Origin of the sequence: Nocardia terpenica (genome assembly GCF_013186535.1) — a bacterium.
GTDB lineage: Bacteria > Actinomycetota > Actinomycetes > Mycobacteriales > Mycobacteriaceae > Nocardia > Nocardia terpenica.
In genome coordinates this window covers 1,368,896-1,709,692 of sequence record NZ_JABMCZ010000005.1, presented here as the reverse complement: position 1 = coordinate 1,709,692, position 340,797 = coordinate 1,368,896, and the positions used below count along the sequence as shown (strand labels likewise).

The window sequence follows — 340,797 nt, the reverse complement described above, 5'->3', positions numbered from 1 at the left end:
ACGGTGACCGCGCCGATGGTGACGGCAGCGAACAGGGCCGTGGCGGCGGTACCCGCGGCTGCGCCGAACATCACGGCGTGGCTTCCCGGGGCGGGCGTGGTGGCGGTGGTGGGAGCACGGTGCGCCGGTCCGCCGCCGGGTTCTCGGTGTTGTCGGGTCCGGTGGTGCCGGTTGGCTGTGGCCAGGCGGTGGTGAGCCGGTGCAGGGCGAGCCGGGTCCGGCCGCCGCTGGCCGCCGGGGGTGCAGCGGCAGCCAGACCGGCCCGGCCGGGTCGGTCTCGGCGGCGGCGGTGTAGTCGGCGGCGGCGGTGGCGATCGGCACGGTGGCTGGGTCGGGTAGTGCGGCGGCTGTGGCGTGCAGGGCGGTGCGGGCGGCGGCTTCGCGCCCGCTGGTGGGTAGCCACAGCAGTAGTGGGGTGGTGATGCCGGTGGCGGTGGCCAGGTTCGCGTAGCCTGCGAGTTTGCCGCAGACCTGGGTGAGTGACTCTGTGCCGCAGTCGTATTCGAGGAAGAACTCGACACCCGGGAGGCCGGGCTGGGTGGGGTCGAGGCGGCCGTAGCCGTCGGGGCGGGCCAGGTCGCCCCACAGCCGGGTGCAGCGGGTGTGTGACCACCACGCGGTCAGCACGCCCTGAGTGGGGCTGGTGGTGGCGAGGTCGGTGAACCAGTCGTTGACGGCGACGTCGTGGCGTAGCCGGAGGCTGTGGGCCAGTGCGAGTGCGCGGTCGTGGCGCCAGCGCAGCTCGCGGATGTCGAGGCCGTGCTCGCCGGCCAGGACCGCGGCTCCGGCCGGGGCGAGGATCCAATGCCAGGGTGCGGTGCCGACCAGGCGGCGGGGCCGGAAGCGGTCGATCACCCCGGTCTGGTGCAGGGTCTGCAGGCGTCGGCTGGCGCGGCGGTCGGCGGTGAATGCCAGCGCCGCGATCTGGGTGGTGGTCAGGACGCGATGCTCGTACAGCATCCACAGCAACCACCGATCCCGCCCGGTCAGCACCGTGGCCAGTGCGGCCTGCCCGGCCGGGACGGCCCGCCGGGGTGCGGGCGGGAATCGGTGCGCGCGGGTCGGTCCGCGGCGGGTGACGTGGGTCATCGGAATACACCTCCAGCGGCGGGGGACGGGGATGGCCGGGGTATACGGCGGGAATGCCGGGTGGCAGGGCCGTGTCAGCGGCGGCGCGGGTCGTGGCGGGCGGTGCCCGGGGCCGGTGTCGCCGATCGGGGGCGGACGCGGGCGGGGTGGGCGTGGGCCGTGCGATGCCGTTGGTTGCGATGCCGTTGGTGTGGGTGCGGGCGGCGGCGCGGATGTGGGCCGATCGGCCTCGGATGGGCGGGGGAAGCGGTGCGGTGGCGACGGTGAACGGGGGCGCGTTCTGGCCTCGGACGAACAGGCGCGCGGCGGCGTGGTAGGCGTCCAGGTGGGCGAGGTCGTGCTCGCTGAGCTGGGGCAGGGTATGGCGGGCCAGGTCGCGGGCGTCTTCGGGTGACACGGCGAAACAGATCTTGTTTCTGGCGTTGGTGGAGACCGCGTCGCGCAGGGTGGGGGTGAGCTGGCCGAGGTTCTGATGCGCCAGCACCATCGACAGTTTCAAGGCCCTGGCCTCGGCGAGCATGTCTTCCACCGGTGTGGACGAGTGCAGGAAGTTGTGGAATTCGTCGAGGTAGAGCGCGGCGTCGCGGCGCTGTGTGGCGGGTGTGGCGGCGCGGGCGGTGACGGCCTGCCAGGTGCGAGCCACCAGCAGCGCACCGACCAGGCGGGTGGTTTCTTCACCGAGCCGCCCTTTGGGCAGGCGGGCCAGCACCAGGCCGCCCTGGTCGAGAATCTGGCCGATGTCGACGGTGGCCGGGCCACCGGCCACGGCGGTCTTGACGAAAGGCCGCAGCAGCAGGTGGCGCAGCTTGTTCATCAGCGGCGCGGTCAGCTGGCCGCGCCCGGCGTCGCCGAGGGCCTCGAAGTTGGTCCAGAACCCGTGCAGCACAGGGTCGCTCACGGTGGCGGTCAACCGGGCCCGGTAGGTGTCGTCGGTCAGCAGGCGCGCGACGTCGGCCAGGGTGGCGGGTGCGGGTTGAGTACATACCGTCAGCAGGCTGGAGCGGAACAGGTCGTCGGTGCGGGGGCCCCAGAACTGGTGGTAGATGCGGGCGAAGATGGTGCCGAGGTTGTCCACGACCAGGTCGAGGTCTGCGCCGACGGTGGTGGTGTCGAGGGATTGATACACGGAGGCGGGCTGGCGGAGTCGGCGTCGAACAGCACCACGGTGTCCGCGCAGCGGCGTGGTAAGCGTTTGAGTAGGTCGGTGATCAGGTCGCCTTTGGGGTCGATGAGGACCAGACCGCGCCCGGCGTCGGCGTCGGCGAGCACCATCTGCCCCAGCAGCGTCGATTTTCCGCATCCGGTGGGCCCGAGGATGTGGACGTGGTGGCGGGCGTCGGCGACCCGCATGGCCACCGTCCGCCCCGGTGCGGCGTCGGCTGTCCCGAGCGGTTTCGTGGCCGGTCCGGCGAAGGCGACGATCGCGCTGGGGGCCAGCGCGCGGGCTCCGGCGCGGTGGATCTCGGCGATCCCCGCGTCCAGGGGCAGGTGCGCGATCGTCGCGAGTTCCGGCGTCGACAGCAGGTCACCGCGCCCGAGGCGTCGCTCGGTCAGCACGGTGGACAGCCGGAAGCGGCGGTGCCGCGCGTAGTGGTTGTAGTCCGAACAGCTCGAGAAGCAGGACGACAGCGCATGGGCGCGGCCCCGGGCGACCTTGCGGGCACGGACACATGCCTGCGTGTCGCTGCCGGTGGGGACGGGGGCGGTGACGGCGTAGCGGATGACGGTGGCCCAGTGTGTGCCGCGGGTCTTGACCGCGGCGGCGCGGTCGCGCGCGGATTGTTCCAGGCTGGCCTGCCGATCAGCGGACCGCGGAGCGGGCCGGGGTGCACCGTTGCGGGTCTGTGCCCGGCCGAAGAACAGGCCGAACATCTCACGAACCAGATCCCCCGCTATCCCGGCCAAAAGACCCGATGCCAGCCCTGCTCCCCGGCCGGGGCGGCTGGTATGGCGGGCGCGGCGGCCGAAGACGGGGCGGGCTAGGACCTGCAGGCACGCATGGTAGCCGGGGGGCATGCCTGCGGCGGCGGCGATCAATGCGGCGGCGGAGTCGCCGTGGGAGTCGGTGCGGATCGGCCACTGCTCCGGTCGACCGAGCCGCAGCTCCCCACCCACCAGCACGTTCTGGTGCCCGGCGACAGGCGGGGGCATCGGCGGTGCGGCGGCCACGGTGCGGGTGCGCGCTCCGCGCCAGGATGCGGCGACCGCGTTCTCGACCAGGTGCGGCGGGACAACCGACGGCACCCAGATCCGGATCACCGCACCGTCGTCCGGGCTGATCCGGTATTCGAACCCGAGGTGTGGGGTTCCGAACAGCATGCGCCGCCACAGTGGGTGTTCGAGTGCGCCGTGCAGCTGCTCCCACAAGACTTCTGCGCTGGTGGGCTGGACCTCGGGCGGGAGAGGATCTCGACGTGGCGGGCCCCGTCGGCCCAGCGCCGCTCGCGCAGCCTGCGTACCCGGGCGGTCAGGGCGAGGATGCCCGCCGCGGCGAGGACGGTAATGCAGGCCGCCGGGACCGCGTAGTGGACGGCGAGCGCGAGAACGCGGTCGCCGACAACGCCGGGGTGCGTGAGCAGCTCCCCCACCGTCGGCCCGTAGCTGCCGCCGTCTGCGGGAGTGGTCTGGGTGTGATATCCGGTGCCCATCACTGCGGCACCTCGACGTAGGGGTCACCGTCACCGTCGTCGGCATCGGCATCGGCATCGGCATCGGCATCGGCATCGGCATCGTCGGTGAAGTCGTTTTCGTTGTCGACGTCGATGTCCTCGTCGTCTTCGGCAGGCCAGTCGACTTCGTCGGCGCCGAGGTCGATCTCGGTATCGTCGGTGTCGTCGCCGGGAGGGCGATGTAGCCGGGGTCGTCGGTGTCGGTGTCGAACTCCGGGGACGTGGTCGCCAGCTGGTGCTCGGCGAGGGAGGCGACCGAGGCGAAGACGGTGCGCTGGTGCGCGCCGACAGCGAGGAGGCCGTGACCGCGGTCGGCGGTCAGCAGGAACCGACGCTCCCCCTCGGACAGGCCGAACGCGTCGCCGACCTCGTCGATCGACTGCGGGGCTTGGCGCAACAGCACCTGGGTGGCCGCATTGGCGACGATCGCTCGACCGAGATCGGTGGACAGCACGTCGGGTCCGTCCTGGGTGGCAACGGTCAACCCGGCCAGATACTTACGGGCCGACTTGGCCAGCCGGAACAAGAACCTCGCTCCGGCCGGTTGCCGCATCAGCAGCCATGCTTCGTCCACCACGACCAGGCGGGGCCGCCGCGTCACGGGGTCGCTGACCCGACGCCAGGTCGCGTCCAATGCGAGCAGGGTGCCGATGGTCTTGAGTTCCTCGGGCAGGGCCCGCAGCGAGTACACGATCAACCCGCCCTCGGCCCCGTGGGTGGTGGCACCGTCGAGCAGCTCACCGAACGCACCACCGCGGACATACGGGGCCAGGGCGGCGGCGAGTTCTGCCGCCACCGGGTTCCCGGCAGCGGCGAGCTGCTCGCGCAGCAGGCTCAACGATGGAGCGGGCCGCACCCAGGTGGCCGGGTTACCGGTGATCCCGGCCGCGGTGTAGGTGGCGGTCAGCGCGGTGTCGAGCACGGCGCGCTGGGCCGGGGTCTGCTCGCCGAGCAGGACCGCGATCACGGTGTGCAGGTACAGCTTTCGCCGAGTGAGCGTGTCGGCGGTGGCGGTGCGCCGACCGGTGGGACCGATATGGATGTCGAGATCGAAGGGGTTGACGCAGACGCCGGTGGCACCCAGCGGGATGCGGACACCGCCGACGGCGTCGGCCAGGGCCGCGTACTCGTCCTCGGGGTCGATGACCACGGTTTCGATGCCCCGATACAACGACCGCAGGATTTCGGTCTTCACCAGGTAGGACTTGCCGGACCCGGAGCGGCCGAGGATGACCTCGTTGTGGTTGTGCATGCTGGGCCCGAAGCGGTCGTGGAACAGCAGCCCGGCGGCGCCGTCGCGCCCGTACAGCACCCCGGCCGGGCGGGTGGCGACCGGGTCGGCGGGCGGTAGCTGCGCGGAGGCGAACGGGACGGCCGCGGCGAGGGCGTGGCTGTCGAAGGTGCGGTGCGCCCGGATCGGATCCAGGCCCAGCGGCAGGGTGGTCACCCAACCTCCGACGGCGCGGTAGGTCAGCGGGCAGGTGTCGATCAGCAGGCTCGCACACAGGGTGCGCAGCGCGGCGACCTGCCCGGCCAGCTCCCGTTCGGAGCCCGCGTGCACCGTCAGATACACCCCGGCCCTAAACAATCGGGACTCACCGCGGGCCAGCTGCGCCGACAACACGGCAGCGTCCTCGGCAGCCACTTCGACCGCCGGATCGGCGACCCGCTGGTTCATCGTCGCCGACATCATCGACGATTCCAGGCGGGCGATCTGTCGGCGCAACCGCAGCGCGGCGGTCTCGGCCGGAATCGGCTCGATGTGCACCGCAATATCCACCCGGCCCGGGAACGCCGACAGCGGTGTCAGCCACCCGGCGGCCACTTCCCGCGGGTAGCCCGTGACCGCGATCGTCGCCACGAAATCCGCCCCCACCTCGAGGTGACGGGTGCCGATGGTCAACGACTCCGGCGCGAACTCCACCACCCGGCGGCCTCGACGCGCCAGCAGACCACCCCGGCGACGGGCATGAGCGCGGGCGCAGTCGTGCACGGTCGTCGGGTTTTCCTCCCCCGTCTGTTCGGCCTGGTCTTCGGCGTCGGTGTCGAAGGTTGCGCCGGTGAACGCGCTCTGGCCGAGGGTGATGATCTCGGTGGGGCCTGCGGCGTCGGTAGCGCTCGAAGGGACGAGGTTGGCGGGGTTGGTGCAGCTGGTCAGGATCGCTCGCGCCGCGTCGTCGTCGAGCACGCGGACGCCGATACCCAGCGGTGCCAGCATGTCGGTGGCTTCGTCGACGCGGGCCAGCAACCGTGCCTGGGCGGCGTGGCGCTCGGCGGCGGAGATCTCGCGGTCGCGGCGGCCCCGGGCGGTGAACCCGCCCACGGGGGAGGCGGCCAGGCGGGTGGCGGGGCCGAGCGGTTCGCGCCACACCAACAAGACCTGCCGGTGCGCGGCGGTGTCGTCGTCGGCCAGCTCGGCGAGATGGCGGGTGTGGTCGCGAGCGTATTCGGCCAGCTCCGGTGACATGTCCTCGGCCGCGGCCCGCAGGCGCGCGATGTGGCCGGTCACGTCCAGGCGCACCGAGCGCAGCAGGATCTGCACGCCGTGCCGGGACAGCCCGTGCAGGTATCCGGCGAGCGCGCTTACCAGCCCGGCCTGCTCGGCCGGGGTCCGCAGCGCGAGGTTGATGCTGGTCGCGGCGGCGATCACCGCGATCCCGTCGGCACCGAGGTCGACCACACCGACCCCGCCCGCACCGGTGACGGTGCGCGGCAGCGGGGCTGTGCCGGTGGTGATCGGTTGCGCGGTCACCGGCCGCGGCCCGGTCGCGGTGGCGGTGAGCCAGCCCGGCGCACCGGCGCGATCGTGCTGATCGGAACCGACGGCGATCAGGCGACGGGGCCGCATCCGGTGCCGCAGCGCGGTGAGCAGAAGCTGATCACCCGACATCCCGTCGCGAGTGGTGAGGATGGTGGCGGTCGCGAGGGCAGCGACCGGGGCCGCGACGGCGGCGAACACCGCGACCGGCACGACCACCCGGGTGGCCGCCCACGTCAGCAGCAGCGCGACGCCGGTGGCGGTGAGCAGGGCGAGTTGGCGGGCGGTGAACGGGCCGACGATCCGGTCGGGCCGCTCTACATCGGACGGGATGCGGTACATGCTCATTGGGCACCTCCAGAAGCAGGCCGACGACAACGGCGGCGAACGGGAAGATCGGGAAGGGGAAGATGCAGCTGCCGACCGGCAGCACGCGGTGCAGGGGGAGCCACCCACACCGGGGCGGGGGCCGGTCGCGGCACCCGGGGCACCCCGAGCGGCAGCACGTACTGGCCGCCCTTGGTGACCTGCACTCGCGCATACGGATCACCAACCGTGGGTCTGGGTTCGGGCGGCGGGTACCGCAGTGTCAGCTGGCGGCCCGTGCCAGCCCGTTTCCGCACGGGTGCTCCGGTGTCCGAGCCAGCCGTGGTAGTGGCCGGTGTCGTGCGCGTCCGGGGCGGGCGCATCGGGGCGGCCGGGCGGCGCTGGCGTGTGGTGGGACTGGCGTAGAACAAGGCCATCTGGCCGGGCGGGCGGGGCGCTTCGGGAGACAGCTGCGGGCCCGGCTTGAACAGGTCCAGCCGCAGCTGCTGACCGGTATGCGGTGAGGGCGGTGAACCCGGCACGCGCCGCGGCCGTTTCGCCGCCGGGACCGCAGGCGCGGGTTTGACCCGGGTGAGCCCCTGCAACGGCAACAGCAGCTGACCGTCGGCAGTCGTTTTCTCCCGCCAGTACGGGTCGGCGGCATCCCGCATCGCGTTCCGCTGCGCGCGGCTCGGCTTCGACGGGTGCGTCCTGGGTTTCGGGGTACGGAGGTTGCCTGGCGACGGCCCTGGCACCCTGGCGGAGCAGACCGAAGGTCTTGTACGCGATGAACCCGCGCACCATCCCGCCGACCATGGAATGGCCGCCGCCGATCCGCAGCGCCGACAGCAGCCAGAAGGGGGTTTTGACCAGGATCGCCACCATGGCGATCGACACGATCAGGGTCACCAGACCGCCGGTGTTCGGGCCGAAGAAACTCCATCCGCCGGGGGTGAGGAATACGCGGGCGGCGGTGATCAAGGTCAGTGACTGCACCACCTGGATGGCCAGGCACGCACCGATGGCTCGCCACCACCATCGGGCGATCGGCTCGGTCACCGGCAGCCCATGACACATGAGCGCCAACGGGGCGGCCACGATCAACACGATGGTGATCGCGACCCGGACCACGTACCCGACAAACAGCAGCAAGACCAGCACGATGAGCGCGGCCGACAACAACAGCACGAAGATGCCCGACCCGGGGCCCGCGGTGACCAGCTGCTGCAACGCCTGCCCGGCCGAACCCGGATCGGCTCCGTCCCCGGCCAGCGCCGCCGACACCGCGTTCGCCGCGCGCACCGCCTCGGTGGCCAGCGGGAAACTCAAGGCCGCCGCGAGCATGCCGAGCACGATCCGGGGCACGATCTCACGCACCGACCACCGCGACTGCAGCGTCTGATACGACATCAACACGATCCCCGCGGCCATCACCAGCAGCCCGTACACGGTGACGGTGAGCTGCCACGACGACGACCACAACTGCCCGACATGCGGCAACGTGACCGGATCCGGAGTCGCCAACAACGTGGTCGACAGCAACCTCAGCAACGGATTCAAGGCCGAAGCGACCAGGTTGGCGAAAAACCCGTCCATCGCCTTGACCACACAGCCGGAAATATGGTCGATCCCACACTCAGGCTCGCCCGCACTGCCCGCATCACCGGAGCCCGGACCCGGCCTCGACCCACACATCGGGGAAGCGGGATCCGTGCACGGCGCGGTCGGGGGCGCGGCGGGCGGCACCGTTGCCGGAACCGTGGGTGCCGGGGTCGGGGCGGGGGCGGCTGGTGCGGTGACCACCGGCGGTGCCGGGGGCGGGGTGGTGGCCGGGTCCGCCCATGCCGCAGCGGTGCTGGCCGCCACCATGAGTGCAGCCGCAGCGACGGTCAGCAACCACCGCCACCGGGCCCGGTGCGCGCCTCCGCCCGCGCGGGTGGGGGCAGACATGGTCAGCCCCCCACCAGGGATTTGAGGACTTCCACGACGACCGGGGCGAGGATAGCCAGGCTGTAGCCGATCAGCGCGGCCCGCACACACGCCTTAGCTCGCTCGACCTCACCGGCGTCGCCACCCGAGAGCAGGTAGCGGGCCCCGCCAACGGTCAAGTAGACCGTGGCGACGGTGGCCAGGATGCCGATCAGCCAGTTCCGCAGGTGCGTACACACTTCGTCGAGCGACCCGGCCACCGCCAGCACCACCGGATCCGCCGCCGCCGGAGCCGCCGCAGCAACCACGGCGGCAACCGAGACCACCCCGGCAGCGAGCACCGCTCCGCCGGGCCTGCGCAGGCGTTGACGACCATCGGCACGACGGGCGAAGAAGGGCCGAAAAACGGGGGAACGGGTCATGCGCATCGGCGCACCTCCTGGCGAGCGGGTTGCGGGTCCGCGAGAGCCTGTGAAGGCGCCCGCACTGGAGACACTCCTGCCGCATCGCCGTTTTCGGACATCGCCCGCCACAACTTTTTGCGCGGGGCCTGGCCGACAGCGCGAGTGAGGTTGTCCACGGCGGCGGCCTCGACCTCGCTGAACCCCGCCGACAGCGACTCCTGCAGGCGGTGGGTGAGCCACTGCGCCAGTCGCAGCTCGGCGCGGCGGCGGCGCTTGACCACGGTGTCGTAGTCGATCCCGACGTCGGCGGCAACGCCGTGCAACGGCTGGCCGTCCAGGCGGGTGTCGGCGATCAGCCGGGCTTCGGCTGCGGTGAGCACCCCCTCGGCGACCGCCAACTCCAACAGCTCGTCCGGATGCCCGCGCCGGGCGTGCCCCAGGTCGATCGATACCGGAATATCGGCGTCCTCGTCGATGCTGTCCGGGCTGGTCACCCACCACGACGGGACCGATGCCAACCGGCGCTCCCGGATCGCCGCGCGGCACCGGTGATAGACCGCCCACCGCAGTCGCGACGCCACATACGGGCGCGACAGGTCGATCCAGTCCACGGCTTCCAGGAGTGCGGTCAGCACCATGGCCTGGGTGTCGTGACGGTGGGTCCAGTGCCCGGTCAAGGTGGACGACAGCGTCGACAGCATCGGCAACGCGAAACCCGCACACACCAGTACCGGGACCTCCTGCCTGGTCCGGGCCCGAGTCACCAGCTCCGCCCACACCGCATCGACCTCAGCCAGGGGAACCCGACGATCGAGAACCCGCCGCGACGCCTGCCTGATACTCATCGGCCCCCACGACGGCGGCAGACCGTCCATCTGCTGGTCGGCCAGCTCACCGAACCGTTTCCGGACCAACTGCAGCGCTGTCGGCGTTACCCGGCGGACCCGCTTCTTCCGTGAATTCATGGACTTACCTCCTGTGCTCAGCGAAAGAAAATCGACCAAGCAAGGACACGCGAGACCCGCCACAAAACACCGTCAGAAACAATTCACGACGAATTCAGAAAGACCTCAGAACGCATTCAGTGTCGAACAGTGCGGCGCGTTCACACCCGGTCACGCCCACCCCTGAAACCGCCACCGAGATGACCGTCTACCAGGAGATGAGCGCGCCGTGTAATGCTGCTGTGGCGCTCCACCAGAGCGCCACACGGCCGCCACAGAATCAGCCGCGGTCGGTGAAAAAATCCGAGACCCACCCCGCATCCGATTTGCCATTGCGCACGCCCGCCTCACGTGCATGCAACCATTTCCGGCCGGTTTCGGAGCGGCGTGAGACGTGGGTGAATTTTTTTCCTGCTCGATGTCCGAAAACCAGCTGAAGGGAGGAGTGCTGCCGGTAGAAACACCCGACCGGAAAGAGGTACTCCCGATGACCCAGAACCAACCCACCCGCCGCACCGCCGCCCGGGGTACGGGGACAGCGCCCGCGATGATCCCGACCACGCTGTGGGCGGCCGGGCCGACACCCATCGACCCGCACGACCCGTGGCCGCCGCGCCTGCTCACCCGAGCCGTGCTCGAATACAGCCGCCCCAGCGACCGGGTCATGCTGCTCCCCGACACCAGCACCCCCACCACCTCGACCCTTGCCGAACTCGGCCGGATCCCCGTTCCCGCGACCACCGGCCCGGACGAGTCGGTGCCCGTCGCCGACACCGACCTGATCCTGACCACCCTGCTCCCGGAGCCCGAACCACAGACCGTGCCGGAGGCAGTCCAGGTGGCCTCGGCCCGGTTACGAGTCGGCGGCCTGCTCGTCGTGTTCAGCCGCTGCGGCCACGACAGCGACGGTCACCTGCGCGACCTCTCCGGCCACCTGGTCAGCGCCGCACAACACTGCGACCTGCTCTACCTACAGCACCTGATCGCCGCCCCCGTCCACGGCACCGCCATCGTCGCCGCCCCCACCCACCCCGGCACCCCGTGCCGCGTCGTGGCCGGTCCGGACGAGCACAACGACATCATCCACACCGATGTCTCGGTGTTCTTGCAGCCGCACGACCTCACCACCGCCGCATGAACCCCAGCCCCACACCCCGCCCACGCGCGCCGCACCCCGGCGCGTTCACCCCCACCGCGAAAGGCCATCCCCCCATGTACACCAGCGAACCCACCACCGCGTACGACCGCACCCCCGCCCAGGGGCGGGTATCGGTGTGGGCGACCGCGCAGACCGCGCCCGCCGCCCAGCGCGGCACGCGCTACCACCGCGACTCCTCAGCGCACCCGGCGAAAATGCTGCCCCACATCGCCGCCGCAGCCATCACCCGCTACAGCAAACCCGGCGACCTGGTGATGGACCCCATGTGCGGAATCGGCACCACCCTGATCGAAGCACTCCACCTCGACCGCCAAGCCGTCGGCGTCGAATACGAGCCCCGCTGGGCCGACACCGCGCGAACCAACCTGAAGATCGCCCGCGAACACGGCATCAACACCGAAGCCACCGTATACACAGGCGATGCCCGCAAACTCGCCACCTGCCTGCCCGCCGACCTGCGCGGCACCGTCGACCTGCTCATCACCTCACCCCCATACGGAGACTCCACACACGGCCACGTCCGCGTCCGCGCCGGGGAAGGAGTACACAAAACCAACAACCGCTACGGCAACACCCTCGACCGCGGCAACCTCGCCAACATCGGCGTCCCCCGCCTGTTGACAGGATTCACCCGCATCCTCACCGCCGCCGCCGACTACCTCAAACCCGGCGCACACGTCATCATCACCGCCCGCCCCTGGCGACAGCACGCCGAACTGATCGACCTACCCTCACTACTCACCGAATGCGCCCAAACCGCCGGACTCGTCCCCATCGACCGAGCCGCAGCACTACTCGGCCGCCTCACCAACGGCAGCATCGTCGCACACAGCTCCTTCTTCCAACGCGACTTCGTCCTCAAAAACCGCGACGCCGGACTGCCCCTGGCCCTCATCGCACACGAAGATGTCCTGGTCTTCCGCAAACCTCGAACCTGTCGACGGCAGGTGAAAACTGGATCTGGCACAAATTTCGTGACCCGACCGACCGGGTTGTTCACTCGCTCAACAGGATTCGCTTGCGGAGCAGGTCGGTTTTCGCGCGGCCGAACATCTGTCGCTTGAGCATCTTGATTCGGTTGACGTGGCCTTCGACCGTTCCGCTGCTCCAAGACATGGTCAGCCCGGCGGTGACCGCGTCCTGATCGCTGCGCAAGCCGCGCACGAACGAGTGCAGCGCGGGCTGGTCGTCGGCGTCGACGGTGGCCATCCACCGTTCGAGATCCTGCCCGCGCCGCTGGCCCATGATGTCGGCGAACGCGCGGACGTGCCCGGTCAGCGCGGCCAGTTCCGGGCTGACTGCCAGGATCGCGTCGAGGCTCGTCCGGTGCTCGGCGGCGAGGGTGGCGGGGTTGGTCATGATCCAGGCGACGACTTTGCGGACGGTCGGTGGCTTGGGTGGCGCGACCGGGACGTGCGTGAGGGCACGCAAGGGCTGCAGGTAGTTGCGTACCAGCTTCTCGCTGCCTTGGTATCCGCGGGCCTTGATCTCCTCGAACAGTTGGGTTGCGTTGGTGCACCCCTGGTTCCACCGCCGATGCAGCTCAGGCTTGTATGCCTCGAGAATGCTGACTCGGAATCCGAGGCGGTTGTTGACCAGCAGCTCCTCGACCGACTCGGCGCGGACGAAGCGGCGTGTGGTGCCGCGGGACAAGCCCAGCTCGCGGCTGATCGCCAGGATGCTCGTGCCCTGGGCCAGCAGAGCATGGACCTGGTCCCAGCGCCGGCGGGTGCGCACTGCGGTGCGATCCTGCCGTTCGCCGGGCGGGACCGGACCAGGGAGGATTTCGGCGGCAATCGCGGCGATATCGGGCCTGTCCTGCGGTTCAGGGGCGGTGATCGCGGCGGGCAGGCTGGCGCGGTGGCGTGCCACGGTCCGTTCGACCGCTTCGCCGAGGTTGTGCCAGATGTGCCAGCGATCGGCGACCTGCACCGCGTCCGGCGCCCCGGCGGCGGCGCCTTCGGCGTAAGCGCCGGCGCGGTCGCGGCAGACGATCTCCACGCCCGGGTGGGCCCGCAGCCAGGCCGTGAGGGTGTCCGCAGTCCGGTCGTCCAGGACCTCGATCGGGCGGCGGGTCTGCATGTCGATCAGGATCGTGCCGTAATGATGCCCGCGGCGCAGGGCGAAGTCGTCCACGCCCAACACCCGCGGGACCGGGGGCTGAGGATCGGGCAAGGCCCGGATCTGGCGCAGCAACGTCATCCGGCTCACTGTCGCGGCCAGGTGCCGGGTCAGTCGCGCTCCCGCGCGCCCGCCCAGCGCCAGCGCGACCGCGCACAACGCACGCTGCAGAATCAGGGTGCGGCGAGCATGCCTGGCCGCCAGCTGCGGCACCTGCTCGGCGAAAGTTGTTTTCCCGCAATCGGAATTGCCGCAGAACAGCCTGCGGACCTGTAACCCGATCACGACTTCGCGGCCGGTGATCGAGGTATCGGACAACCGTCGCCGGTACCGGCTGTGGACCCGCGCAGACAGTGTCCCGCAACCGGGACACCCGGCCGGTCCGTCGCCGGTCGCAGCCTCGATCCGCACCGTCGAACCCGCCGCACGGACGACCTCGATCCGCAGACCATCCAGGTGCGGGAACAGGACCCTCATCGCTCCAAGATCAGAACACTCGCGACATGATGAACTATCAACCGCCCCTTCGCATCCCGAACCGGTCAATCACCAAGTCTGTGCCAGATCCAGGATTCCGCTGCCGTTGACAGAACCCACCGGAGTTCACCGAAACTGAAGCACCTTCAGCAGGAACCGGGGTGGTCATCGGCGTCGTCTCGGCTGTTCGGGGCTCGGGCTGGTATGGAACCGGGCGGGCTAGCGGCATGAGTCCCACCCATCGTTGTGCGGCATGGCAGAGCCTTGGTAAGGTTCTGCGCTCGCCGAGACCGACCGGCCGTGATCGGATCGCCGCGCCGCCGGATACGGCGGCCCGAGTCTTAGCGTGATAGTCGCACCAGGCGTGGGCGCACTGCCTGGTGCGACTATCCCGATCTGCGCATTCGTCGGCTGCTGGCCGCCCATTTCCGGAACGTTCTGGCCGAAGCACATGTATTGGCCTCGGGTTGCGGGTGACCCACCCGAATTGCCCGACCCAACCGGCTGTCGCAGCCCTACGTTGTGGGTCGTTGAGTGCGGCGAGGATCGGGGAGTCCTGGGGGAACGCCATTCGGGTAGCGCTGGAGGAGGAACACGGCGGAGTAGCTGACCAGTGCGTAAGCGGGAATGGCGGCAGCCGGGCCTGGCCTCGACTATTCCAGCGTCGGATACCCGCCGTCCCAGCCTGCAACGTGTCGATCAGATCCGACTCACGGCAGGCGCCGTCAAGGACGCGCAGCTCACCGGCATGCAACTGATACTTGCCGGTGATCCTCGTCCGCAAGTTCCAAGCTGTAACCGAAAGATCGTGGGGTGCAGTGGATTTCGCCATCAAAGCGACCTCTTGGGTCTGTCTAGCATCGACCGCCAGGGCCCTAGCGCCGCGCTCGAGGGACGAGTGGATCATGATCAACTTGCGTCTGTACGCGGCCGAGTTGTCAGTGGTATTTGGAGCCGACTAGATGCACGGACAGAACCGCCCGCAAGCAGTAACCTCCAGAAAGTGTCCACGGCTGTCGGTTCGAATGGCGAAGCTCCGAAAGATCGTCCGCCGCAACAACCTACACTGGTCAGCGCGATACCCTTCTGGGGGTTCAGCGTTCCGGTACACCGCCGGAAGACTACGCGCGAGGGATTGCTTGGATTCGTCGCTGAACCACGCGCGCCGCCATCACCGGAGTGGCTCTCATCATCGCTTCGGTGGTGGCCTTCACGTTGAGACCTGGTGGCTACTTCTTGATCGCCGGTCAGCGGGTATCGGTGACGAGCGGTCTTTTGGTCCTGCCGCTCTCCTGCTTGATAGTCTCGGGCGCCCTGCGGATTTGGCGCAAGCCAAGCGCAGGAGCCTTTAGGTCGTGCAATCCTGGCTATTCGTCCGGGAAACCGGGCGAGCATATACGACCATCAAGGCCGACCTGCGGGAGGCACGGCGGCTCTACTATCGAGTTCGCCTGACAACGTCGCGGTGATTACCTTCGGGCAGTTTCACCGATAAAGAGGTCATCTGCTGTCGGGCGCTGTGGGCGGTTGCCGGGCGTCGGCCGATATGTTGCCGATGCCACCGGGCGACGGATCGCGGTGTAAGTGTCGAGCGCTGCGGCGATCGTATCTGTGTGGCGCAGGCATCTTGCGAGAACGACGGCATCCTCGATGGCGGATGTGGCACCGCGTCCTGCTGCTGGTGAGACCGCATGGGCGGCATCGCCTGTCAGCACTGTGTCTGTGCGGTTCCATATGCCGCGGGGGTCCAGTTCGTAGAGTGCGAATTGATCGCTCAGTTCGGATATGTCGAGGACTGCGGCCACCGGGGTTGACCGTAGGGGGTGCAGCAATTGGGCGAGGTTGACCACGTCTGTCGGATCGTCGGAGTCGTGTCGACTGAACCAGAATGAGCCATCTTTATCATCGCCGACGTAGCCGACGACGCCGTCTGGGTGACTCCAGAAGTGAAGCACGTGCCTCGGCAGCCCGGGCACTGCCTTGGGGTGGTGACCGTATCGGATGATCTGTCCAGTGAAGCTCAGCGGTGTCGTGTTTCCGAGTAGGCGCCTGGTTGTCGAGCGTGCTCCGTCGGCCCCGACAACGAGATCGGCGCTTGCCTCGTTTGCGGTGACAGCGGTGTTGAAGTGACAGTGGACATCCACTTGATCGAGACGATCGCGCAGTACTGAAAGCAGGTCTCGGCGCCAGACATGCGTGCTTGACCAGCGGTGGCTGGTCTCATACCGGGAAAGTCTGTCCTCCCGCCCTGTCACAGTGTTCATCATGCGGGCCTCGACGACTGGGAAACCGACAGCTCGGATCTGTTCACCGACGCCAAGCTGATCCAGTGCCGTAATTGCTGATGGTCCTAGCGTCACCCATCCGCCTTCGGCGGTGGTGCGGGTTGTCGCCTCGTAGACCTCCACATCGGCACCAATCTTGGCCAGCGCCAAGGCGGCGGTGGTTCCGGCGATCCCACCGCCGATCACTGCCGCGCTCAGCCACGCCGTCATGCTCGAACCCTCCTTGTTGTGAGCTCTATGAAGTTCCACTTGCTGAATTGGGGACACGTAAGGCGCGCTGGTTGAGATATCGGCCTACTGCGGAGAGTAGTCGACGGTCGCCATCGAAGGAATTGGCACTGTCTGCCGCTGCTCGTACCGCGGTCCCGTAGAGAACAGGCCGTTTCTGGTTGGCAACGGCAACCCGGAGGATTTCTGAGGTATAATCCGCAACAGTCGTGGCCCGGTTGGGGTCTATCTGTGGGCTTAGGAGCATCAGAGCGTCACGGATATCGACCATCATGGCCTGGCGGCGTTCCAGAACAGATGTCAGAGGTCGCAGCGCATCAAAACGCGGCGAAATCCGTGGAGGCAAGAACTGTACAAGGGTGGCAGACGCTATTTTCCACAACCAATGCAGTCTCACGATGTCACGCACCGCTGCCAGGCCCGTCAGTAGGTCCCGAATGCGCATTACGATCCCGTACCACGATATGCCGACAATGAACATAAGTTGGCCGATATAGACCTCCCAACGTCCGGCAGCGATTAAACCATGGGGTGGACGGTTTGATTGGGCATAGTAGAACAGCTCTACGGTGAACGTCGTCTCGGCGACGAAGGATAGAGCTAACCCGATGGCCGCTATAACTATGCCTCGTGCCGCCGTGCCGGACAACAAACGCAAGTAGGCCACCGCATACCAGATGGTGACGAGGTCGATTGGTAGCAGAAAAATTTTCTCGGCAAAGTTGAAGTCGACCACGGCTGGATCGGCGAAGCCGTACGGTCTGGAAGTTGGGTGCGTCTTGAGGTCCGCCGCGAGTAACAACACAACAGAGACTGCCATGGGGATCAGGCTGATGGCGAGAACTCGTTTGACGACTTCCCGGCGCTGCGATGCAATTAGAAAAAATGCGGCTGTAAAGTATTTGTAGAATAATAGCACGACCACTCCGATGAACTCGTAGTCCATGCGATGAAGAAGCCATGGGGCAGCGGACCCCTTCGCGTAGTCACCGAATGCGAGACCGATGGCATCGCAGAGGAACGCCCCGATAACAGCAAGTAGGGCCGGATCGGAATTGTTCCGGTACTGTCGGTTCTTCCAGATAGCGGCAACCATAAATATCGCGATAAGCACTGGATGCGGGATATAGATCATAGCCAGCCCAAACGTTCTCGCAGCGGAGCCGAGGCGTCGACGACGGGAATCATGGGCCTAAGATCTTTGGTTCGGTCCAGGGCGCGGCCCAATTGATAAGTCCAGCGTCCCAGGATGTTAGCGCAGTACTCCGCTTCCCATTCCATCTGCGCCGACATGTCGAAATGACATGTGCCAGAGCGGCTATCATAATGCCCGGATATGATATGTCCGAGCTCGTGCGCAATGCCATGGTCCTGATGCCACCGCGATGTGGCTTGCTGGTAGGTGATGACGTAGGCATCGAGTGGGGAAGTTAACTTGAGAGTGATGGCGAAAAAACAGTCGACTGGCAACAGCCTCTCCTGTAGGAGGACACTGGTCCCAGTGAACTGGCTATAGCGCTCAACGAGCTGACGTATGCTGAGCGACTCACGAATACCCATTCGCCGGATCAACACTCGAACTTGTTTCTCCACCGCCCGAATATGGCTGGCATTCGGCTTGAAACACGGTCGGCGAAGATCATCGAGCCGGTGCGTTGCATCCATGCCTTAGTCGCCGCTCGACTCTTCTGGGCGGCGACGTCGATACAGTTCATGCGATTGAAGGTCTCGGAGAATATCGCTGACAATGGACATAAAAGTGGATCGCCCGACATCGTTAAGTGTACTAAGCTCGGACAGGCGAAATCCGACTGCCTCTACGCCGGAGTCGGCGAGTTCCTTGCGAAACTTGGACTCTAGCCGAGCTTGGTCAGCAGCCGCACCATCGAGAAACTCGCGAACATCGACTCCCAAGGCAAGCGAAATTCCCTCGATTACCCTGAACCCGGGATTGCGTACACGGCCAAGTCTGATATGTGAGACTTGCGCAGGACTGACAGGGTAGCCCAATTCGGTCGAACGCTCGGCAATATCCTTGTTGCTGTACATCCGCGAATCGCGTTGTTGTGCGGCCTCAATCACCTGGTTCAAGCGTCGGCCGATCACTCCAACCTCTGCATCATCCGGCTCTGCCACTGCCACACACCCTCCGATCGGCACGAGGATACAACAGCTTCTGCTCTGTCCAACGGGCTCGGCTTCCGCGGGAGCGACCCGGCCGGAGGTCCCTACCCGAACCACACGGCTCCTGGGCGAATCTTCGAATCCCTCTGGCGTTCTCATCCTAGCACGCTACACTCGGATCCTATAGATCGGCGTGGCACTGCCGCCACATACCATCGTCGTCCTATCTACAGGGGCGCGACGACCGGCATGCATAGAGATTCGGCACTGTGCATAGAGAGCTTGACTGTCGACTGGCTCTGCTTGACGTCATCGCGGCTTATGGATCGGGGTGTCGTGGCCATAAGGCGCATCCGTATATCACGTACCAGCCATGAGGGAGGATAGACAGTGGTCAGTGAGTCCAAGGGCGATTGGACAATAGATGCTACAAAACTTCCATTTGGTAACGATTCATTTGGGCTCGAAAGGATTGGCAGTGTAACTGAAGTGCCAATCGGAGAGGTGGTCGGTCACATTTCGCCGAGAGTGGCAGGAGAAGATGCAGCACATACCCGACTTCTGGCCGAATCGAGCGATGCACTTCCACCGATTCTCGTGCACAAACCGTCGATGCGCGTAATAGACGGACTACATCGATTGAAGGCGGTCCAATCAAGAGGTGAGGATGTAGTCAGGGTTCAGTACTTCGATGGTACGGACGAGGAAGCATTTCTGTTGTCTGTACAACTGAATATATCACATGGCTTGCCGCTTTCGCTTGCCGATCGCAGATCAGCTGCGAGTCGAATACTAATGTTCCACCCGGAATGGTCTGACAGGTGGGTTGGTCGGATTGCGGGCCTGGACCACAAGACTGTCGGGACTATTCGCCGGAGCTCAACTGGGGAAATTCCCCAGTTGAGCTCGCGCGAGGGGCGCGACGGTCGCGTTCGACGTGCGAAGCGGATCGGGCGAAGACCACAGGTTCCAAGACGAAACATCGAGACCGAGAAACGTTCAGCGGTCAATCCAGCCGAGGTAACGGGCCGGAACCGTACAAGTGGGTGCGCAATAGAGTCGCCGGAGACTACAGCCAGCCGACTGCACGTCAGGCCAGTACAGCGGGATAGTCTTCCGCATGAAGGACGCGACCGAAGCGCAAGAATCGATATGGAGTCCAGCCTTAAGCGTTTGCGAACCGACCCATCACTTCGCTTTAGCGATTTTGGACGAGCATTGATCAGGTGGTTAGAAGCAAGCCCTCGCACGGCAGAGGAGTCTATTGCAATTGCAGATCGGGCACCGGCGCATTGTCTGGATCTGCTTGCGTCGATTGCCAACCAGAACTTGGAAAACTGGATCAGAATATCCGATAGATTGAACCAGCGTAAGCAAGTGAATTGACAATCTGAACAATGAGAGCAGACTTCCCGACCTGGACTTTATAGATAATCCTCCGATGTGAATTTCCATTGGAGTAATGGAGCTATAGATTCTCGGATGAGAAGTGTTGATGTGGCGCTTGCCGGGCATGAGGAGCAGCGCTCCGGTAGAACCAGGTTGTCCTGCGACACGGGCGATTCGCCACGGAAACGCCGATGTCTAATTGCCTGACGGCGTCATCGCCATGAGCAAATTCGGCGTGACACAAGGCGATTATCTCGGGAAGTTTATTGGCGTCGTGGCCGATTGGAATTGTCGTAACGGTCGCGAGAGGACGTCGACTCCAGCTCTGCAATTCGACGATTATCATGGTGAACAGTTTCACATCCACTCCGAGACCGGTGCACTGTGGATCCGCCTCGGCAGATGCATCTAGCGGATCAGCATTGGCATTATTCTGCCCTGAGAATAGTTTGCAGGGGCAACAACAAATAGGCTCTCCACCCGGTCGTTGACGGCAAACTTTCCTTATGGAACTATTGCCTCGACTTGATGTTATGTGAGCAGAAGGGGAGGCTAATCAACTACCTGTATTGTCTCGGAGCTACCATCGCCGCTGGGCGGCGCGCCTTACCCTGACCTCCTTGAGCTGTCTGAAGCCTTCACGTTCCGACAGTCGCGTTCATCTGCGAAGTTTTTATGCGCTTCCACCACGCAGTGGCCACAAACCGAGTGACAGAGCGGGGGAATCATATGTCAGAAATCAGCCGACCGATGAGCATGCTGGCGGTTCTTCTGATTAGACATCGTTATCGCGCCCAGTTGAGTCAGGAGGAGCTGGCGGAGCGGGCGCAAATCAGTGCAAGAGCGTTGAGAAATATCGAGCTCGGGAAGACACGGTATCCGCATGCCAGAACAATACACCTGATAGCAGAGGGGCTGGAACTCGACTCTGCTGAGCGGGAGACGCTGCTCAGCCATGTCAAACGTCCACTCAAGCGCGTCGAGGGAGTTCCGGAAATTATTCCGGCTATCCGACCTGGGCGATTCGAAGTACAGGATGCAATATAGCTATAGGCACGCAGTGCCTGCCACCGTCTAGTTCGGCGGTGTTCTGATGGCCCGGGACAAGAATCGAGGAAGCAATGGATCCCCCGAATTCGATCCGAGCGCAGGATGGTCGGTAAGGATCGGCTGATGCGAGGGATCAGCCGATCGTCGACATCGTGTTTCGAAGTTCGAACGAACGTCAATTATTCAACATGTTTCAACTGATGGAGGAAGTCATGCTGCTTGAGAAGGTCAATGCCGATAACACACTGGTCGGAGAGCTGAAGGCGGCCGCGCTCCCGGGGCCTGCGACTCCGGTTATGTCCACCCCCACCTTGGTGCGTGTCATCGCGAATGTGGCCCAGGCTACCAAGGCCACTCGTGCGGCTGGCTGATCGTCGACCCGGTCACATCTGCGGAAGGCGTGTGCGCCGCTATTAGGGATACGAAGGGGTAATCCCACCGATGGGCGGGGAACCGGGCGTTCCCCGCCCATTCCTAGACGTAACTACAAGTATGCGATCGGGAAGATATGATGTTCCATATTCGGTCGGCTGCCGACTCACTCTATTCCGCGCCGCTCAATACCGCCGAGAGATTTTCCGCCGCCACCCAATTGCTGTCCAGCCTCGAATATTTATCCCGTAGAGCCGACCGTGAGCTGGGGGGTCTGAATAACTGGAGTCATACCCGGAGCCAAGTACCAGCAAAGACCAAAGCGGTGCAAGCGATCAGAGACTTCGTTGCTCGCGAGCGGGTGACTCAGGGCGTGCACGTTTCCCGCGCCCTGGCCGCGGTCGTACTCATCTCGCCGGTGCGAAACAACAGGGCGAGGTTGATTGCGAGCGCCTATCTGTCCGGCAGCGAAAGCCTGGTCTATCTGCGGCATCTCTTCGGCACCGACGGCTCCGACCAGGTGGCCTTCCTCGTGCAGGCCGCCGCCACGCTCGGTAGAGCCGGTGGCACCGCCGGAACCCGTGACGCCGCAGTGCAGTTCATCGGCGCCCAGACGGTCCTGTCCTACGGGGCATCCGGGTGGGCTAAACTCGCCGGTGACATGTGGCGGTCGGGCGATGCGCTTGTGAAGATCATGCGCACGCAGACCTATGGCGATGAGCGGATCTTCAACCTTTTGAAGAAATATCCCACTGCTTCCCGCACTCTCTGCCATGTAGTGGTCGCTCTGGAGAGTGGATTTCCGCTGCTGCTCCTGAAGAAGGGTAAGTACATCGACGCCGGGCTGACGGCGATGGGCCTTTTCCACCTGGCCAATGCACGCTTCATGGGGTTGTCGCGTTTTGCATGGGCATTCTTGTCGACCTATCCATCGGTGCGGGCATTGGCCAAGGGCACCAATGAGGGGCAGCCGAACAGCAGGAAATTCGTGGGAATTACCGCAGTCGGTCTGGCGTCGTGCCTGGTAGCTGGTCTGGCACACCAAAGTTATGCCACCATCAGGACCCGGGCCGGCCATGCCGGATTCGAGCGGCACCAAGTGCGCTGCAGCAGTGGAAATATCGTCACATACTATCTCCGGAGAGGAACGAGCGGCGGGCCCACCTTGGTGTGTGAGGCCGGACTTATGAGCTCATCCGCCGCATGGCTGCTGGTGGCCGACCATCTGGATCCATCGATCTCGGTGGTGGTGTACGACCGCGCCGGATATCGCAGCTCGCTGCGGGGCAGCCTAGAAGATTATTCGATTGGCGAGTCGGTCAGCGATTTGGCCGACGTCATAACCGACGCTGTCGGAGCCGAAGGTCGGTGTGTGCTGGCCGGTCACTCGCTGGGCGGCTATCTCGCCCATCGTGTCGCCGCGATCATCCCGGACCTCGTGCGTGGTCTTGTACTGGTCGACCCCATGCATCCGCGCCAGTTGACCCACTCCCGCAGGCGGCGCGAAGGCGCAAGAGGAACGAACCTCGCAATGCGTCTCGGTCGATGGTCGGCGGTGTTCGGCAGCGGGATGCTCCTGGACAAGAAGGGAATGTTTTCCGCCGTCGCGGGCAGCCCGTATTATCGGACACTACGCCTTGAATCCTCCAGTCCTGGAACATGGAACGCGGCTCGCCGAGAATGGAGCTGTTCCTACAGTTTCATGCTCGATGGCGGTCGGTCGCTGGATCGTTTGCAGATACCGATCTCGGTCATGGTGGCTGAATCCACGATCCGAGATTTTCCTGAATACGGCGATTTGCACGAGGACTACATTAAGTCAGGAACCGGAGGGCGGGTCGTTACTGTCACAGGCTCCAGCCACCAGTCCATCATCGACGGTATGGAGTACGCACCGCGCACCGCGCAGCTGATCGAAGAAACCGTAATGCAGATAGCGGATCAACTCCAGGAAAGAACGATGACAGCAGGGGGCGTGGCATGAACAAGTCTCTGACCCTGGTCGAGTGGGCAGTCCCCACGATTCTCGCTGGCTGGTTCATTGCATCAGTGTTGGGTCAGCATCCTGATCGCACCTACGACAAAATCCGCCGGGTGGACAAGTCCAGCGGGGGAATGTTCATCCCGAACTGGCGGTTCTTCGCTCCGGAACCTGGGACAGACGACACTCATTTCCTGTATCGGCTCGCTAACGAAGACAAGTCCGAGCACACCGAGTGGCGCGAGGTGTTCTCATTCGCACCCCGAAAGCTGACCCATGCCTTCTGGTTTCCTGGCCGTCGGATCGAAAAGGCGATATTCGATGTGTCCTCGACACTCATGCACAACCCTGAAACCGCGTTGGAAAAGGAAGCGAAACGGTCGGCCTGTCAGCTCGTCAATGAATTCGTTCGTCGGCGCCTGACGCCCCACCCGGACTACCCGTTGTTCCAAGTGCTAATGGTGCGATACTCCGGATACGACCACGGCGAAGATCCCAAATACGACATGATCTTCGACTACGAGAAGGTCGGTGAGCCGTGAAGATATCCGTAATCGTGCTCCGGCACCGGCTGTTGATCACCGTCGGTACCTTGATGGGCTTGGCCGGTGCCATCGCCACACTGCTCCAGCCATTGTTGATCGGTCATCTGATCGAAGCGGTGTCGGTCCGGAATTCTCTGCTATGGCCGATCATCCTCATCTCTGTTCTGTTCGCGGTAGATGCTTCGATGGCTGCGGTTCATTTCTACCTGATAGGCAAAGCCGGGGAACGCATCGTCCTCGATATGCGCACCACCCTCACCGGACGTCTGCTCCATTCGCGGATGCGGGCGTTCGGGAAACTTGAGCACGGTGATGTATTCACTCGCACCGTCGCTGACACGTCGCTTGCCCGTATCGCTTTGACCTCGTCTGTCGCCCAGATCATCACCAGCGGATTCCTCACCTTCGGCTGCGTTGCCGCGATGGTGTGGATCGACTGGAGGATGCTGTTGGTCACTGCCGGGTGCCTCGGCGTCGCCTCGGCGGCGAGCCTCGCTCTGGCCCGAGCGGTTCATGTCGCGGCGATCGAGAATCGTGAAGACATCAGCGATTACGGTTCCGGCATCATGCGAGTCCTCGGCGCGCTGAGTACAGTCAAAGCATCCCGTGCCGAACAGCGCGAGAGCGAACGCCTCGAAAATCTAGCGGGTGCCGCATGTGCAAGCGGTATCCGGGTAACCCGACTGTCCGCGCTACTCATGCCAGCCCTCAACGTTGGCACCCAGGCGTCGCTGGCAATCGTCATCGCCTGGGGAATGGCCCGCACCGCAACCGGAAATCTCTCGATCGAGAACCTCACGGCATTCATCATGTACCTGTTCTATCTGGTGTCCCCATTGGTCATGCTGTTCATGGCACTCGGAGATTTCCAGCAGGGGCGGGCGGCAGTCAATCGGGTGACGGACCTCGCAACGATAGAGCAGGAACCCGCCGTCGAAACGCCTTTCCGCGGCCCGGCCGCGAGGACCACCACACCCGCGATCGAATTCGACGACGTGACTTTCACCTATCCCGATACCACAACCCCCGCTGTGGCGAGTGCGTCATTCGCGGTGCCCACCACCGGCGTAACGGCAGTTGTAGGTCCGTCCGGCTCCGGAAAGACCACCTTGTTCCAGCTAATCGATCGTTTCTACCTTCCGGATCGCGGCGTGGTCAGGCTGTCGGGCGTGGATATCTCCGCCATACCGCTCGACGAACTACGGTCACGTATCGGTCTGGTCGAACAGCATGCGCCGCTGATGCGCGGAACGGTCAGAGAGAACCTCACGTACGCATGGCCCAGTGCCACTGATCACGAAATCGATCAGGCAATAGAAGCAGCCCATCTCACCGATGTCGTCCATGCCTTACCGGAGGGGCTCGACACCGTGCTCGGCGAGGACGGAACCGGTCTGTCCGGCGGACAGCGTCAACGGTTGGCGATCGCCCGCGCCCTGCTGCCCCGACCGGATGTGCTGCTGCTGGACGAAGCCACGTCGAACCTGGACTCCGACTCCGAAACGGTGCTGCGAGAGACCATCAACACGATCGGATTACGCTGCCAGGTGCTGGCGATCGCGCACCGACTGTCCACCGTGTCCGAAGCCAACACGATCATCGTTATGGAAGCAAGCCGAATCCGTGCCATCGGCACTCACAAGGAGCTGATGGAATCGGACGGCCTGTATCGACGACTCGTATCTCAACAAATGGTCGATGCACAAGCCGAAGACCGAATGGTGCCCGAAAGTCTGGCGCGATGACTCGGGTCGACGTGGCGGTGATCGGTACGGGACCCAACGGTTTGGCCGCTGCGGTGACGATGGCCCGCGCCGGACTTCGGGTAGAACTGCACGAGGCAGCCGAAACGATCGGCGGTGGGCTACGCACTCAACCGCTCCTTGACAGAGACATTGCCCACGACATCTGTTCCGCAGTACACCCGATGGCACTGGCTTCCCCGTTCTTCGAGCAATTCGATCTTTCCCGGCGGGGAGTGGCGTTCGCGACGCCTCGGATCAGCTATGCGCACCCCCTCGATGACGGTCGCGCCGGTCTCGCGTACCGGGACCTGGAAACCACGTGCACGCGTCTGGGGGGCGATGGGAGCCGGTGGCGCGATCTGATGGCTCCGCTGATCGAGCACAGTTCCGGCGTCGCTCAATTGATGCTGTCCGGTGGGCAGGTCCTGCCCCGCAGTCCTTCCGCTGCTTTTGTCCTGGCACCCCGAATCCTGTCTCACTGCACGCGGTTGGCCACTCGGCGTTACGCCGGTGCAGAAGCCAAAGCCCTGTTCAGTGGATTGGCAGCCCACGCAAACGGGCGGCTGCCCAGCGTCGTGTCCGCAGCGGTCGCTCTGCTGCTCGGTCACCTTGCCCACACCACCGGGTGGCCGATACCACGGGGCGGCAGCACACGCATCGCCGCGGCGCTGGTCGCGGACATCGAAGCGCACGGCGGCACCGTGCACACCGCCAACCGGATAGACGATCTCCGCGAACTCGCCGATGCCCGGGTGATACTCTGCGACCTGAGCCCGAAGGAGTTCGTCCGCATCGCGAAACACGAGCTACCCGCGCGGTACGTCCGCCGACTCGGCAGATTTCGTTATGGCCCTGCTGCCGCCAAGGTCGATTTCCTGGTGAATGAACCCATCCCGTGGACGAATCCGGAGGTGGCTCACGCCGGAACCGTTCACCTCGGGGGCACCCAGGCCGAAACCTTCCGACAGGAAACACACACTGCTGCCGGTATCGGCACCGGAGCGCCCTTCGTGCTCGTGTCGGACCCGGCGGTTGCCGACCTGGACCGCGCCCATTCGGGTAAGCGTCCCGTCTGGGCATACGCCCACGTGCCGAATGGCGACGGCGTCGATCCGGTGCCGATGGTCTGCAGGCAAATCGAACGCTACGCCCCGGGATTCTCGGAGACAATCATCGCCGCACGGGGCATCTGTGGGGCCGAGTACGAGGCCTACAACCCGAACTATGTCGGTGGTGACATCGGCGCGGGTGCGGTGACCCTGCGTCAAGCATTGCTACGGCCCACCCTCAGGTGGGGCATGCACTCCACCCCTCTCCCACACGTGTACTTGTGTTCGGCCTCCACACCGCCCGGGCCCGGCGTGCACGGGATGTGCGGGTATCTCGCCGCCAAGTTGGCACTACGCCGCCGATTCGGGCTCAGCGTCCCGGCACTGGCGCCCGGACTCTCTGAAGCACGATGACTGCCCAAAGTCTTTCGAGGTGTTGGTGCATATGAAACTCACGACGATTCTGACCTTCCTGATCGTGGCCGTAGTCGGCTCGATCGGTCCTGCCTCCGCCCGCGTGCCACAATCCGAAATTCATTACTCGGCAGCCGTAGTCGGCGGGTCGGTAGCTCTTACCACCGATGGCGGTTCGTTGAAGACTGATGGCCGCCGACTATTCATACTCGACAACAGTGACGGGCTGGTTGCCTCGATCCCGCTGTCCTACGACCGGGACAGCCGAACGTGGCCGATAACGGCCGCCATCGACAGCAATACCGCCACGCTAACCCCGCGCGCCCACCCAGACTCGGCCGCGACACCTGCAGAGACACCGCATGACATCGCCATAGACCCGCAGTCCGATGCATTCGACAACGCGCTCGTTCGTTTCTCCACGCAGATCAATCTCGCAGTGACGCTGGGAACGCTCATCGGCACAGTCGTAGGAGCCGGAATCGGTTGCCTGGCGGGAGGATCCGTCGGCGCGGCAATCGGTGCAGTGGGAACGATCGGTGTGCTTTCTATACCGGGCTTTCTTGGTGGTTGCCTGGTGACGGGGGCTGTCGGCGCAGGCATTGGAGCCACGGTTGGCACGATTGTCGTCGGCGGCCCGGCCGCAGTGATCGGTGGCCTGCTTTTCCTCGATGCACTCAACCGCCAGAACACTAATTGACGTGCCGTCATTCCAATTAGCCCATGGCGTAGGCGTCTACCAGCCAGCTGATCACGTCGCCGGTGATCAGCTGGGCTTGGTCGTCGCCTCGGTTGGTCACCACGGCGAAGATGAGGTTCTTCGCCGGCACTAGCCAGGCATTGGCGGTCCACAACGTGTTGGAACCGACGTGGCACAGCACCCGTCCGTCCGCCCAATCGCGGTTACCGACCACCCAACCGGCTGCGTAGTCACCACCTGGTGGTGGCTGATGCAGCCGGGACATAGTGGTCGGGGTAAGGATGGCCGGTTCGGTACGAGCGCCCGCAAGGTGCTGGGCGAGGAATCTGCCCCAATCGGCGAGTGTGCAGTGCACTGTTCCCGCCGGACCGAGTGCGGGTGGATTGTCCGAGTGCGGGTCACCCGGCGGGATCGGCCTGAGAGTGCTGTCGTGGCCCCACGGCTGGCCGCTGGTCTCGGAAGCACTTGGGGCACCGAACCCGGACGAATACATCCGGAGTGCGGTGAAAAGTTCTGTGCGAATGAGGGATTCCCAGGAGATCCCGCACCGCTGCTCCAGAAGCATGCCGAGGACTATGTACCCGACGTTCGAATATGCGAACTGCCCTGGCACTTGGGCTCGTGGCCGAGCCAGAACAGCACGCACCATCTCAGCGCGGCCAACCGACGCTTCAACGTTGTTGGATGCCATCAGGTCCCATATGTCGTCGGGAAAGTTCTCAGGCGTACCGCCGCGATGATGCAGCAGCTGTTCGACCGTCACCCCGGCGTAATCCCGGTGGACCGCCGCCCCCACCAGACCTGCCTCTCCGGGACAAGGCGGCCCGCCAGCCAGCAATTCGCCCAGGCAGTCCTCGAATCGAAAGATGCCGCGATCCACGAATAGGCCGATCAAGGTCGCGGTCATCGCCTTGGTGTCCGAGCCCAAATGCCAGCAATCACCTACGGTCACCGGAGCTGGGTGATCATACTTACGTACCCCGACCGCGGCGGTTGCGAGCAACGTCGATCCCCGCCACACCGCTGCGGCCAACCCGGGCAGCTGGCCCATTTCACGGAAGCGTTCCAAAGCGAAACGGAGGTCAGTGGTCGATGGCCTCGGGTCGGTGTTTTCGGTCACTCCACCATTGGACCATTCACGACGCCCCGGCACAGGCGCGGCGCTGGTCAAAGAATATTTAGGCAGTACAGGGGTGGTCTTGCGTGGTCCAGGCCAACAAAGGTCCCTCCTCTACGGCTGTGGCGATAGGCGTGACCGGACCGGGCACTGGTTCCGCCCAGTCGTGGAGTGAATGGGGCGGAAGGTGCTGCATGCCTGTTGGTTCCGTCAGTTCATGTCCGGGTGGATGGTCTGTTGGTCGTGGTACCGTCCCGGCGGTTCTCGTGTGGATATCGAAGGGGGTGGTGTGTGTGCTGGTTGATCCGGCGATTCTGCGGGCCTTCGCGGTGCAGGTGGGTGAGGCGTCGAAGGCGGTGTCCGATGCGGGGTTGAAGGACAAGGTGTTCGGGTCTGGTGATGGTGTGGGTGGTTCGGCGTTGCAGTGGGCGGCGCATGGGCTCGGGGTGAATCTGGATGGGCCGCTGGCGAAATTCGCCACCGAGGTCGGGTGGATGGGTGATGCTGTGCGTGGCGCGGCCGACACGTTCGAAGTCTCCGACGAGGAGCTTGCTGGCCGGTTCGCCATGCTCTACACCGATCCGCCGAAGGCGAAGGGGAAGTAGTCGCGATGCTGCCCACGCGTTCTCAGCTGCACGGATGGAACCTCGGCGAGCTGCTGGCAGCGTCGGCGAATGTGCGCACGGCCGGGGCGCAGATCGAAGAAGCGATCACGACGCTGAAATCCCAGTGCGCCAGCCTGCCGGAGTTGAAGGTGTGGGAGGGCGCGGCGCATGATGCGGCGTTGGCGATGTTCGGGCGTTCGGGCAGCCAGGCGGCGGCGTTCGCCGATATCGCCGCCGAGATCGCGACCACGCTGGACACCGCCTACCATGCGTTGAGTTCCGTCAAGGGCCGGATCGATACCGCGGTCGAAGCGATCGAGAACGGGCCGTTGTGGGTCAGTGACGCGTGGGTGGTGCTGGTCCGCGGTAATCAGCCGATGGCCGGTGAGCAGGGCGCCACGGTGCGGAGGGCGCAGGCGGCGTGGCAGAAGGTGCTCAACCCGTTGCTGCTCGAGCTCAGCGCCGCCGACGAGAACGCAGCGCAGGCGTTGGTGGGCTCGGACAAGGACCACGGGCTGGGGGATTTCCTGCCGATCCTCGGCAAACCGCTGGACGCGGCCCCTGATCCCGGCACCGCGTTCGGGTTGACCCAGCAGCAGCGGATCGAGGCCGAGGACGCGGCGGTGACGGTGGCCGCGGTGACCGACGAGGACACGGGCGGGTCGCATGTCAAGACGGTCACGATGCAGGACGGCAGCAAGAACGTGATCACCACGACTGCCAGCTACCAGCCCCAGCCCGGCGACCCGGCCGACGCGCATCCGGGTCTGGGTCCCACGCCCGGTGCCAAGGTGCAGACCGCCACGACCTACGACCCGTCCGGGAAGGTGGTCGGCAGCGTGCAGACCATCACCGAGAAGGACGGCACGATCCGCACCAACACTTCCTTCCCGGGCAAAGCGTTCTACAGCGCGCAGCAGAAGCCCGGCGAGCAGCCGAAGGTGGAGCTGGCGATCGGGCCGGACGGCAAGCCTCTCGATCCGGCGAAACAGGATGTCTTCTTCACCCACCCGTATCTGACCACCGTCGGTGGCGCGGTCACCGGCCTGGATAACCGTGCCAGCAGCGGGAAGTCGATGATGCTGCTCAACGAGAGCGAGATCAGCGGCGTCAAGATCGGGGCGAAGTTCGCCGGTCCCGCGCTTGGTGTCGCGACCACGTTGTGGGATATGTCGGCGGCCCGAAACGCGCACGATGCGTGTGTGGCAGGTATTTCGGGCACGCTCGGCACGGTCGGCGGGACTGTCGCCGGTACGGTGGGCGGTATGGCAGGCGCGGAAGGAGGACCGTTGGCCGTGGCGACCGCGGCGGGCGCGGGTATGGCCGGGACCTGGATCTTCGGCAAGATCGGCGAGCAAGTCGGCCAGGCGATCTGCCGATGACCGCACCCCGCGACTATCCGCTGCCCGCGAGCTGGACCATCCCGGTGCCGTGGAAGCTGGGGTTGGCCGTGGTGCTGTTCGGTCCGCTCGGCGCATTCCTGCTCGGGTGGAGCATCGTGTCGCTCGCCTCGCTGCACTGGCTGCGATTCGTCTTCTTCCTCAGCGCGGGAACAGCATTCGTCGCCTTGCCAGCCCTGGCGCTGATCAAGAACGCCACCCGCAACCGGACACGAGTAGGAAACGCGCGGGCGCGGTCACGAGACGGGCGCACCGTGCTGCAACAACCGAGGGCGGCAGAGATCCTCACGGTGGTGCTGCTGGCCTGCATGGTGGTGGGTGGACTGACCTTCAGCCTCGGCACCTGGACACACACGCTGGCCCTGACCCAAGGGGTCCGCAGCAACACCTCGTTCGCTCCGGCGGGTCTGGTCGTGGCCGTGCTGGCGGCGGTACTGCTCGTCGCCTACGCCATCCGGGGCTCGATCGGCGAGATCGCCCTGTCACCATCCTCGGTGACGACGCCGAATTCGTTCTTCGGCAACACCGAAACGAAATGGCGCGACATCGAACAAGTCGCCACCCCGAATGTAGACGCCCGGATCGTGGCACTGAGATTCAACGACCGCGTCATCCATTCCAAGCCCGCCCTCGAGGTCAGCGTCGCTGAGTACGCCGTCGGAGCCGCCGCCGCGTACCGGCTGATCGAGTTCTACCACCGCCACCCCCAGCTCCGCGTGGAGCTCGCCGACCATCGCGCGGCCGAGCGGCTGCACACCTACCGGGTGCTCGAATCTGGTTCCGACAGTACGGAATCACCGTCTCGACCTGGCTCGGAGTCGCGATGACTGACGACAAATACGGCTGGCTGCCGCCCGCGTACGCCGACCTGCTGCGGCAGGCCGACCACGAAGAAGAACTCGCCAAACAACGTGCCCAACAGTCAGCCGAGCCACCGTCCCCGCCCGCGCAGGATGTGCGACGACCACCACCCGCGCAGCCCACGGTCGGACCGATTGACGACGAGGACGACGACGATCCGTACTACCGGCGCGACAGCTGGATTTCCTCCGGCGAACCGCAGACATACCAGGGTGAGAAATGGTCCAAGCAGTGGCACCCTCCCGTCATCGGCGGCGACACCTAACGCCGGGCACGGCAACGCTGTCGCGGGACGAGCATCGGCGAAAATCGTTGTACGCCAACCGGAAGCGGCGACACTCATACCGGATTGAATCGAGTTGCTGTCGCCCGTCGACATCCGTCCCGGCTGGTAGCCTGCTTGCATCAGCACGTTGAAAGGGGGTAACGGTGGCGGAGAAGGTGAATATCGACTACGGGCAAGCCGAGATCGCTGCCTTCAAAGCGGGTGCGCAGAGTGGGAAGATCACGTTCGATCCTCACGTCGTCGACGAGATGGTCGGGCTCTACGGACATCTCATCGAGAACTTGAACACCGAGCTCCAGCGTATCCAGTTCGTGCTCGGCATCACGGGCTTCGGAGGCTTCCCATCGACGCAGCAACTCGCCGCCGGATTCAACCGCAAAGCGCATGAATACGCGTCCACGTTGACGCAATTCATCGAGGGCGCGGTCAGAATGCAAGAGGCTTTCTTGATCTCGGGCGGAAGGATCACCGAAGCCGAGGCCAAGAACGCGCAAGCAATCCAATTGGCTGGGCAAATCGATGGAACGGAGAAACCTTCATCGTGAGGACTGTGTGGACGATCGTGCTCGCTGGCGTGAGCGTTTTCGCGTTGGCAGCCTGCGGTTCCGGTACTCCGGCACCGGCGACGACGGAAACGTCAGCGACGAGCACGTCGCCGAGTGTCGCCGTTTCAGTTCCGGCGCCACCTGCTCAGCACGACACCGGCCGCCCCGCGGTCACCTTCGATCCCTGCACGGCGATCGGGGATGCCGAGATCCAGAAGCTGGGCTTCGATCCCTCGACCCGCAAGCGGGGGGATCTGGCTGCCGACACCTACACCTTCCTGGGGTGCCATTTCGATCAGAAGGATCCGCAGGGCGGGAATACCAGGTCGCTGGTGATCGAGGCGACCAACCTCACTCTCCAGGACTTTCGTACCCGCCCCACCGAGTCGCTGACCAATACGACAATCGCCGGTCGCGACGCGGTCACCTACCTCCTCGCGGGATCGGCCGTGTCCGGCACCTGCTTCCTGGCCATGGACTCCCCGGTCGGCGTGATCAACCTCCAACTCGGCCTGAATCCGGGGCAGGTTATCGGTAAACCCTGCGATGAAATACGGCCGCTTGCGACAACCGTCCAGCAAGATCTTCCGAAGCAATAGAACAAGGGAACAAGGGGGCGTACTGATGACCGATCCGGGCTCGCAAAATTCGTCCGCTGGGAACGCGTTGTTCAGCGGTGTCGTCGACGCGGTCCGCCAGAAGGCCGTCACCTCACAGGAGAACGTCCACAAGCAAGACCAAGCACTCGGCCGCGCCGACGTCGATGCCCCCTATGTGAACGCTCCGGAACCCCCACCGGAAACCATGACCCACCAGCAGATCTACCAGGCAGCCAAGAGCATCGATAGGTCCGCTCTGTGGGATCTGGTGACCAACTGGGCCAAGACGTCGACCACCATGGCGAGCATCTTCCAGCTGCATCGCATGGGTGTCGATCGCGTGCTTCAGGGCCGTTGGGAAGGGGCAGCCGGGGAAGCCGCGCACGAGGCGGCGATGAAACTTGCTCAGGCTGGCGTGCGTATGGGTGAGGTCGCCGAATCGGTGGGCTTCCGGCTGGATTCGATGCACAACGCCGTGACCGCGTTCGCCGCCGCGGTGCCGCCCCCGCCCGCCCCGAGCGCACCCAGTCCCGACAACCCCGCCGAATCGGTGTTGCCGAACCTGATCAGCGGGGCTAAGGACCGCGCCGATACCGACGCCGCGACCGTTGCTCGCAAGATGGCTATCGACGCGGTCAACCGGATCTATCTGCCGCTGTGCCCGCCCACCGGACAGAACGTCCCCGCCTTCACACCACCGCCCACCGCCGTCGGCGGAAACAGCGACACGGCCGGTGGCGGCGGGACCGGCGCTGCCACAGGTGGTTTCGCTTCCGGCGGGGGAACCGAGGCCGGTGGTGGTTCGGCTTCGGGTGATCCGGCGCAGCCCGATCGCCAGGGTGGGCAACAGGATCAGACGACACCGGCCAGCGCCGACCCTGCGGCTACAGCTCCGGCCAACGCCAGTGCGAACAGTCCGGCCACGCTGCCGGGTGTACCGGCTCCGGGGACATCGGGGCAACCTGGTGTCGCTGCTGCGCCGACCACTCCGGCGGGTGTCAGCTCAACCGGATGGGGTGGGCCAGGTGGTGTAACCGGTAGTGGTGCTGGTGGGTATCCGGGGATCGGCGGCCGGGGAGCATCGGGTTCCGGGGTAAGCGGGCCGGGGGCGTCGCGTCCGGGTGTACCTGGATCGGGAGTCTCAGGCAGCCAAGGACTGACGGGCCCACGAGCCGCAGGAGCGGGGCCAACCGGATCGATGGGACCGATGTCGCCCGGTGCGCTCGGCAAGCGCAAGGACGAGGACACCGATAGGACCAAACCCGTGCCTGACTACCTGAAACAGGTACAGCCGGAATTGGCCGATCTGCCACCCGCAGCAACCGGTGCGATCGGCGGCGATTACGCCACCTGGCAGGCTCCGAACACGACGAGCCCGCAACAGCGAACCTCCCCCGCCACACCCGGCTCCAGCCCCGGCACAGGTTTGCCAGTCAGGTACGACGATCCGACCCCAGACCCGGCGCATCCTCCGCAGGACGCGGGACGCTGAGTGAAGACGCGCACGGTATGGGACTTCACTCCGGACGAATTCGTCTGGGTATGGGGGGAAACGGGGCTGGCCGGTGAGTACCCGTACCCGATCAGCATCATCGAAACCCCTGCCCCACCCGAGGAATACGCGCATCGCCGCGCGGAGATCAGTGCCCGGTACCCGCATCGCGGCGATCCCGATCTCACCTGGCCGCTGCGCGCACTGGCCAAGCCGGACCTGCGGCTGACCTGCACCGGCAAGTTCCACGACTCGCCGAGGCGGGTCCGGGCACTCGCCGCGGCACACGCCGACCTCGGCGTGGTCCTGTTCCAGAAGTCCGGTCCCACACCGGACTTCGGTGGTGATATCAAGCTCGTGGTGACCCAGCGCCAGCATCTCGGCAGGCATCTGGCCGCGACCATGCCGCCCGCGCGCCCCGGCGCGGCCGGGCAGATGATCGGCTACACCCCGCGCGTGCGCGGCCAGCAACCCCCCGCCTCGTGGCGAGCCGGGAACGACGGCCGCCAGCCGGTCGAGGAACGCATCCGGATGCTGCTGCGCGCCCCGCGGGCTGCGGAAGGACACCTGTGCATCGAGCGCTACCTGCACGACCGCAATCCGGCACCGCCGGTCTATCTGAACTGGATCGACATCCGCGACGGGCACCCTGCGGTCGGCCGGTACCTGATCGCAGTCGACGACAACGACACCGTCGTCACCCCGGCCACCGAGGACACCATCGCGTGGGGACTACACCGGCACGCAGAACTCGACCGCCTGTGAAACCCGCTCCGCTACAACGATCTGCCCCTCGTTGACACGGGCGGTCGTCACCGCAGCCAGTCGGGTAGGTCGTCGATCCAGACAGGCTCGGCGGTCGGCTCGTCGCTGACGCGCTGCCACAGCAGCGTGTGTGGCGGGTTCGAGTCGGGATGCAACCGATATCCGGCGCGCTCAGCAGCGGCGATCATCTTGGCCGTCCACTCGGCTACTCGTGGATCGTCGCGATCCGTAGCGTTGTCCGGTGTGCCGTCGTGATCGGATTCCATTGCTTTCCTTCATTTCTGGTAGATGTGGCAGCCCAGGCCGAAGCTGGTGTCTTCTATGCCGTCTGCCGGGTCGTATTCGGGAGCGAGCCGTTCGACCAGTTCGGCCGCATTCTCCCGAGATCCGCGCATGCGGTGAGCCGGGCCCGATCTCGGTAGTTGCCTCGAATCCCACTGCGGCCCAACGATTCGAGAAGGCCGACCGCGTGAAACCAGCTGCGGTATACCGACACTGGCATGGGCGCACAAGACACACACCGTCCAGAACCCGAGACCGATCAATTCGGCGATCACGTCGGCCTCCGGGAGTTCGCGGGTCGGCTCTGCACGCGGTGCCGGATGATCTCGACCACCGCACCGGCGGGTGGCTGGTACTTGGTACCAGCGTTGCTCGCGGAGAGAAGGAACCGACCAAGACGCCGAGAAAGGGAGCGTGTCCGGAGAGGTCGGCGAGACGGAAGACCCGCGGTCATCGGTCGTCTTCGGTGTCGAGGTTGATGGCTTGCTGGAGGCGGATTTCCGGGATGACCCGGCTCAACCAGGTGGCGACAGCGGCGTAGTCGATGGAGGTGGTGACCGTGAGAGGCCGCCCGGTCGGGCTGCGGTGCAGGCGGGCGTCGGGGCCGACGAGGATCGACTCGGTGACGAACTCGGCGACTCGGGCGCCCACCGCGACGGCGACGGCGACGGAGTCGGCTTGCCAGCTGCCGTCGGGGCGGCGGGCGAACCAGCGGTCGCAGTACAGTTCCGCGAGCCGGGCGAACGGGGTGTCGGTGGTGTGGAACCAGTCCGCGAGCGGCGAGTCCGGAGTGACGCGGAGCCCCGGGTGATTGGTGTGGGTCGACAACACCAGTCGGGGCCGGTGCGCCATGCGCAGAGCGACTCCGGCGGCAACCTGGTCGATGTGCAAGTTGTGGCTGGCACGAGGCATTTTTCGGTAGTGGTCGAGCCATCCGCCCTGCAGCACCAAGTCGGTGGTCTCGCTCAGGTGCGGGTGCCGGTAGAGCAGGGCGGCGATGTTGGTGAACGCGCCGAGCCCGATCACCGTGACCGGGGCATGCTCGGCACCGGTGGCGACGATCTCGACGGCGTCGCCGTGCGGGACCGGGGGCAGGGGGTAGTCGGCGAACAGGAAGCGGGTGTCGCTGTCGGCGAGTTCACCGCCCGCGACGACCGGTACCTCGGGGCGGCCGAGCAGATCCAGCACCAGCCTCGCCAGACAGGCGCGCCGCCCGCGGGTCTCGTCGGAGGTGATCACGATCAACCGGCGGATGATGCGCGCGGCCACCCACAACGCGATCAACTCGTCAAGGTCCCAACCTATCTGGCTGTCGAGCACATAGATCCGCGAATCATCAACCCCCGCAACCGGAGTCGGGCTGGAGGGTGCGGGTTCGGTGGTTGGGAGGTCGGCTGGGGTGGGTACGGGTTCAGGGTTCATGACGGTTTCCTTGGATGGTCGTGGGTACGGTGGTGGGGGCGAAACGGGTTGTCGCCGTGGTCATGCCGGGCGGTGGTTCTGGGTCCGGGTGGGTTCGTCGTCGGCGGCGAGGCGGGTGAGGCTGGCCAGCCGGACCAGGCAGTCGTCGGGCGGGTGATTGCGGTGCAGGGCGTGCAACTGCTGCGCGCGGGTACGGGTGAGCGGTCCAAGGAACTCGACCCCGCACAGCACCTCCGCGAACCGACTGTCGGCGGTCACGAACAGGTGCGGGTGCAGGCGGTCACCGGTCACGACGACTCCCGGTGGCCGCCTCGGTGATGGCGTCGGCCAGCGCGGGCACGCCGGGCCGGGTCCGGCCCTGCGGCGGACGTATCCACACCCGGATCGGGTCACCGGGCGTCGGCAATCCGATTACGCCACGCGGGACCACGACCATCACCCCGAACCGCAACAGCCGCATCGCGATTCGCTCCGACTCCCCCAGCGAGGTCGGGCCCTCGGCCAGCAGCATCCACACCGTCGAATGAATCGACACCACCGGCACCGGTGCCAGTCCCTCGGCCGCGAGCACCCGCACCGCCAGCGAGCGCGGCATCATCAACCCCGACACCGGACCCGCACTCACATACAAACCACCATCCCCGCAGAAAGCATTCAACCCGAATTCACGCCGATAAACATCGCGCCGCTCGATAACCTCGTGAATCGAGACCGAATACCGGGTTTCGGGCACAGCTGTAGTAACCATCGAATTCTCCTCAATCTGCGATAAGGTGAAATAAAATCGGTTGATCGGAATTTCTCGCGGCCGGTGAATGCGGCAGCGATCAGAATCAAGAGGCCGGGGCCTCGGTGTGCAGGGCGGGGTCGACGCATTCGCGGATCAGGGCCAGCAGCAGTTGGAGCGACGGAATCACCCCGCCCGGTGCGGGGGCGTTGATCCAGGACTCCTCGGTCTCCAAGGCGGTCAGCGTCCGGGGTAGCAGGACCCGGGTGCCGTGCGGGAGCACCGCCACGGCATGGGCGGCCAACAGCCCTGCGATCGTGGCGCTGATCCGGCCTGGTCCGGGCACGACCAAGGCCACATGGTTACCCCACAGCCGCTCGCGGAACACCGGGATCTCGGCGGCGAGCAGGCCACACACCGCGCGGCTCAGCGCCCCCGGCATCATGACCGCCCCGACCGAGGAGTCGGCCGTCAGCGTCGGCAGCCCGCCATGGACAGCGACGGGAGCCAGCCCGCATTCGCGGTACCACCGGCACAGCTGCTCCCCGGCGTCCGTATCGGTATCCGGGTCGACGTCAATGGACATCGGACACCTCCACGACGTGGGCGTGGCCTCGGCTGGCGATGTAGTCGAGCACGCAGATACGAGCCACCCCTATCCCGGACAGGTGCCCGGTGAAGGTCAGCACCAGGTGCGCCTCGGCACGAGCGCACTCGGCAACCAGACGCACCAACTCCGGCGGCAGCTGGCAACTCTGCGGGGAGGACTCGTGAAAAACGCCAGCCAGCTCGTGCTGGTACTCCGCCGAAGCGATACGCGCCAGCATGGCGTCACACGCCTCGACCGCATCCTCGGCGACCAAATCCGTGCGCAGGTAGCCGTAACACAACGGCGGCAACCTCACTACGCGACCGGCGACGGTCACGGGGCAGCATGTGCTCGGTGGGTTCGGATCGCGATTTCGATGAAGATCGAACATGACCTGCTCCTTGCCTGGAATATTCGGTGCGCATAGGCGCGCAGAGACCTCGACAGCGACCGCTCCGGCACCGGATAGCCGCCGATCGCATACTCAAATGTCTCGATCACCTCCCCCCGTGGAGCCACCGCCCGCAAGGCCGTGGCGATCACCGCCCCACCCCGATCCGGACAGCCGACGTAAATTTCGGGATGGCAGAGGTGGTGGAAGTTTCCGTTCCCAGCAGATCTCCGGCTGCAGGGTCCATAGATCGGCATCGCCACGGATGGTCCCCATCCAGCCGTGCACATGCCACAGCGCAGGAACCACGACCGCCGAAATGCGTGTCGGTGCTAACGACGCGAACAACCGCGGAAACTCGGCCTCTGAGACCACGACGTGCACGCCGACCAGCTCAGTGTCACGGTCGTCGACCCATTCCACGATCCGACCGATAAGCATCTCCACCGGCAGCGATCGGCACATATCGGCTCGGATGACGCCCAAGACTCGCCCGGTCACGACGACGCACCCCTGGCTGCCTCGAATCCAGGCTCCGGTCCGGGGCGTCGGTCACCTGCTGGTGACAGTCGGGCGCGGCCTGATCCAGCGCACGGTGCCAATGGCTCGATCGCATGCATCGCCATCACCGACCCTTCGAAGGCCCAGAAGTCAGGAGCGTCTGCAGCCTGCCTTGTTTCACATTCGGTCACATTGCGTCGCTCTGTGTAATTTTGTCACAGTGCATAGAAACGTGCAATGAATTGTGCGTAGGCTGGTGGACGGCGCTTCCGGCGGGCAACTGACCGATCGCCCATCGGTGGACTACATGTAGGCGTCGAACCGCCGATCGGGCGTCTCGTGACAGAATGAGACGAGTGACGGTCAGTCACTGTGCAGCCATGGAGGTGTGACGGTGTCGCATGGATCGGCTTCGGCCAGCGAGCGGATCTCGCCCTACAGTCGTCGACTGCATCTTGGAGAGGAGCTACGCCGCCTCCGTCAAGAGGCGGAGCCGAAGGAACTCTCGATTCAGCAGGTCGCGAGTGCGGTCGGCATGGACCGAACCTTGCTCACCCGAATCGAGAATGGTCAACGCCGGGTCGCTGCTGACGTCAGCATGAAGATCGCCGAGCACCTCGGCGTGGAGCAATACTCCCCTTGCTGGCAGAAGTTCTACCAGCTTGCCCGTGATGCTGCGCAGTCCGGCTGGTGGGAAAGCAAAGCATTCAAGGGCTTGTCACCTCGGCAAGCTCTGCCTGCCGATCTCGAAGCGGGCGCGAGCCGTATCCGGTGGTACGAGTTCGCCTTGATGCCGGGACTTCTCCAGTCGCCCGCATACCTTCGGGCCCGTCACAACACAGCCGTGACCAGTGACCGTGCGCTGGACTCGCCCGTGAACATCCGTGCCCGCGAACGTCGTCAGCAAGAGGTCTTCGTTCCGGGTGGTCCAACGATCGAGATCGTCGTCGAAGAGACGGTCATTCGGCGGATTGTTGTTCCGAGACCGGCGATGCTCGAACAACTGGAGCATCTGCTCGACCTTCTTGACACCAACACTCAGATCGACTTCCGCGTCTTGCCGGTCGGCGGCGAGCTACTGGGCCTACGGGCACCCCGATCGCCTGTTTCGATTTACGACTTCGCTGCCGACGATCCCCCGATGGCGCTCGCGGAGTCTCTGACCGAGGATGTACTCGTACGGAACCATGTCGACGTTGCCGATCATGATCGGCTCTTCCGCGGACTACAGGAGATCGCACTATCGCAGGATGAGAGCCGGGAATTGGTCGTCCAAGTCATCGATTTTGTTTCAAAAAATCAATAACGTGAGGAATGAGAACGTGCCCAGGTATCGACCAGACACTGGCTACACCAAGTCATCCTTCAGCGAAGGTGGTGGCAACTGCGTCGAGGTGAAGTTCGCCAACGAGTGTGTGCTCATCCGAGACAGCAAGTACACCGGGCCCGCTGACGAACAACCAACGCTGCCGATCCCCGCTGCATCGTGGCCCCTATTCCTAGATCTGATCCTCAGCGGCGAGTCCGGAACGCTCGACAGCGGCGTTACGATCGTCGTGCATCCGGATCGTAGAGCGACCATTACCGCGGCAGATGTGACGTTGGACTACACCCCCGATGAGTGGGATGCCTTTACGAAAGGCGTTGCTGACGGACAATTTGCCCATACCTGATCAAGTTCTACAGCCGCGTTGTGGGTCTCAGAAATCGTGGGCGGAATCTCGGAATGTTTAGCGGTGGCGTGACGGACCCGCTACGGTCCTGAGACTCCACTCTCTGCGCCGACCAGTTCGTGAAGATCTTCGCCAGCTGCGTTCCGGGGCAGGAGGATTCGAGTTGGCGAGTGCGGCGGATGGTGGCCTGCATGCCCTCTCTCCGAGCAGGAGAACCATCCGGACAGTCAGCGCAGCATCGCGCGCAGGTAGCGGCGGCGGTAGAAGCGTTGGGCGATAAGCAGTATCGGGAACACTGTTCGCCACAGGCCGGTCGGCGCGGGCCGCGTGAGCGACCGTAGCGTGAGTCGGACTGTGCCGTCCGGCTCCCGGTGCACGATGAACGCCTCCTCACCCGAGACCGGATGTCCGGGAAGCGTGCCGTAGGCGAATCCGCACCGGTCGGGCAGGTCGACGACTTGCACCACCCGCACCGGCTCGTACACCGTCGCCGGTCCCCAGCCGACCGCGATCCGGTATTCCGCTCCCTCGGCCACCCGGTCCGTGGCGCCTCTGCACGGCATCACCCGGAAACCGCTTCGGCGCTTGATATCCCACCGCAGCACGCCATCGGCGACGGTCTCCCAGAAATCTGTTCCGTATCCGATCACCGCAGTCCGCTCGAACCGCCGGAAACCCGGTACCTGCTCATGCCATCGCGGATCTTCGGGTCGTGTCGCTCCTGCCGGGCCATAGGTGAGCGCGATGGTCATCGTGACCTCGTCGTCGTACGAGAGAAGTGCGCTGCCACGCGGTTACGATAGGCGCGTCCGCAGTCGCAGCGCGTCCGCCGCTCCGACACCATCGGATACCCTGAGCGGTGTCGGCCCGGGGCGGGCTTCTGAACATCCGATCACCGATCGAGCTGTTCGCGAGCATTGACCGCCTTTCGCCCCGAGGGCACGATGCCCGGTCGGTCGAACCCGGCTCGCAGTATGCCCCTGGGTAGGAGTGGCTCCGGCCCCACACAACCGCCTGGCCACTTCTATCCGAAAGTGGTGGTTGTCACATTCGCTTCCGTTCCATCAGCGACGCGTGCCATCGTCAAGCATATTTGCCAAATGTTAGCCGACGGGGGATTCGTTGTCGCGATGAGAACCACCAGAACTTTAGCTTCCGTTGCGCCTGTCCTGACCGGGGTGGCATTGGCCGCTGCGGTAGCGGCCGGTCCGGCTGCCGCCGATGCGGTTGCTGACAAGGTGCGCATGGTGACCACCGAGAGTGGCTGGAGCCTGACGGTGACCAAGACGGCCGAGAGTATCGACCGGGCCCCGTCGCTGGATGCCGATCCGTTCACGCACGAGGGATTCGTGTCGCTGAAGGCCGTCGCTCAGATCGGCGGTAAGGGTGGCGGGCAGGTGACCGGTGCGACTGTGTCCTACGGGTATCAGATCGGCTGTCAGGCCGATGTCAGCTCGGGATTGACGATGGGCCTTGGGTTTTCGATCGGCCCGAATGCTTCGGTGAACATCTCGTATCCGCCGAGTGTGAGCATCGGCGGGAGCGCGTCGGTGTCGCCGAACATCTCGACCACCGTCAAACCGGGCGGGATCACCACGGTGACCTTCGGCAGCAAACCGCTGCAGGGGCTGAAAGGCGCGGTCGCGGCCGATCAGGTCGAGATCAAGGTGTCCGCGTGTGCGGGCCCGGTCTCGCTGCGGTCGTTCGCCACCGCCACCATCACCACCCCGGCCGAGGACCACTCCACCACCGCCTACGGCGACCCACTGTGGCTGTGACTGCCCCGTTGCTCGGTCTTCGAAAGCCTTGTCTACCAACCGAATCCGAGGAAGGTGCGCTGATGAATAGTGGGTGTGTCCGCACGAGACGATCGGCGGGTCGCCGGGGTCGGCTGGTAGCTGCTGGTGCCGTCGTGGTGTCGATGGCGGTCGGTGTCGCTACTGGGGCTGGCGCGGTGCACGTCGCTCCTGCTGCTGCGCAAGGCTACATTCCGTGTGCCCAGTGGCAGCAGATGCATCCGGGCTGGCCGTGTATCGATACCCCGCCGCTGCCGAGCACCCCGCCCGGGCCGCCGACTACGCCATCGCCGCTCCCGACCCCGGCCATGCCCAGCCAACCCCAGAACGACACCGGCAACGGCACCAACGCCGGAGCCCTGACACCACCTCCGGTCGTCCCGGGCAACGGCCCGCCCCTCATCCCGGCCCCGGGCGACACCTCACCCGCGCTACCTGGCAACGCCCCTCCGGCACCATCGAATACGCCACCGCGCCAGCAGGTCCCTCAACCGGCACCGGACGGGCCGACAGTGTCCCCCGGAACTCTGGCCGCACCCGGAACGGCCGCGCCTGCCCAGCCTCCTGCCGGACCACAGCAGGTCCCGGCAAGCCTGCCTGGGCTCGGGCTTCCGCTTCGGTACGCGAGCTGGTGGTCACCGGGTTGTCTCACCTGGCACAACCCCGACGGAAGCTGTGCCGGGCACAACTGGGTGCCGTCCCGGGAAACGCTGATCAAGATGGCCGAGTACGCCACCGACGCAGCGCTGGCGGCGTCGGTGATCGCGACGTTCGGAGCCGACACGCCGGAGGCGCTGGCGGCAGGCGTTGCCGCTCGCGCGGCCGCGGACGAAGCGCTGGATGCGGCGGTTGCCGACGGCGCGAGCGAGGAAGCGGCGCAGCAGGCCGCCGATGCGGCCGCGAAGAAGGCAGCCGAGGAAGCCGCTGCCCGCGCGGAAGCCCAGGAGTTCGACCAGGCGGCTGCCCGATGCGCCAATAGCTTCACCGGCGACACACCGGTCCTGCTGGCCGACGGCTCCGTCAAGGCGATCGACGACGTTGCCAAGGGCGACAGGGTCGCCGCGGCGGACCCTGCCGGTGGTGAAGCCGCCGCAGAACCTGTGCAGGCCGTCATCGTTCATGGCGGCCCGCACCGGATGATCGTGGCAGCACTGTCCGATGGCAGTGTGCTGCGCGCTACCGCCGATCACCCGGTATGGGTCGCCTCGGTCGGTATGTTCGTTCCGCTCGCCGATGTCGGTGTCGGCGCACACCTCACCACCGCGGACGGGTCACAGCTGTCGGTGGTGGCGTTGTCTCCCTACACCGAGGTGGTCGACGCCTACAACCTCCAGATCGCCCGACTGCATACCTACTTCGCCGGGACCGGCCATGTGCTGGTACACAATTCATGTTCCGAACTGCCGTCCAACGCACGATCGACCTCGAGTTTCGACGAAATCGCCAACCGTCTCTCGCGCTATCACGGCATCGACCGCAATACCGCCAGCGACCGGCTGCACGCCATCAAGGCCGCTCACGGCCGTGGCGGCGCGGACAACGTGCTGTTCGACATGTCAGGCAACGTTTACGATCCCGCCACACGTGAATGGCTGGGATCGCTGACCCAGGGGTAGGTACCGTACCGATGACCACAGACCGGAAAGCGCTGTACGCGGTGCTGCGAATCGATCGGCTCAACGCCGAGGACACCCTGGACCACGTCCTCGCCAACCCCGGCGTGTACATCACCGTCAAGGCCGTCTACGACACCATGGAACAGGCCCGCGCAGAGGTGGAACGACTCAACCAACTACCGGTCCCGCAATCGGGAGCAGCACTCTACTTCTGGCAGACCACCCGCTACATCCCGCCAGACCAGCCAAGCCACGGCGGCGACACCGGCTCCGGACAGGACCGGCCATCGCGGTAACGGAGGTTTCCATGCGACGAAAACACCCTGCCCAGCCACCGCACACCACCGCACCCGCAGACCGGACACGCTGGTCGGCCGCGACGGCCGGACTGGTCTCAGCCGCTGTCTTCACCCTGACCGTCGGCTGCTCAGGACCCGCGTCACACACACCGCCGGAGGCCGATGCCATCTCCAGCACAGTGCAGGCATACCTCGACGCCTTCAACGACGGCCGCGTCGACGCCTTGAAAGACCTCTCATGCGGCGAATTCGCGACAGCATTCACCAACACCACCACCGACGACATCCGCCGCCAATCCGAGCAAGCACGCAACGCACGCGGCCGAGGAACCGCCATCGACTTCCGCAATACCCGAATCGGCCACAACACCGCAACGACAACGGCCACAATCACCTACCAACACGCCGCCAACGACCCGGACCACAAAGGCCGAACCACGGTCTTCGATCTGGAGAAAAACGCCGACAAGTGGCAGGTCTGCTCGTACTCCGCCAACTGACCGCACGCCCCGAGAAGCAGCCGCACCGAAACACACCAACCGATAGCGGGCTTCGGTGAGCGTTGGCCTGCACGGCGATACCGGCAGATCGCCGCATCCACCTCAAACACACACAGCTCACCGGCCCAGAACCGGACCGTCGCCTACTCGACGTGCGCGGGGTGCGGGCCGCACTCGACAAAGTTGCAAGCGCGATGTCCGGTGTTGGCCATTCTCGAGGAGTCCTTCCGGTGAAAGCACCTTGCTCACCGAAAGGAATTCACCATGCTCAAGCAGGAAAACGCCGTCACCCCGGCAGACTCTGCCGATGGGGTGACGCGCATCAACCGGCGTGACGACTTGCTGACCACCGTCGAAGTCGCAGAAGAGTACAAGTTCAATGTCGGCACTCTCCGGTACTGGCGGCACCGCGGCTACGGTCCGGCGTCTTTCGCCCGGGGCCGCAAGGTGGTCTACCGCCGCTGCGAAGTCGAAGCCTGGATCGCCGAGCAAGAACAGCTCACCCGGCGCGGCGGCACCACCGCCGCATGAATACCTTCTCGAATAACCAATATATTTCTAGAAATACCCGATAGAATCGGTGGTCGTGAAGCGACCCGACAAGCGGGATTGGTCCCGCGCCGACTTCGCGACCATGAACGCCGACCAGCGCAAGGAGGTGGCCCAGCAGATCACGGCCGAACGGAAAGCCCGCAACATCACCCAGGAGGATTTGGCACGGCTGGCCGATGTCCCAGCGAAAACCATCAGCAATCTCGAGACCGGGCGGACCCCGCACGCGGGGACGCTGCGCAAACTGGTCGACGCGCTCAGTGGCAGCCCACGTGGCAAGCCGACCGATGACAGCGCACTGCAGATGTTCACCGATGTCACCGCACCGATGTATCTGCGACTGTCCGAACACGGCAGAGCGCAAGCCTTGCGCGACATCGTGCTTCTGCTCGGCGCGGCACTGGATCGCGAACGAACAGACAGGCAGAAGGCGCAAGCGACCGAACGCCCTTGACGAAAAGAGCTGGCCCCCGCCGGTTTACCCCGCTGTTGGCGCAGCGGGCGACGGAGGCCAACGCCCCCACCACGACCAAAGGAGTAGGAGGCATGGTCCAGAATAGACGTGGTCGCCCCGAGTTGGATCCGGGTGATGTCCCGGAACCGAATCTGAAACCACATCCGACGAAACCAGGCGTATGGGAGGCATCGGGACGGCCCCGCGACTGGAACGGCAACTACCAGCGCATCTACCGGTCCTCGCCGCCGGAGACCGACAGCCGAGGCCGCGCCAAGCCCGACCGCTGCGGCGAACGCGCCCGCCGCGCCTACTTCGACGCCGCCCACGAGTGGATCGACTCGTCGGTCACCCTGGCCAGCAAACTGACCAAACGGTCCACCGTCGCGGAAGTGTGGGCCGCGTACAAGGACGATCTCCGCAAACGTGGACGGCTCGAAGAGACGATCAACAACTACGAGCCGATGATGCGCGACACCATCATCCCCCAATACGGACGCCGCGAGATCGGCCTCACCAACACCGCTGTCATCGAAGACATGCTCGACTACGTAGCCCGTGAGCGTGGTGGCAGCGCCCCGCGCATCCTGAAAGAGAACATCCTGTCCGGAATGTTCCGGTTCGCGATCCGGGTCGGCGCGCTCCCTCCGGGCAACCCGGTCCGGGAAGCGTTGCTACCCAAGCCCGGGAACTTCCAGCGTCGACGCGGTGGTTCCGCGTTCGTGGACTCCGCGACGGTCGAGCGCATCCTGATCGACGTGTACACCTCCGATGCCCCATGCCCCACACTCGACAAGCGAAAAGGCAAGGGAGCGTGGAAACACCGAGTGCCCACGGTCGCGGAGTACTGCCAGACCTACGATCTCGCCGACTGGGTGGTGTTCGTCGCCGCCACCGGCTGGCGGCTCGGCCAAACACTCGGTGTCTGCGAATCCGACATCGACTTCAAGACCGGGATCGTCACCCCGCGCGGCGCGGTCCGTACCCGCGACGGCTCGGCACAGGTGTGGATCGACTACACCAGCGACGACGCCGAAGACATCCACCAAGGCAAGTTCGCGAGCAAGCCCGTCCAGCTGCCACGCGCGGTGCTGAACGTGCTGGCTGCACGTGTGCAGCGGTCGCAAGCGGTGCGGCAGGCTATCCGCAAGCGCCGGTTGAAGGCGGGTTTGCCGCCGCGGCCCAAGGATGCGGACTGGCCCGAGGATCTGCTGTTCTTCGATCTCGACGACGGTGGACCCCGCAACCTCAAGAGCATGCTTCATCGCTGGCGGCGGCTCGCCGCCGCCCTCGGGCTCCCCGCAGGGGTCACACCACACAGCTTGCGCAAGTACATCGGCACCGAAGGCATCACCGCCGGACTCGACGCCACCAAGGTCGCCGACCAACTAGGAAACACCTCACGCGTGCTACGCAAGGCGTATGTGCGCCGCTACCAGCCCCACGCCGACGTGACCGCACTCATCGGCGACAAGATCGGCCCCGCACTCGACGAAGTAGCCCGCCGCCGCTCCTGCTAGACCACCGCCCGGCGGGACGTTGCCTATATTCTTGACGACTAGATGGCAAACGACCGCAGGTCACGCAGTACCGTTGATGCCGTGACCTGCGGCCCACCCTTTAGTCAGCACATAGGTAACTCGTCGGGTACGCCCAAAACCCAATCACCCACTCACGCAGGACCTGTGATCAACTTTCGCGGCACCCGACTGGTATGGCCTAAAAGCTCGGAGAGGCGGGGCTGTATCGTCTGCGGGCGTGACGACAGCCTCCGAACCCGTCAGCACCGGAACCATCCGCCTAGCCAGCGTCGGCCGGCGAATCGCCGAAGAGCTGAGCGTGCGCGACGAACAGGTTCGCGCCGCCGTCGAGCTCCTCGACGGCGGATCGACCGTTCCGTTCATCGCCCGCTACCGCAAGGAGGTCACCGGCGGACTCGACGACGCGCAGCTGCGGCAGCTGGAGGAGCGGCTGCACTACCTGCGCGAACTGGACGAGCGCCGGACGTCGATCCTCGAATCCATTCGCGGCCAGGGCAAATTGGACGCCGCCCTGGAGCAGCAGATCATGCTGGCCGAGACCAAGGCCCGCCTCGAGGACATCTACCTGCCGTACAAGCCGAAGCGCCGCACCAAGGCGCAGATCGCCCGTGAGGCCGGTCATGAACCGGTCGCCGACGCCCTGCTGACCGACCCCACCACCGATCCCGCCCAGTACAGCGCCGAGCAGCTCGACGGCGCCCGCGCCATCCTGGTCGAACGCTTCGCCGAGGACGCCGACCTGGTCGGCGAGCTGCGCGAGCTCATGTGGAACCGCGGCCGAATCAGCTCGAAGGTGCGCTCCGGCAAGGAGGAGCCGGGCGCCAAGTTCGCCGACTACTTCGAGTTCAGCGAGCCGTTCACCAAGCTGCCCTCGCACCGCATCTTGGCGCTGCTGCGCGGCGAGAAAGAAGACGTGCTCACGCTGCACCTCGAGCCCGATACCGAAGAGCCCGAGGCGGGCGAGCGCACCATCTACGAGGGCCGCATCGCGCTGAAGTTCGGCATCGCCGATCAGGGCCGCCCCGCCGACTCCTGGCTGCTGGACACCGTGCGCTGGGCTTGGCGCACCAAGCTGCAGGTCAGTCTCGGCATCGACATCCGCATGCGGCTGCGCCAGTCCGCCGAGAAGGACGCGGTCGACGTGTTCGCCACCAACCTGCGCGATCTGCTGCTGGCCGCGCCCGCCGGGAGCCGCACCACCATGGGCCTGGACCCGGGTTACCGCACCGGCGTCAAGGTGGCCGTCGTCGACGCCACCGGCAAGGTCGTCGCCACCGAGACCATCTACCCGCACAAGCCGCAGGGCCAGACCGAGAAGTCGCTGGCGGTGCTGGGCGCGCTCGTCGCCCGGTTCGGGGTCGAGCTCATCGCGATCGGCAACGGCACCGCCTCGCGGGAGACCGATGCCCTTGCCGTGGAACTGATCTCGCGCATCCCGGAGAACAAGCCCACCAAGATCGTGGTCTCCGAGGCGGGCGCGTCGGTGTACTCGGCCTCGGCCTACGCCTCCCAGGAGCTTCCGGAGCTGGACGTGTCGCTGCGCGGCGCGGTCTCCATCGCCCGCCGCCTGCAGGACCCGCTGGCCGAGCTGGTGAAGATCGAGCCCAAGTCGATCGGCGTGGGCCAGTACCAGCACGACGTGTCGGAGACGCTGCTGGCCCGCTCGCTGGGCGCGGTTGTCGAGGACGCGGTGAACGCGGTCGGCGTCGACGTCAACACCGCCTCGGTGCCGCTGCTGTCCCGGGTCTCGGGCGTGTCCTCGTCGGTGGCGGAAAGCATTGTGGCGCACCGGGACCAGAACGGCCCGTTCCGCAGCCGCGCCGCGCTGCGCGACGTGCCGCGGCTGGGCCCCAAGGCGTTCGAACAGTGCGCGGGCTTCCTGCGCATCCGCGGCGGCGACGACCCGCTCGACAGCTCCGCCGTGCACCCCGAGGCGTACCCGGTGGTGCGTCGCATCCTGGACGGCACCGGCCGCGGCGTCGCCGAGCTGATCGGCAACACCACCGTGCTGCGCGCGCTGCGCCCGGCCGAGTTCACCGACGAGCGCTTCGGCGTGCCCACCGTCACCGACATCATCGCCGAGCTGGAGAAGCCGGGCCGCGACCCGCGCCCGGAGTTCAAGACCGCCGAATTCGCCGCGGGCATCGAGAAGGTCGCCGACCTGGAGCCCGGCATGGTGCTCGAGGGGGTGGTCACCAATGTGGCCGCGTTCGGCGCGTTCGTCGACATCGGCGTGCATCAGGACGGCCTGGTGCACGTGTCGGCCATGTCGCACAACTTCGTTCGCGATCCGCGCGAGGTGGTGAAGTCCGGCGACGTGGTGCGGGTCAAGGTGCTCGAGGTCGACGTGGCCCGCCAGCGCATCGGGCTCAGCCTGCGCCTGGACGACGAGCCCGGGGCCGGTAAGCCGGAGCGCGGCGAGGGCCGCGGCGGCGGCCGCCAGTCCGGTCAGGGCCGGGGTGGCCAGCAGCGCGGCGGCCAGCAGCAGCGCGGCGGCGACCGGCGCGGCCAGGGGCAGGGTCAGGGCCAGGGTCGAAATGCGCAGCGCCGCAACGCACCCGAGCCCAGCGGCGCGATGGCCGATGCGCTGCGGCGCGCGGGGTTCGGTCGCTGATCGGCAGCGCTGGGACACCCCGCGGACAGTGACGTGTCGGGCGGGGTGCACCCGGGTGTTCAGCTGACTGCTGCACAATGTGGTGGTTCGGTCAGTTGCCCACGCCCGAACGCGGAGACGACGGGATGTCTGGTTTGCGACGGTGGCTCGACGAGTCCGTGATCGATCACGGGCGGGTGCCGCTGCTGTGCTTCCTGCTCGGATTCATCGTCGGCTTCCTGCTGATCCGCCTCAGCGTGCGGCTGATTCGCAAGCAGGTGCGCTGGTGGCCGGGTAATCTGCGCGCCGGCAATGTGCACATCCACCACATGGTGTTCGGCGTGGTGCTGGTGCTGCTGTCCGGCATCGGACTGGTCACCCTCTACGACGCGGGGGTGCCGACGGTGGCCACGCTCGCCTCGGTGTTCGGCCTCGGCGCGTCGCTGGTGCTGGACGAATTCGCGCTCATCTACTACCTGCGCGACGTGTACTGGGAGGAGCAGGGCCGCACCTCGGTGGACGCGGTGTTCGTCGCGCTCGCCGTGACCGGGTTGCTGCTGCTGGGCTTCCATCCGCTGTGGCTGCTGGATATCAACGACATTCGCCACGACGGCCGGGCCGGGCACATCTTCCTGATCATCTTCGCGGTGGTGAATCTGATGCTCGCCGCGATCGTCATCGCCAAGGGCAAGATCTGGACCGGCCTGTTCGGCATGTTCTTCCTGCCGCTGCTGGTCGTCGGCGCGTTGCGGCTGAGCCGGCCGGGAGCGCCGTGGGCGCGCTGGCGCTACGCGGGCCGCAAGACGCTCATGCGCCGCGCGGTCGTGCGCGAACGCCGCTACCGCAGGCCGGTGATCCGGGCCAAGATCTTCGTGCAGGACCTGATCGCGGGCAAACCCGATGTCGCGCACATCCGCCGGGCCACCGAGGAGGAACTGGCCCGGACCGTGCTCCCGGCGCCGCCCGCCCCGCACCGCGGCGAGCACGAGCCGCTGCCCGGCGGGCCGGACGGCGGGCTCGATCCGGTGCATCATGGCGACGGCGTCCGGCGCTGATCCCGACCCCGATTTCGCCCCACCCGCTCCGATCTGGCACAATGCTCGGGTTGCCCTGGGCGAGTTCGGCCCAGCGCACCGCCCAATATCCGGAGCACGAACCGGCCGAGCGCCCGACGGCGCCGCCAGGTTCCTCTGTTCGCGCGAACTCCAAAAGGACGGAAATGAACACCCTCGACTTCGTCGACGAAAAGTCGTTGCGCACCGATGTCCCCGACTTCCGGCCGGGTGACACCATCAACGTGCACGTGAAGGTTATCGAAGGCAACAAGGAGCGTCTCCAGGTCTTCAAGGGCGCCGTCATCCGGCGTCAGGGTGGCGGCATCCGCGAGACCTTCACGGTCCGCAAGGTGTCCTTCGGTGTCGGCGTCGAGCGCACCTTCCCGGTGCACAGCCCGAACATCGACCACATCGATGTCGTGACCCGCGGCGATGTCCGCCGGGCCAAGCTGTACTACCTGCGCGATCTGCGCGGCAAGGCCGCCAAGATCAAGGAAAAGCGCTGACCCGTCGCGTCTGCGCAGCATCGAACCCCCGGTCCTTGGGCCGGGGGTTCGCTTGTCCGACGCTCAGGCGGCGACAAGCCCGCGACGGCGGTGCTCGGCTACTCTGTTCCGCGTGGCAGACGAAAGCGACTCGGTGACCGCGCCAGGGGCCGACGATGAACGCGCGAGCGGATCCCGGCGAAGCCAGCGGCGGCGGCGCGGGAAGAACACCAAGGGCCGCCCGTTCTGGCAAGAGGTGCCGATCCTGATCGTGATCGCGGCGGTGATCGCGGCGCTGGTGGTGAATTTCATCGGGCGCCCGTACGTGATCCCGTCCGAGTCGATGGAACCCACCCTGCACGGCTGCACCGGCTGCACCGGCGACCGGATCTACGTGGAGAAGCTGAGCTACGACTTCGGCGATCCCAAGCCGGGCGACGTCGTCGTGTTCGTCGGCCCGTCCGACTCCTGGAACAAGACGTATCACTCGAACCGGTCGAGCAATGTCGTCGTCCGGGGCGTCCAGAACTTCTTCTCGTTCTTCGGGCTCGTGCCGCCGGACGAGAACGACCTCGTCAAGCGCGTCATCGCGGTCGGCGGGCAGACGGTGCAGTGCTGCGACGTCCAGGGCCGGGTCATGGTCGACGGCAAGCCGCTCGACGAACCGTATGCCCGGTACATCGCCCCGTACGTTCCGGGAGTGGCCTTCAGCAACTTCAATCCGCTGGGACGCGAGTTCGGCCCGGTCAAGGTGCCCGAGGGGAATCTGTGGGTGATGGGCGACAACCGGAACCGATCCGCCGACTCGCGCGCCCACATGGACGACAGGTATCAGGGCACGGTCCCGGTCTCCGACGTGCGCGGCAAGGCGGTGTTCAAGATCTGGCCGCCGAACCGGATCGGACCGGTCCGAGCGCAGAATCCCCAGTAACCGACGCTGTCGTCGTGCCCCGGCGCATCGAACGCCGGGGGCCGGGGCATAATCGAACGGTGGGTGCAGTGGGGCGCAACCAGCAGCGCGTCGCCCGGAAGGGCAAGGGCGAGAAGAAGATTCGACCCGTCATCCGGAGTGCGGACTGGCCGCCGCGGGTGGTGATGCGCAAGGCCGCGGGCCTGCGCACGCTCGAGGCGGCACTGATCCGCAGCGGGCTGGGACCGGTCGCGGGCGTGGACGAGGCGGGGCGCGGGTGCTGCGCCGGGCCGCTCGTAGTGGCCGCGTGCCTGCTCGCGCCCAAGGCGTACGACTCGCTGGCCGGGCTCAACGACTCCAAGAAGCTCACCGAACCCGTTCGCGAGCAGCTGTTCCCGATCATCAAGCGCCGCGCCCTGGCCTGGAAGGTCGTGGTGATCCCCGCCTGGGAGATCGACTCCATCGGCATTCACGTGGCCAATATCGAGGGCATGCGGCGCGCGATCGCCGGGCTGGAGGCCGAGCCCGGCTACGTGCTGACCGACGGCTTCCGGGTGCCGGGCATACCGGTGCCGTCGTTGCCGGTGATCGGCGGCGATGCGACGGCGGCCTGTATCGCGGCGGCCAGCATCCTGGCCAAGGTCACCCGCGACCGCATGATGGTCGACCTGGACAAGCGAATGCCCGGTTACGGTTTCGCCGCGCACAAGGGCTACAACACCGCCGAGCACATCGCCGCGCTGGAGCGGCTCGGCCCCACCAGTGAGCATCGCCGGAGCTGGCGTAACGTGCGCGACACCGGCGCGATCGACGTTGTGACCGATGAGCCCGACCTGCCCGATTCGAGGCGAGTGGCTACCGATACCGCGCATGCGAGATGATGTCAGCACACGCATTGCGGCGAGAAGGAGGACGTTCCACCAGATGAGTGCCGAGGACCTCGAGAAATACGAAACCGAGATGGAGCTCTCGCTGTATCGCGAGTACAAGGACATCGTCGGTCAGTTCTCGTACGTGGTGGAGACCGAGCGCCGCTTCTACCTCGCCAATTCCGTCGAGCTGCGCCCGCAGAACGCCGACGGCGAGGTGTATTTCGAGGTGCGCATGTCGGATGCCTGGGTATGGGATATGTATCGCCCGGCGCGCTTCGTCAAGCACGTCCGGGTCATCACCTTCAAGGACGTGAACATCGAGGAGCTGGAGAAGACGGACCTGCGCCTGCCCGAGTAGCGGTATCCACAGCCGGGCGGCTATCCACAGGCTTTCTGTTTCCCCAGGTCGCCCGGCCCGAGGCCGGAGCCGTCTCGGTCACGCTGGGCGAGTGGCAGACAAACTGGCGCTCGGCGCACACGGGGAAGAGCTGGCCGCGCGGTTCCTGCGCGATGCCGGGATGGAGATCATCGAACGGAACTGGCGCTGCCGCTACGGCGAGCTGGATCTGATCGTCCGCGACGCGGCCGTGACCGCGTTCGTCGAGGTGAAGACGCGGTCCGGCCTGGGTTTCGGCACCCCGGCCGAGGCGGTGACCTTCGTCAAACAGCAGCGTATCCGCCGCCTGGCGCTGCTGTGGCTCAACGAGCAGGCCGGGCCGTGGCGCAACATCCGCTTCGACGTGGTGTCGGTGCTGGTGCCGCGCGACGGCGGTGAGCCGGTCATCACCCATCTCGCGGCGGTGTTCTGATGGCGCTCGGCCGGGCCCACTCGGTCGCGGTGACGGGTGTGGACGGGCAGCTCGTCGAGATCGAGGCCGATATCGGCCAGGGCCTGCCGTCGGTGCACCTGGTCGGCCTGCCCGACACCACCCTGCAGGAATCGCGGGACCGCGTCCGGGCCGCCGTCACGAATTCGGGGGAGAAGTGGCCCGACGGCCGGGTGATCCTCGCGCTGTCCCCGGCGACGCTGCCCAAGGTCGGCAGCGTGTACGACCTGGCCTTGGCCGCGGCCGTACTCGACGCGGGCGACTCGGTTCCGTCCTCGCGGCTGGTGGGCACGGTCCTGCTCGGCGAGCTGGCGCTGGACGGCCGGGTGCGGCGGGTGCGCGGAATCCTGCCCGCGGTGCTCGCGGCGCGCGGCGCGGGCCGGTCGGTCGCGGTGGTTCCGGAGTCCGCGCTGGCGGAAGCCGGTCTGGTGGACGGCATTACGATCCTCGGCGTGCCGACGCTGCGCGCGCTGGTCGACTGGCTGCGCGGCGACGCCGAATTGCGCGGTCCCGCCGGGGAACTGCCGCTCACCGAACGCACCTGCGGCGACCTCACCGAGGTGGTGGGCCAGGACGAGGCGCGCTGGGCGCTGGAGGTGGCGGCCGCGGGCGGGCACCATCTGCTGCTGACGGGTCCGCCCGGCATCGGCAAAACCATGCTCGCGCAGCGGCTTCCGGGGCTGCTGCCCGCCCTGACGGAGTCGGAGTCGCTGGAGGTCACGGCAATCCATTCGGTGGCGGGCACGCTGCCGGGCGACCATCCGCTCATCACCATGCCGCCGTTCGTCGCCCCCCATCATTCGTCGTCGGTGAGCTCGATGGTCGGCGGCGGCTCGGGGTCGGCGCGACCGGGCGCGGTGAGCTGCGCCCATCGCGGGGTCTTGTTCCTGGACGAGTGCGCCGAGATTCACGCGAAGGTCCTGGAGGCGCTGCGAACTCCCTTGGAGGAGGGTGAGGTCCGCATCGCCCGCCGCGACGGCGTGGCCCGCTTTCCGGCGCGGTTCCAGCTGATCCTGGCCGCGAACCCGTGCCCGTGCGCCCCGGCCCGCGATGTGGACTGCATCTGCGCCCCGCTGGCCCGCCGCCGCTATCTGGGCAAACTATCCGGCCCCCTGATGGACCGCATCGATATCTGGGTCCAAATGCACGGCCAGGCCGCCGGTGCCTTCGCCACCTCCGAGGCCGAGAGCAGCGAGGTGGTACGTGCCCGGGTAGCGGTGGCCCGCCAGGCCGCGGCCCACCGCTGGCACGACTACGGCTGGACCACCAACGCCGAGGTCCCCGGACACGTCCTCCGCCAACGCTTCCGCCTCCCCCGCGAGTCCCTGGCCCCGGTAGAAAACGCCCTCCGCCAGGGCCGCATGTCCGCCCGCGGCGCCGACCGCGCCATCCGAGTCGCCTGGACCGTCTGCGACCTCCGCGGCGGCGAAGTCCCCACCGCCCAAGACGTCATGCAGGCCCTGAACTTCCGCCAGCGGGGTGCGCTGTGAGGCGAGTTTGTACAGGTCCGGCGTTCCGTTCGTGTGTCGCTACCGAGCACGAAGGCTCGTCCGATGTGTGGTCGTGTGGATTGTCTTCGGGGGCTCGTGGTGGCACCGCCGCGTGTTCTTTCGGCGGAAGGGTTGGCAGGGGGCGGTATTTCGTGATGTGGGAGGTAGGTCCGCGGGAGGGGAGGGGGTGCGGGCGGTGAGGGGGTCGGAGGCGTTCGGGGTTTCGGCGGCGGCCGGGATCGAGGGAATGGTCGATGGCACACCGGATGTGGTGCTGCTCGATGCGGATGAGCGGCGGCTGGCGTGGGTGTATCTGTCGCGGGTTGTCGAGGGGCCCTGTGCGGCATTGTCGGCGCTGATCGAGCAGGTCGGTGTGGTCGAGGCGGCGCGGGCGGTGCGCGAGTGTGCGTTGCCGGAGTCGCTGCGCGGGCCGACCGAGCTGCGGCGCGGGATCGACCGTGCGGAAAAGGATCTGGAGACGGTCGACCGGCTCGGCGGGCGGGTGATTACCCCGGACGATCCGGAATGGCCCGCCTGGCGGCTGCTCGGGCTGGGCCAGCTCGATCCGTCGCGCGACGCCGCGGCGGCGGTGCCGCTGGTGCTGTGGGTGCGCGGCCCGCTGTCGGTGCTGCACGCGACCGAGCAGGCGCTGGCGGTGGTCGGTGCGCGCTGCAGCACGGGTTACGGCGAGCAGGTCACCGGCGAGATCGCCGCCGATCTCGCCGCGCGCGGCTGGACCATAGTGTCGGGCGCGGCCTTCGGTATCGACGGCACGGCCCACCGCGCGGCACTGGCGGTCGGCGGGCCCACCATCGCCGTGCTGGGCTGCGGCATCGACCGCGCGTATCCGGCCCAGCACGACCGCCTGCTCACCGAGATCGCCGAAAACGGCGCGGTGGTCAGCGAATACCCGCCGGGCGCCACCGCCCACAAACACCATTTCCTGGCCCGCAATCGGCTAATCGCATCCCTGGCCGACGGTGTTCTGGTGGTCGAGGCGGGACTGCGCAGCGGCGCCCGCAATACGGTGAAATGGGCTCGCCGCCTGGGCCGCCCGACCCTCGCCATCCCCGGCCCGGTCACCTCCGCCGCCTCGGTCGGCTGCCACCGCATGATCCGCGACGGCGAGGCACTCCTGGTCACCCGGGCCGAGGAAATCCTCGACGAGGCGGGCCCGCTCCACCTCTGCTTCCCCGGCAACCAACCCACCGAAGACAACCTCACCGGGGACGAGGCCCTCGTCTACGCGGCCCTCCCCACCGCGGGCTCCCGGCTCCCGCGCGAATTGGCCACGCACTCCGGCCTTTCCCTCACCGCGGTCCGTGCCGCCCTCCCCGCCCTGGAATTGGCCGGTCTGATCGGCTCCGACAGTTCCGGCTGGTTCAGGGTGGCGCGAAATGCCCGGTAGGTCATGGGTGGTCGCCGGTCGGTACCGGAGCGCGAGTCTGTGCCCGGAGCGACCGTCTGGGACCGGCGCGGTGACTTGCCAGGGGCTGGTTGGTCGGTGACGGTGGATCGTATGGATGAACTGCCCGAGGATTTGGTGGCGCTGCTCGAGGAATACGGGCGGCACTTGCGGTTGGGGCAGAACCGGTCGGCGCACACGGTGCGGGCGTATGTGGGGGATGCGCGGTCGCTGCTGCTGCATCTGTGTGCGCGGGCCGCGGATTCGGGGGTGGGGGAGATCGACCTCTCGCTGCTGCGGTCGTGGCTGGCGGAGCAGTCGGCGACCGGCGCGGCGCGGACCACGATGGCGCGGCGGGCCTCCTCGGCACGCAGGTTCACCGCGTGGCTCACCCGCACCGGACGGCTCGCGGTCGATCCGGGGCCGCGGCTCGGGTCGGCGCGGGCGCATCGGGTACTGCCCGCGGTGCTCGGGCGCGAACAGGCCCGCGCGGCCATGGCGGCGGCGGAATCGGGTGCGGCCCAACACGACCCGATGGCGCTGCGGGACCGCCTCATCGTGGAACTGCTGTACGCCACCGGCATTCGGGTCAGCGAGCTGTGCGGGCTCGACATCGAGGACGTCGACCGCGAGCGCCGCCAGGTCCGGGTCCTCGGCAAGGGCAACAAGGAGCGCGCGGTTCCGTTCGGTGCCCCCGCCGACGCGGCCTTGCAGGCGTGGCTGCGCTACGGCCGCCCGGCCCTGGCCGTCGCCGACTCCGGCCGCGCCCTGCTCCTGGGCCGCCGCGGCCGCCGCCTCGACCAGCGCCAGGCCAGAACCGTTGTGCACGAGGTGGTCTCGGCCATCCCCGGCGCCCCCGACATGGGCCCGCACGGCCTCCGCCACACCGCCGCCACCCACCTGCTGGAGGGCGGCGCCGACCTCCGCGTGGTCCAGGAACTCCTCGGCCACGCCAGCATGGCCACCACCCAGCTCTACACCCACGTCTCCATCGACCGCCTCAAAAAGGTCCACGACCAGGCCCACCCCCGCGCCTGAACAGCCGAACCTCCGCTCCACCAGCTCCAATCCATCGGTCCGAATGCGTGGCCGACGGCGGCATCCTCCGGCATCTCACCCGTCGCACAGCCATATCCGTATGCCCGCCGACAATGTCCTTCGGAGCATTTCGCTTACGAACCCCGTACCACTCCAGAGCCGCCACCCGAGCGTGGGCCGCCACGCAGGAAACCCGCTCGACCTCGAATCCCCGAACGCATACTGTCGCGACCATGCCGACCGATTCGTCCACCGAAGTGCCTCCCCTACGCGAGCGACTGCGTGCCGCCCTCCCCGCCGCCATGAAGCGTCGCGACCGCAACGCGACCAAGGCCCTCCGCTCGGCACTCGCCGCCATCGACAACGCCGAGGCCATCGACGCCTCCCACATCACCGCGGGCGCCATCGAGGCCACCTCCGTCGGCCTCGGCACAGCCGAGGCCCAACGCCGCCTCCTCACCGAATCCGACATCGAACAGATCGTCCACCAAGAGATCACCGAACGACTCACCACCGCAGCCGAATACGAACAGCTAGGCCGCCCCGCCCACGCCTCCGACCTACGAGCCGAAGCAGAGGAACTGACTCGACACCTGCCCGCCGACTAGTCGCGCCCGGCCATGAGGTCGGTCCCAGCCGACTGACCGGCTGGCCTCCGAGGACCGCGTGGCGTCGTTCGTTGTTGTAGTGCTCGAGCCTGGCGGTGCGCCGGTTGTTGGTGCTGCGAAGGTCGGTCTTTCCTGCGCAGCGGCGGTCGCGCCGGGCCTATGTCATCCCAGTGGTGCAGTGCGCGGAGTGTCACGCCCAGACGCGTCGAGACCTGATCGGCGGCAAGCATGCTCCGGACTATCGATTGCCGCCGCGACCGATGTCCGGTGGGGTGATCCCCATGGCTTCGAAGCTCCGGGCCTCCTGGCTGGCCGGATCGAGGGGCTTTGCCGCGGTGAACACGATCCGTGCGTTCTCGGGGGTGATCACCTCCACATCGCGGGTGTTCCAAGGGGTATCCCGTGGGCCGTCGACCGAGTTCGGGCGCAGTGCACGACAGGTCTCGACGAGGGAATCGATCTGGCTGAGCACGCACGAGAAACTGACGGTCAGTGCCGGTGTCTGCTCCGGAACACTCGCCGTCGGCACCAGGAGCACGTCCTGGAATGCCCACCGGCGCAGATGCACAATCGCGCCGGGGACGCTGAACAGCTCGATAAACCCCAGCCCACGAACCCAGAAGTCCACCGACGCGGCCACATCGCCGGTCGGGATCGTCACGAACGCGGGCATCGCATAAATGCCCCGAAACGGCTCCGGCGCAACCGCATCCGGGCCGGGATCAGGTACCGGGCTCACCTCGAAAGCGTTGTAATAATCATTCATGGACCCCACCGTCGAGCCTCACGCAACGTGAGGGTCAAGCCGAGTGTCCTGACGCTGCGCTGTGACCGACGTGACGGGGATCCGGATTGTTCATTGCGGCGGTCGGACGGCCTCGATGTACTTGCCCGCGATGTACCGCTGGGCGAGACGGGTTATCGGGCCGCCCAGGCGGGTGTACCAGGTGGCGGGGCGGGAGAAGGCGGCTGTCAGGGCGTAGACCGCTGTGGTGGTGGGGTCGTATTCGGTGGCGAAGAGTTCTTCGCCCGATTCCGGGTGGCCGGGGAGGGTGCCGTAGGCGAAGCCGCGGCGGTGCGGGTCGTCGAGGGTGTACACGACGCGGCAGGGGGCGGTGATGGTGAAGGGGCCCAGGGGGAGGCGGACCGTCACCAGGGTGCCGGGGCGGGCCGTGGGGGTGCTGGCCTCGGCGAGGATGCCGGTGCCGCGTTGCATGCGGTAGGACAGGATCTGCTCGGCCGTCGACTCGAACAGGTCGCGGCCCGTACCGATCCGGCGGCGTAGCCGGAAATGGTGGTAGCCGGGCGGGAATTCGCCGTTGGTGGCGCCGGTTTCGGAGTAGGTGAAGGGGGGAACGTCGGGCGGGGTCGCCATGTGTCCATGGTGCTCGGGATCGCCGCGGCGCACCAGACGCTCGAATCGAACAAACTCAGATGTATCGCGAGCTATCGGCGATACTTCATGCTACGGTCTATTAGGTAACCCTAATTATGGAGGTGTTCTCCTTGGCTCGCACCCGTCTGAGCTTCGTGGTCCAGCGCACCGAACGCCTGACCGATCATCTGATTCGCGTCCATCTCGGCGGCCCCGGCTTCGCGGCCTTCCAGCCCAACGGCTTCACCGACGCCTACGTCAAACTGCTCTTCCCCGTTCCCGAAGGTGAGGTCACGCGCACCTACACCGTGCGCGCGATCGATCCCGACAATCAGCAGATCGCCATCGATTTCGTGCACCACGGGGACGAGGGCGTCGCGGGCCCGTGGGCCGCCGCCGCCCAACCCGGCGACCCCATCGACCTGTTCGGCCCCGGCGGCGCCTACTCCCCGAGCCCGGAGGCCGACTGGCACCTGCTGGCCGGCGACGAGGCCGCGCTGCCCGCCATCGCCGCCGCCTGCGCCGCCCTGCCGCAGCGGGCGGTGGGCCGCGTCTTCGTCGAAATCGCGGGCCCCGCAGACGAATTGGACTTCGACCGCCCCGCCGGTGTGGAGCTGACCTGGGTGCATCGCGGCGACGCCGCCCCGGGCGAGCGGCTCGCGGCGGCAGTGCGGGCCGAGCCCTGGCGCGACGGCCGGGTGCACGCCTTCATTCACGGCGAGGCCCAGGCCGTCATGCACGAGTTGCGCCCGTACCTGCGCAAGGAACGCGGAGTCCCCGCCGCGTTCGCCTCCATCTCCGGCTACTGGCGCCGCGGCCGCACCGAGGAGAGCTTCCGCGAGTGGAAACGCGAACTGGCCGAACGGGAATCGGCCACCGCGGGCGCGCCGAACTGACCCTCACGTCCCGACCGGTTTGAGCCGCAGCGGTGCTCGATGCAGCAGCCGCAGCGGGTCGAGATAGTCGTGGCCCCGGCGCAGCCCCCAGTGCAGGCAGACCGCGGGGCAGCCGGGGTGCCCCGGCTGCAGCGCGCCGACGACATCGCCGCGAATCACCCTGCGCCCCACCGGAACCGTGGCACGCACCGGCTCGTAGGTGGTGCGCAGGCCGCCGGGGTGGTCGATCGACACGACCGGCTTCGCGCCGACCTCCCCGGCGAAGGCCACCACCCCCACCCCGGCGGCCAGCACGGGCTGCTCGGCGGCGCCCGCGAGATCGACACCCCGATGGCCGGGCAGCCAGTCGTGCAACGGTTTGTCGAACGGGCGCACGACCGCGGGCCGCGGCCGCAGCGGCCAGTCGTAGGAACCGGGAACCCCCGCCGCCGCATCGGGCGCGGGCAGGACGATCGGCAGCAGCAGCCAGCCGAGCAGGATCAGCAGTAACCAGCGCATACCCGCAACCCTCCCGCGCGACACGGCCGGTGGGAAGATCGCCTTCGGCGAGTGTGGATGAACCACGCGGTTGTGAACAGCCAGCTTTTACACCCGAGGCGGATACCCGGAGCGCCGATCGGGTCTCCGACCACCCCGTTTAGGAACTCGCTCACGACCCCCGTAGACTGGTCAGGCGATCCGCCCCCATACGGATCGACTTCGCGCATCCACACGACAGGCCGTCGGCTGGTCCCGTTCTCGGGTCCGGCGGCTGTGGGTGCCAGGGCAGGAGTCGCCGACCCCTGCGTCAACCGGCAACGAAAGGCCTACGCAGCAATGGCTGTCGTAACAATGAAGCAGCTGCTCGACAGCGGCGCGCACTTCGGGCACCAGACCCGCCGTTGGAACCCGAAGATGAAGCGGTTCATCTTCACCGACCGCAACGGCATCTACATCATCGACCTGCAGCAGACGCTGACCTACATCGACAAGGCGTACGAGTTCGTCAAGGAGACCGTCGCCCACGGCGGCACCGTGCTGTTCGTCGGCACCAAGAAGCAGGCGCAGGAGTCCATCGCCTCCGAGGCGACCCGCGTCGGCATGCCCTACGTGAACCAGCGCTGGCTGGGCGGCATGCTCACCAACTTCTCCACCGTGCACAAGCGGCTGCAGCGCCTCAAGGAGCTCGAGGCGATGGAGCAGACCGGCGGTTTCGAGGGTCGCACCAAGAAGGAAATCCTCATGCTCACGCGTGAGAAGAACAAGCTGGAGCGCACCCTCGGCGGCATCCGCGACATGCAGAAGGTGCCCTCGGCCATCTGGGTCGTCGACACCAACAAGGAGCACATCGCCGTCGGCGAGGCTCGCAAGCTGAACATCCCCGTCATCGCGATCCTGGACACCAACTGCGACCCGGATCTGGTCGACTACCCGATCCCGGGCAACGACGACGCCATCCGCTCGGCCGCGCTGCTGACCAAGGTCGTCGCCTCCGCCGTCGCCGAGGGCGTGCAGGCTCGTGCCGCGCGTGCCGGCGGCGATGCCAAGCCGGAGGCCGGCGCGGGTGAGCCGCTCGCCGAATGGGAGCAGGAGCTGCTGGCTCAGGCGAGCCCGAACGCCGAGACTGCCGAAGAGCAGACCCCGGCTCCGGCCTCGGCCCCGGCCGAGAGCTGAGCTCCGAGCCCGACCGCAGAATTTCACCGTGCCGGCCCTTCCTGTTCGGAAGCGGTCGGCATGGTGGTGCTAGAGACCTGAACCCAATCGAACGAGGAGGCTCGCCAGGATGGCGAACTACACCGCCGCGGATGTGAAGCGGCTTCGCGAGCTGACCGGCTCCGGCATGATGGACTGCAAGAAGGCGCTGGAGGAATCCGCCGGCGACTTCGACAAGGCCGTCGAGGTACTGCGCATCAAGGGCGCCAAGGACGTCGGCAAGCGCGCCGAGCGCGCCACCGCCGAGGGCCTGGTCGCGGCGCAGGACGGCGTGATGATCGAGCTCAACTCCGAGACCGACTTCGTCGCCAAGAACGACGAGTTCCAGAACGTGGCCGGCGATATCGTCGAGGCCGCCGCCAAGTTCCGCCCGGCGGATCTGGACGCGCTCAAGGCGATCGACGTCAACGGCAAGACCGCCGACCAGGTGGTGCAGGAGCTGGCCGCGAAGATCGGCGAGAAGCTGGAGCTGCGCCGCGTCGTGTCCTTCACCGGCCCGGTCGCGACCTACCTGCACAAGCGGTCCTCGGACCTGCCGCCGGCCGTCGGCGTGCTGGTCGAGTACCAGGGCGAGGGCGACGCCGCCGCCGAGGCCGCGCGTTCGGCCGCCATGCAGATCGCCGCGCTGAAGGCCCGCTACGTCACCCGCGACGAGGTCCCGGCCGACGTGGTCGAGAAGGAGCGCTCCATCGCCGAGGCGACCGCCCGCGAGGAGGGCAAGCCGGAGGCCGCGCTGCCGAAGATCGTCGAGGGCCGCGTCAACGGCTTCTACAAGGACGTCGTCCTGCTGGAGCAGCCGTCGGTCACCGACAGCAAGAAGACCGTCAAGCAGCTGCTGGACGAGGCCGGTGTCACCGTGACCCGCTTCGCCCGCTTCGAGGTCGGTCAGGCGTAAGCCGTCGAAAGTGCCCCTCGTGCAACGAATTCCGTCGCGCGAGGGGCCTTTTGCCGCTCCGGCCCCGATTCCACCCCCTATCGTCGCCGCCGTGCAGGCAACCGAACGATTACGAATCGAGGGTCGGGTGACGTCCTCGCCCGCGCGTAGGGCAGGATAGTCAGAGCTTTGTCACCGTCCCATGTCTCTCTCGACACCGGATGGTCTTTTCGCATGTGTGGAACCCGTCTGCCGAGAAGAAGGAGACCGATGTCGGACTTGGAACCGGCCCGCAAGGGCTATCACCGGGTACTCCTCAAACTGGGTGGGGAAATGTTCGGCGGCGGCAGGGTCGGGCTCGATCCCGACGTGGTGCAGACGGTTGCCGAGCAGATCGCCGAGGTGGTCGCGACCGGTGTGCAGGTCGCGGTGGTGATCGGCGGCGGAAACTTCTTCCGCGGCGCCGAACTCGAGGAGCGCGGCATGGAGCGGGCCCGCTCGGACTACATGGGCATGCTCGGCACCGTGATGAACAGCCTTGCGCTGCAAGACTTTCTGCAGAAGCAGGGGGTCGACACCCGGGTCCAGACGGCGATCACCATGGGGCAGGTCGCCGAGCCGTATCTGCCGCTGCGCGCCAAGCGGCACCTGGAGAAGGGCCGCGTCGTGATCTTCGGCGCGGGCATGGGCATGCCCTATTTCTCCACCGACACCACCGCGGCCCAGCGCGCGCTGGAGATCGGTGCCGAGGTGGTGTTGATGGCCAAGGCCGTCGACGGCGTCTTCACCGCCGACCCGCGCGAGGACCCCGGGGCCGAGATGTTCTCCGAGATCACCCACAGGGAGCTGCTCGAACGTGGACTGAAGGTCGCCGACTCCACGGCGTTCAGCCTCTGTATGGACAACCAGATGCCGATTCTGGTGTTCAATCTCTTGACGAAGGGCAACATTGCCCGTGCCGTGGCCGGTGAGAAGATCGGCACACTGGTTCGGTCCTGAACGGATCAACTCGATGACGCTGTGGAGGAAACGGTCGTGATTGAAGAAGCGCTCTTCGACGCCGAGGAGAAGATGGAGAAGGCCGTCTCGGTGGCGAAGGACGATCTCGGGTCCATCCGCACCGGTCGCGCGAATCCGAGCATGTTCAACCGGGTCGTCGTCGACTATTACGGTGCGCCGACGCCGATTACCCAGATGTCGAGCATCACGGTTCCCGAACCGCGCATGGTCGTCATCAAGCCCTACGAGCAGGCTCAGTTGCAGACCATCGAAACCGCCATCCGCAACTCGGATCTCGGTGTCAACCCCACCAACGACGGCAACATCATCCGCGTGCTCGTCCCGCAGCTGACCGAGGAGCGCCGCCGGGAACTGGTGAAGCAGGCCAAGTCCAAGGGCGAGGACTCCAAGATCGCCATCCGCAACGTGCGGCGCAAGGCGATGGACGAGCTAGGACGCATCCAGAAGGACGGCGAGGCCGGCGAGGACGAGGTGGGCCGTGCCGAGAAGGAATTGGACAAGCTCACCGGCAAGTACGTGGGCCAGATCGATGAACTGGTCAAGCACAAGGAATCCGAACTGCTCGAGGTCTGACAAGTGAGCGACGGGACGATCGTGGTCGATGACGCCGCGGCCGGTGATGCGATACCGGTGAGCGAGGCGACCGGTGCGACACCGGTTCCGGATCCGCCGTCGGCGACGCAGCCGAACGGCAAGTCCTCGCGTGCCGGTCGCAACTTACCGGCCGCGCTCGCCGTCGGCTTCGGGCTGGGCCTGTCGCTCATCGCCATCCTGCTGTTCGCGCACAAGGTTCTCATCGGCGTCGTCTCGGTCGCGATCGCCGTCGCCACCTGGGAGGTCACCAAGCGGCTGCGCGAGGCCGACGTGCTGGTGCCGCGCATTCCGCTGATCCTGGGCGGGCAGGCGATGATCTGGCTGGGCTGGCCGTTCGGCACGCAGGCGGTGGTGGGCGCGTTCGCGGGCACGGCACTGGTGTGCATGGCCTGGCGACTGTTCGACCACGGCCTCGCCGCGACGCCCCGGAACTTCCTGCGCGACACCGCGATCTCGGTGTTCGTGCTGTCCTGGATCCCGCTGCTGGCCTCGTTCGCGGTGCTGATGCTGCTGGAGCCGCGGGGCAATCTGCGGGTCTTGACGTTCATGATCCTGGTGGTGTGCTCGGATGTCGGCGGTTACGTGGCCGGTGTGCTGTTCGGCAAGCATCCGATGGTTCCGGCGATCAGCCCGAAGAAATCCTGGGAGGGTTTCGCCGGGTCGCTGGTGTTCTGTGTGATCGGCGGCCTGCTCACGGTGACGCTGCTGCTGCAGGCGAATTCGATGATCGGGGTGCTGGTCGGGATCGCGGTGGTGCTGGTGGCCACCTGCGGCGACCTCATCGAATCGCAGGTCAAGCGGGAGCTGGGGATCAAGGACATGGGCACGCTGCTGCCCGGGCACGGCGGCATCATGGACCGGCTCGACTCGATGCTGCCGTCGGCGTTCGTGGCGTGGGTGGTGTTCACCGCCTTGCTGTGAGGTTCGCCCTGTGGGGTTCACGGTGAATTCCGCGCCCGCTGCCAGCTGCCCCTAAGCTCGCGGCGGTGTGATGTCGAGGGGATCGGGTGATCCCTCTCGATCGGAAGGAATTCCCATGCGCCCGTTGATGTTTGCCGTCGTTGCCGCCGCCACCGTGGCGCTCGGATCGGTGGTTGCCGCCGGGACCGCGGCGGCCGATCACCCGCTGCCGCCCTGTTCGGACGTGAACAACGGCGACACCCCCTGCCAGTCCCAGGATGACCCGCTGCACTACCGCGGCACCGACCACAACGCGCCGCGTCAGCCGCACATCGACAGCCGGTCGGTGCCGTCCTCGAACTAGCGGTCAGCTGCGTTTGGCGGCGCGGCGCAGCTGCAGAATGCGCCAGCCGCCGACGAGCGCCATCACCAGTGCGCCCGCGATGACCGACAGCAGGACGGTGACACCGAGCGGGAGCGAGAAGCTCCAGAAGAACAGGTGCACTCGGGCCTGCTCGAGGTTCTGCAGGATGAATATCAGGACCACGATACCGAGCAGGGCCGCCGCGACCAGCGCGGTCCAGGTGTAGCCGGTGCGTGTTTTCAGGGTGGGGGCGGAGCCGGTGGAGGTCGTCGGCTTCGCGGGGGTCTTCGGGGTGGGGGAGGTCCGGGTGGGCGGGGTCTCGGCGGGCGGGGCCGGGTCCGGGCCGGGGGGCGGAACGGCATCGCTTGTCATGTAGTGATCATTCCCGATCGCTATGGGTATATGCACGTCTATCCGCCCGTCGGTGACGGCATGTCGCGCGGGTGTGACCGGTCTATCGTGGCCCTGGCGGCGCGCGGGCCGGGCCGGATGGGACACTGGAGAGGTTATGACTACCCCCCTTCCGCTTGTGTTCGATGCCCCGCGCCGTGGTATGCCGCCCCGGCACCTCGCCGATCTCGACGCGGACGGGCGGCGCGCGGCCATGGCGGAACTGGGTCTGCCCACCTTCCGGGCCGATCAGGTCGCGCGGCAGTACTACGGCCGCCTGCAGGCCGATCCCGAGCAGATGACCGACCTGCCCGCCCCCCTGCGGGCCAAGGTCGCCCAGGCACTGTTCCCGCCGCTGCTGACCGAGGTCCGCCACGTCGTCTGCGACGAGGGCACCACCCGCAAGACCCTGTGGCGCGCCGGCGACGGCACCCTGCTGGAGAGCGTCCTCATGCGCTACCCCGACCGCAACACCCTGTGCATCTCCAGCCAGGCCGGTTGCGGCATGGCCTGCCCGTTCTGCGCCACCGGCCAGGGCGGCCTCGACCGCAACCTCTCCACCGCCGAAATCGTCGACCAGGTCCGCGCGGCCGCGGCCGCCCTGCGCGACGGCGAGGTAGCGGGCGGCCCCGGACGCTTGTCGAACATCGTCTTCATGGGCATGGGCGAGCCACTGGCGAACTACAAGCGGGTGGTGAACGCGGTCCGCCGCATCACATCTCCGGCTCCGGACGGTTTGGGAATCTCCCAGCGAAATGTGGTGGTGTCGACAGTCGGCCTGGCCCCCGCGATCCGAAAGCTCGCCGACGAGGGCCTGTCGGTGACGCTGGCGGTCTCCCTACACACCCCCGACGACGAACTCCGAGACACACTGGTCCCGGTCAACAACCGCTGGCCGATCTCCGAAGTCCTGGACGCCGCAAGATATTACGCGGACAAAACCGGCCGCCGGGTATCGGTGGAGTACGCATTGATCCGAGACATCAACGACCACCCCTGGCGCGCAGACATGCTGGGCTCGAAACTACACAGGGCACTGGGCTCCCGCGTCCACGTCAACCTGATCCCCCTGAACCCGACCCCGGGCTCGAAGTGGGACGCGTCGCCGAAAGCTGTTGAACGGGAATTTGTTCGGCGGGTTGAGGCGCAGGGGGTGCCGTGCACGGTGCGGGATACGCGGGGGCAGGAGATCGCGGCCGCGTGCGGGCAGTTGGCAGCCGAAGGCTGAGCGAGCGGGACCGTAGGCGCGTACCGGACGCGCAGACCCATATCTTCTGGCGCAGCGATCCCGGCCTGCCCGGGCCCGAAACCTGTTGAGTGCGTTGCTTCGTGCCGTGTGCGGACCGGGGTAGGGTGCTCGGCAAGGCCGACGGTGTGCAGGGTAGGGGGTTGCTGATGGGTGAATCGGTGGTGCTGGATCTTCTCCAGCCTCCGCCGCTGCTCTTCGTCGACCGAGAGGACGAGCGCGACGGTCTGATGGCCGCCGTGGAGCGGGCGCTCGCCGAGGGGCGTCAGGCGGTGTTGGTGCTCACCGGGATGCCCGGTATCGGCAAGACGATGCTGGCGGTGCGGTCGGCCCGTGACTTGCGGGCCCGGACGGATCGGTCGTTCGAGGTTGTCCTGATGCTGACGCTGGGGGAGTCCGGCCACGCCTGGTCCACGCAGGATGTACTGGGGATCTGTCTGAACGAGCTCGGGATCACGAAGGTGCCGCCGACCATCGAGGAAATGCAGGCGGTCTTCCGGGCGCGGACGGCTCATCGATCCACGCTGCTGCTGCTCGACGGGGTCGAGGATGCGGGGCAGATTCAAGCTCTGCTGCCCGGCTCCCCGTACAGTGTCGTCATCGCGACCAGTCGACGCCGCTCCGACGGGTTCCGGTATTACGACTACGACGTGCTGCCGGTCGAGCTGTTCGATGCCGAGAATGCGCGAAAACTGCTCGTGTACGGCATGAATCCCGATACCGCCCGCGCGAACGACGCCTCGTTGCGAGAGCTGGTGGACCTGTGCGGACATCTGCCACACGCCCTGGCCATCGCGCGGGCCCGGCTCCGGACGCACTATCGCGACGACCCGGCCGCCTACGTTCGGGTCTTGCGCGCGGCCGAATCGCGCTTGGCCGAATTCACGATCGATGACAGGCCGGTGCTGGTTCCTTTGTTCGAGGAGGCATTCGACAGCCTCCCGGAGGGTGCACGGACTCTCTATCGCCTGTTGGGCGCGCACCAGGGCGGACAATTCGGCGAGCGCGTCGCGGGTGCGCTGGCAGGGCCGGATCATCCGGGTTCCGTCGCCGACGACCTGCGGACACTGGTGGACTGGTGCCTTCTCGCCGAACTGCCGGGCGGACGCTTCGAGATCCACACCCTGACAGCGCAACACGCGCGCGGGTTGCTGTCGGAATTGCATCCCGCCGACGTGGATCGGGCACTGCGGCGCATGGTCGAGTCGTATCTGGAGTTCGCGGTGGCTCGCGAGATGGTGATCAGCGATCGGGTGCGGTTCGGTCCGCTGTTCATCGAGGGCGTCGCGCCCGCGTACTCCGGAGACGACGCGTACGCGCGAGCGGAAGCCGACCTCGAGCTGGAACGAGCCAATCTGCGCCGGACCGTCAGGGCCGCGAGCGACGCACGTCTGGACGACCTGGTATGGCAGCTCTGTGAAGCGTTGATCACCTTCTATTTCCAGCGCGATCTCTACGACGACGCGATCGAGGTGCACGGCCACGGTCTGGCCGCCGCGCAACGGCTGGGGGAACCGTTGCCGCTGTTGGTCATGCACAATGCGCTGGGGCGCGGGTATTTCGGTAAGCGAATGCACGACGAGGCCCTGGATCAATTCCGGCGGGCGGGCGCGCTGGCCGGGCGGCTGCGCGGATCGAGCGCCGTATTCGGCCTCGCGCAGGCGGCGATCTGGGAGGCATTCGTGCACCAGCGGCTCGGCGATCACCACAGCGCGGTGGCGGCGCTGTCGAAAGCCCGTCTGCTGGTGGCCGATCCGGATTTCCCGGAGGACTGGCGGGAGCGCGAAGACGTGCTCCTGGATATGAACGGCAGCCCGATGCTGTCCGCGGTGGGCCGCTCCGACGAGGCTGTCGCGGCCGCTCGCCGCGCGGTGCGGTATTTCGACGGCGGCAGGGAACATCACAATCACGCGAAATCGGTTGCCAATCTTGGGCGCATTCTCGCGGTCGCCGGAGAACGGCACGCCGACGAGGCGATTCGCGTGCTGACCGACGCCGTGCGACTGGAAGCCGAACACGGCCTGAGGTCTTGGGAAGCGGACAGCTGCGACGTACTCGCGCATCTGTTACTACGATTGGGTCGAGACGAGGAAGCGCGTTACTGGCTGGGACGGGCGGCCGAACTCGACGAACCTCCGGCCGATCACTGATTGTCATCGCGAGTTCGGCGCAGCACCAACGTCTCTCGCCGCGAACCGACGATAACGCCCAGCTCCGAAGGAATTTCGCCCACACCGGTCAGCAGCCACTCGTAGACGACGGCCGCAGCTGGACCGGTGTCATTGCCGCGCACCGAGATTCGATGACCCCGGCGGGTAAGGATCAGCTGCCCGTCCGTGTCCGCCACGGCCGCGACCTGAGCGGCGGGCCACCGGCGCAGAATATCGGCGAGCACGTCATCGGCGTCCTGCCCGGCCGCCGGAGTGGTGGCGAGTACGACCGGTGCCTCGTGCAGTAGCGACTGCTGGGAGTGATTCTCGTGCACGACGAGGAAGGCACGATCCAGGTAACCCGCTGTGGCACGGTCGATCTCGACGCCCGCCGGGTACCGCGCGATCGTGTATTCGGCGGGGCCGGTCGGTGTGCAGGTCACATGGTCGGCGAGCACCGTCGGGCGGTCGATCGCGATCAACTCCGGTGGGATGACGGGGGTTACCGGCGCGGTCGCGGGGACCGATAGCCGCATATGCCGGTAGCACAGTGCGCGTAGTCGTTCGATGGCCTCGCCGGGGCAGGAGGTCATCAGGTCGCGGATGGGGGCGAAGTGGCCGGGTCGGTGGCGCTGCATGGCGTATTCGATTTGTGTGCGCAGTGTTTCGTGGCGATTGATGCGGGTGGCGAGCGTGCCCAGTAGCTCACCGACCGAGCCGGGGGCCACGTCGCCGTCGGGGTAGGTGCCGAGCAGGACCGGTAGGTCCTCGGCCGCGCCGTAGCAGGTGGTGGCGCCGTGGTCGCCGACTATCAGGTCCGCGGCCAGTAGGACGGCCTGCCAGCCTTCGGTGGGGCCGATCAGTGTGAGCCCGGCGCGGCGGGCGTCGGCCAGCCAGGTGTTCACCTGGAGGGTGCCGTGGCCGTGCCAGACATTGGGGTGGACCAGGCCGACTATTCGGTACTCGTCGCGGGGCAGGCAGGCGGTGAGTTCGCGAAACAGGGTGGGCCAGTTGCCGAGCAGCGAGCGGTCGGACCAGGTGGTGCAGACGACGATCAGTTTCTGGTGGGGCGCCACCGCCAGTGCCTGGCGATAGTGCATGCGCAGATGCCGACTGACGAGCATCCGATCGAATGCGGGATCGCCCGCTACAACGCCGATTCCGGCCGCCGCCGGGGTGAGTGCCCGCAGCCGCGCCAACTCCGATTCGTGCCCGAGCACCAACGCCGACGCGATCGGACGGCCGTTGTACAGCAACCATTCCTGCGACAGCCCGAACACGGACCGGCTCTCCGGCTCTCCGGCTCTCCGGCTCTCCGGCTCTCCGGCTCTCCGGCTCTCCGGCTCTCCGGCTCTCCGGCTCTCCGGCTCTCCGGCTCTCCGGCTCTCCGGCTCTCCGGCTCTCCTGGTGAATTCTTAGTGTATCCAGCACCATGCGGCAGAATAATGAGATCGGCCGAAATTTCGGTCAGCCCACCGTGGTTCGCGGCAATGGCCAGGTCGAATTCGGTATTGATCGCCTGGTGCCAGGGGATAACCATGGCGCCGAGCCGGGCCAGGCATTCGTCGATTCCGTCGACGAACGGGTCCGAACCGTTCCAGCTGAATACCAGCTGCACGCGAGGGTCGGAATCGAAAACGGTGAGCATATCGACCAGCCGCAGCAGCGAGGTGACGTGATGGGCGACCACCAGTACGCGGCGCTCGGGCCGAATCGTATTCCAGTGCCGCGCCTGTAGGCCGATCGGAACCTTCACTGACGGCCTGGCCTGCACGGAACCCCCTGCGGTGACAATCGAACGAGTACAACTCGGCAACCGTAGCCGATCGTTCTCCCGCCCCGCGCGCATCAGCCAGGGGGCGGACTCGGCGAGCACCCCGCGCACCATCGCCTCGTGATCGTAGTGGTGCAGCGCGTGCGCCCGGGCCCGCCGCAGCATCGCGCGCCGCCGCCGGGAATCCAGGGCGAGGGCGCGCGACAGTGCCGCGGCAAGAGCGTCGGGCGCACCCGGCGGACAGGTGAATCCGGTCACCCCGTCGGTGATCTGACCGGACAGCCCGTGCGCGGTGGTGGTCACCACCGGTCCGGCGCTCGCCGCGAACGCCTCCATCGGAATTCTGCCGAACGGCTCGGCGCGAGACGGCACGATCACCGCGCGAATACCCGGATGGGTGAGTATCCGGGGCACCGCCGGGGTGAATCGGTGCACGATCGTGGCGTCGATGCCGAGTTCCGCGATGCGTGCCGCGAGGTATCGCTGATAGTCGGTGGGCCGCGAGGTTTCCGCGGTAGCGGCGAAGACCAGATGCGGCACATGTTTTCGCCGCCCGCGCAGAATTGCGACGGCGTCGAGCAGATCCTCGAATCCCTTGTACGGCTCGGCCCGGCCCATGGTGAACACGAATTCGCCGGGCAGCTCGATGCCGATATCGGTGGCGGGACCGGTGAGCCGCCGCCAGTCGACCGCGCACAAACCATCGGCGAATTCTCGCAGGGCACAATGCGGAACGCCGTAATCCTCGCGCAGATGCCTGCGCATGTACGGGGAGATGGCCCCGATCCGGGCGCCCGCCGACAGTCCGGCGTGCAGGCCGTCGCGCTCCCATGCGATGCGTTCGGTGTCGTGCGGGGCGTGCAGCAGGCCGCTGGAGCGCGGGACGACGATCAGGTGCCGCCGCACGGCCGGTGGCAGCAGCGCGGCGAGCCCGAAGAACGGCACGTCGAAGGCGACGATGAGCACCCGCCCGACGCGGGGGAGGATGTCGCGCCGAATGCGGTCGGCGGCGTCGGCGCTGCATTGCCGGAAGTTGTCCAGGGCGCCCCACCGGTCCCGCCCGCCGGTGCCATTGTCGATCGGGTGGATCGAGACGTCGCGGTCGTGCAGCAGCGCCCGGACCCGGCGGTGCCAGTCCGGATGGTATTCCGGGCTGTCCGGGGCCATCCGCACCGGCAGGACGGCGAGATGAATTCCCTTGGGCAGCAGGGAAAGCAGCGTGTGGAGAAAGCCGTGGTTCGCGTATCCCGCGCCGGTGCCGCAGCCGTAGAAGCCGTCGTGCACGGCGACCACCACGGTCGGCCGTCCGGTCACCGCGATCGGGCGCTGGGCAGGCGCGGATGTGTCACTCCCGCAGGGAGTTTCGTCTCGCCGTCGACGACGGCCGCGCGGACCGCGGCATCGGTGAGGCCGCGGACCTCGCGCAGGTCGGTGCCGGTCAGGTCGGTGTCGGTGAGATCCGCGTCGGTGAGATCGGTGGCGAGTCCGTCGGCCGCGCCGAGGCGGGCGCCGCGCAGCCGGGCCCGCCGCAAATCCGCACCGCGGAAATTCGCTCCGCGCAGATCCGCCCGCAGCAGTAGCGCATTCGCCAGCCGTGCGCCCACGGCATCGGTATCGGTGAGGTTCGCCTCGGTCAGATCGGCCTCGGTGAGATCTGTCCGGGTCAGGACGGTGCCGCGCAGGATGGCCCGCCGCAGGTCGATACCGGGGCATTCGGCCCCCGTGAGGTCGGTGCCGGTGAGGTTCGCCTCGCACAGGTTGGCGCGGGCGTCGGCATCGGCGAAACGCGCGCCAATCAGCCGGGCGCCACGCCAATCCGACCCAGGCAGCCGCACGCCGATCAGATCCAACGGCCGCGATTCGGGCCGGATCGGCCGATCCCGCAGTGCCTCCACGCCCGCGATCAGATCGGCGGGCAGCCGCCCGTCCGGCCGACCCCCGACCGCGTACAGCCGCAGCATGTCGCAGATCGAGGCCACCACCAGCGGGTGATCCGGGGGCGAGGCGGCCATGAGACGGAACAGGGTGCGCACGCCACCGGCGCGGGAGATCGGCTCCGCGGCGGCCAGGCGGGCGGTCGCGGTATCGAACAAGCCGGTCAGATGCTTGTCCTGGTCGAGACGCTGCTTGTCGTGCTCGAGGCGCTGCTTGTCCTTGTCCAGGAAATGCCGGTCGATGCCGAATCCGGCGACCACCAACGCGCCCAGCGCCGAAATAAGCGTAATGCTGTGCCCGCGTGCGGTATTCAGCGCCGCCACCCGCTCGGACACCGACAGCCCCGCCGCATCGTGCCCGACCGCCCAGCCCGGCAGCACCGCGACGGCGAACCACCCCACCCCGACCACGCCGGCGGCCAGCAGCGCGGTCACGCCGACCGTCCGCCAGAATCGAGATCGCATCGCTTATCCGTACACGGCGTGGCCGGGCTCGGCAAGCGGGCCGATACGGTCCGTTCAGCGGGCCGGTTTCGCCTGCTCCAGCGTCGTGTCCACGAACGCCTGCGCCGCCGCCGTCAGCGGCCCGTTGCGGTGAACCAGCCACTGGGACAACCGTTCCGGAGGATCGAAGCGGTAGACCGCCGCACCGGCGCGGCGGGCCAGCTCCTCCCAGCCGTCGGGCATCAGGCCCGCGCCGATGCCGCGTAACACCATCGGCAGCACCGAACTGCGGTCGCCGACCTCGGCGGCGATGTGCAACTCCCCGACGACGGCGGCGAGCCGGTCGAAGCGGGCGCGCACCGCGGTCGCGGGCTGGGGGACCACGAAACTCATCCCCGCCAGATCCTCGCGGGTGACCGTGGCACCGTCGCCGAGCTCGGTGCCCGGCGGGGCGACCAGCAGAAAGTCCTCCTCGCGCAGGTAATGTGCCACCAGCCCGCGCCCCGCGGGCCGCTCCGCGCTGCCGCACACCCCGATCTCGCAGCGCCCGCGCAGCACCATCGCGATCACCTCCGCCGCCGACAGCGACGGCCGGGTGCTCACCGTGACCCCCGGATGATGGTCGCGCAGCGCGGCGACAATGCTGATCACCGGCTCCAGCGCCGACGACGAGGTGGCCGCGACGTCGACCCGGCCCACCGCGCCCGCGCCGACGGCCTGCGCGGCCGCCCGCAGCGCGTCCAGATCCCGCAGCACCTGCCGCGCCCGATCGGCCATCAGCTCCCCGGCATTGCTGAGCACCGCGCTGCGGCCCACCCGGTGGAACAGCGGAACCCCCAGCTCCTGTTCGAGTTTGCCGATCGACCGGGACAGCGACGGCTGGGCCACCCGCAGGGCCTTGGCCGCATGCGTGAAACCGCCGTGTTCGACGATCGCCACGAAGTATTCGAGCTGTCTGCGCTCCATGTTTCGAGGCTATCGGTGTGGTGTTATAGATGTCTTGGACGTACCGACATTGCTCAGGTGATACTCAGCGGGTGTTCACCACGCGTCCCACCCTGCAGGGCACCTTCGGGATGGTCTCCTCCACACACTGGCTCGCCTCGGCGACCGCGATGGCCGTGCTCGAGGACGGCGGCAACGCCTTCGACGCCGCCGTCGCCGCGGGATTCGTCCTGCAGGTGGTGGAGCCGCATCTGAACGGGCCCGCGGGCGAGGTGCCGATCATCCTCGCCCCCGCCGGTCGCGCGCCGAAGGTGCTGTGCGGCCAGGGCCCGGCCCCGGCCGGAGCGACCATCGAGCACTACACCTCCCTCGGCCTGGACCTGGTGCCCGGCACCGGTCCGCTGGCCGCCGCGGTGCCCGGCGCCTTCGACGCATGGATGGTGCTGCTGCGCGACCACGGCACCAAGCGCCTGTCGGAGGTGCTGTCCTACGCCATCGGCTATGCCGAGCGCGGGCACCCGGTGGTGGACCGGGTCGGCGAGACCGTCGCGGTCGTGCAGGAGCTGTTCGAGACCGAGTGGACCACCTCCGCCGCGGTCTACCTGGCCGACGGGAAACCGCCCGCTCCCGGTGCGCTGCTGAAGAATTCGGCGCTGGCCGCCACCTGGCGCGAGGTGATCGCCGAGGCGGAGGCCGCGGGCGCGGACCGCGACACCCAGATCGAGGCCGCGCGCCGGATCTGGCGGGAGGGCTTCGTCGCCGAGGCGCTGGCCCGCTTCGCCGCGCGGCCCGCCATGGACACCTCCGGGGAGCGGCACGCCGGTCCGCTGACCGTCGACGACATGGTGAAATACGCTGCCACATACGAGGATCCGGTCACCTACGAGTGGAACGGCTGGACCGTGGCCAAGCCCGGCCTGTGGAGCCAGGGCCCGGTGTTCCTGCAGCAGTTGGCCCTGCTGCCCGATCAGCTCGAGTACGGCACGCCCGACTACTACCACACCCTCATCGAGGGCTCGAAGCTGGCGATGGCCGATCGCGAGGCGTGGTACGGCGACGGCACCCCGGTGTCGCTGGAGACGCTGCTGTCGCCCTACTACAACATGCAGCGGCGCAGCCTGATCTGCCCGTGCGCGTCGCATCAGCTGCGCCCCGGCAGCCCCGACGGCCAGCAGCCCCGGCTGAGCCACTTCACCGACCCGGATTCCGTTGCGGTGCTGGACGTTCCGATGGGTGCGGGGGAGCCGACGGTGGCGAGCAACGGCGGCACCCGCGGCGACACCTGCCACCTCGATGTGGTCGACCGCTGGGGCAATATGGTCGCGGCCACCCCCAGCGGCGGCTGGTTGCAGTCCAATCCCGTTGTGCCGGAACTCGGTTTCCCGCTCGGCACCCGGCTGCAGATGACCTGGCTCGAGCCCGGCCTGCCCAATTCGCTACGGCCGGGCCGACGTCCGCGCACCACGCTGAGCCCGTCGCTCGCGCTGCGCGGCGGCGAGGCGGTAATGGCGTTCGGCACCCCGGGCGGCGATCAGCAGGACCAGTGGAACGTGCACTTCTTCCTCGCCGTGGCGCTGCGCGAGCGGGTGCGCGGCGGGCTGGACCTGCAGGGCGCCATCGACGCGCCGAACTGGCATCAGGAGAGCTTCCCCAACTCGTTCTACCCGCGCGTCATGAATCCCGGTGCGGTGACGGTGGAATCGCGGATCGGGGCGGAGATCATCGGCGACCTCGAGCGGCGGGGCCATCGCGTCACCGTGGGCGATCCGTGGTCGGAGGGGCGGCTGTGCGCGGTCGCCCGCGACCCCGAGACCGGAGTGCTGTCGGCGGGCGCGAACCCGCGTGGGATGCAGGGGTATGCCGTGGGGCGGTAGTGTTCGACGCCGACAGCTTCATAGGTCCCGGAATACAGCGGTCCCCAATTCGCCGGATCGCTGATTTCTGCTTCCCATAATTTCCTTCCGTCTTTCGCGCGGTCCTTCCGCCGAAAAACATTTAACGAAAAGGAAATAGCGCCTTGGGTTTCGTGAGTATCTTGTACCGCATGATCGTCCGCTTCGCCCGGATGGCGGTACTCGGCGTGGTCGTGGCCGCGCTCGCCGCCTGCTCACCGGTGCAGCACTCCACCGCGACCTACAAGCACGTCGATGATTTCGGCACCCCCGTCGGCACCCGGCAGGTGCGGCAGGGCGGTGACCTGATCATGGGCTTATCCTCCGAACCCGACCAGCTCGATCCCACCACCTCGACCTCGCTCTACACCCGCTATGTGATGAGTTCGATCTGCGAGAAGCTCTACGACATCGACTCCTCCGGCAAACTGGTTCCGCAGCTGGCCACGGCCCTGCCCGCCATTTCTCCCGACGGCCTCACCGTCACCGTTCCCGTCCGGACCGGTGTCCGGTTCGCCGACGGCACCTCCTTCGACGCCGCGGCGGTGCAGACCAGCCTGCAACGGCACTACTCGATGAAGACCTCGCAGCGCAAAAGCGAGATGGGGCCGATCGAGAGCATCACCACCGCGGACCCGACCCATGTCGTCCTCCGGTTCAAGACGCCGTTCGCGCCGATCACCGCCGCGCTGGCCGACCGGGCCGGAATGATCATGTCGCCCACCGCGCTGCAGCAGGAGGGCGACAGCTTCGGCGACCACCCGGTGTGTGTGGGGCCGTTCAAGTTCGTCAAGCGGATCCCGCAGACCTCGATCGTGGTGGCCCGCGATCCGATGTACTACGACGCGCAGCACGTGCACCTGGACACCATCTCCTACCGGATCATGTCCGACGCCAATATCCGCGCGGCCAATCTGCGCTCCGGCGACGTGCAGGTGGCCGACACCATCTCCCCGCAGGACGTCGACGCGCTGGTGAAGGACCCGAAGCTGCATCTGCTGCAGTCGGAATCGCTGGGCTTCCAAGGTCTTACGATCAATATCGGAAATGTCGACGGCGTCGGCAAGCCCACCAAGCAGATCGATACGCCGCTGGCGAAGGATCCGCGTGTGCGGCTGGCGTTTTCGCTGAGCATCGATCGACAGGCGTTGGCCAACACCGTCTTCAACAACTGGTACGAGCCCGCCTGCACGCCGATCGCGCCGCAGACCCCGTTCGCCACCCCGGCGACGACCGCGTGCCCGCCGTTCGATCCGCAGCGCGCGCGGCAGCTGCTCGCCGACGCGGGCGTGCCGACCCCGTACCCGGTGGTCCTGCAGGTGGCCACCACGCAGGACTACCTGCGGTACGCGCAGGCGCTGCAGGCCAGCGTCGCGCAGGGCGGGTTCGATCTGAAGATCGTGCCCGTCGAGTACTCGACCCTGCTCGACATGCAGAAGCGGGGCAATTTCGAAGCGTTGCTTCTCGGTTGGTCGGGCCGGCTCGATCCGGACGCCAACATCGCCCGATTCCTCATCAGCGGATCGGGCGGCAACTACGGCGGATACAGCTCGCCGGCGCTGGACGACCTCCTGACCCGAGCCGCCCGCACCACCGACACCGCGCAGCGTGACGACCTCTACGGGCAGGCGGTGAAGATCATTCAGCAGGACAACCCGTACATATACACCTATCGCCCGCGGTTGCTGACCGTTCAGTCCACCAAGGTGACCGGCATCGAGGTGTATCCCGACGGGGTCGTCCGGCTCGGCAAGGCCGCGTTCGCCGCGGATTAGAAGGGCTGAAAAACTGTGCTGCGGTTTCTGTTACACCGATTATGGCAGTCTGCGGTGACGCTGGTGCTGGCGTCGATCGTGGTGTTCGCGGGCGTGCGGGCGCTGCCCGGTGACCCGGCCACGACCATGGCCGGGGAGCAGGCCGACCCGGCCCAGATCGCCGCGGTCCGCGCCCAGCTGGGCCTGGATCGCGCACTGCCGGTGCAGTATTGGGAGTTCGTCCGGCACGCGGCGACCGGCGATCTGGGCAAGTCCATCCGCACCGGCACCCCGGTGCGCTCGATGATCCGCGAAACACTGCCGGTGACAGTGCAATTGGCGATCTACGCGATGCTGATCGCGGTGCTGGCGGGCGTGCTCGGCGGCGTGCTCGCGGCGGTGTTCCGGGGGCGGTGGCCGGAGTGGTTGGTCAACGGGGTCTCGCTGACCGCGCTGTCGGTGCCGACGTTCTGGCTCGGCATTCTCGCCGTGGTCTACCTGTCGGTGCATCTGGGCTGGTTCCCCGCGTCGGGTTATGTGTCGCCGCTGGAGAATCCGATCCGCGGCCTGTACTTCCTGACCCTGCCCGCGCTGATTCTGGGCATGGCGCACGCCGCGGTGGTACAGCGCCAGACGCGCTCATCGATGGTCGAGACGCTGACCGCCGACTTCGTGCGCACCGCCCGCGCCAAGGGCCTGGGCCGCGGCGCGGTGATCGTCCGATTCGGCCTGCGCAACAGCCTGATCGTGGTAACCACGATCGTCGGGCTGCAACTCGGTGTGCTGATCGCGGGCGCGGTGGTCACCGAGCGCATCTTCAGCCTGCCCGGCATCGGCAAGCTGACCCTGGATTCGGTATTCACCCGCGACTATCCGGTCCTACAGGCCGTGGTGCTGGTGATCGCCACCGCCTACATCCTGATCAACCTGCTGGTGGACGTGCTGTACACGGTGATCGACCCGCGCGTGCGGGTATCGGGGAGGGCGCGATGACCGCCATTGTCGAGATCCGGCCGCTGGCAACCGATCGCGGCCGGGTGCTGCGCCGGTTGGTGCGAAACCCGTTGGGCGTGCTGGGCGCGGTCCTGCTGCTGATCGTGGTCGTCGCCGCGGTGTTCGCGCCGCTGCTGGCCCCGTATCCTCCGGCGGAGGTGCACTTCTCCGCGCCGTTCCAGCACCCGGGGACCGCCGGATTCGCCCTGGGGACAGACGATCTGGGCCGCGACATCTTCTCCCGGGTGCTCTACGGCGCCCGCGCCTCGCTCGAGGTGGGCGTGCTCGCCGTGCTGTTCGCCGTCGTCGTCGGGGTGCCGCTGGGGCTGCTGGCCGGGTACTGGCGATGGCTGGACGCGCTGCTGTCGCGGGTGACCGATGTGCTGCTGGCCTTCCCGTTCGTGGTGGTCGCGGTGGGCCTGGCCGCCATCAACGGCGGCGGGCTGGGCGACGCCGCCATCGCGGTGGGCATCTCGCAGGTTCCGGTGATGATGCGGGTGGTGCGCGCGGAAACGTTGCGGCTCAAGGAGTCCGACTTCGTGCTCGCCGCGCACGCCATGCACGTCGGGCCGTGGCGCATCCTCGGCGAGCACATCCTGCCCAACGCACTGGGCCCGGTGATCGTGCAGGCCACGGTGATCATGCCGATGGCGGTGCTCGGCGAGGCGATCCTGTCCTTCCTCGGCCTCGGCATCAAGCCGCCCGCGCCGAGCCTGGGCATCATGCTGTCCGACGCCCAGCAGTATCTGCTGCGCACGCCGTGGCCGGGCATCTTCCCGGGTGTGGCGCTGGCGCTGATCTGCCTGGGCTTCAACCTCTTCGGCGACGCCCTGCGGGACGCGCTCGACCCGAAGACGAGTCGCTGAAGGAGTCGTCGTGACCGAACCCCTGCTCGAAATCTCGGATTTACAAGTGTCTTTCGGCTCCGTCGCGGCCGTGCGCGGCGCGGATCTGGTCGTCGACCCGGGGGAGCGGGTCGCGGTGGTGGGCGCCTCCGGCTCCGGGAAATCCACCCTGGCGCACGCGATCATGGGCCTGCTGCCCGGCTCCGGGCGGGTCACCGGCGGCAGCCTGCGGTGGCGCGGCGAGGATGTCACCCGGGCCGACGAGAAACGGCTGCGGCGGCTGCGCGGCCGCGAGATCGGGCTGGTGCCACAGGATCCCATGTCGAACCTGAATCCCGTGGCCCGCGTCGGCAGGCAGGTCTCGGAAACGCTGCTGGCGCACCGGCTCTGCGGGCGGCGCGAGGCGTCGCAGCGCGCGGTCGACCTGCTGGCGCAGGCCGGGCTGCCGGATGCGCGGCGGCGGGCGCGGCAGTATCCGCACGAATTCTCCGGCGGCATGCGGCAGCGCGTGCTGATCGCCATCGGGCTGGCCTGCCGCCCGGAGCTGCTGATCGCCGACGAACCCACCTCGGCGCTGGATGTGACCGTGCAGCGGCAGATCCTGGACCACCTGCAGGACCTCACCCGCGACCTGGGCACCGCCCTGCTGCTGGTGACCCACGACCTGGGCCTGGCGGCCGAGCGGGCCGACCGGGTGGTGGTGATGTCGGAGGGCCGGATCGTGGAGTCCGGCCCGGCGCGGCAGGTGCTCACCGATCCGCGGCAGGACTACACCCGGCGGCTGGTGGCGGCCGCCCCGGCGCGCATGACGCCGCGGCAGAAGACGGTGGCGGACAACGGATCTCCCATCCTTCAGGTCGAGCGGGTCAGCAAGGAGTACCGCATCCGCGGGCGCGGCGGCCTGCTGCGCGCCGTGGACGACGTGTCGTTCACGATCGGCCGCGGCCGCACCACGGCCATCGTGGGCGAATCCGGTTCGGGGAAGACCACCGTCGCGCGCATGGTGCTGGGCCTGGTGCCCGTCACGTCCGGGACGATCACCCTGGACGGTGCGGGGCTGCTGGGTCTGCGGGGCGATCGGCTGCGCGCGGCGCGGCGGGCCATGCAGCCGGTGTTCCAGGACCCCTATGCCTCACTGGATCCCATGTGGACCGTCGAGCGGCTGATCACGGAACCGTTGCGCGCCTTCGGCGTCGGCGATCGCGTCACCCGCCGCGCCCGGGTCGCCGAACTCCTCGACCAGGTCGCGCTGTCGCCGGACCTGGCCCAGCGCTACCCCAACCAGCTCTCCGGCGGCCAGCGCCAGCGCGTCGCCATCGCCCGCGCCCTCGCCGTCGACCCCCGGCTGGTCGTCTGCGACGAGGCGGTCTCCGCCCTGGACGTCCTTGTCCAGCAACAGATCCTGACCCTGCTGTCCTCCCTGCAGGACCGCCTGGGCCTGAGCTACCTGTTCATCTCCCACGACCTGGCCGTGGTCCGCGCCCTCGCCCACGACGTGGTCGTCATGCGCGAAGGCCGGGTGGTGGAACAGGGTCCCGCCGACGAAGTCCTCACCAACCCGGCCGACCCCTACACCAAGCAACTCCTGGAAGCCATTCCGGGCGCGGGAGTCCTCACCTCGAACTGAATCGTTTGTCGCACACGAGTTCTCAGGCCGACTCCCTGCGGGCCGCCAGTTCGCCGGGCAGCTGGGAGGCGTAGACGGTCTCGTGAATCGGTGTGGGGACGCCGGTTTCACGGCCGAAGCGGACCACCGCGCCGTTCTGGTATTCCAGTTCGGACGGTCGGCCCGCGAGCAGGTCGCGTTGCATGGAGGAGGTGGTGTCGGGGCTGAAGCCCTCGAACACCTTCATCATGCGGTCCACATCGGCCTCGGCGAGCCGCACATCCCTGGCGCGGGCCACCCGCAGCACCTCGATCATGGCCGCCCGCACCAGCTCTCGGGTCTGCGGGCAGCTCGCGGTGACGCCGACCGGCTGCCGCGACAGCGCGCCCACCCCGCCGTAGGACGAGATCAGCATGAGCTTGCGCCACAGCGTGGCCGAAATGTCCTCGGAGCGAGTGATTCCCACCCCGGCCTCGGTCAGCGCGGCCACCACCGGATCCAGTGCCGCATCGAAATCGGCTGTCGCCGGGCCGATCTCGAGGGTGGCATCGGGACCCAGGCAGGTCACCGCCCACGGTTCGGTGCGCTGGGCGATCACCACGCAGCTGGCGCCGAGCACCCCGCCCGGCCCGAGCGCCTCGACCAACTCGCCGGACGCCTCCACCCCGTTCTGCAACGGCAGCACGACCGTTCGCGGGCCGAGCACCGGCGCCAGCGCGGCGGCGGCCTCCCGCACCTGCCACGCCTTGACCGACACCACAGCCAGGTCCGGCGGCTCCGCGATCTCGGAGACCGCCGACACCGCGGCGACGCCCGGAACCTCGAGCCGCTCGCCGCCGCGCGTGAGCACCAGCGGGGCCCGCCCGGCGGCCGCGACGGTGGACTCGCGGCCCACCACGGTCACCTCGTGCCCCGCAGCACCCAGCACCGCCGCGAAATACAACCCGATACCCCCGGCACCGAACACCGTCACCTTCACGACACAAACTCCTTCGACATCGGATCCGCCACCGCTACGGGGCGGCGAGAGTTACGCGCGCGCAACACCTCCAAAGCCCAGTTGTACACCTCGTCGACCCGGGTGATCTCGTCCGGCATCGCGGGCGGATAGGCTTGCTGGAATGACCGAATGTGCTCTGGGTGCGCTACGCGTCGGCTACGTGCCGGGCGTCACGGTATCGAAATGGGCCCGGATCTGGGGCGAGCGATTTCCCGAGAGCCCCCTGGAGCTGGTCGCCGTCCCGCAGGCCGAGCAGGAGGCGGCCCTGCGCGAGGCCCGCGTCGACATGTGCTTCGTGCGCCTGCCGATCGACCGCGAGGGCCTGCACGCCATCCCCCTCTGGCACGAACTCCCCGTCGTGGTGATCCCCAAGGACCATCCGATCTCCCTGTTCGACGAGGTGTCCCGGGCCGACCTGGCCGACGAGCGCATGCAGGACGCCACCGATATCGACGCCATGGCCACCACGGTCGAACTCGTCGCCGCGGTCGGCGGCGCGGCCATCATGCCGCACTCGCTGGCCCGCCTGCACCACCGCCGCGACCTCACCTACCGCACCGTCACCGACGCCCCCGACACCCGGATCGCCCTGGCCTGGCCGATCGCCACCGAATCCCCCGCCATCGAGGAGTTCATCGGCATAGTCCGAGGCCGCACCGCCCACAGCTCCCGCGGCGCCACCGAACAGAAAAAGCGCGACACCACCGCCGAGCGCAAGAAAACCCCCGACCCCCACAAAAAGCCGTCCCGCCAGAAAACCAACCCCACCCGCAAAACCTCGAACCCCCGCCAGCGCAACACCTCTCGCCGCCGCGGCCGCTAACCCACTCCATGGTCCCGGCACGCCCCACTCCCATGGTCCTGGCATGCCCCCACCTCATGGTCCCGGCATGCCCCCACCTCATGGTCCCGGCATGCCCCCACCCCATGGTCCCGGCATGCTTTTGGCCGGGATCTCCCCACACGAAAACGGCGGCCCCCCAATCAAATCCGACCGGGCGACCGCCGTAAAAGCTCGCTCGCGAAACCTACCGCGGCTTACCCTGCAACCACGAGTCGCGGATGAGGATGCCCGCGAGGGCGATGGCGAAGCCGATGAGGAACAGGTAGCCGATATTGCCGGTGCCCGCGGAGCTGCCCTGGGGACCCTCGAAGAGCATGGCCAGCAGGATGACCACGACCACCCATCCGGCGACGCGGAAGGCGCGCCGCGACTCACCGCTCCAGCCCCACGCGGCGGACGGAACCTCGGCAGGGTCGACCTTGGTGACGACACCGGTGCTCTTGGCGGGTTCCACTTCCGTGCCGGCCACGTTCGCTCCCATCATTGCAGGCTTGCTGTAGGTCACCCCTATGGTGACATACGACCGCCCGTCGTAGCCAGCGGGGTGAGCGGGTGTCGGCGCGTCGGCCGTTGTCCGCGACAATGAAAGGGTGTCCGACATCGTGAGAGTCCTGCTGCTGGGCAGCACCGGTTCCATTGGCACGCAGGCACTGGAGGTGATCGCGGCCAACCCGGATCGCTTCCAGGTGGTCGGACTGGCCGCGCGCGGCGGCAATACCGCGCTGCTGGCCGAGCAGATCCGGGCCACCGGGACCGGCAACGTCGCGGTCGCCGATCCCGCCGCGGCCGCGAAACTCGGTGTGGCGCTGGCGGGTCCGCGGGCGGTGACCGAACTGGTCCGCCGCACCGACGCGGACGTGGTGCTCAACGCGCTGGTCGGCTCGCTCGGCCTGGAACCCACGCTGGCCACCCTGGAGTCGGGCCGCCGCCTCGCGCTGGCGAACAAGGAGTCGCTGGTCGCGGGCGGATCGCTGGTCACCCGCGCGGCCGCGCCCGGCCAGATCGTCCCGGTCGACTCGGAGCATTCCGCCATGGCCCAGTGCCTGCGCGGCGGCCGCGCGAGCGAGGTGGACCGCCTGGTGCTCACCGCGTCGGGCGGCCCGTTCCGCGGCTGGACCACGCGGATGCTGGAATCGGTGAATCCGGCCGAGGCCAAGGCGCATCCGACCTGGTCCATGGGCCTGATGAACACGCTGAACTCGGCGACGCTGGTGAACAAGGGCCTCGAGCTCATCGAGGCGCACATGCTGTTCGGCGTCCCCTACGACCGCATCGATGTCTCGGTGCACCCGCAGTCGATCGTGCACTCGATGGTCACCTTCGCCGACGGCTCGACCATCGCCCAGGCCAGCCCGCCCGATATGCGCCTGCCCATCGCCCTGGCCCTGGGCTGGCCCGACCGCGTCCCCGGCGTGCTCGCCCCCCTCGATTTCTCCACCGCGTTCTCCTGGGAATTCGAACCGGTCGACAACGCGGTGTTCCCGGCGGTCGAGCTGGCCCGGCGGGCGGGACAGGCCGGGGGCAGCGTCACGGCCTGTTACAACGCGGCCAACGAGATCGCGGTCGACGCGTTCCTCGACGGGCGGATCGGTTTCCCCGATATCGTGCGGACGGTGGGGCGTGTGGTCGAGTCGGCCGACCAGTGGCGGACCGAACCCGCTACCTTGGACGAGGTGCTCGCGGCGGATGCGTGGGCGCGAGAGCGTGCGCGCTCGCTGGTGAGCAACTGAGCAGGAGGGTTCGATACCGCAATGGGGTTCGCGATCGGGTTCGTGCTGTTCGCGCTCGGCATCACGGTCTCGGTGGCCCTGCACGAATGCGGCCACATGTGGGCCGCGCAGGCCACGGGAATGAAGGTGCGCCGCTATTTCATCGGCTTCGGCCCGAAGGTGTTCTCCTTCCGGCGCGGTGAGACCGAATACGGCCTCAAGGCCCTGCCACTGGGCGGATTCTGCGATATCGCGGGCATGACCGCCCTGGACGAGATCGATCCGAAGGATCTCGACCGCGCGATGTATCGGCAGGCGACCTGGAAGCGCCTGGTGGTCATGTTCGGCGGCATCGCGATGAACTTCTTCCTGGGATTCCTGCTCATCGTGCTGCTGGCGGTGGCCTGGGGCCTGCCGCGCCTGGACCAGCCGCCGGAAACGCAGATCTACCCGACCTGCGTCTCGGCCCAGAAGCCGGACGGAACCGTCGCGGACTGCACCGGGGAGGGCCCGGCGCAACTGGCGGGCATGAAGCGCGGCGATATCGTCGTCGCCATCAACGGCACCCCGATCCATACGTGGAAAGACCTGGCGTCGCTGACGGAGAACCAGACCGGCACGGTCGTCTACACCGTGGAGCGGAACGGCCAGAAGCTCGACCTCCCGGTGCAGCCGCAGCGTGCGGTGACCTATCCGAAGGACCCGAACACCGGACGGGTGTCGGCCACTCCGGTCATGTCCTCCAAGGTCGGTGTGGCCCCGGACTTCTACGACGTGCAGAAGTACGGCCTGGTCGCCGCGATCCCCGCCGCGGGCACCTTCACCGGTGACATGTTCGGCAAGACCTTCCAGTCGCTGGCGCAGATGCCCACCAAGGTAGTCAACCTGTGGCACGCCGTCACCGGCGGCAAGCGCGATATCAACACCCCCGTCAGCGTCTACGGCGCGAGCCGCATCGGCGGCGAGACCGCGGCCCACGGCAAATGGGGCGCGTTCGTTCTGGTCCTGGCGAGCCTGAACTTCTTCCTCGGCGCCTTCAATGTGCTCCCGCTGCTCCCCCTCGACGGCGGCCACATAGCGGTAGTCCTCTTCGAGAAGATCCGCAACACCTTCCGCCGCCGCCGCGGCCTGCAACCCGGCGGCCCGGTGGACTACATGAAACTGCTCCCCGCCACCTACGTCGTGGTGGTCATCGGCGGCGCCTACATGATCCTGACCCTGGTCGCCGACATCGTGAACCCGATCAAGATCTTCTAGCGCGCGGGCACAACCAGCCCGACCATTGTCAGAAGCTGCCGTACTCCTGAATCCAATGGAATCCGCGGCTACGTTGCGGGAAGCTGTTTTCGTCGAATCGGTGGAGGGTGACGGTGACTTGATGGCCATTGAACTCCCCGTCCAGGCGCAACCGATCGGGAGCCGGTTGTTGGAAGGTGAAGGCGCCTACCGATTCCGGCTGTCGCTGGGGTGCCATCGGATGCATTTGTACCGGGGCGGTGGCGGTTTGCAGGGTCAGGTGGTGGGACCGGGTGTCGACTTCTAGTTGGGCGGGCACCAGGGTGCCGTCCATTCGTTGGTACTGCATTATGCCGGGGGTGTCGAATACTACTCGCTGCCAGCGGTTTTCATCGGTCAGCAGGGGTGGTGCCAGCTGGCCGTCGCGGGTGAAGTCCTGGACCATCCAGATTCCGTAGAGCGGGGGCTTGGGTCGGTTCGGGCCGTACTGCTGCCAATAGCCCCAATCGGCGTGTATCTGGCCCGCGCCCATCCACAGACCTATCGCGATCTGCACCAGTGCTGCGATACGGCGTGATTGTCGCGTGTGGAATGGATAGGGCGCCGTCGAGGGTTCGGACGGTCGGTTGAAAACCAGGACCTCGATCAACCGTTTCGCTTCCGGCGCCAGCAGCACCAGGCTCATGAGCATGAGATGGCCGGAGCCGATTCGTACCGGCACATCGAAGTTCATGTCGAGGACGAACACCATCGCCATGTCGATCAGGGCCAGCACGGCACCGAGGATCGCGGTCCTCGGGATGAACAGCATCATTCCGGCCAGCGCTTCCGCTGTGCCCAGCAGGATTTCGTAGGACGGCGAGGACCCGACCTGGTTCCACAGCACCGACATCGGCGTCATATTGCCGTAGGGCTGTAGCAGTGTCGCCAACAAGGGTTCGGGCATCTGTATCGGAATCACCTTCCCCAGACCGTAAAACAGCATCTGCCCGCCCACACAGAGCCGTATGAACAGCAGAAACCACCCGGCGAGCCGACGGTGATCGGTGCGCCGCCGGGCCAGTAGGGTCCACCCGATCGTTGCGATCACGGCGACCACCAGCAGGGAGAACACCAGTACCCAGGTGACGGCCTGATCACCGCTGCCGCTGCCGCTCTGCACGGCCTCGACGCCGAAAACGGTGTGCCCCACCCATTTCAGCACGGGGGCGAGCAACCGGTCCTGCAACCGCAGCACATCCTCCGGCAGCCGCTCCGCCACCCATCCCAGGAAGGCGCCCGTGATCTGCGAATCCGTCAGGCACACCAGCCCGAAATATATGAAGCAGAACCGGAACACAATGCGGGTCAACGCATTCCAGCCCGATCGATCGGGTCCGGTGTCCGGTTGCTCCTGCTGCGAATCCATTGCCGTGGCGACCGCGCTCACGCCCGTCCCCTTTCTCATGAAAGCTACGGGCGAATGCTATGCGGCGCCTTACGTAAAAGGTCTCCGGCTAGTACCCGAATTCCTGGTGGGGGACGTCCCACTGCGGAACACCTGCTAGCACCATACCGATTGCACTGATCTAGGTGTGCCGCAACAGCGTTCGGCAGAGGTGGTCGGCCTGGCGGGTGGTTTCGGGCTGGCGGTACTTCGGGGTCAGGGCCAGGACTTCGGTGCAGGCGGTGGCCAGGTCGATGCGGTGGCCCACCGAGACGAAGACGGGCTTGATTCCGTCCTGGGTTCGTACCGCCTGCCCGACGACCTCGCCATCGATCGTGATGTCGCCTACTCCGCCACGCTCTCGGGCAGGTTCGGCGTAGTCTCCCCAAACCGTCTTGGCCACACCGATAGTCGGGACTCCCGTCAGCACTCCCAGATGACAGGCCAGCCCGAATCGTCGCGGATGCGCGACCCCCTGCCCGTCGCACACCAGCAAATCCGGTGTGGTGCCGAGCTTTTCGAGCGCCGCGATGGTCGTCGGCAGCTCTCGGAATGCGAGCAGGCCCGGCACATACGGGAAGGTGACCCGTCCGCGCGCCGTCGCGGTATCGATCGGTTCCAGCGTCGCCGCATCCAGGACCACCACCGCCGCAACCACATTGCCGTCATCGTCATAGGCGGAGTCGAGACCGGCGACGGTTCGGAAGTTCGGCGTTGCCGGATTGCTCGTCTCCACCAGCGTGCGCAGCCGATCCTGGAGCGCCACCGCCGCGTCCGGGTCGGTGGGGAGCTCGGGCGTCATGGTCAAATGCATTGCGTCGGAGTCCCTTTAGCGTGACCGGAGGTATTCGTCGTGCTCGCGGTCTTCGGCATGGTAGCGCTGGGTGAGCATGGTGAGGCGGTGGATTTCGGCGGCCATGCGGGTCGCGTCCAGCGGTCTGGCCACGATCGGGTCGCCGGTCTTCACGTAGTAGCGGCCGTCCTCGTAGTCCATCCACCAGAAGCCACGGCCGGGGGTAGGGCGGGCGTCGACGGCCGCGCCCGCGAAGACGCCGATCTCGCCGAGGCCGAGGCGCTGCCGCTGGAAGATGCGATTCAGCTGCTCGATGGCGTTGCCGGGGACGGCGATCGGCCGATTCCGGTCGGCCGCCACCTGCTCGCGGCGGACCTCGAGGGGCGGGCGGTTGCCGGGGCCGAGCTGGGGCAGCGCCGCCGCCGCGCGCTGGGCGACATGGCTCGAATCGCCGTAGTAGATCAGGACATCGGCTCCGGTGTCCTCGTTGTGGCCCGGAAGTTGGTGCAGCGCAACGCCCTCGCCGTCGCGCACCGCGCCGTGGAATCGGATGACCTCCGTCTGCTCCGGGCCGGTGAAGCCCTTCACCTCCACGCGCGCATCGGGTTCCAGCGCAATCTCGACGGCGCGGATCAGCTCGGGGGAGTACTCCCTGAGTAAGCCGTCCACGGCATCCTCCCGCTGCCGCTTCAGCTCGTCGAAATCCATTGTCTGCGTCTGGAATCGCAGCGGATACGGCAGCCGGTCCCTACCGTATGCGGCCCAGAGGATCTCGAATTCCTGCCCGGTGAATCGCCAACTATGCACGGTCGTAGTCTCCACCGATCACCGGCGGCACCGCCTTCGGCAGCGAGTCCAGGCCGGTCAGCTCGTCACCGTGCTCCTTGGTCACCAAATAGTCCGGCACACCGGACTTCTCACGCTCGTCCTCCTTACCCTTGCCGTGGCCCGGAGCACCCATGCCGGGCATACCGGACTGCCCCGCGGCGGCACCGCCGAGCCGAGCCGCGGCGGGCGACACAGTCGGACCTTGCGCCGGACCACCGGGAACGCTGCGACTGGGCGCACCCGCGGTCGTCCCGCGCCCCGCACCACCTCCGGTGCCGAGGCCGCCGCCTCCGAACCCTCCGTATCCGGGAATCCCGCTCCCGCCACCGGATTGCGTACCGCTCACACCGGCCGGGGTGGTACCGGTCCCGAGCCCACCCGGCTGCGCCCCGGACCCACCCTGCGCTGCGCCGCTCGGCGAGGTCGGGCTCTGCGATGTACTCGCGGTCTGGGTGGCGGGGTTCTGGTCGGTGCCATCGCCGGGCTTGCCGTCGGCGGGCTTGCCGTCGTTGGGGTTCTGGGGGTCACCGGGATTGGTTCCGCCGCCGCTGTTGTCGCCACCGGTGCCTCCGGTGCCGTTGCCGCGCCAGTTGTTCTGACTGACGCCGGGATCGACGGGTCCCGGGGGGACATCCGCAATCGCCTGTGGGACGGGCAGGACCGGTACGCCCTGATCGGTTTGCACGACGACCTGTCCGTAGACCGTGCGCAGAATGCGCTGCCCCTCCTTGGTCTGTTCTTCGTCGTTGTAGTCGCCCGCTTTCATGACCCCGTCCTTTGGCAGGGTCTTGCCACGGACATCGGGGCGCTCGGTGATTCCGGGAAACAGGGCCTGGGTCTGCTCGAGTCCGGTGTGCGCCTCGGCCAACTTGAGCCCGACCACCTGCGCGGCGGAGACGAGGTTCTGGGAATGCTTGGTGTAGTTGTTGACGGCATCGACTGCGGCGGTGGCAGCCTGGCCGGTCCAACCCGAGTGTGCGTCATCGCCGTTCACGGTTCGGGCGAAGTTGTTGTTGAACTCGTTGGAGGCCGCCATCAGATTCCAGCCGACGTCCCGCCAGCCATCCGACGCCGCTCGTACCTCGTCCGGCCGCATGTCGCTGACTTTCTGTCGCATCACGGGCAGCGAGAGACCTTCATAGATCTCGCAGTAGTTGATTATCGGCTTGTCGAATTCGCCTTGGAACGCGGAGTCGAACGAGCGAGTCTCACCGTAGATCCGGTCCCGTTCCTTGTTCCACTGATCTTGTGCCGAGATGATCCGCCGCTGGTAGTCATCGTATGAACTCACTGTGTACCGCCCGCTCGAGAGATCCGATCGGAATTCTGTCGATCCTGCTCGACGAAGTTCGCAATGGCTTTGGCGACAACCTCTTTGGCCGTTTTAACGACGTCCATGTGCTGCTGGAGGATCGCGTTGAGTGACTGGTCGGAGCCGGTAGCCTTTTCTCTGAATTTCTTTTCCAGGTCCTTCCCCGACTGGAAGGTGCCGAATCCACCTAGGACTCTCAGCCTGTCCGCCGACTTCATGATTCCGTTCAGACGGTTCAGGTAGTCGTCGCAGACCTGGTCGAGCCCTTTTCCGATCTCGGGGTCGAGCGACAGATGCCCAGAGTTCGCCTGCCCCAGCAGCCTTTGCCATTCAGCAGGATCAGCCCCCGCTATCATGATCCCTCCTCAGCTTTCAGGTAGATACTTGCTCAGGTCGTCAGCGTGGCGGCGGACCTCCACGCACGGATCTCCCTGCTTGCCAACCGAATAGTTCGTTTGCGTTTCGAATGTGACGCTGCCTTGTTGCAGCCCAACAGCAATGAAGCAGTTGAGGTGCTTGGTGTCGTCGTCCTCGAAGAACTGAACCGCTTCGTGGGGCCCAACGGTTGTCGGAGTGAAACCCACCATGTCCGGGCGATTCCGGATCTCCTGCAAAGTCCTGCCGATGGAATAGATAGTCAGGTCGTACCACTTCGTATTCGAGGTCCACGCGCACGACTTCGACCCAGGGAACTGCTTCCCGAACACCCCTGCCTGCTTCGTCGCCGGATCCAGCCCGGTCTCGGTCAACACCGAGTCCGACAATGCGCACGGGTCCCACAAGTTGGCGGCACCCTCGGTCGTCGTAGCCGCAGCCGACGTTGCGGGAGCGCTACTAGTCCCCGTAGCCGACCCCTCGGTGCTCTTCCCACACCCCCCCAACACCAACACAGCCCCCACCGCCAGAGCAGCCCCCCGCACTCCCATCCCGCCGCCCGTCATGTGTTCCCTTCGCCTCGGAGCCCATCAGCCTCGAACGGGGAGAAGTCCCGGTTCCCCCCATCATCCGTCCAGCAGATTACCCCGACCACCCCCCACTCCGACCTCGCTCAACCGTTTCGCCCCCGCGAACCACCCCCAATCTCCCTTGTCACCGCACTCACGCGGCAACCGGTAACCCCACAGCACTAGACTCGCTACGACGGGTGGAGCACACGCAGATGAAAGCGAAGGTAGGCAGCCGAACGTGAGTGCCATTGGATTGGGGATGCCGTCCGCACCGGCGGCCGTCCTCGCGCCCCGCCGTAAGACGCGACAGCTCTTGGTAGGGAACGTGGGGGTGGGTAGTGACCACCCTATTTCGGTGCAGTCCATGACCACCACCAAGACCCATGACGTGAACTCGACGCTGCAGCAGATCGCGGAGTTGACCGCGTCCGGCTGTGACATCGTGCGGGTGGCGTGCCCACGCCAGGAGGATGCCGACGCGCTGGCGACGATCGCCAGGAAGTCGCAGATCCCGGTGATCGCCGATATCCACTTCCAGCCTCGCTACATCTTCGCCGCGATCGAGGCGGGGTGTGCGGCGGTGCGGGTGAACCCGGGCAACATCAAGGAATTCGACGGCCGGGTCAAGGAGGTCGCCAAGGCGGCCGGTGACGCGGGCATCCCGATCCGCATCGGCGTGAACGCGGGCTCGCTCGACAAGCGGATGATGGAGAAGTACGGCAAGGCCACCCCCGAGGCGCTGGTGGAGTCGGCGCTGTGGGAGGCGAGCCTGTTCGAGGAGCACGGCTTCGGCGACATCAAGATCTCGGTGAAGCACAACGATCCGGTGGTCATGGTGGAGGCGTACCGGCAGCTGGCCGCGCGCTGCGACTACCCGCTGCACCTGGGTGTGACCGAGGCCGGTCCCGCGTTCCAGGGCACCATCAAGTCCGCGGTGGCCTTCGGGGCGCTGCTCAGCGAGGGCATCGGCGACACCATCCGGGTCTCGCTGTCGGCGCCGCCGGCGGAGGAGATCAAGGTCGGCAGCCAGATCCTGCAGTCGCTGAATCTGCGTCCGCGCAAGCTCGAGATCGTGTCCTGTCCGTCCTGCGGCCGGGCCCAGGTCGACGTGTACACCCTGGCCAACGAGGTGACCGCCGGTCTGGAGGGCATGGAGGTCCCGCTGCGGGTCGCGGTGATGGGGTGCGTCGTCAACGGTCCGGGCGAGGCGCGGGAGGCCGATCTGGGGGTGGCCTCCGGCAACGGCAAGGGCCAGATCTTCGTGAAGGGCGAGGTCATCAAGACCGTGCCCGAGCACAAGATCGTGGAGACGCTCATCGAGGAGGCCATGCGTATCGCCGAGGAGATGGGCGAGGGCGCCGGCGGGGGCGAGCCGGTCGTCACGGTCGGGTAGGAGTGCTGTCGCCGGCGTCACCGATCAAACAGCAGCACGTTGCCCGGGAGCATGGCAGTCTGTGAACGTGCGGAGTGTGCTGGAGCCGGCTCGCCGGACGAGAATCTCCGGGGCGCGCCAGCTCGCCGATCGCGATCTGGATCAGGTGCTGCGCGTGCTGGACGCCGACCCGGTGGCGAGTTGCATGGTCGCCGCGCGTCTGCAGGAGTACGGTCTGGACGCCCGAGGCGGGCACGGCGAGCTGTGGAGCCGCGGTGGTCCCGCCGAATCGCTGTGTTTCTCCGGGGCGAATCTCGTTCCGCTGCGCGGTGGTCCCACCGATCTGCGGGCCTTCGCCGAGCGCGCGGTGCGCTGGCCGCGGGTGTGCTCGTCGGTGGTGGGCCGCCAGGAACTGACCCTGCCGCTGTGGGAGATGCTGGTCGACCAGTGGGGGCCCGCGCGGGATTTGCGGGCCGACCAGCCGCTGCTGGCGCTGGACGGGTCGCCGCGCGCGGTGCCGGATCGGCGGGTGCGCCGGGTCCGTCCCGACGAGCTGGATCGCTACCTGGTGGCCGCGGTCGCCATGTTCACCGAGGAGATCGGCGTCGATCCGCGCGCGGGCGACGGCGGGCGCAGCTATCGGCGGCGGGTGGCGAGCCTGATCCAATCCGGCCGCGCCTGGGCGCGTTTCGAGGACGGTCACGTCGTGTACAAGGCCGAGGTGGGCGCGATGTCGCGGCGCACCGGCCAGATCCAGGGCGTGTGGGTGCACCCGGACTGGCGCGGCCGCGGCGTCGGCACCGCGGGCACCGCGGCGGTGGCCGATACCGTGGTCTGCTCCGGCCGCACCGCGAGCCTGTACGTGAACTGCTACAACGCCGCCGCCCGCCGCGCCTACGCCAAGGTCGGCTTCCACCAGATCGCCACGTTCGCCACGGTTTTGGTGGACTGACGCCCGAGTGTCGGTGGTATTTGCCCTGAGGTGGCTGAGTACCATTTGCCTGTGGTCGACCGCATACCGCCCATGTTCAGGTCCCGGCGTGTACCACCTATGTTCAGGTCCCGGCGTGCTTTTGGCCGGGACCTACCGTGGGATTCCGGCCAAAAGCACGCCGGAATCAAGGGGTGTCGTCGGCGGGCCGGATTGTGTTCGGTACGTGGGCAATTGCTTGCCTGCGTGATCGTCGCCGTAGCGCTCGGTGCGAGTGGCTGCGGAGCCCACCCGCAAGGCCCCCTTCCTGCCGCGGACGAGTTCGTCGCGGCGTTCGCGCGGCACGATGCGCAGGCCGCGGCGCGGCTCACCACGCAGCCCGAAAAGGCCGCTGCCGCATTGAATTCGGCGTGGGACAAGCTACAGGCCGAGCAGCTGGCCGCGCATACCGGCACGGCGCGGGTCACCGGGGACACCGCGACCGTCGAGTACACCTATCAGTGGCGGCTGCCGAAGAATCGGGTGTGGACCTACGGCGGGCAGTTGCAGATGGGGCGCAGCGAGGGGCGCTGGCAGGTGCGCTGGGCGTCCTCGGACATCCACCCCAAGCTGGGCGATACCCAGTTCATGGAGCTGCGCGCCAATCCGGCCCCGCGCGCCCGCGTCAACGAGCGCTCCGGCAGCGATGTGCTGATTCCCGGTGTGGTGCACCGGATTTCGTTCACCTTCCACGCGGCTCCCGATCCGGGCTACGTCGCCGACGCGCTCGCCACCGCGCTGGGACCCTTCGACGACAAGCTGACCGCGGACTCGATCCTGGACGGCGCGCGCCAGGCGAACGGCGCGTATACCGTTGCGGTGCTGTCGGATCAGGACTACGGGCAGATCGGCGACGACCTGCTCGGCCTGCCGGGCGTGGTGACCGAGAAGGAATGGGACCTGGTGCCCACCGACCGCGGTTTCGCCCCGGATCTGCTGACCCAGGTGCGCAAGACCGTCATCGCCGAGGTGGACGGCAAGGCCGGGTGGAGCGTGGTCACGGTCAATGCCAACGGCGTCGACACCGATGTGCTGAAAGAGGTTGCCCCGCAACCGGCTCCGTCGTTCTCGCTGAGCATCGACCGCACCGTGCAGAACGCCGCGCAGCATGCCGTCGACGCCCGGCCGGAGCAGGCCGTGATGGTGGTGCTGCAACCGTCCACGGGCGCGGTGCTGGCGGTCGCGCAGAACCGGGCCGCCGACGCCGACGGTCCGGTGGCGACCTCCGGGCTGTATCCGCCGGGCTCGACGTTCAAGACGGTGACCGCGGCGGCGGTGCTGTCGGCCAAGCTGGCGACGCCGGACACCCTGGTCCCGTGCCCGAGCCGAATCGTCATCGGCCAGCGCACGATTCCGAATTACAACCTCTTCACGATCGGCGACGCGCCGATGATCGACGCCTACGCCCGGTCCTGCAACACCGCGTTCGCGAAGCTGGCCAGTCAGCTCGCTCCCGACGCGCTCACCCGAGCCGCCGCGGAACTGGGTGTGGGACCGGACTATGCGGTCGCCGGGCTGCCGACGGTGTCGGGGTCGGTGCCGCCCGCCGACGAACAGGTGCTGCGCACCGAGGACGGCATCGGGCAGGGCAAGGTGGTGGTGAGCCCGTTCGGCATGGCGCTGGTGGCCGCGACCGTGGCGCACGGCTCGGTGCCCACGCCCTACCTGATCTCCGGGCACGAGACGGTCGTGCACGGCGACCGCCCGGCGCTCGCGCCCGACGTGGTCGCCCAGCTGCGCCTGATGATGCGCAAGGTGGTGACCGCCGGGACGGCCGATCGGATCGCCGACCAGGGCGAGGTGTTCGGGAAGACGGGGGAGGCCGAGGTGGACGGCGGCTCGCACTCCTGGTTCATCGGCTACCGCGGCGATATGGCCTTCGCGACGCTGCTGGTGCGCGGCGGCAGCTCCGACAACGCCGTGGCGACGACCCGCGACATGCTGGCGTCCTTGCCGCCGGGCCCGGCGTGATTCCGGCATGTTCAGGATGTTTCGTCATTCCGGCATGTTTTGGCCGGAAAAACGGCGGCCGGATGTTACAGGGGCATCCGGCCGCCGGGTCGCGAAAACTGTGCTGGGGGCATGTCTATGGCGAGTGCACCTCCGTTCCGTGCGCGCACGTTCCGGGGGCGTGATCCACCGCGGTCCTGGCTCCGGCCGAGGCGTCACCCAGCAGCTCGACGGCGCCGGTACCGGCCAGAATCATGCCCGCGGTGATCAGGGTCAACGTCGAACGCTTCATAATCCGCTCCCTTGTGGGTGAGTGAGGTCGAAGAGCTCGAATCGGTGGTCGCCAGCTGTTCGCCGACTCGCAAACGGTAGAACGAGATTCGTTGTGCCGACAACCCCGGGCCCGGCCCGCCGGATGCGATCCCCAGGTCGTGGCGATGCCCGTTGTCGATCTGTTATGCGGCGGCGTTCTTCAGGCGCGATGCAGGCTGGCTGCCAGGTGATGCTGGGTGGGCAGGCCGACCGCGGCCATGCGCAGCGTGTAGTCGATGGTGTCACCGGACAAACGGAACGAACGCCCCAGGGCGGTGACCAGTTTGGCGGTGGTGGTGCGGCCGATGTGGGTGGAGTCCAACTCCAGGCTCAGATCGCCGTCGGTGACGGCGAGGGTGCCCTCGCAGATCTCGGTGATGCCGGTCGGATGCGCCAGGATCAGCTCGATGCGGTCGGGTCCCGCGCAGCGCAGGTAGCCGGTCTCGGCGTGCAGCGAGCGGCCGTCGCCCGCGTGGCGGGTGCGCTGACGATAGGTGAGGAACGGCCGACCGACGTGACCGAAGCGGATCTCCTCGTGGTAGTCGAACGAATCGATCGTCGGATATTCGCCGTGCCCGGAGCCGCGCCAGGTGCCCAGGAGCGGGGCCAGGTGAGCGATATCGGGGTGTGGAGCGACAGCGGGCTGCGGTTCTGACACGGCGGTCAGCATAGTGGCCGCGGTAGTTCCGGGTGGGCGGACGACGCGCCGGGTTCCCGCGAATAGGGGCCGGGGGGCTTGACGCTCCTGTGCGGCAATCCCGCTCGCGGCCGCGGGAGTCTGGTGAGATGGGGGCACCGTCCGGGCAGCACGCGGGAAGGATTCGATGCGGTGATCGTCGCTACGCGCCATACCCCCGACGTACGGCGGCACTGGCCGACGCAATGCTGGGTGCTGGCGCTTCGGCTGGTCCGGCCCTCGCTGCGCAACGGCGAGGTGGCGACCGCGCTGCTGGCGCCCACGGTGTTCACCGTCGGCTTCTACGTGCCGCTGAACCGGGTGATGACCTTCGCCGGGCACGGGCTGAGCAGCTACGCCCAGTATCTGATGCCGATGGTGGTCATGCAGGCGGTGTCGTTCTGCGCCACCACGGCCGCGTTCCGCGCGGCCGGGGACGCGCGCGACGGCCTCGACGCCCGGTTCGCGACGATGCCGATGCCGTCGGCGACGCCGCTGTTCGCGCGCACCGTGGCCGCGCTCTACCGGGTGGTGCTCGCCGCGGCGGCGGCGCTGGTGTGCGGCACCGTGATCGGCTTCCGGTTCTACGGAAGCCGGTGGCACACGGTGGCTTTCGCCGCGTTCGTGCTGCTGCTCGGGCTGGTGCTGAGCCTGATGGGGGATCTGCTGGGCACGCTGTCGCGGAGCCCGGAGGCCACCACGCAGGCGCTGGTGCTGCCGCAGCTGATCCTCGGCATGGTGTCCACCGGCTTCGCGCCGGTGCGCCAATTCCCGCACTGGGTGCAGGGTTTCGCGCGCGATCAGCCGGTGTCGCAGTTCGTCGGGACCATGCGAGTGCTGGCCGGTGACCGCGGCGGGCGCGCGGGACCGGTGACCTGGCCCGCGGTGGGGCCGGGGCTGGGCTGGGCGCTGGCCGGGCTGCTCGCGTTCGGCGGGGCGTCGGTGCTGGTGGCGGTGCGGAGGCAGCGATGACCGCCGCGGACCTTCCGATCGCGCCGCGCCGCACCGAGACCTGGCGGCGGATGCTGCCGCAGACCGTGATCCAGACCCGGCGGCTGCTGACCCGCTGGCGGCGCGACCCGGTGACCACCGCGCAGTCGCTGGGGTTCCCGGCGCTGCTGCTGATCGTGCTGAATACCGTTCTGGGGCGGCAGATCTCGATGTTCTCCGGGGCGGACGCGCTGTACGGGTCGGTGCCGATGGTGACGCTGGTGTCGGTGATGTCGGGGTCGGTGGCCGGGGCGGTGACGCTGGGCCGCGAGCGCGATGCCGGGCTGCTGGCCCGATTCTGGGTGCTGCCGGTGCATCGGGCGTCGGGTCCGCTGGCGCGGCTGGCCGCCGAGGCCGCGCGCATTCTGACCTGCACCGTGGTGCTTTTCGCGGTCGGGATCGCGCTGGGCTTCCGGTTCCGGCAGGGCCCGGCGGCCGCGGCGGCGACGCTGACGGTGCCGCTGCTGTACGGGCTCGCCTTCGCCGTGCTGGTCACCGCGGTCGCGGTCTGGACGCCGGGAGCCGCTCTGGTGGAGGTGATTTCGCTGGGCTCGTCGCTGCTGATGTTCTTCTCCACCGGCTTCGTCCCGCTGCCCGCCTATCCGGCCTGGGCGAAACCACTGGTGGCACACCAGCCCATGTCGTACGCGATCGACGCCATGCGCGGATTGTCGCTGGGCGGCCCGGTGCGGGGTCCGCTGCTGGCGACGGTGTGCTGGTCCGTGGCGGTCACGGTGGTGTGCGCGGTGCCCGCGTTGGTAGGGTATCGGCGGGCCAGTCGGAGATGATCCCGGCCAAAAGCATGCCGGGACCATGAGTATCACCGCATGCCGGGGGCCATGAGTATCACCGCACGCCGGAATCATGAGTATCACTGTGATCCCGGCGTGCTTTTGGCCGGGGTCATCGAAGTCGGTCGGCGGCCTCGGAGATCAGGGTGGTGGAGTCGCGAGGGCTGAGGGCCATGGCGCGGAGTTGGTCGAACATGACGCCGAAGCGGCGGATTTCGTTGTGGCCCTCGACGATATCGTCGCCCGCGATGCCCTCGACGTACACCAGTTCGGGGTCGGCGGGGTCGGGGAAGTCCAGCACCACGAACGAGCCGACCATGGCCGGATGCGCGCCCGCGTCGAAGGGCAGCACCTGCAGGATCACATTGCGTTTGTCGGATTCCTCGGTGAGCCGTAACAGCTGCTCGCGCATGACATCCGGGCCGCCCACCACCCGCTGGATGGCCGCCTCGTCCAGCACCACCCATAGCTCGAGCGGGTTGCCGTCGTCGCGGCTGAGCACCTTCGCGCGCTCGAAGCGGGCACGTAGTCGCTGCTCGATGACCGAGGTCTCCACCTTGGGCATGGCCGTGTCGAGCACCGCCCACGCGTAACGCTCGGTCTGCAACAGGCCGGGGACGAACGAGGTCTGGAACAGCCGGGCCGACAGCGCCTCGGTCTCGAAGTTGATGTAGGCCGCGTACACCTCCGACACCGCCGCCTCGAACGGCCGCGACATGCCCGGCTTCTGCGCCTCCTGGAGCAGTTGCAATGCGTCGGTGCGCTGATCGCCGTCGACGCCGTACAGGTCGAGCATCGCCATCAGCGTGCGGCGTTGCGGGCGGGCCTGCGCGGTCTCGATCCGGTACAGCGTGGTGACATTGATGCCGGTGCGGGCGCTCACCACTTCCTTGCTGAGCCCGGCGTGTTCCCTCATCTCGAACAGCAGCGCTGCCAGCCGTCGCAACTGGACGGTGAGCACGGTGCGCTTGCCTGCCATGGCGCGCGACCCCCTCGGTGCACTCCGGAAGAACGCATTCTCACGCTCCGACACGGGTAAGAGTGGACCGAGCATACCGCTTCGTACGCTCCGCGATAGCAATAGGTTCGATTCCGCGCGATAAATCAGGCGTCCGGGAAAGGAAGATCCGGGAGCGCGGTTTTGTACAGCCATTGCTCCCACAGCGGGCGGAACGACGTTTCGCTGAATCGCTCCGCGAGTGCCGCGAATTCCGTGGTGTCGACGGTGGCGTGCCGGTGGCGGGCGGTCCAATTCCGGAGGAGAGTGAAGAATTTCGGATCGCCGAGATACCGGCGGAGCGCGTGCAGGGTGAGCGCGCCGCGCTTGTAGACCCGGTCGTCGAACATGGCGCCCGGTCCCGGGTCGCCGATCACGATGTCCTGCGGTGCGCGCGACAGGTGCTGCCAGGCCGCGCGGGCCAGGGCGTCGGCGCTCGGGCCGCCCGCCGCCTCCGACCAGATCCACTCGGCATAGCAGGCGAAACCCTCGTGCAGCCAGATGTCGCGCCAGCGCCGCACCGTCAGGCTGTTGCCGAACCACTGGTGCGCGAGCTCATGTGCGATCAGTCGCTCCGAACCGCGTTCGCCGTCACAGTGATTGGCACCGAAGATCGACAATCCCTGTGCCTCCAGCGGGATTTCGAGCTCGTCGTCGGTCACCACCACCGTGTAGCCCTCGAACGGGTACGGACCGAACCGGCGCTGGAATTCCGCCATCATGAGCGGCTGCCGCGCGAAGTCGTGCTCGAACCGGGGCAGCAGCTTCGGGGGCAGGATCGCCTGCATCGGCGGCTCGCCGCTCGCGGCCGGGTGGATGCGGTAATTCCGGTACGGCCCGATCTGCACGGTCGCCAGATAGCTGGACATCGGCTCGGGCTGCTCGTACACCCAGGTGGTCTGGCTGGCCTTGACCCGCTTGTGCGTCAGAACACCGTTGGCGACAACGTAATACGGGGAATCGGCGGTGACCGAGATGCGGTAGCTCGCCTTCGCGCCGGGATGATCGTCGCACGGAAACCACGACGCCGCCCCGTTCGGCTGGCCCGACACCAGCACCCCGTCGCTCAGCTCCTCCCAGCCCACCTCGCCCCAGGGGCCGTGCACGGGCCTGGGTGTGCCCCGGTAGTGGACATCGATGGTGAGCGCTCCGCCCGCCGGAATCTGCTGCGCCGGAGCGAAGGTCAGCTTCCCGCGCTGATGGGTGTACTTGGCCGCCTTCGAGCCGTTGACGAAAAGCTTTGTGACGGTGAGCGATTGGGCCAGATCGAGGGAGAACCGGGGCCGCGCCCGCGTGGTCGCCGCGGTGATGACCGCGCGGCCCGCCAGCCGGTTGCTCGCGACCTTGTAGACCAGATCCAGCTCGTAGCGCGACACCCGATAGCCGCGATTGCCGTTGTGCGGCAGATAGTCATCGATCGGTTCGTCGGTGAGCTCGCCCGCCATCAGCCGCGCGCCTTCGCGTCCGGCCACGGCGCGATCGGGTTGCCCCACCAGCGCGTCGAGGGCGGCACCGTGTCGCCGCGCATCACCAGCGACGCCGGTCCGACCGTCGCGCCCGCGCCGATGCGCGCCGCGGGCAGCGCCACGCAGTGCGGGCCCAGCGTCGCTCCCGCATCGAGTATCACCGTATCCATGGCCATGATCCGATCATGGAACAGGTGGGTCTGCACGACACAGCCGCGTTCCACGGTCGCGCCGTCGCCGAGGGTCACCAGATCGGCCTCCGGCAGCCAGTACGACTCGCACCACACGCCACGCCCGATCCGCGCCCCCAGCCCGCGCAGCCAGATGTTCATCACCGCGGTACCGGTCGCGGCGCGCGCGAACCACGGCGCCGCAACGGTTTCCACGAAGGCGTCGGAGACCTCGTTGCGCCACACGAACGAACTCCACAGCGGATGCTCGACCTTCTCGATCCGCCCCACCATCAGCCACTTCGCCACCACCGCGCAGACACCGGCCAGCCCGCCCGCGACCAGCAGCACCACCCCGGACAGCAGCGCCGCGAACCAGTACCCGGTGTCCTCGGCCAGCCACGCCAGCGCGAACAGCACGCCCAGGCCGATGCCGAAGGTCACCATCACCGGAATCAGCCGGCAGGTCTCGACGATGGCGCGGGCCAGCTTCAGCCGCACCGGCGGATCGAAGGTGCGCGCGGTATCGGAGTCACCGGCCTTGCGCCGCAACCGAACCGGCGGACTGCCCAGCCACGACGACCCCGCCTTCGCCTTCTCCGGCGCGGCCGACAGCACCGCCACCAGGCCGTTCTTCGGCACCCGGCGGCCGGGCGCGGTCATCCCCGAATTGCCGAGGAACGCCCGCTTGCCGACCTTCGCCTCGCCGATCCGCAGCCAGCCGCCGCCGAGCTCGTAACTGGCGATCATGGTGTCGTCGGCCAGGAACGCGCCGTCGGCGACGACGGTGAACTTCGGCAGCAGCAGCACCGTCGAGGCCTCCACGCCCTTGCCGATCCGCGCGCCCAGCAGCCGCAGCCACAGCGGCGTGAGCAGGCTCGCGTACAGCGGAAACAGGAAGGTGCGCGCCGAATCCATCAGCCGCTCGGTGGCCCACGCCTGCCAGCCCGCCCGGCTGCGCACCGGATGGAACCCCGCGGTCAGGCCGATGCTCAGCAACCGGATGGCCACCACCGTCAGCACCGCGAACACCGCCAGGCTCAGCACGGTGGCGACCGGCAGGATCGCGAACGCGTGCCCGAGCGCGGCGGGCAGCGTCCGATCGGCGCGCACCCACCACGCGATGAGCGCGCCGCCCGCGGCCAGGCCCAGGATCGGCATGGCGGCCAGGGCGATCGACGTCAGCCCGAAGATCACCACCCAGTGCCCCGCGCGCGGCGGCGCCGCCGGGGGCCACGGATGTTCGGCCCTACCCACCTTCACCGCGGGCGACCCGGCCCACTCCTGGCCCGCCTTCACCTTGCCGAATACCGCCGAACCCGGTGCGACAACGGCATTCTTGCCCACCACCGCGCCGGGCAACAGCGTGGAGCGCGAGCCGACGACCGCGCCCGCGCCGATCCGGACGGCGCCGATGCGCACCACGTCGCCATCGATCCAGTAGCCCGCGAGGTCGACCTCCGGTTCGATGCTGCAACCGTCGCCGAGCTCGAGCATTCCGGTCACCGGCGGCAGCGTGTGCAGGTCCACCCCCTTGCCGATCTTGGCGCCCAGCGCCCGCGCGAACGGCACCATCCATGGTGCGCCGGAAAGGTTTTCGGCGCCGCTGGCCTCCGACAGTCGCACCGCCGCCCACAGCCGCAGATGCACCGAGCCGCCGCGCGGATAGCTGCCCGGCCGCACGCCGCGCAGCAGCAGCCGGGCCCCGGCGACGCACAGCGCCATCCGCCCGGGCGGCGAGATGAACAACACGAATCCCAGCAGCGCCCACCACCACGACAGCCCCGGAATCCACGGCAGCGCACCGGACCAGCGCGCGATATCGGTGACGATGCCCAGCCAGGTCAGCCACTGCAGCCCGGTCAGCGTGGTGAGCGGCACCAGCGCCAGCACCTGCGCCCACTGCGCGCGCCGCGGCGTCGGGGCGACCAGGCGCGGTTCCGCGGTGGCGACCGGGGCGGCCGCCTCCAGGAATTCGACCAGCGCGCCCAGGCGCGGCCGGTCGTACAGGTCCGCGACGGTGACGTGCGGGAAGCGTTCGCGCAGCGCGGTCACCAGCTGGGCGGCGGCCAGCGATCCGCCGCCGAGGTCGAAGAAGTCCGCGTCCGGCCCCGAAACATCCGCTCCGAGAATCGAAGTCAACAGTCCGGCGACCCAGCCCGCGGTGCCGGTCAGCCCGTGGCTCGGCTCGGGCTCCGCGCCGGGCGGCGGCCAGGGCAGCGCGTCGCGGTCGACCTTTCCCGATGTGCGCGTGGGTAATTCGTCCAGCAGCGCCAGGCGCGGCACCAGCGGCGCGGGCAGCCGCTCGGCCAGCAGGGCGCGGGCGTGCTGCAGATCGAAATCCGGTTCCGCGCTCGCCAGGTAGCCGACCAGAATCTTGTTGCCCGCCCGCGTGGTTCGCACGGCCGCCGCCGCGGCGGTGACACCGGGCAACTGTTGCAGCGCGTTGTCGAGCTCGCCGAGTTCGATGCGGCGGCCGCCGATCTTGACCTGATCGTCGGCGCGGCCGAGGAAGATCAGGCCCGCGCCCTCGTTGCGCACCAGATCGCCGCTGCGGTAGGCGCGTTCCCAGCCCAGCGACGGCATCGGCGCGTACTTCTCGGCGTCCTTGGCGGGATCCAGGTAGCGCGCCAGGCCGACGCCGCCGATCACCAGTTCCCCGGAATCGCCCTCGCCCACCGGATTTCCCGCGCCGTCAACCACCGCCAGGTCCCAGCCGTCCAGCGGCAGCCCGATGCGCACCGGGCCCCGACCGGTCAGCTCGGCCGCGCAGGCGACCACGGTGGCCTCGGTGGGGCCGTAGGTGTTCCACACCTCGCGCCCGCCGGTCCCGGCGAGGCGTTCGGCGAGTTCGGGCGGCACGGCCTCGCCGCCGAAGATGAGCAGCCGCACCGCCTCCAGCGCCTCCGCGGGCCACATCGCGGCCAGCGTCGGAACGGTGGAGACGATGCTGATCTCGCGGCGCATCAGCCACGGGCCCAGATCCATGCCGCTGCGCACCAGCGACCGCGGGGCAGGCACCAGGCACGCGCCGTGCCGCCACGCCAGCCACATCTCCTCGCAGGAGGCGTCGAAAGCGACGGAGAGCCCGGCCAGTATGCGATCGCCGGGGCCGATCGGCTTGTCCCGCAGGAACATTCGTGCCTCGGCGTCCACGAACGCGGCCGCGTTGCGGTGGGTTACCGCCACGCCCTTCGGGGTTCCGGTCGATCCGGAGGTGAAGATGATCCAGGCGTCGTCTCCGGGGGCCGGGGGTGCGGTGAAATCCGCACGGGCGGGGGCGTTCTCGGTGCGCTGGGCGGCGATACCGTCGGCGGTGACGATCGCGGTCACCGCGGCCTCGCCGAAGACCAGGCGGGCGCGCTCGTCGGGATCGTCGGCGTCCACCGGGACATAGGCGGCCCCGGCGTGCAGCACGGCCAGGATGGTGACATACAACTCACCGGTCGCCGACGGAATGCGCACACCGACCCGATCGCCCGCGCGCACCCCCGCGGCATGCAGTCGATCCACGGTCTCATCGATCTCGGCGAGCAGTTCGGCATAGCTGAGGACGTCCGCGCCGTCATCGATCGCGGGTTCGTCCGGATGCTCCCGGGCCGTCTCGGCGAGGATGTCGACCAGCGTGCGCGGCGGGGCGGCGTCGCGCGCCCGCAGTAACGGCGACGGCGTCGACACCCCCGACAGCTCCGAACCCACCGTCACGTCCCGTCCGCCTTCCCTTGGCCCCACACCTGTGGTCTTCAGTCCTACCGCGCCGGGGTTACCGAGGGGCAAATGCGGCATGGCCCCCACCCCCGGACCCGCGACCACCTACGAGCCTCGGCGGTAGGAACTACTCGGCTGGTGAGTATAAGCGCTGGTTCCTCGGCTATCCGCGCCGCGATGGGCCTTTGCTTGCGGGGGCAGGCTATCCGGTGTACCCGGTCAGTTTGTAAACCGTTGCGTTGCCGACCTGCTGGGGAGGTAGTCACGGTGCCCCGCCGCACTCCGGAGCCGCTACGCCTGTCCGAGTTCTCGGTCGAGTTCGGCGGTGGGTTTCGCGCACGGGCCCTGATGCGGTGGTGGGTCGTTGCGGGTGAACAGTTGCACGATGATCTGGCTGAGTGTTTGGGACAGGTTCTCGATCTGGTCGGCCACCGCCGCCCGGTCGGCGGGCGTGGGGGCCAGCAGCAGCTGTTCGGCTGCGCGCCATGCGTATTCACGCCAGGCCTGAATGACTTGGGTGAAGGACATGTAGACCATCGGTTCGAGATTCGCGCCCGCGCGCATGGTCGGATCGGCGTCTTCGTACATGCCGGTCAGGGCGGTGAGGACCTGGTGCTGATATTCGGTCAGCATCTGGCTGGCCCGTTCGTGGTCGCGTTTGCGGCTGGTGCCGTCGGGCGCGGTCACGCCGATGTCGGCGATGACGAACGGCAGATCCCGGGTGATGTGGGCGTTGTATCCCAGGACCGCGTCGGCCAGCACCGTCACCGAATGGGTGTCGGCGGCCTGGAACGCCTGCCGCCACGCGCCGGGGACCGCGTCGCGCCGCCCGTGGTAGTAGTCGTCGAGAGCTCGGAAATAGTAGTCGGCGAACTGGAGATCCCAATTGCGGAGGAAGGCAGGATCTTCGAACTCGCCCGGACTGCCGGTGATGTTCTTGGTGGCCCGGGTCGCCGTCAGATACGACAGCAACATCGGGGCATTATCGGAACAGGCGTCGATCATTTCCCGCCCCCGACGCTGCATTTCCTGAATGACATGGGTAATGCATTCGGGTCCCCCGCTGGGGCACGGCGTGGCCTGCGGGGTGTGTGGTACGGGAAGGGGCGGCAGCTGGCGAGCCCACGGAATGTAGCGCCCGTCCGGCCCGAACAGCTGGCGCGTGATCTCGGCCAATGCCTGGATCGGCGGCAACCCGGCGACTGTCTGCAAGAGCCCGGAACCGACGGAATTCTGCGGCTGCGCCGGAGGTTGCGCGACCGCGACGGGATTGCCGAGCGTAACGAGTGCCAGAACTACGACCAGAGCGCCCATGGCTGTTCGCATACACGCATTCTTCGACCGCACTCGCCGGACGCCGCGGTATACGGTGTACTTCCGATCCCCGGACCGTCCTTGACGGGCGCAGCAAAGTCTCGGGAATCCGACCGTCAGCGGATCGTTTCCGCGGCGGAGAATCCTGCGTGCGGCGTGTCGCGCCGCCATCGGCGACGGCCTGATTCCCGAACCGCTGCGCCGAACGCACGACACCGACACTGCGGCAAGGATTCCGCTACGCCTGCGGTGACACGCTGCCGTGCTCGATGTCGGCACGGTGTCGACGACACCGCCCCGGGCGCGAAAGTGGTGGTGCCGATTCCGGGTGGAAAAGCCGGGCGCGGACGGGTGTGCAGGAATAGGGTGGTGGCGTACTGGTCGTAACGTTTGGCGAGTCGCCGCGGGTCGGCGGCTCGCGTGGTGATCGGCACCTCGTGCGCGGCCACCGCGAGGAGAGGCGCTTCATGTCAGACAGCCGTGGCCGGGCGGGGTCGCGCTTACCGACCACCATCGATATCACCACGGCGCACGAGGCGCGCTTTTACGATTACTGGCTCGGCGGCGTGGACAACTACCCGGCCGATCGCCGGCTCGGCGACGAGATCGCCGCGCACATCCCCGGTATTCGGTCCATGGCACGCACCAATCGCGCCTTCCTCGGCCGCGCCGTGCACTATGCGACCACCGAGCTGGGCATCACCCAGTTCCTCGATATCGGTACCGGCCTGCCGACCGCGCGCAATGTGCACGAGGTGGCCCAGGACGTCGACCCGACGGCCCGCATCGTCTACGTGGACAAGGACCCGCTCGTCCTCGCCCACGCCCGCGCCCTGATGGCGAGCACCCCGCAGGGTCGGACCGCGTTCATCCACGCCGATCTGCACGACCCCGAATCGATCCTGACCGACCCGATCCTCACCGACACCCTCGACCTCGGCCGTCCCGTCGCCATCATGCTCGTGGCCATCATGATGTACTTCCGCGACGCCGACGACCCGCACGGCATCATCGCGCGACTGCTTAACGCGGTGCCCTCCGGCAGCACCCTGACCATCAGCCACCCGACCCAGGATTTCGATCTACAGGGCGCGACGCAGGCGGCGCGAGCCTGCGAGCATGCCGGTATCACAATGGTGCCGCGCACCCGCGCCGAGATCGAAAGCCTGTTCACCGGAACCGAAATCGTGGAGCCGGGCGTGGTCACGCTGGAGAACTGGCGCCCAGAGCTCGCCGAAGCACCCATCTTCGATGTCGAGCCACACATCGGACCCGCCTGGGCCTGGGCCGGGGTGGGCCGCAAGCCCTGACCGGATGTGGCGGAATTCCGGTACAGGTCGGCAGATTATCGGAAGCGTGACAGCTCCCGAGAAGTTGATCATTAACGAGTGTTGGTGACCCGTGGCCCCGCCGATCGGCAAAAGCCCACTGCCGGAACGGCTCTGGCGATCCCGCCGCTGGCGGAGTTGCGGGAGCGGCGGAGCGCGAAATGGCGAACCTTCGCGGTGGATGTACTGCCGCTTCTGATGGCCGAAATGGATTTGCCGTTGGCGGAGCCAGTGGTGCGGGAGGCGGTCGAGCGGTCCGATACCGGTTATGCGGCACCGACTTTCGACCTCGCGGACACGGTTCGCGGGTATGCCGAGCGGGCGTGGGGCTGGCGGATCTATGCCGGGCAGATGCGCATGTTCGCCACAGATCCTGACCGAGGCCGTGCACCGCATTGCCGCCGCCCGCTGACCCGACAACGACCGACCATCGACCCCGAACAGGAGACATGATGACCTCACACAACGACCGGATTCGTGAGCAGTTCCGGTTGCAGGCACCGACTTTCGAGAATGCCGGGTTCTCCAACCGCGGACTGGCCTGGATTGTGGAGCAGGTGGCACCGCGTCGCGAAGATATGGTGCTGGATGTTGCTGCCGGTGCCGGACATCTGGGTCGTGCTCTGGCACCGCTGGTTTCGCACGTCAGCGCCATCGACTTGACTCCCGAGATGCTCGTCCAGGGCCGCCGGTTGGCCGACGAATCCGGCCTGCGCAACATCGCGTTCTGCGTGGGTGACGCCGTGCGGCTGCCGTGGCTGGATCGGCAGTTCGATCTGGTGGTGTGCCGTCTGGCCTTGCATCAGGTCGCCGATCCCGCGGCGGCGGTGCGTGAGATGGTGCGGGTGACCCGGCCGGACGGGCGGATCGGCATCACCGACATGTTCGTTCCCGCAGCGGAATTGGCGGACGAGACCAACCGCCTCGAGCGGCTGCGCGACCCCAGCCACAACCGCACCCTGGCCCGCGAGGAGATCCTGGCCATGGTCGAAACCGCTGGCGCGGAAGTGGTTTCCGAGGCATTCGAGGATTTCGGTCTCGGCCTCGACGACTGGCTCGACCGCACCCAGACACCGGACGATGCACGCGCGCAGATCCTTTCGCGATTCGCCGAAGAACTCGACGGCGGCCCGGCCACCGGATTGGCACCGTCGCGTACCCCCGACGGCAAGATTCGTTTCATCCACCCGTGGATCACCGTCACGGCCACGCCGCATCCGGGGGTGCGGTAGAGCCGGTGTCTCGGCGGTTGGTCGAGCTCGGTCATGTGATTCGCGACGGCATGATCACCTACCCGGGCATACCGGGGCCGACGATCCCAGCGTCCGGCACTGGTCGGTATCGACTCGCTCAATATCGACGGCACTCGTCCCGCGCATACCGCGCCGCTGGCCGCGGGCATCCCGATCGTGGAGCACCTGTGTGGGTTGAATCGGTTGCCGCCGAACGGGTTCCGCTTTCATGCCGCCCCGCTGGCCGTGGCCGGAATGGGCGCCGGGAAGACCGCGCCCTGCGGATCGCCGTCGCGGACGCCGAACCGCGACCGGTCCCGCGCCACTCCCCGCCCCCCAGCGGTGGCGCAACCGGTCTCGCCGACGGGGGACCTCAGGCCGGTGGTGGTGGGGCGTCCGATGGCTCGGACGAGTAGCGCGGAAGGTGCTTGCCGAGGATGTCGGCCAGCTCCTGGGCTCGCAGGACCAGGTCTTCCCGGTAGGTGATGATGTTGTTCCAGTACAGGCAGAGGGTGCCGCGCCGGGTGCCGCCGGTGCACACCGGCAGGCCCATCCAGCTGCGGAAGCCTTCGGAGACAACGAGGTCGGCCACGGATCGGAAGAGCGGATCGGTTCGGGCGTCGGCCACGAAGACGTGCTGGTTGTGCTTGATTACATTGGGGAGGACGATCCCCTCGGCCTGACCTTTGAGGCAAATTTCTTCGACGTAGCGAGAGGAGAGACCCCGCCAGCGCATGGTGGGCGGCCACGGGGACAGCGCCGAATCGGCGGGCCCGATGTTCCCGTCGGCCACGTGGACTCGGTCGGCGCCCAGCGACGCGGTGGCCACATCGCAGGCGAGGTCGAGCAGTTCCGCGGTTGATCGTCTCGACGACGTGCGTCGAGACCGACTCCTGGATTCCAGGTCCCTGCTCGACGTGGCGCACGTAGAACTCGAGCGCATCGCTGTCGGAGTCGAACGACGCCGCGACGATCAGTTCGTAGCCGCCTGTGGTCAGGTGGACCTCATCCACCTCGGGCATCGACGCCAGGCGATCGGCGACGACGAACCGCTGCCCCGACTCGACCCGCAGCATCGTTGCAAGACGACGAGTTCGGCGAGATCGTCCGCGGTGAAGGTGGTCAGTGTGGAGTCGGGGAGCACGTTCGACAGGGCGTCGCGGGGTACCAGCTCTCGTGCAATAGAATTCATGAATCTCTTTCTCGATGATCGGAATCGCGCTCGCGCGCTGTGCAGTACAGTCCCTGCCGCTGCGGCACAGTCAAGTCGGACGATGCGGCACACAGGATCGGTCGGCACAACGTCTCCCATAGATCGAGCAAGCACTCGGGTTGGCTTGGTTTCGGCGACAGTCCGACTTACGGCGGTTTGTCGTGATCGGTTGTGGGTCAACGGTCATGGTGGCGGGTAGAGGCGGATCCCGACGGCGGGGCTCAGCCTCAACCTGCCGCCGTCAGCGCCCTCCATGCCTTTCTGGAACGCGAGTGGGCCTGCGGAGCGGCGTATTCGATTCGCCGACGCGCCTCGGAGGCACTGATCCGCAGTAGATCACTCAACAGCTCCGCTGTGTCGCGGTAACCGGTGTCGGCGGCGAGACCACGGCGCTCGGCCTCGGCGACGGCCGCGACCATGGCCGCCCCCAGCCGACGCCGACGGCGTTCGGTCTCGACGAGCGTGCGCAACAAATCGACATCGGCCAGTTCCGACCATTCCCGCGCCGGAGCCTCCGGTGCCACTGCAGTCGAATGTGTGTTCACGCGCACCAGCTTACCGCACCGCTAGAACATATGTTCGATCATCGCCGAGTGCAGTCGGTCGTCCCAGGGTGTTGCCGTGTCGCGGCCGGTGAGCGGGATTCGTGGGATGCCGGACGACACAGCCCGGATGTAGTCGGTGGCACCGCCATCCGGTCCCTCCGAACTTCCTACTGGCACAGTGACTATCACCATAGACTCGGGTACCGACAGCGAATCGTTTCGCGCCGGAGGCGTTGTGACAGCACAGGGCGGCGAGACGTCGGCGGCATGGGCAGGATTGCGGGCGACGAGTATCTGAATGTCGATATGTGGACGCCGGGTTCGGTGGTGTCGTAGCCCGGTCCGAAGGGAGGTCGGTGATTCCAGCGGCATCGGGGCGGTGTGGCGGGGGCTGCGGCGGGTGTGTGCGGTTGGACGCCGGGATCGACAAGGAGATCGGTACCGGCAAGTTTACGATGGCCGAGCTCGAAGGGGAGGAGCAGAGCCTGGAGCGGCTACGTCGCTGGCATCGCGACATCAAGGCGCGTGATGTCTTCGGTGCACCCGCCGCTGTCGAGGCCGATCGGCAGCTCGAGCACTGCGTCGACCGCCTGGCCGACTACACCGAGCGGGTCTTCGCGGCCCTGCGGCCGCCGCGATGGCCTTCGCTCGCGTGTACTTCGCCGCGCACTATCCGCAGGATATGCTCGCCGGTCTCGTTCTGGGGGCGGCGGTGAGTCGGGCCGGGTTCGCGCTGGCGTGGCGGGTGCTGGCGCTCGCCGCGCGCACATCGTTGCGTGTTCTGTTCACGGCCGGGTCACCGGTCGAATCGGCTGCTGGACAGCGGTATTCGCGGTGAGCGCCGGACCGGTCGCCGAGGTGCCGCGGGCACGATTGCTGCCGTTGTACGCGGCTGGGTTCGTTACCGCGTTCGGCGCGCACAGCATCGCTGCCAGCCTCGGCGGCTACACCCACGCCGAACACGCGAGCCTGCTGGCGCTGGGTATCCTGCTGGCGGTTTACGACGGTGCGGAGGTGCTGCTCAAGCCGGTGTTCGGGGCGTTGGCCGACCGCGTCGGCGCCCGCCCGGTCCTGCTCGGCGGGCTGGCCGCCTTCGCCGTGGCCTCCGGGGCGTTCGTGCTGGCCGGTAATCCCGCGTTGGTCGGGGTGGCCCGGTTGGGGCAGGGTGCCGCCGCGGCGGCGTTCTCCCCGGCGGCCGGGGCGATGGTCGCCCGGCTGACTCCGGGCAGCGGGCACGGTCGTGCGTTCGGCAGCTACGGCGCGTGGAAAGGGCTCGGCTACACCCTCGGTCCTCTCCTGGGTGGCCTGCTCGTCACCGTCGGCGGCTACACCCTGCTCTTCGCCGCCCTCGCCGTTCTCGCAACCCTCGTCGCGGTCTGGGCCGCGCTCGCCGTTCCCGCCGTGCCGGTGCTGCCGCGAGCCCGCCAGACCGTGCTGGATCTGGCCCACCGCCTCGCCGATCGCGGCTTCCTGGGCCCGACCGCCGCACTGGCCGGGGCCACCGCCGCACTGGCCGTCGGGGTCGGGTTCCTGCCGGTGGTCGGGGCCGGACACGGACTGGGCCCGCTGGCCACCGGTACGGCGGTGTCGCTGCTGGCCGCCACCGCCGCGCTTGTCCAGCCCCGTGCCGGTCGCGCCCGCGACGCCGGACGCCTGCGCGACCACGCGGGCATGACGGCCGGGCTCGTCCTGGCCGCACTGGGTGTCGCCGCGGCCCCTGTCGTGCCCGGGGCCGTGGGCATCGTGCTCGCCGCGGTCGTCGTCGGGGCCGGGACCGGTCTGATCACGCCGCTCGGATTCGCGCACCTGGCCGCCACCACGCCACCGGAACGGCTCGGCCAGACCATGGGTGCCGCCGAAATCGGGCGCGAACTCGGCGACGCCGGTGGCCCGTTGCTCGTCGGCGCGGTCGCCACCGCCGCCACCGTCGGCCTCGGACTGCTCACCCTCGCCGGACTGCTCATCGTCCTCGCCGCCCTCATTGCCACCGCAATCCCCGCCACCGAAATGAAACGCCCGTAACTCGGCGTGGGTCGCGGGCATGAAGCTCAGATTCAAGATCGTCAAGCGGACTCGACGGCTCGGCCGGAATGCGGTGAGGACGGTTTCTCGGCGACGATGAGCGCATAACCGAGTCGGCCGTCGGTGACCGCTCGGCGGGCGGCGCGCACATACGGGACGGCCGCGGTGGGGGTGAGGTTCGCGGCGGTGAGGGCCTCGGGTGCGGTGATGCGCAGCAGGTTCAGGCGGGCCTGGATGTGGTCGATCATGGTGGTGATCGCGGTGTCGTGGTGGTCGACGGTCGTGACGCGCAGCCCGGCCGCGGCCAGCAGATCGAGGTATCCGGTCACGGGGCGCGCGTCGGCGATACAGGCGATATGGGCGGCGAGATCGGTGAGTTCGGCGGGCAGGCCGGAGTCGGCGACGGTGACATCGGTGATGCCCAGGCGTCCGCCCGGTCGCAGGACACGAGCGAATTCGCTTGCGGCACGAGGCTTATCGGGAAACAGGCACAGGGCGCATTCGCACACGACGGCATCGAACACGCCCGCGGCGAACGGGGTCGCTTCGCTGTCGGCGTGCTGAAACCGGACCCGGCCGGTGAGCCCCGCCGCCTCCACCGCCGCCTCGGCACGCGCGAGAATCGGTGCGGCGAGATCGATTCCCTCGACCTCGACCCCGTATTCGGCGGCCAGCAGGACCGCGGTCGCACCCGGGCCGCAGGCGATGTCGAGTACCCGCTGTCCCGGGCGCAGCGCCAGCCGATCGGCCAGGCGACGGGTGAGGCGCGCACCGCCGGGATGGTAGGAATCGCCGAGCAGCAAGGCGACCGCATCGCGTTCATACGCCTGGACGCAACAGGTTTTGATGTCGGCGGGGTCCGGACCGGTCATGGCCGCGGCTGTCTCGGCACGGCGCGGTGGCCGGTGTTGGTCGAGTCGGGAGCCGGTCGCCCCGGCCGGTCGGATCCGTTGCGGGCGATCATCGATCCGCGTGGTGACAGGGTGAGCAGCGGTTGCAGCTCGGTCGCATTCGGTACCGGATCCGCGGTGGCGACGCCGGTCAGGTCGGCGCGGACCTGTTCGCGGTAGCCGACGCTGTTGTAGGCGCAGAAGGGAATCAGCCTGCCGTCCGGGGTGATCTCCTCGACGCAGCATTTCATGAGTTGTTTGACGTTGAGGGTGTAGGGGTCCTGGAAGTCCTGGACCACGATCATGAAGGCGCGGTCGGTGAGTTCGCGGGCGGCCGCGGGCAGGTCGATCCCGCAGCCGCCCGGCCCGCACGCGATCGCCTCGGCGGCGCGGGCGAGTTTCTCGTCGACGGTCGGGGTTCCCATGAACGCCGAAGCGCTCCACAGCTTTTCCAGAGCCTCCCGCACGGACAGGTCGGGCAGGGCACGGTTGGTGACGTAGTCGAGATAGTCCTCGAGCTGTAGCAGCCGCGGGATCGGGATCACCGTGTGATCGGGCTCGCCGGGTGTGCCGTCGGTGATCAGATAGGTGATCGACCGGCAGGTGGGAAAACAGCACGGCACCGGGAAGAAGTCCGAGGGGGCGAGCCACTGCGGCAACTGTTCGGCGATGGCGTCGATGACATCCGGATTGGTCAACCGTTGCAGTGGATCGAATTCCAGATGCCGTCCGGAATGGGTGACCGGCTGAAACGCGATCGCCCGCACCGCAGGATGAGCCAGCCCGTATTCGACGATCGCACCGATCTCGTGCTCGTTGACCCCGCGCTCGATGGCCGCGGCGAGGGTGACGATCAGCCCGGCGTCGGCGCAATTGTCCAGTGCCCGTTGCTTGATCGTGCGCAGATCTTTTCCGCGAATACGCAGATGGGTCTGTTCCTCCAGCCCGTCGAACTGCAGATAAATGTTGAGCACCTTGCCGTTTCGGCCATTGCGATCGGCGAGTGCGGCAACAAAATTGCGATCGGAGGCGAGCCGGATGCCGTTGGTGTTGATGGTGATGGTGCGGATCGGCGACGCCTGGGCCATGTCGATGAAGTCCAGTAGATTTTTGTGGATGGTCGGTTCGCCGCCGGAGAACATCACCACCTCCGGCTCCCCCTCGGCGGCGACGAACGCATCGATCATCCGCCGACACTGCTCGTGCGTGATCGAATACCCGGGATCGAAGACCGGACGCGAAGCGTCTCCGTTGAGGGTGGTGGTGGGAGACGGGCGGGGTTGATGCCCGGAGTCGGCGAAGCAGATCGGGCAGTCCAGATTGCAGCCGGTATTCACCTCGATCAACCCCAGGCAGGCGTGCTGCTTGTGGTCCGGGCACAACCCGCAGTCCGACGGGCAACCGTCACGGATCTCGGTCTGGAACGCCAGCGGCAACGTGCCGGGCTTGTTGAACCGCGACATCGACAGGTACGCCTGCGCATCGCCGTAGACCAGGGCCTCGAACCAGCCGTGCTCACGGCAGCGCTTGCCCAGATATACCTTGTCGTCGCGAATATTGACCTGCGCATCCACCACCGTCTTGCACACCGGGCAGATGCTCTTGGTGTACTCGACGAACACCTCGTCGCGATCGGATCGCACCGTTGTCACCCAGCCTCCATCCTCCGCAATACCGTGCCGTCCACCTCACCCATGAGGACACGAGTTGTCACCGAGACTGTTGCCCTGCTGACAGTCTGCGCCGACACACCGCTCCACGCCGACGCTTCGCCGACCGCCTCGACAGCCGATCCTGTTACCCGGCTGACAGTTCACCAGCACCGGTACCCGACCCGGCGGTTGAATTGCCTGAACAACGGCGACAAGGAGGTATGCGGCAGATGATGCGCGCGATCTGGAACGAGACGGTGATCGCCGAGTCACCACGGACGGTGCGGGTGGAGGGCAACGACTACTTCCCGCCCGAATCGCTGCACCGGCAGTACTTCGCCGACAGCCCCAGCCGGTCGCTGTGCCCGTGGAAGGGCCTGGCCAGCTACTACAACGTCATCGTGAACGGCGAGGTGCACCCCGACGCGGCCTGGTACTACCCGAAACCGAGCCCACTGGCCCGGAAAATCAAGAATCATGTTGCCTTCTGGGGCGAGGTCCAGGTCGAGGGCACCCAGGAGAGGGCCACGACCGAGGCCACCGCCATCGAATCCACCGACGACCAGCGCCCGAGTTGGCTGGCGCGACTGACCGGACGGGGCGCCCCGCGGTGAACCAGACGGTGTCGCGCCTGTCGAATACCTCCGACAGCATTTCATTCGCCGGACAATCGCGAATCTTCAGCTATCTTCCAGATGTCACGTCGATGAATTGGCCACCGTTCGGTATTTCGTGCAGTAGCGGAGGCAGACATGAATCGCAGAACACTGTTTACCGGCCTGACCGGGGGCGTTGGCCGCCGTCGGCGAGCATCTGCGCGATCTGCCCGAGGTGTCCAGCCGCGGCGGACTGCTCGACACCGGCCTCGATATCGCCGCACACCAGGTGAACCTCGCCGGTCGAACGCTGACTCTGGATGCCTACAACGGTTCGACACCGGGCCCGATCCTGCGCATCCGCCCCGGCGACACCCTGCGGATCCTATTGCGAAACCTGATGCGGCCCATGGGGATACCGTTGAACACCATGCCACCGATCTGCGCGTCCATGCCCGATGAGGCCCGGCACGATCTGGCCGGGTGCGTGTCTCCGGCCGTCCACAAAATGGTGACCGGCGAGACGGGGCCGCAGAAAATGGTGGCCACCAATATCCACACCCACGGCCTGCAGGTGTCGCCGGAAGGCAACGCCGACAACATCTTCGTCCGCATCGACCCGCTCGGACAATTCCAGTACGAGTACCACATCCCCCGGGACCAGCCCGCCGGAATGCACTGGTACCACCCGCATTTCCACGGCTCGACCAGTCACGCCGCCTGGAGCGGGCTGGCGGGCCCGCTCATCGTGCAGGGCGATATCGACGCCGTGCCCGAAATCGCGGATATGCGCGAGCGCGTGCTGGTGGTCGACGAGCTGTGGGTCGGCGACGACTCCGGTGAGGTTCCGACCGTGCTGGTGGTGCCGATCGGCGGACCGGTGCCGTTCAACGGCATTCCCGCGGTGCCGTCGAGCATGATGTTCACGGTGAATGGGCAGCTGATGCCCGAGATCGAGATCCGGCCCGGCGAAACCCAGCGGTGGCGGCTGCTCAACGCCAACCCGCACCGCGCTCTGTGGCTGCATATCGACGGCCACGACATCCACCAGATCGGCCAAGACGGTATCCCCTTCGCGGCCCCGAAACGGCTGCCGCACGTGATGCTGACGGCAGCCAATCGAGTCGAGTTCATCACCCGGGGCGGCGAACCCGGCCGATACCGGATCTACGCCGAACGCTATGACCAGGGTCATCCGGGCGGGCCCCGGCCCCGCGTACAACTGGCCACACTCGTGGTCGCCGGTCCGCGGGCCGACGGCCGGATCCCCGCGAGACTCGTCGAGCCACCCCGGATGCCGGACTTGCCGGTCGTCCGGCGGCGCACGCTGAAATTCTCCGGCGACATCTCCGGGCGCACCGGCGCCGGAGTCGTCTTCCGCATCGACGACAAGGAATACGACATGGACCGCATCGATCAGGAGGTGGAGGCGGGAACGGTCGAGGAGTGGACCATCGTCAACGACGACGTCTTCCAACACCCGTTCCATATCCACGTCAACCCATTTCAAGTGGTCGATGTGCGGGGCATCCCGCTCGGGGACACCTCCTGGGGCTCCCCGGATCCGGCCGTCTGGTGGGACACCTTCCGGCTACCACCCAAGGGACAGTTCACATTACGGACCTACTTCCGGCCCGACGCGACCGGCAAAACCGTCTACCACTGCCACATCCTGCCCCACGAGGACAACGGCATGATGGGCAACATCCTCATCCGCCCGGCCGCCGGACACTGAGTTGAGTCACCGCCTGAGCGCTATCGGAACACTCACCGCCACAATGGTTCTCGGTGCCACGATCGCGAGCGCCGCGCCTTCCGACGAGGACGGCCACCAGCCGCTGACCAACGACCACGCCTACGTGTTCAACCAGCAACTGCGCGACAACATCGGCTGGTGGAACGACTCCTGGATGCCGCAGACCGTCCCCGACGGCGCTCACATCCAGATCCAACTACCCAGCGACCCGGTGCAGTGGACACCCGACACCGGCGACACCTGCCAGCCCAGCCCCACCCTCGTCCACCTCGACCAGCTCACCCGCAGCCGAGTCGACCTGCTGGGCTCGGATCGATTGCCCGATGACGGTCGTATCACCGGCAGCTCCGCCATCTCCGTCTTCGACTACCGGGTCACCGGAACCGGCGTCGCCGCACTGTGTTTACGTCCACGGCCCGCCGACGCCGACCCCGACGTCCTCGGATTCCCACCCGGCACACCACCGTTGTATGTACTCACCGTCCTGGTCGGAGTGCCGCAGGCACAGCCGTGATTCGGCGATGGCGTTCCGCCGCGATCGGAGATGCCCGACTGCGGCGGCCGGAAGTGTGGCAGAACGGCGAGTGGACCCCTGGCAGCAAGGAAGCGTGCTCGTATGACATACACAGATTGCGACCTGTTGGTGATCGGCGGCGGCTCGGCCGGACTCGCCGCCGCCGAAACCGGTGTGCGTGCCGGTGCCTGGGTGCTGCTGGTGGCCGATGGTGAGATCGGCGGGGACTGCACCTTCACCGGATGTGTGCCGTCGAAGACCCTCATCGAGGCCGCCGCCCAAGGGTTGTCCTACTCGGAGGCCGCGGCACGGGTGCGGGCCGTGATCGACCGTATCGCGGCGACCGAGACCGCGGATGTGTTGCGGAAGCGAGGAATCGAGGTCCTGCGCGGGCGCGCCCGCTTCACCGCCTCCCGCCGCGTCGACGTCGACGGTCGCTCGATCTCGTCCGCCCGCATCGTCATTGCCACCGGCACCGTGCCCGCGGTACCGCCCATCGATGGGCTCGCCGACGTTCCCTACCTCACCACCGACACCGTCTTCGAGCAGAGCGATCCACCGGACTCGTTGGCCATCCTCGGTGGCGGGCCGACGGGATGCGAATTGGCGCAGGCATTGTCCCGGCTGGGCGTGCGAGTGTCGGTGGTGGAGTCCGCGCCTCGGCTCCTACCGGGTATAGACGCTGACGCGGCCGCGATCATCACCGAAGTCTTTGCCCGCCAGGGAATCACCGTGCACACCGACATCACCGTCAGGGCCGTATCGGGCGACGACGGCACCGTGGTGCTGCACATCTACTCGGGACCGGACATCACCGCTCAGCGCCTGCTGGTGGCAACCGGGCGTCGCCCCGACACCACCGGACTGGGTCTGAATGTGGCCGGAATCCGCACCGGCGCAGGAGGTTTCATCTCTGTAGACCGGCATCTCACCACCACGGCACCCGGCGTCTACGCGGCCGGTGACATCACCGGACACCTGCTGTTCACCCACGCCGCGTACGAGATGGGCCGGGTCGCGGCCGGTGCCGCGTTACATCGGTGGCGCAGGCCAGTTTTCGATCCGACGGTGATCCCATCGGTGGTGTTCACCGATCCCGAGATCGCCACCGTCGGCACGGCCGAATCCGAGATCGCCGACCCGCGCGCCCGGATGGCGTACCTGCGCATGGATCGGGTCGACCGCGCGATCACCGCCGACCGCACCGACGGTTTCGTCAAACTCCTCGCCGGTCCCCGCCGCATCCTCGGAAACACCGGCGGCGGAAGGGTTCTCGGTGCCACCATCGTCTGTGAACGGGCGGGCGAGCTCATCCACGAACCCGCCCTCGCCCTGCGTACCGGCATGTTCACCGGCCGCCTGGCCCAAACCACCCATGCCTACCCCACCTGGTCGACCGCTATCCAACAGGCCGCGGCCCAATTCTTCGGCTACGGCCCCACACCCCGCGCGATCACATATCGGTGACCGCCGTAGGAATCAGCGTCGCCACCACCGGGCCGGTGGCTGGCCACCGCTCGCGGCGGCCAATACCTCACGCACGCTCGGGTTCACCATCCCCTCGCCATTGACGAACACCGTCGGCACGGTCTCGTTGCCGTGCGCGACGGAGCGGACCCGGGCCGCGGTGCCGGGGTCCTCCCAGATGTCGATCTCGTGTAGCCGGAGTTCGGTGCGCCGCAGTTCTTCCCTCGTCAGTGGAGGTCGTCCAGGGCGGACTCGATGGCGCGGTGGAAGGTCGGATACGCGTAGATCATCTCCCGCAGCGTGCGCACCGGGACCTGCGCGTGCACCGCAACGACCAAGGCGGACAACACTTCTCCGCCGGTCGGCCCGACCGAGGTCGCACCGACCAGTACACCGCGGTCGGCGTCGGCGACGAGCTTGACGAATCCTTCGTTACCGGCCTTGTGGATCCAGCCGCGCGCCGAGGACGGAATCTGGCTCATCCCGACCGAGACCCGCACACCGGCGGCCCGCGCCTGCTCCTCGGTCAGCCCGACCCCGCCCACCTCCGGATCGGTGAACGTGACGTGCGGGACGGCCCGATAGTCACCGGATTCCGTTGCGGCACCGAGAATGTCGTTCGCGGCGATGCGTGCCTCGTACATCGACATGTGGGTGAACGCACCGTGCCCGGTCACGTCGCCGATCGCCCAGACACCGTCGGCGGCCCGCATGCGCGCGTCGACGGCGATCCGCCCGGCATGCTCGTCGAGCCCGGCCGCGCCGACACCCAGCGCTGCGAGATCGGTATGACGCCCCGCGGCCACCAGCAGGTGTTGCGCGTGGCGGATCTCGTCATTGTTCAGGCGCACGGCGAATCGGTGCCCGTCGTGCTCGACACGGGTGGCTTCGACCCCGGACAGCACCGTAATCCCCTCGGCGGCAAAGGCTTCCGCAAGCAATTCCCCCGCCTCGGGTTCATTGCGGGACAGCAGGCGGCTGCGCACGAGCATCGTCACCGCCGCACCGAAGCGAGCGAATACCTGGGCGAACTCACTGGCGACCGGTCCGCCACCGAGCACGATCAGCGACTCCGGCACCTCGGTGACCGCCACCGCGTCCCGATTGGTCCAGTACGGGGTCTCGGCGAGTCCCGGAATCGGCGGAATCGCCGGGGACGTGCCGGGGTTGAGCACGATCGCTTTGCGCGCGTGGAAGATTCGCGGCCCACCGGTGGTTTCCACCGTTACCTCATCAGGGGCGGTGATCCGTCCCCACCCGCGCACGAATCGGCCACCGGCCTTCTCGAAGCGCTCCACCGCCACCGTGTCGTCCCAATCATCGGTCGCCTCATCCCGAATGCGGGCAGCGACCGGCGCCCAGTCCGGTCGTACCGTCGCCGCACCGGCCAGCGCGTTCACCCGCCGCGCCTCGGCCAGGGTGTTGGCGGCCCGGATCATCATCTTCGTCGGCACACACGCGTAGTACGGGCATTCGCCGCCGACCAGCCGACCCTCCACCCCGACCACCTGGAGTCCGGCCTTCGCCAACCGACCCGCGGCGTCCTCACCGCCGGGCCCCATGCCGATCACCACCGCGTCCACTGTCTCTGCTGCCATCGTCACTCCTGTCAATTTCGTCCTATTTACTCAACGACAACGCGAGGCCGCCACGGACCGCCGACCGAGTGTCAGCGTGCTGACATATCCGGCGCCGACATCGACCCTGTCGGGTGGCGGTCGTATCCCGGGGACTACCACGACGACCGGCCGGGTATCACCGAAACCACGTTCGGTGAGCATCGAGCCGATGCCGTCCGTTGTCAGAATCTCGGCGGGGATGGCTCAGGCTTGTTGCTGGATGCCCCGCAGGCGATCCGGATTCTTGATATCGAGTGCGGCATACCCGATTTCGATGATTCCGTCGCGCTCGAACTCCTTCAGGATCTTGTTCAGCGACGGCCGCTGCACACCCAGCATCGCCGCCACTGTGCGCTGGGCCAACTGCACCGAGCCGTCCACCGATTCGTCCAGTAGCAGCTGCGCCACTTGCGCGGTCAACGGACGGCCCAGGATGCTGATCAACCGGGTCTGGGTGGCGGCCGTGCGCTGTGCGACGCTCGACAACCAGCGGCGCGCGATCGCCGGATGCCCGGCCAGCAGTTTCTCGAATGCCGTGTGCGACAGGTACAGACACGTCGCGCCGGTCAGCGCGCGGGCGGTGTACATCAGCGGCATATCCAGCAGCAGCGGGATATCGCCGTCCACATCGCCGGGCCGCAGCACGTCCACGACCGCACGACGCCGCCCGGATCCGACGCTGAGCTCGAGCTGTCCCTGCCGCACGATCCACACCCCATCGGCCGGGTTACCCGCGGCGAACACCACCGAACCCGCTGGCAGAGACTGGAATTCGAGCAGATCCGCCAGCGCCGCCAGATCGTCGGGCCGTAACGGCGCCGCGGCGCCCCGCCCGACACAACGGGCGATCCACGCGGCCTGACGCAACTGGTCCTCGCTGAACGACTCCCCGCCGAACGTGTGCAACAGATGTGTCAACGGCCCCTCGGATCGGTTCATCCACCGCCTCCAGAAATCGGTCGAATCATCGTGTCACCATGCCGCCAACCGTATCGACCAACGTCTCCGGCTGGACGGGGAGCTACAGATCTTCACTACACTTGATGCAGACGATGGATCCCGCCGGGATTCCTGGTCGGAACACCACGCGCATGTCGACGACCCGGAAGGGCACTCGGTGAAAACCTCCGGCAGGGCACTGCGATTGTCGATCTTCGTCGGGGAGAACGACGTGTGGCATCATCGCCCCGTCTACAGCGAAATCGTGCACCGTGCCCACAAAGCCGGGCTCGCGGGTGCCACCGTGCTGCGGGGTGTCGAGGGTTTCGGCGCGAGTTCGCGCATTCACACCGCTCACCTGTTCCGGCTCAGTCAGGACCTGCCGATGGTGATCGTCATCGCCGACGCCGAGGATCGTATCCGCGCGTTCCTGCCCCAGCTCGACGAGCTCGACCTCACCGGACTCGTCGTCCTCGACGACGTCGACACCATCCGCTACGAAACCAGACCCCGGCGACACGCGCCGTGACACTCGGCACAGTCGAAATGATCTCGGACAGGATCCGGGTTAACCTCTAGTGATGTGGCGGTGGGGCTCGCCACTCCGGAGACCCGGAAAACCGTGATCGCCCGATCGCCAACAGTCCCTACTTGACCAGCATGTCTGCCGTTCGAGTAGGAGCCTGTCGTGCCCGAAATCCGTCTCGCCGAATCCGGCGATCCCGACGTCGATCTGCGCTTTGCCGAGCAGTGCCGCGAATTGTTCCGCGACCACGGCGCCGTGCTGGCCGTCATCGCGGTCGGCGGCGGGCTCGGTGCCATCGCCCGCTATGGCATCGCCCAACTCCTGCCCACCCGGCCCGGGCACTTCCCGTGGGGCACGTTCATCACGAACGTGGCAGGCTGTTTCGCCATCGGTGTCCTCATGGTGCTCATCACCGAGGTGTGGTCCGCGCACCGGCTGATCCGGCCGTTCCTCGGCGTCGGCTTTCTCGGCGGCTTCACCACCTTCTCCACCTACGCCGTCGACACCCGCAACCTCCTCCAACCCGGTACCACCGCAACCGCTTTCGCCTACGCCGCCGGTACCCTGCTGTGCGCCATGCTCGCCGTCCTCACCGGTGTCACCCTGACCCGAATCACCGTGCGGCGGCGCGAGACTCGAGAGGACCGGCGATGAAGCTCACCGGATACGCCACTCGCTTGCAGATCTTCGTCGGCGAGGACGACATCTGGCACCACAGGCCCGTCTACCACGAGATCGTGCGCCGCGCCCGCGAAGCCGGGCTCGCCGGAGCCACCGTCCTGCGCGGCTGTGAAGGCTACGGCGGCCACTCGGTCATCCACACCACCCGGCTGCTCGACCTGACCGAGGACCTGCCCGCCGTCATCGTCATCGTCGACACCGACGACAAGATCCGCGCCTTCCTCCCCGAACTCGACGACCTCATCGGCGACGGCACCGTCCTGCTCGACGAGGTCGAAGTCATCCGCTACCAGGCCAAGACCCCGTCATGACCGTCGCACTCGTCTTCCTCGGAGCCATGATCGGCGCTCCCGCCCGCTATCTGGCCGATCGTGTCGTGCAGACCCGTCACGACAGCATCTTCCCCTGGGGCACATTCACGGTGAACCTGATCGGCTGCCTGATCCTCGGCGGCCTCACCGGCGCCGCCGCCTCCAGCCCGATCCTCGCCGTACTCGGCACCGGCTTCTGCGGGGCACTGACCACCTACAGCACCTTCAGCTACGAAACCCTGCGCCTACTCGAACAACGCGCCCACTTCTACGCCACCGTCTACGTCGCGGTCAGCGTCATCGCCGGTCTGGGAGCCGCACTGCTCGGCTACACCGCCATGCACGCCACTCTCACCTGATGGCAGGCACGGCATGCAGTACGAGCCCGCCCTATCAGGACGACGAGCCGGGAGATTCAGCGCAGGGTGAGCAGGAACGCCCTGGCCCCTGCCGCGTAAGCCTGGTGTAGATGGTCGGGATCAGGGTCGCCGGTTGCAGTGAAGCCGATGTTGTTGAACTTGGCGAAGGCGTGGTTGTCTCGGACGATTATCCCGTAGTACTCGACCACGCCCGCCTCGTCGCTGATGGCCCGCACGTCGGCGGTACGGCGTTTGCCTTGCAGCACAACGCCGATTCGATCGCCGGTGCGTAGGTTGCGGCCCCAGGCGAACGATGTACCGATCAGCAGCGACCCGTCGTAGCGGGTGTAGGCGACCGGTATGTCGTAGTGTTTGCCCGACTTGCGGCCCACGATGTGCAGCAACACCAGTCGTCTCCCCACGGCGATGGAGACACCCGGCACGCGAAGCAGCACGCCCACGATCCTGTTCACTACACGTTGCGAGGCCATGGTCCGAGCCTGACCCGCCGCTCGTGGGGAAGCCATATCTCCACGGTAGTCCCTCCGGGCGCCGTTCAGGGCCGGGCGATGTGCAGGCGGACCATGGGCAGGGTGTCGACGGATGTGCCGGTGGCGTGTTCGATGGTGGCGCGCAGGTTTTTCCACGCCCGGGGGTGCTGGTGGATGTAGTGGTCGAGGGCGGTGGCCGATTGCCGGTCGGTCAGCGGTGTCGCGGTGGCGGGCAGGGCGCGGCGGCGGCCGGTCCAGACTCGGACGCGGGGGTCGGCCCGGATGTTGCGGTACCACTGGGCGCGGTCGCCGAATCCGGAGACGATGACGTACTCGTCGGGTGCGGGATGGTCGACGACCTCGAGGACCACGTAGCGGCGGGCTCCGGTGCGTCGGCCGCGGTGTTCGAGCATGAGCAACCGGGTGCCGAACGCGACGCCGAGACCGGCGCGGTAGAGGCGGATGGGAGCGCGGACGAGCCAGCGGGTCCGCAGGGCGCGAGCCCCGAGTCCGGCGGCGGTGTCGGCGAGTGTCATCGGTGAGTCCTTTCCGAAGTCGTTGTGGTGGAGCGGGTCAGAGGGCGCGTTCGCGGACGACGCGGGCGATGTCGATGCGCCGCACGACGCGCAGCGCGGGCAGTTGTGACACGGCCGCGGCGGCCAGCACGGCAAGGACGGCAAGGGTGGGTGCTGCGATGCCGAGCCACAGGTGCAGGGTGAACATGTCACTGGTGAACGACCGCAGGAACATCCACGCGACACCGATTCCGGCGGCCAGCCCGAGGGGTGCGGCAAGCGCTGTGGCGGTGAGGTTTTCGGCCGCCACGGCGGCGGTGAGGCGGCGGATGGGCACACCGGCCGCGCGCAGGGTGGCCAGCTCGGTGGTGCGTTCGGCCAGGTTCACGGTCATGGTGACGTAGATGACGGTGAATGCCAGGACCGCCCCCAGGAGGAGCATGACGCCGATGAATATCCAGAACAGGGCGAGGAATCGGTGGAATTCGGTGTCCAGGGCGTGGGTGTCGGTGTAGGCGAGCACGCCGGGCAGGCCGGTCACCGCGGCGCGGACGGCGTCGTGGTCGGTGCCGGTGTCGAAGCGGAGCAGGTAGCCGTCCGCGGCGGTCGGTGCCAGCCGCGTGGCGGTGGAGTCGGTGGCGTAGAGCAGGGTGCCGAGTGGCTCGTCCACGAGCCCGGCCAGCCGGACCCGCTGCGGTGTGCCGAATGCCGGTGTAACAGTGAGGATGTCGCCGACATGTACGCCGAGCCGTCCGGACAGGGCGGACCCGGCGAGCACGCCGTCGGCGGGCAGGCCGGGTCCGCCGCTGGTAATGCGGAATCCGTGCATGCGGGTGTCGGGTGGCAGTCCGGTCAGCTGGGTCGCATAGGTTCTTCCGTTGGCCCGCACCGTGATCGGGGCGACTCGTTCGGGCTCGACAGCCGCCACTCCCGGCACCTGCCGCACCTGCGCGGCCGGGCCGCCGGTGCCCGGGGCGGCGATCACGGTGGCGTCTTCCCGGTCGACCTGCCCGAATTGGATGTTCACGACGTGATACATGCTGGTGACCATGCCGACCGAGGCCAGGATCAGGACCAGTGCCAGCACGGTGCCGGTCATCGTGGCCGCGGTGCGGCGGCGGTCCCGGGTCAGTGACCGCAGCGCCATGCGGGCGACAACGGGGAGGGCGGTCCAGCGCGCGGAGATTCGCGCCAGCGGGCCCGGGCGCAGCGGGCGGGCGCCGTCGCCGCGCATCGCCCGAGCGGGCGCGGTGCGCGCCGCGGCCAGCGCCGGTACCAGACCTGCCAGTGCCCCGGCGGTCAGTCCGAGCGCGAATCCGACTGCCGCGGTGGCGATCCGGTGCGCGACCACGGTGTCGGGGATGCCGACGGCGTGTGTGTAGGCCGCGGTCACCGCCGAGGTGACGACCGCGCCCGACGCGACACCGGCCACCGCGCCGACGGCGGCGACGGCCAGGCCGTAGGTGGTGTAGTGCCGGATCAGGGTGCCGCGGCGTGCCCCCATCGCCAGCAGCGTGCCGATCACGGGCCGCTCTGCTCGGACGAGGCGGGTGATCAGCACGTATTCGGCGATCCCGGCGGCGAGCAGGAACAGCAGCGGAAAGCCGACGGCGATTTCGGAGAACCCGTTGAGATCTTCGTGCAGGGCGGCATTCGACGGCTGGTCGGCGCGGCCGGTCACGTCGGTGGCGCCCGCCGCCCGCAGCAGGGTGGCGACATGATCGCGGTCGGATCCGGAGGCCGTCGGGTCCAGCGCGACCAGAGCCTGGTCGGGTCCTGGTCGGCCCGCCAGGCGCAGAGCCTGTGGCTGTGGGGCGAACACGATGGCGAACGTGTGCGGGTCGTCGAGCACGTCCTGGCGGCTGCGGGCGGGCCACAGGTATTCCGGGGAGCGGGCGATCCCGGTGACGGTCACGTCCTGCCAGGCGGTGCCGTCGTGGATCCGCAGTCGCGCGCCGACGCGCAGGCCGAAGGTATCGGCGGTGTGCTGTTCGATCACCACATCGCCCGGATGCGCGGGATCGGGCATTCGCCCTGCGGTGAGCGATATCTCGTCCACACCGGCGCCGGGGTCGGCGGGCAGGCCGGTGATGCGGCCGAGGAGTTTGGCGGCGTCGATGGTCATCGGCACATCGGCCTGAGTCCGTACCGCCACCCGGGCCACCCCGGGCGCGGTGCGCACGGCGTCGGCGAGCGCGGCCGGATCGGTGCCGGTGGCGGTCAGGTCGGCGAAATGCAGTCGCGCATAGGTCTGTTCGTAGGAGGCCGACAGGTTACGGAACGAGTCGTAGCTGGCCACGAACAACAACACCCCCAGCATCACGGTCACCGCGATGGCCACCGCCTGCGCAGGCCGGCGGCGCAGGTCGCGGCGCAGCTTGCGGCCCAGCATCCGATTCCGGGTCGTTCGCATGTCCCTCACCACCGGACGTCGGCCGCATCGACCGGTGCGGGATTGGGCTGGTCGGCGATGATGCGGCCGTCCCGCATCCGGACCACCCGATCGGCGATCGCGGCGGCGACCTCGTTGTGGGTGACCATCACCACCCCGCGCCCGGCACGAGCGGTGCGCTGCAACAGCTCGAGTACGCCGCGCCCGGTCGCGACGTCGAGGGCGCCGGTCGGTTCATCGGCCAACAGCAGGTCCGGATCGGTGGCCAGCGCACGGGCGATCGACACCCGCTGCTGCTGCCCGCCCGACAGCTGCGCCGGGAAATGGCCTGCCCTGTCGGTCAAGCCGACCGCGGCCAGCAGATCGGGCACCCGGGTCCGGTCGCCGCGCCCGGTGAGCTCGATGATCACCTCGACGTTCTCCCGGGCGGTGAGCGTGGGAATCAGATTGAAGAACTGGAACACGAAACCGATACGGGCGCGCCGGAATTCACCCAGCGCTGCGGGCCGGCCGCGCGAGATGTCCTGCCCGGCAACCACGATCGTTCCGGTATCGGCGGATTCGATACCCCCGATGATGTTGAGCAGCGTCGTCTTGCCGGACCCGCTCGGCCCCAGCACAGCCACCAATTCGCCCGGTGACACGTCGAGGGCGACGTCGTCGAGGGCGTGGACGGCGGCCTCGCCGACGCCGTAGGTCTTGCCGACGCCGCGCAGCCGGAACCCACCACGGCGCGTGGTCACGGGATGTCGTCGATCTGTCATCGCCGGTCACCGCCGATGCCGGACATCCCGGTCAGGCGGCGCAGCGGACCGTCGACACCGAGTTCACCCAGCCGAGGATCGATCAGCCGATGCAGGATGAGACCATCCAGCGCGGCCACCAGGACCACCGCCGTCGCCTCGGGATCGGGCACCGAACCCGAGCTCCGCAGCCACGCCGCGACCGCCGCCCGGAACTCCCGCAGCACCACACCGAGCCCTTCCTGTAGACGCTCGTATCGCGTTGCCGCCAACAGCATCTCGCTGAACACCCGAGTATCGGCCTCCGCGACCGTATAAGCGGCGATCGCGGCGAGCAACCGGTCCAGCCCCGCGGGCCCGGACCGGTCCAGCCCCTCGCCGAGCACGTCAGACGCGAGCGCGCGGACCATTCGCAGCGAGGCATCGATCAGCAGATCGTTGACCGAGTTGAAGTGGTAATGCACCAGTCCCGGCCGCAGCTCGGCGCGCTCGGCCACCATCCGGGTGGTCACCGCGCCCCAGCCCCGCTCGGCGATCAACTCCACCGCCGCGTCCATCAGCCGGGCCCGTGTCTCACGGCCCTGTTCAGCGGATGTCACCACCACGACCCCCTTCCCGCCCACGCACCTTGGTCATTCACATTGGGCGCATGCCCAATCTAGCAGAGCAGTGCAGTCTGCAACAGTTGCTATGGGCGTGGAATCGGTGAACCGGGCCGGTCGTGAGCCTGGTGTCAGAGTTGGTAGCTCTCGATATCGGTGTCGGCCTGCGGTTCTCCGCCCGCGGCGCTGAAGGCGGTCAGTGCCCGGACCAGCCCGGCCCGGTCGGCGGCGGGCATGTGTTCGACCACCGCGGCGATCTCCTTGCGGCGTTGCGCGGTGACGGCGGTGACGATCTTGCGGCCACGCGCGGTCGGCTCGATGATCAGCTCTCGCCGCGACTCCGGATTCGGTTTGCGGTCGAGGAGACCGGCGGCGACCAGGCGGTCCACCATGCGGGTCGCGGTCGAGGGCTGCACATTCAGGATCGCGGCGAGCGTGGCGATCTTGGACGGGCCCCGGGTCGACAGGATCACCAGGGTGCGGAACTGCGGGATGGTGATCGAGTCGTCGACATGGGCGATGGACCGCGCCGACAATGCCACCAGCAACCGCGAGGCGGTCAGCAGGGCATCGGTGATCTCGTCCACGGATTCCTCGGCCACCGTATCCCTTCGCGCCATGACTTCCCCTTCGTCGCCGTTTCCATCGAACACCTCCATCCTGCCGCTTCCGCCCGAATCGGTAGGCATTCACACAGACATTCGTCCGACCGGTCCGGCCGACACCAATCATGCATAAAGAAACTGTTGCATACTGCCCCCGTCCGGTAGTGTCTCCGGCTCGTGGGCGAACGCGCAGGTCTCATGCCGCGAACGGATGCGGTGCGGTGGGGGTTGATCACGATTGTCGGTGTGGTCGCGGGGTACGCGGCGGTGCTGGCGGCCAACCCGCGCCACTTCTACACCGATGACACCGAATCCCAGTACGGACCCATGTGGGTCATGCTCGGTCGGCAACTACGCGACGGCCATTTCCCCGCCCTGGTGCCCTATGAATGGATGTCGGGCAATTACTCGATGGAAGAGGCCGGGCTCTACAACCCGCCGCAGCTGCTGGTCGATCTCATCGCCCCGTCGGTGGACAATCTGGCGCTGTATGTCACCGTCGTGAAACTGGTCTTCTCGATCATCGCCGCGCTCGGGGTGTTCCGGGTCTGCCGGGCCTACGGGGCGCGGGCGTCGTGGGCGGCGGTGGCCGGGGTGGCGTTCCCGCTGTCGGGCTGGTTCCTGTTCTTCGACGAATCCAGTTGGGCGACATCGCTGACCGGGACCGCGTGGATGCTGCACGCGTGGGCGTCGGCGGTGCGGTATGTGCGCGGTCGCGGCGACGGTGCTACGCGACGCGGCGGGCCGATTCCGGTGTTCGTGTTCCTGTATCTGGCGATCTCGGTCCAATACGTGTTCCCCGCAGTGGAATCCGCGCTCATGATCGTCGCGGTCGCGGTCGGCGAGGTGATCTACCGCCGCCTGTGGGGCCCGTCGCTGCGGCTGCTGGCGGTGGCCGCGTGTGCCGGTCTGGCGGGCCTGGAAACCTATCTGCCGGGCATCCTGTCCTCGCCGGTCACCTGGCGTGGCAACGAGCGCATCCTCAACGAGCAATTCCTCACCGTGGGCTGGTCGGAGTCGCTCAATGCCAGCCTGCCCAGCACCGTGCCCGCGTTCACCGGCTGGTGGGGATACGTGCAGCCGATACCGATGGTCTACATCGCCTGGTTCGTGATTCCCCTGCTCGCGTTCATCGACTGGCGGGCGGTCAAGAACGCGGCCCGCGAGCACTCCGGGCTCGTGTTGTTCGTCGTGATGTTTCTGATGTGGACGGCGGGGCCGGGCCGGGTCGGGCCGTTGCGCTGGCCCGCACGGGTATTGCCGATGCTCGCGGTGGGCCTGCTGGTGCTGGTGTGCGTGCTGCTCAGCCGCTACGGCAGTTTCGCCGAGTGGCGGCGGCGCGGCATCGCGGCGGCCGTCCTGATCGGGTTACTGTTCGTCCGGACCTTCAGCGCCGCACCGCATCTGGTGCTCCGGCATCTGATGTGGACCGCCATCGTCGCGGCGCTGGTCGCGGCGCTCGTATGGCTGGCGCGCACTCGCGGCACCGCGATCGCCTGCGTGCTCGCCATCGTGGCCATGTTTCCCATCGCCTACGACCAGGTACGCGCCCAATCACCCACCCCGATGTCCTACCACTTCCCCGAGCGGCGCTCCCAGACCGCCGCGGCATTCCCGCATTTCGCGGGTGTCACCCTGCAACTGGCCGACCGCGCCCTGATCCCGCCCGCCGATCAACGCCTCGATCGTGCCTGGGGCTCACTGGCTTTCGGCAACTACGCCAAGAACATCGGGCTGGAATACGTGAACGCCTACACCCCTATCGGCTACGCCGCCTTCAGCGCCCTGTTATGCATGGGCTGGGACGGCAGCACCTGCCCCGATGCCTATCGCCGCGCGTTCGCGACCGAACCGTCCACCGGCCGAACGATTGTCGACCTGATGAAGGTGGATCGCGTTGTGCTGCAACGCGCCCAGTACCCCGACGCCGGTCACCACCCTGCTCCACCGGGCTGGAGGTGGGTCGACTACCCCGGCCACGACAGCTACATCCGGGTGCTCGAACGCGCCGACGGCCCGATCTCGGCCCGCAACGGCCTGATCGCCGACACCCGCGGCGTCACCGCCACCTCCCTCGAGCGCACCAGCGTCACCAGCCATGTCCACGTCACCTCCGCCACCGGCGGCCAGGTCGTCTTCGCCCGCCTGGCCTGGCCCGGCTACCGCGTCACCCTCGACGGCCGCGACATCGGCTTCCACACCATCGCCAAAACCTTTCTCGCCGTCGACATCCCACCCGGCACCCACAACGCGGACCTCACCCTCACCTGGCGGCCCCCCGGCTGGAAGATCGGCATCGCCACCGCACTGGCCGGACTCCTCGGCCTGAGCCTGCTGCAGTGGCGGTACCGCCGCGGCCGCCGCGAGGACGACGACCCGGTCACCGACCCGGCCGCCGCCGACCCACGACCGGAAGCGGATGACTTGGCCACCGTGCCCGCCTGACCTGCACAACGTGCGAAAAGGTGCGGGCGTTGCACCATTACGACCGGATCGGGCTGTTGGTGCCGTCGTCGCGGACATCGGGCGGACATCGGTGCTATACCCAGGCCGACCATTACGATGAGTCGACCATTGACTCCAGCGGAATTCGCTCGGCTGACGCGGCAACGCGAAGGATACGCACGGCAGTCGAGTGCGGAAGAGCTTGCAGCACTGGCGAAACGGCGTGCTGTCCTCCCGCGGTCCCCTCGCCCACCAGATCCGCCGCATGGAGGCGAGTGCCGAGGAGGACGGCCGCGGCGTGCGAGCCCACCTCGCCGAGGGGGGTATACGCCGACTTCGGGCTGCCGCCCCGGGGACGTTACCGCCGTCCGGGGCGACTGCATCGATCTGCCGACACCGGAACAACTCGCGGTGATCGGCGAGGTCTTCGAACTTATCGATAAAGAAATCGACAACCGCTCGTAGCACGAATTGGAACCCGTTCGGAAACAAATGCGGCGCAGTCTAATTGGACCGGCCTACCGGCGCGAAGTTTGACCGCATTTAGGGGGTCGACGCAAAGGGCTTCCGAAGGCTACGGTTGGAACCTGACAGTTGATCGACTTGCTTCCGAGATCCCTTGTAGCACAGCGGAGTACGTTCGCGACCGACCAGCATGAATCACATTTCACCAGACCGGTAGGAATGATTCTACATTGCCTGCCGTCTTATTTTCACGCTCCCGAAATTCGTATCCACGAGAATGAAGGAGAAAGGAGGTGACAACAATGCAGAAGATGTCCTACATCGAGCCCGAGGTGATTCGCCTGGGGACCGTCGAGGAGCATACTGCCGCGCTGACGCACGGTCATCCTGACCTGCTCGGCCATGGCGACATCCTGTAACCGCACGCAGTGATGGCCAATCCCATCCCTTCCCCTCCCTCGGCGCGCTGTCCGCGTCGGGGGAGGGGATCACGGCGCCGAAGCGCCTGCCGAACGAGAGGTTTCGTGCATCATGGGTCCCGCTCCGCTCACCGTGGACCAGCTCGGCTGTGCTGGCCGAACAACTCTGCCCGGCAACGGATCTCCTATCGATTACGACTGTGTGCCCTATACGGCCTTCCCCGAACGGACCGCCCCGGCCAGCCCGGCGTACCTGCGGCAATGGCTGCGCCCGGGCTCGGATCGGACGGCCGGGTTCACGCGCCCGCTCGAGCGCGCCTACCTCGCACTGGGCGGCACACTCGCCAGCACCCCGGACGCCGCGCTCGCCGACGGGATCATCGCGGCGCTGCGGAACGGACGGTACGCGGAGTTGGCCGGGTTGCCGGGGGATCTGACCGGCTGCCTGGTCACATCGGAACGGGTTTTCCTGTTCCGCAGCCTGTTCACCCGCAACACCGTGTTCTACAAGCAGTCCGGCAACACCCTGGAATGGTCCAGCGATCCCGCCGATCTGGTGCCCGATCCGCTCGACCGACTGGATCGCGGCACCATCTGGCGGATCTGCCGCGGCGACGCCATCCTGGCCTATCCGGAATTGCGGTTTCTCCGTCCGGGGACCGTGGCGGTCTTCGACGGCGCGACGGTCGACATCGTCGAGTACGACCGGATCAAGCCGAAGCCGCTGCCGCGAGGCAGCACGCCGCAGGACTACGCGGACCGGGCCTGGGAGTTGCTGCTGGCGGCGGCCCGGCCCTATGCGCGCAGCGGTCGCGTCGGACTGCTGCTCAGCGGCGGCATGGATTCCTCGGCCGTGGCCGCGGCACTGGTGGCCTGCGGTGCCGAGGTGACCGCCTACCACCTCGATACCGATGATTCGCTGGCCGACGAGTCCGGCTATGCCGCGGCGGTGTGCCAGCATCTGTCGATTCCCTTGGTGCCGATAGCGACCGATATCGGTCCCGGGCATCTGAGCGCGGACTGGCGGTTTCCCCATCCCTACAACCACAAGGGGTACCGCTGGCTGGAACAGACCGTGCAGCGGGTCCGGCAGGACGGACTGGCGCTACTGACCTGGGGTCGAGACGGTGATCTGCTGTTCGGTCCGGTCCTGCGCTACGGCGTGCACGATGTGCTGTTCGGCCGCCTGAGCGTGGCGGAGAAACGCTTGATGCTGCGGGGCCTGCTCAGTTCCCGCTGGACGCTGCCAAATTTGATCAAGAGCATCGGCCGCTCGCATTCCCTGGTGACCGACAACGCCCCGGTCGGCGAGAACGCGCAGCACACCGATTTCCTGGTGCCGATGTCCGGTCTGCCGTTCACATTTCCCGATCCGGAGTTCCTGCCCGAGGAACAGACCACCGATCTCGCGCTCGCGTGGCCGCACGGGGTGCAATTCTGCTCCCCGATGGCCGACCGGGAACTGTACGAGCTGATGACCGGCATGCCGACGGCCTACCGCTGCATTCCCTACGGCGGCCGCATCATCGGCAAACCGGTATTACGGTTGCTGCTGAAAGACCGTGTGCCACCGCTGATCTGGCGTCGGCACGGTCGGCTGTGGCTGGACTCGCCGCACGAAACCTTCTGTCTGAAGCACCGGCCGTTGTTCGCCGAACTCCTCGGCGCCGACTCGATGCTGGCGCGGATGAACATCGTCGACCCGCAGCGGTTGGCGGCCGTTCTGGCCGATCCGCTGTCGATCCGCCGCAATACCGAGACCCTGATCTGCACGGCCATGACCGAGCTTTTTCTCCACGGCCTGGAAAGCCGGTCGTCGCACCCGGTGAGGAGCTGATCACCAATGTCACTGCTGCAACTCGGTAACGATGCCATTCTCGACACCACCGACGGCGTCGGCATCATCCTGGACACCCGCGAAGGCGTCTACTTTCAACTGAACCCCACCGCCACGCTCATGGTGCAGACGGCGATGACCTGCGAAACGGAGGCCGAAGCCCTCCGGCAGCTCGAACAGCGCATCGACGCGAGCCCGGAGCAGTTGCGCGCCGGACTCACCAAGCTGATCGGTCAGCTCACCGAACATCGCCTGCTCGCGCGAACGGACGCCGCCCGATGACCGACCTGGCACCTCAACTCGAGTCCATGCTCTCCGATATCGATGGCGTACCACCCCCGCCCCGCCTGCCCCATCGGCTCCGCGGTTATGCACTGCGGCGAAGCTGGACGGCGCTGCGCCTGCTCCGCACCGAGGGCTGGGCTCCGGCATACCGCTACCTCGCAGACCTGACCCCCGGACCGGACCGACTGCTACCCGGCCGTCTGGAACCGCCGGTAGCGATCCGGCTCGCCCGCCGCGAGGTCCTGTTCAGTCAATCGGTCTTGCGCGCGGTTCACCCCAACGGCCTGTGTCTGCCCCGCTCGCTGGCACTGGCCACCTACCTCGCGGCCATCGGCCTACCCGCCCAGGTCATCGTGGCCCGCGAACGCATCTGCACCAACCCGCGCTACGGCTTCCACTCCTGGACCGAACTGCACGGCGAGGTCCTCAACGACAACCAGGACGTCACGCTGGGCTTCACTGTCCTGCAACGAGTCTCCGCCTCGGCGGTGGGCGTGGATTCGAACCCTCCGCGACGGAACTCCCGCATCCCCGGCCGGAGGGGTATGCCGGTGCGTTGGGGCGACCGGGGTTCAGGTGGTGGTGGCGCGGTGCCAGGCGGTGTGTCTGAGCAGGCGTAGCCCGTTGAGGCCGACGAGGATGGTCGAGCCTTCGTGTCCGGCCACGCCCAGCGGTAGCGGCAGGGTGCCCACGAGGTCCCAGATGACCAGCACGCTGATGAAGGTGGCGGCGATGGCGAGGTTGGCGACGACCACCCGGCGGGCTCGGCGCGACAGCGCGATCATGGTGGGGACGGTGGTGAGGTCGTCGCGGACGATGACCGCGTCGGCGGTGTGCAGGGTGAGGTCGGATCCGGCCCCGCCCATCGCGATGCCTATCTGGGCGATCGCGAGGGCGGGTGCGTCGTTGAGGCCGTCGCCGACCATCGCGATCCGGGTGCCGTCGGCTTGCATCTCGTGGACGGTGTCGGCCTTGGCATCGGGGAGTAGTCCCGCGCGGACGTCGGTGATACCGACCTGCGCGGCGAGCCGTGCCGCGGTGGCCCGGTTGTCGCCGGTCAGCAACACGGGGGTGTGGCCGGTCACGCGCTCGGCTGCGGCGACCGCGTCGGCGGCTTCGGGGCGGGTCCGGTCACTGATGGCCAGGACGCCGATGGGGTGGCCTTCGCAGGTCACGACCACCGCCGTGTAGCCCTGGTTCTGCAACCGGGCGACGGTCTGCGCGGCCGCACCGGTGTCGGGGTGCTCGGCGAGCAGCGCAGCGGCAGACCCGACACCGATGAACCTCTCGCCGACCAGCGCGGAGACACCGCGCCCGGGGTGGGCGGTGAATTCGTCGACGGCGGGCAGCGGGAGATGGTGTGCGCGTGCGGCTTTCACGATCGCGGCGGCGAGGGGGTGCTCGCTGGGATGCTCGGCGGCGGCTGCCAGGCGAAGCAGTTCATCGGAGTCGAATCTCGGTTCCACGCTGTGGATTTCGGTGAGTTCGGGTGTGCCTCGGGTCAGGGTGCCGGTCTTGTCGAACGCGATACGGGAGATGGTGCCCAGCTGTTCCATCACGATCGCGGATTTGGCGAGCACGCCGTGGCGACCGGCGTTGGCGATCGCGGCCAGCAGCGGCGGCATGGTCGCCAGCACCACCGCGCACGGGGAGGCGACGATCATGAACGTCATCGCCCGCAACAAGGCCCGCTGTAGCGTCTCACCGGCGAGCAGCGGCACCACGAACACCGCGAGCGTGACCGCCACCATGGCGAGCGAGTAGCGCTGCTCGACCTTCTCGATGAACAACTGGGTGCGGGCCTTGGTGCGGCTGGCCTGCTCGACCAGCGACGCGATGCGCGCCACCACCGAGTCGGCGGTGCGGCGATCCACGCGCAGACGCAAGACGCCGGTGCCGTTGAGGGTTCCGGCGAACACCTCCTCGCCCGGGGTCTTGTCCACCGGCAGCGGTTCGCCGGTGATCGTGGCCTGATCGACCTCGCTGCCCCCGCCGATCACCGTGGCATCGGCGGGAATCCGCTCACCGGGCCGCACCACCAGCACATCACCGACCTCCAGCTCGGCCGCCGCCACGACCTCCTCGTCGGCGTCGGCGGTGACGCGGGTCGCGGTCTCGGGTGCCAGGTCCAGCAGTCCACGCACCGAGTCCTCGGTGCGCGCGGTGGCCAGGGCTTCCAGCGCCCCGGAGGTGGCGAAGATGACGATCAGCAGTGCGCCGTCGGTGATCTGGCCGATCGCCGCCGCACCGATCGCCGCGACGACCATCAGCAGATCCACGTCCAGGGTCTTGTCCCGCAACGCCCGCAACCCCGCCAGACCCGGCTCCCACCCACCCGCGGCGTAGCAGGCCAGATACAACGCCCACCACGTCCAGTGCGGCGCGCCCGCCAGCTGAGCGATCAGGCCCAGCGCGAACAAACCCAGAGCCAACCCCGCCCACCGCATCTCCGGCAGCGCGAACAACCTCGTGCGGCGCACCGGCACCGGAGCCGATGCCGAGCGGGCCGGACTGACGGTCGATGCGACCACGAGCCACCTCCACAGCGAAAGCAATCAACTCGGCCCACGATAACAGAACAGATGAACACATCTTCATGTCTCATGTTCACGGTAGGCTGCTCCGGTATGGGACACGGAGTCGAGGGCCGCGACCGGCCGGTAGCACGCCTGGATGCCGACGCCGCCGCCCACGTGGCCAACACCCTGCAGGCGCTGGCCACGCCGAGCCGGTTGCTGATCCTGACCGAACTCCGCCAGGGGCCGCTGCCGGTGACCGAGCTCGCCGAGGCGGTCGGCATGGAGCAGTCCGCGGTCTCTCATCAGTTGCGCCTGCTGCGCAACCTCGGCCTGGTCGTCGGCACCCGCACCGGGCGCAGCATCATCTACAGCCTCTACGACACCCACGTCGCCCAACTGCTCGACGAAGCCGTCTACCACAGCGAACACCTGCGCCTGGGCCTGTCCGACAAGCCGGAAACCGCTGGCTGACACCAGCATTCACTCTTCTACATCATCGCGGCCAGCATGTACGCCATGCTCGCGGCCATGACGGCCAGGCTGATCCGGACATCGACCGAATCGTGGCCTGCCAGCCCGATGGATTCGCGCCGCAGCACCGCCAGGCGATCCCAGACGCCGAACGCCCAGCCGATCGCGTCGACACACAAGTACGCGATCACGACCCACGACACCACAGGGCCGATCGCCTGCGGCCACAGCATGACCGCCGACATGTACGCCATCGCGGCGGCACCGACAACGGTCAACGCCCACAACGGATTCGCCGCGCCCTCCCGACGGCCCACCCCGGCCGTCACCACGACGAGCCCGACCGCCACCACAGCGAAGACCGTGAACATCGCCCGATCGAGGCCGGCCTGTTTCATCGGATCGGCGGCATACATCGCGGCCATGCCCACCGCCATCGCGGTATGCACCCCGTGCCACCACCGCGGCTGCCCCCGCAACGCTGCGGCGTGCCACAAATGCAGCACCGCGACGACAGCCAACGCGATCGACCACGCCACTCGAATCCACACCGGCAGCATCGTGGACATCAAGCCCATCTCGTGGTTCATGGGCATGACACTTCGCATATTCGGTCCACTCACGCCGTACACGGGTCAATAGTCGGCTCCGACCGCCACCGAGTTCCCGATCGCGATTCGTCCGTCGACAAAACTAGCACATAGCAACTATTGCAGAGTGCCACTATACTTGTGGCGCTATGCACGCTTCGGCGTAACGAGAGCCGACTACGAGGAACTGAGCTCCATGGCACTGGACATCCTGGCTTTCTCTTTGGCCACAATGCTTCTGACCACGATCGTGGCCATGCTGGCGATCGGCCTTACCGACCTGCTGGAGCCACCGACCTCCACCTGGTGCCGACAATGCCTGCGGTGGACGATCGACAACCACCATGAATCGGAACGGGTATGCCCACGCTGCCGCGGGGCTCACCGGAAAGCGCGAACATCGGTCCGGGCGCACAGGACTACTCCGGCCGGACACACCGCGACGCTCCGGCCCGGACGACCGGCTCCACACTCATCGTGACCGCGGTGGCATGGCAGCCGGTGCGGCGGCCTGGACGCGGGGGACGCTCGTGGCCTGCGGAGTCGTTGGGACGGAACCTTTCCGGGGCAGGCTGAGATGGGCGCCGAGCCAGGCGAATGCCCTCGGGTACATCGCTTGCCAGGTGCCCCAGTTGTGCCCGCCGCCGGAGACGATGAGCGGTGCGGCCACGCGGGTGGGTGGCGTCGCGGCGGTGTACAGCGCTCGCGCGTTGGCGGGACTGCTGTAGGGGTCGTGCCCGCCGGTGACCACGAGCAGGGATACCGGTGCGCCGGTGCGCGCCAGGCGCACGGGGTCGTTGGCCAGGCGCAGGGCCCTGCTGGGAATCACCGCCGGGTCGCCACGGAAGTCGTCGGGCGCGAACGCCAGTCCGGTGCCGAAGACGGCCGGAAACTGCAGCGGAAGTTTGGCGGCGCAGTAGCCCCCGGTCGAGTCGCCCACCACGGCCCATCCGGACGGCCGGTCGAGGGCACGGAAGTGGCTGGCGACGAGGCGGGGGATGTCGTGGGCGAGCCAGGTGGCGGTCCGCGGGCCGCGGGGGACATCGGTGCAGTCGGTGTTGACGCCCGGGTCGACGCGCGGCATGACGAGAATGGCCGGTGGCAGCCGCCCGGTGCGCATCATGGCGGCGAGCAGCGTGGTGGCGCGGCCCCCTTTGATCCATGCCTGCGGGCTGCCGGGCACTCCGTGCAGCAGCATGATCACCGGAAACCGGTAGTCGCCGTGGATGTCTCGGCGATACTGCGGCGGTGTCCAGATCAGGACACGACCGCGCAGCCTCGATTCGGGTCCGCGGTAGTCGATGCCGAGGACGCCACCGCCGGTGTCGCGAAAACGTACCGGCTCGGGTGCGGTCGAGACCGCTTCGGCTTGATCGTCCGGCCGACCGAGCAGATCATTCCACGAGGTGTACAGGCCGTTGGCGTCGTTGATCCACACCGCGACCACAGCGACCGCGGTGAACTGACAGGCGCCGATCATGATCAGGCGAGTCAGCCAGCGCAGCGGGCGTGGGCCGCGCACAACGTTCCACCCGATCAGGGTGATGAGCATCGCCGCGACCGCGATGGCCACCAGCGCATAGAACAGGCCGTCACCGGTCAGGCTCATCGGGTCGCCGCCTCGTGTTCGGTCATCGGCGGGTCACGGTATCGAGCGTCATCGTCGTGGAGACCTGCTGGCCGCCCAGCGTCCTGTCCGGCGTGCAGGCCGAGGACAGGATCGGAGCCGAACCTATTGCCAGACAACCGATCGGCGCCCATCGCCGACCGGACCGCAGCAGCCTCATCGTGACCTCCGCCGGTATCGCTCGACGGGCCACCGCGGCCGGGCCGGGCAGGCACGGCCGGGCGCACGGCAGAACCTGCTCATCGCTGTCGGTCGCACCGAACTGCCCATCGCCATCCCCATGCGAGCAGTATGCAACAGTTGTTCACTGCATGGGTAGCGAGTGGCGTGTGCGCGGATCGCGCGGGCAGCGCCGAGGGGGAGCATCCCCCCACGGATTCACACCCACTACAATTATTGCACTCTGCAAGTTTCTGATGAGGGTGCGATGACAGCAACACGAACACGACCGGCGGACCGCGATCGACGGTGGTCCTTACCGGTGCCGGCGCGAATCCCGGTGTGGGAGTGGGTACGAGAGAGCCACGGCGGGCTGATCGGGCTGGCGCTGATGATCGGCGCGGGAGCGGGCCTGGGGGCGATCGTGTTCCGCTGGCTGATCCTGACATTCACCCGGATCCTGTCCGGCCGTGCCGACTACTCGGCCGCCGGGCATGCCGCCCACCCCTGGTTGCCTGCGCTGGGACCGTGGTTCGTGGTGCTGGCCCCGGTCGTCGCGGGCCTGATCTACGGACCCTTGGTCACCCGGTTCGCGCCCGAGGCGCGTGGTCACGGGGTGCCCGAGGTCATGTACGCCGTCGCCGCCCGCGGCGGCCGGATTCCTCCGCAGGTCTCCGTCGTCAAGGCGCTCGCCTCGGCGCTGTGCATCGGCGGCGGCGGATCGGTCGGCCGGGAGGGACCGATCGTGCAGATCGGCTCGGCGTGGGGGTCGAGCCTGGGCCGCGTGGTCCGTGTGCCCGAGAACCGGCTGCGCATCCTGGTGGCCTGCGGTGCCGCCGGTGGTATCGCGGCCACCTTCAACGCTCCGATCGCCGGGCCGTTCTTCGCGATGGAGCTGATCCTGCGCGACTTCACCGCCGAATCCTTCGGCGCGGTCGTCCTGTCCAGCGTGACCGCCAGCGTCATCGGCCGCGCCGCGTTCGGCAACCGCCCCTTCCTGGACCTGCCCGCGTTCGCACTGAAATCCGGGTGGGAATACCTGGGCTTCGCGATTCTGGGCCTCGTGATCGGTGCCGTCGGTGTCGCGTTCACCCACATCCTGTACCGGATCGAGGATGCCTGCGATTGGGTGTGGCGAGGCCCGGAATGGTTACGCCCCGCTGTCGGCGGGCTGCTGCTCGGCGGGTTGCTGCTGGTGCTGCCGCAGATGTACGGCGTGGGCTACCCGGTACTCGGCCACGCCATCGACGGCGGATACGCGCTGTGGATGTTGCTGGCGTTGATGATCGGCAAGATGATCGCCACCAGTCTCACCATCGGCATCGGCGGCTCCGGCGGGGTGTTCGCACCGTCACTGTTCATCGGGGCGATGGGCGGTACCGCCTTCGGCATCGCCGTCCACCATCTGTTCCCCGCCGCGACCGCCGCACCCGGTATGTACGGGCTCGTCGGCATGGGCGCGGCCTTCGCGGGCGCCACCCGCGCCGCGATCACCGCCGTCATCATCCTGTTCGAGCTCACCGGCGAATACACCATCATCCTGCCGCTGATGCTCGCCATCGTCGCGGCGACCAGCATCTCCCGCGTCCTGTCCCGCGAGACGATCTACACCCTCAAACTCACCCGCCGCGGCGTCGATCTCGATGCGGCACACCACGGTCCGGCACACCGCCTGGACCGGCTCACCGTGGGGACGGTCATGGAACTCATGCCCGAACCGATCCCCGCCGACACACCCATCGACACCGCCAGCCGCGCGATCTGGTTGTCCGCCAACGGAGTTCTACCCATCATCGGCTCCGACCAGCGCTACCACGGCTGCCTCACCGCCCGAGCCGTCGCCGAAGCCCTCGCCGACCCCGACGCCACCGACCACACCATCGCCGACCTGGCCGTCATACCCCCGAAAATCACCGAAACCTCCACCCTCACACACGCTCTCGACGCACTCACCCACACCGACGACACCGGCCTCCCCGTCCTCGACCGCGACGGCCACACCCTCGTCGGCTGGCTCACCCACCGCACCATCCTCACCGCCCTACAACAGACCACACCCGCACCCCCACCTTGAATTGTGGCTCACCGGACGACTGGGCCGTCCCTTTAGTGTCCATCGGTTTGGATTCGACACACTATGTCGGCTGCGGCGTGGTACTGAGCAGCGGCATCAGCACCACACCAGCAGAGTGCACGATGGAATCGCTCAGTCAAGGTCGAGCAGGACCTTGCCGACCGCTCCCTGTTCGACCGCGTCGTGCGCGGCGGCGGTCTGGGCCAGGTCGTAGTGGTGTAGCGGAAGACCGGCGTCAACGCCTACCCGGAGGGCATTGTCGGTGAGTGCGGCGGTGATGTCGTCCACAGCCGCTCGCAACAGCGTTTGGTCGAGGGTGTAGAGGATGGTGAACTGGAAGCGCAGGTTCTTGCTGTAGGCCGCCCGCAGGGGCAACACCAGGTCGTCGCCGCCGTTGCTGGCGTAGACCGCGATTGTGCCGTGAATTCTGGTCACGGCCAGGTCGAGAGTGGCGTTGGGCGCCGGTGCGACCTCGGCGATGAGGTCGACGCCATCGGGTGCGATCGCGAGGATTTCGGCCGCCGGGTCGCTCTCTCGGTAATTCACCACATGGTCGGCTCCGGCGGCGCGCGCGAGCGTCGCTTTCGTGGTGGAACTGACGGTTGTGATGACGGTTGCCCCCGCCCAGCGGGCCAGTTGAATCGCGGCGTTGCCGACGGCACCGGCGCCACCGGCGACGAGCACGGTCTGTCCCGTCAAGGCGCCCGGCGCCAGCCGTGTCACCGTGCCGGAGGTCAGCAGCCGATGCGCGGTGATGAACGGCACGCCCAGTGCGGCTCCAAGGTCGAAGGATGCTCGATCCGGTAGAGGTATCACCCGATTCGCCGGTTGCACCGTCAGTTCGGTAGCGGTGCCATACGCGCGGCCCTGCTGAGCCAGCAGCAGCCACACCCGCTCACCGACCCTGACGTGATCGACACCAGGCCCGACTGCCTCGACGACGCCTGCGCCGTCTTGGCCCGGCGCGATCTCACCGGAGATATCGGCCAAGCCCGCACGAAATTTCCAGTCCGTCGGATTCACGCCCGCACGCACGATGCGGACCACCACCTCACCCCACCCCGGGACGGGGTCGGGTCGCTGGACAAGCCGTAAGACAGACGACGGGCCGGTCTCGGAGTAGACGACTGCACGCATAACCCGATTCAACCAGGGCACACTCGAGTATCTTCCAGGACCGCATCGGTGAACGTGTCGGCCAAGACGCACAGGGCTGGTCAACCGGCCTCCAGCGTCCGCGATCGGCGCGCGTACTCGTTGTCGTCGATCTCTCCGCGCGCGTACCGGAGGGCCAGGATCTGCTGTGGTGTCGGATTGTGTTGTGGCGCATCGTCGGAGGATTCGGCGCGCCGGGTGCTGTCGGTGTAGCGGATGGCGGTGATCAGGCCGAGGAACAGCATTGCCCAGAACAGCATCATGCCGACCGCCATCAGCCCGTACCCCCATCCGCTCAGGTCGTGGGCATACCACATCATCATCACGAACCTCCGTCGCGGGACCGTGGGTGGACACTGCCGATTGTGCAACCGGAGACCGGCTTTCGCGGCGGCCCAACTGCCCCGGGGACGAGGACTTTAGGCCGCATCGCCCAGGGTGCGCGGATTCCTACGGTGATGGTTGTCCACCCGGATAGCGGGCATCCCACGGCCGAGGGAAAGGGTTCGCGATGGTCGAGCAACTCGATGACATGCACCACTTGGCGTCGGCGGCGGTTGTGGTCGGCGTGGACGGTTCCGACGCCTCGGAGCGGGCGCTGGACTGGGCGGTCGCACTCGCCGCGCAACGCCGACGCGCGGTGCGGATCGTGCACGGCCTGGGTCTGGATCGGATATCGCAGGTCTGCGGTCGCTACGACGTGTGGGTGCCGCCGGTGCTGGACGCCGCGAGAGTTCGGGCGGAGACGCTGGTGGAGCGGTGCGCTCGCCGGGCGCGAGACGCCGCGCCGGAGGTCCGGGTCGACACCGAGGTGTCGTCGGAGGCCCCGGCCGCGCTGCTGCGGCGGCTCAGCGGCTCGGCGTATCTGACCGTGCTCGGGGCGGCGGGGACGAACGGTCTGCGCGCCCACCTGGGTACGACACTGCTGGCGGTTACCGCGCACGGCTTCGGGTCGATTGCGGTGGTGCGCACGAACCCCGATACCGATGCCGTGCGCGAAGACGGCCCGGTGGTGGTCGGCGTCGATGGCAGCGCGGTGAGCGAGGCCGCGCTCGGCGCCGCGTTCGAGGAGGCGTCGCAGCGCGGCGCGGAACTGGTGGCGGTGCATGTGTGGAACGACGCGAACTTCGGGGAGTTCGCGGGGGATCCGTATCTGTTGTTCCTGGTGCCCGATATCGAGGTGAACGAGCACGCGGTGCTGGCCGAGCGATTGGCGGGGTGGCAGGAGAAGTATCCGGACGTCACGGTGACCCGCAGCGTGGCGATGTCGAGCCCGGCCGGGATATTGCGGAAGTGGTCGGAGTCGGCGCAACTGGTGGTGGTGGGTAGCCGCGGGCGCGGCGGATTTCAGGGGCTGCTGCTGGGGTCCACCTCGAATTCCCTTGTGCAACACGCAAATTGCCCGATCATGGTAGTCCATCCGGCGAAATAGGGAGTGTGCGATGACCGATGCGTTGGCCCCGCTGGAGATCGGCACGGCGGAGATGATCGAGGATCTGGATGCGTGGTGGCGGGCGGCGAACTACCTGTCGGCGGGGCAGATCTATCTGCTGGACAATCCGCTGCTGACGGAACCGCTTGCGCCGCACCATATCAAGCCGCGCCTGATCGGGCACTGGGGGAGCGTGCCGGGTATCACGCTGACCTATGCGCACCTCAACCGCGTGATCGTGCGGCGGCGGCAGCCGATGCTGTTCGTCTGCGGGCCCGGCCACGGGGCCGCGGGACTGAACGCGGCGGCCTGGCTGGAGGGCACCTACGGCGAACACCATCCGGAGGCCGCGCGCGACGCCGACGGTATGCGAGAGTTGTTCCGGCAGTTCTCGTTTCCGGGCGGCGTGCCCAGTCACACCTCGCCGCACCTGCCGGGTTCGATCCACGAGGGCGGCGAGCTGGGATACTCGCTCGCCCATGCGACCGGGGCGGCGCTGGACAACCCGGATCTGGTCGTGGCGTGCATGATCGGCGACGGGGAGGCGGAAACCGGTGCGCTGGCGACGAGTTGGCACGCACCGGCATTCCTGAACCCGGTCGCCGACGGGGTGGTCCTGCCGATCCTGCATCTCAACGGCTACAAGATCGCCAATCCGACGTTGCTGGCACGCATGCCGCGCGAGGATCTGACCGCGCTGCTGACCGGGCACGGCTGGGAGCCGCTGTATGTGACCGGCGACGACCCGCGGCAGGTGCACGAACGGTATATCGCGGTGCTCAACGAGGTGTTCGAACGCATCGACGAGATCCGCGACGACGCCCGGCTGGGCATCGGGCCGCGCAATCCCCGGCTGCCGATGATCGTGCTGGCCACCCCGAAGGGCTGGACCGGCCCGGCGGTCGTGGACGGGGTCGCGGTGGAGGGCACGTTCCGCGCCCACCAGGTGCCCCTGGCCGGGGTCCGGGACAATCCGGAGCATCTGGCAATGCTGGAGCGCTGGCTGCGCTCGTATCGGCCCGAGGAGTTGTTCGACGAGAAGGGCGCTCCGACACGGCAGATCCGCGATCTGCCTCCGCGCGCCGATCTGCGGATGAGCGCGAATCCGCTGGCGCACGGGCGAACTCGGACCGACCTGCGACTCCCGGACGCGGCCGAGCACGCCGTTCCCGTGCCCGAACCGGGTGCGACCGTCGGCGAGGCCACGCGGGTGCTGGGCGGTTACCTGCGCGATGCCGCCGTCGCCAATCCCCGTGACCTGCTGTTCTTTTCACCCGACGAGCACGCCTCCAACCGTTTGGACGCGGTGCTGGAGGTGACCGGGCGACGCTGGTGCGACACCGTCCGCCCCGGCGACGATCGGCTGGCCCCGGACGGCCGGGTGTTCGAGGTGCTGTCGGAGCATCTGTGCCAGGGCTGGCTGGAAGGCTATCTGCTGACCGGGCGGCACGGGGTCTTCTCCACCTACGAGGCGTTCGCGCACGTCGTGGACTCGATGGTGGTGCAGCACGCGAAGTGGCTGCATATGGCCGCCGAATTCCCTTGGCGGGAGCCGCTTTCCAGCCTCAACTACCTGATCACCTCGCATGTGTGGCGGCAGGATCACAACGGGGCCTCGCATCAGGACCCCGGATTCATCGACCATGTGCTGAGCAAGCGGCCGGAGGTGTGCCGGGTGTATCTGCCGCCCGACGCCAACACCCTGCTGCACGTGTTCGACCACTGCCTGCGCAGCCGCGACCGGGTGAATGTGGTTGTGGCGGGCAAGCAACCGGCGCTGCAATATCTGACCGACGAGCAGGCCCGGCTGCATTGCGCGCAGGGGCTGGGCGTCTGGAGTTGGGCCAGTTCGGATCAGGGCGGCGACACCGATGTGGTGCTGGCCTGCGCGGGCGACGTGCCGACCCAGGAGACGCTGGCCGCGGTCGCGGTGCTGCGCGAGATGGCGCCGGATCTCGCTGTGCGCGTGGTGAACATCGTCGATCTGGCGCGGCTGTTCCCCGCCGACCGGCATCCGCACGGCATCTCCGACCGGCGCTACGTCGAGATCTTCACCGCGTTGCGGCCGATCGTGTTCGCCTTCCACGGCTACCCGTGGCTGATCCACCAGCTCACCTATCGCCGTCCCGGCCACGAGCGGCTGCACGTGCGTGGCTTCCACGACAACGGCACCACGACGACCCCGTTCCAGATGTGCGCGATGAACGGCATCGACCGCTATCACCTGGCCCTGGCCGCGCTGGAACAGGTTGCGCGCGTGGGCGACCGGATCGGGCACCTGCGCGACCGGCTGCTCGAATTGCTGGACCGGGCCGAGGCGTACGCCTGCCGATACGGCGAGGACCCGCCGGAGATCAGCGACTGGCGATGGCAGGGAGTGCCTCCCGGTAGGTGACGACCGGACGCGGGTGGCGGCAAGACGAAATGGCGGGTCGAGGTTCGCGATGGCGCCCCGATACAAGCGCAACTGTGGTAACACATGGGGGTGTTCAGCCGAGCGCCGGTTCTGCGATGCGACACCTGGCCATCGAAAGGCGGTCCGATATGAGCGACTACGAACCGCCTCCGCCGCCGAGGATTCGCGCCGGGCGACTGTGGGCCGGTGGCATCGGCACCGCGGTCGTGATGGCCCTGCTCATCGTCGTCGCCATCCTGCTGGTCCGGGGCGTCTTCGGCATTCCCGTGCTCGCCCCCGCCCGCGAAGGCGCCTACGGCACCGCCAACACCACCACCTACGCCCTCGCCGCCGCCGGGATCACCCTGCTCGCCACGGCGCTGCTGCACCTGCTGCTGGAATTCATGCCCAGCCCGCTCACCTTCTTCTACTGGATCACCGCACTGGCCACGGCGGCAGCGGTGATCCTGCCGTTCACCGTCTCCGCCGAGCACAGCGCCCAGATCGCCACGGCCGCGATCAATCTCGTCGCGGGCGTCTGCCTGACCAGCGTGCTCGGTTCCGTCGCGACCGGGTCGGTCCGATAGTCGCTGGTCCTGCACCCCGGTAATCGTCGCCCGGGATCTGTACGGGAACTCCGGGCCTGTGCGGGCTCTCGGCGGTCTCGGCCTCGAGGCTGCCGGACGGCCCGTGGGCAGGTGACCTTCGGCCGTCTCGCCCGGCGGTGTACGCGCGGGATGCTGAACGCACACAACCGGAACGGTCTTTCCCGACACGGACCGAAAGGGGCGAGCGATGGCCGATTTCACGGGGTCGACTCCACATCCCGATCACGACACAGTCCGCGCCGCGCTGGCGATGGCGGTGCGGGCGCCCTCGGTGCACAATACGCAGCCGTGGCTGTGGCGGTTGGGGAGGCGCACCGTGCACCTGTATGCCGATCCGAGTCGGCAGCTGCCGCACACCGATCCCGATATGCGCGATCTGATCGTCAGTTGCGGTGCGGCGCTGCATCATCTGCGGGTCGCGCTGCGGGTGTTCGGGTGGGAGACGGTGATTCACCGGCTGCCGAATCCGGCCGAGCCCGATCATCTGGCCGCGATCGAATTCCGGCCCGCCGCACCGAATGCCGAAGCGGTCAAGCTGGCGCGAGCGATCGGCCGCCGCAGCACCGACCGCCGCCGCTGCACCTCGTGGGAGGTACCCGCCGCCTACGTCGACGCGATGCGGTATGCGGCGTCCGCCTGCGGTGTCGTGACTCAGGACGTCGAGACCGCGGAGGCCCGGGCACTGCTGCTGCGAGTGTTCGAGCGGGCGGCCGCCAGCCACGCCCGGGACTTCTCCTACGGCGCGGAATTGGCGCGCTGGAGTGGCCGCCACGCTTCTCCCCAGGGCGTGCCCGCCCGCAGCGCGGTGGCGGCGGCCGATGCGACCGTGCGGCCGTTCGCCGATCCCGTTCTGCCCCAGGTGGTTGTCCACGATATCGACGTCGCCGACCGGATGCTGGTGCTGAGTACCGCGGGCGACGACCGGGTCTCGCGATTGCGGGCCGGTGAGGCCGCCAGCGCGGTCCTGCTGACCGCGACCTCGTTCGGGCTGGCCACCTGCCCGCTGAGCGAACCGCTGGAGCTGCCCGATACCCGGGCGGCCATCCGCACGGAGATCCTGCACGACAGCGGCATCCCGCAGCTCATCATCCGAACCGGTTGGGCGGCAACGAGTGCCGAGCCGATCCCCGCGACACCCCGACGTCCCCTCGAGGAGGTCGTGTCCGCGCTGTGAGGCGGCACGACCGGTGAAGAGATGATTGCCATGACCCGATTTCCCTCCGCGCTCCGGCGATTCTGGCGTGCCCAGCCGTGGAATCCGAATCCGCTCATGCGCGGCTCGGATCGATGCGAGGGGCTGCTGCGACTGCTCGCGGCGGCGGTGATCCTGGCCGCGATACCGGTCGCCGGTGCGGCGGGCACCGCCGACTACAGCGGCTCGGCCCTGCACATCCAGCGCGAGAACGCGACGAAAAGTAGTGTCACAGCGGCATTGTCGGCGGATCCGTCCAAGATTACGGAGACCGACGCGGCCGGGCAGATCAGCTACCGATACCAGGCCCCGGTGCGGTGGACCGCGAACGGCCGCCCGGGGCATGCGACGGTCGACGTGCCGCGCGATGCCGCTCGCGGGCACACGATCTCGATGTGGATCGGCCCCGACGGCGCACCGACCTCCGAGCCGACGCCCCCGGGCGCGGCCGCCGTGCGCGGTGTGGGCACCGGCCTGGTGGTGCTGACGTCGGCATGGCTCGCGACCGCGGCGGTGCTCTCGTTCGCGCACTGGGCGTTCGACCTGCGCAACCGCGCCCGCTGGGCCCGCGAATGGCGAACCGTCAGCCGCCCCCTCGGGCAGGACCGTTGAAACCCGCACACCGACAAGGAGATACCGGCATGACCGACAATCCACAGCACACCGAGCCGAATCCGCCGATCGTCGCCGCCGTCGACGGTTCGGACGTGTCGTATCAGGCGGCCGGGTGGGCGGCCACGGAGGCCGTGCTGCACGGCTGCCGTCTGCACCTGGTCAATTCCGCGGCCTGTCCGCCCGGGTGGGGGCCGGGCGCCATGCTCACCGGCACCGATCTGAGCTGGCTGCACACCGACGCCGAGCGCGTCCTCACCGAGGCCCGCCGGGTGGTGCGGGAGATCGCACCCGAGTCGCAGGAGATCACCACCGAGGTGGTCGACGCGCCGATCATTCCCGATCTGCTGGAACGTTCACGGTCCGCGCGCATGCTGGTGGTCGGCAGCCGCGGCCTGGGCGCGTTCGGGCGTGGACTGCTCGGCTCGGTCAGCTCCGCAGTCGCCCGGCACGCGCACTGTCCGGTCGCCGTCGTGCACGGCCGCTCCGCCAACGACCCGGCCTCGGCCACCAAACCGGTCCTGGTCGGTATCGATGGCAGCGAGGTCAGCGCCGCTGCCGTCGGGGTGGCGTTCGAGGAGGCGGCGCGCCGCAAGGTCGGCCTGACCGCCGTGCACGCCTGGAGCGATGTCAGCGCCGGATTGGATGTGGCCATGATGGGCTGGGACGACATCCGCGAGAGCGAAGACGCCGTATTCGCCGAAAGCCTGGCCGGTTGGTCCGAACGCTACCCCGAGGTCCCGGTCCATCGAATCCTGGTCCGCGACAGGCCGGTTCGCGCGCTGGTCGACGAAGCCGAGACCGCGCAACTGCTCGTCGTCGGCAGCCACGGCCGCGGCGGCTTCACCGGCATGCTGCTCGGCTCCACCAGCAACGCCCTGCTGCACTCGGTGCACTGCCCGACCCTCGTCGTGCGCAAGGCGTAACAGTTCACCACCGGGCTGCTGCGCAACCTCGACCACATCTACGCCGCCCGCGACGATGCCGGTTGGGTCGGGTTCGGGGCGTGATACCTCCCCTATTTCTGGCACAACGGCGCCTTCCCCACCATGAGCAGATCATCCAGCATTTTGCCGGGCGGATCACGGCAGTGTTCGGGCCTCGGCTCCCGGTCCGGTCAGCTCGAGGATGTCGGCCAGCGGCAGGCGCGGGGTGGGTGTGGGGCGGTCGGCGGACTCCGGTGCCGTGCCGACCCGAATCAGTACCTGCGGCAACTGCTTTCGACCGGTGAGGGTGGCGACGATGGCGCGGCTGCGCGGGATCTCGGTGAGGTGGGTGAGCGGGCAGGTGGCGTACCCGGCGACGGTGCATTCCAGCAGGACGGTGGACAGCACCTCGCCGCAGCGCAACAGGTCCATGTGCTGGTCGGTGGGGGTGGACAGCACGAGAACCGTGGCCTGGTCGACGGCTCCCGGGCGTCGGGGCCCGATGTCGGGGGTGGGGTATGTGCGGCCGACGGGTACGCCGACGCGTTCTTCGGGGGAGAGCAGCGTATCCGCGGGTATACCGGTGTCGGCCACGACATGTCCCGTCCACCACCGTAATTCGTGCTGGTAGCTGGAATCGTAGCGGCGCAGCGAGGCGGTGAGTTCGCTGGCGCGCGCCAGTTGCGGGCGCTTGTCTTCGGGAAGTACATCGAGGACCCCGTCGGCGGGATCGAAGGTGGAGCGCAGCACGATCTCGAACTCGTCCCATCCGTTCGGTGGGGCGAGTGGTAGCCGGTCGGTGTGTCGTTGCGTGATCGCGGCGGCGCGGTCGCGGTCGGCGTCGGTGACGATCGGTGCCGACGTGAATCGGATCGCGGCCAGGTGGTCGCCGCGGCCCGGATCCGGACAGCGGGCGAGGAAGATTCGCCACCCCGCGGCGGCCAGCGCGGTGCGCAGATGGCCGAGCGCGATCCCGCAGCTGATGATCATCTGCCGCCCCAGCGTGTCGGTGGCCGGCAGCATGCGTTCGCGCGCCGAAAACAAGTGCAGCTGATAGCCATCGAAGACCCAGCGCCACGGCTGGGAGTTGTGCAGCGAGGGGGCGCGTCCGGCCAGCCGGACGGCGTTCTCGACGACCTCGTAGGTCGGCAGGGTGGTCACTGTCGTGCGGTCTCCAGGGTTTCGTCGGATATCGGTGCGGGTCGGGTCGTCGTCGGTTGCCGGTGCTGATACCGGGACACCACGCGGAGCGAGAGTGCCGCCACGATCAGCAGCTCCGCGACGACCACGACGATGACAAGTCCGTTCATGAGTCCTTCCTTGTACCGAGCCGTTCCAGCTCCGCCAGCACGGCCTGGACCACCCGCGGCACGGCGGCGGCGACCGGATCGGACAGTCCCGCACCGAGATCGAGGCGGGCCGCCTCGACGGCCAGGACGACGAGTTCGCCGGGGACGCGGCCGAGGGCGCGGCCCAGGGGCAGGGCATCGGGGATGCCGAGGGCGTGCGAGCTGGTGGCCCGGGTGCGGCCGCGCAGCGCGTCGACGGTGGTGCGCCAGATCCGGCCCGGCGCCGACGGTTCGCACAGCACCGCGTCCACCACGATCGCCAGGTCCACGCCTGCCCAGATGTCGAGCAGCCCGGCCGGTTCGCCGTCGCAGAGGGTGACCAGAACGCCGGGGAGACCGAGCGCGTCGATCCGGGCCGCCACCGCGGGCCCGATCCCGTCGTCGCGGCGGTATTCGTTGCCGACGCCGATGACGACCGCGCGCGGCCGGGTCATCGCCGCACCACGTCGAGTTCGAGAAAGTGCGCGGAACAGGAGATGCACGGGTCGTAGTTGCGAATCGTGCGCTCGCACAGCGTGGTCAGCGCGGCGTCGTCGAGGTCGAGATTGGCCGAGACGACCCGGCGCAGGTCGTCCTCGATGGCGGTCTGGTTCTGGGATGTCGGGGGAATGATGGTGGCGGAGCGGACGATTCCGTCGGGGTCGACGTCATAGCGGTGGTACAGCGTTCCGCGGGGCGCCTCGCTCACGCCGTGACCGGTGCCCGCGTGCGGCGAGACGGGAACCGCGGCGCGCGCGGGCCGCTGGTACCCGTCGATCAGCCGCAGCGCCTCGTCGATGGCGTAGACGACCTCCACGCAGCGAACCAGGATGCTGCGGAACGGGTTCCGGCACTCGTCGCCGAGCCCGGCCGCCGCCGCGACCTGCCGGGCGATCGGCGACAGCAGCGGAGAGTTCAGCGTGTAGCGGGCCAGCGGCCCGGTCAGGTAGCGGCCGCCGTCGAGAGCGGCGTGCAGCGCGGTGGAGTGCGGCACCTGCCGCTCGACGACGTGGGCGGGGAATTCGGCTGCCGGGAAACGCAATCCGGTGCTGGTGTGCAGATCCCCGGTCTCGATGGCGTATCGGCCCGGTGCGGTGGCGGCCAGCAGGTCGTGGTCGAGCTCCAGGTCGGGGAACTCGAAGCCCGCGGCCCACTGCGCGGTGTGCGCGGCGTAATCCAGTGCGCGGCACAGCTGTTCGACCACCGGGGCGAAGTCGGCGCGGTCGGGAACCGAATAGAAGCCGCCGACCCGGACGTTGATCGGATGGATCGGCCGCCCCCCGATGAGCTCGAGCAGGGCATTGCCCGCCTTCTTCAGCGCCAGCCCCCGTTCCACGAGGTCGCGGTGGTCGGCGGCGAGCGCGACCGCGTCCGGGTAGCCGAGGAAGTCGGGAATGTGCAGCAGGTGAATGTGCAAGGCGTGGCTGGAGATCCATTCACCGCAATACAGCAGCCGCCGCAGGAGCGCCAGCGGCTCGTCGAGCCGGGCTTCGCACAGCTGCTCGACCGCATTGCAGGCGCTGGTCTGGTAGGCCACCGGGCAGATGCCGCAGATGCGCGCGGTGATGTCGGGCGGCTCGGTGTAGGCGCGGCCGCGCAGGAACGCCTCGAAGAACCGGGGTGGCTCGTAGATGTTCAATTCGGCGCGCTCGACTCGGCCGTCCACGATGGTAATACGCAGCGCGCCTTCGCCTTCCACGCGCGCCAGCGAGCTGACCTTCAACTGCCTACTGCGATGACTCATCGCGGCTCCTGTCCGCGAACGCCGGTGCGGCCGCCGCGAATGTCGTGAACACCCGGTCGATCTCGTCCTGGTCCATGCCGTTGACCCGCAGGATGGGAAGCAGCGCACCGATATTCGGTGTCGCCATCGGCCCGAAGCAGCCGAAGCAGCCGCGCCGGTACGCCGGGCACAGCGCGCCGCATCCGGCCTGCGTGACCGGGCCCAGGCACGGGATGCCGTGGGCGACCGTGAGGCAGGTGGTACCGCGGCGCTTGCATTCGGTGCACACGCTGGTGTTCGGAATATCGGGCGCGCGCCCGGCCAGGAACGCGCAGAGCGTGTCCAGCAGCTGGCGGCGGTCGATCGGACAGCCGCGCAGCTCGAAATCCACCGGCACATGCGCGGAGATCGGCGTGGAGGTCGCCAGCGTCGAAATATGCTGCGGGCTCGCGTATACCACCGACGTGAATTCGGCGATGTCGGCGAAATTGCGCAGCGCCTGGATCCCGCCGTGGGTCGCGCACGCCCCGATGGCCACCAGAATCCGCGATTGCGCCCGGATCTCGGCGATGCGGCGCAGATCCGCCGGTGTGGTGACGGAGCCCTCCACCAGGGAGACGTCATAGGGTCCCGGCTCCACCGCGCTGGACGCCTCGAGGAAATGCGCGATGCGCACCCGGCCCGCGAGGGCCAGCAGTTCGTCCTCGCAGTCCAGCAGCGTGAGCTGACAGCCGTCGCAGGAGGTGAACTTCCAGACCGCGAGCGTCGGGGCGTCCATCACAACTCCCGCACGGCCAGCAGCGGCTCGGCCACCGCGTAGTCGACGACCGGGCCGTCGCGGCAGAGCAGCAGCGGGCCGAGCTGGCAGTGGCCGCAGCGCGCGACGCCGCACTGCATGTTGCGTTCCAGCGATACGCGGATGTCGGTCGCGGCGATTCCCTTGCGCCGCAAGGTGTGTGCGCTGAACCGCAGCATGGGTTCCGGGCCGCACAGGAAGGCGGTGGTGCGGCCGGGGTCCAGCGTCAGTTGCGCCAGCGGCTCGGTGACGAAACCGATCCGGCCCGTCCAGCCGGGCCCCGGATGATCGACGGTCTGGCACAGGTCGACCGTGCCGGACGATGCCCACCGGTCCTGATCGTCGCGGAACAGGATGTCCGCGGGCGTGCGGGCGCCGGTGACGACGATGATGCGGCGGTAGTTCTCGCGATCGGCCAGCGCGCCCAGCACCACCGGGCGCAGTGGCGCCAGGCCGACTCCGCCGCCGACGACGACCAGATCGCGTCCCGCCGCCGACTCGATATCCCAGCCGGTGCCGAACGGGCCGCGCACGCCGAGCAGGCCGCCCACGCGGGTGTCGTGCAGCGTCGCGCTCACCGCGCCGACCGCTCGGATGGTGTGTTCCAGGACGGCGTCGCGGGCGGCCGGGTCTCCGCTGATGGAGATGGCGATCTCGCCGACGCCGAAGCTGTAGAGCATCATGAACTGCCCGGCCCGGAAGCGTTGCGCCGCACGGCCGACCGGCTCCAGCAGCAGTGTCGCCGTGTCGGCGGTCTGCCGGATACGGTCGGTGACGCGGTAGGGCAGCATCGTGTCGTCGACGGGTGTCGCGCGGGCCGGTACTTCGACACTCATCGTGGAACCTGCCCGGCTCCGCCGTGACACGGATACTCGACGCCACCGCCGGCCGGGTTGCGGTAGAGGTCGAGCAGCCTGGCCCGGGTGGCCTGGAGCCGTTCGAGCAGCGCCTGAAACAGCATGAGGGTCAGCGCCCGGCCGAACGACGGGTCCTCGTCGGCGAGTTCGGACAGTGCGGCCGTATCGAATTCGATCGCGTGCACCGGTTCGTCGGCGACCGCGCCGAAATGCCAGCGGTACGGGGGCACCAGCCACGACCAGCCCAGCAGATCGCCGTGACCGAGGGTTTGGACGACGACGTCGCAGCGGCCGGGCACGTGGACGTCCAACCGGACCCGGCCCCGGCGGATCAGCCAGCAGCGTTGTGCCGGTCGGCCTTCCGTGATCACCCGCTCCCCGGTGCGGAACGACACCTCGCGCCCGGTCCGGGCGAGCGCGGCCAGCTCGGCCGGGCTCAGCGAGGCCAGGTGGGCGAATTCGGACAGTTCGTCAGCGGTGGGCACCGCCGGTCCCTTCGGCCAGTTGGGCGAGGCGGGCGACCTCGGCGGTCAGATCGATCCCGGCCGGGCACCACGCGATACACCGCCCGCACCCGACGCATCCCGAACTGCCGAACTGGTCGTACCAGGTGCTCAGCTTGTGGCTCAGCCACTGCCGATACCGGCTCGCGCCGGATTGCCGCACGGCGCCGCCGTGCAGGTAGGAGAAGTCCGGTTCGAAGCAGGACGCCCACCGCTCCCAGCGTTCGGCATGCTCGCCGGTGAGGTCGGTGACGTCCTCGGTGGTGGTGCAGAAACAGGTGGGGCACACCATGGTGCAGTTGGCGCAGGTGAGGCACCGGCTCGCGACATCCTGCCAGTGCGGCGACTCCCGGGAGTCCCGGATCAGTGTGCGGAGGTCGATCTCGGGCATGGCCCGGCCCATCCGGCCCGCGGCCGCCGTCACCTCCTCCTGCGCGGCCGCGATCTGCGCCGCGTCCGCCGGGCGGGCGGTGACCTCGGCGAGGATGCGTGCACCGGTGTCGCTGCCCACATCGACCAGGAACCGGTGTCCCGCACCGTCGATGCGCTCGGTGAGAGCGAGATCGTAGCCCGGCGACACCCCCGGTCCGGTGCCCATCGAGACGCAGAAACACACGCCGCCCGGCTCGGTGCAGTTCACCGCGATGACGAACGGCGCGGTATCGCCGCCGAGCACTCGCCCGAGAATCGACAGGGCCGCGAAGTCGCAGCCGCGCACGCCGAGAAACGCGAGCCGGGCCGGAGTTTCGTCCGCCGGTTCCGGGGTGAGATCGGGTCCTGTTTCCCACACCTTGCGGTGTGGGGGATGCAGGAATTGCTTCCAGGAACCGGGTCCGGCCGAATGCGCGAACACGGCGACATCGTCGCGGCGATACACCCGATACCGGCCCGGCGCGGTCTGCACGCCCCATCCGGCGGGCAGTTGCGCCCCGGAGTCCAGCTCGTCGAGAACGATTGCGCCGCCGCGCAGTTGCGGACCGATGACCCGATACCCGTGCTCGCGCAGCGTATCCACCAGGCGGTCGAGACCGGCTCGGTCGATCACCATCGTGTCACGAGGCGTCATCTCTCGAGTGTGACCGGGTCCGATGCCGCCGGCGAGAGGCGAAGGTCCCCTGCGGCCGGAGGCCGATGCCCTAACAGATCCGGGGCAATTGCTCGCCGACCAGCATGTCCACGATGCGGCTCGCGCCGACCAGCGTGCGGGCGGTGACCCGGCCCGCCGGACCCTCGGTGACGCGGCCGATGATCCGCGACTGCGCGCCCGCGGGCACCGATCGCATTGCCGCCAGCGTGCATTCGGCCGCCGTGGCGGCCACGAGCGCGACCAGGCAGCCCTCGTTCGCCACGTGCAGCGGATCCAGTCCCAGCAGATCGCAGGCCGCGGCGACCGGGACCGGCACCGGCACCCGGGCGTCCACGATCTCGATGCCGACACCCGACGCGGACGCGAGTTCGTTGAGCGCGCTTGCCAATCCGCCCCGAGTGGGGTCGCGCAGGGCGTGGATGTCGCGGCCGCACGCCGCGATCATGGCGGCCACCAGGTCGTGCAACGGCCTGGTGTCGGAACGGATGTCGGCCTCGAAGCCGAGATCGCCACGGGCGCAGAGGATGGCGGTGCCATGGGCGCCGATCGGCCCGGACACGATCACGACGTCGCCGGGCGCGCCGCGAGTCGCCGACGGACCGGCGCCCGGCAGCCGGGCGCCGATACCGGTGGTGGTGATGTAGATCCCGTCGGCCGCACCGCGATCGACCACCTTCGTATCGCCGGTGACCACCCGCACCCCGCAGGCCGACGCGGCCGCGGCGACCGAGGCCGTGACGGCTCGCAGCTCGGCGAGCGGCAACCCCTCCTCGAGAACGTAGGCCAGGGCGAGAGCGACCGGGCGCGCGCCCCGCATGGCGAGATCGTTGACGGTGCCGTGCACGGCCAGCTTGCCGATATCGCCGCCGGGAAACAACCGCGGGGTGACGACGAAGCTGTCGGTGCTGAAAACAACGCTGGTGCTGCCCAATTCGACTATCGCGGCATCCTGGAGCGCCTCGCCGTCACCGAGTTCGGCGACGATCAGCTCGTCGAGCAGCTCGGCCGTCAGCTGCCCGCCGGACCCGTGCCCGAGCAGCACTCGCTCGGTTTCGGCACGCGGGAGCGGGCAGCTCGCCCGCACCGGATCGATGGCGGCCACTAGGTCCTCCTCGGTCGCACAGGCGTGGATACGGCGGCGGTGGACGGGCGGCGGCCCGCGGTGTAGAAGGCGGCGCAGGTGCCCTCGGCCGAAACCATCGGCGCGCCCAGCGGATTGCGGGGCGTGCAGCGGACGCCGTAGGCGGCGCAGTCGGTGGGCAGCGCGGTGCCGCACAGGATCGCCCCGGCGATGCAGTCGGGATTCTCCGCGGATCGGGTGTCGTGGACCGAGAACCGCTGGTGCGCATCGTATCCGGCGAATTCGGGAGCCAGGGCCAGCCCGCTCGCGGGGATGGCGCCGATGCCCCGCCAGGTGCGTTCGGTGACTCGGAACACCCGCCGGATCGCTTCTTGCGCAGCGGTATTGCCGGACCGCCGCACCGCACGGACATACTGGTTGCCGAGTTCCGCGCGGCCGGACTCCAGCTGCCGCACCACCATCAGGATGCCCTCGAGCAGATCGAGCGGTTCGAATCCGGTGACCACGATCGGCACCCGGTACCGTGCGACGATCGGCTCGTATTCGGTCCAGCCCATCACGGCGCACACGTGCCCGGCCGCCAGGAAGCCCTGCACCCGGTTGTCCGGGGCGTCCAGGATCGCGGTGATCGCCGGTGGCACCAGCACGTGGCTGACCAGCACGCTGAAGTTGTCGACCCCGGTGGTCGCGGCGTGCAGGATCGCCATGGCGTTGGCGGGCGCGGTGGTCTCGAAGCCGACGGCGAAGAACACCACCTCCCGGCCGGGATTGTCGCGGGCGATCGTCACGGCGTCCAGCGGGGAGTAGACCACCCGGACATCGCCGCCGCGGGCCCGCACGCCGAGCAGATCGCCCGTGGTGCCCGGAACCCGCAGCATGTCACCGTAACTGGTGAACACGACCTCCGGGCGGGCGGCGATCGAGACCGCCCGATCGATCATCTCCAGCGGGGTGACGCACACCGGGCAGCCGGGGCCGTGGATCATCCGGATCCCGGCGGGCAGCAGCTCGTCGATGCCCTGCCGGACCAGGGTGTGCGTCTGCCCGCCGCAGACCTCCATGATCGACCACGGGCGGGTCGCGGTCGCGCGGAGCTCGCTCAGCAGCCGCCGGGCCAGCATCGGGTCGCGGTATTCGTCGAGGTATTTCACAGTGCCCCACCCTCTTTCACGATGTCGCCGCCTCGGGGCCGAGTTCGGTGGCCAGGGCGTCCGGGATCGCCCGGATCACCGCGAGCGTCTCGGCCGCCTCGGCCTCGTCGACCCGGCCGATGGCGAAACCGACGTGCACGATCACGTAGTCGCCGATGTCGGCGTCCGGGGTGTAGGCCAGGCACACCGGCCGCCGGATACCGTCGAAATCGACCGTCCCCATCCGCAGCGGTGATGCGTCGCTCACCGCCACGATCCGGCCGGGCACACCCAGGCACATCGGTCAGCTCCCTTCCGTACGGGCGGCCGCGATGGCCGCCTGACCGTAGGAGATTCCGCCGTCGTTCATCGGAATCCGTTCCCCGGCAAGGCCGTTCAGTCCGGCATCGGCGAGGCCGTCGAGGACCGCCGTAGTCAGGCGGGCGTTCTGGAACACCCCGCCACCGAGGCAGACCACCTCGGTGCCGGACGCGGTGGCGGCCTCGGCGGCCATGGCGACCACGACCGCCGCCAGGGTGCGGTGGAACCGGGCGGCGATTTCCCCGACCGGCTCGTCGGCGGCCAGCAGCACCGCGTCGCGCAGGGTGGGAGCGGGGTCGTAGACCACGAGCCCGTCACGGCGGTGCAGGCTCCAGCGCAGGGGGGACGTTCCGGGATGGCCTGCCGCCGCGGCCTCCAGTCGGGCCGCGGCCTCGCCTTCGTAACTGTTGTCGTCGCAGACATCGAGCAGGGCCGCCGCCGCGTCGAACAGTCGCCCGGCGCTCGAGGCGCGCGGGCAGTTCACCTCGCGCTCGATCATGCGCCGGATCACCGTGACCTCCCGGGGATCCATGCGGTCCAGCAGCGCGGCGCCCGGAATGTCGTCCGCGCCGAACCGCTCGGCGCCGAACAGATATCCCAGCGCCATGCGGGCGGGCCTGCGCACCGCCGCAGCCCCGCCGGGCATCGGCGCGGTGGCGAACCGGCCGAATCTGCGATACCCGGTGAGGTCCGCCAGCAGGATCTCCCCGCCCCAGAAGGTGCCGTCGTCACCGAGCCCCAGCCCGTCCAGCGCGACACCGACGAACGGGCCGGTGATGCCGTGCTCGGCCGCGGTGGCGGCCACGTGCGCATGATGGTGCTGCACCGCAATGCGCCGGGCGGCCGATCGGCGGCGGGCGTACTGCGTCGACAGGTAGGCCGGATGCCGGTCGTGGACAACGATATCCGGCCACACGCCGTGCAGTCGGCACAGCGCGTCGGCGGCCTGCTCGAATGCCGCGTAGGCGTCGGTGTTCTCCAGGTCCCCGGTGTGCGGTCCGAGGATCACCGCGTCGTCGACGGCGAGGGCGGCGGTGTGTTTCAGCTGCGCGCCCACCGCCAGCACGGGAGTCGCGGCGCGGACCGGCAGCGGCATCCGGTCGGGCGCGTAGCCGCGGGCGCGTCGCAGGGTGGTCGTGCGGCCCGCGACGACCCGGAGCACCGAATCGTCGTAGCGCGATCGGATCGGCCGGTCGTGGGTGAGAATCCCGTCGACGATCGGCCACAGCACGCGGTGCGCGGCGGTGTCATCGATGACGGTCGGCGTGCCACCGCGGTTGCCGCTGGTGACCACCAAGGGCCGAGCCAGCTCCGCCAGCAGCAGATGATGCAGTGGGCTGTAGGGCAGAAACACGCCGATCTCGGCGGAACCCGGTGCCACCGAGGCGGATAGGGAGGCATCGGCGCGGCGCGGCAGCAGCACGATCGGCGCGGCCGCACCGCCGAGCAGTCCGGCGGCCGCGTCGTCGAGCACGCCCAGCTGCCGTGCCGCGGTGAGATCGGCGGCCATGACCGCGAACGGTTTCGCCGGGCGCGGCTTCGTTCTCCGCAGCCGGGTCACGGCGGTGTCGTCGCCCGCGTCGCACACCAGTTGGTAGCCGCCGAGGCCCTTGACGGCGACGATGCCGCCATCGGCCACCACTGCGCACGCGGCCCGCAGCGCCTCTTCCCGTGTGGCAGCGGGTGTCTCGTCGACCGGGTGCCATATCAGTCGCGGACCGCACGCCGGGCAACTGGTCGGCTCGGCGTGGAAGCGCCGATCGGCAGGGTCGTGGTACTCCCGCGAACACGCTCCGCACAGCGGGAACACCCGCATCGCGGTGCGCTCCCGGTCGTAGGGCAGGGCGTCGATGACGGTCGCCCGTGGCCCGCAGTCGGTGCAATTGAGAAACGGGTAGCGGTAGCGCCGGTCGGCCGGATCGAACAATTCGCGCAGGCACGCCGCGCAGGTCGCCAGATCCGGCGGCACCTGCGGCGTCACCCGTTGGTCGGCGACGCTGCCGACGACCGAGAATCCCGGCCCCGGCGCGACACCCGCGGAGATCGTCTCCACCTCGATCCGATCGACCCTGGCCGCGGCCGGTGCCGAATCCGCCAGCCGGGCCACGAAATCGGCCAGCACCCCGTCCGGCCCTTCGGCCCGGATGACGACGTGCCCGCCCGCATTACACACATCCCCGGCCAAGCCGAAACCGGTCGCGAGCCGAAAGACGAAGGGGCGGAATCCGACCCCCTGAACCATGCCGTGCACCCGAATCCTGGCACCACGACCGGTGACGACGGGCCGCGTCATCGCCTGGATGTCTGCTCGCTCGTACCCATCCACCCACGATGGACGGCGCCGCAGCAGATCCCAAGAGGCAAAGGTCCTCGATCATCGTCGCATCGGAGCAACATCACCGGCGCAACACGAGCCCTCCCCGACCCGCGGTCAGGCTCTCACCAGTTGGCTACACAAGCAGCCGGTAGCCCGGCTTTGGCTCTGGTGACGTTCTCGGGGTGTGGATTCTTTCGCTCACCGCTCCAACAGGATTCGGCGTTCGGCGGCGGCGACGGCGCGCCGGGTGGGGGTCACGGCGTCCGGGGTCACCGAGATCGAGGTGATGCCCATGCGCACCAGGTGTTCGGCGAACTCCGGGTGCGTCGACGGGGCCTGGCCGCACAGTGACGAGGTGATGCCGAGGCTGCGGGCGGTGGTGATGATGCGGGCGATGGCGTCGAGGACGGCCGGGTCGGATTCGTCGAACAGGTCCGCGCACTGTTCGGAGTCGCGGTCGACGCCGAGGATCAGCTGGGTGAGGTCGTTGCTGCCGATGGATACTCCGTCGATGCCGAGGCCGACGTATTCGGGCAGCCGGTACAGCACCGACGGCACCTCGGCCATCACCCAGCGGTGCAGGGCGCGGTCGTGGCCCAGGGGACTGGCGTCGATCAGGGCCAGGCAGTCCTCGAGTTCCCAGTAGGTGCGCACGAACGGGACCATCAGGTGCAGATTGGGGGTGTGTTCCCGGACACGGTGCAGCGCGGCCAGTTCCAGCCGGAACAGCTCCGGTTCGCGGACATAGCGATAGCAGCCTCGGTAGCCGATCATCGGATTGCGCTCGTCCGGCTCGTACGCGGTGCCACCGGCGAGGGCGCGGAATTCGTTGCTGCGCAGGTCGGTCGCGCGATAGACGACGGGCCGGGGCGCGAAGGCGGTGGCGATGCGGGACAGCGATTCGGTCATCGCGTCGACGAAGGTGTGTTGTTCGCCGCGGGCGATCAGATCGCGCGGATGCCGCCCGCCCAGCGCCCGGGTGAGCAGGGTCTCCGCGCGCAGCAGTCCGACCCCGTCGGTGTCCGCGGTGGCGGCGACGCGCTCGGCGACCTCCGGGAGCGCCAGGTTGACATAGATGCGGGTACCCGTGATCTCCGAAGGCGTTGTGCGCGTGCCGGTGTCGCTCGCGGCGGGTCGCTCCGTCAGGGAAATGCGCGCCGCGGCGGCTTCGTTCACCGCCGCCGCGTCGGTGGCCCCGACCAGTCCGGCGGAGCCGTCGACCATGACGGCCTGGCTGTCGGTGAGCGTCGTTGTCGCGCTGCGGGTTCCGACCACGCAGGGCACGCCGATCTCGCGGGCGACGATGGCGGCGTGACAGGTCATGCCGCCGCTGTCGGTGACCAGGGCGGCGGCGCGGGTGATGGTGGGCAGCCAATCGGGATTGGTCATGGGGGCCACCAGGATCTCGCCGTCCCGCAGCGTGTGGCCCTGCTCCGGGGAGCGCAGCACCCGCACGGCGCCGACGGCCCGGCCGGGCGCGGCGGCCAGCCCGCGCAGCAGCACCGAGCCGGTATCGGTGGCGGTGGCCTGCTCGTGCGGCTGGTCCGGCAGCGTGGTGATCGGCCGCGATTGCACCAGCCACGGCTCGGTGTCGTCGAAGGCCCATTCGACATCCTGCGGACGCCCGCCGTAGTGCTGCTGCGTCTGGAGGGCCAGGCGGGCGACGGTCAGGACCTCGGACTCGTCGAGCACCGGCGAATTCGTTTCCGTGGCGGCCAGTTCCACCCGGCGATCGCCGTCGGGTCCGGGCACGATCGCGTAGGTCTGATGACCGGGGTGGGTGGCCAGCAGCGCCGGTCCCGCGGCGTCGACGAGGTAGGTGTCGGGTGCGGTGGCTCCCGACACCACGACCTCCCCTTGACCGTGGGCGGCCTCGATGACGAGGCGATCACGACGACCGGTGGCCGGATCGGCGGTGAACGCCACCCCGGAGACGCGGGCCGCCACCATCTTCTGCACCACGACCGCCATCTCGGGTGGTTCGGTCAGTTCGCGGCGCGCCCGGTAGGTGAGCACCCGCGGGGTGAACAGCGAGGCCCAGCAGTCGACAACGGCCGCGAGCAGCTTGTCGTCGCCGCGGACATTGGTGCGGGTGATATTCATGCCCGCGAACGACGCCGTCGCGCCGTCCTCACCGATCGCCGACGACCGTACCGCAACCGAAACATTGTGTCCCAGTGCGTGATACGCCGACACGATGGCATCGCGCAACGGTTCGTCGAGGACGGCGTCGTGCACGAGTTCGCGCATCTGCCGACAGGTGTACTCCAGTCGCTGCGCCTCCGCCGGGGTACCGGCCGCCGCGGCCTGGAGGGCGCCGCCGTGCAAGGCCCGCAACGCCGCCGCGTGCCGTCCCTGGCCCACGACCTTCCGGTAGCAGTCGCGCAGCAGCACGAATCCCGGTGGCACCGGCAGCTTCGCGGCCACCAGTTCACCGAGGTTCGCGCCCTTGCCCCCGGCGCGGTCGGCGTCGTCGAGCCGCAACTGGTCCAGCCCTGCCACATACTCACCCATCACGGCTCCGATCCGTCGATGCATTTCGGGTTCGATGCCAGGGTCCCCGACGGGAGCCGTCGGCCACTACTGTCGAAAGTCCTTCGCGGGCAGGGCATTCGGCTCGCGGGTCCGCGCCGGAATCATTCCCGGCAGGTCCGGTCGCCGTGCAGTGTCGAGATGTACACCGCCGCCTGGGTGCGGCGTTCCATGCCGAGCTTGGCCAGCAGCCGCGACACGTAGTTCTTGACGGTCTTCTCCGCGAGGAACATTCGCTCGGCGATCTGGCGATTGGTGAGGCCCTCGCCGAGCAGGTCGAGCAGGGTGCGTTCCTGGTCGGTGAGGGAGGCGAGCGGGCCGTGCGGCTCGGTGCTGCGGCGCAGGCGGTCCATCAGCGCCGCGGCGGCACGGTTGTCCAGCAGGGACCGACCCGAGCCGACCGTCTTGATCGCGGCGGCCAGCTCCATACCCTTGATGTCCTTGACGACATAGCCGCTGGCACCGGCGAGGATGGCGTCGAGCATGGCGTGCTCGTCGGTGAAGGAGGTGAGCATCAGGCAGCGCAGCCCCTCCACGCGCGACAACAGCTCCCGGCACAGTTCGATGCCGTTGCCGTCGGGGAGGCGGACGTCGAGGACCGCGACATCGGGGCGTAGTGCCGGGATGCGGGCGAGGGCCTGGGCGGTGTTGGCGGCCTCTCCGACGATGGTGAGGTCGGCATCGCCGGACAGGAGGTCGGTCAGGCCGCGGCGGACGATCTCGTGGTCGTCGACAAGGAACACCGTGATCATGGGGGTGTCCAATCCGGTTGCGGAACGGGGTGTAGGTCACGGTAGGGCGGTGTCGTCGTTGCTCGCTACAGTCGAAGGTCACTTTCACAGGCCCGTCGGGAATGTTTCCGGTGTGGCCGTGACCCGTCGGCTCCGCGCCGGGTCCAGTGGGTCCAGCGCGGTGGTGCGGTCGAGGTAGACGACGGCGTCGTATCGGTCGGCGAGCCGGGTGTGCAGATAGTGGCTGTGGCGTTCGGTGGCCGGGGTGTAGACGACGCCGACGGTGCGCTCGAGGCGCGGTGTGCGCAGCAGCTCGGCGGCCGCGGTGGGCCGGTCGAAGCGGAGCAGGAATGCGGGAATTCCGGTGTCGTGCAGCAGTTGTTCGGCACTGCTCGCCACCGCGGGACGCAGCGGCATTCGCTCCGGTTCGCCGCCCCAGGCGGTCGCTGCCGTCACGGTGCCGTGCCCGGTGCTGAAACCGATGGTGCGGCACTGTTTTCCGTGCCGTTCCCGGATCAGTTGCCCGAGCGAGAGTTGCCCGTCGGTGACCTGCTCGCTCGCGCTCGCATCCCCGATGTGGGCGTTGTGTGCCCACACGACCAGGCGCGAATCCGGTCCCAGGTGCGCGGCGAGCGCGTCGAGGGTGTCGGCCATGTGCCGGTCGCGCAGATTCCACGCCGACACCCGATCGGCGAACATCGCCCGGTAGTACGCCTCGGCGCTGCGCGCGGTCCAGGCATTGCGCAGCGCATCGAACGGCGCCTCGCCGTTGTGTGCGGCGGTAGGCGCGGCGTTGCGCTGCAGGTCGATCAGCTCGCCCACGACCTCGTCCCGGCAGCATTCGCTGAGACCGAGCGCGGCGGCGAAACCGTAGGCACGGCCGTCGTCGGCGCCGGTGCGGTCGAAGGCGGCGTAACGGCGGATCGCCCGCTCGGCGGCGGCGTGGTCGGCGCGCTCGAGGTATTGGATCACCTGATGCATCGACCGGTGCATGCTGTAGAGGTCCAGGCCGTAGAACCCGGCCTGCCTCTCCCCGTTCTCGCGTTGGTGCTGGTTGTGCAGCCGCAGCCGGTAGGCGAGGTCGCGGATCACGGTATTGCGCCACAGCCACGTCGGGAACCGCTCGAATCCGCCGAGTGCCTGTGTCGCCGACAGATCGTCGCCGAGACCGCGCACATAGCGGTGCACGCGGTGGGCATCGGGCCAATCGGCCTCGAGTGCGACACCGTCGAAACCGCGCTCGGTGATCAGCCATCGGGTGATCGCGGCGCGGGCGGTGTAGAACTCGTGGGTGCCGTGCGTGCTCGCCCCGAGCAGGACCCAGCGGGCGTCGCCGACCAGGTCGGCCAGCACGTGCTCCGGTGGCACCCCGTCCGGTGCCGCGATGGCGGCATCGCGCACCGCCGCAACGGGATCCGGTGCCGCCGTGCCCGCGGTCGTCGGCGTCGTCAGCAGTATGCGCACCTGCTCGTCGTCGATCGGGGTGAAGTTCCAGTACGCGTCCCCGACCGCGAGGAACGGGGTCGGCATGGTGGCACAGACCATCTCGTCCACGGCGGCTCCGAGTTCGCGGCAGGTCGACCCGGTGGCGGCGGGCACCGCCACGACGATCCGCGTCGGCTCGTCGGCGCGGATCGCCTCCACCGCCGCGAACATCGTTGCGCCCGTGGACGTCCCGTCGTCGACCAGGATCACCGCCTTCCCGGCCGGGTCCATCGGTTCGGTCCGGTGTCGGTAGGCGGCCTCGTGGCGGTGCAGGTCGCGGGCGGCCCGGTGGGCGACCGACCGGATCTGCTCGGTGGTCAGGTGCAGGCCGCGGGTCACGTCGTCGTTCACCACGATCCGGCCGCCCGGTCCCAGCGCGCCGAACGCGACCTCCGGATGTCCGGGCGCTCCCAGCTTGCCGACGACCAGCACATCCAGCGGCGCGCGCAGCGCGACCGCGACCTCCCGGGCAACCGGGACGCCGCCGGGCGCGAGTCCCAGCACGACGACGTCCGGTGCGCCGCGGTAGTGCTCGAGCAGTGTGCCGAGCACGCGACCGGCTTCGGCGCGGTCGGTGAAGAACGGCTGCGGGGTATCGCGCAGGACGGGAATCGTGGAGGTCATGAGGTGCTCCGATGATCCGATGCGGGAAGATCGTCGGGTACGTGCGGTGTTCGCAGCGGCAGCCCGAGGGCCGAGCGATCGCACGCGGTGATCAGATCGGTGGCGGTGACGATGCCGCACAACCGGCCGACGGCATCGACCACGGCGACGGCGTCGAGAGCGGGGCGCAGGACGACACGGGTCGCGGCGTCGGCGAGCAGATCGTCCACGCCCACGATCGCACCGCGCGGCAGCGGTCGCCCGGCCGCCGACAACGTGGTCGTGGTTCGCGCGCGGGCCCGGACACGGGCCAGATCCGACCAGGCCAGCACGGCGATCGGACGGTCGCCGTGATCGACGACAGGGAAAATGCGGTGCCCGCTGGTGGGGATCGTGGAGTGCAGCAGATCGGTGACGGTCCACCACGCGGGCACCGCGATCGGAGCGGCGGTCATCACGTCGCGGATCCTGGTGTCGCCCAGCCGATGTCGCAGGCCCGCGACCGCCAATTCGCCGTGGGCGGCGGTCTGTAGGAACCAGCCGAGCAGCATCATCCAGAGCCCACCGAGCTGACGCGACAGCACGACCTCCGCGATGCCGACGACGATCAGCATCGTGCCCAGCACCCCGCCGCCCCGCGCCGCCGCGGTGGCGGCGCGCAAGCGATCCCCGGTGCGCCACCAGATCAGCGCCCGCAACACCCGGCCGCCGTCCAGCGGCGCGCCGGGCAGCAGATTGAACACCGCCAGAATCGCATTCATCACCGCGAGCCACACCAGTGCGGCGGCCACCGCGCCTGCGGGCGCGATCATCGCGGCGAACACTGCCGCCGTATAGGCGACAACAGCGATGAACACACTGGTGAGCGGTCCGGCAATGGCGATGCGGAACTCGGCGCGCGCGTCACCGGGTTCGTCGGCGAGCTCGGAGACACCGCCGAGCAGCCACAGCACGATCCGGTCCACATGAACGCCGTTGCGGCGGGCGACGATCGAATGCCCCAGTTCGTGCGCGGCCAGCGACACGACGAACACCACCGCGCCCGCGGCGGCGACGGCCCACAGGAAACCCTGGCTGCCGTGCCCGCTCAGGACGGTGCGCAGAATCCAGGTGACCAGGCCGACGGTGACCAGCGCCGACCAGTGCCCGCCGATCCGGACACCGGCGATCCGGCCCAGCGGAAAAGTCTCGCGCAGCATGGCATTCCTCGTCTCTCCGCCGGAAACGCTACGGATGTATGGTCGTCGACCTCGGATTCGGCAGGCCCATGGTCGAGGCGATGGTGGCCACCCAGCCGCGAATCACGACCCAATCCCGTAGATCGCCGTCCCGCTGGCCACCCAGCACGCGGTACATCACCCGCGCACCGAAATCCACCCCGATCCGCTCGTAATGCCCGGCGAAGGGCCGGTAGTCGCGCGGCCGGATCGAATCACGCAGGGCGGCGATCTTTTTCGGGACGAGGCGGCCGAAGTATGCGCCGACCGGCCCGCGCAACGCGGGCCCGAGCCCGACGCTGAACAACCACACATCCCGTGCGACGAGCTCGTGCTGATGATTGCGGATGTAGTCGGCGGCCTGGGGCAGCAGATCGCGGTGATGGATGGCGCTGCCCAGCACAACGGTGTCGAAGCGGGTCAGCTCGGGCGCGCGGTCGATATCGGAAACCTCCACGCGCGCACCGCGTCCGGCGAGCTCGGTGCTTCTCCGGTTCCATGCCATCAGCGTGCGCGCGGTGCCCCCGCCCCCGGCAGAGTCCTCGGCCTCTGCGATACGGGACCATTGTCCGCGCATCCTCCTCGGGATCAATTCGGATACGCCACGGTGCGTAGGGTTTCCAGTGCGGTGGCGAGTAGTCGACGGGTGCGCTCGGCGATCTCGGTCAGGGCGGTTTGGCCGGTGGTGTGGATGAGGACGGTGGGGTCGGCGGCCTCGATGAGGGTGCCGGTGTCGACCGCCCGGACGACCACCGCGCAGGGCTGGAGCAGGCCCGCCTGGGGATCGGTGCGCAGCGCCTGCGACATCAGGTGCGGGTGGCAGGCGCCGAGGACGCGGTAGTCGTCGATGTGCTCGCCGAGGTGTTCGCGCAGGGTGGCTTCGACGTCGAGGCTGGTGGAGACCACGAACCCCTGTTCTCGCAAAGCCTTCCGGATCAGGCGTTCGGTAGTGCGGAAGGTCGCGGGTAGGTGCAGGGCCAGTGCGGGGGAGGGGGTGACCGGGATGCGGATCTCGGTGATGAGTTGCCGCGGGTCGGCCACCTCGTCGGGGCCGATGAGATATACCTCGGTCGGCGGCCCCGCCGGGCGGTATCCGGAGGCGTGCAGCCATTCGTGCAGGGCGCGGTAGGCGGTGTCGATGTCGTCGTAGCCGCCACGATGGCAGGTGCGGGCCACCAGCGTTCCCGGCGTGACGATGACCTCCGCCCCGGACCGCGGGCCGAGACCGGTACCGGGGTCGATCGGGACCGCGAACTCCACCGGCACGGCATCGTCGGGTCCGGATTGCTCATGGTAGGTGAGTGTGGGAGCCCCGCAGGCCGTCAGCCCGGCATACCGGGCGGTCGCGGTCAATTCCCGCATGCCGTCGGCGATATCCGCGCTCACGTGATCGGCACGGATTCCACGGGGAATCTGTAGCACCGTCTGCGGAATGGATTCGCAGACGCTCACCCGGTATTCCATCGCAGCCCTCCTGGTCGATGTCTCCTTCCGAGGGTGTGCGGCGGGATACGTCGCGTCGAGAGGAGAAAGGCCCTCGGCGGAGTATCGGTGTCCTCCGGGCCCGGTGCCGGTGCCGGAGGTCGCTGGCACGAGGGTCTTTGCGCCCTGTGCGGTGGCGGTGGCGGTGTCGTTGACTGACAGATGCGGTTGCTCGCCCACCGATCGGAGGCCCGATGAGTAACGCACGCACGCAGGGTGTTTCGAAGATCGGCGCGCCCCGATGGCCCCGGATCGACAAGTCCGCGGCGGAGGCCGCCGCGGCGAATCTCACCGACTACGAGCGGTCCTGCCGCGAATTCCATTGGGAGGATGCTCAGTTCGATCTCGCCGGGCTGCCCAACGGCGGCGTGAACATAGCCTTCGAGGCGGTGGATCGGCATCTGACCGAGCCGGGTTCGCACACCCCGTCGCTGCGATGGTTGTCCGCGTCGGGGGGCGGCGGCACGGCGAGTTGTGCGGGACTGGCGGTGCTGGGCAACCGGTTCGCCGATCTGCTGCACGGACGGGGTGTGCGGCGCGGCCACCGGGTCTGCACCCTGCTGCCCCCGTGCCTCGAGATGTACGCGGTGGCGCTGGGCACCTGGAAGGCCGGATGCGTGCTGGTGCCGCTGGACAGCCGGTCGGATGCGGATTCGGTGCACCTGGCGCTGGTGTTCGCCGAGGCGGCCGTGCTGGTGACCACCGCGGCATGCTACCGGGAACTGATCGCCCCGATCCGCGCCATTCTGCCCGGACTGCGGCAGGTGCTGATCATCGACGCCTGCCTTCCCGACACGGTGGAATTGCCCCTGGCCCTGGCGGGCACCGACCCCGCGTGCACGATCGTGCCGACGAGCGCCGGGGATCCCGCTCTGCTGCACGTGGTTTCGGACCGATTCGGAATTCCGCAGGGTATCGCCCACTCGCACGGCGCGGTGCTGGCCCACCGGGCGACCGCCCGCTACGCCCTGGATCTGCGGTCCGATGACGTCTTCTGGTGTACCGGCGACCCGAGTTCGGTGCTCGGCATGTCCTATGGCGTCATCGGGGCATTGAGCCTGGGCGCCACCGTGATCTGCGACGAGGCGGACTTCGCGGCGCAGCGCTGCTACGACATCCTCACCGCCGAACGCGTGACGGTCTGGTGCACCGATGCCGCCTCGCTGCACACGCTGATGCGCGCGGGCGACCGGCTCCCCTCCGGCACCGATCTGTCGTGCCTGCGGTTGGTGGTCACCGGGGAACCGGTGGACCCCGAGGTCGTCCTGTGGGCCGATCGGGTGCTGGGGCAACCGGTGCACGCGGGATGGTGTCAACCCGAGACCGGCGCGATCGTGATCGCCGATCTCGCGGCCGCGCAACTGCGCCCGGGCTCGATGGGGCGGCCGCTGCCCGGCATCGAGGCGGCGGTGCTGCGGCTCGGCGGCGACGGCAGGGCCGAGATCCGCGGCGGCGCAACCACTCCCGCCGCCCCGGGCGAGGTAGGCGAACTCGCCCTGCATGCCGGATGGCCGTCGATGTTCCGCGGCTACTGGCGGGAGCCGACCCGATACGCGCACGCCTTCGCCCACGGCTGGTATTTGACCGGTGATCTGGTCCGTCGTGACGACGACGGCTACTACTGGTTCGTCCGGTCCGCCGAGCCCGAGCCCGGCGACCGTCTGGCCGCGGCCGACGCCCTCCGGTCGGGCGGTCTTGATGCCGGTCCGATGTGATCGCCACCGACCTGAGGACTTCGGTCACCGTCGCAGGAGACCCCGTGCCCTGCCGCCCCGGCCGTGATCGGCGTGGAATCGGTTGGGTAGAAATCGTTTTCGATTCATCAGGAGTGGATATGAGCATGTTGCCCGCGCGGCACCTGCCGGTGCTGCCCGATTTCGCGGAACTGTGGAATGCGATCGGTCCCGGCCTCGTGCCGATGCTCGGCAGCCGCCTGATCCGCGTGGAGGACACCGTCGACGACGGCCGGTATGTGATCCGCGCCGAGCTCCCCGGTATCGACCCGGCTCGCGACGTCGAGGTGTCGCTGCACGACGGCCGCCTCACCATCAAGGCGGAACGTACCGAAAAGCACGAGGAGAACCGGCATTCGGAATTCACCTACGGCTCGTTCGTGCGCACCGTGGTGCTGCCCGCGGGCGCGCAGGAGGAGGGCATTACGGCCAACTACGCGAAGGGCATTCTCACCGTGACCGTTCCCCTGGGCGAGCAGAAGGAGACGGTGCGCCGGATCGAAGTCGCCTCGGGCGAGTAGCCGACATTGTCGGCGTGAGCTCAGCGCAGCGGCGCCGACCAGCGCAGCCGGGTGCCGGGGCGAGCCGAATTCGTGGCGACGGGGGATACGCGGAATTCGCCCTGGCATTCGACGGCGCGGCGGGCGAGGTTGTCCAAACCGCTGCGCGTGGTGTCCGGTGGGACTCCGCACCCGTCGTCCTCGACGACGAGTTCGAGGGTGTCGCCCACGGCGATATCGATGGTGAGGGTGTCGGCCCCGGAATGCCGGACGGCATTGCTGACCGCCTCGCGCACCACGGCCTCGGCATGATCGCCCAGGTCCGGGCCGACCGACGACAGCGGGCCGCTGACGTGCACCGAGGTATGGATGCCGGTATCGGCGGTCTGCTGCAAGATCGCCTGCTCGATCCGTTCCCGCAGCCGCAGGATTATGCCATCGCGCTCGTGGAGGTTGAAGATGGAGGTGCGGATCTCCTGGACCACCTCCTGCAACTCGTCGACCGCCTGTGAAATACGCTGCCGCACATCGGGTTTGCGGCTGCGAGGGACGGTGCCCTGGAGGGAGAGTCCGATGGCGAACAGGCGTTGGATGACGTGGTCGTGCAGGTCGCGGGCGATGCGGTCGCGGTCGGTGAGCACGCTCAGCTCGCGCACCCGCTCCTGCGCGGTGGCCAGTTGCATCGCCAGCGCCGCCTGATTCGCGAAGGCCGTTGCCAGTTCGATGATTTCGTCGTCGTAGCGGGGGGCTTCCTTGCTGCGGGTGGCGACCAGGACACCGAGGACCTGCTCGGCGGTGTAGAGCGGGAGCAGCAGCACCGGCCCGGTCGCCAGCAGAGTGGCGTCGATTCCGGCGGCGCCGGGGTTGTCGAAACGCAGGGGGGTGCGGCGCAGGAAGGCGTCGGCGATTCCGGTGTCGGTGATGGTGAGATCGCGGCCGATGAAGTCGGGTTCGGGACCGTCCCACTGCGTGAGGTAGAGCACGGCCAACTCCGACACGGAGATTTCGGTGTCGACCGGGGTCGCGAGGAATGCCCGATCGGAGCCGGTGAGTCGGCGTATGTGCGCGACGAGATGGGACAGGACCTGAGTCGAGTCGGTACCGGCCAGAAATTCGGTGGTGATGTCGCCGGTCGCGGCGATCCACGCCTGCCGGGCGCGGGCGGCCTCGTACAGGCGTGCGTTGTCGATGGCCACTCCGGCCGCCGACGCGAGCGCCTGCACGATGACCTCGTCGTCCTCGCTGAACAGCTGGCCGTCGAATTTCTCGGTGAGGTAGAGGTTGCCGTAGACCTCGTCGCGGATGCGAATCGGTACTCCGAGGAAGGTCCGCATCGGCGGATGGTTGGGCGGGAAGCCCACGGAGGCGCGGTGGTCGGCGATGTTGTCGAGCCGGATCGCCTTCGGCTCATCGATCAGCACGCCGAGTACGCCGCGGCCCGCGGGCAGGTCGCCGATGATTTCGCGCTGGGCGTCGTCGATGCCTTCATAGATGAAACGGACCAGTTCGTGCTCGTGCCCGCGCACACCGAGCGCACCGTAGCGGCTGCCGACGAGGGTGATGGCGGTGCGCACGATGGTGCGCAGCGTCTCGTCCAGTTCCAGCCCGGAGGTCACGGTGAGCATCGCCTCGACCAGCCCGTCCACCCGGTCGCGGGCGTCGATGATCTGATCGATGCGGGAGCGGACCTCGGTCAGCAGCTCCCGCAGTCGCAGTTGGGACAGCGTCTCTCGGACGGAGTAGCTGTCGGAACGGTACGAGTCGGTCACCTGGTGGCCTCTCCAGTCGCGATGGGTGTGCGAATCCGGTGTTACGGCCCCGGAACCCCGGAAAGGCACTCCGAATATTACGCCGCGCGGTGTGCGGGTGGCCGGAAAGGCCAGGACCCGCGCGCGAGGCGGAGGCATGAGTCCGGGTCACCGGCTCGTACGGGAGGCGAGGACATAGGACTCTGGTGTGCCGGCTCGGCGCCGGGCACTCTCGGCGACAGGACCACACGGTGCCGGAGGGAGCGTTTGCCCGTGCGTAATCCCGACCGCGCGCCGAACCCGCAGGACATCGATATCTTCCTGTCGTACAGCCACAGTGCGGACAAGGCTCTGGCCCCGGCATTGCAGCGCGGGTTGTCGCATTTGGCGAAACGGTGGTACGAGCCGCGCGCACTCCGGGTATTCCGGGACGGCACCGACCTGAGCGTGGCGCACGATCTCACCGCCGAAATCGAGGATGCCCTACGGCGCTCCAGGTTCTTCGTGCTGCTGGCCTCGCCCGAGGCCGCGGCCTCGCGGTGGGTTGCGCAGGAGATCGCCTATTGGCAGCGCTACCGGGAACCTGAGACCTTCCTCATCGCTCTGACCGGCGGCACGGTGGCGTGGGGGCGAGGCGATTTCGACTGGCGCGCGACGACCGCCCTGCCCAGGTCGCTGTCCGGCTATTTCGCGCGCGAACCCCTCTGGGCGGATCTGTCCTTCGCGCACACCAGGAAGCAGCAATCGCTGCGGAATCGCGAGTTCCGCAGCCAGGTGGCTTCCTTGGCCGCACCGGCGCGCGGTAAGTCGAAGGAGCGGCTCGACAGCGAGGACACTCGCCGACAGCGGCGGTTCCGACAGGCGAGCGGTGTGGCCGTGACCGCCTTGATCCTCCTGGTCGTCGCGGTCCTGGTCCTGAACCAGGTGGCTGGTGCTCGAAAGGTCCGCGCGGACAAGGAAACACGGACCTCCGCCGCCCGCCTCATGGCATCGACCGCGGGCAAGATCCAGTCGACCGATGTTCGTTCCGCGCTGCTGCTCGCCGTCGCTGCCTATCGCACCGATCCGACGCGGGAGAACCTCGCCGCGCTGCTCCGCGCGAACCTGACGAGTCCGAGTCTGGTCCGCTACCTGACAACGGACTCGCCGGTAACGGCGCTGGAGGGCAGCGCCGACGGGCAGAGCATTGTGGCGGGACTCGCCGATGGCCGTGTCGTGCGCTGGGTGCTGGGCCACCCGACGGCGGAAGAACAGCTGATGACACTGCCGTCGGCCGTGTCGATGCTGTCGGTGAGCGCGGACGGCAAGACCGTCGCCGCCTCCGACGGATCGCGTGTGATGCTGTGGCGCAACGGGTCCCCCGAGGACACGCTTTCCGTACCTGCCGGACAGCGCATCGACATCGTCGCGGTCTCACCGTCCGGCAACACCGCGATCGTGCATGGGCGGCTCGCCGTCACGGCGTGTACGGAGTCGACCTCCTGCCTCGCTTCCAGCGAGATCTACGCTGCTTCCAGCCGGGAACCCCTTGCGACACACGATGACTCGTGGGACGAGGGCGGTCTCGTATCCACCTCGAACATCGTCATCACGTCCGATGACGAGGTGTTGCTGTTCGCGCGCGGGGATTGGTCGCGCCTCGAGATCCACCAATGGAAGACCGAAGACGGGCGTACCGGCAACCTCTTCTCCGGGGCGCTGCAGTCGGCTGGAGATCCGGCGGGCGATGGCGGGTCGTTCGGCGCCAATAGCTTCGGCGTCACCGGTAAGGGCGGACCGCTTCCCGTGTGGCGGATCGGAGGCCCGCAGAACGGGGACGCTCCGGAGGGCGTGGCCGACATTCCGCAACCCGACTCGGCCAGCGCGCCGGTGCTGAACATGACCGGCACCACCGCCGCGGGGCTGTATCGCTCCGGCGGAATCTACGTTGTCCCGGTCGCCCCGAGGGGGACGCATCCGGCCGCGGTCGAACTCGGCGGCGCCGCAGTAGAATCCACGAAGCTGCTGCGCTTTCTGGGTGCGTCGGGCCGTCGGCTGATCTCCGCGGCGGGCAACCAGATCACCCTCTGGGATCTGGATCAGGTCGATCGCTTGGCGACCGTCGTTCCGCTGTCGATGACCAGGCCCTGCCGGGCCTGCCCGCCACCGAGCATCGCGCTCTCGCCCGACGGTGGGACGGCGCTCATCTCGGGCGAGCTCACCGGATCGGACAACCGCGATGCGATGGTCGTCCAGCCATTGCACACGCCCGACGAAAAGCCGCAGGTCCTTGCCGATCTGAGCGGAATTCCCCTGTGGCGCGCCGATGGTCGAGCGATCATAATGACGTCGTCGGGAACGGTCTCACGATCGCCGCTTCCATCGAATCTGACAGCGATCGCCGCGCCCAGCAATCGGGCCATCGAGGATGCCCGAATCGGCGCCGATCCGGCGGTCCTCACCGTGGTGGACGCGAAGGGCTCGATCTATCTGCAGGATGCGAACAGCGGGAAGATCACCGAAAAGATTCCGGGCCCACCAGATCTGGCGCCCGGCGATCAAACCCTGCAAGGCGCGGCCATCGACTCGACCGGACACCTGGTGGCCACCGTCTACAACAAGACCGTGCGGGTATTCGACATCACCACACGCCAGGAGGTCGGGCAGCCGATCAGCGCTGACGAGGTGACGAACCTGATGTACGCGGGCCCGCATCTGGTCGTTCGGCGCAAGACCGATCTCGAGGTGTGGAAGCCGGACGGATCGGCCGAGGAACAGACCATCGGCAGCGACGAACCATACGCCCCCAACTGGGCGGTGTCATTGGCTACCGACAGCTCCGGAGCAACCCTCGCCCATGTGGATTCGCGGGGTGCGGTCATCATCGTCGATCGCGCCGACGCCTTGACCCTCGCGACCATCCCGTCGGCCGACACCAACACCGACATCGAAACCGGCGTGGCCATTTCCGCCGACGGCAGACACCTGATCACCGCGTCCGACGGCGGCGCGTTCGGAACCAACGGCAAAATCGTCGAACGCGCTCTCTCCCCGGACGCATTGATCAAGACCGCATGCGCACTCGCAGGCCATGACCTGACCGCCGCCGAGTGGCAACAGCTGCTGAATACCAGCCGCCCACCGGAGGCCACCTGCCCCTGAGGCCAAGGGCCGGGGGACGCCGCCTTTCTCTGATGGCCGGGCGGGAGTCTGGCACCTGGTCAGGGGCGTCGCGATGCTGTTACCGGGGTGTCCGGTGAGCGGCGGGTGGGGGAGTTCCAGGCGCGAAGTGCTTGTGTGAGTGTGGCTTCGGCCGATGTCGTCGTGTCCACCACTGTGGCGGTGGGCCACGGCGGTGTGGTCTCGGCCATGGCGGCGGCGATGGCGGCGGTGGCTTCGGAGTTGCTGCCGGTGCGTGCCGCGATGCGCTCGGCGGCGATGGATTGCGGTGCGTGGCAGCATAGTTCGATCGGGTCGGTGCTGGTTTCGGTGGCCAGGGTGGCGGCTCGGTCGCGGTGGCGGGGGTCGGTCCAGGAGGCGTCGAGCACGACGCTGCGGCCTGTGCTCAGGTGGGTGCGAGCCAGGTCGAGCATCTCGGTGTAGACGCGGTCCTTGGCGCGCGGGCTGTAGGCGCCGCGCCCGTATTCGCCGCTGTGGCCGGGTAATTCGCCTGTGGATCGGAGTTCGGCCCGGACCGTGTCGCTGGACACCACCAGTGCGCCCGTGGCGGCGGCGAGCGCGGCGGCCAGGGTGGATTTGCCGGTGCCGGGCAGGCCGCCGACGAGCGCGAGCCGGACGGTGGCCTTGTCGAGGTGCGAGACTGCGATCTCGGTGTGTCGCACCGCATGTGCGGCCGCCTCGGGGGCGCCCTGTTCGTGGCGGATGCAGTTGACCCTGGCTCGCACGATCGCGCGGTAGGCGATGTAGTGGTGGCGCAGCGACGCGGGCACCGGGTCGTTGGTGAGCGCGCAGTAGTGGTCCAGCAGTTCTTCGGCGTGGCGGGGGTGGTGCAGGAATTCGAGATCCATGGCGAGGAAGGCGATGTCGTCGAGCCGGTCGAGGTGGCGCAGGTCGTCGTCGAAGTCCAGGCAGTCGATGATCCGGAAACCGTCGGGGAGGGCGAAGATGTCACCGGCGTGCAGGTCGCCGTGCCCGTCGACGATGCGGCCATCGGCGATGCGGTTGTCCAGCAACGGTTTCCGGCCGTCGAGGTAGCGGGTGACCAGCGCGGTGATCCGCTCGGTGACAGCGGGGTCGATCGGCGGGTCGGTGAGACCGCTCAGGAGGTCTGCCCATCGCCCGCGCACCGCGTCCACCCGTGCCGCGCGGTCGATGTCGGGTCCGCGATCGGCCCGGTCGTGGAAGCGGGCCAGCAGGTCGGCCAGATCCGTGAGGGCGGTCCGGGTGGCCGCGGGATCGTCGAGCAGCTCGCTGAGCCGGGCCCGGTCGGGCAGTCGCCGCATCACCAGGACGGGTTCGCCCGGGCCGCCGTCGAGGTCGGTGAGATGGGAGATGCCGAGGTACACATCCGGCGACAACCGCCGATTGAGTTCCAATTCCCGCGCGATCGCCCGCTCGCGCCGCTCACGGCTGCCGAAGTCCAGAAAGCCCGTGACGACCGGTCGTTTCACCTTGTAGGCGCGCTCGCCGCACAGCAGCACCAGGCCGCTGTGGGTTTCGCGCACGTCGGCGTAGGGCGAGTGCTCACTCGTCGGCGACGTATTCATGACAGACCTCGCGCGGTCGGGAACGGTTCAGCCGTGGTGGACTTCGAGGATATCGGTCAGGGCGCGGCGCGGGGTGGGCGGCGGGCTGTCGGGTTCGGGAGCGGTGCCGATGCGGATCAGCACCTGGGGTGTCTGGCCGTGTGGCAGCAGCGCCGCTACCGTGCGGCGTCCGGCGGGCAGTTCGGTGAGGTGGGTGATCGGGCAGGTAGCCAGCCCGGCGGCGGTGCATTCCAGCAGCACCGCCGACAGTGCCTCGCCGGTGCGCAGCCAGCGCAGGGGTGACTCGCCGTCGGAGCTGAGCACCGCGACGCGGGCCCGGTCGGTGATCTCGGCGCGGCGCGCGGAATGCGGGGCGGAGGGGAACTTGCGCCCGATGCCGACCCGGGCGCGTTCGGCGTCGGAGATCAGCGCGGTCGGCGGCACGCCGTCGGGGCTGTCGGGATGCCCTGCCCACCAGTGCAATTCGCGCTGGTACAGCAGGTCGTCGTGGCGGGCGGCGGTCGTGGTGTCGGAGACGGCCACCAATCGTGGCAGCGCCTCGTCGTCGAGCACGTCGAATTCGAGGTCGTGCGGGGTGACCAACCGGCGCAGCGCCGGGATCAGGGCGGTCCAGCCGTGTGGCGGCAGCATCGGCAGCCGATCGGTGTAGCGGTAGTCGATGGCGCGGGCGCGGACCGTGATCCCGGCGGGTGGATCGGGCCACGGCCGAAACTCGATTGCCGCCAGATGCCCGGGCTGCCGCGGGTCGGGCAGCCGGACGGTGTCGGTGTGCCAGCCGTGGGCGGCGAAGGTGGTGCGCACGTGGTGCAGCATCGCCCCGCAGCTGATGATCTGCTGGCGGCCGTGCGGATCGGTGCCGGGCAGCATCCGATCCGGATCCAGGTGCAGATGCAGGCGGGTGCCGTCGAAGAGCCAATGCCACGGCTGGGTGTTGTGGACCGAGGGCGCGCGGCTCGCCAGCCGCATCACCGCCAGCAGGGTCCGCTGCTCGGGGACCGGTTTCGTGGCACCGAGGCCGCTCGCTGTCATATTCCGAGCATTGTCCCGGCGGACCGGCGCGGCTACGGCCTTCGGCCTCGGCGCATCGGGTCCATGGTCACAATCCGGGAGAAGGGGCGAAGGTCCCGGCCACCCATCGCCGTACGGCTCTGACGACGGCGAGCGGTATCGATCGAGAATCGCCGGAGAGCAACGCGAACAGGGAGATTCGGATGCCGCGCTGGAGTGACTTCCTCGACCGGTTCCGGCCCGCGGGTGCGCCCGGGGCGGCGGGGCCGGGCGGTGTCCCCGTGGATCGAGCGGCGATCGCCGCGGCGGAGCTGATGCCGCTGCTGGTCCGGCTCGACGACGCGCACGACGAGGCCGACCGGATCCGGCGAGCGGCCGAGGCCCGGGCCGTGCGGCTGCGCGACGAGGGCGATAGCACCGCGGCCGCACTGGTCGACCGGGCCCGCGAGAGTATGGAAACCGTTGCGGCACAAGCTATGACGAAGGCGCTGGCGCAGGCCCGCGAGCGTGCGCCGGATCCAGGGCCCGACGCCGATATCCCCGGCCGTGTGCAGGCCCGACTTCCCGAATACGTCGATCGCGTGGTGGCCGTGGCCCGGGAGATCATTGCCGAACTCGGTGCCACCGGATTCGAAACGACCGGCCGATGAGCGCGGGCTGGGTCGCGGGCACGGTCCGCGCCGCCGGTCTGTCCGAGCGCAGGCTCGGTGCGGCCGTGCACGATCTGGCGGCCGCCGGTTCGCTGGCCGCCGCCCAGCAGATCCTGGCCGCGAGCCCCTACCGCCGTGACGTCCGCCCCGGTGCGTCGCTGGCCGACACCGAGCACGCCGTCGCCGCAGCGACACTGTGGCAGTTGCGGGTACTGGCCGGATGGCAACCACGCACGGGCGCCCGCATGATCCGCTCCCTGGCGGGCGGATTCGAGAGGGCCAATATCGTCGCGCTCGCCGCCACGCTGACCGGGGCGCCGCCCCAGCCGATGTTCGAGCTGGGCGCGCTGCGCTGGGCATGGCCCCACCTGCGCACGGCGCGATCGTTACCGGATCTGACCGTGGCACTGGGGAATTCGCCCTGGGGAGCACCCGGCGGCGACACCGTGGCCGACATCGCCGACGCCCTGGCGATCGCCTGGGCGAGCCGGGTGGCCGCCGACGTTCCGCACGCGGCGGCGTGGGCCGCGGGAGCTGTGGCACTCCTCGTTGCCCGCCGTCGCTTCGTGCAGGCGCGGCCCCTGCCGGAGCCGATCACCCGGCAAGCTCGGCACCTGCTCGGGATCCCCGCGCTGGCGGCCGCGGAGCTGCCCGGCTTCGGTGCCGGGCTACCGCCTGCCGCGCGCTGGGCACTGGACGGCGTCGAGGCGGTCGACGACCTGTGGCGAGCGGAGTTCCGCTGGTGGTCACGGGTAGACCGCGACGGCAGAAACCTGTTGTCGGACAACAGGTTCGGCCCCGCATACGCGATCGGAGCAGTGGCCGCCCTGACCGCCGACGCCTGGCGGGTCCGCGCGGCCCTGCAGATCGCCGCGGGCGCCGGGTCCGTGGCGGACTTCGACGCGATCGTCGGCGGGACAATGCGATGAACCGGTCGCCGTCTCCGACACCTGCGCGCATGCATCGAGCGACGTTCCTCGCGCCTGTGTTCATCCCGCAGGTCGTGGTGGCCGGAGAGACGAACTGGTCGCGGTTCCTGACGCCTGTGCGTGTGCACCGGATGGCGTTCCTCGTGCCCGCGTGCGTGCTTCGGGGGCTCTCGTCACGTCCGTATTTGTTTCGCGGGCTATGCAGGGCGGCGGGCGATGAACTGGCCGCAGCCTCACGCTTGTGCGCATGCCACGGGGTGGGGTTCGTCGTGCCCGTGTGCGTGCTTCGGGGGCTCTTGTCATGTCCGTGTTTGTTTCGCGGGCTGTGCTGGGTGGCGGGCGATGAACTGGCCGCAGCCTCACGCTTGTGCGCATGCCACGGGGTGGGGTTCGTCGTGCCCGTGTGCGTGCTTCGGGGGCTCTTGTCATGTCCGTGTTTGTTTCGCGGGCTGTGCTGGGTGGCGGGCGATGAACTGGCCGCAGCCTCACGCTTGTGCGCATGCCACGGGGTGGGGTTCGTCGTGCCCGTGTGCGTGCTTCGGGGGCTCTTGTCATGTCCGTGTTTGTTTCGCGGGCTGTGCTGGGTGGCGGGCGATGAACTGGCCGCAGCCTCACGCCTGTGCGCATGCCACGGGGTGGTGTTCGTCGCGCCCGTGCTCGTTCTGCTGGGCGGGTGGGGTGATGAGCTGGTCGCGGTTTGTGGTGCCCGTGTTCATTCTGCGGGCTGGTCAGGGCTGGTGAGGCGATGAGCTGGTCGCAGGCCCTGACGCCGGTGCGCATGCAGCGGGTGGCGCTCGTCGCCCCGGAGCCCGCGCTGCGGGCCATGCTCGTGCAGGTGGCGGCGGCGGGGGTGGTTCAGCTTGATCAAGGGGAGCGTGCCGAACACCCGGGAAGCGCTGTGACACCGAGGATTTCGATGCTCGAGCCCGATGGGTCCGTGCTGGAGCGGGACGGGCGCGCGGATCTGGTGGAGGGGGAGAGGCAGGTGCGGGTGCGGGCTGAGTGGGCGGTGCGGCGTCGGGGGGTGGCCGCGATTGCGGGGTGGTGCCCGGAGCCGGAGGTGGCCGGGTTGCGGCAGCGGCTGGAAGCGGTGGGTGCGGCTGTGGTGCCGCTGCCGGTCCCTGCGGGGATCGATCCGCCGACGCTGCTCGCGGGCGGCGCGCCGCTGCGGCGGGCCTTCGCGCCCCTGGTCGGCCTGTACGGGACGATGGCCTACCGCGATGTCGATCCGACCGTGCCCGCGGGGCTGGCGTATGTGGCCATGTTCGGGATGATGTTCGGTGACGCCGGGCACGGGTTGCTGTTGCTGGCGGCGGCGGAGGTGCTGCGGCGGGGGTGGATCGCGAAACTGGCTCGGCTGCGGCGACTGTGGGTCTTCGTCGCCGGGGCCGGGGTCGCCGCCACCGCCTTCGGGCTGCTGTACGGGGAGTTCTTCGGCCCGACCGGTGTTTTGCCGGTGCTGTGGCTGAACCCCCTCGATGATCCCGTGCGGCTGCTGATCGCCGCGGTCGCGGTCGGGGCCGGAATGCTGGCCTGCGCCTACGGATTCGGGGTGGTCAATCGGTGGCGCGAGGGCGGGCTATCGCTGGCGTTGTACGCCTCCTCGGGAATCGCCGGTGCCGCAGCATTTCTCGGTGTGGGTGTGATCACCGCGGGCATCCTGGCGCGGCTGTTCGCGGTCGTGATGGCCGGGGCGGTGGTGGCGGGCGTGGGGCTGATCCTGTCGGTGATCGGCATGTTCGGCGAGTCCGGCGGTGGCGCGGCCGGATTCGCGCGCTCCGGGGTGGGCGTGATCGATCTGGTCGTGCACCTCGGCGCGAATGCCATATCGTTCGCCCGGCTGGCCGCCTTCGGCATGACCCATGCCGCCCTGGGCTGGGTGGTGTGGCAGGCCACCACCGCGGCGGCGAACCTGCCGGTAGCCGGAACAGTGGTTGCCGCAGTGGTTTTCGTGCTCGGCAATGCGGTCGCCTTCGCGCTGGAGGCGCTGGTCGCCGGTGTGCAGGCGCTGCGGCTGGAATTCTACGAATTGTTCTCCAAGATCTTCGCCGGTGCGGGAGAAGCGTTCTCGCCGTGGCGGATCCCCATCCAGGAAACGGAGGGAGCATCGTGCTGAGCTGGATTGTCGCATTGCCGATACTCGTCATCGCCTCGGCGGCAGGAGTTCTCGCGCTGCGCCGTCCCGGCGGGGTCGCGCTGAAGCTGTGCGCCGGTCTCGCGGCCGCGACCATGATGGCCGGGGGCGCGGTGCTGGTGACGGCGATCTCCGCCGGGCCCGCCACCGCGGCGCCCATGGCCGCCGGGGGTGGCGGCAGTACGAATTGGGCGGCCCTGATCGGCGCGGCCATCGCCGTCGCGGGCTCCTCGATCGCCGCCGGGCTGGCCGTCGCCTACACCGGTGCGGCCGCGCTGGCGGCCCTGAGCGAGCGTCCCGAATTGTTCGGGCGGGCGATGGTGATCGTCGGCCTGGCGGAAGGCATCGCCATCTACGGGCTGATCGTGGCGGTCATGCTGATCGGGAAGGCATGAGATGGGTGGCGTCGCGGTGATCGGCGAGCCGGAGCGGGTGCTGGGATACGCCCTGGCCGGTGCCCTGGTATTGGCCGCCTCGGACGCGGCGGCCGTGCGAAAAGCCTGGGACAGCCTCGATTCCGGCACCACGCTGGTGATCGTGACCGCCGCCGCGGCCGACGCCCTGGCCGGGCGAGCGACCTCCGATGCGCCGCTGACGGTGGTGATGCCGGGATGAGCGTTTCCCCGGAGGTCCAGGCCATGACGGCGGCCGTCGGCGCGCCGACGAACCCGGCGGTCGACACCATCGACGCGGCCCTGCACTCGGTGCGGGCGGAAATCCTGCGCCGGGCGACCGAGGACGCCGACCACACGCTGGAGGCGGCGTGCGCACAGGCGTCAGCCGCCCGTGCCCGCGCCGAATCCGAAGCGTCCGAGATCCTCTCGCATGCGGAGGCCGCCGGAAACGCCCGGGCAGCCGCGGTATCGGCCGTGGAGCGGCGGCGCATCACCCGCGAGCGGCGGTCACGCCTGCTGGCCCGGCAGCGCGACGCCTACGACCGATGGCGAGCCGCCGCCACGACCGCGGTCCTGGGCCTGCGCGCCGACCCCGACTACGCGACGATACGAAACGGCCTGCGAGACTCGGCTGTTCGCCTGCTCGGAGCGCAATGCGACATCGTCGAGGACCCGGCGGGCGGAGTGATGGCCCGATCCGGCGGCCGGATTCTGGATCTCCGGCTGAGCACCATCGCCGTCCGCGCGCTGGACCGTGTCGAACCCGAGATCGGAGGACTGTGGGCATGAACGACACACCCGCACCTCGCGTCCGCCGCGTCTCCGGCCCGCTGGTGGAGGTGACGAACTTCCCGGGCGCGGCAATGAACGACCTGGTCGCCCTCGGCGACGACGCCATACCGGCCGAGGTGGTCGGCATCCGCGACGGCCGGGTGACGGTGCAGGCGTTCGAATACTCGGGCGGTCTCGGCCCGGGTGCGGCAGTGACACCGTCGGGCCGCCCCTTGTCGGCGCGGCTGGCTCCGGATCTGCTCGGCGGCGTATTCGACGGACTGCTACGGCCTTTGGCGAACGCCGGGACATGGTTGCTCCCCGGCGGCTACTCACACACCGGGAACACGCGTCGGCTGTTCCGGCCGAGGGTTTCGGCCGGGGACGAGGTGGGCCCGGGCAGCGTGCTGGGCGTGCTCGACGGCAGCGGACCGGTGGAGTACCGGGTGCTGGTCCCGCCGTCGAGCGCCGGTCGGGTGGATTCGATTGCCGCCGAGGGCGAATACGCCGCCGCCGACACCGTGGCGGTGGTGGCGGGTCTTCCGATTGCCGCCGAACAGTACTGGCCCGTGCGCACGCCGCGACCGGTGCGCGGTCGCCGCGGCACGCTCGATCCCCTGCACACCGGTCAGCGCGCGGTCGATCTGCTCTTCCCGGTCACCAAGGGCGGAACGGTCGCAGTGCCGGGCGGATTCGGCACCGGCAAGACGATGCTGCTGCAACAGGTGGCCAAATGGTGCGACGCCGATGTCATCGTCTACGTCGGGTGCGGGGAGCGGGGCAACGAGATGGCCGAGATCATGGGCGAGATGTTCGCCCTGACCGACCCGCGCACCGGCGGACGCCTGGCCGACCGGACCGTGGTCATCGCCAACACCTCCAATATGCCGATGATGGCGCGCGAGGCCAGCGTCTACACCGGCGTCACCGTCGCCGAATACTTCCGGGACATGGGCTACCACACGGTGGTGATCGCCGATTCGACCTCCCGGTGGGCGGAAGCGTTGCGGGAGTTCGCCTCCCGGACCGGCGAGTTGCCCGCCGAGGAGGGGTATCCCGCGGATCTGGCCTCGGCCCTGGCCGCCTTCTACGAACGCGCCGGGGCGGTAACGACATCGAACGATTCGGTGGGCTCGGTCACGATCGTCGGCGCGGTGTCGCCTCCGGGTGGAGACCTGTCCGAACCGGTCACCGCGCACACCGAACGATTCGTGCGCTGCCGCTGGACCCTGGACCGGGACCTGGCCTACGCCCGGCACTATCCCGCGCTGTCGTGGGCGGCGTCGTTCTCCCACGATGTCGACGCGGTCGCGGCCGGATACGCCGCCGCGGGCGACCTCGACTGGGCGCAGCGCCGCGGCCGGATCGTGGGCCTGCTCGCCGAGGCCGATCGGCTCGCCGCCCTGACCGAACTGGTGGGGCTGGACACCCTGCCTCCCGATCAGCGCATGGTGGTGCTGGCGGGCCGCCTGCTGCGCGAGGGCGTGTTGCAGCAGAACGCGTTGTCGCCCAACGATGCCCACTGCTCCATGACCAAGACGGTCGCCCTGGTGGAGGCCCTGCTGACGGTGATCGACCGCTGCCGGGAACTGGCCGCCACCGGTATCGCTCCCGAACGCGTCGAGGCCGTCGACTTCGGTCCCCTGGTCCGCGCCCGAGAGGCGGCGGGACCGGACGACACCGAGGCGGTCGCGCAGCGGCGAGACATGCTGCTCACCCGGCTGGCGAGGCTGGTATGACCGCGGCCGAATGGATTCGATACACGACGGTCCAGGAGCTGCGCGGGCCGCTGCTGATGGTCTCCGGCGTCGGCGAGGTGCGGTGGGACGAGTCCGTCCGCATCGAGCTCGCCGGTGGTGAGCGCCGCCACGGGATCGTGCTCGACGTGGCCGACGACGTGGCCGTCGTGGAAATGCTGGAAGGCACCGCGGGCATGGACCCGGATCGCACCGTCGTCGAATTCGCCGGTGCGCCTTTCGATATCCCCGTCGGGGACGGCTGGCTGGGGCGGGTGTGCAACGGGCGCGGCGTGCCGCTGGACGAGGGACCGCCGGTGCTCGGCCCACGGATGCCGGTATCGGGAGCACCGCTCAATCCGATGCGTCGGGAGCCACCGGCCGATCCGATCCGCACCGGAATTTCGGTGATCGACGCGCTCACCACCGTCGTGCGCGGGCAGAAGCTGCCGGTCTTCTCGGCGCCGGGACTGCCGCACCTGCGGCTGGCCTGCCAGATCGCGGCCCAGTCCAGCACCGGAGACGACCCGTTCTGCGTGGTAGTCGCCACCATGGGGCTCACCCACGCCGACGCCGACTATGTCCGCGACGCGCTCGACGAGCGCAGTGCCGCGGGCGAATTGGTGCTGCTGCTGAACCTGGCCGACGATCCGGTCGTGGAAAGGCTGCTCACACCCCGGGCGGCGCTGACGATCGCCGAGCACCTGGCCTTCGGCGAGCCGGGCGGACGGCACGTGCTTGTGGTGCTCGCCGATATGACCAACTACGCCGAGGCATTGCGCGAGGTGTCCGCCGCGCGCGGCGAAATCCCCAGCCGCCGAGGCTATCCCGGCTACCTGTACAGCGACCTCGCCTCACTGTACGAGCGCTGCGGGCGCATTCGCGGACGGACCGGATCGATCACCGTGGTCCCGGTGCTGACCATGCCCGGCGGCGACATCACCCACCCGGTACCCGATCTCACCGGCTACATCACCGAAGGGCAGATCGTGCTGTCGGCCGAACAGCAGGCGCGCGGAACCTATCCGCCGGTGGACGCGCTGTCGTCGCTGTCGCGGCTCATGCGCCACGGCACCGGTGCGGGCCGTACCCGCGCCGACCATCCCGCCGTCGCCGCGCAGCTGCTGTCCGCGCTGGCGCGCGCCCGGCAGGTGCGGGAATTGAGCGAGCTGATCGGCACCGGGGCGCTGACCGAAATCGACCGCGCCCACCTGGAATTCGCGGACGCCTTCACCACCGAACTGGTCGATCAGGGCGTCGGCGAATGCCGCGATCTCGACGACACCCTCGACCGGGCGTGGCAGGCGCTCACCCGATTACCGCGTGCGGCCCTCACCATGCTGCCGGACGAGTTGCTCGACGCACACGAGATGAGTTGACATGGCGGCGTTACGAATTCCGCCCGGACGCGCCGGGCGGGTCTGGCTCCGGGACCGCATCGCCGTGGCCGACTCGGCGCTGTCGCTGCTGGAACGCAAACGCACGATTCTCGAACGGCAGCACCGGCGGCTGCGCGAGCGATCCGCGCGCACCGGGGACGCCTGGGCAGCGGCCTGCACGGCGGCGCGGACCTGGCAGCTGCGGGCGCTGCTCGCGGGCGGGCAACGATCATTGATACTGGCTGCCGCACGCGGGCGCGCCGAGATCACCGTCGACCTCGCGATGTCGGCCGGGGTGCGCTACCCGGACGCCGTGCGGTGCACGGTGCCCCGCGACGAGCCGATCGGCGGCACAACGGTTCTGCTGCATGCGCGTGCCGCGCACGCCGACGCACTGATCGCCGCCGCGGAACACGCCGCCGCACTGGCGGCCGTGTACGCGGTGGAACGCGAACTCGCCGCCACCCGGGTCCGCGCCCAAGCCCTGCGCCACCGCCGCATCCCCGCACTCCGATCCGCACTCACCGCACTCGAGATCGCACTCGAGGAACGCGAACGCGCCGAACGGATCTCACTGCTGCGCGCCGCCCACCAACCGCAGTGAGCCGACGAGCCGAGACCGTCGAGAGTTCAACAACACTGGATCGTCTCGGTGGGCGTGGCCCGCCGGTCGGAGGTCATGGGCAACGGCGCACCGGCCGGACCGTGACACTCGCCGTCACTCCCTTCGGTCATTCGATGACGACGGCCAGGGCGAATCCGGCGCGGTAGGTGCTGGCCGTGACAGGTCTGCGCACGGATCGGGCGGTTAGGACGATGGCTACGATGCCCGGCATGCCCCGGAATCGTCGCGGTTGCCCGGCGCCTGTTCGCGACGGAAGGCTACGAATCCACGACCATGGCCACCATCGCGAAAGCGGCGGGAATCACGGGCAACACCGCGTACTGGTACTTCCAGGACAAGGACGAGTTGCTGGTCGCGGTGCTCGAGACCGCAGTCGCCGAAACAATCGGCCGACCGCCTCCTCTGGGTGGTCGACGCCCTCCAACGGGAGCACCGACTGATTACCACCGCGCATGCACGGACCTCCCTGTCCCCGGCCATTGATGCATGGCACAGGCGGTTTCACCGAATGGCCGAAAGCGAACTTGCCGCCGCGGGTGTCGCGCCGGACACCGGCTGCGAGTCGCCATCGCCCGCGCCCGCTGGCCCCGCCATTTGACCACCTTCGGCGTGGCCCGCAATCTCGGCAAGCAGTCGATAGTGTTGGACCCACAGCACCCGAGCTGGTTGAGTCTCTGCGCCGTGCCCTAGCGCGACAATCATCGCGATATGTTTTTCTTTCGGGCTGGCGGCCCAGCGATCGGTGAGCGAATGTGGCTGGCGGAGAAGACCGTCGAGGACTATGTCTCCCACCTGCTCGCGCTCCCTCCCACGCCCCGCGGTAGCCCGCTAGAGAGCTTGGGCGGGCTCGTCGTCCGCGGGCCGCTCGACGATATGCAGGATGTCGGCGAGCGGTAGCCGCGGCGTCGAGGGCGGGCGGTCGGCGGATTCCGGTACCGCGCCGACGCGCACGAGGACCTGCGGCAGACCGACGGCCTCAATCAGATTCCGCACGACGGTGCGGCTGCGCGGGAACTCGGTCAGGTGCGTGAGCGGGCAGGTGGCGTATCCGGATCGAGTGCATTCCAGCAGCAGCGTGGACAGGGCCGCGCCACAGCGGAGCAGATCGAGGTGGCCGTCGGTGGGAGTGGACAGGACGAGGATGCGGGAGCGATCGGCCTCGATCCGCGGGTGCCGGGGTTCGGCGCCCGTGGTGGGGAAGGCGCGGCCGACCGGGACGCGCTGCTGTTCGTCGGCGGTCAGCAACGCCGTGGGCGGAACACCTGCGGTATCGCTGAGATGTCCTGTCCACCAACGCAGCTCGATCTGGTACTCGCTATCGAAGCGGCGCAGTGCGCGGGTCAGCTGCGAGGCGTGCGTCAGCGCCGGACGGCAGTTCTCGGCGAGGACCGTGAGCGCGGCGTCCTCGGGGTCGAGCGCGGTCCGCAGCGCGGCCTCGGTGTCGTCCCAGTGCGGGGGAGCGCCGAACGGGAGCCGGTTGGTGCGGCGCCGTTCGATCGCCTCGGCCCGTTCCCGGTCGATGCCGGTCACTGCTCGGGTGGGCACGAACCGGACGGTGGCGAGATGGTCACGCCGATTCGGGTCGGGGAGGTAGGCGACGAGGGTGCGCCAGCCGAGTGCCGCCGACGCCACCCGCAGATGATCCAGCGCGATACCGCAGCCGAGGATCATCTGGCGGCCGGTGGTATCGGCGCCGGGCAGCATCCGCTCGCGCACCGCGTACAAGCGCAGCCGATCCTGTTCGAACACCCATCGCCACGGCTGCGCATTGTGCAGTGACGGTGCGCGACCGGCCGATCGGACGGCCTGTTCGATGATGTCGCCGGGAGGCACGCTGGTCATGGACTGACAGTAGGAACCGCCATGCCGGGAACGCAGAGTCTTTGGTCCCGGCACCAGACCCCTGTCGTTCGTACCGGAGCCCCTATCGGGCGTAACGATTCCCGAGCACGCTCGAAGTATGAACGCCCCCACGGTAGCGATCGATGGCCGCCGCTGCGACGCGGTCCTGTTCGATATGGATGGCGTCGTCACCGACAGCGCCACCCGCCATGCCGCCGCCTGGACCGAACTGTTCGACGCCTTCCTCGCCGCGCGCACGTCCGCACCCGGCGAGAACACCGCGCCCTTCACCATGCTCGACTACGAACGCCACGTCGACGGCAAGCCCCGGTACAGCGGGGTCGCCGATTTCCTTGCCTCCCGGGGTATTTCACTACCCGATGGGGAACCGGCCGATCCCGGCGACGCGCAGACGGTGTGCGGGCTGGGCAACCGCAAGGATCAGCTGTTCCTGGAACGCATTGCCCGCGAAGGCGTCCCGGCCTTCGCCTCCACGGTGGCACTGGTCCGGACACTACGAGGCGCGGGCATCGGCACGGCCGTCTTCTCGGCCAGCCGCAACTGCGCCCGGGTGCTGGAGGCGGCCGGGATCGGTGACCTGTTCGCCGTTCGGGTCGACGGGCTGGATGCCGAAATCCTCCGTCTCCCGGGCAAACCCGATCCGGCCACGATGTTCGAGGCCGCGCTCCGCCTGCACGCCGACCCCGAGCGGACCGTTGTCGTCGAGGACGCCGAGGCCGGGGTCGCGGCCGGGAGAAGCGGCGGGTTCGGGCTGGTCGTCGGCGTCGACCGGGTCGGCCATGCCGGTCGCCTGCTCGAGCACGGCGCGGACGTCGTCGTCGCCGATCTCGCAGAGATCGAGGTGCGCAACGGGTTTCGCCGCATGTCGGAGGTGCCGGATGCGTCCTCGTCCTGGTGGCGCATCGCCGACCGGCTCGACGCCGACACCCCGGCCGTGCTCCTGGATTTCGACGGCACCCTGTCGGACATCGTCGCCGCCCCCGACACCGCCAGGTTGGTGGATGGAGCCGCCGACGCCCTCGCCCGCCTGGTCGCACACTGCCCGGTCGCGATCATCAGCGGCCGCGATCTCGACGACCTCCGCACCAGGGTGGGAGTACCCGGGATCTGGTACGTGGGCAGCCACGGCTTCGAACTGCTGGACCCCGAGGGGACCGTGCACGTCCACGACGCGGGGGCGAGTTCCGCATCCGCCTTGGCCGCCGCTGCCGCCGAGCTCGGCGACGCCCTGCGTGACATTCCGGGAGTGCGAGTGGAGCACAAGCGATTTGCGGTGGCAATTCACTATCGTGGGGTCCCCGCCCGGCAGGTCGCCGCTGTCTCGGCCGCCGCGCACGCTGCCCGAAGCCGAGCGGGTCTGCGGATCACCCACGGCCGCAAGGTCGTCGAGCTGCGTCCCGATATCGACTGGGACAAGGGCAAGGCGGTGGGCTGGATCCTGGACCATCTCGCGAAACCTGTTGTCCCACTCTATATAGGTGATGACCTCACCGATGAGGATGCCTTCGACGCCGTCACCGCCGATGGAATACCGGTCATGGTGCGCCATCCCGACTCCGGTGACCGGCGCACCGCCGCCCATTTCGCGGTGGACAGTCCCGCTCGGGTGCGCGATCTGCTCGATCGCGTCGTCGCCTACCTCGCGGACGGAACCACCTCGCACGTGACCGAGTCCTGGGTGTTGGCCTACGACGGCTACGATCCGGCCACCGAACGACTGCGCGAGGCGCTGTGCACCGTGGGCAACGGTTATCTCGCCACCCGCGGTGCCGCACCCGAATCTCGCGCCGGAGAACATCATTACCCGGGCACCTACATTGCCGGTATCTACAATCGGCTCACCGATGTGATCGCCGGGCAGGCCGTCGCCAACGAAAGCCTGGTCAACATGCCGAACTGGCTGCCGGTGACCTGGCGCGTCGACGGCGGGGACTGGTTCGACATCGATTCCGTCGAGATCCTGTTCTACCGGCAGGAATTCGATCTGCGCCGGGCCGTGCTGACCCGGCGGTTCCGTTACCGCGACGGCGACGGGCGGCTCGCCGCCGTCACTCAGCGCCGCGTTGCGGCCATGCACGAACCGCACCTGTGCGCGATGGAAACCACTGTCACGGCGGAGAATTGGCACGGGCGGATCACGGTCCGCTCGGTCGTCGACACCGACGTGCGTAATGCGCTGGTGGCGCGCTACCGCGACCTGGCCTGCGATCATCTCACTGCGCCGATCGTCTTCCGGCCCGGCTCGCGGACCGTGGTGACGGTCGTCGGTACCAACCAGTCGCATGTCGCGCTCGCGGTCGCGGCCCGCACCATCGTGCAGGACGGCACCGAAAAGGTCATGGCGACAGCACGATCCGTCGACGAGTCCGGATCGTTCGGGCATGACACCGACGTCGTCGTCGGCATGGGGGAGACGGTCGCGGTGACCAAATTCGCCGCCGTCGTCACCGGCCGCGACCACGCGGTGTCCGCTCCCGAAGACCAGGCGGTGCGCCTGCTGGATCGAGTCGGCGAATTCGACGACCTGCTCGCCGACCACGCCGCGGCGTGGGAGAGCCTGTGGGGACGGCTGCGCATCGACCTGGACAGCAGCGCCACCGCCGCCCGCACCCTGCGACTGCATCTGCTGCATCTGGCCCAGACGCTGTCCCCGCACACCATCGACCTCGATGTCGGCGTCCCGGCCCGCGGCCTGCACGGTGAGGCGTATCGCGGCCACGTGTTCTGGGACGAGCTGTTCGTTCTTCCGGTGCTGGATCTCCGCTTTCCCGCTCTCACTCGGGCGCTGCTGCACTATCGGTACCGCCGACTCCCCGAAGCCCGCCGCCTGGCCCGCGAGAACGGCTGCGCCGGAGCGCTTTTCCCGTGGCAGTCCGGCAGCGACGGCCGCGAGGAGAGCCAGCGGCTGCACCTGAATCCCCGCTCCGGACACTGGAATCCGGACCCCAGCCGCCGCGCGCACCACGCCGGAATCGCCGTCGCCCACACCGCATGGCAGTACTACCAGGTGACCGGCGACCGAGAGTTCCTGGCCGACATCGGAACCGAGCTGCTGGTGGAGATCGCCCGCTTCTGGGCGAGCAGCGCCACGTACGACCCCGCCGACGATCGCTATCACCTGCGCGGAGTCATCGGCCCGGACGAGTTCCATTCCGGCTATCCACACGCACCCTACGACGGCATCGACGACAACGCGTACACGAATGTCATGGCCTCGTGGGTGATTCGCCGTGCCCACGAAGCCCTGCATCTCCTCGCACCGCGCACGCGCGCCGAACTCCTACAGTCCCTGCGCATCACACCCGCCGAACGCGCGCACTGGAACGAGGTCGCCGATCGCTTGTTCGTGCCCTTCCATGACGAGGTGATCAGTCAGTTCGCCGGGTATCACGAACTGGCCGAACTGGATTGGGACGACTACCACCACCGCTACGGCGACATCCAACGCCTGGACCGCATCCTGGAGGCCGAGGGCGACGACGTCAACCGCTACCGCGCCGCCAAACAAGCCGACGTCCTCATGCTGTTCTACCTGCTGTCCGCCGACGAACTACGAGATCTACTGGGGCACATGGGCTACGACCTTCCCGGCGACATGATCCCCCGCACCGTCGACTACTATCTGGCCCGCACCTCCCACGGCTCGACCCTCAGCGCCGTCGTCCACGCCTGGGTCCTCGCCCGCGCCAACCGCGACCACGCCCTGGACTTCTTCACCACCGTCCTGGAATCCGACGTCACCGACATCCAGGGCGGCACCACCGCCGAAGGCATCCACCTCGCCGCCATGGCCGGCAGCATCGACCTCCTCCAGCGCTGCTTCACCGGCCTGGAAATCCGCGACGACCGCCTGATCCTCAACCCCCACTGGCCACCAACCCTCGGCACCCTGACCTTCCCGATCACCTACCGCGGCCACCGCCTGACCCTCCGCATCGGCGCGGAACTGGTCGAGGTCGCCTCCGAACCCGGAGATTCGCCGCCGATCGACATCGAATACCGAGGCAAGCGATTCAGCCTGGCCGCGGGCGGTGTGGTGCGGTTGCTCACGGACCTCACTGCGAGTTCCTTATGAAAGAAGGCGGGTTACACAGCGCTACTCGTCAGCGGTATCGGGCCGAAAGGTACGTTCCGTGCCCGGCGTTGTACGCCTGACGACTCCGGAAGCCGAGCTTGGTTCATGGCCGCTGAAACGCCGCTGCCACACCACGAACCGATCGCAGGTCGGATGACCGGCTGTTCCCGAATCATGATGTCGCCGAGTTACTTCGATCCGGCGGCATTGGATCGGTACCCGGGTGGTGTATGCGATGCACCCGCAGATGGTGACCGAGTTGATGGGGCCGTATCGTCGCTGGGTCGCCGGTCGGCGCATCGATCGAATCCTTGTGGGGCGGAATGTAAACGGTCCAGGGGGCATTGTGTGCGCCTGCGAGTCGTATTGAGACGAAAGAATGTGCGCGCAGGCGTTATTCGAGGCAGATGGCCAATCGCCCGGCCACACATGCCATCATCGGATCACTGATACGAAACCGCCACTGTGAGTAGGGGTTCGCATCCACTGGCTGGCTGCTTAGAATGAGATCTGTCTGCGGCTGGAACATTGCGAGGAAACCATGTACAAAAAGTTGGCCGCCCTGGGCGCTGCCCTTTTCGCCTTCTCCCTGCCGATGTCGGGTTCACCAGCCGTCGGTGCCCCGGTATCCGGCCCGAATACGCTCTTTCCCCTCGGCCGGATCACCGTCGATGTCGTGACCGTCAATGGATCCGGCTGCCCCCAGGGCACAGCGGCTGTGGCGGTCGCTGCCGATAACACGGCCTTCACCGTGACCTACAGCCAGTTCACGGCACTGGTGGGTGTGGGAGCCGACCCGACCGACTTCCGGAAGAACTGCCAGCTCGTTCTGCAAGTACATGTCCCGCAGGGCTTCACCTACGGGATAGCTTCCGCGGACTACCGCGGCTTCGCGCACCTGGGCGCCGGAGCGACAGCTCTGGAAAGGGCTCGGTACTACTTCCAGGGCGACTCGGCGACCGAATATGTCGACCATCCCTTGAGCGGTTTTTACGATGACGACTGGCAGATGACGGACACGACCGATGTCGGGGCGATCGTGTTCCAGCCCTGCGGTCAAACTCGCGATTTCAACATCAATACCGAGTTGCGTGTGAAAGCCGGTACATCGGACCCGTATACGACCACCAGCTTCATCACCATGGATTCCACGGACGGAAGTATCGTCACCACCTACCACTTCGCGTGGAAGCAGTGCTGAGAGCGCGACAGTAACGAACCTTCCACCCGAGATATGTTGTCCCAGTAGGGGTTTCGGTCTGATGCGGTATCGCTTACAGTGATAGGTCTCAGTGCGGTAGGTCTGCTACCGGAGCATTGTGAGGGGAAATCATGCACAAGAAGTTCGCCGCCGTCAGCGCTGCCCTTTTCACGCTCGCCGTTCCGATGTCCGGCGCACCGGCTTCCGGGGCGTCGGGACCCGCCTGGACCTCGACCCCTCCGCCCGACAAGATCGTCATCGACGTCGTGACCGTCAATGGGACCGGTTGCCCACAGGGAACAGCGGTTGTCGCGGTCGCGCTCGACAATACGGCCTTCACGGTGACCTACAGCCAATACACCGCGAAGGCGGGTTCGGGAGCCGACCCGACCGACTTCCGCAAGAACTGCCAGCTCGACCTGAGAGTGCATGTTCCCCAAGGCTTCACCTACGGGATAGCCTCGGCGGACTATCGCGGATTCGCGCATCTGGAACTCGGAGCGACCGCTCTGGAACGTGCCAGATACTACTTCCAGGGCAACTCGCCGACCCAATACGCCGACCACCCGTTCACCGGCCTCATGGACGACGACTGGCAGGAGACGGACTCGACCGATGTGGGGTCCGTAGTCTACGAGCCGTGCGGAGAAGAACGCGACTTCGACATCAATACCGAATTGCGGGTGAAGACCGGCACATCGGACCCCAAGACCACCAGCTTCATCACCATGGATTCCACGGACGGAAGTATCGTCACGACCTACCATTTCGCGTGGAAGCAGTGCTGAGGGCGGGGGCTTATTGTTTTCGGCCGATGCCGGCCGAGGTCGACGAAGCGTTCGCCCGGGGGAGATCTTCGAGTCGTCGGCCCCGAGAAGTGAAGGTTGGAATTGCCCGCTCGACAACACGAATGGCCGTCAGAGCTGCTTGACGATCGCGCCTTGTTCGTCGAAGATGGCGATGGAGGCCGTGCCGTCCATCGCTACCCGCAGCTGTATTCGCGGTCGGCCTTGCTGGTCGCATAACGTCAGACCTGTTCCGTTCTCGTTGTCGACGAACAGTCGCAGTCCCACAGGGTGTTTCGCTTCGTCGGCCGATGCCTTCAGATCCGATGGGTGGTATATCTCCAGACCGGCACCGCCCGTTTTGTCCTGCCATCCGGTCCCCAGATGGATGGCGTCTCCATTGGGGTAGTCGAACGAGATCTGCGCGCCGTCACCGGCGGCGAGGATGCCGCCCTTCTCGTCGCCGTTCTCATCGTTGAACAGCATGTAGGACCCGTCGTCCGGCGCGCGCCGTGTCTGCGCCGGATACGTCTTGCCGCCGAGGATGACCGGCGGTTTTCTCGTCTCGAACAGGAAGCGCTGCTTACCGCGACGATCGACTACTTTGAACGAGCTCTCCATGGTCGAAGTGTCGTTGTCTGCATCGCTGATTTTCGCCGCAGCCACCCCGATCCCGACACCCACGGCGGCCGCCGCGGAGCCCACGATGACCGAACGGCGGCTGGTCGTACCACTGTTTGTCTTCTCGTCTCCCACCGCCTCGATCATATTGATTCACTGCCGATTTCGCCTGCGCACAGCCGTCTCGCTCGTCGGCTATTTCCGGACATCCTGCGCCGCAGTCGATCTCGCCGCGCAGGCCGCCCGCCCGGCGGCATTATCGTGTGTTGCTGGTGCCGAGATGATCTCGGCACGGTGATCGGGCCCTCGCAAACCTCGTCATCATCTTCGAAGAGCCGCACTTGGTCCACACCGCCGTCTACTCCTCGGGCTCGACCGGCGGTTCCACCTCTGTACCGTCAGCCTTCTCGAACCGCCCCGTCCATGTCATCACTACCTCCCCGTGAATTCGACTGTCAGCAAACGGTAGCGGAGCCCATCGCCTTCGCAGCGAAGAACCCGGACGAACATCTCCGAACCTTGGCACGCGGGGGGCGCTGGAAGATCATGCCGCCCAACCAATCTGAACGATCAACCAACGTGCGCCACGAGGCACTACAGGACGTTCGCTGGACCGGCTCGGCCGACCACGCGGATCGGGGTCAGCAGAGCGGAACGCGGCCAATACAGTACGTTCGTCGCCGGGATGTCGGCTGATCGTCCTGTGCTTTCCGAGGCGAGGAACGCCGGGCGTGCGTGTCGAGTGACTCGGCAGCTACCGCGAGGTCGGGGGCAGGAGTCGGCCGCTGAGGACGGGACGTTCGTTGAGGTCATCCAGACCCACCCCGACGCCGAGGTTCTCCGCAAGCTTGTAACACATTCCGTCGGGCCCCAAGGGGCCGTATTCGTGTTCTTCGAGCCGGGCGCCGAGGGCCCGCATCTCGGTGTCGAAGCGGTGCGGGTCGCTGCCTGTCCGTTCGACTCTGTAGGTGATGTCGAGTCCGGTGATGAGACGGCCGTCCTCGGCGTACCGGAACACCACTCCGCCATTCACGTCGGCGTGCAACTCCAGTGCCGCGGTTCCGATCGAGGCGCGCAGCACCAAGCCGCGGTCATAGAGGGATTTCCAACTGCCGTGCTCCCACGCCCAGGCCCAGCTTCCGTAATGCCCTGCGCTGACCACATATCCGTCGTGTACATAGAGAAGGCCGCCCAACTCGTCGTGGAAGTCATACGGCGCGCGCACCGCCACGGTGTCGTGGTCGACACCCATCCGCTCCAATAGCTCCCGGGCGTTGATCTGACGCGCGAAGGTGAGGCCGACCAGCGGCAGATCCCTGTCGTACATCCACCCAAGGCCACCGGTGGCGGTGTTCACGACACCCCCTGTTCGCTGCTCGCGACCAAGGTCGAAAAACACAGTCCATGATCCTGAAACCAGGCGCCGTCATCAGCTGAAGCAGTCACAACAGCTGACACTGCCATGAGCCACCGACACCCATGGCCGGACCCGGATTCTCGAAACCCTCTGAACACACGGTATTCGGCATTACCGATCACTTGAGTCGGCTATAGCCAGAGGTGCGCCGCTGCCCTGGGTCTTGCCGTCGGTCACCGTCGATGTCGTGTAGGTGGCCTTCCGTTATGCCGACGACCCTGCCGAGGTAGTTCGGTCGTTGGCGGGGTAAGTGCTGAGACGCTGAGCGAAGCGGCGCCGATTCTGCCGACTACCTCTCATGGAAACCGCGCGTGGGAATGGTTGCTGCCGAACACAACTGACGTCCGGCCCGCTCCTCTGGGCTGCGAGCCGCCGTGTTCGGTGCCTTCGATCACGGCCACTCGCCGAATGCTGTCACAGCGGTTCAGGTGTCGAGCGCGCCGGACGATCGGGTCGACCAGCGCCGGATGGTGTCGGTGAGCAGGGTGGGCAAGGTCGCTTTGTGGGGGTCGACTCGGTCGTGGGGGCCGACCAGGGAGACAGCGGCGACGACGCTGCCATGTTCGTGGACGGGTGCGGCTACGACGGCGATGTTGTCGAACAAGGGGCCGCTGGGACCGCAGTAGTAGCCGTCGCGGCGGATGGCGTCGAGCTCGGTGATCAGGGCGAATGCCTCTCGATGGTCGGCCGACTCGACACCGGTGACGTAGTCGAGGCGTTCGTCTCGGGGCAGGTGTGCCAGCAGGACTCGCCCGATGGCGATGGTGTGCAGCGGGAGCCGAAGGTGCCGCTCGGCCAGGTAGCTGATCACGCTGTGGTCGCCGGTGTCGGTGGCGTCGATGGAGATGGCGGAGTCGCCGACGCGGATCGCCAGTACGACGGCCAGACCGGTCACCTCGTGCAGTGCGACGAGATCGGCGTGGTGGACGGTTTCCAGCGGCCGGTGCCCGGCGCGCAGGGCGAGGACGAACGGTGCCGGTCCCAGGGTGTAGCGGCGGTTTTCCTCGGTGAGGTAACCGACGGCGACCAGACCGTTGACCAGGCTTTGGATGGAGGAAACCGGCGCGCCGAGCCGCACGGCCAGGTCGGTCAGCCCGATGGGAGCGCGCTCGAGCGCGACGGTATCGAGGATCGCCGCCGCGCGATCGAGGGTGCGGTGATGGGGACGTCGCCGCCGACGTGGTTGTCCGGATTCTCGGCTCATTCCGCTCCTTGCTTTTTACGTAATTATGTAGGAGTTGATCACATTGTGTAAACCTGGATCAGGCGGCTACTTTAGACCCGCGAGGGACGTCGAGGATATTTCCCGGAGAAAGGAAATTCGATGGCATCGGATGCGGTGGCCGTACCCGATTCGGCACTGGCAGAGGCGGTTACGGATTTACTCGCCGCGGCGGCTCCGCAGGTGTTGGTGAATCACTGTCGGCGCACCTATCAATTCGGATGGGCGCTGGGAAAGCGGCGCGGATGGAAGGTCGACCGAGAAACGCTCTATATCTGCGCCACGCTCCACGATCTCGGCCTGACCGAAAGATACGACGGGCCTGCCGGATTCGAGGTGCAGGGTGCGGCCGCCGCCGAATCGTTCCTGATCGAGCAGGGTTGCCCGCCGGAGCGGGCGACGCTGGTGAAGGATGCGATAGCCCTGCATCTGGATGGTGTCGCCGCCGTGAACGACCCGCGCCCGGAGGTTGTGCTGACGGCTATGGGAACCGGTCTGGACACCCATGGGTTTCGCGTCGACGAGATCGACCCCCGACTTCTCGACAAGGTCGTGGAGAACTGGCCTCGTTTGGGATTCCGAGAATGGTTGCGCCGCGCGTGTTTCGACCAGGCCGAGCGTAAACCGGAGTCCCGGGTCGCCTGGTGGGTCAACGGCGGGTACATGGGACCCGATATCGGAAATCCGCCGTTCACGGAGTAAGTCACAAACCAGATGGACGAAAGAAGCGTAGCGATGAAACGTTTCACCGATCAGACGGTTCTCATTACCGGCGGAGCGCGGGGCCTTGGTGCCAGCCACGCCCGCGGGTTCGTGGGCGAGGGCGCGAATGTGGTCATCTCCGACATTCTCGAGACCGAAGGCCGGGAACTGGCCGCTCAACTCGGCAAACAGGCGCTGTTCGTCCCACACGACGTGACCAGCGAACAGGACTGGGCCTATGCGATCGATGCCGCCGAGGACAGCTTCGGGCCGGTGTCGGTACTGGTCAACAATGCCGGTATCAGCGGCGCGCCGGCCGCGATCGAAGACGGTGACCCCGCCGCCTGGAAGAGGGTCGTCGATATCAATCTGACCGGCACCTACCTCGGCATCCGCGTCGTCGTCGGGTCCATGCGCGCCGGGGCGGCGGCGCGATCGTCAACATCTCATCGGTCGGCGGCCTGACCGCCGGGCCGCCGCTGCGCAGCGCTTACAACGCCAGCAAATGGGCGGTCCGCGGTCTGACCAAGGCGGCGGCAAATGAACTGGGCCGCTATGGTATCCGCGTCAACTCGGTCCACCCCGGATTCATCGACGCCCCTATGACCGACACGTGGGTCGGCATCCCCGACACCGCCGACGCCCCGGCCCCGACCACGCCGTTCTACCAGCGGCTGGCCATAGCCCGTCCCGGCCGCGAGGACGAAGTCACACGCATGGTCCTGTTCCTGGCCTCCGACGACGCCGGATACAGCACCGGCTCGGAATTCGTGGTCGACGGTGGCCTGGTCCACGCGCCCGCACTGCCTGCTCGATGAAACCGAATTCGGAAGGGGCAAACGATCAAACCCACGCCTGCCACCCGGCCACACGCGCGAACCACCGAAGGCGTGCTCCGCGGCACACGCGTCAACGGGGTGGCCGTGTTTCGCGGTATCCCCTATGCCCAGCCACCCGTGGGCCGCTGGCGGTTCGCGGCACCACAGCACCCCCTCCCCTGGACGGGGGTCCGGGAGGCGGTGCGGTTCGGTCCGCCGGCCCCGCAACCGACTCTGTTCGGGTTTCCCGCGCTGCCCACCGAGGGATTCGACGATCCGGATCAGTGGCTGACACTCAATGTCTGGACACCCGCCGACGCGGACGCTCTGCCCGTCATGGTGTGGATTCACGGCGGCGGCAACAATATCGGGTGGTCGGCCGTGCCGTTGTACGACGGTTCAGCGCTGGCCGCGCGTGGCGTTGTCGTCGTCACGGTCAACTACCGCCTCGGTGTCGAGGGTTTCGCCCGGATCGCGGGTGCGCCCGACAATCGAGGTCTGCTCGATCAGACCGCCGCACTGGCTTGGGTCCAACGCAATATCGCCTCCTTCGGTGGTGATCCGAACAACGTCACCGTTTTCGGCCAATCCGCGGGGGGGTGGCTCGTCCCTGGCGTTGATGACGATGCCTGCCGCGCGGGGCCTGTTCACCAGGGTGATCGCGCAAAGTCCGACGCCACGTCCGTTCAGTCCGGAACTTGCCGACGCCGTCAGCGCCGCGATCGCCGAAACCGCCGGTGCCGAGCCGACGGCCGCGGCTCTGGCACAGCGCACACCGCGACAACTCGTCGAGGCCACCTCCGCGGTGCAGTCCGCACCCCTCGCCCACTGGTGGGGTGAAGGCCGACACTTCGCCTGGATGTCGCTGTTCCAACCGGTTGTCGACGGCGAGGTGCTGCCGCAGTCCCCCTGTGCGGCGCTCGCCGACGGCGCGGGCCGCGAGATCGATCTGCTGGTCGGTCACACCCGCGACGAATGGCGGACCTTTCTCCACGTACCAGGCACTCCTCCGGTCACCCCGGATCTGACCGAGCGGGTGCTGCGCGACCTCTCCCCGGGCGGTGACCCGGAACGATACCGGCGGGCATATCCGCACGTCGATGACCGCCAGCTCCACGAGATCGTACTATCGGATCGGCTGACGAGAATACCCACAGTGCATGCGGCGCAAGCACATACCGCCGCCGGCGGCCGAACTCACCTGTACGAGCTGCGATACGATCGGACACCGATCGCCGCCGGCCACAACGGCGATATCGCCCTCGTCTTCGGAACTTTCGCGGCGTCGACACAGTTCTACGGCGATCCGCCCGCCGCCGAGGCGTGGGCGCTGGCATCGGATATACAAGCATCATGGATTGCGTTCGCACGCAACGGAGATCCCGGTTGGCCGGTCTACGATGAAGGCAGCCGACCGACACGGCTGTACGACAACGACGGCGCCCATACCGGCCCCTATCCCGAAACCCGATCTCTGCTCCTCTGGCAACACCACCTGCCTTGCGCACCACTACCTTTCGCTACCGAACCCTGAGTCGCCGCGTCTGCCGCACACCCAGGTCCCTGTTCGGTTCGAGATGCGGCCGACTCGCCGCGGGTGTGGTCCTGCGGGGTCTGGGACCAGTCGGCGGTGTGATCCAGAAATGGCCAGGTCACCCTTTCGGGTCTGGCCGGTGGGTAGCCGGGGGAGGCGTTTGATGGCTGCCCACGTCGTAGCGGTTGGCGCCGTGCCGGTATGTGCGGCACCTGGCGTTGAGGTTCGCCGATGCCCCGGAGTTCCGCGAGTGGTGGCGGCCGGAGTACGCCGAGTTCGTGTCCGGGAAGCGATCCGCGATTCTTAGTGCGGTGTCCACGAATTCATACTGGTCAAGCGGCACGAGTTCGTAGTCTGCCCCAGCGTTGCTGGTGTTCGGGACGGACGCGGCGGTTCGCGGCGTTGGGCGGCGCAGCGGCCCGAACCGGGACTTGGTCGGAGTCGGGCACGACTCGGCATCGTTCGCCGTTGCCCAGCAACGGATCAGCCACGGGTACGACGTCGGTAGTAGTGGATGGTGACGATGCCCAGCAGAGGTCCCCATGCCATCAGCGGGATGTAGCAAATGTTCATCAGCCACTCTCCCCAGGTCGTGATCTCCATGTGGGCGTGCAGCGTCGTCCAGACGAAAAGCACGCCGTAGATGGTGCAGGCGAGCGCACCCAGCGCCGCAGGGATAACCGCGACAGGCACGGGAATGGGGCGTCCGCGCAGTCGTGGAATCCAACGCGGCCACACCTCGCCCCACGACTGAACCAGACCCAAGGTCAGCCAGGCCAGTGCCTCTTGGAATGCGGACAACAGCGGTAGGACGAGATAGCCCCATCCAGGTATCAGCATCGTGGCGTATTCGCCCTCTCCGAGGCCGAGCGGGATGCCGATCACCACGGCGAGACGCCATAGGGAGGAGGGCAGGCATATCCACAAGGTCGCGGCGGCGGCGCGCCGGGCCCACGGGGGGACAGGCGATGCGGTCGCCAGAGGCAAAAGAGCGGGTGGCAGCGCGCCGATGGACACGAGGCAGCCTCCTGGGCGAGGTTTGTACCGACCTCTCCGAGGCTGTCACGCACCGTCATTCGCCACATCCGCCCCCGGAGCGATACGTATCAGTCCGTGGACGCACACCGGAGGGCATAGCGTCCGACTTCAGGCGTACTACCTGCCGCGGCGACCGGACGCAGAAAATGATCCACAGTGCCATGATCGGCCATCGACGCAGCCGTAGAGACACCGAGTCCTCGTTCGCCACACCGGTTTTCGCCCAGCGCTGAGCCGCGGCCGAGGAGCAGGTGCATATCCATGACACTCCGTCAACCGGGCCCGTAGTCATAGAACGTCAACCCGCCGGATTTCCGCGTGGATGCGGTGCTGGCCGAGGCGATGGCGGTCGAGATGGCCACGGCGCCGCTGGCGTACTCGATGTCTACTGCAGCGGCGGCGTTCTCGGCGGCTCGCTTACTTGTGAATCGCTTGACCTTGCGGTTGTCGTCCTTGACGGTCGCGTACTTCTCGGGGCCGATCGGGTATCGAGCTTCGAAGTAGCCGTTGCGGGGATCGGCGTCCCCCACGTAAGCCTCCTGGGCGTCGGGCGCTGATGCTGTATCGCGCCGATCTCATCCCCCGACGCTCCCTGCGGCAGATCACCGACAGGTTCGCAGTTAACCGCGCAAAACATCGATTGTGCAGGCAATCTCGGTGTCTGAGGGATGGATCACGTTGATACCGGAGATGCCCTCAATACGATCGTGGCGTGGATGTTTATGAGGCAGTAGCGAGTAGGCAGTCTATTCGTACGTTCACCGATCGACCGGTGGCGCGCGATGTGCTGGACAGGGTACTGACAGCGGCCGCTCGCACGCCGTCGGGCGGCAATCTGCAGCCGTGGCATATCTACGTTGTGACCGGTGATCGGCTGGTGGAGTTGAAGAAGCGCATCGCCGAGCGGGTGGCCATCGGTGACCGTGGCGACGAGCCGGAGTTCGCGTACTACCCACCGAACATGGCTTCGCCCTATCGGGAACGTCTCGCGGATATGGGATCTCGTCGATACGGTGCGCTCGGTATCGCTCACGACGACACCGAATCTCGCGCTCGGGTCCGGGCCGAGAACTGGAACTGTTTCGGAGCTTCTACCGCGCTGTTCTGCTATCTGGACCGAGACATGCCCCCGCCGCAGTGGGCGGACACGGGTATGTACCTACAGACGGTGATGTTGCTGTTGCGGTCCGAAGGACTACACAGCTGCACCCAAATCGCGTGGGCGGAGTATCACCACACGGTCGATGAGGTGATCGCACCGCCAGCGGAGCAGATCCTGTTCTGCGGTATGTCCATAGGCTTCGCCCACCCCACCGCCACTCACCCCTACCTACCCCGAGCTCCCCTGTCCGAGACCGTGACGTTCCTCGAATGAACCGCCACCCCAGAGCCTTCCACTTCATGGACTGATATGAACTCTCACCGGAGGACCCGCCTCCGCCTCGAGCCGTACAAAAGTAAGCCTTGATGGGGATGTGGTTTTCCGCGTCGGCGGGCAGCATTCGGCTAGTGCTTGACAAATCGGTAGACCATCCGTTGTTCCGTGTGTCCCCAGGCGCGCCGCGCTGGGCAGTCATCGCTGCCCGTCTCGTGCCGGTGGCCGTTTTGCCGTTCACCTTGTGGCGGCTCGGCGCGGTATTGGGGCTTCCCCTTGGCGAGGCGACGAATCTGCCCTGGTGGGCACGGGGATACATCATCGCGATCATGATCGTGCTCGAGGCATTGGCGTTCCTGACCATCGGCCTGGTGAGTCCATGGGGTGAGGTTGTGCCGCACTGGATTCCGGCGCTGGGTGGCCGACCGGTCCGCCCACTGGCCGTCGTCGTACCGGCTCTGGTCGGCGCGGTGCTGGCCACCGCCGGTGGCCTCACCTTCGCCTACAACTGCTACACGATGCTCGCCGACCCGTCCTCCACCGAAATGGGCGGCCCGGCCCAGCGGGTGATCTTCACACTCTGCTACCTACCCCTGGCCGCATGGGGACCACTGCTGGCCGCGGTAGCCATCTCCTACCATCGCCACCGCACCCGCGACGGTATCGCCCCGGCCATATCCACACCGGCTACATAGCCGGTCGACCCCTCGGCCGACAAGACTCCTCGAATCCGTTGCTGGGCAATGGCGAACAAGCGGCCTCATTCGCTGGGGTCAGGTCCTGACGGCACGATCAACCGCCCCTCCAGCGGAGCCGCACCCAGGTCAGAACTTGGATTCGGCTGCGACGCTGCTGGTTGGTCGATAGCCGTTAGGGTCTGCTTCGTGGATATTCTCGACAGGTTTCGGTTGGACGTTCCGGTCGTGCAGGCGGGCATGGGCAACATCGCTGGCGGCCGGTTGGCCGCGGCGGTGGCCAGCGCGGGCGGGCTGGGAACTATCGGTCTGCTGCCACCAGACGAGTTGCGCGCGGCGATCGGCAGAGTCCGTGAGGAGGCCGTCGATCGAGCGGTGTCGGTCAATCTGTTGATGCCTTTCGCCCGCCGGCACCATGTCCGGGTCTGTCTGGAGGAGCACGTCGATGTCGTGGTGCTCGCTTTCGGTGGCAACCGCGCCGTCGTGCAGGAACTGCGAGAGGCTGGCGCGTTCGTTCTCGTGTTGGTTGGCACCGAGGAGCAGGCTCGCGCCGCGGTGGCGTGGGGTGCCGACGGGCTGATTGCCCAGGGCCGCGAGGCGGGCGGACATCTGGTGGGAACCGTTGCAGCGCTGGAGTTCCTGCCGCGGGTGCTGCCGATCGCGGGCTCTCGTCCGGTGCTGCTGGCTGGAGGGATTGCCAACGCAACCGATACCGCTGCCGCGTTGGCCGAGGGTGCTGCGGGCGTGGTCGCAGGAACCCGGTTCGTGTTGACCGAGGAGTCCGGAGCGCACCGCGAATACAAACGTCGCGTGCTCGCTGCCGAGAAGACACTGGAGACGACGCTGTTCGGCCTGGGGTGGCCGGCTCGGCATCGGGTCGTTCCGACTCCGGTCACCGAACGCTGGTGCCGCCCCGATGGGGCCGCGCGGCGATTGCCCTCGTTGATCAATGCCTGTAGTGGTCCGCTGGCGCGGGTGGTGCCCGAAAGCAGCGCGGGATCGGTTCTGGCCAAACAGCGACCTTGGCTCCCGTTGTTCAGCCCCGCGGTGCCGGTGGAGGGCATGCCGGAGCAGTGGGTCGACCATGCTGCGCTGTATGCGGGCGACTCCGCGCTGCGGATGGATCGGGTGATTCCGGCGAAACAAGCCGTGGCTGAACTGGCCGGACGCTGACCGATCAGGCCGGTGACGAGGCATGGTGGTGGAACGCCTCAGCCCGGCTTGCTGTCAAGGATGCCGTCGAGCTGGCCGAGGTGGGGCATCGGACCATTCAGGGCGGAAGACCAAGGGCATCAACCGATAGTCGCGCAGGCGTTCGTATCGCGTTGCCGCCAGCAGCATTTCGCTGAAGACGCGAGTGTCGGGATCGGTCACGGTGTACGTGGTCGGGGCGCCGAGTAGCTCGGCGATTCCGGCGGGACCGGGCCGCGCGAGTGCGCCGTCGAGCCCGTCCGCGCCGAGCCCGCGCGCCATCCGCAGCGACGGCCCTGTTCCGCGGATGTCACTATGCGCAGCCCCTCACCGACGGCTCACCCCACCCCGGATCGCTTGGGCGTATGCCCATGGCTACCTGAAAACGAGCTCTCTGCAGCAGTTTCCCTTTGCATCATTCGATCGGCGCGGACCCCAGATGCATGCAGAGAGCAATTGTTGCATAATGCTCTAATGTGGGTTGCGATGGGCGATACTCCGCCGAACTGGGGCAGTGTGCTCACGGCGTGGACGTTTTCGCCGGTGGTGGATGCGCTGCTGGTCGTAGGCGCGGCAGGTTACGGATGGCTGGTGCACCGGCGGCGCGAGCCGTGGCCGACGATCCGCGTCGTCTGCTGGTATGCGGGGCTGGTGGGCCTGGTCGTGACCCTCGACAGCGCGCTGGCGCGGTATGCGCATCACCTGTTCACCGCGCACATGGTGGTGCACCTGATGATGATCATGGTCGTGCCCGCGCTGCTGGTCTGGGCGCAGCCGATCCGGCTGGGCTACGACGCCATGGGCGCGCGGGCCCGCTCGGTCGTCGATCGCGTGCGGACCCGGACGCCGGTGCGGTTTCTGGTCTCGGCGTGGTTCACGGTGCCGCTGTACAGCGCGGTGATCGTGCTGACGCATCTGACCGGTTTCCAGCAGGCGATGGCGACGCACATGTGGATCCACGACGCGGAGCTGCTGCTGTATTTCCTCAGCGGGTACCTGCTGCTGCTTCCCCTCGCGGGCGGGGAGCTCACCGTCGAGCCGCCGTGGCCGTATTCGCTGCGGCTGCTGGTGCTCGCCGTCTGTATGGGTCCGGACACGCTGGTCGGTGTCACGCTGATGATGTCGTCGAGCGTGCTCGCGCCCGCCTACGCCGCCTCCCGCACCTGGGGTCCGGATGCGCTCGGCGACCAGAGCGCGGCGGGGGTGATCATGTGGGTCGGTGGCGACGGCCTGATGATGCTGTTGATGATCATCGTTGCCGGGCAATGGATCCGATCCGGCGACCGCAGTTTCGGCCCATGGCTCGACGATGTCCGCCGCCGCGCCACCCTCGGCGAATTCGCCACGGACACCACCGATATCGACGACGAACAGGCGGCCCTGGACGCCTACAACGCCCGGCTGGCCGACCTGCACAGCCGCGACCGGCCCCACCACGACGGCGGCCGCGACACGGACCCTCGATGACCGGTTTCGCCGGTGTCGCAGCCTCGGATACTCACCCATCGACCAGGAAGGCGATATGAACGACCCTCCGTCACCCACGCCGCCTTACCCGTTCTTCGACCCCGCCGCCATGGCGCGGGGCGATCATGCCGCGTTCGCCGCCTCGAGCGACCGCCTGGTGCGCCACTTGTTCGATGTCGGGTTGCAGCTGTACACCCTGCGCGTCGTCTTCGATCACCTCGACGCAACCCCCGAACAGGTCCGGGCAGCCGGTGACGGTGTCGGCATGATCCTCGACGAACTCGACATGCTCATCCGAGACACCGGCTCGGCGATGCTCGTTCTCACCCGGCACGACCTGTCCACCATCGACGGCGGGCAGCATCGCCGCCGACGCGGCAAACGACGCCACGAATCATGACCGACGCCGGTGCGCCCGAAATCGGTGTCCTACCGACGAATTGGCGAAGCCCCACGCCCGCACGGGCACAACGGCCCGCACCGCGACGGCGGGCAGAACGGAGAACTGCGATGACCGGTTCACCCGACCGGACCCGGCTGTCACGATCGGTATTCGGCTGCCTCGCAACGGTTATCGTGTTCACGATGCCGGTGGCGGCCTGCTCGTCGCCGACGGCCACCGGGCAGCGGGCAGCGCCCGCTTCCAGGGCGCTGGATTCCGCGACTGCGGGTGATACCGTGCCGCTGGCGTTGGTGATGGCACCCTGGATCACCTGGCAGCATTGGCACGGGACCGGGCTGCCCGCCTCGCCGCGCTGGGGCCCGACCCGAGTCCAGGGTGATGTCGCCACGGGATTCAGTCACACTCCCGAAGGCGCGGTCGTGGCCATGATGCAGCACCAGGCGCGGCTGGCCGGTATCGGCGGCACCGCTTGGGTTTCCGAGGCCCGTGCCATGGCCGTGGTGGCGCCGGCCGACCGGGCGCCGGACCGGCGAGTGCCGACGGGATTCGACTCCGAGGGCGAACTCCCATTGTTCGCCGGATTCCGCTGGGTGTCTTTCAACCCGGACCGCGCGGTGGCGGATCTGGCCCTGCAAGACGGCGACGGGCGATTGCGATCGGTACATGCCACCGAGAAGTGGGTGGGAGCGGACTGGAAGGCCGAACTCCCCGCCAACGGCGGATCGGTGACGCCGCTGCCGGGCCTGGACGGCTTCCAGCCGTGGCCCCGGCTCCCGAGAGGGTAACGGAGGTGCTGCGGCGGCTCGGTCTCGCGGGTCAGGCGGCGGCTGCGGGGCCGGATTCTGCAGTGCGGCAAGGACGGCGCGGTGGGTGAGCCAGCCGACGACGGCATGGCCGCGGGAGTAGAGGACGGGCACTCCGGCCCCCTCGGCACCCGCGAGGATGTCGAGAGCCTCGAGGAGAGTGGATGTTTCGACGACCTCCGGTGGCCTGACGGTCAGGTCGGCGACCGCACGAGCGGTGACGCAGCCGTGGTAACGCTGGTCGGGGCCGGTGACCGGCAGGATTCCGTTGGCCGACAACCACACTGCCCGGCTCGCGGCGTCGAGGGGAGTGTCGGCGGGGATGGGTTCGGGCATGAGTTCCATGACCGAGGCGACGGTGAGACCGTCCATGCGGTCGGCCGTATTATCATGTGCCGCATCGAGATCCACGCCGCAGCTAGTGAGTTTGCGTGTGTAGATGGTGTCCTTCGACAGCACTCGGGAGACCGCGGTGGCGGCGACGATGGCGAGCATGAGCGGCAGGATGATGGTGTACTCGCCGGTCAGCTCGAACAAAACGATGATCGCGGTGATCGCGGCGCGGGTCGCCCCGGTACCCGACCCCGTACATCTGCGGCAGCACCAGCAGCAGCCCGCCGAGCACGAACCCGCCGACCGCGGGCCGTAACCATTCCGGGCCGCGCCGATCCGGTAGTAGCCGGGAATCGTTGTGAGCGAGACACCTTCGCGGACCCGGGCCACGGCGAGCTCGACGACCCCACTCATCTGCTCGGTGATCGGCAACTCGCCGGTCCGCCAGGTATGCAGGAACAGATCCATGTTGGCTCGCGCACCGTGCACGAACTCCGGTTCCGCCATCGCGGCCGGGACCTCCGCATAGCGCGGATCGGGATTTCCGAACCTCCGCTCATCGTGTCTCCCTCGCGCCGGACGTCGATCAGGATCGATCTTCGTCCACTCCGAGGAGATGGGTGGGGGACGGCGACGTGTCGATGAGGGTGCGGCGGAGGTCGTAGTCGTGGAGGTCGGGTGCCGCCGAGAGTCGTGTGCGGAGTTCGGCGGGGGTCCAGGGCCATAGTTGTGGGAGTTCGTCGTTGCCGAGGTACCAGCTGGAACATCCGGTCGCCCAGATGGTTTCGGGCAGGGCGGCGTAGAGCCCGGCGTGGTAGGCGTCGGTGGCGCGGCGGGTGGGGGAGACGGTGTCGAAGAGTTCGTCGCGCCGGCGGTCGATTCAGGCCGCGATGTGCCGTGCCTGCATTTCGGCGATGGCGGTGAGGGAGTAGTTCCCGATGGGGCTGTGCGGGCCCAGGAGCATGAAGAAGTTCGGGAATCCGGGAACGGCCACGGTGAGGTGAGCCTGCGGCCCGTCGCGCCAGGCATCGTCGAGGCCGATCCCGTCGCGCCCGTACAGCCGCATCGGCCGCAGGTAGGCGTGGGCGTCGAACCCGGTGGCCAGCACGATCGCGTCGCACTCGTGCAGGACACCGTCGGTGGTGACGACGCCGCGCTCGGCGATGTGGTCGATGCCGGTATCGACCACGTGCACGGTGCCACGGCGGACGGCACGAAGGAATCCGCCGGAGACGATCAGGCGGCGGCACATCGGTTTATAGTCCGGAGTGAGCATGCGGCGCACATCGGAGTCGTCCACGGTGTGCAGGTTCGCACGGCAGATCGTGCTGAGAAGTGTTCGACGCCAACCGGATCGGATCACCGCGCGGGAGAAGAACTCGAAGAACCGCTCATATCCGTCGTAGCCCAGCCGATCCAGCATCGGCCATCGGCGATGTGCCGCGCGGGTCAGCGCGGAGTAGCGCGGATTCGGCAGTGTCACAACCCAGTTGGCGCTGCGCTGAAACAGGTCCAGCCGGGCGGTGGTCTCGGCGAGAGCGGTGGCGATCTGGACGCCGGTGGACCCTGTGCCTATCACTGCCACGCGCTTGCCCACGACCTCGGCAGCGCGGTCCCATCGTGCCGAGTGCATTACCGGGCCGTGAAAGTCGCCGAGCCCCGGGATGTCCGGGTATCGGGGGACGCGGAGCACGCCGGTTGCCGCGATGAGGAAATCGAAGGTCGCGACCGCGCCGTCGGCGGTGTGCACCTGCCACCGGTTGTCGACGAAGCGTGCCTCGGTGACTTCGGTGTTGAAGCGGAAATGTTGGCGCACATCGAATCTGTCGGCAATGCGACGCAGATAGGCGTGAATGTCGGTGCCGGAGGCGAACACTCGCGTCCAATGCGGATTCGGCGCGAAACTGTACTGATAGAACCGGGCGGGCACATCGCAATACAGGCCGGGGTAGACGTTGTCGCGCCACGTCCCGCCCAGCTCGGATGCCTTCTCGAAGACGGTGATGTCACGAATCCCGCTCCGGCGCAGCATGACTGCCATGCAGACGCCGGACATCCCGCCACCGATAATGCCGACCGCGGGCGTGCGGCGAGGACCGTCGTAGGCGGTGGCCCGGCCGATCGAATCGATCAGCAAGTCGTCGATATTCATGATGACCTCCTTCGAACCGAGTGATTGAGCTGTGCGAAGACGCCTCGTTGCCCAGCTGGCGTCGCCGCCCGGAGTCCGATATCCGAGGCGGCGACACCATGCCCGTGAGACAAGTTCTCTATGAAGGTGGTAGCGGGGGTTGGCAGCCGTCAGGCCGGAATGGACTCTGCCGCCGGTGATTTGGTGACGCGCGGCAGCGCGAACAGCAGCACGAATGCCAGAACGAAACCGGCGGCGACGTACCACAGCGAATAGCCGAAGGCTGTCGGCATGTCGTCGCCGTGGTCAAGACGGCCGAAGAACACCAGCGACGAGAGGGCGATGCCGAGGGCCTGGCCGAGCTGGGTGACGGTGTTGAACAATCCGGACGCCGCGCCCGCAGCGTCGTGCGGAACCGCGGAGAGGGCCATGTCGGTGAGCGGGGCGATGATCGTTCCGAAGCCCAGGCCCATGAGGACGGCCGGAATCGCGGTCTGCGCGACCGACATCGAGGTGCCGTTGTGTGCGACGAGCATGTGGTACAGCAGTGCGCCGCCGACGGTGATCAGTCCACCGGACTGGAGGGCGGTGCGGCCGAAGCGGGGGACCAGGATTTGGGTCGACACACCGGCACCGAGGATCAGTCCGATCGACAGCGGCAGACCGGCCAGCGCCGCCTTGACCGGCGACCAGCCCAGCCCGAGCTGCAGATACAGGATCCAGGCGAGGAAGAACACGCCGGAGGCGAGCCCGAAGCACAGCTGCACGGCCAGCCCGCCGGAGAAGCTGCGCGCCCGGAACAATGCCAGCGGCACCAGCGGCTGACCACCGCGCCGGTCCAGCCACCGTTCGTAGGCGACGAATAGCGCAAGCACCGGCGCCGAACCGGCGAGCATGGCGATCGACCATGCGGGCCAACCGAGTTCGCGGCCCTGAGTCAGCGGCAACATGAGCAGGAACAGTCCGGCGGTCACCAGCGCGACGCCGGGCAAATCGAGCTTCGTGGCCCGCTCGGACTTCGACTCCCGGACGACCAGCGCCCCGATGACGAACACGGCCAGGCCAATCGGCAGATTGACCAGGAAGATGGGCCGCCAGTGCAGGCCGAACAGATTCCCCTCGACCAGGCTCGCCCCGATCAGCGGACCGGCCGTGGTGCCCAGGCCCATGACCGCGCCGTAAATGCCGAACACCTTCGCCCGCTCGTGCTCGGCGAAGCTGACGTGGACGATCGACAGCACCTGCGGCACCATCATCGCCGCCGCCGCGCCCTGCAGCACCCGACCGGCCAGCAGCATCTCGGGACCGGAGGCGACGCCGCACAGCAGCGAGGTGAGAGTGAACGCGGCAATACCGAACAGCAACAGCCGTTTTCGGCCGAACATGTCACCGAGCCGACCGCCGGTCACTAGGCCCAGCGCGAACGCCAGAGCGTAGCCGCCGGTGATCCACTGCACCTGCGCGGCCGTCGCGCCGATATCGTGCTGCAGGCTCGGGATCGCGATATGCACCACGGTCACATCGACCGAGTCCATGAACGCCGCCGCCAACAACACGGCCAAGGCCAGCCACCGCCGTGGATCGGCCTGCACACGGTCTTCGGAGAGGTCAGCGATTGTTGTCATGCAGCGAAAGGTAGGAGGCTATTAGGTCAGCCAAAGACCGGTTAGCCATCGAGTAGCTATGTGACCTGAGTCACCGACGTCGTCGGTTCAGTTCGTACTCGTATGCACTGCATAGTGCAGTAATTGGGCGACTTCGTCGCGATGGGGCGGGGTTTGCGCGGCTAGGCCGAGCAGGATGATTCCGGTCATCGTACTGATCACCACGCGAGAGGCGACCGGATCCAGATACGGGGCCAACGCCTCCAGGGACAATTCGGTGAACCGATCCGCCAGTGCCCGCAGCGCGGGCCTGCGGGCGGCGGCGAGATACAGCTCCAATTCCACCGTCTGCTGCTCGCGCTGCTCTCCGAAACAGGCCATGACCGCGTCGACCAGGGACTCGACCGCCTGGTGCGGGGTGTCGTTCCCGTGCTCGGACGCCCAATCCCGCAGATATCCGGCGTAGCGGTCGACCGCACGCTCGAGCGCCGCGGCAATCAGATCGTCCCGATCGGCAAAGTAATAGGTGGTAGACCCCAACGGCACCCCCGCCGCTTCGGCCGCCGCCCGATGCGTCAGCCCCTCCACACCCCGCTCCGCGAGCACTCGCTCGGCGGCCTCCGCAATGACTTCCCGACGCGGCTTGTCGGTCCGGCGACGACGTTGGGCGGCTGGCGGCATTGGTCCCCTTGCTCCACGACCGGTCCTCGCGGCCGATTATGTACGTATGTACTGTGCAAGGGTACATGCCCTGGGAGACGACTCTCGGGCACCATGATCAATCGGCTGAGGAGCGTGACCGGACTCGAACGCGGAGTCCGCGTGGGCGCAGCATGCCGATGCGGGAGGGCCGGACACGGTCGCCCGCGATCGGCTCCAGCCGCCATCGCCCGGCGATTGTGGCGAGTGCCAGGGTGGTTTCGGTGATGGCGAAGTCGTCGCCGATGCATTTGCGGGTGCCGGAGCCGAAGGGGATCACGCTGGTCCGGGCGATGGCGGCGGCGCGGTCGGGCTGCTCGTATCGGTCGGGGCGGTGATGGACCTGGTAGGTATCGACCTCGGTATGCAGGCGGTTCTGTACCTCCGGATGCGTGGCGACCAGATGTATCGCCCAGGCCAGCGTATCGGCGGTGGTTTCGGTGCCCGCGAGGAAGAACGACACGACCTGATCGGAGATCTCGGCATCGGTCAGCGGTCGGCCGGATACCGGATGGCGGGCCGCCAGCAGCAGCGAAATCAGCTCGTCGCCGACGCGGTTCCGGCGATCGGCCACGATCGCGTCCACAGTGTCGCGTAACCGTTGTCGCGCACGGTCGTAGCGGCGTTTGCCCCGTGTCGGCAGTCGATCCAGCAGCGGCGGGATCATCATGCGGCGGCCGACCCCAGTGGTGACGGTTTGCAGATCGTGATGGGCCATGCGCAGCACATCATCGGGGAGCGACCCGCAAAGAAGGGTGGCCACAAGGGTTTTCGAGGTAATCGCCGACATCTCGGCGAGCACGGCGAGGACCTGCCCGTCGCCCCATCCGTCGACGATCGTGCCGATCTGCTCGATCATGGTCGGCGCGTAGGCGGCCACCCGGGTAGCGGTGAAGGTCGGCTGTAGCAGACGCCGCTGCCAGCGATGCTCACTGTGCGGGCAATTGCCCAGACCCTCACCGGTCACCTCGCGGACCCGGTCGAACAGCACGCCGCCACGGCCGAAGGTGGCATCGTCGAGCAGGATGGTTCGCACCAGTTCGGGATCGCAGACGAAATCGACTGGGGCGGGGCCGAACCGGACCTCGACCACATCACCATGGGCAGGCAGGTCGGACAGAAACCTCGAGGGATCGCCCAGCATCCGGCGAGCATGACCGAGGCCGGGAATGGCGCCGGGGACACGAGGGATGCTGTCCTGGCCAGCCGTATCCATCACTCGCACTCCTTACTCGCATAGAGGCGGATAGCGAATCGCGAGAATCGGACGAGCACGTGCACACACCGTGGACAGCCGACGGCCACACCGACCGGGCATGGCAGGGTTCATCGGCCGCTCGATGTGCACCGGATCCACCTGGCCGCACTGTTCTCGCGAGGGCATGCGCATTCTTGTCGCGGACGATGCCGTCGATCGTGTCCCGGGGACTCCGGCCCGAGCGGTTCCAGCACGTCACCGCCCCCATACCCCGGTGGGCCACGGCTGTGTGCATCCCTGCGGTCGACGCGGAGCGGCATGACGAAGACCACATCCAGCCAATCTCGGGCAAACAGGTCCATAGAGGACCTATTGGCTTTCTACCTTGTGTTTTGTGCGCCGTGAACTCGATATCGGCGACACGAGTTGAACACGAAGCATTCAGGAGGTACACGGATGAACGCCATGTCACCCGGTCAGGTCTGCTGGTTCGAGTTCCTCACCGCCGATCCGGCGACGATCGAGAAGTTCTATGGGCAGCTGCTCGGCTGGACCGTCGTCTCCGGCCCGCTGTCCCCGGATCTGCGGATCTACGCCCACAGTGCCGTCTTGCCGATGGGGTCGATCAGCGAAACCGCTTCCGGCGGTGAGCATCTTCGCGTCGGTGTCGCATCGGCCGATGTCGCCTCCGACGCCGCGCGGCTGACGAGACTCGGCGCGTCGATCGCGGAACCGGCGACGGAGGACTCCGCTGTTGTGGCCGACCCGCTCGGCCATACCTTCACGCTGTCGTCCGACCCGCTCGGCTCGATCGAGTTCCCGCCTGGCCGCGGTTCGATGGCGTGGTTCGAACTCGGCACCGCCGACCCCCGCGCCGTCGAATCGTTCTACACCGAGGCATTCGGCTGGCGCTTCGAATTCGACCAGAACGCGGGCAAGGCGTACTACAACATCTTCACCGGCCCGCAATGGCCGATCGGAGGCATGTACGACCTCGGCCCCGACGGCCCGGAGTATTTCATTCCCTGCTACCTCGTGGACGATGTGCCCGCGCTCGGCGAGGCGGCCGAAAAGCTCGGCGGCGCAGTCGAATCCGGTCCCGACGGTTGCCCGGACGGACTGATGTACTCCCGCATCATCGACCCCGGCGGCAACCGTTTCGAACTGTTCTCCAACCCGGGAATGTGACCGAAGACCTCGGGCAGTGGTGCCAACCAGAAGGAGAACGGACCATGGGTAGCGACACCGTCATTCGTCGGCTTGCGCCGAGTGAGGTCGGTGAATTCGCCGCGACGACGGCCGTCACCTTGGTGCCCTTCTGCGCTCACCCCGACCGCACCGATGTCGTCGCCCTCGCCCGCGATATCGGCGACCGGCTCACTGTGGGGATGACCGATGGCGGCATACAACGTCGTGCGCTCGGCACCACTGGGCCGCCGGAGAACCACCGGACGGTCCCGGTGGTCAACTCGTCGAACTGGGGCAAGATCCCCGACTTCACCGCGCCCAGGGGGATCACGGTCGAAGACTTCCGGCGCGCGGGCTTTTCGCTGGCCATCTCCACCGCGCTCGAGCCGTTCTACATCATCACCAGTTTCGCGGGACGGCTCGGTATCCACATCGGCGCCTCGACCGTGGCCGATATCGCATCGGCCCAGCGCAGGGCCGCCGCCGTGGTCGATGAACTGAACGGCATCGTGGCTGCGGCGAGTAGCTGAAGGGAGCGCCCACGACATGACGCACTTGTTCGACATCGAGGGAACCGCGCGAGACGAGGTATCGCCCTTCGGCGGCATGACTTTTCACGAGGTGCGCGCCAAGACGATGCTCAACCGTTTGGCGGGCGCTACCGCGGGCGGAATGGGCTGGACGCTGAATCCGTATCGGGGCTGTGCCCACGGCTGCACGTACTGTTTCGCCCGGACCGGGCACCAGCATCTCGGATTCGGCATCACCGAGGATTTCAGCAAACAGATCGTGGTGAAAACCAATGCCGCCGAGGTATTGCGGGCGGAGTTGCGGCGCGGGCGCGTCCGTGATGATTGGGTGATGGTGGGCACCTCGACCGACTGTTATCAGCGCGCCGAGGGCCGGTATCGGTTGATGCCCGAGATTCTGCGTGTGCTGGCCGAGTATCGGATCAGGTTCACCACGACCACGAAAAGTGCTCTGCTGCTTCGGGATATCGAGTTGTTCGCGCGGGCGGCCGAGCGGGCGGACGTGCTGGTTATGACCTCGCTCGGCTCGCTCGACGACCGGGTCCGGCGCGTGTTCGAACCGGCGGCGTCCCCACCGAAGGCCCGATTGAACATCGTCCGGACCCTCCGTGCCGCCGGTATCCCTGCGGGCGTGCTCATCGCTCCGATCATTCCGCACGCGGGCGACCACCCCGCGGCCCTCGACGCCTTGGTCGACGCTTGCGTGGATGCTGGTGCGGTGACGGTCTTTCCGGATGTCATGCGCATAAAGGCGGCGCTGCGCCCCTGGTTCCTCGAGCAGGCCGCCGCCACCGTGCCACCGGATCTGGCGCGGCGGCTGACCGACAGTTACGGCCGTCATCGGAGCATGCCGGACGACTACATCGACCGGGTCACCGCACACGTCCACGCACGGGCACGGCGGCACGGCCTGCCCACCTGGTCGGAATACATCGCCGCGCACAGCGCCCCCATACCCCAGGAGGAGCGCCAATTACGGCTCCTCTGAACGACTTCAGGCCCCCACCAACCGAACCTTCACGGCGTGACCGGGTCGTTTCCGGTGGGGTCCGCGGTCCCGGCGAGTGCCCGCTCACCGATGGCGCGCACCAGTGGAGCGATGTCGGGTGGGTCGAGCACGGTGTAGGGCATGGGGAGCAGGGTGATGTTGAAGGCGACGTATTCGGGTCGGTCGGGGTAGGTGGTGAGAATGCAGGTGCCGTCGTCGGCGGCTTCGAGAATGCCCTGTCGCGCGCCGACATGATCGCGGGCGACGTCGATGGGTTCGTGCAGGAGTACGCGGGCCTGGACGGTGCCGGTGCGTTGCAGGGAGCGGGTGAGCCAGGCCGCGGCGTCGGCGCCGTCGGGCAGTTCCCGGGCGGGCACGCGGACGCCGGTGCGGTGTACGGCGGTGATGCGGTCGACGCGGAAGGTGCGCCAGTCGGCGCGGTCGCTGTCGAACGCGACCAGATACCAGCGACGTCCGGCCGACACCAGCCGATGCGGTTCGACGAAACGCTTGGTGACCTCGTCGTCGGCCTTGGTGTAGGTGAAGCGGACCTTCTCGTGGGCGGCGCACGAGGAGGCCAGGGCGGCAAGGGTTTCCGGATCAACAGAGACGGTCGCGGTGGCGGGCAGCACGACGGCGGCGTGCGAGAGGTCGGCGAGGCGGCGACGCAACCGGCTGGGAAGCACCTGCTCGAGTTTGGCCAAGGCCCGAAGGGAGGCGTCCTCGATCCCGGTGACCGCCGCGGTCGCGCCGGTACGCAGGCCGATGGCAATGGCGACCGCTTCCTCGTCGTCGAGCACCAGCGGCGGCATGGCGGTCCCGGCGACCAGGCGATAGCCGCCGACATTGCCCTGGGTGGCGTGCACGGGGTAACCGAGTTCCCGCAGGCGTTCGACGTCGCGGCGGATCGTGCGCGGGGTCACGCCGAGTCGTTCGGCGAGTTCGATGCCGGTCCATTCGCGTGGTGATTGCAGCAGCGACAGCAGGTGCAGCAGTCGGCCCGACGGATCTCGCATGTCTTCATCCTGACGCATCAACAGGTCAGTCGGTGACCTATTGGCTTCGTAGTGTCGCGCACGAGCGCCGGATCACGGTGCCGGTGTCGATAGGGAAAGGAGGGTGCGTGGCTGCCGGGAGGAAGATGGCCGATCCGGTGCATCGGATCGAGATCGAGGGCGTCCGCGAGCACAATCTGAAGAACATCTCGGTGGCGATTCCGAAGAATGCGCTCACGGTGTTCACCGGGGTGTCGGGTTCCGGGAAGTCGTCGCTGGCGTTCGCCACCATCGCGGTGGAATCGCAGCGGCAGTTGAACGAGACCTATACGACGTTCGTGCGAAACCGGTTGCCGCGGTATGAGAAACCCGATGTCGACCGGATCGAGGGGCTGACGACCGCGGTGGTGGTCGATCAGAAACCGATTGGCGGCAATGCCCGGTCGACGGTCGGCACGGCCACCGATATCTATTCGATCATCCGGGTGCTGTTCTCCCGGGCGGGTGAGCCGTCGGCCGGGATGGCGACGGTGTATTCGTTCAACACCCCGGAAGGCGCGTGCCCGCGGTGCGACGGTCTCGGCCGGGTGATGACGGTGAATCTGGACGCCATGATCGACACGTCGCTGTCGCTCAACGCAGGGGCCTTGCGGTTTCCGTTGTTCGCGGTCGGCACGGTGCAGTGGCACATGTTCGCCCAGTCGGGTCTGTTCGACCTGGACAAGCCGTTGTCGCGCTACAGCGAGGCCGAATGGAAGAACCTGATCGACGGCTCCGACGACGAGGTGAAGATCCGGACCGCGGGCGGAGCCATGACCACCTATGAGGGACTGGTCGCCAAATTCCGTCGCCTGTATCTCAACCGAGATCTGTCCGCGTTGTCCGCCCGCACTCGGAAGGCGGTCGAGCGGTTCACCACTCGGGGGCCGTGTCCGGAGTGCGGTGGTGCCCGGCTGAACCGGGCGGCACTGAAAACAGAGATCAACGGCCGTACGATCGCCGACTACGTGACCATGGAGGTGACCGAGCTGATCGAGGTGCTCGGCACGATCGATCATCCGCTCGGCACCCCGCTGGCGGAGCAGGCCATCGCCGGACTGCGGCGCCTCGACGACATCGGTCTGGGCTATCTGACCCTCGGCCGGGAAACGCCGACCCTGTCCGGCGGTGAGGCGCAGCGGCTGAAGATGGTGCGGTTTCTCGGCTCGTCGCTGACCGGGATGACCTACATATTCGACGAACCCAGCGTGGGCCTGCATCCCCGCGATGTGAGCCGGATGAACACGCTGCTGCGGGAATTGCGGGACAAGGGCAACACGGTGCTCGTCGTGGAACACGACCGCGACGTCATCGCCATCGCCGACCATATCGTCGATCTGGGCCCGGCCGCGGGGGTGCACGGCGGCGAAATCGTCTACCAAGGCGACTACCCGGGCCTGCGCGCAAGCGACACCGTCACCGGTGCAGCGCTACGCCGCCGCGGTCGGCTGAAGGACGAATGTCGTTCTCCCACCGGGTATCTGCGTATCGAACACGCGAACCTGCACAATCTGCGCGATATCAGCGTGGATATTCCGACCGGGGTGCTGACCGTGTTCACCGGAGTGGCGGGCTCGGGCAAATCCACACTGGTGTCGGAGGTTTTCGCCGCCCGCCATCCGGAAGCGGTCATGGTCGATCAGGCCGGGATCGCGTCGTCGTCACGCTCGACCGCGGTCAGCCATCTCGGCGTCATGGATAGCATCCGCGCGGCGTTCGCCACCGCGAACAGTGTTGACGCCGGGCTGTTTTCATTCAACAGCACAGGCGCATGCCGGGAGTGCGGCGGCCGCGGCGAGGTCACGGCGGACATGGCGTTCATGGATCCGGTGACGACACTGTGCGAGCGCTGCCGCGGAACCCGCTACGACCCCGACGTTCTCGCCTACACGCTGCATGGCAGGGACATCGTGCAGGTATTGGCATCGACCGCCGACGAGGCCATGTCGTTCTTCACCGACCGCACCCTACGCGCCAGGATCGGTTCGCTGGTCGAGGTCGGGCTCGGCTATCTCACCCTGGGCCAGCCATTGTCGACGTTGTCCGGCGGAGAACGCCAGCGGCTGAAGCTGGCCGGTGAACTCGGCAGGTCCGGCGGAATCTACATTCTGGACGAGCCCACCACCGGATTGCACATGTCCGACATCGGCACCCTGCTGACATTGCTCGATCGCCTCGTCGACGCGGGCAACACCGTTGTGGTGATCGAGCACGACCTCGATGTGATCGAACACGCCGACCACATCATCGACCTCGGCCCCGACGGCGGACGGCACGGCGGCCGCGTCGTCTTCCAGGGCACCCCGGCCGACCTGCTGCGCGCGGAGACGTTCACCGCCGAGTATGTCCGCCGCGACCTGGCCGGACAGCGGTGAGGAACCCCACCCGCCAATTCCCTGATCAATAGGACTTTCACTGACCTATTGGGTTTCTACCTTGGCCATGTCAGGACGTTTCGATCTACCGGCGAAGGGAGTGGGCCGATGGGCCGTCATCCGGTGACGCTGACCGAGCAGGCGAATCTGACCGTGTGTCCACCGGCGCCGTTCCACTTCGACACCACCACGTCCAAGCCGTCCACGCTGCCCGATCCGACGACCGTACACGAGCCCGGCGTGCACTGGCAGACAGTGCGATGGGGTGATCAGGTACTGGGAATTCGGTTGAACGACAACGGAACGCGTGAGGATCCCAAACTGGGTGTCACGGTGTTCGCCGAGCGGGCACTGCCACCGGCGGTGGTCGAGTCGATCGGATTCGAACTGCGCTGGCGCTACGACCTGGACACCGACCTGTCCTGGTTCTGTCGGCGCTTCGCCGCGGATCCGGCCCTGTCCGGGCCGATCGAGCGCATCGGCGGGATGCGGGTGAGTTGCGCGTTCTCGCTGTATGAATGGGTGAGCGTGCTGGCGCTGCTGCAGATGGCCACCGCCGGACGCATCAGCGCGATGGTTGGATCGGTGTTCGACGCGTACGGCCGGGTGGTCCAGTTCGATGGCCGACGGCTGCATGCATTCTGGGAACCACACGCCATCGCCACCGCCGGTGAGGCGCCGTTGCGGGCGATGAAGCTCGGTTATCGCGCCAAATCCCTTGTCCGCATCGCCAACTCGGTGCTCGACGGCGATTTCGACGAGAACGCGATCCGGGTGATGGACCGGGACCGGGCCCGCGCCGCCCTGCTGAAGCTGTATGGGATCGGCCCGGCGTCGGTGGGGTATCTGATGTTTCAGACCTTCCACCATTACGACGCCTTCGACGTCGTGCCGCCGTGGGAGACCAAGCTGTACTCGCGGCTGCTGTACGACACCGAATCCGTTCCGGCAGAAGACATCCTGACCGATATGACCGCACGGTACGGCCGCTGGCGCGCACTGGCCGGAGCGTATCTGCTCGAAGACCTGTTCCTGCGCCATCAGCATGACCCCATCGACTGGCTGGCCGCGGAAATTCGCATGTGAACACCCGTCGGAATCCCCGGCGCGGCAACGGAAAACGACCATGGAGGAAACGATGAACGCTCTGACACCCGGACAGATCGTCTGGTTCGAGATCAGCACCCGAGACGCGGAACCGGCGCAGACGTTCTACTCCCGGCTGCTAGGCTGGACCTACGAGCTGGACCCGGACTCATCGATCGACGGCCGCCGCTACATCCGCATCATCGCGTCCAACGCCCCGTTCCCAATGGGCGCCCTCTTCGAAACCCCCGCCGCCACCGAGCAGATCAACGTGTCCATCCTGTCCACCGACGTCGCCGCCGACGTCACCCGACTCACGAAACTCGGTGCGACCGTGATGATTCCGGCCACGCAGGTCGGCGACGTGACCTGGTTCGCCGTCCTCGCCGACCCGCAGGGCAACCCCTTCTCGCTGTTCTCCCGCAGCACGAGCGAAAGATTCGAGGAACGCATGGAGGCAGGGGAGGACTACATGGTCCAGGCCGCCGCCAAACCCGCGCGGGGTTCGATGGCCTGGTTCGAGGTCGGAACCACCGACCCCAAGGCCACGCAATCCTTCTACACGCAGGCGTTCGGCTGGCGTTTCGAGTTCGACGACACCGCGGGCGGCAAGCAGTACTACAACATCTTCACCGGCAACGAATGGCCCTCCGGCGGGATGTACGACCTCGGCCCGAACGGCGCCGACTATCTGGTGCCCTCGTTCCTGGTCGGCGATGTCCCCGAGGTGAGCGAACTCGCCGAAAACCTCGGAGCGGTGGTCGAATTCGGCCCCGACACCAACCCGGACGGCCTGGTCTACGCACGCATCGTCGACCCGACCGGCAACCGATTCGAAGTGTTCTCCAACCCGGGAATGTGACGCACGATTCGAAGGAGGGGCCTCATGAAGATCGCCTTGCTGGGAACAGGTTTCGGCCAAGCGCACGCCGCCGTCTATGCCACACGCGACGTCGAGGTGACGGTATTCGGCCGCCGCCCCGAGGTGCTACGGTCGCTGGCCGATCGCTACGGTTTCGCCACGACCACCGATCTCGACTCGGTATTTGCCGATCCCGCCATCGAACTCATCGATATCTGCCTGCCGACCGACATGCACTCCGACACCGTGCTGCGCGCGGTGGACGCGGGCAAACACGTGCTCACCGAGCTGCCGCTGGCCACCGATACGGCAGCGGCGAAGAAGGTCGCCGAAGCCGCGGAGGCGAGTGATCGGCAGGTCTTCGTCGACATGTACGACCGGTTCCTGCCCGCGAATCAACTGCTGTTCGACGCGGTCTCCTCGTGGAAGTACGGTCGGCTCGAGCATCTGGCCGTGGAGCAGGCCACCGCCCTGCTGTGGCCGGGGGTCAGCCTCGGTGTGGACGCGATCCCGCTCGATATGATGCACGGCGATATCGATCTCATCGTCCAAACCCTCGGCGTCCCCGCCACTCTCGACATCACCGCGACCGCATGCGGTCCCGATACGGGGGTGGTGGAGGCCGTCCTCGGCTACCCGGCCGCGTCGGCCCGGTGCTCGGCGTCCTCCCGCATGCCCATGCCCTACGGATCGCGTGGCGGCTACCGCGCCACCTTCACCGACGGTGTTCTCGACGCGGCCTTCACCCAGGGCTTCGACGGCAAACCCACCGCCACGGTCACCACCTACACATCCAAGGGCGAGGAGACGACACAGCTCCCGGCGGCCGATCCCTACTCGGCGATGATCGACCACGTCCTGGCCTGTCTGCACGGCCGAGCCACCAACCGGATCGGCCCGGACACGGTGCTGGGCACCCTCGCGGTGACCCTGGACATCGACGCCATCGTCAACCCGCGATGAGCCCGGCGTCGCTGCCGAGGCTCGGGCTGGGCACCTGGCAGATCAAGGGTGACAACGCCTATCGCGCCGTCCGCCACGCCCTCGAGGTCGGCTACCGGCATATCGACACCGCCCAGCTGTACGGCAACGAAGATCAGGTCGGCCGCGCCCTCCGGGACAGCGGGATCGACCGCGAGGAGGTCTTCGTCACCACGAAATACCCGCAGCGCACACCGGGCGGCGAAACCGAAGCCCTCACCGCGAGCCTGCGAGCGTTGGGCCTGGAGCGAGTGGACCTGTGGCTCATGCATTTTCCGCTGAAGAGCCCCGAGGACAACGCTCGGGTGTGGGACCGATTTTCGGTCGCGTCCACCGGGCGGGCCGATGCGATCGGTGTCAGCAACCACAGCATCGAGCAGCTCGACGCGCTCGTCGCGGCGACCGGACGAGCGCCCGCGGTGAATCAGATCAGATTCAACCCGGCGCTCTACGACCCGACGCTCGTTGCCGCCCATCGTGAACGCGGAATCCTCCTGGAGGGCCACAGCCCGCTGCGCCGCCCCACGCTGACCCATCCGATCCTGACCGGGATCGCCGACCGGCACCGAGCGAGTAGCGCGCAGGTGCTCCTGGCGTGGCACTTTGCTCACGACATCCCGGCGATTCCGAAATCGGTTCACGTCGAGCGCATTACGGAGAATTTTGGTGCGCTCGACGTGAGGCTGTCGGAATCCGAGGTATCCGCGATCGATGCTCTCGGGAAGATGTGACCGCCGGTCCGGACCGGCGGTTTCCCCCTCAGCGGGTGGTCTCAGGGACCGGCGAGTTCGCGCTCGAGCGGCGTGCGGTAGGCGGGGGTGAAGCGGCGGTCGGCGAGATAGCTTGTCATTCTGTCGATCTCGGTGCCGATTGCCTTGCGGGCGGCTCGTCCGGGGTCGGCGAGGAACCGAGCGGCGAGGGTGCTGTTTCGGCGTTGCGCCCATCCGCCAACAATGCGGCCGTTCCACCAAATCGTGGGACCGATATTGCCCATCCGGTCGAATAGGGCGGGGACGTGGGCCCGGTCGAGGTAGAAGTCGCGGTTGCGCCACCCCATCGGCGTCGGATCCAGTGCGGGCAGCAGGACGGCCGCCGGTTCCGGCGATTCGAAGGGCTCGAGGTGGGACTCGAGGGCGTATCCCGGTTCGCTTTCGAGCGATACCTCGATGGCCGTGCTGTCGCGCAAGGCTTTTCGGGTATCGGTCACGGTCCAGCCCGTCCACCATTTCAGGTCGGCGACGGTCCCGGGCCCGAACGCGGTCAGCCATCGGCGGGCCAGTTCGGCCCTGGCCTCCCGCACCGGAATTTGAGGGAGTGCGGGCGCGGCGGCCCACGCGTGCTGTGTGCTGGTCCAGCCGCCCCGCCGCCCGGCCCGCACGATGTGTCCATCGGCGGCCATGGCGAATGCCACCTCCACCGCCAGACTGCGCCGCGACTCGTACGACTTCCCGGCCGAGACGGCCAATTGCTTTTGCAGCACGGGGATTTCGGCGGCGATCTCTCGGGTGGTCAGTTCGCCGCGGCCGCGCAGCAGGGCCAGCACCTCGTCGAAAAGCCCTGCCAGGGTGGCGTGGTCGCCGAGGTCGGCCTGCTCCAGGACTCGCAGCAGTCCCGCCGTGCGGGCCGCCGCGTGCGAGCGGCTGGTCGCGGCCAGCACCGTCGGCGCCAGCTCCGTGGTGACGACGAACAGGGTGCCGCGCATTCCGGTCATCCGCACCAGCTGGGTCCGGTCGTAGAGGTCACGCTCGATGTCATCGTGCTGTGGATCGGCCAACCGCGCGGCCGCCGACAGGTACACCGTCGCGGGATCGGTGGCGTGCAGGCCCAGCACGGCGTCGACCACTCCCGCAGCGCACGCCGCACGCCGGTGCGGCGCAAGCAGATGCCGGGACGTCAGCAGCGCACGCCGCTGCTCATCGGTGATTACGGGAATCGTCGTGCTCATGTGCTCGAATCTCCGATGCCGCACAGGATGCGGCGCAGCACGGCGGCGACCGCGTCACGTTCGGGAGTCACGCCCTGGGTGAGACCGTTCACGAACAGACCTGTCATGGCACTCATCACCGCAGCCGCGGTCACCGGGTCGAAATGCCGCTCCATCGCCGCCGCGGACAGTTCGACGAAGCGATTCGCGTGCGGCCGCAACGCCAGCCGACGCGTGGCCGCCGCATACAGCTCGAATTCGAGCAGTTTCGTGTCGCGATCCGCACCGAAGCATCGCATCAGGGCCTCGGTCAACGCCTCGCACACTTGCGCCGGGGTGTCCTCGGCGTGCTCATCGGCCCAGGCGGTGAGATAGTCGGCGAACCGCCGCACCGTCAGCTCGAGGGCCGCGCCGATGAGGTCTTCCCGGTCGGTGAAGTAATACGTGGTGGACCCCAGCGACACTCCGGCAGCCTCGGCGACGGCACGGTGGGTCAACCCCTCCACCCCACGCTCCGCGATCACCGCCATGGCCCCGGCGGCGATGCGCTCGCGGCTCGCCTTACCCGCGCGACGCCGCGCGGTCGTCACGGCATCATCGCCTTCACCAGAGTGTGTCACCCGTCTCCTCACCTCTTTCCACAGTCGACTATGTACAACAGTACAGTACTCATGTACATTCATGAGCTATCGAGCAGCAACTTGGTCGGGAGTCGGGAACGGTTTATCGACCATCCGCTGCGCTATCGGCGGTCGCATCGCGCGACGCCCCGACGAGAGGAGTGCACGTGGATATCGACCGGATAGCCGCAGATTGGGCGAGAGATTACGAAAAATCGTGGAATGCAATGGATCCCGATGCGATGGGGCTGCGTTACGCGCCGGACTGCGTCGGTCAGCATCCCTTCGATGAGATGGTGCGCGGGCGTGCACCGCGAGTGATGAATCTGAAGCGGCTGTTCCCGACCATGGACAGCTACGAGGTCCGATTCGGCACCCCGTTCACCAGGGGCAACAGCTCGGCAGTGGAGTACTGGGTCGTCTGCCACGGCCACGACCACGCCGCCCTCACTATGGCCGGAGTCAGCCTGCAGGAGCACACCGCGGACGGATCGGTCACCAACGTGCGCGACTACCTGCTTATGCGACCCGGCATCCACACCCCGCCCATCACCTGGGACAAGTAGCACTCACCCCCGACAAATCAGGGGGATTCTCAATGACTTTGTCAAGCCGGAACGGTCCCCGGGGCGGGCTGGTATGGGGTTCTCGTTCGGAGCATCGCCCACAAGACATTGAGGCGTCGCCGGGCCAGGGCGATAACAGCCTGGGTGTGGTTTTTGCCCTCGGTTCTCTTGCGCTGGTAGTAGCCCCGGGAGACCGGGTCGTGGATGGCCGCGATTTGGGCGGCGAGGTAGCAGGCTCGCAGCAAGCGCCGGTCGTAGCGGCGCGGCCGTTTGAGGTTGCCGCTCACCCGGCCCGAGTCCCGGGGAACCGGGGCCAGACCGGCGACACCGGCGAGGCGATCGACGCTGTTGAAGACGGTCATGTCCCCGCCGGTCGCGGCGATGAATTCCGCGCCGAGCAAGGCTCCGAAGCCGGGCATGCTCACGATGGTTTCGGCGTGGCGGTGGCGGCGAAATCGCTGCTCGATCATCGCTTCGATCTCGGCGATCTCGATGTCGAGCTGGATCACCTCCTGCGCCAGGCGGGCCACCATCGCTGCGCCGAGTCGCTGGCCGGGCACCGCGGTGCGCTGCGATCGAGCCGCTTCGACCGCGGCGCTGGCGACGCGGGCGCTGTTGCGGGCCTTACGTTTACGCAACCATGCCTCGAGGCGGGCGGTGCCGATCGCGCGGAGCCCGTCGGGGGTTTGGTAGCCGGTGAGCAGGATCAACGCCGCTTTGTTGTGGGCCAGATCGAACGCGCGCTCGAGAGCGGGGAAGTATTCCAGCAGCTGGGCGCGCAATCGGTTGATCGCGCGGGTGCGGTCGCAGCCCAGGTCGGTGCGCCGCGAGGTGAGGATCCGCAACTCGATCGCTGCTTCGTCACCCACGCGCAGTGGCTGCAAGTCGCGGCGCATACGGGCCTGGTCGGCGATGATCGCGGCATCTTTGGCGTCGGTCTTGCCGTCGCCCCGATAGGTGCCCGAAGCCCAGTGCACCGTCCGTCCGGGAATATAGAGCAGCCGCTGGTCCCGACCGAGCAACAGGGCGATCAACAACGCGGCCCCACCGTGGTTGAGGTCGATCGCCCACGTCACCTCGGCGTTGTCGACCAGGCCCGTGACGGCCTCGATCAGATCCAGCAGAGCGGGTTCGTCGTTGGCGATCCGGCGCGAGAGCCGTCGCTTGCCGTCGGTATCGATGACGACGCAGTGATGCGCCGATTTACCGGCGTCAATACCAGCCCACAGATGTTGTCGCACGACCACTTCCGTTCTCCACACGTTGTTCGGTTGTCCGGCAGACGACTGCGCCGTCGTGTCCTTACGAAGCGATCGGGTCGCGTATCTCAATCAGCGGTCGAGTCGTCGCGGAACGCCGGGCGGCCAATCCCCCTGGGCCATCAGCGGCTGCACCATGAAAGCCATACCCGACGCTCCCGGGTGCAGGAAAGCCTATGGCAGCCAGTAGCTTCCAGCACCCGAGAAGAAAGGTAAGGAAACCATGAAGATCGCGATCCTGGGCACCGGAGGCGGCGCCCGCAGCCACGCCGCCAAGCTGCTGGAACTCGGACACGAGGTGTTCGTCGGCACCCGCGACCCGCAGGCCACCCTGGCGCGGACCGAACCCGACCAGATGGGCAACCCGCCCTACCTCGACTGGCTGAACGACCATCCCGGCGCCACACTGCTCACCTTCGGCGAGGCCGCCGCGGCCGCCGACATGGTCATCAACGGCATTTCCGGTGACCACGCCTACCAGGTGCTATCGGGCATCGGCGAACAGTTGACCGGGAAAACGCTCATCGACTACGCGGTCCCCTATGTCTACAACCACGACACGGCCCATAAATGGCGCACCCCATGGGGTTTCATGCCGCTACTGCATCCGGTCGACACCGACAGCCTCGGCGAGCAGATCCAGCGTGCGCTCCCCGGGACCCGAGTGGTGAAAGCCTTTGTCACCCAAGAACAGGAGACCGTCGTGGACCCGAAGTCCATCGGCGGCGGCGACCACACCATGTTCATCGCCGGTGACGACCCCGACGCGAAAGCCGTTGCCGTCCAACTCCTTCGAGAATACGGCTGGACCGACATCCTCGACCTCGGCGACCTGGTCTGCTCCCGCGGCCTGGAGATGTACGCCCACTTCCACGCCGCCGTCGGCATGGCCCTGGGCCGCCGCTTCGGCGTGAAGATCGTCTGATCACCACGCACCGGAGGAGTTCGGACCATGAGCTCCGCACCCGGTATCAGCGTGCGGCATCGCCTTCGGTTCCGGACCTCGCAGATGCATGGCCGGCCATTTCGCGTTCACCGAAGCCACCCTCGCCCTGGCCTCGATCGCCAGCCGGTGGCAGCTGGAACCGGTTGCGGGCGACCATATCCGGCCCTCACACATCGGTATGCTGCGCCCCCGCGCGCTCCGGCTACGAATCCGAACACGCTCCCGGACAGACTACAGAGGCTGATTTCGTGTTGTCGTCATGATCGTTTCGGGGTGGGTGTGAGTCCGGTTGCGGTGAGGCAGCCGTCGATCAGGTTGGGGTGGTAGCCGATGCGGTGCAGGTCGCTGCGCACGATGCGCATGAGGTGGTCGGGGTCGGTGATGATGCGGTTGGCCAGCCGGCCTCGCCGCAGTAGTGACCAGATGCCTTCGGTCGGATTCAGATCGGGCGCGTAGGCGGGCAGTTGGTAGACAGTGAGCCAGTCGTGGCCGGTGACGAATCGGCGCATGCCGGCGGTGAGGTGGGTGTTGAGGTTGTCCCAGCAGACCACGATCGGCCCGCCGAGTTGCCGGTGGGCGGCGATGAGCAGGTCCCGGTAGTCGGTCCAGGCGAAGCTCTTCCTGCCCGAACTATTTCGGTCGTGCCGATACGGTCGCCAGATCAGCCGGGACCGATGGCCGGGCTTGTAGCAGGTCAGCGCGGCGATCGATATCCGGCGGGTGGTTCGGCCCCGGACCCGCACGATCGGGGTGTGCCCGCGTGGCGCCCAGGTCCGTGCGGTCGGCGGCGTCATCGTGAACCCGGCTTCGTCTTCGAACACGACCCAGGCTCCGAGCGCCGCCGCGGCGGTTTTACGTGCGGCCACACGTCCTTCACCCACGTCGCGACCGCCGCGTCGTCGCGTTCGACCGCCCGGCGGGCAGGTTGCTGACGGCTCCACCCGTGCCGGTGCAACAACAACGACACCCCCTTGATCGTGTAGGAGATGTGGAACCGGCGCCCGATCACGGTCTTGATCCTGGCCAGAGTCCATTTCTGGTCCGGCCAGCCGTGCTCGGCCGGGCCCTTGGCCAGCTCGTGTTCGAGTACCTGGAACTGTTCGTCGGACAGCAACGGCAGCGACGCGGGGCCCTTGGACCGCAACGCTTCCCGCCCCGCCGATCCCCACGCCTGGCGCCACCGTTGCACCGACCGCACGCTGACTCGCAGCCGGTGGGCGATCACCGCATTGTCCTCGCCCCGGGCGAAAGCGTCCGCGGCTTCCAGCCGCAACCGCTCCCGCAACATCCGTCGCTCGGCGGTCAGCCCACCGCCTTGCGGATACCGCACCCACCAGATGTACCCCACCCACCAGCCACGGCCGTCAAGCCCAGCGACAACACGAATTCAGCCGCTGTAATTCGCGCCGACCCCGAAAACGTCCTACCGAAAGGTACTCATACCCAGTACAAAACGTACGTGATCGGCCGTCGCGTGGCGCTCGATATCTGCGGCAGTGAGCGTCCGAACACGGGATGACATCAGCACCAACGTCCGCCCACTTCCACACCGCCGCCGACGGGCCCTGCCCGCCTGCTCCGACGTGAAATGGCGTGAACATCACCCCGGAAACACCAGGTGATCCCGTAACCGATGCACCGCCCAGGTCCAGCTGCGGGACAGTACGGTTTAATCCGACGCTCCCTGCGAAGGGGTCGAGGTACCGGTATGTCGGCGCGCTGTCGATGTTCGCGGCTTTCGACGGGCCCGGCCGGCGCGCGGCCCGGCCGGGCACCAGTCTTGTGCTGCGATGTCGTGTTGGTGAAAGGCTCAGGACCGTGGCTGGACGATTTCGACCAGCCAGCTGGTGCCGAAACCGTCCTTGCACGCTCCCTTTTCGTTGCCCCAATCCTGTTTTGCCAGGGGGTCCAGCACGCTGCCGCCGTCGGACAGCTGTTTCCAGTAGCCGTGCATGGTGTCCGCGTCGGTCCCACTCACGAACAGCGCGACATTGGTGGAAGATGTTTGTGCTATCTCTGGTGGGGCGTCGGCACCCATGAGCGTGAACCCGATATCGGTGTCGAGCACGCCGTGGACGATCTTGTCCGCGCCGTCCGGGTGCTGCCGCCCGAGTTCGCCATAGGTGGTCAGGGTCAAGGTGCCACCGAAGACGCGCTGATAGAACTCCATGGCCTGCCGCGCGTTGCCCCAGAAGACAACGTACGGATTGAACTTTGTCGTCATGACGTTCTCCTCGTGGTCGGGCCACCGTCACAGGTAGCAGTTGGTTTCCCAGGTGACGCCGTAGCGGTCACGGACCATGCCGTAAATCTGATTGGGGTCCCAGGCCGTTTTGTCCAGTGCCGTGACGACGGTGCCGCCGTCGGCGAGTTTGTCGAACGCGGCCTTCTGCTCCGTGGGATCGTCGAAGTTGAGACCGACATGGACGGTGTCGCCGGGCCGGTCCCATTCTTGGCGTTCGGCCACGCTCAGGGCTGTGCCGTCTTTGAACTGCAGCTTGGAGTAGGCCAGTCCGCGAAGGTGCTCACTACCGGGGGCCTGGTTGTACGGGAACCTGCGTTCGACGATTTCTTCCAAGTCGAACACATCGGTGTAGAAGGTTAGCGCCTCTTCAGAGTTTTCGATGTACAGCAGCGACATGAACCGCGGATAGGTTTCGGTGGGCATGACGTTCGATCCTTTCCGTACGACAGTGGTCCGCCAATGAGGCGGTATGCAGGCGAAAGGAAGAAAGGTTGGGCCGGAATCTCGACCGAAACGTCCGCAATCGTGCCCGCGCGCACCGCCGATGTCGATGACAACCCACTCCACCGGATCACGGCGTCGCACAGATAGCGCGGCTGTTCGCGTCATCGTTCCGCTCTCCCTTCCACATGATCACGCTAGGGCGCTAATAGGACGCTGAATGTCCCATAGGCCACGGCGAGATGGATAAAAGGAAGAACATCAATTACTGAATATTTGCGAGCTTAATAGCGGACCAGACGTGTGCAGGCGGATGTACCGTCGGGTATCCGGCACGTTCGGCGGCCCCGAACGTCCGAGGCCACACCGCCACCCTCACCGATCACGGCGATCCGGTAGTAACGCCAACGCCACCAGCCGATCACGCAGTCGGCCGACCGCCCGGCAACAGGTCAAACGGCTGTCGATATCGAGTTCAGGGTGAGTGGCGCACATCCCGACGAAAATGTCGACGGTGCGGGACGATCAATCCACCAATGCGCGTTGGTCCGCTGTCGTTGCGGTTACCCCGAAAGCGGGTGACCGAACATCCGATCACGACCTTGATTGCCGTGCCTTCGACCGAGCGGGATGCCACCGCACCCTGAATCGCTATTGGATCGGCTGACGCGCATCGGTATACCTCTCGTGTCGAGAGCAGTCGCCGTGCCATCGCAGGCCCGGCACATTCCCTAGTCCGCTTGCTTCCTGACGCGCCACATTGCAGCCAGAGATGCCGAGCGGCCGTGTCAGACTGACAGGCGTGTCGCTTGAGTGCGTTTCGACGAGCGCTGCCTCGGTGAAATGCAGTCGCCAGCAATGGCTGAGCGCATCGGGCAGAACGCCGAACCAGTGGAGGGCCCGGATGTCGGAGTCCGGTTTGGCGTTGGCGGCGTGGCGGTGTGAATTATCCGGGCCGAGTGGTTTCGCCGGTATCGGGGCGAACAGTGGGGGCTGCGGGGAGCGTGCTGCCTCGGGTGAGCACGGTGGGTAGATCTTCGACGAGTATCGCGCTGCCGGCGGCGGCCAGGCTGCGGCGAGCGGTGTCCACTGCCTGCCAGTGATAGCAGTCCAATTGGTAGTCGTACAGATGAAGGTCGAACACGATCAATACCTGGGGTTCTGCACGGGTCGAAACGCAGTGTATTGCGGCGTCGAGCAGGTCCAGGCTGGCGGCGAGGATGCGTGGTGGTGTCTCGGCGTGGTTCGAATGCCAGTGCTGGGCAGGCGTTTCGGCTCGCACCGGTACGCATTCGAGGCCGAGACGGTCACAGGCTACCTCGAGTGTCGTGTGGTCGATTCCGGTGCCGCCGAGGATTGCTACGACATCTCCCGGGCGTACTCGGTAGCGGGGGTCGTGGTGCCAGACGTTCGCGATCGCGCCCGCCCGCTGCCATAACTGGTGATAGGCGATGGTTTCGTACTCCGGCGACAGGTGGCGGGTCCCGTGGCCGTTCTCGTCGAGGATCGGCTCGGCCGGTCGGGGTGTGAGGGCGGGCCGGTCCGGATGACCGTCGGTGATCAGCGTTTCGAGTTGCCCGGCGCGGAGACCGATTCGGCGTACCGCCGCGGCTACTCGCTCGCGGGGAAAGGCGGCATGGGGCTGAGCTTCGTCGGTGCGCGGGCGTGTGGTGCGTTGTGCGAGTTCGTCATTCGGGTTGCTGGACGCCATCGCCGATCTCCTTGACTTGTCGGAGGCTATCGATACCTCTGGTATGTGTTGCGGCTCTTGATGTTTGGCCGCCGGGCCTGCCGGGGGCGGGTTCAGCTCCAGAGTCTGCGGTCGTTGTCGTGTGGGTCGTTCACGGTCGGGTTTCCCGCGTTGTCGAAGAGTTTGACCGGGCGGGTCGCGGGGTCGAAGCGCTGCCAGCCGGGGTCGCCGTGGGTGGCGAAGTCGACCCAGGCGCGGTGCATGGCGTCGGCGAGTGGCTGGGGTGCGTTGTCGCCGGTTATGCCGGTGGTGGCGGCGAGGTTGTCGAATACGAAACCGAGTTCCAGGAGGTGGCAGGCTCCGAGGCGTTCGATCGGTGAGCGCCAGGCGAACTCGTACATCCATCGGGTACCGGTGTGTCCCTCCGCGATCCGGTTGGCGGGAATCCGATACACCCCATCGGTCAAGAACTCCGCGAACCGGTCGGCGGTGGACCGTTGCGGGTGGGGGCGGGTGTAGGCGGCGGCCGTGTCCCGGGAGAAGCCCCGGGCGACGGTGGTCGCCGTCATGAACTCGGGGGTCAAGGATTCCGAAAGCCCGGTCGCGATCGTGAACAGCCGGAACTCGTCGGTGTTGTAGCCGATCAGCAGATCGACGCCGCGACCGGCGCCGGCCGCGATCGCGTCTTCAGGCGGGCAGGGCAGCATGTCGTCGTCCAGCACGGGGATGAGGGTCATACCGCTGGCCACGGTGGTGGCACCCCAGCGTTGAGAGTCGGGCGAATAGATGATCTCCCGGTTCAGTGCGACCTGCACCGGGATAATAGTGGCCGGTTCGAGGGCGGCGAAGCCCGCGGCGGTCGGCTCGATGCCCAGCCGCCTGGCGATCTCGGTGGTGATCAGCGCCGCATCGTGCGGATCGTGTGCGACGGCACCGGAACCGCTTTGCACGATGGCCCGCTGGAACAGGTCCAGCTCCCGGGCGAGCAGCGTGAGTACGCTGATCCCGCCCGCCGATTCCCCGAAGATCGTGATGTTGCCGGGGTCGCCGCCGAAGGCGGCGATGTTGTCGCGTACCCATTCCAGGGCCGCGATCTGGTCGCGCAGGCCCCGGTTGGCAGGCGCGTCCGGCAGGTGCGCGAAACCTTCCACGCCCAGCCGATAGTTGATGGTCACGCAGACCACGCCGTCCCGGGCGAAGGCGGCACCGTCGTAGACCGCGGACGCGCCGGTGCCGTAGTAGAACGCGCCGCCGTGGATCCATACCATGACCGGCAGCCCCGCCCCACCCGGATCGGGCGTCCACACGTTCAGGTTGAGGCAGTCCCGGCCCGGGATATGTGGGTCGGGCATGAATCGGTCGAACGGCGCGACCGTGGCCGGTTTGGGTGCGGTCGGCCCATAGGCCAGCGCGTCGCGCACACCGTCCCACCGTGCGGGCGGTCGCGGGCCGCGAAAGCGGTTGGCGCCGAACGGAGGCGCCGCGTACGGGATTCCGAGAAACGCCGCGATGCCGTTACCGGTGCTGCCTCGCAGCGTCCCGTACGTCGTCCGAACCACTGACGAGTCGAGCACCGTCACACCGCCAATCCGGCGGCCACGAGGTGGTCCCGATTCTTCTCGATCCATTCGGCTTCTTTGCCGGGCCGCGGTACCGGCAGGCCGTACTCCCTGATCGTGGACACCGCAGCCGAAGGATCGACCGAGCCCATAGGAACCATGCATTGGTACAGCGCCATCTGTTCTCCCTGACTGTCGTCGCCCAGCACAATCGCGTAACTCCCGATCGCGTGACTCTCGCCGTAGTGCCGAGCGTCTCCGATATGGTTTATTTTCTAAAATCAGAATGCCTCGAAAGGGTGAGCCGAAGGCGGTCCGGAGACGCGTCTTCGCCGTGAGCCCGAAAATATATATCGACGGTTCGCCAGAATCGAGCTGCCCGCGCTCGGCGCCATTACCGAAAGCGCCGAGCCCGGATTTAGCTTGGTCTACTTCGCCGAGAGCCGGTCGCCGAGTTGGGCGCTATTGAGCGCGAGCCAGGCTTGTTCATCACCCGGGGCGGGCAGGATCACCCCCGCCTCCATGGTGGCGGTCGGGTCGACCTCGTTCAGCCCGATGATCAGCGTTGTCGGGTCTTGGCCCGATATGGATGTCCACGCCTCGGATAATTTCGTGAGCAGCTCGGTGCGGACATTATGATCACGGCCCGCTCGAATCGCACCATTGATCACGGTGCATCTGTTCGGCTTACCGGCGGTAAAATACGCTTCCGGATCGTACTCCACAAACAGAACCTGGACGAATCCTCGCGGGGCGTCGGTCAGGGAAGTGTGCACGTCGGTAATAGCTTCTGCCAGCTCGGCCCGTGTGCCGGGGTCGAGCGATCCTGCGGGAACCAGGCATTGATAGAACGGCATTTCAATCCTCCTTGATGAGTTCGCTGTCCGATTGCGTCATCTGGCCAGCGTGATTCGTGTTGTTCGGTATGGCCTCCGATCGTCCTTTCCATCGTTGAGCTTCCGGTACCGACAAGCCGTGCTGGTCGAGTATTCGGTAGACAAGGTGGTCGATGAGGTCTCGAATGGATGCGGGCTGGTGATAGAAGCCCATCACGGGCGGCATGACGACCGCCCCCGCCCGCCGGACCCTGAGCATATTTTCCAGGTGTATCGCGTGCAGCGGCATTTCGCGTGGCACGAGCGTCAGTGGACGTCCTTCCTTGAGGGTGACATCGGCGGCGCGATGAATGAGTCCCGGACCGGTACCGGTGGCAATCGCCGCCAGGGTCCGCATCGAACACGGCACGATGATCATGCCGTCGGTACGGAAGGAGCCGCTCGCGATCGGCGCATAGTGATCGTCAGGATGGTGCACGATATCGGCCAATGCCGATACCTCGCGGACCGACTCGTGGCATTCCTGCTCGATGGTGGCGCGAGCCCATCGGCTGATTATGAGATGGGTGTGCACTCCCATGTGCCGCAGTGTGCGGAGAACAGCGACAGCGAGCGGCGCTCCGGTAGCACCGGTGACGGCGACGACGAGTCTCATCGGTCGAGCCCGGCGACGAGTTTCCGGGCCCTGTCTCGGATAGGACCCGGATAGTTGGCCGCAAACGTGCCCGGGATGAGTTCGGCACGCTTCTCGGTACCCAGCAACCCGTTCCACATCAGCGTGGGCCCGGCGACGAACCGTTCATCGGTTTCCTGGTCGTCCGATGCGTGTTCCAGGAAGAGTTGTAACGGGAGGGTCTTGGTTGGGAATTCTGTGCGATCACGTGTCGGATGGATTCTGCTGAATGCCCAGAGCACATCCCGGGGATCACTGGGGTCGATGTCGTCCTCGGCGACGATGACATGGGTGGCCCATTGCATCAGCTTCATCGGGGACAACACTCGCGCAATAGTTTCGCACAGCCGTGCACTACTGTCCCAGTAGTGCTCCCAGCCTCGGTCGACGGTTACGACCGCAATATGTAATGCCGACTCGGGAGAATACCAAAATCCTGACACCGGCAATCCGGCGTCCCGGAGCTTCGTCAGGACGGCCGCCGACCACATCACCGCTACCGCGCTCTGCGACTCGTCGACCGGCTTACCGGAAGAAACGAACGGATAAATCGGATCGTCGCGATGGGTGATAGCCGTAACCACACATGTCGGCACGGGCAGTGGTTCGCGCCAACCGAAGCCGTTGTACTCGACGAAAGGACCTTCCCACCCGTAAGCGTCGTAGTCGAGATATCCCTCGATCACCACCTCGGCGGTGGCGGGGACTTCCAAATCCACCGTCACACACCGCACCAACGGAACCGGGCGGCCTTGCAAACCGCCTAGATAGCCCGCTTCGGATACCCCGGGAGGCAGCCCCATCGCGGAGACGAACGGCAATGCGGGCGGACCGCCCTGCACCAGCGCGAACTCGACACGACCCGACCGGCCGCGATCGGCGATCTCTCCGAGATGCTGCAGGTAGGGATCATCGGTCCCCGGCGGATTGGCGATGGTGGTCAGGAATGTCAGGAAGGTGTTCGGGCCGGTCAGCATCGCCCGGCTGATGGACCAGTTGGTCCAGCCCCGGTCCGGAGTACGGACCACGAACGTCCCCCATGTGTTCACGTACGGCCCCCCATCCTCGTTGTGGATCAACGGAATCGGCAACTTGTACAGATCGATATCGTCCCCGGTGAGCACGTGCCGCTGACACACGCCGGAGGCCACAACGGTCGGCTCGATCGGGGCAGCCTGCTGCGCTGCCGACAACGTTCGCACGATCTCCGGCCCCGGCGTCGCGGCGGGCATACCCAACGACAGCGCAGCCCTCGCATACGGCGCACCCGCGACGGTCGACAACCCGCCCATTCCAGCCGCCAGACGCCAGCCCGGATATCCGGCCACATCCTCCAGAACAAGCACGGGCCCGCCCCGCTCCGAGGTCAGGCGGGCTATTGCGCCCGCTTCCAGTCGAGGACTCACCGGCGCTGTGACAGCACGCAGATCACCCAGCTCGCGCAACTCATCGAAGTACTCCCGCAAATCACCGAACATACTCACCACCGCCTATGCGAGGGACAGACCCTGTTACCGAGTCCACGGTATGGCGGGCAGGTGCGCTGCGGAATGTCCGATCAGATCCAAGGGCGTGACTATCGTGATAACACCGCGCTACTCTGGCGGAGGTGGAGATTCATCACCTGCGTTACTTCCTTGCGGTGGCACGGGAACTCAACTTCACGAGGGCGGCGCAGGAACTCCATATGGCGGTGCCGCCGCTGAGTCAACGCATCAAAGCACTGGAAGCGGAACTAGGGCAACAACTTTTCGATCGATCCACCCATCATGTTCGACTGACATCGGCGGGCGAACGCTTACTCCCGTGGGCGAAACAGCTCGTTGCCGACTTCGATGCCCTACCCTCCCGCGCCGCTCCCGGCCCAGCGACGGACATCGCGCGCCTGGCCATACCGGAGGTCGTCGACGCCGCTCTCCGCCGCGCGCTGGCAGCCGCCGCGACCGACGCCGGAATCGACATTCACGTGAGCCAGACAACGTCGGCGGATATGCCACACCAGCTGACAAACGGCACAATCGACCTGGCCCTGTCCTATTTGGATGCCGCGGACCAGCCACATCTCACCGCCGCAACCGTGACAACACAACGAATGGGCATCCTGACAGACGTCGATACCTTTCCTGGACACAGCACACTGACGCTCGCCGACCTACGCGACCACACCTACATACATGGACCATCCCACTGGGAATTCCCCCAGGTTCGAGCCGCCATAGAAACGTTGCAACGAGCCGGAGTGCGCGATCAGCCCGACCGCCGATTCAACGGCATAACCAGCATCCTCGTCGGCTTACGGCAGACCCGGGGAATCACCCTCTGCCCGATAGCTCCCGACTTGATCAATGTCGGCGACCCACCCGAATTCATAATACTGCCCATCGAGGATCTCATAGTCGAGATCAAAACATTTCTTTTATGGCGAACCGACAACTCGCACAGTAAGTCCGTTGCGCACCGACTGCTGCAGAACATGACCTCGATCGAGAATCGACCCGGCGACCCGGCCTAGCAGCACACCCTCCGCCTTGTGTCGGCCATCACAGTAGCCTGGCGCGTTCATAAATGCCCAGAACAAATGTTCACAGAATCTATGGCGTGAACAAATGTGCAGTGAAATACTGCAGGCATGCCCAGCAGTCCCGGCACTCCGGCGACGCCGACAGTCGAGGTGATGGTCAGCTATCTCGCGCCCGCCGTATCCCGCGCACTGACGGAGGTGGGACTGGTCCCCGGCGGCGTCTTGCTGGTGTCGTCCGGATGGATCGTCTACGAGGTGGCGCAATTCGATCTCGAACCCATTCCCGGGGTGCTCGTCGTGCCCACCGTGGGCGGCAACGACCAGCCCGAGGGGTGGTACCAGACCAACGAGACCACCCGGCTGATCTCCGGAAAAGCTCGGCGGCCGCCCGAGTTATCTTTCGCCAGATTCCGGTGGGCATCGTCGTGGCGGTCGGCAACGAGAAGGTCGCGGCGAACCTCGCCGGGCGCGAGCGGAATTCTTCAACCGGCTCGTCACCCACCCTGTCACCGCACGACAACTGTTGGAGAGCAAGTGAATTCGATTCGGATCGACGGCAAGCGGGTACTGATCACCGGGGCGGCTCGCGGCATCGGAGCCGACCTCGCGGAGACCTTCGCCGCCGCGGGCGCCGCGCTGGTACTGTCCGGCCGCGACCAGGGCGCGCTCGCCGCACAGGCGCGAGAACTGCGGCAGCGGTTCGATGTCCGGGCCGAGGCGGTCGCGGCCGATCTGTCCGAACCGGACGCACCCGCGCACCTGGCCGCCGCTGCCGCAGCGACCTTCGGCGGTCTCGACGTACTGATCAACAATGCCGGGATCGCCTCTCCGCAACCGGTCACCGACCTGACCGCCGAAACATTCGACGAGGTGCTCACCGTCAACCTCCGTGCACCCGCGCTGCTCGCCGCCACCGTCGGTACCGCGATGGCCCAGAACGGTGGCGGATCCATCGTCACAGTCGCCTCCGCCGCCGCCCTGCGCGCGCTGCCCGAGCATTACGCCTACAGCACGGCAAAGGCAGGCCTGCTGATGGCGACGAAAGTGCTTGCGCTGGAACTGGGCCCGCGAGGAGTGCGCGCCAACTCGATCTGCCCCACCGTGGTACTGACCGACATGGGCCGCGAACACTGGGGCGAGAAGGCGAAGGCCGCACCGATGCTGGCCCGAATCCCGCTGGGCCGCTTCGCCGTTCCCCACGACGTAGCCACCACCGCACTGTTCCTCGCCTCCGACCTGGCCGCGATGATCAACGGCATCGACCTGCCGATCGACGGCGGCTACACGGTCGGCTGAACAGCCGGACCGACGCGACAAGCCGGATCAGCAAACGACAACCCTTGGGACAAGGGCCCTCGAGCGACTCGACGAATTCCTTGGCATGGCGCGCGATTCCGTGGTGTGCGGGTCGGGTGAGACGGCCGGTGGCGGCGAGGTCGGTCAGCGTGGTCTCGGTGATGTCGGGCGACACCGACAGCTTGATCTCGCGATCCGCCTGCGACGGTTTGGCCCAGCGCCGCAGCCAAGGTGTCATCGAGGACCCGCCGCAGCGCCGCGGTCCGGAACTGCCTGGCAGTTCCGGAGAGCCGGTCGTGGTCGCGGCGGCGCGGCGGGCTCGATCGCGCTGCTGCATGTGCGGGATCCGCACGTGCAGGGGTCGTACGGGATCTGCCCGTTCTATGCGCTGACCGGACTGTGGTGCCCGGGGTGCGGCGGATTGCGGGCCGTGCACAACCTCACCGATGGACGGCTTCTCGACGCCTGTGTGTGGGTTTGTGGGTGCGGGAAAGACAGCCGTGGCCGAATAGCCCAGCGCGACCACCGTGGGGGCGACGTTGATGCCACCCTCGCCGGGGTCGAATCGCGGTGTCTCACACCGCATTTTGTCCGTGGGCGGCAATCGCTCGGTGCGGCTGGCGATTTCGATCGCCGGATTCATCGTCAGGGTGGCGATCGACATCATCCATCGCCTGTTACGCCTTGCGCACGACGAGGGTCGGGCAGTGCACCGAGTGCAGCAGGGCGGTGCTGGTGGAGCCGAGCAGCATGCCGGTGAAGCCGCCGCGGCCGTGGCTGCCGACGACGAGCAGTTGCGCGGTCTCGGCTTCGTCGACCAGCGCGCGGACCGGTCTGTCGCGGACCAGGATTCGATGGACCGGGACCTCGGGGTAGCGTTCGGACCAACCGGCCAGGCTTTCGGCGAATACGGCGTCCTCGCTCTCGCGGATGTCGTCCCAGCCCATCATGGCCACATCCAATCCGGCGCTGACATCGCTCCAGGCGTGCACGGCGGTGAGTCCCACCTTGCGGCGCGCCGCCTCCTCGAACGCCACCCGGGGCCACGCTCGCTCCTTCCGAATCGCGCGGGCCGGTCAGTTGGTCCAGGCGGCTGCCGCGTCGCGGACGAAGTCGTGGTAGGAGCGCATCGGCCGTCCCAGCAGCTCGCGCAAGCGTTCGTCGGTGCCGGGAGCGGCGTGCATGCCGTCGGTCTGGAACCGGCGCAGCATCCGGAGCATGTCGAAGATCATCCAGCCGGGCATGACCTCGCGCATCTGCTGTCCGTAGGCTTCCAGGTCGTCACCGGCGTAGGCGATCGGCCGGTCCAGCACCGCACTCCAGAGGTCGGCGATCGCGGTGCCGGTGAGGACCTCGGGGGCCACGACGTCGATCGTCTCCGGCGGCAACGCCTCACCGGCGTGTTCGCGGCGCAGCAGGGATACCACGGCGACCTCGGCGAGATCGCGAATATCGGTCGCCAGCACCGCCCTGTTGCCCACCGGTGGGGCATACACGCCCTCGTCGAGGGCGCGCCGATGCGTGCCGACGATGTCGTTTTGCATGTAATAGCCCGGACGCAGAATCGTTGCGGGCAAATCGAAGTCGGCGATCATGCGTTCCGCGGCGGCCTTCGCGGCGAAATGCGGCGGATCGGTGAAACGATCGGCGTGGATCACCGACAAATACACGATATTGCGTACCCCGGCCTCGCGAGCGAGGGTGAGTGTGTTCACCGTGCCGGTCAGCTCGTCCGGAGCGACCGCGCTCAGCAGAAACACACCACTGACCCCGGCCAATGCTGCCCGCATCGCATCCGGGTCGGTCAACTCCCCCGCGACGGGGGTGACCCCGGCCGGGAAGGATGCCTTCTCCGGGGACCGGGTCAATGCCCGCACCGGTACACCCCGGTCAGCCAACTGACCGACCACTTCGGACCCGACCGTGCCCGTGCTGCCCGTGACCAACACCGTCATCGTCTCAACCTCTCTGTAGGTGTGGAATCCACCACGGCGGCGCACAACCGCCACTCGCCAGCCTCATAGCTCAACTACACTCGAGGTCAAACGGCTGTGAGCGAACCCATAACCCGTAAACCAGCGGCGGCGCGCGCCGTTCACCCTGTACGACGGCGACGCCATGGCCTCCTTGAACAGATCCCCTGTCAAGACGGCCAACCCGAAGATAATCTCGCGGGGCCCTCCACCAAGGTGACAGTGCCGTGCAGAAGTTCCGCTTGTCAGCCCGGCCGTGCTTTTGGCCGGGATCTCCTGCGGCAGGGCGGATTCCGGCCGAGAACACGCCAGAATGACGAGGAGAACCTTCGACTAGGTGCGTAGGTTACGTGCATCCGGCACGTAGATCCTCGCAGCGATAGCGGGTTCCATTGTTGCGGGTGATGTCCAGGCGCGAAAGATAGTGGTACGAGTACGCATTCGGATCACCGGACGGATCGGCCGCGGCGGTGGCCGGGTCGTCTCGCCACGGCGGGTCGGTCAATTCGGCGTCGGCCGTGGAACTGTGGCGGAGGCCCGCATCGTCTACGAGGACAAGGACCCGCTCGCCCTCGCCCTGATGGCCAGCGCCCCGCAGGGCAAGACCGTGTTCATCCGCGGCGATCTGCACGACCCCGAATCGATCCTGGTCGACCCGTCGGCTCCTGATCCGGCCGACAGGTCTGCGGGCCGCTGTCGCGGACCTGGTTCAACCGATCGTCGATGCGGTGCCGAACCGGCTGCGAGCGCCGAGCCTTCGAAGCCAGCCTTTCTGATCGTTTCATCATTTTTGCTTGACAGAGGATTTGATCGCAACTGATAATTTCCTCAACATGAGTCGTGGAGGTGGCTGTGACGAGCATCGACAAGGGGGCCGGGCGCACGGTCCGGGTCGGCGGGCGGGAGATCTTCGTCGGCGAGGCCGGAGCCGGTCCCGCGGTGGTGTTGCTGCATGGCGGCGGGCCGGGCGCGACCGGGCTGTCGAACTACTCGCGCAACATCGAGACGCTGGCGCAGCGATTCCGGGTGATCGTGCCGGACGTGCCGGGCTACGGGAAGTCGTCCAAGTGGGTCGATCCGTCGGATCCGTTCGGGCACCTCGGCGGGGCCGTCGGTGGCCTGTTGGACGAATTGGGTATCGACTCGGCGCACCTGGTCGGCAATTCCTATGGCGGTGCGGCGGCGCTGCGGCTGGCGATGGACCGGCCGGAGAAAGTGAGGCGGATGGTCCTGATGGGACCCGGTGGTATCGGCTCCTCCCGCGCAGTGCCGACCCAGGGCCTGCGGGCGCTGTTGAACTACTACCCGGGTAGCGGGCCGAGCCGCGAGAAGCTCACTCGGTTCATCCGCGAGTATCTGGTGTTCGACGGAGCCGCGGTGCCCGACGACCTGATCGAGGAGCGCTTCCGGGCCAGCATCGACCCGGAGGTGATGGCGAATCCACCGCTGCGTCGCCCCTCGGGCTGGACGGCACTGCGGACGCTGTGGCGGATGGATCTCACCCGGGACTCGCGGCTGCGAACGGTCGCTCACCCCACCCTGGTGGTGTGGGGCGCGGCGGACAGGGTCAATCGGCCCGCGGGCGGCCGGATTCTTGCCGGGACCATGCCGAACTGCGACCTGTACCTGGCTGCCGGTGCCGGTCACTGGGTGCAGTGGGAGCGGGCGGATCTGTTCAACTCATTGGTCGCCGCGTTTCTGGGGGCGGGGTCGTGAACGGCGCCGGGCGACCGGGCACCGAGGGTTCGGTCTTCGGCGCGGTTCATCTGGGATACGTTGTGGTGCAGTCGAATCGGCTGAGCGACTGGTGGCGCTTCGGTGGCGATGCGATCGGCATGCATGTCGACGGTCTCGAGGCGGGCGGATTGCGGTTGCGGCTCGACGATCGAGCCTGTCGGTTCCTCATCCAGCCCGGCGCAGCCGAAGATGTCACCGCGCTGGGCTGGCAGGTCGATGATCACGAGAGCTTCGACCGCATCCTCGCGCGGGTGAGCGGCCGCGGCGTGCCGATCACCGAAGGTGTCGCGGAGGAAGCCGAGTTGCGTGGTGTGGAACGGTTGTGTCGGTTCCCGGGACCGAAGGGCATTGCGCAGGAGATCTTCACGGTTGCGGTGACGGCACCCGAACCGTTACGGATGCTGAGCTCCGGATGGGTGACCGGCGAGGCCGGGATGGGGCATGTGGCACTCCTGTCGCGGGAGCCGGAGGCGATGCGCGGCTACTACCACACGGTTTTCGATTCCCGGCTGACCGACTCCATCGAGGAGAACATCTCCGGGTTGACGATGAAGATCCGGTTCCTGCGGGTCAACGAACGCCACCATTCGATCGCCATCGCGAATCTGCGCGGGGTCAAGCTTGATCCGATCCGAACTCGGGTGCAGCACATCAATATTCAGTCCGCGACACTGGAGGACATGCTCGCCGCGTTCGGGCGGGTCACCGAGCTCGGTTTCCGGATGGCGTGGTCTGTCGGCCAGCACACCAACGATCGCGAACTGTCCTTCTATTGCGTCACCCCCTCCGGGTTCGAGCTGGAGGTCGGCTGGAATCCGGTGGTGATCGGTCCGGAACTCGAATCCACCTGGGAGCCTTCGACATACCAGGGAATCAGCACGTGGGGCCACACACCGGTGGGGGAGACGGTGCGCGACAGGTTCGCCCGATTCCGGCAGGCGTTGCGGGCCGCGGCCACCCCGGAGATCACCATTCCTCAACTGGCCGGAGGACTTTCGCGGTGAACACGCACGTGGGGTCAGATATTGCGGCCGTCCGGGAGGCCGCGGAACGACTGGCCACGGCCGCCGCGTCCGGAGTCCCGGCCGCCCCGGTTCGCGATCTCATCGGCCCGGACGACGTCGAGCCCGCGTACGCGGTGCAGCGCATCGGGATCCTGAGCCGCCTGGAGTCGGGCGCCCGGATCGTGGGGCGCAAGATCGGGCTCACGTCCCCGGCCGTCCAGCGGCAACTGGGGGTGGACCAACCCGATTTCGGCGTGCTGTTCAACGACATGAACGTCACCGAAACGCCTGCGGCACACCGTCCCCGGCTACTGCAGCCCAGGATCGAGGCGGAACTGGGATTCGTGCTACGGGCAGATCTCGACACCGACCAGCTCGATGCGATCGCGGTGCGCGGCGCGATCGACTACGCGGTCGCGGCGCTGGAGATCGTCGACAGCCGCATCGCCGACTGGGACATCAGCTTCGCCGACACCGTCGCCGACAACGCCTCCAGCGGCTGGTTCGTCCCCGGCGCCCAGCACATCACGCTGGACCGGTTCGAGCCCCGCGATGTCGCCATGACCATGTCGATCGACGGCGAGATCGTCTCCACCGGAACGGGTTCGGCCTGTCTCGGCGATCCCCTGCGGGCCCTGACGTGGCTGGCCCGCACCGCCCGCGACTTCGGTGACCCGCTGCGTGCCGGTGAGATCGTGCTGTCCGGCGCCCTCGGACCAATGGCACCGCTGCGCGCCGGCGCCCATGTCCGCTCCGAATTATTCAGCCGCGCAACCACACTCGGCACCGTCGACTTCGTACTGGAGGACATATGAGCGGTCGCACCAAGGTCGCTGCCCTCCAGCCGTACGGGAAGCGCCTGATCGACTTGACACCCGCCGCGATCGGCCCCTTCGTCGTGCCGCCGGTGAATCTCGACGAGCACCTGGACGCCCCGAACGTGAATATGGTGACCTGCGGGGGACAGGCGACGATCCCGATCGTGGCCGCCATCTCCCGGACCACCGCTGTACCGTACGCCGAGATCGTCGCCTCGATCGCGTCCAGGTCCGCCGGTCGGATACCCGCGCCAGCATCGACGAGTTCACCGAAACCACCTCGCGCGCACTCGAAACCGTCGGCGGCGCCGAGCGTGACCGCGCCATCATCATCCTCAACCCGGCCGAGCCGCCGCTGGTCATGCGCGACACCGTGCTCGCCCTGATCAGTGAACCCGACCCGGATATGCATGCGGCGGTGCGTGATTCGATCGAGGCTATGGTCGCCGAGGTCGCCGTCTACGTGCCCGGCTACCGGCTGAAGCAGGCCGTGCAGATCACCCCGCTGGCTCCGGATGCGTTGCCGCACACACTGGTCGGCGATGACGTCGTCACCCACCAGCTGTCGGTGTTCCTCGAAATCGAGGGCGCGGCCCATTACCTGCCCGCCTACGCCGGAAACCTCGACATCATGACCGCGGCCGCCCTGCGCGTCGCCGAACGGATCACCGCCCCGGAACCTGCCGCGGCCTACCGTGACACACTCGATCCGGCCACCGAGGTCGGCATTCACGCTCATCAGAACCTGTCGCTGGCCGTCGCGAACGGCGTCGTGGCCGTCGAGGAGGGTGCGGCCCGGGTGGATGCCTCGCTCACGGGTCTCGGTGCGGGCGCGGGTAATACACCGCTGGAAGCGTTTGTCGCGGTCGCGGACCTGTACGACTGGCAACACCGCGCGAACTTGAACCCGCTCACCGACGCCGCCGAGGACCTGGTCCGGCCGCTGACGGACCGGCCGGTGCTCCTCGACTGCGCAACGCTGGCCCTGGGCTACGCCGGTGCTGTCCGAAGCCGGTCGGCGCGGGCTCGTCGGCGGGCAGGAAGACATGCTCGCCGATATCGCCCTCGACGTGGCCGCGGACGCCGGACGATGATGCCGACCGGCACGGCCCGGGAAACCCGCCCTGTCCTGCGGCGGGCCGCGACCGGCTATACCTGCGGCAGCGGCGGCAGGTCGGCAGAGGTCAGCTTCTGCGCCGAGCGCTTGGTCATGCCGAACATGCGCAGCACGTGGTAGGTCATCTCGTCGGTCAGTGCCGCGGCGTCGGCGTCGGGCCGGGCATCCAGCAGTTGCAGCAATCCCAGCAGTGCGCCGCCGGCGGCCATGACGGCCACGTCCGGGTCCATCGGCTCGAACCGGCCCGCCTGCTGAGCGGCGATGATGTCATGGCGGGCGCGCGGGGCCAGGCCCTGCTCGCGCAGCATGATCGACATGCCGGAATTCAGGACGACCCGCACCATCTCGGGGATCTGCCGTTGCAGGCGGCCGGTCATGCGGAAGCTCACCGTGAACACCTCCGCCGGGTCGTCGTACAACTCGACGATCCCATCCCGCAACTCGCTGTAGACCTGCAGCGCCGACCGCACCGCTTCGTCGAGCAACTGCTGTTTGGAGGTGAAATGGTTGTAGAACGACCCGAACCCGACGTCGGCGGCATCGGTGATCTCCTGAATGCTGACCGCCGACCGCCCCTCGGACAAGAACTTCCGCGCCGCGTCCAGCAACGCGTTGCGGGTGCGTTCCCGGCGGCGGTCGGTGCGGTTGCGGGCACCGGGTTCGGCGGTCATCGATCCACCCCTCCACAAGTAATCGTCACCCAAATCATACCTGAGAAAACGATCAGTCCCGATCAAGGTACCGACAAACCTCGGGTGCGGCCGCACCCGAGGTGTGGCCCGCGGGAAGAGGCTCACCCTGTCGATAGCCGCAGCTGTCACCACCTGCCATACCAATTCGCGCTGCGGCGCTCCGGGATTCGAGCCCCTGACCTTCTCGGTCGGGGGCTCGATCGTCGGGTATCCGCCTCAGCCTTTGTTTACTCGGGTGCGAGGGGATGTCGTTCGTGGGTGAGCCAGGACAGCGCTTCGGCGACTTCATCGATGTCGGCGATGGTGTAGATGCTGCCGTCGGCGGCGACGTCGTACATCTGCCCGAGCAGCGTGTCGGGAAGCGCGCGACGGCTCGACTTCTGTTGCGGTGCGCGGTCGAGCTGACGCGCGGGGTTGTCGTCGATGTCGATGATGCGGTCCCGTTCGGCGTGGCGGTACAGGCATCGCAGGGCGTCCGTGGCGGCGCGGGCGACTCCCTGCCCACCACGATCGGTACTGCGGAGGGACCGTTCACTGCGGATGATGTTGATCAGCTGCGCCAGCTCCGTAGGGGTGGGTTCATCGATGCGGCGGTTCGGCCAGTGTTTGACGATCTTTTTCCAGTACGACAGGTGGTTGTCGTGGGTCCGGGTCGGTTTCATCGCCGCGTAGACGATCGGGACGTACTCGGTGCATGTCGGCGAGGGCGGTCGTTCCCGGCGGCTGGCGAGCAGATCGTCGACGGACACGTTGAGCCGATCCAGAATCGCTGCGGCAGCGGCGATATCGGCCTCGGTCGCCCGGGCGGCGAGCGGGACCTGATCCCCTGCACGGATTCGCGCCCGGTGCCGCGCGGGAGCGGGCAACCGGAACCGTCCCGCACCGCCGCCGCGGTCGGTTCCGCGCCACTCCGAAGCGGTATCGGGCCGAAAGGTACGTTCCCGTGCAATGATTAGCTGCAAGATCGCCGTTAGTGAAAGAATTATGTTTGACCCGACCGGTCGCTCAGTTTTTCGGGCGAGAACCGGGGTGGATAGGGGTTTGGCGCGAAAGAGGGCGAAATAGGTATGGCTTTACCGATCTGCCTGGGTAGATTCGAATCTGGTCAACGGTCCTGGTAGGGGCCGCGGACCCCGGAATTCGGTGGTGGACGCCCTCATGACTCGCGACACGCCGTAAGCACACCTTGACGGCAGCAATGCGGACGCAATCTTGCGTTCTTGCATCTGTAAGAGCAAGATCCGAGCTAGCCTAGTTGCGAACACCGATCCGATGACCGGTACAGCCGAATCCGGAGTCAATTATGTTGGTGCGATTAGTGATACATTCGGGTGCGCTCGAGGAGCCATCATGACCACGTCGATAGCTGGGGTGCTGCCGACCGCACCGCAATTGCTGTGCGCTTTCCAGGGCCGTCGGTTCCAGGACCGGGTGCTGCTGCGCTCGGCCCATGCCCTGGCCGAGTTGCACGCCCGCCGGGCGGAACTGCACGACCCCCTCCTGCTCACCGAGATCGATTGCCGTCGAGGCGAACTCGTCGACGATATCAACGAATGGGTGGAACAGGAGCTGCCGCAGCATCGCAACGGCGCGTCGCTGCACACCGAGAGCCTCGGTGCCGTCGTCGACCGCATGGCCCGCAGCTGGGTCGATGCCAATCAGGCCATCGACAGCGACGGACCGCGCAGCGACAAGACCCATAAACACTGGTATCACCTGGCCGAACTCGTCGACGGCTACACTGATCTCGTAATCGACGTGGCCGGTGGCCGCCGTCGTTTGCCGGAGCAGTGACCGAGCCGGGACGTTGCTCGCCTCATACGGCGGGCGCAACGGGGCGCCCCGCCCGGCGTGCCGCGCTGTCGACTGGCGCGGCACGCCCGCTCCATCCCCGAGTGGCCGTGCGCTAGCGCAGGGCGGCGCGTCCCCGTAGTCGGCCGAGCACCAGCAGTGTGATCAGGGTCAGCGTGACCAGCACCGTGGTGTCGGCCGCCGCGCCGAACACATCCCCGCGGTCGGTGGCGGCGAAGATGGTCACCGGCAGCGTCTTCCAGGTCGCCGGATACACCATGACGGTGGCACCGAGCTCACCCATCGACAGCGCGATCGCCAGCCCCGCCGCCGCGCCCAGCGCGGGCAGCAGCAGCGGCAGCGTGATCCGCGCCAGCACCCGCGCCGGGCTCGCGCCCAGCGATTCGGCGGCCTGCCGGTAGGCGGGGTCCAGCCGATCCAGCGCCGCCGACACCGCGCTGAACGCGTACGCCAGCACCAGCACCGAATGCGCCACGATCACAATCCATTTCGCGCCGCCCAGCAGGATCGGCCGCTGATTGAAGGCGATCAGCATGCCGAGACCGATCGCCACCGACGGCACCGCCACCGGCAGGTGGAACACCGCATCGGTGACGCGCCGCCACCAGCCCGGCGCCTCCCGCGCCGCCAGCGCCGCCCAGGTGCCCAGCACCAGTGAGATCGCCCCGGCCAGCAGCGCGGTCTGCAGGCTCACCGAGAGGCTGGCGGCCTGCTCGCCCGAGAGCGCGTGCCGAAAGTTGGTCAGCCCCAACCCCGTCGGCAGCGGGCCGGTCCAGCGCCCGGCCAGCGCGGCGGCGACCACCGTCGCGATCGGCGCGGCGAACACCACCAGCACCAGCAGCGCGAACACCGTGATCACCGCGGCCCGGCCGCGCCGCGTCCACACCAGCATGGTCAGCCCTCCTTCCGAATCCCGGTGAACCGGGCGAAGATCAGCCGATAGCCGACATACAGCGCCAGCGACAGCAGCACCTGCACCGAGGCCAGCACCGCGGCGCCCGGCAGGTCGAAGGTGACGATGCCGCGCGTGTAGATCAGCGCGGGCAGCGTGATCACGCCCTTCGCGCCGGTGAACAGCACGATGCCGAACTCGTTGAGCGTCAACAGCAATACCAGGCTGCCGCCCGCGGCCAGCGCGGGCCACGCCTCCGGCAGCACCACCTGCCGCAGCACCCGCCACGGCGACGCCCCCAGGCTCGCGGCCACATCCAGCTGTTCGCGCGGCAGCTGGGCGAACGCGGCCAGCAGCGGGCGCACCACGAACGGGGTGAAGTAGGTGATCTCGGCAAGGATCACCCCGGTCGGGGTGCTGAGGAAATTCAGTGCGGGGGAACGGTTTCCGGTGAGCTGCGTGATCAGTGCGTTCACCGCCCCGGCCGTGCCGTAGAGGAAGGTGAACGCCAGCGTGACCAGAAACGACGGCAGCGTGAGCACGGTATCCACCAGCCGCCCCACCACCCCCGCACCCGGAAACGGCACGAACGCCAGCACCACGGCCAGGAACGTGCCCAACACCAGGCAGCCCGCGGTCGAGCACAGCGCGATGGACACGGTGCGCCACAGCGCATCTCGAAACGCCCGCGACCCGAGCACCTGCGACCAGGTCCCGGCGCCCCGGCCGTGCGGGGTCACGGTCGATTCGGTGAGCACCCGCACGATGGGGTAGACGGCAATGAGCACGACCACCAGCAGCGGCGGCAGCGTCCACAGCACCGGCCGCCAGCCGGTCGACGCCCGGGGCCGGGTCGGTGGCGGCTGCGCCATCGACGGCTCGAGAATGGCGGAGGTGCTCATGCTCGGCTCCCGAAATGCGAAGTCCTGCCGAAATTTTTGTCGCACCCGATCCGCCGTTGCCCGCCGGTCGCCACGCGGCCGGGATACGCCCATCCGGGTGTATTCGGCAGGGAGACCGGCGGTTTCGGGACGTGGCACCCCGACGCCGCGTACCGCTCGGTCCGGCCTGTGCGCGGTCGGGCCGTCATGCCGGAGCCGCCGTATCGGGCGTGCCGACCGCGGCCGGGATGAGCACGCCCGCCGGATCCGGCAGGCGCACACCGACGGCCGAGCCGACCGCGGCCTCCACGTGGCCGGGCACATCGGCGACCAGTTCCACCGGCAGCCCGTTCACGTCGAGGTGCAGGCGGGTCGATGCGCCGCGCCATACGGTCGAGACCACGGTGGCGAGCATGGCGTCGTGGTCGGTGATCGCGCCCACGCGGACCGTGTGCGGGCGCACGCACAGCAGGGCGTGCGCGTTCGGGGCCCAATCCAGCTGTCCCACACCGGGTTCGGGGGCCTCGGCGCGCAGTGTGCGTTCGCCGACGGTGACCAGCGCGGCGCGGCCGGAGACGCGTTCGACCGTGCCGGGCAGCAGGTTCGCGCCGCCCAGGAAGGCGGCGGTGAACGAGCTCGGCGGGCGCTGCCACAGGTTGGCGGCGGTGTCGATGTCGACCAGGCGGGCATCGCGCATGACCGCGATCCGGTCGGCCAGCGCCAGCGCCTCGTCCTGGTCGTGGGTGACATACAGCATCGCGGTGTCCGGCAACGCCTTTCGCAGCTGCTGCAACTCGGTGAGCATGGATTGGCGCAGCTGGGCGTCCAGCGCCGCCAGCGGCTCGTCCAGCAGCAGCACCTTCGGCCGGATGGCCAGGGCACGGGCGATCGCCACCCGCTGCTGCTGCCCGCCGGACAGCTCGCGCGGCAGCCGCTTCGCGTATCCGCCCATGCCGACCATCTCCAGCGCCTCGGTGACCCGGGCGCCGATCTCACCGCGCGGCACGCGCTGCGCCTTGAGCCCGAACGCCACATTGTCGGCCACCCGCATATGCGGGAACAGCGCGTAGGACTGCACGACCACGCCGATTCCGCGCTTGGCGGGCGGCAGGTCGGTGACGTCGCGCCCGGCCAGCCGGACCGCGCCCGAGGTGGGGCGGACGAATCCGGCCAGCGCCTCGAGCGCGGTCGACTTGCCGGAACCGCTGGGCCCCAGCAGCGCAACGGTTTCCCCGGCGGCGACCCGCAGCGTGAAATCGGCCAGCGCGACAGTGGTCCGGCGGCCCCGGCCGTAGGTCACGCCGATCCGGTCGAAAACTATCGCGGGCTCGTCGTCGGCGGTGCGGGCAACGGCCGGGGCGCCGGAGGTCGTCGATGCGAACATGCTCAGCTTCCGGTCACCTTCTGATAGGCGGCGACATCGCCGTCCAGGTCGGCCAGCACGGCGTTCCAGTCCGGGTTCACGACCGTCACGTCCTTCAGATACGCGGCGGGGGACAGGCCGCCGGTCGCGGCGGGCGCGTCCTTCAGGTCCTTGCGGACCGGGACCGCCATGGCGTCGGGACCCAGCGTCCGCTGCACGTCGGCGGTGAGCAGGAAGCTCATCAGCTTGGCGGCCGAATCCCGGTGCGGCGCACCCTTGGCCAGGCCCATCATGTACGGCAGCGCGACGGTGCTGCGCTTGCCGTCGGCGGTGGCGGGGAAGAACAGGGTGAACTTCGAGCCCTTGTCCTTGATCTCGGCCAGGTTCATCTGCACGTCGCCATTGGCGACCAGCAGCTCGCCCTTGTCGACCTTGGCCTGCAGCTTGCCGGTGGACGAGGACGGGCCGACATTGTTGGCCTGCAGCTTGCCCAGATAGTCCAGCGCGGCGGGCTTGCCGAGCAACTGCTGCAGCAGGATCAGCACCGCGGTGCCGTCCCCGGCCTGGCCGGGCGTCGAATACTGGATCTTGCCCGCGTACTCCGGCTTCAACAGGTCGTCCCAGGTGATCCGGCCGGTGTCCACCGACGGATTCGCGATGAAGGACAGGTAGTTGTCGGCCAGCGCGACGTACTTACCGTTCGGGTCGCGGTCGGTGTCGGCCACCATGCCGGTGTCGATGCCGCTGGCCTGCAGCAGACCCGACGCGGCCGCCTTCTGGATGAACGGGGGCAGGGTCACCACGAGGTCGGCCTGCGGGTTGGACTGCTCCTTGTCCACCCGGTTCACCACCTCGCCGGAGCCCGCCTCGACCACGTTCACCGCAATCCCGGTCTGCTCCTTGAACTTCGCGAACTCGGTCTTGTACCAGTCGCCCATGCCGTCGGCCGAGTACACGGTGACGGTCTGCCCGCCGCCGGACGTGCCGGTGCCGCCGCAGGCCGCGGCGGACAACGCCACGGCGGTGGCGGACGCCAGAATCAGCGCGGTGCGTGCCAGGCGGGGTATCGAAATACGCACGATGACTGCAACTTTCGTGTGGTTTTGTGATCCCGGCGTGCTTTTGGCCGGGATCTCGCGGTAGATCCCGGCCAAAAGCGTGCCGGGATCAGGAGGGTTGTCGTGCCGGGATCGGGAGGGTTGTCGTGCCGGGATCAGGAGGGTTGTAGTGATGACGGATTCCGGGATGACGAGAGGAGAAGGTCGGCGAACTCGACGACCGACGGCACCACGTGGGTCGCCCCGGCCGCCCGCAACTGCTCTTCGGAATGTGCCCCCGTCAGCGTGCCCGCGACGATGCCCGCCCCCGCGGCCAGGCCGCTGGCGATATCGCTGGTCGTATCGCCCAGTACCGCAACGCGATCGACCGCGTCGACGCCCAGGCGCAGCGCGGCGGTGAGCACCAGGTCCGGATACGGGCGCCCGCGCCCGGCCTCGGCGGGGGAGAGGGTGAGGTCGGCGATATCGTTCCAGCCCAGCGCATTCAGCAGCCGGTCCTGGGTGCCGCGGCTGAATCCAGTAGTGAGCGCCACCGCGATCTCGGCCGCGCGCAGCCGCGAGATCGCCTCGGCCGCACCGGGAATCGCGGTGGCCGCGGCCGCGAGCTCGTCGTAGGCGGCTTCGAAGGCGCGATTGGCGAGCCGGGCGCGGTCCTCGTCGCCGAGCAGGGCGCGGAAAACGGTGATCTTGGACTGGCCCATGGTCTCCACCACATAGGCCCGGGCGGCGTCGCGCTCGGGCCCGTCGGCCGGGATGCCCGCCGCGGTCGCCGCCGCGTCGAAGGCGCGCAGCACCAGCCCGCCGTCGGCCACCGTGGTCCCGGCCATGTCCAGCACGGCGAGCTGGATGCGTATGTCGGACAAGAGATTTCCCTTCAGAGGTTGAGCAGGTCGGCGGTCTCGGCGCCCAGGGCGGGGCCGAGGGTCATGCCGCGGCCGCCCGGCCCGGTGATCACCCACACGTTGTCGGCGGCCCGCACGCGGGTGACGATCGCGGCCGGGTCGATGCTCTGGCTGTAGACGCCCGCCCAGCGGCGCACCACCGGCGGCAGCGCGCGGCCCAGCAGTTCCTCGGTGACGGCGGTGAGATGGTCGTAGGGCGCCTCGTCCACGTCGAAGGCGAACGGCTCGTCGTATTCGTGGGTGTCGCCGATGGTCAGGCCGCCGTGCAGGCGCTGCACGCACAGCAGCTGCATCCTGTGCCGCGCGGCCGTGAATGCCTGGGACTCTTCGCGATTCAGCGTGTCCAGGGCGGGACCGGCGAAACCGGGGTAGTAGCGGAAGCTGTCGCCGTCGGCGATCGCGGTGGTGAGCGGCTCGCCCAGCGGCGCGGTCTGCATCATCTGCAGCCGGACGCGGCGAACGGGGATGTCGCCCACCAGTTCCCGGGTCAGGCCGGTGTGCGCGGCGCCCGGGCACACCAGCACCAGATCGGCCTCCCAGCGGCGGCCGCGGTCGTCGAGCACGGTACTGCCGGTGACGGTGCGCGCCTCGGTCCCGGCGTAGAAGCCGTAGCGGCCGGTCGATTCCAGGTAGGCGCGCAGCGCGGGCATGGCCTGCCGCGACTCCACCGCGCCGTCGGTCGAACAGTGCAGTCCGGCAAGGAATTTCCCGCGCAGCGCCGGGTTCACCGCGCGCACCCGCTCGGGGTCGAGCAGTTCGAAGCCGCGTTCGGCGGCGGTGGGTCCGCTCGCGGCGGCCTCCGCGACCGCCAGCTCCGCCTCCGTCCGCACCAGCGTGATCGACCCGGCCGGGCGGAAGCCGACGCCCGGAATCCGGCCGCCGATCTCCTCCCACAGCTGCCGCGACCGCAGCGTGATCGCCAATTCGTCGGCGCTGCGGCCGGATACCCAGACCAGGCCGAAATTGCGGACCGTGGCGCCACGGGCCTCCGTCTCGCGCTCCAGCTGCACGACCTCGTGACCGCGGTCGACCGCGGCCAGGGCGTGCGCGGTGCCGAGGATGCCGCCGCCGATTATGACCAATCGCATGCCAGCATCATGCGCAATGGTCTAGACCGTAGGGTGTTACCCGCGCGAACGATGGGTTAACAATTGGTATAGACCAATTGCGGTACGCTGTCGGCATGGACGCAACGCGGCTGCCCAAGGCGTATCGGGTGCGCACCGAGATCGAGGCGATACTGCACGAACTCGCCGAGGGGGACCCGGTGCCGTCGGAGCGCGAGCTGGCGGCCCGCTTCGCGGTCGCGCGCGAGACCGTGCGGCACGCGTTGCGAGAACTCTTGGTGGAGGGCCGGATTCGCCGCCAGGGCCGGGGCACGGTGGTGTCGCGCCCGAAGCTGGTGCAGCCGCTGTCGCTGCGCTCCTACACCGAGGGCGCGATCAGCCTGGGCCGCAAGCCCGGCCGCCTGGTGGTCGGCTGGACCGACGTCCCCGCCGACGCCGATACCGCCGCGGCACTGGACATCCCGGAGGATACGACGGTCATGCACCTGGAACGCATCCTGCTGGCCGACGGCGAAAAGATCGGCCTGGAAAGCACTTTCCTGCCCCTCGACCGCTTCGGCCACCTCCGCGCCACCTACGACCCCACCACCTCCCTCTACGCCGCCCTCCGCACCGCGGGCGTCGTCTTCGGCTCGGCCCTGGAGCGCATAGAAACAGTCCTGGCCTCCCCCCGCGAGGCGGCCTTGCTCGAATGCACCACCGCCCTCCCGATGATCCTGCTGAACCGCCGCACGGTGGACACCGACGACACCCCACTGGAACGAGTCCGCTCCCTCTACCGAGGCGACCGCATGGCCTTCGAAACCCGCCTCCGGGAATAGTGCTGCGCCATAAGTGATCCCGGCCAAAAGCATGCCGGGATCGTGGAGTGGGTCGTGCCGGGATTGTGGGGTGGGTTGTGCCGGGATTGTGGGGTGGGTTGTGCCGGGGTCGTGGGGTGGGTTGTGCCGGGATTGTGGGGTGGGTTGTGCCGGGGTCGTGGGGTGGGTTGTGCCGGGATCGTGGGGTGGGCGTGCCCGATCATATGGTCCCGGCGTGCTTTTGGCCGGGACCGCCTCAGTGGACCTGGGGTGCCACCTTCTCGCCCAGCAATTCGATGGTGTGCAGGACCTTCTCGTGGGGCAGGGTGCCGACGCTCGGGTGGAGCATGAAGCGGGTGAGGCCGAGGGTGTCGCGGAGGTCGGCGATTTTTTCGGCGACGTGGTCGGGGGTGCCCAGGAAGAGGGAGCCTGCGGGGGAGCGGAGGGCGTCGAACTGGGTGCGGGTCATCGGGTTCCAGCCGCGTTCGCGGCCCAGGCCGGTCATGGCGGCGGCGTAGGGCTCGTAGAAGTCGGCGACCGCCTGCTCGTCGGTGTCGGCGACGTAGCCGTGCGCGTGCACCGCGATGGGCTGCGGCTCGTGGCCGCCCTGCTCGAGCGCGCGGTGGTACAGGTCGACCAGCGGGCGGAAGCGGGCCGGTTCGCCGCCGATGATGGCGATCGCCAGCGGCAGGCCCAGCAGGCCCGCGCGGGCGACGGATTCGGGGCTGCCGCCCACCGCGATCCACACCGGGAGCGGGCGCTCGGTGCGCGGATACACCACGGCATCGGTCAGTGGCGCGCGGAAGCGGCCCGACCAGGTCACCGGCTCGTCCTCGCGCAGGCGCAGCAGTAGCGCCAGCTTCTCGGCGAACAGCTCGTCGTAATCGGCGAGGTCGTAGCCGAACAGCGGGAACGACTCGATGAACGAGCCGCGCCCGGCCATCAGCTCGGCGCGGCCGTCCGACAGCAGGTCCAGCGTCGCGAACTGCTGATACAGCCGGACCGGATCGTCGGAGCTCAGCACGCTCACCGCGCTGGTCAGCCGGATGCGCTCGGTGCGTCCCGCGATGGTGGCCAGCACCATGGCCGGGGCCGAGGCGGCGAAATCGGCGCGATGATGCTCGCCGATGCCGTAGACGTCCAGACCGGCTCGCTCGGCGGCCACCGCCTCCTCGACCACCTCGCGCAGGCGCACTCCCGCGCCGGGCGCGGGGCGATCGCCGACGGCGTGCCGCTCCGCGAAGGTTGTCAGGCCCAGTTCCATTCCGTCACTCCGTTCCGAGGTCGTCACTGTCGCTAGGCTAAACGGACCGTGGTCCGGATAAATTCCGGAGGGTCCGGCGCGGCGGTCGGCGCGTCGGATGTTGCGTCTACTCTTGTGTGCATGTCAGTCCGCACCCGCAAGCCGCTCGTTCCCGGTATCCAGTCGCCGATTCGGGAGGTGCCGCACACGATCGAGCGGCCCGAGTACGCGTGGAAGAAGACCGTCAACGAGGGCCGCGAGCCGTGGGTGCAGACGCCCGAGACCATCGAGCGGATGCGCCTCGCGGGCAAGCTCGCCGCGCAGGCGCTCGACGAGGCGGGCAAGGCGGTCGCGCCCGGCGTCACCACCGACGAGCTGGACCGCATCGTGCACGAGTACCTGTGCGACCACGGCGCGTACCCGTCGACGCTGGGCTACAAGGGATTTCCCAAGTCCTGCTGCACCTCGCTGAACGAGGTCATCTGCCACGGCATCCCGGACTCGACGGTGATCGAGGACGGCGACATCGTCAATATCGATGTCACCGCCTACATCGACGGCGTGCACGGCGACACCAACCGGACCTTCCTCGCGGGCGACGTGAGCGAGGAGGCGCGCCTGCTGGTCGAGCGGACCGAGGAGGCCACCATGCGGGCCATCAAGGCGGTGCGGCCGGGCCGGGCGCTCAATGTGATCGGGCGCGTCATCGAGTCCTACGCCAACCGCTTCGGCTACGGCGTGGTGCGCGACTTCACCGGCCACGGCGTCGGCCCCACCTTCCACAGCGGCCTGGTCATCCTGCACTACGACCAGCCCGCCATCGACTCGGTCATCGAGCCCGGCATGACCTTCACCATCGAGCCCATGATCAACCTGGGCGGCATCGACTACGACATCTGGGACGACGGCTGGACCGTGGTCACCAAGGACCGCCGGTGGACGGCCCAGTTCGAACACACCCTGGTGGTCACCGACGAGGGCGCGGAAATCCTCACCCTCCCGTGAGTCCTTTCACCTTCTCGGTCATGAGTCCCTTCATGATTCCGGCGTGCTTTTGGCCGGAATCCGCCGCGAGATTCCGGCCAAAAGCACGCCGGAATCATGAAGGTCTGGCCGCATGCCGGGCTCGTGATGGTTTGGCCGCGTGCTGGGCTCGTGGAGGTTTGGCTGCGCGCTGGGCTCGTGATGGTTTGGCCGCGTGCTGGGCTCGTGATGGTTTGGCTGCGCGCTGGGCTCGTGATGGTTTGGTCGCGTGCTGGGCTCGTGATGGTTTGGTCGCGTGCCGGGCTCGTGGAGGTTTGGCCGCGCGCTGGGCTCATGATGGTTTGGCCGCGCGTCGGGATCGTGATGGTTTGGCTGCACGCCGGGATCGTGATGGTTTGGCCGCGCGTCGGGATCGTGATGGTCTGGCTGCGTGCTGGGCTCGTGATGGTTTGGCTGCGCGCTGGGATCGTGGAGGTTTGGCTGTGCGCTGGAGTGCGGGGGGCGGACTCGCGTGAAGGGTGCGCTGCTGGTTGCCGGTACGACCTCGGATGCCGGGAAAAGTGTTGTGGTGGCGGGGGTTTGCCGGATGCTGGCGCGGCGGGGGGTGCGGGTGGCGCCGTTCAAGGCGCAGAACATGTCGAACAATTCGGTGGTGACGCTCGACGGTGGGGAGATCGGGCGGGCGCAGGCGTTGCAGGCGCGGGCGTGTGGGCTGGAGCCGAGCGTGCGGTTCAATCCGGTGCTGCTCAAACCGGGCAGCGATCGGCGGTCGCAGCTGGTGGTGCGGGGGCGGGCGGTCGACACCGTGGGCGCGGGGGACTACTTCCGGCATCGGCGGCGGCTGCGGCGGGTGGTGGCCGACGAATTGGCCGCGCTGCGTGCCGAATTCGATGTTGTGGTCTGCGAGGGCGCGGGCTCGCCCGCCGAGATCAACCTGCGCGCAACCGATCTGGCGAACATGGGCCTGGCTCGGGCGGCGGATCTGCCGGTGCTGCTGGTGGGCGACATCGACCGCGGCGGCGTGCTCGCGCACCTGTTCGGCACCGTCGCCATCCTGGAACCCGAAGACCAGCAGCTGATCTCGGGCTTCGTCGTGAACAAGTTCCGCGGCGACGTCGACCTGCTGCGCCCCGGCCTGGACCGGCTCGCCGAGCTCACCGGCCGCCCCACCCTGGGCGTGCTCCCGTACGCCGAGGACCTCTGGATCGACGCCGAGGACTCGCTCGGCACCGTCGCCGACGCGCCCGTCGGCCGCCCCCGGCCCCCGCGCGGGACCGACTGGCTCACCGTCGCCGCGATCCGCCTGCCGCGCATCTCCAACTCCACCGACGTCGAGGCCCTCGCCTGCGAACCCGGCGTCGCCGTGCGCTGGGTGACCGAGCCCTCCCGGCTGGCCGGGGCCGACCTGGTCGTGCTGCCCGGCAGCAAGGCGACGGTGAGCGACCTGGAATGGTTGCGCCGCACCGGAATTGCCGATGCCCTGCGCGCTCGCGCCGCGACGGGCGGGCCCATTCTCGGTATCTGCGGCGGCTATCAGATGCTGGGCCGCCGCATCGCCGACGACGTCGAATCGGGCGCGGGGGAGGTCGACGGCCTCGGCCTGCTGGACCTGGATATCGAATTCGCCGACCCGAAGATCCTGCGGCGCACCACCGGCCGCCGGACGGGTGCAATCCCGGTGAGCGGCTACGAGATCCACCACGGCCGCGTTCGGCGCAGCGGCGATCCGGCCTGGCTCCGACTCCCCGACGGCCGCCCCGAAGGCAGTGTCCGCGAGGCGATCTGGGGCACCCACCTGCACGGCCTCATGGAATCCGATGCCTTCCGCCGCGCCTGGCTGACCGAGGTCGCCTCGCGCGCCGGACGCCGGGATTTCATTGTCGCCGAGGATGTTTCGGTGGCCGCCATCCGGGATGCGCAGCTGGATCTGCTGGCCGATCTGGTCGAGAAGAACCTCGATCTCGACTATCTGGAACGTTTGATCGTCGAGGGGGCTCCGCAGGGTTTGCCTACTCTCACCGTCGGTATCTGATCTGTCCGCGTGGTTCCCGGCCAAAAGCATGCCGGGAACATGGAGTGAGCGTGTCCGGAGCATAGGGGGAGTGTGCCGGGATGACGGGATACACAGCTGAGTGGCGCGGGCAGTGGCCCGCCCGAATCGTGGTCAGCAACACGCGGTCGGGGGCGGCGGGGGCGGGTAGCGTGGGGCGGCATGGAAACTCGACGGATCGCGGTCGGTGACCGCACCTGGACCGTGCGAGTCGGTGGGCCGCAGTCCCGGCACACCGTGCTGCTGCTCCCCGACGCGGGCGACCCGGCCGACGTCTACGACCGGGTCAGTGCCCGGTTGCACAACTCCGATCTGCGCACCATCGCGGTCGAGTCCGTCGACGAGCTGGACGCGCCGACGGTGTACGCCCTGCTGGACGAGCTGGGGGTGCCCTGGGCCAACCTGGTCGGCTCCGGCGCGGGCGCCGACCTGGCCTGGCAGCTGTGCGCACGCGGATTCGGCCGCTTCATCGGCCTGGTCGCGGTCGGCAGCGGACACCCCGCCGCGCCCGGCCCGGACGGCACCGTCGCCGACCCCGGCTGCCCGGCCGTGGAGATCCCCACCACCGTCGTGGCCACCAAGCGCCTGCCGCGCGCGGTGGCCGACGCCTCCGGCCGCCACGTCTACGGCGAGTTCCGCATCACCACCGTGGAATCCGCCGCCCCGGCCACCGAGGCCGACCACGAACTCGCCACCGAGATCGTGCTCCGCAGCGGCCAATGGTGAGCGCGTTACTGCGAGCCGAAACCTAGTCCGCCGCAGCGCCGTTCGATCGGAAATCGGCCAACCAGTCCAGCCACGCATCGAATTCGGCGAACGCCCGGGCGCGCACCCGCTCCGAGGACAGGAAGACATCGTGGCGGGCGCCCTCGATCGGCACGATGTTCGTGCGATCGCCGAGACAGCCCGACCAGCGCTGAATCTGGCGCACGTCCAGCACCACGTCGGAGACGTCGGCGGCCGGGCCGTATCGGCGCATGAACTTGGTCACCTTCGAGCGCAGGATCAGCGCGGGCACACCGACATCGAGCCCGCGATGCAGCTGCGCGTGGCCGCGGCGGATCGCCCGCAGCCAGCCGAAGTGAACCGGGAATCCGGTCAGCGGCTTCCAGTCCAGGTTGTAGTCCCACTCGCCCGCCGCGCTGTGATGCAGGCTGTCGCCGTAGGTGGTCAGCTCGCTGCCCGGGAGCTTCGCCATCGCCCGCAATCGGCCCAGGCCGTGGATCAGCGGCGTGCCGACGGTGCGGTAGTACGAGGGCCCCTGCAGATCGAACCACGGGCTGTTCAGCGCCAGCCCGATGATGCCCTGCGCCGCAACGCCTCCCGCGCGCTGTAACCGGTCCAGCCACAGCGAGGCGACCAGCCCGCCGGTGGAGTGCGCCAGGACCAGCACCGGCAGCCCGGTCTCCTCGCGGACGATGCGCAGCGCGTGGTTCAGCTCGGCGTCGTAGAGGGCCAGCTCGGTCACGTAGTGCGCGGTCTGTCCCTCTCGTCGGGATCGCCCGCATTTGCGCAGGTCCAAGGCGTAAAATCGGAACCCGCGGGCGGCCATGTGCTCGGCCAGGTGCCGCTGGAAGAAGTAGTCGGTGAATCCGTGCAGGTAGAGCACCGCGCCGGTGGTCGTCTCGGCCGCCGGATCGGCGGGAGTGTGGCGGATGAGGGTGGCCTCGACGGTGCCCTCGCCGTCGGGGTCGGTGCCCAGCGGAATGGTCAGCTGTTCGTAGCCGGTGCCCAGCACATCCGGTTGCCACGCGAGGGCGCGTGACTCGGCAACGGGCGTCTCGTTCGTCACAGGTTCACGATATTCGACCCGCTCAGCGATGGCAGGGCCGAGACGGATAGGTCACATCCGGGTTCGACGTTTTCGGAAACGGGCATGGTGAGGGGCACAATCAAGTTGAAGTGAACGGCGGGTAACCTCGTTCCCGCAACACAAATGGCCAGGTTGGTCCGCCCGGTGGCGGCCGCGCAGGACAAGGAAGTCGATCTACCAGTGCCGAACGCTGCGATGACTGAAAAGACCGATGTAGTCCTCATCGGTGCCGGCATCATGAGTGCCACTCTCGGCGCACTGCTTCGACAGTTGCAGCCGGACTGGTCCATCACCATGTTCGAGCGCCTGGATGCCGCCGCTCCCGAGAGCAGCGACCCCTGGAACAACGCGGGCACCGGCCATTCCGCCCTCTGCGAGCTGAACTACACCCCGCGCAAGCCCGACGGCTTCGTCGACATCTCCAAGGCGATCGATATCAACGAGCGCTTCCAGGTGTCGCGCCAGTTCTGGGCCCACTCGGTGGAGAACGGCGTCATCGGCGACCCCTCCGACTTCATCAACCCCGTCCCGCACGTCAGCTTCTGCCACGGCGCGGACGGCGTCGACTACCTGCGCAAGCGCCACGAGGCGCTGTCGCGGCACCCGCTGTTCGAGGGCATGCGGTTCATCGACGACGCGGACGAGTTCACCCGCCGCCTGCCGCTGATGGCCCGGGGCCGTGACTTCTCCGACCCGGTCGCGCTGAACTGGACCGACAGCGGCACCGACATCGACTTCGGCTCGCTCACCCGGCAGCTGCTGGCCTACCTGGGCTCCGCGGGCGTGCAGATCGGCTTCGGCAACGAGGTCCGCAACCTGTCCAAGCAGTCCGACGGCAGCTGGAACGTGCGGGTGCGCAATGTCCGCACCCGCGAAACCCGCACGGTGAACGCGAAATTCGTGTTCGTCGGCGCGGGTGGCTATGCGCTGCCACTGCTGCAGAAGGCGGGCATCAAGGAGATGAGCGGCATCGGCGGCTTCCCGGTGAGCGGCCTGTTCCTGCGCTGCACCAACCCGGAGCTGATCCGCCGCCACGAGGCCAAGGTGTACGGCCGGGCCGCGGTGGGCGCGCCGCCGATGTCGGTGCCGCACTTGGACACTCGCGTCATCCACGGCAATCGCGGCCTGCTGTTCGGCCCGTACGCCGGGTGGACGCCGAAGTTCCTCAAGGACGGCAAGAACTCCGATCTGTTCCGGTCGGTCAAGCCGAACAATATCTTCTCCATGCTCGGCGTCGGCGTCACCGAGATGAGCCTGACCAAATACCTCGTCTCCGAGCTGCTGAAGTCCCCGGCGGGGCGGGTGGCCTCGCTGGAGGAGTTCGTCCCGCGCGCCGACGGGCACGACTGGGAACTGATCACCGCCGGACAGCGCGTGCAGGTGATCCGCCGCAAGGGCGCCGGCGGCGTGCTGGAATTCGGTACCGCGGTGATCACCGCCGGCGACGGCACGATCGCGGGCCTGCTCGGCGCCTCGCCGGGCGCGTCCACCTGTGTCAGCGCCATGCTCGACGTGCTACAGAAGTGCTTCCCGCGCGAGTACGCCGACTGGACGCCGAGGCTGAAGGACATGATCCCGTCGCTCGGGGTGAAACTGTCGGAGAATCAGGCGCTGTTCCACGAGGTGTGGGACTGGTCCAGTAAGGCGCTGCGGCTCACCGACAACACGCCGACACGCGCCGGGGTCGCGCAGAACTGATCTATGTGATAGCAAGACGCGATGATGTCAACGGTTGCACTCAAAAGGTCGTGGGCCGCGGATCTCGATACCGCGACCCTGTACAAGCTGTTGAAGTTGCGTGTCGAGGTCTTCGTCGTCGAGCAGAAATGCGCGTATCCGGAGCTGGACGGCCTGGATCTGCTGCCGGAGACCCGACACCTCTGGCTCGACGACGAGGGTGAGATCATCAGCACCCTGCGGCTGCTGGAGGAGCACAAGGACGGCGTGAAGTCCTTCCGCATCGGCCGATTGTGCACCGCCGTCGCCGCCCGCGGCCACGGCTACACCACCCGGCTGCTGCAGGCCGCCCTCGCCGAAACCGGTTCGGCCACCGTCCGTTTGAACGCCCAGACCTACCTGGTCGACATGTACACCAAGCACGGCTTCAAAACCGACGGCGAGGAGTACATCGAAGACGGCATCCCGCACATCCCGATGCGCCGCGGCTGACCCCAACGGTCCCGCAACCGGAAAGCGTTGCGGGACCACGCAATCTCGATCCGGTCGGCGATCGTGCGGGCAGGCCGTGTTCGTCGTAGCCGAGGATCTCGTCGGCGGCGCGACTGTCGATGTGCGGACTGCGGTGCGGCGGGTGACATACCCGCCGCCTAGAGTGGGGGCGTGTCCGATTCCGCAGTTCGTGTGGCGCGTTCGAGCGTCGAGCAGTCCGGCCGTGAGGATGTGGGGTTTCCGTTCTCCGCGGTGGTGGGGCAGGAGCAGTTGCAGCTGGCGTTGATGCTGTGTGCGGTGCATCCGGGGATCGGTGGGGTGCTGGTGCGGGGGGAGAAGGGGACCGCCAAGTCGACGGTGGTGCGGGCGCTGGCGCAACTGTTGCCGCCGGTTGTCGATGAGCGTGGGTCGCGGCCCGCGCGGCTGGTGGAGCTGCCGGTCGGGGCGACCGAGGACCGGGTGGTCGGGTCGCTGGATCTCGAGCGGGTGCTGCGCGACGGGGAGCAGGCGTTCCGGCCCGGTCTGCTGGCCGCCGCGCATCACGGTGTGCTGTATGTCGACGAGGTGAATCTGCTGCACGACCATCTGGTGGACGTGCTGCTCGACGCGGCGGCGATGGGCCGGGTGCACATCGAGCGCGACGGGGTCTCGCATTCGCATCCGGCGCGTTTCGTGCTGGTGGGCACCATGAATCCGGAGGAGGGCGAGCTGCGCCCGCAGCTGCTGGACCGCTTCGGGCTCACCGTCGACGTGCTCGCCTCCCGCGAGGTGGACGTGCGCATGGCGGTGATCCGCCGTCGGCTGGACTACGAGGCCGACCCGGCCGCGTTCGCCGCCGAGTACGCCGCCGCCGATCGCGCGGTGGCCGAGCGCATTCTCGCGGCCCGGGACCGGCTGCCCGAGGTCGCGCTCGACGATACCGAGCTGCGCCGGATCGCCGCGCTGTGCGCCAGTTTCGACGTCGACGGCATGCGCGCCGACCTGGTGGTGGCCCGCACCGCCACCGCCCACGCGGCCTGGCGCGGAAGTTCCTGTGTCACGGCCGAAGACGTGCGCGTGGCCGCGGAACTCGCACTGCCGCACCGCCGTCGCCGCGACCCGTTCGACGAGCCCGGCATCAGCTCCGAACAGCTCGACGAGGCCATGCAGCGGGCGGGCGAGGAGATCGAATCCGCCGCCGAGGCAGGGGAATCGGAGTCGCCGGAGAGCGCCGGAGGGCCGAACGAGACGGGTGATCGTCCCGGCGAGTCGCACGGCGGCCCCGACGGTCGGCAGGACGGCCCCGACGGTGCGCAAGACGAACCCGGCGGTACGCAGGACGATCCCGAAGGGCCGCAGGATGATCCGGACGACCCGGATCGTCCCGATGGTCCCGACGGCCCCGACGATGGCGGCGGCCCCGATTCCCCGAACGGCGGGCCGCGCGGTGGCGCCCGCGAGGGCATGGCGTCGGCCCCGGCGAATTCCGTTGCGCGCCCGCCGCGCTGGGAGATTCCGGGCGTCGGGGAGGGCGCGCCCGGTCGTCGGTCCCGCGCGCGGACCCGGCACGGCCGCGTGGTGCGTTCGACCACCGAGACCGGCACGGGCCTGCATGTGCTCGGCACCGTCTTCGCCGCCGCCCCGCATCAGCACGCCCGCGGCCGCCGGTCCGGGCCGCTGGCGCTGGAGGCGGAGGATCTGCGCGGGGCGTATCGCGAAGGGCGCGAAGGGAATCTGGTGGTGTTCGTGGTGGACGCCTCGGGCTCGATGGCCGCCCGCGATCGGCTCTCGGCGGTCACCGGCGCGGTGGTGGCGCTGCTGCGCGACGCCTACCAGCGCCGCGACAAGGTCGCCGTGATCACCGTGCGGGGCAGCGAGGCCGAACTGGTGCTGCCGCCGACCTCCTCGGTCGACATCGCCGTGCGCCGCCTGTCCGGGCTGCGCACCGGCGGCAAAACCCCACTGGCGCAGGGGTTGTTGAAGGCCCGCGAGATCGTGCACCGCGAGCGGGTGCGCGATCCGCAGCGCCGCGCCATGCTGGTCATGCTCACCGACGGTCGCGCCACCGGCGGCGCCGACCCGGTCCCGCGCGCCCGCGCCGCCGCCCGCCTGCTGGCCCGCGAGGGCGTCGCCGGTGTGGTCGTGGACTGCGAGCGCGGCATGATCCGCCTCGGCCTGGCCGCGGAGCTGGCCCGCGAACTGCGCGCCACCTATCTGCAATTGGCCGAGCTCACCGGCGATTCCGTCGCCGGAGCGGTGCGCGGGGTCCGCCCGGCCGCTTGAGCGGGCCGGTTCGGTTGCGCGGCAGCCCGATCGCTGCCGCTAGGGTTGGGGCAATGGAGAACTTGATCATCAGGGCGGCGCGGCGGTCGGATGTGGCGGCCGTCGTCTCGCTGATGGCGCAGGATGCCATCAGCGATATGGCGCTCGAGGTGGGGCCGCCGCTCCCGGCGCACTATGTGACCGCGTTCGAGACGATCGACGCCGACCCGGGCGAGCTGCTCATGGTCGCCGAACTCGACGGCGCGATCGTCGGCACCTTCCGGATGTCGTTCATGCCGACGCTGCTGTGGCAGGGCGGGCAGATCGCGCAGATCGAATCGGTGCGGGTCGACGCGGACCGGCGCGGGCACGGCATCGGCGCGCACATGATGCGCTGGGCCATCGAGGAGTCGCGGCGGCGCGGCTGCGCCCGGGTCCAGCTCACCACCAACAAGTCCCGCACCGACGCGCACCGGTTCTACGAGCGCCTCGGTTTCAAGGCCACCCACGAGGGCATGAAACTCGCCCTCGCATGACACCATGAGCAGGCCACGAGGGTAAGGAGACGGAAGCGATGCCGAAGGGTGTTCCGGAGACGGTTCCCGACGACGGGCTGACCACGCGGCAGCGGCGGAACCAGCCGGTGCTGGCCGTGCACACCGGTCCCGGCAAGGGGAAGTCCACCGCGGCGTTCGGAATGGCGCTGCGAGCCTGGAACCAGGGCTTCGATGTCGCGGTGTTCCAGTTCGTCAAGAGCGCCAAGTGGAAGGTGGGGGAGGAGGCCGCCTTCCGCACCCTCGGTCGGCTGCACGAGGAGTCCGGCGTCGGCGGCCCGGTCGAGTGGCACAAGATGGGCGAGGGCTGGTCGTGGACCCGCAAGCAGGGCACCGAGGAGGACCACGCCGCGGCGGCCCGGTCCGGCTGGCAGGAGATCGCCCGCCGGTTACGCGCCGAGCGGCATCGCTTCTACGTGCTCGACGAATTCACCTATCCGCTCACATGGGGCTGGATCGAGGTGGACGAGGTGGTCGAGGCGCTGACCGCCCGCCCGGGCAACCAGCACGTGGTGATCACCGGCCGCGACGCCCCGCAGGCCCTGCTCGACGCCGCCGACCTGGTCACCGAGATGACCAAGGTCAAGCACCCGATGGACACCGGCCGCAAGGGCCAGCGGGGCATCGAATGGTGAACCCGCCGTGCGGAGTCCGGGTATGACCGTCCCCGCGGTGGTCATCGCCGCGCCCGCGTCCGGAAGCGGAAAGACCACCCTCGCAACGGGTTTGATCGGTGCGCTGCGGCTGGCCGGGCATCGGGTGGCGCCGTTCAAGGTGGGGCCCGACTACATCGATCCCGGGTATCACGGGCTGGCGGCCGGACGGCCCGGCCGGAATCTGGACCCGGTGCTGGTCGGCGCGCAGCGGGTGGTGCCGCTGTACCGGCACGGTGCCCGCGGCTGCGATATCGCGGTGGTTGAGGGCGTGATGGGGCTGTTCGACGGCCGCATCGACGACAATCACGCCGCGCCCGTCGCGGAAGGGTCGACCGCGCAGGTCGCCGCGCTGCTGGGCGCGCCGGTGGTGCTGGTGGTCGACGCGCGCGGCCACAGCCAGAGCCTGGCCGCGCTGCTGCACGGCTTCGCCACCTTCGACAGCGAGATCCGGCTCGGCGGCGTGATTCTCAACCGGGTCGGCAGCGAACGACACGAGCAGGTGCTGCGCGCCGCCTGCGCCCGCGTCGGCCTCCCGGTCCTCGGCGTTCTCCCGCGTCTGGACGAATTGGCCGTCCCCGCACGGCATCTCGGGCTGATCCCGGCCGTCGAGCACGGCATCGCGGCCAGGTCCGCGGTGGATGCGATGACCGAACTCGTTGCGGCGCATGTGGATCTGGGTGCATTGGTGCGGCTGGCCGGTGCGACCGCCTCCGGTCCGGTATGGGATCCGGCCGATGCCGTTCGTGGTGGCGAAACCGTGGTTGCCGGTCGACCTTCCGATGGGCCGGTGATCGCCCTCGCCGGGGGTGCGGCATTCACCTTCGGTTACGCCGAGCACCGGGAGCTGCTGGAGGCGGCCGGAGCGCGGGTGACGGTCTTCGACCCCCTGCACGATGAATTGCCTTCCGGCGCGGCCGCTCTGGTCCTGCCCGGCGGGTTCCCCGAGGAGCACGCCGCCGACCTGGCCGCCAATACCCGCCTGCTGGACGCGGTCGCCGCCCTCGCCCGCGACGGCATGCCGATCCACGCCGAATGCGCGGGCCTGCTGTATCTGACGCGGTCGCTGGACGGGCACCGCATGGCCGGGGTCGTCGACGCCACCGCCGAATTCGGCCCTCGCCTCACCCTCGGCTATCGAGACGCGGTGGCGCTGGCCGATTCTCCCCTCTGGACCACCGGGGAACGCGTCCGCGGCCACGAATTCCACCGCACCCACCTCACTTCCGCCGCTTCCGACACCCGGGCCTGGGGCTGGCGCGGCCCTACCGGCACGCCCACCCGTGAGGGTGCCGTCCTGCATCGGGTCCACGCCTCCTACCTCCATACCCATCCGGCCGGAAATCCCACGGCCGCAACCCGATTCGTCACCGCCGCCGCCGACTATGCCGCCGTTCGTTACCGTGCGTGAGCCGGCGCACAAGACCGCAGGCCCCGGCCTCGTCCGAACATTCCGTCCACGCGAGATTCGTTCACCCCAGCAGCCACCAGCCAAGCGCATCGGCAGAAGTCCCGCTCGCCATCGCGGCGTGTGTCTGGTTCATGGTCCCGGCGTGTGTCCGGTTCATGATCCCGGCGTGCTTTTGGCCGGGATCTTCTGCAACCGAGTCGATTCCGGCCGCAAGCACGCCGGAGTGACGAGGATGTCATGACTACTATCGGTAGCGGGAGATCGGTGTCATCAGCGATTGGTGAGCTGGTCGTCGGGGTCGGGTGCAGACCCGGCGTGGCGGCGGCGTTGATTGTGGGGGGCGTGCGGGAGATAGTGGGGGAGAAGGAGATTCGGTGCCTGGCGACCATCGATCGGCGGGCCGGGGAGGACGGGATGGTGGCGGCGGCGCGGGAGCTCGGGGTGCCCGTGCTGGGGTTCGCGGCGGCGGAGCTCGCCGAGGTGGAGGTGCCGAGTCCCGGCGAGCGGGTGCGGGCGGCGGTCGGGACGGCCAGTGTGGCCGAGGCGGCGGCGATCTCGGCGGCGGTTCGGATATTCGGGGCGGGGCGGATCGTCGTCCCCAAGACCACCGTGGCGGGGACGACGATCGCGGTGGCGGCGGGCGGTCAGACGCAGGTGCCGCCGAGGTCGACGGCGTAGACCGAGGTGTAACCGGCGACGGGCTGGTAGTCGGGCTGGCCGTCGTAGTAGATCGCGGTGACGACGTGCTGGCCCGCCCGGTCGGGCATCCACGGAATGCTCGCGGCGCCGTCGCGCACCGGCACGGTGCCGACGATATTGCCGCTCATGCCGTTCAGATGGCTGAAGAAGTCGACGGTCCCGTGCGTCACCGGGCTGCCGTCCGGATTCCGCAGGAACACCTGCGCGGTCTGCTGGCACCCGACGGAGGCCGTGTTCGCGAGGCTGAGGGCCGAACCCGCCATCATGACGTCCAGGCTCGGCTCGATCGCCGCGTTCGCCGAGGATGCCGAGACGACCGGCAATGCCAGCCACGCCGCCGCGAGCAGGGCGCCGGCAGCGCCGCGCGAAACTCCGAAACCGCTCATCGTGCCCGCCTTTCACTGTGCCGTCCCGGCCCGGTCGGGCCCGGGTCTTCGATCGCAGGCAGGCTACCCGAGACGTGGGTCACATGGACGCAGGCGCGCGCCAGGACTCCAACACCCGGTCGAGGTCGGCGCGGATCTGCGCACGGGCCTGCTGGCGCGGGGTGCCGTTCATCAGCAGCCGGTCGTAGGCGGTGTCGCGGTGCCGGATCGAGGCGACGACGGCCAGCGTGACCGCTTCGGCCGCAAGCGCTTTGGCGGCCGCGCTGCGCCCGACGCGGCCGCTGCCGCGCAGCGCGGCGTGCTCGGCGATCTCGGCGGAGCGGTCGTCGGGGCAGCGCGGGAACAGTCGCCGGATCTCGGCCGCGAACCGGTCCCGGAACTCGACGTCCTGCTCGTCGCGCCGCACCCGGTCGCGTTCGCGCCGCCGCAGCCGGACCTCCTCGTCGGCCAGGCACAGCCGTTCGGCGCGGGCCAGGGCCGCCTCCTCGACGAGGATGCCCTCCCGCTCGTGCCGCCGACGCCGCGCGTTGTAGCGGACGACGATCGCCGACAGCGTGCTCTCCTTCTTGGCCCGGCGGCTCAGCGCCGCATCGCCCGCGGGCAGGAATTCCAGATGGTCCAGGTCGGCGCAGGTCAGGCAGAGCGGACCCGCGCCGGACATGATCCGATACGGCCCGGTCTCGGTGCATTCGCAGCAGTTCCACGGCTCGGCCGCGGCCACGACGGTCAGATCGGGCGCGCGGTTCTGCCGCTCCACCAGCCGGGCGCGGCGGGCCGGGCTCAGCTCCGGCGACAGCCACTGTGTCCGAAACACCGCGTCCCCACCGTGTTCGACAAAGCGCAGCGCCTGCTGCTCCAGCGTCCCGGACAGGTAGGCCGCCTCGCTCGCAGCGAGCCCGTGTTCACCGGCCCACTCCCGCAACAGATCCGCCGCCTCCCGCATCCGCTCCCCCGACACCGCCGCCACCTGCTCCAGCGAATCCACCCGCCCCTGCCGCCACCGATCCACATCCCGCGCCTTCAACCACCCCAGCCCCGCGAACACATCGATCACACTCACATACTTCTGCCGGGCCACCGCCGCCACCGCAGCCTCACCCACCCGCCGCCGGAGTTTGGACACATCGGCGAACTTACCGGCGCTGGCCCACGGTCCGTGATTCAGGCGTGCTTCCCACAGTCCGTGTTCCCGGCATCCGACAGTCGTGTTCCCGGCGCTTCCGACAGTCCGTGTTCCCGGTGCGTCCCACTGTCCATTTCTCGACGCTTCCAATGTTCGTTCCCCGGTGCTTCCAATGTTCATGTCCCGGCGTGCTTTTGGCCGGGACCTCTCGGAAGATCCCGGCCAAAAGCACGCCGGGATCATGAGTGTCGGCAGGCCGGGCTCGTGGGGCGAAGTCGGCAGGCTGGGATCGTGGGGCGAAGCCTGTTCCCCCTACGGCGCCACAGTGGCCCAGTCGGTGAAGCCGGTGGGGGTGTGGCGGCCCATGGTGGCGTGTTCGAACAGGCCCCAGCCTTCGGCGTCGCCGCAGCGGGCTTGGGCTACGTGGTCGATGACGCCCCAGGGGATGCGGGCGGAGGTTGCGGGGTTGGTGAGGTCGTAGGTGGTGCTGGCGGACCAGTTCTCGCCCTTCCACTGGCCGTGGGTCCAGTCGGGGTCGCCGCCGTAGCCGCAGCCGATGTGCAGGGGGTAGCAGGTGTGCGGGCGGATGTGGATGTCGAGCGGTTTGCCGTCGGGGGTGGTCAGTTCCAGTCGGGCCGACACCGGATGCCTGCTGCCGGAACGGTATTCGATGTGCACGCGCGGCCAGCCGAGCTGTTCGATCCGCCCGTCCGGCCACACCCGCACCGCGTCGTTGAGGGTGCGGAATCCGTCCGGGTTCTCCTGCACGATGACGACGATCGCGAAATCGTCGAAGCGCAGCGGCGCGTACACCCACCAGAATCCGCCCGACGGGTCGGCCGCCGGTCGTCCGGCCGGTTCCGGCTCGCCCACCGGGCGGATGCCCCAGGAGCGGTCGCGGGTGCCGGTCCAGATGTCCGGTGTCACGGCGATATCGGCGCCGTCCACCGCGAGCGTGCCCTCCCACGACCCGACCTGCGCGAAGCGGGAGGCATCGATGATGGGCCGGGACGCGCCGAGGATGACATGCGATTGCTCCTGCACGGCGGGGAAGGCCCCGGTCCAGGTGAGGTCGAAGGCCAGATCGTCGTGCTCGCAGACGATTCGGATGCGCTGCAACGGTTCTCGCACCTCGATGCGATAGCCGCCGACCCGCTGCTCCAGGTCGCGGCGGCGCAGCGCGTCGGAGAACCGCACCGCCCGCAGGGTGTCGCCGCGGCGCACGGCGGCGTAGGCGTCGATCACCCCGAGGTTCGGATAGACGCCCAGCCCGGTGATCAGCAGGGTGCCCCCGGCGCGGTCGTGGGCGTTGAAATAGCTGCGGTCGTAGAAGTTCCGGTCGGTGCTCCCGACCCGCGCCAGCGACAGCGGCGTCTGGTGCAGCGGGTACTCGTCCAGCGGGACGGGGGCATGGGTGGGGGAGAGATCAGCTGTCATGGTCCATTTCCCTTGTCGTTCAATCCCATTGGTAGCGACCGTCGAGCAGTGCCGCCAGGCTCGACCGGTGCATGACGTAGTCGTCGCGATCGGGGGTGTCGGTGTCCTCGCCGAAGTGGATCATCCGGCGCTTGACCCGGGCCATCACGATGCCGTGCCGCAGCGCGGCGTACACGATGTACCAATCCAGGTCGCGCAGTGTGTATCCGGTGTTCTTCTCGTAGTAGGACACCACGTCGTCGCGGCGCAGGAAGTCCTTCAGCCCGGGCTGATCGAAGCGGGTGGCGATGTCCTGGAAGAAGCGGTGGATGAAGATCAGCCACGCCACGTCCAGCTCCCGCGGACACAGCGTCGCCATCTCCCAGTCGAGCACGGCCACCGGCTCGAAGCCCTGATAGATGATATTGCCCGGCCGCGCGTCACCCCAGCAGAGCACATCCGGCCCGGGATCGGACGGCCAGTGCGCCTCCAGCCAGTCGAATGCGCGCTCCAGCAACTGGATTCGGTAACCGTCGGCGGCGAGCGCCCACTCGTAGTAGCGGCGCTGGGCGTCCATATGTCGGCGCAGCGCGGGGCCGTAGCCGGTGGCCAGCGCCGGAAACCGTTCGGCGGGTTCGGGAATGGCGTGCAGCGCGGCGAGGATGTCCACCGTGCGGCGGGTCAGCCGCAGCCGCTCGTCCGGGCTCGCGTCGAACAGCCAGCCGACGAACACGTACGGCGGATTGTCCTCGGGGATACGCCCATCCACCCGGCGCATCACGAAGAACGGTGTGCCGAGCACGGATTCGTCGGTCTCCAGCCAGCACAACTGGGGAACCGGCACGTCGGTGAGCTCGGCGACACCCGCCATCACCGCGTACTGCGTTGGCAGATCGTAGGTTTCGAACACCGGCAGCGCACCCGACTCCGGCGGCATGCGCACCACGTACGCGCCGCTGTCCACCCGGCCGCCCACCGTCCACGACGCCTCGAACAGCACCGACCCGCTCGACATGCCCCCGGCCTGCGGCCGGGTGAGGTTGGTGATCGTCGGCGGGCCGTCGGCGCCGACCTTGGTGCCGAGCCAGCGGGTGAGCCGGTCGGCGAGATCGTCGAGGTCGCGGGCGCTGGTCGTGAGCCGGTACCGATCCCCGGGGTCGCGATCGGGGTCGATCGTCATGATCTGCCCTCCTGGTCGTGTGGAATCTGTTGCACAGTGTGCTGGCGGGAGCGGGTACCGAGGCCGTCGAGTTCCGGTGACCGGGACGGGAATCGGTAGTGCCAGCGCCACCTCGGGCCCTACGGCTGGCACGTAAGTCTCACGGCGTAGCGCGATTTCAGGGTCGTTCCCGGAAGCGCCCGCGGCCCCCGATTCGTACTCTCACCTCGTTGCTTTCGAATGGATGAGGGGTTGGTGCGCGTGGTCGCGGTCACGACGAGTAGGGCGGCGGCGGAGCCGGATTTCGAGGGGTCGAGGCGAGCGACGTGGAATCCACTGACGCGCATCGCATTCCGGTTCTGCTTCCTGTACTTCGGGCTGTTCTGTGTGACCTATCCGCAGTTGATCACCGACTACGTCGGTTTCCTGAATCACCTGTTTCCGAACTACCAGGAAATGGTGCTGTGGCAGACGACGCTGCTGAACGCGCCGCTGACCTGGGTGGGGCGCACCGTCTTCGGCATCGATGCCGTGTTCCGCAACAATCACAGCGGTGACCAGACCATCTACTGGGTGCAACTGTTCTGCCTGCTCGTGATCGCCACGGCGGGAACCGCGATCTGGACCGTGCTCGACCGGCGGCGGCCCGACTACCGGCGGCTCGCGGGCTGGTTCCTGCTGTTCATCCGGATGTGTGTGGCCGCATCGATGATGGATTTCGGCTGGGCCAAGCTGTTTCCGACGCAGATGCCGGTGCCCAGCCTGACCGCGCTGCTGCACCCCCTCGGGGATTTCGGGCCGACGGGCGTGCTGTGGACCCAGGTCGGCCTGTCACCGCAGTACGAAATGCTGCTCGGCCTCGCCGAGGTGCTCGGCGGCGTCCTGCTGTTCATACCGCGCACCGCCGTCGCCGGGGCGATGCTGACCCTGATCGCCACGGCCCAGGTGTTCGTGCTGAACATGACCTTCGGTGTGCCGGTGAAGATTCTGTCCGGCCACCTGCTGCTGATGTGCCTGGTGTTGCTGGCTCCGGAGGCGCGGCGATTGCTGGAGGGCCTGTTCCTCGACCGCGCGACCGGGCCGTCGACCGCGCCGTACCCGTTCCACACCCGCCGGTCCCGGCGCATCGCCGCCCTCGTGCAGGTGGTGCTGGGGCTGTGGGTCACGGCCAACTTCGCCCAGATCGGTTGGGACACCTGGCGCGACGAGGGCCCGTATCGCACCAAGCCACCGCTGTACGGCATCTGGTCGGTGCGGGACTTCGAGCGCGACGGACAGGCGCTGCCGCCGCTGCTGACCGACGGGAACCGCTGGCAGCGCATCGTTTTCGATACGCCGGGCGTCATGACCTACCAGCGCATGGACGGCACCCTGGTCGACACCCGCCTGGATATCGACACCGCCGGTCGGCACCTGACCCTGGCCGAAGCGCCGACCGATACCGTGGCGGAGCCGAAACCGCTGGGCGAGTTCACCTTCCGGCAGGACGCTCCCGACCGGCTGTTCCTGGACGGGCAGCTCGAGGGACACCGGGTCACCATCGCCCTCGACCACGTGGATCCGAACGGCTTCCGGTTGCGCAGCACGGGATTCCGCTGGATCCAGGACACGCCGCAATTCTGAGCCCCGGCCCCTCCGATGCCACGCGGGAATTCGCGTCGGCGCCGGGGGGTTCAGTCTCCACGTGACCATCCAACTTCCCACAGACCTGCAGAAGTATCTGGACGAGGCGAAGGTCTTCGCGACCATGGCCACCGTCGGGCGCGACGGGCAGCCGCATCTGACCGTCAATTGGATCGAACGCGACGGCGACGAACTGCTGTACTCCACCACCGTCACCCGCCAGCAGTACAAGAACCTGGTCCGCGACCCCCGCGTGAGCGTCCTGATCAACCCACCCGAAACCCCGTACGTGTACGCCCAGATCCGCGGCACCGCCACCATCACCCCGGACCCGGATCGCGAACTGCCCGACCGCCTGTCGCTGAAATACACCGGCCAGCACTACGCCGACTTCAACCCGGCGTCGGTGCGCGACGCCGACCGGGTCATCGTCCGCATCACGCCCACGAAGGTGACGGGCCAATTCTCCTGAGCGCGGACGGACGGGCGGTGTGCACCGGATCGAGGGGCAGGCCGTAGGCTCGAAACTTGTGCCGCACACCCCAGACGACCAGCAAGCCGGTGACCCGAACTATGTTGTCGGGCTCGATCTCGCGGGCCGCCGCGTCGTCGTGGTGGGCGGCGGGACCGTCGCCCAGCGACGGCTGGGACTGCTCATCGCCTCCGGTGCCGAGGTCCATGTGATCAGCCGGGCCGTCACACCGGCCGTCGAGGGTATGGCGACGGCCGGGCAGCTCACGCTCGCTCTGCGCGACTACGCCGACGGAGATCTCGACGGCGCCTGGTATGCCATCGCCTGCACCGACGAGCCGGACACCAATGCCGCGATCGTCGCCGAGGCGACCCGTCGGCGCGTGTTCTGCGTGCGCGCCGACAATGCCCGCCTCGGCACCGCGGTCACTCCCGCCACCGCCCGCTACGAGGGGCTGACGCTGGGGGTGCTCGCGGGCGGGCAGCATCGCCGGTCCGCCGCGGTGCGCACCGCGCTGCTGGAGGCGCTGCAATCCGGCCTCGTCACCGACGATTCCGCCCCGGTGGCGCCCGGTGTCGCCCTCGTCGGCGGCGGTCCGGGCGATCCGGATCTGATCACCGTGCGCGGCCGCCGGCTGCTGGCGCGCGCGGATCTCGTTGTCGCCGACCGGCTCGCGCCGCCCGAACTGCTCGCCGAGTTGGGCTCCGAGGTCGAGGTCGTCGACGCCGCCAAGATCCCCTACGGCCGGGCCATGGCACAGGATGCCATCAATACCGCGCTCATCGAGGGGGCCAAGGCGGGCAAGTTCGTGGTCCGCCTCAAGGGCGGCGACCCGTACGTCTTCGGCCGCGGCTACGAGGAACTCGAGGCGTGCGTCGCGGCGGGCGTTCCCGTGACCGTGGTTCCCGGCGTCACCAGCGCCATCTCGGTCCCCGCCCTGGCGGGCATTCCCGTCACCCACCGCGGCGTGACACACGAATTCGTCGTGGTCAGCGGCCACGTGGCCCCCGACCATCCCGACTCCCTCGTCGACTGGCCCGCCCTCGCCCGCCTGCGCGGCACCCTCGTGCTGCTGATGGCGGTCGAACGCATCGAACAATTCGCCACCGCCCTGCGTGACGGCGGCCGTCCCGCCGCCACGCCCGTCACCGTCATCCAGGAGGGCACCCTGCGCACCCAGCGCATCCTCCGGGCCGACCTCGCCACCGTCGCGGAGCGCGTTCGCGCGGAATCGATCCGCCCCCCGGCGATAATCGTCATCGGCCCGACGGCGGGATTTGCCGCGGGGGATTCGAACTAGCCCGATGGATCCCGGCCAAAAGCACGCCGGGATCAAGGTGCCGTCTCTCTTGTTCCCGGCGGATCAAGGTGCCGTCTCTTGTTCCTGGCGGATCAAGGTGCCGTCTCTTGTTCCTGGCGGATCAAGGTGCCGTCTCTTGTTCCTGGCGGATCAAGGTGCCGTCTCTCTTGATCCGGCGGATCAGGGTGCCATCTCTCTTGTTCCCGGCATGCTTTTGGCCGGGAACCAAACGGTTCACAGCAACGGAACAACGATCCATTACAGTTGCTCACTGTGCCCGACAACCCCGCTGCGACGATGCAATACCCGGTGACGAGGGGGGCCTTCGGGCTGCCGATTCTGGTGCTCAGTGGGCTCCAGTTGATGGTCATCCTGGACGGCTCGGTGGTGATTCTCGCGCTGCCCCGGTTACAGGAGCAGATGGGGCTGTCCAGTTCGGGCAGTGCGTGGACGGTGACCGCGTACGGGCTCACCTTCGCGGGGCTGATGCTGCTCGGTGGGCGGCTGGGCGACTGTTTCGGCCGCAAACGCATGCTGATCATCGGCGTCTCGCTGTTCACGCTGGCGTCGCTGCTGTGCGGGCTCGCGCAGGACGAGGGAATGCTCATCGCGGCCCGCGCGATTCAGGGTGCGGGCGCCGCCATCGCCGCGCCATCGGCCATGGCGCTCGTCGCCAGCACCTACGCGCCGGGGCCCGCGCGCAATCAGGCCATCGCGATCTTCGGGTCCATGGCCGGGGTCGGATCGGTCGGCGGTCTGGTCATCGGCGGTGCGCTCGCGCAGTACGACTGGCGGTGGATCTTCTGGATCAATGTGCCGATCGGCGCGCTGATCCTGCTGGGCGCGGTGTACAAGCTGCGCGACACCACCCACCACCGGCTCACCCTCGACGTGCGCGGCTCGGTTCTCGGCACCCTGGCCTGCGTGTCCATCGTGTTCGGCGCGACCGAGGGGCCCGAAATGGGTTGGGGCTCTCCGGTGATCGTGTCCGCGCTGGTCGTGGGCGTGCTGCTGCTGGCCGCCTTCATCTTCGCCGAGCGCACGGTCGACAATCCGGTGCTGCCGCTGTCGCTGTTCGACCATCGCGATCGGGTCGCGGCCTTCATCGCGCTGCTGCTGGGGTCGGGTGTGCTCGGCGCGATGACCTATTTCGTGGCGCAGTTCCTGCAGAACGTCGTCGGCTACTCGCCGCTGGTGGCGGGGCTGGCGTCGATTCCGTTCACGGTCGGCGCGGGCATCGGCACCGCGATCGCCTCCAAGGCGGTCATGGTCGTGCGGCCGCGCTGGCTGCTCGCCGTCGCGGCCGTGTGCCTGTCGACCGCCGGAATCTACGGCTCGACCCTGGACGGCAGCGTGCACTACCCGACCACGCTGCTCCCGCTGCTGCTGGTGGCGGGCATCGGCGTCGGCCTGGTGATCGTGGTGACGCCGCTGTGCCTGCTCGTCGGCGTCCCGGTCTCCGAGGTCGGCCCGCTGTCCGCCATCGGACAGATGATTTTCAACCTGGGCACCCCCATCGCCGTCGGCGTCCTCAGCCCCGTCGCCGCCTCCCGCACCCTGTCCCTCGGCGGTCGCACCGGCCGCGCCGCGGACATGACCCCCGCCCAGATCTCCGCGCTCGGCAGCGGATACACGCTGGTCCTGTTCGTCTGCGGCATCGGCGCGATCGTCGTCGGCCTCATCGCCCTCACCCTCCGCTACACGACCCGGGACCTGGCCCGGGCCCAGCATGCGCAGGAGGAGTCCCAGCAGGCCTGACCGGGGCCGGGTAGGGGGTGCGGATGTGGTTGTGGGGCTGTGGGATTGGGATCGGCGGGGTTAGAGTGGGGCATCGGTGACTGGGAGGGGACACCATGGCCACGCACTCGATCGCCTGCGCACACCGCCGGGGATGGACATACCAGCAGGTCAGAGACATCGAGCTGCCATACGACTGGGAGCTGGTGGACGGTGAGATCACCGTCCGGCCGCGAACCGACCTGTGGCGCAACCGGGTTCGCGACGCGTTGCTGATCGCCCTCGGCGGGAGCAGGCGCGCCCCCTACGCGGTCTTCGCCCAGCAGTGCGTCCTGGTCGACGAATACAATCCGGCCGTACCGGACATCACGGTGGTCGATCAGACCTGCGTCGACCCCTACTCCACCGAATGCCTGCCGCCCGAGGCCGTCACCCTGGTGGTCGACATCGTCTCCGAAACCGACCATATCGACGCCTGGTTCCGCAAACCGCAGCTCTACGCCACCGCGGGCATCGCCTACTTCTGGCGCGTCGAACGCGACGAGGCCGACCGCCCCATCGTCTACGAATACTGGCTCGACCACGAGTCCGGCGAATACCTCCCGGCCCCGAGCGGCCCGCACACGGGAACGCTCGCCACCCGCGCGCCCTACCCGGTGCGCGTCGACCTCACCGGCTTCGGCGCCGACGGGCATTAGTTTCACCGATCAAAAACGTTGCGCGGCATATCAATCGGCGGCGGCACGCCGATACTTCGGAGAATTCCGAATTTGAGTCTGGCACTCTTTCTCAGAGAGTGCTAGCGTTGTTTCCGGAATGCGTTGCGACGCCTGCCGATCGGTAGGATGGCGCCGTTTTCCGTGTCGATCACTCTGTTCGGACCGGCTTGGTGGTGGTGCGCCGTGCGCCGGTGGTGGGAACAGATCCGGCGAGGTGATGGGGTATGGAGATCGCGTCGACGGAGGGAGGTGAGAACACATTGTACCGGGTTCCTATGTCCGTGGTGCAGTTCGGCGTTTCGCCGCGCCGCGCCGTCCGACGCCGCGCCGCCACGAGGCTGTGCATCCGCCCGGCGGTGCGCCACAAAGAGTTCGGCGTCTACAGCCTCGAACGGTAGCCGAACGCACCTATTCGTCCGCGGTTGTCGCATGGTCGGCGGCAGTGCCGTCGTGCGATCCGCGGACCAGCCGGGTGTCGGCGAATCCGGAAAGCCTTGTCGGTCAGGAGGTTCCGGTCTGGCGGTGCACCTGACGGTAGGCGGCGGGCGGGAGCCCGAAGGCGGTGTGGAAGGTGCGGGTGAAGTGCGCGATGTCGAGGAAGCCCCAGCGGGACGCGATGGCGGCGATCGGGCGGTCGGTCAGGCGCGGGTCGAGGAGGTCTCGGCGGCAGCGTTGCAGGCGTTGCTCGCGAATCCATCCGGTGACCGTCTGGCCCTGTGCCTGAAACAGTTTGCGGAGATAGCGGGGGTTGATGTGGTGGGCGGCGGCAATGGCGTCGGGGGACAGGTCGGGGTCGTCGAGGTGCTGCTCGATGAAGCCGCGGATGTGCGCGAGCAGTGTCGTCTGCCGTGATTCGGGCGGCAGTATCGCGGTGAGGTCGAGGCGGGTGGCCAGCGCGGCGGCGACCAGATCCGCCGCGGCCGTCGCGAGCAGCTGATTGTCGGCCAGGTCGGCGGAGTCGAGCTGATCGACCATCTGGCACAGCATGGTCGAGATCAGCGCGCCGGTGCCGCTGGCGCCGGGTATTCGGGTGCCGGTCAGTTGCGCCACGCGATCGCGGCCGAGCGGGATCATGGTGTGCGGGAACTTGGCGAGGGTGAGGCGGCGCGGGGTCGGCCCGAGATAGCGGAACGGGCGCGAGTTGTCGACGATGGCCAGATCGCCGCGGCCCAACAGCGCGGTGCTGCCGCCCTGTTCGACACCCATGCTGCCGTCGGTGACGATGGTGCACAGATACACCGCGGCATCCGAGTCACGGATCCGCCGGGGCGTGCGCACCAGGTCGTATCGGCTGCTGGCCGTGGCGCCGACCTGCAAACCGCCGATCCATCCGGTCTGCATCCAGGCCTGGAATTCGCGATCGGGGTCGCCGTAGACATCGAAGGTCGGGCCCACCTGACCCAGCGCGTACTCCCAGTAGTCCAGGCGTTCGGCCGCCGGCAGGTTCGCGGTGCTGAGGACGACACTCATCGCCGACTACCGCCGATCGCGGTCGAACGGTTCGCAATGCCGGTCACCGGAACACACGCCCTCACAATTCAATGCGACAGCCAACGATCGTCAGCCCCGAACATCACCGGCAAGCCACCGGAAAAACGCCCGGTCGGTCCTGGTTATCGGTGCTAGGCGAGAGTCTTTCGAATGGAAATCTAGCACTCCCGTTCGGCGACTGCCACGGTGGTGATGTAACGATCGGTGTGTCAGCGTCAAGGCCGATTCCCGCCAGCGCGGCGACGGTGCGGGATACACCCTGGACCGCGTGATGGATAGATTCGTTCGCGCGAGCGCCGACTTCGCGCGGGTGCTGCGGGAAGTCGAACCGGCGCAGTGGGTTCGGCCCACGCCGTGCGCGGAATGGAATGTGCGGCAGCTGGTGAATCACATGGCGCGCGGCAATATCGGCTACGCCATGCTGGCCGCGGGCGGATCGGGGACGGAATTCCTGGAACTGCGCGATGCCGACGCGCTCGGCGACGATCCGGTGGGCGCGTATCTGGACTCGGTCACCGCCTGCATCCGGGCATTCGCCGAACCCGATGCGCTGCACCGGATTCTGGACTATCCGCTCGGCAAGGTGACCGGGCGGCAGGCCCTGGCGGTGCGCACCACCGACAGCGTCGTGCACACCTGGGACCTGGCCCGCGCGATCGGCGCGGACGACGCCATGGACGCGGGACTCGTCGACTGGATCCTCGAAAATCTGGAGCACATCTACGCGAATCTGCCCGAGACGCCGATAGATCCGGAAACCACGCACCGATTCTTCGCCGCCGCCACCGGAACCGCGGGGCCTTCGCTGCGAGAGCAACTGCTGTTCCGGATGGGACGCTCACCGGACTGGCGGCCCCTGTGACCGGCCCCCAGGGCCGGTCACAGGTCCCCGATCAGGCCAGTTCGAACCGATCCAAATTCGTCACCTTGGTGAAGGCGGCGACGAAGTCGCGGGCGAACTTCTCCTTGGCGTCGTCGGTCGCGTAGACCTCCGCGACGGCGCGCAGCTGCGAGTTCGACCCGAAGACCAGGTCGACGCGGCTGCCGGTCCACTTCACCTGGCCGGTGGCGCGGTCCTTACCCACATAGGTGCCGTCGTCGGCCTCCGACGGCTCCCACTTGGTGCGCATATCCAGCAGATTCACGAAGAAGTCGTTGGTCAGCACCCCCGGCTTCGAGGTGAACACGCCCAGCGGCGACTGCTTGTAGTTCGCGCCGAGGACGCGCAGGCCACCGACGAGGACCGTCAGCTCCGGCGCGCTGAGCGTCAGCAGGTTCGCCTTGTCGAGCAGCAGGTACTCGGCGGGGAGCCGGTTGCCCTTGCCGAGGTAGTTGCGGAAACCGTCCGCGTTCGGCTCGAGCGCGGAGAACGACTCCACATCGGTGAGCTCCTGCGTGGCGTCCGTGCGGCCCGGCGTGAACGGCACCTCGATGTCGAATCCGGCGTCCTTGGCGGCCTTTTCGACCGCCGCGACACCGCCGAGCACGACCAGATCGGCGAACGACACCCGCACGGCGCCGGACTGGGCGGAGTTGAAGGACTCCTGAATACCCTCCAGCACGCGCACCACCTGCGCCAGCTCGTCGGGTTCGTTGGCCTCCCACCCGGCCTGCGGCTGCAACCGGATGCGGCCGCCGTTGGCGCCGCCGCGCTTGTCGCTGCCGCGGAACGACGACGCCGCCGCCCACGTGGTCGAAACCAGCTGCGGCACCGTCAATCCCGAGGACAGGATGCGGTCCTTGAGCTCGGCGATCTGGGTGGCCCCGATCAGTTCGTGGTCCACCGCGGGGATCGGGTCCTGCCACAGCAGGGTCTCCTCCGGGACCAGCGGCCCGAGGTAGCGGACCTTGGGACCCATGTCGCGGTGGATGAGTTTGTACCACGCCCTGGCGAATTCGTCGGCCAGCTCCTCGGGATGCTCGAGCCAGCGCCGGGTGATCGGCTCGTAGATCGGGTCCATCCGCAGCGCGAGGTCGGTGGTCAGCATGGACGGGGTGCGGGTCTTGGCCGGGTCGTCCGGTCCGGGCACCGTCCCGGCGCCCGCCCCGTCCTTGGGGATCCACTGCCAGGCACCGGCCGGGCTCTTGGTCTTCTCCCACTCGTAGCCGTACAGCGTCTCCAGGAAGCTGTTGTCCCACGTGGTCGGCGTGGGCGTCCAGGTGACCTCGATACCGCTGGTAATGGCGTCCTTGCCGACGCCGGTGCCGAACCGGCTACGCCAGCCCAGGCCCTGTTCCTCCAGCGGGGCCGCCTCCGGCTCGGGGCCGACCAGCGCGGCGTCACCGGCGCCGTGGGTCTTGCCGAAGGTGTGCCCGCCGACGATGAGCGCCGCCGTCTCGACGTCGTTCATGGCCATGCGCCGGAACGTCTCCCGGATGTCCACGGCCGCGGCCAGCGGATCCGGATTGCCGTTGGGCCCTTCGGGATTCACGTAGATCAGGCCCATTTGCACTGCGGCCAGCGGGTTTTCCAGGTCGCGCTGACCGGTGTAGCGCTCGTCGCCGAGCCAGGTGTGCTCGGGGCCCCAGTACACGTCCTCCTCGGGCTCCCACTGGTCGACGCGGCCGCCGCCGAAGCCGAAGGTCTTGAAGCCCATGGACTCCAGCGCGCAGTTGCCCGCGAACACGATCAGGTCGGCCCAGGACAGTTTGCGGCCGTACTTCTGCTTGACCGGCCACAGCAGGCGACGGGCCTTGTCCAGGCTGGCATTGTCGGGCCAGCTGTTGAGCGGCGCGAACCGCTGCATGCCCGCACCGGCTCCGCCGCGGCCGTCGTTGATGCGGTAGGTCCCGGCGGCATGCCAGGCCATCCGGATGAACAGCGGGCCGTAGTGGCCGAAGTCGGCGGGCCACCAGTCCTGCGAGGTGGTCATGACCTCTTCGATGTCGCGGCGGACCGCGTCCAGGTCGAGGGTCTTGAACTCCGCGGCGTAGTCGAAATCCGCGCCCATCGGATTGGCGACGGCGGGATTCTTCTGCAGGATCTTCAGATTCAGCTGGTTGGGCCACCATTCCCGGTTGGCGTTGCCGCCCTCGGCCGGGAAGGCGAGCCGATCGGACATGACGGGACAACCATTCGCGGTGGGTTCCGTACTGGCCTCTCCGATGGGCGGATGTTCTTCAGGCACGTCGGTTCCTTTCGGTAGCAAGCGAATTCTGGGCTGTGATCACGGATGCGATCGGGTGGGCTGTGCGGTCGAGCACTCGGGGCACAGACCCCAGTAGATGACCTCGGCCTCATCGAGGACGAAGCCGTTGTCGTCGGCGGCGGTCAGGCAGGGCGCCTCGCCGACGGCGCAGTCGACGTCGACGATGGCGCCGCAGTTGCGGCACACGAGGTGATGATGGTTGTCGCCGACCCGCGTCTCGTAGCGCGCCACCGAGCCCATCGGCTGGATGCGCCGGATCAGGCGGACCTCGGTCAGCACCCGCAGCACGTCGTAGACGGCCTGATGGGAGACGGTGCCGAGGCTGGCGCGGACGAGTCCGAGGATCGAATCGGTATCGGCGTGCGGATGATCGTGCACCGCCGCCAGCACCGCAACCCGCGGTGCCGTCACCCGAAGAGCGGCCCCACGCAACATGCGCTCGAACTCCGCAGTCGTGGACACGGTCCGAAGTATGACTCATTCCAGAATCCGTGAGGCGAGATTCGGCGAACGTCTACGGGAAATTACGCGCCGCGGTCCATCCGACCGCGTAGGCCAGCGCCCGGGCGTTCTGGTCGAGCGCGGTGGTGTCGATCCGGTCGAGCCGGTCGCAGGGCTGACGGTCGCACGGATCGTAGCTCTGGCCTGCGGTTCCGCCGTACACGCTGGCCTGGGCGTCGGTCTTGACGCCCAGCGAACCGGCGAAGATCCCGCCGACGGTGATCCCGGCCGCGGCGAACGGTTCGTGATCGGAGGCGACCACATCGGTGCCCGCATGCTCGAACGGCAGCCGCCGCGCGGTGAGGTAGTCGTCGAACGGCTGGGACAGCACCCCGGGGCCGGACATGACGTACCGGACGAAATTGGGGGAGGCGATCATGGTGGCGTCGAGGTACGCCTGGATGGCCTGCCTGTCGGTCGGGGACAGTTGCGCGACATAGTGTTCGGCGCCCGCGTCGGCCAATTCGGCTGCGCCCCACCAGATGAACCGCACCCGATCGGTCACCCCGTCCTGGTACGGCGCGAGTTGGATGGCGGTCTGGAGCGTGGCCGCGACCGCCGAGCCGTCGTCGTCGATGCCCGGTCCGTCGGCGGCGCTGTCCAGGTGGGCGCCGACGATCGCGACGTGATCGGCGCTGCCGCCGCGGGTTTCGGCGATGAGGGTGTGCGTGGTGCCGTGCTCGTCGTGCCCCTGCCAGTTCATGCGCAGCGCGACCGGTTGCGGGTGCGGGCCGATCAGCGATTCCGCCTGGTTTCGTGAGATCGACGCCAGCGGTATCGGCGGCGGGGCGGAGCCGAACCAGTGCAGCCGCTGGACGGTGTCGGCGTCGGGGGTGACCGAATTCAGCAGCACGGCACGGGCACCGGCCTGCGCGGCCGCGGTGACCTGCTGGGCGACGCCGCAGGAGGCGGCCGCCAGCACGACGGCCGCGCCACTCACGTTCAGCCCGCTGTAGTCGCCGACCTGGCAACCCGTCGCGGGTCCGGGGACGGCGGGTGCCGTTACATCGGAGAGGGCCGGGGATTCGTCCATGAGCATGGTGCGCAGCGGTGTGTTCCCGTCGACGATGCGGGTGTCCTCGGCGACGACGGCGAACCGGGTGTAGGGCACGTCCTGCACGGTCGGGTGGTATCCGGCCGTGGTCAGCGTGGTCTCGAGGTAGTCCTCGGTGGCGGCGAGGCCGGGGGTGTTCACGGCCCGCACGCCGCCGTTGGCGTCGGCAATGGCTTGCAGCACTTGCAGATGCCGGTAGGCGTCGGGGCCGGTGACCGCCTGCGCGAGCGCGTCGGCCAGGCTTTCGGTGGGGGCCGCCGCGGCCGGTAGCGCAGTGATCGTCAATGCCGCGGCGGCGGCGAGCGCGCCGAGGATTCTGCTGCCGGGCACGGTCGTCACGCTCGCTCCGGTACTTCGGTCACCGCTATCGCCGGTTCGGTGAGGCTGCCCAGGTACAGCGTGCGGTCCTGCTCGACCACGCCGGTGACCAGGCGATAGTCGTCGCCCTCGCGTTGCAGGTCGTGGACGAGCGCGCCCTCGAAGTCGAAGGCCTGCACCCAGACGGTGCGGGCCGGGCGCGGTTGCAGCGACGGCGGGATGGCCCAGACGACGCGGCGCAGCACGCCGGGAAGCGGAAGGAGCGTGTCCAGCAACGGATTTCGCGGAGTGATCAGGGTGACCCAGGCCAGTCCGTCGCTGCCGAGGGCCATATTGTCGGGGAAGCCGGGTAGGTTCTCGACCAGATAGTCCGAGGTGCCCGCACGCGGGCCGGTCAGGTGGTAGCGGGCGACGCGGTAGGCGCCGGTCTCGGCGACCAGGACGCACGAGCCGTCCGGGGCGACCACCACGCCGTTGGCGAATTGCAGTCCGTCCAGCAGGGTTTCGACGCGCCCGTCGGGATGGCGGCGGAACAGGCGGCCGGTGCCGGAGTGCTCGTAGATGGCGCCCATGTACCGCGACAGCGGATAGCGGCTGCTGGACGACGAGAAGTAGACGGTGCCGTCGGCGGTGCCGACCACATTGCTGGCGAACGGAAGCGGCTGCCCGTCGACCGTGTCGGCCAGCACCTCGAGCCGCCCGTGCGGCCGGTCCAGCCGCAGCAGGCCGCGCTCGGCGTCGCAGATCAGCAGCGCGCCATCGGATTCGGCGTGTAGGCCCAGCGGGCGGCCGCCGGTGTGCGCGATCTGTTCGACGGCGCCCGACTCGGGATCGACGGCCAGCACCGCGCCGTCGGCGGTGCCGGTGCGCAGGCGGCCGTCGCCGCCGAGCACTACGTCCTCGGGGCCGCGGCCCGGCAGCGGCAGCAGCCGGACGGCGGGCATCGGTGGGGCACTGCGGGTTTCGCGAGCACGCGGCGTTGCCCGGGGCGGGGTCCAGCGCTGCGCCCGGAAGGACGGGACCGGCATGGCGCTACCGTACCTCGCGGACGGTAGCGCCGCACCGGGATCTCAGTCGCCCCGGAAGATCAGGTCGTGCCAGGGTTTGCGCGGCGCGGCGGTCAGCTCGGCCATGACGTGCTTGACGTTCGTGTACTCCTCGAACGAGTACGCCGACATGTCCTTGCCGAATCCGGAGGCGCGGTACCCGCCGTGCGGCATCTCGCTGACGATCGGGATGTGATCGTTGATCCACACACAGCCCGAACGGATCTCGCGGGCCGCGCGCTGGGTGCGGAACACATTGCCCGACCACGCCGAGGCGGCCAGGCCGTAGACGGTGTCGTTGGCCAGGGCGATGCCCTCGTCGTCGGTGTCGAACGGCAGGCACACCAGCACCGGCCCGAACACCTCCTGCTGCACGATCTCCGAATCCTGGGCGGCGTCGGTGAGCAGCGTCGGTTCGTAGTACGCGCCACCGGCCGGGGCGTTGTCCGGAATGCGGCCGCCCCGAACGACTTTCGCGCCCGCCGCGCGGGCCCGCTCGACCATGGCCGCCACCCGGTCGCGGTGCGGCACCGAGATCAGCGCGCCCAGATCGGTGTTCGGGTCGCCGACCGGGCCGATGCGGACCCGATCCATGAGATCGGCCACCCGCCGGACGAATTCGTCGTAGCGCGGGCGCTGCACGTAGGCGCGGGTGGCGGCGGTGCAGTCCTGACCGCCGTTGATCAGCGCCCCCGCGACCGCGCCCCGGGCCGCCGCCTCGAGATCGGCGTCGTCGAACACCAGGAACGGCGCCTTGCCGCCGAGCTCCAGGTGCACCCGCTTGACCGCACCCGCGGCGGTGGCCGCGACCTGCCTGCCGACCGCCGTGGAACCGGTGAACGACACCATCGCGACCAGCGGATGCGCCACCAGGGCCGCACCCGCCACCGCGCCGGTGCCGGTGACCACGTTGAACACGCCCGGCGGAATGCCCGCCGCCACCGCGGTTTCCGCGAATATCAGCGAGGTGAGCGGGGTGAGCTCCGACGGCTTGAGCACGACGGTGTTCCCGGCCGCCACCGCCGGGAGCACCTTCCACGCCGCCATCTGGAGCGGATAGTTCCACGGCGCAATGGATCCGATCACGCCGATGGGTTCGCGCCGGATCGTGGAGGTGTGCTCGCCCGAGTACTCCGCCGCCGCCTTCCCGTCGAGATGGCGTGCGGCACCGGCGAAGAACGCCACATTATCGATGACGCCCGGAATATCGAACCCCTCGGCAAGCTTGATCGGCTTCCCACCGTTGCGCGATTCCAGCGCCGCGAGTTCCCCCGCCCGCCCGCGCAACACCTCCGCCCACCGAGACAGCGCCTCCGCCCGCTCCGCCGGAGTCCGCCCCGCCCACCCCGGAAACGCCTCCGCCGCAGCCCGCACCGCAACATCCACATCCGCGTCCCCCGCCGCCGCCCCGGCAACGATCTCCACCCCGGTAGCCGGTTCGACAACCGCCAACCTCTCCGCCGCCCCATGCCGCCGCTCACCCGCAATATACTGCAATGGGGTATCGCCCACAGCCCAACTCCGTTCTCACGCAATATGATCCAACTCTGCCCTGCCACCCGCATGCCCCGAGCGGACGCCCACCCCATGGTCCGGCGCCGCCGACCCTCGTGGTCCTGGCGTGGCCCACCTTCGCGATCCTGGCGTCGCCCACCTTCATGGTCCTGGTATGGCCCACCTTCGTGGTCCCGGCGTCGCCTATCGCCCTGGTCCGGCGTTGCCCACTCTCTTGGTCCTGGCGTGGCTCATCCTCTTGGTCCTGGCGTGGCCTACCACCATGGCCCCGGTGTGGCCTACCCTCATGGTCCCGCGTGGCCCACCCTCTTGGTCCGGCGTCGCCTGCCCTCATGGTCCCGGCGTCGCCCACCGTCCTGGTCCGGCGTCGCCGACCCTCGCGGTCCTGGCGTGGCCCACCTTCATGGTCCTGGCGTGGCCTACCCTCTTGGTCCCGGCGTGCTTTTGGCCGGGACCTTACGGTGGATTCCGGCCAAAAGCGCGCCGGAATCATGAGGGTGGGCCCGCGTGGCGGGGCTAGGCCGTGTGCCGGTCGGTGATGGACAGTGCCTCGTCCAAAATGGCGAGGCCCTCCTTGGCCTCCGATTCCGTGACGGTGCATGGCGGTACCACGTGCAGGCGGTTGAAGTTGACGAACAGGAGCAGGCCCGCGGCTCGGCAGGCGGCGACGACCTCGGTCATGGCGGGGCTGGTGCCGCCGTAGGGGGCCAGGGGTTCGCGGGTGGTGCGGTCGCGGACCAGGTCCAGGGCCCAGAAGACGCCCAGGCCGCGGACCTCGCCGATGCTCGGGTGGCGTTCGGCGAGCCCGCGCAGGCCGGGGCCGAGGACGCGCGCGCCGATGTCGGCGGCGTTCTCGACGATGCCCTCCTCGGTCATGGCGGTCATGGTCGCGACCGCGGCGGCCGTGGCCAGCGGGTGACCCGAGTAGGTCAGGCCGCCGGGGTAGGCGCGCTCGTCGAACGCCGCCGCGATGTGCGGCGCGATGGCGACGCCGCCCAGCGGCACATAACCGGAGTTCACGCCCTTGGCGAAGGTGATCAGGTCGGGCACCACGTCGAAATGCTGGATGGCGAACCACTTTCCGGTCCGGCCGAAGCCCGCCATCACCTCGTCGGCGATGAACACGATGCCGTGCTCGTCGCACAGCGCCCGCACGCCCGCGAGGTAACCCGGTGGCGGAACCATGATTCCGGCCGTCCCCGGAATCGACTCCAGCACGATCGCCGCGATCGTCGACGGCCCCTCCATCAGGATGGTCTGCTCGAGATGCGCCAGCGCCCGCTCGGTCTCCTCGTTCTCGTCGCTCGCGTGGAACTGCGACCGATACAGGAACGGCCCGAAGAAATGCACCGTACCGGCATTGCCGTGATCGTTGGGCCAGCGCCGCGGGTCGCCGGTCAGATTGATCGCGGTCTCGGTGCCGCCGTGATACGAGCGATACCGCGAAAGCACCTTGTAGCGGTCGGTATACAGCCGCGCCATGCGCACCGCGTGCTCGATGGCGTCCGCGCCGCCGTTGGTGAAGAAGATCCGGTTCAGCTCGCCCGGCGTGCGCTCGGCGATCAGCCGCGCCGCCTCCGAGCGCGCCGCGTTGGCGTGCTGCGGCGCGACGGTGCACAGCTTGGCGGCCTGGTCCCGCACGGCCGCAACCACTTTCGGATGCTGATGGCCGATATTGGTATTGACCAGCTGCGAGGAGAAGTCCAGCAGCCGGTTGCCGTCGCCGTCCCACACATAGCAGCCCTGCGCCGCCGTGATCGTCATCGGCGTCAGCTGCTTCTGCGCCGACCAGGAGTGGAACACGTGGCGCCGATCCAGTTCGTAGGCGCGGGCGGCCTCGGCGCGGGCCTGGTCCACGGTCAGTCCGTTGGGCAGTGTCATTGCTTGCTCCCTTCAGTTGTTCTGCGGGAAGCCGAGATTCAAGCCGCCGTGGCTGGGATCCAGCCAGCGGGAGGTGACAGCCTTGGTCCGGGTGAAGAACTGCACGCCGTCGACGCCGTGCGCGTGCGAGTCGCCGAACAGCGACGCCTTCCAGCCACCGAAGCTGTAGTACGCCATGGGAACCGGGATCGGCACATTGATGCCGACCATGCCGACCTCCACCTCGTTGTGGAAGCGCCGGGCCGCGCCGCCGTCGTTGGTGAAGATGGCGGTGCCGTTGCCGTAGGGATTGGCGTTGATCAGCGCCAGCGCCTCGTCGTAGCCGTCGAGGCGGACGACCGACAGGACGGGGCCGAAGATCTCGTCGGTGTAGACGCTCATCTCGGGCCGCACATGATCGAGAATCGTTGGCCCGAGCCAGAATCCGTCGCTCTCGCCGTCGGCCCGCACGTCGCGCCCGTCGAGAACCACCCGGGCGCCCTGTGTTTCGCCCGCCGCCACGTACGAGGCGACGCGATCGCGATGCTCGCGGGTGACCAGCGGACCCATATCGGTGCCGCGGGTGCCGTCGCCGGTCCGAATCGTCCCGGCGCGCTGGGCGATCCGCTCCACCAGCGCATCGGCGACCTCGCCGACGGCCACCACCACGCTGACCGCCATGCAGCGCTCGCCCGCCGAACCGAAACCGGCGTTGACCGCGGCGTCGGCGGCCAGATCCAGATCGGCGTCCGGCAGCACCACCATGTGGTTCTTCGCGCCGCCCAACGCCTGCACGCGCTTTCCGGCGGCGGTGCCGCGCTGGTAGACGTAGCGCGCGATCGGGGTCGAGCCCACGAACGAGACCGCCTTGATGCTCGGATTGTCGAGCAGCTCGTCCACCGCGACCTTGTCGCCCTGCACGACATTGAACACGCCCGCGGGCAGCCCGGCCTCGGCCCACAGCCGCGCCACCCACAGCGTCGCCGACGGATCCTTCTCGCTCGGCTTGATCACCACCGTATTGCCGGAGGCGATCGCGAGGGGGAAGAACCACATCGGCACCATGGCCGGGAAGTTGAACGGCGAGATGATCGCCACCGGGCCGAGCGGCTGCCGGATGGAGAAGATGTCGACCTTGGTGGACGCGTTCTCGGTGAACCCACCCTTGAGCAGATGCGGTATGCCGCAGGCGAATTCGACCACCTCCAGGCCGCGGGTCACCTCACCCAGCGCATCGGAGAGTACTTTGCCGTGCTCGGCGGTGATAATGGCCGCCAACTCCTCCTTGCGCTCGTTCAGCAACTCGCGGAACCGGAACAGCACCTGCACCCGGCGGGTCAGGGAGGTATCCCGCCACGCCGGAAACGCCGCGGCCGCCGCCTCCACCGCCACCCGCACGTCGGCCGCATTAGCCAGCGCCACCTGCCCGGTGACCACCCCGGTCGCCGGATTGGTCACCGGCGCACTCGCCTCACTCGTCCCGCCGAACGACTTACCGTCCACCCAATGCGCAATCGTATGCATACGTTCTCCTGAATCGTGAGTCGTTCCGGCCTTCGGGCCCCGGCCAAAAGCGCGCCGGGAAAAACAACCCCCGGGGGCCGCGTCCGGGGACACAAGCCCCGGGGGCCGCGTCCGGGGACACAAGCCCCGGGGGCCGCGTCCGGGGACACAAGCCCCGGGGGCGCGTCTGGAGACACAAGCCCGGGAGTGCGTCCGGGGACACAAACCCCGGGGAGCGCGCCCGCAGACACAAACCCCGGGGTCCCGGCATGCTTTTGGCCGGGACCTCTCTAGTCGAGTGTCGCGCATCGCAACCGCCATGATCCCCGACGAACTGTCGGATGAGAACCTCTTCGTATTACGATTCGTCGGTGCTCCCCACCGTCGCCGAGGTCCTTGCGATGCCCGTCGTGCGGGCGGGGGAACCCGAGGTCGTCGGTGGTGGGGAGGCGCTGGCGCGGCCCGTGCGGTGGGTGCATGTCAGTGAGGTCGCGGAGGTGGCGGATCTGCTGGCGGGGGGCGAGCTGATCCTCACCACCGGTCAGCCGCTGGCGCGGGGCGCTCAGCGGACCGTCGCCTACCTGGAGTCGCTGGCCGCGGCCGGGGTGTCCGGCGTGGTGGTCGAGCTCGGCAGCTATGTGCTGGAGCTGCCCGCCATCGTGGCGGCCACCGCGGACCGGCTCGGGCTGCCGGTCGTCGCGCTGCACCGCATCACCCGCTTCGTCGAGGTGACCGAGGCGGTGCACCGGGTGATCGTGGCCGACCAGTACGCCGAACTGGAGTTCGCCCAGTCGGTGCACGAGACCTTCACCGCGCTCAGCGTGCGCCGCGCCTCGCTCGCCGAGATCGTGAAAACCGCGGCGAACCTGCTGGATTCGTCGGTGGTGCTGGAGGATCTGGCGCACCGGGTGCTGGCCCTGACCGCCCGGCACGCCTCGCCCGCGGCGCTGCTCGAGGACTGGGAATCGACCTCGCGCATGCTGTCCGAGGACTGGAGCGTGGTCCCCGTCGGCCCGCACACCCAGCGCTGGGGCCGACTGATCCTGCGCTCGCACCGCATTCCCAGCACCCGCGCCCGGATGGTGCTCGAGCGCGCCGCGCAGACCCTCACGCTGCACCGGATGATCGAGAAGGACCGCTTCGGCCTGCACCGCCAGGCGCAGACCGGGCTCATCGACGATATGGTCGGCGGCCGGGTCAGCGACGAACAGGAGGCGGTCGCGCGCGCGGCGGCGCTGGGGCTGGCCCGGCGGGCGCGCTATGTCCCGCTGTCGATTCACGTTGCGGCACTGGCGGAATCGGATCCGGTGGCGCGGCAGCGGCGCAGCGCCGCGCTGCTGGACGCGGCCGGGCACGCGGTCGGCCTGACCCGCGCGACGGCGCTGGGCGCGGCCGACCACCAGCAGGTCACGCTGCTGCTGGCCGTGTCCCGCGGCGGGGACCTGGACGCGCGGCTGCGCGAGGTGTGCCTCGCCGTCGCCGCGGAGATCCGCCGCGTCGACGGTGTGCACCGGGTCGCCATCGGTGTCGGCGCGGAGTCGGAGTCGCTGCTGGACACCGCCCGCGAGCTCACCCACGCCGCCCATGTCGCCGAGGTGGCGCTGTCGCTGGACTCGGCCGCGCCGCGCCCGTTCTATCGCAGCGGCGACGTGCGGCTGCGCGGACTGCTGTCGCTGATCCGCAACGAGCCGGGCGTGCAGCGCTTCGCCGAGACCGAGCTGAGCGCGCTGCTGCGCCACGACATCCGGCACCGCGGCGACCTCACCCGCACGCTGCGGCAGTTTCTCGACCTGGCGGGCAACAAGACCGAGCTGGCGCGGCGGATGAACATCAGCCGCCCCACCCTCTACGACCGGCTCTCGCGCATCGAACGCATCCTCGGCATCAGGCTCGACGACGGCGAGGTGCGCACCTCGCTGCACACCGCCCTGCTCATCCGCGACCTGACCAAGGCCGACGAATCGTAAGGCGGCCGACCGTGTTCCGTCCGGAATGTAGTGTTTGTGAGGGGAGTCACAGAGTTCGTCGCCGTCGGTAACCCGGTTTCATGTCACGGCAACAATCCGTTGCCCACAATCCCAGACAGGTCGCGAGACCGATTGATGAGGAGTGTGTGCATGGATACGAGTACGACGCCGGTGGATACCGGATCGGCCGGGGGATCGGCGATCGACAGGCTGAAGCCGAATCAGGTCGGGCTGCTGGGCGTGGTGTTCATGGCCATCGCCACCGCCGCCCCCATCACCGCGATGACCGGCAACGTGCCGTTCATGATCGCCTCCGGCAGCGGAATCGCCACGCCCGCAGCGTTTCTCATCGCGATGGTGGTGCTGGCCGTGTTCTCGGTCGGATTCACCACGATGTCCAAGCACATCACCGCCACCGGGGCGTTCTACGGATTCATCTCCTACGGCATGGGCCGCACGGTGGGCCTGGCGGCCGGATTGCTGGCGGCGTTCGCGTACATGGTGTTCGAGCCGTCGCTGGTCGGAATCTTCTCCAGCTTCGCCACCAACACCTTCACCGATCAAGTGGGCGTGCACATTCCGTGGTGGGTGTTCGCGGTGGTGATCCTGGCGATCAACGCGGTGGGCACCTGGTTCGGGGTCGCCGTCGCGGAGAAGCTGCTGGTGGCGCTGCTGGCCACCGAGGTGACGGTGCTCGCGGTGATGGCGGTCTCGGTGGCGCTGCACGGCGGTGGGCCGGACGGGTTTTCGCTGACGCCGGTCAACCCGATCAATGTATTCCACGGCGCCGCACCGGGTCTGGGGCTGTTCTTCGCGTTCTGGTCGTGGGTCGGCTTCGAGTCGACCGCCATGTACGGCGAGGAATCGCGCGATCCGAAGCGAATCATCCCGCGTGCCACCATGATTGCCGTGCTGGGCGTCGGCGTCTTCTACGTGTTCGTGTCCTGGATGGCGATCGGCGGCAACGGGCACGATCGGGCGGCGGCGCTGGCCGGGTCGGACCATCCGATGAGCGTCTTCTTCGACCCGACCACCCGCTACGTCGGGCACTGGGCGGTGAACACCATGCAGTGGCTGATGATCACCGGATCGCTGGCCTGCGGCATGGCCTTTCACAACTGCGCGGCGCGCTACCTGTACGCGCTCGGGCGGGAGGGCGCGCTGCCGTCGCTGCGGCGCACCATCGGCCGCACCCATCCCCGGCACGGATCGCCGCACATCGCCGGGCTGGTGCAGACCGTGGTGGCGGCCGTGGTGATTCTCGCCATGGGCCTGGCGGGCAAGGACCCCTACAACGGGATCTACACGCTCCTGGCGATTCTCGGCACCATGGCGATCCTCGTCGTCCAATCCGCCTGCTCCTTCGCGGTACTCAACTACTTCCGCACCCACCACCCCGAAACCCGGCACTGGTTCCGCACTTTCGCCGCCCCACTGGCCGGTGGCCTGGCCATGCTCGGGGTGGTGGCGCTGCTGATCGTCAATATGGGCTCGGCGGCCGGAACGGAAGCACACTCGGCGATCCTGAAGGCAACCCCATGGCTGGTCGCCGCCGTCGCCCTCACCGGAATCCTCGGCGCGCAATACCTGAAACGCCGCCACCCGGCGCGCTACGCGCTGCTGGGCCGGACGGTGCTCGAGGAGACCCGCGAGCGGTAGAACCGAAAGGTCTCTATCGGCCGGTGTCCGGCCGTAAGATATACCGGTGGGGAACAGGCTGGCGTTGATCGTCTGTTCGCAATGCGATCCGTTGCCACACTTGGGGTTTCTGCCCGGGTTGGCACACGAACTGGCCGCCGTGCTTGTGCAGCACGGTGATTGGTTACCGGTGTTTCCGAACGGCATCGTGGTGGCCGACCCCTCCTCCCGCCAGTTGGAGAATGCGCTTGGCGATGCGGTCCAGATTGCGGCGGAACAGAGCGCGACGCTGCTGCTCGCCTTTCTCGGATACGGCGAGGACTCCGCCGACGGCGATTTCTGTTATCTGTGCCGGGATTCTCGTCCGCTCGACCCGTATGGCGAGCGCCCGCTGGACCTGCGCTTCACGGTGCGCATTCCGACCTTCGTCGGAGACCTGGTCGTCACGCCGTCCGCCGGTGGCGGGCTGGACGGGCTGATCGTGCTCGTCGATACCTGCCACACCGGGGCGGGCGGGCGAACCCTGGCTCCCGCGTGGTCCGACCGACTGCTACGGGCACCGGGACGGATGGAACTGTTCGTCGCCACCGGCATCGACCCGGCCTCCGGCGGATGTTCCACGCGCTCGCTGCTGGGAGTCGTGGGCTCCGGGTTGCCCGGCCTGGGGGATTGGCTGTTACCCATCGACCTGCTCGGCCCGATCGCACAGGACTGCGGAGGTCAACGGCCGCAGTATCTTTCGAGCGCCGCCGGGCTACGCTCGGCCGCCGATCCCGGCCTGTGGCTGGCGCACAACCTCGCCCCGGCGACCGATGTGCTGTCCGGCAGGCCCGAGGACGATATCGTCGCCGATCTGACTAGACATCTGCTGATTACCGGCGGTGTGACCGAACGGCTCGCCGCCCTGGTCGAGCAGCGGGATGAGCGGTTGCGGGCGATCGTCGGCCCCGGGGGCTCGGGAAAATCGACACTCGCTGCGCTGCTGGCACGTTCGCGTGCACCCGACACGCTCGGTATGCCGGTTGACGCGGCCGTATTCCTGACCGGCACCAGCGATCGAACCACGGTCGCGCGAGAACTGGGCGAACAGCTGGCCGTACGGGTCGAAGACATGGAAACCCCTGCGACAGTGGAGAATCCGACCTTCGATGCCGACGTGATCCCCGAGTCGCTGCACGCCGCACTGAGCAAGCTCGGCGCGGCGGAGGTGATAATCACCGTCGATGGATTGGATCTGCCCACCGAACGCGGTCAGCGCGAGGCGATCACCGCCATGCTCACCGCGCTCGCGACTCGGCCCAAGTACGACCATGTCCGGCTGATCGTCACCGATTCCCAGGCGCCACCCTTACCGGACCTACCCGATATTCAGCCCCTCAAAGCTCCGCTGCCGTCCTGCCGGGATGTCGAGCACTATCTGCGCACGGCACTGCTCGACAGTGAGTTCCCTTGGCCCGAGGCCCGATTCGCGGCGTTATGGAATGCCGTCTGCGCGGCGGCCGACCCCGCGCGGCTCGAACCCGACGACCCGTGGCCGGTCCCCGGCGGCTGGCTGCACGCGCGGCTGATCGCGGAGATCGCCCCGGAACTCGACGGCACCGCCTACCTGGGCCCGCTCGGAATCGACGAACTCGTCGGGTACCGCATCGAATCCGCCCGAACGACGCTCGGCGGGCTCGAACTGGACCACCTGCTCGTCGTGCTGCTGGCCGCCGAGCCCGGCCCGGTCCTGCCGATCGAGGTACTGTGCCTGGCGGCAGCCGAACTCGGCTCGGAGCTCACGGAATCGGATGCGCGGCAACTGATTGCCGGACTCGGGGCCATGGTCCGTCGGCGCGGCCCCGGCACGCCCGCCGAACATCTCGGCATTGCGCACCGACTGCTGTGGCCGTCGTTGCTGGCCATGACCGCCGAGTGCGATATCGCGCCTCCCGCCGCGCACCGGGCCATTCTGCTGGCGAGCGGGCGGTCCGGCACGGTGTGGGCGACCGCGTATCGGGAGGTCGCGGGCGTGCGGCACCACCTGGGCGCCGAGGATCCGGACGGTGCGCTGGCGTTGCTGGCCGCGATCCCCACCGCGAGCACCGGCGAACGGCTCGCGCTGTGGCGGTCGTGGCTGCCCAGCTTCGAGGACGCCCTGGGGGTCGACCATGCGGCGGTGCGTCGGATGCGAAACACCATCCGGCGCATGGCTATTCGGCACGGCCGTGGTCCGATGGGGCTCTCGCTGGTGCGCGGTGCGGTCGTGGGCGCGATCATCATCCTGCTCGTCGGCCTGGGTGGGTGGGCGCTGTCGGTGTCGCCGAAGGGGACCGTCGACGTCGGTCCCTCGGTCGAATACACCTCGACGGCTGGTTCCGGTACGACCGGAACCCGCTCCGGCGCAACGGGACCGGTCGCACCGCCGACGACCACGCCGCGCACGGTCCCGCGCACGACCGTTCCACGCACGCTCCCGCCCGCGACAATTCCACGAACGGTCCCGCCTCCGGCACCCCCACCGGTCCCGCCTCCGGCACCCCCACCGGTCCCGCCTCCGGCTCCGCCGCCGATCCCGCCTCCGGCGCCCCCGACGACCGAGACGACGGCACCCACGACGACCGACACGGTCACCACGACAACGACCGCTCCGCCGACGACCACGACACCCACTCCGACCACCACCACGGCTACCGACACGACGACCAGCCCACCGACTACGACGACTGCTTCCGCGGTCGTCCATCTCACGCCCGCGCCCCTGTCCTGCGCGGATCTCGGCGGCACACTGACATTCGGCCCGGTGCCCGCCGGAAATATCGTCCAGCGGGATGTCACGCTGCCCTGGTCGGACTGCTACGTCCGCGACGCCCTGGTCACCACCGACCCCGCGGTCTACCGGGTCCTGGCAACGACCTGCCCACCCGCGAAACCCGGAGGAACCTGCTCGATCACCGTCGGTTTCCGCCCGGCGAGCACCGGGGCGGTCTACAGCGCCCAACTCGCGATCCGCGACCGCAGCGGACAGGTGCGGGGCCGAATCACCTTGCAGGGCAGTGGGACTCGCTGAACCACGCATCGACACCGAACACTCGCGGCCACCCCGGCCTCGGCAGCCGAACCGGCATCACCCATCATGGGTTACATGATCAACGCCGAACGATTGCTGGAGACGGCCTACGACGAGGCGCAGCGGGGGCTGGCCGAGGGTGGGATTCCGATCGGCGCCGCACTGTTCGACTCGGCGGGAAAACTGTTGGGGCGCGGGCACAATCGCCGCGTACAGGACGGGGATCCGAGCGTGCACGCCGAGACCGACGCATTCCGCAATGCGGGGCGGCGGCGGGGCTACCGCGACACCATCATGGTCACCACCCTGTCGCCGTGCTGGTATTGCAGCGGGCTGGTGCGGCAGTTCGGGATCGGCACGGTGATCGTGGGCGAGTCGCGCACCTTCACCGGCGGGCACGACTGGCTGGCCGAGCACGGGGTATCGGTGACGGTGCTCGACGATCAGCGGTGCGTCGAAATGATGACGCGGTTCATCGCCGAGCGGCCCGAGCTGTGGTACGAGGACATCGGGGTCGACTGACCGCCGGGTTCAGGACCGGTCGAACAGCGTCAACAGCTCGGTCTTTCCGAACATGGTCGCCGACTCCCGGGCGGACGGAGTCCCGGCGTCCGGGTCGGCGCCCGCATCCAGCAGCGCCTTCAGGATGTCGTCCTCGCCCTTGAACACCGCCCCGGCGGCCGGGGTCTGTCCCTTGTCGTTGGCGCGGTCGGGGTCGGCCCCGCGATCGAGCAGCACGGTGACCGCCTCCAGGTGACCGTGGTAGGCGGCCAGCATGAGCAGCGTGTCGCCGCGCTCGTTGGTGAGGTTCGCCGGGACCCCGGCCTCGAGGTAGGCGCCCAGCGCCGCCGCGTCACCCGTGCGCGCCAGGTCGAACACCTTGGTCGCGAGTTCGACCAGCTCCGGATCCATACCTTCGGTCTCCATCAGCCACTTCTACCATCCGGGGGCCGGGACGGGTCCGTGGGGCCCGAATGTTACAGCTCTTTCCTATGAGGTTTGTCTCACGGTAGCTATCGAATTGCCTATCCCTATTTCCATTGCCCGAAATACTTGGGGCTACCGAAATCCGAAGTACCGCATCCGGATTCGATCAGCAACATGTCACATCATGTGTGTCGCCGAGTGATCGGTGCACCCCGGTCCGGCAGTGTCGAGGAACCGTTATCCGTCCGCTACCCGGGAAAATCCGTGCCCCGAAAAACGGTGGGACAGGTTTTCGATCTCCTTTGATACAACGATCACGGCGCAAACCTGTTGCCGCCGAACAAGAATGAAATTCCTGGAAGAGGATGGAAATCGAATGAAGAAGCTGGGTACGTTCGTGCTCACCGCCGCCGCCGTCGGCGGTGCCGTGCTGGCCGCTATCGGACCGGCCGCCGCGGACGACCACATCACCCTGGTGCCGGAGAACCCCGCCACCGCGCAGCCCGTCGTGGCCGTGGGTGAGCACGATCCGAACGGTACCGGGTCGTCGCAGGCGCTCACCGGCCTGACCAAGGCCCTGTCCTCGGGCAGCGGCGGCAAGGCCACACCCGCGCAGTAGGAAACCGGGCCGCGTCGACTCGGCGCGGCCCGCTCGCTTCCGGATTCGAGATGACCGGATCGTTCCGGTATCGAGCCGAATCGGGTCTGTGCCGATGGCCCACCGGTTGCCAGGATGTGTCTCATGAATCGTGCTTTGCTCGTGATCGATGTCCAGGAGTCCTTCCGGGCGCGGCCGCTATGGGCTCGGATCGCCAATCCGGATATCGCGCAACCGGTCAACCGGCTGGTCCGCCTCGCTCGCGCCCACGGCGACCTGGTGGTGTGGGTGCTGCACTGCGAGCCGGGCAGCAACGACGTGTTCGATCCTGCGCTGGGGCACGTGCGCCCGCTCGACGAGCTGGAGCGGCCTCGAGCCGGTGAACCGTTGCTGCACAAGACTTCCCACAATGCCTTCACCACCACCAACCTCCAGCAACTGCTCACCGAGGCGGGCGTGCGCGAGCTGGTCGTCTGCGGCATCCGGACCGAACAGTGCGTGGAGACCACCACCCGGGTGGGCAGCGATCTCGGTTACCGGATGACCTTCGTCACCGATGCCACCACCACCGATCCCGTCGGCGGGCTGACCGCCGAGGCCATTGTCGAGCGAACCGAGGCGGTGCTGCGCGACCGGTTCGCCCGCATCGTCTCGGTGGACGAGCTGGCGGCCGAGTCGGGAGTATCGCCGGTGTGAGTCGTGTCGTTTTCGTGCTGCTGCCCGGGTTCCATCTGCTCGATCTGGCCGGACCCGCTCACGTATTCGATACGGCCGCGGCGTATGGACACGGCTACGAGCTGGTCTATCTCGCCGCGCGGGAACAGGTACGCAGTGCGCAGGGCCTGCCGGTGCTCGCCCGGACCGCATGGCCGGAGCCGACATCCGAGGATCTGATCGTGGTGCCGGGCTGGCGCGCACCGACGCTGCGGGATGGGCCCGCGGTGTTGGCCGCCGTGCGGGAGCGGTTACGCGCGCATCATGCCGCCGGGGGCCTGGTCGCGAGCGTGTGTTCCGGGGCCGATGCGCTGGGACAGGCCGGATTGCTGGACGGACGTCGGTGCACCACCCACCACCAGCTCCAGGAGGAGCTGGCATCGCGGCATCCGCGGGCGACGGTGGTGCGAGATGTCTTGTACACCATCGACAACCGGGTGGCGACCTCGGCGGGCATCGCCAGCGGCATCGACCTCGCCCTGCACCTGCTGGCGGTCCGGCACGGCCCCGCGCACGCCAGCCTGGTGGCGCGAGACATGGTCGTCTACCTCCGCCGCAATGGCGACCAGCCCCAGGCGAGCGCCGTCCTGCGCCATCGCTCCCACCTCGACGACATCGTCCACCGCGTCCAGGACGTCATCGACGCCCGCTACGCCGAACCCCTCCCGCTGTCCCACCTCTCCGAATCCGCCGGAGTCAGCGAACGCACCCTGACCCGAGCATTCACCCGCGCCACCGGCGGCCTCACCCCCCTGCGCTACCAACACATCCTGAGACTCGAACGCGCGGAACACCTGATCGGCCACGGCGCCACCATGGACGCCGCAGCAACCGCGGTCGGCTTCGAAGACGCCCGAATGCTCCGCCGCCTCCGCGCCCGAAAATCGGATGCGATTGGGGGCGCGGATGGGGACGCTGGGGTGGTTCTTGGGTGTTGCAAGGGTTGAGAGGAAGGTAGGGACAGATGGCTGTTCGGGAGTTTCGGTTCGGGGCCAGTGGGATGGCGCCGGTGTCGCGGGCGGAGTGGCAGGCGGCGGCTCGGCAGGTGGAGGCGTGGGGGTACGACACGCTGTTGGTGCCGGATCATTTGGGGATGGTGGCGCCGTTTCCGGCATTGATGGCGGCGGCGGATGTGACCGAGCGGATTCGGTTGGGGACGATGGTGGTGAATACCGGGCTGTGGCGGCCCGCGATGCTGGCGCGGGACGCGGCGGGAGTGGATCAACTCACCGATGGGCGGCTCGAGTTGGGGCTGGGGGCGGGAAACGACATGTTCCGCGGAGACTTCGAGGCGACCGGGCTGCCGTATCACGGTGCGCGGCAACGGATCGAGTTCATGGAACAGACGGTCACGCAGTTGCGCGGACTGTTCGCCGATTCCGACCACTATCCGCGCCCGGCGCAGCAGCACATTCCGATTCTCATTGCGGGACAGGGTGATCGGCTGCTGGCGGCCGCTACTCGGCACGCGGATATCGTCGGCATCTCCGGCGTCCGCCCGGGCGAGAGTCCCACCGAGAAGGGCACATTGGCCGAACGCATCGCCTATATCGAGAAGGCGGCGGGTGATCGGCTCCCGCGGATCGAAATCAATATGATGATCATCGCCGCGGCCATAACCGGCTCCGGCACACCGGATTTCACCCTGGCCCGCTTCTTCTACCCGGACCTGTCCGACGACGAGCTGCTCACGGTCCCGGGCATCCTGCACGGCACGGTCGACCAGATGGCCGACACCCTGCGCCACTACCGCGAGACCTACGGCATCACGTATTTCACCGTGGCCCCACCCGCCGTCCAGGCATTCGCGGAGGTGATTGCGCGAATTCGGTAGGGATCCCGGCCAAAAGCATGCCGGGATGACGGGTTGAGCGTGCCGGGATGACGGGTGGTTGGGGAGTCAGTACGCCGACTCCGCCGCCCGCACTCGTCCCGAGTCGATAGCCGCGAGCAACGCCTTGTGGTCCACGATCGTCTGGTCCGCATACGCCAGGGCGAAATCGGCCATGGCTCGGTCGAATACGTCGGCGGAGCCCAGGTAGGCGGCGATGGCCAACGGGTCTCCGGAGCGGGCGTGGGCCCGGGCGAGGACGTGGCCGCACAGGGCCGCGTACTGGGAGAGGGCGCCGCGGGACATGTTCTCGATTTCCGCGGAGCCCTTCATGTCTCGCAGCTGGCGCAGGTAGTAGTGGTGGTCGTCGGGGCCGGTGGCCCAGCCGAGGAAGATGTCGCCGGTGGCCTGGGTGAGGCGCTGGCCGTGGACCACGCGGTGGCCCTGATGGCGGAATCGGCTGGGGCGCAGGTGCGGTGCGAGGACCGATCGCTCGGCCTCCTTCACCTGGAGGAACAGCGGGGCGCCGGTGCCGCGGTCGGCCAGCAGGACCACGAAGCAGCGGGTGCCCACGCTGCCGACGCCGACCACCTTGACCGCCATGTCGACCAGCCGATGCCGGTCGAGCAGCACCCGGCGCTCCTCCGGAAGCGTCCGGCGGTAGGCGTCGACGACCGCGCCCACGGCATCGACATCGATATCGGTGATGGGCACCAGCAGCGGCGGCTGGTGCCGGATGCGGGGCGTGCCGTCGGGTCCCGGCTCGGTCAGCTTGCGCAGCGCCTGCAGGCTGGTCCGCGACCGCGCGGAGGCGAGGGCCTTCTCGGCGCCCTTGCGACGCTTGGGTTTCGGGATCAGCTCGGCGGCCCGCTCGGCATCGATGCGCTCGTACCACACCGAGATCGCGTCCATGCCCGCGAACCGGGACATGGCCGCGTGATAGGCGCCCCCGGCGGCGTACGCGGCGGCGTGGGCGTCACCGTCGGAGAATCCGTTGGCCCGCGCGGCCACCGCGATGCTCGCGGCCAGGCGCTTGACATCCCACTCGAACGGGCCCGGCAGCGTCTCGTCGAAATCGTTGAGATCGAAGACCAGCGCGCGCTCCGGGGAGGCGAAGACCCCGAAATTGGACAGGTGCGCATCGCCGCACAGCTGCACGATCAGCCCGGTGTTCTCCGACGCCGCCAGATCGGCCGCCATCACCGCCGGTGCGCCCCGCAGGAACGGGAACGGCGCGGCCGCCATCCGGGCATAGCGAATCGGAACCAATTCGGGAACGCGCGTCGCGGCCTGATGCTCCAGGACGGCGATCGGGTCGATGCGGTCGGCCGGTGGCTCCCACACCCCGAGCGCGGACCGCGATACTCGCCGCCGCGCCGCGCGCCCGATATCACTCGGTGCCGAATCCGGTGCCGCGAGCGAGATCGTCATCGCTTCAGTGTGCCGGAAACGATCTCTCTGGCAACCCTTTGGCAATTTTATGGCGAGTCGCCGTCCGTCAGGTGATGACCAGCAATTCCGTCGACGACGCGATTTCCGCTCGCAGCCCGGCCTTTTCGGCAACCCGGGCCACGTCCCGGATATCGCCGGGCTCGGCGCGGGTCACCACCAGCGCCCGCGCCAGCAGTCCCTTGTGATGCTTGTTGAAATGGCTGACCACGGTGCGCTTCCCGTCCGGGCGCTCGGTCAGCACCGTCGCCGTCACCGCGCCGGGAATCCGGCCCAGCTGCTGATAACTCCCCGACCGCAGATCCACGACCAGCTGCCCCTCGGTCTCGGCGCGCAGCGTCTGCGCCAGCGCGGGCTTCCACAGCGCCGAAAGCGTCGGCAGCCCCGGCAGTTTGGAGCCACCGGACAGCCGGTACGCCGGAATCGGGTCGCCCGCCCGCACGGTGCCGAACAGCGCCGACCCGATCGCCAGCCGCGCGTACGCCTTCTCGCGCTGCGCCTTGGTGAACGCCGCGGCATCCAGCGCGTCGTACAGCACGCCGGTATAGCGCTCCAGCGCCGGGCGTGTCGGCGAGGTGCGCAGCGCCGCATTGCGCGCGATCTCCGGATCAGCCCCCTTACCGAGCCCCAGCGCCGCACGGCTGGCATCCGGATCCGCGGCAAGCGCGATCAACGCGGAGACCAGCTTGTCGCGCACCGTGGTGAGCTGCGGAAACGACAGCGCATCCAGATCCAGCGGACCGAGCGCACCACCATCGGACTTGGTTTCGGAGGGAGGCAAGATCACCAGCACGAGCCGATACGGTAATGCCTTTCGGGCATCGCCGGAGCAGCGGCTACGCTGTGCACCCGTGATCACCCGTCTCTCCCATCTGTTTCTGCGCACCCTGCGGGACGACCCCGCCGACGCGGAGGTGCCCAGCCACAAGCTTCTCGTTCGTGCCGGATATGTCCGGCGCATCGCGCCGGGCGTGTACTCGTGGCTGCCGCTGGGCCTGCGCGTGCTGCGCAAGGTCGAGAACGTGGTTCGCGAGGAGATGAACGGGATCGGGGGTCAGGAGATCTCCCTGCCCGCGCTGCTGCCGCGGGAGCCGTACGAGACCACCAAGCGGTGGACCGAGTACGGCGACAGCCTGTTCCGGTTGCAGGACCGCAAGAAGGCCGACTACCTGCTCGGACCCACCCACGAGGAGCTGTTCGCGCTCACCGTGAAGGGCGAGTACAACTCCTACAAGGACCTGCCGGTCACCCTGTACCAGATCCAGACCAAGTACCGCGACGAGGAGCGGCCGCGCGCGGGCATCCTGCGCGGACGCGAGTTCATCATGAAGGACTCGTACTCCTTCGACCTCGACGAGGACGGGCTGAAGGCCAGCTACGACGCGCATCGCGAGGCGTATCGGCGCATCTTCGACCGGCTCGGCGTGCGGTACGTGATCGTCGCCGCCACCTCGGGCGCCATGGGCGGCAGCGCGTCGGAGGAGTTCCTGGCCGACAGCCCGGTCGGCGAGGACACCTACGTGATCTGCCGTGAGTCCGGCTACGCCGCCAATGTCGAGGCCGTGGTCACGCCCGCGCCGCCGGAGATCGCGATCGAGGGCCAGGCCCCGGCCCAGGTGTACGACACGCCCGACACCCCGACCATCGCCACGCTGGTCGACTGGGCCAACTCCGCCGGGATCGCCGAGCGGCTGGGCCGCCCGGTCACCGCCGCCGACACGCTCAAGAACGTGATGGTGAAGCTGCACCACCCGGACGGCAAGACCGAGATCGTCGGCATCGGCGTCCCGGGCGACCGCGAGGTCGACGACAAGCGGCTCGGCGCGGCGCTCGAACCCGCCGAGGTCGAGCTGCTCACCGAGGCGGACTTCGCCGGCAATCCGTTCCTGGTCAAGGGCTACATCGGCCCGAAGGCGCTGCAGGACAACGGTGTTCGCTACCTGGTCGATCCGCGCGTGGTCACCGGCACCTCCTGGATCACCGGCGCCGACGCGCCCGGCAGGCATGTGGTCGGCCTGGTCGCGGGCCGCGACTTCACCCCGGACGGCACCATCGAGGCCGCCGAGGTTCGCGACGGCGACCCCTCGCCCGACGGTCGCGGCGTGCTGCACGCCGCGCGCGGCATCGAGATCGGCCACATCTTCCAGCTCGGTTACAAGTACACCGACGCCTTCGAGGTCGACGTGCTCGGCGAGAACGGCAAGCCGGTCCGCCTGGTCATGGGCTCCTACGGCATCGGCGTCTCCCGCATGGTCGCGGTGCTCGCCGAGCAGATGCACGACGAGAAGGGCCTGCGCTGGCCCCGCGAGGTGGCCCCCTTCGACGTCCACGTGGTCATCGCCAACAAGGATGCCGCGGCCCGCGAGGGCGCCGAACAGGTTGCCGCCGAGCTGAATTCGTCCGGCCTCGAGGTCCTGCTCGACGACCGCACCGCCTCGCCCGGCGTGAAGTTCAAGGACGCCGAACTGCTCGGCATGCCGCTGGTCCTGGTCGTCGGCCGCGGCTGGGCCGACGGCAAGGTGGAACTGCGCGACCGCTTCACGGGCGCCAGCGAGGAGATCCCGGCCGAGAGCGCCGTGCAGGCCGTACTGGCCAAGTCGCGCGGCTGAGCATTCCCGGACCCGTCACCCAACCGGGGTGACGGGTCCGGCAGGGGTCACGCCTTGCCGGGGAACGAGGCCGTGGCCGGATTGGTGCCCAGGATGGCCTGCCAGTTGGCCAGGCGCACAGCGCATTCGGTCAGCGCGTCGACTCCGGTGCTGCGGAGGGCGGGGGAGTCGCAGCGTTCCACGACCGAGCGCCACGTTGCCGCCGTATCCGATTCGACCGTGACCGCGAGCTTGGCGGCGGGGATGGGGTCGTTCACCGGGAACGGGGTGTTGTAGGCCGCGGCGGGGGCGGGAACGGGTGCGCCGAGCGACTTCAGGGCGTCGATGGTCGCGTCGCGGCGGGCGCGGTGCGACGCCAGATACTCGGCGACGATCTTGTTGCGTTCGGCGGAGGCGTAGGCGGCGATCACGCCGTAGGCGAAGACCGCGGTGTATTCGGCATTCAGCGCATCGGTGAGCGCCTGCTGATCGGTGCTCACGCGAGCAGCACCCCCGCGTGTGTGGCGCAGCAGGCACTGATCGAGGCCAGCAGCCCGGCGCGATAGCCCGACAGTTCCTGGGACAGCTGCGCGGCCGCCTGCTGCGACCGGGTCAGCCGGTCGCGCACCGCGGCCACCGTCGGCGGCGGGGCGGGCGCGGGCGGCGGCGTGACCGGCGGGGTGTTCGACTTCGGCACGGTGCCGTCGCCGTATACGCCGCGGGCGCGGTCGATCTCGGCGCGCAGGGCGTCCGCGTGCTCGGTGCGCTGCCCGGCGACGAGGGTCAGCGCGGCGCTGCGATCCGGCGCGACCGCCGCGGCGGCCTTCGCCCACACGGCGTCGGTGCGGGCCGACTCCTCCTGTGCCAGCAGCACATCCGGCGCGGCGGGCTTGTCCTGCGAGCAGGCGGTCGCGGCGCCCAGCGCCAGCGCGGCCACCGCGCCGCCGCCGGTGATCCGCAGCAGCGCACGGCGATCGAGTGTGAGGGGCGGCGAGGCGGTACGGTCCAGCGGAACCATGGAGTGTCGGATCGGCACGCCACCATCGTGCCAGCCACCGTGGCGAGCCGATCCGGGAGCCCACCCGACACGCTGTGATCTGCGGCGGGACTGTCGGGACGGCACAGACGAGCATGGGAAACTCGAGAAGGTTGGCTGGTCCTTTACACTCTTTCAGCGCGTTACGCTAGACCTTCGACGGAGTAATCCGTCGGCGGGACGCGCCGACCATGCCCGACCAGGACCAATACCGACAACTCCACCCCGCCACAACTGAACCAGGAGCCGCCCCACATGCCCATGCCGACCGAGGAAAGGGTGAGCCAGCTCGTTGCTGGGCTCGTCGAGCGCCGAGGATTCGACCTCGAGGGCGTAGCGATCGTGGCTGTCGGTCGGGCGCAGACTCGGGTGACGGTGACCGTGGACAGCGACGCCGGCGTCGATCTGGACGCGGTCGCGGAGTTGAGCTCGGACCTGTCGCAGACCCTCGACGATGCCGGTGACTTCGGTGAAACTCCCTACCTGCTGGAGGTCACCACGCCCGGCGTCGATCGCCCCCTGACCACACCCCGGCACTGGCGTCGCGCCCAGGGCCGTAAGGTGCGCGTCGCCCTGCGCTCCGGCGCACCCACTCCGGACGACTCGAGCAGATTCGAGGCCCGCGTCGGACCTGTCACCGACACCGAGGTGGCGCTGGTCCTCGGCGGGAAGCGAAAACCGCACCGGGTCACCGTTGCGCTGGCCGACATCGAGAAGGCCGTCGTCCAGGTGGAATTCTCGCCACCGGGCGCGGCGGAGATGGAGCTCGCGGGAGGTGTGGTCCCGGGTCGTCCCGAACCAGGCGCCGCCGATGCCGCAGAACCGGATGGAGTGGTACCCAACCCAGTAATTGCTTCGACCGAAGGGATCGTGGAATGAACATCGAAATCGAAGCCCTGCGCGCGATCGTCGCGGACAAGGGGATCTCGATGGAGACGGTGATCTCCGCGATCGAGTCCGCGTTGCTCACCGCGTATCGGCACACCGACGGGCACGAGCCCAACGCGCGCATCGATATCAATCAGAAGACCGGCGTCGTGCGGGTGATGGCCCGCGAGCTCGACGCCGACGGCAACGTCGTGTCCGAATGGGACGACACGCCAGAGGGTTTCGGCCGCATCGCCGCCACCACCGCCCGCCAGGTCGTGCTGCAGCGGCTGCGGGACGCGGAGAACGAGAAATCCTTCGGCGAATTCTCCACCCACGAAGGCGATATCGTCGGCGGTGTCGTCCAGCGCGATGCCCGGATGAACGCCCGGGGCACCGTGGTGGTCCGCATCGGCAGCGAGGCCAACGGCGCCGAGGGCCTGATCCCGCCCGCCGAGCAGGTGCCGGGGGAGAGCTACGAGCACGGCGAGCGCATCAAGTGCTATGTGGTCGGGGTGTCGCGCGGCCCGCGCGGCCCGCAGATCACCCTCTCGCGCACGCACCCGAATCTGGTGCGGCGGCTGTTCGCCCTCGAGGTGCCCGAGATCGCCGACGGCTCCGTGGAAATCGTCGCGGTGGCCCGCGAGGCCGGACACCGTTCCAAGATCGCCGTGCGGACCAATGTGCCGGGCGTGAACGCCAAGGGCGCGTGCATCGGCCCGATGGGCCAGCGCGTGCGCAACGTGATGAGCGAGCTGGCGGGCGAGAAGATCGACATCATCGACTACGCCGAGGATCCGGCCACCTTCGTCGGGAATGCCCTGAGCCCGTCGAAAGTTGTATCCGTCACGATCGTGGACCCGGAGGCGCGGGCGGCTCGCGTGGTGGTCCCGGACTTCCAGCTGTCGCTGGCGATCGGCAAGGAAGGCCAGAATGCGCGGCTGGCGGCTCGATTGACCGGCTGGCGCATCGACATTCGTTCCGACGCGTCCCCTGACGTGGCCGGATCGATGCGAACGGAGGCCCATCGGGGATGACCCGCCGGGCTCGCGGATGACATGTTGATAACCAATCAGAGGGCTGGATGCGGAGATCCGGACGTGGCAGCGGTAGAGTGGACACAGGCTCAGCACGAGTCACCGGTCTCCTTGCGCTCCGCGCGGGTTCGGGCATCCCGCCCAGGCCCCGTTCGGACCTGTATCGGATGTCGGAGTCGCGAGCTGGCCGCCGAGCTGTTGCGGATCGTGGCGCAGCCGTCCGACCAGGGCGGTGTTGCGATCGTTCCCGACCCGCGGCGCAGACTTCCCGGAAGGGGTGCGTGGTTGCACCCCTCTTCGGTCTGTCTGAGCAATGCAGAGCGGCGCCGAGCGTTCGGCAGAGCGCTACGAGTGTCCGGAAAACTGGATATCTCAGCCCTGGAGCACTACGTCGAGAACAGGCACGAGCACTCATGAGCACACCGTGAAGTACCAACGATGAACGGCCATCGAAGATAACCGGAGGTCGTGCGGGCTTTCCGTCCCAGAAGACGGACTGTCGCGCTCGACCTCTCAGTGAGGAGAGCAGTGGCAGGCAAGGCCCGCGTGCACGAGTTGGCGAAAGAACTCGGTGTCACGAGCAAGGAACTACTCGCAACGCTGAAGGAGCAGGGCGAGTTCGTGAAGTCGGCATCGTCGACGGTGGAGGCCCCCGTCGCACGCCGACTGCGAGAGTCGTTCGCGGCGAAGTCCGCGCCGAACGGCTCGTCCAAATCCGCGAAGCCCGGTCACAACCAGGCACGCCCGTCGGCGAAGCCCGCGTCCGGTGCGACGCCCGGCCCGCGCCCGGGTCCGCGTAACCCCGCGCCGTCCCCGGCGCAGCCGCGCCCCGCGGCCCCGGTCGAGTCGGCCCCCGCCGCCCGCACCGAGACCCCGGCCGCGACGCCCGCCCCGGCGGCTCGTCCCGCCCCGGGCCCGAAACCCGGCGCCCCGCGCCCGGCCGCGCCGACCCCGGCCGCCGCGCAGCAGCAGCCCGCGCCCGCGCCGCAGCAGCAGGACAACCACCGTCAGCAGGAGAGCCACCAGCGGCCGGCTCCGGGCGCCCCGCGTCCCGGTGGCCAGCACAAGGGCGGCGCTCCCACGCATCAGGGCCCGCGTCCGGGCGGGTCCGGCCCGAAGCCGGGTCCGAAGACCCCGCGCGTCGGCAACAACCCCTTCAGCTCCGCGCCCGAGCGTCCCGCGCCGCGGCCGCAGCCGGGCCCGCGCCCGGGTCCGTCCCAGGGCGGCCCGCGTCCCACCCCGGGCGGGCAGCGCCCGACTCCGGGTGGACAGCGTCCGACCCCGGGCGGGCAGCGTCCGGCGGCCGCCCAGGGTGGCGGCCCGCGTCCGGGTGGTCCGCGGCCGAGCCCCGGCTCGATGCCCCCGCGGCCGAACCCGGGTGCCATGCCGCAGCGCGCGGCGCGTCCGGGCCCGTCGGCGGGTGGCCGTCCGGGCCGTCCGGGTGGCGCGCCCGGCGGCGGCGGTCGTCCCGGTGGCGGCGGCGGTGGTAACTACCGCGGCGGTGGCGGCGGTGCCGGCGCCGGTGCGGGCGCTCCCGCGGCCGGTGGCGGTGGCTTCCGGGGTCGTCCCGGTGGCGGCGGTGGCCGTCCGGGTGGCGGCGGCGGTCGCGGCGGTGCCGCGGGTGCCTTCGGCCGTCCCGGTGGCGCGCCCCGCAGGGGCCGCAAGTCCAAGCGGCAGAAGCGGCAAGAGTACGACTCGATGCAGGCTCCGTCGGTCGGCGGCGTGCGGCTGCCGCGCGGCAACGGCGAGATCATCCGTCTCGCCCGGGGCGCCTCGCTGTCCGACTTCGCCGAGAAGATCAACGCCAATCCGGCCTCGCTGGTGCAGGTGCTGTTCAACCTCGGTGAGATGGTCACCGCGACCCAGTCGGTGAACGACGAGATCTTCGAGCTGCTCGGCGGCGAGATGAACTACGTCGTGCACGTGGTCTCGCCCGAGGACGAGGACCGCGAGCTGCTGGAGAGCTTCGACCTCACCTACGGCGAGGACGAGGGCGACGAGGAGGACCTGCAGGTCCGCCCGCCGGTGGTGACCGTCATGGGCCACGTCGACCACGGCAAGACCCGACTGCTGGACACCATCCGCAAGGCCAACGTCCGCGAGGGCGAGGCCGGCGGCATCACCCAGCACATCGGCGCCTACCAGGTGGCCGTGGCGGTGGGCGACGACGAGCGGCTCATCACCTTCATCGACACCCCGGGTCACGAGGCGTTCACCGCCATGCGTGCCCGCGGTGCCAAGGCCACCGACATCGCGATCCTCGTGGTCGCCGCCGACGACGGCGTCATGCCGCAGACGACGGAGGCCATCAACCACGCGCAGGCCGCGGACGTGCCGATCGTGGTGGCGGTCAACAAGATTGACAAGGAAGGCGCGAACCCGCAGAAGGTGCGCCAGCAGCTGACCGAGTACGGGCTGGTCGCCGAGGAGTACGGCGGCGACACCATGTTCGTCGACATCTCGGCGCGGCAGGGCACCAATATCGACCAGCTGCTCGAGGCCGTGGTGCTGACCGCGGACGCGGCGCTGGACCTGCGGGCCAACCCGGACCAGGACGCGCAGGGTGTCGCCATCGAGGCGCACCTGGACCGCGGCCGCGGCCCGGTGGCCACCGTGCTGGTGCAGCGCGGCACGCTGCGGGTCGGCGACTCGGTCGTGGCCGGCGACGCCTACGGCCGCGTGCGCCGCATGGTCGACGAGCACGGCGTGGACGTCGAGGAGGCGCTGCCGTCGCGTCCGGTCCAGGTGATCGGTTTCACCTCGGTGCCCGGCGCCGGTGACAACCTGCTCGTCGTCGACGAGGACCGCATCGCCCGCCAGATCGCGGACCGGCGCAGCGCGCGCAAGCGCAACGCGCTGGCGGCCCGCAGCCGCAAGCGGATCAGCCTCGAGGATCTGGATGCCGCTCTGAAGGAGACCTCGGAGCTGAACCTGATCATCAAGGGCGACAACTCCGGTACGGTCGAGGCCCTCGAGCAGTCGCTGCTCGATATCCAGGTCGACGACGAGGTGCGCCTGCGGGTGATCAGCCGCGGTGTCGGTGGCGTCACCGAGACCGACGTCAACCTGGCGTCGGCGTCGGGCGCGATCATCATCGGGTTCAACGTCCGTGCGGAGGGCAAGGCCAGCGAGCTGGCCAACCGCGAGGGCGTCGACATCCGGTACTACTCGGTGATCTACCAGGCGATCGACGAGGTCGAGAAGGCCCTCAAGGGCATGCTCAAGCCGATCTACGAGGAGGTCGAGCTGGGCCGGGCGGAGATCCGGGCCATCTTCCGGTCCTCGAAGTTCGGCAATATCGCCGGCTGCATGATCACCTCCGGGTCGGTCAAGCGCAACGCCAAGGCGCGGCTGCTCCGCGACAACGTGGTGATCTCCGAGACCACCATCCAGTCGCTGCGCCGCGAGAAGGACGACGCCACCGAGGTCCGCGAGGGCTTCGAATGCGGTATTACCTTGAGTTACAACGACATCAAGGAAGGCGACATCATCGAGGCCTACGAGCTTCGCGAGAAGCCGCGGGACTGACATGACTCCCTGCGGTCCCGGCCAAAAGCATGCCGGGACCGCAGGGAGAGACCGTCTGTCCGCATCTCGGGCAGGTATGTCACCGAACAACCAAGAGGTGAGCCGTTGTTCGTCGGCGCGCTGGAATTCGACATTCTGCTCGGCGATGTGCATTCGCTGAAGCAGAAGCGCTCCGTGGTCCGGCCCGTCCTGGCCGAGTTGCAGCGCTTCGGCGTGTGCGCGACCGAGGGCGGAGAGCAGGACCTCTATCGCCGCGCGATGCTGGGTGTCGCCATGGTCAGCTCCGGGATGAGTCATCTCACCGAGGTGCTGGACAGATGTGAACGCCACGTCGCGGCCCGTCCGGAGTTACAGTTGCTGGCAGTGCGCCGCCGGATCTTCGGACCCGAAGACTGAGTACATGAAGTGAGGAGGGCCAGCCATGGTGGATCAGGCCAGGGCACGCCGACTCGCGAAGCGGATCGTCTCCATCGTCGGTACGGCGATCGAGCACGAGATCAAGGATCCGCGGCTGCGTTTCGTGACGATCACCGATGCCAAGGTGACCGGTGATCTGCGGGAGGCGACCGTCTACTACACGGTGATGGGCGAAAACCTGCGCACCGAACCCGATTACGCGGCCGCGGCCGCCGGGCTGGAGAAGGCCAAGGGCGTGCTGCGCTCGACGGTCGGCGCCGCCACCGGGATCAAGTTCACGCCGACGCTGGCGTTCGTCCTCGACACCGTGCCGGATGCGGCGCGGCAGATGGAGGAGTTGCTGGCGAAGGCCCGCGCGGCCGACGAGCGCGTCGCTCAGGTCGCGTCCGGCGCCACCCATGCCGGTGACGCCGACCCGTACAAAACCGACCGGGACGAGGACGACTGACCGCCTCGGCGGACGATTGGGCTGGCCATGACAGCAGTAACGCCGACGGCGGACCTCGCCGCGGCCGTCGAGGTTCTGGACGCCGCGCGCTCGGTGACCGTGCTGTGCCATGTGCAGCCCGACGCCGACACCGTCGGTAGCGGCTTGGCGCTGGCCCAGGTGCTGCATCGGCGCGGGGTGCCGGTGTGGGTGTCGTTCGCCGAACCGGCCGAGCTGCCGGCGTCGATGCGGTCGCTGCCCGGCGTCGAGCATCTGGTGCCGCCCGCGGCGGTGCCGCAGCGCGTCGATGTGCTGGTGGCCGTGGACTGCGGCAGCGCCGGTCGGCTCGGCGCGCTCGCCGATCGGATCGCGGGCGCCGCGACGACGCTGGTGCTCGACCATCACCGCTCCAACACCCGGTTCGGCACGGTGAACGTCATCGACGATACCGCCGAGTCGACCACCAGCCTGCTGGCCCGGGTGTTCGACGCGTGGGGCGAGCCGATCGACCGCGACATCGCGTACTGCCTGTTCGCGGGGCTGGTCACCGACACCGGGTCGTTCCGGTGGGCCGGGCCCGGCACCCATCGGCTGGCCGATCGGCTGCTGTCCACCGGCATCGACGGCGCGGGCATCACCCGCACGCTCATGGACACCCATCCGTTCGGCTGGCTGCCCATGCTGTCGCGGGTGCTGTCCACGGCCCGACTGGTGCCCGAGGCCGCGGGCGGCGCCGGGCTGGTGTACGCGTTCGTGTGCCGCGCCGATATCGACGGGCTGCGCTCGGAGGAGGTGGAGAGCGTCATCGACGTCGTCCGCACCACCGCCGAGGCCGGAGTCGCGGCGGTGTTCAAGGAGTCCCGCGTCGTCGCCGGTCTGTGGACCGTGTCGCTGCGCTCGCGCGACAGCGCGGTCGGCCTGGACGACGGCGTGGATGTCGCGCATGTCGCCACCCGGCTCGGCGGCGGCGGGCATCGGTACGCGGCCGGGTATACGACCAAGGGCGCTCCCGATGCCCTCGTCGCGGCGCTGCTGGACGAATTGGGCCGTCTGTAGGTGCGATTCGGCCTTGCCGGGTTGTCGTACCCCTGTGCGATGGTGGGTTGCAGGATGGTGGCCATTGCGGTCGACGAGGGAGGGACGCGATGACGGCGGATGCTGTGACGGGAACGGCGACCGAGGGGGACGATCCCGCGTCCGCGGGGCCGTGGCGGATATTGGCGATTGCCGTACCCACGCTGGGAGTGCTTGTCGCGGAACCGATCTACCTGCTGTTCGATATGGCCGTCGTGGGGCGGCTGGGGGCCTTGGCATTGGCCGGGCTGGCGGTCGGCGGGTTGATTCTCAGCCAGGTCGGTACCCAGCTCACCTTTCTCAGCTACGGCACCACCGCGCGGTCGTCGCGGCGGCACGGTGCGGGCGATCGGACGGGCGCGGTTGCCGAAGGGGTGCAGGCGAGTTGGATCGCCGTCGGCGCGGGGGTGCTGATAGTCGTTGTGCTGCAAGTCTTCGCGGGCCCGGTCGCGCGGGTGCTCGCGGGCGGTCCCGATATCGCGGACGAGGCGCTGCGCTGGATCCGGATCGCGCTTTTCGGGGTGCCGCTCATTCTGCTCACCCTGGCGGGCAACGGCTGGCTGCGCGGCGTGCAGCAGACCCGGCGTCCGCTGGCGTACGTGATTGCGGGCCTGGCCGTTTCGGCGATCCTGTGCCCGGTGCTGGTGCACGGGCTGCTCGGTGCGCCGCGCATGGAACTGGCCGGATCGGCCGTCGCGAATCTGGTCGGGCAGGTGGTGTCGGCGGCGCTGTTCCTGAACGCGCTCATCCGGCAAGGGGTTTCGCTGGCGCCCGATCCCACCGCGATCCGCGCGCAGCTGGTGCTCGGCCGCGATCTGATCGTGCGCAGCGCCGCCTTCCAGGTGTGCGCGCTGTCCGCCGGTGCGGTGGCCGCGCGGTTCGGGGCCGCGTCGGTGGGCGCCCATCAACTGGTCCTGCAGCTGTGGTACTTCGTCGCGCTGACCTTGGACGCGCTGGCGATCGCGGCCCAGACGCTCGTCGGGGCCACCCTCGGCGCGGGCGACGCGCCGGGCGCCCAGCGGCTGGCGCGGCGGGTCACGGTCTGGTCGACGCTGTTCTCCGTCCTGCTGGCACTCGTGTTCGCCGCCGGGGTGGGGGTGATCCCGGCGCTGTTCACCGGCGACCCGCAGGTGCTCGACCGGATGCACGCCGTCTGGTGGTTCTTCGTCCTGCTGTTCCCCACCGGCGGCGTGGTCTTCGCCCTCGACGGTGTGCTGCTCGGCGCGGGCGACGCGGCCTATCTGCGCAATATCACCATGGGCTCGGCCCTGCTCGGCTTCCTGCCGCTGATCTGGCTGTCGCTGGCCTTCGGCTGGGGCATCGCCGGTATATGGTCGGGGCTGGCCGCGTTCATGGTGCTGCGGCTGGTCGGCGTCGGCGCCCGCGCCCTGTCGGGACGCTGGGCCCGTGTGGGCGCGGAGGTGCCGCGCGGCGTCGGCTGAGCGGCGGTGCCGACCCCGTGGGTGAGCCGCAGGGTGACGGGCATGGGAATCTTGACGGTGGGTGCCGTGGTTGCCGCAAGGGGCGCGGTTGGGAGACAGAGAGGTAGTACCGGGTGACTCCGAGGTTGATGGCGGTGAGCGACGTGCATGTCGGTCACCAGGGGAACAAGCCGGTCGTGGAACAGATCCGGGCGGGCTCGCCGGAGGACTGGCTCATTCTCGCCGGGGATGTGGGGGAGCGCAGCGACGAGATCCGCTGGGCGCTCGAGACCCTGCGGCGGCGGTTCGCGAAGGTCATCTGGGTGCCGGGTAACCACGAACTGTGGACCACCGCAAAGGATCCCGTGCAGATGCACGGCGCGGCCCGCTACGACTACCTGGTGTCGATGTGCCGGGATCTGGACGTGCTCACGCCCGAGGACCCGTTCCCGGTGTGGGAGGGCGCCGGCGCCGAGGAGTTCGGCGGGGCCGTGACGCTGGCGCCGATGTTCGTGCTCTACGACTACACCTGGCGTCCCGAGGGCACCTACACCAAGGCCGAGGCGCTGGCCCTGGCCCGCGAGCGCAATGTGGTGGCCACCGACGAGTTCCTGCTGTCGTCCGAGCCGTATCTGACCCGCGACGCCTGGTGTCACGCGCGCGTGCAGTACACCCAGCGTCGGCTGGACGCGCTGGCCGCCGGGACGCCGATCGTCATGATCAATCACTTCCCGACCGTCCGCGAACCCACCCGGATCCTGTTCTATCCGGAGTTCTCGCTGTGGTGCGGCACCGACCTCACCGCCGACTGGCACACCCGCTACAACGTGGTGTGCTCGGTGTACGGGCACCTGCACGTGCCGCGGACCACCTACTACGACGGCGTCCGGTTCGAGGAGGTGTCGCTGGGGTATCCACGCGAGTGGAAGCGGCGCGGCCTCCCCGATCCGCTGCTCCGCCAGATCCTGCCCACCCCGACCTACGGTCCGGGCGAGCTGAACCAGTGGGGCGGGCATTTCAAGGTCACCCCCGAGATGGAGGCGGCGGCGTCGGAGCTGCGCCGCCAAGCCGATCAGCGCCGCGGGCTGGCCTGAGGCCGCTGCCGGTGCTTGCGCGGTATCGCTAGGGGCGCTTGGAGATTCGGCCGATCGAGTGCCCGAAATGGGTATTCGATCGGCGCCGTCGTGGCACACTTGGGCGTGTCATGAAGCGAGCGAATTCATGAATGGCGCAGGTACTTTCGCATCCGTGCCGATCATCGACGTCGCCGGTCTGTTCTCCGGCGACCCCGTCGGCCGGAAGGCGATCGCGAACGAGATCGGCCGGGCCGCAGGCGATGTCGGCTTCTTCTACATCGGAGGCACCGGTTTCGATTTTCGCCGCTACGACGATCTGCTGACCGTGGCTCGGCGCTTCTTCGCCCTGCCGTATGCGGAGAAGATGCGGTCCTATATCGGCTTCTCGCGCTGCCACCGCGGTTATGTCCCGCAGGGCGAGGAGGGCGTGTTCGAGGGAAGGGCCGATCTGAAGGAGGTTTTCGACTCCGCTCTGGACCTGCCCGCCGACGATCCGGACTATCTGGCCGGTAATCCGATGCTCGGTCCCAATGTCTGGCCCGCGATTCCGGGCTTTGCGCAGCGGGTCACCGCATATTACGACGCGGTGCTCGGGATCGGTCGAAAGTTGCTGGGGGCCTTCGCCGTCGCCCTCGGCGAGGAACCGGACCGGTTTCTCCGGCACGCCCGGAAGCCGCCGAGTCAGTTGCGGCTCAACCACTATCGATACGATCCGGCCGCCGGGGACGGGTGGGTCAGCGGGGAGCATACCGACTACGAATGTTTCACGCTGCTGACCGCGACCGGGCCGGGGCTGGAAATACTCGGCGGTGACGGCACGTGGATCGACGTGCCGCCGGTTCCGGGCACCTTCGTGGTGAATATCGGTGACCTGATGGAGTTGTGGACCAATGGCGAGTTCGTCGCCACGACCCACCGGGTGCGGCGGGTGCCCGGCGAACGGTATTCGTTTCCGCTGTTCTTCTGTGTCGACTACGACACCGTCATCCGGCCGCTTCCGCGCTTTCACCGGCCCGGGCGGCCGATCCGCCGCCCGCTGCGCGCGGGTGAGCACGTCTTCGCGCAGACGGCGCAGACCTTCCGGTATCTGCGGAATCGCATGGATCTCGGCGACCTGCGGCTGCCGGAGGGCGCGCTGGGCGTCGGTTCCTTCGGCTACGACGCCGTGCCCGCGCATTGACGGTTCCGGCGCGAAACGCGTCTCACCCGGCTTGATCGCTAAGAGATTGCTAGTCTCGTTTTATGAAGCACCGCGCCGAGTCTGAACAGTAACTATTCGACTATGAGAGAGTTGCTGCCCTCTCTGATAGACCGCGTCGAGCGCGGCCCGGTCGCACTGGCCCGCGTGGTCGATGTGACCGGAGCCGGGCCGCGGGAGATCGGCGCGGCCATGGTAGTCACCGCGAACGGCGAGGTGCTGGGATCGATCTCCGGCGGCTGTGTGGAGGGGGCGGTCACCGAGGCCGCGGCGGGGGTGATCGCGGGCTCGGGTGCGGTGCTCGAACGGTTCGGGGTCGCCGACCCGGACGGGATCGCGGTCGGGTTGACCTGCGGCGGTGAGATGGAGGTATTCGTCGAGCGGGTGGATCGGGCGCGGCGCGCGGATCTTGTTGCGCTGCACCGGGGTATCGATGCGCATCGGCCGGTCGCGCTGGTCACCACGCTGCGGAGTACGCCGGAGTGGCGGGTGGTGTGGCCCGCCGACGAGGACGACGCCGCCGATGTCAGCCGGGACGCCCGGGGGATGGCGCGCGCGGGCCGCACCGGCACGGTCGGCGCGGACGACGGCCGAACCGCCTTTCCGCCACGGGCTTTCGTGCACAGTTTCGGGCCGCCCGCGCGCCTGATTCTGGCCGGTGCCAATGATTTCGTGCGGGCCCTGAGCCGGGTCGGCGCGCACCTCGGCTATCGCGTGACCGTGGTCGACGCCCGCGAAACCTTCACCACCCCGGCGCGTTTCCCCGCCGCCCACGATGTCGTCGTCGACTGGCCGCACCGCTACCTGCGGCGGCAGCACGAGGCCGGGCTGCTCGACGGCCGCACCGTCGTCATCGTGCTCACCCACGACCCCAAGTTCGACGTCCCGATGCTCGCCGAGGCCCTCACCCTCGACGACCTGGCCTTCATCGGCGCCCTCGGTTCCCGCCGCACCCACGCCGACCGCGTCCGACGCCTCACCGAGACCGGCGTCCCGCCGAACCGCCTGCGCCGCTTACACAGTCCCGTCGGCCTCGACCTGAATGCCCGCACCCCCGAGGAAACCGCCGTCTCCATCGCCGCCCAGATCCTCGCCGAAACCTCCGGCGGCACCGCCCGACCCCTGGCCCGCACGCACGGGCCGATCCACCGCTGAGACCTCGGGGTGTCTCATTTCGCGTCCCAGTAGCACTCCACAATCGCCGTCGTCAGCGGGAACCGCACCGGTGTCGGCCCGAAGGCGATCCGGCCCGCGGTCTGCGCCGCGGTCGCGATCGCCTCGGCGACGGTCGCGGCCTCCTCGGCCGGGCAGTGCACGATGACCTCGTCGTGCTGGAAGAAGACCAGTTCGGCGCGCAGCCCGGCGCGGCTCATCTGCTGGCGCAGCGCCGCCAGGACCAGCAGGGCCCAGTCGGCGGCGCTGCCCTGCACCACGAAGTTGCGGGTGAAGCGGCCGCGGGCGCGCGCCGCGGAGGTGCTGCCGTATCGACCGGATGGTTCCTGCTCCTCGGCCGGGTCGTCGGGTGCGCCCGCGGACAGCGGCGGGCAGGTGCGGCCCAACCAGGTGCGTACCAGGCGGCCCTCCTCACCGGCGCGGGCCGCGTCGTCGACGTAGGCCATGGCGGCCGGATAGCGGCGGCGCAGTTCGGCCATGTGGGTGCGGGCATCGCCGGAGGTCTGGCCGTAGATGGCGCCCAGCATGGCGAGTTTGGCCTGGGCGCGGTCGCCGCCGAAGGCGCGGGCCGCCAGGTCCGCGTACAGATCCTCGCCGCGACCGGCCACCTCCATCAGCCCCGGGTCGCGGGAGATGGCGGCGAGCACGCGCGGCTCCATCTGATCGGCGTCGGCGACCACCAGACACCACCCCGGGTCGGCGCGGACCGCCCGCCGGATCACCTTCGGGATCTGTAGGGCGCCACCGCCATTGGTGGTCCAGCGGCCGGAAACCGTTCCGCCGGGCAGGTATTCGGGACGGAAGCGGCCGTCGTGCACCCACTGCTCGAGCCAGGACCAGCCGTGTGCGGTGTAGAGACGATAGAGCGACTTGTATTCGAGCAGCGGCGCGACCGCGGGGTGATCGACCTGCTGGAGCTCCCATTTTCTGGTGGAGGACAGGAAGATTCCGGCGCGGGCGAAGGCCCGGATGATGTCGTTGGGCAGATCGGGCCGCACCCGCACCTCGTCGCCGAAGGCCCGCGACACCCGATCGGCCAGCTCCGCCATCCGCCGCGGCTCGCCCCCGCCCGGGAACCGTTCACCCAGCAGTTCGTCCAGCACCTCGCGGTGCACGTCCGCGCGCCAGGGGATTCCGGTCCGCGACATCTCGGCGGCCACCAGCATGCCCGCCGATTCGGCGGCGAGCAGCAGCCGCATCCGTTCGGGCTGTTCGGTTTTCGCGGTGCGGGCGATCTGCCCCGCATAGACCTCCAGGAGGGCGGTGAGCTCGTCGGTGCCGGGCGGCAGCGGCACCGGGCCGGACTCGAACAGCGACGGCTGGGTCTCCGCGGCCCGCGCGGGCGCATCCGGCGGCACCGGCAGGCCGTGTAATCGCGCCCAGGCGGCCGCCAGCGATCGGGCCTGCCCCGACTGGCCCTCCTCGTGCCCGATCAGCAGCGCCTCCGCGGCCTCCACGTCATAGCACCGCTCGACCCGCACCCCCGCCGCCAGCAACCGCCGATACATCTCACCCGTCGACCGCCACACCCACCGCTCGACATCGGGCCGCGACCCCACCGCCTCCGCCACCGAAACCTCGTGCACCACCGGCCCCGCGGGCCGCCCGTCCTGATCGAGCGGACACAGACGCGCACCCCCGCCGTCCGTCTCGGCCACCGCCCATCTCATGCCCCGAGTCTCGCATCGAGGACCGACACCTATTCGGCCAGCAAATGTTCGATCCGGAGCGGGATCTCGCGGATCGGGCGGCCGGTGGCGTGGCGGACGGCGCTGAGAATGGCGGCGGCGGCGCCGATCATGCCCAGCTCGCCCAGACCCTTCACACCCAGGGGGTTCACTATTTCGTCCTGCATCTCGACGAACCGGATGTCCACCTCGGGCGCGTCGGCGTGGACCGGGAGGAGGTATTCCAGGAGGGAGGAGTTGGCCCAGCGGCCGTCGCGGGGGTCGCAGAGGGTGGCTTCCATGAGGGCCTGGGACAGGCCCCAGTTCATGCCGCCCAGGACCTGGCTGCGGGCCAGTTTGGCGTTGAGGACGCGGCCGGGGGCGAAGGCGCCGACCATGCGGCGGACCCGGACCAGGCCGAGGTCGGGGTCGACCGCCACCTCCGCGAACTGGGCGCCGAAGGTGATCTTGCCGTAGGGAATGTCCTGGGCGGGTGGCTGCCAGGTGCCGATGGTCTCGAGGTCGGTCAGGTGGTTGCGGCTCAGGACCGCGGCGTAGTCGTCCGCGATCGCGGGGTCCGAACGGATGCGCAGCACGCCCTCGATGCCCTCGATCTCCGCCGGGGCGCGGCCGTGCAGCGGCGACCCCGGATCGCCGACGGCCACCGAGATCAGCTGTGCCCTCAGGTCGGAGCACGCGGTGTGCACCGCGGCGCTGATCATGCCCGCGCCCATCGAGCCGACCGCGGCGACGATGTTCGGGTACCGGGTGTCGCCGATCTCGACGCGCACCCGATGGAACGGCAGGCCCATCGCGTCGCCCGCGACCTGGGCCATCGCGGTGGCGACCCCGGTGCCGAAATCCTGGGTGGCGGCCCGCACCACCAGCATGCCGTCGGCCAGCAGCCGGGCGTGCGCGCGCTGCGGCTGCCCCGGTAGATACACCGGATAGCCCGCCGACCCCATACCCCAACCGAGCAGCCAGTTTCCGTCCCGGCGGGGCCCGGCGCGACGGTGCTCGGCCGACCAGCCGAAGCGTTCGGCGGCCACGCGTACACAGTCGGCGTAGCCGTCGGAGGTCCACGGGTGACCGCTCTCCGGATCGATCGCGGCATGGTTGCGCAGCCGCAATTCGACCGGGTCCGAACCGATTTCGTCGGCGAGCTCGTCGAGGGCGCATTCCAGCGCCACCATGCCCGACGCCTCGCCCGGCCCGCGCATGAACGTCGGCGTCATGGTGTTCCCGCGGATCAGCCGATACTGCCCGTCCCAGTGCGGAATTCCGTACGCCTTCCCGGCGACCTCCAGCGAGACCTCGGCCCAGTCGTCGAATTGTGAAGTGACGGAAAGCTTGTGGTGCAGCAGCCCGGTGCAGACGCCGTCGCCGTCGCAGGCGAGCACGACGCGCTGCTCCTGCTCCTCGCGCAGGCCGGTGCCGTAGAACATCTGCTCGCGGTTCAGCACCACCTTCACCGGCCGCCCCAGCTCGCGGGCGATCGTCGGCGCCAGCGTCACGTGCGGCCACATCATCGCCTTGCCGCCGAACCCGCCGCCCACGTAGTTCGCCACCACCCGCACGTGGGCCACCGAAATACCCAGGTACGCGGCGATTGTCGCCTGGGTGGCGGTCACCCCCTGGGTGGCGTCGTAGACGGTGACGGTGTCGCCCTCCCAGAACGCCGCCGTGGCGGAGCATTCGATCGGATTGTGGTGATTGGCCGCGAAATGGTAAGTGACGTCGACGGAGTGGGCCGCCGCGGCCGCCGCGGCGGCGAAGTCGCCCCGCGACTGCCGGGCCGGGACCATGCCGCAGAACACCTTCTCCGGCTGATAGATCCGGTCGCGGCCGTCGTCGAGCCGGACCACGGCCGGGGCCGCGTCGTAGTCCACCTCGATCAGCTCCGCGGCATACTTGGCGGCCTCGAAGGTGTCGGCCACCACCACCGCGACGGGCTGCCCGAAGTAGTGAATCGTGGTGTCCTGCATGGGAAAGAAGGTCTGGCCGGGCGCGGGGCCGCCGAATCCGGACGGCCACGCCGACGGCAGCGCGGCCACCCGCGGCAGATTCGCGTGGGTGAACACCGCGATCGCGCCCGCCGCCCGCGCGGCGCGCGTATCGATGGACCGCACGGCACCGCTGCCCACCCGCGCGCCGACGATGACCGCGTGGGCGAGATCGGGAATCGGGATCTCGGCGGTGTAGTGGGCCGAGCCGGTCACCTTCGCGCGGCCGTCGAGCCGGTCGAATCCGCGTCCCACCAAGGGTTTCGAGACGGTGGCGGTCACGACTCGTTCACCCCTGATCCCGGCATGCTTTTGGCCGGGACCGTGGTGGGCGGCGCTATCGTCCGCAGGGCGCGGACCAGCGTGCGCTGCGCGAGGGTGATCTTGAAGGTATTCATCGGATGCGTGTCGTCGGCCGCCTCCAGCTCCGCCGCCGCGGCCGCCGCGAAATTGGCTGCGGTGGCGGACTTTCCGATGAGCAGCCGCTCGGCGGTACGGGCCCGCCACGGTTTGGTGGCGACACCGCCCAGGCCGATGCGCACGTCGACGACGGTGCCGTCGGCGACGTTCAGCGCCACCGCGGCCGAGGTGAGTGCGAACTCGTAGGACTCCCGGTCGCGCACCTTCAGGTAGTGCGAATTCCGGGCGAACGGCAAGGGCGGCACATCGATTCGCGTGATCAGCTCGTCCGCACCGATCGGATGCTCGATGTGCGGGGTGTCGCCGGGCAGCGGGAAGAAGTCGTCGAAGGCGATGGTGCGCTCGCCGCGCGGACCCCACACGGTGACCGTCGCGTCCAACGCGGTCAACGGGATCGCCACATCCGAGGGATGGGTGGCGAAGCAGTGCGGGCCGGTGCCGAGAATCGCGTGCCCGCGGTGGATACCCTCGAGCGCCGCGCAGCCGGAACCGGGTTGCCGCTTGTTGCAGGCGAATTCGGGCTCGCGGAAGTACCCGCAGCGCACCTTCTGCATCAGATTGCCGCCCATGGTCGCCATATTGCGCAGCTGCGCCGAGGCGCCCTTCCACAGCGCCACCGACAGGAACGGAAACCGTTCCACCACACCGGGTTCGGCGGCCACCTCGCTCATCTTCGCCAGCGCCCCGATGCGCAGGCCGCCCTCGGGGGTGTGCCGGAGGCCGCCGAACGGCAGCCAGGTGATGTCGACGACGTTGTCCGGGGTCATGGCGCCGATGCGCAGCATGTCCACCAGCGTGGTGCCCCCGGCGAGGAAGACGGTGCCGGGCCGCGAGGTGACGGTGGCGACGGCCTGTTCCGGGGTGCTCGGCCGGGCGTAGGAGATGGGTTTCACGGCAGCTCACCGTCCCGTTCGCGCATCGCGTCGCGCCCGAGGCGCACGGCCTCGCGAATATTCTGATAGGCCGCGCAGCGACAGATATTGCCGCTCATCCATTCGGCGATGTCCTCGTCGCGCTCGGCATGGCCCTCCTCGATGCATTTGATCGCCGACATGATCTGCCCGGGCGTGCAGTAACCGCACTGGAACCCGTCGGCCTCGATGAACGCCTGCTGCACCGGGTGCAGCTCCTCCCCGCGCGCCACCCCCTCGATGGTGGTGATCTCCCGGCCCTCCGCCGCCACCGCCAGGGTCAGACACGCCAGCACCCGGCGGTCGTCGACCCATACCGTGCAGGCGCCGCAGCCGCCCTGGTCACAGCCCTTCTTGGTGCCGGTCAGATGCAGATGCTCGCGCAGCGCGTCGAGCAGACTGGTGCGCGGCTCCACCACCGCGAACTGCTCCCGGCCATTGATGCGCAAGGTGACAGCGGTACGCGACGGGCCCAGGAATTCGGCCGGTTCGGTGCCCGTACGCCGGGCGGATTGATCGATGGTCATACTTCGCCCTCCTGCCTCACCGATGCCGTTGCGACACAGTGATTCTTTTCGGGACCGGGTATGGACGGATCAGCAACACTCTAGCAACGAAGCGGGGGGAGCGTGGGGTGAACGGGAACCCGCGGCCGGGGACGGTCCGGCCCGCCTCGGCTAGGCTCGGGACGTCAAGTAGAGGTGTCGAGTGCAGGAGGCGGTCATCGACGAGCGGGTGGGGGCGGCGCGCATCATCGGGAGGATTCTTCCCGATGGGGTGGCAGCGGCCGAGCTGGTGAACAATTCCGATGAGCTGCCGGGGCATCCCGGTGAGGAGCATCTGATCACCAAGGCGGTGGACAAGCGGCGGCGGGACTTCATCGGCGCGCGGTACTGCGCGCGCGAGGCGCTGGTGCAGCTCGGCGAGGAGCCGGTGGCCATCGGCAAGGGCGAGCGGGGCATGCCGCTGTTCCCGCGCGGGGTGGTCGGCAGCCTGACCCACTGCGCGGGCTATCAGGCGGCGGCACTGGCGCACCGGCTGCGCTGGCGATCGGTCGGCATCGACGCCGAACCGCACGACACGCTGCCCGAGGGCGTGCTGGACTCGGTGAGCCTGCCCGCCGAACGGGACTGGCTGAAGGCCGCGATTCCCGAGACCGGCCTGCACCTGGACCGGCTGCTGTTCTGCGCCAAGGAGGCCACCTACAAGGCGTGGTTCCCGCTGACGCTGCGCTGGCTGGGATTCGAGGACGCGCACATCACCTTCACCGTGGACGGCGGCGGCGACAGCGGCACCTTCCACAGCGACCTGCTGATCGGCGGCCAGGTCGTGGACGGCGGCGCCCCGCTGACGTCGTTCGACGGCCGCTGGGTGATCACCGACGGGCTGATCCTGACCGCGATCGTGACCGGCTGATGGATCAGGCACGCACTCCCGTGGTCGACGCGCTCGGCGGGCTGCTGGTGGTGGACAAGGACGGCGGCACGACCAGCCACGACGTGGTGTCGCGCTGCCGGAAGCTGTTGCGCACCAGGAAGATCGGCCATGCCGGGACGCTGGATCCGATGGCCACGGGGGTGCTGGTGCTGGGCGTGGAGCGGGCCACCAAGATGCTCGGCCTGCTCAGCCTGACCACCAAGGCGTACACGGCGACGATCCGGCTCGGGCAGGCCACCGTCACCGACGACGCCGAGGGCGAGGCGCTCGCCACCACCTCGGCCGGACACGTCACCGATGCCGAGATCGCCTCCGGTGTCACGGAATTGACCGGCGACATCCTTCAGGTCCCGGCCACGGTGAGCGCCATCAAGGTCGACGGCGAGCGCGCCTACGCCCGCGCCCGCGCCGGGGAACAGGTGCGGCTGGCCGCGCGCCCGGTGACGGTGAGCCGGTTCGAGGTCCTCGCGCGCCGCGACATCGATACGGGCGGAACGCGATTCGTCGACCTCGACGTGGCGGTGGACTGCTCGTCGGGCACCTACATCCGTGCCCTGGCCCGGGACCTGGGCGAAAAGCTCGGTGTCGGTGGACATCTCACGGCGCTGCGCCGAACCCGGGTGGGGCCGTTCACCCTCGAACACGCCCGCACCCTGGATCGGCTCGCCGACGACCCCGGCCTGAACCTGGACATCGATTCCGCCGCGCGCCTGGCCTTTCCGCACCGCACCATCACCGCCACCGAGGCCGAATCCCTACGCGACGGCCGCTGGCTGGCCCCGATCGGCATCCCCGGCGTCCACGCCGCCGTCACCGAGGACGGCAAAACCATTGCCCTCCTGGAAGAAAAGGGCAAACGCTCGTCCCCGGTCTTCGTCATCCGCCCCCGCGGCCTCATCGACTGACAAGCCACCCGCCGTCCCAGCGTGCCGCCGTCCTTTTGGTCCCGGTGTGCCTGTTGTGCCTCTTGGCCCCGGCGTGCCGCCGTCCTTTTGGTCCCGGCGTGCTTTTGGCCGGGACCTCACGCTGGATTCCGGCCGAAAGCACGCCGGAATCACTGGGGCGCTGGATGACTCAGGGCTGTAGCAAGGTCTTGATGGCTCGGCGGGTGTCCATGGCGCGGTAGCCGTCGGCGACCTGGTCCAGGGGGAGGGCCAGGTCGAAGACCTTGCCGGGGTCCATGCTGCCGGTGAAGACGCGGTCGATGAGGTCGGGGAGGAAGCGGCGGACCGGGGCCAGGCCGCCGCGGAGGCCGACGTGGGAGTAGAACAGCTTGTCGCCGGGGATGTCCACGCCGTGCGGGACGCCGACGAAGCCGACATTGCCGCCGGGCCGCGCCGACCGCTGCGCCTGCACCATGGCGTCCTGGGTGCCGACGCATTCGAGTACCGAGTCCGCGCCGACACCGCCCGTGAGCTCCAGCACGCGGGCCACGCCCTCCTTGCCGCGCTCGGCGACGATATCGGTGGCGCCGAAGGTGCGGGCCAGTTCCTGGCGGGTCTCGTGTCGGCTCATGGCGATAATGCGTTCGGCGCCCAGCTCTTTCGCGGCCAGCACGCCGGACAGCCCGACCGCACCGTCGCCCACCACCACGACGGTGCCACCCGGCTGCACCTCGGCGGCCACCGCGGCGAACCAGCCGGTGCCCATCACATCCGACAGCGCCAGCAGGCTGGGGATCAGCGACTTGTCCGGCTCGCCCGGGGTGGCGACCAGGGTGCCGTCGGCGAGCGGGATCCGCACATACTCGGACTGGCAGCCGTTGACGAATTCCCGGTGCTGGCACGAGGTCTGGTAGCCGAACCGGCAGTGCGGGCAGGTGTTGTCGGAGGCCACGAACGAACCGATCACGAACTGCCCCGGCCGCACGCCGGTGACATCGCTACCGACCTCCTCGACCACGCCCACGTACTCGTGCCCGATCGGCTGCGGCCCGGCAATCTCGTTGGCGCCGCGATAGGGCCACAGATCGGAGCCGCACACACAGGTCGCGACGATCCGCACGATGGCATCGGTCGCGGTGACTATTTCGGGATCGGGGAGGGTTTCCAGCCGCACATCGCCGGGCGCATGGATAACGGTTCCTCGCATAAGGGTCGATCTCCTGTTCCGATGTAGGAGTTGCGCGTCCCACAGATCGTTAGCCTTCCACAGGACACACGGCCGATGCTATGCCCTCTCCTGCATACGTCGGAGATGCTGCAACCGATCTCACGGGAGATTACGGGTGCTGGGTGTGCAAGCGCAGGACCGCGTCGTGCATGTGCTCGACCAGCAGCTTCCGGGCCCGCGACAGCGCGCCCGTGCCGATGGCCTCGCGCAGTTCGATATGTTCCTGGACCTGTTCGCGCACATCGGGATACGTGGTCTCCAGGGCACCCAGGCACATGCGGGTCTCGATGAACAGGGTGCGGGCGGCGCGGGACAGGCGCGGGCTGGCCGCGCTGTCCACCAGCGCCTCGTGGAAGGACTGGTCGGCGTCGGACACCCCGGCCGCGTCGCCGCGCTCGGCGCACTCGGTCATCGCGGTGACGCTGGGCGCCAGTGCCGCGTAGGCGATCTCGCGGCGGCCGTCCAGGATCAGCTCCAGCGCCCCGCCCTCGATCGCGGTGCGGGCGCGGTAGACGTCGACCACGTCGTCGTGGGTGAGTTCGATCACGAAGATGCCGCGATGGCGGATGCTGTGCAGCAGGCCCTCGGACACCAAGCGCTGCATGGCCTCTCGTACCGGCCCGCGCGACACGTCGAACTGCGCCGCGAGATCGGCCTCCACCAGCTGCGCGCCGGGCGCGAGCGTGCCGCGCATGATCGCGGTGCGCAACCGGTCGGCGATCATCTCCGCCGTCGACTGCCGGTTCACCGGCTCGAATTCAATGACCGACATGAATCAGCCTTTCCGAGAAGAGCTTTCCGAGGGCGGCCGAGGTCGGCGCGCCGCCGGCCGGATATCCGGCCAGGCGGATGCCCTCCCAGACGGTGACCTGGTTCGCGGTGAGCACCGGCTTGCCGAGCGCGGCCTCCAGCTCCGGCAGCACGCTCACCGTATGCATGGCGGTATCGGGAATCAGCAGCGCCGCGGCGTCCGGATGGTCGTTGGCGACGGCCAGTTCCCGCACCTGGGCGGGACCGAGCGTACCGACCTCGGCCGCGGTATCGATACCGGCGCTCGACATCGAGACGACCCGGATACCCTCCGCGGCAAGGAAATCGACGAACAGCCGCGCGACATCGTCCGGATAGCTGGCGCAGACCGCCACCGTCGAGACCCCGAGCGCCCGCGCCGCGTGCACGAAGGCGAAGCTGGTGCTCGACGTGGGCACCCCGGCCGCCTCGGCCAGCCCGCGCACCTGCTCGCGCGCGCCCTGCGGCCCGTAGACGAAACTGCCCGAGGTGCAGGCCCACACGACCGCGTTCGGGCCGTGCGGGGCGAGCAGCTCCGCGCCGTGCCGCAACCGGTTCGGGCTGCCCAGGTCGAGCAGCTCCGGGACGGCGTGCAGGTCGGTGCCGTAGATGTGCACCACTCGCAGATCCGCGCCCAGCAGATCGGCGGCGCGCGGGTAGTCGTCCTCGGCCGCGTGGTCGGGGTAGATGAATCCGATGGTGGGTGTGTGCACTGCCGTCCCCTAGAACACGTCCTGGAGCCACCTGCCGGGCCCCATCATGGGTAATTTCATGCGGCCCAGGCACGCCCACATGGTGAGCTGGTTCGCGGTGAGCACCGGTTTGCCGAGGGCCTGCTCGAGCGGTTCGACCAGATCGTAGGTGGGCAGGTTGGTACAGCTGACGAAGATCGCCTGGGCCTGTGGATCGTCGGCGGCGACGATGCGCTCGGCGATGGTGCGGTAACCGACCTTCCAGATGCCGCCGCCGAGCCCGAGATGATTGGAGCGGATGACCGTGCACCCGGCCTCGGCGAGGAAGTCGTGCAGCTTGAGGGTGAGGACCTCGTCGTACGGGGTGATGACCGACAGCCGGGTCAGCTCCAGCGCGCGGATCGCCTCGATCAGCGCCCCCGAGGTGGTGACGGCGTCGCGCGCCCCCGCTTGACAGATGGTGTCGCACAGCGACTTCTCGTACTCCAGGCCCTTGATGAAACTGCCCGACGTGCACAGGTAGGCGATGACCTCCGGGTCGACGTGCTGCACGTTGTGCGTGGCCGAGACCAGATGCGTCGCGTTCGACACCAGCTCCGCCATCGCCACCGAGACCGGTACCGGCTCGTATGGCGTGCGGGCCAGGTGCAGGCTGACCTCGAGCGGCACCCACCGCCACAGCTCGCGTTCCAATGCCAGATCGAACGGTGCGATGATCCCGATACCCCGCTGTGCGACCGGGCCGTCTATATCGGGAAAGTTCAGTTCCACGAGGGCCCCTCTCGCGTTCAGCCGGGCAGTCCTCCGCACACGATCGGATTGTTGACAATCATACGATGCGTTTCTAGCCTGTCAATGTGGTCGAGGGCCGAACAGTCACCGTTCTGCACGATGGCACCAGGCCCGCAGTGGAGCTCATGCGCCCGGTCGCCGAGCGCGCCGAGGTGCGCTATGCCGAGGCCGATGAGCTTGCCGATGCGTTGCGTGGTGCCGACGTGTTGTTCGTGTACGACTTCACCAGCACGGCGGTGCCCAGCGCCTGGCCCGCCGCCGATCGGCTGCGCTGGGTGCACGTGGGCGCCACCGGCGTGGATTCGGTCATGTTCGACGAACTCATCGCCAGCCCGGTCGTGGTCACCAATACCCGCGGCCTGTTCGACGGTCCCATCGCCGAATACGTGCTCGCCCAGATCCTGGAATTCGCCAAGGATCTGCCCGAATCGTGGCGGTTGCAGGGCGAACACGTCTGGCGGCACCGCGAATCCGAGCGCATCGCCGGGGCGTCGGTGCTGATCGTCGGCACCGGATCGATCGGCCGGGCCATCGCGCGCCTGCTGCGCGCGGTCGGCATGCGGGTGCGCGGGCTGGGCCGCCGCGCGGTGGCCGACGACCCGGACTTCGGGACCATCGGGTGCGATCCGGCCGCCGAACTGCCCGGCGCGGACTATGTGGTGGCCGTGCCGCCGCTCACGCCGCAGACCCGACACATGTTCGACGCGCGGGCATTCGCGGCGATGAAACCGCATGCCCGTTTCATCAATGTCGGTCGTGGGGAACTAGTAGTGACAGACGATCTCGTCACCGCCCTGCGCACCGGCGCCATCGCCGGGGCGGCGCTCGATGTCGTCGATCCCGAGCCGCTGCCACCCGGCCACGTGCTGTGGGATCTGCCGAATGTCCATCTCACACCCCACAACTCCGGTGATTTCATCGGCTGGCGCGGCGCGATCGTCACCGCCTTCGCGGACAACTTCCGCGAGTGGATCGACGGCCGGCCACTGGACAACGTGGTCGACAAGAGGCTGGGATACGTTCCCGGCTGAAGGGAGTCAGTTATGGCCCACCCCGATATCGCCATTCCCACCGATCCGGCCGCCATGACCGCGGTCGAATTGGTCACGGCCTACTCGGCGGGTGCGCTGTCGCCGGTGGAGGCGACCAGGGCCGTGCTGGACGCGATCGCCGAGCGCGACGGCGAGCTGAACGCGTTCTGCCTGGTCGATGCCGACCGGGCGTTGGTGCAGGCCAAGGAATCCGAGGCGCGCTGGCACTCCGGGCATGTGCAGGGCCTGCTGGACGGGGTGCCGATCTCGATCAAGGACGTCTTCCTGACCGAGGGCTGGCCCACCCGTCGCGGCTCGACGTCGATCGAGCCCGATGTGCCCTGGCCGGTCGACAGTCCCGTCACCGCGCGGCTGCGCGAGGACGGCCTGGTGTTTCTGGGCAAGACCACCACGCCGGAGATGGCGTGGAAGGCGGTGACCGACAGCCCGCTGACCGGGATCACGCGCAATCCGGCCGACCCGTCGAAGACCCCCGGCGGATCGTCCGGCGGCAGCGCGGCGGCGGTCGCGGCGGGAATGGGCCCGGTGTCGGTCGGCACCGACGGCGGCGGCTCCATCCGGATTCCCGCATCCTTCTGCGGCATAGTCGGTTTCAAGCCCACCCACGGCCGCGTCCCGCTCTATCCGGCGAGCCCGTTCGGCCCGCTGGCGCACGGCGGGCCGATGACCCGCACGGTGGAGGACGCCGCCCTGCTGATGGACATCCTGTCCCTGCCGGACCCGCGCGACCCCACCGCGCTCGCGCCGACGCTGACCACCTTCCGCGGCCAGTTGCAGCGCGAGGTGCGCGGGCTGACCGTGGCGTATTCGGCGGATCTCGGCTACGCCCAGGTGGATCCGGAGGTGGCGGCGGTGGTCGCCGCGGCGGTGCGCCGCCTCGACGAGGCCGGTCTGCGGGTGGTGACCGCCGACCCGAACTTCCAGGATCCGCTGGAGGCGTTCGAGCAGTTGTGGGCCGCGGGCGCGGCCACCCTGCTGTCGAAATTCCCCGCGGGCACCCGGGATCGGGTCGATCCGGGCCTGGGCCGGTGCTGGGACCGCGGCGAATCCGTGAGCGCCGTCGAGTATCTGGACGCGCGCGGGGTCGCGGCGGAGGTCGGCATCGCCATGGGCACGTTCCACGCCGCCTACGACCTGCTGATCACCCCGACCATGCCGATCCCGGCCTTCGAGGCGGGGCACGACGTTCCGCCGGGCAGCGGGCTCGACTCCTGGCCGCAGTGGACCCCGTTCACCTATCCGTTCAACCTCACCCAGCAGCCCGCAATCAGTATTCCGGTGGGGCACACCGAATCCGGGCTTCCGGTGGGCATGCAGATCGTGGGCCCGCGGCATTCCGACGATCTGGTGCTGGCGCTGGCCCGGTACGCGGAACTGGTGCTCGCCGAATAGGGGCGAAAGTCCTTATCCGGCAGGAGGTTTCAGATTCGATGCCGGGGCTCGGTACGGAGTCGGGGCGGGGCCGCCGTACCGATCGCCCGGCACCGGAAATTTTCCCGGTGCGCTGATCGGGGCCAATGGTTTTCCGGGCATTCCCGTCGGTATCCGATTGTTCGCCGCGCGATTGTGTGACCACCGCGGCGGCCAGAAATACGGCGACTATCCGGTACTGCCGGAGATGCGCTGCGCGAGTGTTTCCGTAATGCGGCAAACCAACCGTTCCCGGCCCGCGCAGGATTGTTTCGGGTGTATTTCCGTTGCATTGCCTACGGGTAGCGCAGAGGTGATGATTTTATTGTCCTACTCCACCGACGCAGGGGACCAGTCCGAAACCCAGCGATGTAGGGAAGCCACCATGGCACAGGAAACCAGCGAGCAGATGCAGGCCGTTCAGGATTTCGAGGAGATCCGGATGCGCGTCGAGGAGGCGCGGCAGGAGGCGCAGAGCGCGCGGCAGAACGCCCAGCAGGCGCAGAATCTGGCCCGCCAGGCGCAGCATCAGGCCCGGCAGGTCCAGCATCAGGCGCAGATGGCGCAGAGTGAGGCCAATCAGGCCAATCAGCAGGCGCAGCAGGCTCGTCAGCAGGCCGCGCAGGCGCAGAACCAGGCCCAGCAGGCGCAGAACGAGGCCGATCGGGCGCAGAATCAGGCGCAGCAGGCGCAATCCGAGGCGAGCCAGTCGCAACAGCGCGCGCAGTCGGCCCAGGACCAGGCCGATCAGGCCACCCAGTTGGCCCAGCAGGCCGACGACCAGGCCACCCGTGCCCAGGACCGGGCGGTTCAGTGGGATATGCAGGTGCAGCAGATCCGGCGGCAGTCGCGATATCCGCAGTCGCGCTAGGTGATTCGACCGGCCGGAAGGGTTGTTTCGGTGGCCCTTCCGGCCGGGGGCGACAGGCGTATCGATGAATGACGCGACCCCGCCCCCGGTGACCGTCGAGGTGATCGTGCCGGAAGCGATGAGCGCCGGGGTGTATGCCAACGGATTCACCTGCTGGTACAACCGCACGGATTTCACCCTCGATTTCATCGTGCATCTACCGATCGATCCCGGGCACGACGAGGACGGTCACCCGGTGACGCGGCAGCCGGTCCAGGTGGTGTGCCGGGTGAAATTTCCGCCGTCGATGATCTTTCGCCTGATGCAGACCCTGAACGACAGCATGAGCAATTACGAACAGCAATTCGGCGCGATCGACCATCTGGGCGAATGAGAGGAGTCCGACATGCTCATCTCGAGTGGAATACGGATTATGGCCGGAGATCCCGGCGAATGGAGGGTGATCACCGATCCCCGCGTGCGCTACCGGCCCGAGCGGATCGGTGGCCGCCGCTATCACGTCACGGCGTCGATCCCCCGGGCCGGGCAGGGCACAAATACCTGATTATCGGTCCGCGAGTCGCAGTGCGGCGTGGGAGACGGCCATGGCGGACAGGGTGTCCGGGCCGGGCAGTTCCTTGCCGGTATCGGACAGCATCACGCTGGACACCAGGAGCTTTCCGGAGGCGTTGCGGGCCAGATAGTTGAAGGTGAGCACGCCCGGCTCGGAGCCGCCCTTGAACCAGACCGTCGGATAGCGGTCCGACGGGAGCGCGACGCCGCCGTCGTTGCGGGACAGGGCGGTGCCGATTCCGCTGCCACCGGGTTGCGAATTCTGTTGCCACAGACCGGCGTAGGCGCGGCAGACGTCGGCCGGGGAGGCGAACCATTCGATTTGGTCGACGTTCTCGGGTGCGGTCCAGGCCGTGATCCGCTCGCGCGGAACGAGATCGAGCGCGGGTAGCGCGGCGGCGCGAAGCGGTTGCGGGGCGGCCAGATACGCGCTCGCGCCCGCCGGGTACTGGTATCCCTTGAGCGCGAACAGCTCCCGGGTGGTGAGGAACGGATCGTTGCGCTGCGGGGCTGCCATGCCGAAGCGGGGGAGCTGGGCGGCGACCGCATCGCGGCCGAGGAATCCGATGAGATGGTCGGCGGCGGTGTTGTCGCTGATCGAGATCATCTTGTTCGCGTATTCCTGGAGCGGCAGTTCGGTGCCCGCCGGAGTGTTCTGCAAAACGCCGGACGGCAGCGACTTCCAGTCGTCGCGGACCGCCAAGTGATCCGTCCAGCTCGCCCGATGGTCCGCCACCGCCTGTCCGAGCGCGCCGAGCACGTACAGCTTGAACGCCGAGCCGAGCGGGCGCGGGGTGTCCGGCTCGATGCCGTGCAGCACGCGGCAGGTTCCGTTGGGGTCGATCTCGGCGGCGGCGAAGCCGACATCCGGTGCCAGGCGGCGCAATTGGGTGTCGAGCTCGTCCCAGCTGTTCGGTACGGGCACGACCCCGAGCGCGATGATCAGCCCGGACCGGTCGACGGCCAGCGACGCCATGTCCGTCTGGGCGCCGTGCCCGAGAAACGCCTGGACCCCGGTCGGTGTGGCGTCCGCCAGGCGCTGTTCGGTGAGCTTGCCGAGGTGCGTGAGGCTGGCATTGAACCCGTCGGCGCCGACGGCGGACAGGAAGCTCGGGGAAAGATGTTCGGCCAGTTCCGATTCGGAGATCGGGGCGCGCGCGGTGGCGCCGACGAACCAGTTCATCTGGTCCGTGGCCGACGGCGGCGCGGCCGAGGCGACCGCGCCGGGCGCGAGCAGCGTGCCGATCGTGAGCGCACCCGCCGCGGCCAATCGCACCGTCAGCCGAGCCCGCGTGGGCCGACCCGAAATTCTCATGATGTCCTCCGTAGCAACATGTTTCGACCTTCTCCCCGGCGGAGGTCGGCTACCCGGAACCGATGGGTTTGAGGAACAGCCCCGCGACCTTGCCGGTGTCGTCGTAGAACACCTGCCCGGTCATTTCCGCGGCCTCGAACTGGAGCGGGACGAAGACCACGGTGAACACGCCCGCCTGCCGGACGAACGGTTCGCCCGCGTGCTCGTAGCGGCCGACCATGCCGACCGTCTGGCCCCAGGCCCGCGCGAGCAGGTCCTCCGACAGCTCGCGTGCCATCCGGTCGTCGAAGTCGCGCCGGACCTCGGCCCACCGCTGCTCGCTCCAGGCGGCGATGAGCGCCATCGCGTGCTCGGCGAGTTCCGGTCGCACGGTCTCCGCCTCTCTGGGCACCACGGCCCCGGTCTGCGGGTCGATGTGCCGGCCGAACCGCTGGAATGCGGCCTGCCTGCTGGTGCCGAGCACCTCCCCGATCTCCTGCCAGGTGTGGCCGGCCTCCCGGGCCCGGTCCACCGCGGCGCGCAGCGCGTTCTCGGCGGCGCGGGCGGTGTCGCGGGCGCTCGCCACCTGGGTCAGCGGCGAGGCCGGTTCGGCGGCCACGTCGTAAACATTCCCTTGACGGAGATCGGATGTCAAGGGTTTATTTACGGAGTCCTGATCGGCGGGCGCTCGTACGCGCTGCCCGTCGGCCTCTCGAACTCGGTGCCGACGTGCCGCGCTCCGGCAGGTTGCGCTGCAATAGCGGCGGATCCGGCCGCGCCCGGGGGAGGCGGGGAGGGGGCGGCCGCACACCTCGCAGACCCGATCCGCTGCGCTCTCCATCCCGCACCTCTCGTATTTCGTGCCGACGGCTACGGCACGAAATAGTAAAACGTGCTGCCGCGGCGGTCAATGTGCGGGCCGATCGGGTGCGCAGGCGGCGGCGATGGCGGCGGTGTCCCAGTAGAACGGGCGGACCTCGGTGATGCGATCGTTTTCGACGGAAATCGTCTGGAGGATGGGGAATTCGAGCTCGCGGCCGGTCGCGCGGGCCCGGGCGCGCACCTGGGTCAGCACCACCAGTTGACCGGTGTCGGACAGGAACTGCTGATCGGACAGGTCGAAGCGCTCCCAGGTCGCGCTCATGGCGAGAAAGAACCGCTGCATGCCCGCGTGGCCGCGCCACACACCGCCGTAGGGGAGGGCCTCGGCCTGGTGCAGCGCGACATCGGGCGCGAAGAACGGGGCCAGCGGGGCGAACGACGCCCGGCCCGGCCCACCGGCGGCGAGGTACTCGGCCTCCGCGGCGTACATGCCTTCCAAGACCGATCGCGGGGTGATCGATGAGATGCTCACCGAATCACTGTCGGTCGGCGACCCGACCGGCGCTGGCGAGAATTCGCCGCCACGCTCCGGTTCCGGCGCTACCTGCCGCTCTCCGGCCGGGTCCCGTGCAACGATGGGCCCGATCGGGAAGGAGTCCGGGTGCTGGAGATCGCGGGTCTGAGCAAGCGCTACGGTGACGTTGTCGCGTTGTCGGACATGACCTTCGAGGTGCGCGAGGGGGAATTGTTCGGTTTCGTTGGTTCCAACGGGGCCGGGAAGACGACCACCATGCGCATCGTGATGGGCGTGGTGGCCGCCGATGCCGGTGAGGTCCGGTGGGAGCGGCGGCCACTGGATCTCGGGGTGCGGCGGCGCATCGGCTACATGCCCGAGGAGCGCGGGCTGTACCCGCGCATGACGGTGGCCGCGCAGCTGCGGTATTTCTCTCGGCTGCACGGGCTTTCGGCCGACGAGGCGGAGGCGGCGGCGCACCGGTGGATGCGGCGGCTGGCCATCGAGCACCGCGGGGGCGACGATGTGCTCAAGCTCAGCCTCGGCAATCAGCAGCGTGTGCAGCTGGCGACGGCGCTGGTGCACGACCCCGACATCCTGGTGCTGGACGAACCCTTCTCGGGGCTGGACCCGGTCGCGGTCGAGGTCATGAGTTCCGTGCTGCGCGAGCGCTGCGACGACAAGGGCAGCCCGGTGCTGTTCTCCTCCCACCAGCTCGATCTGGTCGAGCGCATCTGCGATCGGGTCGGCATCGTCCGCAACGGCGCCATGGTGGCCTGCGGCACGGTGGCCGAGCTGCGCGGCCGCGGTCCGGACCGGCTCGCCATCGATGCGCCCGGCGTCGCCGACGACTGGACCGCCGGGCTGCCGGGCGTGACCGTCGACAGCCGCACCGGTTCGCGCTGGATCCTGCGCATGGCGGACGGATCCGACGATCAGCGGGTGCTCGCCGCCGCGCTCGCGGCCGGTCCGGTGCGCGAATTCGCCCGGGTACTGCCCACTCTCACCGAACTGTTCCGCGACGTGGTCGCGGAGACGGAGGCGGCATGAGCTCGCATGTGTCTGCGCCGCAGGCGATTCGGCTGGTCGCCGGGC

At 68.2% G+C, this 340,797-nt stretch carries 321 protein-coding genes and 7 pseudogenes (1 of these 328 running past the window's edge); 182 read left to right on the top strand and 146 right to left on the bottom strand.

The annotated features are described in order from the left end of the window. The 6 genes from HPY32_RS43705 to HPY32_RS43680 form a co-directional block, all read right to left on the bottom strand. On the bottom strand, positions 1 to 1,089 hold a 1,089-nt coding region (locus HPY32_RS43705; RefSeq protein WP_171983324.1), incomplete at its 3' end, for a replication-relaxation family protein. A gap of 987 nt (positions 1,090 to 2,076) precedes the next feature. Next, positions 2,077 to 6,864, bottom strand: a complete 4,788-nt coding sequence (locus HPY32_RS43700; RefSeq protein WP_171983323.1) for a TraG/VirB4 family ATPase — start codon at positions 6,862 to 6,864, stop codon at positions 2,077 to 2,079. A gap of 198 nt (positions 6,865 to 7,062) precedes the next feature. Continuing rightward, the gene (locus HPY32_RS43695; protein WP_507236500.1) at positions 7,063 to 8,517 is read right to left on the bottom strand and encodes a TrbL/VirB6 family protein; all 1,455 of its coding nucleotides are present in this window, start codon (positions 8,515 to 8,517) and stop codon (positions 7,063 to 7,065) included. Further along, entirely contained in the window at positions 8,483 to 8,665 is a 183-nt protein-coding gene (locus HPY32_RS43690) for a hypothetical protein (protein ID WP_171982961.1), read from the bottom strand. The genes HPY32_RS43695 and HPY32_RS43690 overlap by 35 nt, the downstream gene beginning before the upstream one ends. Positions 8,666 to 8,774: 109 nt before the next feature. Then, on the bottom strand, positions 8,775 to 9,173 hold the full coding sequence (locus tag HPY32_RS43685) for a pilin (RefSeq protein WP_197696342.1): 399 nt from the start codon (positions 9,171 to 9,173) through the stop codon (positions 8,775 to 8,777). After that, positions 9,170 to 10,120 (bottom strand): hypothetical protein, encoded by a 951-nt coding sequence (locus HPY32_RS43680; protein ID WP_067578691.1) that lies wholly within the window; start codon positions 10,118 to 10,120, stop codon positions 9,170 to 9,172. The genes HPY32_RS43685 and HPY32_RS43680 overlap by 4 nt, the downstream gene beginning before the upstream one ends. A gap of 466 nt (positions 10,121 to 10,586) precedes the next feature. Here HPY32_RS43680 and HPY32_RS43675 point away from each other — a divergent pair, with 466 nt between their 5' ends. Further along, complete coding sequence (locus HPY32_RS43675; RefSeq protein WP_171983322.1) at positions 10,587 to 11,237, top strand: hypothetical protein; 651 nt, start codon at positions 10,587 to 10,589, stop codon at positions 11,235 to 11,237. After that, positions 11,234 to 12,322 (top strand): TRM11 family SAM-dependent methyltransferase, encoded by a 1,089-nt coding sequence (locus HPY32_RS43670; RefSeq protein WP_171983321.1) that lies wholly within the window; start codon positions 11,234 to 11,236, stop codon positions 12,320 to 12,322. Before HPY32_RS43675 ends, HPY32_RS43670 begins: the two co-directional genes overlap by 4 nt. Here HPY32_RS43670 and HPY32_RS43665 read toward each other — a convergent pair. From HPY32_RS43665 to HPY32_RS43645, 5 genes are all read right to left on the bottom strand, one after another. Beyond that, positions 12,255 to 13,856, bottom strand: a complete 1,602-nt coding sequence (locus HPY32_RS43665; RefSeq protein ID WP_067585841.1) for an ISL3 family transposase — start codon at positions 13,854 to 13,856, stop codon at positions 12,255 to 12,257. The genes HPY32_RS43670 and HPY32_RS43665 overlap by 68 nt on opposite strands. 1,469 nt (positions 13,857 to 15,325) lie before the next feature. Next, entirely contained in the window at positions 15,326 to 16,351 is a 1,026-nt protein-coding gene (locus HPY32_RS43660) for an FAD-dependent oxidoreductase (RefSeq protein WP_082871200.1), read from the bottom strand. A 25-nt stretch (positions 16,352 to 16,376) separates the two neighbouring features. Continuing rightward, positions 16,377 to 17,504, bottom strand: coding sequence for a hypothetical protein (locus HPY32_RS43655; protein WP_156674351.1), 1,128 nt, complete (start codon positions 17,502 to 17,504; stop codon positions 16,377 to 16,379). Continuing rightward, positions 17,501 to 18,034, bottom strand: coding sequence for an ImmA/IrrE family metallo-endopeptidase (locus HPY32_RS43650; RefSeq protein ID WP_156674352.1), 534 nt, complete (start codon positions 18,032 to 18,034; stop codon positions 17,501 to 17,503). The genes HPY32_RS43655 and HPY32_RS43650 overlap by 4 nt, the downstream gene beginning before the upstream one ends. A gap of 3 nt (positions 18,035 to 18,037) precedes the next feature. Continuing rightward, positions 18,038 to 18,505 (bottom strand): helix-turn-helix domain-containing protein, encoded by a 468-nt coding sequence (locus HPY32_RS43645; protein WP_156674353.1) that lies wholly within the window; start codon positions 18,503 to 18,505, stop codon positions 18,038 to 18,040. A 600-nt stretch (positions 18,506 to 19,105) separates the two neighbouring features. On the opposite strand from HPY32_RS43645, the gene HPY32_RS46990 reads away from it, so the two are divergent. The 8 genes from HPY32_RS46990 (at position 19,106) to HPY32_RS43605 (ending at position 27,738) form a co-directional block, all read left to right on the top strand. Continuing rightward, a complete protein-coding gene (locus tag HPY32_RS46990) occupies positions 19,106 to 19,879 on the top strand; it encodes a hypothetical protein (protein WP_507236522.1) in 774 nt (257 codons plus the stop codon). A 732-nt stretch (positions 19,880 to 20,611) separates the two neighbouring features. Continuing rightward, positions 20,612 to 20,929, top strand: a complete 318-nt coding sequence (locus HPY32_RS43635; protein WP_171983320.1) for a helix-turn-helix domain-containing protein — start codon at positions 20,612 to 20,614, stop codon at positions 20,927 to 20,929. Positions 20,930 to 21,084: 155 nt separating this feature from the next. After that, positions 21,085 to 21,303 carry a hypothetical protein gene (locus tag HPY32_RS43630; RefSeq protein ID WP_156674355.1) on the top strand — a complete coding sequence of 73 codons (219 nt, stop codon included), beginning with the start codon at positions 21,085 to 21,087 and terminating at the stop codon, positions 21,301 to 21,303. Between the two features lie 137 nt (positions 21,304 to 21,440). Next, positions 21,441 to 23,288 carry an alpha/beta fold hydrolase gene (locus tag HPY32_RS43625; RefSeq protein ID WP_082871203.1) on the top strand — a complete coding sequence of 616 codons (1,848 nt, stop codon included), beginning with the start codon at positions 21,441 to 21,443 and terminating at the stop codon, positions 23,286 to 23,288. Further along, complete coding sequence (locus HPY32_RS43620) at positions 23,285 to 23,827, top strand: hypothetical protein (protein ID WP_067585854.1); 543 nt, start codon at positions 23,285 to 23,287, stop codon at positions 23,825 to 23,827. The genes HPY32_RS43625 and HPY32_RS43620 overlap by 4 nt, the downstream gene beginning before the upstream one ends. Then, a complete protein-coding gene (locus HPY32_RS43615; protein WP_067585857.1) occupies positions 23,824 to 25,575 on the top strand; it encodes an ABC transporter ATP-binding protein in 1,752 nt (583 codons plus the stop codon). The genes HPY32_RS43620 and HPY32_RS43615 overlap by 4 nt, the downstream gene beginning before the upstream one ends. Before the next feature lie 11 nt (positions 25,576 to 25,586). Next, positions 25,587 to 27,038, top strand: coding sequence for a phytoene desaturase family protein (locus tag HPY32_RS43610; RefSeq protein ID WP_231951574.1), 1,452 nt, complete (start codon positions 25,587 to 25,589; stop codon positions 27,036 to 27,038). Positions 27,039 to 27,069: 31 nt separating this feature from the next. Beyond that, positions 27,070 to 27,738 (top strand): DUF8020 domain-containing protein, encoded by a 669-nt coding sequence (locus HPY32_RS43605; RefSeq protein ID WP_231951575.1) that lies wholly within the window; start codon positions 27,070 to 27,072, stop codon positions 27,736 to 27,738. A 16-nt stretch (positions 27,739 to 27,754) separates the two neighbouring features. Here HPY32_RS43605 and HPY32_RS43600 read toward each other — a convergent pair whose 3' ends face one another. Beyond that, a complete protein-coding gene (locus tag HPY32_RS43600; RefSeq protein ID WP_156674356.1) occupies positions 27,755 to 28,858 on the bottom strand; it encodes a serine hydrolase domain-containing protein in 1,104 nt (367 codons plus the stop codon). Between the two features lie 290 nt (positions 28,859 to 29,148). Between HPY32_RS43600 and HPY32_RS43595 the strand changes: the two genes are divergently transcribed. The 8 genes from HPY32_RS43595 to HPY32_RS43560 all read left to right on the top strand — a co-directional run bounded on the left by HPY32_RS43595 (position 29,149) and on the right by HPY32_RS43560 (position 35,408). Next, positions 29,149 to 29,460: a hypothetical protein gene (locus tag HPY32_RS43595; protein WP_067595464.1), complete on the top strand. Its 312-nt coding sequence runs from the start codon at positions 29,149 to 29,151 to the stop codon at positions 29,458 to 29,460. 5 nt (positions 29,461 to 29,465) lie between these two features. Next, positions 29,466 to 30,842 (top strand): WXG100 family type VII secretion target, encoded by a 1,377-nt coding sequence (locus HPY32_RS43590; protein ID WP_067585866.1) that lies wholly within the window; start codon positions 29,466 to 29,468, stop codon positions 30,840 to 30,842. Next, positions 30,839 to 31,687, top strand: a complete 849-nt coding sequence (locus HPY32_RS43585; protein ID WP_067585869.1) for a hypothetical protein — start codon at positions 30,839 to 30,841, stop codon at positions 31,685 to 31,687. The genes HPY32_RS43590 and HPY32_RS43585 overlap by 4 nt, the downstream gene beginning before the upstream one ends. Next, positions 31,684 to 31,986, top strand: coding sequence for a hypothetical protein (locus HPY32_RS43580; protein ID WP_067585873.1), 303 nt, complete (start codon positions 31,684 to 31,686; stop codon positions 31,984 to 31,986). Before HPY32_RS43585 ends, HPY32_RS43580 begins: the two co-directional genes overlap by 4 nt. Positions 31,987 to 32,150: 164 nt before the next feature. Next, positions 32,151 to 32,552 carry a hypothetical protein gene (locus HPY32_RS43575; RefSeq protein WP_171983319.1) on the top strand — a complete coding sequence of 134 codons (402 nt, stop codon included), beginning with the start codon at positions 32,151 to 32,153 and terminating at the stop codon, positions 32,550 to 32,552. Between the two features lie 5 nt (positions 32,553 to 32,557). Continuing rightward, positions 32,558 to 33,151, top strand: coding sequence for a DUF3558 domain-containing protein (locus HPY32_RS43570; protein WP_067585876.1), 594 nt, complete (start codon positions 32,558 to 32,560; stop codon positions 33,149 to 33,151). 25 nt (positions 33,152 to 33,176) lie between these two features. Next, positions 33,177 to 34,643, top strand: coding sequence for a hypothetical protein (locus HPY32_RS43565; RefSeq protein ID WP_156674357.1), 1,467 nt, complete (start codon positions 33,177 to 33,179; stop codon positions 34,641 to 34,643). After that, positions 34,644 to 35,408: an ESX secretion-associated protein EspG gene (locus tag HPY32_RS43560; protein WP_067585882.1), complete on the top strand. Its 765-nt coding sequence runs from the start codon at positions 34,644 to 34,646 to the stop codon at positions 35,406 to 35,408. Positions 35,409 to 35,455: 47 nt separating this feature from the next. On the opposite strand, the gene HPY32_RS43555 is transcribed toward HPY32_RS43560, so the two are convergent. From HPY32_RS43555 to HPY32_RS43530, 6 genes are all read right to left on the bottom strand, one after another. Beyond that, entirely contained in the window at positions 35,456 to 35,674 is a 219-nt protein-coding gene (locus HPY32_RS43555; protein ID WP_067585884.1) for a hypothetical protein, read from the bottom strand. A 466-nt stretch (positions 35,675 to 36,140) separates the two neighbouring features. Beyond that, the gene (locus tag HPY32_RS43550; RefSeq protein WP_082871206.1) at positions 36,141 to 37,112 is read right to left on the bottom strand and encodes a nucleoside hydrolase; all 972 of its coding nucleotides are present in this window, start codon (positions 37,110 to 37,112) and stop codon (positions 36,141 to 36,143) included. A gap of 60 nt (positions 37,113 to 37,172) precedes the next feature. Continuing rightward, on the bottom strand, positions 37,173 to 37,403 hold the full coding sequence (locus tag HPY32_RS43545; RefSeq protein ID WP_067585890.1) for a hypothetical protein: 231 nt from the start codon (positions 37,401 to 37,403) through the stop codon (positions 37,173 to 37,175). After that, on the bottom strand, positions 37,393 to 37,737 hold the full coding sequence (locus HPY32_RS43540) for a hypothetical protein (RefSeq protein ID WP_156674358.1): 345 nt from the start codon (positions 37,735 to 37,737) through the stop codon (positions 37,393 to 37,395). The genes HPY32_RS43545 and HPY32_RS43540 overlap by 11 nt, the downstream gene beginning before the upstream one ends. A gap of 208 nt (positions 37,738 to 37,945) precedes the next feature. After that, positions 37,946 to 38,425 (bottom strand): hypothetical protein, encoded by a 480-nt coding sequence (locus HPY32_RS43535; protein ID WP_171983318.1) that lies wholly within the window; start codon positions 38,423 to 38,425, stop codon positions 37,946 to 37,948. Further along, on the bottom strand, positions 38,415 to 38,819 hold the full coding sequence (locus tag HPY32_RS43530; protein ID WP_156674359.1) for a hypothetical protein: 405 nt from the start codon (positions 38,817 to 38,819) through the stop codon (positions 38,415 to 38,417). Before HPY32_RS43530 ends, HPY32_RS43535 begins: the two co-directional genes overlap by 11 nt. Positions 38,820 to 39,708: 889 nt before the next feature. On the opposite strand from HPY32_RS43530, the gene HPY32_RS43525 reads away from it, so the two are divergent. Both HPY32_RS43525 and HPY32_RS43520 read left to right on the top strand, forming a co-directional pair. Beyond that, positions 39,709 to 40,626, top strand: a complete 918-nt coding sequence (locus HPY32_RS43525; RefSeq protein ID WP_231951576.1) for a helix-turn-helix domain-containing protein — start codon at positions 39,709 to 39,711, stop codon at positions 40,624 to 40,626. A gap of 1 nt (position 40,627) precedes the next feature. Beyond that, a complete protein-coding gene (locus HPY32_RS43520; protein ID WP_171983317.1) occupies positions 40,628 to 40,993 on the top strand; it encodes a DUF397 domain-containing protein in 366 nt (121 codons plus the stop codon). Between the two features lie 227 nt (positions 40,994 to 41,220). Here the strand turns inward: HPY32_RS43520 and HPY32_RS43515 are convergent, their stop codons facing one another. Next, complete coding sequence (locus HPY32_RS43515; protein ID WP_067585905.1) at positions 41,221 to 41,745, bottom strand: DUF1990 domain-containing protein; 525 nt, start codon at positions 41,743 to 41,745, stop codon at positions 41,221 to 41,223. Positions 41,746 to 42,123: 378 nt separating this feature from the next. Here HPY32_RS43515 and HPY32_RS43510 point away from each other — a divergent pair, with 378 nt between their 5' ends. The 18 genes from HPY32_RS43510 (at position 42,124) to HPY32_RS43425 (ending at position 59,034) form a co-directional block, all read left to right on the top strand. Continuing rightward, entirely contained in the window at positions 42,124 to 42,771 is a 648-nt protein-coding gene (locus HPY32_RS43510; protein WP_171983316.1) for an MspA family porin, read from the top strand. A gap of 737 nt (positions 42,772 to 43,508) precedes the next feature. Then, a complete protein-coding gene (locus HPY32_RS43505; RefSeq protein WP_171983315.1) occupies positions 43,509 to 44,405 on the top strand; it encodes a Hint domain-containing protein in 897 nt (298 codons plus the stop codon). An 11-nt stretch (positions 44,406 to 44,416) separates the two neighbouring features. After that, complete coding sequence (locus HPY32_RS43500; protein ID WP_067585912.1) at positions 44,417 to 44,701, top strand: hypothetical protein; 285 nt, start codon at positions 44,417 to 44,419, stop codon at positions 44,699 to 44,701. An 11-nt stretch (positions 44,702 to 44,712) separates the two neighbouring features. Next, positions 44,713 to 45,204 (top strand): Rv0361 family membrane protein, encoded by a 492-nt coding sequence (locus tag HPY32_RS43495; protein ID WP_156674361.1) that lies wholly within the window; start codon positions 44,713 to 44,715, stop codon positions 45,202 to 45,204. A gap of 264 nt (positions 45,205 to 45,468) precedes the next feature. Beyond that, positions 45,469 to 45,735 carry a helix-turn-helix transcriptional regulator gene (locus tag HPY32_RS43490; protein ID WP_082871209.1) on the top strand — a complete coding sequence of 89 codons (267 nt, stop codon included), beginning with the start codon at positions 45,469 to 45,471 and terminating at the stop codon, positions 45,733 to 45,735. 103 nt (positions 45,736 to 45,838) lie between these two features. Further along, positions 45,839 to 46,210, top strand: a complete 372-nt coding sequence (locus HPY32_RS43485) for a helix-turn-helix domain-containing protein (protein ID WP_156673912.1) — start codon at positions 45,839 to 45,841, stop codon at positions 46,208 to 46,210. Between the two features lie 92 nt (positions 46,211 to 46,302). Continuing rightward, positions 46,303 to 47,730, top strand: a complete 1,428-nt coding sequence (locus HPY32_RS43480; protein WP_171983314.1) for a site-specific integrase — start codon at positions 46,303 to 46,305, stop codon at positions 47,728 to 47,730. A 238-nt stretch (positions 47,731 to 47,968) separates the two neighbouring features. Then, a complete protein-coding gene (locus tag HPY32_RS43475; RefSeq protein ID WP_231951577.1) occupies positions 47,969 to 50,365 on the top strand; it encodes a Tex family protein in 2,397 nt (798 codons plus the stop codon). Positions 50,366 to 50,499: 134 nt separating this feature from the next. Continuing rightward, entirely contained in the window at positions 50,500 to 51,399 is a 900-nt protein-coding gene (locus tag HPY32_RS43470; protein ID WP_067595472.1) for a hypothetical protein, read from the top strand. 164 nt (positions 51,400 to 51,563) lie between these two features. After that, positions 51,564 to 51,905, top strand: coding sequence for a 50S ribosomal protein L19 (gene rplS, locus HPY32_RS43465; RefSeq protein ID WP_067585917.1), 342 nt, complete (start codon positions 51,564 to 51,566; stop codon positions 51,903 to 51,905). Positions 51,906 to 52,017: 112 nt separating this feature from the next. Next, entirely contained in the window at positions 52,018 to 52,815 is a 798-nt protein-coding gene (gene lepB / locus HPY32_RS43460; protein ID WP_067585920.1) for a signal peptidase I, read from the top strand. A 131-nt stretch (positions 52,816 to 52,946) separates the two neighbouring features. Continuing rightward, positions 52,947 to 53,675 (top strand): ribonuclease HII, encoded by a 729-nt coding sequence (locus HPY32_RS43455; protein WP_269456528.1) that lies wholly within the window; start codon positions 52,947 to 52,949, stop codon positions 53,673 to 53,675. A 43-nt stretch (positions 53,676 to 53,718) separates the two neighbouring features. After that, complete coding sequence (locus HPY32_RS43450) at positions 53,719 to 54,024, top strand: DUF2469 domain-containing protein (protein ID WP_019929973.1); 306 nt, start codon at positions 53,719 to 53,721, stop codon at positions 54,022 to 54,024. 91 nt (positions 54,025 to 54,115) lie between these two features. Next, the gene (locus tag HPY32_RS43445) at positions 54,116 to 54,475 is read left to right on the top strand and encodes a YraN family protein (RefSeq protein ID WP_067585923.1); all 360 of its coding nucleotides are present in this window, start codon (positions 54,116 to 54,118) and stop codon (positions 54,473 to 54,475) included. Then, positions 54,475 to 55,983, top strand: a complete 1,509-nt coding sequence (locus HPY32_RS43440) for a YifB family Mg chelatase-like AAA ATPase (RefSeq protein WP_067585926.1) — start codon at positions 54,475 to 54,477, stop codon at positions 55,981 to 55,983. The genes HPY32_RS43445 and HPY32_RS43440 overlap by 1 nt, the downstream gene beginning before the upstream one ends. Before the next feature lie 247 nt (positions 55,984 to 56,230). Further along, the gene (gene dprA / locus HPY32_RS43435; protein ID WP_082871800.1) at positions 56,231 to 57,391 is read left to right on the top strand and encodes a DNA-processing protein DprA; all 1,161 of its coding nucleotides are present in this window, start codon (positions 56,231 to 56,233) and stop codon (positions 57,389 to 57,391) included. 111 nt (positions 57,392 to 57,502) lie between these two features. After that, positions 57,503 to 58,426 (top strand): tyrosine recombinase XerC, encoded by a 924-nt coding sequence (locus tag HPY32_RS43430; RefSeq protein WP_067585929.1) that lies wholly within the window; start codon positions 57,503 to 57,505, stop codon positions 58,424 to 58,426. A 233-nt stretch (positions 58,427 to 58,659) separates the two neighbouring features. Continuing rightward, positions 58,660 to 59,034, top strand: coding sequence for a GatB/YqeY domain-containing protein (locus tag HPY32_RS43425; protein ID WP_067585932.1), 375 nt, complete (start codon positions 58,660 to 58,662; stop codon positions 59,032 to 59,034). 238 nt (positions 59,035 to 59,272) lie between these two features. On the opposite strand, the gene HPY32_RS43420 is transcribed toward HPY32_RS43425, so the two are convergent. Then, positions 59,273 to 59,800: a VOC family protein gene (locus HPY32_RS43420; RefSeq protein ID WP_067585936.1), complete on the bottom strand. Its 528-nt coding sequence runs from the start codon at positions 59,798 to 59,800 to the stop codon at positions 59,273 to 59,275. Positions 59,801 to 59,890: 90 nt separating this feature from the next. Then, a complete protein-coding gene (locus HPY32_RS43415; RefSeq protein ID WP_067595477.1) occupies positions 59,891 to 60,409 on the bottom strand; it encodes a DUF1990 domain-containing protein in 519 nt (172 codons plus the stop codon). Positions 60,410 to 60,540: 131 nt separating this feature from the next. On the opposite strand from HPY32_RS43415, the gene HPY32_RS43410 reads away from it, so the two are divergent. Then, positions 60,541 to 61,305 carry a siderophore-interacting protein gene (locus tag HPY32_RS43410; RefSeq protein ID WP_067595479.1) on the top strand — a complete coding sequence of 255 codons (765 nt, stop codon included), beginning with the start codon at positions 60,541 to 60,543 and terminating at the stop codon, positions 61,303 to 61,305. Positions 61,306 to 61,308: 3 nt separating this feature from the next. Here HPY32_RS43410 and HPY32_RS43405 read toward each other — a convergent pair whose 3' ends face one another. Next, positions 61,309 to 61,803, bottom strand: a complete 495-nt coding sequence (locus HPY32_RS43405; RefSeq protein WP_067585940.1) for a M23 family metallopeptidase — start codon at positions 61,801 to 61,803, stop codon at positions 61,309 to 61,311. Between the two features lie 318 nt (positions 61,804 to 62,121). Between HPY32_RS43405 and rpsB the strand changes: the two genes are divergently transcribed. The 6 genes from rpsB (at position 62,122) to HPY32_RS43375 (ending at position 66,749) form a co-directional block, all read left to right on the top strand. Then, positions 62,122 to 62,958: a 30S ribosomal protein S2 gene (gene rpsB / locus HPY32_RS43400; protein WP_067585943.1), complete on the top strand. Its 837-nt coding sequence runs from the start codon at positions 62,122 to 62,124 to the stop codon at positions 62,956 to 62,958. Positions 62,959 to 63,067: 109 nt separating this feature from the next. Next, the gene (gene tsf / locus HPY32_RS43395) at positions 63,068 to 63,892 is read left to right on the top strand and encodes a translation elongation factor Ts (protein WP_067585946.1); all 825 of its coding nucleotides are present in this window, start codon (positions 63,068 to 63,070) and stop codon (positions 63,890 to 63,892) included. Positions 63,893 to 64,141: 249 nt separating this feature from the next. Continuing rightward, positions 64,142 to 64,870: a UMP kinase gene (gene pyrH / locus HPY32_RS43390; RefSeq protein WP_067585949.1), complete on the top strand. Its 729-nt coding sequence runs from the start codon at positions 64,142 to 64,144 to the stop codon at positions 64,868 to 64,870. A gap of 36 nt (positions 64,871 to 64,906) precedes the next feature. After that, positions 64,907 to 65,464, top strand: a complete 558-nt coding sequence (frr, locus tag HPY32_RS43385; RefSeq protein ID WP_067595481.1) for a ribosome recycling factor — start codon at positions 64,907 to 64,909, stop codon at positions 65,462 to 65,464. A gap of 3 nt (positions 65,465 to 65,467) precedes the next feature. Then, on the top strand, positions 65,468 to 66,406 hold the full coding sequence (locus HPY32_RS43380; protein ID WP_171983313.1) for a phosphatidate cytidylyltransferase: 939 nt from the start codon (positions 65,468 to 65,470) through the stop codon (positions 66,404 to 66,406). A 115-nt stretch (positions 66,407 to 66,521) separates the two neighbouring features. Next, complete coding sequence (locus tag HPY32_RS43375; protein ID WP_067585952.1) at positions 66,522 to 66,749, top strand: hypothetical protein; 228 nt, start codon at positions 66,522 to 66,524, stop codon at positions 66,747 to 66,749. Positions 66,750 to 66,752: 3 nt separating this feature from the next. Here the strand turns inward: HPY32_RS43375 and HPY32_RS43370 are convergent, their stop codons facing one another. Next, the gene (locus HPY32_RS43370) at positions 66,753 to 67,121 is read right to left on the bottom strand and encodes a LapA family protein (protein WP_171983312.1); all 369 of its coding nucleotides are present in this window, start codon (positions 67,119 to 67,121) and stop codon (positions 66,753 to 66,755) included. Between the two features lie 136 nt (positions 67,122 to 67,257). Between HPY32_RS43370 and rlmN the strand changes: the two genes are divergently transcribed. Both rlmN and HPY32_RS43360 read left to right on the top strand, forming a co-directional pair. Further along, on the top strand, positions 67,258 to 68,367 hold the full coding sequence (rlmN, locus tag HPY32_RS43365) for a dual-specificity RNA methyltransferase RlmN (protein WP_067585963.1): 1,110 nt from the start codon (positions 67,258 to 67,260) through the stop codon (positions 68,365 to 68,367). Positions 68,368 to 68,534: 167 nt separating this feature from the next. Next, entirely contained in the window at positions 68,535 to 70,535 is a 2,001-nt protein-coding gene (locus HPY32_RS43360; protein ID WP_156674364.1) for an NB-ARC domain-containing protein, read from the top strand. A gap of 1,147 nt (positions 70,536 to 71,682) precedes the next feature. Here HPY32_RS43360 and HPY32_RS46435 read toward each other — a convergent pair. The 3 genes from HPY32_RS46435 to HPY32_RS43345 are packed head-to-tail and all read right to left on the bottom strand — an operon-like array spanning position 71,683 to position 75,653. Beyond that, positions 71,683 to 73,623 carry a glycosyltransferase family 4 protein gene (locus tag HPY32_RS46435; protein WP_171983311.1) on the bottom strand — a complete coding sequence of 647 codons (1,941 nt, stop codon included), beginning with the start codon at positions 73,621 to 73,623 and terminating at the stop codon, positions 71,683 to 71,685. Then, on the bottom strand, positions 73,620 to 74,708 hold the full coding sequence (locus HPY32_RS43350) for a pentapeptide repeat-containing protein (protein ID WP_082871211.1): 1,089 nt from the start codon (positions 74,706 to 74,708) through the stop codon (positions 73,620 to 73,622). Before HPY32_RS43350 ends, HPY32_RS46435 begins: the two co-directional genes overlap by 4 nt. A gap of 54 nt (positions 74,709 to 74,762) precedes the next feature. Continuing rightward, the gene (locus HPY32_RS43345) at positions 74,763 to 75,653 is read right to left on the bottom strand and encodes a LysR family transcriptional regulator (RefSeq protein ID WP_067585975.1); all 891 of its coding nucleotides are present in this window, start codon (positions 75,651 to 75,653) and stop codon (positions 74,763 to 74,765) included. 71 nt (positions 75,654 to 75,724) lie between these two features. Between HPY32_RS43345 and HPY32_RS43340 the strand changes: the two genes are divergently transcribed. The 5 genes from HPY32_RS43340 to HPY32_RS43320 all read left to right on the top strand — a co-directional run bounded on the left by HPY32_RS43340 (position 75,725) and on the right by HPY32_RS43320 (position 82,743). Beyond that, positions 75,725 to 77,506, top strand: coding sequence for a gamma-glutamyltransferase family protein (locus HPY32_RS43340; protein ID WP_067585978.1), 1,782 nt, complete (start codon positions 75,725 to 75,727; stop codon positions 77,504 to 77,506). A gap of 170 nt (positions 77,507 to 77,676) precedes the next feature. Then, positions 77,677 to 79,299 carry an ABC transporter substrate-binding protein gene (locus HPY32_RS43335; RefSeq protein WP_067585981.1) on the top strand — a complete coding sequence of 541 codons (1,623 nt, stop codon included), beginning with the start codon at positions 77,677 to 77,679 and terminating at the stop codon, positions 79,297 to 79,299. 15 nt (positions 79,300 to 79,314) lie between these two features. Continuing rightward, complete coding sequence (locus tag HPY32_RS43330; protein ID WP_067585985.1) at positions 79,315 to 80,271, top strand: ABC transporter permease; 957 nt, start codon at positions 79,315 to 79,317, stop codon at positions 80,269 to 80,271. Beyond that, positions 80,268 to 81,137, top strand: coding sequence for an ABC transporter permease (locus tag HPY32_RS43325; RefSeq protein ID WP_067585988.1), 870 nt, complete (start codon positions 80,268 to 80,270; stop codon positions 81,135 to 81,137). Before HPY32_RS43330 ends, HPY32_RS43325 begins: the two co-directional genes overlap by 4 nt. 10 nt (positions 81,138 to 81,147) lie before the next feature. Then, positions 81,148 to 82,743, top strand: a complete 1,596-nt coding sequence (locus tag HPY32_RS43320) for an ABC transporter ATP-binding protein (RefSeq protein ID WP_067585991.1) — start codon at positions 81,148 to 81,150, stop codon at positions 82,741 to 82,743. 22 nt (positions 82,744 to 82,765) lie between these two features. On the opposite strand, the gene HPY32_RS43315 is transcribed toward HPY32_RS43320, so the two are convergent. After that, positions 82,766 to 83,701 (bottom strand): ketopantoate reductase family protein, encoded by a 936-nt coding sequence (locus tag HPY32_RS43315; RefSeq protein WP_067585994.1) that lies wholly within the window; start codon positions 83,699 to 83,701, stop codon positions 82,766 to 82,768. Continuing rightward, the gene (locus tag HPY32_RS46020) at positions 83,698 to 83,820 is read right to left on the bottom strand and encodes a hypothetical protein (protein WP_269456501.1); all 123 of its coding nucleotides are present in this window, start codon (positions 83,818 to 83,820) and stop codon (positions 83,698 to 83,700) included. The genes HPY32_RS43315 and HPY32_RS46020 overlap by 4 nt, the downstream gene beginning before the upstream one ends. A gap of 23 nt (positions 83,821 to 83,843) precedes the next feature. On the opposite strand from HPY32_RS46020, the gene HPY32_RS43310 reads away from it, so the two are divergent. After that, entirely contained in the window at positions 83,844 to 84,545 is a 702-nt protein-coding gene (locus HPY32_RS43310; protein ID WP_067585997.1) for a LysR family substrate-binding domain-containing protein, read from the top strand. A gap of 205 nt (positions 84,546 to 84,750) precedes the next feature. Here HPY32_RS43310 and HPY32_RS43305 read toward each other — a convergent pair whose 3' ends face one another. After that, positions 84,751 to 85,035 carry a DUF2631 domain-containing protein gene (locus tag HPY32_RS43305; protein WP_067595486.1) on the bottom strand — a complete coding sequence of 95 codons (285 nt, stop codon included), beginning with the start codon at positions 85,033 to 85,035 and terminating at the stop codon, positions 84,751 to 84,753. A gap of 121 nt (positions 85,036 to 85,156) precedes the next feature. Between HPY32_RS43305 and dxr the strand changes: the two genes are divergently transcribed. Then, positions 85,157 to 86,296, top strand: coding sequence for a 1-deoxy-D-xylulose-5-phosphate reductoisomerase (gene dxr / locus HPY32_RS43300; RefSeq protein ID WP_067586000.1), 1,140 nt, complete (start codon positions 85,157 to 85,159; stop codon positions 86,294 to 86,296). Between the two features lie 21 nt (positions 86,297 to 86,317). Next, a complete protein-coding gene (locus tag HPY32_RS43295) occupies positions 86,318 to 87,532 on the top strand; it encodes a M50 family metallopeptidase (RefSeq protein ID WP_067586003.1) in 1,215 nt (404 codons plus the stop codon). A 28-nt stretch (positions 87,533 to 87,560) separates the two neighbouring features. Here the strand turns inward: HPY32_RS43295 and HPY32_RS43290 are convergent, their stop codons facing one another. The 6 genes from HPY32_RS43290 to HPY32_RS43265 all read right to left on the bottom strand — a co-directional run bounded on the left by HPY32_RS43290 (position 87,561) and on the right by HPY32_RS43265 (position 92,796). Next, a complete protein-coding gene (locus tag HPY32_RS43290; protein WP_231951580.1) occupies positions 87,561 to 88,940 on the bottom strand; it encodes a DoxX family protein in 1,380 nt (459 codons plus the stop codon). 139 nt (positions 88,941 to 89,079) lie between these two features. After that, on the bottom strand, positions 89,080 to 89,739 hold the full coding sequence (locus HPY32_RS43285; protein ID WP_231951581.1) for an endonuclease V: 660 nt from the start codon (positions 89,737 to 89,739) through the stop codon (positions 89,080 to 89,082). Between the two features lie 27 nt (positions 89,740 to 89,766). Continuing rightward, complete coding sequence (locus HPY32_RS43280) at positions 89,767 to 90,537, bottom strand: ESX secretion-associated protein EspG (protein ID WP_067586009.1); 771 nt, start codon at positions 90,535 to 90,537, stop codon at positions 89,767 to 89,769. Then, positions 90,530 to 91,849, bottom strand: coding sequence for a hypothetical protein (locus HPY32_RS43275; protein ID WP_067586012.1), 1,320 nt, complete (start codon positions 91,847 to 91,849; stop codon positions 90,530 to 90,532). The genes HPY32_RS43280 and HPY32_RS43275 overlap by 8 nt, the downstream gene beginning before the upstream one ends. Beyond that, on the bottom strand, positions 91,846 to 92,226 hold the full coding sequence (locus HPY32_RS43270; protein ID WP_067586016.1) for a hypothetical protein: 381 nt from the start codon (positions 92,224 to 92,226) through the stop codon (positions 91,846 to 91,848). The genes HPY32_RS43275 and HPY32_RS43270 overlap by 4 nt, the downstream gene beginning before the upstream one ends. 9 nt (positions 92,227 to 92,235) lie before the next feature. Next, positions 92,236 to 92,796 (bottom strand): DUF3558 domain-containing protein, encoded by a 561-nt coding sequence (locus tag HPY32_RS43265; RefSeq protein WP_253950229.1) that lies wholly within the window; start codon positions 92,794 to 92,796, stop codon positions 92,236 to 92,238. Between the two features lie 280 nt (positions 92,797 to 93,076). Here HPY32_RS43265 and ispG point away from each other — a divergent pair, with 280 nt between their 5' ends. The 3 genes from ispG (at position 93,077) to HPY32_RS43250 (ending at position 97,130) form a co-directional block, all read left to right on the top strand. Continuing rightward, entirely contained in the window at positions 93,077 to 94,210 is a 1,134-nt protein-coding gene (ispG, locus tag HPY32_RS43260) for a flavodoxin-dependent (E)-4-hydroxy-3-methylbut-2-enyl-diphosphate synthase (RefSeq protein WP_067586022.1), read from the top strand. A 67-nt stretch (positions 94,211 to 94,277) separates the two neighbouring features. Continuing rightward, positions 94,278 to 95,141, top strand: a complete 864-nt coding sequence (locus HPY32_RS43255; RefSeq protein WP_309247587.1) for a GNAT family N-acetyltransferase — start codon at positions 94,278 to 94,280, stop codon at positions 95,139 to 95,141. Between the two features lie 225 nt (positions 95,142 to 95,366). Further along, on the top strand, positions 95,367 to 97,130 hold the full coding sequence (locus HPY32_RS43250; protein WP_231951583.1) for a penicillin-binding transpeptidase domain-containing protein: 1,764 nt from the start codon (positions 95,367 to 95,369) through the stop codon (positions 97,128 to 97,130). A gap of 115 nt (positions 97,131 to 97,245) precedes the next feature. On the opposite strand, the gene HPY32_RS43245 is transcribed toward HPY32_RS43250, so the two are convergent. Both HPY32_RS43245 and HPY32_RS43240 read right to left on the bottom strand, forming a co-directional pair. Continuing rightward, complete coding sequence (locus HPY32_RS43245; RefSeq protein ID WP_156674365.1) at positions 97,246 to 97,401, bottom strand: hypothetical protein; 156 nt, start codon at positions 97,399 to 97,401, stop codon at positions 97,246 to 97,248. Positions 97,402 to 97,581: 180 nt separating this feature from the next. After that, the gene (locus HPY32_RS43240) at positions 97,582 to 98,091 is read right to left on the bottom strand and encodes a peroxynitrite isomerase (RefSeq protein WP_067586024.1); all 510 of its coding nucleotides are present in this window, start codon (positions 98,089 to 98,091) and stop codon (positions 97,582 to 97,584) included. A gap of 159 nt (positions 98,092 to 98,250) precedes the next feature. Here HPY32_RS43240 and HPY32_RS43235 point away from each other — a divergent pair, with 159 nt between their 5' ends. Next, a complete protein-coding gene (locus HPY32_RS43235; RefSeq protein ID WP_231951584.1) occupies positions 98,251 to 99,069 on the top strand; it encodes an ABC transporter permease in 819 nt (272 codons plus the stop codon). Then, on the top strand, positions 99,066 to 99,875 hold the full coding sequence (locus HPY32_RS43230; protein ID WP_067586027.1) for an ABC transporter permease: 810 nt from the start codon (positions 99,066 to 99,068) through the stop codon (positions 99,873 to 99,875). The genes HPY32_RS43235 and HPY32_RS43230 overlap by 4 nt, the downstream gene beginning before the upstream one ends. A 115-nt stretch (positions 99,876 to 99,990) precedes the next feature. On the opposite strand, the gene HPY32_RS43225 is transcribed toward HPY32_RS43230, so the two are convergent. From HPY32_RS43225 to HPY32_RS43210, 4 genes are all read right to left on the bottom strand, one after another. Continuing rightward, positions 99,991 to 100,857, bottom strand: a complete 867-nt coding sequence (locus HPY32_RS43225; protein ID WP_067586030.1) for a helix-turn-helix domain-containing protein — start codon at positions 100,855 to 100,857, stop codon at positions 99,991 to 99,993. Between the two features lie 125 nt (positions 100,858 to 100,982). Further along, the gene (locus HPY32_RS43220) at positions 100,983 to 102,320 is read right to left on the bottom strand and encodes a M1 family metallopeptidase (RefSeq protein ID WP_067595496.1); all 1,338 of its coding nucleotides are present in this window, start codon (positions 102,318 to 102,320) and stop codon (positions 100,983 to 100,985) included. Beyond that, positions 102,320 to 106,216, bottom strand: a complete 3,897-nt coding sequence (locus HPY32_RS43215) for a Pls/PosA family non-ribosomal peptide synthetase (protein ID WP_067586033.1) — start codon at positions 106,214 to 106,216, stop codon at positions 102,320 to 102,322. The genes HPY32_RS43220 and HPY32_RS43215 overlap by 1 nt, the downstream gene beginning before the upstream one ends. Before the next feature lie 294 nt (positions 106,217 to 106,510). Further along, entirely contained in the window at positions 106,511 to 107,545 is a 1,035-nt protein-coding gene (locus tag HPY32_RS43210) for a DUF5995 family protein (RefSeq protein WP_156674366.1), read from the bottom strand. 455 nt (positions 107,546 to 108,000) lie between these two features. On the opposite strand from HPY32_RS43210, the gene HPY32_RS43205 reads away from it, so the two are divergent. From HPY32_RS43205 to HPY32_RS43195, 3 genes are all read left to right on the top strand, one after another. Then, on the top strand, positions 108,001 to 108,843 hold the full coding sequence (locus HPY32_RS43205) for an SAM-dependent methyltransferase (RefSeq protein WP_067595498.1): 843 nt from the start codon (positions 108,001 to 108,003) through the stop codon (positions 108,841 to 108,843). An 84-nt stretch (positions 108,844 to 108,927) separates the two neighbouring features. Next, on the top strand, positions 108,928 to 109,314 hold the full coding sequence (locus tag HPY32_RS44270; protein ID WP_197696460.1) for a hypothetical protein: 387 nt from the start codon (positions 108,928 to 108,930) through the stop codon (positions 109,312 to 109,314). After that, on the top strand, positions 109,311 to 110,093 hold the full coding sequence (locus HPY32_RS43195; RefSeq protein ID WP_067586042.1) for a class I SAM-dependent methyltransferase: 783 nt from the start codon (positions 109,311 to 109,313) through the stop codon (positions 110,091 to 110,093). Before HPY32_RS44270 ends, HPY32_RS43195 begins: the two co-directional genes overlap by 4 nt. A 373-nt stretch (positions 110,094 to 110,466) precedes the next feature. Here the strand turns inward: HPY32_RS43195 and HPY32_RS43190 are convergent, their stop codons facing one another. The 3 genes and pseudogenes from HPY32_RS43190 to HPY32_RS45515 all read right to left on the bottom strand — a co-directional run bounded on the left by HPY32_RS43190 (position 110,467) and on the right by HPY32_RS45515 (position 111,851). After that, positions 110,467 to 111,036 (bottom strand): GAF domain-containing protein, encoded by a 570-nt coding sequence (locus HPY32_RS43190; protein ID WP_082871215.1) that lies wholly within the window; start codon positions 111,034 to 111,036, stop codon positions 110,467 to 110,469. Continuing rightward, a pseudogene (locus HPY32_RS46985) lies at positions 110,954 to 111,169 on the bottom strand (Lrp/AsnC ligand binding domain-containing protein); the annotation flags it as partial. The pseudogene HPY32_RS46985 and the gene HPY32_RS43190, both read right to left, overlap by 83 nt. 364 nt (positions 111,170 to 111,533) lie before the next feature. Then, the gene (locus tag HPY32_RS45515) at positions 111,534 to 111,851 is read right to left on the bottom strand and encodes a DUF222 domain-containing protein (protein WP_231951585.1); all 318 of its coding nucleotides are present in this window, start codon (positions 111,849 to 111,851) and stop codon (positions 111,534 to 111,536) included. 410 nt (positions 111,852 to 112,261) lie between these two features. Between HPY32_RS45515 and HPY32_RS43175 the strand changes: the two genes are divergently transcribed. The 3 genes from HPY32_RS43175 to HPY32_RS43165 are packed head-to-tail and all read left to right on the top strand — an operon-like array spanning position 112,262 to position 113,873. Then, positions 112,262 to 112,567: a Chromate resistance protein ChrB gene (locus HPY32_RS43175; RefSeq protein ID WP_309247584.1), complete on the top strand. Its 306-nt coding sequence runs from the start codon at positions 112,262 to 112,264 to the stop codon at positions 112,565 to 112,567. Beyond that, on the top strand, positions 112,489 to 112,689 hold the full coding sequence (locus HPY32_RS46755) for a hypothetical protein (protein ID WP_067586048.1): 201 nt from the start codon (positions 112,489 to 112,491) through the stop codon (positions 112,687 to 112,689). Before HPY32_RS43175 ends, HPY32_RS46755 begins: the two co-directional genes overlap by 79 nt. Further along, positions 112,686 to 113,873, top strand: coding sequence for an MFS transporter (locus HPY32_RS43165; RefSeq protein WP_067586052.1), 1,188 nt, complete (start codon positions 112,686 to 112,688; stop codon positions 113,871 to 113,873). Before HPY32_RS46755 ends, HPY32_RS43165 begins: the two co-directional genes overlap by 4 nt. A 41-nt stretch (positions 113,874 to 113,914) precedes the next feature. On the opposite strand, the gene HPY32_RS45510 is transcribed toward HPY32_RS43165, so the two are convergent. Together HPY32_RS45510 and HPY32_RS45505 are read right to left on the bottom strand one after the other, a co-directional pair. Beyond that, positions 113,915 to 114,745: a class I SAM-dependent methyltransferase gene (locus HPY32_RS45510; RefSeq protein ID WP_067586055.1), complete on the bottom strand. Its 831-nt coding sequence runs from the start codon at positions 114,743 to 114,745 to the stop codon at positions 113,915 to 113,917. Further along, complete coding sequence (locus HPY32_RS45505; RefSeq protein WP_231951586.1) at positions 114,742 to 116,415, bottom strand: radical SAM protein; 1,674 nt, start codon at positions 116,413 to 116,415, stop codon at positions 114,742 to 114,744. The genes HPY32_RS45510 and HPY32_RS45505 overlap by 4 nt, the downstream gene beginning before the upstream one ends. Positions 116,416 to 116,645: 230 nt before the next feature. On the opposite strand from HPY32_RS45505, the gene HPY32_RS43155 reads away from it, so the two are divergent. The 4 genes from HPY32_RS43155 to HPY32_RS43140 all read left to right on the top strand — a co-directional run bounded on the left by HPY32_RS43155 (position 116,646) and on the right by HPY32_RS43140 (position 120,748). Further along, positions 116,646 to 117,029 carry a DUF427 domain-containing protein gene (locus HPY32_RS43155; RefSeq protein ID WP_067595500.1) on the top strand — a complete coding sequence of 128 codons (384 nt, stop codon included), beginning with the start codon at positions 116,646 to 116,648 and terminating at the stop codon, positions 117,027 to 117,029. A 178-nt stretch (positions 117,030 to 117,207) separates the two neighbouring features. Then, the gene (locus HPY32_RS43150; RefSeq protein WP_067586061.1) at positions 117,208 to 118,746 is read left to right on the top strand and encodes a multicopper oxidase family protein; all 1,539 of its coding nucleotides are present in this window, start codon (positions 117,208 to 117,210) and stop codon (positions 118,744 to 118,746) included. A gap of 43 nt (positions 118,747 to 118,789) precedes the next feature. After that, the gene (locus HPY32_RS43145) at positions 118,790 to 119,281 is read left to right on the top strand and encodes a hypothetical protein (RefSeq protein WP_067586064.1); all 492 of its coding nucleotides are present in this window, start codon (positions 118,790 to 118,792) and stop codon (positions 119,279 to 119,281) included. 102 nt (positions 119,282 to 119,383) lie between these two features. Continuing rightward, positions 119,384 to 120,748, top strand: a complete 1,365-nt coding sequence (locus HPY32_RS43140) for a dihydrolipoyl dehydrogenase family protein (protein ID WP_067586067.1) — start codon at positions 119,384 to 119,386, stop codon at positions 120,746 to 120,748. A gap of 12 nt (positions 120,749 to 120,760) precedes the next feature. On the opposite strand, the gene HPY32_RS43135 is transcribed toward HPY32_RS43140, so the two are convergent. The 3 genes from HPY32_RS43135 to HPY32_RS43125 all read right to left on the bottom strand — a co-directional run bounded on the left by HPY32_RS43135 (position 120,761) and on the right by HPY32_RS43125 (position 123,306). Then, complete coding sequence (locus HPY32_RS43135) at positions 120,761 to 120,964, bottom strand: glutaredoxin domain-containing protein (protein ID WP_253950224.1); 204 nt, start codon at positions 120,962 to 120,964, stop codon at positions 120,761 to 120,763. An 11-nt stretch (positions 120,965 to 120,975) separates the two neighbouring features. Continuing rightward, positions 120,976 to 122,346, bottom strand: coding sequence for a dihydrolipoyl dehydrogenase family protein (locus tag HPY32_RS43130; protein ID WP_067586070.1), 1,371 nt, complete (start codon positions 122,344 to 122,346; stop codon positions 120,976 to 120,978). Positions 122,347 to 122,571: 225 nt separating this feature from the next. Continuing rightward, complete coding sequence (locus HPY32_RS43125) at positions 122,572 to 123,306, bottom strand: Crp/Fnr family transcriptional regulator (RefSeq protein ID WP_067586073.1); 735 nt, start codon at positions 123,304 to 123,306, stop codon at positions 122,572 to 122,574. A 178-nt stretch (positions 123,307 to 123,484) separates the two neighbouring features. Between HPY32_RS43125 and HPY32_RS43120 the strand changes: the two genes are divergently transcribed. From HPY32_RS43120 to crcB (HPY32_RS43105), 4 genes are all read left to right on the top strand, one after another. Continuing rightward, on the top strand, positions 123,485 to 123,835 hold the full coding sequence (locus tag HPY32_RS43120; RefSeq protein ID WP_067586076.1) for a DUF190 domain-containing protein: 351 nt from the start codon (positions 123,485 to 123,487) through the stop codon (positions 123,833 to 123,835). Between the two features lie 159 nt (positions 123,836 to 123,994). Next, entirely contained in the window at positions 123,995 to 124,486 is a 492-nt protein-coding gene (gene crcB / locus HPY32_RS43115; protein ID WP_067586078.1) for a fluoride efflux transporter CrcB, read from the top strand. Further along, the gene (locus HPY32_RS43110; RefSeq protein WP_067586082.1) at positions 124,483 to 124,824 is read left to right on the top strand and encodes a DUF190 domain-containing protein; all 342 of its coding nucleotides are present in this window, start codon (positions 124,483 to 124,485) and stop codon (positions 124,822 to 124,824) included. Before crcB (HPY32_RS43115) ends, HPY32_RS43110 begins: the two co-directional genes overlap by 4 nt. Then, entirely contained in the window at positions 124,821 to 125,183 is a 363-nt protein-coding gene (crcB, locus tag HPY32_RS43105) for a fluoride efflux transporter CrcB (protein ID WP_067586087.1), read from the top strand. The genes HPY32_RS43110 and crcB (HPY32_RS43105) overlap by 4 nt, the downstream gene beginning before the upstream one ends. Before the next feature lie 56 nt (positions 125,184 to 125,239). Here the strand turns inward: crcB (HPY32_RS43105) and HPY32_RS43100 are convergent, their stop codons facing one another. The 6 genes from HPY32_RS43100 to HPY32_RS43075 all read right to left on the bottom strand — a co-directional run bounded on the left by HPY32_RS43100 (position 125,240) and on the right by HPY32_RS43075 (position 130,546). After that, a complete protein-coding gene (locus tag HPY32_RS43100) occupies positions 125,240 to 125,710 on the bottom strand; it encodes a nitroreductase/quinone reductase family protein (RefSeq protein ID WP_082871217.1) in 471 nt (156 codons plus the stop codon). 29 nt (positions 125,711 to 125,739) lie between these two features. Beyond that, entirely contained in the window at positions 125,740 to 126,210 is a 471-nt protein-coding gene (locus HPY32_RS43095; protein WP_067586094.1) for a nitroreductase family deazaflavin-dependent oxidoreductase, read from the bottom strand. 37 nt (positions 126,211 to 126,247) lie between these two features. Next, positions 126,248 to 128,602: an FtsX-like permease family protein gene (locus HPY32_RS43090; RefSeq protein WP_067586097.1), complete on the bottom strand. Its 2,355-nt coding sequence runs from the start codon at positions 128,600 to 128,602 to the stop codon at positions 126,248 to 126,250. Positions 128,603 to 128,607: 5 nt separating this feature from the next. Continuing rightward, a complete protein-coding gene (locus tag HPY32_RS43085; protein ID WP_067586100.1) occupies positions 128,608 to 129,345 on the bottom strand; it encodes an ABC transporter ATP-binding protein in 738 nt (245 codons plus the stop codon). Beyond that, positions 129,342 to 129,926 carry a TetR/AcrR family transcriptional regulator gene (locus HPY32_RS43080; protein ID WP_067595502.1) on the bottom strand — a complete coding sequence of 195 codons (585 nt, stop codon included), beginning with the start codon at positions 129,924 to 129,926 and terminating at the stop codon, positions 129,342 to 129,344. Before HPY32_RS43080 ends, HPY32_RS43085 begins: the two co-directional genes overlap by 4 nt. 131 nt (positions 129,927 to 130,057) lie before the next feature. After that, positions 130,058 to 130,546: a MarR family winged helix-turn-helix transcriptional regulator gene (locus tag HPY32_RS43075; protein ID WP_067595504.1), complete on the bottom strand. Its 489-nt coding sequence runs from the start codon at positions 130,544 to 130,546 to the stop codon at positions 130,058 to 130,060. Positions 130,547 to 130,729: 183 nt separating this feature from the next. Here HPY32_RS43075 and HPY32_RS43070 point away from each other — a divergent pair, with 183 nt between their 5' ends. The 6 genes from HPY32_RS43070 (at position 130,730) to HPY32_RS43050 (ending at position 136,602) form a co-directional block, all read left to right on the top strand. Beyond that, complete coding sequence (locus tag HPY32_RS43070; protein ID WP_067586105.1) at positions 130,730 to 132,976, top strand: hypothetical protein; 2,247 nt, start codon at positions 130,730 to 130,732, stop codon at positions 132,974 to 132,976. A 20-nt stretch (positions 132,977 to 132,996) separates the two neighbouring features. Then, positions 132,997 to 133,419 (top strand): MerR family DNA-binding transcriptional regulator, encoded by a 423-nt coding sequence (locus HPY32_RS46750; RefSeq protein WP_082871218.1) that lies wholly within the window; start codon positions 132,997 to 132,999, stop codon positions 133,417 to 133,419. A 315-nt stretch (positions 133,420 to 133,734) separates the two neighbouring features. After that, positions 133,735 to 133,860, top strand: a complete 126-nt coding sequence (locus HPY32_RS46015) for a hypothetical protein (RefSeq protein WP_269456502.1) — start codon at positions 133,735 to 133,737, stop codon at positions 133,858 to 133,860. A 112-nt stretch (positions 133,861 to 133,972) separates the two neighbouring features. After that, a complete protein-coding gene (locus tag HPY32_RS43060; protein ID WP_082871219.1) occupies positions 133,973 to 135,697 on the top strand; it encodes an asparagine synthase-related protein in 1,725 nt (574 codons plus the stop codon). Positions 135,698 to 135,703: 6 nt separating this feature from the next. Further along, positions 135,704 to 135,979 (top strand): PqqD family peptide modification chaperone, encoded by a 276-nt coding sequence (locus HPY32_RS43055; RefSeq protein ID WP_067586113.1) that lies wholly within the window; start codon positions 135,704 to 135,706, stop codon positions 135,977 to 135,979. Further along, complete coding sequence (locus HPY32_RS43050) at positions 135,976 to 136,602, top strand: lasso peptide biosynthesis protein (protein ID WP_067586116.1); 627 nt, start codon at positions 135,976 to 135,978, stop codon at positions 136,600 to 136,602. Before HPY32_RS43055 ends, HPY32_RS43050 begins: the two co-directional genes overlap by 4 nt. Here the strand turns inward: HPY32_RS43050 and HPY32_RS43045 are convergent. Then, positions 136,555 to 138,513, bottom strand: coding sequence for a heavy metal translocating P-type ATPase (locus HPY32_RS43045; RefSeq protein WP_067586120.1), 1,959 nt, complete (start codon positions 138,511 to 138,513; stop codon positions 136,555 to 136,557). The two genes, HPY32_RS43050 and HPY32_RS43045, sit on opposite strands and share 48 nt — an antisense overlap. Before the next feature lie 96 nt (positions 138,514 to 138,609). On the opposite strand from HPY32_RS43045, the gene HPY32_RS43040 reads away from it, so the two are divergent. Further along, complete coding sequence (locus HPY32_RS43040) at positions 138,610 to 138,972, top strand: ArsR/SmtB family transcription factor (RefSeq protein WP_067586123.1); 363 nt, start codon at positions 138,610 to 138,612, stop codon at positions 138,970 to 138,972. A gap of 17 nt (positions 138,973 to 138,989) precedes the next feature. Here HPY32_RS43040 and HPY32_RS43035 read toward each other — a convergent pair whose 3' ends face one another. From HPY32_RS43035 to HPY32_RS43025, 3 genes are all read right to left on the bottom strand, one after another. Further along, the gene (locus tag HPY32_RS43035) at positions 138,990 to 139,562 is read right to left on the bottom strand and encodes a DUF5134 domain-containing protein (protein ID WP_171983309.1); all 573 of its coding nucleotides are present in this window, start codon (positions 139,560 to 139,562) and stop codon (positions 138,990 to 138,992) included. Between the two features lie 472 nt (positions 139,563 to 140,034). Next, complete coding sequence (locus HPY32_RS43030) at positions 140,035 to 141,171, bottom strand: alpha/beta hydrolase (protein WP_067586126.1); 1,137 nt, start codon at positions 141,169 to 141,171, stop codon at positions 140,035 to 140,037. A gap of 22 nt (positions 141,172 to 141,193) precedes the next feature. Beyond that, complete coding sequence (locus tag HPY32_RS43025) at positions 141,194 to 141,349, bottom strand: hypothetical protein (protein WP_156674367.1); 156 nt, start codon at positions 141,347 to 141,349, stop codon at positions 141,194 to 141,196. Between the two features lie 321 nt (positions 141,350 to 141,670). Between HPY32_RS43025 and HPY32_RS43020 the strand changes: the two genes are divergently transcribed. Further along, positions 141,671 to 143,422: a chloride channel protein gene (locus HPY32_RS43020; RefSeq protein ID WP_231951587.1), complete on the top strand. Its 1,752-nt coding sequence runs from the start codon at positions 141,671 to 141,673 to the stop codon at positions 143,420 to 143,422. A 132-nt stretch (positions 143,423 to 143,554) separates the two neighbouring features. Here HPY32_RS43020 and HPY32_RS43015 read toward each other — a convergent pair whose 3' ends face one another. Then, positions 143,555 to 144,559 carry an NADPH:quinone reductase gene (locus HPY32_RS43015; RefSeq protein ID WP_067586132.1) on the bottom strand — a complete coding sequence of 335 codons (1,005 nt, stop codon included), beginning with the start codon at positions 144,557 to 144,559 and terminating at the stop codon, positions 143,555 to 143,557. Between the two features lie 80 nt (positions 144,560 to 144,639). Continuing rightward, positions 144,640 to 144,900, bottom strand: a complete 261-nt coding sequence (locus tag HPY32_RS43010) for an SHOCT domain-containing protein (RefSeq protein WP_067595508.1) — start codon at positions 144,898 to 144,900, stop codon at positions 144,640 to 144,642. 188 nt (positions 144,901 to 145,088) lie between these two features. On the opposite strand from HPY32_RS43010, the gene HPY32_RS43005 reads away from it, so the two are divergent. From HPY32_RS43005 to HPY32_RS42980, 6 genes are all read left to right on the top strand, one after another. Then, on the top strand, positions 145,089 to 146,009 hold the full coding sequence (locus HPY32_RS43005; RefSeq protein WP_067586134.1) for a universal stress protein: 921 nt from the start codon (positions 145,089 to 145,091) through the stop codon (positions 146,007 to 146,009). A gap of 10 nt (positions 146,010 to 146,019) precedes the next feature. Next, positions 146,020 to 148,404, top strand: a complete 2,385-nt coding sequence (locus tag HPY32_RS43000; protein WP_067586136.1) for a phosphoketolase family protein — start codon at positions 146,020 to 146,022, stop codon at positions 148,402 to 148,404. A gap of 149 nt (positions 148,405 to 148,553) precedes the next feature. Beyond that, a complete protein-coding gene (locus HPY32_RS42995) occupies positions 148,554 to 148,991 on the top strand; it encodes a DUF6069 family protein (RefSeq protein ID WP_067586138.1) in 438 nt (145 codons plus the stop codon). A 208-nt stretch (positions 148,992 to 149,199) separates the two neighbouring features. Continuing rightward, positions 149,200 to 150,186: an Acg family FMN-binding oxidoreductase gene (locus HPY32_RS42990; RefSeq protein WP_067586141.1), complete on the top strand. Its 987-nt coding sequence runs from the start codon at positions 149,200 to 149,202 to the stop codon at positions 150,184 to 150,186. A 30-nt stretch (positions 150,187 to 150,216) separates the two neighbouring features. After that, on the top strand, positions 150,217 to 150,816 hold the full coding sequence (locus tag HPY32_RS42985; RefSeq protein WP_067586144.1) for an Rv1733c family protein: 600 nt from the start codon (positions 150,217 to 150,219) through the stop codon (positions 150,814 to 150,816). 29 nt (positions 150,817 to 150,845) lie between these two features. Continuing rightward, positions 150,846 to 151,742 (top strand): universal stress protein, encoded by an 897-nt coding sequence (locus HPY32_RS42980; protein WP_067586147.1) that lies wholly within the window; start codon positions 150,846 to 150,848, stop codon positions 151,740 to 151,742. Positions 151,743 to 151,898: 156 nt separating this feature from the next. On the opposite strand, the gene HPY32_RS42975 is transcribed toward HPY32_RS42980, so the two are convergent. The 18 genes from HPY32_RS42975 to HPY32_RS42890 all read right to left on the bottom strand — a co-directional run bounded on the left by HPY32_RS42975 (position 151,899) and on the right by HPY32_RS42890 (position 170,917). Then, complete coding sequence (locus tag HPY32_RS42975; protein ID WP_082871221.1) at positions 151,899 to 152,903, bottom strand: Acg family FMN-binding oxidoreductase; 1,005 nt, start codon at positions 152,901 to 152,903, stop codon at positions 151,899 to 151,901. Further along, the gene (locus HPY32_RS42970; protein ID WP_156674368.1) at positions 152,900 to 153,052 is read right to left on the bottom strand and encodes a hypothetical protein; all 153 of its coding nucleotides are present in this window, start codon (positions 153,050 to 153,052) and stop codon (positions 152,900 to 152,902) included. The genes HPY32_RS42975 and HPY32_RS42970 overlap by 4 nt, the downstream gene beginning before the upstream one ends. Further along, complete coding sequence (locus HPY32_RS42965; RefSeq protein ID WP_067586150.1) at positions 153,049 to 153,525, bottom strand: hydrogenase maturation protease; 477 nt, start codon at positions 153,523 to 153,525, stop codon at positions 153,049 to 153,051. Before HPY32_RS42965 ends, HPY32_RS42970 begins: the two co-directional genes overlap by 4 nt. After that, on the bottom strand, positions 153,522 to 154,814 hold the full coding sequence (locus tag HPY32_RS42960; RefSeq protein WP_067586153.1) for a Ni/Fe hydrogenase subunit alpha: 1,293 nt from the start codon (positions 154,812 to 154,814) through the stop codon (positions 153,522 to 153,524). The genes HPY32_RS42965 and HPY32_RS42960 overlap by 4 nt, the downstream gene beginning before the upstream one ends. Further along, positions 154,798 to 155,571 (bottom strand): NADH-quinone oxidoreductase subunit B family protein, encoded by a 774-nt coding sequence (locus tag HPY32_RS42955; protein ID WP_067586155.1) that lies wholly within the window; start codon positions 155,569 to 155,571, stop codon positions 154,798 to 154,800. The genes HPY32_RS42960 and HPY32_RS42955 overlap by 17 nt, the downstream gene beginning before the upstream one ends. After that, positions 155,571 to 156,425 carry an FAD/NAD(P)-binding protein gene (locus HPY32_RS42950; RefSeq protein WP_082871222.1) on the bottom strand — a complete coding sequence of 285 codons (855 nt, stop codon included), beginning with the start codon at positions 156,423 to 156,425 and terminating at the stop codon, positions 155,571 to 155,573. The genes HPY32_RS42955 and HPY32_RS42950 overlap by 1 nt, the downstream gene beginning before the upstream one ends. Next, the gene (locus HPY32_RS42945; RefSeq protein ID WP_231951588.1) at positions 156,422 to 156,931 is read right to left on the bottom strand and encodes a Crp/Fnr family transcriptional regulator; all 510 of its coding nucleotides are present in this window, start codon (positions 156,929 to 156,931) and stop codon (positions 156,422 to 156,424) included. The genes HPY32_RS42950 and HPY32_RS42945 overlap by 4 nt, the downstream gene beginning before the upstream one ends. After that, entirely contained in the window at positions 156,918 to 158,015 is a 1,098-nt protein-coding gene (locus HPY32_RS42940; RefSeq protein ID WP_067586158.1) for a 4Fe-4S dicluster domain-containing protein, read from the bottom strand. The genes HPY32_RS42945 and HPY32_RS42940 overlap by 14 nt, the downstream gene beginning before the upstream one ends. Positions 158,016 to 158,085: 70 nt before the next feature. Then, the gene (gene hypE / locus HPY32_RS42935; protein WP_269456503.1) at positions 158,086 to 159,138 is read right to left on the bottom strand and encodes a hydrogenase expression/formation protein HypE; all 1,053 of its coding nucleotides are present in this window, start codon (positions 159,136 to 159,138) and stop codon (positions 158,086 to 158,088) included. After that, positions 159,138 to 160,268, bottom strand: a complete 1,131-nt coding sequence (gene hypD, locus HPY32_RS42930) for a hydrogenase formation protein HypD (protein WP_067586161.1) — start codon at positions 160,266 to 160,268, stop codon at positions 159,138 to 159,140. The genes hypE and hypD overlap by 1 nt, the downstream gene beginning before the upstream one ends. Before the next feature lie 16 nt (positions 160,269 to 160,284). Then, positions 160,285 to 160,548: a HypC/HybG/HupF family hydrogenase formation chaperone gene (locus HPY32_RS42925; RefSeq protein ID WP_067586164.1), complete on the bottom strand. Its 264-nt coding sequence runs from the start codon at positions 160,546 to 160,548 to the stop codon at positions 160,285 to 160,287. Between the two features lie 3 nt (positions 160,549 to 160,551). Then, positions 160,552 to 162,861: a carbamoyltransferase HypF gene (gene hypF / locus HPY32_RS42920; RefSeq protein WP_067586167.1), complete on the bottom strand. Its 2,310-nt coding sequence runs from the start codon at positions 162,859 to 162,861 to the stop codon at positions 160,552 to 160,554. Positions 162,862 to 163,083: 222 nt separating this feature from the next. Further along, a complete protein-coding gene (ppsA, locus tag HPY32_RS42915) occupies positions 163,084 to 165,399 on the bottom strand; it encodes a phosphoenolpyruvate synthase (protein ID WP_067586170.1) in 2,316 nt (771 codons plus the stop codon). 122 nt (positions 165,400 to 165,521) lie between these two features. Further along, entirely contained in the window at positions 165,522 to 166,169 is a 648-nt protein-coding gene (locus tag HPY32_RS42910) for a response regulator (protein WP_067586173.1), read from the bottom strand. Positions 166,170 to 166,253: 84 nt separating this feature from the next. Next, positions 166,254 to 168,257, bottom strand: a complete 2,004-nt coding sequence (locus HPY32_RS42905) for an erythromycin esterase family protein (RefSeq protein ID WP_067586176.1) — start codon at positions 168,255 to 168,257, stop codon at positions 166,254 to 166,256. Then, positions 168,254 to 169,435, bottom strand: a complete 1,182-nt coding sequence (locus tag HPY32_RS42900; RefSeq protein ID WP_067586179.1) for a site-2 protease family protein — start codon at positions 169,433 to 169,435, stop codon at positions 168,254 to 168,256. The genes HPY32_RS42905 and HPY32_RS42900 overlap by 4 nt, the downstream gene beginning before the upstream one ends. Positions 169,436 to 169,463: 28 nt before the next feature. Further along, positions 169,464 to 169,958, bottom strand: coding sequence for a flavodoxin domain-containing protein (locus HPY32_RS42895; protein ID WP_156674818.1), 495 nt, complete (start codon positions 169,956 to 169,958; stop codon positions 169,464 to 169,466). Between the two features lie 83 nt (positions 169,959 to 170,041). Further along, a complete protein-coding gene (locus HPY32_RS42890) occupies positions 170,042 to 170,917 on the bottom strand; it encodes a DUF302 domain-containing protein (RefSeq protein WP_082871223.1) in 876 nt (291 codons plus the stop codon). 212 nt (positions 170,918 to 171,129) lie between these two features. On the opposite strand from HPY32_RS42890, the gene HPY32_RS42885 reads away from it, so the two are divergent. Continuing rightward, positions 171,130 to 172,650, top strand: a complete 1,521-nt coding sequence (locus tag HPY32_RS42885; RefSeq protein ID WP_067586185.1) for an AMP-binding protein — start codon at positions 171,130 to 171,132, stop codon at positions 172,648 to 172,650. A gap of 119 nt (positions 172,651 to 172,769) precedes the next feature. Beyond that, positions 172,770 to 173,189 (top strand): Hsp20/alpha crystallin family protein, encoded by a 420-nt coding sequence (locus HPY32_RS42880; RefSeq protein WP_067586188.1) that lies wholly within the window; start codon positions 172,770 to 172,772, stop codon positions 173,187 to 173,189. 20 nt (positions 173,190 to 173,209) lie between these two features. On the opposite strand, the gene HPY32_RS42875 is transcribed toward HPY32_RS42880, so the two are convergent. Then, positions 173,210 to 174,937, bottom strand: coding sequence for a sensor histidine kinase (locus tag HPY32_RS42875; protein WP_067586191.1), 1,728 nt, complete (start codon positions 174,935 to 174,937; stop codon positions 173,210 to 173,212). Positions 174,938 to 175,189: 252 nt separating this feature from the next. Here HPY32_RS42875 and HPY32_RS42870 point away from each other — a divergent pair, with 252 nt between their 5' ends. Then, positions 175,190 to 178,057, top strand: a complete 2,868-nt coding sequence (locus HPY32_RS42870; protein WP_171983308.1) for a toll/interleukin-1 receptor domain-containing protein — start codon at positions 175,190 to 175,192, stop codon at positions 178,055 to 178,057. Between the two features lie 59 nt (positions 178,058 to 178,116). Here the strand turns inward: HPY32_RS42870 and HPY32_RS42865 are convergent, their stop codons facing one another. Further along, positions 178,117 to 179,622 carry a bifunctional aminoglycoside phosphotransferase/ATP-binding protein gene (locus HPY32_RS42865; RefSeq protein ID WP_067586197.1) on the bottom strand — a complete coding sequence of 502 codons (1,506 nt, stop codon included), beginning with the start codon at positions 179,620 to 179,622 and terminating at the stop codon, positions 178,117 to 178,119. A gap of 27 nt (positions 179,623 to 179,649) precedes the next feature. Next, positions 179,650 to 180,651: an Acg family FMN-binding oxidoreductase gene (locus HPY32_RS42860; protein ID WP_067586201.1), complete on the bottom strand. Its 1,002-nt coding sequence runs from the start codon at positions 180,649 to 180,651 to the stop codon at positions 179,650 to 179,652. Positions 180,652 to 180,833: 182 nt separating this feature from the next. Between HPY32_RS42860 and HPY32_RS42855 the strand changes: the two genes are divergently transcribed. From HPY32_RS42855 to HPY32_RS46745, 10 genes are all read left to right on the top strand, one after another. Further along, a complete protein-coding gene (locus HPY32_RS42855) occupies positions 180,834 to 181,280 on the top strand; it encodes a hypothetical protein (protein WP_067586204.1) in 447 nt (148 codons plus the stop codon). Continuing rightward, the gene (locus HPY32_RS42850; RefSeq protein WP_067586207.1) at positions 181,277 to 182,209 is read left to right on the top strand and encodes a hypothetical protein; all 933 of its coding nucleotides are present in this window, start codon (positions 181,277 to 181,279) and stop codon (positions 182,207 to 182,209) included. Before HPY32_RS42855 ends, HPY32_RS42850 begins: the two co-directional genes overlap by 4 nt. A 745-nt stretch (positions 182,210 to 182,954) precedes the next feature. Beyond that, positions 182,955 to 184,325: a V-type ATPase 116kDa subunit family protein gene (locus HPY32_RS42845; protein WP_067586210.1), complete on the top strand. Its 1,371-nt coding sequence runs from the start codon at positions 182,955 to 182,957 to the stop codon at positions 184,323 to 184,325. Further along, a complete protein-coding gene (locus tag HPY32_RS42840) occupies positions 184,319 to 184,738 on the top strand; it encodes an ATP synthase subunit C (RefSeq protein ID WP_067586213.1) in 420 nt (139 codons plus the stop codon). Before HPY32_RS42845 ends, HPY32_RS42840 begins: the two co-directional genes overlap by 7 nt. A 1-nt stretch (position 184,739) precedes the next feature. After that, complete coding sequence (locus tag HPY32_RS42835; RefSeq protein ID WP_067586216.1) at positions 184,740 to 184,958, top strand: hypothetical protein; 219 nt, start codon at positions 184,740 to 184,742, stop codon at positions 184,956 to 184,958. Continuing rightward, the gene (locus HPY32_RS42830; protein ID WP_067586218.1) at positions 184,955 to 185,527 is read left to right on the top strand and encodes a V-type ATP synthase subunit E family protein; all 573 of its coding nucleotides are present in this window, start codon (positions 184,955 to 184,957) and stop codon (positions 185,525 to 185,527) included. The genes HPY32_RS42835 and HPY32_RS42830 overlap by 4 nt, the downstream gene beginning before the upstream one ends. Continuing rightward, on the top strand, positions 185,524 to 187,248 hold the full coding sequence (locus HPY32_RS42825) for a V-type ATP synthase subunit A (RefSeq protein WP_067595519.1): 1,725 nt from the start codon (positions 185,524 to 185,526) through the stop codon (positions 187,246 to 187,248). Before HPY32_RS42830 ends, HPY32_RS42825 begins: the two co-directional genes overlap by 4 nt. Further along, positions 187,245 to 188,624, top strand: coding sequence for a V-type ATP synthase subunit B (locus HPY32_RS42820; RefSeq protein ID WP_067586221.1), 1,380 nt, complete (start codon positions 187,245 to 187,247; stop codon positions 188,622 to 188,624). Before HPY32_RS42825 ends, HPY32_RS42820 begins: the two co-directional genes overlap by 4 nt. Position 188,625: 1 nt before the next feature. Then, positions 188,626 to 189,228, top strand: a complete 603-nt coding sequence (locus tag HPY32_RS42815; protein ID WP_082871226.1) for a V-type ATP synthase subunit D — start codon at positions 188,626 to 188,628, stop codon at positions 189,226 to 189,228. A 195-nt stretch (positions 189,229 to 189,423) separates the two neighbouring features. After that, entirely contained in the window at positions 189,424 to 189,732 is a 309-nt protein-coding gene (locus HPY32_RS46745; protein ID WP_082871227.1) for a helix-turn-helix domain-containing protein, read from the top strand. Positions 189,733 to 190,077: 345 nt separating this feature from the next. Here the strand turns inward: HPY32_RS46745 and HPY32_RS42805 are convergent, their stop codons facing one another. Further along, complete coding sequence (locus tag HPY32_RS42805) at positions 190,078 to 191,091, bottom strand: Acg family FMN-binding oxidoreductase (protein ID WP_067586224.1); 1,014 nt, start codon at positions 191,089 to 191,091, stop codon at positions 190,078 to 190,080. 118 nt (positions 191,092 to 191,209) lie between these two features. Between HPY32_RS42805 and otsB the strand changes: the two genes are divergently transcribed. The 3 genes from otsB (at position 191,210) to HPY32_RS42790 (ending at position 197,176) form a co-directional block, all read left to right on the top strand. After that, the gene (gene otsB, locus HPY32_RS42800; protein WP_067586227.1) at positions 191,210 to 195,187 is read left to right on the top strand and encodes a trehalose-phosphatase; all 3,978 of its coding nucleotides are present in this window, start codon (positions 191,210 to 191,212) and stop codon (positions 195,185 to 195,187) included. A 541-nt stretch (positions 195,188 to 195,728) separates the two neighbouring features. Beyond that, positions 195,729 to 196,388: a DUF4360 domain-containing protein gene (locus HPY32_RS42795; protein ID WP_082871228.1), complete on the top strand. Its 660-nt coding sequence runs from the start codon at positions 195,729 to 195,731 to the stop codon at positions 196,386 to 196,388. A gap of 131 nt (positions 196,389 to 196,519) precedes the next feature. Next, on the top strand, positions 196,520 to 197,176 hold the full coding sequence (locus HPY32_RS42790; protein WP_082871229.1) for a DUF4360 domain-containing protein: 657 nt from the start codon (positions 196,520 to 196,522) through the stop codon (positions 197,174 to 197,176). A 129-nt stretch (positions 197,177 to 197,305) separates the two neighbouring features. Here HPY32_RS42790 and HPY32_RS42785 read toward each other — a convergent pair whose 3' ends face one another. After that, complete coding sequence (locus HPY32_RS42785) at positions 197,306 to 197,794, bottom strand: hypothetical protein (RefSeq protein WP_156674369.1); 489 nt, start codon at positions 197,792 to 197,794, stop codon at positions 197,306 to 197,308. On the opposite strand from HPY32_RS42785, the gene HPY32_RS42780 reads away from it, so the two are divergent. After that, complete coding sequence (locus HPY32_RS42780) at positions 197,793 to 198,092, top strand: hypothetical protein (protein ID WP_156674370.1); 300 nt, start codon at positions 197,793 to 197,795, stop codon at positions 198,090 to 198,092. The two genes, HPY32_RS42785 and HPY32_RS42780, sit on opposite strands and share 2 nt — an antisense overlap. 456 nt (positions 198,093 to 198,548) lie before the next feature. Here the strand turns inward: HPY32_RS42780 and HPY32_RS42775 are convergent, their stop codons facing one another. Further along, positions 198,549 to 199,151 (bottom strand): DUF6461 domain-containing protein, encoded by a 603-nt coding sequence (locus tag HPY32_RS42775; protein WP_067586236.1) that lies wholly within the window; start codon positions 199,149 to 199,151, stop codon positions 198,549 to 198,551. Positions 199,152 to 199,635: 484 nt separating this feature from the next. After that, positions 199,636 to 200,415, bottom strand: a complete 780-nt coding sequence (locus HPY32_RS42770) for an IclR family transcriptional regulator (protein ID WP_067586239.1) — start codon at positions 200,413 to 200,415, stop codon at positions 199,636 to 199,638. 120 nt (positions 200,416 to 200,535) lie between these two features. Between HPY32_RS42770 and HPY32_RS42765 the strand changes: the two genes are divergently transcribed. The 4 genes and pseudogenes from HPY32_RS42765 (at position 200,536) to HPY32_RS44255 (ending at position 203,487) form a co-directional block, all read left to right on the top strand. After that, on the top strand, positions 200,536 to 201,135 hold the full coding sequence (locus tag HPY32_RS42765) for an HD domain-containing protein (protein ID WP_067586243.1): 600 nt from the start codon (positions 200,536 to 200,538) through the stop codon (positions 201,133 to 201,135). A gap of 33 nt (positions 201,136 to 201,168) precedes the next feature. Continuing rightward, positions 201,169 to 201,953 (top strand): annotated as a pseudogene (locus HPY32_RS42760) (glucose 1-dehydrogenase). A gap of 72 nt (positions 201,954 to 202,025) precedes the next feature. After that, positions 202,026 to 202,502 (top strand): annotated as a pseudogene (locus HPY32_RS45495) (carboxylesterase family protein); the annotation flags it as partial. Between the two features lie 70 nt (positions 202,503 to 202,572). Further along, positions 202,573 to 203,487, top strand: coding sequence for a carboxylesterase family protein (locus HPY32_RS44255; protein ID WP_253950102.1), 915 nt, complete (start codon positions 202,573 to 202,575; stop codon positions 203,485 to 203,487). A gap of 483 nt (positions 203,488 to 203,970) precedes the next feature. On the opposite strand, the gene HPY32_RS42750 is transcribed toward HPY32_RS44255, so the two are convergent. Then, positions 203,971 to 204,504 (bottom strand): hypothetical protein, encoded by a 534-nt coding sequence (locus HPY32_RS42750; protein WP_067586246.1) that lies wholly within the window; start codon positions 204,502 to 204,504, stop codon positions 203,971 to 203,973. Between the two features lie 293 nt (positions 204,505 to 204,797). Further along, complete coding sequence (locus tag HPY32_RS42745; RefSeq protein ID WP_067586249.1) at positions 204,798 to 205,055, bottom strand: hypothetical protein; 258 nt, start codon at positions 205,053 to 205,055, stop codon at positions 204,798 to 204,800. Positions 205,056 to 205,237: 182 nt separating this feature from the next. Here HPY32_RS42745 and HPY32_RS42740 point away from each other — a divergent pair, with 182 nt between their 5' ends. The 6 genes from HPY32_RS42740 (at position 205,238) to HPY32_RS46980 (ending at position 210,441) form a co-directional block, all read left to right on the top strand. After that, positions 205,238 to 205,900 carry a nitroreductase gene (locus HPY32_RS42740; RefSeq protein WP_067586252.1) on the top strand — a complete coding sequence of 221 codons (663 nt, stop codon included), beginning with the start codon at positions 205,238 to 205,240 and terminating at the stop codon, positions 205,898 to 205,900. A 230-nt stretch (positions 205,901 to 206,130) separates the two neighbouring features. Then, a complete protein-coding gene (locus HPY32_RS42735; protein ID WP_197696462.1) occupies positions 206,131 to 206,595 on the top strand; it encodes a hypothetical protein in 465 nt (154 codons plus the stop codon). 189 nt (positions 206,596 to 206,784) lie between these two features. Continuing rightward, the gene (locus tag HPY32_RS42730; RefSeq protein WP_067586258.1) at positions 206,785 to 207,768 is read left to right on the top strand and encodes an NAD(P)H-dependent flavin oxidoreductase; all 984 of its coding nucleotides are present in this window, start codon (positions 206,785 to 206,787) and stop codon (positions 207,766 to 207,768) included. A 504-nt stretch (positions 207,769 to 208,272) separates the two neighbouring features. Beyond that, positions 208,273 to 209,253, top strand: coding sequence for a cytochrome c oxidase assembly protein (locus tag HPY32_RS42725; RefSeq protein ID WP_067586264.1), 981 nt, complete (start codon positions 208,273 to 208,275; stop codon positions 209,251 to 209,253). A gap of 55 nt (positions 209,254 to 209,308) precedes the next feature. After that, positions 209,309 to 209,653: a hypothetical protein gene (locus HPY32_RS42720; protein ID WP_156674371.1), complete on the top strand. Its 345-nt coding sequence runs from the start codon at positions 209,309 to 209,311 to the stop codon at positions 209,651 to 209,653. A 110-nt stretch (positions 209,654 to 209,763) separates the two neighbouring features. Then, entirely contained in the window at positions 209,764 to 210,441 is a 678-nt protein-coding gene (locus tag HPY32_RS46980) for a DUF8175 domain-containg protein (protein WP_067586270.1), read from the top strand. A 531-nt stretch (positions 210,442 to 210,972) separates the two neighbouring features. Here the strand turns inward: HPY32_RS46980 and HPY32_RS46975 are convergent. The 5 genes and pseudogenes from HPY32_RS46975 to HPY32_RS42695 all read right to left on the bottom strand — a co-directional run. Beyond that, positions 210,973 to 211,206 (bottom strand): annotated as a pseudogene (locus HPY32_RS46975) (hypothetical protein); the annotation flags it as partial. 172 nt (positions 211,207 to 211,378) lie between these two features. Further along, positions 211,379 to 212,944, bottom strand: a pseudogene (locus HPY32_RS42710) (flavin-containing monooxygenase). Between the two features lie 149 nt (positions 212,945 to 213,093). Then, complete coding sequence (locus tag HPY32_RS42705) at positions 213,094 to 214,548, bottom strand: MFS transporter (RefSeq protein ID WP_082871231.1); 1,455 nt, start codon at positions 214,546 to 214,548, stop codon at positions 213,094 to 213,096. Between the two features lie 87 nt (positions 214,549 to 214,635). Continuing rightward, a complete protein-coding gene (locus HPY32_RS42700; RefSeq protein WP_067586279.1) occupies positions 214,636 to 215,208 on the bottom strand; it encodes a TetR/AcrR family transcriptional regulator in 573 nt (190 codons plus the stop codon). A gap of 97 nt (positions 215,209 to 215,305) precedes the next feature. Next, positions 215,306 to 216,442 (bottom strand): cytochrome P450, encoded by a 1,137-nt coding sequence (locus HPY32_RS42695; protein ID WP_067586282.1) that lies wholly within the window; start codon positions 216,440 to 216,442, stop codon positions 215,306 to 215,308. Between the two features lie 438 nt (positions 216,443 to 216,880). Between HPY32_RS42695 and HPY32_RS42690 the strand changes: the two genes are divergently transcribed. From HPY32_RS42690 to HPY32_RS42680, 3 genes are read left to right on the top strand one after another with little or no spacing between them, the layout of a single operon-like run. Then, entirely contained in the window at positions 216,881 to 217,612 is a 732-nt protein-coding gene (locus tag HPY32_RS42690; RefSeq protein WP_067586292.1) for a VOC family protein, read from the top strand. A 44-nt stretch (positions 217,613 to 217,656) separates the two neighbouring features. After that, on the top strand, positions 217,657 to 218,142 hold the full coding sequence (locus HPY32_RS42685; RefSeq protein WP_171983307.1) for a phthiocerol/phthiodiolone dimycocerosyl transferase family protein: 486 nt from the start codon (positions 217,657 to 217,659) through the stop codon (positions 218,140 to 218,142). A gap of 16 nt (positions 218,143 to 218,158) precedes the next feature. Then, the gene (locus tag HPY32_RS42680) at positions 218,159 to 219,130 is read left to right on the top strand and encodes a radical SAM protein (RefSeq protein ID WP_067586298.1); all 972 of its coding nucleotides are present in this window, start codon (positions 218,159 to 218,161) and stop codon (positions 219,128 to 219,130) included. Positions 219,131 to 219,159: 29 nt separating this feature from the next. Here the strand turns inward: HPY32_RS42680 and HPY32_RS42675 are convergent, their stop codons facing one another. Beyond that, positions 219,160 to 220,146: a helix-turn-helix transcriptional regulator gene (locus HPY32_RS42675; RefSeq protein ID WP_067586301.1), complete on the bottom strand. Its 987-nt coding sequence runs from the start codon at positions 220,144 to 220,146 to the stop codon at positions 219,160 to 219,162. A gap of 107 nt (positions 220,147 to 220,253) precedes the next feature. On the opposite strand from HPY32_RS42675, the gene HPY32_RS42670 reads away from it, so the two are divergent. From HPY32_RS42670 to HPY32_RS42650, 5 genes are all read left to right on the top strand, one after another. Beyond that, the gene (locus HPY32_RS42670) at positions 220,254 to 222,539 is read left to right on the top strand and encodes an ATP-binding cassette domain-containing protein (RefSeq protein WP_309247583.1); all 2,286 of its coding nucleotides are present in this window, start codon (positions 220,254 to 220,256) and stop codon (positions 222,537 to 222,539) included. A 108-nt stretch (positions 222,540 to 222,647) separates the two neighbouring features. Next, positions 222,648 to 223,625 (top strand): DNA-3-methyladenine glycosylase family protein, encoded by a 978-nt coding sequence (locus tag HPY32_RS42665; protein WP_067586304.1) that lies wholly within the window; start codon positions 222,648 to 222,650, stop codon positions 223,623 to 223,625. A 52-nt stretch (positions 223,626 to 223,677) separates the two neighbouring features. Then, positions 223,678 to 224,487 (top strand): VOC family protein, encoded by an 810-nt coding sequence (locus HPY32_RS42660; protein WP_067595528.1) that lies wholly within the window; start codon positions 223,678 to 223,680, stop codon positions 224,485 to 224,487. Positions 224,488 to 224,511: 24 nt separating this feature from the next. Next, positions 224,512 to 225,450, top strand: coding sequence for a Gfo/Idh/MocA family protein (locus HPY32_RS42655; protein ID WP_067586307.1), 939 nt, complete (start codon positions 224,512 to 224,514; stop codon positions 225,448 to 225,450). Beyond that, positions 225,447 to 226,199, top strand: coding sequence for an aldo/keto reductase (locus tag HPY32_RS42650; RefSeq protein ID WP_067586310.1), 753 nt, complete (start codon positions 225,447 to 225,449; stop codon positions 226,197 to 226,199). The genes HPY32_RS42655 and HPY32_RS42650 overlap by 4 nt, the downstream gene beginning before the upstream one ends. A 41-nt stretch (positions 226,200 to 226,240) precedes the next feature. On the opposite strand, the gene HPY32_RS42645 is transcribed toward HPY32_RS42650, so the two are convergent. Both HPY32_RS42645 and HPY32_RS42640 read right to left on the bottom strand, forming a co-directional pair. Next, complete coding sequence (locus tag HPY32_RS42645) at positions 226,241 to 227,413, bottom strand: winged helix DNA-binding domain-containing protein (protein WP_067586313.1); 1,173 nt, start codon at positions 227,411 to 227,413, stop codon at positions 226,241 to 226,243. Further along, on the bottom strand, positions 227,410 to 227,982 hold the full coding sequence (locus HPY32_RS42640) for a TetR/AcrR family transcriptional regulator (protein WP_067586316.1): 573 nt from the start codon (positions 227,980 to 227,982) through the stop codon (positions 227,410 to 227,412). Before HPY32_RS42640 ends, HPY32_RS42645 begins: the two co-directional genes overlap by 4 nt. Before the next feature lie 191 nt (positions 227,983 to 228,173). Here HPY32_RS42640 and HPY32_RS42635 point away from each other — a divergent pair, with 191 nt between their 5' ends. Beyond that, the gene (locus tag HPY32_RS42635) at positions 228,174 to 228,578 is read left to right on the top strand and encodes a nuclear transport factor 2 family protein (protein WP_309247582.1); all 405 of its coding nucleotides are present in this window, start codon (positions 228,174 to 228,176) and stop codon (positions 228,576 to 228,578) included. A 41-nt stretch (positions 228,579 to 228,619) separates the two neighbouring features. On the opposite strand, the gene HPY32_RS42630 is transcribed toward HPY32_RS42635, so the two are convergent. Continuing rightward, a complete protein-coding gene (locus tag HPY32_RS42630; RefSeq protein ID WP_171982787.1) occupies positions 228,620 to 229,819 on the bottom strand; it encodes an IS110 family RNA-guided transposase in 1,200 nt (399 codons plus the stop codon). Positions 229,820 to 230,060: 241 nt separating this feature from the next. Between HPY32_RS42630 and HPY32_RS42625 the strand changes: the two genes are divergently transcribed. Continuing rightward, the gene (locus HPY32_RS42625) at positions 230,061 to 230,762 is read left to right on the top strand and encodes an NADPH-dependent F420 reductase (protein WP_067586322.1); all 702 of its coding nucleotides are present in this window, start codon (positions 230,061 to 230,063) and stop codon (positions 230,760 to 230,762) included. A gap of 278 nt (positions 230,763 to 231,040) precedes the next feature. Here HPY32_RS42625 and HPY32_RS46905 read toward each other — a convergent pair. The 9 genes from HPY32_RS46905 to HPY32_RS42575 all read right to left on the bottom strand — a co-directional run bounded on the left by HPY32_RS46905 (position 231,041) and on the right by HPY32_RS42575 (position 239,705). After that, positions 231,041 to 232,113 (bottom strand): IS630 family transposase gene (locus HPY32_RS46905; protein WP_444939652.1). Its coding sequence is split into 2 segments (ribosomal slippage): positions 231,041 to 231,576 and positions 231,576 to 232,113, totalling 1,074 coding nucleotides; the frame shifts between segments, so codons are not numbered across the junction. Between the two features lie 480 nt (positions 232,114 to 232,593). Further along, entirely contained in the window at positions 232,594 to 233,007 is a 414-nt protein-coding gene (locus HPY32_RS42610) for a VOC family protein (protein WP_067586325.1), read from the bottom strand. 27 nt (positions 233,008 to 233,034) lie between these two features. Beyond that, the gene (locus tag HPY32_RS42605; protein ID WP_067586328.1) at positions 233,035 to 233,451 is read right to left on the bottom strand and encodes a VOC family protein; all 417 of its coding nucleotides are present in this window, start codon (positions 233,449 to 233,451) and stop codon (positions 233,035 to 233,037) included. A gap of 964 nt (positions 233,452 to 234,415) precedes the next feature. Beyond that, a complete protein-coding gene (locus HPY32_RS42600) occupies positions 234,416 to 235,180 on the bottom strand; it encodes an AMP-binding protein (RefSeq protein ID WP_067586331.1) in 765 nt (254 codons plus the stop codon). Positions 235,181 to 235,272: 92 nt separating this feature from the next. Next, the gene (locus HPY32_RS42595) at positions 235,273 to 236,718 is read right to left on the bottom strand and encodes a carboxylesterase/lipase family protein (RefSeq protein ID WP_067595532.1); all 1,446 of its coding nucleotides are present in this window, start codon (positions 236,716 to 236,718) and stop codon (positions 235,273 to 235,275) included. Positions 236,719 to 236,735: 17 nt separating this feature from the next. Continuing rightward, complete coding sequence (locus HPY32_RS42590; RefSeq protein ID WP_067586334.1) at positions 236,736 to 236,927, bottom strand: hypothetical protein; 192 nt, start codon at positions 236,925 to 236,927, stop codon at positions 236,736 to 236,738. A gap of 219 nt (positions 236,928 to 237,146) precedes the next feature. After that, entirely contained in the window at positions 237,147 to 237,575 is a 429-nt protein-coding gene (locus HPY32_RS42585) for a tautomerase family protein (RefSeq protein WP_067586337.1), read from the bottom strand. A 1-nt stretch (position 237,576) separates the two neighbouring features. Continuing rightward, entirely contained in the window at positions 237,577 to 238,209 is a 633-nt protein-coding gene (locus HPY32_RS42580; RefSeq protein WP_082871236.1) for a UbiX family flavin prenyltransferase, read from the bottom strand. Next, complete coding sequence (locus HPY32_RS42575; protein ID WP_156674373.1) at positions 238,206 to 239,705, bottom strand: UbiD family decarboxylase; 1,500 nt, start codon at positions 239,703 to 239,705, stop codon at positions 238,206 to 238,208. The genes HPY32_RS42580 and HPY32_RS42575 overlap by 4 nt, the downstream gene beginning before the upstream one ends. A gap of 131 nt (positions 239,706 to 239,836) precedes the next feature. Between HPY32_RS42575 and HPY32_RS42570 the strand changes: the two genes are divergently transcribed. The 3 genes and pseudogenes from HPY32_RS42570 to HPY32_RS45480 form a co-directional block, all read left to right on the top strand. Continuing rightward, the gene (locus HPY32_RS42570; protein WP_067586346.1) at positions 239,837 to 240,739 is read left to right on the top strand and encodes a LysR family transcriptional regulator; all 903 of its coding nucleotides are present in this window, start codon (positions 239,837 to 239,839) and stop codon (positions 240,737 to 240,739) included. A gap of 117 nt (positions 240,740 to 240,856) precedes the next feature. Further along, positions 240,857 to 242,044, top strand: a complete 1,188-nt coding sequence (locus tag HPY32_RS42560) for an SDR family NAD(P)-dependent oxidoreductase (protein WP_231951591.1) — start codon at positions 240,857 to 240,859, stop codon at positions 242,042 to 242,044. A 325-nt stretch (positions 242,045 to 242,369) separates the two neighbouring features. After that, positions 242,370 to 242,492 (top strand): annotated as a pseudogene (locus tag HPY32_RS45480) (DUF2752 domain-containing protein); the annotation flags it as partial. Between the two features lie 229 nt (positions 242,493 to 242,721). Here the strand turns inward: HPY32_RS45480 and HPY32_RS42550 are convergent. Both HPY32_RS42550 and HPY32_RS42545 read right to left on the bottom strand, forming a co-directional pair. Beyond that, complete coding sequence (locus HPY32_RS42550) at positions 242,722 to 243,081, bottom strand: universal stress protein (protein WP_231951592.1); 360 nt, start codon at positions 243,079 to 243,081, stop codon at positions 242,722 to 242,724. Positions 243,082 to 243,120: 39 nt separating this feature from the next. Further along, complete coding sequence (locus tag HPY32_RS42545) at positions 243,121 to 243,999, bottom strand: SDR family oxidoreductase (RefSeq protein ID WP_067586353.1); 879 nt, start codon at positions 243,997 to 243,999, stop codon at positions 243,121 to 243,123. A gap of 544 nt (positions 244,000 to 244,543) precedes the next feature. On the opposite strand from HPY32_RS42545, the gene HPY32_RS44250 reads away from it, so the two are divergent. The 6 genes and pseudogenes from HPY32_RS44250 to HPY32_RS46900 all read left to right on the top strand — a co-directional run bounded on the left by HPY32_RS44250 (position 244,544) and on the right by HPY32_RS46900 (position 248,813). After that, positions 244,544 to 244,837 (top strand): SAM-dependent methyltransferase, encoded by a 294-nt coding sequence (locus HPY32_RS44250; RefSeq protein WP_231951593.1) that lies wholly within the window; start codon positions 244,544 to 244,546, stop codon positions 244,835 to 244,837. 41 nt (positions 244,838 to 244,878) lie between these two features. Next, on the top strand, positions 244,879 to 245,733 hold the full coding sequence (locus HPY32_RS42535) for an alpha/beta fold hydrolase (RefSeq protein ID WP_156674821.1): 855 nt from the start codon (positions 244,879 to 244,881) through the stop codon (positions 245,731 to 245,733). After that, entirely contained in the window at positions 245,730 to 246,758 is a 1,029-nt protein-coding gene (locus HPY32_RS42530) for a VOC family protein (protein WP_067586360.1), read from the top strand. Before HPY32_RS42535 ends, HPY32_RS42530 begins: the two co-directional genes overlap by 4 nt. Further along, positions 246,755 to 247,573: a 2-keto-4-pentenoate hydratase gene (locus tag HPY32_RS42525; RefSeq protein WP_067586363.1), complete on the top strand. Its 819-nt coding sequence runs from the start codon at positions 246,755 to 246,757 to the stop codon at positions 247,571 to 247,573. The genes HPY32_RS42530 and HPY32_RS42525 overlap by 4 nt, the downstream gene beginning before the upstream one ends. 8 nt (positions 247,574 to 247,581) lie before the next feature. Further along, a pseudogene (locus HPY32_RS45475) lies at positions 247,582 to 248,243 on the top strand (acetaldehyde dehydrogenase (acetylating)); the annotation flags it as partial. Continuing rightward, entirely contained in the window at positions 248,223 to 248,813 is a 591-nt protein-coding gene (locus HPY32_RS46900; RefSeq protein WP_444939664.1) for a hydroxymethylglutaryl-CoA lyase-like TIM-barrel protein, read from the top strand. The pseudogene HPY32_RS45475 and the gene HPY32_RS46900, both read left to right, overlap by 21 nt. Here HPY32_RS46900 and HPY32_RS42515 read toward each other — a convergent pair. Together HPY32_RS42515 and HPY32_RS42510 are read right to left on the bottom strand one after the other, a co-directional pair. Then, complete coding sequence (locus tag HPY32_RS42515) at positions 248,726 to 249,364, bottom strand: TetR/AcrR family transcriptional regulator (RefSeq protein WP_067586369.1); 639 nt, start codon at positions 249,362 to 249,364, stop codon at positions 248,726 to 248,728. The genes HPY32_RS46900 and HPY32_RS42515 overlap by 88 nt on opposite strands. A 248-nt stretch (positions 249,365 to 249,612) precedes the next feature. Beyond that, on the bottom strand, positions 249,613 to 250,251 hold the full coding sequence (locus tag HPY32_RS42510; RefSeq protein WP_067586372.1) for a site-specific integrase: 639 nt from the start codon (positions 250,249 to 250,251) through the stop codon (positions 249,613 to 249,615). Positions 250,252 to 250,819: 568 nt separating this feature from the next. On the opposite strand from HPY32_RS42510, the gene HPY32_RS42505 reads away from it, so the two are divergent. Beyond that, on the top strand, positions 250,820 to 251,179 hold the full coding sequence (locus tag HPY32_RS42505; RefSeq protein WP_067595538.1) for a DUF4254 domain-containing protein: 360 nt from the start codon (positions 250,820 to 250,822) through the stop codon (positions 251,177 to 251,179). Positions 251,180 to 251,291: 112 nt separating this feature from the next. Here HPY32_RS42505 and HPY32_RS42500 read toward each other — a convergent pair whose 3' ends face one another. The 6 genes from HPY32_RS42500 to HPY32_RS42475 form a co-directional block, all read right to left on the bottom strand. Continuing rightward, a complete protein-coding gene (locus HPY32_RS42500) occupies positions 251,292 to 252,089 on the bottom strand; it encodes an ABC transporter permease (protein ID WP_067586375.1) in 798 nt (265 codons plus the stop codon). A gap of 2 nt (positions 252,090 to 252,091) precedes the next feature. Continuing rightward, positions 252,092 to 252,991 carry a 2-aminoethylphosphonate ABC transporter permease subunit gene (locus tag HPY32_RS42495; protein ID WP_082871241.1) on the bottom strand — a complete coding sequence of 300 codons (900 nt, stop codon included), beginning with the start codon at positions 252,989 to 252,991 and terminating at the stop codon, positions 252,092 to 252,094. Positions 252,992 to 253,175: 184 nt separating this feature from the next. After that, positions 253,176 to 254,354, bottom strand: a complete 1,179-nt coding sequence (locus tag HPY32_RS42490; protein ID WP_067586378.1) for an ABC transporter ATP-binding protein — start codon at positions 254,352 to 254,354, stop codon at positions 253,176 to 253,178. Positions 254,355 to 254,356: 2 nt separating this feature from the next. Continuing rightward, positions 254,357 to 255,406 carry a 2-aminoethylphosphonate ABC transporter substrate-binding protein gene (locus HPY32_RS42485; RefSeq protein WP_067595541.1) on the bottom strand — a complete coding sequence of 350 codons (1,050 nt, stop codon included), beginning with the start codon at positions 255,404 to 255,406 and terminating at the stop codon, positions 254,357 to 254,359. A 140-nt stretch (positions 255,407 to 255,546) separates the two neighbouring features. Next, on the bottom strand, positions 255,547 to 256,254 hold the full coding sequence (locus HPY32_RS42480; protein WP_171983306.1) for a phosphonatase-like hydrolase: 708 nt from the start codon (positions 256,252 to 256,254) through the stop codon (positions 255,547 to 255,549). 11 nt (positions 256,255 to 256,265) lie between these two features. Beyond that, the gene (locus HPY32_RS42475) at positions 256,266 to 257,381 is read right to left on the bottom strand and encodes a TIGR03364 family FAD-dependent oxidoreductase (RefSeq protein WP_067586381.1); all 1,116 of its coding nucleotides are present in this window, start codon (positions 257,379 to 257,381) and stop codon (positions 256,266 to 256,268) included. Positions 257,382 to 257,476: 95 nt separating this feature from the next. Between HPY32_RS42475 and HPY32_RS42470 the strand changes: the two genes are divergently transcribed. Then, positions 257,477 to 258,181, top strand: a complete 705-nt coding sequence (locus tag HPY32_RS42470; RefSeq protein ID WP_067586383.1) for a GntR family transcriptional regulator — start codon at positions 257,477 to 257,479, stop codon at positions 258,179 to 258,181. A gap of 235 nt (positions 258,182 to 258,416) precedes the next feature. Here HPY32_RS42470 and HPY32_RS42465 read toward each other — a convergent pair whose 3' ends face one another. Further along, positions 258,417 to 259,424: an LLM class flavin-dependent oxidoreductase gene (locus HPY32_RS42465; protein ID WP_067586385.1), complete on the bottom strand. Its 1,008-nt coding sequence runs from the start codon at positions 259,422 to 259,424 to the stop codon at positions 258,417 to 258,419. A gap of 120 nt (positions 259,425 to 259,544) precedes the next feature. On the opposite strand from HPY32_RS42465, the gene map reads away from it, so the two are divergent. The 3 genes from map (at position 259,545) to HPY32_RS42450 (ending at position 263,163) form a co-directional block, all read left to right on the top strand. Further along, positions 259,545 to 260,408, top strand: coding sequence for a type I methionyl aminopeptidase (map, locus tag HPY32_RS42460; RefSeq protein WP_067586386.1), 864 nt, complete (start codon positions 259,545 to 259,547; stop codon positions 260,406 to 260,408). Positions 260,409 to 260,898: 490 nt separating this feature from the next. Beyond that, the gene (locus HPY32_RS42455; protein ID WP_171983305.1) at positions 260,899 to 262,419 is read left to right on the top strand and encodes a cobyric acid synthase; all 1,521 of its coding nucleotides are present in this window, start codon (positions 260,899 to 260,901) and stop codon (positions 262,417 to 262,419) included. Between the two features lie 180 nt (positions 262,420 to 262,599). Next, a complete protein-coding gene (locus HPY32_RS42450; protein ID WP_067586392.1) occupies positions 262,600 to 263,163 on the top strand; it encodes an alpha/beta fold hydrolase in 564 nt (187 codons plus the stop codon). 22 nt (positions 263,164 to 263,185) lie between these two features. Here HPY32_RS42450 and HPY32_RS42445 read toward each other — a convergent pair whose 3' ends face one another. Beyond that, the gene (locus HPY32_RS42445; RefSeq protein ID WP_067586394.1) at positions 263,186 to 264,229 is read right to left on the bottom strand and encodes an alpha/beta hydrolase; all 1,044 of its coding nucleotides are present in this window, start codon (positions 264,227 to 264,229) and stop codon (positions 263,186 to 263,188) included. Between the two features lie 216 nt (positions 264,230 to 264,445). Here HPY32_RS42445 and mqo point away from each other — a divergent pair, with 216 nt between their 5' ends. The 7 genes from mqo to HPY32_RS42410 all read left to right on the top strand — a co-directional run bounded on the left by mqo (position 264,446) and on the right by HPY32_RS42410 (position 271,956). Beyond that, complete coding sequence (mqo, locus tag HPY32_RS42440) at positions 264,446 to 265,948, top strand: malate dehydrogenase (quinone) (protein WP_067586397.1); 1,503 nt, start codon at positions 264,446 to 264,448, stop codon at positions 265,946 to 265,948. A gap of 21 nt (positions 265,949 to 265,969) precedes the next feature. Then, a complete protein-coding gene (locus HPY32_RS42435; RefSeq protein WP_067586399.1) occupies positions 265,970 to 266,419 on the top strand; it encodes a GNAT family N-acetyltransferase in 450 nt (149 codons plus the stop codon). A 285-nt stretch (positions 266,420 to 266,704) separates the two neighbouring features. Beyond that, positions 266,705 to 268,681 (top strand): VWA domain-containing protein, encoded by a 1,977-nt coding sequence (locus tag HPY32_RS42430; RefSeq protein ID WP_082871809.1) that lies wholly within the window; start codon positions 266,705 to 266,707, stop codon positions 268,679 to 268,681. A 53-nt stretch (positions 268,682 to 268,734) separates the two neighbouring features. Continuing rightward, positions 268,735 to 269,196 (top strand): GNAT family N-acetyltransferase, encoded by a 462-nt coding sequence (locus tag HPY32_RS42425; protein WP_067586405.1) that lies wholly within the window; start codon positions 268,735 to 268,737, stop codon positions 269,194 to 269,196. A gap of 38 nt (positions 269,197 to 269,234) precedes the next feature. Next, entirely contained in the window at positions 269,235 to 269,849 is a 615-nt protein-coding gene (cobO, locus tag HPY32_RS42420; protein ID WP_067586408.1) for a cob(I)yrinic acid a,c-diamide adenosyltransferase, read from the top strand. Between the two features lie 22 nt (positions 269,850 to 269,871). Beyond that, positions 269,872 to 271,278 (top strand): cobyrinic acid a,c-diamide synthase CobB, encoded by a 1,407-nt coding sequence (locus HPY32_RS42415; protein ID WP_067586411.1) that lies wholly within the window; start codon positions 269,872 to 269,874, stop codon positions 271,276 to 271,278. 264 nt (positions 271,279 to 271,542) lie between these two features. Further along, a complete protein-coding gene (locus HPY32_RS42410; protein ID WP_309247581.1) occupies positions 271,543 to 271,956 on the top strand; it encodes a cobalamin biosynthesis protein in 414 nt (137 codons plus the stop codon). Here HPY32_RS42410 and HPY32_RS42405 read toward each other — a convergent pair. From HPY32_RS42405 to HPY32_RS42390, 4 genes are all read right to left on the bottom strand, one after another. Continuing rightward, a complete protein-coding gene (locus HPY32_RS42405; protein WP_067586414.1) occupies positions 271,923 to 272,363 on the bottom strand; it encodes a hypothetical protein in 441 nt (146 codons plus the stop codon). The two genes, HPY32_RS42410 and HPY32_RS42405, sit on opposite strands and share 34 nt — an antisense overlap. Positions 272,364 to 272,442: 79 nt before the next feature. Continuing rightward, the gene (locus HPY32_RS46430) at positions 272,443 to 273,486 is read right to left on the bottom strand and encodes a DUF2293 domain-containing protein (protein WP_067586418.1); all 1,044 of its coding nucleotides are present in this window, start codon (positions 273,484 to 273,486) and stop codon (positions 272,443 to 272,445) included. A gap of 312 nt (positions 273,487 to 273,798) precedes the next feature. Continuing rightward, entirely contained in the window at positions 273,799 to 274,923 is a 1,125-nt protein-coding gene (locus tag HPY32_RS42395) for an Rv3169 family protein (RefSeq protein WP_067586421.1), read from the bottom strand. A gap of 19 nt (positions 274,924 to 274,942) precedes the next feature. Further along, a complete protein-coding gene (locus HPY32_RS42390) occupies positions 274,943 to 276,082 on the bottom strand; it encodes a phosphotransferase family protein (protein ID WP_067586424.1) in 1,140 nt (379 codons plus the stop codon). A gap of 219 nt (positions 276,083 to 276,301) precedes the next feature. Here HPY32_RS42390 and HPY32_RS42385 point away from each other — a divergent pair, with 219 nt between their 5' ends. The 6 genes from HPY32_RS42385 (at position 276,302) to HPY32_RS42360 (ending at position 282,310) form a co-directional block, all read left to right on the top strand. Beyond that, a complete protein-coding gene (locus HPY32_RS42385) occupies positions 276,302 to 277,684 on the top strand; it encodes a DoxX family protein (protein WP_231951595.1) in 1,383 nt (460 codons plus the stop codon). 61 nt (positions 277,685 to 277,745) lie between these two features. After that, a complete protein-coding gene (locus tag HPY32_RS42380; protein ID WP_067586427.1) occupies positions 277,746 to 278,156 on the top strand; it encodes a PPOX class F420-dependent oxidoreductase in 411 nt (136 codons plus the stop codon). Positions 278,157 to 278,214: 58 nt separating this feature from the next. Then, positions 278,215 to 279,456, top strand: a complete 1,242-nt coding sequence (cobA, locus tag HPY32_RS42375; RefSeq protein WP_067586430.1) for a uroporphyrinogen-III C-methyltransferase — start codon at positions 278,215 to 278,217, stop codon at positions 279,454 to 279,456. A gap of 297 nt (positions 279,457 to 279,753) precedes the next feature. After that, positions 279,754 to 281,214 (top strand): MFS transporter, encoded by a 1,461-nt coding sequence (locus HPY32_RS42370; protein WP_067586433.1) that lies wholly within the window; start codon positions 279,754 to 279,756, stop codon positions 281,212 to 281,214. Between the two features lie 95 nt (positions 281,215 to 281,309). Beyond that, a complete protein-coding gene (locus HPY32_RS42365; protein WP_067586436.1) occupies positions 281,310 to 281,891 on the top strand; it encodes a Uma2 family endonuclease in 582 nt (193 codons plus the stop codon). Positions 281,892 to 282,136: 245 nt separating this feature from the next. Further along, positions 282,137 to 282,310 (top strand): hypothetical protein, encoded by a 174-nt coding sequence (locus HPY32_RS42360; protein WP_156674374.1) that lies wholly within the window; start codon positions 282,137 to 282,139, stop codon positions 282,308 to 282,310. 103 nt (positions 282,311 to 282,413) lie between these two features. Here HPY32_RS42360 and HPY32_RS42355 read toward each other — a convergent pair whose 3' ends face one another. Then, on the bottom strand, positions 282,414 to 283,382 hold the full coding sequence (locus tag HPY32_RS42355; RefSeq protein ID WP_067586440.1) for an AraC-like ligand-binding domain-containing protein: 969 nt from the start codon (positions 283,380 to 283,382) through the stop codon (positions 282,414 to 282,416). Positions 283,383 to 283,674: 292 nt separating this feature from the next. Here HPY32_RS42355 and HPY32_RS42350 point away from each other — a divergent pair, with 292 nt between their 5' ends. After that, positions 283,675 to 284,265, top strand: a complete 591-nt coding sequence (locus HPY32_RS42350; RefSeq protein WP_067586443.1) for a TIGR03086 family metal-binding protein — start codon at positions 283,675 to 283,677, stop codon at positions 284,263 to 284,265. 31 nt (positions 284,266 to 284,296) lie between these two features. On the opposite strand, the gene katG is transcribed toward HPY32_RS42350, so the two are convergent. From katG to HPY32_RS42315, 7 genes are all read right to left on the bottom strand, one after another. Next, positions 284,297 to 286,531, bottom strand: a complete 2,235-nt coding sequence (gene katG, locus HPY32_RS42345; RefSeq protein WP_067586446.1) for a catalase/peroxidase HPI — start codon at positions 286,529 to 286,531, stop codon at positions 284,297 to 284,299. Positions 286,532 to 286,570: 39 nt separating this feature from the next. Further along, positions 286,571 to 286,987 (bottom strand): Fur family transcriptional regulator, encoded by a 417-nt coding sequence (locus tag HPY32_RS42340; protein WP_216676880.1) that lies wholly within the window; start codon positions 286,985 to 286,987, stop codon positions 286,571 to 286,573. Positions 286,988 to 287,066: 79 nt separating this feature from the next. After that, positions 287,067 to 288,446, bottom strand: coding sequence for a M28 family peptidase (locus tag HPY32_RS42335; RefSeq protein ID WP_067586452.1), 1,380 nt, complete (start codon positions 288,444 to 288,446; stop codon positions 287,067 to 287,069). Further along, positions 288,443 to 289,453, bottom strand: a complete 1,011-nt coding sequence (locus tag HPY32_RS42330; RefSeq protein ID WP_231951596.1) for an SMP-30/gluconolactonase/LRE family protein — start codon at positions 289,451 to 289,453, stop codon at positions 288,443 to 288,445. Before HPY32_RS42330 ends, HPY32_RS42335 begins: the two co-directional genes overlap by 4 nt. Before the next feature lie 42 nt (positions 289,454 to 289,495). Further along, positions 289,496 to 290,983, bottom strand: a complete 1,488-nt coding sequence (locus tag HPY32_RS42325; RefSeq protein ID WP_171983303.1) for an aminobutyraldehyde dehydrogenase — start codon at positions 290,981 to 290,983, stop codon at positions 289,496 to 289,498. Positions 290,984 to 291,502: 519 nt separating this feature from the next. After that, positions 291,503 to 292,867, bottom strand: coding sequence for an aspartate aminotransferase family protein (locus HPY32_RS42320; protein ID WP_067586462.1), 1,365 nt, complete (start codon positions 292,865 to 292,867; stop codon positions 291,503 to 291,505). A 12-nt stretch (positions 292,868 to 292,879) separates the two neighbouring features. Beyond that, positions 292,880 to 294,370 (bottom strand): CoA-acylating methylmalonate-semialdehyde dehydrogenase, encoded by a 1,491-nt coding sequence (locus HPY32_RS42315; protein ID WP_067586466.1) that lies wholly within the window; start codon positions 294,368 to 294,370, stop codon positions 292,880 to 292,882. A 320-nt stretch (positions 294,371 to 294,690) separates the two neighbouring features. On the opposite strand from HPY32_RS42315, the gene HPY32_RS42310 reads away from it, so the two are divergent. The 4 genes from HPY32_RS42310 (at position 294,691) to HPY32_RS42295 (ending at position 301,525) form a co-directional block, all read left to right on the top strand. Further along, positions 294,691 to 296,316: a PucR family transcriptional regulator gene (locus HPY32_RS42310; RefSeq protein ID WP_216676732.1), complete on the top strand. Its 1,626-nt coding sequence runs from the start codon at positions 294,691 to 294,693 to the stop codon at positions 296,314 to 296,316. Between the two features lie 150 nt (positions 296,317 to 296,466). Next, a complete protein-coding gene (locus tag HPY32_RS42305; RefSeq protein ID WP_067586470.1) occupies positions 296,467 to 297,975 on the top strand; it encodes an APC family permease in 1,509 nt (502 codons plus the stop codon). A gap of 46 nt (positions 297,976 to 298,021) precedes the next feature. Then, the gene (locus HPY32_RS42300; protein WP_171983302.1) at positions 298,022 to 301,003 is read left to right on the top strand and encodes a hypothetical protein; all 2,982 of its coding nucleotides are present in this window, start codon (positions 298,022 to 298,024) and stop codon (positions 301,001 to 301,003) included. 75 nt (positions 301,004 to 301,078) lie between these two features. After that, on the top strand, positions 301,079 to 301,525 hold the full coding sequence (locus HPY32_RS42295) for a nucleoside deaminase (protein WP_067595551.1): 447 nt from the start codon (positions 301,079 to 301,081) through the stop codon (positions 301,523 to 301,525). Between the two features lie 9 nt (positions 301,526 to 301,534). Here HPY32_RS42295 and HPY32_RS42290 read toward each other — a convergent pair whose 3' ends face one another. Further along, positions 301,535 to 301,930, bottom strand: a complete 396-nt coding sequence (locus tag HPY32_RS42290; protein ID WP_067586476.1) for an ankyrin repeat domain-containing protein — start codon at positions 301,928 to 301,930, stop codon at positions 301,535 to 301,537. Between the two features lie 376 nt (positions 301,931 to 302,306). Between HPY32_RS42290 and HPY32_RS42285 the strand changes: the two genes are divergently transcribed. The 4 genes from HPY32_RS42285 (at position 302,307) to HPY32_RS42270 (ending at position 305,076) form a co-directional block, all read left to right on the top strand. After that, complete coding sequence (locus HPY32_RS42285; protein ID WP_067586478.1) at positions 302,307 to 302,549, top strand: hypothetical protein; 243 nt, start codon at positions 302,307 to 302,309, stop codon at positions 302,547 to 302,549. A 123-nt stretch (positions 302,550 to 302,672) separates the two neighbouring features. After that, entirely contained in the window at positions 302,673 to 303,224 is a 552-nt protein-coding gene (locus HPY32_RS42280; protein WP_067586480.1) for a cysteine hydrolase family protein, read from the top strand. Next, positions 303,221 to 304,189, top strand: coding sequence for a GlxA family transcriptional regulator (locus HPY32_RS46425; protein WP_067586483.1), 969 nt, complete (start codon positions 303,221 to 303,223; stop codon positions 304,187 to 304,189). The genes HPY32_RS42280 and HPY32_RS46425 overlap by 4 nt, the downstream gene beginning before the upstream one ends. A 17-nt stretch (positions 304,190 to 304,206) precedes the next feature. Continuing rightward, entirely contained in the window at positions 304,207 to 305,076 is an 870-nt protein-coding gene (locus HPY32_RS42270) for a TIGR03621 family F420-dependent LLM class oxidoreductase (protein ID WP_067586485.1), read from the top strand. A gap of 66 nt (positions 305,077 to 305,142) precedes the next feature. On the opposite strand, the gene HPY32_RS42265 is transcribed toward HPY32_RS42270, so the two are convergent. Both HPY32_RS42265 and yaaA read right to left on the bottom strand, forming a co-directional pair. Continuing rightward, positions 305,143 to 306,504 carry a DUF2252 domain-containing protein gene (locus HPY32_RS42265; RefSeq protein WP_067586487.1) on the bottom strand — a complete coding sequence of 454 codons (1,362 nt, stop codon included), beginning with the start codon at positions 306,502 to 306,504 and terminating at the stop codon, positions 305,143 to 305,145. 67 nt (positions 306,505 to 306,571) lie between these two features. Beyond that, positions 306,572 to 307,315, bottom strand: a complete 744-nt coding sequence (gene yaaA / locus HPY32_RS42260) for a peroxide stress protein YaaA (protein WP_067586490.1) — start codon at positions 307,313 to 307,315, stop codon at positions 306,572 to 306,574. A gap of 58 nt (positions 307,316 to 307,373) precedes the next feature. Here yaaA and HPY32_RS42255 point away from each other — a divergent pair, with 58 nt between their 5' ends. Continuing rightward, a complete protein-coding gene (locus HPY32_RS42255) occupies positions 307,374 to 309,131 on the top strand; it encodes a proline--tRNA ligase (RefSeq protein WP_067586495.1) in 1,758 nt (585 codons plus the stop codon). A 47-nt stretch (positions 309,132 to 309,178) separates the two neighbouring features. Here HPY32_RS42255 and HPY32_RS45455 read toward each other — a convergent pair whose 3' ends face one another. Further along, a complete protein-coding gene (locus tag HPY32_RS45455; RefSeq protein WP_067586498.1) occupies positions 309,179 to 309,610 on the bottom strand; it encodes a ferritin-like domain-containing protein in 432 nt (143 codons plus the stop codon). Beyond that, the gene (locus HPY32_RS45450; RefSeq protein WP_231951597.1) at positions 309,607 to 310,146 is read right to left on the bottom strand and encodes a hypothetical protein; all 540 of its coding nucleotides are present in this window, start codon (positions 310,144 to 310,146) and stop codon (positions 309,607 to 309,609) included. The genes HPY32_RS45455 and HPY32_RS45450 overlap by 4 nt, the downstream gene beginning before the upstream one ends. A 255-nt stretch (positions 310,147 to 310,401) precedes the next feature. Here HPY32_RS45450 and rimP point away from each other — a divergent pair, with 255 nt between their 5' ends. The 11 genes from rimP (at position 310,402) to HPY32_RS42195 (ending at position 322,346) form a co-directional block, all read left to right on the top strand. Further along, on the top strand, positions 310,402 to 311,025 hold the full coding sequence (gene rimP, locus HPY32_RS42245; RefSeq protein WP_067586501.1) for a ribosome maturation factor RimP: 624 nt from the start codon (positions 310,402 to 310,404) through the stop codon (positions 311,023 to 311,025). Continuing rightward, positions 311,022 to 312,050 carry a transcription termination factor NusA gene (gene nusA / locus HPY32_RS42240; RefSeq protein ID WP_067586504.1) on the top strand — a complete coding sequence of 343 codons (1,029 nt, stop codon included), beginning with the start codon at positions 311,022 to 311,024 and terminating at the stop codon, positions 312,048 to 312,050. Before rimP ends, nusA begins: the two co-directional genes overlap by 4 nt. Before the next feature lie 24 nt (positions 312,051 to 312,074). After that, positions 312,075 to 312,467, top strand: a complete 393-nt coding sequence (locus HPY32_RS42235; RefSeq protein ID WP_373686727.1) for a YlxR family protein — start codon at positions 312,075 to 312,077, stop codon at positions 312,465 to 312,467. 111 nt (positions 312,468 to 312,578) lie between these two features. Next, positions 312,579 to 315,578, top strand: a complete 3,000-nt coding sequence (infB, locus tag HPY32_RS42230; protein ID WP_171983301.1) for a translation initiation factor IF-2 — start codon at positions 312,579 to 312,581, stop codon at positions 315,576 to 315,578. Between the two features lie 105 nt (positions 315,579 to 315,683). Next, positions 315,684 to 315,974: a DUF503 domain-containing protein gene (locus tag HPY32_RS42225; RefSeq protein WP_067586514.1), complete on the top strand. Its 291-nt coding sequence runs from the start codon at positions 315,684 to 315,686 to the stop codon at positions 315,972 to 315,974. Between the two features lie 25 nt (positions 315,975 to 315,999). Continuing rightward, positions 316,000 to 316,443 (top strand): 30S ribosome-binding factor RbfA, encoded by a 444-nt coding sequence (gene rbfA / locus HPY32_RS42220; protein WP_067586517.1) that lies wholly within the window; start codon positions 316,000 to 316,002, stop codon positions 316,441 to 316,443. 27 nt (positions 316,444 to 316,470) lie between these two features. Then, positions 316,471 to 317,478 (top strand): DHH family phosphoesterase, encoded by a 1,008-nt coding sequence (locus HPY32_RS42215; RefSeq protein ID WP_067586521.1) that lies wholly within the window; start codon positions 316,471 to 316,473, stop codon positions 317,476 to 317,478. Positions 317,479 to 317,567: 89 nt separating this feature from the next. Beyond that, positions 317,568 to 318,938, top strand: coding sequence for an MATE family efflux transporter (locus HPY32_RS42210; protein ID WP_067586524.1), 1,371 nt, complete (start codon positions 317,568 to 317,570; stop codon positions 318,936 to 318,938). Positions 318,939 to 319,051: 113 nt separating this feature from the next. Continuing rightward, positions 319,052 to 320,011, top strand: a complete 960-nt coding sequence (locus HPY32_RS42205) for a metallophosphoesterase family protein (protein WP_067586527.1) — start codon at positions 319,052 to 319,054, stop codon at positions 320,009 to 320,011. A 127-nt stretch (positions 320,012 to 320,138) separates the two neighbouring features. Beyond that, complete coding sequence (locus HPY32_RS42200; protein ID WP_067595555.1) at positions 320,139 to 321,173, top strand: isopenicillin N synthase family dioxygenase; 1,035 nt, start codon at positions 320,139 to 320,141, stop codon at positions 321,171 to 321,173. A gap of 102 nt (positions 321,174 to 321,275) precedes the next feature. Beyond that, positions 321,276 to 322,346 carry an XdhC family protein gene (locus HPY32_RS42195; RefSeq protein WP_067586531.1) on the top strand — a complete coding sequence of 357 codons (1,071 nt, stop codon included), beginning with the start codon at positions 321,276 to 321,278 and terminating at the stop codon, positions 322,344 to 322,346. A 14-nt stretch (positions 322,347 to 322,360) separates the two neighbouring features. Here HPY32_RS42195 and HPY32_RS42190 read toward each other — a convergent pair whose 3' ends face one another. Genes HPY32_RS42190 through HPY32_RS42175 form a run of 4 tightly spaced genes read right to left on the bottom strand, consistent with a single transcriptional unit; the run spans position 322,361 to position 327,892 of the window. After that, positions 322,361 to 324,034 carry a bifunctional 3'-5' exonuclease/DNA polymerase gene (locus HPY32_RS42190; protein ID WP_067586535.1) on the bottom strand — a complete coding sequence of 558 codons (1,674 nt, stop codon included), beginning with the start codon at positions 324,032 to 324,034 and terminating at the stop codon, positions 322,361 to 322,363. A 29-nt stretch (positions 324,035 to 324,063) separates the two neighbouring features. Then, entirely contained in the window at positions 324,064 to 326,316 is a 2,253-nt protein-coding gene (locus tag HPY32_RS42185) for a xanthine dehydrogenase family protein molybdopterin-binding subunit (RefSeq protein WP_067586539.1), read from the bottom strand. Beyond that, positions 326,313 to 327,347, bottom strand: coding sequence for an FAD binding domain-containing protein (locus HPY32_RS42180; RefSeq protein WP_067586542.1), 1,035 nt, complete (start codon positions 327,345 to 327,347; stop codon positions 326,313 to 326,315). Before HPY32_RS42180 ends, HPY32_RS42185 begins: the two co-directional genes overlap by 4 nt. Continuing rightward, positions 327,344 to 327,892: a (2Fe-2S)-binding protein gene (locus HPY32_RS42175; protein WP_067586546.1), complete on the bottom strand. Its 549-nt coding sequence runs from the start codon at positions 327,890 to 327,892 to the stop codon at positions 327,344 to 327,346. The genes HPY32_RS42180 and HPY32_RS42175 overlap by 4 nt, the downstream gene beginning before the upstream one ends. Before the next feature lie 223 nt (positions 327,893 to 328,115). Between HPY32_RS42175 and npt the strand changes: the two genes are divergently transcribed. Both npt and truB read left to right on the top strand, forming a co-directional pair. Then, positions 328,116 to 328,781, top strand: coding sequence for a 4'-phosphopantetheinyl transferase Npt (npt, locus tag HPY32_RS42170; RefSeq protein ID WP_067595557.1), 666 nt, complete (start codon positions 328,116 to 328,118; stop codon positions 328,779 to 328,781). After that, positions 328,781 to 329,707, top strand: a complete 927-nt coding sequence (truB, locus tag HPY32_RS42165; RefSeq protein WP_067586549.1) for a tRNA pseudouridine(55) synthase TruB — start codon at positions 328,781 to 328,783, stop codon at positions 329,705 to 329,707. Before npt ends, truB begins: the two co-directional genes overlap by 1 nt. A 169-nt stretch (positions 329,708 to 329,876) precedes the next feature. Here the strand turns inward: truB and HPY32_RS42160 are convergent, their stop codons facing one another. The 4 genes from HPY32_RS42160 to HPY32_RS42145 form a co-directional block, all read right to left on the bottom strand. Next, positions 329,877 to 330,893: a zinc-dependent alcohol dehydrogenase family protein gene (locus HPY32_RS42160; RefSeq protein WP_067586552.1), complete on the bottom strand. Its 1,017-nt coding sequence runs from the start codon at positions 330,891 to 330,893 to the stop codon at positions 329,877 to 329,879. 130 nt (positions 330,894 to 331,023) lie between these two features. Continuing rightward, positions 331,024 to 331,686 carry a GntR family transcriptional regulator gene (locus HPY32_RS42155; RefSeq protein ID WP_067586555.1) on the bottom strand — a complete coding sequence of 221 codons (663 nt, stop codon included), beginning with the start codon at positions 331,684 to 331,686 and terminating at the stop codon, positions 331,024 to 331,026. Beyond that, complete coding sequence (locus tag HPY32_RS42150) at positions 331,673 to 332,416, bottom strand: maleate cis-trans isomerase family protein (RefSeq protein ID WP_067586558.1); 744 nt, start codon at positions 332,414 to 332,416, stop codon at positions 331,673 to 331,675. The genes HPY32_RS42155 and HPY32_RS42150 overlap by 14 nt, the downstream gene beginning before the upstream one ends. 9 nt (positions 332,417 to 332,425) lie before the next feature. Beyond that, the gene (locus HPY32_RS42145; RefSeq protein ID WP_067586561.1) at positions 332,426 to 333,166 is read right to left on the bottom strand and encodes a maleate cis-trans isomerase family protein; all 741 of its coding nucleotides are present in this window, start codon (positions 333,164 to 333,166) and stop codon (positions 332,426 to 332,428) included. A gap of 146 nt (positions 333,167 to 333,312) precedes the next feature. Here HPY32_RS42145 and HPY32_RS42140 point away from each other — a divergent pair, with 146 nt between their 5' ends. The 5 genes from HPY32_RS42140 to HPY32_RS42120 all read left to right on the top strand — a co-directional run bounded on the left by HPY32_RS42140 (position 333,313) and on the right by HPY32_RS42120 (position 337,064). Beyond that, entirely contained in the window at positions 333,313 to 334,218 is a 906-nt protein-coding gene (locus HPY32_RS42140) for a D-2-hydroxyacid dehydrogenase (protein ID WP_067595559.1), read from the top strand. Positions 334,219 to 334,230: 12 nt separating this feature from the next. Next, entirely contained in the window at positions 334,231 to 335,631 is a 1,401-nt protein-coding gene (locus HPY32_RS42135; protein ID WP_082871250.1) for an amidase, read from the top strand. 403 nt (positions 335,632 to 336,034) lie between these two features. Beyond that, positions 336,035 to 336,520 carry a hypothetical protein gene (locus HPY32_RS42130; RefSeq protein ID WP_156674376.1) on the top strand — a complete coding sequence of 162 codons (486 nt, stop codon included), beginning with the start codon at positions 336,035 to 336,037 and terminating at the stop codon, positions 336,518 to 336,520. A gap of 64 nt (positions 336,521 to 336,584) precedes the next feature. Further along, positions 336,585 to 336,893, top strand: coding sequence for a DUF3467 domain-containing protein (locus HPY32_RS42125; protein WP_067586567.1), 309 nt, complete (start codon positions 336,585 to 336,587; stop codon positions 336,891 to 336,893). A 12-nt stretch (positions 336,894 to 336,905) separates the two neighbouring features. Further along, positions 336,906 to 337,064, top strand: coding sequence for a hypothetical protein (locus HPY32_RS42120; RefSeq protein ID WP_156674377.1), 159 nt, complete (start codon positions 336,906 to 336,908; stop codon positions 337,062 to 337,064). Here HPY32_RS42120 and HPY32_RS42115 read toward each other — a convergent pair whose 3' ends face one another. The 3 genes from HPY32_RS42115 to HPY32_RS42105 all read right to left on the bottom strand — a co-directional run bounded on the left by HPY32_RS42115 (position 337,065) and on the right by HPY32_RS42105 (position 339,720). Further along, the gene (locus HPY32_RS42115; RefSeq protein WP_082871251.1) at positions 337,065 to 338,387 is read right to left on the bottom strand and encodes a serine hydrolase; all 1,323 of its coding nucleotides are present in this window, start codon (positions 338,385 to 338,387) and stop codon (positions 337,065 to 337,067) included. It lies immediately after the preceding gene. A gap of 49 nt (positions 338,388 to 338,436) precedes the next feature. Continuing rightward, complete coding sequence (locus tag HPY32_RS46420; RefSeq protein ID WP_067586571.1) at positions 338,437 to 338,985, bottom strand: DUF3887 domain-containing protein; 549 nt, start codon at positions 338,983 to 338,985, stop codon at positions 338,437 to 338,439. 288 nt (positions 338,986 to 339,273) lie between these two features. Continuing rightward, complete coding sequence (locus HPY32_RS42105; RefSeq protein WP_231951598.1) at positions 339,274 to 339,720, bottom strand: nuclear transport factor 2 family protein; 447 nt, start codon at positions 339,718 to 339,720, stop codon at positions 339,274 to 339,276. A gap of 186 nt (positions 339,721 to 339,906) precedes the next feature. Here HPY32_RS42105 and HPY32_RS42100 point away from each other — a divergent pair, with 186 nt between their 5' ends. Further along, the gene (locus tag HPY32_RS42100) at positions 339,907 to 340,752 is read left to right on the top strand and encodes an ABC transporter ATP-binding protein (RefSeq protein WP_171983338.1); all 846 of its coding nucleotides are present in this window, start codon (positions 339,907 to 339,909) and stop codon (positions 340,750 to 340,752) included. Further along, positions 340,749 to 340,797, top strand: partial view of an ABC transporter permease gene (locus HPY32_RS42095; protein WP_067586578.1) — the 5' portion only. It continues 1,157 nt past the right edge of the window; the window shows 49 of its 1,206 coding nt (coding positions 1-49); the start codon lies at positions 340,749 to 340,751; its stop codon lies beyond the right edge, outside the window. The genes HPY32_RS42100 and HPY32_RS42095 overlap by 4 nt, the downstream gene beginning before the upstream one ends.

Excerpts from the sequence above, each read along its gene's own strand:
- HPY32_RS43700 (WP_171983323.1), bottom strand. The coding sequence starts at position 6,864 with ATGAGCATGTACCGCATCCCGTCCGATGTAGAGCGGCCCGACCGGATC.
- HPY32_RS43695 (WP_507236500.1), bottom strand. The coding sequence starts at position 8,517 with ATGTGTGGGTCGAGGCCGGGTCCGGGCTCCGGTGATGCGGGCAGTGCG.
- HPY32_RS43690 (WP_171982961.1), bottom strand. The coding sequence starts at position 8,665 with ATGGGCGGACCCGGCCACCACCCCGCCCCCGGCACCGCCGGTGGTCAC.
- HPY32_RS43685 (WP_197696342.1), bottom strand. The coding sequence starts at position 9,173 with ATGACCCGTTCCCCCGTTTTTCGGCCCTTCTTCGCCCGTCGTGCCGAT.
- HPY32_RS43680 (WP_067578691.1), bottom strand. The coding sequence starts at position 10,120 with ATGAATTCACGGAAGAAGCGGGTCCGCCGGGTAACGCCGACAGCGCTG.
- HPY32_RS43675 (WP_171983322.1), top strand. The coding sequence starts at position 10,587 with ATGACCCAGAACCAACCCACCCGCCGCACCGCCGCCCGGGGTACGGGG.
- HPY32_RS43670 (WP_171983321.1), top strand. The coding sequence starts at position 11,234 with ATGAACCCCAGCCCCACACCCCGCCCACGCGCGCCGCACCCCGGCGCG.
- HPY32_RS43665 (WP_067585841.1), bottom strand. The coding sequence starts at position 13,856 with ATGAGGGTCCTGTTCCCGCACCTGGATGGTCTGCGGATCGAGGTCGTC.
- HPY32_RS43660 (WP_082871200.1), bottom strand. The coding sequence starts at position 16,351 with ATGACGGCGTGGCTGAGCGCGGCAGTGATCGGCGGTGGGATCGCCGGA.
- HPY32_RS43655 (WP_156674351.1), bottom strand. The coding sequence starts at position 17,504 with ATGATCTATATCCCGCATCCAGTGCTTATCGCGATATTTATGGTTGCC.
- HPY32_RS43650 (WP_156674352.1), bottom strand. The coding sequence starts at position 18,034 with ATGGATGCAACGCACCGGCTCGATGATCTTCGCCGACCGTGTTTCAAG.
- HPY32_RS46990 (WP_507236522.1), top strand. The coding sequence starts at position 19,106 with ATGCGCGTAATAGACGGACTACATCGATTGAAGGCGGTCCAATCAAGA.
- HPY32_RS43635 (WP_171983320.1), top strand. The coding sequence starts at position 20,612 with ATGTCAGAAATCAGCCGACCGATGAGCATGCTGGCGGTTCTTCTGATT.
- HPY32_RS43625 (WP_082871203.1), top strand. The coding sequence starts at position 21,441 with ATGATGTTCCATATTCGGTCGGCTGCCGACTCACTCTATTCCGCGCCG.
- HPY32_RS43620 (WP_067585854.1), top strand. The coding sequence starts at position 23,285 with ATGAACAAGTCTCTGACCCTGGTCGAGTGGGCAGTCCCCACGATTCTC.
- HPY32_RS43605 (WP_231951575.1), top strand. The coding sequence starts at position 27,070 with ATGAAACTCACGACGATTCTGACCTTCCTGATCGTGGCCGTAGTCGGC.
- HPY32_RS43590 (WP_067585866.1), top strand. The coding sequence starts at position 29,466 with ATGCTGCCCACGCGTTCTCAGCTGCACGGATGGAACCTCGGCGAGCTG.
- HPY32_RS43585 (WP_067585869.1), top strand. The coding sequence starts at position 30,839 with ATGACCGCACCCCGCGACTATCCGCTGCCCGCGAGCTGGACCATCCCG.
- HPY32_RS43580 (WP_067585873.1), top strand. The coding sequence starts at position 31,684 with ATGACTGACGACAAATACGGCTGGCTGCCGCCCGCGTACGCCGACCTG.
- HPY32_RS43565 (WP_156674357.1), top strand. The coding sequence starts at position 33,177 with ATGACCGATCCGGGCTCGCAAAATTCGTCCGCTGGGAACGCGTTGTTC.
- HPY32_RS43555 (WP_067585884.1), bottom strand. The coding sequence starts at position 35,674 with ATGGAATCCGATCACGACGGCACACCGGACAACGCTACGGATCGCGAC.
- HPY32_RS43550 (WP_082871206.1), bottom strand. The coding sequence starts at position 37,112 with ATGAACCCTGAACCCGTACCCACCCCAGCCGACCTCCCAACCACCGAA.
- HPY32_RS43535 (WP_171983318.1), bottom strand. The coding sequence starts at position 38,425 with ATGTCCATTGACGTCGACCCGGATACCGATACGGACGCCGGGGAGCAG.
- HPY32_RS43530 (WP_156674359.1), bottom strand. The coding sequence starts at position 38,819 with ATGTTCGATCTTCATCGAAATCGCGATCCGAACCCACCGAGCACATGC.
- HPY32_RS43515 (WP_067585905.1), bottom strand. The coding sequence starts at position 41,745 with ATGACCATCGCGCTCACCTATGGCCCGGCAGGAGCGACACGACCCGAA.
- HPY32_RS43510 (WP_171983316.1), top strand. The coding sequence starts at position 42,124 with ATGAGAACCACCAGAACTTTAGCTTCCGTTGCGCCTGTCCTGACCGGG.
- HPY32_RS43505 (WP_171983315.1), top strand. The coding sequence starts at position 43,509 with ATGGCCGAGTACGCCACCGACGCAGCGCTGGCGGCGTCGGTGATCGCG.
- HPY32_RS43500 (WP_067585912.1), top strand. The coding sequence starts at position 44,417 with ATGACCACAGACCGGAAAGCGCTGTACGCGGTGCTGCGAATCGATCGG.
- HPY32_RS43495 (WP_156674361.1), top strand. The coding sequence starts at position 44,713 with ATGCGACGAAAACACCCTGCCCAGCCACCGCACACCACCGCACCCGCA.
- HPY32_RS43490 (WP_082871209.1), top strand. The coding sequence starts at position 45,469 with ATGCTCAAGCAGGAAAACGCCGTCACCCCGGCAGACTCTGCCGATGGG.
- HPY32_RS43485 (WP_156673912.1), top strand. The coding sequence starts at position 45,839 with ATGAACGCCGACCAGCGCAAGGAGGTGGCCCAGCAGATCACGGCCGAA.
- HPY32_RS43480 (WP_171983314.1), top strand. The coding sequence starts at position 46,303 with ATGGTCCAGAATAGACGTGGTCGCCCCGAGTTGGATCCGGGTGATGTC.
- rplS (WP_067585917.1), top strand. The coding sequence starts at position 51,564 with ATGAACACCCTCGACTTCGTCGACGAAAAGTCGTTGCGCACCGATGTC.
- HPY32_RS43450 (WP_019929973.1), top strand. The coding sequence starts at position 53,719 with ATGAGTGCCGAGGACCTCGAGAAATACGAAACCGAGATGGAGCTCTCG.
- HPY32_RS43440 (WP_067585926.1), top strand. The coding sequence starts at position 54,475 with ATGGCGCTCGGCCGGGCCCACTCGGTCGCGGTGACGGGTGTGGACGGG.
- dprA (WP_082871800.1), top strand. The coding sequence starts at position 56,231 with ATGGTCGATGGCACACCGGATGTGGTGCTGCTCGATGCGGATGAGCGG.
- HPY32_RS43430 (WP_067585929.1), top strand. The coding sequence starts at position 57,503 with ATGGATGAACTGCCCGAGGATTTGGTGGCGCTGCTCGAGGAATACGGG.
- HPY32_RS43425 (WP_067585932.1), top strand. The coding sequence starts at position 58,660 with ATGCCGACCGATTCGTCCACCGAAGTGCCTCCCCTACGCGAGCGACTG.
- HPY32_RS43420 (WP_067585936.1), bottom strand. The coding sequence starts at position 59,800 with ATGAATGATTATTACAACGCTTTCGAGGTGAGCCCGGTACCTGATCCC.
- HPY32_RS43415 (WP_067595477.1), bottom strand. The coding sequence starts at position 60,409 with ATGGCGACCCCGCCCGACGTTCCCCCCTTCACCTACTCCGAAACCGGC.
- HPY32_RS43405 (WP_067585940.1), bottom strand. The coding sequence starts at position 61,803 with ATGCGCTGGTTACTGCTGATCCTGCTCGGCTGGCTGCTGCTGCCGATC.
- rpsB (WP_067585943.1), top strand. The coding sequence starts at position 62,122 with ATGGCTGTCGTAACAATGAAGCAGCTGCTCGACAGCGGCGCGCACTTC.
- tsf (WP_067585946.1), top strand. The coding sequence starts at position 63,068 with ATGGCGAACTACACCGCCGCGGATGTGAAGCGGCTTCGCGAGCTGACC.
- pyrH (WP_067585949.1), top strand. The coding sequence starts at position 64,142 with ATGTCGGACTTGGAACCGGCCCGCAAGGGCTATCACCGGGTACTCCTC.
- HPY32_RS43375 (WP_067585952.1), top strand. The coding sequence starts at position 66,522 with ATGCGCCCGTTGATGTTTGCCGTCGTTGCCGCCGCCACCGTGGCGCTC.
- HPY32_RS43370 (WP_171983312.1), bottom strand. The coding sequence starts at position 67,121 with ATGACAAGCGATGCCGTTCCGCCCCCCGGCCCGGACCCGGCCCCGCCC.
- rlmN (WP_067585963.1), top strand. The coding sequence starts at position 67,258 with ATGACTACCCCCCTTCCGCTTGTGTTCGATGCCCCGCGCCGTGGTATG.
- HPY32_RS43360 (WP_156674364.1), top strand. The coding sequence starts at position 68,535 with ATGGGTGAATCGGTGGTGCTGGATCTTCTCCAGCCTCCGCCGCTGCTC.
- HPY32_RS43350 (WP_082871211.1), bottom strand. The coding sequence starts at position 74,708 with ATGCGATCTCGATTCTGGCGGACGGTCGGCGTGACCGCGCTGCTGGCC.
- HPY32_RS43345 (WP_067585975.1), bottom strand. The coding sequence starts at position 75,653 with ATGGAGCGCAGACAGCTCGAATACTTCGTGGCGATCGTCGAACACGGC.
- HPY32_RS43335 (WP_067585981.1), top strand. The coding sequence starts at position 77,677 with ATGATCGTCCGCTTCGCCCGGATGGCGGTACTCGGCGTGGTCGTGGCC.
- HPY32_RS43325 (WP_067585988.1), top strand. The coding sequence starts at position 80,268 with ATGACCGCCATTGTCGAGATCCGGCCGCTGGCAACCGATCGCGGCCGG.
- HPY32_RS46020 (WP_269456501.1), bottom strand. The coding sequence starts at position 83,820 with ATGCCGGACGAGATCACCCGGGTCGACGAGGTGTACAACTGGGCTTTG.
- HPY32_RS43310 (WP_067585997.1), top strand. The coding sequence starts at position 83,844 with ATGACCGAATGTGCTCTGGGTGCGCTACGCGTCGGCTACGTGCCGGGC.
- HPY32_RS43295 (WP_067586003.1), top strand. The coding sequence starts at position 86,318 with ATGGGGTTCGCGATCGGGTTCGTGCTGTTCGCGCTCGGCATCACGGTC.
- HPY32_RS43285 (WP_231951581.1), bottom strand. The coding sequence starts at position 89,739 with ATGACGCCCGAGCTCCCCACCGACCCGGACGCGGCGGTGGCGCTCCAG.
- HPY32_RS43270 (WP_067586016.1), bottom strand. The coding sequence starts at position 92,226 with ATGATAGCGGGGGCTGATCCTGCTGAATGGCAAAGGCTGCTGGGGCAG.
- HPY32_RS43265 (WP_253950229.1), bottom strand. The coding sequence starts at position 92,796 with ATGGGAGTGCGGGGGGCTGCTCTGGCGGTGGGGGCTGTGTTGGTGTTG.
- ispG (WP_067586022.1), top strand. The coding sequence starts at position 93,077 with ATGCCGTCCGCACCGGCGGCCGTCCTCGCGCCCCGCCGTAAGACGCGA.
- HPY32_RS43245 (WP_156674365.1), bottom strand. The coding sequence starts at position 97,401 with ATGAAGCGTTCGACGTTGACCCTGATCACCGCGGGCATGATTCTGGCC.
- HPY32_RS43240 (WP_067586024.1), bottom strand. The coding sequence starts at position 98,091 with ATGCTGACCGCCGTGTCAGAACCGCAGCCCGCTGTCGCTCCACACCCC.
- HPY32_RS43230 (WP_067586027.1), top strand. The coding sequence starts at position 99,066 with ATGACCGCCGCGGACCTTCCGATCGCGCCGCGCCGCACCGAGACCTGG.
- HPY32_RS43225 (WP_067586030.1), bottom strand. The coding sequence starts at position 100,857 with ATGGCAGGCAAGCGCACCGTGCTCACCGTCCAGTTGCGACGGCTGGCA.
- HPY32_RS43220 (WP_067595496.1), bottom strand. The coding sequence starts at position 102,320 with ATGGCGGGCGAGCTCACCGACGAACCGATCGATGACTATCTGCCGCAC.
- HPY32_RS43210 (WP_156674366.1), bottom strand. The coding sequence starts at position 107,545 with ATGCGAACAGCCATGGGCGCTCTGGTCGTAGTTCTGGCACTCGTTACG.
- HPY32_RS43205 (WP_067595498.1), top strand. The coding sequence starts at position 108,001 with ATGTCAGACAGCCGTGGCCGGGCGGGGTCGCGCTTACCGACCACCATC.
- HPY32_RS43195 (WP_067586042.1), top strand. The coding sequence starts at position 109,311 with ATGATGACCTCACACAACGACCGGATTCGTGAGCAGTTCCGGTTGCAG.
- HPY32_RS43190 (WP_082871215.1), bottom strand. The coding sequence starts at position 111,036 with ATGCGCTCGAGTTCTACGTGCGCCACGTCGAGCAGGGACCTGGAATCC.
- HPY32_RS46755 (WP_067586048.1), top strand. The coding sequence starts at position 112,489 with ATGGCCTTCGCTCGCGTGTACTTCGCCGCGCACTATCCGCAGGATATG.
- HPY32_RS45510 (WP_067586055.1), bottom strand. The coding sequence starts at position 114,745 with ATGACCGGTCCGGACCCCGCCGACATCAAAACCTGTTGCGTCCAGGCG.
- HPY32_RS43155 (WP_067595500.1), top strand. The coding sequence starts at position 116,646 with ATGATGCGCGCGATCTGGAACGAGACGGTGATCGCCGAGTCACCACGG.
- HPY32_RS43145 (WP_067586064.1), top strand. The coding sequence starts at position 118,790 with ATGGTTCTCGGTGCCACGATCGCGAGCGCCGCGCCTTCCGACGAGGAC.
- HPY32_RS43140 (WP_067586067.1), top strand. The coding sequence starts at position 119,384 with ATGACATACACAGATTGCGACCTGTTGGTGATCGGCGGCGGCTCGGCC.
- HPY32_RS43130 (WP_067586070.1), bottom strand. The coding sequence starts at position 122,346 with ATGGCAGCAGAGACAGTGGACGCGGTGGTGATCGGCATGGGGCCCGGC.
- HPY32_RS43125 (WP_067586073.1), bottom strand. The coding sequence starts at position 123,306 with ATGAACCGATCCGAGGGGCCGTTGACACATCTGTTGCACACGTTCGGC.
- HPY32_RS43110 (WP_067586082.1), top strand. The coding sequence starts at position 124,483 with ATGAAGCTCACCGGATACGCCACTCGCTTGCAGATCTTCGTCGGCGAG.
- crcB (WP_067586087.1), top strand. The coding sequence starts at position 124,821 with ATGACCGTCGCACTCGTCTTCCTCGGAGCCATGATCGGCGCTCCCGCC.
- HPY32_RS43100 (WP_082871217.1), bottom strand. The coding sequence starts at position 125,710 with ATGGCTTCCCCACGAGCGGCGGGTCAGGCTCGGACCATGGCCTCGCAA.
- HPY32_RS43095 (WP_067586094.1), bottom strand. The coding sequence starts at position 126,210 with ATGACACTCGCCGACACCGCCGCCGGACTCGGGGCTCGCGCCCTGCGG.
- HPY32_RS43090 (WP_067586097.1), bottom strand. The coding sequence starts at position 128,602 with ATGCGAACGACCCGGAATCGGATGCTGGGCCGCAAGCTGCGCCGCGAC.
- HPY32_RS43085 (WP_067586100.1), bottom strand. The coding sequence starts at position 129,345 with ATGACAGATCGACGACATCCCGTGACCACGCGCCGTGGTGGGTTCCGG.
- HPY32_RS43075 (WP_067595504.1), bottom strand. The coding sequence starts at position 130,546 with ATGGCGCGAAGGGATACGGTGGCCGAGGAATCCGTGGACGAGATCACC.
- HPY32_RS43070 (WP_067586105.1), top strand. The coding sequence starts at position 130,730 with ATGCCGCGAACGGATGCGGTGCGGTGGGGGTTGATCACGATTGTCGGT.
- HPY32_RS43060 (WP_082871219.1), top strand. The coding sequence starts at position 133,973 with ATGGGTCCCGCTCCGCTCACCGTGGACCAGCTCGGCTGTGCTGGCCGA.
- HPY32_RS43055 (WP_067586113.1), top strand. The coding sequence starts at position 135,704 with ATGTCACTGCTGCAACTCGGTAACGATGCCATTCTCGACACCACCGAC.
- HPY32_RS43050 (WP_067586116.1), top strand. The coding sequence starts at position 135,976 with ATGACCGACCTGGCACCTCAACTCGAGTCCATGCTCTCCGATATCGAT.
- HPY32_RS43040 (WP_067586123.1), top strand. The coding sequence starts at position 138,610 with ATGGGACACGGAGTCGAGGGCCGCGACCGGCCGGTAGCACGCCTGGAT.
- HPY32_RS43035 (WP_171983309.1), bottom strand. The coding sequence starts at position 139,562 with ATGAACCACGAGATGGGCTTGATGTCCACGATGCTGCCGGTGTGGATT.
- HPY32_RS43030 (WP_067586126.1), bottom strand. The coding sequence starts at position 141,171 with ATGAGCCTGACCGGTGACGGCCTGTTCTATGCGCTGGTGGCCATCGCG.
- HPY32_RS43025 (WP_156674367.1), bottom strand. The coding sequence starts at position 141,349 with ATGAGGCTGCTGCGGTCCGGTCGGCGATGGGCGCCGATCGGTTGTCTG.
- HPY32_RS43015 (WP_067586132.1), bottom strand. The coding sequence starts at position 144,559 with ATGCGTGCAGTCGTCTACTCCGAGACCGGCCCGTCGTCTGTCTTACGG.
- HPY32_RS43010 (WP_067595508.1), bottom strand. The coding sequence starts at position 144,900 with ATGATGATGTGGTATGCCCACGACCTGAGCGGATGGGGGTACGGGCTG.
- HPY32_RS43005 (WP_067586134.1), top strand. The coding sequence starts at position 145,089 with ATGGTCGAGCAACTCGATGACATGCACCACTTGGCGTCGGCGGCGGTT.
- HPY32_RS43000 (WP_067586136.1), top strand. The coding sequence starts at position 146,020 with ATGACCGATGCGTTGGCCCCGCTGGAGATCGGCACGGCGGAGATGATC.
- HPY32_RS42995 (WP_067586138.1), top strand. The coding sequence starts at position 148,554 with ATGAGCGACTACGAACCGCCTCCGCCGCCGAGGATTCGCGCCGGGCGA.
- HPY32_RS42990 (WP_067586141.1), top strand. The coding sequence starts at position 149,200 with ATGGCCGATTTCACGGGGTCGACTCCACATCCCGATCACGACACAGTC.
- HPY32_RS42985 (WP_067586144.1), top strand. The coding sequence starts at position 150,217 with ATGACCCGATTTCCCTCCGCGCTCCGGCGATTCTGGCGTGCCCAGCCG.
- HPY32_RS42980 (WP_067586147.1), top strand. The coding sequence starts at position 150,846 with ATGACCGACAATCCACAGCACACCGAGCCGAATCCGCCGATCGTCGCC.
- HPY32_RS42970 (WP_156674368.1), bottom strand. The coding sequence starts at position 153,052 with ATGAACGGACTTGTCATCGTCGTGGTCGTCGCGGAGCTGCTGATCGTG.
- HPY32_RS42965 (WP_067586150.1), bottom strand. The coding sequence starts at position 153,525 with ATGACCCGGCCGCGCGCGGTCGTCATCGGCGTCGGCAACGAATACCGC.
- HPY32_RS42960 (WP_067586153.1), bottom strand. The coding sequence starts at position 154,814 with ATGAGTCATCGCAGTAGGCAGTTGAAGGTCAGCTCGCTGGCGCGCGTG.
- HPY32_RS42955 (WP_067586155.1), bottom strand. The coding sequence starts at position 155,571 with ATGGACGCCCCGACGCTCGCGGTCTGGAAGTTCACCTCCTGCGACGGC.
- HPY32_RS42950 (WP_082871222.1), bottom strand. The coding sequence starts at position 156,425 with ATGAGTGTCGAAGTACCGGCCCGCGCGACACCCGTCGACGACACGATG.
- HPY32_RS42940 (WP_067586158.1), bottom strand. The coding sequence starts at position 158,015 with ATGACGCCTCGTGACACGATGGTGATCGACCGAGCCGGTCTCGACCGC.
- HPY32_RS42925 (WP_067586164.1), bottom strand. The coding sequence starts at position 160,548 with ATGTGCCTGGGTGTGCCCGGCCGGATCGTGGCGGTGAGCGACGCATCA.
- hypF (WP_067586167.1), bottom strand. The coding sequence starts at position 162,861 with ATGACGCGGCCCGTCGTCACCGGTCGTGGTGCCAGGATTCGGGTGCAC.
- ppsA (WP_067586170.1), bottom strand. The coding sequence starts at position 165,399 with ATGGGTGAGTATGTGGCAGGGCTGGACCAGTTGCGGCTCGACGACGCC.
- HPY32_RS42910 (WP_067586173.1), bottom strand. The coding sequence starts at position 166,169 with ATGATCACGGTGTTCCTTGTCGACGACCACGAGATCGTCCGCCGCGGC.
- HPY32_RS42905 (WP_067586176.1), bottom strand. The coding sequence starts at position 168,257 with ATGACCTCCACGATTCCCGTCCTGCGCGATACCCCGCAGCCGTTCTTC.
- HPY32_RS42900 (WP_067586179.1), bottom strand. The coding sequence starts at position 169,435 with ATGCTGCGCGAGACTTTTCCGCTGGGCCGGATCGCCGGTGTCCGGATC.
- HPY32_RS42895 (WP_156674818.1), bottom strand. The coding sequence starts at position 169,958 with ATGGCATGGAACCGGAGAAGCACCGAGCTCGCCGGACGCGGTGCGCGC.
- HPY32_RS42890 (WP_082871223.1), bottom strand. The coding sequence starts at position 170,917 with ATGGAATACCGGGTGAGCGTCTGCGAATCCATTCCGCAGACGGTGCTA.
- HPY32_RS42885 (WP_067586185.1), top strand. The coding sequence starts at position 171,130 with ATGAGTAACGCACGCACGCAGGGTGTTTCGAAGATCGGCGCGCCCCGA.
- HPY32_RS42880 (WP_067586188.1), top strand. The coding sequence starts at position 172,770 with ATGAGCATGTTGCCCGCGCGGCACCTGCCGGTGCTGCCCGATTTCGCG.
- HPY32_RS42865 (WP_067586197.1), bottom strand. The coding sequence starts at position 179,622 with ATGAATACGTCGCCGACGAGTGAGCACTCGCCCTACGCCGACGTGCGC.
- HPY32_RS42860 (WP_067586201.1), bottom strand. The coding sequence starts at position 180,651 with ATGACAGCGAGCGGCCTCGGTGCCACGAAACCGGTCCCCGAGCAGCGG.
- HPY32_RS42855 (WP_067586204.1), top strand. The coding sequence starts at position 180,834 with ATGCCGCGCTGGAGTGACTTCCTCGACCGGTTCCGGCCCGCGGGTGCG.
- HPY32_RS42850 (WP_067586207.1), top strand. The coding sequence starts at position 181,277 with ATGAGCGCGGGCTGGGTCGCGGGCACGGTCCGCGCCGCCGGTCTGTCC.
- HPY32_RS42845 (WP_067586210.1), top strand. The coding sequence starts at position 182,955 with ATGAGCTGGTCGCAGGCCCTGACGCCGGTGCGCATGCAGCGGGTGGCG.
- HPY32_RS42835 (WP_067586216.1), top strand. The coding sequence starts at position 184,740 with ATGGGTGGCGTCGCGGTGATCGGCGAGCCGGAGCGGGTGCTGGGATAC.
- HPY32_RS42830 (WP_067586218.1), top strand. The coding sequence starts at position 184,955 with ATGAGCGTTTCCCCGGAGGTCCAGGCCATGACGGCGGCCGTCGGCGCG.
- HPY32_RS42825 (WP_067595519.1), top strand. The coding sequence starts at position 185,524 with ATGAACGACACACCCGCACCTCGCGTCCGCCGCGTCTCCGGCCCGCTG.
- HPY32_RS42820 (WP_067586221.1), top strand. The coding sequence starts at position 187,245 with ATGACCGCGGCCGAATGGATTCGATACACGACGGTCCAGGAGCTGCGC.
- HPY32_RS42815 (WP_082871226.1), top strand. The coding sequence starts at position 188,626 with ATGGCGGCGTTACGAATTCCGCCCGGACGCGCCGGGCGGGTCTGGCTC.
- HPY32_RS42805 (WP_067586224.1), bottom strand. The coding sequence starts at position 191,091 with ATGACCAGCGTGCCTCCCGGCGACATCATCGAACAGGCCGTCCGATCG.
- otsB (WP_067586227.1), top strand. The coding sequence starts at position 191,210 with ATGAACGCCCCCACGGTAGCGATCGATGGCCGCCGCTGCGACGCGGTC.
- HPY32_RS42795 (WP_082871228.1), top strand. The coding sequence starts at position 195,729 with ATGTACAAAAAGTTGGCCGCCCTGGGCGCTGCCCTTTTCGCCTTCTCC.
- HPY32_RS42790 (WP_082871229.1), top strand. The coding sequence starts at position 196,520 with ATGCACAAGAAGTTCGCCGCCGTCAGCGCTGCCCTTTTCACGCTCGCC.
- HPY32_RS42780 (WP_156674370.1), top strand. The coding sequence starts at position 197,793 with ATGGTCGAAGTGTCGTTGTCTGCATCGCTGATTTTCGCCGCAGCCACC.
- HPY32_RS42785 (WP_156674369.1), bottom strand. The coding sequence starts at position 197,794 with ATGGAGAGCTCGTTCAAAGTAGTCGATCGTCGCGGTAAGCAGCGCTTC.
- HPY32_RS42770 (WP_067586239.1), bottom strand. The coding sequence starts at position 200,415 with ATGAGCCGAGAATCCGGACAACCACGTCGGCGGCGACGTCCCCATCAC.
- HPY32_RS42765 (WP_067586243.1), top strand. The coding sequence starts at position 200,536 with ATGGCATCGGATGCGGTGGCCGTACCCGATTCGGCACTGGCAGAGGCG.
- HPY32_RS44255 (WP_253950102.1), top strand. The coding sequence starts at position 202,573 with ATGACGATGCCTGCCGCGCGGGGCCTGTTCACCAGGGTGATCGCGCAA.
- HPY32_RS42725 (WP_067586264.1), top strand. The coding sequence starts at position 208,273 with ATGGGCGATACTCCGCCGAACTGGGGCAGTGTGCTCACGGCGTGGACG.
- HPY32_RS42720 (WP_156674371.1), top strand. The coding sequence starts at position 209,309 with ATGAACGACCCTCCGTCACCCACGCCGCCTTACCCGTTCTTCGACCCC.
- HPY32_RS46980 (WP_067586270.1), top strand. The coding sequence starts at position 209,764 with ATGACCGGTTCACCCGACCGGACCCGGCTGTCACGATCGGTATTCGGC.
- HPY32_RS42705 (WP_082871231.1), bottom strand. The coding sequence starts at position 214,548 with ATGACAACAATCGCTGACCTCTCCGAAGACCGTGTGCAGGCCGATCCA.
- HPY32_RS42700 (WP_067586279.1), bottom strand. The coding sequence starts at position 215,208 with ATGCCGCCAGCCGCCCAACGTCGTCGCCGGACCGACAAGCCGCGTCGG.
- HPY32_RS42695 (WP_067586282.1), bottom strand. The coding sequence starts at position 216,442 with ATGGATACGGCTGGCCAGGACAGCATCCCTCGTGTCCCCGGCGCCATT.
- HPY32_RS42690 (WP_067586292.1), top strand. The coding sequence starts at position 216,881 with ATGAACGCCATGTCACCCGGTCAGGTCTGCTGGTTCGAGTTCCTCACC.
- HPY32_RS42685 (WP_171983307.1), top strand. The coding sequence starts at position 217,657 with ATGGGTAGCGACACCGTCATTCGTCGGCTTGCGCCGAGTGAGGTCGGT.
- HPY32_RS42680 (WP_067586298.1), top strand. The coding sequence starts at position 218,159 with ATGACGCACTTGTTCGACATCGAGGGAACCGCGCGAGACGAGGTATCG.
- HPY32_RS42675 (WP_067586301.1), bottom strand. The coding sequence starts at position 220,146 with ATGCGAGATCCGTCGGGCCGACTGCTGCACCTGCTGTCGCTGCTGCAA.
- HPY32_RS42665 (WP_067586304.1), top strand. The coding sequence starts at position 222,648 with ATGGGCCGTCATCCGGTGACGCTGACCGAGCAGGCGAATCTGACCGTG.
- HPY32_RS42660 (WP_067595528.1), top strand. The coding sequence starts at position 223,678 with ATGAACGCTCTGACACCCGGACAGATCGTCTGGTTCGAGATCAGCACC.
- HPY32_RS42655 (WP_067586307.1), top strand. The coding sequence starts at position 224,512 with ATGAAGATCGCCTTGCTGGGAACAGGTTTCGGCCAAGCGCACGCCGCC.
- HPY32_RS42650 (WP_067586310.1), top strand. The coding sequence starts at position 225,447 with ATGAGCCCGGCGTCGCTGCCGAGGCTCGGGCTGGGCACCTGGCAGATC.
- HPY32_RS42645 (WP_067586313.1), bottom strand. The coding sequence starts at position 227,413 with ATGAGCACGACGATTCCCGTAATCACCGATGAGCAGCGGCGTGCGCTG.
- HPY32_RS42625 (WP_067586322.1), top strand. The coding sequence starts at position 230,061 with ATGAAGATCGCGATCCTGGGCACCGGAGGCGGCGCCCGCAGCCACGCC.
- HPY32_RS42610 (WP_067586325.1), bottom strand. The coding sequence starts at position 233,007 with ATGACGACAAAGTTCAATCCGTACGTTGTCTTCTGGGGCAACGCGCGG.
- HPY32_RS42605 (WP_067586328.1), bottom strand. The coding sequence starts at position 233,451 with ATGCCCACCGAAACCTATCCGCGGTTCATGTCGCTGCTGTACATCGAA.
- HPY32_RS42600 (WP_067586331.1), bottom strand. The coding sequence starts at position 235,180 with ATGGCGTCCAGCAACCCGAATGACGAACTCGCACAACGCACCACACGC.
- HPY32_RS42585 (WP_067586337.1), bottom strand. The coding sequence starts at position 237,575 with ATGCCGTTCTATCAATGCCTGGTTCCCGCAGGATCGCTCGACCCCGGC.
- HPY32_RS42580 (WP_082871236.1), bottom strand. The coding sequence starts at position 238,209 with ATGAGACTCGTCGTCGCCGTCACCGGTGCTACCGGAGCGCCGCTCGCT.
- HPY32_RS42575 (WP_156674373.1), bottom strand. The coding sequence starts at position 239,705 with ATGTTCGGTGATTTGCGGGAGTACTTCGATGAGTTGCGCGAGCTGGGT.
- HPY32_RS42560 (WP_231951591.1), top strand. The coding sequence starts at position 240,857 with ATGCCCAGCAGTCCCGGCACTCCGGCGACGCCGACAGTCGAGGTGATG.
- HPY32_RS42545 (WP_067586353.1), bottom strand. The coding sequence starts at position 243,999 with ATGACGGTGTTGGTCACGGGCAGCACGGGCACGGTCGGGTCCGAAGTG.
- HPY32_RS42515 (WP_067586369.1), bottom strand. The coding sequence starts at position 249,364 with ATGACCGCCGAACCCGGTGCCCGCAACCGCACCGACCGCCGCCGGGAA.
- HPY32_RS42500 (WP_067586375.1), bottom strand. The coding sequence starts at position 252,089 with ATGCTGGTGTGGACGCGGCGCGGCCGGGCCGCGGTGATCACGGTGTTC.
- HPY32_RS42495 (WP_082871241.1), bottom strand. The coding sequence starts at position 252,991 with ATGAGCACCTCCGCCATTCTCGAGCCGTCGATGGCGCAGCCGCCACCG.
- HPY32_RS42490 (WP_067586378.1), bottom strand. The coding sequence starts at position 254,354 with ATGTTCGCATCGACGACCTCCGGCGCCCCGGCCGTTGCCCGCACCGCC.
- HPY32_RS42475 (WP_067586381.1), bottom strand. The coding sequence starts at position 257,381 with ATGCGATTGGTCATAATCGGCGGCGGCATCCTCGGCACCGCGCACGCC.
- HPY32_RS42470 (WP_067586383.1), top strand. The coding sequence starts at position 257,477 with ATGGACGCAACGCGGCTGCCCAAGGCGTATCGGGTGCGCACCGAGATC.
- HPY32_RS42465 (WP_067586385.1), bottom strand. The coding sequence starts at position 259,424 with ATGGAACTGGGCCTGACAACCTTCGCGGAGCGGCACGCCGTCGGCGAT.
- map (WP_067586386.1), top strand. The coding sequence starts at position 259,545 with ATGTCAGTCCGCACCCGCAAGCCGCTCGTTCCCGGTATCCAGTCGCCG.
- HPY32_RS42450 (WP_067586392.1), top strand. The coding sequence starts at position 262,600 with ATGGAAACTCGACGGATCGCGGTCGGTGACCGCACCTGGACCGTGCGA.
- mqo (WP_067586397.1), top strand. The coding sequence starts at position 264,446 with ATGACTGAAAAGACCGATGTAGTCCTCATCGGTGCCGGCATCATGAGT.
- HPY32_RS42435 (WP_067586399.1), top strand. The coding sequence starts at position 265,970 with ATGATGTCAACGGTTGCACTCAAAAGGTCGTGGGCCGCGGATCTCGAT.
- HPY32_RS42430 (WP_082871809.1), top strand. The coding sequence starts at position 266,705 with ATGCTGTGTGCGGTGCATCCGGGGATCGGTGGGGTGCTGGTGCGGGGG.
- HPY32_RS42425 (WP_067586405.1), top strand. The coding sequence starts at position 268,735 with ATGGAGAACTTGATCATCAGGGCGGCGCGGCGGTCGGATGTGGCGGCC.
- cobO (WP_067586408.1), top strand. The coding sequence starts at position 269,235 with ATGCCGAAGGGTGTTCCGGAGACGGTTCCCGACGACGGGCTGACCACG.
- HPY32_RS42415 (WP_067586411.1), top strand. The coding sequence starts at position 269,872 with ATGACCGTCCCCGCGGTGGTCATCGCCGCGCCCGCGTCCGGAAGCGGA.
- HPY32_RS42405 (WP_067586414.1), bottom strand. The coding sequence starts at position 272,363 with ATGAGCGGTTTCGGAGTTTCGCGCGGCGCTGCCGGCGCCCTGCTCGCG.
- HPY32_RS42395 (WP_067586421.1), bottom strand. The coding sequence starts at position 274,923 with ATGACAGCTGATCTCTCCCCCACCCATGCCCCCGTCCCGCTGGACGAG.
- HPY32_RS42390 (WP_067586424.1), bottom strand. The coding sequence starts at position 276,082 with ATGACGATCGACCCCGATCGCGACCCCGGGGATCGGTACCGGCTCACG.
- HPY32_RS42385 (WP_231951595.1), top strand. The coding sequence starts at position 276,302 with ATGGATGAGGGGTTGGTGCGCGTGGTCGCGGTCACGACGAGTAGGGCG.
- HPY32_RS42370 (WP_067586433.1), top strand. The coding sequence starts at position 279,754 with ATGCAATACCCGGTGACGAGGGGGGCCTTCGGGCTGCCGATTCTGGTG.
- HPY32_RS42365 (WP_067586436.1), top strand. The coding sequence starts at position 281,310 with ATGGCCACGCACTCGATCGCCTGCGCACACCGCCGGGGATGGACATAC.
- HPY32_RS42360 (WP_156674374.1), top strand. The coding sequence starts at position 282,137 with ATGGAGATCGCGTCGACGGAGGGAGGTGAGAACACATTGTACCGGGTT.
- HPY32_RS42355 (WP_067586440.1), bottom strand. The coding sequence starts at position 283,382 with ATGAGTGTCGTCCTCAGCACCGCGAACCTGCCGGCGGCCGAACGCCTG.
- HPY32_RS42350 (WP_067586443.1), top strand. The coding sequence starts at position 283,675 with ATGGATAGATTCGTTCGCGCGAGCGCCGACTTCGCGCGGGTGCTGCGG.
- HPY32_RS42340 (WP_216676880.1), bottom strand. The coding sequence starts at position 286,987 with ATGTTGCGTGGGGCCGCTCTTCGGGTGACGGCACCGCGGGTTGCGGTG.
- HPY32_RS42330 (WP_231951596.1), bottom strand. The coding sequence starts at position 289,453 with ATGCCGGTCCCGTCCTTCCGGGCGCAGCGCTGGACCCCGCCCCGGGCA.
- HPY32_RS42320 (WP_067586462.1), bottom strand. The coding sequence starts at position 292,867 with ATGACACTGCCCAACGGACTGACCGTGGACCAGGCCCGCGCCGAGGCC.
- HPY32_RS42315 (WP_067586466.1), bottom strand. The coding sequence starts at position 294,370 with ATGCATACGATTGCGCATTGGGTGGACGGTAAGTCGTTCGGCGGGACG.
- HPY32_RS42310 (WP_216676732.1), top strand. The coding sequence starts at position 294,691 with ATGAGAACCTCTTCGTATTACGATTCGTCGGTGCTCCCCACCGTCGCC.
- HPY32_RS42305 (WP_067586470.1), top strand. The coding sequence starts at position 296,467 with ATGGATACGAGTACGACGCCGGTGGATACCGGATCGGCCGGGGGATCG.
- HPY32_RS42295 (WP_067595551.1), top strand. The coding sequence starts at position 301,079 with ATGATCAACGCCGAACGATTGCTGGAGACGGCCTACGACGAGGCGCAG.
- HPY32_RS42290 (WP_067586476.1), bottom strand. The coding sequence starts at position 301,930 with ATGGAGACCGAAGGTATGGATCCGGAGCTGGTCGAACTCGCGACCAAG.
- HPY32_RS42285 (WP_067586478.1), top strand. The coding sequence starts at position 302,307 with ATGAAGAAGCTGGGTACGTTCGTGCTCACCGCCGCCGCCGTCGGCGGT.
- HPY32_RS42280 (WP_067586480.1), top strand. The coding sequence starts at position 302,673 with ATGAATCGTGCTTTGCTCGTGATCGATGTCCAGGAGTCCTTCCGGGCG.
- HPY32_RS42270 (WP_067586485.1), top strand. The coding sequence starts at position 304,207 with ATGGCTGTTCGGGAGTTTCGGTTCGGGGCCAGTGGGATGGCGCCGGTG.
- HPY32_RS42265 (WP_067586487.1), bottom strand. The coding sequence starts at position 306,504 with ATGACGATCTCGCTCGCGGCACCGGATTCGGCACCGAGTGATATCGGG.
- rimP (WP_067586501.1), top strand. The coding sequence starts at position 310,402 with ATGCCCATGCCGACCGAGGAAAGGGTGAGCCAGCTCGTTGCTGGGCTC.
- nusA (WP_067586504.1), top strand. The coding sequence starts at position 311,022 with ATGAACATCGAAATCGAAGCCCTGCGCGCGATCGTCGCGGACAAGGGG.
- rbfA (WP_067586517.1), top strand. The coding sequence starts at position 316,000 with ATGGTGGATCAGGCCAGGGCACGCCGACTCGCGAAGCGGATCGTCTCC.
- HPY32_RS42215 (WP_067586521.1), top strand. The coding sequence starts at position 316,471 with ATGACAGCAGTAACGCCGACGGCGGACCTCGCCGCGGCCGTCGAGGTT.
- HPY32_RS42210 (WP_067586524.1), top strand. The coding sequence starts at position 317,568 with ATGACGGCGGATGCTGTGACGGGAACGGCGACCGAGGGGGACGATCCC.
- HPY32_RS42200 (WP_067595555.1), top strand. The coding sequence starts at position 320,139 with ATGAATGGCGCAGGTACTTTCGCATCCGTGCCGATCATCGACGTCGCC.
- HPY32_RS42195 (WP_067586531.1), top strand. The coding sequence starts at position 321,276 with ATGAGAGAGTTGCTGCCCTCTCTGATAGACCGCGTCGAGCGCGGCCCG.
- HPY32_RS42190 (WP_067586535.1), bottom strand. The coding sequence starts at position 324,034 with ATGAGATGGGCGGTGGCCGAGACGGACGGCGGGGGTGCGCGTCTGTGT.
- HPY32_RS42175 (WP_067586546.1), bottom strand. The coding sequence starts at position 327,892 with ATGACCATCGATCAATCCGCCCGGCGTACGGGCACCGAACCGGCCGAA.
- truB (WP_067586549.1), top strand. The coding sequence starts at position 328,781 with ATGGATCAGGCACGCACTCCCGTGGTCGACGCGCTCGGCGGGCTGCTG.
- HPY32_RS42160 (WP_067586552.1), bottom strand. The coding sequence starts at position 330,893 with ATGCGAGGAACCGTTATCCATGCGCCCGGCGATGTGCGGCTGGAAACC.
- HPY32_RS42155 (WP_067586555.1), bottom strand. The coding sequence starts at position 331,686 with ATGTCGGTCATTGAATTCGAGCCGGTGAACCGGCAGTCGACGGCGGAG.
- HPY32_RS42140 (WP_067595559.1), top strand. The coding sequence starts at position 333,313 with ATGCGCCCGGTCGCCGAGCGCGCCGAGGTGCGCTATGCCGAGGCCGAT.
- HPY32_RS42135 (WP_082871250.1), top strand. The coding sequence starts at position 334,231 with ATGGCCCACCCCGATATCGCCATTCCCACCGATCCGGCCGCCATGACC.
- HPY32_RS42130 (WP_156674376.1), top strand. The coding sequence starts at position 336,035 with ATGGCACAGGAAACCAGCGAGCAGATGCAGGCCGTTCAGGATTTCGAG.
- HPY32_RS42125 (WP_067586567.1), top strand. The coding sequence starts at position 336,585 with ATGAATGACGCGACCCCGCCCCCGGTGACCGTCGAGGTGATCGTGCCG.
- HPY32_RS42120 (WP_156674377.1), top strand. The coding sequence starts at position 336,906 with ATGCTCATCTCGAGTGGAATACGGATTATGGCCGGAGATCCCGGCGAA.
- HPY32_RS42115 (WP_082871251.1), bottom strand. The coding sequence starts at position 338,387 with ATGAGAATTTCGGGTCGGCCCACGCGGGCTCGGCTGACGGTGCGATTG.
- HPY32_RS42100 (WP_171983338.1), top strand. The coding sequence starts at position 339,907 with ATGACCTTCGAGGTGCGCGAGGGGGAATTGTTCGGTTTCGTTGGTTCC.